At 69.1% G+C, this 338583-nt stretch carries 300 protein-coding genes and 3 pseudogenes; 157 read left to right on the top strand and 146 right to left on the bottom strand.

The genetic code is table 11. The annotated features are described in order from the left end of the window. The 3 genes from ED92_RS15075 to ED92_RS15065 all read right to left on the bottom strand — a co-directional run. Window positions 1–901, bottom strand: a 901-nt coding sequence (locus tag ED92_RS15075; RefSeq protein ID WP_200882705.1) for an alkaline phosphatase, incomplete at its 3' end; no start/stop codon positions are given. 10 nt (window positions 902–911) lie between these two features. Then, window positions 912–2513, bottom strand: a complete 1602-nt coding sequence (locus tag ED92_RS15070) for an FG-GAP repeat protein (protein WP_037338295.1) — start codon at window positions 2511–2513, stop codon at window positions 912–914. Window positions 2514–2587: 74 nt separating this feature from the next. Further along, on the bottom strand, window positions 2588–4282 hold the full coding sequence (locus tag ED92_RS15065; protein ID WP_052120570.1) for a glycoside hydrolase domain-containing protein: 1695 nt from the start codon (window positions 4280–4282) through the stop codon (window positions 2588–2590). A gap of 145 nt (window positions 4283–4427) precedes the next feature. On the opposite strand from ED92_RS15065, the gene ED92_RS15060 reads away from it, so the two are divergent. Both ED92_RS15060 and ED92_RS15055 read left to right on the top strand, forming a co-directional pair. Beyond that, window positions 4428–5345, top strand: a complete 918-nt coding sequence (locus ED92_RS15060; RefSeq protein ID WP_037338292.1) for a peptidoglycan-binding protein — start codon at window positions 4428–4430, stop codon at window positions 5343–5345. Window positions 5346–5371: 26 nt separating this feature from the next. Then, window positions 5372–6343, top strand: a complete 972-nt coding sequence (locus tag ED92_RS15055; protein ID WP_037338289.1) for a penicillin-insensitive murein endopeptidase — start codon at window positions 5372–5374, stop codon at window positions 6341–6343. Between the two features lie 78 nt (window positions 6344–6421). On the opposite strand, the gene ED92_RS15050 is transcribed toward ED92_RS15055, so the two are convergent. Continuing rightward, entirely contained in the window at window positions 6422–6901 is a 480-nt protein-coding gene (locus ED92_RS15050; protein WP_037338286.1) for a hypothetical protein, read from the bottom strand. A gap of 186 nt (window positions 6902–7087) precedes the next feature. On the opposite strand from ED92_RS15050, the gene ED92_RS15045 reads away from it, so the two are divergent. The 4 genes from ED92_RS15045 to ED92_RS15030 are packed head-to-tail and all read left to right on the top strand — an operon-like array spanning window position 7088 to window position 10672. After that, window positions 7088–8410, top strand: coding sequence for a M20/M25/M40 family metallo-hydrolase (locus ED92_RS15045; RefSeq protein ID WP_037338283.1), 1323 nt, complete (start codon window positions 7088–7090; stop codon window positions 8408–8410). Further along, complete coding sequence (locus ED92_RS15040; protein ID WP_037338281.1) at window positions 8410–9288, top strand: alpha/beta fold hydrolase; 879 nt, start codon at window positions 8410–8412, stop codon at window positions 9286–9288. Before ED92_RS15045 ends, ED92_RS15040 begins: the two co-directional genes overlap by 1 nt. A gap of 40 nt (window positions 9289–9328) precedes the next feature. Continuing rightward, a complete protein-coding gene (locus tag ED92_RS15035) occupies window positions 9329–9925 on the top strand; it encodes a helix-turn-helix domain-containing protein (RefSeq protein WP_037338277.1) in 597 nt (198 codons plus the stop codon). Then, window positions 9926–10672 (top strand): SRPBCC domain-containing protein, encoded by a 747-nt coding sequence (locus ED92_RS15030; RefSeq protein WP_037338273.1) that lies wholly within the window; start codon window positions 9926–9928, stop codon window positions 10670–10672. 135 nt (window positions 10673–10807) lie between these two features. Here ED92_RS15030 and ED92_RS15025 read toward each other — a convergent pair whose 3' ends face one another. From ED92_RS15025 to ED92_RS15015, 3 genes are all read right to left on the bottom strand, one after another. After that, window positions 10808–11029: a DUF5703 family protein gene (locus tag ED92_RS15025; RefSeq protein ID WP_016334446.1), complete on the bottom strand. Its 222-nt coding sequence runs from the start codon at window positions 11027–11029 to the stop codon at window positions 10808–10810. Further along, window positions 11026–12039 (bottom strand): YncE family protein, encoded by a 1014-nt coding sequence (locus ED92_RS15020; protein ID WP_037338270.1) that lies wholly within the window; start codon window positions 12037–12039, stop codon window positions 11026–11028. The genes ED92_RS15025 and ED92_RS15020 overlap by 4 nt, the downstream gene beginning before the upstream one ends. 113 nt (window positions 12040–12152) lie before the next feature. Beyond that, window positions 12153–13118 (bottom strand): aldo/keto reductase, encoded by a 966-nt coding sequence (locus ED92_RS15015; protein ID WP_037338267.1) that lies wholly within the window; start codon window positions 13116–13118, stop codon window positions 12153–12155. A gap of 136 nt (window positions 13119–13254) precedes the next feature. Here ED92_RS15015 and ED92_RS15010 point away from each other — a divergent pair, with 136 nt between their 5' ends. From ED92_RS15010 to ED92_RS14995, 4 genes are all read left to right on the top strand, one after another. Beyond that, window positions 13255–14301: an LLM class F420-dependent oxidoreductase gene (locus tag ED92_RS15010; RefSeq protein ID WP_037338263.1), complete on the top strand. Its 1047-nt coding sequence runs from the start codon at window positions 13255–13257 to the stop codon at window positions 14299–14301. Next, on the top strand, window positions 14301–15140 hold the full coding sequence (locus ED92_RS15005; protein WP_037311927.1) for an undecaprenyl-diphosphate phosphatase: 840 nt from the start codon (window positions 14301–14303) through the stop codon (window positions 15138–15140). Before ED92_RS15010 ends, ED92_RS15005 begins: the two co-directional genes overlap by 1 nt. A 107-nt stretch (window positions 15141–15247) precedes the next feature. Further along, complete coding sequence (locus tag ED92_RS15000; protein WP_037340043.1) at window positions 15248–15958, top strand: histidine phosphatase family protein; 711 nt, start codon at window positions 15248–15250, stop codon at window positions 15956–15958. A gap of 102 nt (window positions 15959–16060) precedes the next feature. After that, window positions 16061–18103 (top strand): M3 family metallopeptidase, encoded by a 2043-nt coding sequence (locus ED92_RS14995; protein WP_037338260.1) that lies wholly within the window; start codon window positions 16061–16063, stop codon window positions 18101–18103. A gap of 57 nt (window positions 18104–18160) precedes the next feature. Here the strand turns inward: ED92_RS14995 and ED92_RS14990 are convergent, their stop codons facing one another. Next, window positions 18161–19384: an aminotransferase class V-fold PLP-dependent enzyme gene (locus ED92_RS14990; protein ID WP_037338257.1), complete on the bottom strand. Its 1224-nt coding sequence runs from the start codon at window positions 19382–19384 to the stop codon at window positions 18161–18163. Between ED92_RS14990 and ED92_RS14985 the strand changes: the two genes are divergently transcribed. Continuing rightward, window positions 19383–20756, top strand: a complete 1374-nt coding sequence (locus ED92_RS14985; protein ID WP_037338254.1) for a PLP-dependent aminotransferase family protein — start codon at window positions 19383–19385, stop codon at window positions 20754–20756. The genes ED92_RS14990 and ED92_RS14985 overlap by 2 nt on opposite strands. A gap of 26 nt (window positions 20757–20782) precedes the next feature. Here the strand turns inward: ED92_RS14985 and ED92_RS14980 are convergent, their stop codons facing one another. Both ED92_RS14980 and ED92_RS14975 read right to left on the bottom strand, forming a co-directional pair. Continuing rightward, window positions 20783–21412 (bottom strand): hypothetical protein, encoded by a 630-nt coding sequence (locus ED92_RS14980; protein WP_037338252.1) that lies wholly within the window; start codon window positions 21410–21412, stop codon window positions 20783–20785. A 70-nt stretch (window positions 21413–21482) separates the two neighbouring features. After that, the gene (locus tag ED92_RS14975) at window positions 21483–23282 is read right to left on the bottom strand and encodes a right-handed parallel beta-helix repeat-containing protein (protein ID WP_037338249.1); all 1800 of its coding nucleotides are present in this window, start codon (window positions 23280–23282) and stop codon (window positions 21483–21485) included. Between the two features lie 63 nt (window positions 23283–23345). Between ED92_RS14975 and ED92_RS14970 the strand changes: the two genes are divergently transcribed. Together ED92_RS14970 and ED92_RS14965 are read left to right on the top strand one after the other, a co-directional pair. Beyond that, window positions 23346–24239: a TetR/AcrR family transcriptional regulator C-terminal domain-containing protein gene (locus ED92_RS14970; RefSeq protein ID WP_235213277.1), complete on the top strand. Its 894-nt coding sequence runs from the start codon at window positions 23346–23348 to the stop codon at window positions 24237–24239. Between the two features lie 90 nt (window positions 24240–24329). Further along, on the top strand, window positions 24330–25463 hold the full coding sequence (locus ED92_RS14965) for an SWIM zinc finger family protein (RefSeq protein ID WP_037338246.1): 1134 nt from the start codon (window positions 24330–24332) through the stop codon (window positions 25461–25463). On the opposite strand, the gene ED92_RS14960 is transcribed toward ED92_RS14965, so the two are convergent. From ED92_RS14960 to ED92_RS14950, 3 genes are all read right to left on the bottom strand, one after another. After that, entirely contained in the window at window positions 25446–27893 is a 2448-nt protein-coding gene (locus tag ED92_RS14960) for a DUF6493 family protein (RefSeq protein WP_037338244.1), read from the bottom strand. The genes ED92_RS14965 and ED92_RS14960 overlap by 18 nt on opposite strands. Before the next feature lie 222 nt (window positions 27894–28115). Beyond that, window positions 28116–29105, bottom strand: a complete 990-nt coding sequence (locus ED92_RS14955; RefSeq protein WP_037338241.1) for a malate dehydrogenase — start codon at window positions 29103–29105, stop codon at window positions 28116–28118. 43 nt (window positions 29106–29148) lie between these two features. Continuing rightward, complete coding sequence (locus ED92_RS14950; protein WP_037340039.1) at window positions 29149–29637, bottom strand: MarR family winged helix-turn-helix transcriptional regulator; 489 nt, start codon at window positions 29635–29637, stop codon at window positions 29149–29151. A 90-nt stretch (window positions 29638–29727) separates the two neighbouring features. Here ED92_RS14950 and ED92_RS14945 point away from each other — a divergent pair, with 90 nt between their 5' ends. The 4 genes from ED92_RS14945 to ED92_RS14930 all read left to right on the top strand — a co-directional run bounded on the left by ED92_RS14945 (window position 29728) and on the right by ED92_RS14930 (window position 32766). Then, the gene (locus ED92_RS14945) at window positions 29728–30138 is read left to right on the top strand and encodes a nuclear transport factor 2 family protein (protein WP_037338239.1); all 411 of its coding nucleotides are present in this window, start codon (window positions 29728–29730) and stop codon (window positions 30136–30138) included. Window positions 30139–30146: 8 nt separating this feature from the next. After that, on the top strand, window positions 30147–31001 hold the full coding sequence (locus ED92_RS14940) for an LLM class F420-dependent oxidoreductase (RefSeq protein WP_037340036.1): 855 nt from the start codon (window positions 30147–30149) through the stop codon (window positions 30999–31001). A 315-nt stretch (window positions 31002–31316) separates the two neighbouring features. Further along, entirely contained in the window at window positions 31317–31898 is a 582-nt protein-coding gene (locus tag ED92_RS14935) for a DUF4360 domain-containing protein (RefSeq protein ID WP_081975799.1), read from the top strand. 223 nt (window positions 31899–32121) lie between these two features. Continuing rightward, the gene (locus ED92_RS14930) at window positions 32122–32766 is read left to right on the top strand and encodes a DUF4360 domain-containing protein (protein WP_037338235.1); all 645 of its coding nucleotides are present in this window, start codon (window positions 32122–32124) and stop codon (window positions 32764–32766) included. A gap of 357 nt (window positions 32767–33123) precedes the next feature. On the opposite strand, the gene ED92_RS14925 is transcribed toward ED92_RS14930, so the two are convergent. From ED92_RS14925 to ED92_RS14910, 4 genes are read right to left on the bottom strand one after another with little or no spacing between them, the layout of a single operon-like run. Further along, window positions 33124–35211: an FUSC family protein gene (locus tag ED92_RS14925; RefSeq protein ID WP_152610932.1), complete on the bottom strand. Its 2088-nt coding sequence runs from the start codon at window positions 35209–35211 to the stop codon at window positions 33124–33126. After that, a complete protein-coding gene (locus ED92_RS14920) occupies window positions 35208–38288 on the bottom strand; it encodes a GH92 family glycosyl hydrolase (protein WP_037338232.1) in 3081 nt (1026 codons plus the stop codon). Before ED92_RS14920 ends, ED92_RS14925 begins: the two co-directional genes overlap by 4 nt. Window positions 38289–38343: 55 nt before the next feature. Next, on the bottom strand, window positions 38344–39102 hold the full coding sequence (locus ED92_RS14915; protein ID WP_037338230.1) for an SDR family oxidoreductase: 759 nt from the start codon (window positions 39100–39102) through the stop codon (window positions 38344–38346). 30 nt (window positions 39103–39132) lie between these two features. After that, complete coding sequence (locus ED92_RS14910) at window positions 39133–40029, bottom strand: RNA polymerase sigma-70 factor (RefSeq protein WP_037338227.1); 897 nt, start codon at window positions 40027–40029, stop codon at window positions 39133–39135. A 154-nt stretch (window positions 40030–40183) separates the two neighbouring features. Between ED92_RS14910 and ED92_RS14905 the strand changes: the two genes are divergently transcribed. Together ED92_RS14905 and ED92_RS14900 are read left to right on the top strand one after the other, a co-directional pair. Further along, window positions 40184–42967, top strand: a complete 2784-nt coding sequence (locus ED92_RS14905; protein ID WP_052120567.1) for a M36 family metallopeptidase — start codon at window positions 40184–40186, stop codon at window positions 42965–42967. A gap of 514 nt (window positions 42968–43481) precedes the next feature. Next, window positions 43482–44873: an MFS transporter gene (locus tag ED92_RS14900; protein ID WP_037338224.1), complete on the top strand. Its 1392-nt coding sequence runs from the start codon at window positions 43482–43484 to the stop codon at window positions 44871–44873. A gap of 58 nt (window positions 44874–44931) precedes the next feature. On the opposite strand, the gene ED92_RS14895 is transcribed toward ED92_RS14900, so the two are convergent. Next, on the bottom strand, window positions 44932–49224 hold the full coding sequence (locus ED92_RS14895; protein WP_037338222.1) for a GH92 family glycosyl hydrolase: 4293 nt from the start codon (window positions 49222–49224) through the stop codon (window positions 44932–44934). Between the two features lie 226 nt (window positions 49225–49450). On the opposite strand from ED92_RS14895, the gene ED92_RS14890 reads away from it, so the two are divergent. Beyond that, window positions 49451–51094: a tannase/feruloyl esterase family alpha/beta hydrolase gene (locus ED92_RS14890; RefSeq protein ID WP_037338219.1), complete on the top strand. Its 1644-nt coding sequence runs from the start codon at window positions 49451–49453 to the stop codon at window positions 51092–51094. Between the two features lie 73 nt (window positions 51095–51167). On the opposite strand, the gene ED92_RS14885 is transcribed toward ED92_RS14890, so the two are convergent. From ED92_RS14885 to ED92_RS14870, 4 genes are all read right to left on the bottom strand, one after another. After that, the gene (locus tag ED92_RS14885; RefSeq protein ID WP_037338216.1) at window positions 51168–51830 is read right to left on the bottom strand and encodes an ABC transporter ATP-binding protein; all 663 of its coding nucleotides are present in this window, start codon (window positions 51828–51830) and stop codon (window positions 51168–51170) included. Further along, window positions 51830–52522, bottom strand: a complete 693-nt coding sequence (locus tag ED92_RS14880) for an ABC transporter ATP-binding protein (protein WP_037338214.1) — start codon at window positions 52520–52522, stop codon at window positions 51830–51832. Before ED92_RS14880 ends, ED92_RS14885 begins: the two co-directional genes overlap by 1 nt. Next, entirely contained in the window at window positions 52515–55091 is a 2577-nt protein-coding gene (locus ED92_RS14875; RefSeq protein ID WP_081975798.1) for an FtsX-like permease family protein, read from the bottom strand. The genes ED92_RS14880 and ED92_RS14875 overlap by 8 nt, the downstream gene beginning before the upstream one ends. 147 nt (window positions 55092–55238) lie before the next feature. After that, a complete protein-coding gene (locus tag ED92_RS14870) occupies window positions 55239–58427 on the bottom strand; it encodes a BTAD domain-containing putative transcriptional regulator (RefSeq protein ID WP_037340029.1) in 3189 nt (1062 codons plus the stop codon). 83 nt (window positions 58428–58510) lie between these two features. On the opposite strand from ED92_RS14870, the gene ED92_RS14865 reads away from it, so the two are divergent. Further along, window positions 58511–59386 (top strand): NAD(P)-dependent oxidoreductase, encoded by an 876-nt coding sequence (locus ED92_RS14865; protein WP_037338208.1) that lies wholly within the window; start codon window positions 58511–58513, stop codon window positions 59384–59386. Window positions 59387–59395: 9 nt separating this feature from the next. Beyond that, the gene (locus tag ED92_RS14860; RefSeq protein WP_037338205.1) at window positions 59396–60256 is read left to right on the top strand and encodes an NAD(P)-dependent oxidoreductase; all 861 of its coding nucleotides are present in this window, start codon (window positions 59396–59398) and stop codon (window positions 60254–60256) included. A gap of 341 nt (window positions 60257–60597) precedes the next feature. On the opposite strand, the gene ED92_RS14855 is transcribed toward ED92_RS14860, so the two are convergent. Beyond that, a complete protein-coding gene (locus tag ED92_RS14855) occupies window positions 60598–61485 on the bottom strand; it encodes a LysR family transcriptional regulator (protein WP_037338203.1) in 888 nt (295 codons plus the stop codon). Between the two features lie 79 nt (window positions 61486–61564). Between ED92_RS14855 and ED92_RS14850 the strand changes: the two genes are divergently transcribed. Together ED92_RS14850 and ED92_RS14845 are read left to right on the top strand one after the other, a co-directional pair. Further along, on the top strand, window positions 61565–62455 hold the full coding sequence (locus ED92_RS14850; RefSeq protein WP_081975797.1) for an EamA family transporter: 891 nt from the start codon (window positions 61565–61567) through the stop codon (window positions 62453–62455). Further along, window positions 62452–63072, top strand: coding sequence for an NAD(P)-dependent oxidoreductase (locus ED92_RS14845; protein WP_037338200.1), 621 nt, complete (start codon window positions 62452–62454; stop codon window positions 63070–63072). The genes ED92_RS14850 and ED92_RS14845 overlap by 4 nt, the downstream gene beginning before the upstream one ends. Here ED92_RS14845 and ED92_RS42900 read toward each other — a convergent pair. Continuing rightward, a complete protein-coding gene (locus ED92_RS42900) occupies window positions 63056–63292 on the bottom strand; it encodes a hypothetical protein (RefSeq protein ID WP_037338197.1) in 237 nt (78 codons plus the stop codon). The two genes, ED92_RS14845 and ED92_RS42900, sit on opposite strands and share 17 nt — an antisense overlap. 60 nt (window positions 63293–63352) lie before the next feature. Here ED92_RS42900 and ED92_RS14835 point away from each other — a divergent pair, with 60 nt between their 5' ends. Then, entirely contained in the window at window positions 63353–63958 is a 606-nt protein-coding gene (locus tag ED92_RS14835) for a TetR/AcrR family transcriptional regulator (protein WP_037338194.1), read from the top strand. Further along, window positions 63955–64434 carry a ribonuclease E activity regulator RraA gene (gene rraA / locus ED92_RS14830; RefSeq protein ID WP_037338191.1) on the top strand — a complete coding sequence of 160 codons (480 nt, stop codon included), beginning with the start codon at window positions 63955–63957 and terminating at the stop codon, window positions 64432–64434. The genes ED92_RS14835 and rraA overlap by 4 nt, the downstream gene beginning before the upstream one ends. A 6-nt stretch (window positions 64435–64440) precedes the next feature. Here the strand turns inward: rraA and ED92_RS14825 are convergent, their stop codons facing one another. After that, entirely contained in the window at window positions 64441–65334 is an 894-nt protein-coding gene (locus tag ED92_RS14825) for an NADP-dependent oxidoreductase (RefSeq protein ID WP_037338189.1), read from the bottom strand. Between the two features lie 70 nt (window positions 65335–65404). Here ED92_RS14825 and ED92_RS14820 point away from each other — a divergent pair, with 70 nt between their 5' ends. Both ED92_RS14820 and ED92_RS14815 read left to right on the top strand, forming a co-directional pair. Further along, entirely contained in the window at window positions 65405–65983 is a 579-nt protein-coding gene (locus ED92_RS14820) for a TetR/AcrR family transcriptional regulator (protein ID WP_037338187.1), read from the top strand. Beyond that, window positions 65977–66825, top strand: coding sequence for an MBL fold metallo-hydrolase (locus ED92_RS14815; RefSeq protein WP_037338185.1), 849 nt, complete (start codon window positions 65977–65979; stop codon window positions 66823–66825). The genes ED92_RS14820 and ED92_RS14815 overlap by 7 nt, the downstream gene beginning before the upstream one ends. On the opposite strand, the gene ED92_RS14810 is transcribed toward ED92_RS14815, so the two are convergent. Next, window positions 66771–67202: a hypothetical protein gene (locus ED92_RS14810; protein WP_037338183.1), complete on the bottom strand. Its 432-nt coding sequence runs from the start codon at window positions 67200–67202 to the stop codon at window positions 66771–66773. The two genes, ED92_RS14815 and ED92_RS14810, sit on opposite strands and share 55 nt — an antisense overlap. Before the next feature lie 43 nt (window positions 67203–67245). Continuing rightward, a complete protein-coding gene (locus ED92_RS14805) occupies window positions 67246–67857 on the bottom strand; it encodes a class I SAM-dependent methyltransferase (RefSeq protein WP_037338182.1) in 612 nt (203 codons plus the stop codon). 515 nt (window positions 67858–68372) lie between these two features. Here ED92_RS14805 and ED92_RS14800 point away from each other — a divergent pair. The 4 genes from ED92_RS14800 to ED92_RS14785 are packed head-to-tail and all read left to right on the top strand — an operon-like array spanning window position 68373 to window position 73244. Then, window positions 68373–69794, top strand: coding sequence for a family 2B encapsulin nanocompartment shell protein (locus ED92_RS14800; protein ID WP_037338181.1), 1422 nt, complete (start codon window positions 68373–68375; stop codon window positions 69792–69794). Beyond that, on the top strand, window positions 69791–71179 hold the full coding sequence (locus ED92_RS14795; protein ID WP_037338180.1) for a family 2B encapsulin nanocompartment shell protein: 1389 nt from the start codon (window positions 69791–69793) through the stop codon (window positions 71177–71179). The genes ED92_RS14800 and ED92_RS14795 overlap by 4 nt, the downstream gene beginning before the upstream one ends. Window positions 71180–71232: 53 nt before the next feature. Next, complete coding sequence (locus ED92_RS14790) at window positions 71233–72096, top strand: geranyl diphosphate 2-C-methyltransferase (protein ID WP_037338179.1); 864 nt, start codon at window positions 71233–71235, stop codon at window positions 72094–72096. A gap of 17 nt (window positions 72097–72113) precedes the next feature. Then, complete coding sequence (locus ED92_RS14785; protein ID WP_037338177.1) at window positions 72114–73244, top strand: family 2 encapsulin nanocompartment cargo protein terpene cyclase; 1131 nt, start codon at window positions 72114–72116, stop codon at window positions 73242–73244. 66 nt (window positions 73245–73310) lie between these two features. On the opposite strand, the gene ED92_RS14780 is transcribed toward ED92_RS14785, so the two are convergent. Next, entirely contained in the window at window positions 73311–73964 is a 654-nt protein-coding gene (locus ED92_RS14780) for an SLATT domain-containing protein (RefSeq protein ID WP_152610931.1), read from the bottom strand. Between the two features lie 17 nt (window positions 73965–73981). Here ED92_RS14780 and ED92_RS14775 point away from each other — a divergent pair, with 17 nt between their 5' ends. Next, window positions 73982–74422 (top strand): hypothetical protein, encoded by a 441-nt coding sequence (locus tag ED92_RS14775; RefSeq protein ID WP_037338175.1) that lies wholly within the window; start codon window positions 73982–73984, stop codon window positions 74420–74422. Here the strand turns inward: ED92_RS14775 and ligA are convergent. The 3 genes from ligA to ED92_RS14760 all read right to left on the bottom strand — a co-directional run bounded on the left by ligA (window position 74419) and on the right by ED92_RS14760 (window position 78164). After that, window positions 74419–76410 (bottom strand): NAD-dependent DNA ligase LigA, encoded by a 1992-nt coding sequence (ligA, locus tag ED92_RS14770; protein ID WP_037338173.1) that lies wholly within the window; start codon window positions 76408–76410, stop codon window positions 74419–74421. The two genes, ED92_RS14775 and ligA, sit on opposite strands and share 4 nt — an antisense overlap. Window positions 76411–76464: 54 nt before the next feature. Further along, complete coding sequence (locus ED92_RS14765; RefSeq protein WP_037338171.1) at window positions 76465–77562, bottom strand: calcium:proton antiporter; 1098 nt, start codon at window positions 77560–77562, stop codon at window positions 76465–76467. A 65-nt stretch (window positions 77563–77627) separates the two neighbouring features. Further along, complete coding sequence (locus ED92_RS14760; RefSeq protein ID WP_037338169.1) at window positions 77628–78164, bottom strand: TetR/AcrR family transcriptional regulator; 537 nt, start codon at window positions 78162–78164, stop codon at window positions 77628–77630. A 77-nt stretch (window positions 78165–78241) separates the two neighbouring features. On the opposite strand from ED92_RS14760, the gene ED92_RS14755 reads away from it, so the two are divergent. Then, on the top strand, window positions 78242–79702 hold the full coding sequence (locus ED92_RS14755; RefSeq protein ID WP_037338167.1) for an aldehyde dehydrogenase: 1461 nt from the start codon (window positions 78242–78244) through the stop codon (window positions 79700–79702). On the opposite strand, the gene ED92_RS14750 is transcribed toward ED92_RS14755, so the two are convergent. Beyond that, window positions 79674–79925: a hypothetical protein gene (locus ED92_RS14750; RefSeq protein ID WP_037338163.1), complete on the bottom strand. Its 252-nt coding sequence runs from the start codon at window positions 79923–79925 to the stop codon at window positions 79674–79676. The genes ED92_RS14755 and ED92_RS14750 overlap by 29 nt on opposite strands. Before the next feature lie 337 nt (window positions 79926–80262). Between ED92_RS14750 and ED92_RS14745 the strand changes: the two genes are divergently transcribed. Continuing rightward, window positions 80263–80694 (top strand): hypothetical protein, encoded by a 432-nt coding sequence (locus ED92_RS14745; protein ID WP_235213276.1) that lies wholly within the window; start codon window positions 80263–80265, stop codon window positions 80692–80694. A gap of 56 nt (window positions 80695–80750) precedes the next feature. Here the strand turns inward: ED92_RS14745 and ED92_RS14740 are convergent, their stop codons facing one another. The 3 genes from ED92_RS14740 to ED92_RS14730 all read right to left on the bottom strand — a co-directional run bounded on the left by ED92_RS14740 (window position 80751) and on the right by ED92_RS14730 (window position 84296). Next, entirely contained in the window at window positions 80751–82205 is a 1455-nt protein-coding gene (locus ED92_RS14740) for a trypsin-like serine protease (RefSeq protein WP_235213275.1), read from the bottom strand. 123 nt (window positions 82206–82328) lie between these two features. Beyond that, a complete protein-coding gene (locus ED92_RS14735) occupies window positions 82329–82730 on the bottom strand; it encodes a hypothetical protein (protein WP_235213274.1) in 402 nt (133 codons plus the stop codon). 525 nt (window positions 82731–83255) lie between these two features. Next, complete coding sequence (locus ED92_RS14730) at window positions 83256–84296, bottom strand: DUF2891 domain-containing protein (RefSeq protein WP_052120563.1); 1041 nt, start codon at window positions 84294–84296, stop codon at window positions 83256–83258. 82 nt (window positions 84297–84378) lie between these two features. Between ED92_RS14730 and ED92_RS14725 the strand changes: the two genes are divergently transcribed. Continuing rightward, complete coding sequence (locus ED92_RS14725; protein ID WP_037338154.1) at window positions 84379–85062, top strand: class I SAM-dependent methyltransferase; 684 nt, start codon at window positions 84379–84381, stop codon at window positions 85060–85062. On the opposite strand, the gene ED92_RS14720 is transcribed toward ED92_RS14725, so the two are convergent. Next, window positions 85059–85520, bottom strand: a complete 462-nt coding sequence (locus tag ED92_RS14720) for a nuclear transport factor 2 family protein (RefSeq protein WP_037338151.1) — start codon at window positions 85518–85520, stop codon at window positions 85059–85061. The genes ED92_RS14725 and ED92_RS14720 overlap by 4 nt on opposite strands. Window positions 85521–85609: 89 nt before the next feature. On the opposite strand from ED92_RS14720, the gene ED92_RS14715 reads away from it, so the two are divergent. Beyond that, on the top strand, window positions 85610–86173 hold the full coding sequence (locus ED92_RS14715) for a TetR/AcrR family transcriptional regulator (protein WP_037338148.1): 564 nt from the start codon (window positions 85610–85612) through the stop codon (window positions 86171–86173). Here the strand turns inward: ED92_RS14715 and ED92_RS14710 are convergent, their stop codons facing one another. From ED92_RS14710 to aztA, 3 genes are all read right to left on the bottom strand, one after another. Then, window positions 86174–88183: an acyltransferase family protein gene (locus ED92_RS14710; protein ID WP_037338145.1), complete on the bottom strand. Its 2010-nt coding sequence runs from the start codon at window positions 88181–88183 to the stop codon at window positions 86174–86176. Between the two features lie 88 nt (window positions 88184–88271). After that, window positions 88272–88733 (bottom strand): SMI1/KNR4 family protein, encoded by a 462-nt coding sequence (locus ED92_RS14705; RefSeq protein ID WP_037338140.1) that lies wholly within the window; start codon window positions 88731–88733, stop codon window positions 88272–88274. A 9-nt stretch (window positions 88734–88742) separates the two neighbouring features. After that, a complete protein-coding gene (gene aztA / locus ED92_RS14700; protein ID WP_037338135.1) occupies window positions 88743–89477 on the bottom strand; it encodes a zinc ABC transporter ATP-binding protein AztA in 735 nt (244 codons plus the stop codon). Between the two features lie 47 nt (window positions 89478–89524). On the opposite strand from aztA, the gene aztB reads away from it, so the two are divergent. From aztB to aztD, 4 genes are read left to right on the top strand one after another with little or no spacing between them, the layout of a single operon-like run. Next, window positions 89525–90376: a zinc ABC transporter permease AztB gene (aztB, locus tag ED92_RS14695; protein WP_037338133.1), complete on the top strand. Its 852-nt coding sequence runs from the start codon at window positions 89525–89527 to the stop codon at window positions 90374–90376. Next, window positions 90373–91563 (top strand): hypothetical protein, encoded by a 1191-nt coding sequence (locus tag ED92_RS14690; protein ID WP_037340015.1) that lies wholly within the window; start codon window positions 90373–90375, stop codon window positions 91561–91563. The genes aztB and ED92_RS14690 overlap by 4 nt, the downstream gene beginning before the upstream one ends. Then, window positions 91560–92459, top strand: coding sequence for a zinc ABC transporter substrate-binding protein AztC (gene aztC / locus ED92_RS14685; protein ID WP_037338130.1), 900 nt, complete (start codon window positions 91560–91562; stop codon window positions 92457–92459). Before ED92_RS14690 ends, aztC begins: the two co-directional genes overlap by 4 nt. A gap of 26 nt (window positions 92460–92485) precedes the next feature. Further along, window positions 92486–93658: a zinc metallochaperone AztD gene (aztD, locus tag ED92_RS14680; RefSeq protein WP_037338127.1), complete on the top strand. Its 1173-nt coding sequence runs from the start codon at window positions 92486–92488 to the stop codon at window positions 93656–93658. A 343-nt stretch (window positions 93659–94001) separates the two neighbouring features. On the opposite strand, the gene ED92_RS14675 is transcribed toward aztD, so the two are convergent. Both ED92_RS14675 and ED92_RS14670 read right to left on the bottom strand, forming a co-directional pair. Next, window positions 94002–94637: a response regulator transcription factor gene (locus ED92_RS14675; RefSeq protein WP_037338124.1), complete on the bottom strand. Its 636-nt coding sequence runs from the start codon at window positions 94635–94637 to the stop codon at window positions 94002–94004. Next, entirely contained in the window at window positions 94634–95809 is a 1176-nt protein-coding gene (locus tag ED92_RS14670) for a sensor histidine kinase (protein WP_037338121.1), read from the bottom strand. The genes ED92_RS14675 and ED92_RS14670 overlap by 4 nt, the downstream gene beginning before the upstream one ends. Before the next feature lie 171 nt (window positions 95810–95980). Between ED92_RS14670 and ED92_RS14665 the strand changes: the two genes are divergently transcribed. The 6 genes from ED92_RS14665 (at window position 95981) to ED92_RS14640 (ending at window position 102062) form a co-directional block, all read left to right on the top strand. After that, the gene (locus ED92_RS14665) at window positions 95981–97063 is read left to right on the top strand and encodes an ABC transporter permease (RefSeq protein ID WP_037338118.1); all 1083 of its coding nucleotides are present in this window, start codon (window positions 95981–95983) and stop codon (window positions 97061–97063) included. Further along, on the top strand, window positions 97060–97743 hold the full coding sequence (locus ED92_RS14660; protein ID WP_037338115.1) for an ABC transporter ATP-binding protein: 684 nt from the start codon (window positions 97060–97062) through the stop codon (window positions 97741–97743). Before ED92_RS14665 ends, ED92_RS14660 begins: the two co-directional genes overlap by 4 nt. Window positions 97744–97913: 170 nt before the next feature. Beyond that, on the top strand, window positions 97914–98774 hold the full coding sequence (locus ED92_RS14655) for a universal stress protein (RefSeq protein WP_037338112.1): 861 nt from the start codon (window positions 97914–97916) through the stop codon (window positions 98772–98774). Window positions 98775–98787: 13 nt separating this feature from the next. Further along, window positions 98788–99393 carry an HPP family protein gene (locus ED92_RS14650; RefSeq protein ID WP_037338110.1) on the top strand — a complete coding sequence of 202 codons (606 nt, stop codon included), beginning with the start codon at window positions 98788–98790 and terminating at the stop codon, window positions 99391–99393. Next, window positions 99390–100274, top strand: coding sequence for a universal stress protein (locus tag ED92_RS14645; protein WP_037338107.1), 885 nt, complete (start codon window positions 99390–99392; stop codon window positions 100272–100274). Before ED92_RS14650 ends, ED92_RS14645 begins: the two co-directional genes overlap by 4 nt. 51 nt (window positions 100275–100325) lie before the next feature. Continuing rightward, complete coding sequence (locus ED92_RS14640) at window positions 100326–102062, top strand: GAF domain-containing protein (RefSeq protein ID WP_037338104.1); 1737 nt, start codon at window positions 100326–100328, stop codon at window positions 102060–102062. Here the strand turns inward: ED92_RS14640 and ED92_RS14635 are convergent. Then, window positions 102059–102721: a response regulator transcription factor gene (locus tag ED92_RS14635; RefSeq protein ID WP_037338101.1), complete on the bottom strand. Its 663-nt coding sequence runs from the start codon at window positions 102719–102721 to the stop codon at window positions 102059–102061. The two genes, ED92_RS14640 and ED92_RS14635, sit on opposite strands and share 4 nt — an antisense overlap. Window positions 102722–102914: 193 nt before the next feature. Here ED92_RS14635 and ED92_RS14630 point away from each other — a divergent pair, with 193 nt between their 5' ends. From ED92_RS14630 to ED92_RS43000, 6 genes are all read left to right on the top strand, one after another. Next, window positions 102915–103901 (top strand): nitroreductase family protein, encoded by a 987-nt coding sequence (locus ED92_RS14630; RefSeq protein ID WP_037338096.1) that lies wholly within the window; start codon window positions 102915–102917, stop codon window positions 103899–103901. Window positions 103902–104396: 495 nt separating this feature from the next. Next, the gene (locus ED92_RS14625) at window positions 104397–105665 is read left to right on the top strand and encodes an aspartate kinase (RefSeq protein WP_081975796.1); all 1269 of its coding nucleotides are present in this window, start codon (window positions 104397–104399) and stop codon (window positions 105663–105665) included. After that, window positions 105662–109726 carry a Pls/PosA family non-ribosomal peptide synthetase gene (locus ED92_RS14620; protein ID WP_037338094.1) on the top strand — a complete coding sequence of 1355 codons (4065 nt, stop codon included), beginning with the start codon at window positions 105662–105664 and terminating at the stop codon, window positions 109724–109726. The genes ED92_RS14625 and ED92_RS14620 overlap by 4 nt, the downstream gene beginning before the upstream one ends. Continuing rightward, window positions 109723–111093, top strand: coding sequence for an aspartate aminotransferase family protein (locus ED92_RS14615; protein WP_037338091.1), 1371 nt, complete (start codon window positions 109723–109725; stop codon window positions 111091–111093). Before ED92_RS14620 ends, ED92_RS14615 begins: the two co-directional genes overlap by 4 nt. Window positions 111094–111295: 202 nt before the next feature. Further along, on the top strand, window positions 111296–111646 hold the full coding sequence (locus ED92_RS14610; RefSeq protein ID WP_037338089.1) for a beta/gamma crystallin domain-containing protein: 351 nt from the start codon (window positions 111296–111298) through the stop codon (window positions 111644–111646). A gap of 108 nt (window positions 111647–111754) precedes the next feature. Beyond that, window positions 111755–111904 carry a hypothetical protein gene (locus ED92_RS43000; RefSeq protein WP_162836891.1) on the top strand — a complete coding sequence of 50 codons (150 nt, stop codon included), beginning with the start codon at window positions 111755–111757 and terminating at the stop codon, window positions 111902–111904. Between the two features lie 17 nt (window positions 111905–111921). Here ED92_RS43000 and ED92_RS14605 read toward each other — a convergent pair whose 3' ends face one another. Beyond that, window positions 111922–112563 carry a hypothetical protein gene (locus tag ED92_RS14605; RefSeq protein ID WP_037338086.1) on the bottom strand — a complete coding sequence of 214 codons (642 nt, stop codon included), beginning with the start codon at window positions 112561–112563 and terminating at the stop codon, window positions 111922–111924. Window positions 112564–112826: 263 nt separating this feature from the next. Here ED92_RS14605 and ED92_RS14600 point away from each other — a divergent pair, with 263 nt between their 5' ends. Further along, window positions 112827–113180 carry a helix-turn-helix transcriptional regulator gene (locus ED92_RS14600; RefSeq protein WP_037340009.1) on the top strand — a complete coding sequence of 118 codons (354 nt, stop codon included), beginning with the start codon at window positions 112827–112829 and terminating at the stop codon, window positions 113178–113180. Window positions 113181–113581: 401 nt separating this feature from the next. Here ED92_RS14600 and ED92_RS14595 read toward each other — a convergent pair whose 3' ends face one another. Beyond that, window positions 113582–114538, bottom strand: coding sequence for a helix-turn-helix domain-containing protein (locus tag ED92_RS14595; protein ID WP_037340006.1), 957 nt, complete (start codon window positions 114536–114538; stop codon window positions 113582–113584). Window positions 114539–114658: 120 nt separating this feature from the next. Between ED92_RS14595 and ED92_RS14590 the strand changes: the two genes are divergently transcribed. Further along, window positions 114659–115249 carry a cysteine hydrolase family protein gene (locus ED92_RS14590; protein ID WP_037338084.1) on the top strand — a complete coding sequence of 197 codons (591 nt, stop codon included), beginning with the start codon at window positions 114659–114661 and terminating at the stop codon, window positions 115247–115249. Window positions 115250–115319: 70 nt separating this feature from the next. Next, window positions 115320–117059: a pyruvate dehydrogenase gene (locus tag ED92_RS14585; protein ID WP_037338082.1), complete on the top strand. Its 1740-nt coding sequence runs from the start codon at window positions 115320–115322 to the stop codon at window positions 117057–117059. Between the two features lie 81 nt (window positions 117060–117140). Here the strand turns inward: ED92_RS14585 and ED92_RS14580 are convergent, their stop codons facing one another. Continuing rightward, on the bottom strand, window positions 117141–117716 hold the full coding sequence (locus ED92_RS14580) for a TetR/AcrR family transcriptional regulator (RefSeq protein WP_037338078.1): 576 nt from the start codon (window positions 117714–117716) through the stop codon (window positions 117141–117143). Between the two features lie 222 nt (window positions 117717–117938). Here ED92_RS14580 and ED92_RS14575 point away from each other — a divergent pair, with 222 nt between their 5' ends. From ED92_RS14575 to ED92_RS14555, 5 genes are all read left to right on the top strand, one after another. After that, complete coding sequence (locus tag ED92_RS14575; protein WP_037338075.1) at window positions 117939–118391, top strand: (2Fe-2S)-binding protein; 453 nt, start codon at window positions 117939–117941, stop codon at window positions 118389–118391. After that, window positions 118378–119340, top strand: coding sequence for a xanthine dehydrogenase family protein subunit M (locus tag ED92_RS14570; RefSeq protein WP_037338073.1), 963 nt, complete (start codon window positions 118378–118380; stop codon window positions 119338–119340). The genes ED92_RS14575 and ED92_RS14570 overlap by 14 nt, the downstream gene beginning before the upstream one ends. Further along, on the top strand, window positions 119337–121511 hold the full coding sequence (locus ED92_RS14565; protein WP_037338071.1) for a xanthine dehydrogenase family protein molybdopterin-binding subunit: 2175 nt from the start codon (window positions 119337–119339) through the stop codon (window positions 121509–121511). The genes ED92_RS14570 and ED92_RS14565 overlap by 4 nt, the downstream gene beginning before the upstream one ends. 276 nt (window positions 121512–121787) lie before the next feature. Beyond that, window positions 121788–123413: a carboxylesterase/lipase family protein gene (locus ED92_RS14560; protein ID WP_037338069.1), complete on the top strand. Its 1626-nt coding sequence runs from the start codon at window positions 121788–121790 to the stop codon at window positions 123411–123413. Window positions 123414–123448: 35 nt separating this feature from the next. Next, complete coding sequence (locus ED92_RS14555) at window positions 123449–124354, top strand: SAM-dependent methyltransferase (protein WP_037340004.1); 906 nt, start codon at window positions 123449–123451, stop codon at window positions 124352–124354. On the opposite strand, the gene ED92_RS14550 is transcribed toward ED92_RS14555, so the two are convergent. Both ED92_RS14550 and ED92_RS14545 read right to left on the bottom strand, forming a co-directional pair. After that, the gene (locus ED92_RS14550; protein WP_037338067.1) at window positions 124333–125268 is read right to left on the bottom strand and encodes an ornithine cyclodeaminase family protein; all 936 of its coding nucleotides are present in this window, start codon (window positions 125266–125268) and stop codon (window positions 124333–124335) included. The genes ED92_RS14555 and ED92_RS14550 overlap by 22 nt on opposite strands. A gap of 12 nt (window positions 125269–125280) precedes the next feature. Further along, a complete protein-coding gene (locus tag ED92_RS14545; RefSeq protein ID WP_037340002.1) occupies window positions 125281–126294 on the bottom strand; it encodes a proline racemase family protein in 1014 nt (337 codons plus the stop codon). 56 nt (window positions 126295–126350) lie between these two features. Between ED92_RS14545 and ED92_RS14540 the strand changes: the two genes are divergently transcribed. Beyond that, window positions 126351–127022 carry a GntR family transcriptional regulator gene (locus ED92_RS14540; protein WP_200882704.1) on the top strand — a complete coding sequence of 224 codons (672 nt, stop codon included), beginning with the start codon at window positions 126351–126353 and terminating at the stop codon, window positions 127020–127022. A 56-nt stretch (window positions 127023–127078) separates the two neighbouring features. Here ED92_RS14540 and ED92_RS14535 read toward each other — a convergent pair whose 3' ends face one another. From ED92_RS14535 to ED92_RS14515, 5 genes are all read right to left on the bottom strand, one after another. Next, entirely contained in the window at window positions 127079–127882 is an 804-nt protein-coding gene (locus tag ED92_RS14535) for a metallophosphoesterase (protein WP_037338064.1), read from the bottom strand. Window positions 127883–127946: 64 nt separating this feature from the next. Further along, window positions 127947–128405 (bottom strand): GreA/GreB family elongation factor, encoded by a 459-nt coding sequence (locus tag ED92_RS14530; RefSeq protein ID WP_037338062.1) that lies wholly within the window; start codon window positions 128403–128405, stop codon window positions 127947–127949. Between the two features lie 90 nt (window positions 128406–128495). Beyond that, complete coding sequence (locus ED92_RS42995) at window positions 128496–128666, bottom strand: hypothetical protein (protein WP_037338058.1); 171 nt, start codon at window positions 128664–128666, stop codon at window positions 128496–128498. 11 nt (window positions 128667–128677) lie between these two features. Then, window positions 128678–129940, bottom strand: a complete 1263-nt coding sequence (locus ED92_RS14520; protein WP_037338056.1) for an FAD-binding oxidoreductase — start codon at window positions 129938–129940, stop codon at window positions 128678–128680. 107 nt (window positions 129941–130047) lie between these two features. Next, the gene (locus ED92_RS14515; protein WP_037338053.1) at window positions 130048–131583 is read right to left on the bottom strand and encodes a CdaR family transcriptional regulator; all 1536 of its coding nucleotides are present in this window, start codon (window positions 131581–131583) and stop codon (window positions 130048–130050) included. Window positions 131584–131756: 173 nt separating this feature from the next. Between ED92_RS14515 and ED92_RS14510 the strand changes: the two genes are divergently transcribed. The 4 genes from ED92_RS14510 to ED92_RS14495 all read left to right on the top strand — a co-directional run bounded on the left by ED92_RS14510 (window position 131757) and on the right by ED92_RS14495 (window position 136811). Beyond that, entirely contained in the window at window positions 131757–133325 is a 1569-nt protein-coding gene (locus tag ED92_RS14510) for a discoidin domain-containing protein (RefSeq protein ID WP_037338050.1), read from the top strand. Between the two features lie 87 nt (window positions 133326–133412). Further along, window positions 133413–134972, top strand: a complete 1560-nt coding sequence (locus ED92_RS14505; RefSeq protein WP_037338049.1) for a discoidin domain-containing protein — start codon at window positions 133413–133415, stop codon at window positions 134970–134972. A gap of 16 nt (window positions 134973–134988) precedes the next feature. Further along, window positions 134989–136032, top strand: a complete 1044-nt coding sequence (locus ED92_RS14500; protein ID WP_037338048.1) for a hypothetical protein — start codon at window positions 134989–134991, stop codon at window positions 136030–136032. 11 nt (window positions 136033–136043) lie between these two features. Further along, window positions 136044–136811 carry a class I SAM-dependent methyltransferase gene (locus ED92_RS14495; protein WP_369797405.1) on the top strand — a complete coding sequence of 256 codons (768 nt, stop codon included), beginning with the start codon at window positions 136044–136046 and terminating at the stop codon, window positions 136809–136811. On the opposite strand, the gene ED92_RS43325 is transcribed toward ED92_RS14495, so the two are convergent. Next, on the bottom strand, window positions 136736–137029 hold the full coding sequence (locus ED92_RS43325) for a tyrosine-type recombinase/integrase (protein WP_235213271.1): 294 nt from the start codon (window positions 137027–137029) through the stop codon (window positions 136736–136738). The genes ED92_RS14495 and ED92_RS43325 overlap by 76 nt on opposite strands. After that, a complete protein-coding gene (locus ED92_RS14490; RefSeq protein ID WP_235213270.1) occupies window positions 137026–137976 on the bottom strand; it encodes a site-specific integrase in 951 nt (316 codons plus the stop codon). The genes ED92_RS43325 and ED92_RS14490 overlap by 4 nt, the downstream gene beginning before the upstream one ends. Window positions 137977–138186: 210 nt before the next feature. Between ED92_RS14490 and ED92_RS14485 the strand changes: the two genes are divergently transcribed. Beyond that, on the top strand, window positions 138187–139296 hold the full coding sequence (locus tag ED92_RS14485) for a hypothetical protein (protein WP_037338047.1): 1110 nt from the start codon (window positions 138187–138189) through the stop codon (window positions 139294–139296). A 7-nt stretch (window positions 139297–139303) separates the two neighbouring features. On the opposite strand, the gene ED92_RS14480 is transcribed toward ED92_RS14485, so the two are convergent. Then, a complete protein-coding gene (locus ED92_RS14480) occupies window positions 139304–140953 on the bottom strand; it encodes a WXG100 family type VII secretion target (protein WP_037338046.1) in 1650 nt (549 codons plus the stop codon). Between the two features lie 102 nt (window positions 140954–141055). Further along, window positions 141056–141835, bottom strand: coding sequence for an SDR family NAD(P)-dependent oxidoreductase (locus ED92_RS14475; protein WP_037338044.1), 780 nt, complete (start codon window positions 141833–141835; stop codon window positions 141056–141058). An 85-nt stretch (window positions 141836–141920) separates the two neighbouring features. On the opposite strand from ED92_RS14475, the gene ED92_RS14470 reads away from it, so the two are divergent. Next, window positions 141921–142772: a helix-turn-helix transcriptional regulator gene (locus ED92_RS14470; RefSeq protein ID WP_037338042.1), complete on the top strand. Its 852-nt coding sequence runs from the start codon at window positions 141921–141923 to the stop codon at window positions 142770–142772. Here the strand turns inward: ED92_RS14470 and ED92_RS14465 are convergent. Beyond that, on the bottom strand, window positions 142731–143954 hold the full coding sequence (locus ED92_RS14465; RefSeq protein ID WP_037338039.1) for a CdaR family transcriptional regulator: 1224 nt from the start codon (window positions 143952–143954) through the stop codon (window positions 142731–142733). The genes ED92_RS14470 and ED92_RS14465 overlap by 42 nt on opposite strands. A gap of 146 nt (window positions 143955–144100) precedes the next feature. On the opposite strand from ED92_RS14465, the gene ED92_RS14460 reads away from it, so the two are divergent. Next, the gene (locus ED92_RS14460) at window positions 144101–144931 is read left to right on the top strand and encodes an SGNH/GDSL hydrolase family protein (RefSeq protein ID WP_037339994.1); all 831 of its coding nucleotides are present in this window, start codon (window positions 144101–144103) and stop codon (window positions 144929–144931) included. Between the two features lie 81 nt (window positions 144932–145012). On the opposite strand, the gene ED92_RS14455 is transcribed toward ED92_RS14460, so the two are convergent. Beyond that, window positions 145013–146194, bottom strand: coding sequence for a S8 family peptidase (locus ED92_RS14455; protein ID WP_369797404.1), 1182 nt, complete (start codon window positions 146192–146194; stop codon window positions 145013–145015). A gap of 262 nt (window positions 146195–146456) precedes the next feature. On the opposite strand from ED92_RS14455, the gene ED92_RS14450 reads away from it, so the two are divergent. Beyond that, window positions 146457–147260 carry a pentapeptide repeat-containing protein gene (locus ED92_RS14450; RefSeq protein ID WP_037338035.1) on the top strand — a complete coding sequence of 268 codons (804 nt, stop codon included), beginning with the start codon at window positions 146457–146459 and terminating at the stop codon, window positions 147258–147260. 5 nt (window positions 147261–147265) lie between these two features. On the opposite strand, the gene ED92_RS14445 is transcribed toward ED92_RS14450, so the two are convergent. Then, window positions 147266–147904, bottom strand: a complete 639-nt coding sequence (locus tag ED92_RS14445; RefSeq protein ID WP_037338033.1) for an SDR family NAD(P)-dependent oxidoreductase — start codon at window positions 147902–147904, stop codon at window positions 147266–147268. Between the two features lie 116 nt (window positions 147905–148020). Here ED92_RS14445 and ED92_RS14440 point away from each other — a divergent pair, with 116 nt between their 5' ends. Continuing rightward, window positions 148021–148974, top strand: a complete 954-nt coding sequence (locus ED92_RS14440; protein ID WP_037338031.1) for a YafY family protein — start codon at window positions 148021–148023, stop codon at window positions 148972–148974. Here ED92_RS14440 and ED92_RS14435 read toward each other — a convergent pair. After that, the gene (locus ED92_RS14435) at window positions 148953–149891 is read right to left on the bottom strand and encodes an AraC family transcriptional regulator (protein ID WP_037338028.1); all 939 of its coding nucleotides are present in this window, start codon (window positions 149889–149891) and stop codon (window positions 148953–148955) included. The two genes, ED92_RS14440 and ED92_RS14435, sit on opposite strands and share 22 nt — an antisense overlap. 80 nt (window positions 149892–149971) lie before the next feature. Here ED92_RS14435 and ED92_RS14430 point away from each other — a divergent pair, with 80 nt between their 5' ends. Together ED92_RS14430 and ED92_RS14425 are read left to right on the top strand one after the other, a co-directional pair. Next, on the top strand, window positions 149972–150799 hold the full coding sequence (locus ED92_RS14430; protein WP_037338025.1) for an NmrA family transcriptional regulator: 828 nt from the start codon (window positions 149972–149974) through the stop codon (window positions 150797–150799). 32 nt (window positions 150800–150831) lie between these two features. Then, on the top strand, window positions 150832–151323 hold the full coding sequence (locus tag ED92_RS14425; protein WP_037338022.1) for a DUF1772 domain-containing protein: 492 nt from the start codon (window positions 150832–150834) through the stop codon (window positions 151321–151323). A gap of 59 nt (window positions 151324–151382) precedes the next feature. Here the strand turns inward: ED92_RS14425 and ED92_RS14420 are convergent, their stop codons facing one another. From ED92_RS14420 to ED92_RS14410, 3 genes are all read right to left on the bottom strand, one after another. Beyond that, window positions 151383–152156 carry an alpha/beta fold hydrolase gene (locus tag ED92_RS14420; protein WP_037338020.1) on the bottom strand — a complete coding sequence of 258 codons (774 nt, stop codon included), beginning with the start codon at window positions 152154–152156 and terminating at the stop codon, window positions 151383–151385. Window positions 152157–152229: 73 nt separating this feature from the next. After that, window positions 152230–153462 (bottom strand): RNA polymerase sigma factor, encoded by a 1233-nt coding sequence (locus tag ED92_RS14415; RefSeq protein WP_037338018.1) that lies wholly within the window; start codon window positions 153460–153462, stop codon window positions 152230–152232. After that, window positions 153459–154595 carry a glycosyltransferase gene (locus ED92_RS14410; RefSeq protein WP_037338015.1) on the bottom strand — a complete coding sequence of 379 codons (1137 nt, stop codon included), beginning with the start codon at window positions 154593–154595 and terminating at the stop codon, window positions 153459–153461. The genes ED92_RS14415 and ED92_RS14410 overlap by 4 nt, the downstream gene beginning before the upstream one ends. Before the next feature lie 43 nt (window positions 154596–154638). On the opposite strand from ED92_RS14410, the gene ED92_RS14405 reads away from it, so the two are divergent. Genes ED92_RS14405 through ED92_RS14385 form a run of 5 tightly spaced genes read left to right on the top strand, consistent with a single transcriptional unit; the run spans window position 154639 to window position 158031 of the window. Further along, window positions 154639–155577 carry a hypothetical protein gene (locus tag ED92_RS14405; RefSeq protein WP_037338012.1) on the top strand — a complete coding sequence of 313 codons (939 nt, stop codon included), beginning with the start codon at window positions 154639–154641 and terminating at the stop codon, window positions 155575–155577. A 37-nt stretch (window positions 155578–155614) separates the two neighbouring features. Beyond that, entirely contained in the window at window positions 155615–155902 is a 288-nt protein-coding gene (locus ED92_RS14400; RefSeq protein ID WP_037338009.1) for a hypothetical protein, read from the top strand. Then, window positions 155899–157299, top strand: a complete 1401-nt coding sequence (locus ED92_RS41900) for a WXG100 family type VII secretion target (RefSeq protein ID WP_081975794.1) — start codon at window positions 155899–155901, stop codon at window positions 157297–157299. The genes ED92_RS14400 and ED92_RS41900 overlap by 4 nt, the downstream gene beginning before the upstream one ends. After that, window positions 157283–157819, top strand: a complete 537-nt coding sequence (locus ED92_RS14390; RefSeq protein ID WP_037338006.1) for a hypothetical protein — start codon at window positions 157283–157285, stop codon at window positions 157817–157819. The genes ED92_RS41900 and ED92_RS14390 overlap by 17 nt, the downstream gene beginning before the upstream one ends. Next, complete coding sequence (locus ED92_RS14385) at window positions 157816–158031, top strand: hypothetical protein (RefSeq protein ID WP_037338003.1); 216 nt, start codon at window positions 157816–157818, stop codon at window positions 158029–158031. The genes ED92_RS14390 and ED92_RS14385 overlap by 4 nt, the downstream gene beginning before the upstream one ends. 199 nt (window positions 158032–158230) lie before the next feature. On the opposite strand, the gene ED92_RS14380 is transcribed toward ED92_RS14385, so the two are convergent. Beyond that, window positions 158231–159025 (bottom strand): TetR/AcrR family transcriptional regulator, encoded by a 795-nt coding sequence (locus ED92_RS14380; protein WP_037338000.1) that lies wholly within the window; start codon window positions 159023–159025, stop codon window positions 158231–158233. Between the two features lie 68 nt (window positions 159026–159093). Between ED92_RS14380 and ED92_RS14375 the strand changes: the two genes are divergently transcribed. Then, entirely contained in the window at window positions 159094–161811 is a 2718-nt protein-coding gene (locus ED92_RS14375) for a DEAD/DEAH box helicase (RefSeq protein ID WP_037337996.1), read from the top strand. After that, a complete protein-coding gene (locus ED92_RS14370; RefSeq protein WP_037337993.1) occupies window positions 161808–162968 on the top strand; it encodes an SWIM zinc finger family protein in 1161 nt (386 codons plus the stop codon). Before ED92_RS14375 ends, ED92_RS14370 begins: the two co-directional genes overlap by 4 nt. Here ED92_RS14370 and ED92_RS14365 read toward each other — a convergent pair. Beyond that, the gene (locus tag ED92_RS14365) at window positions 162905–163552 is read right to left on the bottom strand and encodes a DUF4865 family protein (RefSeq protein WP_037339987.1); all 648 of its coding nucleotides are present in this window, start codon (window positions 163550–163552) and stop codon (window positions 162905–162907) included. The genes ED92_RS14370 and ED92_RS14365 overlap by 64 nt on opposite strands. A 67-nt stretch (window positions 163553–163619) precedes the next feature. Between ED92_RS14365 and ED92_RS14360 the strand changes: the two genes are divergently transcribed. Next, on the top strand, window positions 163620–164774 hold the full coding sequence (locus tag ED92_RS14360) for a 4-hydroxybenzoate 3-monooxygenase (RefSeq protein WP_037337990.1): 1155 nt from the start codon (window positions 163620–163622) through the stop codon (window positions 164772–164774). A 4-nt stretch (window positions 164775–164778) separates the two neighbouring features. Here ED92_RS14360 and ED92_RS14355 read toward each other — a convergent pair whose 3' ends face one another. The 5 genes from ED92_RS14355 to ED92_RS14335 all read right to left on the bottom strand — a co-directional run bounded on the left by ED92_RS14355 (window position 164779) and on the right by ED92_RS14335 (window position 168709). Then, window positions 164779–165210, bottom strand: coding sequence for a hypothetical protein (locus ED92_RS14355; RefSeq protein ID WP_052120558.1), 432 nt, complete (start codon window positions 165208–165210; stop codon window positions 164779–164781). A 243-nt stretch (window positions 165211–165453) separates the two neighbouring features. Beyond that, window positions 165454–167073, bottom strand: coding sequence for an acyl-CoA dehydrogenase family protein (locus ED92_RS14350; RefSeq protein ID WP_037337982.1), 1620 nt, complete (start codon window positions 167071–167073; stop codon window positions 165454–165456). Next, window positions 167057–167662: a TetR/AcrR family transcriptional regulator gene (locus tag ED92_RS14345; protein ID WP_037337980.1), complete on the bottom strand. Its 606-nt coding sequence runs from the start codon at window positions 167660–167662 to the stop codon at window positions 167057–167059. Before ED92_RS14345 ends, ED92_RS14350 begins: the two co-directional genes overlap by 17 nt. A 32-nt stretch (window positions 167663–167694) precedes the next feature. After that, window positions 167695–168153, bottom strand: a complete 459-nt coding sequence (locus tag ED92_RS14340; RefSeq protein WP_037337978.1) for a peroxiredoxin — start codon at window positions 168151–168153, stop codon at window positions 167695–167697. Between the two features lie 22 nt (window positions 168154–168175). Next, a complete protein-coding gene (locus ED92_RS14335; RefSeq protein WP_037337977.1) occupies window positions 168176–168709 on the bottom strand; it encodes an RNA polymerase sigma factor in 534 nt (177 codons plus the stop codon). A gap of 145 nt (window positions 168710–168854) precedes the next feature. On the opposite strand from ED92_RS14335, the gene ED92_RS14330 reads away from it, so the two are divergent. Genes ED92_RS14330 through ED92_RS14315 form a run of 4 tightly spaced genes read left to right on the top strand, consistent with a single transcriptional unit; the run spans window position 168855 to window position 171547 of the window. Next, the gene (locus ED92_RS14330) at window positions 168855–169370 is read left to right on the top strand and encodes a DinB family protein (RefSeq protein WP_037337975.1); all 516 of its coding nucleotides are present in this window, start codon (window positions 168855–168857) and stop codon (window positions 169368–169370) included. Between the two features lie 2 nt (window positions 169371–169372). Beyond that, complete coding sequence (locus ED92_RS14325; RefSeq protein WP_037337973.1) at window positions 169373–170140, top strand: NAD(P)-binding domain-containing protein; 768 nt, start codon at window positions 169373–169375, stop codon at window positions 170138–170140. Next, on the top strand, window positions 170137–170895 hold the full coding sequence (locus ED92_RS14320; protein WP_037337971.1) for a putative protein N(5)-glutamine methyltransferase: 759 nt from the start codon (window positions 170137–170139) through the stop codon (window positions 170893–170895). Before ED92_RS14325 ends, ED92_RS14320 begins: the two co-directional genes overlap by 4 nt. Before the next feature lie 10 nt (window positions 170896–170905). After that, window positions 170906–171547, top strand: a complete 642-nt coding sequence (locus ED92_RS14315; protein WP_037339984.1) for a class I SAM-dependent methyltransferase — start codon at window positions 170906–170908, stop codon at window positions 171545–171547. Window position 171548: 1 nt separating this feature from the next. On the opposite strand, the gene ED92_RS14310 is transcribed toward ED92_RS14315, so the two are convergent. The 3 genes from ED92_RS14310 to ED92_RS14300 are packed head-to-tail and all read right to left on the bottom strand — an operon-like array spanning window position 171549 to window position 173193. Further along, entirely contained in the window at window positions 171549–172388 is an 840-nt protein-coding gene (locus ED92_RS14310; RefSeq protein WP_037337969.1) for a class I SAM-dependent methyltransferase, read from the bottom strand. A gap of 49 nt (window positions 172389–172437) precedes the next feature. Then, window positions 172438–172659: a hypothetical protein gene (locus ED92_RS14305; RefSeq protein ID WP_200882703.1), complete on the bottom strand. Its 222-nt coding sequence runs from the start codon at window positions 172657–172659 to the stop codon at window positions 172438–172440. Window positions 172660–172671: 12 nt separating this feature from the next. Beyond that, on the bottom strand, window positions 172672–173193 hold the full coding sequence (locus tag ED92_RS14300; protein WP_037337966.1) for a DUF4303 domain-containing protein: 522 nt from the start codon (window positions 173191–173193) through the stop codon (window positions 172672–172674). Window positions 173194–173793: 600 nt separating this feature from the next. On the opposite strand from ED92_RS14300, the gene ED92_RS14295 reads away from it, so the two are divergent. Then, window positions 173794–174774, top strand: coding sequence for a tyrosine-type recombinase/integrase (locus ED92_RS14295; RefSeq protein WP_037337963.1), 981 nt, complete (start codon window positions 173794–173796; stop codon window positions 174772–174774). A 1-nt stretch (window position 174775) separates the two neighbouring features. Here ED92_RS14295 and ED92_RS14290 read toward each other — a convergent pair whose 3' ends face one another. Further along, window positions 174776–175159: a hypothetical protein gene (locus tag ED92_RS14290; protein ID WP_037337960.1), complete on the bottom strand. Its 384-nt coding sequence runs from the start codon at window positions 175157–175159 to the stop codon at window positions 174776–174778. 66 nt (window positions 175160–175225) lie between these two features. Between ED92_RS14290 and ED92_RS14285 the strand changes: the two genes are divergently transcribed. Beyond that, on the top strand, window positions 175226–176005 hold the full coding sequence (locus ED92_RS14285) for a glycerophosphodiester phosphodiesterase (protein WP_037337958.1): 780 nt from the start codon (window positions 175226–175228) through the stop codon (window positions 176003–176005). A 58-nt stretch (window positions 176006–176063) separates the two neighbouring features. On the opposite strand, the pseudogene ED92_RS14280 reads toward ED92_RS14285, so the two are convergent. After that, window positions 176064–176737: pseudogene (locus tag ED92_RS14280) on the bottom strand (transglycosylase family protein). Between the two features lie 270 nt (window positions 176738–177007). Here ED92_RS14280 and ED92_RS14275 point away from each other — a divergent pair. The 3 genes from ED92_RS14275 (at window position 177008) to ED92_RS14265 (ending at window position 179771) form a co-directional block, all read left to right on the top strand. After that, complete coding sequence (locus ED92_RS14275; protein WP_037337956.1) at window positions 177008–178408, top strand: MFS transporter; 1401 nt, start codon at window positions 177008–177010, stop codon at window positions 178406–178408. A gap of 30 nt (window positions 178409–178438) precedes the next feature. Continuing rightward, window positions 178439–179197: a thymidine kinase gene (locus ED92_RS14270; protein WP_037337954.1), complete on the top strand. Its 759-nt coding sequence runs from the start codon at window positions 178439–178441 to the stop codon at window positions 179195–179197. Between the two features lie 226 nt (window positions 179198–179423). After that, window positions 179424–179771, top strand: coding sequence for an RNA polymerase-binding protein RbpA (locus ED92_RS14265; protein ID WP_005151365.1), 348 nt, complete (start codon window positions 179424–179426; stop codon window positions 179769–179771). A gap of 152 nt (window positions 179772–179923) precedes the next feature. Here the strand turns inward: ED92_RS14265 and dapA are convergent, their stop codons facing one another. Next, the gene (gene dapA / locus ED92_RS14260) at window positions 179924–180823 is read right to left on the bottom strand and encodes a 4-hydroxy-tetrahydrodipicolinate synthase (protein WP_037337953.1); all 900 of its coding nucleotides are present in this window, start codon (window positions 180821–180823) and stop codon (window positions 179924–179926) included. Between the two features lie 73 nt (window positions 180824–180896). Between dapA and ED92_RS14255 the strand changes: the two genes are divergently transcribed. Next, a complete protein-coding gene (locus ED92_RS14255; protein ID WP_037337946.1) occupies window positions 180897–181898 on the top strand; it encodes a LysR family transcriptional regulator in 1002 nt (333 codons plus the stop codon). On the opposite strand, the gene ED92_RS14250 is transcribed toward ED92_RS14255, so the two are convergent. The 3 genes from ED92_RS14250 to ED92_RS14240 all read right to left on the bottom strand — a co-directional run bounded on the left by ED92_RS14250 (window position 181791) and on the right by ED92_RS14240 (window position 184328). After that, window positions 181791–182576: an SDR family NAD(P)-dependent oxidoreductase gene (locus ED92_RS14250; protein WP_037337944.1), complete on the bottom strand. Its 786-nt coding sequence runs from the start codon at window positions 182574–182576 to the stop codon at window positions 181791–181793. The genes ED92_RS14255 and ED92_RS14250 overlap by 108 nt on opposite strands. A 67-nt stretch (window positions 182577–182643) precedes the next feature. After that, window positions 182644–183909 carry a sigma-70 family RNA polymerase sigma factor gene (locus tag ED92_RS14245; protein ID WP_200882702.1) on the bottom strand — a complete coding sequence of 422 codons (1266 nt, stop codon included), beginning with the start codon at window positions 183907–183909 and terminating at the stop codon, window positions 182644–182646. A 44-nt stretch (window positions 183910–183953) separates the two neighbouring features. Beyond that, complete coding sequence (locus tag ED92_RS14240; protein WP_235213268.1) at window positions 183954–184328, bottom strand: DUF4406 domain-containing protein; 375 nt, start codon at window positions 184326–184328, stop codon at window positions 183954–183956. A 51-nt stretch (window positions 184329–184379) separates the two neighbouring features. Between ED92_RS14240 and ED92_RS14235 the strand changes: the two genes are divergently transcribed. Further along, window positions 184380–185177 (top strand): DeoR/GlpR family DNA-binding transcription regulator, encoded by a 798-nt coding sequence (locus tag ED92_RS14235; RefSeq protein WP_037337936.1) that lies wholly within the window; start codon window positions 184380–184382, stop codon window positions 185175–185177. Here ED92_RS14235 and ED92_RS14230 read toward each other — a convergent pair. Genes ED92_RS14230 through ED92_RS14220 form a run of 3 tightly spaced genes read right to left on the bottom strand, consistent with a single transcriptional unit; the run spans window position 185131 to window position 189137 of the window. Continuing rightward, the gene (locus ED92_RS14230; protein WP_037337932.1) at window positions 185131–185898 is read right to left on the bottom strand and encodes a polyprenol monophosphomannose synthase; all 768 of its coding nucleotides are present in this window, start codon (window positions 185896–185898) and stop codon (window positions 185131–185133) included. The two genes, ED92_RS14235 and ED92_RS14230, sit on opposite strands and share 47 nt — an antisense overlap. A gap of 26 nt (window positions 185899–185924) precedes the next feature. After that, the gene (lnt, locus tag ED92_RS14225) at window positions 185925–187517 is read right to left on the bottom strand and encodes an apolipoprotein N-acyltransferase (protein ID WP_037337930.1); all 1593 of its coding nucleotides are present in this window, start codon (window positions 187515–187517) and stop codon (window positions 185925–185927) included. Window positions 187518–187526: 9 nt separating this feature from the next. Then, window positions 187527–189137, bottom strand: a complete 1611-nt coding sequence (locus ED92_RS14220) for an amidohydrolase (protein WP_037337927.1) — start codon at window positions 189135–189137, stop codon at window positions 187527–187529. Between the two features lie 142 nt (window positions 189138–189279). On the opposite strand from ED92_RS14220, the gene ED92_RS14215 reads away from it, so the two are divergent. Beyond that, window positions 189280–190668: a KamA family radical SAM protein gene (locus ED92_RS14215; RefSeq protein WP_037337924.1), complete on the top strand. Its 1389-nt coding sequence runs from the start codon at window positions 189280–189282 to the stop codon at window positions 190666–190668. A 603-nt stretch (window positions 190669–191271) separates the two neighbouring features. Here ED92_RS14215 and ED92_RS14210 read toward each other — a convergent pair. Beyond that, the gene (locus tag ED92_RS14210) at window positions 191272–192549 is read right to left on the bottom strand and encodes a pentapeptide repeat-containing protein (RefSeq protein ID WP_152610930.1); all 1278 of its coding nucleotides are present in this window, start codon (window positions 192547–192549) and stop codon (window positions 191272–191274) included. Window positions 192550–193351: 802 nt separating this feature from the next. Here ED92_RS14210 and ED92_RS41895 point away from each other — a divergent pair. Next, window positions 193352–193611 (top strand): annotated as a pseudogene (locus ED92_RS41895) (lysine 2,3-aminomutase); the annotation flags it as partial. Between the two features lie 182 nt (window positions 193612–193793). Next, on the top strand, window positions 193794–197897 hold the full coding sequence (locus ED92_RS14200) for a hypothetical protein (protein ID WP_152610929.1): 4104 nt from the start codon (window positions 193794–193796) through the stop codon (window positions 197895–197897). Between the two features lie 31 nt (window positions 197898–197928). Here ED92_RS14200 and ED92_RS14195 read toward each other — a convergent pair whose 3' ends face one another. The 6 genes from ED92_RS14195 to benA all read right to left on the bottom strand — a co-directional run bounded on the left by ED92_RS14195 (window position 197929) and on the right by benA (window position 207071). Next, window positions 197929–198477: a YceI family protein gene (locus ED92_RS14195; protein WP_037337918.1), complete on the bottom strand. Its 549-nt coding sequence runs from the start codon at window positions 198475–198477 to the stop codon at window positions 197929–197931. A 181-nt stretch (window positions 198478–198658) separates the two neighbouring features. Then, window positions 198659–201337, bottom strand: a complete 2679-nt coding sequence (locus ED92_RS14190; protein ID WP_037339975.1) for a LuxR family transcriptional regulator — start codon at window positions 201335–201337, stop codon at window positions 198659–198661. A 28-nt stretch (window positions 201338–201365) separates the two neighbouring features. Next, window positions 201366–202643 (bottom strand): aromatic acid/H+ symport family MFS transporter, encoded by a 1278-nt coding sequence (locus ED92_RS14185; protein ID WP_037337916.1) that lies wholly within the window; start codon window positions 202641–202643, stop codon window positions 201366–201368. Between the two features lie 43 nt (window positions 202644–202686). Then, complete coding sequence (gene benC / locus ED92_RS43315; RefSeq protein ID WP_037337914.1) at window positions 202687–205176, bottom strand: benzoate 1,2-dioxygenase electron transfer component BenC; 2490 nt, start codon at window positions 205174–205176, stop codon at window positions 202687–202689. Window positions 205177–205189: 13 nt separating this feature from the next. After that, window positions 205190–205699, bottom strand: coding sequence for a benzoate 1,2-dioxygenase small subunit (gene benB / locus ED92_RS14175; RefSeq protein WP_037337911.1), 510 nt, complete (start codon window positions 205697–205699; stop codon window positions 205190–205192). A gap of 10 nt (window positions 205700–205709) precedes the next feature. Further along, window positions 205710–207071 (bottom strand): benzoate 1,2-dioxygenase large subunit, encoded by a 1362-nt coding sequence (benA, locus tag ED92_RS14170; RefSeq protein WP_037337908.1) that lies wholly within the window; start codon window positions 207069–207071, stop codon window positions 205710–205712. 226 nt (window positions 207072–207297) lie between these two features. Here benA and ED92_RS14165 point away from each other — a divergent pair, with 226 nt between their 5' ends. The 13 genes from ED92_RS14165 to ED92_RS14105 all read left to right on the top strand — a co-directional run bounded on the left by ED92_RS14165 (window position 207298) and on the right by ED92_RS14105 (window position 229853). Next, window positions 207298–208203 carry a LysR substrate-binding domain-containing protein gene (locus ED92_RS14165; RefSeq protein WP_037337905.1) on the top strand — a complete coding sequence of 302 codons (906 nt, stop codon included), beginning with the start codon at window positions 207298–207300 and terminating at the stop codon, window positions 208201–208203. Further along, window positions 208203–209306 carry a mandelate racemase/muconate lactonizing enzyme family protein gene (locus ED92_RS14160; RefSeq protein ID WP_037337903.1) on the top strand — a complete coding sequence of 368 codons (1104 nt, stop codon included), beginning with the start codon at window positions 208203–208205 and terminating at the stop codon, window positions 209304–209306. The genes ED92_RS14165 and ED92_RS14160 overlap by 1 nt, the downstream gene beginning before the upstream one ends. Window positions 209307–209332: 26 nt before the next feature. Beyond that, window positions 209333–210184: a catechol 1,2-dioxygenase gene (gene catA, locus ED92_RS14155; protein ID WP_037337901.1), complete on the top strand. Its 852-nt coding sequence runs from the start codon at window positions 209333–209335 to the stop codon at window positions 210182–210184. Window positions 210185–210210: 26 nt separating this feature from the next. Then, window positions 210211–210492: a muconolactone Delta-isomerase gene (gene catC / locus ED92_RS14150; RefSeq protein WP_037337899.1), complete on the top strand. Its 282-nt coding sequence runs from the start codon at window positions 210211–210213 to the stop codon at window positions 210490–210492. Between the two features lie 89 nt (window positions 210493–210581). Then, window positions 210582–213020, top strand: coding sequence for a tetratricopeptide repeat protein (locus ED92_RS14145; protein WP_052120552.1), 2439 nt, complete (start codon window positions 210582–210584; stop codon window positions 213018–213020). Between the two features lie 323 nt (window positions 213021–213343). Beyond that, window positions 213344–218332, top strand: coding sequence for a non-ribosomal peptide synthetase (locus ED92_RS14140; protein ID WP_037337897.1), 4989 nt, complete (start codon window positions 213344–213346; stop codon window positions 218330–218332). Beyond that, window positions 218329–225162, top strand: a complete 6834-nt coding sequence (locus ED92_RS14135; protein ID WP_081975790.1) for a non-ribosomal peptide synthetase/MFS transporter — start codon at window positions 218329–218331, stop codon at window positions 225160–225162. Before ED92_RS14140 ends, ED92_RS14135 begins: the two co-directional genes overlap by 4 nt. Then, window positions 225159–226103: a threonine/serine dehydratase gene (locus ED92_RS14130; protein WP_037337894.1), complete on the top strand. Its 945-nt coding sequence runs from the start codon at window positions 225159–225161 to the stop codon at window positions 226101–226103. The genes ED92_RS14135 and ED92_RS14130 overlap by 4 nt, the downstream gene beginning before the upstream one ends. Then, on the top strand, window positions 226090–227085 hold the full coding sequence (gene sbnA, locus ED92_RS14125; RefSeq protein WP_037337892.1) for a 2,3-diaminopropionate biosynthesis protein SbnA: 996 nt from the start codon (window positions 226090–226092) through the stop codon (window positions 227083–227085). Before ED92_RS14130 ends, sbnA begins: the two co-directional genes overlap by 14 nt. Before the next feature lie 11 nt (window positions 227086–227096). Next, window positions 227097–228023, top strand: coding sequence for an ornithine carbamoyltransferase (locus ED92_RS14120; RefSeq protein WP_052120550.1), 927 nt, complete (start codon window positions 227097–227099; stop codon window positions 228021–228023). Further along, window positions 228020–229060, top strand: a complete 1041-nt coding sequence (locus ED92_RS14115) for an ornithine cyclodeaminase family protein (RefSeq protein ID WP_052120548.1) — start codon at window positions 228020–228022, stop codon at window positions 229058–229060. The genes ED92_RS14120 and ED92_RS14115 overlap by 4 nt, the downstream gene beginning before the upstream one ends. Window positions 229061–229076: 16 nt before the next feature. Beyond that, window positions 229077–229439 carry a YrdB family protein gene (locus ED92_RS14110; RefSeq protein WP_052120542.1) on the top strand — a complete coding sequence of 121 codons (363 nt, stop codon included), beginning with the start codon at window positions 229077–229079 and terminating at the stop codon, window positions 229437–229439. Window positions 229440–229451: 12 nt separating this feature from the next. Then, window positions 229452–229853, top strand: coding sequence for a nuclear transport factor 2 family protein (locus ED92_RS14105; protein WP_037337889.1), 402 nt, complete (start codon window positions 229452–229454; stop codon window positions 229851–229853). A 180-nt stretch (window positions 229854–230033) separates the two neighbouring features. On the opposite strand, the gene ED92_RS14100 is transcribed toward ED92_RS14105, so the two are convergent. Next, window positions 230034–230780: a dienelactone hydrolase family protein gene (locus tag ED92_RS14100; protein ID WP_037337887.1), complete on the bottom strand. Its 747-nt coding sequence runs from the start codon at window positions 230778–230780 to the stop codon at window positions 230034–230036. A gap of 43 nt (window positions 230781–230823) precedes the next feature. Next, window positions 230824–231594 (bottom strand): MBL fold metallo-hydrolase, encoded by a 771-nt coding sequence (locus ED92_RS14095; RefSeq protein WP_152610928.1) that lies wholly within the window; start codon window positions 231592–231594, stop codon window positions 230824–230826. A 90-nt stretch (window positions 231595–231684) separates the two neighbouring features. Between ED92_RS14095 and ED92_RS14090 the strand changes: the two genes are divergently transcribed. Beyond that, entirely contained in the window at window positions 231685–232311 is a 627-nt protein-coding gene (locus tag ED92_RS14090) for an ABATE domain-containing protein (RefSeq protein ID WP_037337880.1), read from the top strand. Here ED92_RS14090 and ED92_RS14085 read toward each other — a convergent pair. Then, window positions 232302–233435 (bottom strand): NAD(P)/FAD-dependent oxidoreductase, encoded by a 1134-nt coding sequence (locus ED92_RS14085; RefSeq protein ID WP_037337877.1) that lies wholly within the window; start codon window positions 233433–233435, stop codon window positions 232302–232304. The two genes, ED92_RS14090 and ED92_RS14085, sit on opposite strands and share 10 nt — an antisense overlap. Then, a complete protein-coding gene (locus tag ED92_RS14080; protein ID WP_037337874.1) occupies window positions 233432–234106 on the bottom strand; it encodes a TetR/AcrR family transcriptional regulator in 675 nt (224 codons plus the stop codon). The genes ED92_RS14085 and ED92_RS14080 overlap by 4 nt, the downstream gene beginning before the upstream one ends. 236 nt (window positions 234107–234342) lie before the next feature. On the opposite strand from ED92_RS14080, the gene rox reads away from it, so the two are divergent. Then, on the top strand, window positions 234343–235770 hold the full coding sequence (gene rox, locus ED92_RS14075) for a rifampin monooxygenase (RefSeq protein WP_037337872.1): 1428 nt from the start codon (window positions 234343–234345) through the stop codon (window positions 235768–235770). A 68-nt stretch (window positions 235771–235838) separates the two neighbouring features. Continuing rightward, window positions 235839–236219 carry a VOC family protein gene (locus tag ED92_RS14070; protein WP_037339956.1) on the top strand — a complete coding sequence of 127 codons (381 nt, stop codon included), beginning with the start codon at window positions 235839–235841 and terminating at the stop codon, window positions 236217–236219. 25 nt (window positions 236220–236244) lie between these two features. On the opposite strand, the gene ED92_RS14065 is transcribed toward ED92_RS14070, so the two are convergent. Then, a complete protein-coding gene (locus tag ED92_RS14065; protein ID WP_007034427.1) occupies window positions 236245–236691 on the bottom strand; it encodes an Lrp/AsnC family transcriptional regulator in 447 nt (148 codons plus the stop codon). A 92-nt stretch (window positions 236692–236783) separates the two neighbouring features. Between ED92_RS14065 and ED92_RS14060 the strand changes: the two genes are divergently transcribed. Continuing rightward, window positions 236784–237647, top strand: coding sequence for a TIGR03619 family F420-dependent LLM class oxidoreductase (locus ED92_RS14060; protein WP_037337865.1), 864 nt, complete (start codon window positions 236784–236786; stop codon window positions 237645–237647). 2 nt (window positions 237648–237649) lie between these two features. After that, a complete protein-coding gene (locus tag ED92_RS14055; protein WP_037337862.1) occupies window positions 237650–238075 on the top strand; it encodes a nucleoside deaminase in 426 nt (141 codons plus the stop codon). A 201-nt stretch (window positions 238076–238276) separates the two neighbouring features. Here ED92_RS14055 and ED92_RS14050 read toward each other — a convergent pair whose 3' ends face one another. After that, a complete protein-coding gene (locus tag ED92_RS14050) occupies window positions 238277–238465 on the bottom strand; it encodes a hypothetical protein (protein WP_037337860.1) in 189 nt (62 codons plus the stop codon). Between the two features lie 25 nt (window positions 238466–238490). Here ED92_RS14050 and ED92_RS14045 point away from each other — a divergent pair, with 25 nt between their 5' ends. Beyond that, complete coding sequence (locus tag ED92_RS14045; RefSeq protein WP_037337858.1) at window positions 238491–239003, top strand: CGNR zinc finger domain-containing protein; 513 nt, start codon at window positions 238491–238493, stop codon at window positions 239001–239003. A 160-nt stretch (window positions 239004–239163) separates the two neighbouring features. Here ED92_RS14045 and ED92_RS14040 read toward each other — a convergent pair whose 3' ends face one another. Next, window positions 239164–240384, bottom strand: coding sequence for a hypothetical protein (locus ED92_RS14040; protein ID WP_235213267.1), 1221 nt, complete (start codon window positions 240382–240384; stop codon window positions 239164–239166). Between the two features lie 151 nt (window positions 240385–240535). On the opposite strand from ED92_RS14040, the gene ED92_RS14035 reads away from it, so the two are divergent. Both ED92_RS14035 and ED92_RS14030 read left to right on the top strand, forming a co-directional pair. Beyond that, the gene (locus tag ED92_RS14035; RefSeq protein WP_037337855.1) at window positions 240536–241291 is read left to right on the top strand and encodes an SDR family oxidoreductase; all 756 of its coding nucleotides are present in this window, start codon (window positions 240536–240538) and stop codon (window positions 241289–241291) included. A gap of 51 nt (window positions 241292–241342) precedes the next feature. Then, a complete protein-coding gene (locus tag ED92_RS14030) occupies window positions 241343–242218 on the top strand; it encodes a LysR substrate-binding domain-containing protein (RefSeq protein ID WP_037337850.1) in 876 nt (291 codons plus the stop codon). Here the strand turns inward: ED92_RS14030 and ED92_RS14025 are convergent. Further along, a complete protein-coding gene (locus ED92_RS14025) occupies window positions 242215–242679 on the bottom strand; it encodes a MarR family winged helix-turn-helix transcriptional regulator (RefSeq protein ID WP_037337847.1) in 465 nt (154 codons plus the stop codon). The two genes, ED92_RS14030 and ED92_RS14025, sit on opposite strands and share 4 nt — an antisense overlap. A 94-nt stretch (window positions 242680–242773) precedes the next feature. Here ED92_RS14025 and ED92_RS14020 point away from each other — a divergent pair, with 94 nt between their 5' ends. After that, complete coding sequence (locus ED92_RS14020) at window positions 242774–243856, top strand: epoxide hydrolase family protein (RefSeq protein ID WP_037337845.1); 1083 nt, start codon at window positions 242774–242776, stop codon at window positions 243854–243856. 98 nt (window positions 243857–243954) lie between these two features. On the opposite strand, the gene ED92_RS14015 is transcribed toward ED92_RS14020, so the two are convergent. Further along, window positions 243955–244680, bottom strand: coding sequence for a TetR family transcriptional regulator (locus ED92_RS14015; RefSeq protein WP_037337839.1), 726 nt, complete (start codon window positions 244678–244680; stop codon window positions 243955–243957). Between the two features lie 87 nt (window positions 244681–244767). Between ED92_RS14015 and ED92_RS14010 the strand changes: the two genes are divergently transcribed. Further along, on the top strand, window positions 244768–245223 hold the full coding sequence (locus tag ED92_RS14010) for a hypothetical protein (RefSeq protein WP_037339953.1): 456 nt from the start codon (window positions 244768–244770) through the stop codon (window positions 245221–245223). Window positions 245224–245233: 10 nt separating this feature from the next. Here ED92_RS14010 and ED92_RS14005 read toward each other — a convergent pair whose 3' ends face one another. The 7 genes from ED92_RS14005 to proB all read right to left on the bottom strand — a co-directional run bounded on the left by ED92_RS14005 (window position 245234) and on the right by proB (window position 252843). After that, window positions 245234–245962, bottom strand: coding sequence for a VanZ family protein (locus tag ED92_RS14005; RefSeq protein WP_037337834.1), 729 nt, complete (start codon window positions 245960–245962; stop codon window positions 245234–245236). Between the two features lie 124 nt (window positions 245963–246086). Next, on the bottom strand, window positions 246087–246692 hold the full coding sequence (locus ED92_RS14000; RefSeq protein ID WP_037337828.1) for a TetR/AcrR family transcriptional regulator: 606 nt from the start codon (window positions 246690–246692) through the stop codon (window positions 246087–246089). 28 nt (window positions 246693–246720) lie between these two features. Beyond that, window positions 246721–247764, bottom strand: a complete 1044-nt coding sequence (locus ED92_RS13995; protein ID WP_037337815.1) for a hypothetical protein — start codon at window positions 247762–247764, stop codon at window positions 246721–246723. After that, window positions 247761–249230 carry an NAD(P)/FAD-dependent oxidoreductase gene (locus tag ED92_RS13990; RefSeq protein WP_037337812.1) on the bottom strand — a complete coding sequence of 490 codons (1470 nt, stop codon included), beginning with the start codon at window positions 249228–249230 and terminating at the stop codon, window positions 247761–247763. The genes ED92_RS13995 and ED92_RS13990 overlap by 4 nt, the downstream gene beginning before the upstream one ends. A gap of 73 nt (window positions 249231–249303) precedes the next feature. Then, the gene (locus ED92_RS13985; protein WP_081975789.1) at window positions 249304–250476 is read right to left on the bottom strand and encodes a pyridoxal phosphate-dependent aminotransferase; all 1173 of its coding nucleotides are present in this window, start codon (window positions 250474–250476) and stop codon (window positions 249304–249306) included. Window positions 250477–250489: 13 nt separating this feature from the next. Continuing rightward, entirely contained in the window at window positions 250490–251740 is a 1251-nt protein-coding gene (locus ED92_RS13980; RefSeq protein WP_037337808.1) for a glutamate-5-semialdehyde dehydrogenase, read from the bottom strand. Next, a complete protein-coding gene (proB, locus tag ED92_RS13975; RefSeq protein ID WP_161791105.1) occupies window positions 251731–252843 on the bottom strand; it encodes a glutamate 5-kinase in 1113 nt (370 codons plus the stop codon). Before proB ends, ED92_RS13980 begins: the two co-directional genes overlap by 10 nt. Window positions 252844–252985: 142 nt before the next feature. On the opposite strand from proB, the gene ED92_RS13970 reads away from it, so the two are divergent. The 3 genes from ED92_RS13970 to ED92_RS13960 are packed head-to-tail and all read left to right on the top strand — an operon-like array spanning window position 252986 to window position 257927. Further along, the gene (locus ED92_RS13970) at window positions 252986–256129 is read left to right on the top strand and encodes an amino acid adenylation domain-containing protein (protein WP_037337805.1); all 3144 of its coding nucleotides are present in this window, start codon (window positions 252986–252988) and stop codon (window positions 256127–256129) included. Further along, on the top strand, window positions 256126–256836 hold the full coding sequence (locus tag ED92_RS13965; protein ID WP_037337803.1) for a thioesterase II family protein: 711 nt from the start codon (window positions 256126–256128) through the stop codon (window positions 256834–256836). Before ED92_RS13970 ends, ED92_RS13965 begins: the two co-directional genes overlap by 4 nt. Then, window positions 256833–257927 carry an acyl carrier protein gene (locus ED92_RS13960; RefSeq protein ID WP_052120540.1) on the top strand — a complete coding sequence of 365 codons (1095 nt, stop codon included), beginning with the start codon at window positions 256833–256835 and terminating at the stop codon, window positions 257925–257927. Before ED92_RS13965 ends, ED92_RS13960 begins: the two co-directional genes overlap by 4 nt. Before the next feature lie 537 nt (window positions 257928–258464). Here the strand turns inward: ED92_RS13960 and ED92_RS13955 are convergent. The 9 genes from ED92_RS13955 to ED92_RS13915 form a co-directional block, all read right to left on the bottom strand. Continuing rightward, entirely contained in the window at window positions 258465–260006 is a 1542-nt protein-coding gene (locus ED92_RS13955) for an amino acid adenylation domain-containing protein (protein ID WP_369797403.1), read from the bottom strand. Continuing rightward, window positions 260003–261292, bottom strand: coding sequence for an MFS transporter (locus tag ED92_RS13950; RefSeq protein ID WP_200882700.1), 1290 nt, complete (start codon window positions 261290–261292; stop codon window positions 260003–260005). The genes ED92_RS13955 and ED92_RS13950 overlap by 4 nt, the downstream gene beginning before the upstream one ends. A gap of 13 nt (window positions 261293–261305) precedes the next feature. Next, complete coding sequence (locus ED92_RS13945) at window positions 261306–263723, bottom strand: condensation domain-containing protein (protein ID WP_052120538.1); 2418 nt, start codon at window positions 263721–263723, stop codon at window positions 261306–261308. A 16-nt stretch (window positions 263724–263739) separates the two neighbouring features. Continuing rightward, a complete protein-coding gene (locus ED92_RS13940; protein WP_037337801.1) occupies window positions 263740–265299 on the bottom strand; it encodes an amino acid adenylation domain-containing protein in 1560 nt (519 codons plus the stop codon). Beyond that, window positions 265296–265544, bottom strand: a complete 249-nt coding sequence (locus ED92_RS13935) for a phosphopantetheine-binding protein (RefSeq protein WP_037339943.1) — start codon at window positions 265542–265544, stop codon at window positions 265296–265298. Before ED92_RS13935 ends, ED92_RS13940 begins: the two co-directional genes overlap by 4 nt. A gap of 78 nt (window positions 265545–265622) precedes the next feature. Then, complete coding sequence (locus ED92_RS13930) at window positions 265623–266879, bottom strand: amidohydrolase family protein (RefSeq protein ID WP_037337798.1); 1257 nt, start codon at window positions 266877–266879, stop codon at window positions 265623–265625. Window positions 266880–266964: 85 nt separating this feature from the next. After that, window positions 266965–267411: a hypothetical protein gene (locus tag ED92_RS13925; protein WP_037337796.1), complete on the bottom strand. Its 447-nt coding sequence runs from the start codon at window positions 267409–267411 to the stop codon at window positions 266965–266967. A 66-nt stretch (window positions 267412–267477) separates the two neighbouring features. Continuing rightward, the gene (locus ED92_RS13920) at window positions 267478–268704 is read right to left on the bottom strand and encodes a cytochrome P450 (protein ID WP_037337793.1); all 1227 of its coding nucleotides are present in this window, start codon (window positions 268702–268704) and stop codon (window positions 267478–267480) included. Window positions 268705–268758: 54 nt separating this feature from the next. Further along, complete coding sequence (locus ED92_RS13915; protein ID WP_037337791.1) at window positions 268759–268995, bottom strand: ferredoxin; 237 nt, start codon at window positions 268993–268995, stop codon at window positions 268759–268761. A 228-nt stretch (window positions 268996–269223) separates the two neighbouring features. Here ED92_RS13915 and ED92_RS13910 point away from each other — a divergent pair, with 228 nt between their 5' ends. Then, on the top strand, window positions 269224–271554 hold the full coding sequence (locus ED92_RS13910; RefSeq protein ID WP_037337789.1) for an immune inhibitor A domain-containing protein: 2331 nt from the start codon (window positions 269224–269226) through the stop codon (window positions 271552–271554). 230 nt (window positions 271555–271784) lie between these two features. On the opposite strand, the gene ED92_RS43785 is transcribed toward ED92_RS13910, so the two are convergent. Further along, entirely contained in the window at window positions 271785–272036 is a 252-nt protein-coding gene (locus tag ED92_RS43785; RefSeq protein ID WP_081975787.1) for a DUF1272 domain-containing protein, read from the bottom strand. 105 nt (window positions 272037–272141) lie between these two features. Between ED92_RS43785 and ED92_RS13905 the strand changes: the two genes are divergently transcribed. Genes ED92_RS13905 through ED92_RS13890 form a run of 4 tightly spaced genes read left to right on the top strand, consistent with a single transcriptional unit; the run spans window position 272142 to window position 276639 of the window. After that, window positions 272142–272738 (top strand): (2Fe-2S)-binding protein, encoded by a 597-nt coding sequence (locus tag ED92_RS13905; RefSeq protein WP_037337787.1) that lies wholly within the window; start codon window positions 272142–272144, stop codon window positions 272736–272738. After that, window positions 272738–273715, top strand: coding sequence for a xanthine dehydrogenase family protein subunit M (locus tag ED92_RS13900; RefSeq protein WP_037337785.1), 978 nt, complete (start codon window positions 272738–272740; stop codon window positions 273713–273715). The genes ED92_RS13905 and ED92_RS13900 overlap by 1 nt, the downstream gene beginning before the upstream one ends. Further along, window positions 273712–275916, top strand: a complete 2205-nt coding sequence (locus ED92_RS13895) for a xanthine dehydrogenase family protein molybdopterin-binding subunit (protein ID WP_037337783.1) — start codon at window positions 273712–273714, stop codon at window positions 275914–275916. The genes ED92_RS13900 and ED92_RS13895 overlap by 4 nt, the downstream gene beginning before the upstream one ends. Before the next feature lie 27 nt (window positions 275917–275943). Then, window positions 275944–276639: an NIPSNAP family protein gene (locus ED92_RS13890; RefSeq protein WP_037337779.1), complete on the top strand. Its 696-nt coding sequence runs from the start codon at window positions 275944–275946 to the stop codon at window positions 276637–276639. Here ED92_RS13890 and ED92_RS13885 read toward each other — a convergent pair. Next, on the bottom strand, window positions 276608–278560 hold the full coding sequence (locus ED92_RS13885; protein WP_255355348.1) for a BTAD domain-containing putative transcriptional regulator: 1953 nt from the start codon (window positions 278558–278560) through the stop codon (window positions 276608–276610). The two genes, ED92_RS13890 and ED92_RS13885, sit on opposite strands and share 32 nt — an antisense overlap. Window positions 278561–278712: 152 nt before the next feature. On the opposite strand from ED92_RS13885, the gene ED92_RS13880 reads away from it, so the two are divergent. Then, complete coding sequence (locus ED92_RS13880; RefSeq protein ID WP_052120534.1) at window positions 278713–279051, top strand: NIPSNAP family protein; 339 nt, start codon at window positions 278713–278715, stop codon at window positions 279049–279051. Here the strand turns inward: ED92_RS13880 and ED92_RS13875 are convergent. Continuing rightward, complete coding sequence (locus ED92_RS13875; protein ID WP_037337776.1) at window positions 279041–280399, bottom strand: dipeptidase; 1359 nt, start codon at window positions 280397–280399, stop codon at window positions 279041–279043. The two genes, ED92_RS13880 and ED92_RS13875, sit on opposite strands and share 11 nt — an antisense overlap. Before the next feature lie 89 nt (window positions 280400–280488). Between ED92_RS13875 and ED92_RS41885 the strand changes: the two genes are divergently transcribed. Next, the gene (locus tag ED92_RS41885; protein ID WP_081975785.1) at window positions 280489–281016 is read left to right on the top strand and encodes a VOC family protein; all 528 of its coding nucleotides are present in this window, start codon (window positions 280489–280491) and stop codon (window positions 281014–281016) included. Here ED92_RS41885 and ED92_RS13870 read toward each other — a convergent pair. After that, on the bottom strand, window positions 280909–281940 hold the full coding sequence (locus ED92_RS13870) for an FAD-binding oxidoreductase (RefSeq protein WP_037337774.1): 1032 nt from the start codon (window positions 281938–281940) through the stop codon (window positions 280909–280911). The genes ED92_RS41885 and ED92_RS13870 overlap by 108 nt on opposite strands. A 19-nt stretch (window positions 281941–281959) precedes the next feature. Beyond that, the gene (gene pepN / locus ED92_RS13865; RefSeq protein ID WP_037337771.1) at window positions 281960–284440 is read right to left on the bottom strand and encodes an aminopeptidase N; all 2481 of its coding nucleotides are present in this window, start codon (window positions 284438–284440) and stop codon (window positions 281960–281962) included. 583 nt (window positions 284441–285023) lie between these two features. On the opposite strand from pepN, the gene ED92_RS13860 reads away from it, so the two are divergent. The 14 genes from ED92_RS13860 (at window position 285024) to ED92_RS42475 (ending at window position 299803) form a co-directional block, all read left to right on the top strand. Then, entirely contained in the window at window positions 285024–285953 is a 930-nt protein-coding gene (locus tag ED92_RS13860) for a ParB/RepB/Spo0J family partition protein (RefSeq protein WP_037339934.1), read from the top strand. A 287-nt stretch (window positions 285954–286240) separates the two neighbouring features. Beyond that, entirely contained in the window at window positions 286241–287269 is a 1029-nt protein-coding gene (locus ED92_RS13855; protein ID WP_037337768.1) for a 3-oxoacyl-[acyl-carrier-protein] synthase III C-terminal domain-containing protein, read from the top strand. Between the two features lie 10 nt (window positions 287270–287279). Continuing rightward, the gene (locus ED92_RS13850; protein ID WP_052120526.1) at window positions 287280–289118 is read left to right on the top strand and encodes an HAD family hydrolase; all 1839 of its coding nucleotides are present in this window, start codon (window positions 287280–287282) and stop codon (window positions 289116–289118) included. Continuing rightward, window positions 289118–289387 carry an acyl carrier protein gene (locus tag ED92_RS13845; protein ID WP_063777588.1) on the top strand — a complete coding sequence of 90 codons (270 nt, stop codon included), beginning with the start codon at window positions 289118–289120 and terminating at the stop codon, window positions 289385–289387. Before ED92_RS13850 ends, ED92_RS13845 begins: the two co-directional genes overlap by 1 nt. Window positions 289388–289402: 15 nt before the next feature. Then, window positions 289403–290725, top strand: a complete 1323-nt coding sequence (locus ED92_RS13840; RefSeq protein WP_037337767.1) for a lysine N(6)-hydroxylase/L-ornithine N(5)-oxygenase family protein — start codon at window positions 289403–289405, stop codon at window positions 290723–290725. A gap of 2 nt (window positions 290726–290727) precedes the next feature. Beyond that, complete coding sequence (locus tag ED92_RS13835) at window positions 290728–291096, top strand: cupin domain-containing protein (protein WP_200882723.1); 369 nt, start codon at window positions 290728–290730, stop codon at window positions 291094–291096. Further along, entirely contained in the window at window positions 291097–292743 is a 1647-nt protein-coding gene (locus tag ED92_RS13830; RefSeq protein WP_063777587.1) for a class I tRNA ligase family protein, read from the top strand. After that, window positions 292640–293890 (top strand): ATP-grasp domain-containing protein, encoded by a 1251-nt coding sequence (locus ED92_RS13825; RefSeq protein ID WP_037337765.1) that lies wholly within the window; start codon window positions 292640–292642, stop codon window positions 293888–293890. The genes ED92_RS13830 and ED92_RS13825 overlap by 104 nt, the downstream gene beginning before the upstream one ends. A 26-nt stretch (window positions 293891–293916) precedes the next feature. After that, window positions 293917–294726 (top strand): dimethylargininase, encoded by an 810-nt coding sequence (ddaH, locus tag ED92_RS13820; protein WP_052120524.1) that lies wholly within the window; start codon window positions 293917–293919, stop codon window positions 294724–294726. Then, window positions 294723–295064 (top strand): hypothetical protein, encoded by a 342-nt coding sequence (locus ED92_RS13815; RefSeq protein WP_037337764.1) that lies wholly within the window; start codon window positions 294723–294725, stop codon window positions 295062–295064. Before ddaH ends, ED92_RS13815 begins: the two co-directional genes overlap by 4 nt. 5 nt (window positions 295065–295069) lie before the next feature. Then, on the top strand, window positions 295070–296863 hold the full coding sequence (locus ED92_RS13810) for an ABC transporter substrate-binding protein (protein ID WP_037339921.1): 1794 nt from the start codon (window positions 295070–295072) through the stop codon (window positions 296861–296863). Continuing rightward, window positions 296856–298154: a cation:proton antiporter gene (locus ED92_RS13805; protein ID WP_037337762.1), complete on the top strand. Its 1299-nt coding sequence runs from the start codon at window positions 296856–296858 to the stop codon at window positions 298152–298154. Before ED92_RS13810 ends, ED92_RS13805 begins: the two co-directional genes overlap by 8 nt. Then, window positions 298144–299418, top strand: coding sequence for an ATP-grasp domain-containing protein (locus ED92_RS13800; protein WP_052120522.1), 1275 nt, complete (start codon window positions 298144–298146; stop codon window positions 299416–299418). The genes ED92_RS13805 and ED92_RS13800 overlap by 11 nt, the downstream gene beginning before the upstream one ends. A gap of 181 nt (window positions 299419–299599) precedes the next feature. Beyond that, on the top strand, window positions 299600–299803 hold the full coding sequence (locus ED92_RS42475) for a hypothetical protein (RefSeq protein ID WP_152610927.1): 204 nt from the start codon (window positions 299600–299602) through the stop codon (window positions 299801–299803). A 56-nt stretch (window positions 299804–299859) separates the two neighbouring features. Here ED92_RS42475 and ED92_RS13795 read toward each other — a convergent pair whose 3' ends face one another. Together ED92_RS13795 and ED92_RS13790 are read right to left on the bottom strand one after the other, a co-directional pair. Then, a complete protein-coding gene (locus tag ED92_RS13795; protein ID WP_037337760.1) occupies window positions 299860–300261 on the bottom strand; it encodes a peptidase inhibitor family I36 protein in 402 nt (133 codons plus the stop codon). Between the two features lie 58 nt (window positions 300262–300319). Further along, a complete protein-coding gene (locus ED92_RS13790) occupies window positions 300320–301357 on the bottom strand; it encodes a hypothetical protein (RefSeq protein ID WP_037337759.1) in 1038 nt (345 codons plus the stop codon). A 297-nt stretch (window positions 301358–301654) separates the two neighbouring features. Here ED92_RS13790 and ED92_RS13785 point away from each other — a divergent pair, with 297 nt between their 5' ends. Both ED92_RS13785 and ED92_RS13780 read left to right on the top strand, forming a co-directional pair. Further along, entirely contained in the window at window positions 301655–303061 is a 1407-nt protein-coding gene (locus ED92_RS13785) for a helix-turn-helix transcriptional regulator (protein WP_081975782.1), read from the top strand. 164 nt (window positions 303062–303225) lie between these two features. Next, on the top strand, window positions 303226–303588 hold the full coding sequence (locus tag ED92_RS13780) for a hypothetical protein (protein ID WP_152610926.1): 363 nt from the start codon (window positions 303226–303228) through the stop codon (window positions 303586–303588). A gap of 134 nt (window positions 303589–303722) precedes the next feature. Here the strand turns inward: ED92_RS13780 and ED92_RS13775 are convergent, their stop codons facing one another. Beyond that, on the bottom strand, window positions 303723–304328 hold the full coding sequence (locus ED92_RS13775; RefSeq protein WP_152610925.1) for a hypothetical protein: 606 nt from the start codon (window positions 304326–304328) through the stop codon (window positions 303723–303725). 231 nt (window positions 304329–304559) lie between these two features. Between ED92_RS13775 and ED92_RS13770 the strand changes: the two genes are divergently transcribed. Next, window positions 304560–305261: a 3'-5' exonuclease gene (locus ED92_RS13770; RefSeq protein ID WP_235213266.1), complete on the top strand. Its 702-nt coding sequence runs from the start codon at window positions 304560–304562 to the stop codon at window positions 305259–305261. Here ED92_RS13770 and ED92_RS13765 read toward each other — a convergent pair. Next, window positions 305241–306113 carry a hypothetical protein gene (locus ED92_RS13765; protein WP_200882699.1) on the bottom strand — a complete coding sequence of 291 codons (873 nt, stop codon included), beginning with the start codon at window positions 306111–306113 and terminating at the stop codon, window positions 305241–305243. The genes ED92_RS13770 and ED92_RS13765 overlap by 21 nt on opposite strands. A gap of 122 nt (window positions 306114–306235) precedes the next feature. Between ED92_RS13765 and ED92_RS43145 the strand changes: the two genes are divergently transcribed. Then, a complete protein-coding gene (locus ED92_RS43145; protein WP_200882698.1) occupies window positions 306236–306418 on the top strand; it encodes a hypothetical protein in 183 nt (60 codons plus the stop codon). A gap of 5 nt (window positions 306419–306423) precedes the next feature. Here ED92_RS43145 and ED92_RS13760 read toward each other — a convergent pair whose 3' ends face one another. Continuing rightward, a complete protein-coding gene (locus ED92_RS13760; protein WP_037337751.1) occupies window positions 306424–307359 on the bottom strand; it encodes a zinc-binding dehydrogenase in 936 nt (311 codons plus the stop codon). Between the two features lie 92 nt (window positions 307360–307451). On the opposite strand from ED92_RS13760, the gene ED92_RS13755 reads away from it, so the two are divergent. Next, the gene (locus tag ED92_RS13755) at window positions 307452–308048 is read left to right on the top strand and encodes a TetR family transcriptional regulator (protein ID WP_037337747.1); all 597 of its coding nucleotides are present in this window, start codon (window positions 307452–307454) and stop codon (window positions 308046–308048) included. Window positions 308049–308057: 9 nt separating this feature from the next. On the opposite strand, the gene ED92_RS13750 is transcribed toward ED92_RS13755, so the two are convergent. The 6 genes and pseudogenes from ED92_RS13750 to ED92_RS13725 form a co-directional block, all read right to left on the bottom strand. Continuing rightward, window positions 308058–308711 (bottom strand): response regulator transcription factor, encoded by a 654-nt coding sequence (locus ED92_RS13750; RefSeq protein WP_037337741.1) that lies wholly within the window; start codon window positions 308709–308711, stop codon window positions 308058–308060. Then, the gene (locus ED92_RS13745) at window positions 308708–309901 is read right to left on the bottom strand and encodes a sensor histidine kinase (protein ID WP_037337734.1); all 1194 of its coding nucleotides are present in this window, start codon (window positions 309899–309901) and stop codon (window positions 308708–308710) included. Before ED92_RS13745 ends, ED92_RS13750 begins: the two co-directional genes overlap by 4 nt. An 87-nt stretch (window positions 309902–309988) precedes the next feature. Then, window positions 309989–311452: an alpha/beta hydrolase gene (locus ED92_RS13740; RefSeq protein ID WP_037337731.1), complete on the bottom strand. Its 1464-nt coding sequence runs from the start codon at window positions 311450–311452 to the stop codon at window positions 309989–309991. A 230-nt stretch (window positions 311453–311682) separates the two neighbouring features. After that, a pseudogene (locus tag ED92_RS13735) lies at window positions 311683–311958 on the bottom strand (acyl-CoA dehydrogenase family protein); the annotation flags it as partial. 116 nt (window positions 311959–312074) lie between these two features. Beyond that, window positions 312075–312749 (bottom strand): hypothetical protein, encoded by a 675-nt coding sequence (locus tag ED92_RS13730; RefSeq protein ID WP_037337720.1) that lies wholly within the window; start codon window positions 312747–312749, stop codon window positions 312075–312077. Continuing rightward, a complete protein-coding gene (locus tag ED92_RS13725) occupies window positions 312746–313462 on the bottom strand; it encodes a MerR family transcriptional regulator (protein WP_037337717.1) in 717 nt (238 codons plus the stop codon). The genes ED92_RS13730 and ED92_RS13725 overlap by 4 nt, the downstream gene beginning before the upstream one ends. 148 nt (window positions 313463–313610) lie before the next feature. On the opposite strand from ED92_RS13725, the gene ED92_RS13720 reads away from it, so the two are divergent. From ED92_RS13720 to ED92_RS13710, 3 genes are all read left to right on the top strand, one after another. Further along, a complete protein-coding gene (locus ED92_RS13720) occupies window positions 313611–315140 on the top strand; it encodes an alpha/beta hydrolase (protein ID WP_081975781.1) in 1530 nt (509 codons plus the stop codon). A 53-nt stretch (window positions 315141–315193) separates the two neighbouring features. Then, complete coding sequence (locus ED92_RS13715) at window positions 315194–315877, top strand: GPP34 family phosphoprotein (protein ID WP_037337707.1); 684 nt, start codon at window positions 315194–315196, stop codon at window positions 315875–315877. A 150-nt stretch (window positions 315878–316027) separates the two neighbouring features. Continuing rightward, window positions 316028–316798, top strand: coding sequence for an SGNH/GDSL hydrolase family protein (locus ED92_RS13710; RefSeq protein WP_037339914.1), 771 nt, complete (start codon window positions 316028–316030; stop codon window positions 316796–316798). On the opposite strand, the gene ED92_RS13705 is transcribed toward ED92_RS13710, so the two are convergent. The 4 genes from ED92_RS13705 to ED92_RS13690 are packed head-to-tail and all read right to left on the bottom strand — an operon-like array spanning window position 316789 to window position 318529. Continuing rightward, window positions 316789–317361: a TetR/AcrR family transcriptional regulator gene (locus ED92_RS13705; protein ID WP_037337704.1), complete on the bottom strand. Its 573-nt coding sequence runs from the start codon at window positions 317359–317361 to the stop codon at window positions 316789–316791. The two genes, ED92_RS13710 and ED92_RS13705, sit on opposite strands and share 10 nt — an antisense overlap. Before the next feature lie 30 nt (window positions 317362–317391). Further along, window positions 317392–317829, bottom strand: coding sequence for an SRPBCC domain-containing protein (locus ED92_RS13700; RefSeq protein WP_037337701.1), 438 nt, complete (start codon window positions 317827–317829; stop codon window positions 317392–317394). Continuing rightward, complete coding sequence (locus ED92_RS13695) at window positions 317826–318143, bottom strand: metalloregulator ArsR/SmtB family transcription factor (protein WP_037337699.1); 318 nt, start codon at window positions 318141–318143, stop codon at window positions 317826–317828. Before ED92_RS13695 ends, ED92_RS13700 begins: the two co-directional genes overlap by 4 nt. Then, complete coding sequence (locus tag ED92_RS13690) at window positions 318143–318529, bottom strand: VOC family protein (RefSeq protein WP_037337696.1); 387 nt, start codon at window positions 318527–318529, stop codon at window positions 318143–318145. Before ED92_RS13690 ends, ED92_RS13695 begins: the two co-directional genes overlap by 1 nt. A gap of 140 nt (window positions 318530–318669) precedes the next feature. Between ED92_RS13690 and ED92_RS13685 the strand changes: the two genes are divergently transcribed. The 3 genes from ED92_RS13685 to ED92_RS13675 are packed head-to-tail and all read left to right on the top strand — an operon-like array spanning window position 318670 to window position 321055. After that, window positions 318670–319254: an NADPH-dependent FMN reductase gene (locus ED92_RS13685; RefSeq protein ID WP_037337694.1), complete on the top strand. Its 585-nt coding sequence runs from the start codon at window positions 318670–318672 to the stop codon at window positions 319252–319254. Continuing rightward, window positions 319251–320693, top strand: coding sequence for a DHA2 family efflux MFS transporter permease subunit (locus tag ED92_RS13680; RefSeq protein ID WP_037337691.1), 1443 nt, complete (start codon window positions 319251–319253; stop codon window positions 320691–320693). The genes ED92_RS13685 and ED92_RS13680 overlap by 4 nt, the downstream gene beginning before the upstream one ends. Further along, window positions 320690–321055: a MerR family transcriptional regulator gene (locus tag ED92_RS13675; RefSeq protein ID WP_037337688.1), complete on the top strand. Its 366-nt coding sequence runs from the start codon at window positions 320690–320692 to the stop codon at window positions 321053–321055. The genes ED92_RS13680 and ED92_RS13675 overlap by 4 nt, the downstream gene beginning before the upstream one ends. Here ED92_RS13675 and ED92_RS13670 read toward each other — a convergent pair. From ED92_RS13670 to ED92_RS13640, 7 genes are all read right to left on the bottom strand, one after another. Beyond that, window positions 321045–321527 carry a pyridoxamine 5'-phosphate oxidase family protein gene (locus ED92_RS13670; RefSeq protein WP_037337686.1) on the bottom strand — a complete coding sequence of 161 codons (483 nt, stop codon included), beginning with the start codon at window positions 321525–321527 and terminating at the stop codon, window positions 321045–321047. The genes ED92_RS13675 and ED92_RS13670 overlap by 11 nt on opposite strands. A gap of 127 nt (window positions 321528–321654) precedes the next feature. After that, window positions 321655–323001 carry an SPFH domain-containing protein gene (locus ED92_RS13665; protein ID WP_016334240.1) on the bottom strand — a complete coding sequence of 449 codons (1347 nt, stop codon included), beginning with the start codon at window positions 322999–323001 and terminating at the stop codon, window positions 321655–321657. A gap of 58 nt (window positions 323002–323059) precedes the next feature. After that, window positions 323060–323491, bottom strand: a complete 432-nt coding sequence (locus tag ED92_RS13660) for an NfeD family protein (RefSeq protein WP_037337679.1) — start codon at window positions 323489–323491, stop codon at window positions 323060–323062. Between the two features lie 95 nt (window positions 323492–323586). Continuing rightward, the gene (locus tag ED92_RS13655; protein WP_037337677.1) at window positions 323587–324402 is read right to left on the bottom strand and encodes a DUF3097 domain-containing protein; all 816 of its coding nucleotides are present in this window, start codon (window positions 324400–324402) and stop codon (window positions 323587–323589) included. 50 nt (window positions 324403–324452) lie between these two features. Next, window positions 324453–325346 carry an aminoglycoside phosphotransferase family protein gene (locus tag ED92_RS13650; RefSeq protein WP_037337674.1) on the bottom strand — a complete coding sequence of 298 codons (894 nt, stop codon included), beginning with the start codon at window positions 325344–325346 and terminating at the stop codon, window positions 324453–324455. Then, window positions 325331–326113, bottom strand: a complete 783-nt coding sequence (locus tag ED92_RS13645) for an SCO1664 family protein (RefSeq protein ID WP_037337671.1) — start codon at window positions 326111–326113, stop codon at window positions 325331–325333. The genes ED92_RS13650 and ED92_RS13645 overlap by 16 nt, the downstream gene beginning before the upstream one ends. Before the next feature lie 4 nt (window positions 326114–326117). Further along, entirely contained in the window at window positions 326118–326693 is a 576-nt protein-coding gene (locus tag ED92_RS13640; RefSeq protein ID WP_037312366.1) for a DUF3090 domain-containing protein, read from the bottom strand. Window positions 326694–326814: 121 nt separating this feature from the next. Between ED92_RS13640 and ED92_RS13635 the strand changes: the two genes are divergently transcribed. The 4 genes from ED92_RS13635 to ED92_RS13620 are packed head-to-tail and all read left to right on the top strand — an operon-like array spanning window position 326815 to window position 330744. Next, window positions 326815–328755, top strand: coding sequence for a prolyl oligopeptidase family serine peptidase (locus ED92_RS13635; RefSeq protein WP_037337668.1), 1941 nt, complete (start codon window positions 326815–326817; stop codon window positions 328753–328755). Further along, entirely contained in the window at window positions 328752–329639 is an 888-nt protein-coding gene (locus ED92_RS13630; RefSeq protein ID WP_037337665.1) for an LD-carboxypeptidase, read from the top strand. The genes ED92_RS13635 and ED92_RS13630 overlap by 4 nt, the downstream gene beginning before the upstream one ends. Window positions 329640–329687: 48 nt before the next feature. After that, entirely contained in the window at window positions 329688–330314 is a 627-nt protein-coding gene (locus ED92_RS13625; RefSeq protein ID WP_037337662.1) for a bifunctional 2-polyprenyl-6-hydroxyphenol methylase/3-demethylubiquinol 3-O-methyltransferase UbiG, read from the top strand. A 13-nt stretch (window positions 330315–330327) separates the two neighbouring features. Further along, window positions 330328–330744: a TIGR03668 family PPOX class F420-dependent oxidoreductase gene (locus tag ED92_RS13620; protein WP_037337659.1), complete on the top strand. Its 417-nt coding sequence runs from the start codon at window positions 330328–330330 to the stop codon at window positions 330742–330744. A 387-nt stretch (window positions 330745–331131) separates the two neighbouring features. Here ED92_RS13620 and mptB read toward each other — a convergent pair whose 3' ends face one another. From mptB to ED92_RS13595, 5 genes are all read right to left on the bottom strand, one after another. Next, window positions 331132–332691, bottom strand: a complete 1560-nt coding sequence (gene mptB, locus ED92_RS13615) for a polyprenol phosphomannose-dependent alpha 1,6 mannosyltransferase MptB (protein WP_037337656.1) — start codon at window positions 332689–332691, stop codon at window positions 331132–331134. Window positions 332692–332705: 14 nt separating this feature from the next. Next, window positions 332706–334376, bottom strand: a complete 1671-nt coding sequence (nikE, locus tag ED92_RS13610) for an ABC transporter ATP-binding protein (protein WP_037337653.1) — start codon at window positions 334374–334376, stop codon at window positions 332706–332708. Then, window positions 334373–335278, bottom strand: coding sequence for an ABC transporter permease (locus ED92_RS13605; protein WP_037337650.1), 906 nt, complete (start codon window positions 335276–335278; stop codon window positions 334373–334375). The genes nikE and ED92_RS13605 overlap by 4 nt, the downstream gene beginning before the upstream one ends. Continuing rightward, the gene (locus ED92_RS13600) at window positions 335275–336306 is read right to left on the bottom strand and encodes an ABC transporter permease (protein WP_037337648.1); all 1032 of its coding nucleotides are present in this window, start codon (window positions 336304–336306) and stop codon (window positions 335275–335277) included. The genes ED92_RS13605 and ED92_RS13600 overlap by 4 nt, the downstream gene beginning before the upstream one ends. Window positions 336307–336492: 186 nt before the next feature. Then, window positions 336493–338277, bottom strand: a complete 1785-nt coding sequence (locus ED92_RS13595; RefSeq protein ID WP_037337645.1) for an ABC transporter substrate-binding protein — start codon at window positions 338275–338277, stop codon at window positions 336493–336495. Between the last annotated feature and the right edge of the window lie 306 nt (window positions 338278–338583).

The raw sequence follows: 338583 nt of genomic DNA, 5'->3' as shown, positions 1-338583 counted from the left end.
GGTGGGGGCGGCGCGTCCCCCAGCGCACCCGCCGGTACAGCTGGATCTTGTCCCCGTTGGGTTTCGCCCCGCCCCGCAACGGCATGTTCTCGTAGTAGGCCTTGTAGGCGGCCTCGCGGCGCTTGGCCCATCCTTCCGGCAGGGGCGGCTTGTCGTTGTCCCGCTTGCCCGCGGCGTAGTTGTTCTCGACCTCGTGATCGTCCGGTACGACCAGCCACGGGGCGACGGCGTGCGCGGCCTGGAGATCGGCGTCCATCTTGTACTCCGCGTACCGTTGCCGGTAGGCACCGAGGGTGGTCAGCTCCTCCTTGTTCTTGTGCCGCCGCGGGCACGGGTCTTCGGCCTTGTGGCTGGTTTCGTAGATGTAGTCACCGAGATGCAGGATCAGGCCGGGACGATCCTCGGCCATGCGCCGGTACACGGTGTAGAACCCGTCTTCGTAGTGCGCGCACGAAGTGAAGGCCATCAGCAGGTCGCGTCCGAACGTGTCGAACGCGGGAGCGGTCCGGGTGCGGCCGACGGGTGAGATGTGCCCGGCGGCGCGGAACCGGTAGAAGTACTCGTAGTCCGGTTGCAGCCCGTGGACCTCGACGTGCACCGAGTGCGCGTCCGCGTACACGGCGGTGGCCTGACCGTTCTTGACCACGTTCGTGAACTTGTCGTCGGTCGCGACCTCCCAGTCCACCGCGGTCGCCGTGGTCGGCATCCCGCCGTTGCCGTTCTCCAGTGGGTCCGGCGCGAGCCTCGTCCACAGCACCACACCGTCGGGCAGCGGATCGCCCGACGCGACGCCGAGTTTGAACGGGTAGGGCAGCGCGGCGGTCGCCCGGCCACCCAATGCGACCGCCCCCACGGCGACGGCGGTACCGAAGACGAAGGTCCGTCGGTTGAACTTGCTCATTTCCCCATCCCTACTTCGGTGTTTCCAGGTTGTCGTCCAGTACGGCTGAGTTGCCCGCGAACGGGGCGCCGGGGCCGAAGGCGGTGGCCGTCCCGATCTCCGCGCGGGTGAGCTTGCGCGCCGCCGTCACGGTCAGGGCGTTGCCGGTGAGGCCGGTGTTCAGCACGAACATCGCCCCGGTCTGCGGGCTTCCGTTCTCCCAGGGAGCCGAGACGGTCAGTTCCGGTTTGCCGTCGCCGGTGATGTCGAGGATTCGCAGGCCGTATCCGAATCCCTCGCCCACGGCCGCCCCGGCGTTGACCGGCGCGGTGTTCTCGCCGACCGCGGTGGCCGGGAAGGACGACAACCCGGCCGCGCCGCCGCGCAGCAGGCACAGCGCACCGGTGCGGTTGTCCTCCTTCGGGATTCCGACGGCCAGGTCGTCGACGGTGTCGCCGTCGAGGTCGCCGACGGCGAGGGAACCCCCGAAGTAGTCGTTCGCCTCGGGGCTACCCGGGATCGCGTCACCGGACTGGTCGATCACCTCGACCGCGGTGGTCAGCCCGGCGTTCCCGCCCCGCACGGAGACGAGCGCTCCCGACCCGGCAGGGCCGCCGCGACGGCGGTCGGCCTGGATCACCAGGTCGGCGTTGGCGCCACCGTGGAAGCGGCCGATGACCGCGCCCCGCCACTTCCCGTCGGTCGCCGCGTTGCCCACGCTGACGTAGGAGGACGCCTTGGCGGAAAGCCCGCTCGCCGAGCCGTGCAGCAGGTGGACCGACCCCCAGGCGTTGGCGGTTCCGGTGATCACCTCGCCGGACGAAACGACGGCGAGGTCGTCCCGTTTGTCCCCGGTGACGTCTCCGGCGGCCAACGCCCAGCCCATCAGGTCGCCCGCTTCGGACGCCCCGGCCAGATCCGGGTCGTCCTGGTTGAACGCGATCGCGTTCTTCGCGGTGAGCCCGGTGCCGCTGCCATAAAGGATCCACACAGCGCCGGCGCGCGCCTTCGTCTCGATCGCCTCACCGGGTGAGCCGATGCCGAGGTCGGCGTAACCGTCACCGTTGAAGTCGCCGGTCGCCAGGGAAGCCCCGAACAGGTCGCCCGCCTCCATCACCCCCGGCACGTCGGCGGTGTCCTGGTTGATCGTGCCGAGCGCCCCGGGAAGGGCGCGGAGATAAGGCGCCGTGCGCTGGCCGTAGAGGACGCTGACCGTCCCGGCGTTCGCCAGGCCGCCGACCGACTCGCCCGGGTTGCCGATCGCGACGTCGGCCAGCCCGTCCCGGTTGAAGTCGCCGGTCGCGAGCGCGGCACCGAACTTGTCGGAGGCCTCCATGCCCAGACCGACGCCGGCGGTGTTCTGGTTGACCAGTGCCGACGGGGCACCTGGTGGAGTGGCCCCGCCGGGCATCACCAGCACGGAGCCGCCGAGATCGTGAGGAGGGAGGGAGGTGTCGCCGCTGTAGGTCAGCCGCGCCCCCGTGGACAGCACGAGGTCGGCGACGCCGTCGCCGTTCACGTCCGCCTGCGGGAGGGCCGGGAGCGCCGCGGGTGTCGGCGCGGCCGTCGCCGGTGAGGTCACGAAGGTCAGTGCGGCCGCGGCCGCCAGTACGGGAAACCATTTGTTCGCCACGACGGACGACGGTAGGAAGCGGGAACGAGCGGGGACAATGGTTTTCGCCTGAGTGAAAAGGTCCGGCACCGCGCTCACCGCCCGGCCTGCAGGGCGCCCCAGGTGGCCTGACCGACCACACCGTCGACACCGAGCCCGCGGGAGCTCTGGTAGTCGCGGACCGCCTGTTCGGTGTTCGGCCCGAACGCGCCGTCGATGGCGAGGGTCTTGCCGGACGCGGCGGTGAGCGCGCGCTGCAGCCGGTTCACCGCGGCGCCCGCCGCACCTTCCCGCAGGGTCGGAGTGTCCCCTGTGGACAGTAGCGCGGTCCACGTGCGCGCCTCGATCACGCCGGTCGCGGTGAGCCCGCGGGCCTGCTGGAACGCCTTGGTGGCGGACACCGTCGCTTCGTCGAAGGTGCCTGTCGGTCTGCCGTTGGGCGCCAAGAGACATTGCGCAGCCTTGACCGGATTCCCGGTCGCGCCCGAGGCGATTCGCGGGTACACGGCGAAGTCGAGGCTCACCGTGTCACACGGCAGCGTCGTGCCCGGCCCGACGTCCAGATAGTCACGGTCGAGCCCCGGGACCCGCACCCCGCCCCAGGTTTCCGCGACTTCACCGGCGTACTGATGGATACGCTGATGGTTCGCCCAGTAAGTGCTCGGTGCGTAGGAGCCGGTGTCGATGTCGGCCTTGTCGTTCCACCAGGCGAACCAGATGTGGTCGGGCCTGGTGTACGAGGTGTTCGTGTAGGCGCTCGCCAGATCCTTGATCCCGGATCCGGCGCTGGTGTAGACGCCGGAGAGCCAGCCCTTCGCGTGCAGTGCCTCGGTCCAGCCGCTGACGTAGGACAGCACGCCGGCCTTGCACGCCGCCGTCGACGAGTAACCCTCGATGTCGCTGTAGATCACACTGCCCTGGCCGAAACCGAGCGCGGTGTTGGCCGCGATCGCGCTCGCCGCCGCGTCCCGGCCCTGCTGCCGGGCGACCGCGGGATCACCGGACATCTTCAGCCGGTACCCGGTGCACGGGGCCTGTCTGCCGACGTCGGTGAGGATGAAACGCCAGCCGCGGGCCGCCTGGTTCGCCACCCACGCCGGGGTGAGGTTGGGTTGCGCGCAGGCGCGCAGATCACCACTGCTGTAGATGCCGACGGCCCGGTACGGAGAGGCCCGCCAGGCGTCCATCGTGGCCTGCGCCGGTGCGGCGCAGGTTTCGAATCCCTTGCCCTGGAAGGTGCCCGGCGCCACGATCGGCGCCGCGGCTGCCGCCTTTCCAGGCCTGGCGGGCAGGGTGGCACGCGCGCCGCCCGTGACCAGACGTGCGCCGGACAGCGCAGCCCGCACCGTGTGTTCGGTCGCACCGGTGTGGCCCGCGGTGACCAGCACACCGGCGTCCGGGACGGCGACCCGGATCGTCCCTTCGCGGGACGGCGCCCCCGGCGGTGGAGTGGCCGTCCCCGGTGGCGCGGTCACCACGCCCTCGGGTACCTGCTCGGGCGTCAGGTCGGCGAGCGGTTCGATCACCACACCCGCCTTCCGGCCGACGAGTTTCGCCGGACAGTCCGGTTCTTCGGTCTGGTGTCCCAAGTAGACGGTCTCGGAGTCGAACCGGACGCAGGTGCCCGGGGCGGTGGCCAGATCGACCACCCGCCAGTTTTCGGGGACGTCGAGCTGGTAGCCGTGGTAGGTGATGGTGCGCGAGCCCGCGGCCGCGTCGGTGGCCGGGGTCACGATGGACAGCAGCGCGACCGCGAGTGCGGTGGCGCCTGCCCGCCGGATTCGTTTCATCGGTTCTCCTCCCGGAATCGAGGGCGGGAGGCTATCGGCGCGCGAGTGACGGCCGGAAGCGTTTTGGTGCCCGTGGAAAGGCTTCCAGCGCAAGGAATCCGCGTTCTAGGGTTCCGGCTCCGTACCAGCGCGAACAAGGAGTGTCATGCGGCGCCTACTGACTTTTCTCGCCACTGTCGTGGCCTTGGTGATGATCGGCGCGGGATCCGCGCACGCGGCACCCGCCCCGGCGTGGCCGTTGGTGGGCGGTGATTCCACCGGCCCGGAGGTGACGTCGGCGCAGTACCTGCTCCGGCAGCGCGGCGCGCAGATCGAGGCCGACGGCATCGTCGGCCCGAAAACCCAAGCGGCGGTGAAGGCGTTCCAGACCGCGCAGGGCCTGACGGCCGACGGCATCGTGGGCCCCAAGACCTGGGCCAAACTGGTGATGAATCTCGACAACGGCGCCACCGGAGAGGCGGTCAAGGCAGCGCAACACCAGTTGGCGCGGCACGGTTACCAGGTCAAAGCGGACGGTACGTTCGCGGCGAGCACCGCGACCGCGGTGACGGACTTCAAGACCAAGCACGGGCTCCCCGCGACGTCGCTCGTCGACGCCATCACGTGGCAGTGGCTCATCGGCGGGACCCCCTCCGTCGCGGGCTGGTCGCTCCCGCTCTCGCGTTCCGCGCTGCCGCGCAGCGAGTACGACGATCCGCACCACGACTACCCGGCGATCGATCTGCCGGTCGGCACGGGCACCCGTGCCCTCGCCGTCACCGCGGGCACCGTGGCGCTGGTCAACGACAGTTCCTGTGGCCGAGGCGTGGTGCTGACCGCCAACGGGACCCGCTTCGTCTACTGCCACTTCTCCCAGCACGCCGTCGCGTCCGGGGCCACCGTCCAGGCAGGCCAGCTCATCGGTTACACCGGGAACACCGGCAACTCGACGGGACCGCACCTGCACTTCGGTGTCAAGATCGGCACGACCAGTCATTGCCCGCAGCGGCTGCTGCTGGCGATCTACGACGGCGTGGCACCTCCCGCTCCGTCGAGCCTGCCCACCTCGGGCTGTTCCTACTGAAACCACTGCGAAATCCGGAGAATCCCATGCGCAGATTCGCGGCGGCCCTCGCCGTCCTGATGCTGTCGGCCGGTTCGACGATCCTCACCGTGGAACCGGCCCACGCGTACGGAAACGCCTTCTTCCACACTCAGAGCAGCGGAAACCGGGGAGTGGAGGTGCTGGCGATGCAGCATCTCCTCGCCCACCACGGACACGCCTTACCCGCCACGGGTGTGTTCGATTCCGCCACGGTCGCGGCCGTGCGCGCTTTCCAGACCGCCGAAGCGCTGGGAGTGGACGGTATCGCGGGCCCCAAGACCTGGGCCGCGCTGGCGCCGACGGTCCGGGCGGGCGACAGCGGGGAGGCGGTCAAGGCACTACAGGTGGAATTGAACGCCAAACGCAGGTTGAACCTGCCGGTGAGCGGCCGATTCGACGCGGCGACGACCAGCGCGGTCCGCGGCTTTCAGGAACACGCGGGCATCTCCGTGGACGGTATCGCCGGGCCTGCCACGTGGAAGAACCTCGTCTGGCACCACGACTATCCCGATTTCGGCCAAGGGTTGTGCGATCAAGACCCGGACGGGAACGGAACAGCGGCCAACTGGGGAACCGGCGCCGCGGTCGCGCAGCTCGAACAGGCGGCGAAAACCTTCGCGGCCAGTGGCCGCGGAAAAGTCCCGCTGGGCGACTTCGGTTTCGAACACGGCGGCGCCATCCCCGGGCACAGCAGCCACCGGGTGGGACTCGACGTCGACCTGTGGCCGATCCGTACCGACGGCGCGCAATGCGGCGGAGGCCGGATCACCTGGCGCTCGTCCACCTACGACCGAGCGGCCACCCGTGACCTGGTCAAGGCCATCCGCGCGGCCGCGCCCGGACACGTGAAGCTCATCTTCTTCAACGACCCCACGCTGATCGACGAAGGCTTGACGACCAGCTACGCGAACCACGACAACCATCTGCACGTCCGGTACTGCGAAGCGGTGCATCCGAACAGCCTCTACGTCTGCTGATCGTTCACAGTCGGCGGCCGCGACCCCGCTTTCGGGTCGCGGCCGCCGACTGTGTTCCACGTTGCGAGCGGCGCGGAATCAGCGCCGGTAGTGGACCTTGCCACGCAACGCGGGTGAAGTGGGGCTGCCGCAACGCTGCTCGAACGTCGCGTCGAGCGCGACCAGCCCTTCGGCGCCACGTTCGATGTGCTCGATCGTGAACGTCGAATAGTCGTCGACACAGCCGAGTCCGTTGGAGATGGCCAGGATATGCGCTCCCTCTGCGTGGCTGTAGGTTCCAGCCTGCAGGTTTCCTGACGGCGCGGTGAAGTCGAGCGCGATGTAGTCGAATCCGTGGTCGGTCTCGGCGTCGACCCGCAGGGTGGCGCCGTTCTCCCAGAAGCGCACCTCGTTCTCCGGCGAGGCGGTCCAGTGACCGCTTCTGCCGCTGACGGGGTGGGCGCCCTGTTCGGCGCTGAAGTCGAGGCTCGCGACGGTTTCGGCGGACGCGGCAGGCGTCAGTGTGGTGGCCAGGCCGGCGGCGATGGCGAGCGTGGTGAGGACACGAGTGAACTTCATGGAACCCCCTGATGTCGGCCGCTCTGTGGAGCGGGTCCTCACCGATATTGCCGGTCCTCCCGCTGCCTGTCGCAAGTAGAACTACTCAACGGGACACGGTGCCTCGGAGGGAGAGTGGGCCATCACCCACCGTCCACGACATGGTGGCAACGGGTCGGCGGCCTCCGCCAATGGTAGGAATGCCTGGTGACCGAACCGAATTTGATCGAAGCAGCAGCCGAAGAGGCAGTCACCCTCACCAGTGAACTGATCCGCATCGACACCACCAACACCGGTGACCCCGACACGCTGGTCGGTGAACGCGCCGCGGCCGAGTACGTCGCCGAGAAGCTCACCGACGCGGGCTACGAGATCACCTATGTCGAGTCCGGCGGCAAGGACCGCCACAACGTGATCGTCCGGCTGCCGGGCGCCGACCCCTCGCGCGGCGCGCTCCTGATCCACGGTCACCTCGACGCCGTCCCCGCCGACGCCTCGGAGTGGTCGGTGCACCCGTTCTCCGGCGCGATCCAGGACGACTACGTCTGGGGCCGCGGCGCCGTCGACATGAAGGACATGTGCGGGATGGCGCTCGCGCTGGCCCGTCACTACAAGATCAACGGCATCGTCCCGCCGCGTGACCTCGTCTTCGCGTTCCTGGCCGACGAAGAGGCGGGCGGCAAGTACGGCGCGCAGTGGCTGGTCGAGAACCGGCCGGAGCTGTTCGAGGGCGTCACCGAGGCGATCAGCGAGGTCGGCGGCTTCTCGATCACGCTGAAGGACAACGTCCGCGCGTACCTCATCGAGACGGCCGAGAAGGGCATCCGCTGGATGAAGCTGCGCGTGCGCGGCACCGCCGGCCACGGCTCGATGATCCACCGCGACAACGCCGTCACCAAGCTGTCCGAGGCCGTCGCCAGGCTCGGCAACCACCGTTTCCCCCTGGTCATGACCGATTCCGTCCGCGAGTTCCTGGACGGCGTCACCGAGATCACCGGCTGGGACTTCCCCGAGGACGACATCGAGGGTTCCGTCGCGAAACTCGGCAACATCTCCCGGATGATCGGCGCGACCCTGCGCGACACGGCGAACCCGACGATGCTCACCGCGGGCTACAAGTCGAACGTCATCCCCTCGGTCGCGGAGGCTTCGGTCGACTGCCGGATCCTCCCCGGGCGTCTCGAGGCGTTCAACGCCGAGCTCGAGGAGATCCTCGGCCCGGACATCGAGAAGGAGTGGATGGAGCTGCCGCCGGTCGAGACGACCTTCGACGGTGCCCTGGTCGACGCCATGACCAACGCGGTCCTCGCCGAAGACCCGGGCGCCCGCACGCTCCCGTACATGCTCTCCGGCGGCACCGACGCGAAGTCCTTCCAGTCGCTCGGGATCCGCAACTTCGGGTTCGCCCCGCTGCAGCTGCCCGCGGACCTCGATTTCTCGGCGCTGTTCCACGGAGTCGACGAGCGCGTCCCGGTCGACGCGCTGAAGTTCGGCGTGCGCGTGCTCGACCGCTTCCTCCGTTCGGCCTGATGCCCGGTCTGCTGGCCGCCGACGGGACACCCCTGCATTTCGAACGCTGGGGTGATCCGTCGGCGCCGGTGACCGTCGTCCTGCTCCACGGGTACGCCCTCGACAGGCGAAGCTGGCGCGCCATCGCGCCGGTTCTGGCGGAAGCCGCGGAGAAGCCGGTCGCGGTGCTCGCCTACGACCAGCGCGGGCACGGCGAATCGGGCGAGGTCCGGGCCGCTTCGGCGACCATGGGGCACCTCGCCGACGATCTGGCCGAGGTGCTGGAGAAGGTGATCCCCGACGGCAAGGTCGTCCTGGTCGGCCACGACATGGGCGGGCTCGCGATCCTGTCGCTCGCCCAGCGCCACCCGGACGTCTTCGCGTCGAGGGTGGCGGGAATCGGGTTGCTCGCCATGTCGGCGGGCGGCGTCACGCCGGACGCGATCTGGCCGAACGCGCTCGGCAAACTCGGCCGCGACCTGGAGATGGTCTTCGGGACCAAACTCATCGGCCTGGTGCGCGAGCACACGAGCAAGGCGGTGACCGCCGGGCTGCGGTGGTGGCTTTTCGGGGACGACCCGGTGCCCGCCGACGTCGAACTGACGGTGCGGATGATCCGCGGCAACTGGCCGCAGACGGTCTCGGCGTTCCGCCCGGCGCTGGACGCCTACACGCGGGAATCCGCGTTGTCGCAGGTCGGCGCGGTGCCGGTGATCGCGATCGTGGGGGAGCGCGACAAGCTCGTGCCCACGGCGGACGTCGAGGAGCTGGGCGGCGCGGTCCAGAACGGGACGGCCGTGGTCCTCCCCGGGGTCGGGCACGTCGTCCCGCTCGAGGCGGCCCCACAGGTCGTACCCCGTCTGCTGGCCCTGGCGAACCGGGCGCACCGACAAGACTGACGTCCTTGACAAAAACTCTTTTCGGTGACACCTTCTTGGCATGTTCTCCGTTGCGGTGATCGAGGACGCGGAAGCGGCCGAAGTGTCGCTGGATCCGGTCCGGGCCAGGCTGCTCGCCGAACTCGCCGAGCCGGCGTCGGCCACTATGCTGGCCGCGCGGGTGGACCTGCCGAGACAGAAAGTGAACTACCACCTTCGCGCGCTGGAGAAGCACGGGCTGGTCGAGCTCGTCGAGGAACGGCGGAAGGGCAACGTCACCGAGCGCATGATGCGCGCGACGGCGTCCTCGTACGTCATCTCGCCGACGGCGCTCTCGGCCGTGCAGCCCGATCCGGCGCAGTCACCGGACCGGCTGTCCGCACGCTGGCTGCTCGCGGTGGCAGGCAGGCTCGTGCGCGACGTCGGCCTGCTGATCACCGGTGCGACCAAGGCGCGCAAGCGGGTCGCGACCTTCGCGATCGACGGCGAGGTGCGGTTCTCCTCCGCCGCGGACCGGGCCGCGTTCGCCGAAGAGCTCACCGTCGCGATCACGAATCTGGTGAGCAAATACCACGACGAGGGCGCCGAACAGGGCCGCGACCACCGGATCGTCGTCGCCGTCCACCCGAGCGTCAAAACCGAGCCCGAGGAGCGCTGAGTGGGCCACGAATTCGAGATCACCGACCGCCTCGAGGTCGACGCGACGCCCGAACAGGTCTGGGACGCCATCGCGACCGGACCGGGGATCACGTCGTGGTTCATGGGCTGCAACGAGGTCGACGGCGGCGTCGGCGGAACCGTGAAGACCGCGTTCGGCGGCTACGAACCCACGTCGGCGATCACGTCCTGGGACCCGCTGGAACGGCTCGTCTACGGCACGGAACCCGCGCCGGACGGACGGTTCGTCGCGTACGAGTTCCTCATCGAAGGCCGCTCCGGCGGCAGCACCGTACTGCGGACCGTGACGAGCGGCTTCCTGCCCGGCGACGACTGGGAAGACGAGTTCGAGGCGATGACCGCGGGTGGTGAGCTGTTCCTCCGCACTCTCGTCGAGTATCTCAACCGGTTCGCCGGCCGGAAGGCCGTGCCGGTGACGGTGTTCGGGCCGATGATCGGGGACTGGGACAGCGCGTGGCTGAAGCTGGGCCGGGAGCTCGGCCTCGCGGGGCGGCCGGAAACGGGGGACCGGGTCCGGCTTTCGACCGACTCCGTGTCCACTGTGGAGGGCGAGGTCTATCTCGCGAACGCGCAGACGGTCGGTATCCGAACCTCGGACTCGTTCCTGCGCTTCGTGCGCGGGTTCGCCGGGCCGATGGTCGCGATGCATCACCTGTTCGGCGACGTCGATGCCGCGGAACAGGACGGGATCTGGGCTGACTGGCTGGACCGGGTCTTCAAGAGCTGAAGGGGCCTTTCACCGCGTCTCACGTGGTGAAGGACGCTTTCCTCGCGCGTGCCAAGGGCGTGAAGGCCCCCTTCACTGCGCTAGACGCAATGAAGGGGGCCTTCACGTACTTCAGGCGCTAACAGACGCCGCTTCTCAGGTGATGAGGCCGGGCAGCGGCGTAGCGGTGCGCTTCCGGCGCAACCACACCCTCCGGGTCCCGTCCGAGTAGAGCCGGACGGTCGAAAGCTCCCAGCCGGCGAACTCGGCGTGGATCGACAGCTGCGTCGCCGCCGCCCGCCGCGAAACACCAGGAGGCAGCTGCAGCCGCCGGTACTCCCAATCCCCTTCGACCACCGCCTCGTCCACCACTGTCATGGCGTGATCACCTGGATCCCTTCTCCGATGGCCGAGCCGACGACCACACGGCCGCCCTGCTCGTCGACGGTGACCGAATCTGGCTGCCGCACGGTGGGGAACCGGTGCTTCTCGATCGGCTCTCCACCGCGGACGTCGAAACCGACGACCTCGTTGCGTTCGGTGAGCGTGACCCAGGCGAGGCCGCGCGTGCGGTCGTAGGCGATGCCATACGCCCCGCCGGGCACGGGATAGCGCTGGCGCAACAGCAGCGGCGTCGTGGAGAACGCCAGCAGGGCGCCCGCGCGAGCGTCGGTGACGAAGACGCGGCCGAGATCGTCGGTGACGGCGTTGGCCGCGCCATCGCCTGCGCGCAGGCCCTCGCCGATCTTTCCCTCGGCGAGATCGACGGCGAAGAGGGCAGTGCGGAGCTTGTCGAGCACGACCACGCCGTCACCGGTGTTCAGCACGTCGTCGGCGCTGTAGATCTGCCCGGTGATGGTCCTCGGTCCCGCGGTCTTCGACAGCACCTCGACGGCCTTGCGGTCCCGGACGGACACCAGCGTCGCGTCGCCGTCGGCGAGACCGGCCGACGGCTGCCCCGCGACCGGGACCGTCTCCAGCGCGCCACCGGGCAGGGAGACCTTCGCCAGGAGACTCTTGCCGGGAACGCTGGCGAGCACCTGGGAGCCCGAGACCGTCAGGCGCTCGGCAGGACCGGGCAACGCCACCGTCGCCTTCGGGGCGTCCAAGGCGGCGAGATCGTAGATACGCAGCGAAGGCGGCTCCGAAACGGCGACGACCAGCGACTTGCTCGCCTCGTCGGTCGCCAGGGCCCGCACCCCCGGCACCGCGAACACCGAACCGGTGGGTTTGACCGTCACGGCGGGGGAGACCGCCGCGGTCGCCGCGACGGGGTTCTGCACGATCTGCAAGGAGTCGTTCGGCGTGTCGTCCGTGCTGCAGGACGAAAGCACCAGGACACCGGCGAGCGGGATCGCGATCCGGGAAACGGCGGACAGCCGACCCACCTTGGTGCCTCCACCTGCTATTCGTCGAACGGACTTGTCCAGCATCCTCCTGGAACTCCACCACGTCACGTCAGCGTCACCCAACAGTCACCTAATCCAGTATTCGAGACGGCTCAGAGGCCGCGTTCCGGGTACCCGACCTCGATCGCGCTGACGTCGTCGAGCGCCGAGCGGATGGCGGGCGGGAGCGTGATGTCCTCGGCCGTCAGCGAACCGGTCAGCTGGCCGGTGTCACGGGCTCCGACCACGGGCGCGACCACTCCGGGCCGGTCGCGGACCCAGGCCAGCGCGACCGCCAGCGGCGAGGTGCCGAGGCCATCCGCGGCCGTCGCGACCGCCTGCACGATCCGGGCCGCGCGATCGGTCCGGTGATGTTCGACATAGCCCGCGAAAACGCTCGAAGCGCCGCGCGAATCGGCGGGCGTCCCGCTGCGGTACTTGCCGGTGAGCACGCCCCGGCCGAGCGGCGCCCACGGCAGGAGCCCGATGCCGTGGTGCTCCGCCGCGGGGACGACCTCACGATCGACGCCGCGCTCCAGCAGCGAGTACTCGACCTGCGTCGAGACCAGCGGGGCGACGGCGGCACTGCGGGCCGCTGCGGTCGCCAGCTGCCAGCCCGAGTAGTTGGAGACGCCGACGTAGCGGACCTTTCCGCTGGTCACGGCGTATTCCAGGGCGGCGAGCGTCTCGTCGACCGGCACGGTGGTGTCCCAGGCGTGCAGCTGCCAGAGATCGATGTGGTCGGTGCCGAGCCGTCGCAGCGAGCCTTCGAGCGCGCTCAGCAGGGCACCGCGCGAGGCTCCGCCGCCGAACGGGCCATCGGTCCGGCGGGCGACGGCCTTCGTGGCGAGCACGATGTCGTCGCGGGGGACCAGGTCGCCGAGCAGCGCGCCCAGGACGCGTTCGCTTTCTCCCTCGCCGTAGATGTCGGCGGTGTCGACCAGGGTGCCCCCGGCGTCGACGAACGCGACCAGCTGGCTGGCCGCCTCCTCCGAGTCGGTGTCGCCACCCCACGTCATGGTCCCGAGGGCCATCCGCGAGACCCGAAGTCCCGACCGGCCGAGCTGTCGCTTTTCCACGACGGGCGAGCCTAGCCGGAAGGCAAGTGCGGGTCGCGGAGCAGGTGAGCGTGTCGTGATCGAGTACCACCGTGCGGGTCATCGGCTGTCAACACCCTGAACGGAGGAGTGACACTCCGATGGATACATTCACGCCGTGCGACTCGGACTGAACTTGGGCTATTGGGGCGCGGGGAACGACGCGGCCAACCTGGCATTGGCGAAGAAGGCGGACGAACTGGACTACGCGGTCGTCTGGGCCGCGGAGGCCTACGGTTCGGACGCGCCGACGGTGCTCTCATGGGTGGCGGCGCAGACCTCACGGATCGACGTGGGCAGCGCGGTGTTGCAGATCCCCGCGCGGACACCGGCGATGACCGCGATGACCGCCGCGACCCTGGACACGCTTTCCGGCGGCCGGTTCCGCCTCGGCCTCGGTGTTTCCGGTCCGCAGGTCTCCGAGGGCTGGCACGGCGTGAAGTTCGCGTCGCCGCTCGGCCGCACGCGCGAATACGTCGAGATCGTCCGCAAGGCGCTGAGCCGCGACCGCGTCCGGTACGACGGCGACCACTTCCAGCTGCCGCTGCCCGGCGGGCCCGGCAAGGCCCTGACCCTGACCGTGCACCCCGTGCGCGAAGAGATCCCCGTGTACCTGGCCGCCATCGGCCCGAAGAACCTCGAACTGACCGGCGAGATCGCGAACGGCTGGCTGCCGGTCTTCTATTCGCCCGAGCACGCCGGTGAGCAGCTGAAGCTGATCCAGGCCGGGGCGGACAAGGCCGGGCGCTCCCTCGACGGCTTCGACGTCGTCCCCACCGTCCCGCTCGTGGTCGGTGACGACTGGAAGGCCTGCGCCGACGCGGTCCGCGGATACGCGGCGCTGTACATCGGCGGGATGGGCAGCCGGGAGAAGAACTTCTACAACCAGCTCGCCTGTCGGATGGGTTTCGAGCGCGAAGCGGCCGACGTGCAGCAGAAGTACCTGGGCAAGGACTACGAAGGCGCCATGGCGGCCGTTCCGCTGGAGTTCATCGACGCGACGTCGCTGCTGGGGCCCAAGGAGCGCATCGCCGAACGGATGCAGGGCTTCGCGGAGTCCGGTGTCACGACGCTGACCGTCGCACCCGCCATGCCGGATCCCGAGGGCTCCGCACACGCCCTCGAGGTCGCAGCCGAAGCCGTCGAATCGGCCGGTGTCGCCTGATGGGATGGTTCGAAGCACTGGTCCTCGGGCTCGTCCAGGGCCTCACGGAGTTCTTGCCGATCTCGTCCAGCGCGCATCTGCGGATCACCGCGGCGCTCGCCGGCTGGGACGACCCGGGCGCGGCGTTCACCGCGGTGACCCAGATCGGCACCGAACTCGCGGTCATCCTGTACTTCTCGTCGAAGATCGGGAAGATCCTCCGTGCCTGGTTCTTCTCGATCTACAAGAAGGACTGGCGGCAAGACCCCGACGCCCGGCTGGGCTGGCTGATCATCGTCGGCTCGCTGCCGATCGTGGTGCTGGGCCTGCTGCTGCAGGACGCCATCGACGAAACCTTCCGTGACCTGCGGATCACCGCGACCACGCTGATCGTGTTCGGCCTGATCCTCCTGGTGGCCGACCGCATCGGGAAGCAGGAGCGCACCCTCGACCACCTGACCGTGCCGCACGGTCTCGGCTTCGGGTTCGCGCAGGCGCTGGCGCTGATCCCGGGTGTCTCGCGTTCCGGTGGCACCACCAGCGCCGGGCTGCTGCTCGGCTACACCCGCGCGGAAGCGGCGGAGTACTCCTTCCTGCTGGCGCTGCCGGCGGTGTTCGGCTCGGGTCTGTACAAGCTGACCGACATCGGCAAGGACGGCGCCCCGGCGCAGTGGGGGCCGACGATCCTGGCGACGCTGGTCGCCTTTGGTGTCGGGTACGCGGTCATCGCGTGGCTGATGTCGTACATCAAGACCAAGAGCTTCGTGCCGTTCGTGATCTACCGGCTCGTGCTCGGCGCGCTGCTGTTCGTCCTGATCTTCACCGGTGTCCTGGACCCCCAGGAGGGCCCGCACCTGTAACCCCCGGCGCATTTAGTCCTCTGGATGCGGTCCTTGCGCGCGCAAGGACCGCATCCAGAGGACGAAACGCGGGGAGGGGGCAAAGCACGACACGTAGGGTGGGCCACGTGAGTACTGTGATCCTTCTGCGCCACGGCAAGTCCACGGCGAACGGTTCGGGTGTCCTGGCCGGGCGCACGCCCAAGGTCGGACTGGACGACACCGGCCGGGCGCAGGCGGCCGCGCTCGTCGAGCGTCTGGCGCCGGTCCCGCTCGCCGAGCTGGTGGTCTCGCCGATGCTCCGCTGCCGCCAGACGGTCGCGAAGCTGGCCGAGGCTCGCGGTCTGGACAAGGTCAAAGAGCCCGGTTTGTCCGAAGTGGACTACGGCGAATGGACCGGGCGCGCGCTCAAGGATCTGGTCAAGGAACCACTCTGGCGGGTCGTGCAGGCGCATCCGTCGGCCGCGGTCTTCCCCGGCGGCGAAGGGCTCGCCGAGATGCAGGCGCGGTCGGTCGCGGCCGTCCGCGCGCACGACGCCCGGATCACCGAGAAGTACGGCGAGAACGCGGTATGGCTCTTATGCAGCCATGGCGATGTGATCAAGGCGATCCTCGCCGACGCGCTCGGCCAGCATCTCGATTCCTTCCAGCGGATCGTGGTCGACCCGGCGTCGGTTTCGGTCGTCCGGTACACCGAGACTCGTCCGTTCGTGTTGCGCGTCAACGACAACGGTGGCGACCTCGCCGGTATCGCCCCAGCGCCGCCCAAGGCGAAAGCCAAGCGTGGCAAGGGAAAACAGAGCTCCGACGCGGTGGTGGGCGGTACCACCGGAGCGTGACCACTTCCGTCCGCAGTGTCACGCCACGGACGGCATCCACCGGCCCCTCACTGCCCGTAAGGTGGCCAGAACAGCAGATTCGACGACCCGGGAGCAACACCGATGATTTCGCAGGACAACCCGTTCGCCGCGCCGAGTGAGCTGCCCTACGCCCTTCCGCCGTTCGACCGGATCGCCGACGAACACTTCCTTCCCGCCTTCGAAGCGGGACTTGCCGAGCACGCCGCCGAAATCGAAGAGATCGCCAACTCCGCGGAGCCGCCGACCTTCGAGAACACGATCGTCGCGCTCGAGAAGTCCGGAAGGCTGCTGTCCCGCGTGTCCAGCGTGTTCTTCAACCTCGCCGGATCGAACGCGAACGACGAGATCCAGCGCGTGCAGGCCGAGATGGCGCCGCGGCTGGCCGCACACGCCGACGCCATCAACCTCAACCCGGCGTTGTTCGCCAGGATCAACTCCCTGTTCGAGCGCAAGGACGAACTCGGCCTCGACACCGAGTCGCTCCGCCTCCTGGAGCGGCACCACACCGACGTGCGCCGCGCCGGCGCCGGGCTGCCCGAGGCCGATCAGAAGCGGCTGCGCGAGCTGAACGAGCAGCTTTCGACGCTGTCGACCCGCTTCCAGCAGAACCTGCTCAAGGACACCAACGAACTCGCCGTGGTCGTCGACGACGTCGCGGAGCTCGCGGGACTGGGCGAGGACGAGATCGCCACCGCCGCCGAAACCGCCGGTGAGGAAGGCAAGTACGTCCTCAAGCTGACCTTGCCGACGGCGCAGGCCGCGTTGGCCTCGCTGGAGGATCGCGCGCTGCGCGAGCGGATCTTCACCGCGTCGGTCTCGCGCGGCAACCGGGGCAACGAGTCCGACAACAACGAGGTCGTGGCCGAACTGGTCCGCCTGCGCGCCGAGCGGGCCGCCGTACTCGGCTTCCCCGACCACGCGTCGTACGTCATCGAGGACGAGACGGCGAAGACCGCTCAGGCCGCTGTCGGGCTCCTGGAACGTCTCGCGCCGGTCGCGGTCGCCAACGCCAAGGCGGAGGCCGAAGAACTGCAGCGCTACCTCGAAGCCGACATCCCCGGCGCGATCCTGCGCCCGTGGGACTGGGCGTTCTACGCCGAGCGCGTGCGCAAGGACCGCTTCGAGGTCGACACCGCGGCGCTGCGCCCGTACTTCGAGCTGAACCGCGTGCTGACCGACGGCGTCTTCTTCGCCGCGTCGAAGCTGTACGGCCTGAGCTTCACCGAGCGGGAGGACCTGCCGAAGTACCACCCCGAGGTCCGGATCTTCGAGGTCTTCGACGCCGACGGTTCGGAACTCGGCCTGTTCCTGCTCGACTACTACGCCCGCGACTCCAAGCGCGGCGGCGCCTGGATGAACAACTTCGTCGACCAGACGAAGCTCCTGGGCACGAAGACGGTCGTGGTGAACGTGCTCAACGTCGCCAAGCCGCCGGCGGGCGAGCCGACCCTGCTGACCTTCGACGAGGTCGTCACCGCGTTCCACGAGTTCGGGCACGCGCTGCACTCGCTGCTTTCCGACGTCGTGTACCCGATGTTCTCCGGTACCAACGTCCCGCGTGACTTCGTCGAGTACCCCTCGCAGGTCAACGAGATGTGGATGCTGTGGCCGGAGGTGCTGGCCAACTACGCCAAGCACCACGTGACCGGCGAGCCGCTGCCGCAGGAGCAGATCGACAAGCTCCTCGCGTCGCAGCAGTACGGCGAAGGTTTCTCGACCACCGAGTACCTCGCGGCGTCGCTCCTCGACCAGGCGTGGCACGCCCTGGGCACCGAGGACAATGTCGATGACGTCCAGCGGTTCGAGGCCGAGGCGCTGACGAAGGCGGGGGTCGCGCTGGAAGCGGTGCCGCCGCGCTACCGCACCACCTACTTCGCGCATATCTTCAGCGGCGGCTACAGCGCCGGGTACTACTCCTACATCTGGAGCGAGGTCCTCGACGCCGACACCGTCCAGTGGTTCCGCGAAAACGGCGGGCTCTCCAGGGAGAACGGCGACCACTTCCGCCGCGAGCTGCTCGGGCGGGGCGGCAGCGTCGACCCGATGGCCGCCTTCCGTGCGTTCCGCGGCCGTGACCCGGAGATCGAGCCGCTGCTGAAGCGCCGCGGCCTCGCCGGGGCCTGATCCTCCTGACGGTCTCCCCGCCCGGACACCCCCAGTGCCCAGGCGGGGAGACCGCGTTCAGGCGGAGAGTTCGGCGACGGCCGCGGCGACGTCGTCCACTTCCCGCTCGGTGTTGTAATAGTGCGGGCTCAGCCGAAGGCACCAGTCGACGTCCTTGTCCCCGAAGTCGAACTGCGCGAACTCCCGGTAGCTGAGCGCCGAGTTGATCCGCCTGCCGTCCATCGCCGCCTTGAAGGGCACGGCCTCCCAGCCCTTGATGGAGAACGTCACCAAGGCACCCAGTTCCGGGCCACGGTCGAGCACTTCGACGCCCGCGATGGCGCGGAGACCGTCCCGCAGCCTGCCCGCGAGCGCGGGGGTGCGTCGTGAGATCGCCTCCAGGCCGACCTCACGGGCATACCGCGCCGCCGTCGCGCAACCGAGCACGGTGGCGTAAGGGAATTCCCATTCCTCGAATCGGGAAGCAGACTTCGCGGGTTCGTACACGCCGGGCGCGGTCCATCGGGCGCCGTGCATGTCGATGAACAGCGGCTCGTGCCCGGCTTCGAGGAACCGGTCGGACACGAACAGGAACCCCGAACCGCGTGGGCCACGCAGGAATTTGCGGCAGGTCGACGTGAGCAGGTCGGCGCCGATCTCTTCGACGTCGATGGGGTACTGGCCGATCGATTGGCAGGCGTCGACCAGGTACAGCAGGCCGAGCTCCCGGCAGTGCCGTCCGATCTCGGCGACCGGCTGGACGAGCCCCGAGTTGGTCGGGATATGCGTGGCGGCGACCAGTTTCGGTTTCCTCGTGCGCATCAGGGCCGCCATGGCCTCGACGTCGACCCCGCCTTCCCGCGTGTCCGGCGCGTGCACGATCTCGACGCCGAACCGCTTCCGCAGCGACAGGAACGCGATCTGGTTGGAGATGAAGTCGTTGCGGGTGGTGAGCACGACGTCGCCGGGCTCGAACCGGATCGCGGAAAGCGCGGTGGAGTAGGCGTGGGTGGCGCTCGCCGCGAAGGCGATGTTGCGCGGCCGCGCGTTGATCAACGCGGCGATCTCGCGGTAGAAGCCCGCGACCTGATCCGACCGTGCCGCTGCGGCCTCATAGCCGCCGAACTCGGCTTCGAGATTCAGATGATCGAGCATGGCGGCCAGTACCGGCTTCGCCAGAAGTCCGCAGCCCGCGTTGTTGAAATGGACGACCTTCTCGCTGCCCGGTGTATCGGCCCGCAGCGCGGAAACGTCCAGTAGTGATTCCGTGCGATTCTCAGTAGCACTATCATGGTCTTTCATGTCGGATAGTAGCACTTCCGCACTCGTTCTCCAGCTGCGTTCCCTGATCCGCACGGCGGCAGCGGGGGACCGGTTGCCCAGCAGTCGGGAGCTGATCGAGCGTTACCGAGTCGGCCCGGTGACCGTCTCGCGTGCGATCGCTCTGCTGGCGGCCGAGGGCGCTGTCGTGACCCGACCCGGAAGCGGGACGTACGTGGCTGCCAGGCCGTCGACGGCGGACGGGCCACTCGACACGGCATGGCAGACCGTCGCGCTGACCGATCGCAGCGTCGACACCACATCGCTCACCGGCGTCCTCGGCCCGCCACCGGAGGGCGCGATCCTCCTCGACGGCGGATATCCACACCGATCACTGCAGGCGACCCGTTTCCTGAGCGCGGCGCTCGCGCGGGCGGGGCGCCGTCCGGATTCCTGGGATCGGGCCCCCGCTTCCGGGCTGGCCGCGCTGAGGTCGGTGTTCGCGGGGCCCGCCGGTGCGTCACCGGACGACGTCCTGATCACCGCCGGCGGTCAGAGCGGGCTCTCCATGGCGTTCCGGGCGATCGCGGCGCCCGGCAGCCCGGTCCTCGTCGAATCGCCGACCTATCCGGGAGCGCTCGCCGCCGCACGGGCGGCGGGGCTCCGCCCGGTGCCGGTTCCCCTCGACGACGACGGGGTCCGGCCGGATCTGCTGGCGGAGGCGTTCGCGATGACCGGCGCCCGGCTCTTCTACTGCCAGCCCACGTTCCACAACCCGACCGGGACCGTGCTCACGGCGGAACGCCGCACCCAGGTGCTCGAGGTGGCGCGGGCGGCGGGTGCTTTCGTGCTGGAGGACGACTTCGCGCGGCACCTCGCCCACGGAGTCACGACACCGCGTCCGCTGATCGCCGACGATCGCGACGGTACGGTCGTGCATCTGACGTCGGTGACCAAAGCCGCCGCGCCGAGCCTCCGGATCGGAGCGCTGATCGCGCGTGGACCCGTTCTCGACCGGATGAAGGCGATCCGGCGGGTCGACGACTTCTTCGTCTCCCGTCCGCTGCAGGAGGCGGCCCTCGAACTGCTCAGCGCGCCGTCCTGGGAACGTCACGTGCGGAAGCTGGGCTCCGAACTGCGACAGCGATGCGGAAAGGCGGCCGCGGCGCTGGCGGGGGAGTGTCCTGAGTGGACTGTCGCGCGGTTGCCCGAGGGTGGGTTGCATCTGTGGGTGCGGCTGCCGGCGGGGAGTGACGCGAACGCGGTCGCCCGCGCGGCGAGAGAGCGGGGAGTCGTGGTGGGGGCGGGGGACCGGTTCTTCGCCGCCGAACCGGCCGGACCGTTCCTCCGGCTCGGCTTCGCCGCCGCGGCCGACGTCGCCGAGCTCGTCGAAGGCGTCAAGCGGCTCCGTTAAATGTATAACGACCTATACGGTGGGGCTCAGGCCAAAATCGCGTCAAGCAACAGATAAACACCACCGCCGAGGACGACACCGGCGGCCATCCCGGCTGTGACCTCGGCTTTGGTGTGGTCCCCGAGTTCGACGCGGGACCAGCAGACCCAGCCGACGCCGAGGAAGACCAAGGCGAGCCAGGGGCCGTAGACGCGGATCAGCATCACGGCCGCGCCCGCCGCCACCATCGCGTGCATCGAGATCTTGAACTCGAGCCCGAAGGTGATCGTGAGCGCGGCCACCAGGCAGACGAGTTCGGCGGCCGCGAGCGCGATCATCTCGTGCGGGGCGCCGCCGGCGATCAGGACGACGAAGCCTGCGGTCAGCGAGCCGATGCAGACCGCGAACGGGATGAGCCGCCCGGCGCGATCGGTGACGTGGTGGCTGTCCCACTTGCCCTTCCTGGCGCCGCGCACGATCACGGCCATCGGGATCAGCGAGCCGGTGACGCCGACGACGAGACCCCAGAGCACGGTCTCGCCGACGTGGTATCCGGTGACCTTCCAGGCGACGATCAGCGGGAGACCGAGCACCCAGACCCAGGGAGCGAGCACCTCGGTCGCGATCCGCGCGAGCCGTCGGCGGGTCCCGGGGGCTTCCGTGGTCTGGGTCGGCATCGCGTGTGGTCTCCTCGGGAATCGTGGCCGGAGCGGCTCCTGCCGGACTCGCGCCCGGCAGGAGCGGTGATCATCGTTCCAGACCCCGGCGGCCCGCCCGCGCGAGGATGTCCGCGCCCGCCGGGTCCGCCCGCGCAGCCTCGTCGAAACTTTCCTTGGGCAGCACAGTGTTCCCGGCCACGGTCACCGTCTCGGGTGGGGTGTCGTAGCCGTCGGGCAGGACGTCCCAGAAGTTGCCGATGAAGGCGACGTTCTCCATCGGCGGGCCCACCTGGAGCACGATCGGGGTGTCGGCCCGGTGGACGATGTTGCCGAGGACGGTGACCCACGCCGCGCCGTAGTCGGTGTAGAGGCCGAAGTTGTACGAGGTGAGGACGTCGCGGACGACGTTGCCGCGGACCAGTGCCCCGCGGGCGAACGACGAGCCCTGTGGTGCCGACAGGTAGATCCCGCCGCCGTCCATGAGCTTGCCCATGCTGCGCTCGACGAGATTCGAGATCACCTGCGTGCCCTTGGCGCGCTCGCCGCCGGTGATCACGATGCCGTTGTGCGGGACGTCGTGGATCTCGTTGTGTGCCACGGAGGTCTCCACGGACTCGACGACGAGGACGGCGGGCGAACCGCGGTACTCGGTGCCGATGTGATGGACGAGGTTGTCTTCGACCGCGATCCGGGTGCTCGTGTGGACGGCGATCCCGCTGCCCGAGATCTCGTCGAAGACGTTCGACAGGATCCCCACGTCGGTGGCGTCCTCGATCAGCAGACCTCCTGCGCCGAGCCGGGTGAAGCGGTTGTCTTCCAGAGCGACCCGGCTGACCGATGTGAGGCTGACGTTGGCGGGCAGCTGGACCGGCTCGGCGGGCACGTGGACGTAGCCCACGTCCGCGCCGAGGTCGATCTTCTGGAAGTCGCCCCGTTCGTAGCGTGCGTTGCCGTGGTAGTGCAGGTAGCCGCCGGTGCGAGTGGGGCCGGACCAGGTCGCGTCGGTGAAGGTGAGGCCGCGCAGCACGAGGTCGTGGACACCTTGTCCGCTGATGAGCGTTTCGAGCACCGGAGCGACGACGTTGGTCTCGTTGAGCTTCTCGCCTGGACGCGGGCGGTAGTGCAGGACGTGATCGCCTGTGTCGGTGCGGCGGACGGCGAAGGTTCCCGGTTCGGTCAGGAAGGCCACGTTGTTCTCGAGCGTGGACGGTGCGGCCAGGCCGTCCCAAGCGCCGTCGCCACCGGCGCCGTACCACTTGGCGTCGTAGAGGGATTTGGCGTTGTCGAAGGCGGGCTGAGCCATCGTGATCGTGGTCGAGGAGGCGTCACCGGAGATGGACGCGACCGCGATCCGGGCTTCGGACCACGGGTAGACGCCCGGGTACACGAACTCCAGCCCGGAGGGGTCCGGCCACGACTGGGGCTCCACGCTGTCCGTGACGTAACCAGTACCTATTTTCGTCACGTTTCCCGGGAGTCCGTCCGTGCGGGCTGCTCGGGTCGCGGGCTTGCCGTTGACGGTGAGCCGTCGCGGTGCCAGGTCGCCGATCGATGTGGTCCAGACGCCGTCGTCGCCCGTCGTCCAGCCGGTGATCTCGCGACCGCCGCTCAGTTCCACCTTTGCCTGGTCGGCTGTTCCGTAGCCGTGGGCCTGGTAGATCACGCGGAAGCCGTTCGAGCCGGAATCGCCCTGCGTGTCAGTGAAAGAAAGGGGTTCGTCCAATCGGTAGACGCCCGTCGCGAAGGAAACGACGACGTCGCCGGTCATGGTGGCCGCCGCGGCGCGGACCGCCTTCTGAGCGGCTTTCGGCGTGGCGAACGGCCGGTCGGCGGTGCCGGGCCAGTCGTCTCTGCCGTCCGGGGATACGAAGAACCTGATTTCGGGCATGCTGAAGCGCTCCTGCGAGAGGTATATGGGATATACTGAGGTTTACCAGCTAAACACGAACGAGTGAAGAGCGTCAAGGAGCAGCGGGTGGCGGAAGACGACGCGCAGCCGGATCCGGAGCGTGCGATCGAACTGCTGTGGGGGACGTCCGAGCCGGAGCGGCCCGGATTGAGTCTTGGCCGGATCGTCGCGGCGGCCGTCGAGGTCGCGGATGCCGAAGGGCTCGCCTCACTGTCGATGCGCAAGGTCGCGGAACGGTTCGGCACCACCACCATGTCGCTCTACCGGTACGTCCCCGGCAAGGCGGAACTGGTGGAACTCATGCGTGACGCGGTGTACGGCGAGTTCCCGATGGGGTCTTCGGAGGGCCTCGGCTGGCGGGCCGGCCTCGAACGGTGGGCGCGGCGGGCCCGGGAGATGTACGACCGGCATCCGTGGCTGGTCCACAGCGCCGGGTCCCGCCGCCTGCCGGGGCCGAACATCATGGCCGGCTACGACCACGCGCTGGACGTGGCCTCACGTAGCGGTCTGGCGCCGGCGCAGGTGATCGCGGTGGTGAACCTGGTGGGCGGATTCGTCGAGTCGGCCGCGCGTCAGGCGGGGGAGGCCGCGGACCTCCAGCGGCGCACGGGGGTGACCCATGAGCGTTGGTGGAGCGAACGCGAGTCGCTCTTCGAGCGTCTGGACCGCTATCCGGCGCTGGAGCGGCTGTGGAAGGCCGGGGGAATGGATGCTCCGCTGGACGCCTTCGAGTTCGGGCTGCGGAGGACCCTCGATGGTATCCAGGCGCTCATCCAAAGCCAGGGGAGTGAGGTAATCAGTGACGAAAACGGGGGAGGGGAGTGCGTCGTCTGCGGTAAGCCCTTGGCCGGGGGAGGGCGAGGCCGGCCTCGGGACTACTGCTCGCGGGCGTGCCAGCAACGCGCCTACCGGCGTCGTCAGGTTCAAAGTGTATAACGACCTATTCAGTCGAGCTTGGAACAAGATCAACTTCAAGCTCAGTGTAAAACCCGCAAAGACGGTCGGGGCTCTGGCTAGGGTTGTCCGGTGATCACCGAAGTCTTGCTGGAGCAGCTGGAAGAGGACGCCTCATCGGCTGTGCTCTTCCAGGGTTTTCTGGAGCCTGGAGCACAGGCGGCCCAGGCGCTGCTCGTGCTGGGGAAGGTCGCCCGCACCCGGTTCTGGATGCCTCCGTCCATGGTGAACCGGCTGATCGCCGAGTCCGATCCGGTGTTCACCGCGGATCGGACGACGCTGCGCGCGGAGGCCTTTTCGCCGTGCTGTGGCTTGTACGCCAGGCTGGATCTCCTGGAAGCGGGTGACCTCGGTGAGGGTTGTACCAATGTGGACCTGTCCGAGGCGACGCGAACCGTTCTGGCCGGGGTCGTCGCGCAGGATCCGTTGCATCTGACCGTTCGTGGCGAGGGAATCCGGCTCCGCACGCTCGACGGGCAGAACGACGAGGCCGTGGTGCCGCTGCCGGATCGCTGGGTGTCGGGGTTCGCCGAGGTCGCCGCCGTCACGGCGGGAGCGGTCGAGAAGGCGGAGCTGGACAAGGCGGAGGCGCGGAACTTCCTGCGGAGGCTGCCCACTTCGGTCGGCCAGTCGTGGGCGGTGGCGTCGGGTCGTGGGCTACGGCTGACGTCACGATCAGGCCGGGACTCGATCCCGGCGACCGGGCTCCATCGATTGCGGGTCGTCGAGCCGCTCGTCCGGTTCGCTCAGGGGCTGACCGTCTACACGCGACCGGACAGCGAGGTCGCGACCTGGGTGCTCCGGTTGGAGCGAGCGCGGCTCGTCGTCACATTGTCCCCGGAGCTGTCCCGGGGTTTCTCGGGTGAAGGCGGCTGGCTGAACGCGCTGGCGGCGGGTCTCGAAGCCCCGGAACTCGTCGCGGGCCGCGCTGGTCACGACGTCGTCGACGGCACGTGGTTCCCGCGCGAGCTGCCGAGCGGGGCTGCTCCGGCGAACGGCCGGCTGGCGAAAGCCCGTGAGCTGCTCGCCGCCGGAGCCGTCCAGAGGTTGCCGGACGGTGGCTACGAGATCACCCGTGCCGGCTCGGTGCAGCGCGTCCGGCTTTCGCCCGCCGGCTGTACGTGTGCGTGGTGGGCCAAGCATCAGGAGAACCGAGGGCCTTGTTCGCATGTGCTGGCGGCCCGGATGTCAGCCGCTGAGTCGTGACGCCGCCTTCGCCGCTTTCGAACTGCCCTTGAAACCGGTGAGCCACTCTTTCGTTTCGGCGCTGATCGTGCCCGCGCCGCGGTCCACGAGGTCCGCGGCGAGTTCCAGCAACGCGAAGATGCCGCGGTGTGCGGGCGCCAGCTTCGGCAGCAATGTGTCCAGTGTGGACAGTACGGCGATCGGGTGTTCGTTCGCGATGACCGAGAGCCGGGGCGCCAGTCGCGTGATGATGAGCTGCGGGCCGAGTGCGCCCAACGCCTCGCCGAGTGCGCGAGGGCCGAGCATCCGACGGTCCAGCAGGGTCAGCACGGCGTCCGTGCCGAGCTGGACGGCGGCGGGGCGTTTCAGCGCGAGGGTGGTGGCGAGGAGCATCGTGCCGGGGATGCCCGGGACCGAGGGGCTGTCGAGGAACGGAGGCAGCGCGGCCTTCTCCACGGGATAGCCGACTTCGATGTCGTTGAAGTACAGGTTTCCGGCGACGGTGGCTTCGAGGTGGTCGCGGTCGTAGGGGGAGGAGACCGCTTCGTGGCATTCGGTGAAGCCGAGCCACTCGGGGGCCCGGTTCTCGAAGAGCACGCCCAGCCAGGGAACTTCCGGTGCGGCGGGTTCCGGGGTTCGTTCGATGTCCAGTGTGTTCGAGCCGTAGTCGGTAAGGCCGGCTTTCAGTGTCCAGGTGATCGGCGGGCCGGGTTCGCCGCGGAGCGCGGCGGCGGGGTCGGCGGATTCGGGGTGTCGGGCGCGGGCGGCGGCGAGGGCGGTCCAGCCGGTGTCGTCGATGGCCGGTCCGCCGAGGGCGTAGCGGATGGTGTCGGCGTGCGGTCCGGTGAGTTCCGAGGCGAGCGCGAGGGCCGCGGGTCGCGTGTCGGGGGCGAGGCGGAGCAGTGCGTCGGCGACGTCGTCCTCTGCCGCGTCCGGGTGTTCGAGCATGCGGGCGACGAAGACGACGGGGTCGAGCCAGCCGCCGTGGTGGGTGGCGGCGGAGACAGGGACGGCGGTGCCTTCGAGCAGGGCGGTGATCCGGTGGTGGAGGGGGCGGCGCCAGCCGTCGACCTGAGGTAGAGGGGCGACGTCACGGCCGGCGAGGCCGAGGACGAGCGTGGCGATCATCTTCGGTACCGCCGCGCTGTACTGCTGGGCGGCGATTCGCGCGGCGCGTTTCACCAGCGGTTTGAGGGCGTCCTGGAGTTCGCCGGCGACACGGTGGGCCCCGTCGAGGGCGGCCAGGAGGAGGTCGGCCTGGTCGGGGTCGGCGAGCAGGGAGGAGAGGGCTTCGGCGACCGCGGCCGGGGTGTCGGAGACTTCGAGCGGGACGGTCAGCGTTTTGCGCTGGTCCCACGGTGTTCGGGTGGGTTCCGGGTACTCGGTGGTCTCGATGACGGGCGGCGTCTCAGGGGTGACGCCGAGCCGGGCGGTGGCGATGGCGCGGACGTCGGAGGCGTCGTGGGTGATCGCCGCTTCGAAGACTTCGTTGGCGAGGTCGGTGAGCTCGGGTCGCCGGTCGGCGATACGGCCGGCGAGTTTGAGTGCGAGTTTGGCGGTGGCGGCGCCGCGTCCGGCTGCTGCGGCGGGGAGGTGCTGGAGCGCGACTTCGTCGTCGAGCGTGCCCTGTTTGTCCACAAGGGACAGTGCTTTGACGGCGAAGGAGACGGTGCGGGGGAGGCTGCTTCCGCACAGCCGGGCGTAGCGGTGCTGCGCCGCGGTGCGTTCGTCCGGGGTGGGGGCGAGCGCTTCGTGGAGTGCGGCGTACCACTGGGCGCGGAAGGCGGCGAAGTCGCGGGCGAGGACGTCGAGGGTGAGGTCGAGGAGCCGGATGCGGTCGAGTTCGCCGGTCTCGGTGAGTTCGAGCAGTGCGGTGGACCATTTGTCCTGGTCGCGGACGTACTTGTCGAAGGCGGCGAAGCTCCCGTCGCCGTTGCCTTCGATCGTGAGCAGTTCCCAGATCTCGGTGAGGGCTTCGCGTTCGGTCCGGAGCCGTTCGGCGAGTGGTTTCCCGCCGAAGCGTCCGGCCCAGCGGAACCAGCCGGCGTGGTATTCCGGTGTCCGGATGGGTTCGAGGTCGCCGTCGAGGACCATGCGGCGGACGGCTTCCCAGGCGGTGTGGTGGCCGATCATGCGCAGCGCGATCGTCTTGCGTTCGGTGAGCGAGCGGTCCTGCAGGACGCGTTCGAGGATCGTGGGCGAGGCGATCCAGAGTTTGCGCAGCAGGGGGTCGCTCGCGGGGAGTGCGGTCCAGAGGGCGGTCGCGGCTTGCTGGGCCCTGAGCGGGTTGCGGGCGCCGTAGGTGTCGGGCTTGATCTCGACGAACTCGCGGCTGTCCTTGAAGGTGGCCAGGAGTTCGGGGACGAGGGCTTTCCGCTCGGCTTGGGAAAGCTCGAGGGCCCTGGTGAGGACTTCCGAGGGCTGGCCGGTGAGGAGCTCGTCGAGGTGCACGGGTCCATTGTGGCGTGAGCACCGCACTCGCGTGATTGGAGGCGGAACTCGCGTGATCAGCGGCGGAACACCCGAGTGCCGCCTCCAATCACGCGAGTCACGTCCCTGATCACGCGAGTCACGCCTTCGATCACGCCACGCGGCTGCTCACCCCGGAGCGGCGTCCGCGAAAAGGCGGCCGTGTCCCGGGGGACACGGCCGCCTTCGTGAGGTGGTTCAGGCTCAGATGAGGCCGAGCTTCTTCACCGCGTCGCGCTCTTCGGCCAGCTCGTTGACCGAAGCGTCGATGCGGGCACGGGAGAAGTCGTCGATCTCCAGGCCCTGGACGATCTTGTACTCGCCGTTCGCGGCGGTGACCGGGAACGAGGAGATCAGGCCTTCCGGGACACCGTAGGAGCCGTCGGACACGACCGCCGCCGAGGTCCAGTCACCCTCGGGGGTGCCGTTGACCCAGGTGTACACGTGGTCGATCGCCGCGGAGGCGGCCGACGCGGCGGAGGACAGGCCGCGAGCCTCGATGATCGCCGCGCCACGCTTGGCGACGGTCGGGATGAAGTCGTCGGTGAGCCAGGCCTGGTCGGTGATGACCTCGGTCGCGGCCTTGCCGGACACCTCGGCGTGCGCGATCGACGGGTACTGGGTCGCGGAGTGGTTGCCCCAGATCGCGACCTTCTTCAGCTCGGTCACCGGTACGCCCAGCTTCTTCGACAGCTGCGCGAGGGCGCGGTTGTGGTCGAGGCGGGTCATCGCGGTGAAGCGGTCGGCCGGGACGTCGGGCGCGTGCGCCTGGGCGATGAGGGCGTTGGTGTTGGCCGGGTTGCCGACGACGAGGACCTTGATGTCGCTCGCCGCGCCGGCGTTGATGGCCTCACCCTGCGGCTTGAAGATGCCACCGTTGGCCTCGAGCAGGTCGCCGCGCTCCATGCCCTTCGCGCGGGGACGGGCGCCGACGAGCAGGGCGACGTTCGCGCCCTCGAAGGCCTGCTTCGGGTCGTCGAAGATGTCGATGCCCGACAGCAGCGGGAACGCGCCGTCTTCGAGTTCCATCGCGGTGCCCTCAGCCGCCTTGACCGCCTGCGGGATCTCCAGGAGCCGCAGCTTCACCGGGGTGTCCGGGCCGAGCAGCTGACCGGACGCGATGCGGAAGAGCAGCGCGTAGCCGATCTGGCCGGCCGCACCGGTGACGGTGACGTTGACAGGGGCTTGGGTCATTGCGGTTCTCCAGCTTGAGGCGACATCGACTTGTACCGCGATGCTAGTCCTGTCCCGAGTCGCCGTTCGGGTGCGTCCAGTCACTGTTTTCTTGATCGATGCCGTCGGCGGCCACGTTCGCGGCGAGTCGCGAGAGCAGCCCGGCCAGCGTGGTGATCTCTTCGTCGCTGAACCCGGCCCGGATCCGTTTGTCGTGCGCGATCGCCGCCTTCGCCAGCCGATGGAAGACCGTTTCACCCTCGTCGGTGAGTTCGACGACATGCACCCGCCGGTTGTCGGGATCGCGCCGCCGGGTGATCAAGCCCGCACTCTCCATGGCGTTCAGATGATGGGTGAGCGTGGCGCCCTGGATGCCGACCGCGGCCGCGAGCTCTCGCTGATTGGCCAGGCGCCGGGTCTTCAGCGTGATCAAGATCTGCCAGACGGGCTGTGAGCCGCCGTCGGCGGCCAGTGCCTGATCGAAGGCGCGCCCGACGGTCTTGGCGGTTTTGGCGAGGACGACGCCGATGGGTGCCGCGGTGGGTTTCTGCACGTCCAGGAGCATAGCGCACTGCTCTAAGAGTTTGACATCGAATCATTAGATATCTAACGTTAACGAGGTCGAACGAACGGAGGAAACGCCATGCGCAGTACGGAGAGCGAGATCCGCGACCTCGGGGCCCGCTGGGCCGACGCCGAGGTCCGCGGCGACACGGAAGCACTCGACGCGATGACCACCGCCGACTTCACCCTGGTCGGGCCACTGGGGTTCGTACTCGGGAAACCGCAATGGCTGCAGCGCTACCGCGGCGGCGACCTGGTCACCGAGAAACTCGACTGGACCGAGGTCGACGTCCGCGAGCACGGCACGGCCGCCGTGTCCGTCGGCGTGCACGCCCAGGAGGGCACGCATCAGGGGAACCGCGTCGACGGCCGGTTCCGCGTCACCCACGTGTTCGTCCGCGACGACGACCGCTGGCTCATCGCCGGCATCCACCTGAGCCCGATCGGCGGGCCGCCGCCCTTCGCGCGTCCCGAAGCACCCGGAAGATGAGGAAGATCATGCGAATCAGCGTCAGCGTCACCGATTTCTCCTGGCCCGGCGGTCTGGTCGACAACCTTCTCGAAGTCGCCCGGACGGCCGACGCGACCGGCCTCGACACCCTGTGGGTCGCGGACCACCTCCTGCAGGCCGCGCCGGGCAGCACGCCGGACTCGGAGATGCTGGAGGCGTACACGACACTGGGCTTCCTCGCCTCGGCGACGTCCCGGATCCGGCTCGGCACCATGGTCAGCGCCGCCACCTTCCGGGCTCCCGCCCTGCTGGTGAAGGCGGTCACGACGCTCGACGTCCTTTCGCGGGGCCGCGCCTGGCTCGGGATCGGCGCCGGCTACCAGGAGGACGAGGCCCGCGCGATGGGGCTGTCGCTCCCGCCGATCCCCGAACGGTTCGAACGGCTGGAAGAGACCCTCCGCATCGCCGGCCGGATGTGGGACGGCGACACCTCGGAGTTCGCCGGCAGGCACTACCGGCTGGAGCGGCCGGTGAACAATCCCTTGCCGGTGCGGCGGCCGAAGGTGCTCATCGGCGGCACCGGGCCGAAGCGGACCCTGCGGCTGGTCGCCGAGCATGCCGACGCCTGCAACCTCTTCGACATCCCCGACGGAGGCAAGACCGTCCGCGCGCAGCTGGACGTCCTCGCCCGGCATTGCGCCGACGTCGGACGGCCTGTCGAAGAGATCGAGAAGACCATCGCGACCCGGCTCGCGCCGGGGGAGTCCTCAAAGGACTTCGCCCGCCGGTGCGGCGAGTTCGCGTCCTGGGGGCTCGACCACGTCGTGGTGATCACCGCCGGCGCGTGGGATCCCGGCGCGGTGGCCGTGCTCGGCGAAGCCGCGGGCCTGGTCGCCGCCTGAACCGGCCTGTCTCCGCGAAATCGTCAACGGCGAAGCCGCGAAAGCTTTTTCCATATCGTGCTAATCGAATGGTGTTTTCCGGGGCCGACGGTGTTCCCATTGGTCCCGGAAAACGGTTACAGTCCATAATATCTTTTCATGAACCGATCGCCGAGACGGTTTCGTCCGATCGGCGGGCGGCATCGTGATGATCGACTCGCTAGCATGAGTCCGCCCAGTTCCCCGCCCCCGTGTGGAAGTTTTGGGAAGGACCCCATGCTCAATGCAGTGGTTGCCGCCGTATCTCTTTTCTCGTCGATAATAACGCCGAACAGCATGTCCCCGCCGCCCGGACCGCCGCCCGACCGGGTCGTCATCGACGTCGTCACCGTCAACGGTTCCGGTTGTCCGCCGGGTTCGTCCGCCGTCGCCGTGGCCAGGGACAACAGTTCTTTCACGGTCACCTACAGCGAATACACCGCGCAGGTCGGCGTCGGCTCGAGGCCCACCGATTTCCGGAAGAACTGCCAGCTGAACCTCAACATCCACGTGCCGCAGGGATTCACCTACGGTATCGCCAGCGCCGATTACCGCGGTTTCGCATCACTCGAATCCGGCGCCAAGGCATTGCAGCGGGCGAATTACTACTTCCAAGGGAATTCGCCGACCGCGCAGGTGAGCCATCCCGTCAACGGGCCGCTGTCGGACAACTGGCAATTCCGCGACGAAGCCGAAGGTGGCGTCATCATCTACAAGCCGTGCGGCGAGGACCGGAATCTCAACGTGAACACGGAACTGAGGGTCGGCGCGGGTTCGTCGGATCCGAAGAAGACCACCAGTTTCATCACGATGGATTCCACCGACGGCGCGTTCAAGACCACCTACCACTTCTCGTGGAAGACCTGCCCGGCCTCCTGACCTCTCCTCCAGGGTGACGGCCTGCTTCCCGGTCCGGAAGAAGGCCGTCCCACCCATGCCCGGTCAGGGCCTTGGCCGCTCTGAACGAGGACTTCACCGCTCGTCGCCGCCCTGCCCGGCGGCGACGAGTCTTCTCGACGACCCCATTTCCGGCGGGCGGCAAAGAGAAATCGTCTCGCTGAATCCGCCGATCCCGCCGTGTCGAAGCTTTGGGAAGGATCCCATGCTCAACGTGCTGGTCGCTGCCGTGACGCTGTTCTCCTCGGTCGTCACCCCGAACGCGTGGGTGCCGCCCCCGTTGCCGTCCGACAAGATAGTCATCGACGTCGTGACGGTCAACGGAACCGGATGCAAACCGGGTACGGCGGCCGTTTCCGTCTCACCGGACAACACCGCGTTCACCGTCACCTACAGCGAATACACCGCCCAGGTCGGCGTCGGCGCGAAACCGACCGATCTGCGCAAGAACTGCCAGCTCAACCTCTACGTCCACGTGCCGCAGGGATTCACCTACGGCATCGCGGGCACCGACTACCGCGGCTTCGCCTCCTTGGCCGCGGGAGCCACCGGACTGGAACGCGCCAACTACTACTTCCAAGGCAATTCGCCGACGTCGTACGTGAACCACAACCTCAAAGGCCCGTTCGAGGACAACTGGCAGTTCACCGACGACATCGAGGTCGGTGCCATCGTCTACAAACCCTGTGGTGAGGACCGGAACTTCAACATCAACACGGAACTGCGGGCCGCGGTCGGCACTTCCGATCCGAAGAAGACCACCAGCTTCGTCACCATGGACTCGACCGACGGTTCCATCAAGACCACGTACCACTTCTCGTGGAAGAACTGCCCGAAACCGAAGAGCTGACCGCTGAAAATCTCGTGAGTGGTCGCGGATGGTTTGAAGTACATGAAGGCCCCCTTCCTTGCGCTAGACGCAAGGAAGGGGGCCTTCATGTACTTGGCAAGGCGTGAAGGAGGCCTTCACAGCCTTGTTTTATCTACATCTGACCTGTGCGTGAGCGGGATTCGCTTCGTCCCAGGCCAGGTCGAGCGTTGTTGATGAAGGATTTGGGACGCTCACTGTCCCAAATCCTTCATCAACAACTCCAAACGTGGAGAAGCCAGGACGTACAACGCCCCGAACCCCGCAGGCTCGACCCACACCAGCGGACAAGCCAAAGACGAGTCCTCAAGGAGGCCTTCACGGACCGAGCACGAGACGTCACGACTTCCCGGAAGGCTCCGGATCCGTGGCCTCCACCCCGAACACCCGCCCCAGCGCGATCACCGTCTCGTCCAGGTGCCCGAGGCTCGTCAGCACCGAACGCGCCCGCGGATCGTCGATCCGGTCCGCCACCGGCGTCCCGTCGTCGCGGACCAGCGTCCCGTGCCCCGAACCGCCGGGATCACCGATCGCCTCCCGCAGTACGGCGGTGTTCGCCCGGATCCGCCCGGTGTACAGCAGCAGCCGGTCCGCCTCGTTGAGCAGCAGCCCCGCCTGCGAGCGGGCCGCGACGTGCCGGGCGCGGAAGGCGATCGTCTCCACCGTCGTGAGCACGTGCCAGCCGTAGTCGCGGCGGCTGCTGAGGTTCACCGGATGCGTCAGCGGCTCGATCGTCGTGCGGACCTTGTCCACCGCCCGATCGAGGTCACGCGACTTCTCGATGACGCTCACGTTCTCCGCACCGGACAACAGACCCGCGGTCTTCTCGACGAACTCGTCCAGTTCCTCCAGCAACGCCGAGACGTCGTCGAGCATCACCGCACGCGTGCGCACCGGCACGATCACCACCGCCGCCAGCACGCCGGCCGCCGCGCCGACGGCGGTCTCCGCGACCCGGATCCACAGCACCTCGAGGCTGAACGTCCCCAGCAGGCTGTACAGCAACCCGAGCATGCTGGTGATGAAGAACGCCATGATCACCTGTGACACCCGCGCCATGTAGACCATGCCGAACACGCACACCAGGATCAGCGCCAGTGTCGCCGGCACACTGCCCGACACGAGCAGCGTCAGCACCAGCCCGCCCACGATCCCGATCAGCGTGCCGCCGATCCGCCGGACCCCCTTGACGAACGTCGCTCCCGCGGTCGACGAGCCGATGAAGACCACGAACACGGTCAGCACCGCCCAGTACCACCGCTGGCTCGACACCAGCTCCCCGCCGAGCACGGCGAGCCCGCCACCGACGACGGCCTGGATGGCACTGCGCGTCTGGTTGTCGTAGGCGAACGCCGACGACTTCTCCTCGTCGGGATCCTCGGGATCGTCGACGGCATCGGAGACGTCGTGTTCGGCGACCCGCTGCGCGCGGACGTCGGCCAGCGCGAGTTCGGCGAGCGCACGCCGGACGCCGTCACCGGGCGCGGCGTGCTCGTCGATCCGGCTGCCTTCCACCAGCATCTTGCTGAACTCTTCGGTCTCGCTGATCAGCGGCAGCTCCCGCGGGTCGCGCTCGATCAGCGACCGGAACCGCCGCATCCGCGCGATCAGATCGTCGCGGACGTCGTCGTCGAGATCCTCGGCGCAGGTGCGCTGCACCGTGATCGTCAGCCACTGCACCGCCAGCTCGACCTCGATCGCCCGGCGGCGCAGCCGGTTCACCGAATCCGCGCCGGTCACCTCCGGCGCCGTGTCCTCGATGAGGAGCACGGACTCGTGCATCCGGGCGTTCGTCGTGCGGAGCCGCTTGCGGGTGCGCTCGCTGCCGCCGACCGCCAGGTGGTCCTCCGCGGCGCGCACCACCGCGGCGAGCCGGGCGCGGAACGCCCGCCGGATCCGCAGGAACTCCGCGTCGGTATGCCGGCGCAACAGGACGAACCGGACCACCGCGTTGGCCGCGATCCCGATGGTCAGCGCCAGCAGCAGTACCGGGACCTGCTTCAAATGGGTCTGCAGGAACATCGCGAAGAAGAACAGGAAGAACGACAGCGAACCCAGCGCGATCCCGCGCGCACCGAATCGCTGCGCGTAGACCGCGACGAAGATCAGCAACACGAACACGATGCTGTCCAGCGGCGGCACCGCCGAGCCCACACTCGCCGCGGTGAGCGACGCCGCGCCGAGCACCAGCCCGAGTATCAGCGTCACCGCCTGCTGCCCAGGGGTCTCGTCGTTGACGGTGAAGGCGGACGTCATCGCGGCGATCGCGGCGACGAGGATGACCGTGAGTGGCTGGTGGAACGGCAGGATGGCCAGCACCGCGACGACGATGCTGAGCACGGCCGAGAAACCGAGCCGGAGCCGGACCAGGCCGGGATCGGAGGCGACCAGACGGTCGGTCGTGGCCTGGGTGATGCGGGAGATCATCGGGCGAGCAGCTCTCCTTGGGCGAGGATGACCCGCCGGGCGGTGGACGAGGTGACGCGAAGACGGTATCGGGCGTGCCTCACCGGTCCGGCGAGGGCGAACGGCCGCGTCTGACGCCGCCAGCGGAACCGCTCGCCTTCCCGCTGGTCCAGCAGCGTCCAGTGCTCGCCGTCGTCGGAGCCCTCCAGCACCCACGAACGCGGGTCACCCCGTCGGCTGCCCGAGGTCAGCGTGTACATCACGACCTCACGCGAGGCGTCCTCGACCGGGAACTCGATGACGGGTTCGCGTCCGGGGAAGGTGATCTCGGTCTTGGTGGTGTCGTCGAACAGAGGGCCGTCGGCCACCGTGATGTCCGTGAGCGGGCCCGGGGCGGCGGGCTCGGCGGGGGAGCGACCCCATTCCGACGGCTGCTCGCCCATCGCGAACTTCAGCACCGCGCCCTCGGCCAGCACGGAATGCGACAGCGCGCTGCTGTCGTGCGGTCGCCCGTCGATCGTCAGCCCCTGGACGTACACGGTGTCCTCCGTGTTGCCGGGCGCCTCGATGACCAGGTCCTTCCCGTTCTCCAGACGGACGGTCACCTTCGTGAACAGCGGCGAGCCGATCACGTACTCGGGGCTGCCCATCGCCAGCGGGTAGAACCCGAGCGCGGCGAAGACATACCAGGCGGACATCTCGCCGTTGTCCTCGTCGCCCGGATAACCCTGGCCGAGGTCGCTCCCGACGTAGAGCCGCCGCAGGACCTCCCGCACGATCCGCTGCGTCTTCGACGGCGCACCCGCGTGGTGATAGATCCAGGGAATGTGGTGCGACGGCTGGTTGGAATGCCCGTACTGTCCCATCCGGACGTCGCGGGCCTCGGTCATCTCGTGGATCAGCCCGCCGTAGGAACCCGGTTTGCGGCCGGTCTCCGGGGTCGCGAAGAAGATGTCCAGTTTGGACTCCAGCGCTTCGGTGCCGCCGTGCAGCGCGGCGAGCCCGGCGCCGTCGTGGGGTACGGAGAACGCGGTGTTCCAGGAATTCGTCTCGGTGAAGTCGCCGCCCCACGCCTCGGGGTCGTAACCCGCGGCGCCGAAATGCCGGCTCCCGTCACGGTTGCGGCCCTGGAAGAACCCGATCAGGTGGTCGAAGTGGTTCGCGTACTGCTGCGAGCGCTGCCGGAAGTACGCGGCGTCGTCGCTCCGCCCGAGCGCCTCGGCGAAATTGGCGAGGCCGAAGTCGTTGACGCAGCCCTCCAGCGCCCACGACAGGCCTTCGTGGACCGACGTCGGCGTGAACCCGAGGAAGATCGACTCGTGCAGCCCCTTCCGGCCGACGCTCTGGCCGCTCGGTGTCACGGTCGCGTTCTTCAGCGCCGCTTCGTAGGCGGCCTCGACGTCGAAGCCGCGCACCCCCTTGAGATACGCGTCGGCGAATGCCACGTCGGAACTGGTGCCGGTCATGAGGTTGGCGTAGCCGGGGGAGGACCAGCGCGAGATCCAGCCGCCCTCGCGGTACTGCTGGACGAACCCGTCGATCATCCGCCCGCACCGGCCGGGGGTGAGCAGGGCGTACGCGGGCCACGTGGTGCGGTAGGTGTCCCAGAAGCCGTTGTTGACGTACATCTCGCCGTCCACGACCTTCGCGCCGGTCCTGGTGCGTGTGCTCGGCCACCACCGGCGGATCACCGGACTCGCGTGACGGACGCCCTTCGGCGTGTCCTCGTGCGCGGAGTTCGGATAGAGGAAGAGCCGGTAGAGGTTGGAGTAGAACGTCGTGCGCTGGTCCTCGGTCGCGCCCTCGATCTCGATCCGGTCCAGCACCTCGGACCATCGGGCGCGGGCCTGGTCACGGACCTGCTCGAAGCTCGTGCCGGCGGGGATCTCCTGGTCGAGGTTCCGTTTGGCCTGCGCGAGGCTGATCAGCGACGTCGCGATCCGCATCGTCACCTCACCGGCGGCGAATTCCAGGAACCCGGTCACCGTGCGCCACACCGGACGCCGGATCTTCCCGCCGCGTTCGGCCGGGACGTCGAACTCGGCGTACACGAACATCCGCCGCGCCCCGGCCGACAACCGGCTGCGGACCCAGGTGTGCCCGGTGAACACGCCGTTCGCCGCGTCGAGGCGCACACCGCCCCGGTTGCGGGCGTTGTCGAACAGCAGCCAGCCGCGATCACCCGGGAAGGTGAAGCGGAACAGCGCCGCGTGATCCGCCGGCGCGATGTCGGTGGTGACGCCGTTGGCGAACCGGACACCGTAGTGATGCGGCCGGTCGATCTCGTCGTCGTGGGAGAACGCAAGCGCGCGGCGGGACTGGTCGGCCTTCACTTCTCCGATGCCCGGCATCACCTGGAAGGTGTGCCGGTCGCCCATCCACGGGCTCGGCTGATGCGACAGCGCGAACGCCTGCAGCGCCGGACGGTTCTCGGCGTCGTTGTGCCGGTGGTAGCTGTAGATCCAATTGGTGGCGCTCGCGTCGGTGACCGGGGTCCAGAAGTTGAAGCCGTGCGGGATCGCCGTCGCGGGGAAGTTGTTTCCCCGTGAGAACTTGTCGCTGGAATGCGTGCCGCGGGTCGTGCGGACGTGGTCGACCGGCTCACGGATCTCGACCGTGCGCTCGGCGAGCCGGACGTCGTCCACCCAGCCCGCGCTCCCGGCGTCCGGCGGTTCGCTGACCAGGACGATCCGGGTGATCCGCCGTCCGGCGAACGCACCCAGCCGTCGGCGCACGAGATTCCACTGGTCCACGTACAGCGTTTTGCCCAGGCCCTGCTCCGTGGCGCTGAACCCGGCCGACGTCCCGTCATCGAACTCGACGTCCAGCGCCACGAAGGTGCTGCGATAGCCGGGCACGTCGGATTCGGCCTCGGGGAAGACCACATAGGACAGTTCGGTGTGGCCGGTGACCTCGACGTCCACTTCGAACACCGTCGCGCGCAGCGTGTTCTCGTAGCGGAGCGCGTGCACGCCGGTGAACCCGACGCCGGGCTTCGCCGTCGGCGACGAACGCGGTCCGGTGCCGACACGCAAGGCCGGATCCACCGGCTGCGGATCACCCGTTTCGAAGGAGGAGAAGAACCCGGTGATCGTCACCAGGCCACCGTAACTCCCGCGCGTGAGCCCGGCTCGGTGTGCCGCATCCAGAGGACTAAACGCGGGAGGAGAGGAACTCCTCGAAGGTGCCCACACCGGTCGCGTTCTCCGGGGTCAGATTGCCGCCCGCCCGGAACGCCTTGGCCGCCTTGCCCGGCAGCCACAGCGACACGATCGGCTTCCGGCGCCCGACGGAGCGCTGATACGCCTCCGCGAGGTCACGCGCGCTCCGCACCTCCGGGCCGCCCATATCCGCCACCCGCCCCGACGGCTCACCGGACGCCAGCGCGACCAGCCGGTCCGCGACATCGCCGGTGCTGACCGGCTGGAACCGGAACCCCGACGGCATGATCGTCACCGGCAGCCGCCGCTGCGCCGACGACGCCCGCGCGACGAGCTCGTGGAACTGCGTCGCGCGCAGCACCGTCCACGGCAGACCGGACTCCTCGATCACCTTCTCCGAGGCCAGCTTCTCGTTGTAGTAGAAGAACCGGATCACGTCGATGCCGACGATCGAGATGTACACCACGTGCGGATCGCCCGCCCGCTTCGCCGCCTCGACCAGGTTCCGCGTCACCTGCTCGTCGCCGCGGCCCAGCGTCGACGCGCAATGGATGATCGCCGACACACCGTCGACCGCCTCGGCGAGACCGTCACCGGTCTTCAGATCGCACCGCGCCCACTCGTGCCGCACGTCCGCGGGCCGCGGCCGCCTGCTCATGACGCGGACCAGCCGATCTTCAGCCGCCAGCCGCCGCACCACCTCGCGGCCGAGGTCGCCGGTACCGCCGGTCACCAGAATCGGGTTCGCCACCTTGGTCCTCCTTCTCGAGAGCGTTCACCCTCAAGAACCAGCCGGCCACCCGGAACGTGACAGCTGCCCCGACAGGAAGGCGAGTTTCTCCGGATTGCCGACCGCGCGCAACCCGCGGATCCGGCCGTCCACCACCTCGAACCCGAGGACGCCGAACAGGGCGCCACCGGCCGTCGCGACCACCGCCGGGCCGCCGTTGACCTCCAGGATCTCGATCGACACCTGGCCGGCGCCGGCGAACATCCCGGCGTACAGCCGCGCGACCTTGGCCGCGCCGTGCACCGGACGCCGCGCCGCGGTGACCTTGCCGCCACCGTCCGACCAAGCCGTCACGTCGGCGGCGAGCAGACTCTCCAAAGCGGGCAAATCGCCGTCCCGCGCCGCGGACAAGAAGCTCTCGACCAGCTTCTCGTGATGGCGCGGGTTCGAAACCCGTCGCTCGTCCGAGCGGTCCAACGCCTTTCGCGCACGGCTGTGTAACTGACGCGAATTGACCTCGGAGACGTCGAGGATCCCGGCGATCTCCCGATGGCTGTAGGCGAAGGCCTCCTTCAGCACGAAAACCGCGCGCTCCACCGGGCTGAGCTGTTCCAGCAGTACCAGCATCGCCAGCGACACCGAATCCCGCTGCTCCGCCGTCTCCAACGGACCGAGCACGTCGGTCGAGGTCAGAACCGGCTCGGGTAACCACGGCCCGACGTACCGCTCGCGCTGCGCCCTGGCCGACGTCAGCCGGTTCAGGCAGAGATTGGTGACCACCTTCGCCAGCCACGCCCGCGGCGAGCCGATCGACTCGCGCTCGGCGCCCGCCCATTTCGGATACGCGTCCTGAACGGCGTCTTCCGCCTCGGCGGCCGAACCGAGCAGGCGATACGCGAGCCCGAACATGGCGGGCCTCAGCCGCTCGAATTCCGTCGCGCTGTCCATCGTCCCCTACGAATCCCTCTTGAATCCACTGTGGACACCATCCTGCCAGGGGTACCGCTCACCGGGATTGCCGTACCTGATCGGCGCTGACGTCCACTGTGACTGTATCGGTACGAATGGAACGTCTGCGTCACCACCGAGAGAGGGGTCTGGAGTGACGTCACGTTCGTCGCGTTCGCGTGCCTCGCTGTGCGCCGCGACCGCCATCACCGTATTAGCGCTGGTCACGGCGCCCCAAGCCGGTGCGGCACCGGCACCGGGCGCCGTGCACACCACACCGGACAGATCCGGGAAGGACGTCGATGTCCGTGACACGGCGAGAACCAGTCCGCGCGTCCTGGCCGCGCGGGACCAGCTCGCGGCGTCGCGGGCGAACTCCGTCGCGACCGCGCGGGCGGAACTGGGCAACCAGGCCCTGCTCGACTTCGACGAGCTGACCGGCACGCCCCGGATCCTGGCCCGCACCGACGGTTTCCTCGCCGGACCGAGCGGCCGGTCGCCCCGCGACATCGTGCTGAACTATCTGCGGGACAAGGAAGGCCTCGTCGGCCTCAGCGCCGCCGACACCGCGAAACTGAACCTGCGCAAGGACTACGTCGACGTCGAAGGCACACACCATCTGTCGTTCACCCAGTCCGTCGGTGCGGTTCCGGTGTTCGGCAACGGGCTGAAGGCACACGTCACCAAGGACGGCAGGCTGATCCAGCTGGACGGCGCGCCCGTGCGCGACCTTCCCGCTTCGCTCGGCGCGGCGACGCTGGCCGCGCCCGGCCCCGACTCGAAGCAGGTCGCGTTCCTGACCGGCGACGGTATCCGTCCCGCCTGGTACACGCTGACCAAACCGGCCGTGGACCAGATGTTCCAGGAAGTGACCGACGCCGGCACCGGGAAACTGCTCTACCGCAAGAACCTGGTGAATCACGCCAACGACGCGGATGGCGCCAAGGGCCTCGCTTGGGAGGCTCAGCCCGGCCCGCAGAAGCAGGTAAACCTGAGCCAGAAGGGCTGGCTGCCCGCCGACGCCAAGACACTGGACGGCAACGTCGCGCACGTCGCCGGCGACGTCAACGGCGACCTGAAGTTCCAGCCACAGGAAGAAATCGGCCGGAACACCGACGGCACCTTCCGCTACAAGTTCAGCGACTTCAACGCCGTCGTCGGCCCGCCGTGCTCGGCGGCGAGACCCTGCTCCTGGGACCCGAAGACGCCCGGCTCATGGGCGAAGAACCGCGAGCAGAACGCAGTGCAGGCGCTGGCCTACGTCGGGAGCTTCCACGACCACCTCGCGTCCTTCCCGATCGGCTTCACCCGCGAGGCCGGGAACTTCGAGAAGGTCGACGGTGACGCCGTCCAGGTCCACACCCTGCTCGGCGCCCAGACTCCGGGCTACTACGACAACGCGTTCATGGGCACGCCGCCGGACGGCCAGCCGCCGACGATGGGGATGTTCCTGTTCCACGACCCCCGGGATCCGAGCGACCCGTTCCTCGCGGCGAACTCCGCGGACGACGCCACGATCATCCACCACGAGTACACCCACGGCCTGTCCAACCGGCTCGTCGTCGACGCGCAGGGCAACTCCACCTTGAGCTCGCTGCAGTCCGGCTCGATGGGCGAGGCGTGGAGCGACTGGTACGCCTTCGACTACCTCGTCGGGCGCAACGCGATCAAGGACACCTCGGCACCTGGTGAGCTCCTCGGCGGCGACTATGTCAGCAACGGCGTCCCGCTCGCCCGCACCCAGCCGCTGGATTGCCCGGTCGGCGCCGGCGCGCCGCAGTGCCCCGGCACGCCCGGAGCCGGTCCCGGCGGTTACACCTACGGCGATCTCGGCCGGATCATCGGTTTCCCGGAGGTCCACGCCGATGGCGAGATCTGGGCGAGCACGCTGTGGGACGTCCGCTCGGCACTCGGGGTGCAGCTGACGCGGGCGCTGGTCACCCGTGCGATGGAGCTTTCGCCCGCCGCGCCGTCGTTCCTGGACATGCGGAACGCGATCCTGCAGGCCGACACGGTGATCAACGGTGGCCGCGCGCACGCCAAACTGTGGAAGACGTTCGCCGCTCGCGGCATGGGTTACTTCGCCGCGTCGATCACCGGCGCCGACACCGCGCCCGCCGAGGACTTCTCCACCCCGCCGCCGGCAGGCACCCCGACCGGGACCGTGACCGGCAAGGTCACCAACCGCGACAGCGGCACCCCGATCGCGGGCGTCGCGATCCGGTTCAGCGGGCACGACTCCGGTTTCGCCGGTTCGCTGGCCGCCGTCACCGACGCGGCGGGCGGCTACACCATCCCCGGCGTGCTCCCCGGCACCTATCCGAAGGTCTACGCCTCCGGAGGCGGCGCGGACAGCGAAACCCGCGCGGTCTCGGTGCGGTCGGGAACCACGAAGGTCGACTGGGCGCTGCGGTTCAACTGGGCGTCCGGCGACGCGGGCGCCGGTGTCACCGCGTTCAACGGTGAGGACTTCACCCCGTACGGCTGCGGTCCCGGCGATCTCGTGGCCTCGTCGGTGCTCGGCGGTGGCGGCTGGTCGACCGACAAGGTCGTCGGTCCCGACGGCAAGATCGAGACGCGGTTCGTCACGATCAAACTGGGCAAACCGGTCAACGTCAGCGCCATCGAGATCGATCCGACCAATGTCTGCGGCGACGACCCGCCCGCCGCGGCCAAGGACGTCACGGTGGAGACCTCGGTCGACGGCACGACGTGGGTGCAGGCGGGCACCGGCGACTTCAAACCCGCCGACCTGAACAAGCTCACCGCGCTCCAGCTCGCTCCGGGCAGCGCGACCGGGGTGCGGTTCGTGCGGCTGACCGTCTCGTCCAACCAGCTGTCGTTCTATCCGGACAGGCCCTGCTCGCCGCAGCCGACGACGGCCGGGTGCCTGTACATGGACGTGCAGAAACTGGCGGTGCGGGGCGCCGCCGCCTGACCCGTCCACCGCACTCGCGTGATCGAAGGCGGAACACCGTGTTCGGCCTCCGATCACGCGAGTCACGCCTTTGTTCACGCCGCGCCTGTCCGTGAAGGCCTCCTTGAGGGACCCAGAGTCCCTCAAGGAGGCCTGCACGGACTTCGGACCAGTAGATACAGAGGAGAGGCGCGCCACCGTCACCCTTGCTCGCCCCCTCAAGTGCGTGAAGGCCCCCTTCCCTCGGCTCAGCCGAGGGAAGGGGGCCTTCACGCGCAGCCACTGCGACGGCTGGTGTTGCTGAGGCTGCGGATGGCGATCGCGTAGTTCGTGAAGGCCTCCTTGCCTACCCTGAAGGTAGGGAAGGAGGCCTTCACGGACTTTTGACCAATAGGTGCGTTGGCCCTCACCGTCTGTACCACTCACGAGTGCAGTAGGCTGGAGCCATCGGGGTAGAAACGTGCTCACCTCGCGAGCACGCGTATACGCGGTATCGAACGAACCGTCACTCCTTCTTTCCGAAGGAGTAGACCCTTTGCGTACCCCCGCTCTCGCCGAGAAATGGCCCGCGCTGGCCGGGCTCTCGGCCGTCTTCCTGTTCGAGATGCTCGACAACTCGATCCTCAACGTCGCGCTGCCGACCATCGGCCGCGAACTCGCCGCCTCGACGACGACACTGCAATGGATCACCGGCGCGTATTCCGTCGTGTTCGGTGGCCTCATGCTCGCGTTCGGCGCGCTGGCCGACCGGGTCGGCAGGCGCAAGATCATGCTCACCGGTCTCGTCCTGCTCGGCGTGGCGAGCCTGGCCACGATGGTCGTCACCGCCGCGTGGCAACTGATCGCCGTCCGCGCGCTCATGGGTGTCGCGGCCGCGATGACGACGCCGGGTTCGCTCGCCCTCGCGTTCCGGCTGTTCGACGAAGACGTGCTACGCGTCCGCGCGACCACGCTGATCTCGACGGTGGGCCTGATCGGTCTCGCCGTCGGCCCCACCGCCGGCGGGCTGGCGCTCACCGTCGCGCCGTGGCAGGCGCTGCTGCTGGTGAACGTGGCGGTCGCCGCGCTCGCGTTCCTCGGCATCCGCACCGGTATCCCCGCCGACGATCCCGCCGATCTGCACCGCGAACCGATCGACGTCGCGGGCGCCGTCCTGGGAACCGCGACGATCGTCCTCGCCTTGCTCGCTCCCACGTTCTTCGTCGAAGCCGGAACCTCCTCGGCTCTGCCGTGGGGCACCGCCGCGGCCGCCCTCGTCGCCGGAGCCTGCTTCGTCGTCCGTGAGAAGGCCGCCCGGCATCCACTGCTCGACCTGGCACTCGTCGCCCGGCCACTCGTGTCCAGCGGCCTGGCGTTGAAGGCCGCGGCCGGATTGGCGACCGCCGGACTGAGCTACCTCGTGACGCTGCATCTCCAGTTCGGTCTCGGCTGGGCGCCGGCCGAAGCGGCGCTGGGGATGCTGCCCCAGGTCGTCGTTCTCATCGCCGGCGGCGCCGTCATCAGCCCGCTGATCGCCCGCGTCGGGCTCACCAAAGCCGCCTGGCTCAGTGCCGCCGCCGTCGTGTGCGGACTCGCGATCTACACCGTGTTCGGCGGGCTCGGCTACGCCTGGATCGCCGTCGCACTCGCCCTGGTCGCGGTCGGGATGCGGGTGGTCGGCGTCGTCGCGGGCACCAACGTCATGCGGGGCCTGCCCTCGAACCGGACCACCATCGGAGCCGCCCTTGTCGACACCGCCAGCGAGGTCACGACCGGGATCGGTATCGCGTTGAGCGGCACCATCCTGGCGCTGGCCTTCCCCGGAGCGCTGACCGCGGCCCTGCACTCGGCCGACTTCCTGACGGCGACCACCTACGCGGGTCTCGCGCTCACAGTGCTGTCCGCGGCGCTGGTCGGGTTCGGCATCCTGCGCTCCCGAAACGCGTGAAGGCCTCCTTCCCTCGGCTCAGCCGAGGGAAGGAGGCCTTCACGCGCATACCGGAGGACTACAGCTTCGCGCACTGCCCGGCGGCTGGGCCGCGGACGGTGTTCTGCAGGTCGTAGTCCGTCGGAGCGGGGGAGTTGGCCGCGCACGCCAGGGGGCCGCCGATCGTGCTGGAAGTCAGCACCGGTCCCTTGTTGCCCGTCAACGCCACCGGCCCGCCGATCTCGGTCAGCTCGATCGAGACCGTCCCGGTCGTCCCGGTGATCGCCACCGGGCCGCCCACCTTCGTCCGGTCCAGCACGACCTGCGCCGCGCCGTTCGCGGTCACCGGACCGGAGATCGAGCCGCCGCGGACGATCAGGCTCGCACCCGCCGCGACCGACACCGGACCGGACACCGTCGCACCGTCCACACAGGTCACCCCGCTCTGCACGGTCAACGGACCCTTGCGCTCACCCGTGATCGTCTGGGTGCACGCCGCGTCGGATTTGCCCAGCACCTCGAACTCCGACAGCGACGCCTCGCCGCCCGTGGTCGCGGTGACCTCGAGCCGGTAGTAGGCGTAATGCGCCGGGTTCGCGATCTTGAACGCCCTGGTCTGCTGCCGCCACGAGAACTTCTGATCGGTCCGCTGATCCGCGACCGCCCAGGTCTTCCCGTCGTAGGAACCCTTCAGCACCCAGCTCTTCGCGTCGCCCGCGCCCTTGCCCGAAGTCAGCGTGTAGAAAGAACCCGCTTCGTTCGTCGAGGGCACCTGGTACTGGATCGGTGCCTTGACCTTCGCCTCGGTCCGCGACGTGTTGTCGAAGAACGCGGCGTCCCCGCCGGAGACCGGTTTGGTCAGGTCGTGCACCGGCGTCGGCACCGCGTCGCCCTTGGTGATCGACTTCGGCGCGTCGTCCGGGCCGGTGCCCCACGACGACGGGTTCGGACCCATGTCGAAGTCGAGCGTCCCGCCGTTCGCGATCGCCGAATGCGGCAGCGACGTCGACGTCTGCGCCTTGCCGTTCACCTTCAGGCCCTGCACGTAGACGTTCTTCGCGCTGTTCTTCGGCGCGTTGACCACGATCTTCTTGCCGCCGGGGAGGTTCACGGTCGCCTTGGTGAACAGCGGCGAGCCGATCGCGTAATCCGAACTGCCGACCTGAAGCGGGTAGAAGCCCAGCATGCCGAACAGCCACCAGGCCGACTGCTCGCCGTTGTCCTCGTCACCGCCGTAGCCCTGGCCGAGTTCGCTGCCGACGTACAACCTGGCCAGCGCCTCGCGGACCTTCGCCTGCGTCTTCGACGGCTGACCCGCGTAGTCGTACATATAGAGCGTGTGGTGCGCGGCCTGGTTCGAATGCGCGTACATGCCCATCCGCACGTCCCGGGCCTCGGTCATTTCGTGGATGACGCCGGGATAGGTGCCGAATTTGAGCCCCTGCTCGGGTTTGGCGAAGAATTCGTCCAATTTGGACGCCAGCCCCGCCTTGCCGCCGTAGAGGTTCGCCAGACCCTGTCCGTCCTGCGGAACCGAGAACCGCATGCCGTACGCGTTGGTCTCGGTGTAGTCGATACCCCAGACCTCCGGATCGAACTGCTCCTTGCTCCGGGTGAACTTGCCCGCCGCGTCACGGCCCTGGAAGAAGCCGACACTCGGGTCGAACACGTTCACGTACTGCGTGGCCCGCTCGGTGAAGTACCCGTAGTTGTCCAGGTACTCCTGCTTGCGCGGGTCGTTCGCCGGAGCCTCGTCGTAGAGCTTCTTCGACATGTTGGCGATGGCGTTGTCGTTGACGTAGCCCTCGATCGCCCAGGAGAACCCGTGGTCCGCGGTGTTCGGCGCGTACCCGAGGAACGTGCCCTCGTCGATACCCTTCCGCCCGACCGCGCCGTTCGGCGGGGTCACGGTGGCGTTCTTGATCGCCGAGTCGTAGGCCGACTGGACGTCGAATCCCTTGACTCCCTTGAGGTAGGCGTCCGCGAACGCGGCGTCAGAGCTGGTGCCGGTCATCAGGTCCGCGTAGCCGGGGGAGGACCAGCGCGAGATCCAGCCGCCGTCGCGGTACTGCTGCACGAAACCGTCGACGAGCTTGCCGGTGGTCTCCGGGCTGAGCAGCGAATACGCCGACCACACCGTGCGGTAGGTGTCCCAGAACCCGTTGTTGACGTAGAACTCGCCGTCGACCAGTTTCGCCCCGGTCTGGGTCGGAGTGTCCTGACCGGCCTTCGGCGACACCGGGCTCGCGTACTTCTTCACCGGCTTCTCGACCGAGCCGACGTTCTCGAAGCCCGAGTTCGGGTACAGGAACAGCCGGTAGAGGTTGGAGTACAACGTGATCAGCTGGTCCTTCGAGGCCCCTTCGACCTCGATGACCTTCAGCTTCTGATCCCACGCGTTCTGCGCGGCGTCGGCGACGGATTCGAGGGTCGCGTTCGGCGCGAGCTCCTGCTCCATGTTCTTCTTCGCCTGGTCCACACTGATCAGCGAGGTCGCGATCCGCATGTTCACCGTCTTGTCGGCGCCCGCGTCGAACTTGAGGTAGCCGAGGACGTTGTCCCGCTTCTGGTCACCTGAACCGGTGGACAGCTTCGAACCGGCGGTCACCGGCTTGTCGAACGTGGCGTAGACGAACATCCGGGTCGCACCGGCCGACAGCCCGCTCTTCACGTCGCTGTACCCGGTGATGGACCGGCCTGCCGGGTCGAGGGTGAGCCCGCCGTTGTTGTTGACGTTGTCGAAGATCAGGTTCGAGTCCGCGCCGGGGAACTTGAAGCGGTACAGCGCGGCGTGATCGGTCGGCGCGACCTCGGTCTTGATCCCGTTCTCGAAGTCGACGCCGTAGTAGTGCGCCCGCGCCGTCTCGTTGGAGTGCTTAAAGGGCAGCTTCCGCGCCTCACGATCGGGATTCGGCACACCGCTCGCGGTCGAGGGCAGGAACTGGAAGGTCTGCCGGTCGGCCATCCACGGGCTCGGCGCGTGGCTCGCGGAGAACGCCTGCAGCGCCGGGAGGTTCTGCTCGTTGTTGCGCGAGTGGTAGGAGTACATCCAGCTCAACGTGCCCGCGTCGGTCGTCGGGATCCAGAAGTTGAACCCGTGCGGCACCGCGGTCGCGGGCATGTTGTTGCCGCGGGAGAACGACCCGTTGGACAGCGAACCGCGCGTGGTCAGCACGTTGTCGGACGGGCGCAGGCTCGCCGGCGGCGTCGGGGTCGCCGAGACCTTGATGTCGTCCAGCCAGCCCTGCAGCGAACCGGGACCGTCGGCGTTGTCGTAGCCGACCAGGATCCGGTCGATCGTCTTGCCCTTCGCGACCACGCCGATCTGCGAGCGCACCAGGTTCCACTGGTTGGTGTAGAGCACCTTGCTCGCGCCCTGGCCCTGCGGGGAAAGACCGAAACCGTACTGGTCGACCGCGCCGAGATGGCTCAGGTAGGTGCCGTCGGTGAACGCCAGGTCCACCGCGACGTTCGTGCTCGGGTACTTCAGGTCGCCGCGGATGAATTCGGGCTGCACCTTGTACGACAGCTCCGAGGTCGCCGCCACCGGGATGTCGACGTCGAAGATCTTGTTGTACGACCAGCCGTGCCCCTGCGCCTTGTGGCTGCCGGAGTAGCGGAACGCGCGCAGGCCGGTGAAGCCGACCCGGTTCTTGCTGGTGTAGCCGCTGCCCGGACCGCTGTCGGTGAAGCTGCGCATGTTCGGCAGCGCCGGCGGGGCCGGGTCCTCGTTCGCCAGGAGCAGCTCCGAGAGCTGCATGATCGGGCCGCCGTTGTTCTTGGTGACGTCGAGCCGGAAGAACTTGTACGCGGCACTCGCGGCGGCGAGGCGGTACTCCTTCGTCTGGAACGGCTCGCTGAACTTCTGCCCGGTCTGCTTGTCCAGATCGGTCCAGGACTTGCCGTCGGCGGAGCCCTGAAGCGTCCAGTCCTGCGGGTTGCGGTTGTCGAAGTCGTTCGCCGAGGACAGCGCGTACCGGGTGATCGACGTCGGCTCGGACAGCGTGACCTGCGCCCAGCCGGTCGGGGTCCAGGCCAGCCACTTGGTGTCGGTCGAACCGTCGACCAGGTTCGCCACACCCTCGTTCGGGGTGTTCTCGCTGTTGGCGGTGACCTCGGTGACCTTGCCGCGGATGTCACCGGGGATGGTGGTGGCGTTCGCGCCGTCGACACCGAACGCCTTGGGCTTGCCGGACGGATCGACGTCGACGGTGTCGCTCCACGTCGGCTCCGGTTCGCCTTGTTCGAACGACGAGTAGAAATCCGGTGGGAGCTCTTCGGCCGAGGCGGTGGCCGGGAGGGCCACCAGCCCGGACGCCACCACCGTGGCACTCAGGAGGCCGCAGACCCAAGGTCTGACGCTTCGGGGCATCGTTGCACCAATGCTTTCTCGCGGGGGCATGCTGGGCGCCGACCAGGCAGGGGGACCGGTGGCGCCCAGAGAGAAAAGCCCGGCTGTGACATCGATGTCAAGACACTCGGACAAACCTGGCCCGAACTGGACAACCCGGCTGTCCAGAAACCCGGTGGACAACGGACAGAGCCGGGGCCAGGGTGAAGTGACGGCTGAAGTCGATCCGGGAAACTGGGGTGGGGACATGCGGCGGTTGTCCATGCTCGGCGTGGCGGCGCTCATCACGGCAGGCTCGATACTCACGGCTCCGGCGGCCACCGCCGGCGAAACGACGTTCCGCCCGATGCGCACCTGCGCCGACCTGGTGCGGACCTACGACGTTCCCGGCGCGACCACACACGTCGAGAGCGCGACCGTCGTACCGGCGACGGCGACCGAACCGGAGAACTGCGACGTCCGCGGCTACGTGGAGCCCGCGGTGCGGTTCCAGCTGCGGTTGCCGACCAAGACCTACACAGGCCGGTACCTGCAGTTCGGCTGCGGAGGCTTCTGCGGAGTGGTCACCACGCCGCCGTTCGCCGATTGCGGTCTCCCGCACGGCGGCGACGTCGCCGTGGCGGCCACCGACGACGGGCACGTCGGCAAGACCCCCTCCGTCGTCGACGACGGCAAGTGGGCCGAAAACGACCAGGCCGCCCGTGACGACTTCGCGTTCCGTGCCCCGCACGTGGTCTCGAAGGCGTCCAAACGGCTGATCACGGCGTTCTACGGCGCTCCGCCGAGGAAGTCGTATTTCAGCGGCTGCTCCGACGGCGGCCGCGAGGCGCTCCTGCTCGCGCAGCGCTATCCGCACGACTTCGACGGCATCGTCGCGGGCGCACCGGCCGGATACTGGGGGCCGCTGCTCGGCGTGTATCAGACCTGGCTCGCGAAGGCGAACACCGGCGCCGACGGCAAACCGATCCTGACCGCCGAGAAACTCCCGGCGCTGCACGCCGCCGCACTGTCCTCTTGCGACAAGTCCGACGGGCTGGGCGACGGTGCAATCGACGACCCGCGCACCTGCCGCTTCGACCCGGCCACGATCGTCTGCCCGCCGGGCACCGACAACGCGGGCTGTCTCACGCCGGCGCAGGTGGCCGCCACGAAGAAGATCTACGCGCCGCCGACCGACGAACGCGGCCGCAAGCTGTACCCGGGCGGCCAGACCGTCGGTTCCGAACTCTCGTGGTACGGCTGGATCATCCCGTCGCCGGAAACCGGCGGCATCGCCTTCGCGCAGGCACTCGCCGACAACTACCTGAAGTACATGGCCTACCCGATCGGCATGCCGCATTCGTCGGTCGAGAAATTCGCCTTCACCTCCCGTGAATTCGAACGTCTGACCCCGGAAGGCATCCGCTCCAACGCGATGTCGACGGATCTGCGCGAATTCCGTCGTGCGGGCGGGAAACTCGTGATCTGGCACGGCTGGGCGGACCAGGCGATCCCCGCCGCGGGCAGCATCGACTACTACGAGCGGCTCACCCGGGCCAACGGCGGCCCCGCCGCGACGCGGGACTGGGCCCGGCTGTTCATGGTTCCCGCGCTGTACCACTGCGCGACCGGCGACAAGCTGACCGAGTACGACCCGCTCAAGGAACTGGTCTCCTGGGTCGAGCGCGGCACCGCACCGGACCGGACGATCGCCACCGGCCGCGACGCCGACGGCAAGGTCTTCCGCACGCGGCCGGTGTTCCCGTATCCGCTGCAGGCCAAGTACGACGGCACGGGAAGCGTCGACGATGCCGCGAACTTCGTGCCCGTTCCGCCTTCGCGGCCTTCGCACGATCTCGTGAACTGGGCGGGGAACGGGCTGTACAACAAGCCGGGGCCGGTCGCTCCCTAGCCGCGCCAAATGTCATGAAAGGGCCGTTCAGGACGAAAAACGTCCTGAACGGCCCTTTCATGACATCCGGAAGCTAGGAAAGGACGCCGTCCAGCAGCCGGACCCGCCGGTCCGCGATCCGGTGCACCTCGTCGTCGTGCGTCGCCACGATGACCGCGGCACCCTCCTCGGCGCAGCGCCGCAACAGCCGCAGCACCCGCGGCGTGCTCCCCGCGTCCAGATGCGCCGTCGGCTCGTCGGTGAGCAGGACCCGGGGCCGCCCGCTTACCGCCCTGGCGAGCGCGACGCGCTGCTGCTGCCCGAAGGAGACTTCCAGCGGGTAGCGGTCGCCGAGGTCGCCGATCCCGAGTTCCTCCAGCAGTTCCGAAACCCGCGTGTGGATGTCCTTCGCGCTGGGCTTGGGGATGTCGGAGCGGAGCCGCAGCGGCAACGCCACGTTCTCCGCGATCGTCAGCTCGTTCGCCAGGCCGAGCGCCTGCGGCAGGACGGCGCAGGTGTGCCATGGCGGCGCGCCCGCTATCGGGACGCCGTCCAGCAGGACACTGCCGGAATCGGGCGAGTCGAAACCGCACAGCAGGGCCAGCAACGCGCTCTTGCCGGAGCCGGAGCGGCCGGACACGGTGACCAGCTCACCCGCGGCCACCCGCAGTTCGAGCCCGCGCAGGACTTCGACGTCCCCGCTGGGATGGGGGAACCGGCGGCGCAACCCGACGGCCTCGAGGGCGGGTTCCGCCATCACGGCACGACCTCCCGTTCTTCGACCTTTTCCAGTCTGCCCTTGTGCATCCGCGCCACCCGGCTGCCGAGTTCGATGAGCCGGTCGTCGTGCGAGGCGACGATGACGGCGAAATCCTGACCCGCCAGGTACTTCAGGGTGTCGAGCACGCGGTCGGCCGAGGCTTCGTCCAATTGGGACGTCGGCTCGTCGGCGAGTACGACGGTCGAGCGGCGAGCGAGCGTGCAGCCGAAGGCGAGACGCTGCTGCTGCCCACCCGACAGCGCGGAGATCCGCCAGCTGCCGGTCCCGCCGAGCCCCAGCTGATCGAGGATGTCGTCGGGCAGGCATTCGGTTCCGGCCGATTCCGCCGCCGCGCGGAGATTGTCGGCGACGCTCAGATACCCCAGCAGGTTGTCGGTCGGGTTCTGGAACACCAGGCCGAGGTGGTGCCGCCGCAGCGCCCGCCGGTCGCGATGCCGGAGCTTTCCGGTTTCGGTGCCCTGGAACGAGATCGTGCCCCGCACGGGTTGCTCGAACAGGCCGAGCGTCCGCAGCAGGGTGGACTTCCCGGAGCCGGACGGCCCCGCCAGCACGGTGATGCCGCGCGCCGGGATGTCGATGGTGACGTCGTCGACGCCGGTCACGGTGCCCGCCGGCGTCTGGTAGTCGACGCCGATGCCGCGGAGCCGGAAGATCGGTTTCTCAGGCACGGATCAACTCCGCGGTCCGGGCGGTGCGCACCGAGCGCATCGCGATCCAACCCGCCAGCGCCACGACGAGCACACCGACGGCGAGCACGGTCAGGGCGAGCGGGGTCGGGTCGGGCAGCGCCGATTGCGGCGGCAGGAACGTCGCCGGGTCGAAGCGCGGCACCGAAAGTCCCGCGACCGACACACCGCAGACGACGCCGATCACCACGGCGAGCCCGCTGAGCGCGCCCAGTTCCATCAGGTGACTCGCCAGCAGGGCGCGAGGCCGCATCCCCATCCGCAGCACCAAGGCCCCGGCCAGCGCGTTCTGGCGACGGCGGACTTCGACCGCGACCAGGAGCGACAGCACCGCCACCACACCGAGCACGGCACCCAGCAGGGCCATGAACGAGAACGTCCACGACACCACGTAGAACGGGAGCGCGTCGAGCGCGGATTCGCGGGTGACCCGGTTGACCGCGGTCATCACCCCCACGGAGGCCAGTGCCTCGGTCACCTGCGTCATCGACGAGCTGGACAGCAGGCTCCACTTGGGCACGGAGCGCAGCTGCGCCTCGCTGAGCGAATCCCTGGAGACCACGTACCCGGCCTTGGTGCCGATGATCGGGAACATCGGCAGCTCGCCGACCGCTCTGGCTTCTCCGAGACCGGCAGGCAGTGTGGCCTTCTGGGCGGGGTCGTTCCCGATCCGGATCGCGGGGACACCGGCGCCGGGGCTCGACAGGCCGCCCAGCAGCCGGTCGACCTCCGCTCCGTCGAGCGGGCCGAACGTGGCCGCCTGCCGGAACGTCCGCGGATCCACTACCAGCACGACGTTGCCCGCACCGGTCAGTTCGCCGACTATCGCGGTGCTGCCGGTGATCGAGTCGGGCAGCGCGACCTTGCCGGTGCCGACGACGCTTTCGGTGTCGACCCTGGTCTCGGCCCCGACGAAGATGGCGGACTTCGTCTGCAGCGCCTCCTCCTGGCCCCGGGCGATGCCGATCCCCGTGGCCAGCGTCCCGATGGCCAGCGTGCCGATCACGAGCACGCCGGTGACCGGGGCACGGGCGCTGGCGAGCCGCCGGATGGCCAGTTGCAGCGCGGGCCGGGACCACAGGTGCGCGCGATGCGACGCGTGCAGGGCGAGCCAGGCCAGCCGCGCGGCGACGATCCCGACGGTGAGCACGACGAACACCGGATAGGTGAGCGCGAGCGGGTCGACCTGCGGGAGCGGGTTGCCGATCCGCGATCCCTTGCTGTAGTCGACGAGCCGGTTCCAGCCGAGCAGGGCGACAGCGGCGGTGAGCAGCTCCCACGGGAAGAAGGCCAGGAGCTTCACCTTCTTGCGCCGCCCGGAGCGGACCCGGCCGAGTTCGAATTCCCGATGGGTGCGGACGGAGATCACGCCGGCGAGCAGCGTGAGCGAAACGAGCAGGATCGCGGCCGCGACGAGCGACCCCCACAGTGTCGCCCCGTCGTTCAGCTCACCCGGTGGTCCGTACACGCCGAGCAACAGCCGGGCCAGTACCGCGCCCGCCGCGCCGCCCGCCACGATCGGGAGCCCGAGCTCGGCCACCGCGAGCAGTCCGAGCGCTCCCGGGCCGCTGCCGCGGGCCGACAGCAACCTCAGCTGCGGATGCCGCCGCTGGTACCACTGCAGGGCGACCGTGCCGATCCCGGCGCAGCCGACCAGGATGCTGATGGCCGCGAGCGGCAGGATCGAGATCAGGACGTTCGATTCCGCCTGGTTGCTGATCTCCACGGAGCGCTCGAACGGCAGCGACCCGGTGATCGCGTCACCGAGGCCGCGCGAACCCAGATCCGCCTTGACCGCGGCGATGAGTGCTTTCCCTCGTTCCTGGAGATCCTCGGCCTCGCCCACGGTCTTGGGCGGAGCGCCGTAGAACGACATGTGGAGCGTCTTGATCGTCGGGATGTCCAGCGCGCGGACCGTGTCGTCGAAGGTCTTGCCGTCGTTGGCGAACATGACCGAGTCGAGCGGGTCGTTGGCGAGCCTGCTGACGACGGCGTTCCGCTGTTGCGAGCACCACCAGCGCGGCGCGGGATCGGGAAGGTCGCGGTACAGCCCCGTCACCGGCGGTATCGGGGTGCCCTTGATGCTCGGGGTGGCGCCGGGCTTGATGTTCTCCGCCCCGGCCACGACGGTGCCGAGCAGGAAGCCGGCGCCCGTCGATCCGCCCGCCACATCGAGATGGCCTTGAAGCGCCTGATCCCGATGAGCGAGGACGACCTTGTAGTTGGGGTCGCCGTTGAATTCGGTGCCGAAGAGGTATGGCGTGTAGCGGGAGGTGACCGGCGCGGGGAAACCGTGCGCCGGCGCGTTCCGGCGGACCGAATCGATCACCTGCGGAGCGACCGCGGCGGGGACGTTGTCCTTGCTGAACACGGGCCCGTAGTAGTCCGGGCACACGATGTCGGACTGATACGTGACCGCCGCACCGCCCGCGGCCGAGGCCTGCAGGACCGCTGCCGTGCCGAGGAAACAGGCCAGCAACGCGGTCACCGCGGCGATGATCAACGTCAGGGGACTGGTCAGTGCCGCCTTCGGAGCCGCTCGCCACGGCATTGTCACCCTGGGCCCGCCGGGAGCCCCCCACCTCACCCGCATGGATACGCACGCTACCGGTCGGGGCGCCCGGGCGACAGAAAGAAATCACCGTTTGTTGCTGACGTGAAGTAAGAGATGGTCCATTGTGGTGATACCGGTGCATGTCTACTGACTGTCCGTCACCAGCTGATCGATCGGTGTGGTCTCACCCGCCTCGCACTCCGCCGAGAATGCGGTTTCTCCGAGCGCCGCGACGACGACGCCGGTGATCCGGTCGACGTCACCGCGTTCGGCCTTCGGCAGCGGAGCGCCCACCGAACGCCGGGAAGCCGCCGCCGCACCCAACAGCCGCGCGGCCAGGCGATACGCGCCGGCCGCAGCTTCCGCGCCGGCGAGACCTTCGAGGCCGAGCGCGATCGCACGGGGATCTTCGCTGTGACGTGCGATCGCGAGGCCGTCGAGCTGGAGTCGTTTCGCCGCCTCCGCGTCTCCGCGCTGTTCGGCGATGAACCCGAGCTCGGCGAGGACGAGGGTGCTGCCCGCTTCGGACTCCACGCGGCGGTGCCAGTCCAGTATGGACAGCAGACGCTGCTCGGCCTCGTCGAACAGTCCCTGGCGTCGCGCGCCGAGCGCGAGCCCGGTTTCGGCGTAGACCTCAGCGGGTTTGAAGCCGTGTTCGACGGCCAGCGTCCTTGCCCGCTCGTGGAACTCCCTCCCCTTGTCGAAGTCGCCCATGAGCAGCGCCGTCCGGCCCAGCCACGACAGTTTGTAGGCGACTTCCGGCCACAGCTCGAGTTCCTCCGCGCGGCGAAGGCTTTCCCGATGGACGCGAAGGGCGTGCTCGTAGTCCCCGGCGATCGAGGCCAGCATGCCGAGGACGAACGACGCCTGCAGCCAGCCCCAGCGTTCGCCGAGTCCGTCGAAGATCGCGGCGCTCTGCCCGGCGACCCGGCCGCCTCCGGTGAGGTCGCCGCCGGAGATGAGATGGGACGCCCGGTCGCTCAGCGCCGCCGCGGCGCTCCAGTCGTCGCCGATGTCGCGGGCGGTTTCCCACGCGTCGAGGGTGAGCTTCTCCGCCCGGCACAGGTCGCCGACCGTCGACCACGCGTAGCCGAGGAACCACGACATCCGCGCCCGGACAACGGGATCGGTGATACCCCGCACGGTCTCGTCCACGGCGGCGTCCGTGCCGGTGCCGTCGAGCACGGCGATCCCGGTGCGCCAGCCGAGCGCCTGGGCGTACTCGTCCCCGGCGTCGATCTCCATACCGAGCACGAGGTCCAGCGATCGCCGAGCCTCGGTGAGCCGCCCGCGCAGGAACCAGAACCAGGTCGTCGCGTTGACCAGCCGCGCCGCGAGCCGTTGTTCTCCTTGCCTCGACAGCGTTTCCAGTGCTCGCCGGGTGTTGGCGCCCTCGGCGTCCAGCCTGTCGAGCCAACGGCGCTGCTCCCGGCCGCGCAACCCGACGTCACCACGTTCGGCCAGCTCGACGTGGAAACGGGCGTGCCGCAAGTACAGATCGTCGAGTTCGCCCGCTCGCTCGGCATGCTCCAGGGCGTACGCCGAAACGGACTCCAAGAGCCGGAACCGCGGCTCGCCGGACCTGCCCGGCCTGCTGACCACCAACGACCTGTCGACGAGGCGGGACAGCAGATCCAGGACGTCCCCGGTGGCGATCTCACCGCCCGCACAGACCGACTCGGCGGCGTCGAGCCCGCACCCCTCGGCGTGGACGGCGAGCCTGCGCAGCACGATCTGCTCGGGCTCGCTCAGGAGGGTCCAGCTCCAGTCGATCATCGCGCGGAGGGTCTGCTGACGGCGCGGCCCGCCTCGTCTGCCCGAGGACAGCAGGCCGAACCGGTCGTCCAGGCGGGCGAGGAGCTCGTGCACACCGAGCGTCCGGACCCGGGTGGCGGCGAGTTCGAGCGCCAGCGGGATTCCGTCGAGGGTGCGGCAGATCCGGGCGACCACCGCCGCGTTCTCTGCGTCGAGCGCGAACCCCGGCGCGGCCGCCTCGGCGCGGGCCGCGAACAGCCGGACCGCACTCGATTCCCGCACGGCGGCGAAATCCGGGTGCTCGGGCAGTTCGAGCGGCGGCACCGCCCAGACGTTCTCCCCGGGCAGCCCGAGCGGTTCCTGGCTGGTGGCGAGCACCCGCAGCCGAGGCACCGCCGCGAGCAACCGCTCCACCATTGCCGCGACCGGCTCGACGACCTGCTCGCAGTTGTCCAGGACGAGCAGGATCTCCTTGTCTCGTAAGGCAGCGGCTATCGACTGGGTCAGCGTTCCGGTGGAGGTCGCCTCCTCGCGAAGGTCCAGTACGGCCGCGACGACCACGGCGACGAGATCCTCCGGCGGGCAGGTCGGGCACTCGACGACGTCCAGACCCGCCAGCTCGACGAGCCAGGTGCCGTCGGCCATCGTGAGCCGCGACGCCGCCTCGATGGCGAGCCTGGTCTTGCCCACACCGCCAGGGCCGGTGAGGGTGACCAGCCGCGCGTCGGTGACGAGCGCCCCGACCTCCTTGACCGCGGTCGTGCGGCCGATCAGCTCGGTCAACGCCTCAGGAAGGTTTCCGCGCACCGGCTCGGCGGCGCGAGCGGTCTCGAGCTCCGGGCTGCGGGTGAGGATCGCCTGGTGCAGCGCCGCGAGGTCCGGGCCCGGTTCGAGGCCGGACTCGTCACGCAGGCGGGCCCGCAGCTCGGCATACGTTTCAAGCGCCTCGCTGTGTCGCCCGGCCGCGTACAACGCGCGCATCAACAGGCCGCGCATCCGCTCTCGCAGCGGATTCCGCGAGACCAGACCGGCCAGTTCCCCGGTGAGGACGCCGTGTTCGCCGAGCGCCAGCCGGGCTTCGGCACGGTCTTCCTCGGCGAGCAGCCTTTCCTCTTCCAGCCGCTGAGCGGCGGCGACTGCGAAGGTCTCGTCCTCGAAGCCGGCATAGGCCGGCCCTCGCCACAGCGCCAGCGCGTCTGCCAGCAGGGCCGCACGAGCGCGCGGGTCGACCGCCTCGCGTGCGCGGGCGGTGAGCGCACGGAACCGATGGACGTCCAGCTCGCCGGGCTCGACGGCGAGAACGTAGCCGGCCGGTTGGTGCGTCACGAGCTCTCTGGCGCCCGGCTCGGCCCGGTCCAAGGCGCGACGCAACTGGGAGACCTTGGTCTGCAGGGTGTTGCCGGGATTGCCCGGCGGGTGCTCGCCCCAGAGATCGTCGGTCAACGACGACACCGACGCCGCCCTGCCCTCGCGCGACAGCAGCGCGGCGAGCAGGAGGCGGACCTTCGCCTCGGGCACGACGACGGGCTCGCCCGCGGTCGTCCACGCGGCGAGCGGCCCCAGCACTCCGAATCGCACGAAACCGACGTTAGCGCGGACCACCGACAAGACCGTGCGTGAACCCGCAGCGATCCGTGCGCGGGCCGCGTCACGGTGGTCCCATGAGCGAACACGGAAAGACCCCGGTGACCGTGCTGGGGCTGGGCGCGATGGGAACCGCGCTCGTAGAAGCACTACTGGCGGCGGGCCATCCGGTCACCGCCTGGAACCGGACCGCGAGCCGGGCCGAGGCAGTGGCGGCGAAGGGAGCTTCGGTCGCTTCGACCATCTCGGAGGCTCTCGCGGCGAACACGATCGTGATCGCCTGCCTGCTCGACTACGACTCGGTGCACGAGGTCCTGGACCCGGTGGCGGCGGAGCTCGAGGGACGGCAGCTGATCAACCTGACCAACGGCACCCCCGGCCAGGCCCGCGAAATGAGCGCTTGGGCGGAGGGACTGGGCGCGGCCTACCTGGACGGCGGGATCATGGCCGTCCCGCCGATGATCGGCACGCCGGCGGCGTTCGTCTTCTACAGCGGATCGGGCACCGTCTTCGGCCACGCCCGCACCGCGCTCGACACCTTCGGCGGCGTCAACTACCTCGGCGCCGATCCCGGACTGGCGCCGCTGCACGACATCGCGCTGCTCAGCGGGATGTACGGGTATTTCATCGGCGTCATCCAGGCGTACGCGCTGGTCGGCTCGGCCGGAGTCAAGGCGCGGGAATTCGCGCCGCTGCTGCGCGGCTGGCTGGACGCGATGGGCGGCTTCCTGGAGCGCTCGGCCGAACAGATCGACGACGGCGACTACGTGACCGACGTCGTGTCGAACATCGGGATGCAGGCGGCCGCCTACCCGAATCTCGCGCAGGCGGCGAAAGACCAGGGCATCAGCGCCGAGTTGCTCACACCGCTCCAGTCGCTGATGGACGAGCGGGTCGCCGGCGGACACGGCGCCGAAGACCTGATCGGCGTCATCGAACTCCTCAAGAAGTAAGGAAGAACAATGATCACACTGATCGGGCTCGGCCCGATGGGACAGGCCATGGTCCGGGTGCTCCTGGAGAACGGCCACGGAGTGACCGTCTGGAACCGCACCGCCGCCCGCGCGGACGGCGTCGTCGCCGCCGGTGCCGTGCGTGCCGAGACTCCGGCGGACGCGGTGTCGGCGTCGGAGCTGGTGCTGTTGAGCCTCACCGACTACGCCGCGATGTACGACATCCTCGGGAAAGCGGAGGACGCGTTGGCGGGCAAGGTGATCGTCAACCTCAGCTCGGACACCCCGGAGAAGACCCGCCAAGCCGCCGAATGGGTCGAGGCCCGCGGAGCGCGGTTCGTCGCCGGCGGAGTGATGGTGCCCGCCGAACTGGTGGGCAAGGACGAGGCGTATGTCTTCTACAGCGGCCCCACCGACGCGTTCGAGAAGCACCGCGACATCCTGGCGCTGATCGGGCGGCCGGACTATCTCGGCGAGGACGTGCGGCTGGCACAGCTGTTCTACCAGGCGCAGCTGGACGTCTTCCTGACCTCGCTTTCGGTGTTCATGCACGCGAGCGCGCTGGTGCGCTCGGCCGGGGTGCCGGTGGAGAAGTTCGTCCCGTACGCCAAGGACAACTTCAAGATGATGGATTTCTACCTGGACGCCGCGGCCGAGCAGATCGAGAAGGGCGAGCACCCCGGCGACGAAGCCAACGTCACGATGATGGGCGCGACGGCCGACCACATCGTCGAGGCGAGCCGGGACGCGGGGATCGACCTGGCCCTGCCGAAGGCGATCAAGTCGCACTACGACCGGGCGATCGCCGCGGGTCACGGGCGTAGCTCGTGGACCAGCCTGTTCGAGATCATCAAGGCGGACGTCAAGTAGGCGATGTCTTGGGTACCTGGTGATTGTGGGCCGTTGGCCGCAGGTCCGTGAAGGCCTCCTTGCCTACCCTGAAGGTAGGGAAGGAGGCCTTCACGGACGACGCGAGCAAGGGCGGCGGTGACGTGGTGGGGCGCGTGTGCCACCCGAGACCACTGTCCACAGTGGTCACTTTCCGGGTAGCATACGCCTGGTTTATATCTGTAAGTCCGGTTTCGCGGAGAGTCGTGAGTGGCAAAGAGGGTTAGAACGACAATTGCCACTCACGACCCCTGGGCAATACTGCGCAAAGTGCCCAAACCGGCACTCTGGATCTCGAATCGTGTCCTATTTGGACAGCCGCCTCAAGAATCGTCCTTACCGCTCACCACGCCCAGCACCTCCAGAAAGGCATTCGCCGCCGGAGTGACGGTGAAGCGGTTCCAGACCAGGTGCTCGATCCGCGCGGGCGCGTCCCGCACCGGCACGGTGACGACGTCGGTCAGGTTCGGCACGTACTTCGACGGCAGCAGCGCCACCCCCAGCCCCTGATGGATGAGCCGCGCCATGAAGTCGGCGGCGGTCACCTCGAACGCGACCTCCCGCGTCACCCCGGCCGCGGCGAACGCCTGATCCGTCTGCGCCCGCCCCGCCGATCCCGACGGGAAGTCCACGAACACCTCGGACGAAAGCCGCTTCAAGTCCACTTCGGACTCCGCGGCGAGCGGATGTCCGGGAGCCACCACGGCGATCAGGTCGTCGCGCCCCAGTTCGCAGGTGGCCACGCCGTCCGGCCGATCGGTCACCGGGAGGCCGAGGAACGCCACTTCGATCGCGCCGTCCTTGATCTGCTCGACCAGTTGCCCGCTCGCCCCGACCCGCAGCCCGATCCGGACGTGCGGGTACCGGCTGCGGAAGGTCTGCAGGGCGGCTGGGACGTCGACCGCCGCGACGGTCGGGATCACCCCGACGGTGAGCCGCCCGCGGATCTCGCCGACGGCCGCCGCGACCTCCGAACCGGCCCGTTCGGCGGCTTCGAGGCATTGCCGGGCGGCGGGCAGGAACGCCTCGCCCGCGGCGGTGAGCCGCACCCGGCGGCTCGTGCGTTCGAACAGCTTCGCGCCGAGTTCGCGTTCCAGCCGGGCGATCTGGTGACTCAGCGCCGACTGAACGACGAGACACCGTTGCGCGGCCCGCGTGAAGCTGTTCGTCTCCGCCACGGCCACGACGTACCGCATCTGCTGAAGCTCCATGGATCCATCTTGAATCACGATGGATCAGGTGACAAACATGTGTTGGACTCATTGATCCGCAAGGCCGAAGCTGAGAAGCGTGAAAACGCTGACGACCACACCGCTCGCCGCCGGTCTCGCCGGTACCGCGCTGACCGCCTTCGCCCCCATGGTCTGGGGGACGACCTACGTGGTCACCACCGAACTCCTCCCGCCGGGGCACCCGCTGTTCGCCGGGCTCATGCGCGCCCTGCCCGCCGGACTCATCGCGCTCGCCATCACCCGCACCCTCCCGCGCGGCACCTGGTGGCTGAAGGCCGCCGCGCTCGGTGTCCTCAACATCGGGATGTTCTTCCCCCTGCTGTTCGTCGCCGCCGAACGGCTGCCCGGCGGAGTCGCCGCCACACTCGGCGCCGCCCAGCCGCTGCTCGTCGCGATCCTCGCCGTGGCCGTACTTCGGCAGAGCCCGTCCGCGTGGCGGTTCGCCTGGGGGATCGTCGGGATCGTGGGGGTCGGGCTGGTGGTGCTCGGCCCGGCCGCGGGCTTCGACGTCCTCGGCGTGATCGCCGGCCTCGGCGGCGCCGCGACGATGGCACTCGGCGTCACGCTCACCAAACGCTGGGGACGCCCCGCGGACGTGGGGCCGACCGCCTTCGCCTCGTGGCAGCTCACCGCGGGCGGTTTGTTCCTGGTGCCGGTGACCTTCCTGTTCGAAGGAGCCCCGCCCGCCATCGACCTGAGCGCGGCTCTCGGCTACCTCTGGCTCGGCCTGATCGGCGGCTTGCTCGCCTACGTCCTGTGGTTCCGCGGTATCACGTCACTGCCGGTCACCTCGGTCGCCGTTCTCGGCCTGCTTTCGCCGATGGTCGCCGCGCTGCTCGGCGCCGCGCTCCTCGGTCAGTCGCTCGGCCCGATCCAGCTCGCCGGGTTCGCACTCGCCCTGGCCTCGATCGTCGCGGGCCAGATCACTCCGAAGGGTGCCGTCCAATGAAGATCGCCGTCGTCGGAGCCTCGGGGATGGCGGGTTCCCGCGTCATCGCCGAAGCCGCTTCCCGTGGACACCACGTCACCGCCGTTTTCCGCAGTACGCCGCCGAAATCACCGCATCCGGGCGTCGAGGTCGTGCGCGGTGACGCCACCGACGTCGATCGGATGAGCGCCGTCTTCGCGGGAGTCGACGCCGTCGTGGGCGCGACGAGACCTCGGCCCGGCGCGGAAGACACCGTCGCCGCCACGGTCACGGCCCTGCTCGACGCGGCGGCCGGTACCCGTGTCCTGGTCGTCGGCGGCGCGGGGCCGCTGCGTTCGCCGTCGGGCGGGTTGGTGATCGACGATCCGGCGTTCGTCCCGGCGGCGTGGCGGACCATCGCCTCGGCCAGCACGACGCAGCTCCAAGCCTGCGAAGCACACGCAGGCGACTGGGTCTATCTCAGCCCGCCCGCACTCCTCGAGCCCGGCGTCCGGACCGGGACCTACCGGCGAGGGACGACGACCATCCTGGCCGCGGCGGACGGATCGTCCCGGATCTCGGCGGAGGATCTCGCCGTCGCCATCGTCGACGAGCTCGAGAATCCGGGGCGGGACCGGCATTTCACCGTCGGCTACTGAAGTCGGGCGGATCACCGGGGGAGGGCGTTTCCGGACTCCGCTCAGCCTCGATCTGGATCTCGATGTTCGTCTTGTGCGCGATCGGATCCCAGATCTCCTCGATCGGCGCGAGCAAGGACTGGCTGACACCGCAACGCCGGGCACGCACGGCGTACCACGCGAATCCGGCCAGGAAGAGGGGAAGGCTCAGAAACGCCGCCACCGGTGCCAGGAAGTCCATGCGGACGACAGTACAGTAACGTCGCGTTTCCAGAAACACTCCGTTACTGAATGCGAGACGATGACCAGGCTGACGCGAGCCGAGCAGCAGCGCCGCACCCACGAACACCTGCTGGCAGCCGGACGCCAGGTCTTCCTGCGGCGCGGCTTCCTCGCGGCCACGGTCGAAGAGATCGCGGCCGACGCCGGGTACACCCGCGGCGCCGTCTACAAGCACTTCGGCGGCAAGGAAGGGCTGTGGCTGGCGATCATCGAAGCCGACGCGGACGGCCATCTGCGGGGACTGCGCGAAGCGCTGGCTCAGGCCACTTCGCGCGACGAGGTGATCGCGGCGTTGCACCCCGTCGACGTTGCGGACAAGGACGCGGCGAAGTGGAGCGCGGCGGCCGCGGAGGTGCTCGCGGCGACGGCGCAGCAACCGGAAACCGCCGCGCTGGTCGCGGCGATCCAGCGGCGCCACGACGACGAAGTGGTCGCCCTGCTCGCCGAACACACCCGTCGCCTGCGTCTCGAACCCGCCCTGCCGCTGGATCAGGCCGTCGTCATGCTCGGTGCCCTGGGCATCGGCCTCGCGCTGCGTCAGACGGTCGCGCCCGCCGCGGATCCCGCCGCCATCCTCACCCACGCGCTGGACACGCTTTTCCCGCCCTACACTCGGGAGCCGTGATCGATTCCTTCACCACCGCCGACCTCGTCGACGAACACGGCGACCGGCTGCGCGTCTGCGACACCCAGTTCCGGCAGTTCGGCGGGCATCGGGCCTTCTCCGGCCCGATCCGCACCGTCTCCTGTCACGAGGACAACGGCCTGGTCAAGAAACTCCTGGCCACCCCGGGTGACGGCGCCGTCCTGGTGGTCGACGGCGGCGGTTCCCTGCACAGCGCGCTCACCGGCGACATGATCGCGAAGTCCGCCGTCGACAACGGCTGGGCAGGCATCGTCGTCAACGGCGCGGTACGCGACAGCGCCGAGCTCGCCGGGCTCCCGCTCGGGGTGAAGGCGCTCGGCACCAACCCGCGCAAGAGTTCCAAGGCGGGCGTCGGCGCTGTCGACGTCCCGGTCGGCTTCGGGGGAGTGACCTTCACTCCCGGCGACACGCTCTACTCCGACGACGATGGCATCGTGATCCTTCCCGCCGCCTGACCCCGCTCAGACGACGATGACCCGGCGGCCGCGGGTGTGCCCGGCATGGCTGTCGGCATGTGCCGCCGCGGCATCGGCGAGCGAATAGGACTTCTCGACCGGGATGTGCAGCTTCCCCCGCGAGATGAGGTCGACGGCCTCGGCCAGCGCGTCCGGCACGCTCCCGGCCACACCGGAGAAGCGGACACCGAATTCGGGCGCGCCGAGATCGGCGATCGAGAGAACCCTCCCAGGATCCCCGGTCAGCTCGACCAGTTCCGCGAGCACGCCTGACCCGGCCAGATCGAGGGCGGCGTCGACCCGGCCCAGCCGCCGCACTCGGTCCACCCAACCTTCGCCATAGGTCGTGGCTAGCGCGCCCAGATCCCGTAGATAGTCCTGGTTCGCGGCGCCCGCCGTGCCGATCACGGTGATGCCGCGTTCGCGCGCGATCTGCAGTACCGCCGACCCGACTCCGCCGGACGCGCCGCTGACCAGCAGCGTCTCGCCGGCTCGCACCTCGGCTTCGCGGATGAGCCGTAGCGCGGTCTCGACGACGGACGGATATCCGGCCGCCTCCTCGAAGGTGAGCCCGTCGGGCATTACCGCCCAGGCCGACAGGAGGGCGAACTCGGCATAGGTGCTCGAACCCTCGCCGAACACGGAGTCGCCGACCGCGACCCCGTCGACGTCTTCGCCCACCTCGTCCACCACGCCGGCGGCGTCGAGGCCCACGCCGGACGGCAGCACGGTCGGATGTGCGCCGAGGACCTGCCCTTCGCGGATTCTCCAGTCGACAGGGTTCACTCCGGCCGCTCGCACGGCAATGCGCACCTGGCCGGGGCCCGCGTGCGGTTCTTCGGCGTCGACGAGTTGCAGGACTTCCGGTCCACCGAACTCGGTGAAGATCACTTGCTTCATGCGACCGACCGTAGCACTAACGGTTAGTGTTTTGGAACGGTTGTTGTTTCGTATCTGGTAGCTTCACCGCATGACAGCGCCGACCGGACGTCGCGAGCGGAAGAAGGCCGCGACCCGTCAGAAGATCGCCGAGACCGCCTTGAGGCTTTTCCTGGAACGCGGGTACGACGCGGTCGGCATCCGCGAGGTGGCCGCGGAGGCCGACGTCGCCGTCACGACCCTCTTCTCCCATTTCGCCTCGAAAGAGGCTTTGGTGTTCGAGCAGGACGCGAACTTCGAGCAAGGCCTCACGCGGGCGGTCACCGAACGGAAGGCTGGAGAGCCGCTCGTCCCCGCGCTGTGCCGTGAGGTTCACGCGATGGTGCGGCATTGCACCGCGGAGGGGGCCGCCCCGATCTGGCGCATGATCGACGGATCGCCCGCGCTGCGGGAGTACGAGGACGCGATGAGGCTGCGCCACGCGGAGTCGCTGGCCGCGGCCATCGCGGCCGATCCGGAGTCGGCGCGGTCCGCGACCGCCTGCCGGACCATCGCGAGGTTCGTGCTCGACGCCTACTCGATCGGCAGGGAGGCGGCCGATCCGGAGGCCGCGGTGGACGAGATCTTCCGGATGATCGAAGCGGCTTGGGAGGTCACCGGAGCATGCTGACCCAGGTCGCGAACGGTGTGCTGGTCCACCAGAGTGCGCTGCTCCGCAACAACACGATCGTCGTCGACGGCGAGGAAGGCGTGCTGCTCGTCGATCCCGGGATCACCGAAGACGAGATGGCCTGCCTCGCGAACGACCTGGCCCAGTCCGGACGGAGCGTGGTGGCGGGTTTCGCGACCCACCCCGATTGGGATCACGCGCTCTGGCACGCCGCGTTCGGCGACGTACCCCGCTACGGCACGGATCGCTGCGCCGCCTACCTGCGCGATCTTCGGTCGAAAGAGGACTGGAAGGCCGACTTCGCCGAAGGGCTGCCACCGGAAATCGCCGGTGAGGTGCCGTTCGAGCTGTTCGGTCTCATCACCGCTCTGCCCGCCGGAAGCACGCGGATTCCCTGGAACGGCCCGGAACTGCGGATCGTCGAGCATCCGGCCCACGCTCCCGGCCATGCCGCGCTGGTGATCGAGGAGCACGGGGTTCTCGTCGCCGGCGACATGCTCTCCGACGTCCTGGTGCCGATGTTCGACGACACCGCCGATCCGCTCGGGGACTACCTGGCCGGGCTCCGGCTGCTCGAAGAGGTGGCCGACGACGTCGAGGTCGTCGTGCCCGGCCACGGGGCCGTCGGCGGTCCCGGCCAGACGCGCGCACGGATCGACCTGGACCGGGCGTATGTCCACGCCGTGCGCGACGGCCGTACTCCCGACGACCCGCGGATCGGCTCGTCGGCCGAACCGGGATGGGAGTGGGTGAGTGATCTGCACGCCGGGCAGGTACAGCGTCTCACTCAGTCTTTCGGCATGAGACAGAGTTCGCGCGACTGCCCCGAAGTGAAGTCGTAGACGACGGGGTTGCCGTACTCGTAGCCGGGCACGGCGTTGCAATCCGAGCCGGAACTGCTCGAAAGCTGTGCGATCACCGTGTAGTTCGCGGAACCGTCCGAACAGTGCACCCGCACGGCGCTGGAGCTGAACGCGCCGTTGGAGCCGGCGTCTTCGTCGGCCGACAGGCAGTCTCCGGCCTGTGCGGAAAACGGGTCGGGGTCGACCTCGGGGGCGCTGCCGCCGGTGACGAGCGCGACGGTCACCGCGATCGCTCCACCGGTGACTACGAGCGCCCCGGCGGCGATGCCGACGATCAGCCCGGTGTTCGGCGTCTTCTTCGGCGGTGCGACGGGGTACTGCTGCCAGATGGGCGACTGCTGCTGAGGGAAGGTCACGTCCTCAGGATCGTCCGCGTCGATGAAATTTGGATGACACGGCTCATTTGCGGGCGACGAGCCGTTCCACCAGCCCGAGTTTGAACCGCTCCCGCTGTTCGACGGCGAGGCCGAGGTCGCCGATCTTGTCGAACGGCCGCCGGAGGAAGTGCTCGCCCGCCATCGGCACGGTGATCTTCTCGGCGATCCATTGCAGACCGCGGACCGCGCGGGACGAACTCACGATGTGGTCGAGCAGGATGAGCCTGCCGCCGGGCCGGAGCACCCGGGCCATCTCCCGCAACGCCTTGCCGTCGTCGGGGATGGCGCAGAGTCCGAGGGTGCAGACCACGGTGTCGAACGAATCGGCGTCGAAGGGCAGGTCGTGCGCGTCGGCGCGCCGTAGCGTCACCGGATGGCCGAGGCGTTCGGCGCGGCAGCGGGCGATGGCGAGCATCCCGTCGCTGAGGTCGATGCCGGTGAGCGTGACCCCGTCGGGATAGAGCGGCAGGTTCAGGCCGGTCCCGACGGCGACCTCGAGGACGTCGCCGGTGGCCTGTCCGCAGGCCCACGCCCGAGAATCACCGAAGAGCTTCCGGTCCATGAACTGCATTTCCCGGTCGTAGTTGCGGGATTTGCCGTCCCAGTACCGGTTCCACCGTGCGGGCGGGGTCATGGGGCTCCTTTCACTCCATCGAGGAGGGAGACCAGGGTTCGGCACCGATTCGGGTCGGCACGCGCGGGACAGTACAGCCATCGCTGATATGTCAGCAACGGCTGAGCCATGACCCGACGGAGTGTCCGGACGCCACCCTCTGTTTCGTCGCTGTCTGTCAAGCCAGTGGCGAACGAGGACGCGGAGGTGACCCGAAAGAGTCCGGTGTGGCCACTCCAACGGCCGTGTCGCGGGCACGGCGGGGAGTTTCGGCGCGGTCCCGCATGACACCTCAGCACAATTGCTGGCCCGATTGCGTGGCGGACATAAAGCGCCGAGTGACGTGAACAAAAGCTTTCCTGCGCAATGGGAAAATCGGCATTCGGGTGGCCTTGTCGTATTACCTGAAAGTGCGCTTGTGTGGGAAAAACCCCTTGCTATGTTGATCCTGCGGGGCCGCACTTCGGGGCATGACCGGCACGCCGCGATTTGTGGATCTTGTTTGTTCACACGACTATCGAAGGGTGGACCTTGCTGTGACCGTGACCGAATCGGGCACTTCCGCCGAAGGTGTCCAGGGGTCGGAAAACCCGCAGCTGAGTTTGGGTCGCGCCGCCGCGCGCAACCTGGCGACGACGACCAAATCCGTTCCGCAGATGCAGGGAATTTCGTCCCGGTGGCTGCTGAAGTCCCTCGAATGGGTTCAGGTGAACGGCGGTGCCTACCGGGTCAACCGGCGGCTGAATTACGCGGTCGGCGACGGGCGGGTGACCTTCTCGAAGGCGGGCACCGAGGTCAGCGTGATCCCGGCGGAACTCGGTGAACTGAAACCGCTCAAGGGATATGACGACGAAGAGGTCCTCGCCGAACTCGCACGCCGCTTCGAACAGCAGGAAGTGGCGGCCGGCGACGTACTCGTCGAATTCGGGCACCGCGCCGATCGGGTGTTCCTCATCGCGCACGGCAAGATCAGCAAAACCGGTCCCGGTCACTACGGAGACGAGACCGCGCTCGGCGTCGTCAAGGACGGCGACTACTTCGGCGCGCAGGCCCTCGTGGACGACGACGGCATCTGGGAGTTCACCGCGAAGGCGTCCACCGCCTGCACCGTGCTCACCCTGACCCGTCAGGACTTCGAGCGCGTCCTCGAACAGTCCGAATCGCTGCAGGCGCAGATCGAGCAGGCCTCGCAGGACTCCGGACGCTCCAACGACTTCGGCGAGGCCGAGATCGACATCTCGTCCGGACACGACGGTGAGCCGCTGCTGCCGGGCACGTTCGTCGACTACGAGACCTCACCGCGCGAATACGAACTGAGCATCGCCCAGACCGTGCTCCGGGTCCACAGCCGGGTGTCCGATCTCTACAACCAGCCGATGGACCAGACCGAACAGCAGTTGCGCCTGACCATCGAAGCGCTGCGCGAGCGGCAAGAGCACGAAATGATCAACAACACCGACTTCGGCCTGCTCCACAACGCCGACTTCACCCAGCGGATCGCGACACGCACCGGCCCGCCGACGCCGGACGACTTCGACGACCTGCTCGCCCTGGTGTGGAAGGACCCCGGCTTCTTCCTCGCGCATCCGCGCACGATCGCCGCGTTCAGCCGTGAGTGCAGCAAACGCGGCATCTACCCGACCGGCACCGACCTCGGCGGGCACAAGGTGCCGTCGTGGCGCGGCGTCCCGATCCTGCCGTGCAACAAGATCCCGGTGAGCCAGACCAGCACCAGTTCCGTGCTGCTGATCCGCACCGGGGAGAAGAACCAGGGCGTCGTCGGCCTGCGTCAGATCGGCCTGCCGGACGAATACGAGCCCGGACTGAACGTCCGGTTCATGGGCATCTCGGAGCAGGCGATCATCTCCTACCTCGTCAGCACCTACTACTCCGCCGCCGTGCTCGTACCGGACGCGCTGGCCGTCCTCGAAGCCGCCGAACTCGGCCGCGAAGGATGACCGCCGCGACGCCGGAGGCCGACCGGCGGCTCAGTCTCGGCCCAGCCGCCGCGCGGAACCTGGCGACGACCACCAAGACGCGGCCGCAGATGCAGAGCATCACGCCGCGCTGGCTGCTGAAGATGCTGCCCTGGGTCGAGGCGACCGGTGGCACCTTCCGGGTCAACCGGCGGCTGACCTACGCGATCGGCGATGGGCGGGTGAGCTTCACCAACGTCGGCACGGAGGTCCGGGTCGTCCCGCAGGAACTCGCGGAATTGGCCCTGCTGAGGGGTTTCGACGACGAGGACACGCTCACCGCGCTCGCCGACCGGTTCGTACAGCACGAGTACCAGCCCGGCGAGACGATCGTCAGCCACGGCGCTCCGCTCGACGAGGTCGTGCTGGTCGCGCACGGCAAGATCGCCAAGGTGGTGCCGGGTGAGTACGGTGCCGATGCCTCCGTCGGCAGCATGGCCGACGGCGACCATTTCGGCGACGAGATGCTCGCCGGTATCGACCGGAACTGGCCCTTCACCGCCAAGGCCGTCACCCCGGTGATCGTGCTGACCCTGCGTGCCGAAGACTTCGCCGACCTCAACGGCCGGTCGGAGGCGATGCGCCGTCATGTGCAGGACATGCTGTCGCACAAGGGAAAGCCGCAGAACGCCAAGGGCGAGGCCGAGATCGGGATGTCGTCCGGTCACGACGGTGAACCGCTGCTGCCGGGTACGTTCGTCGACTACGAGATCTCGCCACGCGAGTACGACCTGGCCGTCGCGCAGACGGCGCTCCGGGTGCACACACGGGTGACCGATCTCTACAACGGGCCGATGGACCAGTTCGAAGAGCAACTCCGGCTGACCATCTCGGCGCTGCGCGAGCGGCAGGAGCACGACCTGATCAACAACCGTGAGTTCGGGTTGCTGCACAACGCCGATCTCAAGTCGCGGTTCCAGACCCGGTCCGGTCCGCCGACACCCGACGACATGGACGAACTCGTCAGCCGCCGCCGCAAGACGAAGTTCTTCCTCGCCCATCCGCGCGCGATCGCCGCGTTCGGCAGGGAATGCACGCGCCGCAGCCTGTATCCGGAGGGCACCACCGTCGACGGCAAGGTGGTCGCCGCGTGGCGCGGGGTGCCGCTCCTGCCCTGCGACAAGATCCCGATCACCGAGAACGGCACGTCCTCGATCCTCGCCATGCGGACCGGTGTGGAGGACAACGGCGTGATCGGGCTGCACCAGACCGGCCTGCCCGACGAGTACGAGCCTGGACTGAACGTGCGCTTCGACGGCATCTCCGATCAGGCCGTCGCCAGCTACCTGGTCAGCACCTACTACTCCGCCGCCGTGCTCGTGCCCGACGCGCTCGGTGTGCTGGAGAACGTCGAGGTCGCGCGGTGACCCCTCGCCCCGCGACGACAACGAACAACAACGCTCCAGAAAGGACCACGCACGTGACCATCGCCCGTACTCCCGCTCCCGCCAAGGTTCTGCGCACCGAGTATCAGAAGTCGGTGGCGTCGTACTGGAACAAGGAGAAGGACCCGGTCAACCTGCGTCTGGGCGATGTGGACGGGCTCTATCACCACCACTACGGCGTCGGCGAGGTCGACTGGTCGGTGCTGGAAGGCCCCGAAGAGACCCGCGACGAGCGGATCATCGCCGAAATGCACCGCCTGGAGACGGCGCAGGCCGACGTCCTGCTCGATCACCTCGGCGACGTCAAACCGGACGACCACCTCCTCGACGCCGGCTGCGGGCGCGGCGGGACCAGCATCATGGCCAACGCGAGGTTCGGCTGCCACGTCGACGGGATCTCGATCTCGGAGAAGCAGGTCGAGTTCGCCAATCACCAGGCGGATATCCGCGGCGTCGCCGACCGGGTGCGCTACCACTTCCGCAACATGCTCGACACCGGCTTCGAAAGCGGCTCGCGCAAGGCCATCTGGAACAACGAAAGCACGATGTACGTGGACCTCCACGAGCTGTTCGCCGAGCACGCGCGACAGCTGGAGTTCGGCGGCCGCTACGTCACCATCACCGGGTGCTACAACGACGTGACGGGCGGCCGGTCGAAGGCCGTCGCGCAGATCGACCAGCACTACACGTGCAACATCCATCCGCGCAGTGAGTACTTCAAGGCCATGACGGCCAACGACCTGGTGCCGATCTCGGTGGTGGATCTGACGCCGGACACGATCCCGTACTGGGAGCTGCGGGCGAAGTCTTCGGTGGCGACCGGGATCGAAGGACCGTTCCTGGACGCCTACCGCGAGGGCAGCTTCCACTATCTGCTCATCGCCGCGGACCGCGTCTGAACCTGGAGAGCGAAGCGATGACCGAACAGGGTGCGCTCGCCACACTGCTGGCCGGTCCGAGCGGGCTGGGCACGTCCGCCGCCCGGCTGGCGGCCCGGCTGACCGCGGTTCCTCAGGAGGCTCCGGCACCTGAGGAACCCGGTCTCGACCCGGCTTACGCGTACCGGCCGTGGGGTGACGGGTCGGCGCCGCCGCTGTACTGCCCCGTCACCGAACGGATCAACGACCCGCTCGCCGTGGAGGTCGACCGGCGGCTGGTGCTGTGGGCGGGGGAGTGCGGATTCTCCGATGAGGAGTGCGAGCAGATCGGGAAGGCGGGCTTCGGCAGGCTCGTCATGCTCGCCCATCCGGACTGCGAGGATCCCGAGCGGCTGTTGATCTCGGCGAAGCTCAACGCCGCCTGGTGGGCGGCCGACGACCTCTACGCCGACGACACGTCGCTCGGCGCGGTGCCGGCCGAGCTGCCGCCGAAGCTCGCGCTGGCGATGGCCGCGATGGACCCGGTGCCGTCGCTGGGCGAATTCAGCCGAGACCTCGACGAAACGCTGCGAAACGACCGGGTCCTGGTGGCGCTGGGCTCGGCGACGGACTTCCTGCGGCGATCCGGGACGGCCGCGCAGGTCCAGCGTGTCTGCTATTCGACCTTCGCGATGTTCGTGAGCTGGACGGCCTACGCGGCATGGCGCCACAGCGGGAAATACCCGCCCGCGTGGGAGTATCTCGCCGCTCGGCAGCACGACAGCTTCTACACCTCGATGACGTTGATCGACGTCCTCGGCGGGTACGAACTGACGTCGAACCTCTACTACGACCCTCGGGTCCGCGAGGCGGCGATCCAAGCGGGCACGGCGGCGGTGCTCGTCAACGACGTGCACTCCGTCACCAAGGATCTGGAGGACGAATCGCCGCCCTGCAACGCGGTCCTGCTGATCGCCGACGACCGGAAATGCACGATCGAAGAGGCCACGGCGATCACCGTCGAGCTGCACAACGACGTCGTGCGTGACTTCCAGGCCGCCCACGAGCAGCTGAGCGCGGTTCCTTCCGTTGAACTGCAACGTTTCCTGCGTGGATTGCGAGGCTGGATGGGCGGCGGTTTCGAATGGCACTCGACGAGCCCGCGCTACCGGACGAAGCCCAGCGTTTAGTCCTCTGGATGCGGTGGTTCGTGTCGCGAACTTCCGCATTCAGAGGACTAAACGCGGATTGACCGCTCACGGCTGGGCCGGGATCGCGAACGCGTCTTTGGGCTGGAGATCAGGATGGAGGTCGCTTCCGTAGGCCAGCTTCCTGCCGACGCGCATCGCGAGAAACGACGGCGGATCCGCCGAACGATTGACCTCCTCCTGCCGCCGGGTCAGTTCTTCGAGGGTGCGCCGTGCGTCGGAATAGTCCATCGTCTCCAGATCGATCCGGGCGAGCCGTCTCGCCGCGTTGCGGACTTCCAGATAGGAATTCCCGCAGCGCTCGGCGTTCGACTGGCGCCGTTGCGCGCCGAGCACGGTTTGGAACGATCCCAGTGTCGCGGAGACCAGGGCGAGCACACCGACCAGACCGGCGCGGCTCGCGCCCGACAGCGCGAGCCCGCCGGCCGCGGCGGCCACGCCGGCGGCGGGCAGGCCGACGAGCAGATTGATGGTCCACCAGATCCGCGATTGCACGAACTGGGTCCTGGCTATCTGGTGGGTCTGCTGTTGGATCAAGACGAGCTCGCGAACAAGCGGTTCGTAGCGCTCGTCTGTGATCCCGGCGGCTTGTCCCTGATCGCCCAATGTCCGTCTCCTGTCGCGCGCGGCCGATGCTCCCAGTGATATCGCGGACGGAACAGTGGGTCTTACAACCGAAACCGCGTTAACGAGCCTGGACATGCCCACGACTAGCAGTCATGAACTGGCTTCTGGTGGTGGGGACCTTGCTGGGAACAGCGATCGGCGCCGCGGGCACGATCGTGAGCCAGCACGTGGCGGGGCGGTCCGCCGAACGCAGGGAACGCCTGGTGCGTGTGGCGGACCGCCGAACGGAATTGCGTCTCGCAGTGGAGGGATATCTCGAGGTCTACCAGGAGATGGAGCGCGCGATCGCGGACGGGGACGAGCGGTCGACAGAGCTTTCGCATCGCATGTGGTTCCTGCACAACCGGCTGGCGTTGATCGCGCCGACCGGTCTCGCCGGTCCGCTCGGTGAACTGGCCGACCGGCTCAACCGAGCCTATTGGGACGGGACACCCGATGGTCAGCTCGTCTGGGACTACCTGCACGAGCACTGGGCTCGGTTTCGTGAAGCCGCGCACTCCGAGCTTCAGGCATTGGACCCGCCCGTCGGCTAGACGACGCCGGCCTCGATCAGCTGGCCCCAGATCACGCCCTGGTCCACGACCTCGACTTCGAGCTTTTCGGCCTTGGTGAGCTTGCTCGCGCCGACGTCCGCGCCGGTGATGAGCAGGTCCGTGTTCGCCGACACCGACGACGCGATGGTCGCGCCCGCCTTTTCGCACAGCCGCTGGAAGGTCGGGCGCGGCACCTTCTCGCCGGAGCGCGGGTCGCTGATCGATCCGGTGACCACGACCGTCTTGCCTTCCAGCGGAGCGCCCGCCGCGACGACCGGCGGGAGGTCTTCTTCCCGTACGTCCAGCGAGACACCGGCCTCGCGCAGCCGCTCAAGCTCGGGACGGAGGCGGGTGAGGTGCTCGATGAGGGACGCGGCGACCTTCGGACCGATGTCCTCGACGGCGACGAGACCTTCTTCGCCCGCGTCCACGACGGCTTCCAGTGAACCGAACCCGGCCCGGCACAGCCGCGCGGCGGTGCCTTCGGAGGCCATCGGGATCGCGAGGCCGATCAGCGCGCGGCGCAGGCCGACGGCCCGGCTCGCGTCGATCGACTCGATCATGCGGGTGGCGGAGATGTCGCCGATGCGGTCGAACTCCAGCAGTCTTTCCTTGGTGAGCCGGTAGAAGTCCGACGGGTGTTCGAGGATCCCGGCCTCGGCGAGCCGCTCGATCCAGACGCCGCCGATCGCGTCGATGTCCGCGGCCGCGCGCGACGCCCAGTGGATCAGCCGCCGGACGGTCTGGGCGGGGCAGGCGACGTTGGTGCAGAACAGTTCCCGGCTGTTGCCCTGTTCGGTCAACGGCTCTTCGCACGACGGGCACACCGACGGCGGCACGATCTCCCGCTCCTCGCCGGTGCGCCTGGCGGCGTCGAGGACACCGGCCACGAACGGGATCACGTCGCCGGCGCGCCGCACGAGCACGGTGTCGCCGATCTTGATCCCGCGGGCCTTGATGACCTCCTGGTTGGCCAACGTCGCCCGCGTGACGGTGGTCCCGCCGACGAACACCGGCTCGAGCCACGCGACGGGCGCGATCTTGCCGGTCTTGCCGACGTCCCAGACGACGTCGGCGAGCACGGTGGTCTTCTCCTCGGCGGCGAACTTGAAGGCCAGCGCCCCGCGCGGTGAACTGGACCGCGTTCCGGCGGCGGCGTACGCGTCGCGATCCGCCAGGCGCAGCACCGCCCCGTCGAGGTCGTAGTCGAGATCGTTGCGCTGCTGCTCGATGGTTGTGATGACGGCCTGCGCCGACTCGGCGTCTTCGCAGTGCCGCATGTCGGCGGCGGCGAATCCGAGTGTCCGCAGCGCACCGTCGAGATCGGTTTCCGCGCTGTCGGGCTCGGTGGAGAGGTCGAACGCGAAGAACTGGAGACGCCGCTCGGCGACGGTGGCCGGATCCTTCGCGCGCAGGGTACCGGCGGCGGCGTTACGCGGGTTGATCAGCGGCTTGTCCGGGTGGACCTTGTTGTAGGCGGCGAAAGTGGAACGCAGCATGACGGCCTCGCCACGGACCTCGACCCGGCCGGGCGCGTCGACCTTGTCCGGGACGCCGTCGGTCAGCGCCCGGACCAACATGGTCACGTCGTCGCCCGTGGTCCCGTCGCCACGGGTGACCGCCCTGGCGAGCCGGCCGTTCTCGTAGACGAGGGCGAGCGACAGGCCGTCCAGCTTCGGCATGACGACCACCGGCTGCCCGGGGAACCGGGCGAAGAACGCCTCGACCTGCTCGGGTTTGGTCGCCTTCTCCAGCGACAGCATCGGCCGCGAGTGCCGGATGGGCGCGTGCAGAACCGCGGGCGCGCCGACCTGGTCGAGCGGGTTCGGCTCCGGAGCGAGCTCGGGATTCGCCTCGATGAGCCCGCGCAATTCGTCTTCGATCGCGTCGTAGTCGGCGTCGGCCACCTTCGGCGAGCCTCGGTAGTAGGCGTCGCGAAGGACGACGACCTGATCGGCGAGTTCTTGGATGCGGTCCCGAGCGTTCACGGGGCTGAGATTACCCGGGACCTCCGACAGAACACGGTCCGAATAGGACTCGTGTCACGGGTTGATGGCGAGCACCAGGAAGGAGGCCAGCAGGACCAGGTGCACTCCGCCCTGCAGCCGGGTCGCGCGGCCGGGGACGACGGTGAGCACGCTGACCGCGATCGTCAGCGCCAGCAGCACGATATGGGTGGCGCCGAGGCCCAGCAGCAGGGGCCCGTCCAGCCAGATCGACGCCAGCGCGATGGTCGGGATGGTGAGTCCGATGCTCGCGATCGCCGAACCGTAAGCGAGGTTGATGCTGGTCTGCATCCGGTCGCGCCGCGCGGCCCTGGTCGCGGCCAGCGTTTCCGGCAGCAGCACCAGCATGGCGATCACGACGCCGACGAACGACTGCGGGAAGCCCGCCGCGCTGACCCCCGCTTCGATGGCGGGGGATTCGACCTTCGCCAGGCCGACGACGGCGACCAGTGCCACGAGCAGCAGGCCGAGGCTGGTGAGCGCGGCCTTGTTGGTCGGCGGCTCGGCGTGTTCCTCTTCCTTGACCGAGCCCTCGCTGTCGACCGGCAGGAAGAAGTCGCGGTGGCGGACAGTCTGTGTGAGCACGAAAAGGCCGTAGAGCAGCAGAGAGGCGACGGCGGCGAAGGTGAGCTGCGTGCCGTTGAAGGCCGGCCCCGGGGTGCTGGTGGTGAAGGTCGGCAGCACGAGACTGACGGTCGCCAGCGTCGCCACCGTGGCGAGCGCGCCGCCGCTGCCTTCGGGGTTGAAGTGCGTCTCGCCGTACCGACGGGCGCCGACCATGAGCGAAATACCGGCGATGCCGTTCATGGTGATCATCACCGCGGCGAACACCGTGTCGCGGGCCAGCGTCCCGGCCTCAGGGCCGCCCGAGGACATCATCGTCACGATCAGCGCGACTTCGATGACCGTGACCGCGATCGCCAGCACCAGCGAGCCGAAAGGCTCCCCGACACGATGTGCCACCACTTCGGCGTGGTGAACCGCGGCCAGCACCGTCCCGCCGAGCGCGAGCGCGACGATGATCACCGGCACCGCGCCCAGGTCGCGTCCCCAGCTCAGCGCCAGCACGACGATGGCGACGACCGGCATGACGGTGGTCCAGGACAGCGGGAATCGCCTGTGGGAAGCGGCCATGCCGCCACCTTCGCACACTCTGCGTGACGTCGCCGCTCCATGGGGGTCGAGGGGTGACGAAGTTCTTAGCGGGCACCGACCCCGTTCAGGAAGGTCTCGACGAGCAGATCGGCGGCGCGCGGGGCGTCCATGTCCTCCCGCGAAGCGAGATGGAGGAGCTGGATCAGCAGCCTGCCCGCCCAGCCGTCCGGGACGTCCGCGCGGAGAAATCCCTCGTCGGTGGCCCGCTGGAGGAACGTGTCCACCTCGGCGGAGAGCCGGTTACGGCGGTCCTGGATGGCGGGTTCGGCGCGCATCCGGGTCAGTTCGACCGGCCAGGCGCGGTTGACCTCGATGATGCCCTCGACGTAGCGGTGCAAGGCCACGGGAACAGCCGTCTCGGTGAGCCGGGCGGATTGAACGACCTGCTCGACCGCGGTCAGCCGCGAGTCGTAGATGGCGGCCAGGAGCTCCTCGCGGGAGGCGAAGCGCCGATAGACGGTGCGCCTGTCGACACCGGCTTCGGCGGCGATCGCGCTGATGCTGGCCGAGGGGTCGTGAGCGAGCATGCGCGCGCCGGTGGTCAGGACGGCTTCGAGATTGCGCGTCGCATCGGCTCTCATGCCGGGAATGTATCACGCAGCTGTGTCGTTAACCGTCATAAGTGCTACTCAGATGTGACAGTTAGCGAGGTGGAACAGTGATCACGAACGACAGGCTCTTCATCGGAGGCGAGTGGACGTCGCCGAGCGATCCGGCGCGGCTGGACATCGTGTCCCCGCATGACCAGTCGGTTCTCGGACGCGTCGTCCAAGCTCTTCCGGCCGACGTCGACCGTGCCGTCGCCGCGGCCCGGCTCGCCTTCGACGAAGGTCCGTGGCCACGGACGCCGCCGGAGGAGCGGATCGCGGTGCTCCGGCGGCTGAACGCGCTGAGGGAGGCCCGCGCGGTCGAGATCGCCGAGCTCATCTCGACCGAGAACGGCTCCGCGCTCTGGTTCACCAAGGCCGGACAGCCCGGGGTAGGACGTCTCGCCGTCTCGTACCTGAAGGCGGCGGAGGAATTCGGGTGGGAGGAGACGGTCACGCCCTCGGACCCGTCCGCACCGTTCCGTTCGATCGTGCGGCGGGAGCCGATCGGCGTGGTCGCCGCGATCATCCCGTGGAACTCGCCGTTCTCGGCGTCGATGGCCAAGATCGTCCCGGCGCTGCTCGCGGGGAACACCGTCGTCCTCAAGGTCTCGCCGGAGAATTCGCTCAGCATGAGCCTTCTCGCGGACTTGCTCGTGGAGGCCGGTCTGCCGTCCGGAGTGATCAGCGTGCTGCCCGCGGACCGCGAGACCAGCGAGTACCTGGTGAAGCACCCCGGCGTCGACAAGATCGCGTTCACCGGTTCGACCGCCGCCGGCCGCCGGATCGCGTCACTGGCGGGGGAGCGGCTGAAACGGGTCAGCCTTGAGCTGGGCGGGAAGTCCGCGGCGGTGATCCTGCCCGACGCCGTCCTCGAGGACGTGATCGCCGGGCTGAAGTTCGGATCGCTGCTCAACAACGGCGAAGCCTGCATCGCGCAGACACGGATCCTCGCGCCGCGCGACCGGTACGACGAGGTCGTCGCCGGGCTCAAGGAGATGATGGAATCGCTCGTGGTCGGCGACCCGGCCGACGAGAAGACCTTCATCGGCCCGATGGTGCGGCCGGACCAGCAACAACGGGTGCGCGACTACATCGAGATCGGAATCGCCGAGGGCGCGCGCCTGGTGACCGGAGGCTCGGGAATCCCGGCAGGCCTGGACAAGGGCAACTACGTCACGCCGACGTTGTTCGCCGACGTCGACAGCGCGATGCGCATCGCCCAGGAGGAGATCTTCGGGCCCGTGCTCGTCGTCATCCCCTATACGGACGAGGACGACGCGGTCCGCATCGCCAACGACTCCGAGTACGGGCTCTCCGGCGGTGTCTGGTCGGCCGACGAGGACCGCGCGCTCGCCGTCGCACGGCGGATGCGCACCGGGACGGTCACCGTCAACGGGGCGCCGATCGGCTTCGACGGTCCCTTCGGCGGCTACAAGGCCAGTGGCATCGGCCGTGAATACGGCGCGGCCGGCCTCGCTCAGTACGTCGAGCTCAAGACCGTCACGAAAGGCGAGCGTCCGGGATCTTGATCGTGATCCGCTCGTCCGCGGCCAGGATCCGCTGCAGCCGGAACCGGCAGAGTGTATGGAACATCTCGCCCAGCTCTTCGGGGTCGATACGGCCTTCGAGGTCGCGCTTGCTCGCGTTGAGCACCCGGCTGATCACGTTCGCGGGCAACCGGCCGCCGAACTCGCCCATCAGCCAGACACCGATTTCGCCGATCTCGTCCGTGATCGTGCGCTGCGCGGTCATCAGCCGTACCCCTCTGCTTCGGAGTGTCGCCGGTTCGCCCCGGCGACACTCCGACGGGCGACCGGGTCACCCATGACGGGGATACCGCGAGATTGCTCTGCTCGGCCTAATCGCCGACGCCGGTTGCACCGAACCGTGCAGTGGGCGGGGCGATCTCCGGGGAAACCCCGATGTGATCGACATCCGGGTGTGCCAGCCTCGATGGTGACCATTGTGGACAGTCGGAGAGGAGGGCACACGCGTAGTGGCCCCGGCAAGTGATGAACAAACCGCGCGGTGGATCGCGGAACTGACGGCCCTGACGGAGCTTTACCGGTCCTCGGGATCGGCGGGCCAGGTGTCATACGAGGGGTGGCACACCGGAGCCCGGATCGGGACCAGCACCGGGGACGGGCGGATGCTGGCGTACCAGGATTCGGGGGTCGAGGCGGAATGCGTCTTCCGGGCGGGAGAAAGCACGCTGTTCAACATCATGAGCACCGGATACGGGAGTGACACCACGGAGCGCGGGTTCGCGGTGTGGAGCGCGCGGCCGGGCGCGCTGGGAGCGATCGACCCCGGGGTGACCCGGCTGGACGTGACCGACGCGGACGGCGTCGTCGTCCAGGCCGAGATCGTGGCCCACACCTTCGCCGTGGACGTGGACCTGGGGCCGGCGCCCCGGACCCTCGACGAGGTGTTCGCGCCCTGGGAGCCGCCGGAGCTGACGGTCCGGGTGTACGGCGAGGATGACGCGTTGCGCTACGAAGGTCCCTTGCTGACCAGGTGACGCGAAGGCCCCCTTCACCGCGTCCGCGACGAAGGGGGCCTCCAGTACTGGCGAGATCAGCCGTTCGGAGTCGTGATCACCGCGAAGGTGGATCCCTGACTGGCGATCCGCTCGCTGAGATCGGTCGTGATCGTCTCGATCGGCGCGTAGTTGTTCAGCTCACCGGCCTGGCAGGGGCCCGAGCGGGACTGCTGGTTGCCGACCAGGATGCCCAGTGCCGCGTGATCGGCCTGGCTGAACAGCGGTCCGCCGCTGTCGCCCGGACGGGCACACAGGTCGGTGTTGATGCCGACATCGGTGGACAGGACCCGGCCGCAGCGGGTCCCGACGAGGTAGCCGGCGCCCGCTCCGCTGTCGACGGAATCGGGGTAGTTCACCTTGCTCGACGCCGTGCCGGAAGCGCAGACGACATACCCGGCCTTGATCTCGGCGAGCTTGCGCGCGCCGGTGATGTACTCGTCCACCGAGGTGGCCTGCGCACCGCACGGGGTGTCGCCGTTGCTGTCCATGCCTCCGTTGCGGCAGTACTTCAGCACCCGGTTGCGGCCGGCCTGGCCTTCGAGCCACTTCGTCGACGCCGCGTCGTTGACGTACGGCAGGGCCGCGTAGTCGTACGGATACGAGCTCTTCTCGATACCGTGCTGCTGCAGGACGTCATTGCCGTTGTGCTGCGTCGGCGTGTTGTTGGTCTTCGTCCGCATGCAGTGCCCGGCGGTGAGCACCCAGCCCTTGCCGGGGAAACCGCCACCGGTGGACCGCAGGTTGAACCCGCTGGTGCAGCCGCCCCAGGTGCCGTCGTCCCGCTTCATGTCCAGCCGGAGGCCGCCCCGCATCGGACCGTAGTTCGTGCAGTAGAGCGGATGACAGAAACCGAGATCCACGTTCGGCGTGGCCAGCGCGTTCGGATTCTTCAGCACCCGGGAGACGACCATGCCGGATTCCTCCGCCGTGGCCCGTTGCGCGGTGCTCGTCTCGGTGGCCACGGCCGCCTTCGCCCGCGCCACCCAGTCGCGTTCCCAAAGCACCACACGGTTTTCCGACTCGCTCACCGACGGCAGGTAGACCGCGTCCGGTCCCGCGCCGACCTTGGCCGCGACGCGTTCCTTCGCCGCTGTGAGCTGCTGCAACGAGTGCTGGACCTGTTGCGTGCGAACAGCGGAACGCCTTGGCATCGCCCTCAGATACGGCTCGGCCGCCGCCGGCCTGGTCATCGCGACGACCAGTTGCCCCCGGTCCTGGTCGAGCCACATGCCGCCGTACTCGGCGCCGTGGTCGCGTCGTAGCAGTTCGTCCAGCTTGCCGCCGTCGGTCTGCAATTCCAGGCGGCGTAACGCCTCCTGTTCGCTCACTCGGTAGTTCTCGACGAGATAGCGCACCGACTCCCGCACCGAAGCGGGGTCGAGCGAGGTGTGGAACGACTGCACGGTTTCGGCCGACGCCGAGCCGCCCAGTGCCGTGGCCGCCGCCAGCACCGAAACGACCAGGGCCCCCAGTCTTCTAGCTCTCCGCACGAGATCTCCTCACATGTCGGGACTTCGCGATCATTTAACCGGAGGGCACCGAACAGGCGTGGAGATTTTCCGACATTGCCGCGCCCCGTGCCCGCGACGAGGCGGGCACGGGGCGGAATTCGTTTACAGACTCGGCTCTCGCCGCGGTTTACCTTGCCGGGACTTGACAATCCAGGCGCCGAAAAGAGTCAGGAGACCGACGCTGGTCCCCGCCGACACCCCGACTTTCGGAGTGCTGATCTCGACGACGCCGACGACGATGGCGCCACCGACCGTCAGCAGAAGGCACATCCGCAACGTCGGAGCCCAGCCGGCGAGGACCGCCATCGCCAGGCAGATCCAGCTGTCGCGGCTCTGCACTTTGCGATGGCGTCCCGGCGTCCTCAGCAGCGGCCGCGCCGCGCGGATCATCTCCGCGGACGTCGCGACTCGCCGAACCGGCTTTTCGACGTGTTCGATGACGACCTTGACCCGTTGGGGCGGTCCGTTGTCTGGTGTCTTCGCGTTATCAGGCTGTATGGTCACGACCGTCCTGTCCTTGTTCTAGCGAGCTTGCGAATGGACATCCGCGTGGCCTCCTGTGACAGCAGGGGGCCACGCGTGCGTTACCGGTTCTTGACCGGTGCGGCTGAGGACATCTTGGCGAAAGCGGACTGTGACCGTTCAGTAGTACAGCGTGTGTCGCGCTGAACGGTATGCACGCGTCGCTCAACGGTCTGGGTGACCCGGAAAACTACTAAAAGTAGCGGGTAGGGCCGAATGGACCAGCGCCGCCGACAGCTCGGCAACTTGCCTTTCCCGGCGCCGACGTGAAAGTGCAGCCGCGGTTCTCTTCGCAGGTGGCGACCAAGATCTTCCCCTGTTTGTTTGCCGCTTTCGCATGATGCGAAATGCTGATCGCAACTGTCGAGTACGGTCGAACTTCGGTCAAGCTCGCCGAGATTCGAGCAGGCATGCTCACGGTGGGTTCACTCGTTCAGGCGCTTGGACGCCCGTTGTCGACCCGCTCGGCTTACCAACAGCGAGTGACTGGTCTGAACGGGTGGACACTCAGCCGAGCAGTAGGAGTGCGTAGTAGGCGAGGAAGTGTTCGACCATGTAGGTGCCGCCGGTCGCCTGTGCGAATGAGGCTTGGGTGTGAGCGCGCGTGGTTTCGAGTATGGCGGGGATTCGCTCGTCATCGCCGGGAAGGGTGCGCGCGAGCCGGTGCCAGCACCAGGCTCGGTGCAGGTTGAGGCCGTGCAGGTGGGCGAGCAGTCCGTCGGAGGTGTCGGTCGCGGTCACCGGCGTGAAGAGCGTCGCGAGTTTCCGTTCCGCGATGCCGGGCAGGAATCCGTCCAGCCAGCCTGCGAACTCGGCTGTGGTGAGCAGGCGGGACATGAGTTCGGCTTCGGCGAGGGCGGGGGACAGGAAGTCGGCCCCGGAGGGTTCCCAGGAGCCGGGGTAGTCACGGTCGGAACCGAACCAGCGCCAGGCGGTCTCGGTGAGGACCTGGAGCAGCCGCGGGTCGCCGTGGTCGGCGAGATGGCGTGCGTACGGCAGGGCGCGGGACAATCCGAACGCGCCGTTGTCGTGCACCCCGTATCGGATCGGGTAAGTGGCCTTGGGCAGCCAGCCGAGGTAGCGGGTCACGAAGATCGCACTCAACTCTCGCAGTCCCGTCGACCAACGCGCGGCGTCCGGGGCGTCCCAGGTGGCGGTTTCGAAGGTGAGCTCCAGCAACGCCGACCAGCCGTAAGGGCGTTGAGTGGTGCGGTGTTCCTCTGGAGTGAAAAATGCGACCTCGCCCGCGAGGGCGTCTGCGGTCAGGTGTTCGTCGAGGGTGTCGCGGATCTCGTCGGCGGGCACGAGATCCCCGTGATGGCGAAGCAGGCGTACGAGCACCCAGAACATCTCGACGCACGAATGCCAATCGAAACTGCCGTAGAAGCACGGGTGCGCCAGCCGCGGGGAGAGGATGGGTACGCCTTCGAGGTGCCAGTGACTTTCGTGGTGCGGATACTCGCGCGCGACGTTCGTCAACGCCGTCCTGGCCAAAGCCTCCGCATTCGCCTCCAGCAGCTCGTTTCGTTCGGAATTCCAATCGGTCATGACGCTGCCCCCCGGAACCTCGTGAGTGGTAAGGACGGTTCTAACCGTCCTTACCGCTCACGAGGTCATCTACGATGAGGAAGTGGACGAACGACCGATCACCACGGCGCAGCGCAACTTCCGTCGGGTCGCCGGCGAGCTGGAAAGCATGGGGACCCAGGATCGTTTCACCTACATCTTCCGCTCCCGGTTGTGGAGTTCCTCGTCGGCCTCCGGGCCCGGCTCCGAGTCCGTCCAGACGCGGGAGCTGAGCGATCAGTTGCCGCCGCTTCTCGATCGCTTCGGGGTTCGGACGCTGCTCGATCTCCCCTGTGGCGACTACGGCTGGCTCAGCGAGGTGGATCTCGATCTCGACCGCTACATCGGTGCGGACATCGTTCCCGATCTCATCGACCTGAACGCGGAGCGGTTCCGGGGCGATCCGGTCCACGAATTCCAGGTGCTCGATCTGACCGCCGACCCGCTGCCGGCGGCCGATCTCGTGCTGTGCCGGGATTGCTTGGTGCATCTCAGTTTCGCCGACATCGAGCGGGCGTTGCGCAACCTCCGGCGGAGCGGTTCCCGGTACCTGCTGACCACGACGTTCACTGATCTGGGCACCAACAACGACATCGTGACCGGCGACTGGCGGCCGCTGAACCTGTGCCGCGAACCGTTCGGGTTCCCCGAACCGCTGGCCGTACTGGTCGAGGGGTGTACCGAAGAGGGTGGCGCCTACGCCGACAAGTCCTTGGGGCTGTGGGAGATCTCAGCGATCGTGGACTAGCGGAGCGGGAACTCGTCGCCGTGTTCCTCCTCCGGACGCGGGCCGAAGATGCGTCGCTCGGCCTCGGGGATGGCGACGTCGCTGATGCTCGCCTCGCGACGGCTCATGAGGCCGTGCTCGTCGAATTCCCAGAGTTCGTTGCCGTAGCTGCGCCACCACCGTCCGGCCCGGTCGTGCCATTCGTACTGGAACCGGACGGCGATCCGGTTCTCGGTGAACGTCCAGAGATTCTTGCGCAGCGCGTAATCCAGCTCTCGCTCCCACTTCGCCGTCAGAAACGCGGCGATCTCCTCCCGGCCCTGGACGAAGGTGTCGCGGTTCCGCCAAACGGAGTCCGGCGTGTACGCCGACGCCACCTTCCGGGGATCGCGCGTGTTCCAGGCGTCCTCCGCCGCTTGTACTTTCCGCAGCGCCGTCTCCCGGGTGAACGGCGGGTAGGGCGGGCGATCTTCCGTCATGGTCGAACCTCCTCATGTTGAGAACGTGCGTTCTCTACGCTTGGCGCCTACGATAGGGAACGACCGTTCTCGACGTCAAGGGAGTACCGATGCCTGCCGCCGTCACCGACGAGCAGAACCGCGTGGACCGCGAAGCCCTGCTCGATGCCGCCGAGAAACTCTTCTACGAGAACGGCATCCAGGCGGTCGGCATGGATCAGGTCCGCGCGGCGTCCGGCCTCTCGCTCAAGCGGATCTACCGCTTCTTCGAAGCCAAGGAAGACCTCGTGGTGGCGATGCTCAAACGCCGTGATCAGCGCTGGCGGGGCAGCCTGGCCGCTCGAGTGGAGCAGGTCCACGATCCCCGGGCGCGCGTGCTCGCGGTCTTCGACTGGCTCGCCGACTGGTTCGCCGAACCCGGCTTCCGCGGCTGCGCCTGGATCAACGCCCACGGCGAGTTCGGTCCGTCCTCCGCGGCCGTACTGGCCGAGGTGCGGGCCCACAAACAGGCGTTCCACGAGCAGATCGACAACTGGGTGCGGGCCACCGGACGGCCGGTCACGGAACCGGTCTACCTGCTCGCCGAAGGGGCGATCGTGACGGCGGGGATCAGCGGCGACCCGGCGCCGGCCCGTCAGGCGCGCGAGGCCGTCAAGGCGCTGCTCGGTCTGTGATCACCAGCTGAGCGCGCTGATCATTCCTCGTTCCAGCACGGGGGACAGGGTGGTCATGAAGCTGGCGGTGACGTGGTTGTCGTCCATGTACACCAGCACGTTCCCCACGACCGGGCGGCAGAGCCCCCGTCCGCAGAAGTAGTCGCTGAAGTCTAGGAAGGAGACGTTCTCCGGGACGTCCTTTAGTTTCGCGTACGGCGGCTCGGCGAGCAGCTTGTTCCGCGGCACGGTGCATTCGGGTGCTTTGATTCCGTGAGCGTCGATGCAAGCGGGCGGGGAGAAGCCGGGGCGGGGACTGTCCCGGATCGCCACCACCGGGATTCCCGCGCGGTCGAGGACCTTCCACTGGTCTACGAACCCCTGCGGCGTCTTCTCCGTGGGGCCGACCCGGACGTCCCGAGTGGACAGTGCCACCACGGCGTCCGGCCGCATAGCCAGGATTTCCTTCTGTGCCGCCGAATTCCACGCGAGACAGCCCGGGTCGCCCGGCATCACGTCCGACGTCGTGGAGAACGGGCACGCTCCCTTGAGCATGAACGTGACCTGGTAACCGTTCTTCTCCGCCATCGGTTTGATCGCCGCCAGGTATTGCTGCATATGCGAGTCACCGACGGCGACGATCGTCTTCGTCGGGGCGCCCTCCGGCCGGGAGGTGCAGACTTCGAGGATCTGGTCGAACCGGGACGGTGTGCACTGCGCGTCGGGGATACCGCCCCAGTCGTTCGGGACGGCGATCAACGGAGGTAGCGCTTCTTTGCCGGGGACGGTCTTCTTCGGCGCTTCCGGGTCGCGCGCCATCGCGCCGGGATGGTTTTCGTCGTCGAGTGCGATGGTGAAGTCTGCCTTCTTGGTGCTCACCACCTGCCAGGTTCCGGCGACCAGGAGTACCGGCAGCAGCGCGAGCACGGCGAATCGGTACGCGCCCCAGGGCGTCCGCTCGCCGATCGAGGACTTCCGCACCGGTTCTTCGACGAACCGGTAGGTGGCGGCCGCCAAGACCAGGGACACGCCGATCACCACCGCCCCACCGAGCGGTCCGACGGCTTCGCGATGCCGGGCGACCAGGTAGAACAGCAACACCGGCCAGTGCCACAGGTACAGCGCGTAGCTGAGGTTGCCCAGGTACACCAGCGGCCGGGACGACAGGAACCGATCCGCCCCCGCGCGGCTGGTGGTCGCACCGGCGACAATCACGAGCGCGGCGGACACGGTCGGCCACAAGGCCGCCCAGCCGGGGAAGACCTCGCCGACGTCCAGGACCATCCCGCAGGTCACCAGCGCGGCCACGCCGATCCAGCCGAGCACGATCCGGGCGAGCCGTGGCAGGACGAAGCGGTCGATGGCCAGCGCGAGCAGCCCGCCGAGGGCGAACTCCCAGACCCGGGTGAGGGAGTGGAAGTAGGCCAGCGGCTGGTTCGTCGCGGTGAGCCGGATGGAGAACGCGAGCGACACGGCGAACAGCACACCGAGGGTGGTCGCGACCGAGCCGGTCAGGGAACGGCGCAACCGGGTGGAGGCGAAGGCCACGAGCCCGATCAGCAGGGGCCACACGAGATAGAACTGCCCCTGAATGGACAGCGACCAGTAGTGCTGGACGACACTCGCCGCGTTGTGCTGGGCGAAGTAGTCGACCGAGTCCGCCGCCAGCCGCCAGTTTTCGACGTAGAGCGCGGCGGCGAAGACCTCCTTGATGGTCTGGAACCAGCGATCCTGCGGCAGCAGCCACATCCCCAGGAAGAGCACCGCGAGCAGAACGGTCAGCGCGGCGGGGAACAACCGCTTGATCATCCGGCCCCACAGCGGCCGGAACGCGATCCGTCCACGGCCGGCGGCCCGCACCAGCTGGCCGGTGATCAGGAACCCGGAGATCAGGAAGAAGACGTCGACGCCGCCGGAGATCCGGCCCAGCCACACGTGGTAGACCACGACCAGTAGCGCCGCGAGGGCACGCAGTCCCTGCAACTCTGGCCGATAGCGGCGGCGCGTTTCCGCTGCTTCGGCGGCTGGCATACGCGATTCCTCACTGACGGTCGGACGTCCTGGCAGCCTAGGTGGTGACCCAGGGTGATTTCGTTCCCACCGTCAGGGGAGTGTCACGTCACGACGTGCCGCGGTCGTCGAGCCGCTCGGCGATCTCGTCGAGGATTTCGGTGACGCTCGCCCAGTCGGAGTCGTAGATCCCTTCGCTGGCATACCACTCCATGACCCGGCCGTGGTGCTCGCCCTGCCGGAGATCGACGCACAGCAGGCCGCCGTCGATGGCCCGGCCGATGGGAATAACCGCGGTGCAGTACGGAAATCCAGTCGCGCCCGCCTGCTTGAGGTGCGTTCCTTCGGGGGTGCAACAGTCAGGGTCGGGGTACCTCGACTGTCGGGCGTACTCCTCCTCGGCACGCGCCACCGACAGAGGCAGGTAGCCCTTCGGGAGCAGCTCTACGGATCGGTTCCCCGCTTGGTCGGCGACGCCGTCCATGAGGGCCCACCAGGCGAGCAGCTCGGGAGGGAGTTCGAGGCCGACGTGGGTTCTCAGGCGCTCGAGGTGCTGCCACGTCGCTTCCACTGGTGCACCCTAGCGAGCGTCGATGGCTCCTGACCGAATGCCGGGCGGAAGACCCCAGGCTTCCGCCACCCGCTCCGGGGTCAGCACCGAAGCGGGCGCGCCTTCGCCGACGAGGCGACCGTCCTGCAACAGCAGACAGTGATCGGCCCGGCCCGCCACTTCGAGATCGTGCGTGACCCGTACGACCGTCGTGCCCGCGGCGAGTGCGGCGCGCAAGGCTTCGTCGATCAAACCGCGGGCATGCAGGTCGAGGCCGGCCGAGGGCTCGTCGAGCAGCAGCAACCCGGATCGCTGGGCGAGTCCCTGCGCCACCAGCGCGCGTTGCCGCTGCCCGCCGGACAGCATGCCGATCGGCCGGTCCGCGATCGACGTGATCTCCAGTATTTCCAGGCATTCCCCGACGATCTTCCGGTCCAACTTGGACAGTCGTCGCGAATGGCCCCGGTGCGCCCAGCGGCCCATCGTGACGGTCGCGCGCACGGTGATCGGCAGCGATCGCGACACCTCGCTCTGCTGGGTCACGTAGGCCACGCGGCCCGGATCCCGGCGGGTCACCGAACCGGTGGTCGGCAGGAGCACGCCCGCGACGAGGTTGAGCAGCGACGACTTGCCCGCGCCGTTCGCGCCGGCGACCGCGGTGAGCCGCGCCGACGGGATCTGGGCGGTGATCCCGCGCAGCACCTCGCGGGAGCCGTAATGGGCGTGCGCACGGTCGATCGTGAGCGCCGTTGTGTCCTGGGTCATCCCACCTCTTTCAGATAATGACAATCATTACCACTATAGTGTGACGCGTGGAGTGGTTGCTGATCCCCTTCGAGGTGTCGTTCGTGCAGCGTGCGCTGGTGGCCGGAGTGCTGGTTTCGGCGGTCTGCGCGGTCGTGGGCACCTGGGTGGTGTTGCGCGGTATGGCGTTCATCGGCGACGCGATGTCGCACGGCATGTTGCCCGGCGTGGCGATCGCCTCGCTGACCGGCGTGAACCTGCTGATCGGCGCGGCGATCAGCGCCGGCGTGATGGCGCTCGGGGTGACGGCGCTCGGGCGTTCGCGGCGGCTTTCCGAGGACACCACGATCGGGCTGTTGTTCGTCGGCATGCTCGCGAGCGGCGTGATCATCGTGTCGCACTCGCGGTCGTTCGCCGTCGATCTCACCGGATTCCTGTTCGGTGACGTGCTCGCCGTCGGATCCGGCGATCTGGTGGGCCTCGCGATCACCCTGCTCGTCGTGGGGGTGGTGGCACTGGCGGGACACCGCTCGTTCACCGCACTCACCTTCGACGTCCGCAAAGCACACACCCTGGGACTGCGGCCACGGCTCGCGAACGCGGTGCTGCTCGGGTTGGTCACGCTCACGATCGTCGCGTCGTTCCGTGTCGTGGGGACACTGCTGGTGTTCGGCCTGCTCATCGCCCCCGCCGCGGCGGCGCTCTTCTGGTCGCGGCGGATCACCACGATCATGCTCGTCGCGGCGCTGCTCGGCATCGCCGCCACGGTCGGCGGTCTGCTCGTGTCCTGGCATTGGGGCACCGCGGCCGGCGCGACCATCGCCGCCGCCGCGGTCCTCCTGTTCTTCCTTTCCGCGTTCCTTTCCTTCGTACGACAGCGATTCCGTTCCCTGACACCGGAGATCGAGTGCTCACGATGAAACTGAAAGCAGTGACGGCGGTCGTCGCGGCGCTGACCCTGGCGGCGTGCGGCGGCGAGCAGCCGAAGGAGGTGACCGCGGAAGTCCCGCACGGCTATGTCGAAGGCGCCGAGGAAGCGGCCGAGGCGCAGTCACGGCTGATCGTCGCCGATTCGGACACGGGCGCGGTGCGGGTCGTGGACCTCATCACCGAGGAGGTCCACGAAGCCGGGCGCGTCGACGGCGTGCAAGCCGTGACCGGCGACGGCCGCTTCGGCTACCTGACCGCCGGTGACGGCACGATCCGAGTGATCGACAGCGGATCCTGGATGGTCGACCACGGTGACCACGTCCACTACTACCGGGCGAAGGTCCGTGATGTCGGGCTGGCGCCGGGAAGGCAGCTCTTGGCTGCTTACAGCGATCCCGCGGTCTCCGCACTGTCCTATTCGGACGGGTCGACGATCCTGCTCGACCGTGCCGCGCTGGACAAGGGGACGGTCACCGAACTGGGGAAGATCCCGCGCGAGCCGCATGCCGGCGTCGCGATCCCGTACGGCGAGCACATCATCGCCACGGTGGCGGACACCGGTAAGCCGTTCGCCCGCGGAGTGCGTGTTCACGACCGCCAGGGCAAGGCCGTGGCCGACATCGACCAGCCGTGTCCGGAACTGCGGGGCCAAGCGGTGACCCGGCGAGGTGTCGTCTTCGGATGCGCGGACGGCGCTCTGCTGGTGACCGAAAAGGACGGTGCGTTCGCCGGGGTGAAAATCCCGTATCCGCGCAGCGTCACCGCTCAGGAGCGCGCCACCGCCTTCTTCCACCGGCCGGGTGGTGCCACACTGGCCGCCCGGGCGGGCGAGTCGGCCGTGTGGTCGCTGGACGTCGGACGCCGCAGCTGGCAGTACGTCGAGACCGGACCGATCGCCGCGGTGAACGCCGTCGGTGAGGGCGGCCCGCTGCTGGTCCTCAGCCGAGACGGGCAGCTGCGCTCCTTCGACGGCACCGGAAAGGAACAGACGGCGATCCCGCTCCTGGCTCCGGAAGCGTCAGCCGCCGCCTCGATCCAGGTCGATCTGACGCGCGCCTACGTCAACAACCCGCTGTCCGCTGAGGTGTACGAGATCGACTACAACGACAACCTCCGGCGTGCCAGGACCCTGAAGGTCGGCGGCAAGGCGGGTCACATCGTGGAGACCGGCCGATGAGGCGCCGGGCGCTCGCCCTGGTCGCGGTGGCACTGCTGGCGGCGGCGGGATGCTCCGGAAGCGGCGGGGGCGGCAAGTCGGTCGTCGTCACGACGAACATCCTCGGCGACATCACCCGCGCCGTCGTCGGCGATCAGGCCGAAGTGACCGTGTTGATGAAGCCGAACGCCGATCCACACTCCTTCGGCATCTCCGCACAGCAGGCCGCCCAGGTCGAGCGGGCGGGCCTGATCGTCTACAACGGACTCGGGCTCGAAGAGGGCATGCTGCGCACCGTTCGCACCGCCGAGGAAAACGGCGTACCGACGCTGCCCGCCGGGGAACGGGTGAATCCGATCAGTTACGCCGACAACAAGCCGGACCCGCATTTCTGGACGGATCCGGCACGGGTACGCGACGCGGTGAAGACGATCGCGGACGAGGTCGTCGCCCATGTCGGCGGCGTCGACGAAGCGGTCATCCGCGCGAACGCCGACCGCTATCGCGGGGAGATCGAAGCGCTCGACCGCATGATGACCGAGAAGTTCGGCGGGATTCCCCGTGAACGCCGGAAGCTGGTGACGAACCATCACGTGTTCGGCTACCTGGCCCAGCGGTTCGGGTTCGAGGTCGTCGGCGCGGTGATCCCCGGCGGGACGACGCTCGCGTCACCCAGCTCGTCGGATCTGAAATCCCTCGCCGACACCGTTCGCGCGGCGGGCGTGCCGGTGATCTTCGCGGATTCCTCCCAACCGGACCGGCTCGCGCGGGTACTGGCTGAGCAGGCCGGATTGCACGTCCAGGTGGCCCCGCTGTTCTCCGAGTCGCTCAGCGAACCAGGCCAGGGCGCGGCCACCTACCTGGAAATGATGCGCGCCAACACCGAATCGATCACCACCGGTTTGACCCGTTCCTGATCGGAACAGACGAAAGGCACAGTGAAATGGCACGGAAGACCCGATATCTCGCGCTGATGGCGACGACGGCGAGCACCCTCGCACTCGCCGCCTGCGCGACCGAACAGCCGGCGGCGGAACCCGGAAAGGACGCGGCTCCGGCTCCCGTCGTCGCGAATCCGGTGGCCGTCACCTACGACGGCGGAATCGTCCTGCTCGACGGGAAGTCCTTGCAGGTCGCGAAGAACCTTCCGCTGGAAGGCTTCAACCGGCTCAACCCGGCCGGGAACGACCGGCACCTCATGGTCTCGACCTCCACCGGGTTCCGGGTCCTCGACGCCGTCGGCGCCGTGCTGACGGACAACGAGGTGAAGGCGGCCAAGCCGGGCCACGTCGTCCGTCACGCCGGCAAGACGGTGCTGTTCGCCGACGGGACCGGCGAAGTGACCGTCTTCGACCCGAAGACGATCGGTACCGCTGCCTTCCCCGCGCCGAAGCACAAGACACCGGAAGCGCATCACGGCGTGGCCGTCGAGCTCGAGAACGGCGAACTGGTGACCACGGTCGGGAACAAGGACAAGCGCTCCGGGATCGTGGTGCTGGACAAGGACAAGAAGGAGATCGCGCGGAACGAGCAGTGCCCCGGTGTGCACGGTGAAGCCGCCGCGCGCGGGGAAGCGATCGTGGTCGGCTGCCAGACCGGCGCGCTGATCTACCGGAACGGGGTGATCACCAAGGTGACCAGTCCGGATGCCTACGGGCGCATCGGAAACCAGGCGGGTTCGGACGTCTCGCCGATCACCTTGGGCGACTACAAGGTCGACGAAGCGGCCGAGCTCGAACGCCCGACCCGGATTTCCCTGATCGACACCGAGAAGGCCACGCTCAAGCACGTCGACATCGGCACCAGCTACACCTTCCGCTCGCTGGCCCGCGGTCCTCAGGGCGAGGCGCTGGTGCTGGGTACCGATGGTCAGATCCACGTGATCGACCCGGTGAGCGGTGTGGTGACGAAGAAGATCGCCGTCATCGGCACCTGGCAGGAGCCGATCGAGTGGCAGCAGCCGCGCCCCGCGATCTTCGTCCGCGGCGGGACCGCGTACGTGACCGATCCCGGGAAGAAGGAGATCCACTCGGTCGACCTCGCGTCCGGCGCGAAGACCGCGACCGGCACGATCCCGGGAACGCCGAACGAGGTCAGCGGCGTGCTCGGAGGCTGATCAACTCGTGGGTGTCCGACCACGCGGCCGCGCCTTTGCTCCCCTTGCGGTACAGGAAGGTCCGTAAAGGTCTCCTTGAGGGACTCCTTTGCTGTGGGGCGAGCCTGAGGGGATGGGGGCGTTGTAGGTCCTGGCTCCTCCACACAGGGAGTTGTTGATGAAGGATTTGGGACTGTGAACGTCCCAAATCCTTCATCAACGACGCTCGGCCCGGTCTGGAACGGAGCGAATCCCAGGTCAGACGTAGATCAGTAAATACCGGTCCGTGAAGGCCTCCTTGAGGGACTCTGGGTCCCTCAAGGAGGCCTTCACGGACAGAGCCGGAACCTGCCGCGGCAGGCGGTCAGCGGCGGATGAGGCCCAGGTCGGTCGCGGTGGCGACGGCGGCCGTGCGCGAGTCGACGCCGAGTTTGGTGTAGCTGCGGGCGAGGTGGGATTTCACGGTGCCTTCGGTCAGGTGGAGCCGTTCCGCGATGGCCCGGTTGGACAGACCGTCGGCGACCAGGACCAGGACTTCGATCTCGCGCAATGTCAGCGCGGCGGTGGGCATCCGCATGCGGTTCATCAACCGGTCGGCGACGGTCGGGGCGAGAGTGGTACGTCCGGCGGCGGCGGTACGCACGGCGGCCACCAGCTCCTCGGGTGGGGCGTCCTTGAGTAGATAGCCGGTGGCGCCCGCTTCGATGGCGGGCAGCGTGTCGGCGTCGGTGTCGTAGGTGGTGACGATCAGCACGCGCGGAGCGTCCGGCCGCGCCGTGATCACTGCGGTGGCCTCGGCGCCGGTCATTCCGGGGCCGAAGCGCAGATCCATCAGCACGACGTCGATGTCGCCTTCGGCCGCGCGGGCCACCGCTTCCTCCGCGGTCGCGGCTTCGGCGGAGACGACGAGACCGGGTTCGGTTTCCAGCAAGGCGCGGAGGCCCGCCCGGACGATCGGATGATCGTCGGCCAGCAGGAGCCGGATCGGGGGTTCGGTCACGGACGTTCCTTGGTTTCGACAGGCAGCCGCACGGACAACTCGGTGCCGTGACCGGGGGAGGACTCGACGGTGAAGGTTCCGTCCAATGCCTCGGCTCGGGTCCGCATCGCGGTCAGACCGAAGCCGCTGTGTTCCGGATGGAAGCCCACACCGTTGTCGACGATGTCGAGGGTGACGTGCTCGTCGAGGTAGCACAGGGTGACTTCGGCGGTTGACGCGTCGGCGTGACGGACGGTGTTCGCGAGGGCCGCCTGGCCGATGCGCAGCAGGGCGACCTCGTACGCGGTCGGCAGGGGAGTGGGTGTACCGGTGAACCGGAACCGCGCGGCGATCCGGTGCCGAGCGCTGGTGGTGGCACACAACCGTTCCAACGCGTCGGCGAGCGTGGTGTCGTCGAGCGCCGGCGGGGACAGCGCGTCGACGAAGCGGCGGGCTTCGGCCAGGTTGTCGGCGGCCGCCTGCCGAGCCTGCTCGACGTAGCGGGCGGCGTTGCCGGCGGTGTCGGGGATGGTTCGTTCCGCGGCACGCAACAGGAGTTGAATGCTCGACAGTCCTTGGGCGAGGGTGTCGTGGATCTCGTGGGCCAGCCGTTCCCGCTCGGCGAGCACTCCCGCCGCGTGCTGGGCTTCGGCGAGATCGGCGCGGGTGGCGGTCAGTTCCTCGATCAGGTTCCGGCGTCGTTCGCTTTCGCGGTACAGCGCCTGGTATCCCCAGACGACCGCGACCGCCACGGCGGCTCCCAGCGCCGGGCCGATCGCCGCCGCCGGGACGAAGGAACCTTGGTGGGCGGCGAACGCGGTGATCGCCGCCAGCGCGGTCGCGATCACCGCGACCAGGCCCTGGCGGCGCGGCAGCAGATGCAACTGCAGGAAGTAGAGCGGGAAGGCGACCCAGACGCCGTCGGCGGTCAGCACCAGCAGGACCAGCCACACGACGCCCACCGCGATCAGCCACCACTGGGCGGCCTGCCGGGACGTCCTGACACGCGGCAGGAGCGGGCCTGCCGCGTACACGACAGCGCACGCCAACGCCGTCGCGACGACTGCTCCCGCGTCGGACGAACCGTCCGCCACCGCACGGACGGCCGCGAGTGCGAGCAGGGCGATGAGCAGCAGGTGCAGACACCAGGTCAGCAGCCGGCTGGTCGGGGTCAAAGGGAATGTGGTGGTCACAGTGCTTCCAGGTTACGGAGCGCGACCGGCGGCCGCCTCTATCCAAAGGTAGAACCGGCGTGCCGTCTTCCGGCCGGCGAAGTGCCATCTCCGGCCAGATGTCGTGGCGGTTCCCGGCGGCGATCGTGGAGAGGTAACCAGCCCACCCGCCGGAGAGGACAGACCGGAACCGTGTTCGTCGCCTGGAGAGATCTGAGATTCGCCAAAGGGCGGTTCGCCCTGATGGGAGCCGTGGTCGTGCTGATCACCCTGCTGGTCGGCCTGTTGTCCGGGCTCACCGCCGGGCTGGGTGAGCAGAACATTTCCGCGATCACCGGCCTGCCCGCCGACAAGATCGTCTTCGCCGCTCCTGGTGACGGGCAGAGCCTGTCCTACGCCAACTCCGCGATCACCGAGACGCAGCGTCGGCAGTGGGCCGAAACCCCGGGTGTCACCGGTGCCGAGCCGTTGGGCATCTCCACCACCAAGGCCACCGCGGGAAACCGCAGTGCCGGGATCTCCGTCTTCGGAGTCCGGGCCGGTTCGGCGCTCGCCCCCGAGGCCGGGAACATCACCAGTGACTCGGTGGTGCTGTCGGCGTCCGCCGCCGACGACCTGGGCGTCCGGAACGGGGACACCATCGCCGTGGCCGGTCGCCAGCTGACGGTCTCCGCCGTGGCGGGGGACGCCTGGTTCAGCCACACACCGGTGGTGTGGGCCGGGCTCGACGTCTGGGCGAAGACGGTGCCGCCCACCGGCGGTGAGCCGAGCGCGACGGTGCTCGCGCTGACCACCACTGCCGGCGCCGATCTCGCGGCCACCGATCTCGCCGCCGGCACGAAGACGGTCTCGAAGAGCGACTCGTTGTCCGCGATCGGCTCCTACACCTCGGAAAACGGCTCGCTGCAACTGATGCGAGGCTTCCTCTTCGCGATCTCCGCGCTCGTGATCGGCGCCTTCTTCACCGTCTGGACGATCCAGCGCAGCGGCGACATCGCCGTCCTCAAGGCGCTGGGGGCGAGTACGGCCTTCCTGCTGAAGGACGCGCTCGGCCAGGCTGTCGTCCTTCTCGTCGGTGGTACCGCCGCCGGCACCGCACTGGCCGTCGGCCTCGGCGCGGTCGTCGCCGGATCCGCCGTGCCGTTCCTCCTGACACCGGCCACCGTACTGGTCCCGGCCGCCGTGATGATCCTGCTCGGCGCTCTCGGGGCCGCGCTTTCCGTCCGCCGCATCACCTCCGTCGACCCGCTGACCGCATTGGGGAGTGCCCGATGAGCCTGAACCTGACCGATGTCACTCTCACCTATCCCGACGGCGATTCCCGCCTCACCGCCCTCGACGGCGTCACCCTGGACGTCCCGCCGGGCACGATCACCGCCGTCGCCGGGCCTTCCGGCTCGGGCAAGTCCAGCCTGCTCGCCGTCGCCGCCACCCTCATCGCCCCGGACCACGGGACCGTCACCATCGACGGCACCGAGACCACCGGGCTGAGCCGTGGTGAACTCACCGAGCTACGCCGTCGCAAGATCGGGATTGTCTTCCAGCAACCGAATCTGTTGCCCGCCCTCACCGCCGCCGAACAACTGCAGGTCATGGCCCGGATCGACGGCCGCTCCCCGGCCGCGGCACGCGGCGTGGCCCTGGATCTGCTCGATGCCGTCGGGCTCGGGCAGCAGGCGGGACGTCGGCCGCACCAGCTCTCCGGCGGCCAACGGCAGCGGGTGAACATCGCCCGTGCGCTGATGAACGAGCCCACCGTGCTGCTGATCGACGAGCCGACGAGCGCCCTCGACCACGACCGCGGTGCCGCGGTCATCGACCTGATCACGCGCCTGACCCATCAGAGGGCCACCGCCACCGTCCTGGTCACGCACGACCGGGCCCATCTCGCCGCGGTCGATCGGATCGTCGAAGTCCACGATGGACGGTTGGGCAGCCCCGCGCCGGTCGGCTGATCCGCCTCCGGTCATAGGGACTTTCGCCCCTTCCTCGTGGGCCGGTCGGCGACGCGACCGGGACCCGGGAGCAGGTGCCGGGGGACTTCGTCCTCTGCGATCGGGAGGCGCCGCCATTCGAGACTGGGACCGGCCCACGACAGCGGGTCCGACCTCGAAAGGAGCCGGGGATGCCGATCGCCACGGAAGGTTCGATCGTCGCCGGGATCGACGGATCGCGCTCGGCGAGGACGGCGGCCCTTTGGGCGGCGGCCGCCGCTTCGCGACGGGGTGTGCCGCTCCGGCTCGTCCACGTCTACGCCGTGCCGCTCGCGAAGGTACCGAGTGTCCTTCCGCCGGCCGAGACGATCCGAGCGGGGTTCGCCGGTCTGGGGGAAGAGTGGGTGTCCCAGGTGCGGGAGGCGGTGCTGGCCCGCTTTCCGGGCCTGGTCGTCGAGACCGCGGTCCGGGAGTGGAGCGCGGTGCCCGCGCTGGTCCAGGAGTCCACCAGGGCGACGATGCTGGTGCTGGGATCACGGGGGCTGGGCGGGTTCACCGGACCGTTGATCGGTTCCACCGCGGTCGCGCTCGCCAAATACGGTCATTGCCCGATCGTGGTGGTCCGCGGCGCGTGGCGCGACGAGGACCGGATCGTGGTCGGCACGGACGGTTCTCCGGCGAGCGAAGGCGCCCTCGGGTTCGGCTTCGACGAAGCGAGTTCGCGGAACACCGGGCTGACCGTCGTCCGGACCTGGTCCGACCTGTCGGATCGGGTCGAGGACGACGAGCGGATGTCGCTCGAAGAGCAAGTGGCTCCCTGGCGGGACAAGTATCCGGAGGTGCCGGTCGAGTTCGTCCTGCGGCAGGGGCGTCCCGTCCGTGCCCTGCTCGAACTCGGCAAGCGGGCGGGCCTGCTCGTCGTCGGCTGCCGTGGCCGCGGCGGATTCGAAGGGATGCTTCTGGGCTCGACGAGCCAAGCGCTGATCGCCCATGCGGAGTGCCCTGTCGCCGTCATCCGGCCCGCTGTACCGAGCGACGACGCCGACCTGTGAGACGGGGAACGACATGCGGGCAAGGGATCTTATGACGAGGCCGGTCGTGACCGTCACCGAGGGGACGACCGCCAAACACGCCGCCGAACTGCTGGCCGAGCACGGCTTCACCGCTCTGCCGGTGGTGGACGAAGACGACCGCTTGATCGGCATGGTGACCGAGGCGGACCTGATTCGGGACCGATTCCCCGAAGACGTCCGGTTCGTCCGGCGTCCTGCCGGGCATGGGACACCGGGTGCCACCGTGGCGGAGGTGATGACGACACCCGCCACCGCGATGAGCGCCGGGGCGGACCTCGCGGAGGTCGGCAAGGCGTTGCTCGACGGGAAGATCCGCGCGATGCCCATTGTGGACGGTGCGGCGGTGGTGGGCATCGTCACCAGGGCCGATTTCGTCCGCGCCTTCGCCAGGGCCGACGGCGCGATCGCCGCCGACGTCCGGCACCACCTCGCGATCTACGGCGGTCCCGGCCGCTGGACGGTCGACGTCGAAGACGGCCTTGTCCGTATCGGGGACCGATACGGGAACGACACCGACCATCACGTCGCGAAGGTGATCGCGGAGGGGATCCCCGGTGTCGTCCAAGCGAAAGTGACCTACCAGGAAGGTGAGAGATGAACCGGATCGTCGTCGGGGTGGACGGAGCGGAACCGGGCCGGGCGGCCGTGCGATGGGCGGCCGCCGTCGCGGCCGAACGAAATTTGGGGCTGCTGATCGTGCATGCCCTGCACGTGGAGCAGTGGGCCTACGGTGGCGGGCTGGCCGGTCCGGTGCCGTGGTTCGACGTGCTCGCGGGCGAGGGGCGGCGCGTCCTCGAGGAGGCCGTGGCGGAAGCCGGCTCGACCGCGCCCGGTGTCCGGGTCGACACCCTCATGCCCGCGGATTCGCCGGTCCCGACGCTGGTCGACGCGTCGAAGTCGGCCACGATGGTCGTGGTCGGCGGGACGGGCAAGGGTTTCTTCGGGCAGATGACCTTGGGATCGACGGCGTCCGCGCTGATCGCGCACGCGCACTGTCCCGTGGTCGTGCTCCGTGGCAGGAAGGGCACGGCGAACCAACCCGACACGGGGCCGGTGGTGGTCGGGATCGACGGGAGCCCGACGAGCGAGCGGGCCTTGGAGGCCGCTTTCGACGAAGCTTCGCGCCGGTCCGCGACGCTGGTCGCCGTGCACGCGTGGTCGGATGTCACCTATGACGACGTCTACGGGATGGCGCGGCTGATGAGCCAGTGGGAGTCCATTGAGGACGATGAGCGCAGGCTGCTCGCGCAACGTCTCGCGGGCTGGCAGGAGAAGTACCCCGACGTCACGGTGGAACGCTCGCTCGTTCGTGACCGGCCGCGGCAGGTTCTGCTGGAGTGGAGCGCCAAGGCGAGGCTCGTGGTCGTGGGCAGCCGCGGTCGTGGCGGGTTCACGGGACTTCTGCTCGGCTCGACCAGCCAGGCGTTGGCCCAGCACGCCGAATGCCCTGTGATGGTGGTCCGGCGAGTGGAACGCTGAAGCCGGTACGGACGATGAACGAGTCGTCACCCTATCCGGAAGGAGGTGGCGATGGCGTCCGAGCCATCACCGGCGGGCGGGCATCCGCCGCCCAGCGCGGCGGTGCTGACCGGGCTCCGGCTGGACGAGTTGCTGCACGAGGTCCAGGAGCGGCTTTCGGAGATCGTGAAGACCCGTGACCGGCTGCAAGGGCTGCTCGACGCCGTTCTCGCGGTGGGGACCGGTCTCGAACTCGATTCGACCCTGCAGCGCATCGTCCAGGCCGCGGTCGAGCTGGTCGACGCCCAATACGGGGCGTTGGGCGTCCTCGGCGACGAGGACGGCCTCTCCCAGTTCGTGTACGTCGGCATCGACCAGGACGTACGCGAGACGATGGGTCACCTGCCCGAGGGCAGGGGTCTGCTCGGCCTGCTCATCGAGGATCCGCAGCCGGTGCGGGTCCCGGACCTTTCGGCGCATCCCGCCTCGGTCGGCTTCCCGGCCAACCATCCGCCCATGCACAGCTTCGTCGGTGTGCCGGTCCGGGTGCGGGACGAGGTGTTCGGGAATCTGTACCTGACCGAGAAACGCGGAGCCGCCGAGTTCACCGCGGACGACGAGGTCGTCCTGCAGGCACTCGCGGCGGCCGCGGGCGTGGCCATCGACAACGCCCGCCTGTTCGAGCGCTCCCGGACGCGGGAGCGATGGCTCGAGGCGGTGGCGAAGGTCAACGGCGAGCTGCTCGGTGGCGCGTCGGTCGTGGACACGCTGGCGCTGATCGTCGGAAGCGTCCGCGAGCTGGCCGGGGCCGACGAGGTGATGATCCTCCTTGCCGAGGACGGCGAAAGGGGAACGCGGTCGTTGACGGTCACCGCGGTGAGCAGCGGACGACGAGGTCCGCTGCGAGGGAAGCAGGTCTCCGGTGAGCATCCCTTGCTCGACGAGATCTTCGCCGGCGGGCAGACCTGTCTCGTCGCCGACCTCGGCACCGTGTTCGGTTCGGCAGACACGGCACTCTCCGGTCCCGGGGCGCTGGCGCCGTTGACCAGCGCGACGGGTGTCGGCGGCGTGCTGGTCGCCAGCCGGGAGAAGGGCACGCAGCAGTTCAAGGCCGACCAGATCCCGATGTTGTCGTCGTTCGGCGACCAGGCCGCCGTGGCGCTCGAGTTCGCCGAAAAGCAGCGCAACCAGCGCCTGCTGGACGTGCTCGCCGACCGGGACCGGATCGCGCAGGATCTCCACGATCACGTCATCCAGCGGCTTTTCGCCACCGGCATGAGCCTCCAGAGCATCCTGCCGAGAGTGCCGGACGACTTCGCCCGCAACCGGGTCACGCAGGCCGTCGAGCAACTCGACCGGACCGTTCGCGAGATCAGGACCTCGATCTTCGACCTGCACACCGCGGGAGCGGGGGAGTCGGCCGGTCTTCGCCGGCGGCTGCTCGACATCGTCACGGAACTGACCCCGGCTTCGGCCGTGACACCGTCGGTCCGGATCGCGGGCGCGGTGGACACCCTCGTGCCGGTCGAGGTGTACGAGCACGCCGAGGCTGTCGTCCGTGAGGCGCTGAGCAACGCCATCCGGCACTCGGGCGCGAAAGAGATCTCCGTGACCGTCGAGGCCGGCACCGAACTCGCCATCGAGGTGAGCGACGACGGTGTGGGACTGCCGTCGTCCGGCCGGCGCAGTGGGCTCGACAACCTTTCGCAACGCGCCGAACGGTGCGGCGGATACGCCGAGTTCACCGGCAGGGAGGGCGGCGGGACCCGGATCTCGTGGCGTGTCCCGCTGTCGCACGAAGGCGCCTAGCGGTCTCCGAACAGGCGGATCCGGTCTTCCTTCTTGAGCTCGTTCGCGAGTACGGCGGCCTGGGTCCGGCGCTGGATACCGAGTTTGCCGAGGATGCGGGAAACGTAGTTCTTGATCGTCTTCTCCGCCAGGAAGAGCCGTTCGCCGATCTCCCGGTTGGTGAGTCCTTCCCCGATGAGCTCGAAGACGGCTCGTTCCTGCTCGGACAACCCGGCGATCGGATCGTCACGGTCGTGCTCCCGGCGGATGCGGTTCATCAGGGCGGCGGTGGTGCGGCTGTCGAGCAGTGAGCCGCCTTCGGCGATGGTCCTGATCGCCGAGACGAGGTCGTTGCCGAGCACCTGTTTCAGGACGAAGCCGGAGGCGCCCGCCATGATCGCGGTGAGCAGGGCCTCGTCGTCGGCGTAGGACGTGAGCATCAGGCAACGCAGGTCGGGCCGGGTCGAGAGCAACTCGCGGCACAGCTCGATACCGGTGCCGTCCGGGAGGCGGACGTCCAGCACCGCGATATCGGTTTCGGTCGCGGGAATCCGGGTGAGCGCTTCGGAGACCGACGCGGCTTCGCCGGAGATCTCGATGTCCGGCTCGCTGCCGAGCAGATCGGACAGCCCCCGCCGGACGATCTCGTGATCGTCGACCAGGAACACCTTGGTCGCCATGGCTCGTCCTCCCGCCGCAGGGTCCTGGCCGTGCTGCCGAACCTACTCCGGCACGCGGGACGGCACAGCGGTCTGGACGTCCCGGCGTCGTAGGGCTTTGGTCCCGGAGATCGGAGCCGTCCGCACCTGCGCACCGGTTCCGGAGTGGCGCACGGTGGATTCGAGCACAGCGCCACCGCGGAGGGCAGGGAGCATGGAGCGACGAGAGATCTGGTCGGCGGGGGAGACGGAGGTCCTGGCCCGGACCTTGCTGCGGGCGCCCTCGGTGCACAACACCCAGCCGTGGATCCTGGAGTTCGACGGCGGAAGGCTGCTGCTGATCGAGCGGCGTGACCTGACCCTCCCGGAACACGATCCGCTGGGCCGCGACCGGGTGATCTCCTGCGGCGCCGCCCTCACGAACCTGGAGCTCGCCGTCCGTGTGCTCGGCTACGCGCCGTGCACGGAGACGTTCCCCGAACCGGGCCGCCCGGAAGTGGTCGCGTCGGTCACGCCAGGCGAGCGTGCGTTGCCGTCCGCGGACGATCTGCACCGCTACTCGGCCATCGAACGACGGCGCAGCCACCGGCGGCGGTTCGCCGGACGGCCCGTCTCCCGTCAGCGGATCGGCGAGCTGGTGGACACCGCCGCCTCGGACGGCGTCGAAGCCAGGCCGATCCGTGACGAGCTGGAACTCGGTCGCGTCGCCGAACTGCTCGAATTCGCGGCGGAGGCCCACCAGCACGATCACGGATACCAGCGCGAGCTCGCCCTGTGGACGATCCGGGACGAGGTGTCGCATCGCCACGGTGTGGGGCTCGCCGCGACGGCGCTTCCTCCGGGCTCGCTGCCCTGGGCGGGCTTGGTCCGGCCGTCGACGGCGTTGCCGGACAGCGTGGTCCTGACCCATCGGCTGACGGAAGAGACGTTGCTCGTCTTCTTGACCCTCGACGACACCCGGCACGACCACTTGGCCGTGGGGCAAGCGGTGCAGCGCACCTGGCTCGACGCGGTCGACGGAGGTCTCGTCGGCTCGGTGCTGACCCAGCCGCTGCACCTGCCCGAAGTGCGTTCCGCGTTGTGCGACGATCTCGAACTCGCCGGTTTCCCGCAGCTGCTCATGCGGCTCGGCTATCCCGCCGGCGCGGTGCCGTCCAGCCCGCGTCGCGCCATCGACGAAATACTCGGTCGCGGTTTCTGAACCCGAGACTCCACAAAGGACATACGACAGCTCGGTCCACGATCTGGGACCGCGCGTCGTCATGTCCTCTTTCCGAACAGTGGGAAAAATGCTGGGTTTCGGCCGCCGCGCGCGGCATGGTCATTTTGACGGGTTCCCACTCGGCTTCGGACACGTAAAAGGATCTCGTAACTTCCGGCGAACGGGGAAATTCGTTCCGTTTTGTCACGCGGCCGTTCTCCCGAATTTCGAAGTGACTGCGAATACGTCATTCTTCTGCCCTAATTCCATCGAACTCGGCTGTTTGCCGTCATAACCTCGCGCGCTGTCGTCGGGTTATGGCCTGGGAGAAACGGACGACCGATCTTTCGTACTTACGGAGGTACCCGTGGAAAGTGTCCCGCACTACTTTCCAACCCTGTCACCTCCGCCAGGGCATCTTGTCCGGCAGGTACTTCCGAACTCCGCCTTATACCCCACCGCGAATGCGGCCACTGTGGCTACCTATTAAGGAAAATGGTGAATTCTTCCCCGAAACTCGATGTCAGCCCGAACCCGCCCCTGCCGAAGACGCGAAACGAAGGACTGGTCATACGAAAATACGGTGGCTCGTCGCTGGCCACACCTGAAATGGTGCACAACGTCGCCGCCGAGGTGGCGGCGATCGCCGAGGCGGGAGATCGGGTGGTCCTGGTCGTGTCGGCGATGGGGGACAGCACGGACCGGTTGATCGCGCTGGCGGGCGAGTTCGCCGAACCGCCCGTTCCCCGGGAACTCGACCAGTTGATGGCGACCGGTGAACAGGTCTCCGCGGCGGTGCTCGCGATGGCGTTGGCCGAGCGCGGGATCGAGGCCGTCTCGTTGTCCGGTGACCAGGCCGGGATCGAGGTCGCGGGTGAACCCGGCGCGGGGACCATCGTGCGGGTCGATCCCGGCAAGATCGTCGCCCGGCTGCGTGACGTGCGGGTCGTGGTCGTCGCCGGATTTCAGGGCCGGAACGCCGACGGCGAACTGCTGACCTTGGGCCGAGGTGGTTCCGACACCACCGCCGTGGCGCTCGCGGCCGCGCTCGGCGGTTCCGAATGCGAGATCCGGACCGACGTGCACGGCGTTCGCACGGCCGATCCCCGGATCGTGCGGGACACCCGGCCGGTCCGGACGATCTCGTACGACGCCATGGTGGAGCTCGCCGGGCTCGGCGCCCGCGTGCTGCATCCCAGATCCGTCGAACTCGCGCGCCGTCACGGAGTGGCGGTGCGGGTGACGCACGCGTCGGATCCCGGCCCGTCGACCGTCGTGACGGCGGAAGAACCGTCGCTGGAAGGCACTCCTCGCGTCATCGGCATCGCCCACGAGCGCGACGTGCGGCTCGTCCGTGTCGAGGTTTCGGCTTCCGGCCCGGACCACTACGCGCGCGTTCTCACGACGCTGGCGAACTGCGGAGTGCGACCGGACAACCTGAGCTGGCCCGATCCCGGCGAACTGCGGTTCACCGTCCGGGGGACCGAGCCGCTCGGCCTGCCGATCGCCCGGCTCACGATGGACCTCGACGCCCGCTCCACGGTCTTCGACGAACTCGGCTCGGTTTCCGTGGTCGGCACCGCGCTGCTCGATCCGCCCGGGTTCCTGCCCGAGTTGCTGCGGGTCCTCGCCGACCACCGGGTCACGGTGCCCGCGATGACGACCTCGCAGTCGCGCCTCACCGCCGTGATCCCCGCCGACGCCGTCGACACGACCGTCCGCGCCCTGCACGACTCGTTCGGCTTGTCGGCGGAGAGGACATGAGCCCCTACGGACTGCCATCGGGCCAGTTCACCACCGATGGCCTGGTCCTGACCTGCGACGGTCACGACCAGCGGATTCGATGGCGGGTCGGCGATCGGCTGGAAGAGTTGTACGAGCGGCTCTGCGACCGGCTGCGAGCCGACGGCCTCGGCGACCGTCTCGCGGTCGACGCCGAGGGCGAGAAGCTCACGTTCGACGGCTTGGACGAGCGGGCGAACCGGCTCGCCCGCCATCTGCGAGCCCACGGGGTGCGGCCCGGCGACCGGATCGGGTTGTTGTTCGGCGAACCGGTTCACCCCTACGTCGCGATGCTCGCCGTGCTCAAGGTCAACGCGGCGTATGTGCCGCTGGACGCGGGGTTTCCGGACGACCGCTTGGCCTACATCGTCGAGGACGCCGGCGTCCGGCTCGTGGTGTCGACCGCCGCCCTGCGGGACCGATTCGAACCGGGCAGCGTCGAGGTGGTCTGTGTCGACGAGGACTCGGATCGCATCGCCGAGCTGTCGGGCGAGCGGCTCACCGCGGTCGAGAGGGGCACTCCGGCCGACGAACTCTGCTACATCGTCTACACGTCCGGCTCGACCGGGCGGCCGAAGGGCGTGACGATCGACCACGCGTCGATCTGCAATTTCGTCCAGGTCGCCGCCGAGGTCTACGGCATCCAGGGCACCGACCGGGTCTACCAGGGCATGACGATCGCGTTCGACTTCTCGGTCGAAGAGATCTGGGTGCCGTTGCTGAGCGGCGCGACACTCGTGCCGAAACCCGGCGGCGCCGCGCTCGTCGGTCACGACCTCCTCGAATTCCTGCGGGAGAACGAGGTCACCGCGCTGTGCTGCGTTCCGACCCTGCTGGCCAGTCTCGACGAGGACCTGCCGCTGCTGAGATTCCTCCTGGTGTCCGGTGAAGCGTGCCCCGAAGACCTCGTGCGCCGCTGGTATCGCCCGGACAGACGGTTCCTCAACGTCTACGGCCCGACGGAGGCCACTGTCACCGCGACGTGGTCGGTGCTGCGGCCGGATCGGCCGGTGACCATCGGCGTGCCCTTGCCGACCTATTCCGTCGTCATCCTCGACCCGGACGAGCCGAGGGCGCTGGCCGCGGGCGAACTCGGCGAGATCGGCATCGCGGGGATCGGGCTCGCCGGCGGCTACCTCAACCGGGCCGATCTGACCGAGCGCGCGTTCATCCCGGATTTCCTCGGCATCGGGCACAATCCGTCCCAGCGCATCTACCGCACCGGTGATCTGGGCCGGATCACCCCGGACGGCGAGATCGAGTACCACGGCCGCGCCGACACCCAGGTGAAGATCCGTGGCTACCGGGTCGAGCTCACCGAGATCGAGTCGGTCCTCCTGCAGATCCCCGGAATCGCCCAGGCTGTGGTCGAAACCCACCATCCGGAACCCGGCACCGTCGAACTGGTCGCCTACTACAGCCTGCGCCGCGACCAGACGGACGTCGATCCCGGTGAACTCCGCAGGCGCCTGGCGGAACTGCTGCCGGGCTATATGGTGCCCGCCTATCTCGAAAAGCTCGACCACATCCCGCTGACTCCGGCGGGCAAGGCCGACCGCAAGCATCTCCCGGCGCCCAGCGGTCCGCGAAGAGTGGGAAACGACATCGGTTACGTGGCACCGGCCACCGAGACCGAACTCCGCTTGGCGGAGGCGTTGGGCGGTGTCCTCGGGATCGAGCGGATCTCGGCGACGGGGCACTTCTTCGACGACTACGGGGCCGACTCCCTGCTGCTGGCCAAGTTCTGCGCGGTGATCCGGGAACGTGGAGACCTCGCGCCGTTGTCGGCCAGGGACGTGTATCTCAACCCCACCGTTCGCGGTCTCGCCGAGTCGGCCGCCGCCGCGTCCCAGGTGACGGTCGCTCGCGCCGAGGAGCCGCGCCGCGCGTCGACCGTGTCGTACGTCCTTTGTGGACTGTTCCAGCTCTTGGCGTTTCTGGCCTACGCCGCCAGTTCGGGCTGGATCCTGGACACGGGATTCGCCTGGATCTCCGCCGCGACGGGGTTCGTCGAGAGCTACGCGCGCGCCGTCGGACTCGGGCTCGTCGTCTTCGTCATCATGTCCGTGGTGCCGATCGCGGCGAAATGGACGATCGTCGGCCGGTGGAAACCGGGGGAGATCCCACTGTGGAGCGTGGGCTATCTGCGCTTCTGGACGGTCAAGACCTTGGTCAGGTTCAGCCCGCTGATGCTGTTCATCGGCACGCCCCTGTACTCGTGGTACCTGCGGGCGCTTGGTGCGGACATCGGCAAAGGCGCCGTGATCCTGTCGCGGAACCCGCCGGTCTGCACCGATCTGTTCAGCGTCGGCGCCGGGGCGGTCATCCGGAAGGACGCGTACTTCTCCTGCTATCGCGCCAGGGCAGGGCGGATCCAGACCGGCCGGGTCACGCTCGGCGACAATGCCTTCGTCGGTGAGATGACCGTGCTCGACATCGGCACGGCACTCGGCCACGACTCGCAGCTCGGCCACTCGTCGTCGTTGAACTCCGGGCAATCGGTCCCCGACGGCGAAAGCTGGCACGGGTCGCCGGCCCGTCTCTCCACAGTGGACTACCGGGCGCTGGGAACGGTCCCGCGCGGCAGGCTCAGGCCGATCGTCTTCTGCGCCTCCAGCCTGCTGCTCCTGCTCTCGGTGACACTTCCCGTGACGCTGGGCGGGGCAGACGTGTTCGTCGACCGCTGGCTCACCACGACGACGGACTTCACGAGCTGGGCCTTCTATCGCGGCCGGATCCTCGACTCCGCTCTGCTGTACTTCGGGGCGTTGCTCGGCGGACTCGCGGTCGTCCTCGTGATCCCGCGTCTGCTCGGCCTCTTCCTCCGGCCGGATCGCGTCTATCCGCTCTACGGCAGGCATTTCGCCATCCAGCGGTTGATCGCGCGGCTGACCAACATGCGTGCGTACACGTACTTGTTCGGCGACAGCAGCTACATCGTGTACTACCTGCGTGCACTGGGATACGACCTGTCGAAGATCCAGCAGACCGGATCCAACTTCGGGGTCGAGGTCAAGCACGAGACGCCGTTCCTCAGCACGGTCGGCACCGGCACGATGGTCTCGGACGGTCTATCGCTGCTCAACGCCGACTTTTCGTCCTCGTCGTTCCGTCTGCGCAGGACGTCCGTCGCGCCGGAGGCGTTCCTGGGCAACGAGATCGCCTTCCCACCCGACGCGCGGATCGGCCGGAACTGCCTCCTGGCCACCAAGGTCCTGGTTCCGCTGGACGGGCCGGTCCGGGAGAACGTCGGCTTGCTGGGGTCGCCCGCGTTCGAAATCCCCAGGACCGTCCGACGCGACACCGGATTCGAGCATCTCGGCAGCGGGGACGCGCTGCGCCGGGGCCTGCGGGCGAAGAACCGCCACAACACCGTCACCATCGCCATCTACCTGCTCGTGCATTGGCTGCACCTGCTCGGAATCCTGTTGATCGGTACGTCGGCCGGCGCCCTGCACGAGCGGATCGGCCCGCTCGCGGTCGGTGTCGGCATCGTGGCGACCCTGGTGTTCTCGGTCGCGTTCCTCATGGTGGCGGAACTCGGCGTACAGGGCTTCCGGGCGCTGCGGCCGAGGTTCTGCTCGATCTACGATCCGGTGTTCTGGCGGCACGAGCGGTTCTGGAAGCTCAGCCCGGCCCGCTATCTCGCGCTGTTCAACGGGACGGCGTTCAAACCGTTCCTGCTGCGTCGCCTCGGTGTCCGAATCGGCCGTCGGGTCTTCGACGACGGGTGCGGGATCCCGGAGCGGTCGCTGGTGAGCATCGGCGACGACTGCGTGCTCAACCTGCACACCGTCGTTCAAGGACATTCACTCGAGGACGGCACGTTCAAATCCGACTACATCGACATCGGCGCGGGGTGCACCCTCAGCACCGGCTCTTTTGTCCACTATGGAGTGACGATGGCGGACGGGGCGATCGCCGAAGCGGACGCGTTCCTGATGAAGGGCACCACAGCCCCGGCACGGACCCGCTGGTACGCCAATCCGGCGGTCGAACTCGACACGGCGGAAGAAATCACCGCGGCAAGGAGGCTGCCATGACCCGCACTCCCACGGCGAGACCGGCTCTCGCCCCCCGTGTCGAGGGCGCCCTGCCCGGTCCTCGTTCGGCTGAGTTCCTCGAACACCAGCGACAATGGGAATCCAGCGCGCGGGCGTATCCACGCCATCTGCCGATCGCCATCGCGGGCGCGGAGGGCAGCTACCTGTGGGACATGGACGGGAACGTCTTCCTCGACTTCCTGGCGGGTGCGGGCGTGCTCTCCCTCGGCCACAACCATCCCGAACTGGTGCACGCGGCCACTGAGCAGATGCACGTGCTCACCCACGGCCTGGACTTCCCGACGGCGGCGAAACGCGAGTTCGTCGACGCCCAGCTGTCCATGCTGCCGCCGAGCCTGAGCTCGCGGATGCGGATGCACTTCTGCGGCCCCGGCGGCGCCAACGCCGTGGACGCCGCGATCAAACTGTGCAAGACCGCGACCGGACGCGGTGACCTGGTGTCCTTCCAGGGCGGGTTCCACGGCTCGAGTCACGCCGCGATGGCGTTGACCGGGCTCGTCGCCCAGAAACGGCCGATCGCCAACGGGGTACCCGGCGTGCACTTCTTCCCGTACTCCTACTGCGCCCGATGCCCGGTGGGGCTTGCGCCGGACACCTGCGCGACCAACTGCGTCGGCCTGCTGGAACGGTCGCTGCGGGATCCCAACGGCGGCATCCCCCTTCCCGCCGCGGTGATCCTGGAAATGGTGCAGGGCGAAGGCGGGATCATCCCGGCGGACCGCGACTTCGTGCGCCGGGTCCGGGCGCTGACCGCGGAACTGGACATCCCTCTCGTCGTCGACGAGGTGCAGACCGGTTGCGGCCGTACCGGGACCTGGTTCGCGTTCGAGCACTACGACATCGAGCCCGACGTGATCATCGCCTCGAAGGCGTTGAGCGGGATGGGACTCCCGGTGGCGGTGATCTTCTACGACCGGCGGCTGGACGGCTGGGCACCCGGTGCGCACACCGGGACGTTCCGCGGCAACCAGGCCGCGTTCGCCGCCGGCGCGGCGGCGATCCGCATCGTCCGGCGTGACGACGTGCTCGGCAATGTCCGGCAGCGCGGACGAGAGCTCGCGCAACGGCTCGGCGTCCTGCACGGCGACGTCTGGGTACGTGAGGTGCGCGGCCTCGGCCTGATGTGGGGGATCGAGCTGGCCGATCCGCGCGACGGCCGCCCGGCCGGCGCATACGCCCGGGCCGTGCAGGCGTATGCGTTGCAGCACGGGCTGATCGTCGAACTCGGCGGCCGCGACGACAGCGTGATCCGCCTGATGCCGCCGCTCACCGTGACCGCCGAGGAGATCGAACTCGCCTGCGCGATCCTGCTGGACGCGATCGAGCGCTGCGGTCCGCCGCAGTAGGGAAGCCGCAGGTCCCGCCTCGTGAGTGGTGAGGACGGTTAGAACCGTCCGCACCACTCACGAGGCCGTTGCCTCTTCGGACAGCGTCGGTGTGCGCAACAGGCAGCATCGCAGGCTTTTCGTTCTTCGCCGCTCTTGCGTGGATAGGCTCGCTCACGCCCGGTCGGGCAGCTATCCGTTGCGAGGAAAGGAATCCAGCCCCATGCGGAAGAGAGCCAAGAGGCTTTCGGTAGTCGGTGCGGCCGCGCTCGGCCTGCTCGTCGCGGTTCCGGCGAGCCCGGCCTTCGCCATCGACCAGGTCGCCTGCGGCAACAGGGACGACTTCGTGAAGCTGGACATCTCGTTCGGCAACGGGATGGGCACCAACCGATGCTTCGCGAACGGCGGCGTCACCGGCACGGACATCGGCGGGGTCTACAACATCACCTCGGGCAACAACAAGGTGACGGTCAACTACGAGCGCAACGGCCGGTACGAATCGTCGACCCTCGGGTACTGGCAGGGGGTCGGTTTCGCCGGGACCGTCCGGGTGTACGAGGTGCGCATCTGGTGATGATCGCCTCAGGGGGAGCGACCAAAACTCCGGATACGGCCCGTGATCGACACCCGGCCGTTAGAGTGAACAGTCGCTGTAGCCGTCACTCTTGAGGAGTAGCAGTTCATGATCGCCGAGAGCGCGAACCAGCAGAGCGTGACCTTCCCGCAGGAAGCTACGCCGATCTTCGATCTGGTCGCGAAGATGGTGTCGCGGACGCAGACCGAGGACGAGCACGACTTCGAGCGCGAAGCCGGTCTCGCGACGTCGGTGTAGCTTCCTGCCGCGGCAGGTCAGTCAGACGGTGTGCCGGCGTGGCCGCGGAGTTCCGCGGCCGTGCGGCGGGCGTGGGCCAGGCCGTCGAGTATCCATTGCGGGGGCTGCCGGTCGTTGGTCGCGATCCGCTCGTAGGCGGCGACGAGCCGTTCCGCGATCTTCAGCCGGGCTTCCACGGCAGGCGGTTCGGGGTCGCTCTGCTCGGCCGGGATCGTGACCAGGGCCAAGTGTCCGGCTGGCGCACGAGTCGCGGGTTCGGCGGGTGTGTCGGATCGCTGTTCCGTGGTGGACAGGCGTCGAAGGCGGAGGGTCGTCTGCTCGGTGTTTCCCGGCACGCCCTCGCGACGGGAGCCCTGCGAGGGGAAGGGATCCGCCCGGAACCGCGCGACCGAGGGCCAGTACCGGCTTCGTGCCGACTTCGGTGTCTCCCCGTCGAGGCCGCCCGCGATCTCCTGCCAGGTCTTTCCGTCGAGTCGCGCAGCGACCACCGCCGCTTCGACGATCTGCTGCGCCATCCCGATCATGCCGGAGTGGTCGGGCGGGGAGGACGCGTCCACCCTGGCGGCGTTCGCCGCGAGATCGGCCAGTTCCGCCGCGTGCGCGGCGAGGACCAGATGGGCCCGGGTGGCCGCGGCGGGGATGGTGTGGCGTGTGGTCACCGTCCGCTCCTCGTGGCAGGCCGGAGGCTCGACAAGAGGCTCGCGGAATCCCGCATGCCGTGACTCACAGGTGTTCTCACCTTCTCTGATATGCAAACTTGCATAAATATGCAATTAATGGGTGTGCGGCGCTGTGCAAGAACCGCGAGATTGTGCCCTGATCGGGTGTGGTCGCGCCCGTTCCGTGTGAGGTGACGTTCGGCCGCCCTCGATATCGGGCACGATCAGGGAGGTGCGGACGGCTCTGCGGGGAAGGGATGCCGATGAACAGCCCCCTGTATCAGGCGACGGCGGAGTTCTTCAAAACGCTGGGGCATCCCGTCCGGATCCGCGTGCTCGAACTGCTCAGCGAGCGGGACCACCGCGTCTCGGAGCTGCTGGCCGACCTGGGGATCGAGCCCGCCAACCTGTCCCAGCAGCTCGCCGTCCTGCGCCGGGCCAATCTGGTGGTGCCTCGCAAGGACGGCACGACCGTCTCCTACTCCCTGACCAGTCCGTCGGTCGCCGAACTGCTCGCTGTCGCGCGCGGGATTCTGACCGGGGTCATAACCGGTCAGCTGGGACTGCTCGACGATCTGCAGAGTTCCACCGGTTCGGTTTCGCCTGAATCAGGATGAAAAGCAATTTCTATTATTCACGGCCACACTGCGACCGTCATTTGTTTTCGTTGTCGGAATCGGCGTGCTGTCCATTCGATTCGGAATGGTCCTCGCCGTCCCGGGTCCGCCGTGTCTCCTCGACCAAAGAGTCGAAGATGGGGGTTCCGCACAGCTCCACATGGTCCTCCGTCGCGCCGGTCCTCGTGCCCGATCATCTTGCCCCGGAACGGCTTCTTCGATCCAGTTCCGCCGGGCAATGCACTCGATTGAGCTCACCCTCGGGGGTGAGCTATTCATCGATGTGAAAAGCGAAGTGTAGGACATGACCCTTTCGTCGGTGTCGCCGGGTTTTGCGGAAATAATGATTCCGCTTTCCCGGCGTGCGTGAGAAAAGGATTGCTCACTCGTCTCGTGGCTGGTCAGCGCGGGGCGGAGAACTCGACCCGGTAGCGGGTCGGCGTCGTGCCCAGCGCGGTGGCGAAGTGCTCGCGAAGCCGGGCGGACGTGCCGAAGCCGGACTGTGCGGCCACGGCGTCGACGCCGAGCGAGGTCGTCTCGAGCAGGTGCCGCGCCTGCGCGAGACGTTGCGCGACAAGCCAGTTGTGGACGGTGGTTCCGGTGCGGGCGCGAAACGAGCGGGTGAACGTACTGCGGCTCATATGCGCCCGGGCGGCGAGGCCGTCGATGCTGTGCTGCGTGCCCAGATGGGCCCGCGCCCAGCTCATCACCTCGGCGAGCGGATCCTCGTCCGCGGCGGGTACGGGAAGTTCGATGAACTGGGCCTGGCCGCCGGGACGGTGCGGCGCCGCGACGATCCGGCGGGCGACGCGGTTGGCCACGACCTGCCCCGCCGTGCGGGCGAGCAGGTGAAGGCAGGTGTCGATCCCGGCGGTCGCACCGGCGCCGGTCACGACGTCGCCCTCGTCGACATACAACTCCTCAGGGCGCAGCTCGACCGATGGGAAGCGCCGGCGGAACGTCTCGATCCATTTCCAGTGGGTCGTCGCGGCACGGCCGTCGAGGATGCCGGCGTCCGCGAGGGCGAAGACGCCCAGGCAGAGTCCGACGACGAGGGCTCCGCGTTCGTGCGCGTCTCGCAGCGCGGTCGATACGGGCGCGGGCGTCGCGGTTTCCGGGGCGGACCACCACGGTACAACGACGATGTCGGCGTCCGCGAAGGCATCGAGCCCCGCCGAGACGTCGATCGTGTATCCGGCGCTCGTGGTGAGCCTGCCGGGCTCGGCGGCGACGACCGTGAGCGGCCACGGTTCCATATCGCCCGCCGGGGATTCCGGGCCCCACACCAGCGACGGGACGGCGAGGTGGAACGGACTGATCCCCTCGAACGCCAGGACGGCCACCCTCGGAGCACTCATCGATCCCTCTTGCCGCGGACGTCGGCCGATCTCGACCATGACTGACCCGATTCCGTATCTCGATGTCGAATCGGGTCAGCCAAGATGGTAGCCGTACCGACGGAAAGCAAAGGAAACACGATGACCAGCACCACGCTCCGCGAAATCAGCACCCTGCCGACGACCCCCGCCGCGCTCTCGGACGCGACGGTGATCCTCGTCGACTACCAGAACACCTACACGCGCGGCGTGATGGAGCTCGACGGCTGGGAAGCGGCGCTCGACGAGGCGGCCACGTTGCTGGCGCGCGCCCGATCCGCGGGCGCGACGGTCATTCACGTCATGCACGACGGCGGCGAGGGCAGCCCGTACGACCTCCAGCAGGACATCGGCCGGATCCACGAGCGGGTCGCCCCCGCCCCGGGCGAGGAGGTCGTGGTGAAGACCGCGCCGAACTCGTTCGTCGGAACCCGGCTGGGGGAACTGGTCGACGCCGCCGGACATCAGGACGTCGTCGTGGCCGGGTTCATGACGCATATGTGCGTCACGTTCACCGCGGAAGGCGCGTTCCTGCGCGGGAACAGCCCCACCGTGGTGGCCGCCGCCTGTGCCACGCGCCCGCTCCCGTCCGTCGCCGGACCGGTGACCGCCGCCGAACTGCACCGCGCGGCACTCGCCACGATCGGTGATCTCTACGCGGTCGTGGTCGGCACGACGGCCGAGCTCGGCTAGGACCTGCGAGGTCGCGCTCGCGCGTGGATCATGAAGGTGTTCCCGCCGCCGAAGCATCGAAGGGGTCCTGATGGCCAAGCCCAACGTCGCCGAGCAGTTCGTCCAAGTCCTGGTCCAGGCCGGAGTGGAGCGGATCTACGGCGTGGTCGGAGACAGCCTCAACCCCATCGTCGACGCCATCCGCCGGACACCGGGTATCGAATGGGTGCACGTGCGCAACGAGGAGGCGGGCGCGTTCGCGGCGGCGGCCGAGGCCCAGCTGACCGGACGGCTCGCGGTGTGCGCCGGCAGCTGCGGTCCCGGCAACACCCATCTGGTGCAAGGACTTTACGACGCGCACCGCACGGGAGCACCGGTTCTCGCGCTGGCCTCGCATATCCCGTCCGGTCAGATCGGGACCGGGTTCTTCCAGGAGACCCATCCCGAACGGCTGTTCGTGGACTGCAGTGGCTATTGCGAGCAGATCAGCAGGCCCGCCCAGATGCCGAGGGTGCTGCGGATCGCCATGCAGCACGCGTTGTCCCGCGGCGAGGTGTCGGTGCTGGTGTTGCCTGGGGACGTCGCGCATCTCGACGCCGTCGCGCCCACAGGGAACGGGGCGCCGGTCACCGATCACGGGACGGTCGTGCCGCCCGAGTCGCAAGTGGCCCGGCTCGCCGAGTTGATCAACGACGCCGAGACCGTCACCTTGTTCGCCGGTGCCGGGGTGCGTGGCGCGCACGCGGAGGTGATGGAACTGGCCGAGACAGTGCAGGCGCCGGTAGGCCACAGCCTGCGCGGCAAGGAGTGGATCCAGTACGACAATCCGTTCGACGTCGGGATGAGCGGTCTGCTCGGCTACGGCGCCTGCTACCGGGCCATGAACGACGCGGATCTGCTGGTCCTGCTGGGCACCGATTTCCCTTACGACTCCTTCCTTCCCCAGGCGCGGACCGTGCAGGTCGACCACGACGCGACCCGCCTGGGCCGTCGTACCCCGCTTGAGCTGGCGGTGCACGGCGACGTGCGGGAGACCCTGCGGGCCGTGCTGCCGCTCCTGCGGCGCAAGTCCGACCGCACGTTCCTGGACCGGATGCTGCGTGACCACTGCAAGACGCTGGAACAGGTCGTCGACGCCTACACCCGCAACGTCGAACGGCACGTGCCCATCCATCCGGAGTTCGCCGCGGACCTGCTCGACGAACTCGCCGCGGACGACGCGATCTTCACCGTCGACACCGGTATGTGCAACGTGTGGGCCGCCCGGTATCTCACACCCAACGGGCGCCGCCGGGTCATCGGGTCGTTCCTGCACGGCACCATGGCCAACGCCCTGCCGCACGCCATCGGCGCGCAGTTCGCCTATCCGGGCCGCCAAGTCGTGTCGATGTCCGGCGACGGGGGACTGGGCATGCTGCTCGGCGAACTGCTCACCGTGGCCCTGCACGACCTGCCGGTCAAGATCGTGACGTTCAACAACTCCTCGCTCGGCATGGTGAAGCTGGAGATGCTGGTGGACGGCCTTCCCGACTACCAGACCGATCACCGCCCGGTGGACTTCGCCGCGATCGCCAGTGGCGCGGGACTGCGGGCCGAGCGGGTGACCGACCCCACCCGGCTGCGCGCGGCGCTCAAGGAAGCCTTGAGCCACGACGGCCCCGCGCTGGTGGATGTCGTGACGGACGCGAACGCGCTGTCCGTCCCGCCGCACATCACCGCCGGTCAGCTCGGCGGATTCGCCTTGGCCGCGAGCAAGGTCGTGCTCGAAGGCGGGGTCGGCCGGATGATCGACCTCGCCCGGGCCAACCTCCGCAACATCCCGCGGCCGTAGACCGCTGCGCCGGCTGATGGTTCGCCGACGACAGTTCACGGACTCGAGAACACGGGCAGAGGATCCGTCCACTGTGGATGGTCAGGCTCGGTCGGTGCCCATTCCGCGCCAGAGCAGGTCGAGCAGGCTCGCGACGTCGCTCCGCCATTCGCCCTTCGGGTCGAGGTAGAGCAGGCCGCCAAGGCCGCGCAGGATGGTCTCGGGTTTCAGATCCGCGCGGACGGTGCCCGCCTCGACATTGGCCTGCAGCAAGGTGGAGACCGCCCGGACCATGTCCTGATAGGCGCCCGCCGGCAGCTCTCCGCGTGAGGCTCCCGCGGCGCGCAAGGCGTCGGCCAGGCCGCGTTTGGTCATCATGTAGTGCGCCAGGTGATCGGTCGTCCAGACTCGGAAAGCCTGTTCCGGCGAGTACTTCTCGAGCAGGCTGGGCACGATCTCGACCAGCTGGCGCACCTCGCGCCGGTACACCGCGAGGATGAGGGCTTCCGGAGTGGGGAAGTGCCGGTACACCGTGCCGACGCCGACCTCGGCCTGCTTCGCGATGGCATTGAACGAGACCTCGCCGGAGCAGGCGAGCGACTTCGCGGCGGTGGCGAGGATGCGCTCGTGGTTGCGCCGGGTGTCCGCACGCCGGGGATTGACCGAGCCCGTCGTCATCTGCCCTCCTGTCCACCGATCCCGTTCTCCGTGAATGTAGCCGAGGGAAGCGGGAAACCTGGAGCGACTCCAGGAGTGGACATCGACCTTGCCGGGTGGATCGCGATCCGCTAACTTGAAATCGAAGCGGATGAATATCCGTTTCGATTCACGAACGGACTCCCACCACCTCAACCTACGCCGTCCTGGCCGCGGCCAGGACGATCTGCGGAAAGAGTTTCAGTGGACATCTCACTCGAAGTCAATGGCAGGACGGAACACCTGAGTGTCGATCCCGGGGTGACCCTGCTGGACACGCTGCGAGAGCGGCTCGCCGTCACCGGGCCGAAGAAGGGTTGCGACCGGGGGCAGTGCGGCGCCTGCACGGTGCATGTCGGCGGACGGCCGGTGCTGTCCTGTCTCACCTTGGCCGCCACCGTGAAACAGCCGGTGACCACCGTCGAAGCATTGTCCACTGAGGACGGTCTGCATCCGGTCCAGCAGGCGTTCGTCGACCAGGACGCCCTGCAGTGCGGCTTCTGCACGTCCGGGCAGATCATGTCGGCGGTCGCCGCCGTCGAACAGGACGTCGAGGACGTTCGCGAGTTCATGTCCGGCAACCTCTGCCGGTGCGCGGCGTACCCGAATATCATCGCGGCGGTCGAGCAGGCGAGGAGGGCCGATGCGTCCCTTTGAGCTGCTCGCGCCCGAGACCGTCGAAGACGCGGTCGCTTCGCCCGGCACCTTTCTGGCGGGCGGCACCACCCTCGTCGACCTGATGAAGCTGAACGTCCTGACACCGCGACAGGTCCTGGACATCAACGCGGTACCGCTGCGCGGCATCGACACCACCGACGGTCTGCGCTTCGGCGCGCTGGAGCGGATGAGCGACATTGCCGGCCACGCCGGGGTGTACCCGGTGATCTCCCGGGCGCTGCTGCTCAGCGCGTCCCAGCAGATCCGGAACATGGCCAGCATCGGCGGAAACCTCATGCAGCGCACCCGCTGCTCGTACTTCCGTGACGTCGCCATGCCGTGCAACCGGCGGGTGCCGGGCAGCGGCTGCCCGGCGATCTCGGGCGCCAACCGGATGCACGCCGTGCTGGGCACGAGCGATGCGTGCGTGGCGACCCATGCCAGCGACGTCGCCGTCGCCCTGGTGGCGCTCGACGCGCGGCTGCAACTGGTCAGCGAGGCCGGGACCCGCACCGTCGATCTGGCCTCGTTCTATCGGCAGCCCGGTGAGACCCCCGAGGTCGAGACCGATCTGCGGCCCGGTGAGCTGATCGCCGAGGTGGTGGTACCCCGGCTGGACTGGGCGTCGAACTCCACCTACGTCAAGGTGCGTGACAGGCAGTCCTACGAGTTCGCGCTGTGTTCCGCGGCGGTCGCGCTGCGGGTCGAGGACTCGCGCATCGTCGACGCCCGGGTCGCGGCGGGCGGTGTGGCGACCGTGCCGTGGCGGCTGCCCGCCGTCGAGGAGGCCCTGCGTGGTGCGCCCGCGACCGTCGCCGCCTTCGAAGAGGCGGCATCGGTGGCCGCCGACGGCGCGCGCCCGTTGGCCGCGAACGCGTTCAAGCCGTCGTTGCTGCGGCGGACCCTCGTCCGCGCGCTGCTCGAACTGACCGAAGGGAACCGCTCATGACCAGCAGGGTGGACGGGCCGCTGAAGGTCACCGGCCGGGCCGAATACGGGGCGGACCACACCTTTCCCGGGCTGGTCCACGGCTACGTCGTACTGAGCACGATCGCCCACGGCGAGATCGACACGATGGACGTCACGGCGGCGAAGGGCGCTCCGGGGGTGCTCGGTGTGTACACGCCGTTCGATCCGCTGCAGTTGCAGACGCCCGCGACGCCGGTCATGGGTGAGACGTGGGTTCCCTTGCAGGACAAGGAAGTCGCCTACTACGGCCAGCCGATCGGCTTCGTGGTCGCCGAGACGTACGAGCAGGCACGCGACGCGGCGATGCTGGTCGAGGTCACCTATCAGACCCGGCCCGCCCTGACTTCGCTGCAGGACGGCCTCGCCTCGGCCGAAGACGCACCGGACGGGAGGGGCGGCCCCTCGTCGCTCGCGATCCTCGCCGAGGGAGTCGAGTCGATCGAGGACGCGCTCGAGGAGAGCCCGGTGGTCGTCGAGGCCACATACACCACCGCGACGCAGAACCATGCCGCCATGGAACCGCATTCCGCGGTCGCGGTCTGGGGTGCCGACGGACTCACGATCCACAGCGGCAACCAGGCCTCCGATCTGCAGGCGGCGGAGCTGGCGATGGCGCTCGGCGTGGAACCGTCCGAGGTGCACGCGGTGAACCCGTTCGTGGGCGGTGCGTTCGGCGGCAAGGGGCACACGTCCACTCCGGCGTTCCTGGCCGCGGCCGCGGCGAAGGCACTAGGCAAGCCGGTGAAGGCCGTGCTCAGCCGGGAACAGGTCTTCACCGCGACCGCGGGCCGTGCCGCGACGGTGCAGAAGATCTCCCTCGGCGCGGAACACGACGGCACGCTCAACGCGCTCCGGCACGACTCGTGGTGCACCACGCCCATGGACCGGTCGTTCGTCGAGCCGACTTCGCACGGCACTTCGCGCGAGTGGTACGCCACCCGCAACCTGGCCATCAGCCAGAAGATGGTGCCGCTCAACATCCCGCCGACCACCTTCATGCGGGCGCCGGGGGAAGCACCCGGTTCTTTCGCGCTGGAAAGCGCGATCGACGAACTCGCGGTCGCGCTGCGCATGGACCCGATCGAACTGCGGCAGCGGAACAACTCGACCGCTCCGCCCGGCAAGGACCTGCAGTGGTCGAGCAAGCATCTCGACGAATGCTTCCGGGTCGGCGCGGAGCGGTTCGGCTGGGCCGACCGCGCACCCGAAGGGCGGACCGACGGCGACTGGCTCGTGGGCATGGGCACGGCCACCGCCATGTTCCCCGCGCTGCGGTTCCCGGCCACGGTCGAGCTCACCCTCCTGCCGGACGACACGGCCACCGTCGCGACCAGCGGGGCCGATCCGGGCACGGGCCTGCTGACCGTGCTCTCCCTGGTCGGCGGGGAGTCGCTCGACATCTCGCCGGACCGGGTCAAGGCGCGGCTCGGTGACTCGCGCCTGCCGTCCGGGGGTATGTCCGGCGGTTCGACGGCGACCGCGAGCGCCGGGACGGCCATCATGGTCGCCGCAGCCCAGGCGATCGACGAACTGCTGGCCCTGGCGTCGGCCCCGGGTGCGCCGTTCGAAGGCATGGAGGTCGCCTACGCGGACGGTCGCGTGCAGGCCGGGGAGCGGATGATGACCTTCGGCGAGCTGTTGCGGGCCCTGGACCGGCCGGCGCTGTCCGTGACCGGTTCTTCGGCGCCCGGCGAGGAGCTGACGAAGCATTCGTTCAGCTCGTTCGGCGCGCAGTTCTGCGAAGTCCGCGTGCACAAGTGGACGCGCGAGATCCGGGTATCGCGCATGCTCGGGGTGTTCGACGCCGGCCGGATCATCAACCCGAAGGCGGCGCGGAGCCAGATCATGGGCGGCATGATCTGGGGTGTCTCGGCCGCTCTGCACGAAGGGCTGGAGATCGAGGAGAACGGGCGCTTCGCCAACGGGGATTTCGCGAGCTACCTGATCCCGGTCAACGCGGACATCCCCGAGGTCGACGTCCACTTCGTCGAGTACCCGGACACGTTGCACAACTCGGTCGGCGCGAAGGGCCTCGGCGAGATCGGCACCGTCGGGATGGCGGCGGCGGTCGCGAACGCCGTCCACAACGCCACCGGCATCCGGGTGCGGCACATCCCCATCCTGATCGAGGATCTCCTCGACGAGTCCTAGAAGGGTGGGGAGGATTCGGGACGTTGAACGTCCCGAATCCTCCCCACCATCTCTCGGCGAAAGACCATTTCCTCCCGCGATTTGACAATTCCGGCGCGACCGAACGGTGGTTGCGCCGGTCTTGGGCATGGCCAGACTGGAAAGATCGGGACACGGGCATAGTCGCCGTTCGTGCCCGCGCCGGTAGGCCGTTTCGTTCGGTCTGTGGATGTCCACTCGTTGAATCGCGAATCTCCCGTTCGTCCCCTCGTGCCGGGCGGGAGTGAAGGAGGACGGATGAGACTCGACAGAAAGGTGGCCGCCGTCGTGGCGGCCGTCGTGCTGATGACGCCGTTGGCAGGCTCGGCGTCCATGGCCGGCGATCTGCGCGAAGCGAGGCAACCCGCACCGGCCTGTTCACCGGGTACCACGGTGACGACCGATGACGGCCCGGTGTGCGGTGTCGCCGGCGCCGCGGTCACGTCGTGGCAAGGAATCCGTTACGCCGCACCGCCGACCCGCGAATTGCGCTGGAAGCCGCCGCGGCGGCCCACGCCGTGGACCGAGCCGTTCGTCGCGACAACCGAGGGAAACCAGTGCGCACAACCGGCAGGCGCGGGGCCGGGCTCGGACGACGAGGACTGCCTCAACCTGACGGTCCGGGTACCCGCCAAGCGCGGCCCCGGTCCGCTCGCGGTGATGGTGCAACTGCATGGAGGCGGGTTCCTGCTGTGGAAACCGCAGGACGCGAGCCGCCTGGTGACCGCGGGCAACGTCATCAGCGTGGAGGTCAACTATCGGCTGGGGATCTTCGGATTCCTCGCCCACGAGGCGTTCGGCGCGCAGGCCGGGAACTACGGACTGCAGGATCAGCAGGCCGCGTTGCGCTGGGTGCAGCGCAACATCTCACGGTTCGGCGGAGACCCGCGCAACGTGACGATCTACGGTGCTTCCGCCGGCGGATCGAGCGTCTGCGCCCACACGATCTCGCCCGCCTCGGCGGGGCTGTTCCAGCGCGGTATCAGCGAAAGCGGCGAGTACAACTCGCTACTCGGCGTCGACACCATATGGCAGGCACAGGACTGCAAAGCGAAGCTGCCCACCGAAGCGCAGGCTCAGCGCACCGGGGCACGGTTCGCCGCCGCCGTCGGTTGCGGCGACGTCGCCGAAGCGGCCGCCTGCCTGCGTAAGACGCCTGCCGCGGTGTTGCTCAAGCAGGCGGATCACGGGAGGAACCCCGACAACGGGACGGTCGCGCCGATCGTGGACGGGAAGACCTTGCCGATGTCGCCGGGGGAGGCCTTCGCCACCGGCCGCGTCAACGACGTCGCCCTGATGCACGGCGTCGCCCGAGACGAGACCCAGTTGCCGTCCGCCTCGACTCCGGCCGACTACGAGAACCTGGTGCGCCAGCAATACGGCAAGCACGCCGCAGCGGTCCAACGCCTTTATCCGCTGACCCGGTTCCCCACGCCCGCGCCGTTCCTCGCCTTCCGGACGATCGTGGCCGACTCCAACTCGGTCTGCCCTTCGATCCTCAACAACGAACGGCTGGCCCGGCACCTCCCGGTCTTCGCCTACCAGATGGACGATACGGACGTCCCGCCCCAGTTCTTCCTCGATCCCACCAAACCGAACGGCGCCTACCACATCGCCGAATGGCTCCTGCTGTTCCCGGACGGTGTCGAACTCGCGCCGAATCAGCAGGTTCTGTCCGACCAGCTCGTCGCGCAGTGGACCGGATTCGCCCGCACCGGTGATCCGACCGTGGACGGCACTCCGCGCTGGGATCGCTACACCGGCGAGAATCCCGTCGTCATGTCGCTCAACGCCGCGGGGGACAGCAGGCTCACGACCGACATCCCGCGTCAGCATCATTGCGGATTCTGGAAGAAGCTGACCCCGTTCGCCGAAGGACGCTGACCGGAAACGATAATCCGGGAAAGTCCACGGGGAGGATCATGTCCACCAGGCACGACGGAGACAGCTGGGATCTGGCTTCCAGCGTCGGCACGACCGCGACCATGGCCGCGACGGCGCGGGCGATGGCCACGCGCGCGGATCGTTCGCTCATCGACGATCCGTTCGCCGAACCCCTCGTCCGGGCGGTGGGCGTCGACTCCCTCACCCGGCTCGCGTCGGGTGAAACCGCCCCCGGCGAACTCGTCGAGCAGGTGTGGATCGACGTCGCCAAGGTCCGCACCAAGTTCTACGACGAGTTCTTCCTCGACGCCACCGAAGCCGGGATCGCGCAGGTCGTGATCCTGGCTTCGGGGCTGGATTCCCGGGCGTACCGGCTGCCCTGGCCTGCCGGGACCGTGGTGTACGAACTCGACCAGCCACAGGTCATCGAGTTCAAGACACGCACGCTGGCCGAACTGGGCGCGGAGCCCACCGCCGACCGGAGGGCGGTCGCGGCCGACCTCCGCGCCGACTGGCCCGCTGCCTTGGGCGCCGTCGGTTTCGATCCCGCTCTGCCGACGGCGTGGAGTGCCGAGGGCCTGCTGGGTTACCTGCCACCCGAGGCGCAGGACGACCTGCTGGACCGCATCACCGAGCTCAGCGCTCCGGGAAGCCGCGTGGCCACCGAAAGCAGGCCCAACCCCCGGCCGGGCGAGGAAGAGGAGACGAAGGAACGCCTGAACCGCATGTCCGAACGCTGGCGTGAGCAGAGCGTCGACACCGACATGGCGAGGCTGCGTTACTTCGGCGAGCGCAACGAGGCCGGTCCGTACCTGGCCGATCGCGGCTGGACGCTGACCGGCATCAGCATCCGGGAGCTGTTCGCCGTCAACGGCCTGCCCGCGTTGACCGACGACGGCATGCGGATGGGGGACATGCTCTACGTCAGCGGGATCCGCTGAATTGCCTGCCTGTCAGCGAGAAGACGGGCGATCGCCCAGTCCTGCATGGCCACGCCGACGGACTTGAAGACCGTGCGGCCCCCGGATTTCACGACTCCGTCGGTCAGCGCGGTACTCAGTTCGATGAGGTCGTCCTCGGTGATGGCCCCGGCCGCGAGGGCGTGGATGATCTCGCCGGATTCCTCGAGGATCGCGTCTCGTTCGTCGATGACGACGGTCGCGTCGGCGAGCAGTTCGTCGGATAGTTCTCGCATGGTGGGGCGGTACGCGCCGATGGCGTTGACGTGGGCGTGTTCGGCCAGTGATTCGAGGGAGAACAGAGGTGTGGTGGACGTCGTCGCGCAGCAGACGATGTCCACGTCCCGAACGGCCTCGTCGGCGTCGGTGAGGGCGACGGCGCTGATGTCCAGCTCCGCACCGAGTGCCTTGCCGAGCGCTTCGGCGCGTTCGAGTCCGCGGCTGACGATCCTGAGCTCGGTCAGCGGCCGGACGGCGTGCACGGCGCGGACCTGGTCGGCCGCCTGCCCGCCCGCGCCGATGAGAGTGCACGTCCTCGCTTCGGGCGGGGCCAGCAGATCGGTCGCGACGCCGGTGATGGCGCCGGTGCGGATGCGGGTCACCTCGATGGCGTCGGCGACGAGCTGACCGCTGTGGCCGAATTCGCTCCAGACGACGGTGCCGGCGATGGCCGGGTCGCGGTCGAAGTCGAGGCTCAAGGTCTTGATCATCGCCGACGCGGTCGGCCGGTGGTGCGCCGACATCACGAGAAATCCGCCGTCGCGCAACACGGTTCGCGTCGGCATTTCGAATTCGCCGCGGCGCAGGGCGAGAAACCCGTTCCGGACCGCGTCGATGGCGGCGGGCATGGACACGGCGGCTCGGATCTCGTCCGGGCCGAAGGTCACGACGTCCACGAATCCTCCTTGTCAGCGCAGTACGAAGCCCGGGACCAGGTCGTCGTCGGGATCCACGACGAACCGGTGATGACCGGTGCGGAACGCGCGGCCGGTCACCACGGGCAGCACCGCGTTCCGGCCGGCGACCACGGTCGTGTCCGCGATCCGGGCGGACCACGTCGAACCGACGATCGACGAGTGGACGAGGGTGCCGTCCGTCGCCAATCGTCCTGACGAATGCAGGGCCGCGACGCGGGAGGCGGTCCCCGAACCGCAGGGCGACCTGTCCACCTGCCCGTCGGCGAAGACGGTCACATTGCGCTGGCGGACGTCTCCGTCCTCGTCGCCGAGTTCGTCGAAGAAGATCACGCCGTAGACGCCGCTGAGACGCGGATCGAGCGGGTGCTCGGCGTACGCGGTCGCGTTGATCTCGTTCTTGATCTCCCGCCCCAGCGCGATCAATTCGGGTAGCGAGGCCTTGTCGACGGAGAGGCCGAAGGTCGCCGCCGGCACGTGGGCGTAGATCGCGCCGCCGAACGCGATCGTGCCCGAGACGGCGCCGCGTGAGGTTTCCACGACGACCTCGTCATGGAGCAGGTAGCCGGCGACGCTGACGAAGTCGACCGCTGTGACCTTCGTTCCGTCCGTGGAGACCCGTGCGGTCACCCGTCCGGACGGAACGTCGATCACGACGTCGGTGACACCGCTGGGATCGACGGGCACCAGTCCGGTCTGGACCGCCCAGGTGCCAAGGCACATCGTGCCGTGGCCGCAGGCGGTGGAGAAGCCGTCCTTGTGCCAGAAGAGAACGCCGAAATGGGCGCCCGGATCGTCCGGCGCGACGATGAAACCGCCGTACATGTCGGCGTGCCCGCGAGGCTCGGAGCAGAGCAACTGCCGCAAACCGTCGACCTCGGGATCGACAGCGGCCGCGACGCGCTTTTCCGCGACCGTCGCTCCGGCCGGTCCCGCCGTCGTGGTGACGATCCTGAACGGTTCGCCACCGCAGTGGTAATCGACCGCCTCGATCCCGTCGTCCGTCATGGTGAACGAACGTAACATGTGACATTGTACTGAGCCAACGCCTGGTGGAGGGGCTGATGATGGGTGCGGTCACAGGACTGTCGTCGATCGGTGGTCGTCGCAACCTGCGCGACGAGGTCATCGAGAACCTTCGCGGTGCGGTGATCTCCGGTGAGATGCGACCCGGTGTCGTCTACTCCGCGCCCACGCTGGCCGCACAGTTCGGCGTGTCCGCGACCCCGGTGCGGGAGGCGATGCTCGACCTCGTCAAGGAAGGGCTCATGGAAACCGTGCGCAACAAGGGTTTCCGGGTCACCGAGCCATCCGAACGCGAACTCGACGACTTCACCGAGCTGCGTGCCCTGATCGAGGTGCCCACCGTGCGCCGCATCGCCGAGACGGGCGCCGACGCCGGCGCACTGAAGCGGCTCCGCGAGCTCGCGGCCGGGATCGAGCGCGCTTCCGTCGACCAGGACCTGATCGGGCACGTCAGATTCGACATGGAGTTCCATCTCGCGCTACTCGGACTGGCCGGCAACGAACACCTCGTCGAAATCGTCCGGTCGTTGCGAGCACGATCACGGATCTACGGCCTCAAGGTCCTGGCCGAACGTGGACAGCTCGTCGCCTCGGCACGCGAGCATGCCGAACTCGTCGACCTCGTCGAGGCCCGTGACGCCGACGGTGCGGAGGCGCTGATGCGTCGTCACATCGGGCATGTCCGAGGTATCTGGGCGGCCGAGCCGTAGCCGTTCGGACGTGGCGAAGTCGGCGGCGGTACCCGTCTTTGTCCACACAGGACGATCTAGCGTGGGCTCGGTGTCGTGACGCGGGCGTCGTCGAGGATGAGCGGTCGCCACTCGTCGGCACCGGTGCGGCCGTGCCCCGGGTCGATACCGGTGAACACCCGCCCTCCGACCCGTACGCGAACGTGGCGGGCCCGCCAGTCGACCGTCGTACGGTGCCGGATCCGCCCCGCACATCGCCAGGTCCGCTCGGCGAACCGCACGACCGTGGAGTGCCCGTGGACCTGGCCGAACGGTACGACGCCGAAGTAGCCCATCCACGGTTCGTGCAATGCCGCTCCCGATTCGGCCCACAAGGGCCCTGCGTCCTCGTCGCGGCCGTGTTCGCCTCTTTCCCAGATCAAGTCCGGGCGCTCATTGAGGATCGCCGCGGCTTCCGTCGCCGACGTCGGTCCTCCCAGACGCTGCCAGCAGGCGAGCGTCAGACCCGCGTGCGTGACCAGAAGTTCTTCGCCGTCGGCGGTCCGTACCGCCTCGGCCACCCGCAACCGGCCGTCGGCCCACCATTCCCGCAACCTGGTGACGTCGTCTTCCGGCAGGGGCTCGCGCCAGAAGATCTCCCCACCCGGCAGGTACTGTGTCTCGTGGTTCCCGGCGAGCTGGATCCATCGCCGGTCCTCCAGCAGTTTCCCCGCGATGTCGAGCACTCCCGCGCTGTCGGGGCCGCGATCGACGAGATCGCCGACCTGGATCACGGTGAGCTCGGGCGGGAGTCGTTTCGAGGTCACGCCGAGCCAAGCCAGGGCCTGGCGCAGCTGATCCGGATGCCCGCCGACATCGCCGATGAGGGCGACTCTCCCCATACGCACTCCCCAGGCCGGTCGTCAGGGCCCAGGTTACGGAATCTCGCGCCGGCGTGCTCCGGGCTCAGTCAGCGGCCTCCCGATGCCGCCCGTAAGGCTTGGCGTCCAGCAACGTGACGTGGACGGCCCCGCCGCTCGGCACGAGATATTCCCGCCGGTCACCCGGTTTCGCGCCGTGCAGAGCGCGCCCGAGCGGCGAATCGGGGGAGTAGACCTCCAGGTCGCCGTGCCCCGCCTCGTCGCGCGTGCCGAGCAGGAAGGTCTCGGTGTCGCCGTCGTCGTATCGGACGGTGAGCACCATGCCGGGCTCGGCGATCCCGTCGTCGGGCGGATCCTGCCCGACGACGGCGCCGCGCAGCATGTCCTCGATCTGCCGGATCCGTGCCTGCCGGTGGGCGTTGTGCGTGAGTTCGTCGTCGCCGTACCGGTCGTCGGTGCCGGGGCGCCGCAACGTCGCGAGCTCCTGCACCAGCCGAGCGTGCGCTTCCTTGGTCAGCCAAGGGCCTGACGAGACGGTGGACATGGTGGTGATCGCCTTTCGGTGGATACGTCCGTGAGGGCCGGGCGCGGAAAGGACCCGGCCCCCACAGACCTTCGGTGAGTCCCGCGTCGGTCAGCGGGTCTCTGGTTCACGGGACCGCCGCTGGAAGGCGCCCGCGTCGGTGGCGAACCCGATCGCGGCCTTCAGCAGAAGGTCCTTCTCGGTGCGCAGCAGGGCGTTCTCGGCGCGGAGCCGGTCCACTTCGGACTGTTCGCCCGGTGGGGTTTCGTTCTCTGGGAGCATTTCCGTCCGAATCAGCGAAGGGGGTCGAAGGGCCGCAGCGCCTCGGGCTGTTTGCCGGTGGTGATGTGCTCGGCCAGGAGGCGTCCGGTGATCGGGCCGTGGGTCAGTCCCCACATCCCGTGCCCGCCCGCGACGTAGAGCCCGGGAGTGCTCGTCGCGCCGATCACGTGCCGCCCGTCGGTGGTGACCGGGCGGGAGCCGACCCATTCGTCGGTGCGCCGCTCCCAGTCCAGGCCGGTGAGGTACGGCCGCGCCGAGGCGATGATCGCGGCGATCCTCGCCGGATCCAGCCGAGCGTCCGGTTTCCGGAACTCCATCGTCCCGGCCACGCGCAGCCCTTCGCGGTACGGCGTGCACGCCACGCGGATGTCGGGCAGGTAGAGCGGGCCGGGCACCGGTTCGTCGGTCGGCACGGTGAAGGAATAGCCGCGCCCGGCCCGCACGGGGACTCTGACGCCCCACTTGCGGCCCAGGTCTCCGAGCCAGGCCCCGGTCGCCAGCACGACCGCGTTGGCGTTCACCGTCTGGCCCGTCTTCGAGCGCACGCTGAGCGCGTGCCGGTACGCGCGCAGGGAAGCGACCTCGAACTTGTGGCGGATCGTGCCGCCCCGGCTCACCACCGACCGCGCCAGCGACTCGACGAACCGGCCAGGGTCCACGTAGCGCTGCCCGTCGATCCGGACACCGGCGCCGAGCCTGGCCGTGGCCTGCGGGAACTGCTCGGCGAGGTCGGCCGCGGTGAGGCGGGTGTAGGAGATGCCCTGTCCCACTTCCTCGATCCGCCGCAGTTCGCCGATCAGCCCGGCGGAGTGGTCGGCGGTCTCGAACGCCGCCGTGATCGGCGCTTCGATGGTCGGCGCGTCCACCCCGTTCGTGGTGAGGACGTCGAAGGCTTCCAGGCACTCCTCGTTCAGCGGTGCGTTCGCCTCGACCGCGCGGGTCCACGACCGGCCGGTGCAGTTCGCGGCGAACCGGGCGAGGAACGACCACAGGCGTGGGTCGGGCGACGGCGGAACGTGCAGCGGGGCTTGCCGGTCCAGCAGCGTCCGCAGCCCGTAGCGCAGTACGCCGGGTTCGTTGAGCGGGATCGAGAGGCCGGGGGAGAGCCAGCCGGCGTTGCCCCACGACGCGCCCGCCGCGATACCCGCGCGGTCGACCACCGTGACACTGACGCCGCGCTCCTGCAGGAACCACGCGGTCGACAGGCCGACCACGCCGGCTCCGATCACGATCGCCGAACGCGGGCCGCCGTCGATCCGGTCGAGATCGCCCATGAGTTCCTCCGCAACGAGTGGTGCTGTCGCGGTCAGGATGGCTCGGATTCAGGCGGTCTCGATTGTCCGGAACCGACAACCTGGTCGGATCGTTTTGGCCGGAACGGTCAAGGAGCGGGGTCGGACACAGCCAGCTCGATGATCATCGCCAGCCGTTTCGCGGGCTGGTCGAGGCGTAGTTCGGTCACTTCGGCCATCTTCCGGAGCCGGTAGCGGATCGTGTTGGGATGCACCTCCAGCCGCTCGGCGGCCTCCGCGAGATCCCCTTGCGCCTCGAGCCAGGCGCGCAGCGTCGCGACGTAGCTGGTGGCGTTCGCGCTGTCGTGCCGCCGGAGCTCGGTGATCGGGCCGCGGGCGGGTGCCCGGCCGGACGCGGCCGCGGCCCGCAGCCGTTGCACCAGGATGTCGTCCCAGGCTTCGTCGTAGGCGATCGCGGATTTCGTGCCCGGACGCACGCCGTGCAGCGCGAGACATTCGTCGGCCTCCAGCCTGCTGGCGGGCAGCTCGGCCGACGTCGCACCCGCCCCGATGCCGGCCAGCATCGTCACCTGCCGGGGCAGCGCCTCGCGGATCGAACCGACCCACGCCCTGGCCGCCTCGACGTCGTCGCCGGGCAGGACGGTGTAGACGGTGTTGCTGAACAGCGTGCTGCGCCCGGGGCGTGACCAGCCGAAACCGGTGGTCGCCCGCTCGAACGCGAGCAACAGCGCGGCATGGCGCTCGTCGCCGATATGGGCCTGCAGCGCGATCACCCGGAACCGACCGGGCGGGAGGCCCAGCCTGCTGAGCACGGCCGCCGCGTCCGGTGTGCCCTCCACCAGCCGGATCACCAGATCGGATTCGACCTGCCGCTCCAGATCCGCGCTCGCACGTGAGCGCAGCAGGTGGAGACCGACCGTGCGCGAGCTGTCCCGCAGGACGGCGCGCCGGGCGTCGGAGAGCGGCCGGTCGCATTCCACCCAGATCGAACCCAGCAGCTCCCGGCCCGCGCGGACCGCGACGACCATGCGTCCGGTCAGCCCGTGTTCCGGATCGGCCTCGACGAACAGCGGCTCGTCCGATTCGGCGAGGTGCCTGAACACGCCCCGCCGTTCGAACAGCTCGCGGACCGGCTCCGGGACCAGCCTGCCCAGGATCGTCTCCAGTCGTGCCCGGTCGGCCAGGTGCTGGCGGCTGGAGTAGGCGAGGACGCGGGACAGCCGGTCTTCGATGGTCACCGCGCTGCCGAGCGCGTCCGCCAGGCTGTCGGCGAGCGCGAACAGGTCGGTCGGTCCGCGGCCCGACTCGGTCTCGCGGCCCTCCAGCACGAGGCCGTAGACCACGCCGGCAAGCTGTCCCCAGGACACGTCGGGGTCCACCAGCAGCACCGCGACGCCGCCGCGCTCCGCCCGTTCGGCCGCCTCCGGATCCGGCGTTGAGCCGCGGACCAGGACGACGGAGGCCTGTGCCGCCGCGGCCAGCTCGACGGCGGCCGCGACCGACTCCGCGCCGATGGCGAGGTACACGTCCCCGCGCAGGTCACGGGGGTCGGCGGAGTCGTGCATGACCACGTCGCGCAAGGCCGCCTCGCGCGACACCGGGCAGCACCACAACCGCGCCCCGTATCCACCGAGGACGTTCACGAGCCGATCGAGCGTCACCATGGCCGCGACCCTGCCATCAAATGGTGCCGGGCACCGCGCGATCACCCGTTGACTGTGAGTTTAAGAACCTTTTACACTGCGATCGTTAGGAAACTTACTTAACTAAGCGACCCGGCTGACAAGTCGCCGCCCACCGCCGGTACTCGCCGACTCCGCAACGTCGAGGAGTTCGCATGAAACGGAGAACACCCCTGGCCGGTGTCGCGGTGGCGACCCTGGCCTTGCTGGGGCAGACCTTGATTTCGTCGGGTACCACCGCGCAGGCGGAATCCCTGCTGTCGGCGGGCAAGCCGACCACCACGTCGTCGGTCGAGGCCGCCGAATTCGGCGGTGGCAACGCGGTCGACGGCAGCACCACGACCAGATGGGCCAGCGAGGAAGGTGTCGATCCGCAATGGATCGCCGTCGACCTCGGCGGGACCTCGACCGTCACCAAGGTCAAACTGAACTGGGAAGCCGCCTACGCCAAGACCTACAAGATCCAGGGCTCGGCCGACGGCCGGACGTGGACCGACATCAAGTCGATCGTCGGCGGTGACGGCGGCATCGACGAGCACCTCGGACTCAACGCCTCCGCCCGGCACATCCGTATCCACGGCACGGCCCGCGGTACGACCTACGGCTATTCGCTGTGGGAACTGGAGGTCTACGGCGACCGCGTCGGCGGAGGCGACACCCAGGCGCCGACGGTGCCCACCGGCCTCACCGCGACGGCCACCACCGTGGACAGCGTGACCCTCGGCTGGACGGCTTCCACCGACAATGTCGGGGTCACCGAGTACGAGGTGCTCCGTGACGGGAACGTCGTCGGCACCACCGCGACGACCACCTACACCGACAGCGGGCTGGCGTCCGGAGCGGAGTTCGGCTACTCCGTGCGGGCACGGGACGCGGCGGGCAACGTCTCCGCGGCGAGTCCGGTCGTCAAGGCCGCGACCAAGCCCGGCGGCAGCGGCCCGGTCACCCTCGCGCTCGCGGGCGACATCGCCAACCCGGAGCTCTTTTCCACGCACCAGGGGACGGCGAACCAGGTCGCCAAGATCAATCCGCAGTACGTGCTGACCGTGGGCGACAACCAGTACCACAAGGGCACGATCTCCGAGTACCGCGCGCACTACGACAAGACGTGGGGCAAGTTCAAGAGCATCACCAAACCCACAACGGGCAACCACGAATGGGACGACCAGCTCCGGGGGTACAAGGAGTACTTCGGGGCGATCGCGTACCCGCAGGGCCTGCCGTACTACAGCTACGACATCGGCGACTTCCATTTCGTCGCCATGGACTCGAACCCGATCTACACCGGTGGCGGTTCCGAGCAGGTGACCTGGCTGCGCAACGACCTGGCGAAGAACACCAAGTCGTGTGTCATTGGGTACTGGCACCACCCCCGGTTCAACTCGGGGAACTCCGGTGACAAGAAGCAGATCGCCCCGCTGTGGAACGAGCTGGCCAGGGCGAAGGCCGACATGGTCATCGCCGGGCACGATCACCATTACGAGCGGACGAAGCCGTTGGATGTCAACGGGCACATCGACGAGGCCAACGGCGTGCGTTCGGTCATCGCCGGCATCGGCGGCGACTACCTCTACACGGACTACAAGGCCCGCGAAGGGGTGGAGAAGATCCTTGCCAAGCACGGCGTCATGAAGCTGATGCTGAACGGGAAGTCCTACTCCTGGGAGATCCACGACACCAACGGGAACGTGCTCGACAAGGCGGGCCCGTACACCTGCCGCTGACGGAAGGGGGCCGGTGCCGTACTCGGCACCGGCCCCGATCCGTGTTCCATGACGACGTAGGCCCAACCAGGAGTACAGGTGAATCGAATGGTGAAGCCGGGCACCGCCGCGATCGCGGCGATCGTCCTGCTCGCTCAGCCCGTGATCGCTTCCAGCGCCGCGGCCGGACCGGTGGAATCCCTGCTGTCGGTCAACAAACGGACCACGACGTCCACCGTCGAGAACGAGAGCTTCAGCGGTGCCCTCGCCGTCGACGGCGATTCGACGACCCGCTGGGCGAGCCTGGAGGGCGATCCACAGTGGATCGCCGTCGACCTCGGCGGCCCGGCGGACATCAGCCGGATCAAGGTCTTCTGGGAATCGGCCCACGCGAAGGACTACCAGCTCCAGGCGTCCGACGACGGCCAGAACTGGCGCGACGTGAAGACCGTGCTGGGGAGCGACGGCGGACTCGACGAGTTCACCGGCCTGAACACCTCCGCCCGGCACGTCCGGATCTTCGGCACGGCACGGGCGACCGTTTACGGGTACTCGCTGTGGGAACTGGAGGTCTACGGCGTCCGGACCGGCGACGGCGACATCCAGCCGCCGTCGGTGCCGTCGGGGCTCCGGCAGGCGTCCTCCACCACCGAGAGCATCACGCTCGGCTGGAACCCGGCGAGCGACGACGTCGGGGTCGTCGAGTACGAGATCCTGCGCAACGGCAACGTGATCGGCAGGTCCGCGACGACGTCCTACACCGACACGTCGCTGGCTTCGGGCTTCGACTTCCAGTACGCGGTGCGGGCGCGGGACGCGGCCGGAAACCTGTCCGGGTCGACCACGCCGGTGAAGGCGTCCACCCGGCCGACCCCGTCCGACGGCATCGTCATCGCGCTCGCCGGCGACATAGCCAAGCCGGAGCTGCCTTCCGAACACCAGCAGACCGCGGAGCTCGTCGCCAAGATCAAGCCGCGCTACGTGCTGACGGTCGGAGACAACCAATACGTCGACGGCACCATCGAAGAATTCCGGTCCTACTACGACAAGACGTGGGGCAAGTTCAAGAAGATCACCAAACCCACGCCGGGCAACCACGAGTGGAACAACGAGCTGGCGGGGTACAAACAGTACTTCGGCAAGACCGCCACGCCGAAGGGCAAGCCGTACTACAGCTTCGACGTCGGAGCCTTCCATTTCGTCGCGCTCGATTCGGACCCGGTGTACAACGGTGGCGGCGCCGAACAGGTCGCCTGGCTGCGCAAGGACCTCGCGAAGACGAAGAAGTCCTGTATCGCCGGCTACTGGCACCACCCGCGCTTCAACTCGGGGAACTCCGGTGACGCGAAGAGCGTGGCGCCGTTGTGGAACGAGCTGGCCAGGGTGAAGGCGGACGTCGTGTTCGCCGGGCACGATCACCATTACGAGCGGACGAAGCCGCTGGACGTCAACGGGCACGTCGACGAGGCCAACGGCGTGCGTTCGGTCATCGCCGGCATCGGCGGCGACAGCCTGTACCTCGATTACAAGGCCCGCGAAGGCGTCGAGAAGATCCTGGGCAAGCACGGGGTGATGAAGCTGGTCCTCAAGGGAAAGACCTACTCCTGGGAAATCATCGGCACCAACGGCGAACTGCTCGACAAAGCAGGCCCGTACCGCTGCCGGTGACGGGGAAGGAGACGGGATGAAGCTTCCGGTGAAGTTCGTCGTGGCGCTGGCGGGTGTCGCCGCCCTCGCCGCCGCCTCGGTGGTGTATGTGGTGCAGGCCAAGGCGAAAAGCCCCGAGCGACAGGCGGCCGACGCGACGGTCGCGGTGGATTCCTCGGGGCAGGTCGGGCTGGGGGAGCAGGGCAGACTGCTGTTCCGCAACGGCGCTTCGGGGCCGGGGTACGGCAACGTCGCCTCGGTCTCCGTCTCCGATCCCGGAGGGCCGCGACGGATCAGCTCGCTCACGTGTGAACGGTTCTACACCGTGGCGAACGGTGGCCTGTGCCTGGCGAAGGACTCCACGCCGATGGCGGGTGCGGTCGCCCGGTTCGTCGATGCCGCGCTCGGCGAGGTCAAACGAGTCGACGTCCCCGGAATCCCCAACCGCGCGAAGCTCTCACCCGGTGGCCGGATGGGCAGCTGGACCACCTTCGTCACCGGTGACTCCTACTCGACGCCCGGCACTTTCTCGACGCGCACAGCCATCATGGATCGCGAACTGAACGAACTGTCGAGCAACATCGAGGGCATCCCGTTGCGGATCGGGGACGTGCCCCATCGTGGCGAGGACGTCAACTACTGGGGCGTCACGTTCGCCGCGGACGAGCGCACTTTCTACGCCACGGTCGCCACCGGCGGGCGGACTTATCTGGTGCAAGGCGACAACACGGCGTGGAACGCCCGCACGCTGCGGGAAAACGCGGAATGCCCTTCGCTGTCGCCGGATGGGAAGAAACTCGCGTTCAAGAAGCGGGTGGCGGAGGGCGACGTCAACCCGTGGCGGGAACACGTGCTGGATCTCGCCACGATGCGTGAGACCCCGCTGGCGGAGACACGCAGTGTCGATGACCAGGTGGTGTGGCTCGACAACGACACGATCGGGTACAGCCTGCCGCGCGGGAACGGGAAGGAAAGCGACATCTGGGCCGTGCCCGCGGACGGCAGTGGCGCGGCGCGGCTGCTGGTTCCGCTCGCGTCGTCGCCGTCGGTCACGGGTGATCTCGTCAAGCCCTCGTCGTGACTTAGGTTGGGTTGGTGGAAAACGACTACGACACCTTCGCCGAGGCGTATGCGGCCGAGAACGAAACCAGCCTGATCAACGCGTACTACACGCGGCCCGCCATCCTCGATCTGGCCGGCGACGTGACCGGCAAGCGGATCCTCGACGCGGGGTGCGGGGCGGGTCCCCTTTTCGAGGCACTGCGCGATCGGGGTGCCATCGTGACTGGGTTCGACTCCAGCGCCAAAATGCTGGAACTGGCCCGGAAACGCCTCGGCGACGACGCGGCATTGCGGGTCGCCGACATCGGCGAGCCGCTGCCCTATCCCGACGGTGCCTTCGACGACGTCATCGCCGCCCTGGTCTTGCACTACCTCGAAGACTGGACGGCGCCGCTGGCCGAGATCCGGCGTGTGCTGAAACCCGGCGGCAGGCTGATCATGGCCGTCAACCACCCGATCATCTTCAAGCTGGTCCATCCCGAAGGCGATTACTTCAAGACCGTCAAGTGGTCGGACGAGTACACCTTCAGTGGCCAGAAAGCCATTCTGACGTACTGGCATCGGCCCCTGCACGCGATGACCGACGCGTTCACCGCGGCGGGTTTCCGGACATCCGTCGTCAGCGAGCCCCACCCGGCGCCGGGCGCGCGAGAGCGTTTCCCGGAAGAGCTCGCGGGCAAGACCGCCTTCCTGAGTTTCCTGTTCTTCGTGCTCGAGGCGGATCAGGAGGTGGGGTGCCAGGCGTCGGCGACCAGGTCGACCGCACTGCGGGCCGGGTCGCGGGCCGCGTGGTCGTAGACCGCGCTGGTGGTGTCGATGCTGGCGTGCCCGACGTCGGCCTGGACATGTTCCAGAGACGCCCCCGCCTCCACCGCCGCGGTCACGTAGAAATGCCGCAGCGCGTGGGGATGCATCACTTCGGCGACACCGGCCAGCTCCGGGCCCGCGGCCGCGGCGACCCGGCGCAGCAGCTGCCAGATCGCCTGCCGGGCGAAACGACGTCCGCCGCGGGTCACCAGCAGCGGCCGGTCGCCACCACGACCGGCCCGGCCGGCCCCGCCACGATCGCGGTTCCCGCGCCGTCGCCACGCAGATTCGCGTACTCCAACACCGCGTTCTCGGCGGGGACGCTCAGATAGACGACTCGGACCTTGCCGCCCTTGCCTCGCACCCGTAGCGCCCGCCGCCCTCGCGTGACATGCAGGTCCGCCTCGTCGAGCCCGCACAGCTCGCTCACCCGCAACCCCAAGGTGAACAGGGAGACGATCGCGACCGCGCGGGCGACATCGCACGGGCCGGCACCACGCCGCGGCGTACCCGCCGCCCGGTGCAGCGCCGCGACCTGCCGGGAGGTCAACGTGATCGTCGCCGACGTGCTCGCCGCGGCCGCCGTCAGCCCGAGTCGCCGCCGGTCCAGCGCCGCAGGGTTCGCCGCCACGAGTCCGGCATCGGCCAGGAACGCGTACAGCGTCTTCACCGTGGCGAGCATCCGGTCCCGCGTCGACGGCGCGGCGCCCGCCTCGTCCAGTTCTGCCAGCCAAGCCTTCACGTGCGCCGACGTCGCCGCCGTCGGGTCGACACCGCGCGCGGCGCACCACCGGAGCCAATGCCAGGACCGCAATCTGCCGCGACCCGCAGGCGGAGGCCCCGCCCGCCCGGACGCCGGCGCGGTGACCACGGCGTCGGCGTAAGCCGCCACCGCGGCGCTCCAGCGAGCGTCGCTCGGAGTGCCGGTCGGCGTCCAAGCCTCGGCGATATCGGCCGCGCTGACCGGCAGCCCGAGCCCTTCGGCGTAGGTGCGGCGGGTCTGACGGTTGCCGTATCCGGTGAGCCAGTCGGTGATCCCCGACAGCAGACCCGCCGGATCCGCCAGTCCCGGCCACACCTCGTCGGTGAGTGCGCCAGCGGGGGACAGCCCGGTCCTGGCGACGCTGCCGTCCTGCGCCACACCAGTCACGATCATCCGCACACCGTATCGGCGTTGATCGCTTGCCCAGTTTTCGGCAGCCCCTCAGACGCCTCCGATTCTTCGCCTCCGGACGCTCACACCTCTAGATCGACCTCCGCGAACCACTTAGCTACAAAATGTATCTTCTGTAGCTAAGTTGGGTTTAAGATAGTGTTACTGATACCTCAGTTAGAGGTTGTGTAACTCTCAAGGTAGGCTCTGGATATGGTCGAGAACGCGAGCGCGGTAGCCGAGGAAAGTGCGCCGGAGCAGGCACGATGCGGGTTTCGCAAGTGTCGGGAGCCGCTGCCGCCGCCCGGACCGCGGGGAGGCAGGCCCTACGAGTTCTGCCCTGACCGGACATGGCCGGGCGGAAAGAGCTGCAAGCAACTGGCCGCGGCCGAACAGGCCCTACGGGAGGCGCTGGGCGACGAGGCTGTGCCGTCCGCGGCGCTGGCGGACGCCGGGCAGGCCTTCGATCAGGCCGCCGCCGCGCTGACCGGCCCTCTCCGCACGTTGAGCAACGCGCTCGACGCGGTCACCGCCCATCTGCGCGACGAGATCGCGGCCGCCGTCGGTCAAGCCGACGCCGCCCATGAAGCCGCCGCTGAAGCCGACCGGCAGCGGGACGCCGCGCTGGCACGAGCAGCCGAGGCCGAAGCCGCCGCCGAGGAAGCGAAGGAAGCCGCCCGGACCGCTCAGCAGGCCGAGCTTCTGGCCAAGGCGACCACAAACGAGGCGATCGAGGCCCGGGCAGCGGCCCAGCTGGCTCAGGCGAAAGCCGAGGCGGCCACCGCGGTGATCACCGAGCACGCACGGGAAGCAGCCGAGGAAGCAGCGACGCAGCGAGACCGCGCCGATCAGCTGACAGCCACGCTTTCAAACCTCAACGAGCAACTGGCGACCCGGACCGCGGAACGAGACGCCGCACGTGACGCCCTCAGCGCAGCCGATGAACAGCGCAAGACATGGGAGCGGCTCCTGGACACGCAGAAAGCCGAACTCACCGCGGAGCTGGACGCCGCGAGGGTGCAGCTACGAACTCTCGACACCCGCTATCAGGAGGCCCTCGCCGAGCGGACCGCCCTCGAAACCGCATCTCGAGCACGAGTCGCTGACGTTCAGGCAGAACTGACCGCCGTGCGCGGGCAACTCACCGCGGCCCAGGAACAGATCGCCCGAACCCAGGCATCGAGCGAACAGGCCGCGGGGACACTGGCCCTCATCCGTCAGCGTGCTCTCGCCGCTACAGAGGAACCTTCGACGTCGCTCCGACACGATCTGTTGGAGATTCTGCTCGGCGACGGCGTCGCGGCGCCGAAGAAACCCGAGTGATCTCGAGCTACCGGATCAACCCGCCGAGCTTGTCCAGCCCTTCCTTGACCCCGTCCTCGACGCGCCGGTACGTATCAGCCCCGGTGACCAGGCTGTCCGCGATGCCGCCGACCGCTTCCACTCCCGCCGCCAGCCGGTCGCCTGCCGCCGTGACGTGCTTGGTCAGCGCGTCGCTGAAGGTGGTCGCCGCGGGCACGTCGCCGAGCAGATGCGGCACGAGCTGCAGCCGCGACATCGCGCCGGCCGCGCTGCTCAACGTCGACGTCGCCCCGTCCAGGACGCCCGCGGCACCGACCAGCGAGTCCGGATCAGTCTCGTATCCGGCGTCGCCGGGGGAGAGCGCGCCGTCGGGGTCGAGGCCGAGTTCGTCCAGGGAGATCCTGGTCAGCTCCGGTTCGTCCCACTTCGAGCCTGGGTTCTTCTGGTAACCGTAGGCGCCGGATTCGTGCGCCAGCACGATTTCTCCGTCGATCTCGACAGCCTCTTCGACGCCGTGGGAGTCGTAGCCGTCCTCGTTGCCCGGCTCGCCGCCCTTCAGTTCGATCTCTTCGCGATCGTTGAAGTCGTACCACTCCGGCGTCCGGTCCTGCCGGTAGAACTTGCCGCTGTGCCCGTCGGAGGACGAGAAGATGAACTCGTCGTCGCGCACCACGACACCCTGGACGTTGTTCGGCGTCTCGATCGGATCCCCGGCTTCGTCCGGCCGGGGTGAGCCGTCCGGGCCGACCGGGACTTCGTAGAGCCGGTTGTTGGTGTAGTCGCCCACGAAGAGTTTGCCTTGCGCGTAGGTGACGTAGCTGTGGGCGGGGGTGTCGACCACGTCCACGGCGTTGACCGGTTTGCCACTGTCCTGCGCGGCGTCGAGTTCGGCCTTGTCGTAGACGTACACGTATCCGTTGGACGAGACCCAGACGTGCTCGCCATCCGTCGCGACACCGCCGGTGTGCGTGGGCGCGCCCACCTCGCCGTTGCCGTTGAGGTAGACGTTCCCCGTTTCCACGCCGGTCTCGTAGTCGACGTAGGTCAGCCTGCTCGGCGTCAGTCCGGGGCCGACGGGGCTGTCGCCGGAGCCGTCCCCATCACCGTCGTGGTACGAGCCCACCAGCAGGTTCTTGCCGTCGTAGGCCAAGCCCTGGGAGGTCCACGGCTCGCCGGGGTTCACGCCGCTGATGTCGGCGTTGCCGTCGCTGTCCCAGCCCTCGCTTCCGCCGCCGTCGGTCGTGGCCGCCAGCGCGGTGAGCCGGCTTTCGTAGGTCTGCTGCGCGACGGTCAGGGCCCGGATGGTCTTCATCGCGATCTCCGGCGCTTCGAGGAGGTCGGTCAGGCCGAGCTTGCGCCAGGGGCCGATGGCGGTGTCGGCCGAGGTCCGCAGCGCGGAGTACGCCTTCGCGGCGCCCTTGACCGCGGCCTCGGCTGTGTTGAGCTGGGCATACACCTCGGCGACGGTGCGCGAGGACTGTTTCGCCTTGCCGACGAACTCCGCCGCCGCTTTCCCGCGCCAGGACCGGGCCGCTCGCAGGGCGCCGTCGGAGATCCCGTCCGCCACGGTCTGCAACGACGTCTTGGCGTCCGCGATGGTGGCGCCGACCTCGGCGATACCCGCCGCGTCCCCCGACGTGAGTTTGGCGTAGAGCGGTTCGGGATCCAGGAACGGCATCGGCTTCTCCTCGGGCAAACCCCTGGTCAGGGTGGGTCGTGCGCGTTCAGACGCCGGAAGGCCGACGCCGGTTCCCCCGCATCACCCACCCCTTCCCCGAGGTCAGGCCAGCATGCCGCCGTCCACCCGCAGGACCGTTCCGGTCACGTAGGAGGCGCGATCACTCAGCAGCCACGCCGCGGCCTGCGCGATCTCCTCGGGCTCGGCCACACGGCCCAGCGGGGTCTGGGCGTTGAGCCGCTGAAGGATGCCCGGCGAGCTCTCGACCCACTCGGAGAACATCTCGGTCAGCGTCGTGCCGGGTGCGACGGCGTTGATCCGGATCCCTTCCGGGCCGTAGGTGGTGGCGGCCGACGCGGTGAGGCTGTTGACGCCGCGTTTCATGGCGCCATACGCGGGGAGTTCCGGGTTGGCCATCAGGCTGCCGACGCTGGTGTTGTTGACGATGGCCCCGGTCTTCGCGGTGGCCCGGATGGCCTCGATCTCGGCGATCATCGCCAGCCACGGACCCTTCAGGTTCACCGCGTAGATACGGTCGAAATCGGCCTCGGTCACCTGGTCCATCGGGCCGGGTGGCACGTTGGTCGCGCCGTTGTTGAACGCGACGTCGAGCCTGCCGTGCAGTTCCACGGCGCGGTCGACGGCCGCGCGGATGCTCGACGCGTCGCCGAGGTCGCAGACGACGTGGTCCGCGATGCCGCCCTCCGCGCGGATCTCCTCGGCCACGGTCTTCAGCTGGGACTCGGTGCGGGCGGCGAGCACGACGCGGGCGCCTTCCCTGGCGAACAGCCGCGCCGCGGCGGCGCCGATACCTCGGCCGGCGCCGGTGATGAAGGCGACCTTGCCGTCGAGCAGGCCGGAAACAGTCGTTGTGGTGGTCATGGCACCGAGCGTTGTCCCGCCCTCGGCGCCTATCCAGGCATCGGCGGTACCTGGCTGGCGGGCCGCGATCGTCCACACTGGAGTGGTGGACAGACGACAACTGGCGGACTTCCTGCGCAGCAGGCGCGAGCGGATCACTCCCGCCGACGTCGGCCTTCCCGCCGGGCCCCGCCGCCGCACTCCCGGCCTGCGTCGCGAGGAGGTGGCACAGCTGGCGTACATCTCGACCGAGTACTACACGCGGCTGGAGCAGGCTCGCGGGCCGCGGCCCTCGCGTGAGGTACTGGGCGGGCTGACCAGGGCACTGCGGCTGTCGGATGTGGAACGGGACCACCTGCACCATCTCGCCGGCGCCCCGCCGGGGCCACCGCCCGGACCGTCGCGTGAGGTCCGGCCGAGCATTCTCGCGCTGCTGCACCGTCTTCCGCAGGCGGCGGCGATCGTGCTGTCGGCGACCTACGAGGTGCTCGCCTGGAACGACCTCGCCGCGGCGTTGATGGAGGACTTCTCCGCGCTGCCCAGGCGGGACCGCAATCTCGTGCGCCGCGCGTTCCTCGGGCCGCGGCCGGAGGGGAGACGGCTGTACGGGGTGTCCGATGTGGACGAGTTCGCGGCGAGCGCGGTCCGGAATCTGCGGGTCACCGCCGGCCGCTATCCCGACGACCCCGAAGTCGCCGGGCTGATCCGGGAACTCCTCGACGGCAGTGAGGAATTCGCCCGGCTGTGGGCCGCGCACGACGTCTGCGCCGCGCCCACACTGTGCAAGACGTTCCAGCACCCGGTGGTCGGCCCGGTCAGCGTGAACTGCGACGTCCTCGACATCAGCGACCGCGACCAGCAGGTCGTGATCTACACCGCCGATCCCGGCACCGCGTCGGAGAACGCGCTGCGGCTGCTATCCGTCGTCGGGACGCAGCGGATGGACGCTCCGCTCTGATGGTTTTGTAGGTTCCCTCGATACCAGCGGGTCGATCCTGAGCGCGATCGCGAGTGCGAAGCGGCCTGCCGGGTCGTCGATCGTGCGGCCGAACAGCGTCCGCAACTGCCGGATCCGGTACCGGACGGTCTGGACGTGGACATGCAGTTCGACGCCGATCGCCTGCGGCTGGTCAGGCCGGGCGAGCCAGGCGGCGAGGGTCGTGGTGAGCCGTTGCCGCGTCGGTTCCGGGAGACCGGCCAACGGCGCGAGGACGTCTTCGGAGAACTCGGCGGCGAGTTCGGGATCGGCGGTCAGCAGCAGATCGATGCGGTGATCGGTCGTGTGGACGAGCGGGCTGTCACCGAGCGCGCCGGTGCGGGTCAGCCGCCAGAGCGCGCTCGCCCGGCGGGCACCGAGCGCGGCCGAGCGGAGCGGCACGACCGGGCCCACGCCGGCCTGGTCGTCGCCCAGCAGGTCCCGCAACCGGCCGAGGTACCACTCCAGGCGGTCGGCGGGCATGACCACCGCGGTCAGGTCGTGGTGACGGCCGACCAGCACCCGCCCCGGCATCCGGTCCAGCAGCTGGGGTGCGACATCGGCGCTGGTGACCGCGACGACGAGCCTGCCGGGCAGGACCCACATGGCTTGGCTCGCGGCGTCTTCGAGCAAATCCCGGCCGGCGGCCGGTTCGGCGAGCAGGAGACCCAGGAGCCGGTCCCTTCGCGCTTGCCCGGCCCGCGCGGCCTGTGAGCGCGCTTCGGCGTACCCGTCGGCGGCCGCGGCCGAGAGTTCCGCGATGAAGGCGAACAGCGCCTCACCGAGTTCGACGATCGCCTGGGTCGGCAGATCCACCGCAGGCGCCGCCGAGGTCAGCTGCCGCCACACGCCCAGCGCCGCGGATTGGTAGAAGCCGAGCATCTCCTCGAGGCTGCGGCCGGCGGTGTGCTGGGCCCGGCCCTGCGCGCGGTAGACCTCCCGGTCGGTGGTGATGTCGGGATGGCCGATCTCGCTGAAGAAGGCGTGCAACGCGACGTCGAGGGTGACTTGGAGGTTCGCCGCCGTCCGGTCGTCCAGCGGGGACCGCAGCCCGGCACGGACCTGGTCCATCGCGGCGGACGCGATCGCGGCGGTGTCGGGTTCCAGGCGGGTCAGCACCGAGGCGTCGAGCCTGCGCCACGGCTGTGCCGACGCCTTCGTCATAGAGGGAACCTACAAAACTCCGATCAAGAACGCGCGCCTCCGTTCTAGTGGTTTTCCCCGCTCCGGCGGACGCTGACCGCAGCATTCGACGACGCATGCAGGAGGCGGCAGTGACACGCTGGGGAAGAATCGCCCGGATCGCCGCGGTGGCGGGCACCGCACTGACCCTCGTCGGAATCGGGACACCGGCCCTCGCCTCGGCGGAGCGGCAGGTGTACGTCGCGATGGGTGACTCGTTCTCGGCGGGCTCGGTGGTGCTGCCGCAGTCCGATCTGTTCACCTGCGCCCGGTCGGCGATCAACTACGCCGGGCTGCTGGCGAAGCAGATCGAGGTCGACGAACTGCGCGACGTCACCTGTGGCGGCGCGACCACGACCCATTTCACCAATCCGCAGAAGGGCATCGTCACCGGCACGAACCCGCCGCAGTACGACGCGCTCTCGGCCGACACGACACTGGTGACCGTCGGCATCGGCGGCAACGACATCGGTTTGGTCGGGCTCGCGACGTCGTGTGTGAACCTGCTGCCGGTGGGTGCTTCGTGCAAGGCGGCCAACACCGCGGGCGGGGTGGACAAGTACGCCACCAAGATCGACGCCTTCGCCGCGACCTACGGCACGGTGATCGAGACGATCCGCCAGCGCGCGCCGAAGGCCGAGATCGTCATGGTGGGCTATCCGACCGGGATCAAATCCGGCGGCTGCTGGCCGCTCGTCCCGGTCCTGCCGCAGGACGCGGACTACATCCAGGCCAACATCGACCGGCTCAACGCGCGGATGGCCGAGCAGTCCGCCGCGCACGGCGCGAAGTACGTCGACATCCGGACGCCGAGCATCGGTCACGACGCCTGCCAGCCGATCGGCGTCAAATGGATCGAAGGGCTGATCCCTTCGGTGGTGAATAACAGTTTCGCCCCGCTGCACCCGAACGCCGCGGGGCTCGCGGCCGTGGTGCCGAGTATCCGGAAGGTGCTGTAGCGCCGTCGAGTGTCATGAAAGGGCCGTTCCTGACGAAAAACGTCAGGAACGGCCCTTTCATGACATATGCGAGACCTCAGGTCACGCGGTCGGCGACCAGTACAGGAGCCGGTTCGGGGAACCGGAGCCCGGGTTGGTCACCTTGCCCGTGGTGGCCGCGTTGATCAGCGCGGTGGCCACCTGCGCGGGCGTGGCGCTCTTGTTGTTCTGCAGGTAGCGGGCCGCGACGCCGACCACGTGCGGGGTCGCCATCGAGGTGCCGCTGATGGTGTTCGTCGCGGTGTCGCTGGTGTTCCACGACGACGTGATGTTCGTGCCCGGCGCGAAGATGTCCACGACGCTGCCGTAGTTGGAGAAGCTGGAGCGCGCGTCGGTGTTGGTGGACGAGCCGACGGTGATCGCCTGGGTCACACGGGCGGGGGAGAAGCCCGACGCGTTCGAGTTGGAATTCCCGGCGGCCACGCCGTAGGTGACGCCCGCGGCGATGGACCGGCGGACGGCGTCGTCGAGCGTGCTGGAGGCACCGCCGCCGAGGCTCATGTTGGCCGCGGCCGGTTTGACGTGGTTCTTGGTGACCCAGTCGATACCCGCGATGACCCCGGCGGTGGTGCCGCTGCCGGAGTTGTTGAGCACGCGGACGCCGTAGACGGTGGCGCCCTTGGCGATGCCGTACTGCGAACCGGCGATGGTGCCGGCGACGTGGGTGCCGTGGCCGTTGCCGTCCTGCGCGACGGCGTCGTTGTCGACGAAGTCGTAGCCGTTGCGGGCGCGGCCGCCGAAGGTCTGGTGGCTGATCCGCACGCCGGTGTCGATGACGTAGACGTTCACGCCCGCGCCGGTGCTGGTGTAGCTGTACTTGTTGTCGAGCGGCAGGTTGCGCTGGTCGACGCGGTCAAGGCCCCAGGACGGCGGGTTGGTCTGGGTCGCGTCCGCGTGGACGACCTGGTTCTGCTCGACCGAGGCCACCGACGGGTCGGCGGCGAGCCGCTTGGCCTGCCGTTCCGGCAGTGTCGCGGAGAAGCCCTTGAGCGAGCTGCTGTAGACCTGCTCCACCTTCGCGCCGAAGCGGTTCGCCAGCGCGCCCACGACGCCGGTGTCCTTCAGCGTGACGATGTAGCTGTTCGGGATCGCTTCGGCGGATCCCGCGGCGAGGATCTGTCCTTCGGCGGCTTGGGCGGGAGCGGCGGTCACGCTGATCGCCACCGCGACCGCGCTCGCCATTCCGGCACGTGACAGCCAACGCGCTTGTCTCGTCTCTCGCATGTGTTCGTCCTGTCGTTCGCAGGGGACCGGCCGGTCAAGACCACAGCGGCGGAAAGGCGGTCCAGCTCGACCGCATGGGACGGCACCTGCCGATTCCCACGGAGATCGAGGTTATTGAGCGCATGACATGTCCGAATCGACTGAATGGGGCAGGACCCGACCTTCGTCTGGCGGCCATTGGCGGCGGGTGCCCTGCACGGAAAGTGTGCTCCGTACCCTGATGGCTGGAACATCTTGCCGAGCTTCTGGAGTCCGAACCACCGTGCCAGCCCTTTCCAGCCTGCGAGCCGACTGCGAGAACTGCTTCGGCCTGTGCTGTGTCGTCCCGGCCTTCGCGGCGTCGGCCGATTTCGCGATCACCAAACCGGCGGGCCAGGCGTGCCCGAACCTGCGCGAGGACTCCCGGTGCGGAATCCACGACAAGCTCCGCAAGAAGGGCTTCACCGGCTGCACGGTCTACGACTGCTTCGGCGCGGGCCAGAAGGTCTCCCAGGTCACCTTCGACGGCGAGGACTGGCGCAAGTCGCCGAAGACGGCCAGGACGATGTTCGCGGTCTTCCCGGTGATGCGGGATCTGCAGGAACTGCTCTACTACCTCACCGAAGCGGCGTCGCTGCCGACGTCCGCGCCCATCCGTGACGACCTGGTCGAGATGATCGACCGGACAGAGCGGATGACGCTGGACACGCCCGGCGTGCTGCGGAAACTGGACGTCCACTCGCATCGGGGCGCGGTGAACGGGCTGCTGCTGCGGGCGAGTGAGCTCGCCCGCGCCGCCGTGCCGGGCAAGAAGAAGGACCGGCGTGGCGCCGACCTCATCGGCGCGAAGCTCAAGGGATCGAACCTGCGCGGAGCGCTGCTGCGAGGGGCGTATCTGATCGGCGCGGACCTGCGGGGAGCCGATCTCCGGCAGGCCGACGTCACCGGGGCGGACCTGCGTGACGCCGACATCCGCGGCGCGGACTTCCGTGACACGCTCTTCCTCCTCCAGTCGCAACTGGACGCGGCGAAGGGCGACGCGACGACGAAACTGCCGGACTCGCTTTCCCATCCGGCGCACTGGTAGGCCTGCTACGCCGTGTGGACGATCTCCTGTTCCCAGTCTTCTCGCGGCTGGGTGTGCAGCCGCCAGTAGTGCTCGGCGATGTCGTCGGGGTCGAACGGAGTTCCTTTCGCGACGGGTCCGGCGACGGTCACCGTGGCGACGTGCACTCCTGAGGGGCCGAACTCCTTGTCCAGCAGGGAAACCAGCGCCCGCACACCGGCTTTCCCGAGCGAGAGGCTCGTGTAGGCGGGTACGGCTTCGGGCATTCCTCCGGTCACGATGATCGTGCCCGATCCGCGCTCCGCCATCCCGGGTGCGACGTGCGAAGCGGTGGTGATCGCGCCGACGACGTTGACCGACCACGCCGCGAGATGCCGTTCAACGGACAGCTCGCCGGGGGTGTCGGCCTGGATGATCGCCGCGTTGTAGACCACGACGTCGGGCTCGCCGTGTTCCCGTGCGGCGGTGTCGAGAGCGGCTTTGAGGGAAGCCTCGTCGGTGACGTCGGCGGTGAGTGCCAGCGCGGTCCCGAGTTCGGCGGCCAGCGGTTCCAGGGTCGCCGAGCGGCGGGCCAGCAAGGTGATCGGCAGCCCTTCCTTGGCGAAGCGGTGCGCGACCGAGCGGCCGATACCCGGTCCCGCGCCGATGATCACTGCGCCTGCCATGTGCTTCTCCTTCTGAGTGGGGTGCGCCGACCGTAGGGTCTGACATCGATGTGAAGGTCAAGTCCGCGCCGCAAAGTGTTCACCGGATGAGCGGTTTGCCTGCGAGACTGGGCGCCATGCGTGCCGATCGCCTGGTGGCCACCCTCCTGCTGATGCAGGCGCGGGGCCGCGTCACGGCTTCCGAACTGGCGGAGGAACTGGAGATCTCGGTCGCCACCGCGCGGCGTGACCTCGAGGCGTTGTCGTCGGCGGGTGTCCCGGTGTACCCGCAGCCCGGCCGGGGCGGCGGCTGGTCGCTCGTCGGCGGCGCGCGGACCGACCTCAGTGGACTGTCCGCGTCGGAGGCCCAGGCGCTGTTCCTGCTCGCCGGTCCGGCCGCGTCGCTCTCGCCCGAGGTGAAATCCGCGCTGCGGAAGCTGGTCCGGGCCCTTCCCGACACGTTCCGCGCCGACGCGCAGGCCGCCGCGGACGCGGTCGTCATCGATCCGTCGCGGTGGGGTGAGCGGGAAAAGGAACGGCCCGAGTTGCTCACCGTGCTGCAGGCCGGGATCGTGCGCCGCCGCAAAGTCCGGTTCGGCTACGCGAAGAAAGGCGCGGAGCCGGTCGAGCGGGTCGTGGATCCGTGGGGGCTCGTGGACAAGGACGACATCTGGTACCTCATCGCGGGTACCGAGAAGGGGCAACGCACCTTCCGCGTCGATCGCATGTCCGACGCCGAGGTCAGCGACCTGCCCGCGGGGCGGCCGGACGACTTCGAACTGTCGCGGGCGTGGGAGCAGGTGGTCGACCGGGTCGAGCAACGGCGTTCGGGGCTGGACGCGACCGTGCTCATCGCCGAGCGGCATCTGCCGATCCTCCAGGACCACTTCGGACGGCAGGCACGTGTCGAGGAGACGCTCGAAGACGGGCGCGTGCGGGTGACGGTGTCGGCGCCGGTGGCGTGGATGATCGCGCAGCAGCTCGCGGGCTGGGGTTCGATGATCGAGGTGCTGGGCCCGGAGTCGGTCCAGGAGGAACTCGCGCGGATCGGCGCGGAACTGGTCGAGCGTTACGCGACGCCGGCGCGGTAACCCTGCGGGCTGACACCGTGTTCGCGTTTGAACGCGGTGCTGAGCGCGAACGAACTGCCGTAGCCGACCTGCCGGGCGACCGCGCCGATGGTGACGTCGGGGTGCTGGCGCAGCAGATCGGCGGCGAGCGCGATCCGCCAGCTCGCGAGGTAGGCCATCGGCGGTTCGCCGACCGCGGCGGTGAACCGCCGGGCGAACGCGGCCCGGGACACGCCGGTGTCGGCCGCGAGGCTGGCCACGGTCCACGGTTCGGAAGGCTTGTGCTGCAACAGTTTCAGCGCGCGTCCGACGACCGGATCGCTGTGCGCGCGATACCAGGCGGGTGCCGCGGCGTCGGGCCGGTCGAACCAGGTCCGCAGCGCGGCGACCAGGAGCAGGTCGAGCACGCGGTCCAGGACGGCTTCCTGACCGGGCGTGTCCTTGACGATCTCGCCGGCGAGCAGCGTCACCAGCGGGTTGTCCCATTCGTCGTCCCGGACGACCAGCAGCGCCGGCAGCGCGTTGAGAAGTCGTTTGCTGATCTCGCCCTCGAGCGGATAGGTGCCGGTGAGCAGGACGACAGGGCCGTCCGGATCGTCACCCCAGGTACGGACGCCGAGATCCGACAGCTTGGTGAGATGTTTCCCGTCCGGCGTCAGGCATTCCTGTCCCGGCAGGATCATCGCCTGCGGTGGGGTGGCGGGGTCGTCGGCGACGAGATACGGGTCCGGACCGCGGGCGATGGCGATGTCGCCGGTGCCGAGGCGGACCGCGTCCCCGTGGTCGGGCACCACCCACGACTCGCCGCGGACCTGTGCCATCACCGTCAGCGGCGCCTCGTCCTCGATCCGCAGCGACCACGGCGGGGTCATGACCGACTTCAGCAGGAAGGCGCCGCGGGCGCGGGGTCCGTCGAGCAGACCGGCGAGGGGATCCATGGCGCGAGTGTAGACGATGAAACATGGAAGAGAGCCTTTGAACTATGTTCCGTCTCATTCGCAGGCGCTTGACTAGTGCCATGACAAACACGAAGAACAACGAGACGGTCCTGGTCCTCGGCGCGACGGGCAAGACCGGAAGCCGGGTCGCGCAGCGGCTGACCGCCCTCGGGATCGACGTCCGGAAGGCCTCGCGGCCGGTGTTCGATTGGGACGACCGTTCGACCTGGACGGCCGCGGTCACCGGGATCAGCGCCGCCTACCTGACCTACTACCCCGACCTGGCCTTCCCCGGCGCCGCCGAAGCGATCCGCGACTTCTCCAAGCTGGCCGTGGAACACGGGGTGCGGCGGCTGGTCTTGCTGTCCGGCCGCGGTGAAGAGGAAGCCGTGGTCAGCGAGCAGGGTGTCCGGGACTCCGGTGCCGAGTGGACGGTCGTGCGGGCTAGCTGGTTCGCGCAGAACTTCAGCGAGCACTTCCTGCTGGAACCGGTGCTCGCCGGGGAGATCGTGCTGCCCGCCGGATCGGTGACCGAGCCGTTCATCGACGTCGAGGACATCGTCGACGTGGCCGTGACGGCGCTGACCACCGACGGGCACGACGGCGAGGTCTACGAGCTGACCGGCCCCCGGTTGCTGGGTTTCGCGGACGCGGCGGCGGAAATCGGCAAGGCTTCCGGGCGGGATGTCCGGTACGTTCCGGTCTCCGCCGCGGAATTCGCCGCGGGAGCGGCCGAACAGGGCGTGCCGGAGGAGGAGATCGAGGGCCTGACCGACCTGTTCACGCGCATCCTCGACGGCCGGAACTCCTCGCTCACCGGTGACGTCGAGCGGGTGCTGGGCAGGCCCGCGAGGGACTTCTCCGAATACGCCGCGAAAGCGGCGGCCACTGGGGTCTGGAATCGATGAAACGAGCTGGAATCGGAAGGGAGGCGACAGGAATGGCCACGTTGAGCCAGATCGTCCTGATCGCGGCCGTCATCACGGCGGGGTTGATCGCCGGCTTGTTCTACGCCTACACGTGCTCGGTGATGCCGGGGCTGGGGCGCGCGGACGCCCGGACCTACGTGACGGGGATGCGGGAGATCAACATCGCGATCCTCAACGGCTGGTTCGCGCTGAGTTTCGGCGGCGCGCCGTTGCTCGCGGCGGCCGCGGCGGCACTGCATTTCAGGGCGGAACTGCGGCCCGCGCTGCCGTGGCTCATCGCGGGGTTCGCCCTGCTGCTGGTGATGCTGATCGTGACGATGGCGATCAACGTGCCGCTGAACAACGCGCTCGAAGCGGGTTTCGACGGCGACGGCACCGATTTCGAGGCGCTGCGGGCGAAGTTCGAGGGTGTCTGGGAACGGTGGAACCTGGTCCGGACCTTGGCCGCGATCGGCGGTTTCGGGGCTCTGGTGGGCGGGCTGATCGTGCACGTCCGCGCCTGACGCGTGTCAGGAAAGGGTCGTTCAGGACAAAAAACGTCTTGAACGACCCTTTCCTGACATCAGGCGTCGAGAAGCGCCAGAAGCTGCGGCGCGAACGCGACGGCCTCGGCCGCGAAACCACCGTGGTCACCGGGGAAGTAGACCGGCTCCACGCCGAGCCGGGCGGCCGCGAGCACCGCCGCCTCGTGCGCGGGCTGCCCGGCCGAGTCCTTCCCGACGCCGACGACGATCCGGGTCTCCGACGCCTTCAGCGCTTCGTAGTCCGGAGTGAAGTCCCCGATCATCTTCATCAGGTGCACGACGAAGAACTCCATATTCGTCCGCATCTCCGGCGGGAGCGCGCTCCAGTCCATCTCGAAACCGGCGTCGGCCATGAACTTGGCCATCGCCGCCTCGACGCCCTGTTCGCGGTGGAGACGCTGGAGTTCGTCCGGGTCACCGTCGGGTTGGCCGGGCAGCAGGCTCGTCAGCGGGGGTTCGTGCGCCAGGAGCGTCTTGACCCGCCCGGGATGACGGGTGACGAGGTCGAAAGCCTGCATGCAGCCGCCGCTGGAGGCGAAGATCACCGCCGGTTCCGTGCTCACGCTGTCGAGCAGGCGCAGCGCGTCGTCGGTGTGGGCCTCGATCTGTTGCTTCCCGTCCGGATCGTCGAGCGGGCTGCGGGAGATTCCGCGCGGGTCGTAGGTGATCACCGTGTAGTGCTCCGCGAGCAGGCCCGCGATCGGTGCGAACATCGCGGAATCGGCCGCGCCACCGGGAATGCACAGCAGAACCGGGCCGCTGCCGGAGACGGTGTGGTGCAGCCGGGCGCCGGGGACGTCGAGAACGGCCATCGGATGACCCCTTCCTCTTTTCGGACTTGTCGCCCACCGACGAACGGTGACGCCGTGGACAGACAGCCGGGAGTCAGGAGATTTCGGCGATTTTTTCCGACAGGTAGGCGCGCTCGGCGTCGGTGCCGGCGAGCGCGAGTGCCTCGCGGTACGCGTCGGCGGCCTCGTCGAGCCGGTCGAGGCGCCGGAGCAGGTCCGCGCGGGTCGCGGGCAGCAGGTGGTAGCCGGGGAGACCGCCGTCCGCGGTGAGCTTGTCGACCAGTTCGAGCCCGGCCTCGGGACCTTCGGCCATGGCGACGGCGACCGCGCGGTTCAGTTCGACGACGGGTGACGGCACGAATCGCAGCAGTTCCCCGTAGAGCGCGGCGATCTGTGCCCAGTCGGTGTCGGAGGCGTGGGCGGCCGTGGCGTGACAGGCGGCGATGGCGGCCTGGATCTGGTACTGCCCGGCGACACCGAGCCGGAGCGCGGTCTCCAGCAACTCCGTGCCCTCGGCGATCTCGGCGGTGTTCCAGCCGCCGCGGTCCTGGTCTTCGAGCGAGACGAGCGTGCCCTGAGCGTCGACGCGGGTGGCCCGGCGGGCGTCGTGCAGGAGCAGCAGGGCCAGCAGCCCGAGGACCTCCGCCTCGTGCGGCATCAGGCTGGCGAGGATCCGCGCGAGCCTGATGGCCTCCGCGGACAGATCGGGCCGGAGCAGATCCGTACCGGCACTGGCCGAGTAGCCCTCGTTGAACAGCAGGTACAGCATTCCCAGCACCGCGGCCGTGCGTTCGGGCAGCAGATCAGCGGGCGGGACCCGGTACGGGATGCCCGCCGTGCGGATCTTCCGTTTCACCCGGACCAGGCGCTGCGACATCGTCGCCTCGGAGACGAGGAAGGCGCGGGCGATTTCGGCGGTGGTGAGCCCGGCCAGGGTCCGCAGCGCGAGCGCGACCTGCCCTTCGAGCGGCAGCGCGGGGTGGCAGCAGGTGAAGATCAGCCGGAGCCGGTCGTCGTGGACGCCGCTCTCGTCCCAGTGCGGCTCGGCGGGGACGTTCAGTTCGGCGGCTTCGCGCAGTTTCGCCGCGCCGACGGCTTCGCGGCGGATCCGGTCGGTGGCGCGGTTGCGTGCCGCCGTCGTCAGCCAGGCGCCGGGTTTCGCCGGGACGCCGTCGCGGGGCCAGGTGCGCAACGCGAGCGCGAACGCCTCTTGGAGACATTCCTCGGCGAGGTCCCAGTCGCCGGTGACGCGGATCAGGGTGGCGATGACCTGTCCCGATTCCTCGCGGAACGCCCGAGTGATCGCGGCGTCGAGTTCGGTGGTCACCTGAGGAGTCCTTCCAGCAGCGGCACGATCTCTTCCGGTGCCGGGTACGCGGTGATCTCGTCCCGCAGCCGCCCGGCCGCCTCCCGGTAGGACGGTTCCCTCAGCACCGTGGACACGGCCTCGCGGATGTCTCGCGGTGTCGCGTCGATGACGTCGAGGACGGTGCCGAGCCCGAGTTCGGTGACCCGATCGCCGTTGTGGGGCTGGTCGGCGCCCATCGGGAGCAGCACCATCGGCAGCCCGTGGGCGAGCGCGCCGAGCAGGCTGCCCGAACCGCCGTGGCTGAGCACCAAGTCGCAGTACGGGAGGACGTCGTCCTGCGGCAGGTACCGCGTGAGGTGGATGTGCTCGGGCTGCGGGCCGAATTCGGCGGGATCGACCAGGTTCCCGACGGTCACCACACAGGTCGCGTCGACCTCGCGCAGGCCGGTCAGTGCCCGGGCGAACAGGTCGCCGGATTCGGTGTTGAAGATCGTGCCGAGGGTGAAGTAGACGGTGGGACGGCCTTCGACGTGCCACTCCGGCACCGGTCCGCGGCCGGGAAGGGGACTGCGGAACGTCCGCGCGGTCGGCGGCATCGGGAACCGGGGGTCGCGGAAGCTCGCGGGGAACGGGGAAAGCACGAGGTGGCGGTACGCCATCTCCAGGTTTCGTTGCGGCGGGAGACCGTGGACGGCGCGGACCTCGTTGAGCGCGTCGTCGATCAGTTCGGCGCGGATGAGCACCCCCGCCGCGATCACCAGGACAGTGGCGTGCGGGAGGCCGAGGCGTTCGGCGGCGATCATCGCGCCGTGATCGGCTTCGTCGCACACGAGCAGATCCGGTTCCCAGTCCTCGCAGAGCGCCATGACGTCCTTCGCCCGCTGTGGCGCGGTGCGGCGGACGAAACCGTCACGGAGATCGCTGTCCTCGCGATCCCTGTCGACGGGGAGCAACGGGCGAAGTCCGCCGCCGTCGCTGCCGAGGTTCGGCCCCGACGGGAATGCGGTGAACCCCGTGGCCTCGACGACAGGGACCATCAACGGCTCACCGGTGAACGCGATCGCGTGCCCCGCCTCGGCGACCGCGTGGGCGAGGGGGAGCAGCGGCCGGAAGTGGCCGTTGCCGCCGGCGAAGGTGAACAGGACACGCATGTCAGCGACCCTATCGGCGGGGCGGCGGCGCTACCCTGCTGCGGTGATCGATACGGACGCCGACGAGGTCCGCCTGTGCGCGCTGGAAGGCTGCGAGAATCCTTTGCCCCCGCCCGCGGTGGACGCCGACGGCAAACGCAAGGGTGGCCGTCCCTCGGCCTATTGCGGCAAGGCCCACGCCGACGCCGCCTCGCGGGCCCGGCGGGCGGCCGCGGTGGCGAGCGTGGCAGATCCGCTGCTGGAGGTCCGCCGGATCGCCGACGAGTTCACGCCGGCGGCGGCGTCGCTCGTGGAACTGCTGGACGCGATGCGTGCGCGGTTCGACGACGCCGGAAAGGCGGCGCTGGGCCGGGTGACCGAAGCGGAGACCGACGCGGCGACGGCCCGGCGCGAGGCCGAGGACGCACAGCAGGCGGCGGCGAAGGCCGACACGGCGCGCGCGACCGCGGTGGCCGCGTCCCGCGACGACAAGGCGGCGAAGGTCAAGGCGGAACGTGCCGCCGAGCAGGCATTGAAGGACGCGGAGGAGACCCGGCAGCGTTCGTGGGCCGAGGTCGCCGCCCACGAACGAGCCCGCGGTGCCGCGGAAGCCGCGACCGTCGCGGCGGAACGTGCCCGTGACGAGCTGGTCGCGGAGCTCCGGACGCTGCGTGAAGAGAAGACCCGGCTGACCACGGAGCTGGCCGAGCGCGACACGGCTTTGGCCAGGGCGGCCGCGGAGCGCGCGGCATTGCAGGACCGGCTCGACGAGGCCAAGGCGCGGGCGGCGGTGTCCGAAAAGGACTCGGCAGGGCTTCGGGCGTCGCTCGCGGAAGAACACACGGCCAGGAGCCTCGCCGAAGCCCGGACGACGGCTCTCGCCGAGGAGCTGGAGCGGGCACACGCCCGCGCTGCCGCCGATCAGGCGCGGTACGACGACGTCGTCCGGCGGCTTGCCATCCCTTCGCGCGAATCGGCTGTGGAGCCTTCCGAGCTGACGTAGAGTGCCGCTCACCTATCCAGGGTTGGGGGCACGGGCTGTGAGCGGGTACGAGGTCGAGATCGGTCAGCTGCGGGCCGCGGCCAAGGCGGCGGGTTCCGCGGCTGACCAGGCCAGAGCCGTGGAACCGGGCACCGGCTTGGGTGCGATCGCGACGGCGTTGCCGGGCGGGGAGGCCGCGAAGGGCGCGCCCACGCTGGCGTCGACGTGCACCGAGCGGGCGAAGGGGTGGGCCGGCGAGATCGACCGCTGGAGCGAGTCGATCACCAAGGCCGCCAAGGCGTACTCCGAAAACGAGAACTCCGCGGAGGAGGCGTTCGGACGATGACGGTCGGCTACGACGACGTCCGTGAATGGGACGCCGAGGCACTCCACACGGCGGCCACCAACCTGGGTGGCCGCCGGGACAAGCTCATCGGGCTGCAGGACGAACTCGACGACGCCAGGAAACTGCCCGACTGGCGTGGCCCGGCGGGTGAGCGTGCCCGCGATTCGCTGGGCGACACCCGGAACAAGGCCGAGATCCTGATCGCGGAATTGTCCGCTGTCGAACGTGCCCTGCAGAACGCGTCGGACGACGTGTCCGCGCTGAAGACCAGGGTCGCCAACAACGATTCCCTCGCCGGCACCTACCAGTTCAGCGTCGCCGCCGATGGCACGATCGTGGACGGCAAACCCGCCGACCCGCCGCCGAAGTCACGGTTCGAGGCCGAGGAACGCGCCGAGTCCCAGCGGCACCGCGAGACCATCCGGAAGCAGCTGGAGCAGGAATCCAAGGCGATCCTCACGACCGCGAACAGCATCGACGCCGCCCTCGCCCGGGTGATGCGGCTCGTGCAGGACGGCCAGATCAGCGACCACGAGGCGACCGACCTGGCGGGCGCCAAGAAAGCCGGGCAGATCGACGCCGGTGTGGTCGAGATGGAGCAGGCGCTGCGCGACGCCGGGCTGCTGAGCGGGCCACCCGCGTCCGGCCACTACCGGCAGTGGCTCGAGAACGCCGTCCGCCGGGGCGTATCGATCGACACCATCAAGAAGATCGCCGACGACCACGACATCACGCCGGAGGACTTCAAGGTCCTCGACGGAATGGAAGAGATCCGCGAGGACGAGGACGGCGACGGGACTTACAAGTCGTACTTCCTGATGCCGACCGACGTCAGCGGGGACGACGCCGCCAAGGCGGTGCGGATGACCTACATCCTCAACGCGGGCACCGACTACGGCGCCGGAGGCGAGAAGACCGACTTCGCGCCGACACCGTACGGATCCGAGGAGCTGCGGCGGATCACCGACCGGCAGCGGGAGAACTCCTGGAGCTACGACGACGACGTGGGTTTCGTGCACGGCAACGGCGGGCGGCTGGTGACCACCCCGAACGGCATGATGATGGGTCTGGGCGGGAACGTCATCCAGGACCAGTTCAGCCAGCAGGGCGGCACCGCCTGGGGTGACACGTTCATGCTGAACATCGACGACGCGAAGGATCCGGCGCAGCAGCTGCGGGAGGTGGTGAAGTCGGGGCACGCCTGGTACGAGGACGACAACGGCGCGTCCCAGGGCTCGCTCGACCTGGATCGGTTGCTGCACCACGAGGAGCGCCATTCCCAGCAGTGGGCTCGCGAAGGCTATGCCGGCTTCCTCGCCTCCTACGCGTGGGAGAAGGTCACCGGAGGCAACGAAACCGAGGAAGACGCGGGACTCACCGATGGCGGATATCACTAGACGGGTCTGCGCCGCCTTGCTCGTGGTGGCGGCGACCGCGGCGTGCGACACCAAGGCGCAGTTCGCGCCGTCGCTGCCACCGGAGGCCGGGTTCCGCGTCGACGGCGGCGTCTTGAAACTGTGGACGGGCACCCCGTGCGAGGGCGTCACCGGTCTGCGGCTGACGTTCGACTCCGGTACGCAGAACAGCACGGAGCAGGTGTGGGCCGCGCCGCAGCCAGGCGTGCGAGTCGAGCGGCTGGACCTGCTGGGTGGTTCCTCTTCGGACGCCGGTGGTCTCCAGGTCCGGACACCGCTGCCCTCGACGTACGACTGGACGAAGGCGGGCTCGGTCAATATCGCCGTCGACGGCCCGAAAGCGTTCGGTGCCAAGACCGACGTCGCCAAGGTGCTGCGCGAGTCGGCCGGGCATCCGGCCGGGAGCTACCTGTTCGGCCGGAGCGGCTGGATGGACGCGGCGGCCGTGCAGCGCGAGAACCGGAAGTCGTTCCTGACCGTCTGCACTCCCGATCCGGCATGACGGCCTCGCGGACGGTGGTGCGGCGCGTCGTGCTCGGCGCGTTCGTCGTTGTCGTGGCGGTGATCGTGCTGCTCGTCGGCAGCGCGGTGCTCAGCGCGACCGGGCTGTCATCGGATCCGCACGGGTACGGGATGTTCGCGGGAATCCTGTTCGGCGCGGTCCTGACCCCGGTCGCGCTGGCGCTGTGGCTGCTCTACCGCCGACTGCGCTGACGCGGTTAACCGACCCCGGCCACGGCGTGATTCGGGCGGTTCGCGTGACCGGAGGGACGACACACGTGACTGTGGGGACGACACGCGTGATTGGGGGGACGACACATGATGGGGACTCGGCCGCGACAGTGTCGTCCGTCCAGTCACGCGTGTCGTCCATCGGATCACGCGTGTCGTCCCCACAGTCACGCGAGAACGCTCAGGAGGGAAGCTCGGTCCCCGAGGTACCGGAACCACCGGTGACCAGCTGCTCGACCCCGTCCAGGATCCGCGCCAGCCCGAACCGGAAGGTGTGCAGCGGCGCGCTCGCCGCACCGTGGGTCTCCCCGGCGGCCTGCCCGACGCGTGCCGCCAGCGGGAAGAGGCCGGCGTCGGCTTCGGGGATCTCCGCGAGCACGGGCGCGCTGGCCGTCCACCACTCCATGTCCGTCAGGCCGGAGCGCCGCACGAGACTCGCCGATTCCACCGAGCCGCGTGCGATGCCCTGGACGAAGCCGTTGACCATCGCCACGACGGCGTCCATCTCCAGGTCGGTGAGCCCGATCGCGTCGACGGCCTTCAGCTCGCGTTCGTGCTTCGCGAAGGTGTGCGGGCCGAGGGGGAGACGGCCGGTGGTGAGCTGGAGCATCCAGGGATGCCGGTGGTACATCTCCCAGGCGTCCTCGGCGAGGATCGTCATCGTGATCCGCCAGTCGTGACTGGCCGGGGGATCGGTCAGCTCACCGTGGACCCGGTCCATCATCAGGTCGAGCAGCTCGGCGCGGCTGGGGATGTAGGTGTAGATCGTCATAGGGGAGACGCCGAGCTTTTCCGCGCCCCGGCGCACCGACAACGAGGTGATGCCCTCGGTGTCGGCGATCTCGATCGCGGCGGTGACGATCTCGTCGACGGTGAGCTTCGGCTTGGGGCCGCGGCGGGGTTTCTCGCGCACGCCCCAGAGCAGCTCGATGGTCCGCCGTGGGTCGCCCGCCCCGGTGTGGTCCGCGTCCGTCATCACGTTCTCTCTACGGTGTACAGAGTTGTGTTATCCTGAACTGTACACCGTACAGAGATTGGGGTTGAGTGGCGTCTCACGACGGCTTCGGCAGTGTCGCTTTCGAACCGAAAAATCCCCCTCGGACCAGCGGATTCGTCTTCTGGAGCGCCGAGGGGAACACGCCGGGGACCGGGGAGGTGACGGTCGCTCTCCCCGAGATCACCACGGTGCCGTGCGTCCGGCTGCCGATGGCCGAGGCGCTTCCGGCGCTGCTGCGTCTGAATGACAGCGACAACGACTCCGCGCGTTTCTGGAGCACGGCCGCCGCGGCGGCGTTGAAGCTCGCCGAGGCGGGCAGGCTGCTTCCCGGGCTCACGGAGTCCGATGTGGACGCCTGGCGCGCCGGCCCGCTGGAACCGGCGGACGCCGCTTGGCTGCGCGAGCTGTCCGAAGCGATGCCCGCGCGAGCGCGGGCGATCCCGAGCGAGGGAAACCTTCTGCCGGCGCGGTATCCGTTGCTGCGCGCGTTCCTCGACGCCGTTGCCGACACCCTTCCGCGCACTCCCGCCGCCGCGCAGGCGGCCGGGGTGAAGGCGTTCGCCGCCGCGCCCTCGCACCGTGTTCCGCAGTTGCGGGACTGGGCGGCCGAGGTCGCGGCCGGGCTGGATTCCGGGGTCCGGGTCTCGATACGGATCGAAGCGCCGGGAGACGACTTCACGATCGGCCGCTTCAGCGGAGTCGTCCAGGTGCACAGCCTGGCCGATCCCGGTGTCCTGGCCGACGCCGCCGCGCTCTGGGCGGGTGACGACCGGTTCGGTCCAAGGGCGCGGATCGACGTGATGCTGGCGCTGCGCCGGGCCGCGCAGGTGTGGCCGCCGCTGGAACCGCTGCTCGGCGCGGCGGTCCCCGACGAGGTCGGGCTCGGCGACACCGACATCACCGAACTGCTCACCACCGCGGCGCCGCTGCTGGCCACGGCGGGTATCGACGTGCACTGGCCCGCCGATCTCGCCCGCGACCTGAGTGCGAAGGCGGTGGTGGGCGGCGGTGACGCGCCACCCGCCGATCTTCCGTCGTTCTTCGCCGGCGGCACGCTGCTGCAGTTCGACTGGCAGCTGGCCCTCGGCGGTGCGCCGCTCACCGCGGCCGAGATGGACGCGCTGGCCGAGGCCCACCGTCCCGTCGTGCGCCTGCGCGATCAGTGGGTGCTCGTCGACCCGGCTCTCGCGGCGAAGGCACGGGATCGTGCGCTGAAGCCGCTTACGCCGATCGACGCGCTCGGTGCCGCCTTGAGCGGGACCACCGAGATCGACGGTGAACGCGTCGACGTCCTCACCGACGGCTGGCTCGCCGCGTTGCGGGAGCGGCTACTCGCCCCGCCGGAACCGCAGGCGCCGCCACGAGGCCTGGCCGCGACCTTGCGCGACTACCAGATGCGCGGCCTGCAGTGGCTCACCGCCATGACCTCGATCGGGCTCGGCGGCTGTCTCGCCGACGACATGGGTCTCGGCAAGACGATCACGCTGATCTCGCTGCATCTGCATCGCGCGGATGGTCCGACGCTGGTCGTCTGCCCGGCCTCGTTGCTGGGGAACTGGGAACGCGAGATCACCAAGTTCGCCCCCGGCGTCCCGGTGCGGCGGTTCCACGGCACCGAACGCTCCCTTGACGACCTCGGCGACGGCTTCGTGCTCACGACGTACGGCACGTTGCGGGTGGATCCGGAGCCGCTGGGGTCCGTCCACTGGGGACTGCTGGTGGCCGACGAGGCCCAGCACGTCAAGAATCACCGCTCCGGCACGGCGAAGGCATTGCGGACGCTGACGTCGTCGGCGCGGGTGGCGCTCACGGGCACCCCGGTGGAGAACAACCTCGCCGAGCTGTGGGCGATCCTCGACTGGACGACACCGGGCCTACTCGGCTCCATGGCCGATTTCCGCCGGGTATGGGCGAAACCGGTCGAGTCCGGAAAGGACCCGGAAGCGGCGGAGCGCCTGTCCCGGCTCGTCCGCCCCTTCCTGCTGCGCCGCCGCAAATCCGATCCGGGGATCGCGCCGGAGCTGCCCGCCAAGACCGAGACCGACCGGCCGGTGACGCTCACGGCCGAGCAGGCGGCGTTGTACGAGGCGACGGTGCGCGAGCTGATGGCCGAGATCGCCGGGAGCGAAGGCATCGCTCGCCGCGGCCGGATCGTCAAGCTCCTCACCGGGCTCAAGCAGATCTGCAACCATCCCGCGCAGTACCTCAAGGAGCCCTCGGACGCGGTGCTGGACGGCCGGTCGGGCAAGCTCGAGCTGCTCGACGAACTGCTGGGCACGATCCTCGCCGAGGACGGCGCGGTGCTGGTGTTCACGCAGTACGTCGCCATGGCACGGCTGCTGGAACGTCATCTCGCGCAGCGCGGGATCGGCACGCAGCTGCTGCACGGTGGCACCCCGGTGCCCAAACGCGAGGATCTCGTGCGCCGGTTCCAGGCCGGTGAGGTGCCGGTGTTCCTGTTGTCGCTCAAGGCGGCGGGGACCGGGCTCAACCTGACGCGCGCAGATCACGTCGTGCATTACGACCGCTGGTGGAACCCGGCGGTGGAGGACCAGGCGACCGACCGCGCGTACCGGATCGGGCAGACCCGGCCGGTGCAGGTGCACCGGCTCATCGCCGAGGGCACCGTCGAGGACCGGATCGCGGCGATGCTGCGGGAGAAGCGTGCGCTCGCCGACGCGGTACTCGCCGGCGGCGAGGCCGCGCTGACCGAATTGACCGACGAGGAGCTGGCCGATCTGGTCGAGTTGAGGAGCCGCCGATGAGCACGCCTGAAGATCGCGTCCGCGGTTTCCCCGCTTTCGGCGCCCAGGGTGGACGAGGTCAGTTCGCTCGCTCGTGGTGGGGTCGCGCGTGGATCAGCGCGATGGAGGACACCGCGCTGGATCTGCGGCAGCTGAAACAGGGCCGCAAGTACGCCGCGGCGGGCCGGGTCGGTCCGATCACGGTCAGCCCGGGGCGGATCGCCGCGGTGGTCGACGACCAGGAAGGGCAGTACCGCACCGAGGTCCGGCTCGCGGAGCTGACCGGTGACGAGTGGGACCGCTTCCTCGACCGGGTCGCCTCGCGTGCCGGGCATCTCGCCGCGTTGCTGGACCGGGACATGCCGCACGACCTCGTCGAGGCCGCCGACGACGCCGGGGTGCATCTGCTGCCCGGGATCGGTGACCTCGATCCGGATTGCGACTGCCCCGGCTGGGAGCTGCCGTGCCGCCACGCCGCGGCGCTGTCGTTCCAGGCGTCGTGGCTGCTCGACGCCGACCCGTTCGTGCTGTTGCTGATGCGCGGCAAGGGGGAGCGGGAGCTGCTCGACGAGTTGCAGCGGCGCAACGCGCCCCGGTTCGTGCGCACCGGGGACGACGACATCGACGCCGAGCGGGCGTACGCCGGCGAGCCCGGCCCGTTGCCGGATATCGCCGCGTTCGCGCCCACCGGAGGTCCGACCGTGCCCGGGGCGCCCGAGATCCCGGCCGAGGCCTTCGCCCTGCTGATCGACAACGCGCGACAGATGGCCGGTGCGCACTTGGCGTCGCAGCCGAAGCTCACCCGCAAGCAGGACGCCGTCCGCCTCGCCGCCACTCGCCCGGAGACCGTGGAGAGGCTGCGCCCGGCCGAGCACGGTGAGGACTTCGACCGCGCGGTGCTCGCGTGGCGGCACGGTGGCCGCGCCGGTCTCGACGTCCTGGAGACCGTGTGGACGCCGCCGTCGCAGGCGATGGGCCGGGCGCGGGCCGCCTTCGCCGAGGTCGTGGACGATCCCGGCGAAGGCCTGGACGTCGAACGCAACCACTGCACCGTTCACGGGACAGGGGTGCAGGTGCGGCTGGGCAAGGACGGGCTCTGGTACCCGTACCGGGATCAGTGGCCCGCCGGTCCGCCCGAAGCCGATCCCGGCGCGTTGTTCGCCGCGTTGCTCGGCTGATCCCACTGCCGTCCTCGCCGCAGCTCACCCAGGTGCGGCGAGGACAGGTGGAGGATCTGGTACCGGACCTCGTCGGATTCCGGTGCCTCGTCCGCCCACAGGCTGTAGCGGACGACCTGCCAGGTCCGCGGGTCGACGGCCAGCGCGCCCGAATGCGCGCCGTCCTGGCTCAGGTGCTCGCGAAGCCCGTCGAGTGCTTCGCCGAGGAAGGCCACCGGGTCGGTCTCGTCGGGGATCGGCACGACGTGCTTTCCCGCCGCGACCGGGGAAGCACCGAACGCGGGCCCCTCCTCGAAGCCGAGCACGGTCCAGTGCTGCACGGCGGGACGTCCGAAGGATTCGACGATGCCGCTGAACGGTCCGCCGAACAGGAAGGCGTTCATCCCGGCTTCGTCGTGCCACAGATAGAACGGCGAGTACTGGTTCAGCGTCGAGCCGTCGACGCCGCGCTCACGGATCCCGTAGACCTTCAGCCCCAGGCCGCCGAAGTCGTCGAGCAGATGCCCGCGGGTGGCGACGCGGTCGCGGATGATGCCCATGTCGTAGTCGGCGGGGAGGGTGATCTCGTACTGCATCGCATGCATGCCGTACATACTAGTAGGTACAGAGATCGTCTTCGCCCCAAACCGCGGTGCTGCCGAAACTTGAAGCATGACAACAGGAAACGAGCACAGACCCGTCCTGATCGTCGGAGCGGGCGCGGCCGGACTCGCGCTCGGCAACTTCCTCCTGCGCGAGAGGATCCCTTGTGTCGTCTTCGAACGGCGCGGCCGCGAGTACGTCGAGCGACGGCAGCGCGCCGGGGTCATCGACACCCGTGCCACGCGCGTCTTCCGGAAACGAGGCCTCGAAGACCGCGTCGTCGGCGGGATTCCCATCAAGCCGACCCTCGGCTTCCGCGTCGACGGACAGCCGAGGCCTTTGACGCTGTCCGTCGAAGAACACAGGGAAGGCAGGCTCTGTCCTCAACAGGTCCTCGTCCGGAACCTCATCACCGCGTTCGAAGAAGACGGTGGCGACCTGCGGTTCGGCACCGAGGTTTCCGTGGAGGACATCGGCGAACGTCCGCGCGTCCGGCTCGGCGACGGGTCGATCGTCGAAATCGCCGGATGCGACGGCAACCACGGCGCGTCGCGGGCCGCCATCGCCGACGACAGGATCACCCGCCATAGCCACGAATACGGCTACGCGTGGCTGGTCGTCCTCGCCGACGTACCCGCCACCCACCAGACCGTGATGGCGATCCACCGGCGCGGATTCGCCGCCCAGTTCGCCCGGGGACCGCGCGCGAGCCGGTTCTACCTCCAATGCCCGCTCGAGGACACCACCGAAGACTGGCCGGACGAACGGATCTGGAGCGAGCTCGAAACGCGTTTCGGTGAACCGCTCGCCACAAGAGGCGCGATCGTGGAGAAACAATTACTGCCGCTGCGTGGCGAAGTGCTCAGCCCGATGAGCCACGGCAGGCTCCACCTGCTCGGCGACGCCGCGCACATCGTCCCGCCGATGAGCGCGAAGGGAATGAACCTCGCGCTGTACGACGCCGACGCCTTCGCCGACGCGCTGATCCGCTACTACAAAGAGGGTGACACGGGTCAGCTCGACGCCTACTCCGACGACCGGCTGCGTGAAGTGTGGAACTACCAGGCCTTCGCGACCTGGTTCACCGACACCGTCCACGACGCCGGCGATCCGTCCCACCGAGGGGAGTTCCGGCATCGGGTGGCGCGCGCCGACTTGGACCGCCTGTACAGCTCCGCGACGGCGAACCGGCTGCTGAGCGAATTCGTCGCAGGGTTGACCTGAGCGGCTATTTTCGGCTGAGCCGGACGATCCCTTCGTCGCCCTGCACCGCGACGACGACGATCACCTGCCGGTTGATCTGATGGGCCATCCCCGGCGGACCGGACACCGCGGCGCCCATCCCGCCCGAGGCCGGGGCGAGCCCCACCTTCCCGGCCTGGACCGCGACCGAGAGCGGTCCGGCGCCGCCGTCGTTGGGGATCTGGTCGCCGGTCCGGACGAGCACCTCGCACTCACCGTCGGCGCAGGACCTCAGGTCCCGTCCGTCCGCCGCCACGAACGGCGCACCGGACGGGGCCGCCGCCCCCAGCATCGGCGCGCTCTCCACGGAAGGCGCCGAACTCGCCGCCGCGAAGATCGGCGTCGGCGCGGCCGTCGCACAACCGGCGGCGAACAGCGCCACGGGAACCAGGACCAGGCATCTTCGGCGATCGACCATGACCGAGGAACGTAGCCGACCCAAGAGCCCTTGCATGCACCCGAATTCCGCAATCCTGCGGCTGTTCGCAGTGCTCGGCGGCGGTCCGGCCGGGTGAATCGACCGGACCGCCGCAGCACGTGGTCATATGGGCACCGAGAGTCCCGACCGTGTTCGCCGCCTGATCACGCGAGATCCGTCTTCAATCACGCGAGATCGCCGTTCAATCACGCGAGATCGCCGATCGCGCACGGCGTCCTCCGCTCAGACCTCCGCGCGGGAGATGATCGCCCGCGCGTCCACTCCGGACGGAAGCGTCCCGAAGGCGACACCCCAGTCGCCGCCCAGCCGCGACGCGCAGAACGCGTCGGCCACCGCCGGCGTCCCGTGCCGCACCAGCAGCGAACCCTGCAGCACCAGCGCCATCGACTCGACCAGCCGCCGCGCCCGGTACTCGATGTCCGACAGATCGGACAGTTCCTTGCGCAGCCTGCCCACCGCGTCGTCCAGCCGGGCGTCGGCACCGGACGCCTGCTCGACCTCGGTGAAATACGCCGCCACCGACTCGGGTTGCTTCGCCATCGCCCGCAGCGCGTCCAGCGCCGCGACGTTGCCCGAACCCTCCCAGATCGACATCAGCGGAGCCTCGCGGTAGAGCCGCGGCATCCCCGATTCCTCGACGTACCCGTTCCCGCCCAGGCATTCCAGCGCCTCGACCGCGTGCGACGGACCGCGTTTGCACACCCAGTACTTCGTCACCGCCAGCCCCAGCCGCCGGAACGCCTGCTCCTGCTCGTCCTCCGGCCGGTCGGTGGCCGACGCCAGCCGCATCCCGACCGTGGTCGCCGCCTCGGACTCCACGACGAGATCCGCCAGCACGTTGCCCATCAGCGGCTGATCCACCAGATTCGCCCCGAACGCACGACGATGCCGCGCGTGGTGGATCGCCCGCACCGCGCCGTACCGCATCCCCGCGGCACTCCCGACCGCGCAGTCCAGCCGGGTGTTGTTCACCATCTCGATGATGGTGCGCACCCCGCGGCCTTCCTCGCCGATCAGCCAGCCGATCGCGTCGTCGTACTCGATCTCCGACGACGCGTTGGACCGGTTGCCCAGCTTGTCCTTCAGCCGCTGCAACCGGATCCCGTTGCGCGAGCCGTCCGGCAGGACACGGGGGAGCAGGAAACACGACAGCCCGCCCGGCGCCTGAGCCAGCGTCAGGAACATGTCCGACATCGGCGCCGAAGTGAACCACTTGTGCCCGACGATCACATAGCTGCCGTCACCCAGCGGCCGCGCCGTGGTCGTGTTCGCCCGGACGTCGGAACCGCCCTGCTTCTCCGTCATCGACATCCCGGCGATGAGGCCGCGCTTCGAACTCGGCTCACGCAACCCGAAGTCGTACTCCGTCGCCGCCAGCAACGGCTCGTACCGCGCGGAAAGCTCGGGATTGAACCGCAGCGCAGGCACCGCCGCGTACGTCATCGAAATCGGGCACGTGTGCCCCGCGTCGACCTGCCCCCACACGTACATCTTCGCCGCCCGCGCCGCGTGCGCGCCCGGACGGGGATCCCGCCACGGCGCCGCGTGCAGCCCGTAGGACACCGCGACGTCCATCAGCTCGTGCCAGTACGGGTGGAACTCGACCTCGTCGATCCGGTTCCCGACCCGGTCGTGCGTCCGCAGCACCGGCTCGTTCTCGTTGACCAGCCTGCCCCACTCCTGCGCCTGCTCACTCCCGGCGAGCCTGCCGAGAGCGTGCACCTCGGCCACCGCCCAGCCCGCGCCCGCCCGATCCAGCCCTTCCAGCAGGGCCGGATCGGCGGCGACGTCGTAGTCCGCCAGCGGCGGGACCTGATTGGTGACCTCATGAGTGACCGGCATCGGAACCTCCCAGGGAACGCAGGACGAAAGTGCGCAGCCCGGACACCTCGTCCGCACTGCCGGTGGTCAACGGGCCGATCAGCACCTCGGCGGCCGCGCCGACGAGCGCCGCCGCGGTGACGTCCGCGTCCTGGGCGGGCAGGGCCCCGGACCGGACACCGTCGGCCACGTGCTGGGCCACGACGTCACGGAACGCGCGCCGGAACACCAGCCGCTCGGCCTCGATCGGCGCGTCGACGGGCTCGGCCAGCAGCGCGTACGCCATCCGCGGCGTCTTCAACGCACGGCTCGCGAAGGTGTCGAAGACCGCCACAACCCGCTCCGCGGGCGTACCGGGCCGCTCCGACACCTCGCGCACGGCCTCGACCTCACGCGTGACGACCTTGCGGAACAGCTCCACGACCAGTGCAGCCTTGGTGGGGTAGTGGCGGTACACGCTGCCGACCGCCACCCCCGCCCGTTCCGCGACCGCCGACACCGAGCAGCCCGCATACCCGCGCTCGGCCAACTGCTCCATGGCTGCGGCGAGGACGGCGTCGCGCTGAGCGTCCAAACGCTCCTGGACCTTCGGTGTACGTCGATACGGCACCCAAGAAGTGAAGCACCGATTCACACCTTCAGTCAACGCACCTTGGCGAGCCCTTCGACGGCCTTGGCGATGCCCTTCTTGTCATAAGCGCTGGTCGGCATGGTCGCCGCATGCGCGTGACGAACCACCCCGTCCCGGTCGAACAGCACGCTGCCCGACTGCTGCAGCAGCTTCTTCCCCAGCCCGAAGGCCTCGTGCGGCGTCCCGCCCCGGCCGGTGACCACCCGGAACGGCACCCCGCGCTTGGCCCGCCACGCCTTGGCCTCCGCCCGCTCCTCAGGGACGGCGACCAGCACCCGCACATCGGCGGCGGCCAGCTCCTCCGCGCGCCCCACGAGATCCTTCACATGACCGTTGCACACCGGGCACGAGGTCGACCGCATGAAATAGATCAGCACGTTCCCCGCGCCACGGAACTCCGAAAGCCGCACGACCTGCCCGGACGTGTCCTCCAGAACGACATCAGGGACCGTGGAACCGATTTCCAGCATTGAAGAACTCCTCAACAGAAGATCAGGAAGCAGGGTTGTCGAGAGAGGCACGAACCGCCGCCCGCGCGCGATGCAGCCGGGACTTCATCGCAGCCGGGCTCAGCCCGAGCGCGTCGGCCACCACGCGGCCCGAATGACCCTGGATGTCACGCATGATCAAGACGCGACGCTGATCGGACGGCAACCCGGCGATCGCCGCGGCCACCCGCTGCGCCTCCAGCCGATCCAAGGCGTCCTCTTCGGCCGACACCATCACCACGGAATCCGCCAGATCGTCACCACGCCACGCCCGGCGCGCCCGCCGGAGACATTCGTTGCGCACGATCCGGAACATCCACGACGCCAGCGCACCGGTGGCCCGCAACGAGCCGATCTTCCGGTACAGGATGATCAGCGCCTCCTGCGCCGAATCCTCCGCGTCCTCCGGCGAAGCGCACAGCGACCGCGCGAACCGCTGCACATGCGGATGAGAACCCGAGACCAAAGCGGCGATGGCGGACGCGTCCCCGCCCTGCGCCGCCACGATCAGCGAATCCCGCGGCCAATCGGCCTCCACGACGAACCTCCTCCCGCGCCGAGCTTGTCCCGGCCCTTACAAGAGCCGCGAACCCCACGAAAGGATTCAGCCCCGCTCACGTGACCCCGCTCACCCCAGCCGGCGCACCACGAAACCCACGTCACCCGATGGCATGATCGCCGCTATGACATGGACCGCCCCCGAGGTCACCCGCCCGTCCGGCGACACCGCCGCCGACGAGCGGATCCTCCTGCCCTCACTGCTGACCTGGCACCGCAGCACCTTCCTCCACAAACTCGCCGGCCTCACCGGGGAACAGCTCGCCACGGCGTCGGTCCCGCCCTCCAACCTCACCCTCCTCGGCCTCGTCCGGCACCTCGCCAAGGTCGAACGCTTCTGGTTCCGCCTGCGCTACGCCGCACAGGACATCGAACCCCTCTACGACCCCGCCCTCGGCAAGGACCACGACTTCGAAGTCCTCGACGCCACCAAAGCCGAAGAGGCCTACGACATCCTCCTCGAAGAGATCCGGCTCGCCGACGAGGCGGCCGCCGGAGGATCGCTCGACGACACCTTCGACCTCGGCGGAAACCCGTTCTCACTCCGCATGCTCTACGTCCACATGATCGGCGAATACGCCCGCCACAACGGCCACGCCGACCTCATCCGCGAACGCGTCGACGGCCACACGGGAGCCTGACCATGGACTACGGATTCATCGGCGCGGGGGAGATCACCGCCGCCATCGTCGAAGGCCTCAGCAAGGACATCACCGACCCGCCCCGGATCTTCCTCTCACCCCGCAGCCGCAGCGTCGGGCAAGAACTCTCCGCCCGCTTCGCCAACGTCGAAGTCCGCGACAGCAACCAAGCCGTCGTCGACAGCGCCACGACGATCATCCTCGCCGTCCGCCCGCCCATCGCCGAAGAAGTCCTCCGCGACCTCACCTTCCGCCCCGAGCACGTCCTCATCAGCGCCCTCGCCGGCGTCCCCCTCGACCGGCTGCGCGACTGGGCCGCCCCCGCCCGCGAAGTCGTCCGGAGCATCCCGCTGCCACCCGCCGCACGCCGCCAGAGCCTCACCGCGATGTACCCCGACAACCCCGAAGCCCGAGCCCTCTTCGACAGCATCGGCGGCAGCGTCGTCCCCGCCGCCGAGAAGGACCTCGACATCTTCAGCGGCGCCACCGCCACCTTCGCCGCCCACCTCGACTACCTCGGCACCATCGCCGCCTGGATGACCGACCAGGGCATCGACGACACCACGGCGACCGCCTTCACCAGCCACATCTTCGGCCAGCTCGGCCAGTCTCTCGCCGAACAGAACGGCTCCCTCGAAACCCTCACCGGCAAGCACATGACCCCCGGCGGGCTCAACGAACAATTCCTCACCGACCTGCGCACCAACGGCGTCCCCGACACCGTCCGCGAGGCCCTCGACGCAATCCTCACCAGACTGCGGGACAAGTGACCATCATCGACAAGCTGCGGGCGGCCGGGTGCGTCTTCGCCGAAGACGAAGCCCGGCTCCTCACCGCCGAAGCCCGCACCCCGGCCGAACTCGACACCATGGTCCAACGCCGCGTCGACGGCGAACCGCTCGAAGTCATCCTCGGCTGGGCTGAATTCCACGGACTCCGCATCGCCGTCGAACCCGGCGTCTTCGTGCCGCGGCAACGCTCCGAACTCCTCGTCCGCCACGCCGTCACCCTCGCCGGACAGGGAGCGGTGGTCCTCGACCTCTGCTGCGGAACCGGTGCACTCGGCGCCGCCATCGCCGCCGAACTCGGCGACATCCGGCTCTACGCGGCCGACATCGAACCCGCCGCCGTCCGCTGCGCCCGCGAGAACGTCGCCCAAGCCGGGGGAGAGGTGTTCGAAGGCGACCTGTACGCACCACTTCCCACGTCGCTACGAGGCCGCGTCGACATCCTGGTCGTCAACGCCCCGTACGTCCCCACCGACTCCATCGCGATGATGCCGCCCGAGGCACGAGACCACGAACCCCGCGTCGCACTCGACGGTGGACACGACGGCGTCGACGTCCACCGCCGCGTCGCAGCCGAAGCCCTCCACTGGCTCGCACCAGGCGGGCACCTGCTCATCGAAACCGGCGAAAGCCAAGCCGCGAGCACCGCGGAAGCCATGGCGCACAACGGTTTGACCCCCGAAGTGATCACCGACGAAGACCTGTACGCGACGATTGTTGTCGGTGGCCGGGGCTAGGGTCGCCGCCGTGACCGACTACCTCCAAATCACCCGCACCGCCTACGACACGGTCGCGGCCGACTACGCCGAACTCCTCCGCGACCACCTCGCCGGATCCACCTGGGACCGCGCCGTCCTCGGCGCGTACACCGAGCTCGTCCAGGCCGCCGGCGGCGGCCGCGTCGCCGAAATCGGCTGCGGAACCGGCCGTATCACCGAGTACCTCCACCAGCTCGGGCTCGACATCCACGGCATCGACCTCTCGCCGGGAATGCTCGCCGTCGCCCGGAAGTGGTACCCACATCTGGACTTCCAGCTCGGGGAGATGCCCGGACTGTCCCTTGAGGACGGTTCACTCGCCGGCGCCGTCGCCTGGTACTCCATCATCCACACACCGCGGGAGCGGCTGCCGGAGATTTTCGCCGACTTCCACCGAATCCTCGCCCCGGGCGGCCACCTGCTGCTCGCCTTTCAGGTCGGCGACGAAGTACGCCACATCGAGCACGCGTACGGCCACGACATCTCCTGCGACGCGTACCGGCTGGTGCCCGAGAAGATCGCCGAACAGCTGGGGGAGGCCGGTTTCAGCCTGCTCTCCACCCTCGTCCGTGAGCCGTCCGAGGAATTCGAGAGCACCCGACAGGCCTACCTGATCGCCCGCAAGCAGTAGCTCAAGGACGCCGCGCCTCGACGACCCAGGCCGCCGAACCGTAGAAAACGCCCCGGTCGGCCTGGTGCTCGGCGAGATCCGCACGCAGCGCCTGGATGGCACCCTCCCGCGCGGTGTCATCCAGGTCGCTCAACCTGCCACCGTGCTGCTCGACGATGAACTCGGCCGCGTCGTCGACGTCCTCACCGAAGTACATCGGCTTGTTCACCGCGGTGCACTCGACGTCGACGTACCCGGCGGAGGTCATCAACTCCTCGATCTCCCGGGGATCGCTGAGCGCCAGATCCCCGGACGGCACCTCACGACCTGCCGCGAAGATCGTCCGGAAAGTGGTGATCCATTCGTTGAGCCGCAACGGCTGCCACGTCAGCAGAACCAGACGGCCACCCGGCCGGGTCGCCCTGGCCAGATTCGCGAACGCGGCCAGGGGAGTACCGAAGAACATCGAGCCGTGCCTGCTGATCACCACGTCGAACCGCGCGTCGGCGAACGGATGGACCTGCGCGTCCGCCTGTTCGAATGACACGTTGGAAACACGCTCCTCCTCGGCGAGCCGACGAGCGACGCCGAGCATCTCACCGGAGAGATCGACACCCAGCGCCGAACCCTCGGCGGCCAGCCGGGCCGCGTCCCGCGTCGTCTGACCGGCACCACAGCCGACGTCGAGAACCCGGTCCGTGACCTGGACATCGGCCGCGGCGAAGAAGAGATCCCGGTACGCGGCGACACCGTCGTTGAACCGCTGCGCACGCTTCGCCCAGAACGCCCCGTCGTCACCATCCCACGCCTTCAGCATCCGTTCGTTGGACGGATCGACACGCACAGCGGTGCTCTCGGACATTTCGGCAACCCCCAGATTCGGTATCCGGAGACGACCCTAGCGCGCCTCGTCAGCGGAACGCCGCCACATTCCTGGCAGCCCCGGCGACGGACAGCTTCTCGAAGTATTCGCGACGTTCGCCGTCGCCGCCGAGGTAGACCGCGACGTTGTTGCCAGGGGAGTGGGGCACGTCCTCGACCTGGCCATCGACATCGCAGGCCATCAGCGTGTGCCCGGTGGCGGTGTCGAGCTGAGCGTGCATGACCTTGTCAGCGGCGGGAGAGTCGGGCACACCGAAATCCGCTCAGCCGACGCCCCAGTAGGCCAGCCAGGCATCCAGTGCCGGTGCAGGCGGGTTGAGCCGACGAGCCCGGCCGACGTTGCCCTCGTCTTCAGGGACAACCTCGGCCAGAATGAGAATTTCGGCGCGAGCTTCGCCGGCACCGAACAGACCTTCATCGGACAGCCTGCGCAGCGCCGTCTCCATCGCACGCAGTCGAAGGTCGAACTCGGCGTCGGAGGCTTCGTCATCGAGGTCGAAGACCGCCGGCCGGGCAGCGAACAGATCGCGGACCGGCTTCAGGTGTTCCTCACCCAAGATCGAAAACGGCGAATCGGCATAGGAGTAGCGGACCTCGTCGGCGTCGGCCCGCTGAGCCAGCGCCTCGTGCGACCACGCGGACAGCGCCGGACCGAACGCTTCGCCAGGCGTCGTCAGCGTGACGTAGTAGAAGGTGTGGCCGGGGTTGTCGCGGAACAGGTCTGTGACGGCCGCACGGGTGGCCGCGGTCAAGGCGTCAGCGAGATCGGTTTCGGTCGGAGTCATCGGGGCATCGAACCACAAGCCACGGGGAAGACACTCACGACGCTTACTTGACATAATGTACATTATCGGCACTTCGGCCGACCTGGATAACGGCGGTCGAGAGGAGCCCTGACGTGGGCTGAAAGCGTCCTTCACCGCATGTCACGCGGCGAAGGCGCCCTTCGCCCCACTCGGCGCGGGCATCCCTCCCTACACCTCTCCGTGCGGTGCCGGCGTCCCGAGACCCCGGGACGCCTCAGGGCACCCCCAGAGGACGGAGAGCCGATGTCCAATCACCCGGCCTCAATACGTCACTGTGACGAATTGATCGGGACGTCTCGACCGATGATGATCAACGGAGGCGCTCAGTCGCGGGCAGACCTCATCGAGCCGACCTGGCCAGCGACACCTGCAGGCTCCAGAGCGCCCCGGTAGCCCGATGTGTCATGAAAGGGACGTTCAGGACGAAAAACGTCAGGAACGGCCCTTTCATGACACATCGGAGAGCGACAGAAGGGCCGAGATCCCCCGCGAGGGATTTCCGGACCCATCACTCCGTTTCATGCATAATCACTATTATGCATGAAACGGAATATAACCCAGTGTAAGACTGTCGGTGCCATGCGGTACAAGATGTTCATGAGGGTTTCCGAGGCACAGCAAGCCTTTTTCGCCGCACGTCGTCCCCGTAAGGATTCTCCTCACACCACCGACGCCTACCGCCGCGACCTCGCCGGCATCACCGCTCTTCTCCTCCGCGAGCTGGACCGCTCCCCTGACGACCTCACGGTCGAGATGCTCACCGCCCAGGCGCTCCGCAACGCCTTCGGTGCCTTCGCGGACACACACGCGAAGAGTTCGGTGCTGCGTGCGTGGTCGACCTGGAACCAGTTCCTCACCTTCTGTGTGTCCGACGGGCTGCTCGCGGGCAATCCGATGGGCGCGGTCGCCCGGCCGAAGGCGCCTCCGTTGACGCCGAAACCGTTGCGGGGTGAGGAAACCCCGGAGCAGTTGCTCGCGGCCGCCGCCGACGGCGCGCGCCGGGCCCGGGATCCGTGGCCGGAGCGGGACGTCCTGGTGATCGCGCTCGGGCTGGTCGCCGGGCTGCGTGCCGCGGAGATGCGGGCCTTGACGGCGCGGTCGCTGGTCGGCCGTCAGGGCGAGATGCGGTTGCACGTCCACGGCAAGGGAAGCCGGGACCGGTCGATCCCGGTGCAGCCGATCATGGAGAAGATCATCGAGGAGTACCTCGCCTCCTGCCGCCGCCGGTTCCCGCAGCAGCGGTTCGGGCCTGCCACTCCCCTCCTCCGGGATCGGGCCGGCGAGCCGATCGGCCGCGGGGCGCTGGAGTACCTGGTCAAATCCTGCTACCGGTGGGCGGGCCTGCACGACCGGGTGCCGGTCGGGGCGAATCTCCACGCGTTGCGGCACACCTTCGCGACCCGGCTGGCGGAGGACGGCGCGACGGCGTCGGAGATCATGGCGCTGCTGGGGCACGCGAGCCTGGCGACCAGCCAGAACTACATCGAGGCGACCGGTCGTGAGCAGCGGGCGGCGGCCGCGAGCAACCGGACGTACCGGGCTCTCGACGGGATCGTGTAGGTCAGCGGAGTTGTTCGAGGTCCTTGGCTGCCTGGGCGATTTCGCCCGCCAGGTTCCGGAGTTCGGCGACGGAGGCGCCGTCGTCGGCCGCGGTGACGACGTCTTCCGCGGCGCAGCGGAGCTGGAAGAGCCGATCCTGGAGGGTGGCGATCTCGGTGTCGGAGAGGACGACGGCGTCTTCGGGGAGGCCGCTGCGCTGCAGGGCGGTTCGCCGTTCATAGGCCCGCTGGCGGCATGATTGCCCGCAGTAACGGCGGCGCCTGCCGACGTTGCCGCCCTGTTCGAGGCGCCGTCCGCACCATCCGCAGTGCTTGGGTGCCCCCGCGCGGCGTAGCTCGGACACCTCTTCGGCGGACGTCTTCGGGTGTTCGGCCACTTCCCTCACGGTTCAGACCCTAGCTGGCCACCCGACGATCATGCCGGGGCCACGACCGAAGTGCACACTAGTGGGGTGCCGACACTGTTTCCGTACCTCGCCGATCCGCTTCCGCGTGCCTTCGCCCATCGGGGCTGGCACCTCGGTGACCTGGAAGGACTGGAGAACTCGTTGCCGGCCTTCCAGCAGGCGGTGACGGAGGGTTACCGCTATCTCGAGACGGATGTGCACGCGACGTCGGATGGCGTGGTGGTCGTGCATCACGACGCGTCGTTGGATCGGACGACCGATGGCGCGGGGTTGATCTCGCGGCAGACCTGGGCGCAGCTGCGGACGATCAAAATCGGGGGCCGTGTGCCCCTGTCGCGGCTGGAGGACGTGCTCGAGGAGTTGCCGGAGGCGCGGTTCAACATCGACGTGAAGTCGAACGAGGCGGTGGAGCCGTTCGTCCGGGCGATCGAGCGGACCGGTGCGCATGACCGGGTCGCAGCGGCGTCGTTCTCCGACGCGCGGCTGGCCCGGATCCGGAAGTTGGCGGGGCCGAAGCTGGTGACGGCGATGGGTCCGCGTTCGGTGGCGGTGATGTGGGCGAACGGGTTCTTGCCGCTGTTTTCGTTGCGGGCGTTGTCGCGGGGTGCGATGGCGCAGGTGCCGGTGCGGCAGGGGCGGTTGAAGGTGGTGGACCGGGCGTTCCTGCGGCAGGCGACGCGTGGGGGTTTCGAGGTGCACACGTGGACGGTGGACGATCCGGCGGAGATGCGGTTGCTGCTTGATCTGGGGGTGCACGGGATCGTGACGGATCGGCCGGATCTGCTGCGTGAGGTGCTTCGGGAGCGGGGTTCCTGGCCTTCCTGATCCCGCGTTTAGTCCTCTGAATGCGCTCACACGCATTTAGAGGACTAAACGCGAGGGGTCAGCGGGGCGGTTTGCCGTTCCAGGCGGCGTCCCAGGTCTTGGGGCCGAGCCGTCCTGAGTCGTTGATGCCGTTGGCGCGCTGGAGGGCGAGGACGGCTTCGCGGGTTTTGTCGTAGTAGCAGCCGGTTCCGGTGAAGCCATAGCCGAAGGCGTTCATCCGCAGCTGGAACTGCTTGAGCGCGACGGCGCAGTCGCCGTAGGCGTAGACGACGCCGGGCCAGGCGGGTTTGGGGCCGCCGGGCGGTGCGGGCGGGGTGGGCTTCGGTTGGGTGCGGGCGGCGGGGCGGGCTGTCCTCCCCCGCCGATGTAGGCCGATTCGGCGTAGGACGGGACGCGTTTGCTGCGGCCGTCGCTGTCGTTGCGGAAGCCGAGTTTTCCGGCGCATTCCCAGGGTTGCCAGCCGCGCATGCGGTACAGGTAGAGGGCCCGGTAGTCCTGTTCGCGAGGGGTGGCCTGGTCGGGTCGTCCTTGGCCGCCGACGCTGCGCCAGGTGGGCAGGTCGAACTGGTAGGCGCCGTAGTAGCCGTTGCCGGTGTTGATGTTGTAGCGCCCGCTCGATTCACACATGCGGAGCTTGGACCAGTAGGTGCCGTGGGGATCCGCGGCGGCGGATCCGGTGGTGGCGATCTGCAGGCCCGTGACGGCGAGGGCGAGCAGGAGCGTTCTCGCCACTACGCGGTGTGCTGTGCGAAGGCGATGGGTCCTCATGAGCGGAACAGTAAATACCGGACACTTGCTTCACAAGAGTCACAGCTCGCTCACCAGCCTCACACGAAACACACGGGGATCGTGGCAGCGACACGCCGACGATGGTCGGGAAGGTGTCCGGCGAGGGTTCGTCTCGCGTCGAAACGAACACGGTCCGGACTCGTGCCGGACAGGTGGGTGTGATCACCAGTAGTCTCCCGCTGACCTCGACGTTCTCGACTTCAGGAGCTGTGCATGACGGTGGCCGTGACCCGTGAACGCAAGCGGGTGTGGCGGGCTTGGTACCTCTACGACTGGGCCAATTCGCCGTTCTATTCGTCGGTGATCACCGTCTTCGGAGCGCTCTATTTGAGCGAGATCGCGTCCGCGGACGCGAAGGCGAATTTCACCCTTAACGGGGACAGGGCGTGCACCGATTCGAGTGGAGCTTCGAGCACCCTGCAGAACTGCGACGTCTCGTTGTTCGGGCTGCAGTTCCCCGCGGGTTCGCTGTGGGGATATCTGCTGTCGATCGCGACGGTGACCCAGGTGCTGGTGCTGCCGATCGCCGGGGCGATCGCGGACCGCAGCAGGCACAAGCGGCGGATCCTCGGTGGGTTCGCGTTCCTGGGCGCGGTGGCCTCGGCGCTGATGTTCTTCATCGCGGGGACGAACTGGGAGGTCGGGGTCTGGACGTTCATCCTGGCGAACATCGGGTACGGCGGTGCGCTGGTCGTCTACTACTCGTTCCTGGTGGACATCGCGGAGCCGGACGAGCGGGACGCGGTGTCGTCGAAGGGTTGGGCGTTCGGGTATCTCGGCGGTGGCCTGGCGCTGGCGTTGCAGCTCGGGTTCTTCATGGGGCACGAGTTCTTCGGGGTGAGTGAAGGGCTGGCGATCCAGATCTGCTTCCTGACGTCGGGGATCTGGTGGGCGGTGTTCACGATTCCGGCGGTGCGGGCGCTCCCCCAGACTCATGTGCCGAAGTCGGGTGACCGGGGTCTGTCGGTGCTGACGGCCGGGTTCAAGGAGCTGGGGCGGACGATCAAGGACGCGAAGGCGTATCCCCTGACGCTGGCGTTCCTCGGCAGCTACCTGGTTTTCACCGACGGGATCACGACGGTGGTGGCGGTGTCGGCGCAGTACGGGAAGGACGAGCTGAAGTACAGCACCCAGGTGCTGATCGTCACGATCCTGGTGATCCAGTTCCTGGCCTACGCCGGCGCGATGATCCATGGTGCGATCGCGGCCCGGATCGGGGCGAAGAAGACGATCTTGGGCAGCCTGGTGGCCTGGGTGGTCGTGCTGTGCTTCGCGTTCTTCATCGAGGCCGGTCAGCCGCTGCAGTTCTACGCGGTGGCGGTCGGGATCGGGTTGGTGCTGGGTGGGACGAACGCGTTGTCGCGGTCGTTGTTCGGGCAGATGATCCCGGAGGGCAAGGACGCGCAGTACTTCTCGCTGTACGTGGTCGGTGAGCGGGGGACGTCGTGGCTCGGTCCTCTGTTGTTCGCCGCGGTCGGGCAGATCACCGGTTCGTTCCGGTACGCGATCATCGCGCTGGTGATCTTCTTCGTGCTCGGTTTCGTGTTCGTGTGGCTGGTCCCGGTGCGCCGGGCGATCGAGGCGGCGGGTAACCGACCACCGGCGGTGCTGTGACGGCGGAGGGTGCCGATAGGGTCGAGCGTCGTGACCGTACTGAAGGAGAGTGGCCCGGATCCCACGGACGCGTTGTCGTCGGTGCCGGTGGCGGGTTCACGGCGGGGTGTGCCGGTCGTCGGGAAGTTGAAGTTCTGCTACGGGCCGATGGACTGCGGGAAGTCGACGCTGGCGTTGCAGATCGACCACAACCATGCGCGGCAGGGTCGTCGCGGGATGGTGCTGGTGCGGCATGACCGGTCCGGGGAGCCGCAGATCACCAGCCGGATCGGGTTGACGCGCAAGGCGATCGAGGTGGGGAACGAGACCGACCTGCGGTTGCTGGTGCGTGAGCAGTGGGCGGCCGGTCGGCATGTGGACTACCTGATCGTCGACGAGGCCCAGTTCTTGTCGCCTGATCAGGTGGATCAGCTGGCTGAACTGGCCGATGACGTCCAGATCGACGTGTACTGCTTCGGGATCGCGACGGATTTCCGGAGCATGTTGTTCCCGGGTGCCGCGCGATTGTTCGAGCTGGCGGACGAGTTGCAGCCGGTCCAGGTCGAGGTGTTGTGCTGGTGCGGGCAGACGGGGCGGTTCAACGCGCGGGTTTCCGATGGCGAGGTGCTGCGGGCCGGGGACACCGTGGTGGTCGCGGATACCGAGCAGGCGCTAGTTGAAAGTTCATCGGCATCACGTTCCGAGGGCGAGCCGAACACGGTCCGTTATCAGGTATTGTGCCGTCGGCACTTTCGACTGGGCGACCTGGGGCCGACCTCGGCCCAACACGGTCAGTTACGGTTGACGTGACAGGCGTACTACTAGCCCATCTGGGGGATATCCGCACCAAGATGGCCGTATTGACGTCACGCCAGAGCGCGAAACCACTCCTACTAGGAGAAGCTGTTGCCACCGGGTGACACAGCTCATCGTGAGCAAGGACATGCTGCTCAGGGAATCTCCTGGGCCTCATCGTCGTTGCATAGGGTGAGCATCACCCTGGCTCCACCCGGAGCTGACTGAAAGGACCCCCATCATGGCCGACCGTGTTCTCCGTGGAAGCCGGCTGGGAGCGGTCAGCTACGAGACCGACCGCAACCACGACCTCGCGCCTCGGCGCACCGTGCGCTACGCCTGCCCCAAGAACCACGAGTTCGAGGTGCCCTTCTCCGACGACGCCGAGATCCCCTCGGTGTGGGAGTGCAGGCTGCACGGCAGCGAGTCCGAGATCGTGGACGGCGGGCAGCCGGAGCAGAAGAAGGTCAAGCCCCCGAGGACGCACTGGGACATGCTCCTGGAGCGCCGTTCGATCCCGGAGCTCGAAGATCTGCTCAACGAACGTCTCGCCGAGCTGAAGGGACGCAGGACCACCCGGTCCGCCTGACGCACGGCACAAGTAGCTAGCCCCACCACGAACCGGCGAAGCCCCCGCGACCTCCCTCCGCGGGGGCTTCGCCGTGTCTCGGGGGTGTCAGGAAAGGGCCGTTCAGGACAAAAAACGTCAGGAACGACCCTTTCCTGACATCCCGCGGCCGATCAGGCGGGGAGCAACCCGGCGCCGAGAGGCACCAAGGCCTCGCGAAGGCGCTGTAGGTGCTCAGGCGGCGATTCCAGCAGCGGGAGCCGGACCGTCGCGTGCGGGATGACGCCGAGTTCGGCCAGCGCGGCCTTCGCCATGATCGCTCCCTGTGAGGTGCGCATGAGGGCCTCCACCAGGGGAAGCAACCCGGTGTTGAGCGAGCGCGCGGTGTCGAGGTCTCCCCCGCGTACGGCTCGGATGAGCTCAGCGTTGCGGTCGGCGAAGGCGTTGCCCACGACGCTGACCAGGCCGGTGGCGCCGGCGGCGAGGTAGGGCAGGTTGAGCTCGTCGATGCCGCAGTAATACGTCAGCGGCGTGTTCGCCATGACGGTCATCGCTTCGAACAGGTCGCCTTTGGCGTCCTTCACAGCCCGGATCCTGGGATGGTGGGCGAGTTCGATCAGGGTGGCCGCTTCGAGGGCCGTGCCCGTGCGGGCCGGGACGTCGTAGAGCATGACGGGCAGGTCGGTGGCGTCGGCGACCGCTTGGCAGTGGACGACGATCCCGGCCTGGGTCGGCTTGGAGTAGTAGGGGCAGACGAGCAGGAGCGCGTCGGCGCCGGCCGCCTCGGCTTCCTTCGCGCGCCGGATGCAGGCGGTGGTGTCGTAGGTGCCGACTCCGGCGATCACGCGTGCCCGGTTCCCGGCGCGGTTCGCCACGGTGTGGACGAGCCGTGCTGCTTCGGCGTCGGTCAGGGTGGGTGACTCCCCGGTGGTTCCGCCGACGACGATGCCGTCGCAGCCGGTGGCGAGCAGGTGGTCGACCAGGCCGGTGAGGCCGGGTTCGCTGAGCGCACCGCCGGGTTCCATCGGGGTGACCATGGCGACGAGGTTGGTACCGAAGACTGTTCCGGTCATGCGGCCGATCCTGTCGGCGTCGATACCTGCGGTCCAGCGATGGTTTTTGGACGGTATTGCGTAGCCTGGCTTCATGATCGAGGTTGGAGCCCTGCGGGCGTTGCGGTCGGTGGCCGCGTTGGGGACGTTGGCGCGGGCGGCGGACGAGCTGGGCTTCACGGCGTCCGCGGTGTCGCAGCAGATCAAGCGGCTGGAACGCCAGATCGGGATGCCGGTGCTCGCCCCGGCCGGTCGCGGTGTCGTGCTGACTCCGGCAGGTCAGGCCGTCGTCGATTCCTCGCTGGAGGTGTTCCAGGCGCTCGAACGGTGCGCCGAGGCCGCTCAGTCGGTCGCGGAGGGCGCGCCGCGCGGGGTCCTGCGGGTGGCCGCGTTCTCGACCGGTATCCGCGGCCTGCTCGCCCCCGTCCATCCGCGGCTCCTGACGCGCTACCCCGACCTCCGCCTGCACATCACCGAGCAGGACCCCGACCAGGCACTGCATTCGGTCGAGGCCGGGACGGCCGACCTCGCGCTCCTGCATGACGCCGACGGTCTGCCGGTCCCACTCTCCCCCGCGTTGTCGCGGCGCCTGGTGCACACCGACCTCGGTGACGTCGTCATGGCCGAGACCCATCCCCTGGCGCGGTCCGAGCCGCCGTTGGACGGCGCGGATCTGGCCGGGCACGCGTGGGTGACCAGTCCGCCCGGCACGGTCTGCCACCAGTGGTTCCAGCGCGTGTTCGCCGGCCTTCCGGAGGAACCCGATGTGCGGCATCTGGTGGACGACTTCTCCACGCAGCTGTCGCTGGTCGCCTCGGGCGAGGTCGTCGCGTTGATCCCGCGGCTGGCGCGCCCGCCCTTGGCCGAGGGACTCGTCGCCCGGCCGCTGCGGCGCCCGCCGACGCGCGAGGTGCACGCCGCGTGGCGCCGCAGTGCCGAGTCGAGTCCCGCGATCCGGGCGGTGCTGACGGAGCTCGGGTCGGCTCGGTCAGCTGGGGTACATGCTGGTCACGTTGACGAACGTGCCGGTGATCCCCATGGCGTCGTCGGAGGCGAGGAACGCCAGGGTGGAGGCGATTTCGGCGAGGCGCGGTGAGCGTTTGGTCAGCCGGGCCTCGGCGAGTCCGCCGAGGACGTTCCGCACCATTTCGGGGGTCGCCGGCAGCTGGTTGTTCACCGCGGAGAGCTTCTCGGGCGTGAGGGTCTCCGGGATGCCCGCGACCCAGATGCCGAGCGCGCGGACGCCGTGCGGTCCGATCTCGACGGCGAGATTGCGGATGAAGGTGTCCAGCGCGGCGTCGATCGAACCGGTGGCGCCCATCATCGGGCTGCCGTGGGCGGATCCGCTGTCGAGGGCGAGGATGACGCCGGAGCCCTGGGCGACCATGTGCCGGGCGGCGGCCCGCGCGGTGATGAAGTTCGTCGTGATGCCGTCGGTGATCGGACGGACGTAGTCCTCGACCGACATCTCCACGAGCGGGATGCCCTGGATGTCGCCACGCGGGACGAGGTTGAGCGAGACGTCGAGGCTGCCCGCCTCGGCCACGACGGAAGCCGCGTGCGCGTCGACCGCGGTTTCGTCGAGGCCGTCGACGACGGCGACTTCGGCCCGTCCCCCGGTCTCCTTGATCTCGTCGGCGAGCTTCGTCAGTGCCGGTTCGTGGCGGCCGGTGAGGAAGACGCGGGCCCCGCGCGCGGCGAACTCCTTGGCGACGCCGTTGCCGATCGCCCCTCCGGCGCCGTAGATGATCGCGTTCTTGTTCTGGAGGCTCATGGGTTTCCTTCCGCATTTGTCGGTTACGACGGTTGAGACGCGGAGGGCACGGAGATCTCATCGGTCCTCAGGTCAGCGTCAAGGGCAGCCCGAACGCGGGGAACAGGTGCGGCTCGAAGGCGGTGATCTCGGCGACCTTCCCGTCTTCGATGCGCAGCACGTCGAGCACCTGTGCCCGGTAGACCCGGGTGCCCGGCCGCCGGACGTAGCCCGCTGCGGCGGGGAGCCCGTTGGCGACGGTCGGAAGGTGTTTCCACTCCCCGAAGTACGTCGGCGAAGCCGGATCGAGGGACTTGGCGACGAACCCGAGGAAGACGTCGCGGCCGGAGAACCACAGCGGATTCGGCGGCATCGTGACCAGCACGTCCTCCCTGAGCAGCTCGGCCATGACCCGGCTGTCGCCGTCGGCGGTGGCGGCCGCCATGTAGCGCTGCAGGATCGCCTGCTCCTCCTCGGTCGGCCGCACGGTCCGGGCCCAGTCGGTGCGACGTTCCGGCAGGCGTTCGCGCAGCGTGGGGCGTGCGCGCTGAAGGGCGCTGGTGACCGAAGCGACGCTGGTTTCCAGCAGGTCCGCGGTTTCGGCGGCCTTCCAGCCGAGGACGTCGTTGAGGATCACCACGGCCCGCTGTTTCGGCGGGAGGTGCTGGATCGCGGCCAGGAAGATGAGCTCCATCGTTTCCCTGGTCTCGGCGATCTCCGCGGTGTCGTCCGGGAACGGCTGCAACCAGGGCAGGAACTGCGGAGGTTCGCCCTGTTCGACGTCGGGCAACGGGTCGTAGGGACGAGGGACCCGTTTGTTGCGCCGCAGGAAGTCGAGGCAGGTGTTGGTGGCGATGCGGTAGAGCCAGGCGCGGAAGCTCGACCGGCCTTCGAACCCTTCACGACCACGCCACGCTCGCAGGAACGTCTCCTGGACCAGGTCCTCCGCATCGTCGTAGGACCCGACCATGCGGTAGCAGTGCACGCGCAACTCTCGCTGGTACTCCTCGATCCTCGCTGCGAAAGCGACTTCGTCGACGGTTTCCGTCACGGGCGCCGGTGTGACGTTTTCGTCCTTGGTCCGCAGCGCCAGCTTGGCGATGCGCCGCAGCCTGCCTACATCGGAGGTGAGGGAGGTGAGATCGGCGAGGAATTCCTCCGGCGGCTGAGGCGCGAGCCGGTTCGCGACGCGGCCGACCTCGGCGATCAGGGCCTGCACGTCGGGGGCGGGGTCGCGCCGTGACCGGTAGGCCCGCTGGCGGCACGCGGCGGAACAGTAGACGGCCGCACGCCCGCGCGAATCCGCCTTCGACGGCAGCGGGCCTCCGCACATCCCGCAGGCCTTCCCGGTCACGGCTCACCTTCCCCCGAAAACGTCACCTTCGATCGAGTGACGCATTATGCGGCTCGATACCCCGGGATGTCCTCGACTCGGTGGTAGACGTCGAGCCCGCGGGACAGGGCGATGGCGACGTCCTGGTCCGCGCCGGTGGATTCGCCGGGCAGCCGCAGGACGGCGTCGCAGTGGTGCAGCAGTCGGTCGGCCGTCGGGTACATGACCTCCTTGGCGACCGGATCGGCGACGGTCTTCCCGCCCGCCCCGCGCAGCACCGGCAGCGCGACCCACTCGCCGATCATCGGCACGTGCCCGCTGCGGAAGATCGGCCAGGCGGCCTCTTCGAGCCGGGCGAGGTTGCGGGCGAGCAGTTCGGGGTCGTCGCCGGTGCCGGAACGGAACGGTCCGGCGATGAGGATCATCAGAGGTTTGCTCATGCGACGGAGCATAATGTGCAACAATCGGCAGGAACAAGGAGGAACGTGCACATGCTGGCTGCGCAGCGCCGAGACCTGCTGATGGAACGACTCAAAACCGAAGGCCGGATCGTGGCCAAGGACCTCGCCGCCGAACTCGGCGTGTCAGAGGACAGTATTCGCCGTGACCTGCGAGAACTCGCCGACGCCGGGCTCTGTCAACGCGTCTACGGCGGAGCCTTACCGGTCTCCCCCGCCACCGCGGACTACGCGACGCGTATGGCGGTCAGCATCGCAGGCAAGGAACGGATCGCGAAACGTGCAGCAGCGTTGATCCGGCTCGGTTCGACGGTCATCCTCGACGGCGGGACGACCACGCTCGCACTGGCGAAGGCGCTTCCCGTCGACCTCGAAGCGAAGATCGTCACGCACAGTCCCACGGTCGCGGCCGCACTCGTCACGCATCCGAAGGTCGAGGTGTTCCTCATCGGCGGCCGGCTCTTCAAACACTCCGCCGTCACCTGCGGGGCGGCCGCGGCGGAGGCCGCGATGGGGATCAACGCCGACCTGTTCTTCCTCGGCGTCACCGGTGTGCACCCCGAAACCGGGCTCACCACCGGCGACTCCGACGAGGCCGCGATGAAACGCACGCTCGCGAAACGGGCGGCCGACACCTACGTGTTGGCCAGCTCCGAGAAGATCGGCGCGGCCTCGCCGTTCACCGTGCTCCCCCTGTCCGACGTCGCGGGCGTGATCACCGACGCGGCGCCGGACGAACCGACGGTGAAGGAACTGGGGAAACTCGGAGTGAGCGTGCTGGGCGTCAGCCCTTCTTCGCCAGCCCGCGAAGCTGCTGCCAGCGACGCTTGAGCCCCCACAGCCCGACCAGGATGATCGCCTCGCGCACGACCGAGCCGCTCATCTTCGACTGACCGACCTCGCGTTCGGTGAAGGTGATCGGCACCTCGACGACCTCGAACCCGGCGAGCGCCGTGCGGAACGCCAGGTCGATCTGGAAGCAGTAACCGCGCGAGGCGATCTCGTCGAGCGGGAGCTTCTCCAGCACCGTACGGCGATACGCGCGGAAACCGGCCGTGATGTCCTTGATCTTCGTACCGAGCGCGACCCGCGCGTAGAAGTTCGCCATCCACGACAGCGCCTTGCGCTGGAACGGCCAGTTCACCGTGCTGCCGCCGGGAACGTAGCGGGAGCCGATGGACAGATCCGCGTCCTCGAGCGCGGCCAGCACCCGGGGCAGATCCTCCGGCGCGTGCGAGCCGTCGGCGTCCATCTCGACGATGGTGGCGTAGTCGCGGGAGAGCCCCCAGCGGAATCCCGCGACGTACGCGGCACCGAGGCCGGCCTTCTCGGTCCGGTGCATGACGTGGATCCGCTCGTCGGCCTTCGCGAGCTCGTCGGCGACGTCACCGGTGCCGTCCGGGCTGCCGTCGTCGACGACGAGGGCGTGCACGTCCGGGAGTGCTTTGAGCAGACGTTCCAGGATCGGGCCGATGTTGTCCCGTTCGTTGTACGTCGGGACCACCACCAGCACCGGGTCGATTCCCTGGGCCCCCCGCGGCGCCTGCGCCATCCGCTTTTCCTCCGTGTTCCGGCGGGTCAGCCCGCCGCTTCCCTCGTTGCCTTGGCGGCGCTCGCGCGCCGGGTGCGGAAACGGAGTACGTACCCGCCGGTAACCCCGGCGATCGCCAGGGCCAGCAGCCCGTACTCCGTCGTCACACCGAGTAGATCCGACAGCGTAGTCTGCTGCCTCAGCGGTACGCGCCCCACCAGGGAGTCTGCGGTGAACAGGCTGGTGGAGGCCCTGATCGAACCGTCGGGCGCGACGATCGCGCTGACCCCGCTGGTGGCCGAAACGATCACCGCGCGCCCGTGCTCGACCGCCCGCAGCCGCGACATCGCCAGCTGCTGGTAGCTCATCTCCCCCGGCCCGTACCAGGCGTTGTTGGTCGGCACGACGAGCAGTTCCGCGCCGTCGGCGACCGATTCGCGGGCCGGGTAGTCGAACGCGGTCTCGTAGCAGATGAAGACGCCGACCTTGGTGCCCGCGACCGACAGCGCGGCGTTGGCGCCGTCACCCGGTGTCATGTTCGCCACGCTGTCGACGAACGGCGTCACCAGCTTCGCGACCTCGCGGGCCGGGACGTATTCGCCGAACGGGACCAGCTGCTGCTTGGCGTAGCGCTGACCGGGGCCGCTCGCCGGATCCCAGACCAGCGCGGAGTTCTGGGCGGTGCCGTCGGGCAGCCGCACCAGCGCGCCGATGATCGCCTGCGTGCCGTAGTCGCGGACCATCCGGTCGACACCGGCGTCCCCGGTGCGCATGGCCATCGCGGTCTCGGGCCACACCAGCAGATCGACCTTGGTGTTGCTCGCCTTCAGCTTCTCCAGCAGGCGGGCACTCTCGGCGAGGTGGTTGCTCCGCAGTTCGTCGCGACGGCCTTCCAGCGCCAGGCCGATGTCCGGCGCGTTGCCCTGCACCGTGGCGACGGTGAGTTCGCCGTTCTGCGCCTCGGTGCCGATCGTCGGCCATACCGCGAGACCCGCCACGACCGGCACCAGCGTCACCGCGGCAGCGGCCACGAGGGAACGCCGCGGATCGGCGCCCCTCAGCCGCAGGCACAGCGCCGCGAGCCCGAAACCGGTCGCCACGACGGCGAGACCGACCAGCGGTGCGCCGCCGATCGAGGCGAGTGACACGAAGGCGCCCTCGGGCTGGCTGAACGCCACCCGGCCCCACGGGAAGCCGCCGAACGGGAACCAGGCCCGCGGGGTCTCCAGCGCGATGATCACCAACGCGGCCCACAGCGGTCCGAGCGGAAGCCGCCACACCACGGTGGCGAACGCCCCGCCGAAACCGAGGTACACCGACAGCGCCATCGACAGCGCGATCCACGGCCACGGCCCGAAATCCGGGCCGAGGAAGTCCAGCAGCCACGTCAGCAGCGGCAGGAAGAACCCCATCCCGAACACGAACGCGTACCCGAACGCGCCCCGGAACCTGCGTCCGTGCACCACGAGCGCGAAGCCGGTGAACGCCAGCGGCGCGAGCCACCACAGCGGACGCGGCGCGAAACTGAGGTACAGCGTGAAACCCGACGCCGCGGCGACGAGGAAACGCAGGAGCCAGGCGCGGGAGAACCGCTTCCGGGGCGCCGCTTCGGGGTCCGGATCGGTCACGGTCGAGGACACCCCTGAACCCTAGGCCGTGCGGGTGAACACATCGTGGATGACCTCTCCGCCGCGGACCGTGCGCAGGCACCGGGGCAGCGTCGCCCCCTCGGCCAGGTTCGGCAGCGGGGGCACCCCCGCGCGCGGGTCGGTCGACCAGCGCTGCACCCGCGAGTCCGGCGTCGCGACGACGAGATCCTCGGCGTCCCAGATCGCGTAGTGCGCGGGAGCGCCCGGGACGAGGCTGCCGGTGACGCCGTCGTTCACCCCGGCGGCGCGATGTCCCGCGCGGGTGTGGGCGGTGAAGGACGCGCGAGCGGACAGCCCCGAGCCCGGCGTGCGGTGATAAGTCCCGGCGCGGACGGTGGCCCACGGGTCGACAGGCGTGACGGGAGCGTCGGAGCCGAAGGCGAGTAGGAGTCCTTCGGCGGCCATGGCGGCGAAGGGGTTGAGCTTCGGAGCCCGTTCGCCGCCGAGACGGTCGACGTACATGCCGTGCTCGCCGCCCCATTCCGCGTCGAACTGCGGCTGGACCGACGCGACGACGCCCCAGCCGGCGAGTTCCTTCGCCTGGCCGGCGTCGATCATCTCGACGTGCTCGAGCCGGTGGTGGCGGGCGGCCAGCGCTCGACGGCCGACGGTTTTCTCCGCGCGCCGGAATCCCTCGACGACCTCGGCCACGGCGGCGTCGCCGATGACGTGGAAACCGGCCTGTAGTTCGGCCTCGGTGCAGGCTGCGACGTGTTCGGCGATGGCGGCGGCGTCGAGGTAGAGCGTTCCGGTGGTGCCGTGGGCGTCGGCGTACGGCTCGTGCAGCGCGGCCGTGCGGGAGCCGAGTGCACCGTCGACGAACAGGTCGCCCGCGACTCCCCTGGCGCCGAGCGCGCGGGCGGTGTCGACTCCGCCGCGCTCACCCCAGTAGCCGACTACCTCCGGTAGCCCGGGCTCGGACGCGAGCGCGAGCAGGTCGGTGAGGTCTTCCGCACCGGAGATGTCCGGGCCCGCGCATTCGTGGACGCTCACGACACCGCGTGCGGCGGCTTCGGCGAGGAACGCACGCTGGGCCTCGCGGCGCTGCCGCGGGGTGATCGCGTCGCGCATCGCGGCCCGCACCAGGTGGTGGGCGTCGCGGGTCAGCGGTCCGTCGGCCGACCAGCCCGGCGCCTCGTGCACACCGGCGGCCAGCGCGACGAGCGCGCTGGAGACGAGCGCCGAATGGACGTCGACCCGGCTCAAGTACACCGGAGCGCCGTTCGCGGCCTCGTCGATCTCGGCGCGGCTGGGCAGCCTGCCGTCGCTCCAGCGGGATTCGTCCCAGCCGTGCGCGACCAGCACCTGGCCGGGCCGGACGGCGTCGCGGACCGCGGCCAGGAGTTCGCCCGCGCCGCGGACGTTCGCGAGGTTCAGGCCGGTGAGGTGCAGGCCGGTCGCGGTGGCGTGGACGTGCGCGTCGACGAAGGCCGGGGCGACGAAGGCGCCGTCGAGGTCGACCGGTTCGGCGTCGGGATGCAGTGCTTTGGCCGGGCCGTCCTGTCCCACCCAGACCACGATGCCGTCGGTGATCGCCATGGCGGTGGCGTCGGGAGCCGAGGGGCTGTAGATGCGCCCGCCGAGCAGGAGCGTCGTTCGCGCGTTCGTCACCCTCCTGAGTTTGCAGCGTGCGGAAGCCCACGTGACCGGCGGGTCGGCAAGATTTCGACACACCACGCAGGACAGGAATATTTACGTCTTCCGAACGATGTGACAGGATATTTTCACGCGTTTCCGACGACGAGGAGTACAAGTGACTGCGATCCAGGAACCGACCTCGCCGGTGGCCGCCTACGATCAGCCCTACGACTACACCCGGGTCGAACTGATCGAACCCGACTGGCGCCGCTTCCCCGGCTGGCACGACGTGACCGAGGCAGAGTGGCGCGACGCGCAGTGGCAGCGAGTGCACTGCATCCGTAACGCCAAGCAGCTGCGTGCCCTGATGGGCGATCAGCTCGAGGAGCGCTTCTACGAGGACATGCTCGCCGACCAGCGCGAGATGGCCACGATGTCGATGCTCCTGCCGCCGCAGATGATCAACACGATGGCGCCCAACGCGGGCACCGACCCGGCGAAGGTGACCGAGGCCTGGTACGCCGACCCGATCCGCCGCTACATGCTCCCGGTGCGCAGCGACCGCGACACCGAGTGGCCGAGCCACCCGCACTCCGAGCGGGATTCGCTGCACGAGGCGGAGATGTGGGTCGTGGAGGGGCTGACCCACCGATACCCCACCAAGGTCCTCGCCGAGATGATCTCCACCTGCCCCCAGTACTGCGGGCACTGCACCCGGATGGACCTGGTCGGCAACTCCACCGAACAGGTCGAGAAGCACAAGCTCTCGCTCAAACCGGTCGATCGCCAGGACGCGATGATCGAGTACCTGAAGAAGACCCCCGGCGTCCGTGACGTCGTGGTCTCCGGCGGAGACGTCGCGAACGTGCCGTGGCCGCAGCTGGAATCGTTCCTGATGCGGCTGATGGACATCGACACCGTCCGCGACATCCGGCTCGCCACCAAGGCGCTCGCCGCCCTGCCGCAGCACTGGATCCAGCCGAAGGTCGTCGAAGGCCTCGAACGCGTCGCCGGCACCGCACAGCGCCGCGGCGTCAACCTCGCGATCCACACCCACGTCAACCACGCCCAGTCGGTGACCCCGCTGGTCGCGGAAGCCGCCAGGACCGCGCTCGACGTCGGCGTCCGCGACGTGCGCAACCAGGGCGTGCTGATGAAGGGCGTGAACGCGACTCCGGCCGACCTGCTGGACCTGTGCTTCGCGCTGCAGGGCGAGGCGAACATCCTGCCGTACTACTTCTACATGTGCGACATGATCCCGAACGCCGAGCACTGGCGGGTTTCCGTGCACGAGGCCCAGGAACTGCAGCACGCGATCATGGGCTACCTGCCTGGCTACGCGACCCCGCGGATCGTCTGCGACGTGCCGTACGTCGGGAAGCGCTGGGTCCACCAGCTCGCCGAATACGACCGTGAGCTGGGCATCTCGTACTGGACCAAGAACTACCGCACCGGGATCGAGCACGAGGACCCGGAAGCCTTGCAGCGTCGGTACCCGTACTACGACCCGATCTCGACGCTGCCCGAGGCCGGCCAGAAATGGTGGGCCAGCCAGCACGGCTGACTTCTACATTTTCCTAGATGAAACCGGTGGTCCCGAACCGTCGTTCGGGACCACCGGCAACGGCAAGCCGTAGACAAATCAGACAACGCCTCGCACGTGAAGACCGACTGGCTTTCAGCCGGACACGCCCGGTCTGCAGGTTGGCTAAGTACAACTGAGACATCTCATGCCCTGAGCAGCGCAGACGTCGCCAGCATGGGTCGACGTTGACTCCAACTTGCCCCAGAGATCCTGCTTGGCCATGCGCTGGTAGAGCCACCGAGAGATATCGGACACCTGCACCCAACTCCGTGCGGCCTACGGGTTAGATCTTCAGTTGTGACAACCTAAGGAGGACAGGTGTCACTGCGACCGATCGCGAAACAGCCCGGGAACGGACGAGAAGATCCAGAGTAGACTTCCAAGCCGAACGACGAAGAATTGGTTGCAGCGCGAATCAACGCTCTGAAAGCCGTCCCACAGCCGCACCGACGACATTAGGCTCGGCGACGAGGCTGGTGACGCGACCGGGGGCCGTGGGTCCCCGGTCATATTCTTGATCGTTGCGGAAGTCAGCCGAGACGTTTCGGGCCCCCGACAGGGATTCGGTCGAGCCGGAGATGGTTACGGACTTTCCAGGGGCAGTATGGGTTTGCCGTCAAGCGTTGCTTCGTTGAAGACGGCGTCGCTGGCGAAAGTGGTCGAGTTGAACTCGGCGTTGTGAGTAAAGGTGGCACCGGTAAAGTTGGCGTTGCCATTGAAGACTGCATTGTTGAATTTTCCTCCGCTGGCGAAGGCAGCGTCTGTGAATAGGGCACTGTGTTCGAAGGTGGTCTCGTTGAATATGGCGTACTCGGCGAAGGATGCTCTGCGAAACAAGGCTTTTCTGGCGAAGACTGTCTCGTCGAATACGGCGATTCCATTGAAGTTGGCTTCCTCGAACCGAGCGATGCGACTGAAGGTCGCTTTGAAGAACGTGGCGGTGTCGGTGAAGTCTGCCATGTCGAATACGGCGTGGTCGATGAAGGCTGCCTGGTAGAACACAGCGACTCCAGTGAAAGTGGCGTAGCGAAAGGTGCTGCTTCCGATACGCGCCTCGACCAGGTCGAAATCGATGAGTTTGGCGCCGGTGAGGTCGAGGTCACGTTCACCCCAGTAAGGCTCGCCGCGGTCGGGCTTAAGATGGCCGGTCAGAATGCGCTGCGCGGTGAGCCGGACTTCGCGTTCCTGGACGAGGGCGCGGTGTTGCTCGCGTTGATCGGTGTCGGCGTCGTCGGGCAAGGGTTCGGGGAGTTCGTAGGGCATGCGGAGGTAGGCACAGAGGACGTTGACGATGGTCTGCCGCTGGGATTCGTTGTCCTGGGCGAGGCGCTCGAGCGCGTAGAGGCCGCCGAGCCGAACTGGGGCCTTGTCCGAGCCGAGCTGCTCGACGGCCTTGGTGTAGAGCTCGGTGATCCGGCGAGCCGCGGCGTCGGCGCGGGCGTCGGAGGCGACCTGTTCCTGGTGAGCGAGTGTGTTCGCGGCAGTGCGTTCGGCCAGCTCGTGTGCCTCATACTTGGCCAAGAGGTCGAGTTCGGTTGAGCGCTGGCGCCGGATGCCCAGCCATAGGACCAGCACGCCGCCGAGGCCAACGCCGAGGGTGCCACCGGTGCGAATCACCTCGAGCTTCGTACTATCGATGCCGATGCCGAGCATCAACCACACCGCACCGACCGCGACCAGCAACATCACCGGAATCCCCAAGGTGATCACCCAGCCCGGGATCGGCCGCAACACTGGCCGCACCTCACACGTCGTCGTCAGCGTCACCGACCCCGGGCCAGCTTCGGCAGACCGTCGCACCGGCGACGTCAGGCCCAGCGGCAGACTGCTGGCGGCCGGGGGCCGCGGGTCGTCGGTCATGACCATCATCTTCGCGGAACGTAGCGGGAACGTTTCGACTGGCCGCTGCAGTGAGTTCTTGCCGTCGTGCGAGCGGTTCGTCGATCGAGGCCTGTGAGCCACGGGGCTCAGCGCCTGCGGTGCGTCGCTGGGCATCGACCGCGGTGCATGCCTACTGTCGGTTCATGGCTGCAGCAAACAAGGATCAGTGGGTCAAGCATGTCGTTGAGGGTATGGCGCTCGGCGTCCTCGCGGCCGGAGTCGAGGCGTTGACCAGTACAAAGATGGCCTTGGAGCTGAGCTTCAACCAGGCGTGGCGACGATGGTCTCCCGCGGCGGCTTCTCGAGCTTGCTCGGCGGAGATCCGGGCAACTTGTTCTGGAGAGGCCTTCACCGATCAGCCGGGCGCCTGTGGGCCACGGCTGCCGGGGAGAACGACCGCCGCTGGGTCCGACCGTACTTATATGAAGGATGATCGCTCGACGAACTCGACGACTGCCTGGAGGACTTCGCCGACGACCGCGCCACGGTTAGCGACTGGCGCGAGTTCGGGCGCCTGTACGTGGAACGGTTCGAGCCGGACGAGAAGATCCTCGTCGACGAAAGTTGATCGTGTTGTAGGTGTGACCAGGGCTTGCGCCGTCCCGGTGCAACGGGAGCAGCTCGGCGGCAAGCCCTGGTCACACTCGTGATCGACTCGAACTGGCGAAGTTGTAAGCGATCCGAGAAACTATGGAATTTTGTTACCGGGATAGCCAGGCGGCAGGTCGTCGACGGCGTTGTGCAGGTGACGGGTGCATCCAGGCAACGCCCTACACCAAACTTCGCTCAGTGCGACATGATCCCCAACGCCGAGCACTGGCGGGTTTCCGTGCACGAGGCGCAGGACCTGCAGCACGCGATCATGGGCTACCTGCCCGGCTACGCGAGCTCGGGATTTCCTACTGGACCAAGAACTACCGGACCGGGATCGAGCACGAGGACCCGGAAGCCTTGCAGCGTCGGTACCCGTACTACGACCCGATCTCGACGCTGCCCGAAGCAGGCCAGCGCTGGTGGCGCGAGCAGCCTCCGATGGCCTGACCGGCCAGTTCATCAGGTAAGTCCCGGAGGGGGCGTTCAGGCTCATACGAGCTTGAACGCCCCCTTTGCTTCGCTGAACGTCGAGCGGTTCACGCGAACGAGTGAAAGCTCGTCGGGCTCTGTGCGGCTGCGAGGACTATGGGCGGCATCTTTGGCCGAGTGACGTGATCTGCGGAGGTTTCGTGTCGCCCGATGCACTGCATCGCACGGTTCTGGTCGTGGACGTGGAGCGGTTCAGCGGCCGGAAGAACCCGGAACAGAGGAACGTGCGCAGCGCCCTCTATGCGGCCCTGGCTCATGCGCTCGGCTCGCACTGGAACACCTGCCATCGTGAAGACCGGGGCGACGGTGTGCTTCTTCTGGCGCCGGCGGAGGTTCCGAAGCGGCTGTTCGTCGAGCAGGTGCCCGGTCGCCTGGTGAAGGCGTTGAACAGGCACAACCGGGCGCACGGGACCGGCGAGCAGATCCGGCTGAGGATGGCGGTGCACGCCGGGGAGGTTCTGCTCGACGCGCACGGCGCGACCGGCGTCGCGATCAACCACACGTTCCGGTTGCTCGACGCGTCGCCACTGAAAGACGCCCTCGCCGGGTCGGCCGGCGTGCTCGCGGTCATCACCTCCGACTGGCTGTTCCGTGAAGTTGTCTGGCACAGCGCCGCCGACGAGACCCGCTATCGGCCCAAACGCATCCGGGTCAAGGAAACGGAGACACTGGGGTGGATCTGCCTGCCGGACGACCCGTACCCGCCCGACGTCAGCCAGGCGGAGTGGCCGGAGGACGTCTGCCCCTATCCGGGTCTGCGTGCGTTCCAACCTGACCAAGCGCGGTGGTTCTTCGGCCGCGAGGCGACCTTGTCGGTGTTGATGGACAAGATCGATCACCGCGGCGGGCCGGTCTTCGTCGTCGCACCGTCCGGTGCCGGCAAGTCGTCGCTGCTTCGAGCGGGCGTGACGACCGCGGTGGCCGACAGTGGACGCCCGTGGCTGTTGCTCACCCCGGCGAAGAAGCCCTGCGAAACACTGGCACAGCAGGTCGCGCGGCTCATCGATGACAGCGTGGATGCCGTGCTCTCGGCGGTCGGATCCGATCCCGCTCTCCTGGCGAGCATGCTGCCTGACGGGACCGTCGTCGTGGTGGACCAGTTCGAAGAGGTGTTCACCCTGTGCGCCGGCGAGGCGGAGCGGCGGCGTTTCATCGCCGCGCTGATCGCGATGCGTGCCGTTCTCGGGGTGCGGGGCGACTTCTACGACCACTGCCTCGCCGACGATCAGCTCGCGAAGTTCCTGCCGGCAAGCCAGTTCAACCTCCAGGCGATGACTCCGGCCGGGTTGCGAGCGGCCATCGAGCGGCCGGCTCGGCAAATCGGCGTCGACGTGGAGCCGAGCCTGGTCGAGGTCCTCCTGCACGAGGCCGGGACGGATGCGGGCGGGCTCCCCCTGCTGGCCCACGCGTTGGCCGTCACCTGGCAGCGGCGCACGGGCGACAAGCTGACCTTGGCGGATTACGACCGGACCGGCCGGATCGAAGGCGCGATCGCGGCTACCGCGGACGAGGCCTACGCGCGTTGCTCCACTGCCGAGCAGCGCGTGATCTTCCAGCACATCCTCATGCACTTGGTCGTGGTCAGGCACGACGCGCCGCCTGCCAGACGGCGCGCGGATCCGGCCGACCTCGTCAAGGGTTTCGACGCACCGCGGACCGCCGAGACGGTTCTCGGCTGGCTGATCGAGAAACGTCTGGTCATGCTGGACGACAACGCCGTCGAGCTTTCGCACGAAGTGTTGCTGCGGGCGTGGCCGCGGCTCGGCACCTGGATCGAGACGGGCCGCAACGATCAGGTCATTCGGCAGCAGTTGATCGAGGCCGCCGAACAATGGGAGCGAGAAGGGAAACCGGTCGGATCGCTGTATCGCGGCGATCGGCTGGCCGTCGCGAGAGGGTGGCAGTCCAGAAGTGAGCACCGCGCCGCCCTCACGCCGCTCGGAGCGGCCTTCCTCGACGCGTCGACCCGGCACGAGAGCCGACGGACAAGAGTCCGTCGAACCGCGGTCGCCATGCTGGCCGTTCTCGGCCTCGTCGCGTCCGCTGCCGCCGTCTACGCCTTCCGGCAACGCGACATCGCCCACGAACAACGTGACGCCGCGATCTTCAACAAGGTCACCGCCGAGGCGAACCAGATACGAGCCATAGACGTGTCGCTCGCGGCCCAGCTCGATCTCGTCGCCCACCGGATGCGCCCGGCCGATCCGGACACGGGCACCCACTTGATCGTCGACGCGAACGCGCCGTTGTCTGCCATGGTGCCCTCGGGCAGCAAGGGCGCCGGTGTCGTGGCGTACAGCCCCGACAAGCGAACGCTGGCCACCGGCAGCGGCAGCGGTGACAGACTCGTGCGGTTGTGGAACGTCGCTGATCCGGCCCGCCCGGTGCTGCTGAACGAAACCATCAGTCACGGCGAAGCGACCCGCGCGCTCGCGTTCAGCCCGGACGGACGCACTCTGGGTACCGGCGGCGCCGACAACACGGTGCGGCTGTGGAACGTCACCGACCCCGCCCGCCCTGCGGCGCTCGGCCCGCCGATCACGGGGCACACCAAGACGATCCGGTCGCTGGCGTTCAGTCCTGACGGGCGGACGCTGGCCAGCGCGGGCGACGATCGGACCGTCCGGCTGTGGAACGTCACCGACCCCGTTCGGCACACGGGACTCGGCCCGCCGATGGCCGGGCACACCGACACCGTCTACTCCGTGGCGTTCAGTCCTGATGGCCGGACGCTGGCCACCGGCAGCGATGACCGGACAGTGCGACTGTGGGACATCGCCGCGCCGGACCGGGCCGGACCCTTCGGGCCACCGATGACCGGACACACCGGGGCCATTCATTCGGTGGCGTTCGGTCCCGATGGGCGGACGCTGGCCAGTGCGAGCAACGACCGGACGGTGCGGCTGTGGAACGTCACCGACCCGGCGCGCCCGGTGGTACTGGGCCGGCCGATCACGGGGCATGCCGGCGCGATCTGGTCGGCGGCGTTCAGTCCTGATGGCCGAACGCTGGCGACCGGCGGCGACGACTACACCGTGCGGCTGTGGGACGTCGCCGATCCCGGCCACCCCACGCCCATCGGCGCGCCGATCACCGGGCACGCCGACGGCGTCCGATCGATGGCATTCAGCCCGGACGGCCGCGTGCTGGCCAGCGCCAGTGGCGACCGGGCGGTAAGGCTGTGGAACATCCCCGACACCGTCCTGACCGGACATACGAGCGAAGTCAAAGCGTTGGCGTTCAGCCCGGACGGGCGCGTCCTCGCTACCGGCGGTGGCGACCGGACCGTCCGGTTGTGGACGACGGCCGATCGGCGGCAACTGGGCGGACCGCTCACCGGCCACCAGGGCGACATCAACGCCTTGGCATTCAGTCCGGACGGCCGCGTCCTGGCCACGGGCGGCGGCGACCGGACCGTGCGGCTGTGGGACGTCGCCGATCCAGCCCACCCCACACCCATCGGCGCACCGATCACCGGGCACGCCGACGGCGTCCGATCGATGGCGTTCAGCCCGGACGGCCGCATTTTGGTCACCGGCGGCGATGTGAAGGACGAGAACGCCGCGCGGTTGTGGGACGTCGCCGACCCGGCCAAACCCGTTCCGCTGGCCAGAATCGTGATCGGACCGGACGCCAACGCCTTGGCGGTGGCAATCAGCCCGGACGGAAGAACCCTGGCGACGGGCACCGAATACAGCGACGTCGCGGTGTGGTTGTGGAACATTTCCGATCCGGCCAGGCCCACGTTGCTGACCGGCCCCCTCAAAGGGCACCAGGACGACATCCGCCGGGTCGCGTTCAGCCCGGATGGGCGGACCTTGGCCAGCGGCAGCGACGACGAGCAGGTGCGGCTGTGGGACGTCACCGATCCGGCGCACGCCACACCGCTCGGCGAACCCCTTGCCGGCCACACCAACCCCGTCTCGGGGGTGGCGTTCAGCCCGGATGGACAGACGCTGGCCAGCAGCAGCAGCGACAACACCGTGCGGCTCTGGCGGACAACCGACCGGACGCCGGCGGGTCAGCCGCTCACCGGGCACCAGGCCGACGTCGACACGGTGGCGTTCAGCCCCGATGGCGCCACCCTCGCCACCGGCGGCCGTGACCACACCGTGCGGCTGTGGGACATGACCGTGCCCCGGGCCATCCACAGCATCTGTGCCATCACGGGAAACACCCTCACTCGCGAGATGTGGGACGAGTTCGTGTCGGCTGAGCTGCCGTACAGCCCGCCGTGTTCCTGAGCAGGTTTCGGCCTGTTCGACTCCCGCGTGCTCAGCGCGCCGGACGACGGCTCGCGGCGACGGTCAGCTGCAGGGTCACCTTCGAGCCGACCATGAGCCGGGTGGCGAGGTTCTCGTTCACACCCCAGTGGAGGCGGTTGAGCGAAACAGCGCCGGTGAAGCCGGTCCGGACACCGTCCGGGCCCGGCCTGGCGTCGACCAGTTCGACGGCGATGCGGACCGGTTTCGTGACGCCTCGGATGGTCAGGTCACCGGCGACCTCGAACCCGCTGCCGCCGACGTGCCGGACGGCGGTCGAGACGAAGGTGATGACCGGATGTCCTGCCACGTCGAAGAAAGCGGTGCGCAGATGGTCGTCGCGCTTCTCGTTGCCCGTGTCGATGCTCGCGGCCTTGACGGTGAGCCGGACGCTGGACCTGGCCGGATCGTCGCCGTCGAAGTGGGCGCCGCCCTCGAATTCGTCGAAATGGCCCGGCACCCGGCTTCCCATGGTGTGCCGGGCGATGAAGGCGAGCGTCGTACCGGCGGCGTCGAGCGAGTAGTCGCCGGTCAGTTCGCTGAGCGGGGTCACGGTCGTCATGCTGGGGCTCCTGACGGGATGAGGGAAAGCGTTCTCGGTACTACGACGAAACCGCCCCGCCGGATGTGAGCCGGGTGGGCCGCCGAAATCTCGGCGGAGCCTCCCTCGGGGTGACGAGCGTGTGCTGAGTCCTCCGCCGCACGCCTGCGGAGGACTGACCGGCACCCCGCTGCCGTCCCGGTCAGTCCTCCGAGCGCGTCCCGTCGGCGACGGTGTTGTACCGCGCCGCGAGCTCGGTCCGCGAGCGGATGCCGAGCTTCGCGTAGATGCGGGTCAGGTGGTACTGGACGGTTTTGCTGGACAGGAACAGCTCCGCGGCGACCTCTTTGTTCGACTTCCCTCGTGCCACCAGCCGGGTGACGGCGTCCTCCTGGGGAGTCAACGTCGCGTCCGAGCGGGCGAGGTGGACGCCGCCCGCCTTCAGTTCCCGGTCGCAGCGCTCCACGTAGGTCGTCGCGCCCATCGCCGCGAAGCCGTCACGAGCCGCGGTGAGCACGACGTCGGCGCGGGCCCGGCGCCCGAGTCTGCGCAGCGTCTGGCCGTAGGTGAAGTTGATCCGTGCCTGGTCGTAGCGCAACGGCACGGTGCCGATCAGGTCGAGGGCTTCGTCGAACGAAGTGGTCGCGGCGGCGACGTCGCCCTGGGCGCCGTGGAGGCGGCCACGGGCCGCGGCGAGGCGGGCGCGTGACGACACGTGTTCGCGTTTGAGTGCCAGTTTTTCGTGCGGGACAAGGAATTCGTCGGCTTCTTCGAGCCTGCCGAGCAGGACGAGCGCGTGCGCGTACATATCCTGCCATGGCCAGTGGCCGGGCTCGTCGGCACTGGACGTGGGCGCCGGACGGGTCAACGGGTACAGCGCCCGCAGCACCCCGGCGGAATCCGCGCGAGCCTCGGCGACCTGCGCTCGCGCGAGCTGGCCCGGGATCCGCATGATCGGGTAATCGCTCGCGTCGGTGGCGCACTGCAGCAGGACGGCCTCCGCCGCCTCCCAGTCACCACGCAGCGCGTGGACGGCCGCGGCCGTCCACGACACCAAAGGGCCGGTGAGCAGAATCCCGGACCGTTCCTGCAATTCCAGGGCGTCGCGCACGGTGGTGAGCGCGCCGTCGAACTCGCCGGTGAGGAATTGGGTGCGAGCCAGCCACGCCCGTGCCCACAAGGAGATCCGCGCCGAACCACCGAGATAGCTGGTCGGCACGGAGCTTTCGAGATCGACGCGGGCGTCGTCGACCCGGTCGGTCAACAGGTTGAGCCAGCCACGCGCCAGCATCGCGCGCTGGGCCTGGGCGCCGTGGCGCAGGCGGCCGGTGAGTTGCTCGTAGTCGCGTCGCGCCTGCTTCGCGCGGCCGATGGCGGCCAAACCGAGACCACGGATCGCGGCCGCCTCCACCGCCGGGGGCGTGTCGGCACCGGCGAGTTCGATGGCGTTGTCGGCCCAGCGCACGAGTTCGCGGCCGTCGTACCGCGCGAGCGCGTCGAGCACATAACGCTGGCAGATGAGAGCCGCGATCTCCGGATCACGCTCCGCGTTGACGATCTCCCAAGCCCGGCGCAGCCGGGTGCCCGCCTCGGTGGCGCGGCCGCGGACCACGGCCAGATAACCGAGGACCGCGTCCCGCAGCGGGGTTTCGCGGATCCCTTCGACTTCCGGGACCAACGCCGCCGCGCGGAAGACGTCGCCCGCCCCGATCAGCGCGTCGACGGCCCGGGTGATCCGTGCCTGCTGCAGCTGGGGATCCTCGGTGAGCCGGCCGGCGTCACTGAGCAAGGTGGCGGCCGTGCCCCAGGCTCCTTCGGCGGCCCGTTCCCCGGCGAGGTCGTCGAGACGGGCCGCGACCTCCGCGTCCGGCACGGGGCTGGCGGCCACCAGCAACCGCAGCGACCGGACCGGATCGGTGACCAGATCCGCCGCCCGGCGCTGCAGTCCGGCGCGCCGGGCCGGGCCGAGACCGGTCAAGACGGCGGCCCGCACCATCGGGTCGGGCGGGCCGACCTTGGTGAGCCCGCGCGGTGCGAGCCGGACCAGCCCGGCACCGGCGGCTTCGTCCAGCGGTCCGAGCGGATCGCCCTCCAGTCCGGCGAGCGCGAGCACGTCCTGGACCGGCGTATCGGTGCCGAGTACCGCGGCCGCCTCGGCGAACCGGCGTGCCGTGGGCGAGCACTTCGCGAGGCTTTCGCGGATACGGGCGTCGACGGTGGCCGGGGCGGGCAACGTCGGTTCGAACTGGGTCCAGGTCGCCTTGGGCAGTTCGGTCAGCAGTTCCACCACGGGTTTCGGCCTGCCGAGGCTGTGGCGCGTCAGCCGTTCGGCCATCGAGGGGTGGAGCGCGACGCCATAGGACGCGGCCAGTTCGCTGATCTGCGCGGCGTCCAGCGGCGGGGTCCGCGGCCGGTCGTCCGCGATGCGCGGCAGCAGATCGAGGACCGAGGCGGCGGCCCGCGAGTCGCCGATGGTGGAGGTCGCCAGGATCCGGAGCCGCGCTTCCGGGTGATGACGTAGGACGGAGGCCAACGTCTGCAACGACGCCTCATCGGCGAGCTGCGCGTCGTCGATGACCAGGAGCGTGCCGGGGATTAGCCGTTCGACGAGCCGGGCCGCGGTGCCGAGAGGCTCGGACGTCGGCAACCCGGGGAACGCCTGGGTCAGGAGGGCATACGCCTGGCAGGATTCCCAAGCCGCGGCGGTCGTCCGGTGCGTCGGGCCCTGGTGTCGCCGCGCGAGATGCGCGGCGATCGCGGACGTGCCGATCCCGGGTGGACCGGCGAGCAGCACAAGCCGGTTGTGGCCGGTCTGGAGGTCTTTCTCCAGACCGGCCACGAGTTCCGCTCGCCCGATCAGCGACTCCGCGGCTCTGGTCACGTCCACCTCGTCTCGTGGTGAACCGAGCCTAAGCCGGATGCGGGCTCCCGGCCGCCGATGCGACCACGGGCACCTCGTCGTCGGCGTGGCGTGAACCGGGCACCAGCAGGGTCACCGCGGCCGCGGCGGCGGCGATGGCGGCGAAGATGTAGAACGCCGTGGTGCCGCCCAGCCCCGCGCCGACGAGCACCCCGCCGATCACCGGCCCGACGATGCCGCCGAGCCTGCCGAAACCCGCGCACCACGCGACGCCGGCCGCGCGGGCCCTGGTCGGGTAGTAGTTGGACACCAGACCGTAGATGAGCACCTGGGTGCCGATCGTGCCGACGCCGGCCACCGCGACGGCCAGGAGCAGCACCCCCAGCGGAAGGCTCAATGGCAGCAGCGCGAGGGTGCCGGCGGCCAGGACGAACGTCGTGGCGACCACACGTTTGGCCCCGGCACGGTCGGCCCACAGCGAGGCCGCCATGCCGCCCACGATGGCGCCGAGGTTCAGCACGAGCAGGAACGTCAGCGAATAGCCCTTGCCGTAACCGTTGTCGGCCATGATCTTCGGCAGCCAGGTGTTGAGCCCGTAGGTCAGCAGGAGCCCGGCGAAGCTCATCAGGCCCAGCAGCAGCGTGGGCCACGCCAGCGTCCTGGTCGCAAGCGCGGGGAAGCCCACCCGGGCCGGCTCGCCCTGGTCGCTCCGGCCGTGGGAGGCGAGCCATTTGGGTGATTCGGGCAGTTTCACCGCGGCCAGCGGCAAAACGAGCACGATGGGCAGCGCGCCGATCCAGAACAGGCCACGCCAGCCGATCGTGTCGGTCAGCACGAGCGCAAGCAACGCGGCCAGCACACCACCGGCGGGCACGCCGCTGTAGACGATCGCGCTGAGCCGGTTGCGTCGTCCCGGTGGCGCGAATTCCGCGACCATGGCCCCGACCGTCGCGACCAGCGCCCCCACCCCGATACCGGTGACGAAGCGGCCGAGCCCGAACGCGGTGACGCTCTGGGTCAGTGCGGTGAGCCCCATCCCGATCGAGAACCACGCGAGGTTGATGAGCATGATCCTGCGGCGCCCGATCCGGTCGCCGAGGCCGCCCGCGGCCAGCGCGCCCACGAGAACACCGACGAGGGCGTAGCTGCCGAGCGCGCCTGCCTGGCTGGGCGTGATCGTCCCGAGCTGGCCGGGGTCGGCGAGCAGCGTCGGCAGGACGGTGCCGTACACGACGAGGTCGTACCCGTCGAACACGAGCGCGATCGCCGAGAGGGCGACCACCCAGGACACGGTGCGCCGCTGCGTCGTCGCATCGGTTTCGGACATGAGGACTCCCGGAATGGGTCGGATAGGGACGGAAAGCGAGGTGTCAGCCGAGGTCGCCGCCGGCGACCGGCAGGACGGTGCCGGTGATGTAGGACGCCTCGTCGGAGGCGAGGAACGCGATCGCCGCGGCCTGTTCGTCGAGCGTGCCGTAGCGCTTCATGAGCGACGTGCCGATGGTCTGGTCGATATGCGCCTGGAACCAGGCCTGTTCCTGTTCGGTCTCCAGCGCCGAGCCGCCGCGGGAGATCCGGCGGGCCGGAGCCTCGGTCCCGCCAGGCGCGACCGCGACCACCCGGATCCCGGCGTCGGCACATTCGAAGGCGAGGGACGCGGTGATGGCGTTGACCCCGCCCTTGGCCGCCGAGTACGGGATGCGGTGCACCCCGCGTGTCGCCGCCGACGACACGTTGACGATCACGCCGTGGCCCTGCGCCGTCATCGACGGCAGCGCGGCCCGGCAGGAGAACAAGGTGGTCGTCAGCGAGCGCCGGATCTCGGTCTCGATCTCGGCCGGGGAGAACTCGGTGAAGGGTTTGAACCAGATCGCTCCCCCGACGTTGTTGACGAGGACGTCGATCCGGCCGAACCGGGCGAGCGCCACCTCGACGACGGCCTGCGCCCCTTCCCACGTCTCCAGGTCGGCGAGCACCGGCATCGCGTCTCCGGGGAGTTCGTCGGCCAGTCCGCCGACCAGATCCGACCGGTCGGCCAGTACGACCGATCCGCCCTCGGCGGCGATCCGCCGCGCGGTGTGCTCGCCGATCCCCTGAGCGGCGCCGGTGACGACGACGACCTTGCCCGCGAACCGGCCGGGCGTGACGAAACGCGGCCGCTTGGCCTCGTCGACGTCGGCCATGGCCCGCCGGGTCGTGATCTTCGACCGGTCGGCGTGTTCGGCCACCAGCCGCCGCGCGGTGGCGCGATCCCCCGCTTCGAACGCGGAGACGATGTCGAGATGGTCCTGGGTGCAGCGCGGATGACACCAGGTCGCGTTGCGCAGTGTCGTTTCCATGTGGCCTTTGACGCCGAGCGCGCGGTAGGCCTGCAGGAGATGCTCGTTGCCGGTGAGGGTGAACAGGTAGTCGTGGAACGCGGCGTTGGTCTCGGTGTAGGCGGCCGCGTCGAGGAACCGGTCACCGTCCACATAGGGCACGGTCGATTCGGCCAGCAGCCGGTAACCGGCGAGCTGCCCGGAGTTGAGCCTGCCGATGGTGATCTCCAGCGCCCCCAGTTCAAGGGCTTGGCGCGCCTCGAACACCGCGTCCGACTCGTGCACGGAGGGATGCTCTTCACCGATCTCGTAGTGACCCGGGGCGGACTGAGCCGGGAGCATCTCTTGTCCCGCGATCCTGCGCGCGATCGCGCTTTCCTCCTCCGCCGAGCGCGCCACACCACCGTTGAGCGGCGCGACGGTGGCCGCCGGGAAAAGGTTCTGGCCGGCGAGGTCCCGGCTCGCACCGGGTTGCTCCACCGCCGGATCGGCTTCGTCCGCGACCACCGGTTCGGACTCGACCGGTTCGAGGGTGCCCGCGGCGAGGGCGAACTTCTCGTAATAGAAGCCGGTCGGTTCGAAACCGTCGTCGGAGAAATGCTTCCGCACGGCCTCGACCATCGGCGGCGGCCCGCACAGGTAGACCGCGACGTCGCCTTCGTACAGGTGCTCGTCGCGGATCAGCTTGGTGACGTAGCCCTTGTTCGGGGCCGTGCTGCCGGGATCGGCGACGCAGTGATCCCACGTGAAGCTCTCGACCTGGGCGGCCAGATCGCGCAGGGTCTCGACTTCGACGAGGTCGTCGTCGGTCGAGACGCCGTAGATCAGATGGGCGGGCCGGGTGGAGCCGGCGGCTCGCATCGTGCGCAGGATGGACAGGATCGGCGCCAGTCCGGTCCCGCCCGCCAGCAGCAGCACGGGGCGTTCGGTCTCGCGCAGGAAGAAACTGCCGTGCGGGCCGGTGAACGTCAGCTCGTCGCCGGGTTTCGCGCGGCCGGTCAGGTAATCCGACATGACGCCGCCGGGCGTGAGCTTGACCAGGAACGTGAGGTACTTGTCGTCGGGGCCGTTGCTGAAGGAGTACGAGCGGCTCTCTTCCGTGCCGGGCACGGCGATGTTGACGTACTGGCCGGGCAGGAAGGCCAGCTTGTCCCGCTCCGGCGTCTCCAGGGTGACGGCCACCGTGGTGGGCGAAAGCCGCTCCAAGCCGGTGATGGTGGCCGTGTAGGTCGCCGCCTCGGTCTTCGCGACCGCCGACGTGCTCGCGATCCGCAGCACCAGGTCCGACTTCGGCTTCATGCTGCACGGCAGGACGTAACCGCGTTCGGCCTCGTCCTCGGTGAGCGCGTCGTCGATGTAGGTACCGCCGTCGAAATCGCCGGACTCGCAGAACGCCTTGCACGTCCCGCAGGCGCCGTCGCGGCAGTCCAGCGGGATGTTGACGCGCTGTCGGTAGGACGCGTCCGCGACGGTCTGGTCCTCCGCGCACGTGATGAACCGCGTGACCCCGTCCTCGAAGGACAGTGCGACCTGGTGGGCCATGACCGTTCTCCGCTCAGAAGTGGTAGACGTCGACGACGTGGTGGATGTAGTCGTTCTTCAGCACCACGGTCTTCCGGCGGATCAGGGGCGACGGGCCGGAGAAGTCGATGGTGTAGAAGGAGGTCCCGTAGTACGGATCCACCGTCTTGTACCGGAAGTACATGGTGTGCCAGTTGAACCGGACGTCCACGACGTCACCGCTGCGCTCGATCACCTCGACGTTGGTGATGTTGTGGCTGGTCCGCGGTTCCGGGATCGACGTCGCGCTGGACCGTTCGGTGCGGATGCGGAACACCCGGTCCTCCAGCCCACCCTTGTCCGGGTAGTAGATGAGCGAGATCGAGGTCTCCGGGTCTTCGGTGAGCAGGTCGTCGTCGCCCCAGGACGGCATCCAGTACACGACGTCGTCGGCGTAGCACTCGAGCCATTTCTCGAACTCGCGGTCGTCGAGGTAGCGCGCTTCGCGGTAGAGGAACTGTTCGATGTCGTGCTGGGTGACGGTCTTCGCGGTGGTGGCGGTCATCGGGTTCCCCTCAGGCGGTTTCGGCTCGTTCGGCGGCGATGGCGGCCTGCATGGTCTTGCGCCAGTAGCCGTGCTGGACCGGGTAGAGGCCTTCGTCCTCGTTCTTCTTGCCCGCGGAGATGACGCCCTTCATGTCGAGGGCTTCGGCGACCTCGTCGGGGCCGGTGAGCCAGTGCTGGGCGCCGCGGCTCATGTCGTTCCACGGCGCGGCGGTGGCGCGGAAGGTGAGCTGGCAGGAGCGGAACTCCTCCAGGTCGTCCGGGGTGGCCATCCCGGAGGCGTTGAAGAAGTCCTCGTACTGACGGATCCGCCAAGCGCGTGCTTCCGCGCTCTCGCCCTTCGGCGCGATGCAGTAGATCGTCACCTCGGTCTTGTCCGGCGCGATCGGCCGGAAATGCCGGATCTGCGTGGAGAACTGGTCCATCAGGTACACGTTCGGGTACAGGCAGAGATTCCGGGAGCCGCGGACCATGAATTCGCCCTTGGCGTCGCCGAACTTCTCCTTCAGCTCGTCCATCCGGCTCCACAGTGGACGGTCCTGCGGATTGGCGGCCCAGGTCCACAGGCAGAGATGCCCGTTCGGATACGACCAGTACCCGCCGCCGGACTTGCCCCAGCTGCCCGCGTCGAGGGTCTTGGTGCTGTTCTTGGACTCTCCGGTGTTCCGGCGGGCGGTGGTGGCCGCGTAGTTCCAGTGCGTCGCGGTGACGTGGTAGCCGTCGGCGCCGTTCTCCGCCTGCACCTTCCAGTTTCCGTCGTAGGTGTAGGTCGACGAACCGCGCAGCACCTCCAGCCCGTCGGGCGACTGGTCCACGAGCATGTCGATGACCTTCGTCGTGTCTCCGAGATGGTCTTCCAGCGACGAGACGTCCGGGTTGAGGCTCGCGAACAGGAAGCCGCGGTAGGAATCGAACCGGGCGACCTTGGTCATGTCGTGGGAACCGCCGGAATCGAAGCTGTCCGGATAGCCGGCGCCGTCGGGATCCTTGACCTTGAGCAGCTTGCCGTCGTTGCGGAAGGTCCAGCCGTGGAACGGGCAGGTGAGGGTCGTCCGGTTGTCGGTCTTGCGGCGGCAGATCATCGCGCCGCGGTGGGCGCAGGCGTTGATCAGGCAATGCGGTTCGCCGTTCTTGTCCCGGGTGATCACCACCGGCTGGCGGCCGATGTAGGTGGTGAAGTAGTCGCCGGGGTTCGGCAGCTGGCTCTCGTGGGCGAGGTAGATCCAGTTGCCCTCGAATATGTGCTTCATCTCGAGTTCGAAGACCTCTTCGTCGGTGAAGATCCGCCGGTTGGCGCGGTAGACGCCGGCTTCGGGGTCTTCGACGACGGCATCGGCGACGACGGCGGAAACGTGCTCCAGCATCTCGGTCATGGATCCTCCAGCGGCGCGGATCGGCCGGCGGCGACTCGTGTCGCCGGGCATGACCAAGAACCCTGACAGGCGGTGCCGCCGGTCACACCGGACATCTGCCTAGATCTGACCTAGGGTGCTATTGATAATCGCTGTTTATCAATAGACCGCAATAAAGTCTTTGTCTTCGATGATTTTGCTTCCTACCGTGAACGCATCGGCGACAGAGGCAGGGAGGAGACGTCTCATGGAGCTTCGTCACCTGCGTTACTTCGTCACCGTCGCCGAGACATGTCACTTCGGCCGGGCGGCCGAGCAGTTGCACGTCGCGCAGCCCGCGCTCTCGCACACCATCCGGCAATTAGAGGACGAACTGGGTGTCGTCCTGCTGGCCCGGACCACCCGGCAGGTCCGGGTGACGTCGGCGGGCGAGTTCTTCCTCGCCGAAGCGCGGCGCGTGCTCGCGGGGCTGGACGTGGGTGTCCGCGGGGTCCGGCGCATCGGCGAAGGCAAGCTGGGCCTGCTCCGGGTCGGGTTCACCGGCACGGCGGCGTTCTCCCATCTGCCGCATCTGGCCAGGGCGCTCGCGCGGCGGGTGCCACAGGTGGAGCTCGAGATCCGCGCCGATCTGCTGACCGCCGAGCAGTGCGAACGCCTGCGCACGGGCACGCTGGGGATCGGGGTGCTCCGTCCGCCGGTCACCGGGGACGACATCGACTTCCGGGTGATCGAGAGCGAACCGCTGATCCTCGCCGTCCCGGCCGACCACCGGCTGGCCGTCGAGCCCCTCGTCGCGATGGCGGATCTGCGGACCGAACCGCTCGTGACCTACGACAGGCGCAACTCGGTCGTGTACGAAGCCGTCGCGCGCAGCTGCCGCGAGGCCGGGATCACGCCCCATCAGCTGCACGAAGCCTCCGGAACCGCGGTCCTGCTGGCGCTGGTCGCCGGCGGGCTGGGCGTCGGCGTGGTCCCCGCCTCGGCCCGCGCCCTCCCCCTGGCCGGTGTCGTGTTCCGCGATCTCGCCGGAGCGGCGACCGTGGAGCTGGCGCTGGCCTGGCACCGCGAGACCCCGTCCCCGCTCGTCAAGACCGTCCTAGACGCGCTCGAGGACGTCTTTCCATCCGTCGCACCGTCCACAGGGGGCACCTGATGAAGATCACCCGAGTCGAGGCGATCCCGTTCGCCATCCCGTACCGAAAGCCGTTGAAGTTCGCTTCGGGAGAGGTGCACGTCGCCGAGCACGTCCTCGTGCGGGTGCACGCCGACAACGGCATCGTCGGCGTGGCCGAAGCACCCCCGCGGCCGTTCACCTACGGCGAGACCCAGGCGGGCATCGTCGCGGTGATCGACTCCCTGTTCGCCCCGCAGATCGTCGGCCTCAGCCTGCTCGACCGCGAAACGGTGCACACCCGGCTCGCCCGCACGGTCGGCAACCCGACCGCGAAATCCGCCATCGACATGGCCATCTGGGACGCGCTCGGCCGCAGCCTCGACGTGTCGGTGACCGAACTGCTCGGCGGCTACACCGATCGCATGCGTGTGTCCCACATGCTCGGCTTCGACGAGCCGTCCGCGATGGTCGCCGAAGCCGAGAAGATGCGCGACACCCACGGCATCAGCACCTTCAAGGTCAAGGTCGGCCGCCGTCCCGTGTCGCTCGACACCGCCGTCGTGCGCGCGCTGCGGGAGCATTTCGGCGACGGCGTCGACCTCTACATCGACGGCAACCGCGGCTGGACCGCCGCCGAATCCGCCCGTGCGATGCGGGAGATGGCCGACCTCGACCTCCTCTTCGCCGAGGAACTGTGCCCGGCCGACGACGTTCTCGGCAGGCGCTGGCTCGTGGGGCAGATCGGCGTTCCGTTCATCGCCGACGAATCCGCGGTGACGCCGGCCGACGTCACCCGTGAGGTGCTCGGCGGCTCCGCCACCGCGATCAGCATCAAGACCGCCCGCACCGGCTTCACCCGTTCGCAGCGCACGCATCACCTCGCCGAGGGACTCGGCCTGGAAGTCGTGATGGGCAACCAGATCGACGGCCAGCTCGGCTCGCTGTGCACGGTCGCGTTCGGCTCGGCCTACGAGCTGACGTCCCGTCGTCCCGGCGAGCTGTCGAACTTCCTCGACATGAGCGACGACCTGCTCACCGAGCCGCTGCGCATCACCGACGGCGAACTCACCGTCCGTCCCGGTGCCGGCCTCGGTGCCGAGATCGATCCCGAAAAGCTCCGGCGTTACCGCCAGGACCACTGACGCCCACCACGAATCAAGGAGGATTCATGACCGCCATCCACGAGACGGCCACCGCGGCCGCGTCCGGCGCCAACGCGACCGAACGGTTCAAGAGCGACAAGTTCGCCGGGGTCGCCGGAACGCCCAAGGAACGGGTCAGCCTGCTGGCTCGCGAGGTGCTGGAGGCCGTGCACGGCACGATCCGGAAGCACAAGGTCACCTACGACGAGTACAACGCGCTCAAAGCGTGGCTGATCAGCGTGGGCGAGGACGGCGAGTGGCCGCTGTTCCTCGACGTGTGGGTGGAGCACGTCGTCGAAGAGGTTGCCACCGAGCACCGCGAGGGCAACAAGGGCACCATCGAAGGTCCGTACTACGTGCCCGACGCGCCCGAGCAGGGCGCCCGCGGTTCGGTCCCGATGCGCGAGGACGAGCCCGGTACGCCGCTCGTCTGGACCGGCCGGGTCACCTCGACCGACGGATCCGCGCTCGCGGGAGCGAAGGTCGAGCTGTGGCACGCCGACGCCGACGGCTTCTACTCCCAGTTCGCGCCGAACATCCCGGAGTGGAACCTGCGCGCGAGCTTCACCGCCGATGACGACGGCCGGTTCGAGATCCACACTGTGCGCCCCGCCCCCTACCAGATCCCGACCGACGGCGCCTGCGGCAAGCTCATCGCCGCGGCGGGCTGGCACGCGTGGCGTCCGGCACATCTGCACGTCAAGGTTTCCGCGCCCGGCCACGAACTGCTCACCGCGCAGCTGTACTTCCCCGGCGACGAGCACAACGACGACGACATCGCTTCGGCGGTCAAACCGGAACTGGTGCTGGACCCGCGTCCGTCGGGCGACGGCGAGGCAATCGAGTACGGCTTCGTCCTCGACCCCGAACGTCCCTGACCCGAATGTCCTTTTTGGAGTGATCGATGCTTTACCACGTTCGCATGGACGTTCGCCTGCCGCCGGACCTCGATCCGGCGGAACGGACCGACATCATCGCGCGGGAAAAGGCGTACAGCCAGCGGCTGCAACGCGAAGGTAAGTGGCCGCAGATCTGGCGGATCGCGGGCGAATACGCGAACTTCTCGATCCTCGACGTCGCGGATCACGACGAGCTGCATACACTTTTGTCCGGTTTGCCGTTGTTTCCCTATATGGACATCGAAGTCACACCCTTGGCGGCGCATCCGTCGAAAGTCACGGGCTGACGGTGCCGGACCGGCTGCGGACGGTCACGCGGCGGCCGGATCGGCCCGTTTTCCCCTGTCTCGCAGCGAAAGCGGATTAGCCTGCCGCAGTGGACGGTCAGCCTGGGACGAACCTGCTCGGAGAACTGCGGCGTGTGGCCGGACTGACGCAGGAGGAACTGGCGGAACGCACCGGGCTGACGGTGCGCGGGATCAGCAACATCGAACGCGACCGTGTCGCCCGGCCGCGGCGGCGGTCGCTGGAGGCCCTGGCCCGCGGGCTGGGGCTGCGGAACGACCAGATCGCCGGATTCGTGCGGCATTATCTGCCGGACGCCGACCCCGCTCCGCGGCCGGCCAGTGCGCCGCCTTCGGCTTCCGTGCCCGCCCAGCTGCCGTCCGGAAGCACGTCGTTCACCGGACGGCATGACGAGCTCGCGATACTCGACGACCTCGCCGCCCGCCGTGACCGGGCCGTGGTCGTCGCCGTCCTCGAAGGTATGGGCGGGGTGGGCAAGACGTCGCTGGCCGTGCACTGGGCGCAGTCGGTGCGCGTGGAGTTCCCGGACGGTCAGCTGTTCGCGAACCTCCGTGGCTACGGCCCGGGCGCGCCTGCCGACCCGGCCGAGGTGCTGCATTCGTTCCTGCGCGCGTTCGGCGTGCCGGGCGCGGAGGTGCCGGCGGACCTCGACGGCCGTTCGGCATTGCTGCGCAGTGTGCTGGCCACGCGTTCGGTGCTCGTCGTCCTCGACAACGCGCGGTCGGCGGACCAGGTCCGGCCGCTGCTGCCCGGGCACGCCGGCTGCGTCGTGGTCGTGACGACCCGCTCGACGTTGCAGGGGCTGGCGGTCAGCGACGACGCTCACCGGGTCACCGTGCCACCGCTCGACGAACACGAGTCGGTCGCGCTGCTCGGCCGGTTCACCGGCAGGGCCCGGCTCGGCGCCGACGAGACCGCGCTCGCCGAGGTCGTGTCCGGCTGCAGCGGGCTGCCGCTCGCGCTGCGCATCGTCGGCGAACGGCTGGCGCACGACCGCGGCCTGGCGGAGGTGGCCGCGGCGATGCGGTCGACGAACGACCGGCTCGACGCGTTCACCACCGAGGAGGCGAGGACGTCGCTGCCGGCGGTGTTGTCGTGGTCGTACGAAGCACTGCCCGGCGACGTCGCGAGTGCGTTCCGGCTGCTGGGTCTGCACCCCGGGCAGCACTGGGACGCGACCGCCGCGGAGGTGTTGCTGGACGCCGACGCGGCCGAGACGCGGCGGTTGCTGCGGGCGCTGGTGGCCGGACATCTCCTGGAGCACCGGGTGGACGGCCGTCACGAATTCCACGACCTGGTCCGCGACTACGCGCGCAGCCTCGCCGATCGTCGGCGGCCGGCCGCGATGCGCCGTCTCGCCGGGCATTACCTGTCCGGCGCGGCCGCCGCCGCGGACGCGATCGCGGCGAGGGATCCGAACCGGCGGCCGCTGCTGACCCCGGAGGTCGGCGGCCGGACGTTCGAGAGTCCCGAGGAGGCGGCTTCCTGGCTGGCGACCGAACTGCCCACGCTGCTCGCGATCGCCGAGGAGTCGGCGGGCGCGGGCGGCACCGCGTACGCCCGCGACCTGTCCACTGTGCTGTGGCAGGCACTGCGGCTCCACGGCCACTACGACGCCTTGCACACGCTGCACGGCTTCGCGCTCGCCGAGGCACGACGGGCCGGGGACCCGTTCGGCGAACAGCAGGCGCTGACCGACGTGGCCGCCATCTGCGCCCGCGTCGGCCGGTACGACGAAGCCGTCGAGAGGCTCACCGCCTGCCTCGAAGTACCGGGCAGCCGGACCGCGACCGCCCGCGCGCTCACCACGTTGGGCACGGTGTACGCCCAGCTGGGCCGGTACCCGGAAGCGGCCCAGCACCTCCGGGAGGCCGTCGAACTGGCCCGCGAGGTCGGCGACACGCTCAACGAAGGCCGGGCGTACGGCAATCTCGGGTTCGTCCACGAGCATCTGGGCGAGCTGGACGCCGCCTTGGGGAGTTATCAGCGGGGGCTGGACATCGCGGAGCGGATCGGCGACAACGCCGCCGTCGCGATCTCCCTGCACAACCTCGGCGACGTCTACCGGGCGCTCGGCCGCTACGAGGAAGCACGCGAGCACCTCGACCGGTCGCTGATCGTGAGCCGGGCGGCGGGCCACCGCGAGGCCGAGGGCTACGCGCTGGTGTATCTCGGGCTGGTGCACCTGCACCTCGGCGACCCGGTGACCGGGCGCGAGTACGAGGAGCAGGCGCTCGAAATCGCCGCCGCGACCGGTATCCGTCCGCTGGAAACGCTGGCGCACAACGGCTTGGGCGACAACGCCCGGGCAGGCGGCGACCGTGCGGCGGCTTTGGCGCACTACCTGCGGGCCCGCGACGTCGCCCAGCTGACCAGCGAGCAGCACGAAGAAGCGCGGGCGCTGGACGGCATCGCGGCGACCTACGAGGACGCCGGCGAGACCGAAAAGGCCCGTCCGTACCGCCACCGCGCACGCGCCCTGTACGACGCCATGGGCATCCCCGGCTGAGCGATAAGCGATCACGCGTGATCAGAAGGCGCACACGCGTGATTGGAAGCGGAACTCGCGTGATTAGACGGCGAACACGATGATCGCCCTCTGATCACGCGAGATCGCCGTCTGATCACGCATGATCGCCGTTCAATCACGCGAGTCACGTCTTCGATCGCGGTCCGTGTGCCTGTGGTTCCGGTTGGTGAGCGGGGTTCGCCGACCGGAACTTCCGGCGTCGAAGTTCCGGTCGGTTGTTCATGGACCGTGCCGGTCCGGCCCCAGTTGAATCGGCCGAGGTCCACTTCGGACCGACTGGGGCGTAAAGGAGTTCGGCGGAGTTGCGGGCAGAACTGGGCAGGGCCGGCCGGGTACACGAGGCGTTCGAGGACCAGGCGGGCCGGACCCCGCACCGCGTGGCGGTCGTCGCCGGAGACCGGCGGACGACCTACCGGGAACTGGACGAGGCCGCGAACGCCGTGGCGCACGCCCTGCTGGAACGCGGTATGTCGCGCGGCGCCCTGGTCGGCGTGCGCCTGCGTCGCGGACCGTGGCTCGTGCCAGTACTGCTCGGCGTGCTAAAGGCCGGTTGCGCGTACGTGCCGCTCGACCCGGCCGCCCCCCGTGCGGCGATCGCCGACATCGTCGAGGACTCCGGGCTGCGGCTGGTCGTGGTGGACGAACCCGGCGCGGACGAACCGGTTCCGACCCTCGCCGTCACGGACATCGACGTCACGCGCACCACCTCCCCCGGCGTCACCGGCGCGGGTTCGGACCTCGCCTACGTGATCTACACGTCCGGCTCGACCGGACGGCCCAAGGGTGTCGAAGTCGAACACCGCAACGTGCTCGCGTTGCTGCGCTGGGCGGCCGCCACCTACTCCGACGACGAACTGCGGGGTGTGCTCGGTGCCGCCTCGGTGTGTTTCGACGCGTCGGTCGCCGAGTTGTTCCCGCCGTTGGTCACCGGCGGGAGCCTCGTCCTCGCCGAGAATCTGCTGGCGCTGCCCGGTCTTCGCGACGAAGTCACGTTCGTGCAAGGCGTCCCGTCCGTGCTCGCCGTCCTGGCCCGCACACCGCTGCCGCCTTCCGTGCGGACCGTCGCCATCGCCGGCGAACCGCTGAGCCGCGCGCTCGTCGACCGGATCCACCGCAACGACGGTGTCCGGCGGATCGTCAACTGCTACGGCCCGACCGAGGCCACCGTCAACTGTTCGTCGTACGAGGTCGGGCGGGACGAACGGACCGACCCGCCGATCGGGACCCCGTTGCCCGGCGCGGAATTCTCCGTACGGGACCGGGACGGTCGTCCACTCGGTGACGGCGAAACCGGCGAGCTGTGGGTCAGCGGCGCGCTCGTGACCCGGGGTTACCTCGGACGGCCCGAGCTCACGGCGAGCAAGTACGTGACCGAGGACGGCGTCCGGCACTACCGCACCGGCGACCTCGTCCGGCGGCAGGACGGCGTCTACCACTTCGCGGGCCGTGTCGACGACCAGGTGAAGGTCCGCGGGTTCCGGGTCGAACCCGGCCAGGTTCAGGCGGTGCTGCTGACCCATCCAGCGGTCGGCAACGCGGTCGTGCTCGCCCCTGCCGACGAATCCGGGGAACGACGGCTGATCGGGTTCGCCGAACCGGACGGCGATCGGCCGACCGAAGCGGAATTGCTCGCCTGGCTGCGCGCACGACTGCCCGGACACCTCGTCCCGTCCCGGATCGCCGTCCTCGACGCGATCCCGCTCGGCACCACCGGGAAGGCCGACCGGGTGGCACTGGCGGCCTGGGTGTTCGATCGCGACGCCTCGGCCGAGTTCGTCGCTCCGCGCACCGACACCGAACGGCTGGTCGCCGAAGCCGTCACGGCGGCCTTCGGGCTGGCGGACATCGGCGTGCACGACCGGTTCACCGATTCCGGCGGTCACTCGCTCGCCGCGGCGCGAGCGGTGGCACGGCTGCGCGAAACCACTCACCGTGTGATCAGCCTGGAGGACTTCCTCACCGACGGCACGGTGGCCGCCGTCGCGCGGCGGCTCGACGAAGCCCCGGTCGTCGAACCGGCGGCGGAACCGGTCAGCGATCCGCGCCGCGAGGTCTTCCCGCTCACCCACACGCAACGCGACCTGTGGACCCTCGCCCAGCTCAGCCCGACGGGCACCGCCACGACGGCCGCCTGGCGCCTGCGTCACCAGGGCCCGTTCTCACGCGAGGCGATCCAGAGCGCGGCGGACGCGCTGGTGGCCCGGCATCACGCGCTGCGCGGCACGGTCCAGGATCACGACGGCGAGCCGCGGTTCGTCATCGGCCCCCCGGCCCCGGTTCCTCTCGAGGTCCTCCAGGCAGGTGAGGAATCGGCCGCCGCGGCGCGGCACGCGTTCGACCTGCGCACCGAATCCCCGTTGCTGCGGATCACGGCGCTCCGGGTCGCCGACGAAGTCACCGAGCTGATCGTCGTTTCCGACCACATCGCCACCGACGGCGTCTCGATCGGCGAGCTCATGACCGGTCTGGCGGGGGCGGACGCGCCGGAGCCGGGGGCACAGATCGGTGACGTCGCCCTCCGCGAACAGGCACTCGTGCGAGACGACCGGCTGACGCGGTACTGGTCGGCCGAACTGGCGGGAGCGGTCCCGCCCGACGCGCTCTTCGACCGGCCCGCCCCCGGAACACAGCGGTTCCTCGGCGAGCGGGTGACCGTCCCCTTGCCCGAAACCCTGCGCACGGCGGTGGACCGGCTCGCCTCGACCTCGGGGGTCACGCCCTTCGCGGTCTATCTGTCCGCGCTGGGCGTGCTGACCGGTTCGCTGGTGAACGGCTCGGACGTCCTACTCGGGACGGCCGCGGCGCGCCGGGATTCCGCCGATCTCACCCATACGGTCGGTCCGCTGGTGGAGGTGCTCCCCGTCCGGCTGCGCCCGGATCCGGCCGGTTCGTTCCGCGACCTGCTGCGCACCGCCATGACGACCACCGTGCGGGCCATCGACCACCGCGGCCTCTCATCGGGCGAGCTCACCGAACTCTGGGGCGGCGACCGTCCGGCCGGGATGCCGCTCACCCCGGTGTCGCTTTCCGTGCAGCCCGCCGGGCTGCCGGTGTCGGTACACGGGCCGGGCACCCGGCTGGACCTGCTCGGCGAACTGCCCACCGGCGGCAGTCACGCCCCGCTGACGGTCTTCGTCAACGAGCACGTCGACGGCGGTGAGCTGATCCTCGAGCACGATCCGGCGTTACTCTCCCCCGCCCGTGCGCAGTGGTTCACCCGGTCCCTGTTGCACATCCTGCGGTCCGCACTGTCCACTCCGGACGCCGAATTGTCCACTTTGGACCTGATCGGCGACGACGAACGCGCGGAGCTCACGGAATGGGGCACCGGCGCCCCGCTGCCGCCGTCCGAGGCGGTCAGCGTCCCGGACGCGGTCCTGCGCCACGCCGAACGCGCACCGGACGCGCTCGCGGTGTCCACGCTGACCTATCGCGAACTGGTCGCCCGTGCCGACCGGGTCGCCCGCGCCCTGGTCGCGGCGGGCGTCCGGCGAGGGGACGCGGTCGGAGTGTGCCTGCCCCGCGACGAACTGCTCCCCGCGATGCTGCTGGCCGTGTGGCGGGCGGGTGCCGGGTATCTGCCGCTGGACCCCGACCTGCCGCCCGCCCGGCTCGCCCAGCTCGTCACCGAGGCGGGTGTGGAGGTCGTCCTCACGCGCGGAAGCACCCGCGACGTCGCTTTGCCGGGCACGGTGCTCGACGCCGATTCTGTCCCTGACGCCGAGGCGGAGCTGGTCGTGCCGAGCGGTGACTCGCTGGCCTACGTGCTCTACACGTCCGGCTCGACCGGGCGGCCGAAGGGCGTCGAGGTGACGCACGCGAACCTGCACGCCTTCGTCCGATCGCGCCGGCTGTCCCACGGCATCGCGCCGGGCGACACCATGGCGGCGATCGCACCCTTGGCGTTCGACGTCTCCGTGGAAGAACTGTGGTGGCCACTCGCCTCGGGCGCACGGTGCGTGATCGCCGACCGCGACCAGGCCGTCGACGGCCATCAGCTCGCCCGGTGGATCACCGAAAACGGCGTCACCGTCGCCGATCTGACGCCGACGAGCCTGCGGATGCTGCTCGCGGCGGACTGGCCGGGCGACCCGTCCTTGCGGCTGCTGCTCGGCGGTGAAGCGCTCGACACCGACCTCGCCACACGGGTGTTGCCGCTGGTGGGCGAGCTGTGGAACGGGTACGGCCCGACCGAGGCGACGGTCGCGGCGACCGCGCACCGCGTCACTCCCGGCGACACCTGGGTGCCGATCGGCGGACCGACGCCCGGCGCCCGCCTGTCCGTACGCGACACCGGCGGCAGACCCGTTCCGGCGGGCGCGATCGGTGAGCTGTGGATCGGTGGGAGCGGCGTCGCGCGCGGCTACCGCGGGCACCCGGAGCCGGCCGCGTTCGTCACCGAGGAGGACGATCGCTGGTACCGGACGGGCGACCTCGTCCGATGGCGGCCGGAGGGCACGCTGGAGTTCCTCGGTCGCGCCGACGACCAGGTGAAGGTGCGCGGCAACCGCTTCGAGCTCGGCGAGATCGAGGCCGCCCTGCGGTCACTGTCCGATGTGGACGACGCGGCGGTCGCGGTGATCGCGGACGGCGTCGACGCCCACCTGGCCGGCTACCTCACGCCGGCGTCGGCCGACCCGTCGGCCGCCCAGCGACACGTCGGACGGCTGCTGCCGGGATACATGGTGCCGAGCCGCTGGCTGACGCTCGACGCGCTTCCGTTGCTGCCCAACGGGAAGCTCGACCGGCGTGGGTTGCCTCCGGTGCCGTCCGCCACGACCGCCGCGGCGGCCCCGCTCTCAGCGGACGAGGAAGTGGTCGCCGAGGTCTGGCGATCCTGCCTGGACGTCGGCGAGATCGGCCCGGACAGCGATTTCTTCGCCCTCGGCGGCCGGTCCCTGGCGGCGACGCGGGTGGTGGGGACGCTGCGTGAGCGGGCGGTCCACCGGATCACCGTGCGGACGCTGTTCGACCATCCGGTGCTGTCGGACTTCACCGCCCAGTTGGGCGGCCTGCGCGCGGAACCGGCGGGTCCGGTCGAAGAACTGGTGGCGGTCGTCTGGGCCCAGACGCTGGGCCACGACCGGGTCGGCGCACTGGACGACTTCCCGTCACTCGGCGGTGATCCGGCGAAGGCCGCCCAGGTGGCGGACCGCCTGTCGGCGGCGCTCGGTTTCCCGATCCCGGCGGGGAGCGTGCTGGAGCACCCGGTCTTGCGCGAGTTCGCCAAGGCACTGAACGCCATGGCCATGACGGCCCTCGAATCCGTGCCCACGGGCGGCACGGCATGACCATCGACCAAAGGCACCACATGACCGCGGCACCGCACCTTTCCAGTCTTCTCGCGCAGCGCGCCGCAGCCGCCTTGCGCGGCGACACCACGGAGCGCCCCACGCCGCTCTCCCCCGCGCAAGCCCGGCTGTGGTTCCTCGCCCGCTTCGAACCCGACGGGCACGCCTACAACATCCCCGTCACCCTCGAACTCACCGGACCCGTCGACACCACCGCGCTTCTCGCCGCCGTCCGGGACGTCGCACGGCGGCACGTCGTCCTCCGCAGTGTCCATCGGGAGATCGACGGCGAACCCCGCGCCGTTCCCCGGTCCGCCGATGACGTTCCAGTGTCCACTGTGGACGTCCTTGGCACGGAAGCCGACCGGCCGTTCGCCCTCGCCGACGAGCCGCCCATGCGAGCCACGCTCTTCCAGGCCGCGGAAGACCGCCACCTGCTGGAACTGACCTTCCACCACATCGCCATGGACGCCGCCTCGGTCGACGTCGTGCTCGAAGATCTGGCCGCCTGCTATGCCGCCCGGCTCGGCCTCCGTCCCGCGCCCGAACCGCCGGACCGCCAGTACGCGGACTTCACGCCTCCCCACCCGCACGAGGACGATCTGGCCTGGTGGTGCCGGCAGCTCGCGGGGACCGGGGTGCTGGAACTGCCCGTCGACCGGCCGCGTCCCGTCGTCGCCTCCGGCGAAGGCGCCGAGGTGCCCGTCGAGATCCGGCCGGCGCTCACCGACCGGATCCAGGACGTCGCCAGGGAGGCCGGCTGCACGCCTTTCGCCGTCCTGCTCGCCTGCTGGCAGGCACTGCTCGGACGTCTCGCGGGCACAGACGACGTCGCGGTCGGTGTCCCGGAATCGGGACGGCGGCAGCCTGGATCGGAACGGGTCGTCGGCTGCTTCGTCGACACCCTCGTGCTGCGCACCGATCTCTCCGGCGTCACCACCGGCCGCAGCCTGCTCTCCGCCGTCCGCGACACCGTGCTCGACGCCTTCTCGCACCCGGACGTGCCCTTCGAGCGCATCGTCGAACGGCTCGCGCCCAAGCGGAGCCTCGACGCCTCGCCGATCTTCCAGGTCATGCTCAACGTCCTCGACGACCCGCCGGGCACGCCCGAGTGGCCAGGGCTCGACGCGCGGGTGCTCCCGGCGCCGGTGCGCGGCGTCAAATTCGATCTGAATCTCGCACTGTCCCGAGTGGACGGTGCCTACCGTGGCGGGCTGTCCTTCCGCACGGACCTGTTCGATCCCGGCACGGCCGAACGGATCGCCCGGTGGTTCGTCGCGCTCCTCGACGGCGTCACCGCCGACCTCGACCGGCCGGTCGCCGGCGTCCCCCTCGAAACGGTGACCGGCCCCGTGCTCGTCGGGCCCGCACCGGAAACCGCCGAATACCCGCCGGTGCACGTGCTCATCGAGCGGACCGCCGACCGCGTCCCGGACGCCGTCGCCGTGGTCGGCTCGACCGGTTCGCTCACCTACCGGCAGCTCGACGAGCGGGCCAACCGGCTCGCGCATCGGCTCCGCGAACTGGGCGTGACCGCGGACGAACCGGTCGGGATGTTGCTGGAGCAGGGCACCGACGTCGCGGTCGCGGTGCTCGGCATCATGAAGGCGGGCGGGGCGTACCTGCCGATGGACACCACCTACCCGCCGTCGCGCGTGGCCGCCATCCTTCGCACCGCGAATGCCCGGATCCTGCTCGTCCAGCCAGGTCTGGACGCCACCGTTCCCGGCGTGACCGTCCTGACCGTCGACGACGCCGTCACGGGGCAGCCCGCCACACGGCCGGACGTCGCAGTGGCGGGACACGATCTGATCCACGTGATCTTCACTTCCGGTTCGACCGGCTCTCCCAAGGGCGTCGCGGTCGAGCACCGCAATGTCGCGCACTACCTCGCCGGGATGCTGCCCCGGCTCGGCGACGTGGCGGGCGCGTCGTTCGCAGTGGTCTCCACGCCTGCGGCCGACTTCGGCCTGACCTGCGTGTACGGCGCGCTGACCACCGGCGGCACCGTGCATCTGGTCGAGCGGGACACCGCGATGGATCCGGAGGCGTTCGCCGGCTATCTGGCGGAGCATCCGGTCGACGTGCTCAAGTGCGTGCCCAGTCACCTGGAACTCCTGGCGCGTCACGGAGATCTGGCCTCGGTGCTGCCGCGTGCGTTGCTCATCCTGGCGGGCGAGGCCTGCCCGTGGTCGCTCGTCGAGCGGGTCGAGGCGGCCAGGCCCGGGCTGCGCGTGCAGAGCCACTACGGGCACACCGAGAGCACGATGATCTCGATGACCTGCGACGTGGCCGCCATCCCCGGCCACGAGCGGGACGGCTACGTACCGCTCGGCACCCCGCTGCCCGGCGTGGTCGGTTATCTCGTCGACCGCACCGGTGCGGTGGTGCCGCCCGGGATGACCGGCGAGCTGGTGATCGGCGGTCCGCAGATCACGCGTGGCTATCTCGGCGACGACACCCAGACCGCCGACCGGTTCCGGCCGGATCCGCTCGGCGCGGGTGTCCGGTGCTTCCGCAGCGGGGATCTGCTGCGTGTGCGCGCCGACGGCACCGTCCAGTTCCGCGGCCGGGCCGACGACCAGGTGAAGGTCCGCGGCAACCGGGTCGAGCTCGGCGAGGTCACCGCGGCACTGCGGGACGTCGACGGCGTCGCCGAGGCCGTCGTGCTGCCGGTGGGCGACGGCCTCGACCGGCGCCTGGCCGCTTGGCTCGTCGGACCAGGGCTCGACGTGGCGACCGTACGCCGGACACTGCGGGAACGGCTGCCGGACTACATGGTTCCCGCCTCGCTGACCGTGCTGGATCGCTTGCCGCTCAACGCGAACGGCAAGATCGACCGCGCCGCGCTTCCTCAAGCTTCCGCGCCCGCCCCGGCGGTGCGCCGCCCGGTCGCCACCCCGGCGGAACGGCTGGTCGCCCGCGTCTGGACGGAGGTCCTCGACCGGTCCGACGTCGGCGCGGACGACGACTTCTTCGCCGTGGGCGGCCATTCGTTCGCCGCGGTCCGGGTCGCCGGACGGCTCGGTGAGGCGCTGCACCGGGAGGTGTCGGTGCGGACGCTGTTCGAGTACCCGGTGCTCGCGGATCTGGCCGCGGTGCTGGAGGCCGACACCGGCGGGGTGTCCGGCGGCGCGCCGATCCCCGTGCGCCCCGATCCCGAGGCTCCGGCGCCGCTGTCTTCGGCGCAGGCTCGGCTGTGGTTCCTCGATCTGCTGGAGCCCGGATCCGCCTACAACAGGGACATCGTGCTGCGCCTGCGCGGCGAACTGGACACCGACGCCCTGGCCCGCGCGGTGCGTGAGGTCGCGGCCAGGCACGTGGTGCTGCGCAGCGTGATCGAAGACCGCGACGGCACACCGATGGCCGTCCCACTGCCCCCGGACGCGATCGAACTGTCCCTTGTGGATACGGATGACGTCGTGGCCGCGTATCGGGCCGAGGTGGAACGGCCCTTCGCGCTCGACCGTGAGCCACCGTGGCGGGCGAAGTTGTTCCGCGTCGCCGACGACGACCACGTCCTGGCGATCACCATCCACCACATCGCCACCGACAACTGGTCGCGGGGCATCATCGGCACCGACCTCGCGGACGCCTACAGCGGCCGGACGCAGAACCCGGTTCCCGTCCAGTACGCGGATTACGCGGCCTGGCAGGCCACGCGGCAACGTCCGGAAGACCTCGATTGGTGGTGCGAACGCCTCGCCGGGCTTCCACCCCTGCTCACCCTGCCCACCGACCGGCCCCGGCCGCCGGTGGCCGCCTGGTCCGGCGGGCACGTCCGCTACACGCTCTCCGCCGGTCTCACCGCGACGCTCCGTCGTGTCGCCGGCGAGACGGGCACGACCCCGTTCATGATGCTGCTCGCCGGCTGGCAGGTCCTGCTCGGCAGGCTCGCGGGCGCCGACGACGTCGCCATCGGTGTGCCGGAGGCCGGACGCCACCACTCGGGCGTCGAAGCCACGGTCGGCTGCTTCGTCAACACGCTCGTGCTGCGCACCGATCTGGGTGGCGAGCCGACCGTGCGCGAACTCCTCGGCCGGGTCCGGGAGACCGTGCTCGGCGCGTTCGCGCACGCGGAAACGCCATTGGAAGCGATCATCGAGCGGCTCAGACCGGACCGCACGATGTCCGCGACGCCGCTGTTCCAGGTGCTGCTCAACGTCCTCGACCAGCCCGCGCCGGAACCGGTCATCCCCGGTCTCGACGTCACGCCGCTGCCCTCGGCCACCGAACGCGTGAAATTCGACCTCAGCATGGCGCTGGTCAACGACGGCGACACCTACTCGGGCGAACTCGCTTACCGGACCGATCTCTTCGACGCCTCGACCGCCGAACGGATCGTCGCGGACTTCCAGGACCTGCTCGAAGTCCTTCTGTCCGATGTGGACGCCACGGTCGGCGTCACGGTCGTTCCCGGCGAAACGGTCGTCCCCGCCGTGGCGAAGCGAGGAGGCGGCGTCCCGGCGACACCGTCCGAACAGCGGGTCGCCCAGGTGTGGGCGCAGGTGCTCGAGGTGCCCGAGGTCGGCGTCGACGACGACTTCTTCGCGCTCGGCGGGCATTCGTTCACCGCGGTGCGCGCGGTGCGGTTGCTCGACGAGCGGTTGCGCGTCATCGACCTGTTCCTGCGCCCGACCGTCCGCGAACTGGCCGCCTACCTCGACGCGGGCGAGGAGACCGGCGGCATGCTCCACCGTCTTTCCCCGGCGCGGGCGGGCGCGGCGGAGGTGACGTTGATCTGCGTGCCGTACGGCGGTGCCTCGGCCGCGGTGTTCCAGCCCCTGGCCAACGAGCTGGACGGCGTCGACGTCCGCGCGGTCGAACTGCCCGGCCACGACGTCGCCCGCCCGGACGAGGAGTTCGGCACGATCGACGAGATCGTGGCCGCCCTCGCGGACGAGATCGGCCGGACGGTCACCGGGCCCGTCGCGGTGTACGGGCATTGCGTCGGTTCGGCGGTCGCCACGGCGCTGGCCGCGCGGCTGGAGGCCGACGGCCGGACCGTCCTGGGTGTGGTCGTCGCGGGCAGCTTCCCGGCCGCCCGCCTGCCGGGCCGTCTCTCCGCCTGGCTGCAGCGGAAATTCCCGCGCGAGCGGTGGGTGTCCGACCGGCTCTACCGCGACACGCTCCGCGCGGGCGGCGGCCTTCTCGACGACATGGACGAGAAGGCGAGCACCGCGATGCTGCGGGGCCTGCGGCACGACGCCGCGCAGGCCCAGGCCTGGTTCGGCCGCGAACTCCGCACCGAAACCAGGCTGTCCGCGCCGATCCTGTGCGTGGTCGGGGCGAGCGACCCGGCGACCGAGCTGTACCGGGAACGCCACCGGGAATGGGGTGCCTTCGCCGACCGCGTCGATCTCGCCGTCCTCCCGAAGGCGGGCCACTACTTCCTTCGACACCAGGCCGCGGAGGTCGCCGCCATTCTGCGGACGCGGCTCACCCAGTGGGCGGCCGGGGAACTGCCGCCGCGCGTGACCGACGTCCCGGTGGCCGCCGGCCGCCGCGGGCTGCGGGCCTTCTACACGGTCGCCGGTGGCCAGGCGATGTCGATGATCGGCAACGAACTCAGCTCGTTCGCCCTCGGTGTCTGGGCCTACCAACGCAGCGGGCGGGTGTTCGACCTCGCGCTCGTGGTGCTCCTGGCCAGGCTGCCGAGCATGCTGCTGACCCCGGTCGGCGGCGCGCTGGCCGACCGGTTCGACCGCCGCCGGATCATGCTGGCCTGCGATCTGGTGAGCGGGACGGCGATGGTCGCGCTCGCCGTCCTCGTCGCGCTCGGGCGGCTGGACCTGCCGACGGTCTGCGTGATCGTCGGGGTGACGTCGCTGGCGTCGGCGTTCCACCGGCCCGCGTACCTCGCCGCGATCGCCCAGCTGGTGCCGAAGCCGTACCTGCCGCAGGCGAACGCGCTGGCCGATATCGGGATCGGGCTCGGCACCGTGCTCGGCCCGATCCTCGGCGGTGTCCTCATGGGACTGTCCGGCCTGACGTCGGTCGTCGTGGTCGACGCCGCCACCTTCGCCGTCGGCGTCGTGACACTTCTGGCCGTGCGCTTCCCCGACCGGCTCTTCTTCACCCGGCAGGAGCCGTTCCGCAAGGCGCTCACCGGCGGCTTCCTGTTCGTGCTGCGCCGCAAACCCCTGCTGGCGATGGTCGGCTATTTCGCCGTGGTCAACTACTTCACCGCGCTGATGTGGGTGGTCATCACGCCGCTGGTGCTGTCGATCGGGACACCCGGCGAGCTCGGGTTCGTCAGCGCCGCGGGTGGTGTCGGTGCCGCGGTGGGAGCCGTGGTGGTGATCTGGTGGGGCGGAACGAAACGCCGCGCCACCGGGATGATCGGGTTCGTCATCGGCTCCGGTCTCGGGGTGCTGCTGATGGGGGTCTGGCCGTCGGCGCTGGTCATCGCGGCGGGCCTGTTCATCCGGCTGGCCTGTATGAGCATCGGCAACGCGCACTGGCTGTCGATCATCCAGACGAAGGTCGGCCAGCATCTGCAGGGCCGGGTGCTCGCGATCAACGTCATGCTGGCCACGGCCATGTCGCCGCTCGGGTTCCTCACCGCCGGCGCGCTGTCCGACTGGTTCGGCCCGCTCGCCCGCGGGTTCGGCGCGCTGGATCCGGTCACGGCCAACGATGCCCACGCCGGGGTCGCCGCGCTGATGGTGTTCTCCGGGATCGTCCTGGTCGTCTGGGGTGTGCTCGGGCTGCGGTACCGGCGGCTGCGGGACATCGAGGATCTCCTGCCGGACGCCGCCCCGCCCACCGAGGTCGACGCCGACCTCGACCGTGTCCAGGCGCTCGCCGACCGGGCGGTGGCCCGATGACGCGCCTGGTGACCGGGGCCGACGTCGTGCGGGCGGCCGACCGGATCCGGTACTCCGTGCGCCGCACCCCCGTACTCGGGCCGGTCGACGGACTGTGGATCAAACCGGAGAACCGGCAGCGGACCGGTTCGTTCAAAGTCCGTGGCGCGCTCAACGCGGTCGACGGGTTGACGGGCCACGTGCTGGCCCAGTCGTCCGGCAACCACGGTCGCGCGGTCGCCTACGCCGCGGCCCGCCAAGGGGTGAAGGCCACGGTGGTGCTGCCCGAAACGGCGCCCGTGCTGAAGGTCGACGCGGTCCGCGCGCTCGGCGCCGAGGTGGTCGTCGTGCCACCGGGCGAACGGGAATCCGCGACGGCCGAACTGCTGGCCCGCACCGGCGCCACCCTGATCACGTCGGCCGATTTCGCGGTGATCGCCGGCCACGGCACGGTCGGCGCGGAGATCGTCACGGATCTGCCGGACGCGGGCACGGTCCTGGTCCCGGTCTGCAACGGCGGCCTGCTCGCGGGCGTCGCCGTCGCGGTCAAGGCGTACTCGCCGGGAACGCGGGTCGTCGGTGTGGAGCCCGAACTCGCCGCGGACGCCGCCGACTCGTTCCGCACCGGCCGCCTGACGCGCTGGCCGGTCTCGCGGACCTACCGGACGATCGCCGACGGCTTGCGTGCCCCGGTGCTCGGCGAGCTGGCGTGGGAGCACGTCAAGACGCTCGTGGACGACGTCGTCACGGTCGAGGAGGAGAGCATCGTCGCCGCGCAGGCGTTCTTGTTCGACCGGTTCGGCGTGGTCGCCGAACCGAGCGGTGCGGTGGCGACCGCCGCCCATCTGACCGGGCGCGCCGGGTCGTCGGGAAGGGCGACGGTCGCCGTCGTCTCCGGCGGGAACGTCGCCGCGCCACCACTGGGGGCAAGGAGAGAGCAGGTGTCCGTTGAGCACGGCTGAAATCGGCGGTGTGCTCGCCACGATCGGGAACACTCCCTTGGTCGCCCTGGACCGGGTCGTCCCACTGGCGGGTTCCCGGGTGTTCGCGAAACTGGAGAAGTTCAACCCGGGCGGCAGCGTGAAGGATCGGACCGCGCTGAACATGCTGCGCGGCGAGATCGGCTCCGGCAGGCTCGTGCCGGGCAGATCGGTGGTCGTCGAGTCCACGTCGGGCAATCTCGGTGTCGGCCTCGCCCAGATGTGCGCGTACTTCGGGCTCGACCTGGTGTGCGTGGTCGACACCCGCACGACCGCGCAGACCCTCGCGCTGCTGCGGGCCTACGGTGCCACGGTCGAGGTCGTCAGCGCCCCGGTGGACGGCGATCTGCTCGGTGCCCGGATCGCCCGGGTACAGGAGCTTCTCGCGCTGCTGCCGGACGCGTTCTGGCCCGATCAGTACGCGAATCCGCTCAACCCGGCCGCGCACGAGCACACGATGCGCGAGATCGCGGACGCGCTCGACGGCCGTGTCGACTATCTGTTCTGCGCGGTCAGCACCGGCGGCACGATGCGCGGCTGCGCCGACCACATCCGGCGGGAAGGGCTGAGCACGAAGCTGATCGCGGTCGACGCCGCCGGCAGCGCGATCTTCCACGTGCCGACGGAGGAACGCCGGATCCCAGGCCACGGCGCCGGACGGAGGCCGCCGCTGGTCGACACGTCCGCGGTGGCCGAGGTCGTGCACGTGACCGATCTCGAATGCGTGCGGGCCTGCCGGACGCTCGTCGCGCGCGAAGCCATCCTCGCGGGCGGTTCCTCAGGCGCGACCGTGGCGGCGCTCGCGAAGCTGCGTGACCGCATCCCGCCCGGCTCCCGGTGCGTACTCGTCTTCCCCGACGACGGCAACCGCTATCTCGACACCATCTACTCCGACGCGTGGGTCCGCGGTCACTTCGGCGAAGTGCCCGACGTGACCGCCCGCGCCCTGGCCACCATCTCCTGAGGAGCCTTCCCTTGCGTCACCTCATCTCACTCGACGACCTGACCGACGACGACCTCCGCGCCATCGTCCGCCGTGCCGTCAGCCTGGCGGAACGGCCGCGCGCGACGTACTCCACTTTGGACGGTGCGGTCGTCGGCATCCACTTCCGCAAGACCTCCACCCGCACGCGTACCGCGTTCTCCGCGGGCGCGCTGCGGCTGGGCGCCCGGATCATCGCGTACGGTCCGAACGATCTGCAGACCAACACCGGGGAGTCGATCGAGGACACCGGACGCGTGCTGTCGTCGATGCTGGACTTCCTGGTGGCGCGCACGGCGGCCGATCCGGCGGAGCTGCGGGCCATCGCGGCGCAGGACCGGATGGCGGTCGTCAACGCGATGAGCGCCGACGAGCATCCCACCCAGGCGCTGGCGGACCTGACGACGATCGTCCAGCGCTTCGGCCGCGTCGACGGCGTCCGCATGCTGTACGTCGGTGAAGGAAACAACACGGCGGCGGCTTTGGCGCTGGCGCTCAGCCGGTTCCCCGGCACCGAACTGCACCTTCGCACCCCGCCGGGCTACGGCGTCGACCCGGATGTCCTCGAGCGCGCGGGCAAGCACGCCGCCCGGCATGGTTCGTCCCTTGTGGAGCGACACGACGTCCTCGACCTGCCCGGCGGCGTCGACATCGTCTACACCACCCGATGGCAGACCACGGGAACCGCCAAACCGGACCCCGATTGGCGCACGGTGTTCGCGCCGTTCCAGGTGACCGCGGATCTGTGGCGGACCAGCCCGGACGCGGTGTTCCTGCACGACCTGCCCGCACACCGGGGCGAGGAGGTCACGGCCGACGTGCTCGACGGGCCGCGTTCCATCGCCTTCGCCCAGGCGGAGAACAAGCTGTACAGCGCGATGGCCGCGCTCGAGTGGTGTGGCGGGGAGGACCTGGCATGAGCTGGTTCGACGTGGCCGACAGCGGCCTGTCCGGTGCGGGCGAGGTGACGATGCTGTCCCGCGAAGAGGTCCGTGAGTGCCTGACGAACCTCGACCCGGTCGGCGTCGTCCGCGAGACACTGGCCGACCACGACCGCGGCGTCGGTCTCCTGCCTGCCGAGGCGTACTTGCGCTGGGAGAACTCGCAAGGCGCCTACACCCGGTCGATCGGGATGCCGGGCGCGGTGCGGTCGTCGTACGGCATGAAGATCATCAACGCCAGCGTGTCGAACCCCGCCCGCGGGCTGGAACGCGCGGGCGGGATCGGCCTGTGCTTCGACGCGGAGACCGCCCGTATCACCACGATCATGGAGGCCGGTCTGCTGAGCGCGGTCCGGACGGCGGCGGTGAGCGCGGTGGGGGTGGACGCGCTGGGCTACGGCGGCGCGGTTTCGCTCGCCGTCGTCGGATGCGGCGCGCAGGGCCGGATGCACGCGGCGCTGCTCGCCGAACGGCTGCCGTCACTGCGCGAGGTCACGCTGTACGACCGGTCTCCGGAGGCCGCGCGGGCCTTGGCCGCCACCCTGCCGGCGGGGATTTCGGCGCGGGTCTGCCCGACCGCGCGGGAGGCGGTGTCCGCGGCCGGGATCGCCGTGTTCACGACCACGATGGACGTGGGTTACGTCGAGCCGGATTGGGCGTCGCCGAGCGCGTTGCTGATCAACGTCTCCCTCGGCGACCTGACGGACGCGGCGTTCCGCGACGCGGCGGCGGTGTACGTCGACGACGTGGACCTGGTCGCCGACAACCCGCGCCGGCCGCTGGGCCGCCTGATGGCGGAAGGCATGTTCGCGCGCCCGGGTTCCGGCGGGTCCGCGCGTCCCCTCGACGGCACGCTGGGTGGAATCCTCACGGGACGGCACAGCGCGGACGGGGTCGCGTCGCCGTATGTGGTGCTGAACCCGTTCGGCATGGGAGTCCTCGACGTCGCGCTGTACGCGGCGGTCTCCGCGCAGGCCCGGACGGAAGGTCTCGGTACCGTTGTCCACCTCGGCTGAGGACACGGGGGAAGCCATGAGCGAGCAGCTGTCCGAACCACTCCATGGTGTGCGCGGTGCCGCGCTGCTCGTGCGGTTCCTCCTCGAACTCGCCCTGCTGACCGGTGCGGCGGTCGTCGCCTGGCGGCTGGGGCCGGACGGATGGCGGTGGGCGGCCGTGGTCCTCGCACCGCTCGCCGTCGCGGTGTTCTGGGGACTGTTCCTCGCCGAGAAGGCACGCGTCGTGCTGGCCGAGCCGGTCCGGTTCGTCCTGGAAACGGCGCTGTTCCTGGGCGTCGGAGCCGGGTTGATCGCCGTCGGGCTGACCTGGCCCGCCGTCGTCGGCGTCGCACTGTGGGCCGCCGACCGGATTATCCTCGCCGTCACCGGGAACGAGTGAACAGGAGCGGGTGTGACCGACGACGTGGCCGGCCGGGTGATCAAGGCCGAGCAGGACCGGATCCGATGTCTCCTCGACGTGGATCGCGACACCTACGACCGTTTGCACGCCGAGGAGTACCGGTTGTGCAACCCGACCGGCACCGTGTGGACGAAGGCCGAGTACCTGGATCTCCTCACCACCGGGCGCGTCATTTACCGGGAATTGAGGCTGGTCGGTGATGTGGACGCCATCGTCGGCACCGACATCGTCGTCCTCCGCTACCGGTGCGTCATCGAACTCACCGTCGACGGCGCGGACATCCCGCCGCACGAGGCCTGGCACAGCGACGTGTACACCGATGCCGGCGGCATGTGGCGTTGTGTCTGGTCTCAGGCCACCGGCATCATGGATCTCCCGTCGGCCGCGCCCTGACCCGGCACGAGGAAGGCGCGGGCCCGCCAGGGGTCGTGAGTGATTTTGGTCGTTCTAACGCCCTTTATCACTCACGACCCACACCCGGAACCGCGCGGGCCTCTCCTATCACGCGATGAGGGACGCTTTGCCCGCGTCATATGCGGCTAAAGCCCCCTTCACCCCCAATGCCAGAAGAACTCAGGCCTTGAAGGTGCTTTCAAGGAGAGCGAGCAGCCGCTCCCAATGGCGCCGCGATCCGGCGGCGTCGAACGCGTCGGTGTCGGACATCGTGTAGCCGTGGACGGTGCCGGGGTAGATCTCGCAGCTGTAGTCGACCCCGGCGGCGTCGAACGCGCGGCTGATCTCGGTGATCGCCTCGGGTGTCATGTCGCCCTCGGCGAGGCCGAGGTGGACTTTCGCGGCGAGGTCCGGGATCCGCCGGTGCGGGCTGTCGGATTGGTCGGTGACGAGCGCGCCGGGATGGAATCCGGCGACGGCGGCGACCCGGTTGGGGTGGGCCGTCGCGGTGCGCATCGCGAGGACCGCGCCCATGCAGTAACCGATCGCGGCGACGGGCCCGGCGCCGACCTCGGGCCGAGCGGTGAGGAAGTCGAGGTAGGCGCCGGCGTCGCTCAGGGCGCGTTCGGTGGTGTGCGCCTCGATGAGCGGCATGATCTGGCCGAACAGCGTGGGCCGGTGTTCGGCGGTGATGTGTTCGGGAAGGTCGAACACCGGCGCCGGGCGGTGCCGGTAAAAGACATTGGGAACCAGGACGTAGTAGCCGTGATCGGCCAGTTCGCGGGCCATGTCCCACAGGACGGGGCGTGGCCCGAACGCGTCCGGGTACAGGAGGACACCCGGATGCGTTCCGCCTTCCTCGGGGTAGGCGGCGAAGGCGTCGGACCGGCCGTCGGATGTGGGGATGCTCAGTGTGGTGGAGGGAATGGCGGTGCTCGCTTTCTCGTCGGCGTACCCCGAACGTAGACGATCAAGCCCGGCTCAGGCGCAGCCGATCGGCCAGCCCGGCCGAGGTGAACGCGGCCACCAGCTCGTCGCGGCCTTCGGTGAAGTGGTTCCAGCTGTCGATGTGCACGGGGACGACCGTGCGGGCGCCGAGGATGCGTGTCGCCTCGGCGGCGAGCTCGCTGTCGAGGACGAGCAGGGCGCCGTCGAAGACCGGCTTCAGACGCGGGGCCCCGGCGAAGAGCACGGCGGTGTCGACCGGCCCGAATCGTTCCGCGACCTGCCGGACGACGTCGAGTGAGGCGTTGTCGCCGCTGACGTAGACCGTCGGCAGGCCGTCGCCGGTGAGCACGAAGCCGACGACGTCACCGCTGACCTTGTCCGCCGAAGGTCCGTGGACCGCGGGTGCGGCGGTCACGGTCACGACTCCTCCGCCCGGCCGGTCCAGTTCGACGGTCTCCCAGTTCTCCAGCCCTTTCGCGGTGCCGCCCAGCCTTTCCGCCCCGCTGGCCGTGGTGAGCGTCAGCGGCACGTCGGCGAGCAGTTTCCGGCCGGAGTGGTCGAGGTTGTCCGGGTGCTCGTCGTGGGAGAGCAGGACGGCGTCGAGGTGGCCGAGGTCCGCGGGGTTCGCCGACGACGGCGCCGTCTTGGTGAGGCCGGGTCTGCCGTTGGGCCTCGGGTAGTAGCCGGGCTCGTCGAAGGTCGGGTCGGTCAGGAACCGCAGACCGCCGTACTCGATCAGGGCGGTCGGCCCACCGAAGACCTGGACGGAGAGCTGGTCGCTGATCTGGTTCATCATCCACCTCACGGATAGGTACTGTTCTTTCCGTGAGCGACCCTATCCAGTTGTCACGGAAGACCGCAACTACTTCCGTGAGAGTTTCTCATGGATGAAGTCAGCGCCTACCATGAGAACGTGGACGACACCGCTGCCCTTCCTCCTGCCCCGGGCGCCGAGCAGTACGTCGCGCTGGCGCTCGCCAACACCACGATCGCGCTGCCCGGCGGACAGTTCACCGATTTGCTCGGCACTCCGGCCGCCGCGACGGACTGGCTCGCCGAACGGGGCCTCGCCCCGGTCGACGCCGGTCTTCAGGAGCTGTGCGCCGGCCTGGTCCGCTCGTTGCGTGAGCAGGTTCGGATCCTTCTCGCGTCGCGCGCCTGTTCGGATCCGGTTCCGCAGAGCGCGCTCAACGCCGTCAACGAGGCGCTGAGCAAGGCACCCACCGCCGAACTCCTGCGCTGGGACCCGGCCCGGGGGCTATACCGCACCGCGTCGCATCCGATCACCCAGATCGTCGAGCACGCGTTGGCGACCCTCGCCGCCAACGCCGCGGATCTGCTGACCGGGCCGGACGCGGAGCGGATCGCGGCCTGCGGTTCCCCGCCGTGCACGCGGTTCTTCCTGCGCAACGGACGGCGCCAGTGGTGTTCCGTGCGCTGCGGCGACCGGGCCCGTGCCGCCCGCGCCTACGCCAGGCGCTCGCAACCGGCGGCGTCGGCTCAGCGGTAGGACGCGAAGCGCTCCAGCAACGGCTTCGGGGAGTCTTCGGCGAAGCACAGGACGAGGCTTTCGGCAGACTCCGCCGCCGACGCCTCACTACGCGGGAACAATTCCGTCTCATAGGCCTTCAGTGCGGCTTCGACGTCGCCGGGATGCGCGACGAGAGCGAGGCCGAGTTCGGCACCGTCGAGCATCGCGAGGTTGGCCCCCTCGCCGGCGAATGGCGACATCAGGTGGGCGGCGTCCCCGAGAAGGGTGACGCCGGGTACCCGATCCCAGCGGTGACCGATGGGCAGCGCGTGGATCAGCCGAGGGACCAGTTCGCCGTCGGCGTCGGCGATCAGCGCGCGCAGAGCGGGGTCCCAGCCGTCGAAGTGGTCCAGCACGGCGGCCTTCGCGGCAACGGTGTCGCGGAAATCGATGGTGGAGATCCAGTCCTCGGCGATCTTGAGCGCGATGTAGACGTGGAGGCTGCCGGTGCTGTCGTGATGCCCCAGAAGTCCTTTGCCCGCAACGAGTGCGAAGAACATGCCGTCGCCGGCGAGCGCGGCACTCGCGGGGTGGCGTTCCTTGGCGTCGTGAAGGTGGATGTCGACGAAGGAGATGCCTTCGTAGGCCGGTTCGGCGTCGGAGAGCAGGCGGCGAACCTTGGACCACGCGCCGTCGGCACCGATCAGCAGGTCCGTCGTGAACGACGTGCCGTCGGCCAGGGTCACCTCGTGCCTGCCGTCGCCGAGCGGGCGTGCGCCGGTGCTTTTGGCGTTCCAGCGCACGGTGCCGTCGGGCAGGGAGCCGAGCAGCAGGTCGCGGAGGTCGCCTCGGGCGACTTCGGGGCGGCCGCCGTCTCCGTCGTCGGTCTCGTCGAGGTGCACGACCGCGTGCCGGTCGAGGATGCGCATGGCCTCGCCGCCGGTGTGCACGAGCGCACGGAACTCGTCGTGGAGCCCGGCGGCCCGCAGCGCGGCCTGTCCGGAATCCTCGTGGATGTCGAGCATGCCGCCCTGCGTGCGGGCGGACGGCGACGCGTCTAGGTCGAAGACCGCGGCTTCGATGCCGTTGACGTGCAGGACGCGGGCCAGGGTGAGTCCGCCGAGGCCGGCGCCGATGATCGCGATGGGGTGGTGTGTGGTCATGTCGGGTTCCTTTCCGGCGGCAGGCCGGTGTGCGTGATTCCGGTGATCAGCACCCGCAGTCCCCACGACATCCGCTGCTCGGGCCGTCCGGTGAGCAGGTCGGCCGCGTGGGCGGCGATCTGGGGGTGGGTCGTCTCGTCGGCGTCCCGCACGGCGCGGATCAGTGCGTCCCAGTCGTCCGGCGAGTCCTGCTCGGCGTGCTCGGCCGCGGTCGATGTCGCGTGCTGCAGGAGGATGTCGATCCCCCAGGCGCGCCGCTCGGCGGGCACGTCGCCCTCGGCGAGCAGGGCGAGCAGGTTCTCGACCAGGCCGAGGTAGTTCTCGCCACTCGGGCGGGCCACCAGCGCGGACAGGGCGAGACCGGGGTACTCCAGCAGCGTCGTGGTGTAGGCCGTGAGCAGCCGTTCGAGCCGGTCGCGCCAGGAGCCTTCGGCCGGCGGCGCGGTGATGGTGCCGAGGAGTTCGTCCAGGATCGCCGCGTGCAGTTCCGCGGTGTTGCGGACGTAGACGTAGAGCGAGGCCGCGCCGGTGTCGAGTTCCTGCGCCAGCCGTCGCATCGTGACCTTCCGCAGACCTTCCTCGCGCAGGATCGCGACCGCGGCGGCGACGATGCCGTCGCGGGTCAGCGCGGGTTTGGCCGGTCGTTCCCGGCGGCTCTTCGCAGGTGCCATGCCACCACTGTAACGAACATGTTCGTTACGAACAAGTTCGTCACAGGTCACAGCGGTGTGCTGCTGCCTCTAACGGGGGTTTGTCCGTCCACTGCGGACTGAAAACGACGACGGCAGAGAGATCGACTCTCCCTGCCACTTCTAACGTATAACGCACCTGGGGGCTTGCGGCAAGACCCCGGTCATGCCGCAGAATCCCCCGCCGGACCACACGAGCTCGACAATCGGGGGAACTTTTGATCGACGTGATCATCGCCGGCGGCGGACCGACCGGCATGATGCTGGGCGCCGAACTGCGGCTGCACGGCGTGCGGGTCGTCGTCCTGGAAAAGGATCTGGAACAGTCCAAGGTCGTCCGTTCGATGGGCCTGCACGCGCGCAGTATCGAGGTGATGGACCAGCGCGGTCTGCTGGAGCGCTTCCTCGAACACGGCAAGAAGTACCCGGTCGGCGGCTCCTTCGCGGGCATCATCAAGCCGGCGCCGGTGCTGGACAGCGCGCACGCCTACATCCTCGGCATTCCCCAGACCGTGACCGACCGCCTGCTCATCGAGCACGCCGCGGAGGTCGGCGTCGACATCCGGCGCGGCTGCGAAGTGGTCGGCCTGGCACAGGACGAGGACGGCGTGGACGTCGAGCTGGCCGACGGGACGAGGCTGCGTTCGCGCTACCTCGTCGGTTGCGACGGCGGCCGTAGCACGGTGCGCAAGCTCCTCGGGATCGACTTCCCCGGCGAGCCCGCCACCGCGGAGACACTGCTGGGCGAGATGGAACTGACCGAGGACTGGGAGACGGTGCTCGCCGTGATGACCGAGGTCCGCAAGACCCAGCTGCGGTTCGGCCTCTCCCCCATCGGCGACAGGGTGTACCGCGTCGGCGTACCCGCCGAAGGCCTCGCCGAGGACCCGCGGATCCCGCCGACCTTCGACGAGATCAAACGACAGCTCAAAGCGGTGGCCGGAAGCGACTTCGGCGTGCACTCGCCGCGCTGGCTCTCCCGCTTCGGCGACGCGACGCGGCTGGCCGAGCGCTACCGGGCGGGACGCGCGTTCCTGGCGGGCGACGCGGCGCACATCCACCCGCCGGTCGGCGGGCAGGGGCTGAACCTCGGCGTGCAGGACGCCTTCAACCTCGGCTGGAAACTCGCGGGCGCGGTCAACGGCTGGGCGCCGGACGACCTGCTGGACACCTACCACACCGAACGGCATCCCGTTGCCGCCGCGGTCTTGGACAACACCCGCGCGCAGATGCAGCTGATGTCGCTCGATCCGGGTTCGCAGGCGGTCCGGCGGCTGCTGGCGGAACTGATGGACTTCGAGGACGTCAGCCGGTACCTGACCGAGAAGATCACCGCGACCGCGATCCGCTACGACTTCGGCGAGGGACACGAACTGCTCGGCCGCCGCATGCGCGACCTGGAACTCAAACAAGGCCATCTCTACGGCCTGACCCGCGGCGGCCGCGGCCTGCTGCTCGACCAGACCGGCTCGCTCTCGGTGCGGGGCTGGGCGGATCGGGTCGACCACGTCGTCGACACCAGCGAGGAACTCGAGGTACCGGCGGCACTGCTGCGCCCGGACGGACACGTGGCCTGGGTGGGCGAAGACCAGGACGAGCTGGCCGAGGCGTTGCGCCGGTGGTTCGGAGAGGGCGAAGTCCTCTAGCGCGCCCGGTCCGGCGGTTATTGGCTGGTGGCGTTCCGAATCCGACGCCACGACAGGAGTTGATGACCATGGCCGGACGGGTCGTGCATTTCGAGATTCCGTTCGAGGACGGCGAACGCGCACGCGGCTTCTACCGGGAGGTCTTCGGCTGGAAGGCCGACACGATGCCCGGGATGGACTACACGATGGTCGCTTCGGGGCCGACCGCCGAGACCGGCATGCCTTCGGAGCCGGGCTACATCAACGGCGGCATGCTGGCGAAGGAGTTCAGCCCCGCGTCGGGCCCAGTGATCGTGCTCGACGTCGACAGCGTCGAAGACACGCTCGCGATCATCGAGAAGCAGGGCGGCTCGACGCTCGTCGGCCGGACCGCGGTCGGCGACATGGGTTTCTCCGCGTACTTCAAGGACACGGAAGGCAACGTCATGGGGCTCTGGGAGACCGCGTGAGCCCAGGGGCCCGTGGCCGATACGGTCACGGGCCCTGCGGCCCGCGATAGGGCAATGTCTGGTTGTAGACGATGTTGGTGTTCGTGCTCCCGAACAGCGCGAGCTCGTTGACGATCTCCTCCAGCCGCCCCATCGACGGGGCCGCGATCTTCAGCGAATAGCAGTCATCGCCGGTCGTGCGGAGGCATTCGAGGATCTCCGTGCGCTCGGCCAGGAGCTTGTGCAACGGCGCGTGCTTGCTGCCCGGATACTTCAACCGCACCACCGCCAGCACCACGTACCCGGCCTTCTCCAGGTCGACCTCGGCGCGATAGCCGGTGATCACCCCGGCCGACTCCAGCCGCTTGACCCGTTCCGTCGTCGCCGACGCGCTCAAACTGACCCGCTTCCCCAGTTCGGTGAGCGGGAGGCGTCCGTCCTTCTGAAGCTCCACCAGGATCGCCCAGTCCGTCGCGTCGAGAGTCTCGGCCATCCGGGGAGAATACCGGCAGATCCACGGCGGAAGCCGCCATACGCCGGGAAAGATCCCTTCCCGGGTTTCCGCCTCGCCGATAGCCTTGACCTGTGCGAATAGGTGTCAACGTCCCGAACTTCGGCCCGGGGACCGACCCCGGGATCCTCCGCGGCTGGGCCACCACGGTCGAAGGCCTCGGCTACGACCTGCTCATGGTGTCCGACCACGTCGCCATCACCCCCGACGTCGCCGAGCAGTACCCGGCGCCGTTCTACGAACCGTTCACGACGCTGTCGTGGCTCGCCGGCGTGACAACCCGGATCCGGCTGGGCACCACCGTGCTCATCGTCCCGTACCGGCATCCACTGCTGATCGCCCGCATGGCCGCGAATCTGAACCAGCTCAGCGGCGGACGGCTCGTGCTCGGCGTCGCGTCCGGCTGGGCACGCCAGGAGTTCGAGGCACTCGACGTCCCGTTCGAGAAACGGGGACGGCTGACCGACGATCACCTCGACGCCGTCCGGAAGGCCTGGGCCGACGACGCCGACTACCGCGCCGGCGAGATCCCGATCTGGGTCGGCGGCAACAGTGACGCCGGCATCCGCCGCGCCGTCCGGATCGGGGACGCCTGGCATCCGCTGCGGGCCACCCTCCCCTGGCTCACCGAAGCGCTCACCAGGGTCAAGGCCATCGCCGACGCGCACGACCGGCCGGTCCCCGCGTTCGCGCCGCGGATCCTGCTGAACGTCACCGAACACCCGGTCACCACACCCGATCGCGCGGCTGGGGAAGGCACGATCGAGCAGATCATCGACGACCTCGACCGGCTTCGCCACCTCGGCGCCGAGACGGTCGTACTCGACCCGTTCTCCGGCGATCCCGAAGAGACCCTGCGGCCGGAATCCGCGTGGCAGGCTTTGGCGACCGTCGCCGCCCACTGGGAACTGGGCCGATACCGAACCGAACAGGACTGATCATGACCGACGAAGACGAGAAGTTCCTCCGCCGCGCCATCGAGCTGGCCGCGAAGTCCCGCGCCGACGGCGATCCACCCTTCGGCTCGCTGCTCGTCGGCCCCGACGGGACGGTACTGGCCGAGGACCACAACACCACGGTGTCGCAATCGGACATCAGCCTGCACCCGGAACTGAAACTCGCCGTGTGGGCCGCGCGCGAACTCGAACCCGCCGTCGCCGCGGCGACCACGATGTACACCAGCTGCCAGCCGTGCGGGATGTGCCAGGGCGCCATCGAACGCTCCGGCCTGGGCCGCGTCGTGTTCGCCCTTTCCGGCGAACAGGTCACCGCGCTCAAACCGCCGGCCACGGCGCCGCCGGTTCGGCTGGAGGGTCCGGCGTTGTACGACGAGGCCCGCGTCCCGGTCGAGGGCTACTACACCTAGAGGCGGGCCGCAGGTCCGTGAAGGCCTCCTTCCCTACCCTGAAGGTAGGCAAGGAGGCCTTCACGGACTACACGATCGCCACCGCAGCCACAGTGGCACCACCAGCCCTAGCAGATTCGCGTGAAGGCCCCCTTCCCTCGGCTGAGCCGAGGGAAGGGGGCCTTCACGCGCTGCAGCGGCGCGTCTCGTGAGTGGTCACCGTCAAAGCCGAGCCGACCCCAGCTGCGACCTCGTCGCACCGATCACCACACCGTCCACCCGCGCGAGCCAGCTCCCGCACAGACACCGGACGTACTCCAGCCTCCCCTGGGAGACCCGCTGGGACGTCGTCGCGCTTCCAGGCAGTTCGGCCAGCGGCCAGCCGCACCGCGGGCACTTGTTCGCTTCCATACCCCGATCGTGCTGTAATGAGTCAATGCACTTCAACCCTTACGGCGGGGCGGCCGCGCAGATCGCCGCCGAGCTGGTCAACCTGGGCGACGCCGCCGACCCGGCCACGCTCACCGCGATCTTCAAAGACCGCATGACCGTCTCCGCCGTACAGGACCACGAAGCGACCGAAATCGTCGCCTGGACCAAGAGACTCCGACGAGTCTTCGAAGCCGACCCCGACACCCGCGTCGACCTGGTCAACGCCCTGCTCCACGACTCCGCGTCCAAGCCCTACATCTCCACCCACGACGGCAAAGCACCCCACCTGCACTACGTCGACGCACAGGCCGGCACCGCACCCCGGGTCCGGGCCTACACCGCCGGCGGACTCGCACACCTCGTCTGCGACGCCCCGGACCGCTTCGGCGTCTGCTCACGCGAAGGCTGCGACACCGTCTACGTCGACGTCTCCCGCAACGGCCGCCGACGGTTCTGCTCGACCCGCTGCGCCACCAGGGTCCACGTAGCCGACCACCGCACCCGGCAGGCGAGCTAGGGCGTGTTTCACGAGCCAAGTTCGCGGTCTTCGCGCCCAGGCGGCCCCTGACGGCACGGGCGGATGCGGCCGAGTACAACCCGGTACGAGGCCGATCCGCCCGCACCGCCAGGAACCACCTGGATCACGAAGCCCATCGAACAGACTCGTGAAACACGCCCTAGATCGCGTACCGCCACGCAGTCAGCGCGTGCGCCGAGAACCACGCACCCAGCACCACCCATGCCACCGCGGCCGCCACCGCCGTCACCGTCCGCCGCTTCGACAACCCGATCGCGATCGGCACCAGCACCGGGAAAGCGGGCAGGATGAACCGGATCTTCGCGTCCGGCAGCCCCCGCGTGCCGATCGCCAGCAACAACACCCCGGCACCGTAGAGCGTCAACGGCCACGGCACCCGGATGAACGCCGCCACCAGCACCAACGCCACCGCGCCCAGCAGCAGCAACACCGTCAGCGTGCTGAACACCGACTCGTCACCGGTCAACCGCGCCAGCACCGAAGCCGCGGTCTCCGCACCGAAGTCGAACTCGGTGTTCCAACCCCGCAACTCGATGTCCTGCCAACCGGTCCAACTCCCCGTCCGGTACGCGACGAACCCCAGATACCCCGCCACCCCCATTGGAGCGATCACCGCACCCGCGAGCGCCCACCAGCGCTTCTCGCCACGCCGGAAGACCTCGATCAACGCCGCCGCGACCACCACCGCGACCAGCACCACCGCCGTCGACCTCGACAACCCGGCCCCGAAAGCACAGAAGCCGGCCAGCAACCAACGCCGTTCCAGCACCCCCACCAGCGCCCATACGGCGAGCGCGCAGAACACCGCCTCCGTGTAAGCCATCGAGAACACGATCGCCATCGGCGCACCGGCCCACAACGCCACCAGCAGCAACCCGGTCCGGTCACCCCGATCCGGCGACACCGCCCGCCCGATCCGGATCAACCCGCACGCCAGCACCAGCCCCGCCAGCACCGACACCGTCAGCGCCGCCGTCACGACATCGGCACCGAGCCACATGACCGCACCGACGAGCTTCGGATACAACGGGAAGAACGCCATCGGCGCGTCCGGATACGGCTGCCGCGCCGCGTCCAGCGTCCCCGGCAGATCCGCGTACCCGTGCACCGCCAGCCGCAGATACCACTGCCCGTCCCACGCCGTCAGCCGATCGGTCAACGTCGCACCGCGCCGGGCGGCCAGCAGGTCGAGCAACTGGACACTCGCCGTGCGGATCACGAGATACAGCAGGATCGCCCTCGGATAAGGCGACCGCGCCAGTCTGTCGAGGACTCTCTCGAACACACGCGCCGGACGCCCCTGCCGGGACGCCTCCTCGGGGGCAGCGGGCTGATCAAGGTCGTCGACTTCTCGGAGCACGATCAGAGTGTCCACAATGTGAAGTCAGCTCGCCGTTCGATCACGAAGATTCCCGGCTCCACGCAGGTGGGAAAGCCCACAAACCCCGCTTGTGACCCCACCTCGATCTTGTGTTTCCCAGCCCCCGCCCCCGGCTCCTACGTTCGAAGTCATGAGCGAACAGAACCTGAACGGAACAGTGGCGATCATCGCCGGCGGCGCGAAGAACCTCGGCGGACTCCTGTCCACCACCCTCGGCGAAGCCGGCGCCAAGGTCGTCGTCCACTACCACGGCGACGCCTCCGCGGCCGACGCCGACAAGACCGTCGAGGCCGTCCGCGGTTCCGGCTCCGAAGCCGTCGCCGTCCAAGGCGACCTCACCAAGGTCGCCGACGTCCGCCGCCTCTTCGACACCGCCGTCGACACCTTCGGCGGCGCCGACATCGCGGTCAACACCACCGGCATGGTCCTGCGCAAACCGATCCTCGAAACCACCGAAGAGGACTACGACCGCATGTTCGCGGTCAACGCGAAAGCCGCCTACTTCTTCATCCAGGAAGCCGGACGGCGCCTCGCCGACAACGGCAAGATCATCAGCCTCGGCACCTCACTGCTCGCGGCCTTCACCGACGGCTACTCCACCTACGCCGGCGGCAAAGCCCCGCTGGAACACTTCACCAGGGCCGCCGCCAAGGAGTTCGCCGACCGCGGCATCTCGGTCAACGTCGTCGCCCCCGGCCCGATGGACACCCCGTTCTTCTACCCGCAGGAAACCCCCGAGCGGGTCGAATTCCACAAGTCCCAGGCCAAGGGCGGACGACTGACGAAGATCGAGGACATCGTGCCGATCATCCGCTTCCTCGCCACCGACGGCGGCTGGTTCACCGGCCAGACGATGTTCCCGAACGGCGGCTACACCACGCGCTGACCCTTACCCTGGCCAAGACGCCGTGGACCGGAAACGAAGGGGAACACCGGGGTGGGCCTGGACCTATACAAGCTGAACCACCTCATCGCCGTCGCCGAAGAAGGCAGCTTCACCCGCGCGGCGACCCGGCTGCACCTGAGCCAGCAGGCGCTGTCGACCTCGGTGCGCACGCTCGAGCGGGAAATCGGCGTCCCCCTGCTCGAGCGAAGCGCCACCGGGGTCACCGTGCTCCCCGCCGGCCAGGCACTGATCGCCGACGCCCACCTGCTGCACGGTATCGCCGACTCCGCCGTCCAGCGCGCCCGCCGTATCGGCCGGAGCGAGCCGGAACGACTCCGCGTCGGCCACACCCCCGCCGTCACCGGCGACGAGGTCACCGCCCTGCTGCGCAAACACCAGCCCGACCCCGACCTCGTCATCGACGTCAACCAGCGCTATCCCGACGAACTGGTCGCGCAGCTGCTCGGCGGACAACTGGACCTCGGCCTCGGCCGCGCGCTGACCCTCGCGCACGGCCTGGTCGGGACCACGCTGATCCGGCAGCGGCTCAACGTCGCCGTCGCCGCCGGTCACCGCCTCGCCGACCGCGAGAATCTCGGGCTGAGCGACCTCGACGGCGAAGAGATCACCGTCTGGGGCCATCCCGGCCGGTCCGGCTACACCGACCTGCTCGTCAACCTCTGCCGCGACGCGGGGTTCGAACCACGCGTCCGCCGCAACCCCATCCAAGGGACACCACCGGTCACCGCCGTCCTCGACAGCGACGCGGTCGCCTTCGTGACCGCGCCACCAGGCCCGGCGGCGGGCGGCGCCGTCCTCGTCCGGGAGTTGCTTCCGGCCGTCCACGTACCACTGCAGGCCCTTTGGCCCCAGCACAGCACTTCTGACGCCCGTCAGGCTTTTTTGGCTTCCGCTCAGGGGTTCTAGCCGGCCTCACCGCTCCGCCGGTCGTGGTGATCCAGCAGCTTCGACAGCAGCTCGGTGAACCGCTTCCGCTCGTCGGACGAAAGCGGTGCCAGCAGTTCTTCCTGGCGTTCGGCCAGCTGTTTCTCCAGCCGTCGCAGTTGCCGCTTGCCCGCCGTGGTCAGCGAGACGACGTTGCGCCGCCGATCAGCCGGATCCGGGGCACGCTCGACCAGTTCGCGCTCGGCCAGCTCGTTGATCGTCGCGACCATCTCGCTCACGTGGATGCCGCTCCGCCTGCCCAGCGTCGCCTGGCTGGCAGGCCCGAACTCGTCCAGCGTCGCCAGCACGCGGTAGTGGTAGCCGCGGGCGTCGGCCGCGGAGAACCCGTCGGTCACCAGGCGATGCGCATGGTTCGCGGTCTGGGTGAGCAGCCAGCTGGGCAGTTTTCGCCAGCCGCCACGCGGCTCCGAGGGGTCGTCCATGTGACGAGCATAACGAATCGTTGGGCGACCGAACGATTGCGGTATTGTTGGGTCACCAAACGTTTAGCGCCCCAACGAAACGAGGAGATCCGCCGTGATCAAGCCCTTCCGCATCGACATCCCCCAAGCCGACCTCGACGACCTGGCCGACCGGCTCGCCCGCACCCGCTGGCCCAACGAGGTCGCCGACGCGGGCTCGGACTACGGATTCCCGCTCCCCCGGCTCAGAGAACTCGCCGAATACTGGCGAACCGGCTACGACTGGCGCGCCCACGAAGCCGAACTCAACAAGCTGCCGCACTTCACCACCGAGATCGAAGGCCAGAACGTCCACTTCGTACACGTCCGATCGGAGAACCCGGACGCCCTCGCACTGGTCCTCACCCACGGATGGCCCGGATCGTTCCTCGAGTTCCTGGGCATGATCGAGCCGCTGGCGCGCGATTTCCACCTGGTGATCCCCTCGATTCCGGGTTACGGCTTCTCGGGGCCGACCCGGGAACGCGACTGGAGCGTCGAGCGCATCGCCCGGGCCTGGGCCGAGTTGATGCGCCGCCTCGGCTACGAGCGCTACGGCGCCCAAGGCGGCGACTTCGGCTCAGGTATCTCGACAGCGCTCGGCGCGGTGGCACCGGAGCACGTCGTCGGCGTGCACGTGAACTACCTGCCGACCCGACCGGATCCCGAAGCCGGCATCGAACTGTCCGAAGAGGACGAAGCACGCCTCGACAAGGTCAAGCAGCTCATGGCGAATCGGCCGCCGTATCAGGCCCTGCAGGTCGCCACCCCGCAGACCATCGGCTACGCGTTGACCGACTCGCCGGTCGGCCAGCTGGCTTGGATCGCCGAGCGTTTCGCGCAATGGACGGACCCGCGCACACCGGTCGACGACGACCGCATGCTCACCGACATCTCGCTGTACTGGCTGACCGCCACCGCGGCTTCGTCCGCACGCCTGCACCACGACGCCGGAAAGGTGGCTCTCCCCTGCCGCGTACCGCTCGGCGTCGCCGTGCTCCCGTATGACATCACACGCTCGGTTCGTCCACTCGCCGAGCGGTTGTTCGACATCAGGCACTGGTCGGAATTCGACCGTGGCGGCCACTTCGCGGCCATGGAGGTTCCGGATCTGCTGGCCGCCGACATCAAAGATTTTTTCTTCGGCTTTGCCGAATAGCTGGGGTTTTCAACGCCGCCCAACGGTATAGGTCGTTATACACTTAGAGGAAACCTTCAGGTGTACCTCTATCGATGGCACTGAGTGCCAGATAAGACCTACGACTCGTTCAAGGCGGCGTTGACCTTCGCGATGACGGCGTGCAGCGGCGCCGCCGTGGTCATCACCGCCACCACCGTCGTTTCGGCCGCGGGCTCCTCTCCCCTGAACGCGTCGATCACCAGCGCGAAGGCCTCCGCCGCACTGGCGGTGATGTCGTCCTGCCCGCCACTGCGCAGCCAACGCCGCAGCACATGGTTGTTGGCCGCCGCGATCGCCGCGGCGGCCACCGCCGCCCTCAGGCTCGCCGTCTCGTCACCCTGCTCGGCGAACCGCGCCCGCAGGTAGCGGGCGAGCACGCGCTGATAGCGGTCGACGGTCGCGACCTCCTTGTCCCGCAGGGACGGAACCGTCCGGGTCAGGGTGAACCGTTTGAGCGACACGTCGAGTTCGGCGGCGTAGGAGTCGAGAACCAGACCGACGGCCTCGCAGGCCACCTCCACCGGATCGCGATCCGGGTCCGCGGCGGCGAACGTCTCCTCCATCTCGGCCACGATCTCGTCGTGGTTGGCGAAGAGCACGTCGTCCTTCGCGTCGAAGTACCGGAAGAACGTCCGGCGGCCCACTCCCGCGGCGGCCGCGATCTCGTCCACCGTGGTGGCCTCGTAGCCCTTGGCCACGAACAGGTCCACGGCCGCCGCGGCGAGCGCACGACGCAGTTTGCGCCTCCCCGCGGGGGTGGCGCCGGCTCGGGTCACCGGCGCTCGGCGCGGCGAATCGGTCATAGCGGGACGGTAGCAGCCACTTGCTAGTGGCACTGAGTGCCGTTAGGCTGTGCCGAGACCCACTCCCCCGATCGGAAGGCGCCGATGATGTCGCTGGACCACCAAGTGCTTCCGGTCGAGTCACGCTCGATCCGCCCCCGCGGCGACGCCTTCTACGGCCGCCTCTTCGGCTGGTCGCTGAAATGGCGGGGCCCGCAGCCGTTCCTGGTGCTGGAAGGCGGGATCTGCGCGGTCACGCTTCCCAAGATCAACGGCGCCCAGGTTCTCTCCCGGCTCGCCGACACCGGCTGCGGAGGTCCCGCCTTGGCGGTGCTGACCCAGCAAGGCCCGCGCGTGGCCATCCTCGCGGAGACCGACGGCTTGATTCCCCCGCGGATCTCCCTCCCGCAGCACGTCGAAGTACTCGCCTGGGGCACGCTGCTCCCCTTGCCCACCGACTCCGGGCGCGCCGAGGCCCACGCCGAATGGCTCTCGGCGCCGGACCCTCGGCAGCGCTGGCTTCCCAGCCTGGACGCGGTCCTCGCCGCCGTCCGGCCGCGGTAGCGCCCGCTGTTCACGCCGCCACCGACGCCTGCGCGGAAACGAGAAGTGCTCCACCGTCCGATTCGGACAGGGTGATCTCGAGGGTCGCGCCTTCGGCCAGCGGCGGCAGGTCGCTCAAGGTCACGCGGCCGATCAGCCGCTGGCCGCGGCGCGCGTGCACCACACCGGAACGCCGGACCTCGATCCCCGACCGATGCCATACGCGGACGTTGCCCGCCGTCGTCGTCCGGCCGCGCCACCGGCTCGCACACCAGGCTGCGAGCGCGGCCCCCGCCGTGTTGCACAGGACGTCGTCCAGCGAGCCCACGCGGCCGGCGTCCTGCCAGACCTGAAGGCATTCGATCGACACGGACACCAGAAAAGCCGACAGAACGATCCGTGACACGGGCTTCGCCCAGCCGAAGCGCACCGGCACCAGGATCGCGAGCGGCATCAGCAGGAAGACGTTGCCCACCAACTGGAACAAGGCGAGTTGCGGACGATCGCTGAAGACGGGCAGGACGTCCGCCAGCAGGTGAAGACTCACCGACGAACCACGCGCCGCCGTCGGTGCGGGCACGAAGACGATCAGAAGTACCGCCGAAAGCGCTGCCAGCAAAGCGAAGTCCAGTGCGATCACGAACGGGCCGCGCCGTTTTCCGCCTAGGCGTGCGATGAATTCGGCGACGCCCGCACCGGCCGCGGCGACGAGCAGCGACCACGGTGCGGCGGCCGAGAACGCCTGCCACCACCATCCCATGCACTCCCCTTTCGCCGATGATCGTCTTCGGCGAGGGTGGCAGCATCGTGAAGGCCAGACAAGAACCCCGGCTATTGTCGGTGAATAACTACCATCCGCGTTGATAGTTCACGGACTTCGATTGTCACGGCCGTGCGGTCAGCGCGGGGCCGATCCAGCGGCGGACCATGGCGCGCAGCCGCTCGTCGGTGTGCGCCGGCGTCGACGGGAACTGCAGGAACGACAGGAACAGCCGCATCAGCATTTCGGCGAGCCCCTCGAAGTCGTCGTCGGTCGTGACGCCCGCCGCCGCCCAGTCGACCGGCACGTTCCGGAGGATCCGCGCGCCGAGCGCGAACGACTGCGCCGAAGTGACCGCGACGGTGAAGACGTCGGCTTCCCCCGCTTTCAGGAGCAGCCCCAGATACGGCTCGTCGGGGACCGCGCGGACGCCGAACACCACCGATTCGACGGCGACCTCAACGGGGTCGGCGAACGTGGCCAGATGCCGTTCCATCCGCCCGGCGAACTCCTCGACCCGGTCCAGCGCGACCGCGCTGAGGATGTCCGCGAGGCTCGGGAAGTAGCGATAGACGGTCTGCCGGGTCACGCCCGCTTCCGCGGCGACGTCCGAGAGGCTGGTCTTGGCGAGACCGACCCGATCGATGCACGCCGTCGCCGCCTCGACGATCCGGCGGCGCGCCTCGCGCTCGGTTCCGGGCGGGTTCCCCCGCCATCCGTGGTGCCCCATGCGGCTCATCTTCCCCGAACAGGGAATCTCAGACGGTGGCAGGTGCCACACGGCGCACGCGGTACAGCGCGGTCAGCATCAGTCCGGCGGCCACGAAGCAGGCCAGCGCGTACAAGCCACTCCCGATCGAGGTGCCGTTTTCGACGACGCCGCCTATCCAGAACACGGCCATCCCGCCCAAATAGACGGCGGGATAGAACCGGGCGAAGGGCGCCAAAGGCTCGTCGGGACGGCTGTACCGGACGAAGATCCAGATACCGGCCAGCCACAGCAGGCCCAGCTCGACGGCGAGAACCCAAGCCTGCGCGGTCACGTTCCCGTCGAGCAGGCTCGACGGGAGCCCGGCGATCGCCATGCTCGGCGGGGTGAGAACCCCGGCCAGCCCGATGCGGGCCGCCAGCGACCACCCTCGCCGCGCTCCGCCGGCCAACCGCACCACCAGATACGTCATGGCGCCCATCGACACGGACGCGAAGAGCAGCATGCTGGTCATGGGGACCGAATCCAGCGCCGGATGGTTGACGATCCGGTTGCCGTCGTTCCAGGCCCACCATTTCAGCCGCGGGCCGAGATGGTCGAAGACCTCGTAGAAGACCTGGCAGGCGAAGGCAACGGCCACCGACCCGATCAAGGCTCCGCGGGCGCGGAAGATCCCGAGCGACCGGACGAGTTCGTAGCCGAGCTGACTGATCATCGGGTAGAACGCCACGATGTAGAGCGGCAGCCGATCCCACATGAACTGCACGGTGAACCGGTTGTGGGCGAAGATGAACCCGTACTGGCGCTCCAGGCCGAACCACTCGGGGAAGTACAGCGGCGGTTCGATGACGAAGAGGTAGACCAGCGAAGCGCACCAGAGCGCCAGGTTCGTCGAGTCACCTTGGCGGTGCCGCCGGACGGCGTGCACCAGCGCGAACACGGCTCCACCGAGGACGAGCAGTTCCAGCAGCGGCATCGTCCAGTGAGCCTCCGCCCACGGTGCGCGGACCGAGAGCCACGGGGAGACGTCATGGCAGTCGAAGCCGAGTCCACGAGTGACGGCTTCCGCGTCCGGCCCGCATACGGCGCTCACCCGGAGACCGCCTGCTGCGCGGCGCCTTTCGGCGAGTAGTCCGTGACCGGCGGTTCGGCCCGGGCGTCGAAGTCGAACGGGACCCGGTGCCGTCCCAGCGCGGCCCGGATCCGGTAGCGCAGGAGTCCCGCGATCACCCGCGGGTTCGTCATCATGTCGCGCAGCGATTCGTCGAGGTTGAACACCTTCGCGAAATGCTCGTCGACGACGTCGTCTTCGCGGGCGGCACCGACGATGAGCCTGAACGCCGGGCCGGACACGGCTTCGAGCAGCCGTCGCCTCCACTCCGGCGCCTTTTCGGTGCCCACCGCGCAGGCGTAGCCCTGATCCCTCGCCATCGCCAGGCTCCACGGCACATTGAGCAGCTTTCGTTGTGCCGCCAGGAACCGTGCGGAGAACTCGGGCCCCAGCCGCTCGGCGCGGGAGAGATGCTCGCGCAACAGCAGCGCCGAACCCGCGGCGGAGCTGATGCCCTGCGCGTAGAACGGATTGAAGGCGCAGATCGAGTCGCCGACGAACGCCAGGCGCCGCGGCGGGGTGCGAAGCCGGTCGTAGCGGCGCCATTTGTTCCCGGTCGAGCGGGTCAGATGCACCTCGGAGGTCGGGGTGGACCGGTCCATCGCGGCCGCGAACAACGGCGCCCGCACGCGGCGGGCCGACTCGACGAACGCCTCGGTGGTGCGCGGCATTTCGAGCCCCCACGAGCCCATGCACGCGATGACCCGGTTGTCCTCGATCGGGAAGAAGTTCACCAGGAACTCGTGCTCGTCCGGGTGGGCGCCCTTGTCGGGGGTCGGCATGATCACCAGATGCCGCCACCACCAGGACGGCGGCCGTTCCTCGGGAGACGGCAGGTCGTACCAGCGCGAGGTGTAGGTGACTTTGGCGTCGAGGGTCCTGACTTCCGGTTCGGGCCAGCCCGCCGCCACCAGCCAGGCGGAGACGGAGGAACCGCGACCCATCGCGTCGACCACGAAGTCGGCGTCGATGCGCTCGTCGCGCTTGGAGAGGGTCACCCCGGTGACTTCGCCGTCCCGGGTGGTCAAGCCGCTCACCGCGACGCCGTCGCGAATCAGGACGTTGGGCAGCTCCCGGACCTTGTCGCGCAGCACGCGTTCGATGAGGATCCGGGAGCCGTAGATCATCGTCATCGCGCTGCGTTTCCGCGCCGACCAGCCCTTTCCGTCGAGATACGCCGCGTCCATGGACGGCATCAGATGGAGTCCGCCTGCCGCGATGAGATCGTCCTCGAAGCCGGGGAACAGCGCACCGATCGCGCGGCGGCCCGAGTTCAGCAGGAAATGCGGATGCTTGCTCTGCGGCACCCCGCGCCGATGTTCGGCCTCGGCGGGCAGTTCGTCGCGTTCGAGCACCACCACCTGGTCGAAGTACGGAGCGAGCGCTCCCGCGGTGCAGAGACCGGCGGCGCTGCCACCGAGGACGACGGCGGTCTTGCCGAGTCGCATGCGGACCAACTCCCGGCGTCATTCATACAGATTGACATTGGCTGTATGAATGTATGAACGACGCCGGGAACTGTCAAGAAGTGGTCGCGTCGATCAGGTCCCGGATCGCGGCGATACCCCTCGCCACCCGGTACGGCGACTCCGTGCCCACGGAGACGCGGATGTGCCGGTCGCACGACTCGCCGTACGCGATGCCCGCGACGACGCTGACGGAGCTTTCCCGCAGCAGGCGGGTGGCGAACTCCATGGAGTCCAAAGTGGACCGGCCGAGCGAGGCGAACAGGTAGAACGTCGCCGAGCCCGGCAAGGTCTCGATGCCGATGTCGGCGAGCTGCCCGGCGACCTCGCGGCGAAGGTCCACGACCCGGCGGATCTGTGGCCGGGTGACGGCCAGGATGTCGTCGAAGTGTTCGGCGAGGTACCAGGACAGGATGGTCGGCGCGCAGGTGATCAGATGCTGGTTGATCTTCAGCACCTGATCGATCAGCGTGCGGTGTGCGATGAGATAGCCGATCCGCCAGCCGGAAACCCCGTAGTTCTTGGACATCGAGTTGATCGTGACGGTGTGCCGCAGTTCAGGGTCGAACGAACCGCAGGCCCGGAACGGGGTCTCCGGCGGCACGAACTCGTGGTAAGCCTCGTCGGCGATCACCACCAGGCCCCGCGCGTCCGCCAGATCGTGCACGAACTCCAGCTCGGCGTCCGTGTGCACCCGGCCGGACGGGTTGTTCGGGTTGTTGATCACGATGGCCCTGGTCCGCGGCGTGACGTAACGAGCGAGGTCGAACACGCTCACGTCGTGCGGCACCATCACCGGAACGCCACGGCAGAGCCGCACCTGTTCGGGGTAGCTCAGCCAGAACGGCTCCGGGACGATCACCTCGTCCCCCGGTTCCAGCAGCGCGAGCAGCACCATGTAGATCGCCACCTTGGAACCGGCGGTGACGACGATCTCCGTGTCCGGGTCGACCGGGACGTCGAAATCGGCCCAGTACCCGGCGAGTCGCTGCCTCAGCTCCGGCAGCCCCCGCGAATGCGAGTAGTGATGCAGGCCGTGCGCGGCCAGATCGTCGAAGCGGGGCAGCGGCAGGCCGAAGAACGCCTCGCCGAGCGAGAGCGTGATGATGTCCCGCCCGGCCGCGCTCAGCTCGTAGACCAGGTTGTTGTACTTGATGGACAGCGCCTGCGCCGTACTGTCCACAAGGGACGACGGGCGGATCGGCGACTCGGTTCGGACACTGGACAATGGACTCGCTCCCCTACACGACCCTCGTCTGTCCGGTACCCCAGACGACGTTCTTCACGGTGGTCAGCGCGGTCAGCCCGATCGGACCGCGGACATGCAGTTTCTGGGTGGACACGCCGATCTCGACGCCGTAGCCGAACTCGCCGCCGTCGGAGTAGCGGGTCGAGGTGTTGACGAACACGCTGCCGGAATCCACTTCACGGGCGAACCGGCGCGCCACGTCGATGTCCCGCGCGACGATCGCCTCGGCGTTGGACGTGCCCCATCGGTCGATATGCGCGATCGCCGCGCCCAAGTCCGGCACCACCCGGACGGCCAGCACCAGATCGAGGTATTCGGTTCCCCAGTCCTCTTCGCTCGCGGCCACCGCCTTGGGCCAGACCTCGCGGACGGTCGCGTCACCGCGGATCTCCACGCCGGCGGCGGCCAGCTCGTCGAGTACGCCGGGCAGCCAATCCTGGGCGAGTTCTTCGTGGACCAGCAGGGTTTCCATGGCGTTGCACACGCTGGGCCGGGAGGTCTTGGCGTTGATCGCGACCGCCGTGGCCATCGCCGGATCGGCCGAACGATCGATGTAGACGTGGCAGTTGCCCGCACCGTCGATCACCGTGGGCACCGTGGCGTGACGTTCGACGGACGCGATGAGCTCCGGGCCCCCGCGCGGCACCAGCAGATCGACGAACTCCTTGGCGCGCATCAGTTCCTGGGCGGCGTCGCGGGACGGATCGGTGACCAGCTGGACGGCGGCCGCGGGCACCGCGTCGTGCCTGGCGATCGCGCTGTCCAGCGCGGCCATGACCGCCGTGTTCGTCGCCATGGCCATCGAGGAACCGCGCAGGACCGCGCAGTTGCCCGACTTCACGCAGAGTGCGGCGACCTCGGCGGTGACGTTCGGACGCGCCTCGTAGATCACCGCGACCACGCCGATCGGCTCGCGGACGCGCTCGATGAGCAGGCCGTTGGGCCTGGTCCAGCCGTCGACCACTTGACCGACCGGATCGGGCAGATCCGCGATGGTCCGGATGGCCGACACCAGGCCGGCCATCCGCCGGTCGGTCAAGGTCAGCCTGTCGACCAGCGTCGCCGAGACGCCGTTCTCACGGGCCGCGGTGACATCCGCCTCGTTCGCCGCGATGATCCGGCCGCGGTGCTCCTCGATCGCGCCGGCCATGTCCAGCAGCAGCGCGTTCTTCCGTTCGGTCGTCAGCCCTTTGAGCTCGGTCCACGCCTCGGCCGCGGCGCGGCAGACGTCGGTCACTGACATGGCAGATCCTCCATGATCTGTACGTAGTCGCCGCCTTCGACGACGGGCGCGGTCGGTGGGCCGCCGGGCTCGATCGCGCGGCTCAGCGGGCCGCGGGCGAGCGGCCGTCCTTGCCGGTCACAGATGTCGACCACGTCGCCCGGCGCGGCGGCCCCGTGTACCGCCGCGACGTGGTGATGGCATACGGGCTCCCCGCGGAGGACGGCTTCCCTGCCGTCCGGGGTGCAGTGAAGCGCCCCGGACGGCGGGGTCCGGAACGCGCGCCAGAGCGTTCCGATGCCGGGAGTCGCGCCGGTGACCGCACGCGGATGGAACACCGTGCCGGTGGGACGGCCACCGTGCGCGGCGATCAGCACGTCGGGGTCCGCGCTCTCCGCGATGACGGTGCGGACCCCGCTGAACGTGGCGATCCAGCAGGCGCCGAGTTTCGTCAGCATGCCGCCGGTGCCGCCGTCGCCGATCGCGCCACCCGCCTGCCGCTCGGTCGCGGCCGTGAGCACGGGTACTTCCTGGATGTGCCGGGCGCCCGGGGCCAGTTTCGGATTGCTGTCGTAGAGCCCGGGCACGTTGGTCAGCAACAGCAGCAGTTCGGCCTGGAGGCAACCACCGAGCAGCGCGGCGAGCACGTCGTTGTTGCGCACGCCGAGCGCGTCGTTCTCGTTGACCACCGGCACCATGCCCAGCGCCAGCATCGTGTGCAGGGTGTGCCGGACACCGCCGCCCCGGTCGTCGTCGACGAGGTCGGGGGGCGTGAGCAGGAGTTGACCGGTCTGCACGCCGCGTTCGGCGAACGCGGCGTGGATGGCCGAATAGAGCTGTGACTGGCCCAGCGCCGCGGAAACCTGGAGTGCCACCGGATCGTCCACGGCCAGCGCGGGGTGCAGGTGACGGCCGATCGCGATCGCCCCGGAAGCGAGCAGCACCGGGCGCAGGCCCGCGAGCAGTCCTCTGTGGACGGTTTCGCACAGCCTGTCGAGCTTGACCGGGTCCAGTCCGCCGTCGGTGATCAGCGAGGACGTGCCTATTTTGAGCACCACGCGGCCCTCCTGCGGCACCAGGTCTTCGGCAGGTGTCGCGGTGACGGGCAAGCTGTTGGTCGACATGGGGAAGATGCTCACCGCCGCCGATGTAGTACCGATGTGTTCGCGATACGCCGCCGGTGTACCGCCCCGTGGCGTGTCGCGGCACAGCACGGCTGCATCTCCGGAACATCGCCGGTACATCGGATCCGGCGACTCTCTCGGCATGACAGCAGAACTCCAGCTGGCCGACACGGCGACCCTGCCGCTCACCGAGTCCCAGAAGGGACTGCTGGTGGTGGACAGCTTGGTGCCGACGAAGCAGATCTACAACCAGGTCATCCAATTCGATCTCGATCCGGCCAAATGCGTCGCCCCGCTGGCCGAAACGGTGACCCGGGCGCTGGTCGCCCTGGTCACCGTCCAACCGGCGTTGCGCCAGGTCTTCCGGCTGCATCCGGAGATGCACGCCGTGCTGCGTCCCCCGCCCACCGCCGACGAGCTCCCCCTGGAGTCGGTCTCCGTGCCGCCCGCCGAGTACGCCGCGACCCTCGCCGCGCTCGGCCGCGACATCGGCCGGGCGCCGTTCGATCTGGAGACCGGGCCGGTGCACCGGTTCGGCTTCGTACGCGCGGACGATGACAGCGCCGCGGCGATCCTGATCTGCGGGCACCATCTCGTCGGCGACGGGGTGTCCATGGGCCCCATCGTGCGCGACCTGGACCGCGCCCTCGCCGGCCCGATCGACGTCGACACGATGCGGGTGAGCCGGGAAGCCGCGCTGGTCAAGGAACTCAAGGCCCAGAACCGGGCGGCGGGCTCGACGCGGACGGCCGACCAGGTGACCGCGTGGGCCGAAAGCCTGCGTGAAGTCCCGCCGCTCGTGCTGTACCCGCGCCCCGACCGTCCACATCAGACCGAATTCGCCGGGCAGCGGATCTCCTGGACGCTCGGAGCGGCGGAATCCGAGCGGTTCCAGGCCACCTGCAAACGTCTCGGGGTCAGCCCGTTCGTGCTGCTCTCCGCCGTGTACGGCACGGTGCTGGCGCGGCACGGCGGGGTACCACAGGTGCTGATCGGCAGCCCGTTCACCGCGCGCCGGACGATCGGGTCGTACGACCTGTGCGGCTTCTTCGTCAACACGCTGCCGGTCACCGTCGACGTGGACTGGACCCGCACGGTCGACGAGCATCTCGACAAGACCGTCCGCGCGGCGGTGGACCACTGCCGCGCCGCGGTCGACGTTCCGTTCAACCAGCTGGTGGCGCAGGTGCAGCCGGACCGGCCGAGTGACCGCAATCCCCTGTTCTCCTGCATGCTCGCCATGCAGGACACGTTCGATCCGGCGACCGGGACCGGCGCGGTGGTCGGCGCGTACGAGCCGGGCAACGGCACGGCGAAATTCGACCTCTGGCTGGGTGCCACCTTGATGGACGGCCGCTGGCTGCTCGAACTCGAGTACGACAGCGCGCTGATCCCGCCCGCGGTGGCCGACGGACTGCTGAAATCGCTGCGGACAGCCCTGTCCCGCGCGGTCACCGACGGCTCCCTGACCCTGGCCGAACTGTTCGACGACGCCTCGGCCGTCCCGAGCAGACGTCACGACGGGTATCCGGCGCATGTACCGGCCCCGACGCTGTACGAATGGTTCACCGAGACCGCGGGCCGGACCCCGGAAGCGGTCGCGGTCACCGAACCCGGCCGCACGCTCACCTATGCCGAACTTTCCCTGACCGCCGAGCGCATCGCCTCGGGGCTGGCGGGCCGGGGAGTCGGCCCGGGGGACGTCGTCGGGCTGCGGCTGGACTCGCTCACCGAGACCGTCACGTCGATCCTGGCGATTCTGCGGCGTGGCGCCACTTACCTGCCGCTCGAACCGAGTCTGCCCGCCGACCGGATGTCGTACATGGTGCGGCAGTCCCGCTGCCGGGTCGTGATCGGCTCCGGGGTCACGCTGCACGGGGTCGAGGTCGCACCGGCCGCCGATTTCGAGTCCGATGTGGACACCGAACGCGCCGCGACGGCCGACGCCCCCGTGTACGTCATGTTCACTTCCGGCTCGACCGGCCTGCCCAAGGGCGTGCTCATGGGTCACCGGCCGCTGCTGAACCTCGCCGCCTGGCAGATCTCCGCGCTCGACATGACCGCGGACAGCCGGTTCCTGCAGTACGCGCCCGCCGGTTTCGACGTGTCGTTCCAGGAGATCGTGCCGACGCTGCTGGCGGGCGGGACCGTGGTGTCCAGGGAACCCGCCGACCGGCGCGACTTCCCCGAACTGGTGCGCCGGGTCGCCGACACCGAGGTGACCCACCTCTATCTCCCGGTCGCGGCGCTGCGCCCGTTCGTGTTGTCCGTGCGCGCCAGAAGGGAACATCTCCCGGCATTGCGGTTCCTGTGCGTGTCCGGCGAGCAGTTGCTGGCGGACGACGAGATCCGCGCGTTCGTCGACGACCATCCACAGTGCACCCTGGTCAATCACTACGGTCCGACCGAGACCAACGCCGCGACCACCTGGCGGCTGACCGCGGCCGACCCGGCGTGGGCACGCCATGTGCCGATCGGTCTCCCACTGCCGAACGTGACGGCGTACGTCGTCGACGGCACCGGCCATCTCGCGCCGGCGGGGGTGCCGGGTGAGCTGCTGCTCGGCGGCCACGCCCCCGCGGCAGGCTACGTCAACGATCCTGATCGCACCGCCGAACGGTTCCAGCCCGGCACCTTCACGCCGGGCGAGACCGTCTATCGCACCGGCGATCACGTGGTGCGGGACGAACACGGCGCCCTGATCTTCCTCGGCCGGAACGACACGCAGGTCAAGATCCGCGGCTACCGGGTCGAACTCGGTGAGCTGGAGGCCGTGGCGGCCGGCCTGCCGGACGTCCGTCAGGCGGTGGCCGCGGTGCGCGGCGACGGGATCGATCGGCGTCCGCTGTTGTTCCTCCTGCCCGAACCGGGCGTGACACCGGACCACGAGCGGGTGCGGACCGTGCTCGCCGAACGGCTGCCGTCGTACATGGCACCCGCGGACATCGTCGACATCGAGTCGGTGCCGACCTCCCGCAGCGGCAAGACCGACCGGGCGGCGCTGGTGGCGCTGGCCGAGCAGGTGAGCGCGCGGCGCGCGGAGTCGCCCGCTCCCGCCGCGGAGTACGCCGACGACCTGGAGCGGGAGCTGGCCGCGATCTGGGCCGAGGTGCTCGGCGTTCCCCAGGTCGAGCGGGACCGCCCCGTGCTGGAGTACGGCGCGCACTCGCTGAACATCTTCACCGTCGTGGGTCAGGTGCAGGAGCGGTACGGAGTGGCCGTGCAGTTGGTCGAGTTCTTCCGCTCGCCGACCGTCGCGACCCTGGCGACGCTGGTGCGGCAATGAGCGCGCCGGTACGCGAACGGCTGGTCACCCTGGTGCGCCGCAAGGACCGGCCGGTGTGCGTGATGCTGCCCGGAGCGGGCGGTGGCCTGAACCCGTATCTGCGGCTGGCTTCCCACCTGGGCAAGCATTACAGCGTCTACGCCGTGCGGGCGGCCGGGCTGGTACCCGGGGACACGCCGGAGGACAGCGTCGCGGAGATGGCCGACTCCGCGCTGGCGGCGCTCGACGGCCGCTCCCCCGCCCTCGTCTTCGGCTGGTCGCTGGGCGGCACCGTGGGCTGGGAGCTGTGCGTGCGCCTGGCCGACCGGGGGCAGCGGCCCGATCTGGTGATCGTGGACAGTTCGCCGCTGCCCCGGCACGCCTCGTCCGACGAGGACGAACGGATCAGGAAGCTCATCCTGGCGGGTCTCGGGCCCCGGCCGGACGAACAGACCGTCGCCCGCGTGGAGCACGCGTTCCGGGCGCAGGTGCGCGCGCTCGCCGAGTACGCCACCGAACGCGAATACCCGGGCCGGGCGCTGCTGCTGATGTGCGCGGACGCCGACGACGGTATCTCGGGCCGGGCAGCCGCGCTGCGGCGGTGGGAGGAACTCGCGCCGGACCTGCGGACGGCGGAATTGGACGCCGGTCACTACGAGGTGTTCGAGCCGCGGCACCTGGACCGGCTCACCAACGAGATCGACGTGTTCCTCGGCAGGGAATCGTGACCGCCGCGGCCGAGACGTACGACCGGGTCTGGTCGCCGTTGCTGGAGACCGTCCGCGCGGACGCGCTGGACTGCGTGCAAGCCAACCTCGCCGTGCTGGCCGACCGGCACGGCGGGGAGGGCGCGCACCTAGCCCTCGGCGCCCCGCTGCGCTTCGACCTCGAACCGGGACCGCGGGTAGCCGCGTCGGTCTCCTATCGGCTGGCCGCGGCACAGGAGCAACTGGGCCTGCGGGTCGCGGGCCGATGGGAGGGCGTCAACGGCGCCCGGTTGCGTGAGCTCGCCGACGGGGCCGATCCGCTGTACGTGATCGCCGACGCCTATGACCTGGCATGGACGCCGTACGCCGGCCGCCGTCACACCGAGCACACGTTTCTTCTGTCCACATCGGACATCGTCGTCGACGCCTACCACGACGAGACCCCGTGGGGTCCGTGCCGTCCCGGCGTATGGCGGCTCTCCCCCGCCGAACTGGACGCCCTGCCGGCCTCGGCCACCGCGCTGCGGTTCACCACCGAGCCGGTCGCCGAACCGCCGGACGTGCTCACCGCCAACGCGCGGGCGATGGCCGACGCCGTCCCGGCGATCGACGCCTACCTTTCGGCGGACCACGGCGAAGATCTGGTGCTCGACATCTGGTTGCTCGGCCGGTCACGCCTGCTGCACGCCGCCTGGCTCGCCCGGCACGACCGGCCGAGCCCCGAGGTCGACGCGCACGTCCAAGCCTGGCTCACGCTGGCCTCGAAAAGTTTCGTGGCCGCCCGCCGGTCCCCTGACGGCGCACCGACCGCGGCCGTGCTGGCGGACCTCGGCCGCCTGCTCCACGAGGACGTCGCCCTCGCCGCCCGGCTCGCCGCACGGGCGGCGGTGCTCGCCGCGATCCAGGAGGTGCTGCGAATCGACGACGCCACCGTCCGCGGCGCCACCAGCCTGCGCGAGCTCCCGAACTACAACTCCTTCGGGCTGGTCGAGATCATCGAGCGGGCCGAGAGTCGACTGGGAGTGGTACTCGGCGATGAGGATCTGACTGCGGAAGCGTTGCGGGACATCGACTCGCTGTGTGCGACCTTCGCCCGGCGAATGGCTGGTTGAGGGTGCTCGTGAGTGGCCAGGACGGTTATTGTTGGGTAAGGCAAACCTGGTGTGCTCGTTGGCTGGATTGAAGGCTCCCTCTCGCTATCCACAAAGGACATATAAGGCGCCCTGCGCGCCCGATATGGGAGATTTTTTCGGAGGTCGTGAGTGATTTTGGTGGTTCTAACCCTCATTATCACTCACGACCTCCGAACAGAACGGATATATCGGGATCAATCGGGCATCTGATCGACGTGAGATGTCCCTTGTGGACACTCAGGATCGGCCTGCCCACATCGCCAGCTCAAAACTCACACCGCATAGGCATTCCTTCCCACCTGCAGGTGAAGAAGGCGAGGCCTCCGCAACCCACTCGGTACCGCGGCACTCGCCCTGCGGCTGGCACGTGAAGGCCTCGCTGGGGACGTTGGACGTCTCAATGGTGGCCTTCAGGAAATCAGTGCCCCACAGGATTCGCGCGTGAAGGGCCCCTTCCCTCGACTGAGCCGAGGGAAGGGGCCCTTCACGCGCGATCTGCGGGGACATCAAACCCCGTCACCGACCGGCCTCCCCCACCTCGGCGGCCAACCGCCGCCGGTCGATCTTCCCACTCGCGTTGACGGGAAAAGTGTCCACGTGGTGCACAAAGACCGGAACCATGTACTCGGGAAGGCGCCGGGCGACGGCAGCGATCAACTCATCGGCATCGACCGGCTCTCCAGTGTGCAAGGCGTGCAGCACGGTCGCCCCACCCCGCGACGGCACGGCGAGCACCACCGCGTCGCGCACGCCCGGATGTGTCCGCAGCACGGCCTCGATCTCGCCGAGTTCGATGCGGTAGCCGCGAATCTTGACCTGATCGTCCAACCGTCCTATGTGGACGAGTTCGCCGTGTTCCCGCCGGACCCGGTCGCCGGTGCGGTACCAGTCACCCGCCCGCGGCGCGCCGTCGGCCACGGCGAACGACGTTTCGCCGCGGAAGAACCGGCCTTGGTCGTCCGCCGGGTCGAGGTAGCCGTCGAAACGCTGGCCGCCGCGGACGCACAGCTCGCCGTCTTCGCCCGCGCGCCCGTCTTCGGTGACCAGCACCGCGTCGAGCGCGTCGTGCACCTGGCCGATCGGCACGGTGCCGTTGGACGTCTCGGGCCACGACGCGGGATCGGCGGGCAGCCGGTACGCGGTGACCGTGACGGTGAGTTCGGTGGGACCGTACGCGTTCTCCACCACGCTGTTCGGCGCGGCCGCGGCCCAGGCCCTGGCCTGATCCATGGTCAGCTGCTCGCCGGCGAAGACGCTCCAGCGCAGATCGGGCATCGCCCCGGGGCGCAGCCCGCGCAGCCGCCCGGCGAGCGACACCACGGACGGAACCGAGTACCAGTGGGTGATCCGCTTGCCGGTGACGAACCGGGCCGGGGTGAGCACCTCCGCTTCGGAGGGCACCACGAGGGTCGCGCCGGTGCTCCACGAGACGAACAGGTCGAACACCGACGGATCGAAGGTCAGGTCGAACGTCTGGGACAGCCGGCAGCCGGGCTCGACCTCGTACCGCTCGACGCAGTGTGCCAGATAGCCGGCCACGTTCCGGTGCCGGATCGGCACGCCCTTGGGTGTCCCGGTCGACCCGGAGGTGAACAGCAGATACGCCACCGCGTCGGGATCGCCTTCGTAGGGCGGGCTCCACGGTTCGGGCAGCCGATCGGGCCAGTCGCCGAGCAGAGGCAGCGCGACGGCACCGGTGCCGTCCGCCACTTCCGCCGCGCCGACGTCATCGGCCATCACCACGTCGACCCCGGCCGCCACGCACATGGCCCGGTTTCGCTCAGGCGGGAACTTCGGGTTGAGCGGGACGACGATCGAGCCGAGCCGCAGCGCGGCGAGGTAACCGGCGTACGTGGCCAGGCCGCGCGTGGCGGGCAGGCCGACCGCGTGCGGACGCCCGCCCACCGCCCGCACCAGCCCGGCCGCCAGCCTTTCGGCGAGCAGCCGGAGTTCACGGTAGCTCAGGGCGTGCTCCTGGACTTCGATCGCCGTCGCATCGGGGAATCTCCGTACGGTGTCGAGGAACCAGCCGTACATCGTCCCTTGTGGATCGATCACTTCCCGCTGCGTTCCGCGGCGGGGGCATCGGCCTCGGCGACCGCGTCCGCGGTGATCACCCGCAGGAACGGATAGACCATCAGCAGACAGACCACCGCGAAGACCCCGAACGCGATCTGGAACCCGAACAGTTCGGCCAGACCGCCCGCCACGGCCGCGGACACCGGGAGCATTCCCCAGGAGAGCAGTCTGCTCGCGGCACCGAACCGGCCCAGCAGTTCGTTGGGTACCAGCGATTGGCTGATCACCCGCGAGTTCACCGTCCACATCGTCCCGCCGACGCCGGCGAGGAACGCGGCGACCCCGACCGGCCAGACAGCGGCCGGGCCCGCCGGGATCACCGCGGGAACCCCGACCATCAGCACCGTGCCGACGATGTCGACGAACATCGCCCAGCGCCTGCCGATCAGCCGGTTGACCGGGCCGACCAGCACCGTGCCGAGCACACCGCCGGCGCCTAGGCTGGTCAGCAGGAACCCGTACTGCGCCGGGGTGAGACCGAGCGGACCGCCGACCGCGTACGCCGGGATCAGCGCGTACCAGGCGGCCCAGCAGCCGGCCATGCCCGTGATCAGCGCCGCCATCGTCCGCAGCAACCGGTGCCGCCACAGGAAGACCAGGCCCTCACGGATCTCCGCCCTGGCCGGACGGCGCTCCTTCTGCTGCTTCACCGCGAAGTCGCCGACCAGCAGCGTCAACAGCAACGCGCCGAACAGGTACACCGCGCCACTCGCCCCCAGCGCGACGGCGAACCCGGCGGCCACCAGGAATCCGCCGATCGGCGCGCCCAGAAAGCTGAACGTGACGTACTCGGTCGCGGTGAGCCGCGCGTTCAGCGCCTGCCATCGGCTCTTCGGGGTCACCGACGGAATGATCGACATCGCGGACAGCTGCGCGACCACCTCGGCGACGCCCAGCACCAGTGCCACGGCGAGGATCAGCGGCAGGTTCACGACGTCCATCGCGACCGCGGCCAGCATCACCGCCATCGCGGCCATCCTGGCGAATTCGGCGCCCACCATCAGCGACCGCCGGTTCTTGCGGTCCACCAGCACACCGATATGCAGCGCGGTGATCAGCCACGGCAGGGTCAGCATCATCGCCACGGCGGCGATCGACGCCGGTGAGTCGGTCACCGTGGTGGCCAGCAACGGAAGCGCCACCCGCATCACCGCGTCGGCGGTGTTGGTCGTGCCGGTGAACGAGATCAGCAGCCACTCGTTGCGCCGCGGCGACGGCCCGGTCCCGGTCGTGGGGGCGGGCACGGTCGAGGGTCGCTCGGACACAGCTCCTCCAAGGTCACGCTGACGGTGTGGTGGTGGTCCGGAGCCCCACGATCGCGCGGGCGATCTCCGCGATCGCCGGGGCTCGGAGCATCCCGTAGTGGTCGGCCTCGACCTGGATCAGCCGTGGTGGCGCGGAGAACCGACCAGTCCACTGATCCACCTGGTGGTCGGCCAGCTCCGCCCGGACGAGCAGCGCGGGCGCTTCGAGCGGGCGTTCGCTGACGTACGAACCGACCGCGTCCGTGTGCCGGTTGAACGTCGTCCAGCGCTCGAGGAGCATCGCCACCGAAACCGGCTGACCGCTCGCCGTGGCCAGCCGGGCGGCCAGTACGCGCATCGCCAGCTCGGGATCCCCCGGCGTGGTCTTGGCGGCCGTGCCGTCGAGGGTCGCGCCGAAGGTCACGGCCATGTTCTCGCTGAAGACCTCGTACACCACCGCGTCCCGCACCTCGCGAGGAATGTCGTGCTCGACCGGCGGTGTCGAGTCGAGCAGCACCACCGGTGGCGGGGTCCCGTGGCCGGTGGCCGCCATTTCGAACGCGATCTGCCCGCCCATCGACCAGCCGCCGAGCAGATCGGGGCGCAGGTCCTCGGCGTCGAGATCGGCGCGGAATGTGGCGGCCATGGCCGGGATCGAGTCCAGCGGAGCGCGTTCCTGCGACGCCGTAACCCGCCAGTCCGACGGCAGTTCGGCCACCAGCTCGCGGTAGTCCCGCACGGTGCCGCCCGCGCCGGGCAGCAGATGCAGATGCGGGCCTTCGCCGTCCTGGAGGACGACCAACGTGCTCCCATCGTCGACGGCGGCGCCACCGTCGAGCTGCTCGGCCGCCTTGCGTGGGGTCGGCTCGGTGAGCCATCCGGTGATGTCCAGCGTCACGCCGCTTTCGGCTTCGAGGGCCGACGCGAACTGGACGACCTTCAGCGACCGGCCGCCGGTGGCGAAAAAATCCTCGTCGGCTCCGGTCGGTGGGGTGCCGAGCACTTCGGTCCAAACGTGGCGAACCTGTTCGAGCGACGCGGATTCCGGCATCTCCGTGGTGTCCAGATCCGCCGTCGTGATGGTGTGCTCCAGATAGGCGGGCGCCGTCCTGGACCCGACCTCGATGGTGCCCACCGGCAGCTCCGGGTCGAGGCCGCCCTCGGCGAGGACCCGGTCGATGTCCTGGAACAGCCGACGCGCGGTCGAATGGTCGAACCGGCCGACGTTGTACTCCGACTCGACGATGTATTCGCCGTCGAAGTCGAACACCCCGAACCCGAGATCGGTGCGGGCGGCCCGGTTCGGCGCGCGTTGCAGCGTCAGTTCGACGTCGCCGAGCCGCAACCCGACCCCGATCGACCCGTACCAGGTGACCAGGATCGGGATCGCGTCCCGCAGCCGCGCCTGCGCCGATTCGGTGAGCGCGCCGTACACCAACGAGAACGGCACCGTCTGGTGGGCGAGGCTGTCCCACATACCGTCGCGGACCCGCTCGACCACCGTGCCGAACGAATCGCCGTCCTCGACGACGGTCCTGGTGACCAGGACGTTGGCCAGATATCCGACCAGCGCCTGATCCTGGGGTGTCATCCGGTTGGCGCTGACCAGGCCCGTGCAGACCTCCGGGCCGGCACCGCCCCGGGCGAGCACCGTCTGCAGCGCGGCGAACAGCACGCTGAACGGCGTGGTGAAGTACCGCTTCGCCAGGGTTCCGATGCCGTCGACGGCCTCCTTGCTGAAGACGAACCGCACCATCCCGCCCTTGTTGCCGGTGCCGGTGTAGGTGTGCCGGTCCGCGACCAGGGTCGTGGTCACCGCGCCGTCGAGCTTCTCGCGCCAGTACTTCAGGCTCGCGTCCCAGCGACCGTCGGTGCGGGCGGCGTTCGAGGCCAGGATGTGTTCGCGGAAGGACACCTGGGGCTCGCCGCCGAAATCCGGCTCCTCGCCCGCCACCGCGGCCGCGTAGGCCTTGGCGAAGTCGTCCATCAGCAACTGCATTCCCCAGCCGTCGACGAGGGCGTGGTGGACGGTGACCAGCAACTCGTGCTGGTCACCGACGGTCACCGCCACCAGCCGCGCCGCCGGGGCCACGTCCAGCGCGAGCGGACGCTCCTGGATCTCCCCCGCGATCGACCGGAGCAGGGGCTCTACCGACACGGAACCGGGGTCTTCGATCTCGATCCGCTGCGGCTCGACCTCGACATGGTCCACAATGGACACCATGATCGCGCCGTCACGGTGGTGCAGGCTCGCGCGCATCGCCTCGTAGCGGTCCACCACGGCCTGCCAGGCGACCCCCAGGGCGTCGAAGTCCAGCGGCCGGTCGGCCTTCAGCGGCCAGGTCTGGTTGTAGACGGACTTGTTCTTGGCCCTCTGGTGGATCCACCAGAGCATCTCCATGAGGGCACTGGCCGGGAACATGCCGGTGTCCGTCGCGACGGGAGCGTTCAACGGAATTCCTTTCCGGTTATCGGCGGACGATCGGCAGGATCTCTTCGGTCAGGCCCTTGCGGTCGACCTTTCCGTTGGCGGCCAACGGAATGCTGTCGCGCTGGTGATAGCCCCTCGGGCGCATGTAGACGGGGAGCTCGTCGAGCAGCCGGACGAACTCGCTCTCGTCCACGGGGTCGCCCGCGTAGACCGCGTGCAGGTCCACCTCGCCGTCGGCCGCGGTGAGCGCCACCACGACCACCTCCGCGATCGACGGATGCCGCCGCAGCGCCGATTCGATCTCGCCCAGTTCGACCCGGTTGCCCCGCACCTTGATCTGGTCGTCGACGCGGCCGAGGTGGACCAGCTCACCGCTTTCCCGGCGCACCCGGTCTCCGGTGCGGTACCAGTGGGCCGGGGTCAGCGGCTCGGTGCCGTCGTAGACCGCGCCCCGCTCGCCGTCGAAGGACAGGAAGCGCCCGGCGTTGTCACCGGAGTCCAGATAACCGGGGAAACGCTGCGGGCCGCGCACGCACAGCTCACCGTCCGAGCATTCCCGCAGGTCTTCGTCGAGCAGGACGTAGTCCAGATGCGGGAAGATCTCGCCGATCGGCATGGACCGGTTCGAGGTGACCGGCCAGTCCGCGCGCTCGGCGGGCACCTCGTAGCCGGTGCAAATGACCGTCAGTTCCGTCGGCCCGTAACAGTTGTGGATTTTCGCGTTGGGGGCGGCCGCGCGCCACACCTCGACCTGTTCGAGGTTCAGCGGCTCGCCGCCGAACATGCCGCGGCGGAGATTCGGCATGCTGCCCGGGGCGAGAGCGCGCAGCCTGCGGGCGAAGGAGATGATCGACGGCACCGAAAGCCAGTGCGTGAGCCGTTTCTCGTTCACGAAACGCACCGGTGTGAACACCTCGCTGTGCTGCGGAACGCACAGGGTCGCGCCGGTCCCCCAGGTGGCGAAGAGCTCGACGATCGAACCGTCGAAGAAGAGCTCGAAGGTCTGCGAAACCCGGCAGTCGTCGGCGAAACCGAACCGCTGGATGTTGTCCTCCAGCAACGAGGAGACGCATTCATGCGTGACCGGCACGCCCTTGGGGCTCCCCGTCGAGCCGGAGGTGTAGATGATGTAGGCCACGTCGCCGTCGCCGGAACCGATCTCGGGCAGCGGCTCGCCACCGTCCAACAGGGCACGCCACCGGTCACCGGTCAGGTCGACGATCGGGATCCCCGACTGCCGCGGGTACTCCGGCAACTGCTTGGCCGAGGTGTCGTCGACGATCGTCACGTCCAGGCCGGCGTCCTTGGTGATCACCAGGTTCCTGGCGACCGGCGCGCCCTGGTTGAGCGGCACCACGGCCGCGCCGAGCCGCTGGATCGCCAGGTAACCCACGTAGCTCGCGAGGCTGCGTGACGTCAGCAGGCCGACGCGGTCCGGCCGCCTGCCCGCCGCCGAAACCAGGCGTACCGCCATCCGCTCCACGGCGGCCCGCAGTTCGTCATAGGTCAAGGTGAGCCCGGCGACCTCGATCGCCGTCGAGGAGCCGGAACCCGCCACCGTGTCGCCGAACCAGTCGAAGAGCCTGCGTGTCGTCATCGCGCACCCCCGTCCTGGCCGGCGGTGGCCAGATCGGCCAGCCAGCGTTTCAAGTCGGCGACCGTGTGCAGATCGACCAGCCGGGTGGCGTCGATCTCGGCGTCGTCGTCGCCCGCCACGTCGACCGCGAGACGCAGCAACGCCAGTGATTCCAGGCCCGCGTCGAGCAAGGGCGTCGAGTCGTCGAAGGTGAAGGTCGCGTACCGCGTGATGATCGCGTCGAAATCGACAATCGTGTCACTCATGGGCATTTTCTCCATGGGGCCGGGGCTTCGTCACCGAGACCATCGCCGTCGCGGCTGTTCTCTCGATGTACTCGGGTTCTAAAGCCGTTGTTGTTGCCCGGATTCGCCGCCTTTCACCTGGCGGCCGGACTTCCAGACGTCGGTCACGTGCGCCGGATCAGCGAGGACACCGATGTCCAGCACCGGATCCGCGTCCAGCAGGAGCACGTCGGCGTCGTAGCCGGCCAGCAGCTGCCCCGAGCGCGGCGCCTGCGGGCCGAGCGTGTCGGGCGCGACGGCCGTGGCCATCTCGATCGCTTCCAGCGGGGTGGCGCCGCCCTTGACCATCAGCGACAACTCGATGCCGCCCTTCCCCCACTGCGTCGGCCGGTCGGGGCCGGTCATCGCGAGGTCGGTGCCCAACGCGATGGTGACGCCCGCCTCGCGGGCCAGCGCGATCGCGTCGAGATGCCGCCCGGCCACCTCTTCCAGCTTTCGTTTGGCATACGGCGGAACCAGGTCGCTGGTGAGGAGCAGATGCATGATGGCGCGGGTCGGCACCAGGATCGCGCCGGTCTCGCGCATCGCCGCGGCGGCTTCCTCGTCCAGGTAGGTACCGTGCTCGATGGTGCGCACCCCCGCCTTCAACGCGGCCATGATGCCCGGCTTGCCGTGGCAGTGCGCCGCGACGACCCGCTCGGCCTGGCCGGCCACCTCGACGATCGCCGCCAGTTCGGCGTCGGTGAACTGCTGGTGATGCGGATGGTCCACTTCGGACAGAACCCCGCCGGAGGCGAAGACCTTGATGAGCCTGGCGTTGTTGCGCAACTGCTCGCGAGCGGCCCGCGCGCATTCGGCGGGGCCGTCGGCGAGCCGCAGTTCGCCGCCGAGATGCCCGAAGTCGTTGATCCACGGGACGGGGAAACCGTGCACGTCACCGTGCCCGCCGGTGGTCGACAACGCCGTGCCCGCGCTGTAGATCGTCGGTCCTTCGATGGTGCCCTCGGCGACCGCGCGGGCCAGGTGGATGCCGAGACCGCCGACCTCGCGAATGGAGGTGAAGCCCGAGTCGAGGCAGGCCCGCAGGTCCGACACGCACCGCGCCGACCGCAACGCGATCGGCTCGTGCATCAGATCGTGCAGGTCCGCGCTGCGCAGGCCCATGAAATGCCCGTGACAGTCCCACATTCCGGGCATCACGGTATGCCCGCGGGTGACGTCGGCGCCGGGAGTGGACGGCGCCTCGTCACGCGGACCGGCGTAGCGGATCCTGTCGCCCTCGACGATCACGACACCGTCGACGATCGGTGCGCCGCGTCCGGGAATCAGTTGAGAGGCTTCGATGCGTTGCTGCATGCGGGCCAGAGAAGCAGACCGCGACCGCTCCGGTCACGCGGCGACGATTGCACACCGCGAATCGCCGCTCACGGAAATATGATCGTCAGGCCCGCCGGAAATCCATGATCCAGTTGAGTTCCCACGTCTCGCCGTCGTCGACCGAGAAGGCTTGTTCCCAGCGGGCCGAATCCTCGGTGATGTCCGACCAGACGAACCGGACCCGCACGGGGGTGCCGCCCTCGTTGTCGTCGCCGTGGAAGACCCCGCGGCCGTCGCTGAAACTGCCGACGACAGGCGGGAAGAGCCTCCCGGTGTCGCTGCTCGACCAGTTCAGCGACCACTTCTCGGTCGCGGGGTCGAACAGGCGCAGGGTCAGGCCTCGCACGCCGTCCGGGAAAACGATCTCGTCGACATTCGCCTTTCCTTCGAAAAGGCTCCAACACTTCGCGGGTGCGGTGAATTCGACCCAGTCGTCGCTGCCTGCCAATCGCTTGGCGAGGCGGCGGTTGTGGACATTCCACGAGCCTACGAGGAAATCGAAATCGCCCATGCGGAAACGGTAGCACGCCCCGCGGCGAAGGCCTTGGGCTTTCGCGGCGGGGCGTGTGGACGCGATCTAGCCGTGGAGGGACACCGGTAGCGAGACGAGGCCGTGCATGATGGTGCTGGTCTTCCAGCGAAGCCGTTCCGGTTCCACGGCCAGCGCCAGGTCCGGAAACCGTTCCAGGAGCCTGCCGATGCCGATCTCCACCTGCAATCGGCCCAGCGGCGCGCCGGCGCAGTAGTGGATGCCATGTCCGAAGGCGAGATGGCTGCCGAGCCCGCGGGTGATGTCCAGGCTGTCGGCGTTCGGGAACTTCTCCGTGTCCCGGTTCGCCGACCCCAGCGCCACCACCACGATCTCGCCGGCGGGAATGGTCACGCCGTCCAGGGCGATGTCGTCGGTGGTGAAGCGGAACGTCGCCAGGCTGACCGAACCCTCGTAGCGCAGCAGTTCCTCGACCGCGGCGGGCAGCAACGAGGGATCCGCCCGCAACCGGGCGAGCTGGTCCGGATGGCGGAGCAGGGCGTATACCCCGTTGCCGACCATGCTCAACGTGGTGTCGTGCCCGGCCACCACGAGCAGGAATACCATCGCCACCAGTTCGTCCTTGCTGAGCCTGTCCCCTTCTTCGGTGGCCTGGACCAGCGCGCTGAACATGTCTTCGCCCGGGTCGGCGAGTTTCGCGTCGATCAGGTCTTCGGTGAACTTGGCGACCGCGGCCGAAGCCGTGGCCACTTCCTCCGGCGTGTGGTTGGCGCCGACGAGCGTGTTCGTCCAGGTACGGAACACTTTCCGGTTCTCGGGTGGAACGCCGAGCAGTTCGGCGAGCACGGTGATGGTCAGCGGGGCGGCGAGATCCTCGATCAGTTCCGCCTCCCGCGAACCGGCCATCTTGTCGAGCAGTTCCCCGGTGATCTCCTCGATCCGCGGCCGCAGGAGCTTCACCCGGCGTTCGGTGAAGGCCTTGCCGACCAGTCTCCGCAATCTGACGTGATTCGGCGGATCGCTGTTGAGCATATGCGCGGCGAGCTCGTCGTCGACCGACGCTGGTGCTTTGTCAGGCGACTCGGCGTGCCGGGCGAACAACTCGTTGACCCGCCGCCCGTCCTTGCTGATCCGCGGGTCCGCCAGCAGGGCGCGGGCGTCGTGGTAGCGGGTCACCATCCACACCTTGATGCCGTGCGGCATCATCACTTGCCGGGGCGGGCCCGCTTCCCGCAACCGCGCGTACAACGTGTAGGAATCCTGGACGAAGTCGGCCGAGAGCCTTTCGACGTTCGTCGTTCGACGGCTTTGCATCAACGTCCTCCACGCGTCCGGCGGGCCGGACACGGTGTCTTGTTCGAGGCAGGGTCATTCGAGGGGCGCCAGCACCTCGCCGGTCGCCACGTCCACGACGCGGATCGCCTCCCGTGGGCAGGAATCGGCCGCGGCGAGCACTTCCTCGTCGGCACCGATCTCGGCGTCGACCGGCTGCGAGCGATCGCCGACGATCCGGAACCGATGCGGAAGATCTCCCACGCACACCCCGGAACCCATGCACGAGTCCTGGTCCACGACGATCCGCCAGCGGCGACCGCTCTCGGTCATGTCAGTCTCCTTGGATTCGACCGTTCAACTGCCGCTCCGGGTCCAGTTGAACGAAGGAGCCCGATGGTTCACGGGAACGGCTTGTGGCGCAAGGTGTTCTCTCCCTTGAACGCTGCCGGTCCGCGGTTGGCCGGGTTGGTCGTGAGTGGCGATTCGGGTTAGAACACGAATCGCCACTCACGACCCACCCGGCCGAATCGAGACCGTAACCTCCAGAGGTGATTTTCCTTGCTACGAAGACTTTGTGCCGGCCTGTGCGCCGTCGTCCTCGTCTCCGGCTTGACAGCCGACATCCCGGCCGCCACCGCGGCACCCGCGGCCCCGGTGACCGCCGAGCCCCTCGGCGGGGACGACCTGCCCGGCCCAGGCGACGTCCAGCGCCGGAAACTGCGGCAGCAGGCCCTCGCGGAGGTGTTGAAGGGCAAGGAAGTCGCCGAACGACGCGGCGCGAGCACCATCGCGAAGACGCGCCGCGGCGGTGTCGACGAGTACGTCGAGCTGGCGCGGGAATCGACCGACCGGATCTTCGTGGTGCTCGCCGAGTTCGGCGACCGGCGGCATCCGTCCTATCCCGACGTCGACACCGACCCGGCCATTCCCGGCCCGGTGCACTTCGACGGCCCGCGTCGCGACCAGATCCCCGAGCCCGACCGGCGCGTCGACAACACCACCATCTGGCAACCGGCCTATGACCGCCGCCATTACCAAGACCTGTACTTCTCCACCGCTCCCGGCGCCGACTCGGTCGCCAACTACTACCGGAAGCAGTCTTCCGGCCGGTTTTCGGTCGAGGGCATGGTCACCGACTGGACCACGGTGCCCTACAACGAAGCCCGGTACGGACGGTCGAACGGTTTCCCGTGCTCGGGCGTCGTCTGCGCCAACGCCTTCGAGCTGGTGACCGACGCCGCCAACGCCTGGTACGAGGGGCAACGCGCGGCCGGCCGGACGCCGGAACAGATCCGGGCCCAACTCGCCACCTTCGACGTCTGGGACCGCGACGACTTCGACCGGGACGGCGACTTCAACGAACCGGACGGCTACCTCGACCACTTCCAGATCGTGCACGCCGGGGCCGATCAGGCCGACGGTGACCGGGTGCACGGCGAGGACGCCATCTACAGCCACAGCGCCTACGCGTTCGCCAACACCACCACCGGCCCACAGGGCAACCGCCGGGGCGGAACCCAGATCGGTGACAGCGGAATCTGGGTCGGCAACTACACCATCCAGCCGGAAAACGGCGGTATCAGCGTGTTCTGCCGCGAATTCGCGCACGACCTCGGATTGCCCGACCTGTACGACACCAACGGCGGCGCCAACAACGTCAGCTGGTGGTCGCCGATGGCGCAGCAACGCGTCTCCGGGCCCGGCGAGGTCATCGGCACGCGCATCAACGATCTGGACGCGTGGTCGAAACTCCAGCTCGGCTGGCTCGACTACGAGGTCGTGGTGGCGGGCCGGACCCGCACCCTCGAACTCGGCCCGCACGAATACAACTCGGCCAAGGCCCAAGGTGTCGTGGTCGTGCTGCCCGACAAGCAGAAGACGTTCCACTATGGACAGCCGTTCGCCGGGCCGAACCAGTGGTGGAGCACCAAGGGCAACAATCTGTCCACCACCATGACCCGGCAGATCGACCTGACAGGCAAGACGTCGGCGTCGCTGACCTTGAAGGCCCGTTTCGACATTCAGCCGGATTTCGACTTCCTCTACACGCAGGTGTCGACGGACGGCGGCGTCACGTGGACCTCACTGGACGGGATCGCCGGTGGCGCGCCGTTCCAACGGGACTTCGGTGGCCAGCCGGGGTTGTCCAGCAGCTCGGGCGGAAACTGGGTGGATATGGCCGTTCCGCTCGATGTCGTGGCGGGCAAGAAGGCCATCGTCCGCTTCCAGTACCGAACCGACGGCGCTTTGGCGCGTAACGGGTTCTTCGCCGACGAGATCTTGATCGTCGCGGACGGCGCGCCGCTGCTGGCCGACGGAGCGGAGAACGGCGCGAAAGGCTGGCAGCTCGACGGCTTCCGGACCGCGGGCGCCACCGAGACCCGCTCGTTCGACAACTTCTACCTCGCGTCGAATCGTACCTACGAGTCTTATGGGCAATATCTGCGCACGGGCCCCTACAACTTCGGGTTCCCCGACCGGCCCGCGTTCGTCGAGCACTTCCCGTATCAGACCGGGCTCGTGGTGTCCTATTGGGACACGTCCGAAATGGACAACAACACCAGTGAGCATCTCGGCTCCGGGCTGATCCTCCCGATCGACGCGCATCCGGCGCCGATCTACAACATCGAGGGGGTGCCGTGGCGATCCCGGATCGCCGGCTACGACATGCCGTTCTCGCTCCGCAGGGCCGACTCGTTCACGCTTCACGTCAACGGGAAGCCCAGCTACATCCGGGGGCAGAACGCCGTGCCGCTGTTCAATGACACCGGGACGTTCCTGTTCCCCGAGCAGCCGAACGCGGGTGTGCTCCTGCCGGCCACCGGGACCACGATCCGGGTGCTTTCGCAGCACGGTACTTCGATGCGGATCCGGGTGGACCACAAGTAGCGGGCGGCTCGTGGGGCTGGTCCGTGAAGGCCTCCTTGAGGGACTCTGGGTCCCTCAAGGAGGCCTTCACGGACTGGATGATCGCCACGTGCGTCCCATATGCACCAGCGGTCACGCGTGAAGGACCCCTTTGCTCGGCTCAGCCGAGGAAACGCGACCTTCACACCTTCCCAAGTACATGAAGGCCCCCTTCCTTGCGTCTACCGCAAGGAAGGGGGCCTTCATGTACTTCAAGGAACCTCGTGCGTGCAGGAAGCGTGCGCGTTGACCACTCGCCGCGCCGACGCCGGGTGACGTTCGAGCAGAGCGGCCGGCCGCACGGGACGCCGTACGAGTTCGCCCCCGCAGTTGGGGCACACGCCACCGAAGCGGTCTTCAGCGCAGCCAGGGCAAAAGGTGCACTCGAAAGTGCAGATCCGCGCGTCCACCGAGGGCGGCAGATCCCGATCGCAGCACTCGCAGTTCGGCCTGATCTCGAGCATTCCGCGGACTCTACCCGAGGCGCCTGTTCACCTGAGCGATGTCGGATCGGGAGGCGATCCACGAGACTCCATCCCCTGACCGCCGAGCAGGTTCTGGAGGGTTCAGTGAGCAGTGACGACTCGAACGAGGGCGGAATCTCCCGCCGCGGCTTCCTCGCGCGGACAGCGACCGCGTCCGCCGCGCTGGCCGTCGCCGGACCGGACGCGGCGGGCGCGGAGCCCAACGGCCGGGGAGACGGTCTCGTCGACGTGGAGTTGCGGGTCAACGAACGCGTGGAGCGGCTTCGGCTCGATCCGCGGGTGACGTTGCTCGACACGGTACGCGACAGGCTCGGGTTGACCGGGACGAAGAAGGGCTGCGACCGCGGTCAGTGCGGGGCGTGCACGGTGCACGTCGACGGACGGCGGGTGCTGGCCTGCCTGACGCTGGCGGGCTCGGTCAGCGGTCGAAGGGTCACCACCATCGAGGGGTTGGCGCGCGGCTCCGCGTTGCATCCGGTGCAGCAGGCGTTCCTCGACCACGACGGTTTCCAGTGCGGCTTCTGCACTTCCGGGCAGATCATGTCGGCGGTCGCCGTCCTTCGGGAAGGACAGGCACGTTCGCCGGAGCAGATCCGGGAGCTCATGTCCGGCAACATCTGCCGTTGCGGCGCGTACGGCCCCATCGTCGACGCGATCCGGGCCGTGGGAGCGGCGGACTGATGCGGCCCTACGACTTCGCGATCACCCGCGGGGTGGCCGAGGCGCTCGACCGCGGTGGCGCGCCGGGCGCCGCCTATCTCGCGGGCGGCACGACGCTGGTGGACCTCATGAAGCTCGAAGTGCTGACACCGAGCCGGGTGGTCGACATCAACCGCCTGCCGCTGACCGGGGTGTGGATGGACCGGCACGGGCTGCACATCGCCGCGCTCGAGCGGATGAGCGACGTGGCCGCGCATCCGCTGGTGGGTGCGCGGTATCCCGTGCTCGCCGAGGCGCTGCTGGCCAGTGCCTCACCTCAGCTGCGCAACATGGCCAGCATCGGCGGGAACCTGTTGCAGCGCAGCAGATGCGGCTACTTCCGGGACACCGCGACGCCGTGCAACAAACGAACCCCCGGCTCCGGCTGCCCGGCGATCACGGGCGCCAACCGCTCGCACGCCATCCTGGGCACCAGTGACGCCTGTGTGTCCACGCATCCGAGTGACCTCGCGGTGGCCCTCGTGGCGTTGGACGCCTCGGTGCGGCTCACCGGCCGGGGAGGCTCACGCGACGTCCGGCTCGACGGGTTCTACCGGCTGCCCGGCACCACGCCGCATCTCGAGAACGACCTCCGGCCGGGCGAGCTGGTGACCGAAGTGACCGTGCCCCGGCTTGTCTGGGCCGATCGGTCGGCCTACGTCAAGGTGCGGGACAGGGCCTCCTACGAGTTCGCGCTCGTGTCGGTCGCCGCCGCGGTGCTGGTCCGTGACGGCGTCGTGCGGGACGTGCGGCTCGCGGCGGGCGGGGTCGGCACCCGGCCGTGGCGGTTGACCGCGGTCGAGGACGCGCTGCGCGGCAAGCCGTTACGGCTCGAAGTCGTCGAAAAGGCCGCCGCGGCCACCGAAGGAGCCCGTCCGTTGGCCCACAACGGTTTCAAGGTGCCTCTGCTGAAACGCACGATCACCCGTGCCCTGATGAAGCTGGCGGACCGGCCATGACCTCGATTTCCCGCGTCGAAGGACGGCTCAAGGTCACCGGGGCCGCCCGCTACTCCGCCGACTACCCGGTCGACGGTCTCACCAACGGCTACCTGGTGCTGAGCACGATCGGGCGCGGCACCATCCGCGGCATCGACACGACCGCCGCGCGCCGCTCCCCCGGCGTCCTCGCCGTGTACACGCACACTAACCCGCTGCCCCTGTTCGGCGGGGCCGAATCCGGCATCGGCCACAACTGGCTTCCCCTGCGGGACGACCAGGTTCGCTACCACGGGCAGATCATCGGCCTGGTGATCGCCGAAACCTTCGAGCAGGCCCGCGACGCCGCCGCGCTGGTCCGGGTGGACTACGCGAGTGTCCGGCCGCGGACGTCGCTGCGTGACGGCATGCCCGGCGCCACCCTGCCGGAGGACGTCAACGGCGAGCCGCCGCTGCTCGATCTCCTCGCCGACGGGGTCGCGTCCATCGACCAGGCCCTCGGCGCGAGCGAAGTGGTCGTCACCGCCACTTACACCCAGCCGATCGAGTACCACAGCGCGATGGAACCCCACGCCGCCATCGCGGTCTGGCGCGACGGCTACCTCACTCTCTACTCCGGGGCACAGGCCCCGCAGCTCGCCGCCGGGACGATCGCGGCGACGGTCGGCGTCGACCCTTCTCGTGTGCACCTGCTCAGCCCGCACGTCGGCGGCGGGTTCGGCAACAAGATCCTCACCTGGGGGCATCCCGTCCTCGCCGCCGCGGCGGCCAAGGCTCTCGGCCGTCCGGTCCGGATCGTGCTCACCAGGGAGCAGACCTTCGGCGTCACCGGTCACCGCTCGGCGATGTCCCAGACGGTCTCCCTCGGCGCCGACCGCGGCGGCCGTCTCGTCGCCGTCAAGCACGACGCCTACGCCGGCCTTTCGAGTGGTGGCGACGGGTACCTCTACGAAGCCGCGCCACACACCACCTCGCGTTACTTCTACGCCTCCCCCAACATCCATCTCGGGCAACGGCTGGTGACGCTGGACGTCCCGCCCCAGACACCGATGCGGGCGCCCGGTCCGGAGGCCGGTTCGTTCGCGCTGGAAACCGCGATGGACGAACTGGCGGTCCGGCTCGGCGTGGACCCGGTCGAGTTACGCCTGCGCAATTACGCCACCACGTACCCGGGACGCGGCGTGCCGTGGTCCGGCAAACATCTCGACGAGTGCTACCGCGTCGGCGCGGAGGCGTTCGGCTGGTCCCGGCGGGCCCCGATCCCGAGGGCGGTCGTCGACGGCGAATGGCTGATCGGCACCGGGATGGCGACCGCCGCCTACCCGGCCGCGCGGTACCGCACCACGGGGAAGGTCCGGCTGCAAGCGGACGGCACGGCGGTGGTGTCGACCGCGACCTCGGATCTGGGCACCGGGATGTGGACGGTGCTGGCGATGATCGGCGCCGACGCGCTCGGCATCCCGGTGAGCCGCGTCCGCTCCGCGCTCGGCGACTCCGCGCTGGCCGACAACCCCGGCGCGTTCGCCTCGGCGGGGACGGCGAGCTCGGGCCCGGCCGTTCACGCGGCCGCGCTGTCCGCGACACGCGCGCTCCTCGATCTCGCCGTGACGCACGAACGATCCCCGTTCCACGGCATGGACCGGAATCAGGTGCGCTACGAACGCGGTGACGTCGTGGGCCCCCAGCGGCGGATCGCTTTCGGCACTCTGCTCGGCATCACGGATCGCGCCGGGATCGACGCCACCGAAACCTCGGCGCTCGGGCCCGAACGCGAGCGGTTCGCCTTCACCTCCTTCGGCGCGCACTTCTGCGAAGTGGCGGTCAATCGCTGGACCGGGGAACCCCGCGTGCGCCGCGTGACGACGGTCATCGACGCCGGCACCATCGTCAACGAGAAGACCGCGCGGAGCCAGATCGTCGGCGGCGTCATCTTCGGCGTCGGCCAGGCCTTCCTCGAAAACACCCACGTCGAACCGGATACCGGCCGCATCGCCAACGCGAACCTCGCCGATTACGTCGTCCCGGTCGGCACCGACATCCCGCCGATCGACGTTCGCTTCCTCGACCATCCCGACACCGTCTTCAACCCCCTCGGCGTCCGCGGGATCGGCGAGCTGGGCACCGTCGGCATCGCCGCCGCCCTCGGCAACGCCATTCACCACGCCACCGGCCGCCGCGTCCGCGACCTCCCCATCACCCTCGACAAACTCCTCGACGCCTGACCGTCTGAATGCCTTAGGGTTCTTCGGGTGACGGACGTTATCGAGCTGCGGCAGTACACCCTTCGGCCGGGACAGCGCGAGGTGTTGATCGAGCTGTTCGACCGGGAGTTCGTCGAGACCCAGGAAGCCACCGGGATGCGTGTCCTCGGGCAGTTCCGAGACCTCGACCGCCCGGACCATTTCGTATGGCTGCGGGGTTTCCCCGGCATGCCCGCGAGGTTCCAGGCCCTGACGAGCTTCTACACCGGTCCGACCTGGAAGGCCAACTCGGCGGCGGCCAACGCCACCATGATCGACACGGATGACGTGCTGCTGCTGCGGCCGGTCCGCCAGGGCGTGTTGCCCGGCCTCGACCCGGCAGTCCGGGACACGCCCGCTTCGTCGTTGGTCACGGCCACGATCCACTATCTTCCTTCGCCGCCGGACGAAGAGTTCGTCCGGTTCTTCGACGAGACCGTTCTCCCCCTGCTGGCGAAGGCCGGCGCGACACCGCTCGCCTTGCTGCGGACGGAGTACGCGGAGAACGACTTCACCGGTCTGCCGGTCCGCACGGGTGAGCACGTGCTCGTCGTGCTCGCGTCGTTCCCCGGGCAGGACGCCTACGCCGAGCACATCGGCCGGCTGGCCGCGCTCCCCGAGTGGCGGGACGACGTCGAGCCTCGCCTCCCGGACCGGATCGAGCGGCTGCTGCTCACCCCCACCGACCGGTCGATGCTCCGCTGAGCTCCGAGGAGAGCCTGCTGATCAGGCCGGGTAATTCGGTGCCCGATGCACGGGCCGCGAGCGCCCGCAGGGTCAGGCATTCCTCGCGATACCAAGCGAGGCCGGCCCCGCGGTTCGCCGCGAGGCGGGAAAGCTGGTCGCGCACCGCGCCTTCGTAGTATCCGAGGACGCGGTGCGTCGCGGCGCGTTCCTCGTCCGCCGTGACGTACTCGCCGAGCGCGAACAGCCGCACGAGCCCCGGCACCCGGTACCGGTCCATCCGCAGCGTCTCGACGAGTCCGGCGTCGACGAGCCGCTCCGCGGCGGATTCGGCCGAGGCGACGGGAATGTCGAGCGCGGCGGCGAGTACGGCCGTCGAGACGACCGGCAGGTCCAGCACCCCGAGCCTGCCGAGGACGCGCGTCGGCATCGGATCGGCGGAGTGCCGCAGCAAACGGACGCCGGCCCGCAGCGCGGCGTGGACGCTGAGCCCGTCGCAGGTCAGCTGGTCCAACCGGCGCCGGGGATCGCTCAGCCGCGAAACGAACTCACCGACCGTCCACTCCGGACGCCGCGCGAGCCGGGTCGCGGCGGCCCGCAAGGCGAGCGGCAGATGGTCGCAGAGCCGGGCGAGCCGGACGGTGGCGGTGAGGTCGGCGTCCACCCGGGCGGCGCCGGCGTAACGGCGGATCAGCGCCGTCGCGGCCGTCGCCGGGAGCCTGCCGAGGCGAAGCAGCCCCGCTCCGTCCACCGCGGTGGAGGCCGGACGGCTCGTCAGGATCACCGCGCAGCCCGGCGCGGTGGGCAGCAGATGCCGGATCTGAGCGGAGTCGGCGACGTCGTCGAGGACGAGGACCACCCGTCGATCGGCCAGCACGGTCCGCAGCAGCGCGCCCGCCCTTTCCTCCTCCGGCGGGATGTCCGCGGCCGGTACACCCAGCGCGGCGAGCAGCCGCCCGATCGCGTCCGCCGGCGACGCCGGACCGTGCGCCGCGGACGCTCCGAGCCCCAGATACACCTGACCGTCCGGAAAGGACCCGGTCATCCGGTGCGCGGCGTGCACCGCCAGCGCGGTCTTGCCGGTGCCCGCCATACCGTGCACCGCGCAGCGCTGCTCCCCGCTCGCCAGCCGGCTGGTGATCCAGGCCAGCTCCCGCTCCCGGCCGATGAAAGCGGGCACGTCGGGAGGCAGGGTGCGCGGCACGGCAGGCCGCAGGATCGCGGTCGCGGGTGTCGCGCGCCGCGGCGTCTCCAGCAGCAGCGGGTCGTCCCGCAGGATACGGCCCTGCAGCTCCCGCAGTGGTTTGCTCGGCTCGACACCGAGCTCCTCGACCAGCAGCCCGCGCAGATCCCGGTACGCGCCAAGGGCTTCGGCCTGCTGGCCCGAGCGGTACAGCGCGACCATCAATTGCGCGTGCAGCCGTTCCCGCAACGGGAACTGCGAGACCATCAGCTTCAGTTCGGGCAGCAGCGTCTCGTGTCCGCCGAGCCCGATCTCGGCCTCGATCCGCGCTTCCACCACCGCCAGACGTGCTTCCTCCAGCCGCGCGGACTCGGCGAGGACGGACGGGACCATGGCCACGTCCGCCATCGGCGTGCCGCGCCACATCCCGAGCCCTTCGGTCAGTGTGCCGACCGCGGCGGACAGATCACCTTCGGCGAGGCTCTTCCGGCCCGCCGTCACGAGCTTCTCGTACTCGTCGACGTCGGTCGCGCCCGCGGGCAGCACGAGCCGATAACCGGGTGCCCTCGTGCTCAGCATCCGGCCTCCCGGATCGCCGAGGCCGTTGCGCAGCCGCCAGACGTAGCCGGCCAGCAGACCGGCCGCGCTCGGCGGCGGACGCTCGCCCCACAGCTCCGCCATGAGCTGATCCGCCGAAACCACGCGATTGGCGTTGATCAGCAGGACGGCCAGCAGTGCGCGTTGCTTCGGCGCACCGATCGAGGACCACTGCCCGCCGTCGAAGAATTCGAGCGGGCCGAGGTACCGGAACCTGGCCGGTGACGATGACTCGTTCGCTTCGCCGTTAATTGACGACCACCATTCTCCGGTGCTCTACTCGCCCTTCCGGAATACCGAGGGTGAGGTGCAGGATGGATAACGCTGAATCATGGTTGCTGGAGATCCGGCTGTTCAAGGTGAAGCCCGGAACCCGGGCGGAATTCGACCGGATCAGCCGGGAGGGCACCATTCCGCTGATGCGCAGCCTGGGGATCACGGTCCTCGCGCACGGCCCGTCCTTGAACAACGAAAACGGCTATTTCCTGCTTCGCGCCTTTCCGTCCGAGGAAGAGCGGGTCGAACGATCCCAGTCGCTCTACGCCACGGACGAATGGCTGGCGAAATACGACGGCCCGGTCTCGTCGATGATCGACGACTACGACACGTCGGTGTTCGCCGCGGGGCAGGACTTGGGCCGGCTCATCCGGTAGGGCGGCCCAGCCCGGCCAGCATGAGCGCCTCGGCGAGGCAGACCCGGGCGAACTCGCCGAGGTGCAGGCTCTCGTTCGGACCGTGTGCCCGGGTGTGCGGATCCTCCACGCCGGTCACCACGATCGTGGCGTCCGGGAACTCCGCCTGGAACGTCGAAACGGCCGGAATCGAGCCGCCGACACCGATCTCGACCGGCGAAACCCCTTCCCACGCGGTACGCAACGCGGACCGGACCGTCTCATACCGTGGTCCGGTGGTGTCGATGACGCACGGCGCTCCGCCACCGTCCAGGGAGACCGAGATGGTGGCGCCCCAAGGACAGTAGGCCTCCAGATGGTCCCGGAGCGCGGCGAACGCCTTGACCGGATCGTCGCCGGGAGCCAGCCGGGCGCTGATCTTCGCCCTGGCCACCGGGACCAGCGCGTTTCCTGACTCGAGGACCGACGGCGCGTCGACACCCAGGACCGACAGCGAAGGCCTGGTCCACAACCGATCCGCCAGCGAACCGGTGCCGGTGAACCGGACGCCTTCAGCCATCCCCGCCTCGGCCCGCACCCGCTCAGCCGGAAGCTCCACAGTGGACTCCGACCCCACGGCGAGACCCTCCACCGCGACGTCGCCGTCGTCCGTGTGCAGTGTCGACAGCAACCGGACGAGCGTGGTCAGCGCGTCCGGCACGGCGCCGCCGAACATTCCACTGTGGACCGGGTCGCGCAGGGTACGCACCTCGACCACGCAGTTGACGATCCCGCGCAGCGAAGTCGTCAGCGCGGGCACCCCGACGTCCCAGTTGGCCGAGTCGGCGATCACGACGACGTCGGCGAGAAGCCTGTCGTGATGCAGTCGGAGCAGCTCGGAGAGCGACGCCGAGCCGTACTCCTCCTCGCCTTCGACGAACACCACCACCCCGACCGGCAGGGCGTCACCGAGCGCCCGCAGCGCCACGACATGCGCCATGAGCCCGGCTTTGTCGTCCGCGGCGCCCCGGCCGTAGAGCCGGCCGTCGCGCTCCACCGGCTCGAACGGGTCGCTGTCCCACAGCGCCTCGTCTCCCGGCGGCTGGACGTCGTGATGGGCGTAGAGCAGCACCGTCGGGGCGCCGGGTGGCGCGGGTTTGCGGCCGATGACGGCCGGTTGCCCACCGGCCCGGACGACGCCGGTCTCCAGTCCGCAGCCGCGCAGCACCGTCGCCACCGCCTCCGCGGAACGGTCCACCTGCGCGTGGTCGAATTCGGGAAAGGCTATTCCGGGAATGCGGACCAAGTTCTCAAGATCGGCGCGCGCCGGGGCCATTTCCCGCTCGACGGCCTTTCTCAATTCGGCCTCCGTCGGAAGATTGTTCTTCATGAATCGGATCGTACGGCGCGGCGGCCGGAAAAAGACCCGGTCAGCTGCACGGTGAATCGAACGCCGGGAGGCGGCGTTAATCTCGGGCCATGTTGCTCGGTATCGACCACATCGGACTCGTCACCGAAGAACCCGCGGGACTCGTTCCCGCAATGACCGCACTCGGGATGTCCAAAATGGACACTGGGATCGCCGCCGCCTACCGGGTGGCGTGCGAGTTCTGGCAGCCACCCGGACCCGGCGGCCGCCCCCTGATCGAGCTGGTCTCCCCTGCCGGACCCGGTTCGGCTCTCGACGGCCACCTGGCCAGATCCGGCCCCGGTCTGCACCACATCGCCTTCGAGGTCGATCACCTCGAACCGGAGCTCGACCGCCTGCGCGACGCGGGATTCACCCCGGTCGACCGCGAACCCTGCGCCGGCGCGCGGCCGGGCATGCTGGTCGCCTTCACCTACCTGGCCCGGCCCGCCGGTCTGCTGGTGGAACTGGTCCAGTACCGAGATAGCAGCTCATCGGAGCAACGCGGTGGCCGCCACCCGGCTCGCCGCGACCACGGTCTTCGCCGCACCGCCCGATCCGCCGGTGAAGGTGAACACCCCTGGCACGACCTCGCGTAGTTCGAGGCCGGGCGGATCGTGGTAGCAGTCGGACGAAACTGTCGTCCGATGTGGACAGTGCTCGGCGAGTGGATGCCCGAGCAGGCGGCGGGCCTCGTTCGCGACCCGGTCGACGAGCGCGACGTCCGGCCGCGGACCGGCCGGGTCGACGTCCCACCGGTCACCGGGCAGACCGAGCAGGAAGCCCGCGTCGCCCGCCGGGCGGCCCCACATGCCGGTGCCCTCCCACACGAACGTGCCGAGCCCCGCGGGCCCTCCTTCGTAGACGGTGTACTGGATCTGTTTGACGCGCAGCCCTCCGGCAGGCAGCCCGCTCGCCGCCAGCAGGGCGGGCGTCCACGGACCGGCGGCCAGCACGACCGCGTCGTAACCCGCGGTCGTGCCGTCGGCCAATCGCAGCGCCGGGGCCGGGTCCACGGTCGCCACCGGCATCCGCCGGACCGTGGCGCCGCGGTCGGTGAGCCAGCCCAGCACGGCGTCCCGCAGCCCGGCGGGCGACACGAATCCCGCGTGCCGTTCGACCACCGCGGTCACCCCGGAAGGCAGGCCGCGGAACGGATATCGGGCGGCCAGTTCGGGCGCGGTGAGCAGGGTCGCCGAACCGGGCAGTGCTTCCTCGATCACCCGGACCGGATCGGCGAGCCCGTCCCCGGAGAGCGCCAGGTACACCGATCCGACCTCCCGGTAGTCCGACGCCGCCCGCAACGCCGGGTTGGCGCGCAGTTCGGCGAGACCGGTCGCGGCCAGCCGTCCGGCGGGCGACAGCCGCTCGAAGCCGCGGACCAGCCCGCCGGACGCGCTCGTCGCGTCGCCGTCGGTCGACCGGGCGGTGTACACGTCGATCGTGCTCCGCGGCGCCGCCTGGCGCAGCCGCCAGGCGAGCAGCGCGCCCGCGACGCCGCCGCCGACGATTCCCACCCGCACCGTGACCTCCCTCCCCGGCTCAGCCGGTGACGCCGGCCCGGGCGGCCACGGCCCGGCGCAGGTCGCCGGTGAAATCCGCGACCCGCCTGCGCAACGGCAGTTCGACATCGGGGCGGGCGAGCAGTTCGTCGGCCAGCCGCAAGGTCTCCGCCGAGGCGGCGTAGCGCGGGTAGAGGAACCGCACCAGCACGTCCAGCACGAGGTCGCCGCGCGATCGGGCGGCCGCGGGCATCTCGGCGAAGAACCGCGGGACGTAGCCGGCGGTCAGCTCGGCCTGTTCCGGTTGCCAGAATCCTTCCGCCAGCGCCCAGAGCCCGTAACTGGACATCTCGGTGTCGCCGACGATCGCCTCCCAGGCCGCCTCCTTGGCCGCCGGATCCGGCCTGGCCGCCCGGCATTTCGCCGCGAACTGCTCGCCGCGCGTGCCGGGATCCGCGGCGTGGGCGGCGGCGATCTCGTCCTCAGAGAGCGCGCCGAGCACGGCGAGCCGGTATCTGGTGCGCCAGGCCAGATCCGGGTCGAGGACGAGTCCCGCCGGCAGCCGGGTGCCGTCGAGCCAGCCACGCAGCTCGTCGACGTCGGTGCTGAATTCGACGAGTCCCCGGCACAGGCACAGCCAGATCTCGTCGGACGGCTCGGCCTCGGCGATCCGGTCACGAAGAGCGTCGGCGACGGCGGCGAGCGCGGCGGGCCGCCGCTCCGGGTGCAGGAAGCGGTCGGCGACGTCGACTCGGGCCTGCTCCAGCACCTCGACGACGATGGACGGATCCGTTTCGACGGCGAGCATCCCGGTCACCAGTTCGAGGTGATCCGCGGCCGGGTACACGCCGTCCTGCACCGCCATCAGCAGCGCGCACCACACCATCGCGCGGTTGACCGGGGACAGCTCGGGAAGGAACCCGGGCAGCGCGGCGCGGGAACGATCGTCGAAGCGGATCTTCGCGTAGGTCAGGTCGCCGTCGTTGAGCAGCAGGAAGTCCGGCGCCAGACGGCCCACCAGTTGCGGCAGCGCGGTCCGCGGTCCGTCGATCGTGACCCGGATCGTCGTGGACTCCTCGCCGTAGCAACCGATGTCCAGGGTGTGCGGCCGCGGCACCGGATGCTCCTCCGGGACGTCCTGGCGGACGGCGGCCGCCGTGATCACCCCGCCGGACACCGTGATCTCCGGGGTCAGCGTGCCGACGTCGCAGGTGGAGAACCACACCCGCGCCCATTCCGTCAGGTCTGCGCCGGCGGCCTCGCTCAACGCGGTGAGGAAGTCGGTGAATGTCGCCGTGCCGTACGCGTGACGGGTGAAATAGGTGCTCAGGCCCGCGCGCAGCGCCGGGGTACCGACCCGGGCCGCCAGCTGACGCAGGACCGACGAGCCCTTGAAGTAGGAGATCCGGTCCAGTTCGAGCAGCACCGTCCGCACGTCCGGTCCGGCCAGGCTCACCGGATGGGTCGACGGCCGCTGATCGGCCACGTAGGCCTGGGCCTTGCGCCGGACCGCGAACGTGGTCAGCGGGCCGGAAAACCTCGTCACGTCGCCGGTCACCCGATGGGCCATGTAGTCGGCGAAGGCCTGCCCGAGCCACAGGTCGTCCCACCAGGTGTTGGTGACCAGACCGGCGAGCCACATCAGGGACAGGCCGTGCGCGATCACCACGGCCCTGGTCTCCCGTTCGCTCCGCGGCACCGCGGAGCCGAAGAGGTACAGCTCGCGCAGCAGCACACAACCGGGATGGTCGAGGGAGAGCACGCTGAACTCGGGTACGAAGACCTGGTCGAACTTTTCGAACGGGTAGGGCACGCCGAACAGCCGCCGGTACTCGTCGAGACACTGCCCGGTGATCTCGAAGACCTCCTCGACGTCGGCCTTGAGTCCGTCCGCCAGCGACGCACGGCAATGCAGGCCCAGCGGCACTCCGCCGTGCTCGGCGTGGAACGACTCGTACGGGCCCGCGACCAGCGTCGTCAGATAGGTCGCGAGGGGCGCGGTTTCGGCCAGCCGCCAGTGTCCCGGGCCGAGCCGGGTCGACGGCGCGTTGCCTAGCACCTGCCAGTCGTCGTCGGGGACCGTGACGTCGAAGGTGAAGGGCGCTTTGAGATCGGGCTGGTCGAAGCAGGCGAAGATCCGCGGCGCGTTGTCGATGAACACGTAGGCGTAGAGGTAGACGCGGCCGTCGGCAGGGTCTACGTACCGGTGCAGCCCTTCGCATTCCCGCGAGTAAGACATGTCCGCGACCACGACGAGCTCGTTCTCCCCGGCGAGGCCGTCGAGCGGGAACCGGCCGTCGTCGAGTGCGGCCGGGTCCAGTTCCCGGCCGTTGAGGATCACCGAGCGCAGCTCGCGGGGACGCACGTCGAGGAACGTGGCACCGGGGCTCGCGTCGAAGAGGATTCTCGTGGTCGATCGAAAGGTCTCGTCGCCGGTCGTCAGATCGAGATCCACCCGATACGACCGGATCCGCAGCAATGCGCCGCGCTCTTTCGCTTCGGCCTGCGTCAGACTGGGCATTTCCTCGGCCCTCCAAATAGCTGCATCGCGGCCGCCGAACAGCTCAGGCGGCCGCCGAATAGACAATCACCCGGCCGCCGGACAGCGCATTCCCCGCGCAACCGTGCCGCCCGATCCAGTTGAACACCGCACCGCGCTCGGACGCCGATACAGCGGGGCCGGGACTCAGTTGAGCACCTAGTTCACCGTCGACCGACGACATACCCTCTGACCAGGAGCGCGGGGAGGGGAAACAGTGATCACGCAGTTCATGAGTTGAACGACGCCGATCCAATGGGGACATTTCAGAGGGGACGCGGCGGTCGTTGATTCGACATCCTCGCACTGCCGTACAAATCGAACTTTCCGGTCCGAGGCGACCTCGCCCGAAAACAGTGAAGAGTCGATATTCGGTAATCGGTTCAGGCGCCCAGGACTCATTGAAGAGTAAGTCGCAGGTTTGCCGTACACAACCCGACGGGGGTGCCCATTGACCGGGCAAGCTGACCACGCCTCGAGCCAGGAACATTCGGCTGATTCGAATGACCAAGACGAACCGTCGACCGGGTATCCGAAGGCGGATCAGGTCACCTACAGCGTCCCGGTGGCCGCGTTGCGGCCGGCGGACTCGCCGCGGCTGATCGGCGAGGACGCCGAGCACATCCGGGTGCTGGCCGAACCGGACCGGGCGCTGCCGCCGATCCTGGTGCACCGGTCGACCATGCGGATCATCGACGGGATGCACCGGCTCGGCGCGGCCCGCCTGCGTGGCCAGAGCACCATCGACGTGGTCTTCTTCGACGGCAGCGAGGAAGACGCGTTCGTGCTGGCGGTCAAGGCCAACGTCGCGCACGGACTGCCGCTGTCCTACGCGGACCGTGAGGCCGCGGTCGCCCGCATCGTCATCTCCCATCCGGACTGGTCGGATCGCGCCATCGCCGCGGCCGCGGGCCTCGGTCCCCGGACCGTCGCCGCGGTTCGCGGCCGGATCGACGGGTTGCCGCGGACGACGGCCCGGCTCGGTCGCGACGGCAGGGTCCGCCCGCTGGACAGCACCGATGGCCGTCGCGTCGCGAGCCAGCTGATCGCGGCCTTCCCCGACGCGTCGCTGCGCTCGATCGCGCGGGCGGCGGGGATCGCCCCGGCCACCGTCCGTGACGTGCGGGAGCGGATCCAGCGCGGCGAGGACCCGGTGCCGCCACGCCGTCCCCGCGCCGTCCGGGAGACCGTGGCCGACCGCCGCGACGCCGGCCCGCCCGCGCACGACCACACCGAGCGTCTCTCGACGAAGGAGCGCAACGCGGTCCTTCGGAACCTGGAACGCGATCCGTCGCTGCGGTTCGCCCAGTCCGGCACCCGGACCCTGCGCTGGCTCGTCCACCGGGTGATCGCCGAGGAGGAGTGGCGCGAACTCGTCGACACCGTCCCGCCACACAGCGTGTACGTCCTCGCCGCATTGGCCCGCCGGTGTGCCAACGAGTGGATCGAGTTCGCGCGACAACTGGAACAGCGGGTCGGCACGCAGAAGTCATAACCCGGATACCGCGAGTGAATACGACCGGTGTTCAACCGGGCACCGGGGACGCAGTTGAACATCGAGCAGTTGTCGGCGCGCGAAGCGTGCGGCACTATTCCCGGACACCACGCCTTGTGGCCGAAACACTTTCGGAAACCGCGCCGCGCCAGGCCACGAAAAGTGACCACCATTGCCCGAGAACTCCCGTCGTCCTTGAATGGCGTGCGGCGATTTTCGAATACAGCCGCCCGCGACATCGGCTCATGATTTCTCATCGGAAGACCGGCTCGGTATGAGGAGAAGAAATGGCAGCACCGCTCGCCGAATTCGGCATCGCCGGCTTCGGTTACGCGTTCGGCGAAGACCAGGACGTCGAACGCACCGCCGGTTCCTACGTCACCGACCCGGAACGCGTCGTCGGCTGGGGTTACCGGACCTTCCACCGTGCCGCGGACGGCGTGACCTCGACCGCGCTGGCGGCGGAGGCGGCAGGCCACGCGCTGGCCAGGGCGTCGGTGGACCCCGAGGACGTCGATCTGGTGGTGGTGGCCAATTCCGAGCTGGCGGAGTACCCGTACTGGGACTCCTCCGCGGCGCTGGCGAGGGAGCTGAAGATCCGGGAGCGGCAGACGATGCTGCTGACCGAAGGCTGCGCCTGCGGGGTCACCGGACTCGGCGCCGTCGCCGGACAGCTGACACTGCAACCGGAACTCCGCACGGTGCTGTTCACCGCCGTCAACCGGGTCAGCGAATTCCACCGCAACCGGATGAACGTCAACAACGCGGTGCACAGCGACGGCGCGGTCTCGGTGGTGCTGCGCCGGGGCCACGACCGCGTCACCTGGCTGGCCACCGAACAGTTCACGGATTCCGACTTCTGCGACTGGTTCCGCACCGACGTCGGCGGCAGTGTCACGCCGGTACCGCCGCCCGGCTGGTCGAGCGCGACGGCACCGAGCGGGACCGAACGCGTGCAGGCTCATTTCCGGAAGGATCCCCGGCGGCTCGCGCACTTCAGCGAGCAACTCAACGCGCGGGTCGTCGAGGTGATCGACCGGGCCTGCCGTCGGGCGGGCGTACGGCGCGCGGATCTCGCGCGGTTCGTCTACATCAACGATCCGGACGGCATCGCCGAACTGGCAGGCCTGATCGATATCCCGCTGGCGAAGACGAACCACGATCTCGCCGCCGAACACGGCCATATGGGAGCGGCCGACCAGTTGATCGCGCTCGGGACCTACCTCGACCGCGGGGAACTGAATTCAGGGGATCTCGTCGCGCTCGCCGGAATCTCCATCGGCATGCGCTGGTATTGCACGATTTTCCGAGTCTAGGCAGGGGTCGATGAACGATTTCACGGAATTGCTCGACGGCCTGCGAGCCGCGGTCGACGGCCGGACGGCACCGGCACCGGGGGTGCGCCGGCTCCTGGCGGAGGTCGAGGACCCCGCGACGATGCGCCGCGCGGGCCACCTCCTGGCCGATCTCCCCTCGGTCGCGCCGGATCTCCGCCCGGTCAAGGTGACCGTGCTGGCCACCTGCACGATCGGCCCGTTCGAACACCTGCTGCGCGCCGCGATGATCGCCGTCGGCGCGCAGCCGACCCTGCTCCTCGGTGACTACGGCACGTTCGACCTCACGCTGGCCGCGGGTGAGATCGACGGCTCCCCCGACCTCGTCACGTGCCTGGTGGACGAGCGGTACTTCTTGCCGCGCGACTGGAGCGCCGTCGACACCGAAGGCCTGGCCGCGCACATCGAGGCCCGGTTCGCCGAGCTCCGGGGAGCGATCCTGGCCTGCCTGCGGCGTACGCCGGGCACGTTCGTGCTGCACACCGTGCCCGTCCCGGCCGGGCTGCGCGATTCGCTGATCAGCTGGCGGGCGCGCGCCGCGGCCGCGCGGGCCTGGCACCGGCTCAACGCGGATCTCCTCGGTCTCGCGGAGGAGGACGGCCGGATCACGGTCGTGGACCTGGCGGGCGAACTCTCCGACGTCGCGGTCGCGGCCAGGGACGACCGGCTGCACCGGTACGCCGACCTGCCGTACACCGACGGCGCGCTGCTCACGCTGGCCCGGCGGGTCGCCAGGGTGGCCGCGGCCCGATCCGGGTTGTCCCGCAAGGTGCTCGCCGTCGATCTGGACAACACCCTGTGGGGTGGCGTGCTCGGGGAAGCGGGCGAGGCGGGGCTGCAGCTCGGCGGGTTGTACCCGGGAAACTGCTATCAGGACCTTCAGCGAGCCGTGCGCCGTATGCGCGAACAAGGCGTCATCCTCGTACTGGCCAGCAAGAACGACGCCGGGCCGGTGGACGAGGTGCTGACCCGCCATCCGGAGATGCTGCTGCGGCCCGACGATTTCGCGGTCCGCGCGGTGAACTGGTCGGCCAAGGCGGACAACCTGCGGCACGCCGCCGAGACGCTCAACCTGGCCGCGAACGCGTTCGTCTTCATGGACGACTCCCCGTTCGAACGCGGGCACGTGGCCGCCGAACTTCCCGAGATGGCCGTGGTGGCGGCCGACGGCGACCCCGCCCATCTGGTCCGCTCGCTGCTGCGTCCCGGCTGGTTCGACGTACCGGAGCTGACGGACACCGACCTGAAACGTCCGGCGCTGTACCGCTCGCGGGCGTTGCGCACCGGCTTCTCCACCGGGTTCGCCTCCTCGGAGGACTACCTGCACGCGCTGGGGACGCGGCTGATCGCGCATCCGGTCACCACGTTCGAGATCGGCCGGGTCGCCCAGCTTTCCGCCCGCACCAACCAGTTCAACCTGACCGGGATCCGGTTCGACGAGGGCGCCACGACCGCGATGTGCGCCGACCCGGACCGGCTGGTCGCCTCGTTCGCGGTGTCGGACCGGTTCGGCGACGAGGGAATCGTCGGCGCCGCGTGGATCGAGAGCCGCGGCCGGGTGTGGTGGGTGCTGAATCTGGTGCTGAGCTGCCGGGTGTTCGGCCGGGGCATCGAATTCGCGATCGCGGACTGGATCGTGCGACGGGCCCGCGACGCCGGAGCCACCGCGGTGGCCGGCCGTTACGTGCCGAGCGAGCGCAACAAGGTGGCCGACGGCTTCTGGGAGAAGGCCGGTTTCACCCCGTCTGACGAGGACGGCACGTACACCGTGGTGCCCGCCACCGCGCCGACCTGCCTGCCCACCTGGATCGCCTACCCCGGAGACGAGTGATGACCGAACTGGATGACACGGCCTCCGTCGTGCTGAACACGCTGAGCGAAGTGCTGGGCAAGCCGATCGGCGAACTGCGGGCCCGCGAGGCGCTAGCGACACACGGCTGGGACAGCCTCTCGTCGCTGGAAGCCCTCTCCCGGCTGGAAAGCAGGCTGGCGGTGACGCTCGATCTGCGCGCCTACCACGCCGCGCACACGGTGACGGCCTTGATCGACCTCGTCGCGGCCGCCGCGACGACCAACGCTGGCGCCGGACGGCGCGGATAACCGGGGAGGATTGCGGTGCGATTTCAAGAAGTAGAGCTGCTGGCGATCGGGGCGGGACCGTCCGGCCTCGCCCTCGGCGTCGCCGTCGAAGAGCTCGCGAAGGCGGAGCTCGCGAAGGACACGCTCATCGTCGAGCAGCAGGACGACGTCGTCTGGCAGCGCGGCATGCTGATCCCGTGGACGCAGAGCCAGGTCTCCTTCCTCAAGGACCTGGTCACCCAGCGGAATCCGCGCAGCGCCTTCAGTTTCGTCAACTACCTGCACTCGGTGGGACGGCTGGACCAGTTCATCAACCTGGGCAGCTTCACGCCGTACCGGATGGAGATCTCCGGATATCTGGGCTGGGTGGCCAAATCCCTGCCGAACGTGCGGATCGACTACGGGCGGCGGTGTGTCTCGGTCCGGCCGTTCGGTGTCGCGGACGGGGCCGGCGAGTGGCTGGTCCAGATGGCCGACGGCAGTGCCGTGGTGTGCCGTCATCTCGTGGTCGCGGCCGGACGGGATCCCTATGTCCCGGACACCTTCTCGTCCATCCCCCGTGAGCTGATGATCCACAGCACCGAGTTCGCGGCCAGGATCGGCGAACTCGATCCGGAACGGACGCGCCGGATAGTCGTCGTGGGCGGGGCGCAGAGCGCGGCCGAGATGCTCTGGACAGCACACCAGACGTTCCCCGGGGCACGGTGCACGATGGTGATGCGCTCGATCGGCCTCAACGCCTACGAGGCGAGCAAGTTCACCAACGAGCTGTACTACCCGTCCTTTGTGGACGAATTCCATTCGGCGCTGCCGGAGGCCAGGGCGCAGCTGCTGCGCGAGATGCACCGGACCAACTACGCCGGGCTCGCCCCGGACATGCTCGACACGCTGTACCGCCAGATGTACATCGAGCGGCTCACCGGCACCGAGCGCATCGAGATGATCCCGATGGTCGACGTGGCGGGCGCCGAGATGGACGGCCGCGAGATCGTGCTCACCCTCGTCGACCGCAAATCCGGCCGCCGGTTCACGCAGCGCTGTGACGTAGTGCTGCTCGGCACCGGTTTCACCAAACGGATGCCGGGGATCGTCAAGGATCTCGCGTCCGCGGTCGGGGTGGACGAGATCACCGTCAACCGCAGCTACCGGATGAGCCTGCCGCCGTCGTTCAGCGGGACCTGCCATCTGCAGGGGGTCAACGAGGCCACCCACGGAATCGCCGATTCGCTGCTCAGCGTGCTGGCCGCGCGGGCGGCGGAGATCGTCACCGATCTGCTCGCCGACCGCCGGATGCCGCCGTTGCCCGCCGTCACCGAAAGCGCCGAACGCCCGCTCGCCGCAACTCAAGGAGCGCAGTGACCATGATGGAGATCCGCAAGTTCGACAGCACGCGGCTCAAGCCGGACAACGGTCTGGCCGCCACGCGGCTGCTGCCGTGGCCGGAACTGAACGCGCCCTTCGAAGGCTCCTGGTGCGTGGTGCCGCCGGGCGCCGAGTCCGGGGCGCACAGCCACCACGAGTACGAGATCTGGGTCGCCATGGCCGGATCCGCGGAGATCGTCTGCGACGGGCGCCGGACGCCGTTCGCCGCCGGGGACATCGTGCATTTCCCGCCGCGCTCGCACCACCAGGTGGTGAACAGCGGATCCGAGGAGTTCCGGATGTACGCGGTCTGGTGGGACAAGGACATGGCCGGGCGGTTCACCACCCGCGACGAGGCCGGCGTGTAGATGTCCACGACCATCGTGGTCGCCGCGACGCCGACGTCCAACGGCGACCTGCACATCGGACATATGGCCGGGCCGTACCTGGCGGGCGACGTGTACGCCCGGTATCTGCGGGCCACCGGCGCCTCGGTGATCTACACGACCTGCACCGACGACAGTCAGAGTTACGTGGTCACCACCGCGCGCCGGTCGGGCACCACGCCGCGGGAGCTGTGCGCCGGGTCGACCGAGGCGATCGCCCGTTCGCTCTCCGCGATGGGCATCTCGACGACCGGTCTGCCGCCGATCGACGACGTGTACCGGCGTGCGGTGCTCGAGTTCGTCACCGCGTTGTACGACGCGGGCCGGTTCCGGAAGCGGACGGTGCGGTTGCCGGTCGCGACGCGTTCGGGGACCTGCCTGTTCGACGGACTGGTCAGCGGCACCTGCCCGGTATGCCTGGCGGGCAGCAGCGGCGGGGTGTGCGAGGCCTGCGGGCACCCGAACAACTACGACGAGCTGCTCGACCCGCACTCCACAATGGACCCGGACGACCCCGTCGCCTACCGCGACACGGAGATCCTGGTGCTGCCGATGGAGGAGTACCGGGACCGGCTGACCGCCTACTACACCGCGCAGGCGGGACGGTGGCGGCCGCACGCGATGCAGCTCATCGGGGAGTTGCTGGCCAAGCCGCTGCCCGACGTACCCGTGACGATCCCGGCGGCGTGGGGAATTCCCGCGCCGTTCCCGGAGACCCCCGGGCAGATGCTGTACCCGTGGATCGAGGCGATGCCCGCGGTCATGTACAGCACCTGGTGGTCGGTCGGCGACACCACGCTGCCGCTCGACGAGCACTGGCGCGCCGAACACGAGGCCGACGTCGTCTACTTCCACGGTTACGACAACGTCTACCACTGGGGCCTGATGGATCTCGTGTTCCTGCTGGCCCACGGCGACCGGTACGTCACGCCGTCGGCCAACGTCTGCAACGAGTTCTATGACCTGGCCGGCGAGAAGTTCTCCACCAGCCGCGACCATCTGATCTGGACCGCCGACCTGCTCGCCGAGGTCCCGCGCGACCTCGTCCGGTTCCATCTGGCGTATACCGCGCCGGAGCTGTCGCGCACCGGTTTCACCCGGGAAGGTCTGCGTGACAACGGGTACCGGCGGTTGAGCACGCCGTGGAACGCGCTGGCGGAGGCGATCTCGGAGAAGGCGCGCGGGCTTTCCGGAGCGGTGCCGGTGACTCCGGACGGGCGGCGGCGCGCCGCGGCCATGGTGCAGCGGTTCCGCGGCTGCTACGAGTTGCCCGGCTACAGCATGAACCGGGCCGCCGAAACGGTGCTCACCCATCTGAACCGGCTGCGCGACCTGGCCGCCGGCTCGGCGATCGCCGCGGGCGACCTGATGCTCGAGGCGCGCACGTTGCTGGCCGGCGCCGCCCCGATCCTGATCGACGCGGGCGGCGCGGCGGCCGCGGCCGGGGCCGACCTGTCCCTCACGGCCGAAACGCCCACTTCCGTTCCCGTGTTCCGACTCCCGCGGCTGCCCGAGGAGGCTGGCCATGAAGCTGCTGACCATCGAGACCCGTCAGTACCTGACCTACTACCACTCCCGCTATCGGCAGGTGCAGGCGTTCGGCGTCGATCTGTACGTGATGAACGGTGAAGGGACGGCGGACTTCTGGCCCGCGGACCACTACCGGCTCGTCGGCTCGAAGAAGATCGACGAGATGGTCGCCTGTGCCGAGGAATGGCACGCCACCGAGCATTTCGACGGGGTGATCACCTTTTCCGAGGCGGCGGTGATCGCGGTCGCCACGGTGGCGGAGGCGCTCGGGCTGCCGGGTATCGGCGTCGAGGCGGCACGCAACAGCCGCAACAAGCTGCTGATGCGCCAGGCCTACGAACGGGCGGGCGTGCCGATCCCCGCCTTCCGGTACGTCACCGAACTCGACGACGCGCTGGCGGCGGGAGCCGAGTTCGGCTATCCGGTCATCCTCAAGCCCACCCTGGGCGCCGGGAGCCATCTGGTCTACCGGGTGGACGGTCCGCAGGAAATGGCGCGGGACTTCGCCACGGCGAGCGAGGGCCTGCGGAACATGTTCTGGATCAACGCCGAGGCGGACGACGTCGACCTCGGTCCGATCGGGTTGCTCGTCGAGTCCTTTCTGGACGGACCCGAGTACCTGATGGAGGCGCTCGCCTGGGACGACGAGGTCTACCTCGGCTCGGTCGTCGACCGGATCACCGCGGAGGGCAGGAGTTTCGACGACGACGTGCACCACGCGCCGACCTCCCTGCCCGCCGAGGAACTGGCCAGGGTGCACCACGCGGTCAAGGCGGCCGCCCGCGCGCAGGGCCTGCGGCGCAGCGTGATGCACGCCGAAGTGCGCTACCACGAGGGCAAACCGCATCTGCTGGAGATCGCGGCCAGGGTGGGCGGCGGCGGGCTGGACACCATCGCCCGGATCACCGCGGACTACGACCCGATCCGGTCCGTGGTCGACGTCGGCCGGGGCGTCAAACCGCCCGTCCGCCACTACTGGCCGACCGGGACGCATATCACCGCGATGTGCCTGATCTGCGACGGCGGCGTGGTCGAGAACATCGAGGTGCCGCCCGAGGTGACCGAGTCCGATCGGGTCTTCCTCCAGCAGATCACCGCCCGTCCCGGCGACGTCATCCTCAGACCGCCCGACGGCAACACCATCTTCGGCTTCCTCGGCACCACCGGAACGTCCAAAGAGGACGCTTTCGGGCTCATGACCGAGCTGGCCGGGAAGATCACCGTCACCTTGGAAGGTGACCGGTGAGAACAGCCCGTCCGCGGCGGTTCCTGATGTGCCCGCCGGAACATTTCGAGGTCAGCTACTCCATCAATCCGTGGATGGAGCCGGACAAACCGACCGACGCGCCGCTGGCGCTGGTGCAATGGGACCGGTTGCGGACCCGGCTGGTCTCGCTCGGCCACCGGGTCGACGTCGTGCCGCCCCGGCCCGGCCTGCCCGACATGGTGTTCGCCGCCAACGCGGCCACCGTGATCGACGGGCGGGTACTGGCGGCCAGGTACCGCCATCCGCAGCGGTCCGGCGAGGAACCCGCGTATCAGGCCTGGTTCGCCGAGCACGGCTATCCGGTCCGGCAGGCCGGGTTCGTCAACGAGGGCGAGGGCGACATGCTGCCCACCGGCGCCCGGATCCTCGCGGGCACCGGCTTTCGCACCGACCACCGCGCGCACGCCGAGGCGGCGGACCATTTCGGGCTGCCGGTGGTCACCTTGCACTTGGTCGATCCGTACTTCTACCACCTGGACACGGCACTGGCGGTGCTCGACCACGAGGAGATCATGTACTACCCCGGCGCCTTCTCGCCAGACAGCCAGGCAGTGCTCCGGGAGCTGTATCCGGACGCGATCCTGGCCGACGAGGCGGACGCCGCCGTCTTCGGCCTCAACGCCATCTCCGACGGCGAGCACGTGCTGCTCCCCCAGTCCGCCGTCCATCTCACCGAAAGCCTGCGGGCGGCCGGTTTCACCCCGATCGCCGTCGACCTGTCCGAACTCCTGAAGGCAGGTGGCGCGGCCAAATGCTGCGCGTTGGAGCTCCGCGAACCCCTCCCCTCCACAGAAAGGCGCCGCGAGCCATCATGATCAACTACGAAGGACGGCGGTTCAGTCCGGTCGCCGTCGACGGCACCGACGACGGCAGCGAGGACCGGGTGGCGGTCTACCGGCAGAACGGCGACCTGATCTGGGGCGAGTTCTCCGGCGGTAAGGCCCGCCACGGTTCGCTGACCGGGACCTGCGGCCCCGACGGGAAACTCGATTTCGCGTACTGCATGGTCCTGGAGAGCGGCGAGGTGATCTCCGGCCATTGCACGAGCATCCCGCGGATCCTCGACGACGGCCGGATCCAGCTCGACGAGGTGTGGCAGCGCTACGGCCCGCATCAGTCCGTCGGGGTCTCCCGCCTGCAAGAGATCCGGTGACGGCGATGACCCGCACCAGCGCGATGCCGTCGGTCCGCGAAGGCGAGCCCCGCCGCGGCGGCACGGTCACCTGGGCCTGCGCGCCCGGCTTCCCGCCGGCGGTGATCTTCCCGTTCACCCCGGCGGAACGCATGGGCATGCGCAACGTCCTGGAGTTCCAGGCCCTCATGTACCGCACCCTGTACTTCTTCGGCAGCGACGGCACACCCGAGGTCGACTACGCCTCCAGCATCGGCGAGCCTCCCGTGTGGAGCGAGGACGGGCTGACCGTCACGGTCAAGGTCAAACCGTGGAAATGGTCCAACGGTGAGACGTTGTGCGCCGACAACGTGTTGTTCTGGGTGAACCTGCTCAAGGTCAAGGGCGAGCGGTACGGCGAATACACCCCCGGCTATTTCCCCGACAACTGCACGGACTACGGCAAGCTGTCCGAGGACACCTGCTACTTCACCTTCGACAAGGTCTACTCCCGGCGCTGGGTCCTGATGAACCAGCTCAGCCTGATCATCCCGCTGCCGAAGGCGTGGGATCGCACCGCGGCGGGCCCGGCGAACGCCTCCGGCGACCTCGCCGACGTCGAGGCGGTCTACGACTACCTGATGGCCGAGCAGGGCGACATCATCGACGAGGGCAACGAGCACCGCACCCGCTGGGCCGACAGTCCTGTGTGGAGTGTCGTGAGCGGGCCGTGGCGGTTGAAGAGCTACACCCTGGACGGGGTCGTGACGTTCGTGCCCAACGAGCACTACTCCGGCCCGAACAAGCCGTATCTCGACGAATTCCGGCAGATCCCGTTCTCCTCCGACGAAGAGGAGTACCGCAGGCTCGAAGACGGGCCGGACGGCGAGGCCGCGGTCCAGGTGGGTTACCTGCCGCTGAGCTTCGCCACCGGGCACACCGACGATCCCACCAAGGGCGGCGTCAACCCGTTGGCGGAGCACTACACGATGGTGCCGCAGGTGGCGTACTGCATCCGGTACACCAGCCTGAACTTCAACAATCCCACCGTGGTCGGGAAGATGTTCGCCCAGACCTACCTCCGCCAGGCGCTGCAGTGCACGCTCGACCAGGACGCCGCGGTCCGGGACATCTACCAGGGTTACGCCTACCGCCAGAACGGGCCGATGCCGATGCTCCCGGTGACCGACCTGGTGTCGCCGCCGCAGCGCGGCGGAGCGTGGCCGCTGCCCTTCGATCCCGGGCGGGCCAAGAAACTGCTGACCGAAAACGGCTGGGACACCAGCGTCACGCCCGCGGTGTGCGTCGACCCGGAGCTCGCGGGCGAAGGGATCCCGCTCGGTACGAAGCTGAGCTTCCGGTTGCGTTACGTGGAAGGACGCCCGGCGCTGACCCGGCTGATGACCCAGTACAAACGTGACGCCGCAGCCGCGGGTATCGAGCTGCGGCTCGAAGAGGTCTACGGCTCGATCCTGGTCGCGGAGGACGCGCCCTGCTACCCCACCGACGAAACCCCGTGCACCTGGGAGATGTGCTGCTGGAACGGCGGCTGGGTCTACCACCACCCGACCGGCGAGATCCTGTTCAGGACCGACGCGGGCGGCAACTTCGGCCACTACCACGATCCAGTGGCCGACGAGCTGATCGAGCGCACGGTCACCACCGACGATCCGGACGTCCTCTACGAGTACCAGGACTACATCGCCGAGCAGGTGCCGGTCGTCTTCAACCCCAACTTCCCGATCCGGTTGTTCGAGGTCGCCCGCTCCCTGCGCGGCTTCGAACCGGTCAATCCGTTCGGCATGATCAGCCCGGAGAACTGGTACTACGTCGATGGCTGACCCCGTCGCCCCCATCAGCGCGCACGCCATGCTGCTGTTCCTGCTCCAGCTGGGACTGCTGCTCGGGCTCGCCTTCGCCCTCGGACGGCTCGCCATCCGGCTGAAGATGCCGGCGGTGGTCGGCGAGCTGACCGCCGGTGTCCTCATCGGACCGTCGGTGCTCGCGCATCTGGCGCCAGGTCTGTCGGCCTGGTTGCTGCCGCACGACGCCACGCAGCTCAATCTGCTCGACGCCGTCGGGCAGCTCGGTGTCCTGCTGCTGGTCGGCATCACCGGCATGCACATGGACCTGAAGCTGGTGCGCCGCAAGGGCGGACCCGCCGCCTGGACCAGCGCGGGCGGTTTGCTGGTGCCGTTGGGACTCGGCATCGGGCTCGGCTTCGTGCTGCCCGCGTCGCTGATCCCGGCGGGGACCGACCGGGCCGTGTTCGCGCTGTTCCTCGGCGTGGCCTTGGGCGTGAGCGCGATCCCGGTGATCGCGAAGACCCTGCTGGAGATGCGGCTGCTGCATCGCGACATCGGCCAGCTGATCGTCAGCGCCGCGGCCGTGGACGACATCGTCGGCTGGCTGCTGCTGTCGGTGGTGTCCGCGCTGGCCGTCACCGGGCTGGTCGCCGGTCAGGTGGCGTTCTCGATCGCCGGCCTGCTGGTGGTCTTGGTCCTCACCGTCGTCGCCGGACGGCCGCTGGTCAACGCGTCGCTGCGCCTGGCGAGCCGTTCGTCCGAGCAGGGGCCGGGGATCGCCACCGTCGTGGTCCTGCTCCTGCTGGCCGCCGCGGGCACCCACGCGATCGGCATGGAACCGGTGCTGGGGACGTTGCTGTGCGGCATCCTGATCGGGTCGTCCAAACACGCCGACCTCGCGCGGCTGGCCCCGTTGCGCACGATCGTGCTTGCCGTGCTCACCCCGATCTACTTCGCCACCGCCGGGCTGCGGATGGATCTCACGGCACTGCGCGACCCCGCCGTGCTCGGCTCGGCCGTACTGGTGCTGGCGGTCGCCGTCATCGGCAAGTTCGCCGGCGCCTACCTCGGGGCCAGGGTGGGCAGGCTCAGTCATTGGGAGGGACTGGCGCTCGGCAGCGGTCTCAACGCGCGCGGCGTCATCCAGGTGATCGTCGCGATCGTCGGCCTGCGGCTCGGCGTCCTGACCACCGCCACCTACACGATCATCGTGCTGGTGGCGATCGTGACCTCGCTGATGGCGCCGCCGACCCTGCGCCGCGCGGTGGGCCGGATCGCCGTCACGGAGGAGGAACGCGTACGGGAGAAGGGGTTCCATGTCCAGTGAGCGACCACGACTGCTGCTGATCGCGACCGGCTGGCAGGTGTTCCGGGAATACCTGCTGCGGTCGATCGGCACCCGGTTCCGGGTGCACCTGTTCCACACCGCGGAGCCGACCTGGGAACGGGAGTACATCACGGGCTGGACCGTGCTGCCCAGCACCATCGACGGTCCCGCGATGGCCCGCGAGGCGGTCCGGCTGCACGAGGCCGAGCCGTTCGACGGAGTGTTGTGCTGGGACGAGGGGCGCATCCACGCCACCGCCCACGTCGCCGAAGCGCTCGGGCTGCGGTGCGGCGACCCGGCGATGATCTGGCGGCTCCGGGACAAGGCGCAGACGCGCGCCGCGCTGGCCGAAGCCGGTGTTCCCCAGCCGCGGTCGGTCAAGGTCAGCACCCTCGCGCAGGCGCTGGCCGCGGCGGAAGAGGTGGGCTACCCGGCGATCCTGAAACCGCGCGGCCTCGGTGCGAGCCTCGGTGTGGTCCGGGTCGACAGCCCGGAGCGGCTCCGCGAGATGTTCGCCTTCACCCACGACACCAAGGCACCCGATCCGGTGGTCTATGGCAGTGACCATCCGGTCCTGGTCGAGCAGTGCGTGACCGGCGAGGAGGTCAGCGTCGATTCGGTCGTCGCGGACGGCAAGGTCACGCCGCTCTTCCTCGCCCGCAAGGTGGTCGGGTTCCCGCCCTACGCCGAAGAGATCGGCCACTACGTGGACGCGGACGATCCCCTGCTCACCGACTCCGCGTTCACCTCGATCCTGCAAGCCACGCACACCGCGCTGGGTTTCCGCGACGGCTGGACGCATACCGAGTACATGCTGACCGGGACGGGCCCGAAACTCATCGAGGTCAACGGCAGGCTCGGCGGCGACCTGATCCCCTACCTCGGCCAGCTGGCGACCGGCATCGATCCCGGCGTCCTCGCCGCCGCGGCGGCCTGCGGTCACGAGCTGGACATCCGGCCCACCCGGCGGCGAGTGACCGGGATCCGGTTCTGTTACGTCGACCGGGACGACACCGCCATCGCGGCGATCCGCTTCGATCCGACGACCCTGCCGTCGAACGTGGATCAAGCGGTCACCATCGCCAAGCCCGGCGCCGTGATGTCCCCTCCGCCGAAAGGGACGGTCTGGGGGCGGGTCGCCTATGTCACCGCGGTCGCCGATTCGATCGCCGAATGCGCGCGGACCCTCGACGCCGCCCAGGCGTCGCTGCGCATCACGACCTCGGCGGTAGGTGTCGGTCGTCACGTGGCGCCGCGCCGGTAACATCCTGGCGCGACCAACCGCTGAGCCAACATTTCTAGGGACGTCTCCCCACCCACCACTTGGTCCTGACAGCCCAGCGAGTTCAGCGCTTGGTAGATGCCAGACAGGTTGTAGAGCGTCGAGGCGTCATTGCGGGGCTCGAGAATCGACGCTCAGTGCGACGCAGCATGACCACAAGGTGGTGAGGATCGAAGCCGCGGTCCTGCTGGAAGCGATCGATATCGCCAACCCGGCCAGGCACGCCAACTCGCGGCGCGTGGTGCGGGCCGATCTCGGGCGTGTCGGCGACGATGACGTCGACCTTCACGATGCTGCGCCGGGGTCGGCGCTGCTGGCTTCAAGTCCAGGCACTCGAAGCCAGCAGTGCGGACGCGTGTCCGATTAGCAGCCATTAAGCAGGGAGCTGATCGTCTTGTCCATGTGTGGCATCGACTCGACTGCTCAGCAGCCGCGCAGCGAGCTGATGCGGTCGTTCATGTGGGCGGGCACGTTTCCTCGCCAGTCGACGGAAACACGCCACAGGGTGCCGCGATAGTCGGCGTCGGTGTGGGTACACCAGATTCTGTTGGTGCGGTTGTAGACGGAGGAGATCTGGTCGTTGAAGTTCTGCCCCTGGAGATTGGCGGAGCCGGTCTGGAAGCGAACCATTCGGCCCTGAGCGTTGGCGTGCTCCCACGCGCAGAACCAGCCGGACGGGCAATCCGAGTAGGCGGTGATCGACACGCCACCTTCTTGCGACGCTGGGGCGGCGCCTGCCGTCGTTTCGGCACTTGCCGTTCCGACGAATGCCACGCCGGCGGACAAGGCCGCACCAGCGGCGATCGTGGCGAAGAGCTTCTTCATTTCATCTCCTATTTGTTGTTGGTGCGCCGTCGTCTGTGGCGGCGCGGATTTCCGGTCCTCAGCTCTTGGCCGGGACGACGAACACGTGGCTCATGCCGGCGTTGTGGGTCGTGGTCGACCCGCGTGAGTCGGTCAGGCCTACCGCGGTGCCCTGCACTCCGCCGTCCATGCCGTCTTTCCACTTCACCAGGACGTAGGCGTTGAACCGCTGTTCGCAGTCGGGCCGGACGGTGAAGTCGGGCAGGTGCAGTGGCACGTAATGGTGGTGCACCGAATAGGACATCTGGCGGGTCGTCGTGGTGGCGTTGCCGGTCTGGCAGAGTTTGTCGCCGTTCCACTGGTTGACGAAGAGGGTGAAGGTGGCCGTCGAGGCCGGCGGTTTGGTGCAGTCCTTGTCCTTCACCGGGTAGCACGTCTTGTACTCGGTGTCGGCGAAGACACTGAGTTTCGCGAAGCCCGGCGCGAGTGTGAAGTACGGCAACGCGGGCTCGCGCGCCACGACCTCGGGATCCGGCCCGACACGGACAAGGCCACGGGGCGTGGCCCGCTGGGCGGGCAGACCGTTCGCGGTGTTGGCCACGGACGTGTCGGCGAACTCGAGGAATCCGTCGTGCAACTGGAACCGGGCGTCGAGTTCCGTGCGCATCGTGGCGGCACGGACGTACGCGGTGCAGGTGACCTTCGTGTCGACACCGGGGTGCACCAGGAAGCGGGTGGTGAGCTGGACGTCCTCCTTTTCCGGCTCCAGGGACGCGCCCTTCTGCAGGATGTTCTGTCCCGTCACGAAGCTCTGTTCACCGCCTGGCCAGGTGCACCGCACCTCGTTGTCGAACAGCGAGCGGTAGGTGGCGGAGTTCGCGCGCATCACCGCTCTGACGTAGGCGGTCTGCGTCGCCGACATCTGCAGGTACACGCTGCCCAGCTCCTTGACCTCCTGGTCGAACTTCACCGGCTCACCCGGCTTCGTCTCGGGCACCTTCGGCGCGAGCACCTGTTGCGGCGTGAACTTGACATAGGTGGCGTCGCTCGCGGTCGCCGCCGGCGCGAGCACGACCAGCACCACGGCACCGAGAATGAAGGACAGGATTCGCCTCACCGAGGTCTCCTTTCACCAGTGAGAATTTAGCGTGACGAACTATTTCGGCGATAACACATGGCCGCTTCGTTAAGAGGCGAGGTGGTGTTTCGGTGGGTACGGATACTCCTGAAGTGAAACTGATTCACGGCCCACCAGGGGTGCGGAACAACCATGTCGCGTAACAGGCAGCGGCGGCAAGGGATACCGGAATATGTGTCGTCCCGGCATGCGTGAAACGGCCCTGAACAGGGGTTTCCCGAAGGGTGTGGGACGGTGCCATACTGGCTTGCGGCACCGGAGACTTGGGGAGGGTCGATGGATGTGTCGAGCGCGCGCAGCGAGCTTGCGCGACTTCTCGCCGCACTCAAGGAGCGCAGGGGCCTGAGCTATTCAGAGCTAGGCCGAGAGTCGCATATCAGCAGTTCAACCCTGCATCGATACTGCTCCGGAGTAACAGTTCCACCCGATTACCGGACGATTGCCGCAATCGCCACCGCCTGTGAGGCGACTGACCAAGACCTCACCGATCTGCTACGGCACTGGCAGGTGGCCAACGGCAAAATAACCGCGGAGACACCGGTTTCCGCAGCCGAAACTCCGGACCTGTCCTCCGGCTCTCGCCAGCGGCGCCCACGATCACTCGCGGCCGCCGCTGCGATCCTCGTGGCGACCGTGATCCCGTCGAGCACGGCATTCAACGATGCAGACCCCTCAACCCCCGCGCCCGCCGCCGCTCCCGCCGACGCCGTCATCCGATACGACTTCACGCCACGTCGCATACTCGCACCGCGGATGCCCAAGGCAATGCCGGGCGAATCCCGGAAGCCCGATCATGAGGTGGTGGCGCTGGGCAGCGTCGAGCTCGAGATGGCGACGACCCAGACCGCGTACGTGGTATCGGTGATGCGCGCGAGCTCGGCGACCCACCTCTCGCTGTTCGACAACGAGGTCCGGTGCAGGTGGCCCGGCGGGGAGCAGAACTTCGTGACCGGGCAGAACATCCTGGAGGAAGGCGCGTCGTCGGAGCGGGAGAAGGAAGAGGTCCAGCTCACCACCCGCTTCCTGCTGCATCCCGGTGTGGCCACCAAAGTCGCCTGCACCGCCTATCTCCGCGCCGCCACCCTCAGGGAAGACCTCGACGCGCAGTTCCGGCTGGACAGCGGGCGGATCGAGGTCGCCGACACGTCCGTGGGCAACACGACCACAGGCGCGCCGGCCCAGGGTGCGGTGCCGCGTGGCCTTCTGCACGTGGGACCGGACCCACGCATGATCGCCCGGGAGCCGGTACTCAGGTCCGTCACCTTCGCACCGGGATTCACCCACCTCAGCGTCGTCGCCGACACCCAATACCAGACCTGTTACCCGCAGAAGGGCAAGCACTGCGACACGTTTGACCCGACCGCGTCGAGGGCCACCTTCACGCTGTACGTCACCCAGTGGAAGGGCAACGAGGTCTGCCACAAGAACCGGGCGACCGGGGAACTCCGCGAGATGTCCCACATGGTGCACCGCCACCACGTACCACTGCACCTGCCCGACTTCACCATCCGCGCCGACTGTGACCCCCGGTTCAGCGCCTACGTCATGGTGAAGTGGGTGGACGGGATGGACGGCGCGGTACAGGGCGCCGTGGAAGACCTGACCGACTCACGCGGATCCACCACAATGCACAACGCCGACATGAGCCACATTTTCATGATCCCCCACAAGGGCTTGCGCTGAGTCTCCGCGGACCCGCTTCACCAGCGCCGGCAAAACGGAGGGATTCGCACACCCGACGCGGTGAAGCCACGCCTTCCGCACAGGCCGCAGGGGCCTCCTTCCCGGGAGTCGTCCCATCGTGTCCTGAGTGGACAGTGTCGTCGGCGCGGCGGACGCTGGAGGGCGTGGACAACGGCATCTGGCCAGCGTTCCCGGTCACGCGCGGCAGCGACCTCGGCGCCGCGGTCTGGCTCGGCCCGTCCCAACTCGGGCACGATGCGATCGACGTGAACAACGTCAGCCAGCTGCCGGCATCGCGAACGCCCTGGGATCCGGCCGAGCACGCCGCACCGGGCACCAGCTTCGTGACCCCCGAGCAGTTCCTCGACTGCCTGCCCGTCACGGTGCGGATGAGCATGATGGCCTGCCTGAACGACTTGAGCCTCCGGACGGCCTGTTGGGCCACCGCGGGAACGGCGACAGCGTCGACTACCGCATCGCTCTGCCCTGACCTCCGGGCCCCTTCCCGGGGGACACGGGGGCGCTAGCCGTCCGGGTTCTCCCGCAGGCGACCGATCTGCGCCTCGAACATCGGTGCGTTACCCCCGGCGCCGCACCCGAAGCAGTGGAACGTGCCGTAATCCGACGTGGCTGGCCGGTAAGAGTCGGCCTGAGCGGCAACTTACCCGACCTCGATCACCTTGACGTTGGTGATTGCGGCCTGACACGAGGTGCTGGTGTTGCCTTTGAATTTGAGGAAAAGGGTGTCGGTGTACGCCTTGAAGGTACGGAGCACTGCCTTTCGCCAGTGCGCCTTCCCGTCCGCGTCATGTGGCTTGATGTCGGCTGACAGCACGGTTGTTCCGTCGTCGTCGGCGAATTCGACGGTGAAGTCGACGTTCTGGCCGACGCAGTTGCCCCAAGCGTCGGGGCTGTGCTGGAAGCTGAGCCGGTACCAGGCGCCCGGGTCGGGCGTGAGGCGCTGTTGGATACCGCCGCCGGTGAACTCGGGGCCGAGATCCACCGCCTGGTAGCCATTGGGGTGCTGGGCAAAGTCTGCGCTGAGCAGGTCATAGCCGGCGCCGGCCTTCTGCCACGGGGCGGCAGGACCGTTGTTGCGCCACGTGACCCCGGACAACGTGGGATCGGTCACGAAGGTCCCGTTCTCCACCAGGTTTTCTTCTGGTGCGGCGGAAGCGGATGCCGTTTGCACGGTCAATGGGACGGCCAGAAGCATTGCCGTGGCCGCGACGACGATACGACTGCGTATTTTCCTGTGTTCGGTCATGATCGAGTGGTAGGTTCCCGCGCCATCACTTAAACGGTTTTCGGTTGCTCTTCCCCTCTGTGTGTGAACGGCTTCGCCCAAAAGTGGTTCGGGAACCCGAATGTCGGCGAGTAAGTCCTCGGCGTCTGAAGCGGCCAGGAACCCGGCGCTCCGAGCGCGCGGATTGTGCTCAACGTGGACACGCGGAAATTGAGGTGCCAAGACAGGCCGAGCATCCCTACCGTCGTCCCCATGCACCAAGAGTCCGCGCTGCTGAACGTCATTGATGTGGAAGCCACCTGCTGGGACGGGCAGCCGCCGCCCGGCTCGGTGAACGAGATCATCGAGATTGGTCTCACCGTCGTGGATGTGTTGGCGGGGCGCCGTGTGTCCCGGCATCGTGTCTTGATCCGGCCTGTCCGGTCGACGGTGAGCGACTTCTGCACTGAACTGACCGGACTGACGCAAGCCGAGGTGGAGCGGGGCGTCTCCTTCGGCGAGGCATGCCGAATCCTCGTCGAGGAGTACGGGGCTGGGGAGCGCCCCTGGACCAGTTGGGGCGAGTACGACCGTCGGCAATTCGCGCGGCAAAGTCACGCTGACGGGGTGGCCTACCCGTTCGGCTATCCGACTGAGCGCACCCACACCAACGCCAAGGCCGTGTTCGCCGCGGCCTACGGGCTGCGCAAGAAACCCGGCATGGATCGCGCTCTGCAAATCGCCGGACTACCGTTGGAGGACGCCATCACCGCGGCGAGGACGACGCGTGGAACATCGCCGCACTCGTCCTTGATCTTGTGGGCCGTGGGGCATGGCCGGTCACGGCCACAATCACCTGAGCAGGCTGTGAGCCTGCCCCGGTTCTCCGGACATCCCTTGGAGAGCCGCAACTTTCGTGACCGACGTTGCACGGCGCGCTTCGCGTCCGGGTGTTCAGGTGGTTGTCCAGGGTAGCCGTATCGCTTCGATCTCGGAGTCGCTCACCAACGCGTCGACCAGCACCTGCGAGCCGACGACCTTGGTGGCCCACAGGTCATAGTCGGTACACAGGCACCAGGAGCGATCCTCAGCCCACAGGTTGGACGGGCTGAAGTCGGTCTCAGGATCGTCGTACAAGATCACGGCGTCACCGAGCTTCCCCACGCGCACATGGAGATTCTCGAAGTCGCTGGCCCCGAGCGTCAGCGGGCTGTAGTAGGCCAGGCAGCGGGTGACCGGACCTGCGGGACCATGTTCGGTGAGGATCTCCAGCAGCCGCGTCCAGGTCTCGCGATCGAGGCTCCCCTCGGTGGGCGGAACGAGCCCGAGCGGCCAACTGCCCTCCTTCCTGACTGAGGGAAAGCATCGGTACGAGGGCAGCAATCCGTCGGGAACCACAGGGGCGCCGGTACGCCGGGCAAGCTCCGCCCAGCGCAAGCGCCGCCACCCGGGACCGGGGTGCTCGGCCCGGCCGAGCCCACCTCCCGTGGTCACGCTGATCGCGTCGAGGTCGACGCCGCCGATGATGTGGGGCTGGACGCTTCTGTCCTCGAGGCGCGCCTGGTGGTACTCGTGATGAGTCGTCTCCATCGGCCCTCGCTCGTGCTCATACATGGCGTTGAGCACCCACGCCGCGTCAGGCATCGCCGGTGGCATGAACCCGGTCAGACCGTCGCCGCACACCGCCTGTAACCAATCTGTGACACCGGCCGGTGCCAGCGGCCACAGCTTCGTCAAGGCGGTCGAAGACTCGGACATGCCTGCATGATCCCAGTCAGCACGCGCGGAGCGTGCCGCGAGCACCGCGTCGAGCAGGATCTGCCTCACCTCTCCTTACCGCGATCGAGGACAGCGGCGGTCAACCGCATACGTCTCGCGGTCCCGCAACAGTGGTCAGCTGCCGTCGGGTCGCACGCACCACGATTTCGTGGTCCTGCACGCCGGGATCGATGAGCAGCACACCTTCCCCGCCCCGTACGACGATGGCGTTCCTCTGCACGAACTCGCGTGATCGCGTGGACGACACGCGTGACTGGACGGACGACACGCGCATTCCAGGGGGCGCCGTCGTCCGCGCTCCCGACGGCAACCTCGTCGGCCTGATCCACAACCCCCACTTCAAAGCCGAGTAGCCCACTCAGCCGATGTCCAGCACCGCTTTGCCGTGGAGGCGCCGTTCGAGCAGGGCCGTGACCGCCTCACCGTAGGAGGTCCACGGCGCTCGCATGCTGATCCCGGGGTCGAGGCGGCCCGCGGCGATCTCGGCGGCGAGCCAGGTCAGGTCCGCGGAGAAGTCTTCGGCCGGGTCGGCGAGCAGGAAGTAGGTGCGGATCGACCGGTCGTGCCGTCCGTCGGTCGGTGTCAACGCTGCGGCGGGGAAGACCGAATCCGTTCCGGACGACCGGCCGACGCTCACCACCGTCCCGCCCGCCTCGACGGCGGCGAACGCGTCCACGAGCTGCTGTCCTCCGACGTTCTCCAACACCGCCGCCACCGGGCGCTCCACGTGGGCGGGGTCGGCGTGGACCTCGTGCGCTCCCAGCGCCCGCAGGCCGTCCTCCAGCGCGGGATTCCCGCTGATCGCGACGACCTCGGCGCCCGCGCGGGCCGCGAGCTGGATCGCGTAACGGCCGACACCGCCGGAGGCGCCGGTGATCATCACCCGGCGGCCGAGCAGCTGTCCCATGCGGCGCAACACCTGCAACGCGGTCAGCCCGGCGACCGGGATAGTGCTCACCGCGCCGAGGTCGGCGCCGTCCGGCACGACGCCGAGCCGCTTGGCCGGGACCGCCCGCAGCTCCGCCCATCCGGCGGTCTCGCCGAGCGTGACCACCCTGGTCCCGGCCGCGGGACCGGAACCGTCGGGCGCCGGCTCGATCACGACGCCTGCCGCGTCCCAGCCGATCAAGGATCCGTCCGGAGTGGACGGATCGATCGCGCCCTTGACCTCGCCGTAGTTGAGGGAAACCGCCTCCACCCGGACCAGCGCCTCGCCGGGCGCGGGTTCCGGATCGGCCACGTCGGCCTGGGACAGATGGGCTTTCGCGGTGTGGTCCACGACTAGTGCGCGCACGGTCCGATCTCCTCCGGTGAAAGTGCCACAGTGTGGCGTTTGCTCCATTGAAGCATATGCTCGCTCGGGGCGGGTCGGCTAGACTTCGGTCCATGACGACCTCCGGGGAGCCCGCGACGCTGCGCGAGCGCAAGAAGCTGCGTACTCGCCAAGCCCTGGCGGAGACGGCGATCGTCCTGTTCGGCGAACACGGTTTCGACGCCACCCCGCTCGACGCGCTGCTCGAAGCGGTGGAGGTGTCGAGACGGACCTTCTTCCGCAACTACCGCTCGAAGGAGGACGTCGCCCTCACCGCCGTCAAGCAGCTCTGGAGCGATTTCCTGGTCACATTGGACGAAACCGGGAAGTCCGGGTCCCTTGTGGACGTTTTCCGGGACGCGCTGCTGACCACGTTGGCCCGTATGGACGACGACTGGTACGAGCGCTTCCCCGCGACGCTCAGGTTGATCGACCAGTCGGCCTCGCTGAACGGCCATTCGCTGCGGCACTGCGCGGAGATCCAGACCGAGGTCGCGCACCGGCTCGGCGATCCGCGCGACCTCGAACTGCGCATGCTCATCGAATTCTGTGTGGCCACCTGGCGGTGCGCACTGGACGAATGGCTGCCCGACTGCGCTCCCGGCGAGCTGCCGGGCCACGTGCGGCGCGCGTTCTCCGCCATGAACGACAGCTTGCTGCTGCGAGCCTGAGGCCCCCGCTCAGCGCACGAGGCCGGATTCCCAGGCCCACACGGCGATTTCCGTCCGGTTGCGCGCGGCGATCTTGCGCTGGATCGAGGCGAGGTGCGTCTTCACCGTCGACAGGGAGATCGTCAGCTCGTCGGTGATCTCGGCGTTCGTCCGGCCGCGCGCGATGGCCTTGGCCACGTCGAGTTCGCGCTGGGTCAGCGCGGGCTCGGCACGGCGGGCGCGGCGCCGGGCCGAGGTGGCGGTGAAATGGGCCAGCAGCCGCGTGGTGATCGACGGTGAGACCAGCGCTTCACCGTTCGCGGCCGCGTGCACCGCCTCCACAAGCAGTCCGGGACCGGCGTCCTTCAGGAGAAATCCGCAGGCGCCGGCGCACAACGCCTCGTGGACCAGCTCGTCGAGGTCGAAAGTCGTGACGACCAGGACGCGCAACGGGTCTTCGACATCGGGGCCCGCCAGCCGCCGCGTGGCGGCGAGACCGTCGACGAGCGGCATACGGATGTCCATCAGCGTGACGTCCGGCCGCAACCGCTGGGCCAGCCGGACCGCCTGCTCGCCGTTCTCCGCCTCGCCGACCACTTCCAGCCCGGGCACCCGTTCCAGGATCAACCGGAAACCCGTGCGTACCAAGGCCTGGTCGTCGGCCAGCAGGACTCGCACCGTCACCGCGCGGCTCCTCCTTCCGGCGCCGCGGCGGCCGAAACGCCACCCGGCAAAGGCAATTCGGCGAGCACTCGCCAGCCGCGCTCGCCATCCGCCCCGGCGGTCAGCGTGCCGTCGAGCGCCCCGATCCGCTCGGCCATCCCGATCAGGCCGTAGCCGCCGGGCGACCGGCGCACCCGGCCTGGCCGGAGACCGTCGTTGGCGACCTCGACCCGGAGGTACCGGCGGCCGTCCACCGGCTCGACCAGCACGGTGACGCTGCGGGCGTCGGGCGCGTGCCTGCGCGCGTTGTTCAGCGACTCGAGGACGACGCGGTGGACGGTGGACACCGTTTCCGGCGCGACCGCGAGTTCGGCGAGTCCGTCCGCCAGCCGCACCGTGACGCCCTCGTCGTCGCCGACCGCCGCTTCGATGGTCTCCACCAACCCGCCGGCGGTGACCTGCGACGCGAGTTCGGGGCTGCGCAGCATCATGACGAGCCGCCGCACCGCGCCGAGGGCTTCCGCGCCCGCTTGCTCGATCTCCTTGATCAAGTCTTGTTCCGGCCCGTCCGCGAGGATGACGCCGGCGGCTTGCGTACGGACCACGACCCCGGTGATGTGGTGCGCCACCAGATCGTGCAGTTCCCTGGCGAGGGCGAGCCGCTCCCGGTCGCGGGCCGCGGCCAGCGCCGCCTCACGACGGGCTTCGCCGTCCCGCAGCATCAGCCCGACGATGACACTGCACCCCCACAGCAGCGCCCAGACCACCGCGATGGACAGCGTCGTGAACGTGTCGGTGAAGCGCAGGACCGGAGCCGCGGCCATGGTCAGTCCCCCGAGCACCGCGAGCACGGCGGCGTGACCGCGCGGCAGCCGGTGGCACGCCGCCCCGACCAGGACAGCCAGCGCCAGCGCCTCGGCGTCACCGCTCGGCGCCGCGGCCGGTTCGAACAGGAAACCGACCGCGCTGCAAGCCAGCGAGAGGACGATCCCCGACGCGGTCAGCGTCGCCGTCCGCGCCGGGAAACGGCGCCGCAGCAACGCCAACGCCCCGAGCACCAGACCGGCCGCGAAGTAGAGGATCTCACCTGCCGGAGCCGGGCCGTCCAGGATCAGCCGGCGCACCAGCTGTTCGATGTTGAGCCCGGCCAGCACCACGATCTCGGCGATCACCAGACCGCGGACCGGAGGCGGAGTGGCGGTCGGAAGCACGCTGCCGTCCTTCCTCGTTCGCTGATCCGGTGATCATCATGCCTCAGCGATGACGGGGACGCCGGATGCGCCGGCGTCCCCGGTGTTTCATCGTGGTTCGGCCGCGCACGCCAGGTCGTGCTTCGGGCGCTGACCCGTCAGCAGGAACGTGGTCGCCGCCGTGTCGGCGCATTTGTTGCCGACGTAGGGATAGACGCCGTGCCCGCCCGCGTCGACGGTGACCATGCGGGCCCGGTCGCCGAACGCGCGCCGCAGTTTCTCGGCACCGGCCAGCGGGGTCGCCGGGTCACGCTGGTTCTGCAGCATCAGCACGCTGGACGGGCCCCGGTCACCGACGCGCACGGGCGGATCGGCGGGCGCGGACCAGAACGCGCACGGCTGGACGTTGGCCCCGGCGGCGCCGAACATCGGATGCCGGAGCCGGTCGATCGCGACGGTGCGCTGATAGGTGCCCACCGAGCCGGGCCAGCGGGAGTCGTTGCAGATCATGTAGTAGCGGCCGGAAACCAGGTTCTCCACGCCGGGCACTTCGCCGGGGCCCAGCGGAGGGAGCGGCTGGTCCTTGTCGAGGGCCTGCCAGATCTTGGCCACGAGCGGCATTCCCGCGTCACTGAAAAGGAAGCCGTACGTCAGCATCCGGAACGTCGGGCCGTCGATGTCCCGCACGGGCGCCTTGTCCAGCCGCGCGGCGAGGTCGAAGTACTTCGCGGTGACCTGCTCGGGCGTGCTGCCCAGACCGTAGGTGGCCGAGCCGGCCGCGGCGAACTTGGCGAAGTCCGGGAAACGGTCGTCGAAGCCCTGGGCGTACAGCCGGTCGTTCGCGTAGTCCCAGCCGTCCGGGCCCACATTGCTGTCGAGCATGATCCGGTCGCTGCGCTGCGGGTACAGCGTCGTGTACACGGCACCGAGGTGGGTGCCCCACGAGTAGCCGGCGAAGGAGATCTTCTTCTCTCCCAGCGCGGCCCGGATGCTGTCCATGTCCCGCGCGGTGTTCGCCGTGCTGACGTGCGGAAGCATCCACGCCGACTTCGAGGTGGCGCATTGCCGGGCGATGGCCTTCGACTGCTCGGCCCGCTTCGCCACGTCGGCGGCGTCGCGCGCATACGGCGGGACGTTGCCCACCGCGCTCTGCTCGGGCGTCAGGTCACAGGTCACCGGCGTGCTGTGCGCCATCCCGCGCGGGTCGAACCCGATCAGGTCGTAGCTGTCGAGGACGGCCTGCGGCAGCTTCGCCGTCCTCAGGTCGGCGGGGAACTTCAGCCCGGCCGACGGACCACCCGGATTGGTGAGCAGCACGCCGCGACGCTGTCCCGGGTTCTTGCTGGCCAGCCGGGAGATCGCGATGTCGATCCGCTTGCCGCCAGGGTCGTCGTAGTCGAGTGGGACCTTGATCGTCGAACATTCCAGGCCGGGTGCCGCGGCGTCGGCCGGACACGGCCCCCACTTCACTGTCTCCGGCGACGCCTCCGGTGCCGCCCCGGCCGGTGCCGCCGCGGCGGCGGCCGCCGCCAGGATGGCGATCGCGAGCGCGATGGACCACGTCTTTCTCATCCGAGACCCCTCTTCCGATCTGTTGGCGAATCCCCATCCTGTTCGCCGGGCGGTGAACGCACATCGAGCGCGCGAATGGTTCCTTCATCGCCTTTGGTCGGCCAAAAGGACTAGCCCGAAGGAGCATGGGGCGAGCGAGGAGGCGGGGGTGCCGGTACCGAGTGGGTCGAGCGGGTCGTGAGTGGTAAGTGACGTTAGAACGCCACTTACCACTCACGACCCGCTCGCGCTCAGAGCATCGCGTTCACGCCTGTGAGATCCCGGCCGATGAGCAGCTTCTGCACCTGGCTGATGCCTTCGTAGAGGGTCAGCACGCGGGCGTCGCGCAGGTACTTGCCGACCGGGAACTCGTCGATGAACCCGTAGCCGCCGAAGACCTGGAGGCAGTTGTTGCTGACCCGCACCGCGGCCTCGCTCGCGTGGTACTTCGCGATGGACGCGTCGGTCGCGTAATCCTTGGGCGAGACACCGGAATCGGCGATCCGCGCGACGTGATGGGTGAGCGTGCAGATGGTGCGTGCCTTCACTTTCGAGCTCGAAGGTTCGCCCAAACCGGCCTGTGCGGCGGAATCGGTGACGCGCTACTACTTGTGACACCCGTCGTGTGTGGCGGCCGGCCAGGTCAGGAAGAGACGGTGTCGAGCAGCCGGTTGAACCGCAGTCTCGTGGCGCGTTCGACGGCGGAAAGCACCCCGGCGACGGTCAGGACGATGTTCCCCCACGTCGGCAGATCGACCGGCGAGACGAACCTGCCGACGTGCTCGGCGACGGCCGGGACCCGGGTGACAGCCTCGGCACCGTGCATGAGGCTGATGACGAGCGCCGTCAGGAGAACAAGGAGGCTCACCACACCGACAAGGGCGCTCGTACGCGGAAACCGCCGGCCGAATCGCGCCCGCAGTCCTTCCTGCGAACGATCGTGCGGCCGCAGCGCGCGTTCGGTGCCGTCGTCGGCGACGAAGTGGATCCGTTTCATCCCGAACGCGCTGGTGGCGACCTCGATGACGCCGCCGGGCACCGGAAACGACGTCGGCAGATTGGACCGATGAACCTGGGCACCGTCCCGGTACAGCGCGGCGGGGCTCTTCCCGGACGCGTCTTCGTGCTGCTTCCGGGTTTTCGCCTCGGCCAGGTGCCGGACATCGACCGCGTACACCTGCGTTTCCCCGGACGGCGTCACGAGATCGAGGAAGAGCACCGAGCGGGAAAACAGTTGCCAGAGCCGGTATTCGGGGAGCGCGCTCCCGTCGCCGGGCCTGACTTTCCCGAGCTGCCATTGTCGTTTGAGGTTCTTCATGGTCCTTTCTCTTCCTGTTGGAGCAGGGCGTTCAGCCGCCGCAGGACGTCCAGCTGGGCCGGGTTGTAGAGCTCCGCCAAACCCCTGACGACCATCGGCGCGGCCAGCGCCGCCTGCGTCGTCGCGTCCACCAGGGACGGCTGCGCCTCGATCTGACCGCGCGCGACCGGCAGGAGTTCCTCGGCCACTCGCCGCCTCGTGACTTCGTCGGCGTCGGCCGGTAGCGCGTCCAACTCCGCTTGTGCCGGAGAGCGCGGCACCGCGTGCAGCTCCCGCACCGCCTCCATGGCCTTGGCGTCCAGCACGCGCGAGAAGACCATCAGCATCGAACGCTCCACTTCGGACAGATCGGCGACGTCCCCGTCGAAGCCCGGCGGGAGGTCGACGAGGCTGCGGCGCTCCAGGATCAACGCCAGTTCCTTCCGCATCCGCTGCTGCCGTTCGATGCTCGCCTTCAGTTCGGCGTCCAGCGCGCGTAGCGTCCGCTCCGCGTTCCCCTCCGACTCCTCCATCGCCTCGATGTCGGACAGCGGCACCCCCAGATCGACGAGCCGCCGGATCCGCAGCAGCCGGATCAGATGCGTGACGCGGTACCGCTTGTACCCGTTCGCCCCGCGTTCGGGCTCGTCGAGCAGGCCGATCCGGTGGTAGTAGCGGACGGTCTTCAGGGTCGTGCCGGCCAGGTCCGCCAGCTCACGTGTGCTCCAAGCCATCTCCCGAAGTGGACACCATGCCCCTGGGGCACAGTCAAGGAAGATCACCGGATGGCGCCCGCGGCGAACGTCTTTCTTGACCATGCCCCGAGGGCACGGTCTCTACTCGAAACGGACAGACGCCCGACGCGCCACCCGAGGGGGAACCATGCGGAGAGCCTTGACCATCGTCGTCGCCGCGGCCACGGCCGCGGTGATGTTCGCACCACCAGGACTCGCTCAGACCGGCCTGGAGTGGGGCGATTGTCCCACCGACGTCGCCAAGCACGGCCTGCGATGCACCACCATCGAAGTCCCGCTCGACTACCGGGACCCGGACGGGCAGCGGATCCGGCTCGCGGTCTCCCGCCTGGCGAGCAAGAACCCCGACAAGCGCCGGGGCGTGCTCCTGACCAATCCCGGCGGTCCCGGCGGCAGCGGCCTCGACTTCCCGGGCGGGCTCGTCGACCTCAAACTGCCGCAAAGCGTCCTGGACAGCTACGACATCATCGGCTTCGACCCGCGTGGCGTCGGCCGAAGCACCCCGGTCACCTGCGACCTGACTACCGAACAGCAGTACAAGGGCAACATCCCGCCCTACGCGCGCAACGCGGCCGACGTGCTGACGCAGGCCCGGAACGCGAAGACCGTCGCCGGGCAGTGCGCCGAGTCCAAGACGGCGAACCTGCTCCCCCACGTGTCGACCGCGGCCACCGCGCGCGACATGGACCGGATCCGCGAGGCGCTGCACGAGGACAAGCTCTCCTTCCTCGGCTACTCCTACGGCACCCATCTCGGCGCGGTCTACACCACGTTGTTCCCCGACCGCGGCGACCGGATCGTGCTCGACAGCAACCTGGCCCCGGGTGGCCTGGACCGGACGGGCAGCAGGCTGTTCGGTCCGGGCATGGAGAAGCGATTCCCGGACTTCGCCAAGTTCGCCGCGGCGCGTCCGGAGTACGACCTGGGCACCACCCCGGAAGCGGTGACCGCGAAGTACTTCGATCTCGCCGCCCGCCTGGACAAGACGCCGGTGCAGGGCTACGACGGCAACCTGTTCCGGCTGGCGACCTTCGGCTCCCTGTACCGCGACAGCCGGATGCCCGCGCTGGCCGAGATCTGGAAGGCGCTCGACACGAACCAGCCGCCACCCCCGGCGGCCGCGGCCGAGGCGCAGCCGAATCTGGAGAACGCGGTGGCCAGCCACCTCTACGTCATCTGCAACGACTCCCGCTGGCCGAAGTCGGTGGGCAGCTACCTGCACGACGTCGCCGTCGACCGGAAGCACTACCCGATGTTCGGCGCGTCCGGGGCCAACATCCGCCCGTGTGCCTTCTGGCGCTCCGAGCCCGCCGAACCGCCCGTGCGGGTCGGCGACCAGGGCCCGTCGAACGTGCTGCTGGCACAGAACACCCGCGACCCGGCGACGCCACAGGCGGGCGCCGCGCAGATGCGGCGCGCCCTCGGTGACCGGGCGCGGATGGTCACCGCCGACCAGGGTGGCCACGGTGCCTACCTGATCGGCGCGAACAAGTGCGCCAACGACACGGTCACCGCGTTCCTCACCACGGGCGAGCGTCCCCAGGACGATCGCGTCTGCGCGGCGGAACCGGCCCGGCACCCTCCTGCGGGCGCCAGCCATTCGAGCGAACCGGTGACGTATGACGCGGTGTCACTGGTCCCGTCGCCCCTCCCGTAAGACCATCGGAAGGCGCCCACTTCCCGTGGGCGGTGTCGAGAACGGGGAGAACAGTGCGGAACGACCTGCTGATCGTCGAGGATCTGCTCTTGCTGCTACTCGACGACGAGACCGGGACGCCTGCGGCGGCGGGCACGCTGCCGTACACCCTCGGCGGTGCCGTGCTCGCCGAACTCGCGCTGCTCGGCAGGGTCGAGACGGGGAAGCCGTCCGCGTTGAACGGGCCCGAAATCATCGCGGTGGGTGACGGGCCTCTACCCGATCCGGTGCTTCAGGCCGCGTACGACCGGATCGCCGGAAAATCCCAGCGCGTACAGCCGCTGCTGCTCGCGATCGGCGGAGACCTCTGGAAGACACTGACTGACAGGCTGATCGAACGCGGCCTCATCCGGCGCGAGAAGAAGCGGGTGCTCGGCCTGTTCCCCGTGACCCGCCTGCCCGCGGCCGACACGCGGCATGAAGCGGAACTCCGGGACGAGATCCGTGCCGTGCTGGTGGAGGACAAGACTCCCGACGCGCGCACCGCCGCGGTGACCGCTCTGCTGTCCGCGAGCGGTGCGTTGCCCACGCTCCGGCCGCCCCTCGCGTGGTCGGCGAAGGTCTACAAGCGCGCGAAGGACATCGAGAACGGCAACTGGGGTGCCGAGGCCGTCAACGCCGCCGTGGTGCGGACGGCCGCGGCGATCGCGGTGTCCACGGCCGTCGTGGCGGTCACCGCCACCACCGCCGCGACGTAGCCGGGAGCCGGGTCAGCGCACCAGACGGCCGCCCGGATCGCGGCGTGGTGAATCTCCAGTGCGCGGCGCACAGGAGGCCCTGAACTCTCCTGGCCTCTACGGATCAGTAACATCTGGAGGTACTTCGTCACCGATTTGGGGATCTATCCCGTGCTTTGTACTACTGGCAACCGCTTAGTTTGTCTCGGTGATTCGTTCACCGAGGGTGTCGGCGACGAGGACCCGTCGTCCCCCAACGGCGTCCGCGGCTGGGCCGACCGCGTCGCGGGCACGCTCGCGGCGAACCACGAGGACTTCCGCTACGCCAACCTCGCGATCCGCGGCAAGCTCCTCGGTCAGGTCCTCACGGAGCAGCTGGACCCGGCGCTCGCGCTGAACCCGGATCTCGTGACGCTCTACGCCGGCGGCAACGACCTGATGCGGCCGAAGGTCGACATCGACGCCCTCATCGAGGACTACGACGACGCGGTCGGCAAGGTGGTCGCCACCGGGGCGCGGGTCATCCTGTTCACCGGTGTCGACGGGGTCGAAGACGCGTTGTTCCGCAGGATCCGGGGCCGCGTCGCGATCTACAACGAGCACGTCCGCGGGATCGCCGCGCGCCATGGAGCGCTGCTGGTGGACATGTGGGCGATGCGCCAGTTGCGGGACAGGCGGCTGTGGGCGCCGGACCGTCTGCACCTGAACTCGTTGGGGCACAACGAGATCGCCATCGCCGTCCTCGACGCGCTCGGCGAGCCGCACAAGCTGACGCCCGCCACGCTCGGGCCGAGGCCGTCGCTGAGCCCGCAGGCGCGTCGAACCGAAAACCTCCAGTGGGGCAAGGAACACGCCGTCCCGTGGATCAAACGCAGGCTGCGCGGCGAGTCCTCGGGCGACGCGCTCATGCCGAAGCGGCCGACGATGGACCCCTACACCTGACGCGGCCGAAGCCCGTCGAAGAGGATGCAGATCGTCCGGGCCCGGAACTCGGGTCCGGCATGCTCCGCCGCCTTCGCGGTTCCGATGATGACCGCGATCAGTTCTTCGACGCCGAGGTCCTTGCGGACGTCGCCGGTGTCCTGTGCCCGGCGGAGCAGCACTCCAAGCGCGTCCTTCAGCCGGACACCGATGACCGACCCCGCCGACGGCACGCTGACGCCGGCCGCCGACAGGGCTTCGAAGTAGGCGTTCTTGGCGCCGGACATCTCGATCCAGCCGGTCAGGAAGCCGAAGAACGCGGCGCCCGGGTCGGCCGAGTCAGCGGCCACCGTGGCCTCCGCTTCGTCGACGAAGCGGTGCAGGCGCGCGAAGAGCACCGCTTCCAGCAGGGCTTCTTTCGTCGGAAAGTGCCGAAACACCGTACCGACGCCGACGCCTGCTTCGCGGGCGACCTCTTCGGTGGGCGCGCTGGTGCCTTTGGCCGTGAAGACGCGCTCCGCGGCCTCCAACACCCGTGTGCGGTTACGGCGGGCATCGGCTCGGAGCGGTTTCTCGTCCGTCACAGCGGGGATCCTAGACCCGTTGTCGAGCGCCTAGTCGGGCATCTCGTCCAACACGCGCGCCAGGGCCTTCGGGACGCCGGTGCGCCAGCCGCCGCCCATGATCCGGCGCGACATACGTTGGAAATCGTCGTCCGGGTCGAAGCCCTCGTGACTGAGGAACAGCCGGGTCCCGTGGCCCTCCGGTTCGAGCCGCCACGTGACCGTCCACTCCGGACCCCAGCTGATGCTGAGCAGCCGCTCCGGCTCCACGGCCAACACCTCGCAGGCGACCGGGCCGCCCGCGAAACCCGCGGCGGGAACGGGATCCGCCAACAGCTCGAACCGGTGTCCCACAACGGGTTTGATGTCGTTCGGCATCCGAAGCCAGCGTTCCAGCAGATGGGGTTCGGTCAGCGCGCGCCACACCTTGCGCGGCGGATGCGCCAGGAACTGGTCGACGTGAACGGCCGTCGGATCGTCGTCGTTCAGAAGTCCTCCTCGTCCAGCAGGTCGCGCAGGTTCCCCAGCTTGCCGCGCCAGTACCGCTCGTAGGGCGAAAGCCAGTCGGAGACCTCTCGCAGCGGCACGGCGTCCAGAGAGTAGACGCGATTGCGGCCCTTCCTCTCTTCCCGGACGAGCCCGGCCTCACGGAGCACCCGAAGGTGTTCCGACAGGCTCGGCCGCCGCATGTCGAACTGTTCGGCGATCTCCCCCGCCGCCCGCGGACCGTCGAGGAGGATTCCCAGTACTTCACGCCGGGCCGGATTGGCGAGCGCAGCGAAGACGTCGTCGTTGACCGGCACTAGCGCGGCCAGTTCCCGTAGCCCGAAGCTTCGAGCAGCCCCATCGCGTTGCCGTCAGGATCTTTCAGTGACGTCACTCGCCCCCACGGCATCTCCTCCGCGTCGCCGACCTCGACGCCTTGGGCGCGAAGCTCCGCGATGTCGGCGTCCACGTCCGTGGTGGTCAGCTGGAAATGCACCCGCATGTCGTGATCCAGCCCGCCGACCGCGCGATCGACGAGGACGAGCCCGGTGTCCGCCCCTTTGGGGCCGACCATGACGAACGGACCGTGCGGGCCGCTGACGTCGACGATCAAGTCGAAGCCGAGCTTGCCGAGGTAGAAGTCCCGCGCCTCGGTCAGATCGGAGACCGGCACGGTGAGGAACTGGATGCGGTCGATGTTCATGGGCCGACCATACGTAGGAGAATTCCTACATGTCAACTTTCGACGGCCGTACTACCTCGACATAGATCGAGGTCCAGGGTTCGTGACCAGCGCCGCAACGGCTTGAGTTCGCCTATGGACGAACTTTTAGCGTCGTCGTCATGAGCACAGAAACCACCACGCAGTCCCCCATCCGCCTCGCCGTCATCATCGGCAGCGTCCGGCACGAACGCTTCGCCGACGCCATCACCGGCTGGCTGCTGACCGAACTCGCCACGATCGACGGTGTGGAGGTCGATCCGATCGACCTCGCCGACATCGACCTCCCGTTGCAGGGAACGCGGCCCGGCGGCACCGAGACGGTGATCAGCGGCAGGCTGCGCGACGCGGACGCCTTTCTCGTCGTCACCCCCGAGTACAACCACAGCTTCCCCGCGGCGCTGAAGAACGCGATCGACTGGCACTTCACCGAATGGGCGTACAAGCCCGTCGCGTTCGTCGGCTACGGCGCGGGATCGGGCGGCATCCGGGCGATCGAGCAACTGCGGTTGATCTTCCCCGAACTGCGCGCCACCACCATCCGCGACGCGGTCCTGCTGAACGCTCCGTGGACCCGCCTCGGCCCGAACGGTTACGAGGGAACCGAAGGCGAACGCGGCGCGCTGGCCGCCACGATGACCGAGTTGGGCTGGTGGGCCCGCACCCTGCGCGCCGGACGCGTGGCGGCTCAGGTGAGTGCGTCATGAACCGCCTGACCGGACGGGAGCTGCGCATCGCGGTGGTGATCGCGCTCGGCGGGCTGATGGCCGTTCTCGACACCACGATCGTCGCCGTCGCGCTGCCGCGGTTCATGACCACCTTCTCCGCGTCGCTCACCACGATCCAGTGGATCGCGACCGGCTACGCGCTCGGCATGGTCGCGGCGATGCCGCTCGCGGCGACTTTCGCACAACGGTGGGGAGCACGCCGGGTGTACCTGGCCGCGCTGCTCGTGTTCGCGGTGGCGTCCGTGGCCGCCGGAGCGGCCGGTGATCTGGGCTGGCTGATCGCCGCACGGGTCGCGCAAGGTCTCGCGGGCGGACTGATCAACCCCTTGGGGATGACCATCGGCTTCGGCGCGGTGGCCCCGGAACGCCGGAGCCGGATGACCACGATCACCGGACTTCCCTTGCTGATCGGGCCGATCCTCGGCCCGATGCTCGGCGGGATCCTGCTCGACGGAATGTCGTGGCGGGCGCTGTTCTTCATCACCGTTCCGCCCGCCCTGCTCGCCGTCGCGGGGGTGCTCCGCTGGGTGCCCGCCGACGTCCCGTCGGCCGAACGCACTCCGATCGACGTCGCCGGCGGTCTGCTGCTCGTCCCCGGTGTCGTCGCGGTGGCATACGGATTCAGCGAAGAAACGGCCGGTTTCGAGTTCCGGGTGGCGATCGTCGCCGTCGGGCTGGCGCTCATGGCGGTGTTCACGCGCCGTTCGTGGCATCATCGCGCACCGCTGCTGAACGTCCGGCTCCTGCGCGACCGGACGTTCGGGCGCAACGCCGCCATCCTCGTCCTGTACGCCGGGCCGTACTTCGGTTCGATGCTGCTGATGCCCGCCTACATCCAGGTGATCCGCGGCGACTCGGCCCTGATCAGCGCGGCGATGATGGTGCCGGGCACGATCGGGATGGGCATCGCCATCCAGTTCGCCGCCCGCCTTCTGGAACGCTTCGGCCCGCGGATCGTCGTCGGGACCGGGCTGAGCCTGGCGGTCGCCTCGACCGCACTGACCGTCCTCGTCCTCGCACCGGACACGCCGTACACGGTGCTGGCGATCTTGGGCGTGGTCCAAGGCGCGGGCACCGGAGCGATCATGATGCCCACCATCGTGAGCGCGGGCCGCGACCTGCGAGGCCCGGATCTCGCGTCCGGTTCCGCGATCCTCCCGCTGGCCAGCACCATCGCGAGCGCGGTCGGCACCGCGGCGGTGAGCGCGGTGTTCACCGGGCTGATCGCGGGTGCCACCGGAGGACAGGGGCTCGCCGCGGTGAACGGTTCGCCGGCGCTCACCGGGGAGATCGTCGACGCGTATCGTCTGACCCTCGTCGGCGTGCTCGCGGTCATGGTGCTCGCCCTGGTGGTCAGGCTGCGGACCCGGCCCACCACCCCGACAGCGGAACCCACGACGGTACGGAGCGCGGCATGACGACAACGACACTCGGTGCACACCTGACCATCGGCGAGGTCGCGAGCAAGGCCGGGGTCTCGGCCAACGCCGTCCGGTACTACGAGCGCTACCGCGTCATCACCGCCGAGCGCACCGCGGGCAACGCACGCCGCTTCACGGTCGACGCCATCTGCCGGATCCGGCTCGCGGTCGCCGCCCAGCGGGTCGGGCTCAGCCTCGCCGAAAGCGCCGAGATCCTGGCCGAGATCCCGCCGATGTCCCCCGATCTCGAGCAGTGGTCGCGCGCCGGGCAACGGCTCATCGACGCCGGACAGGCCCGCATCGCCGAACTCACGTCGGTGGTCGACGAGTACCGGACGCTCGAGTTCCTCAGGAGCTGAACGGTGCGTCCGCGGGATTCGTCCAGCGGAACACCGGACGGTTCTCCAGACCGGGGTAGGCGACGGCCATACCCCGGTCCGGGGACATCGACCACAGCCGCGCGTCCGGCGACGCGGCATGCTTCACCCAGTCCGGCGACCAGCCGGGGACGTAGCGCTCATAGATACGACGGATCCGGGCGAGGTCCTTGGCTTCCAGCCTCGCGGGGCCGCTCGTCCGCACTTGCCGGACGTCGTCAGGCGGATCGAACGTCGCGACCATGACGGCGACTTCGCGATGGTCGCGAGCCGCGGCCAGGAACGGTGACGGCAGGCCGTCCGACACCGGGGTGTGGAACCAGAACCTGCCCTCCTCGGCCACGAACCACATCATCGCCAGCGCAGGATTCCCCCTGTCGGTGGTGGTGGCGACACTGGCAGGCAGGCGCGGCTCGTCGAGAAGCTCTCGTACCGCGAGAATCGGTCGGTCCATGAGGCCAGCCTGCAACCTCGACCGCGATCGAGGTCCAGCGCCCGAACACCGGGTTGCGCGTGAAGGCCTCCTTCCCTCGGCTGAGCCGAGGGAAGGAGGCCTTCACGCGCAATCGAGTAGGTGACGCTCAGCGCTGCGGCGGCGGACCACCCTGCGGACCGCCGAACGGACCCTGCTGCGGGAACGGCCCACTGCCCGGCCCCTGCGACGGCGGACCCTGGTACGGACCGCCCTGCGGACCCGCGGGCGGCTGCGGCTGTGGCAGCCGCGAAGGCGGCGGGGCTTGCGGAGGCTCCGGAGCGGCCTCCGGCTCGGGAGCCGGAGCGGCCTTCGGGACCTGACGCGGAGCGGGCGGCTCCTGCCGCGGCGTCGCGACACCGAGCGCCGGAACTTCCTTGCGCGCCACGGCTTCCGCGGCCGCGACGGCCTCGGCGACCTTCGGGTCGCTGGAGGTGTCGAACCAGCCCTGGACCTCTTCGTCCTCCAGGTCCGGCTTCTCGACCGGGTCTTCCTTCGGCGGCTCGTAGCGGAACACGCCGTCGTCGCCGGGGGCGCCGAGCGCGCGGGCGAAGCCTTCCAGGGCCTTGCCGTAGTCGCTCGGGATCATCCAGACCTTGTTCGCGTCGCCCTGCGCCATCTGCGGCAGGGTCTGCAGGTACTGGTACGCCAGGACCTCGGGCGTCGGACGCCCGGCCTTGATCGCCGCGAAGACCTTCTCGATGGCCTTCGCCTGGCCCTGCGCCTGCAGGTACCGGGCGGCACGTTCACCCTGCGCCCGCAGGATCCGCGACTGCCGCTCGGCCTCCGCGCTCAGGATCGCGGCCTGCTTGGCACCTTCGGCCGCGAGGATCTGGCTCTGCTTCTGACCTTCCGCGGTCTTGATCGCCGATTCCCGCTGACCTTCGGCGGTCAGGATCATCGCGCGCTTCTCACGGTCGGCGCGCATCTGCTTCTCCATCGAATCCTGGATGGAGGGCGGCGGGTCGATCGCCTTCAGTTCGACACGGGCGACGCGGATGCCCCAGCGGCCGGTGGCTTCGTCGAGCACACCGCGCAGCTGGCTGTTGATCGAGTCACGCGAGGTCAGCGTCTGCTCGAGGCTCATGCCACCGACGACGTTACGCAGTGTCGTGGTGGTCAGCTGCTCGACACCGACGATGTAGTTCGAGATCTCGTAGACCGCGGCCCGCGAGTCGGTGACCTGGAAGTACACGACCGTGTCGATGGACACGGTCAGGTTGTCCTCGGTGATCACGGGCTGGGGCGGGAAGGAGACGACCTGCTCGCGGAGGTCGATCCGCGCCCGCACCTTGTCCAGGAAGGGCACCAGAAACGTCAGGCCGGGAGAAGCCACCGTCCGGAACCGGCCCAGCCGTTCGATCACGGCTGACTGCGCCTGTGGCACCACCATGATCGCCTTGACCACGACGACGACCACGAACAACGCGAGCAGTCCGACGACGATGAACACCACTGTCTCTGACAACTACCTTCCCCTTACGTAGAAACCTGTTGCGGTGCGGCCGTCCGGCTCACAACTCGGCCGAGACGACCGCCGTGGCGCCCGAGATCTCGACGACCGTCACCGATGTCCCCGGGGCGATCGGTTCCCCTTCGGCCATGCATCGTGCCGACCAGACGTCGCCCGCCAGCTTCACCTGGCCCGCTTCGACGTCCACTGTGGACACTACTACCGCTCGCGCGCCGATCAGCGCGTCGGTGTTGGTCTTGATGTCCGGCCCCGAGAGGAACCGGCGCTTGAGGGTCGGCCGGACGAGCGCGAGCATCCCGACCGAGACGACGGCGAAGACCGCGACGTCGATGAACGGGTTGCCGGTCAAGGCGGCCGAGCCCGCCCCGAACAGGGCCCCGACGCCGACCATGAGCAGGAACAGATCACCCGAGAGCAGCTCGGCGATGATCAAGAGGATGCCGGCGATCAGCCAGATGAGAGCGCCTGTCATGCGTTCATGCTCCCAGATCGCGTCGATTCATACCGAGGAAGCGAAACCGACGTGACCGACGCGTGACCTTGAGTGACCTCGCGCAAATCGGTCATTCAGGACTCTTCGCCGGGGTCGGAGACGAAGTCGATGAGCCGTTCCACCGCTCCGATCAGCGGCGTTTCCAAATCCCGGTAGCTGCCGACGGCCGCCAGGATCCGCTGCCAGCCCTCCCACGGCTCGCCCCAGCCCAGCGCGTCGCACACGCCCTCTTTCCACTCCGTGCCGCGCGGGATCTTCGGCCAGGCTCGGATACCGACCACCGACGGCTTCACGGCCTCCCAGATGTCGATGTACGGATGCCCGGTGATCAGCACGTTCTCGTCGCGGATGGCGTCGACGATCCGGGACTCCTTGCTGCCCGCGACCAGGTGGTCGACCAGCACGCCGAGCCGCCGTCCTGGGCCGGTGCCGAACTCGTCGATACGGTCGGACAGCACGTCCACACCATCGAGTGGTTCCACGACCACGCCTTCGACGCGCAGATCGTGTCCCCAGACCCGCTCCACGAGTTCGGCGTCGTGCTTGCCCTCCACCCAGATCCGCGAATCGCGCGCGACCCGGGCCTTGAGTCCCTGGACCTGCACCGACCCGGACGCGGAGATCCGGCGGACCGGGGTCTTCGGGGCCGCCTTCGCCGGCACCAGCGTGACCGGCTTGCCTTCGAGCAGGAAACCCGCGGGGTTGAGCGGGAACACGCGGTGCTTGCCGTGGCGGTCTTCAAGCACGACGTTGCCGTACTCGATCTTCACCACGGCACCGCAGTAGCCGCTGGCGGGGTCTTCGACCACGAGCCCCGGTTCCGCGGGCACCTCGGGGATCTTCCGCTTGCGCGGACCGGACAGCACGTCGTCGTACGAATGGGAGCGCACGGCGCCCGACGCTAGCGGCGCCCGGAGGCGGCGTCTCCCCGCCACGCCGGTCAGTCGGCCATCCGCAGCATCGTTTCGACGAACGGGGTCCGCTCGCCCCGCTCCAGCGGGCGCATCACGAACAGCGGCGCGAGCGCGACGCACCACGCGTGTACCCGTTCGGCGTCGAAACCCGGCAGATACGGCGCGATCGCGTCGAAACCGTCTTCGAGCGTTCCGCCGTCGCGCATCGGCAACGTGACCCAGTCGGCCAGATCGAACCACGGATCACCGACGCTCGGCCGCGGATCGATCGCGACCGCTCCCCTCCCAGGCCCGCCGTCGAGGACGTTGCCCGGATGCAGATCGCCGTGCACGATCGCGTGCCCTCCCCCGCCGGTCGCCAGCGCGAGCGCCCGCCGCCTCGCCCGATCGAGGGTCTTCAGCGAAAGCGTGGCTTCGGCCACCGAACCGCGCAGCCCACGCTCGGCCAGGTCGTACATGAAGACGACACGGTCTTCCAGCGTCGAGAACTCCGGCGGCGGGGTCACCGCGTGGATCTGGACCAGCAGGTCGCCGACATCGGCCCACGGGACGTTCGCCCCAGCCTCCAGCAGCTGCGTGCCCGGGTCGATGCCTTCCAGCAGGATCGCCCCGTCGGCGAGTGCGGTGTCCAGCACCTGCACGACGCGCGAGCAGCCGTCCCACGCCCGCAGCGCGGCGGCCTCCGACGCGGAGATCGCGTGATCCGGCGTCAGCTTGAGGACCTTCTTCACTCCGTCGTCCCCGGCACAGATCAGGGTCCGCCCGGTGTTACCCGGTTTCGCGTCGACGACGGTGAGCCCCCACCGTGCCGCCAGCCGCGCCACGAGAGCGGGCACTTCGTCGCACCACGCCGCGACCTCCGCCCCGAACCGCGTGACCAGACGCGCACGCGCCTCGTCGTCGATCAGAACAACGGCCACGGGATGGCACGCCAGTCATCGCCCGGCTCCGGGAAGACAGCCTCGGCCAGCAGCAGTTCGGTGCGCTCGGCCAGCGCGCGGATCTCGAACCCGGTGAGATGCTCGCCGAGCGCGTCACCGAGTTCGCCGTCCAGCTTCTCACGCAGGCCACGCAGCTTGCCGATCTCGTCGTCGGTCAGCCGCTCGCCGATCCAGCCCCAGAGCACCGTCCGCAGCTTCGGGTCGGTGTGCAGGCAGATCCCGTGGTCCACGCCGTAGACGCGGCCGTCGGCGCCGGCGAGCACGTGCCCGCCCTTGCGGTCGGTGTTGTTCACCACGATGTCGAGTACGGCCAGTTCCCGCATTCCCTGCCGGTTCGCGTGCGCGAGCACCGCAGGTTCGCCGTCACGATCGTGCGCGTGCAGCACGACGCGCCAATCGTCCGGCACGCTGTCCGGGGACCGGACGTCGACCAGTTCCTCGTCGGTGGTCTCGATCCACAGCTGCACCATGCCGGGCCCGAACGGACCGTCGCGCAGCACCGTGGGCGGGATCGCGCCGAGCCCGGAGGCATCGGCGATCATCGCCGTCGCGACCTCACGGCCGGCGAGCGTCCCGTCCGGGAAGTCCCACAGCGGCCGCTCACCGGAAACCGGCTTGTACACGACGTTGCCGGTGACGCCGTCGAGCTCGATCGTGCAGAACAACGTGACGTTGGAGGCGTCGACGAGCCTGCCTTCGACGTCGATCTTGCCGCGCGTCACCAGGTCCCGCGAAGTCTCCGTCACCTCGTCAGTCCTCGAGGACGTCGACGTCGCGCCGGTACCCGTTCTGGCGCGGGCAGATGTGGCCCGCCGGGTCGAGCGGTTCCGCGCACAGCGGGCACGGTTTGCGGCCGGCGTTGACCACCCGGTCCGCCCGTTCCGCGAAGGCGCGCGCCGCACCGGGGCTCAGGAAGACGCGGACGGCGTCCGGCCCCTCTTCGGTGTCGTCCAGAACGACCGTTTCGTCCACCTCGCCTTCCGTCATGGCGAGCAATTCGATGACGACGGCGCTGCTGTCGGCGTCCCAGCCGAGCCCCATCGTGCCGACGCGGAACTCCTCCTCGACCGGGACGGTCAGGGGGTCGACGTCGAGGAGCTCGTCGGGCGCGTCGTCCGGAACGTCCGCGCCGAACCGGCTGGCGACCTCTTCCAGCAGCGAGCTGAGCCTCTCGGCCAAGACCACGACCTGCTGTTTTTCGATCGTCACACTGATCGTGCGGACGTCCTCGGACGCCTGGAGGTAGAACGTGCGGTCGCCGGGCTCACCGACGGTTCCTGCGACGAACCGGTCGGGCTGGCGGAAGACGTGGATTACGCGAGACATGGCACCTTTGACCCTAGGCCACGGCCCCATGATCGGCATCCGCCGCCCCACGGTTCAGCCCAGGGCGAAACCGCTGCGCCCCGAGCCGTCATAGGCAAAGAGCCGAACCTAGGCTTCCCCTGTGGTTGAGATCGCCCCTTACGGCACCTGGACGTCTCCCCTGTCGGCCGCCGACGTCGCGGCCTCGGGAGTCAGCGCGCAATGGCTCGGAACGGCGGGAAACGAGGTCTGGTGGGCCGAAGCGAGAACAGGTGAAGGCGGCCGCGTCACCCTCGTGCGGTCCCGCGCCGACGGCACGGTCGAAGACATCCTTCCCGCTCCCTGGAACGTCCGGAACCGGGTCCACGAGTACGGCGGCCGTCCCTGGCTCGTCCTCGACGACGTCCTGGTCTTCACCCACTGGACGGATCAGCGCGTCTACCGTCGCGACCTCACCACCGGCGAGACGACGCCGTTGACCCCGGAACCGGCGACGCGGCACCAGATCCGCTACAGCGACCTCCGGCCCGGCCTGCCCGGCGAAGTGTGGATGGTCCGCGAGCGCAGCACCGGCCCTCGCCGCGTCGACATCGCCCGCGACCTCATCGCGGTCCCCCTCGACGGCGGTCCGGAACGCGTGCTGACCGCCAGCCATCACTTCCTCACCGCACCGCAGCTCTCGCCCGGCGGGAAACGTGCGGCGTGGCTCGGCTGGAACCACCCCGCGATGCCTTGGGACGGCACCGAACTGTGCGTCGCCGAACTCCGCGAAGACGGGACCTTCGGGCCGCACCGCGTACTCGCCGGCGCGGCCGACGTCTCCGTCTGCCAGGTCGACTGGGAGTCGGCGGACAGCCTGCTGGCCCTGCTCGACCCGCACGGCTGGTGGAACCTGCACCGGGTCGGGCTCGACGGCGGCATCACCAACCTGGCCCCGGCCGAACAGGAGATCGGCGGTGCGCAGTGGAAACTCGGCGCCCGCTGGTTCACGCCACTCGGAGGCGGCCGCTTCGCCGTCATCGCCTCGGGCAAGCTCGCCGTCCTCGACGAGGCGACGCGGGAACTGACCCCGGTGGCGGCCGCCGCCGACCTGACCGCGTGGTCCACCAACGGGCTGGCCGTCCACGAAGGCTGCGTCGTCGGCGTCGCAGCGGGCCCGAAACGCGAAGCCGCCGTCGTCAAGGTCGATCTCGCCGGTGGGACGGTGACCGAACTGGCTTCGGCACCCGAACCGCCTTCGCCCGCCTACCTGTCGACGCCCGTCGAGCGGATCTTCAAGACCGACGACGGCGACCGGATCCCGGCCTTCCTCTACCTCCCCGCGAACCCCGACTTCGCCGCGCCGGACGGAGAACTGCCACCGCTGTTCGTGTACCCGCACGGCGGGCCCACCGGCCGCGACAGCGCGGTGCTCGATCACGAGATCGCCTACTTCACCAGCCGCGGGATCGCCGTCGTCACGGTGAACTACGGCGGCTCGACCGGCTACGGCCGCGCCTACCGCGAACGGCTGCGCGAGCAGTGGGGCGTCGTCGACGTCGCCGACTGCGTCACCGTCGCCGAAGCCCTTGCCGCCGAAGGCACCGTCGACGGTGACAGGCTCGCGATCCGCGGCGGCAGCGCGGGCGGCTACACCTCCGCCGCGTCCCTGACCACGACGACGACCTATCGCGCGGGCACCGTCATGTATCCGATCCTCGACCTCACCCAGTGGACCGGTGACGGCGGCGAAACACACGACTTCGAGTCCCGCTACCTCGACGGGTTGATCGGACCGCTGCCGGAGACCGAGCAGCGCTACCGCGACCGGTCACCGATCAACAACGCGGGCACTCTCGCCGGTCCCCTGCTGTTCCTGCAGGGGCTGGAGGACGAGATCTGCCCACCCGAGCAGGCGGACCGCTTCGTCGCCGGACTGGCCGGGCGCGGCATCGAGCACGCGTACCTGCGGTTCGAGGGCGAACAGCACGGGTTCCGGAAGGCGGAGACGATCGTGGCCGCGCTCGAAGCGGAGTTGTCGTTCTACGGTCAGGTCTTCGGCTTCGAGACACCCGGCGTGCCGAAGCTCCGGCTGAGCCGGTGAGGCCACCGAACACGCGACCGGGCGACACGATCGCCTTGATCGCCCCGGCGGGCCCGGTCCCGCCGGACCTCGTCGAGAAGGCGCTGCCGGTGCTCCGCGGCTGGGGCGTCGAGGTCCACGTCGGCGAATGCGTCCGTGCGACCTCCGCCGGTTACCTGTCGGCTTCCGACGAGGACCGGGCCGCCGAGTTCACCCGGGCCTGGCTGGACCCGGGAGTGACCTGCGTCCTCGCCGCCCGCGGCGGCTACGGCTCGCAGCGCATGCTCGACCTGATCGACTGGGCGGCGCTGAAGGCGGCCGGGCCCAAGATGTTCGCCGGGTCGAGCGACGTCACCGCGCTGCACCGGGCGGTCAACGTCCACTTGGGACTGGAGACGCTGTTCTCCCCGATGCCCGCGACCACCCTGTTCGACGCGGTGGCCGCCGAACACCTGCGGCTTTCGCTGTTCGAACCGGAAGGCGTCCGGCTGATCACCTCGCCGACGTCGTCGCCGCTGGTGCCGGGCACCGCGACCGGGACGCTCATCGGCGGCAACCTCGCCCTGCTGACGGCCGGTCTCGGCGCGCCGGAACAGGGCTCGGCGCGCGAGTCGATCGTGCTGCTGGAGGACGTCACCGAGAGCCTCTACCGGATCGACCGGATGCTCACCCAGCTGCTGCGTTCCGGCTGGCTCGACGGTGTCCGTGGCTTCGTGCTCGGTTCGTGGAAGTCCTGCGGTGACCCCGAGGAGATCCGCGCCCTGATGCTCGACCGGCTCGGACCGCTCGGCGTGCCCATCGCGTGGGACTTCGGCGTCGGACACGTCCCGGCCTCGCCGACCATCCCCCTCGGAGCACGGGCCACCCTCGACGCCGACGCGGGAACGCTCCAACTTTTGCCATAACGGCAACGGAACTTGCGGAGACGGCGGGACCGAGGGCATCTTGCGGTCATGGATTCGACACAGCAGTTCTGGGAAGACTTCTACCGGGACAAGGACCAGGTCTGGAGCGGGAAGGCGAACCCGATCCTGGTGAACGAGGTCGCCGCCCTCACGCCGGGCACCGCGCTCGACCTCGGCTGCGGCGAGGGCGGTGACGCCATCTGGCTCACCCAGCAGGGCTGGCGCGTCACCGCCGTCGACATCTCGGACGTCGCGCTCCAGCGCGCCGCCGCCCACGCGGCCGAGGCCGGCGCCGAGGGCATCACCTGGGAGCGCCACGACCTGGCGAAATCGTTCCCGGAAGGCCGTTTCGACCTCGTCTCAGCCCAGTTCTTCCACTCCCCTGTCGCGGTCGACGGCGAGCGGGACAAGGCGCTTCGCCGCGCCACCGAGGCGGTCGCACCTGGCGGCACCCTGGTGGTCGCCGGTCACGCGGGCTGGCCGACCTGGATGGACGAGCCGCCGCACAAGGACGTCCGCTTCCCGACGACCGACGAGGTCCTCGAAGCGCTGGCGTTGGCCGACGGCGAATGGACCGTGGAGCGGCAGGAAGTGATCACGCACGACTTCCCCGGTCCGGAGGGGCAGCACGGAACGCGGTCGGACAACGTGCTCCGCGTGCGCCGCTCGGGCTAGGTACCGTCATGGCATGCGGATGTCGCCTGCCGAAGCCCGGTCACGGTTCGAAGGCGAGCGGATCGCGCGGCTCGCGACGGCCGGCGCGGACGGCGTCCCCCATCTCGTGCCGGTGACGTTCGTCGTCGAAGGCGACTCTGTCGCCTTCGCGATCGATCACAAGCCGAAGAGCACGACGGCGTTGCGGCGACTGAAGAACATCGCGGAGAACCCGGTGGTCAGTTTTTTGACCGACCGCTACGACGAGGACTGGGCCGGGCTGTGGTGGGCCCGGGCGGACGGCGTCGCCCGGGTTCTGACGGATCCCGACGAGCAGGCCCTGCCGGTGAGGCTGCTGCGCGAGAAGTACCCGCAGTACGAAGCGCAGCCTCCTCCGCACGCCGTGGTCACCACGCTCGTCCACTCCTGGACGGGATGGCGCTCTTCCTGAGCTTTTTGGTCGTGTTGCCGTTTTACGGCAACACGACCTTCGCCACGGCGTATAGGTCGTTATACACTTTGGAAGGCAAAGTCCGTGAAGGCCTCCTTGAGGGACTCTGGGTCCCTCAAGGAGGCCTTCACAGACTTGGTGATCGCCACGTGCGTCCCACGTGCAACAGCAGTAACAGCGGCTGCGCGTGAAGGGCCCCTTCCCTCGGCTGAGCCGAGGGAAGGGGCCCTTCACGCGGCTCAGCCGGGGAAACTCGCCCTTCGCGACCGCGCAGCCCTCCCCCGGCGGTGTCACCAATGTGGCATTGGGGACACCCAGCGTCTCCAATGCCACATTGGGGACACCGAACGAACCGGAAGGCTCGCGCCAAACCCCGGTACCTGAAAGTCACGACCGAGGAGCCTCAGCCGGCAGGAACTGCTCCACCGGCTTCCCCCGCCAAGCAGCGATGATCCCCAGCGGATCCGGCCGAAGCAGCGAAGCGGCCGCGTACACGCTCGCCGCGACGACACCGGCCATGAACCACCAGTCGTACAGCGCCTGCTCCCCCGTCGGGTAGTAGACCAGCGTCACGAACACCGACACCGCGACGACGACTGCGAGGTTCCGGCGACGCCATTCGAAGGCCGACAGGACCACGAAGCCCCAGGTCAGGTACCACGGCAGCGAGGGCGGCGGGACGATCGCGCCGGCCAGCAGGACGATCGCCATCCGGTGGATCGCCGGGTAACCGCCGTCGCGCGCCAGCCACCACTGCCAGCCGGCGAAGACGAACAGGCCGACCATCGCGATCGCCCGGAACACCGTGACGAACGGCGAGACCTCGACGTCGATCACCAGGTTCACCAGCGAGTAGAAGATCTCGCCGATCCCGGTCGGGAAGTTCATCCAGTTCGCGATCAGCGTCGGCGCCTTGAGGCCGGTCAGCCAGCCCAGGTTGACCGACCCGAGCGAGAGCCAGGTGCCCGCGACGAACACCGGCAGGAAGATCCCGACCGACGCGGCGCCCGCGCGGAAGAAGTTGACCACCTTCCGGTCGCCGGGCAGGTGGTTCGCCCACACCCAGACCAGGAACGGCAGCGCCCACGCCGCGGTCGGCTTGATCAGCATGCCGATGGTGACCAGGACGATCGCGACGACGTGCTTGCGCTCCAGCGCGGCCAGCACGCCCACGGTGAGGAAGCCGAGCATCAGCAGGTCGTTGTGCGGGCCGCCGACGAGGTGGATCACCGTCATCGGGCTGGCGATGGCGAGCCACAAGGTGATCGGCAGCTTGCCGCCGAGGTGCTTGACCAGCCGCGGCAGCGACCACAGCATCCCGACCAGGCCGATCATCAGCACCAGCCGGGTCGCGATGACACCGGCGATCATGTCGTTGCCGGTGACCGAGACGATCCCCTTGGCGACCAGCAGGAACAGCGGGCCGTACGGCGCGGGGGTGGTCTGCCACAGCGGGTGGACGTTCTGGACGACGTCCGGCAGCACGACCAGCTCGGCCGGGCCGTTGGCGTACGGGTCGAGGCCGTTGAGCAACTGCGCGCCCTGCGCGAGGTACGAAAAGACGTCGCGGGTGAACAGCGGCGGCGACACCAGCAGCGGCGCCATCCAGCAGGCGGCGGCGATGACGATCGGACGGCTGCCGATCCGGCCGGCGAGCGCGTAGCGGCCAAGCCGGACCCACGCCCAGATGATCAGCGCGAAACCCGTGTACAGCATCGCGTTGGCGAGGATGCGGCCGTGGCCGTAGCGGATCCACGACAGTGGCCCGTGCCCCAGGATCGGGTCACGGATGAGGATGCCACCGGCGCCGAGCGCCGCCAGCATCAGCAGCGTGCTGCCGATGGTTCCCATCGCGATGGTGCGGTACGGGAACCGGGAAGGCACCCGTAGCCGCTCGCCGAGGGAACCGGCCGAGGGCGTCTGCTGGGGGTCTGTCGTGGTCGCCATTTCGAGATTGGAGGTTACACACCGCGCCTGTGCGAGTGCGCGGCAATGGGGGTTTCCCGCGCGGTTCCACCGGGCAACGCGGCGAGCAGCGACTTCGTGTAGTCGTGCTTCGGATCCAGCAGAACCTCCTCCACCGTGCCGACTTCCACCAGCTCCCCTCGGTACATCACGGCGGCCCGGTCGGCGATGTTCCAGGCCAGCCCGAGGTCGTGGGTGATCACGAGCCCGGCGAGGCCGAGTTCACGCCGCAGGCGCAGCAACAGCGCGAGGATCTCCCCTCGCACCGACGCGTCGAGCGACGCCACCGGCTCGTCAGCCACGATCACGCCGGGGTCCAGCGCGAGCGCGCCCGCGATGACGACTCGCTGCCGCTGCCCGCCGGACAGCTCGTGCGGAAGCCGGTCGAGGAACTTCTCCGCGGGCCGCAGTTCGGCCGCTTCCAACGCCTTGACGACGATCTCGTGCTCGTTCGCGCCCATTCCGTGGATGCGCGGGCCTTCCGCGACGGCCTCGTACACCGTGTGGTTCGGGTTCAACGCGCTCGTCGGGTCCTGCAACACGAGCTGGACCTGCCGCCGGTACGCCTTGAGCCCGGCGCCACCGAGCGGGACCGGCTTGCCGTCGTAACGCACCGTTCCGGAATCGGGTTTCTGCAGCCCGAGCAGCGTCCGGGCCAGCGTCGTCTTGCCGGAGCCGGACTGGCCGACGAGCGCGACGATCTCGTCCTTCCGCACCTGCAGGCTCACCCCTGCGACGGCGTCGATCCGCTTGCCGCTGCGATCGCGGAAGCTGACGCGCAGGTCTTCGGCTTCCAGCAAGGCGGGCTGGTCGGCGCTGCGTTCCGGTTCGGGCGGCAGTGGCGTGCTGGTCGCGGGCGCGAACCGGGACACCGGGTCGCCGACGGTCGGGAACGCTGCCGCCAGCGCCTTGCTGTGCTCGTGGTGCGGCGCGCTCATCAACTCGGCGCTCGGCCGCTCCTCGACGATCTCGCCGTCGTACATCACCGCGATCCGGCGGCAGGTCGCGGCGAGCACCGACAGGTCGTGACTGATCATGATCAGCCCGATCCCCTGTTCGGCGACGAGCCTGCCCAGCAGGTCGAGCACCTGGGCCTGGACGACGACGTCGAGCGCGGTCGTCGGCTCGTCCGCGATGATCAGCCGCGGCGAGCAGGCCAGCGCCATCGCGATCATGACGCGCTGCTTCTGGCCACCCGACAGTTCGTGCGGGTACGCCCCGGCCCGGCCCGGCGGCAGGTCGACCTGCTCGAGCAGTTCCTTGACCTTGGCCTGGATCTCACCGTCCGACAGCGCCTTGCCGCCGGGCGGGTGCAGCCGGATCGGCTCCGCGATCTGCTCACCGATCTTCCGCACCGGGTTGAGCGCGTGCATCGCGCCCTGGAACACGACCGAGGCCTCGGCCCAGCGCACCGCGCGCAGCCTGCCCCACTTCATGGCCGTGACGTCTTCGCCGTCCAGCAGGATCTCCCCGCTGACCTTCGCCGAACGCGGGAGCAGCCGCAGCACGCTCATCGCGACCGTCGACTTCCCCGACCCCGACTCCCCCGCGACGCCGAGGGTGTCGCCGGGTTCGAGCACGAGGTCGACGCCGCGGACGGCGGCGACCTCGCCGCTTCCGGTGGCGTATGTGACGCCGAGGTTCTTCAGTTCCAGCAAGGGGCTCATGAGTGCTGTCCCTTCAGGCGCGGGTTCAGCACGGTCTCCAGCGCGCGTCCGACGAGGGTGAAAGCGAGGACGACCACGACGATCGCGAGACCCGGCGGCAGCAGGTTCCACCAGGCGCCCTTGCTGATCGCGCCGTTGTTCAGCGCGGTCTGCAGCATGGCTCCCCACGAGACGGTGTTCGGATTGCCGACACCGAGGAACGCCAGCGTCGCGTCCGCGATGACCGCGTTGCCCACGACCAGCGTGGTGTTGGCCAGCACGAGCGGCATGACGCCGGGCAGCACGTGCTTGCCGACGATGTGCAGGTGACCGCCGCCGAGCGCCTTCGCGCGCTCGATGTACGGACGGCCTTCGATCGTCAGCGTCTGCGCGCGGACCAGCCGGGCGGTGCTCGGCCAGGCGGTGACACCGATGGCGACGATCACCGTCATCGCGCCCTGCTCCAGCACCGACGCCAGCGCCACGGCGAGGACGAGCGACGGCAGTACCAGGAAGAAGTCCGTGAACCGCAGCAGCAGCCCGGACAGCCAGCCACCGAAATGCGCGGCGGCGATCCCGATGATCGTGCCGATCAGGACCGAGAGGAAGGCCGCCGAGAACCCGACGAGCAGCGAGATCCGCGCGCCCCAGAACGTCATCAGCAGCACCGAACGGCCGTCGATGTCGGTGCCGAGCCAGAATTCCCCGCTGGGCGGGTTCAGCGAACCGCCGTGGGCCTTGGTGACGTCGAGGCCGGACTCGTCCGAGATCACCGGCGCGAGGATGGCCAGCACGGTGAGGATGCCGAGGAAGGCGAGCCCGAAGACACCGGCCTTGTTCGTCGTGAACTCGTGCCAGCGCTTGGCCACGGCCTCGCGGCGGCGGCGCCAGACGATCGAACCGGGTTTTTCCGCTGTGGTCATGCCGTCCGCACCCTGGGGTCGAGCACGCGGTAGAGCAACTCCGCGAGCAGGTTCATCAGCACCACCGCACCGGCGAGGGTGACGAAGACTCCTTGCAGGACAGGCAGATCAGGTCCGCGGAGCGCTTCGTAGAGCAATTGCCCGAGCCCCGGCCAGCTGAACACGGCCTCGACCGAGACCGCGCCCGAGACCACCATGCCGAACTGCATGAAGACCAGCGTCACCGTCGGCAGCAGGGCGTTGGGCACGGCGTGCCGTTTGCGCACCAGGTCGTCGCGCAGGCCCTTGGCCCGCGCGGTGGTGAGGTAGTCCGAGTTCATCTCGCCGATCAGCGACGACCGCATGACCAGCATGTACTGCGCGTAGAACACCACCAGCAGGGTCACGCACGGCAGCACCAGATGGTGGAGGACGTCGAGCCCCTCGCTGAAGAAGCCGGGCGCGACGTCCGGGGAATGCATGCCCCGGCTCGGAAAGAGCCCGTCGGTCGCCACGAGCAGCATGAGCCCGAGCCAGAACTGCGGGACCGACCACAAGGTCAGCGCGATCCCGGTCTGCGCCTTGTCGAACCCGCTCCCCCGGCGCCAGCCCGCGCGGATGCCGAGCCACAGGCCGAGCGCGACCGCGAGCACCGTCGCGCTGCCGACGAGCAGGATCGTCGGCCACAACCGCTCGCCGATCATGTCGAAGACGGGGCGCCGCTGCAGGTACGAGACGCCCATGTCGCCCTGGAGCAGGCCGACGACGTAATCCCAGAACTGTTGCAGCAGGGGTTTGTCCACGCCCATCTGGGCGCGCAGCTCCGCCATCATCTTCGGATCGGTCGGCCGGTCGCGGACCATGAACCGCACGGGATCGCCGGGCAGCGTCCGGAACAGGAAGAACCCCAGCACGACGACGAGCGCGAGACTCGCCAGCGCGCCGCCGATCTTGGAGAGCACGAACCGGGCGGTGCCGGTCCCGCCCCGGCGCTCGTCGGGATCGACGAGCGCCGAGGACTGGTCGAGGGAACTGAGTGCTTCGGTCAACGCGGTCCTTCAGATTCTGTTGGTGAACCCGCGTCCGCGATCGCGTCGGCAGAGCGCGACCTGGTCATCCCTGTCACGGTGAGCAGGAAGGGCGCCCTGCCACCGCAATAGCGGGGCCTTCGGCCGGGCGGGTTCACGCGTTCTGTCCCTTTCTCGGAGTACATCGCAGCTCCGCCAACACGGCGCTCACTCCCGGTCGTCAGCCGACTTGCCGCGCCGCCCGAGCAGCACACCGCCGCCGACGAGCACCACGAGCACGACCGCGCCGATGCCGATCCACAATCCGGTGTTGCTGCTCTCCTCAGCGCCGGCCGCCGCCGCGTCGGCCGGGGTGGCGCCGTAGACGCCCCAGTAGCCGGACTGCTCGAGGATCGCGCCGTCGGGCTGCGGCTGCTTGGTGAACGAGGAGAACTTGTCCGAGCGATATGCCTCGAGCACGTTGTCGTAGTCCAGGACGACGTCGACGTACTCGCCCGCCAGCACGGCCTGCGCCTGCTTGACGAGCTCGGCGCGCTTGGCCGGGTCGAACTCGGTCAGCTGCTTCTTGTACAGGTCTTCGTAGCGCGGGTCGCAGAAGAACGTCGCAGAGCTGCCGCCGTTGCCCTCCGCGTTCGGGCGGCCGGCGCAGGTGTTCAGGCTCAGCGCGTAATCCGGGTCGGGCGAGGTGCCGTAGCCGGAGATCGCGAGGTCGTAGTTGCCCGCGGTGGTGCGGTCGTCCAGTTCGTCGTCGGAGACGAGTTCCTGCTTGACGCCGATGCCGGCGTCCTTGAGCCAGCCGGTGACGAACTGCGCGACACGCTGGTCGAACGGCCGGTTCGCGTGCCCGGCGAGGCGGAACTCCAGCTTCGCGCCGCCGGGGGCGACGCGGATGCCGTCCGCTCCCTTGGCGTAGCCGGCCTGGTCCAGCGTGGCGTTCGCGGCCGCGATGTCGAACTTGGTCTTCTCGGCGTCGGACGGGGTCCAGGTGTAGGCCTTGTAGATCGCCGGCACGACACCGGTCCCGGCCTGGCCGTAGCCGTTCATCACCTTTTCGACGATGGTGTTGGTGTCGATCGCCTGCGCGATCGCCTTGCGGACGCGGAGATCCTTGAGGATCGGGTTCCCGTCACCGATCGGCTTGTCGAGCACGTTCTTGACGCCGAAGTTGATGATGAGCTCGTTGTACCGGCGGCCCGGCGCCTTGTTCGTGGTGATGTTCTTCTCGCCCTTGAGCGCGTCGAACTGCGTCGGCGTGAGGCGGTTGATGACGTCGACCTCGCCCTGCTTCAGCGCGTTGACCGCGGCCTCGGCGTCCTTGAACTGCAGCAGCTGCAGTTCGTCGACCTTGGGCGCGCCGCGCCAGTAGTCCTTGTTCGCCTTGAACTTCACGAACTCGTTCTTCTTGTACTCGGTCAGCAGGTACGGCCCGCTGCCGACGCCGACCACGGCCATGTCGTCGGTCGAAGGCGCGTTGAGGTCCTTGATCGGCTCCCAGATGTGCTTGGGCACGATCGGGACGTCGAGCGAGGTCATACTCGACTGCGGGGCCTTGGTCTTGATGACGAGCGTCTTGTCGTCCGGCGCCGACACCGAGGCGAAGTTGGTGACGTAGCTGCCGTTCGCGGTGCGGGCGTTCTCGTCGTCGAGCATCCGCTGGAAGGTGTACGCGGGGTCCTGCGCGGTGATCGGCTTGCCGTCGGACCACTTCATCCCCTGACGGATGGTGAAGGTCCAGGTGAGCTTGTCGTCCGACGTCTTCCACGACTCCGCGATCCCGCCCGTGGGCTGGGTGTCCTCGGCCGAAGGCAGGGTCAGGAACTCGTAGTTGAACCGGCCGACCTGGGTCGACGCCGCCAGCTGGGCGGTGAAGGGGTTCAGGTGGTCGATGCCGGTCGTGAGCGCCACCCGGAGGACCTTGCCCTGCTGCTGTGCCGCCGCGGCGGGCACGAAAGGCACCGTCGCGACCGCCGAAGCGGCGAGGACGGCGACCACGCGAAGACCGCGCCGTCGCCTCGGAAAACGCTCTGTGCGCACGAAGACCACCCCATCGAAACTCGCTGTAACCCAACCCCCGAGGCGGAAAAGTAACCACATGTCGCGGTAACCGCGCAATGACTCGCCAATACCGATCGTGCACGGCGAATGTCGTCGCGTGGTCGACAGCTACTTTACGTCTCGCCGACGTTGCAGTGCGTCACCGTTTCGGCGCGCGAACCGGCGACACGTGCGGTGTCCTGGGTATTCAAGGGAAGCGGGCTTGCAAAAGTCTTGCGCGCGATGATGCCCAATCGATACGTG

This window comes from Amycolatopsis sp. MJM2582, assembly GCF_000754115.1.
In the GTDB taxonomy this organism is placed as follows: Bacteria; Actinomycetota; Actinomycetes; order Mycobacteriales; family Pseudonocardiaceae; genus Amycolatopsis; species Amycolatopsis japonica.
This window is presented reverse-complemented; position numbering and strand designations above follow the sequence as displayed.

What these genes read in the sequence shown, in the direction of transcription:
- ED92_RS15065 (WP_052120570.1), bottom strand. Translation starts at nt 4,282, where the DNA reads ATGAAACGAATCCGGCGGGCAGGCGCCACCGCACTCGCGGTCGCGCTG.
- ED92_RS15060 (WP_037338292.1), top strand. Translation starts at nt 4,428, where the DNA reads ATGCGGCGCCTACTGACTTTTCTCGCCACTGTCGTGGCCTTGGTGATG.
- ED92_RS15055 (WP_037338289.1), top strand. Translation starts at nt 5,372, where the DNA reads ATGCGCAGATTCGCGGCGGCCCTCGCCGTCCTGATGCTGTCGGCCGGT.
- ED92_RS15050 (WP_037338286.1), bottom strand. Translation starts at nt 6,901, where the DNA reads ATGAAGTTCACTCGTGTCCTCACCACGCTCGCCATCGCCGCCGGCCTG.
- ED92_RS15040 (WP_037338281.1), top strand. Translation starts at nt 8,410, where the DNA reads ATGCCCGGTCTGCTGGCCGCCGACGGGACACCCCTGCATTTCGAACGC.
- ED92_RS15035 (WP_037338277.1), top strand. Translation starts at nt 9,329, where the DNA reads ATGTTCTCCGTTGCGGTGATCGAGGACGCGGAAGCGGCCGAAGTGTCG.
- ED92_RS15025 (WP_016334446.1), bottom strand. Translation starts at nt 11,029, where the DNA reads ATGACAGTGGTGGACGAGGCGGTGGTCGAAGGGGATTGGGAGTACCGG.
- ED92_RS15005 (WP_037311927.1), top strand. Translation starts at nt 14,301, where the DNA reads ATGGGATGGTTCGAAGCACTGGTCCTCGGGCTCGTCCAGGGCCTCACG.
- ED92_RS14995 (WP_037338260.1), top strand. Translation starts at nt 16,061, where the DNA reads ATGATTTCGCAGGACAACCCGTTCGCCGCGCCGAGTGAGCTGCCCTAC.
- ED92_RS14985 (WP_037338254.1), top strand. Translation starts at nt 19,383, where the DNA reads ATGTCGGATAGTAGCACTTCCGCACTCGTTCTCCAGCTGCGTTCCCTG.
- ED92_RS14990 (WP_037338257.1), bottom strand. Translation starts at nt 19,384, where the DNA reads ATGAAAGACCATGATAGTGCTACTGAGAATCGCACGGAATCACTACTG.
- ED92_RS14980 (WP_037338252.1), bottom strand. Translation starts at nt 21,412, where the DNA reads ATGCCGACCCAGACCACGGAAGCCCCCGGGACCCGCCGACGGCTCGCG.
- ED92_RS14975 (WP_037338249.1), bottom strand. Translation starts at nt 23,282, where the DNA reads ATGCCCGAAATCAGGTTCTTCGTATCCCCGGACGGCAGAGACGACTGG.
- ED92_RS14955 (WP_037338241.1), bottom strand. Translation starts at nt 29,105, where the DNA reads ATGACCCAAGCCCCTGTCAACGTCACCGTCACCGGTGCGGCCGGCCAG.
- ED92_RS14945 (WP_037338239.1), top strand. Translation starts at nt 29,728, where the DNA reads ATGCGCAGTACGGAGAGCGAGATCCGCGACCTCGGGGCCCGCTGGGCC.
- ED92_RS14940 (WP_037340036.1), top strand. Translation starts at nt 30,147, where the DNA reads ATGCGAATCAGCGTCAGCGTCACCGATTTCTCCTGGCCCGGCGGTCTG.
- ED92_RS14935 (WP_081975799.1), top strand. Translation starts at nt 31,317, where the DNA reads ATGTCCCCGCCGCCCGGACCGCCGCCCGACCGGGTCGTCATCGACGTC.
- ED92_RS14930 (WP_037338235.1), top strand. Translation starts at nt 32,122, where the DNA reads ATGCTCAACGTGCTGGTCGCTGCCGTGACGCTGTTCTCCTCGGTCGTC.
- ED92_RS14925 (WP_152610932.1), bottom strand. Translation starts at nt 35,211, where the DNA reads ATGATCTCCCGCATCACCCAGGCCACGACCGACCGTCTGGTCGCCTCC.
- ED92_RS14910 (WP_037338227.1), bottom strand. Translation starts at nt 40,029, where the DNA reads ATGGACAGCGCGACGGAATTCGAGCGGCTGAGGCCCGCCATGTTCGGG.
- ED92_RS14895 (WP_037338222.1), bottom strand. Translation starts at nt 49,224, where the DNA reads ATGCCCCGAAGCGTCAGACCTTGGGTCTGCGGCCTCCTGAGTGCCACG.
- ED92_RS14890 (WP_037338219.1), top strand. Translation starts at nt 49,451, where the DNA reads ATGCGGCGGTTGTCCATGCTCGGCGTGGCGGCGCTCATCACGGCAGGC.
- ED92_RS14885 (WP_037338216.1), bottom strand. Translation starts at nt 51,830, where the DNA reads ATGGCGGAACCCGCCCTCGAGGCCGTCGGGTTGCGCCGCCGGTTCCCC.
- ED92_RS14875 (WP_081975798.1), bottom strand. Translation starts at nt 55,091, where the DNA reads ATGCCGTGGCGAGCGGCTCCGAAGGCGGCACTGACCAGTCCCCTGACG.
- ED92_RS14865 (WP_037338208.1), top strand. Translation starts at nt 58,511, where the DNA reads ATGAGCGAACACGGAAAGACCCCGGTGACCGTGCTGGGGCTGGGCGCG.
- ED92_RS14860 (WP_037338205.1), top strand. Translation starts at nt 59,396, where the DNA reads ATGATCACACTGATCGGGCTCGGCCCGATGGGACAGGCCATGGTCCGG.
- ED92_RS14855 (WP_037338203.1), bottom strand. Translation starts at nt 61,485, where the DNA reads ATGGAGCTTCAGCAGATGCGGTACGTCGTGGCCGTGGCGGAGACGAAC.
- ED92_RS14845 (WP_037338200.1), top strand. Translation starts at nt 62,452, where the DNA reads ATGAAGATCGCCGTCGTCGGAGCCTCGGGGATGGCGGGTTCCCGCGTC.
- ED92_RS42900 (WP_037338197.1), bottom strand. Translation starts at nt 63,292, where the DNA reads ATGGACTTCCTGGCACCGGTGGCGGCGTTTCTGAGCCTTCCCCTCTTC.
- ED92_RS14835 (WP_037338194.1), top strand. Translation starts at nt 63,353, where the DNA reads ATGACCAGGCTGACGCGAGCCGAGCAGCAGCGCCGCACCCACGAACAC.
- ED92_RS14825 (WP_037338189.1), bottom strand. Translation starts at nt 65,334, where the DNA reads ATGAAGCAAGTGATCTTCACCGAGTTCGGTGGACCGGAAGTCCTGCAA.
- ED92_RS14820 (WP_037338187.1), top strand. Translation starts at nt 65,405, where the DNA reads ATGACAGCGCCGACCGGACGTCGCGAGCGGAAGAAGGCCGCGACCCGT.
- ED92_RS14815 (WP_037338185.1), top strand. Translation starts at nt 65,977, where the DNA reads ATGCTGACCCAGGTCGCGAACGGTGTGCTGGTCCACCAGAGTGCGCTG.
- ED92_RS14805 (WP_037338182.1), bottom strand. Translation starts at nt 67,857, where the DNA reads ATGACCCCGCCCGCACGGTGGAACCGGTACTGGGACGGCAAATCCCGC.
- ED92_RS14795 (WP_037338180.1), top strand. Translation starts at nt 69,791, where the DNA reads ATGACCGCCGCGACGCCGGAGGCCGACCGGCGGCTCAGTCTCGGCCCA.
- ED92_RS14785 (WP_037338177.1), top strand. Translation starts at nt 72,114, where the DNA reads ATGACCGAACAGGGTGCGCTCGCCACACTGCTGGCCGGTCCGAGCGGG.
- ED92_RS14780 (WP_152610931.1), bottom strand. Translation starts at nt 73,964, where the DNA reads ATGTCCAGGCTCGTTAACGCGGTTTCGGTTGTAAGACCCACTGTTCCG.
- ED92_RS14775 (WP_037338175.1), top strand. Translation starts at nt 73,982, where the DNA reads ATGAACTGGCTTCTGGTGGTGGGGACCTTGCTGGGAACAGCGATCGGC.
- ED92_RS14765 (WP_037338171.1), bottom strand. Translation starts at nt 77,562, where the DNA reads ATGGCCGCTTCCCACAGGCGATTCCCGCTGTCCTGGACCACCGTCATG.
- ED92_RS14760 (WP_037338169.1), bottom strand. Translation starts at nt 78,164, where the DNA reads ATGAGAGCCGATGCGACGCGCAATCTCGAAGCCGTCCTGACCACCGGC.
- ED92_RS14750 (WP_037338163.1), bottom strand. Translation starts at nt 79,925, where the DNA reads ATGACCGCGCAGCGCACGATCACGGACGAGATCGGCGAAATCGGTGTC.
- ED92_RS14730 (WP_052120563.1), bottom strand. Translation starts at nt 84,296, where the DNA reads ATGACCGATTGGAATTCCGAACGAAACGAGCTGCTGGAGGCGAATGCG.
- ED92_RS14720 (WP_037338151.1), bottom strand. Translation starts at nt 85,520, where the DNA reads ATGACGGAAGATCGCCCGCCCTACCCGCCGTTCACCCGGGAGACGGCG.
- ED92_RS14715 (WP_037338148.1), top strand. Translation starts at nt 85,610, where the DNA reads ATGCCTGCCGCCGTCACCGACGAGCAGAACCGCGTGGACCGCGAAGCC.
- ED92_RS14710 (WP_037338145.1), bottom strand. Translation starts at nt 88,183, where the DNA reads ATGCCAGCCGCCGAAGCAGCGGAAACGCGCCGCCGCTATCGGCCAGAG.
- aztA (WP_037338135.1), bottom strand. Translation starts at nt 89,477, where the DNA reads ATGACCCAGGACACAACGGCGCTCACGATCGACCGTGCGCACGCCCAT.
- ED92_RS14690 (WP_037340015.1), top strand. Translation starts at nt 90,373, where the DNA reads ATGAAACTGAAAGCAGTGACGGCGGTCGTCGCGGCGCTGACCCTGGCG.
- aztC (WP_037338130.1), top strand. Translation starts at nt 91,560, where the DNA reads ATGAGGCGCCGGGCGCTCGCCCTGGTCGCGGTGGCACTGCTGGCGGCG.
- aztD (WP_037338127.1), top strand. Translation starts at nt 92,486, where the DNA reads ATGGCACGGAAGACCCGATATCTCGCGCTGATGGCGACGACGGCGAGC.
- ED92_RS14660 (WP_037338115.1), top strand. Translation starts at nt 97,060, where the DNA reads ATGAGCCTGAACCTGACCGATGTCACTCTCACCTATCCCGACGGCGAT.
- ED92_RS14655 (WP_037338112.1), top strand. Translation starts at nt 97,914, where the DNA reads ATGCCGATCGCCACGGAAGGTTCGATCGTCGCCGGGATCGACGGATCG.
- ED92_RS14650 (WP_037338110.1), top strand. Translation starts at nt 98,788, where the DNA reads ATGCGGGCAAGGGATCTTATGACGAGGCCGGTCGTGACCGTCACCGAG.
- ED92_RS14645 (WP_037338107.1), top strand. Translation starts at nt 99,390, where the DNA reads ATGAACCGGATCGTCGTCGGGGTGGACGGAGCGGAACCGGGCCGGGCG.
- ED92_RS14640 (WP_037338104.1), top strand. Translation starts at nt 100,326, where the DNA reads ATGGCGTCCGAGCCATCACCGGCGGGCGGGCATCCGCCGCCCAGCGCG.
- ED92_RS14635 (WP_037338101.1), bottom strand. Translation starts at nt 102,721, where the DNA reads ATGGCGACCAAGGTGTTCCTGGTCGACGATCACGAGATCGTCCGGCGG.
- ED92_RS14630 (WP_037338096.1), top strand. Translation starts at nt 102,915, where the DNA reads ATGGAGCGACGAGAGATCTGGTCGGCGGGGGAGACGGAGGTCCTGGCC.
- ED92_RS14625 (WP_081975796.1), top strand. Translation starts at nt 104,397, where the DNA reads ATGGTGAATTCTTCCCCGAAACTCGATGTCAGCCCGAACCCGCCCCTG.
- ED92_RS14620 (WP_037338094.1), top strand. Translation starts at nt 105,662, where the DNA reads ATGAGCCCCTACGGACTGCCATCGGGCCAGTTCACCACCGATGGCCTG.
- ED92_RS14615 (WP_037338091.1), top strand. Translation starts at nt 109,723, where the DNA reads ATGACCCGCACTCCCACGGCGAGACCGGCTCTCGCCCCCCGTGTCGAG.
- ED92_RS14610 (WP_037338089.1), top strand. Translation starts at nt 111,296, where the DNA reads ATGCGGAAGAGAGCCAAGAGGCTTTCGGTAGTCGGTGCGGCCGCGCTC.
- ED92_RS43000 (WP_162836891.1), top strand. Translation starts at nt 111,755, where the DNA reads ATGATCGCCGAGAGCGCGAACCAGCAGAGCGTGACCTTCCCGCAGGAA.
- ED92_RS14600 (WP_037340009.1), top strand. Translation starts at nt 112,827, where the DNA reads ATGAACAGCCCCCTGTATCAGGCGACGGCGGAGTTCTTCAAAACGCTG.
- ED92_RS14595 (WP_037340006.1), bottom strand. Translation starts at nt 114,538, where the DNA reads ATGAGTGCTCCGAGGGTGGCCGTCCTGGCGTTCGAGGGGATCAGTCCG.
- ED92_RS14590 (WP_037338084.1), top strand. Translation starts at nt 114,659, where the DNA reads ATGACCAGCACCACGCTCCGCGAAATCAGCACCCTGCCGACGACCCCC.
- ED92_RS14585 (WP_037338082.1), top strand. Translation starts at nt 115,320, where the DNA reads ATGGCCAAGCCCAACGTCGCCGAGCAGTTCGTCCAAGTCCTGGTCCAG.
- ED92_RS14580 (WP_037338078.1), bottom strand. Translation starts at nt 117,716, where the DNA reads ATGACGACGGGCTCGGTCAATCCCCGGCGTGCGGACACCCGGCGCAAC.
- ED92_RS14570 (WP_037338073.1), top strand. Translation starts at nt 118,378, where the DNA reads ATGCGTCCCTTTGAGCTGCTCGCGCCCGAGACCGTCGAAGACGCGGTC.
- ED92_RS14565 (WP_037338071.1), top strand. Translation starts at nt 119,337, where the DNA reads ATGACCAGCAGGGTGGACGGGCCGCTGAAGGTCACCGGCCGGGCCGAA.
- ED92_RS14560 (WP_037338069.1), top strand. Translation starts at nt 121,788, where the DNA reads ATGAGACTCGACAGAAAGGTGGCCGCCGTCGTGGCGGCCGTCGTGCTG.
- ED92_RS14545 (WP_037340002.1), bottom strand. Translation starts at nt 126,294, where the DNA reads ATGACGGACGACGGGATCGAGGCGGTCGATTACCACTGCGGTGGCGAA.
- ED92_RS14540 (WP_200882704.1), top strand. Translation starts at nt 126,351, where the DNA reads ATGATGGGTGCGGTCACAGGACTGTCGTCGATCGGTGGTCGTCGCAAC.
- ED92_RS14535 (WP_037338064.1), bottom strand. Translation starts at nt 127,882, where the DNA reads ATGGGGAGAGTCGCCCTCATCGGCGATGTCGGCGGGCATCCGGATCAG.
- ED92_RS14530 (WP_037338062.1), bottom strand. Translation starts at nt 128,405, where the DNA reads ATGTCCACCGTCTCGTCAGGCCCTTGGCTGACCAAGGAAGCGCACGCT.
- ED92_RS42995 (WP_037338058.1), bottom strand. Translation starts at nt 128,666, where the DNA reads ATGCTCCCAGAGAACGAAACCCCACCGGGCGAACAGTCCGAAGTGGAC.
- ED92_RS14520 (WP_037338056.1), bottom strand. Translation starts at nt 129,940, where the DNA reads ATGGGCGATCTCGACCGGATCGACGGCGGCCCGCGTTCGGCGATCGTG.
- ED92_RS14515 (WP_037338053.1), bottom strand. Translation starts at nt 131,583, where the DNA reads ATGGTGACGCTCGATCGGCTCGTGAACGTCCTCGGTGGATACGGGGCG.
- ED92_RS14510 (WP_037338050.1), top strand. Translation starts at nt 131,757, where the DNA reads ATGAAACGGAGAACACCCCTGGCCGGTGTCGCGGTGGCGACCCTGGCC.
- ED92_RS14505 (WP_037338049.1), top strand. Translation starts at nt 133,413, where the DNA reads ATGGTGAAGCCGGGCACCGCCGCGATCGCGGCGATCGTCCTGCTCGCT.
- ED92_RS14500 (WP_037338048.1), top strand. Translation starts at nt 134,989, where the DNA reads ATGAAGCTTCCGGTGAAGTTCGTCGTGGCGCTGGCGGGTGTCGCCGCC.
- ED92_RS14490 (WP_235213270.1), bottom strand. Translation starts at nt 137,976, where the DNA reads ATGATCGTGACTGGTGTGGCGCAGGACGGCAGCGTCGCCAGGACCGGG.
- ED92_RS14485 (WP_037338047.1), top strand. Translation starts at nt 138,187, where the DNA reads ATGGTCGAGAACGCGAGCGCGGTAGCCGAGGAAAGTGCGCCGGAGCAG.
- ED92_RS14480 (WP_037338046.1), bottom strand. Translation starts at nt 140,953, where the DNA reads ATGCCGTTCCTGGATCCCGAACCGCTCTACGCCAAACTCACGTCGGGG.
- ED92_RS14475 (WP_037338044.1), bottom strand. Translation starts at nt 141,835, where the DNA reads ATGACCACCACAACGACTGTTTCCGGCCTGCTCGACGGCAAGGTCGCC.
- ED92_RS14465 (WP_037338039.1), bottom strand. Translation starts at nt 143,954, where the DNA reads ATGACGAAGGCGTCGGCACAGCCGTGGCGCAGGCTCGACGCCTCGGTG.
- ED92_RS14455 (WP_369797404.1), bottom strand. Translation starts at nt 146,194, where the DNA reads ATGCGAGAGACGAGACAAGCGCGTTGGCTGTCACGTGCCGGAATGGCG.
- ED92_RS14445 (WP_037338033.1), bottom strand. Translation starts at nt 147,904, where the DNA reads ATGGCAGGCGCAGTGATCATCGGCGCGGGACCGGGTATCGGCCGCTCG.
- ED92_RS14440 (WP_037338031.1), top strand. Translation starts at nt 148,021, where the DNA reads ATGCGTGCCGATCGCCTGGTGGCCACCCTCCTGCTGATGCAGGCGCGG.
- ED92_RS14435 (WP_037338028.1), bottom strand. Translation starts at nt 149,891, where the DNA reads ATGGATCCCCTCGCCGGTCTGCTCGACGGACCCCGCGCCCGCGGCGCC.
- ED92_RS14430 (WP_037338025.1), top strand. Translation starts at nt 149,972, where the DNA reads ATGACAAACACGAAGAACAACGAGACGGTCCTGGTCCTCGGCGCGACG.
- ED92_RS14425 (WP_037338022.1), top strand. Translation starts at nt 150,832, where the DNA reads ATGGCCACGTTGAGCCAGATCGTCCTGATCGCGGCCGTCATCACGGCG.
- ED92_RS14420 (WP_037338020.1), bottom strand. Translation starts at nt 152,156, where the DNA reads ATGGCCGTTCTCGACGTCCCCGGCGCCCGGCTGCACCACACCGTCTCC.
- ED92_RS14410 (WP_037338015.1), bottom strand. Translation starts at nt 154,595, where the DNA reads ATGCGTGTCCTGTTCACCTTCGCCGGCGGCAACGGCCACTTCCGGCCG.
- ED92_RS41900 (WP_081975794.1), top strand. Translation starts at nt 155,899, where the DNA reads ATGACGGTCGGCTACGACGACGTCCGTGAATGGGACGCCGAGGCACTC.
- ED92_RS14390 (WP_037338006.1), top strand. Translation starts at nt 157,283, where the DNA reads ATGGCGGATATCACTAGACGGGTCTGCGCCGCCTTGCTCGTGGTGGCG.
- ED92_RS14385 (WP_037338003.1), top strand. Translation starts at nt 157,816, where the DNA reads ATGACGGCCTCGCGGACGGTGGTGCGGCGCGTCGTGCTCGGCGCGTTC.
- ED92_RS14380 (WP_037338000.1), bottom strand. Translation starts at nt 159,025, where the DNA reads ATGACGGACGCGGACCACACCGGGGCGGGCGACCCACGGCGGACCATC.
- ED92_RS14370 (WP_037337993.1), top strand. Translation starts at nt 161,808, where the DNA reads ATGAGCACGCCTGAAGATCGCGTCCGCGGTTTCCCCGCTTTCGGCGCC.
- ED92_RS14365 (WP_037339987.1), bottom strand. Translation starts at nt 163,552, where the DNA reads ATGCATGCGATGCAGTACGAGATCACCCTCCCCGCCGACTACGACATG.
- ED92_RS14360 (WP_037337990.1), top strand. Translation starts at nt 163,620, where the DNA reads ATGACAACAGGAAACGAGCACAGACCCGTCCTGATCGTCGGAGCGGGC.
- ED92_RS14355 (WP_052120558.1), bottom strand. Translation starts at nt 165,210, where the DNA reads ATGGTCGATCGCCGAAGATGCCTGGTCCTGGTTCCCGTGGCGCTGTTC.
- ED92_RS14350 (WP_037337982.1), bottom strand. Translation starts at nt 167,073, where the DNA reads ATGCCGGTCACTCATGAGGTCACCAATCAGGTCCCGCCGCTGGCGGAC.
- ED92_RS14340 (WP_037337978.1), bottom strand. Translation starts at nt 168,153, where the DNA reads ATGCTGGAAATCGGTTCCACGGTCCCTGATGTCGTTCTGGAGGACACG.
- ED92_RS14330 (WP_037337975.1), top strand. Translation starts at nt 168,855, where the DNA reads ATGACATGGACCGCCCCCGAGGTCACCCGCCCGTCCGGCGACACCGCC.
- ED92_RS14325 (WP_037337973.1), top strand. Translation starts at nt 169,373, where the DNA reads ATGGACTACGGATTCATCGGCGCGGGGGAGATCACCGCCGCCATCGTC.
- ED92_RS14310 (WP_037337969.1), bottom strand. Translation starts at nt 172,388, where the DNA reads ATGTCCGAGAGCACCGCTGTGCGTGTCGATCCGTCCAACGAACGGATG.
- ED92_RS14300 (WP_037337966.1), bottom strand. Translation starts at nt 173,193, where the DNA reads ATGACTCCGACCGAAACCGATCTCGCTGACGCCTTGACCGCGGCCACC.
- ED92_RS14295 (WP_037337963.1), top strand. Translation starts at nt 173,794, where the DNA reads ATGCGGTACAAGATGTTCATGAGGGTTTCCGAGGCACAGCAAGCCTTT.
- ED92_RS14275 (WP_037337956.1), top strand. Translation starts at nt 177,008, where the DNA reads ATGACGGTGGCCGTGACCCGTGAACGCAAGCGGGTGTGGCGGGCTTGG.
- ED92_RS14265 (WP_005151365.1), top strand. Translation starts at nt 179,424, where the DNA reads ATGGCCGACCGTGTTCTCCGTGGAAGCCGGCTGGGAGCGGTCAGCTAC.
- dapA (WP_037337953.1), bottom strand. Translation starts at nt 180,823, where the DNA reads ATGACCGGAACAGTCTTCGGTACCAACCTCGTCGCCATGGTCACCCCG.
- ED92_RS14255 (WP_037337946.1), top strand. Translation starts at nt 180,897, where the DNA reads ATGATCGAGGTTGGAGCCCTGCGGGCGTTGCGGTCGGTGGCCGCGTTG.
- ED92_RS14250 (WP_037337944.1), bottom strand. Translation starts at nt 182,576, where the DNA reads ATGAGCCTCCAGAACAAGAACGCGATCATCTACGGCGCCGGAGGGGCG.
- ED92_RS14240 (WP_235213268.1), bottom strand. Translation starts at nt 184,328, where the DNA reads ATGAGCAAACCTCTGATGATCCTCATCGCCGGACCGTTCCGTTCCGGC.
- ED92_RS14235 (WP_037337936.1), top strand. Translation starts at nt 184,380, where the DNA reads ATGCTGGCTGCGCAGCGCCGAGACCTGCTGATGGAACGACTCAAAACC.
- ED92_RS14230 (WP_037337932.1), bottom strand. Translation starts at nt 185,898, where the DNA reads ATGGCGCAGGCGCCGCGGGGGGCCCAGGGAATCGACCCGGTGCTGGTG.
- ED92_RS14210 (WP_152610930.1), bottom strand. Translation starts at nt 192,549, where the DNA reads ATGACCGACGACCCGCGGCCCCCGGCCGCCAGCAGTCTGCCGCTGGGC.
- ED92_RS14195 (WP_037337918.1), bottom strand. Translation starts at nt 198,477, where the DNA reads ATGACGACCGTGACCCCGCTCAGCGAACTGACCGGCGACTACTCGCTC.
- ED92_RS14185 (WP_037337916.1), bottom strand. Translation starts at nt 202,643, where the DNA reads ATGTCCGAAACCGATGCGACGACGCAGCGGCGCACCGTGTCCTGGGTG.
- benC (WP_037337914.1), bottom strand. Translation starts at nt 205,176, where the DNA reads ATGGCCCACCAGGTCGCACTGTCCTTCGAGGACGGGGTCACGCGGTTC.
- benB (WP_037337911.1), bottom strand. Translation starts at nt 205,699, where the DNA reads ATGACCGCCACCACCGCGAAGACCGTCACCCAGCACGACATCGAACAG.
- benA (WP_037337908.1), bottom strand. Translation starts at nt 207,071, where the DNA reads ATGACCGAGATGCTGGAGCACGTTTCCGCCGTCGTCGCCGATGCCGTC.
- ED92_RS14165 (WP_037337905.1), top strand. Translation starts at nt 207,298, where the DNA reads ATGGAGCTTCGTCACCTGCGTTACTTCGTCACCGTCGCCGAGACATGT.
- ED92_RS14160 (WP_037337903.1), top strand. Translation starts at nt 208,203, where the DNA reads ATGAAGATCACCCGAGTCGAGGCGATCCCGTTCGCCATCCCGTACCGA.
- catA (WP_037337901.1), top strand. Translation starts at nt 209,333, where the DNA reads ATGACCGCCATCCACGAGACGGCCACCGCGGCCGCGTCCGGCGCCAAC.
- catC (WP_037337899.1), top strand. Translation starts at nt 210,211, where the DNA reads ATGCTTTACCACGTTCGCATGGACGTTCGCCTGCCGCCGGACCTCGAT.
- ED92_RS14135 (WP_081975790.1), top strand. Translation starts at nt 218,329, where the DNA reads ATGACCATCGACCAAAGGCACCACATGACCGCGGCACCGCACCTTTCC.
- ED92_RS14130 (WP_037337894.1), top strand. Translation starts at nt 225,159, where the DNA reads ATGACGCGCCTGGTGACCGGGGCCGACGTCGTGCGGGCGGCCGACCGG.
- ED92_RS14115 (WP_052120548.1), top strand. Translation starts at nt 228,020, where the DNA reads ATGAGCTGGTTCGACGTGGCCGACAGCGGCCTGTCCGGTGCGGGCGAG.
- ED92_RS14110 (WP_052120542.1), top strand. Translation starts at nt 229,077, where the DNA reads ATGAGCGAGCAGCTGTCCGAACCACTCCATGGTGTGCGCGGTGCCGCG.
- ED92_RS14095 (WP_152610928.1), bottom strand. Translation starts at nt 231,594, where the DNA reads ATGAACCAGATCAGCGACCAGCTCTCCGTCCAGGTCTTCGGTGGGCCG.
- ED92_RS14090 (WP_037337880.1), top strand. Translation starts at nt 231,685, where the DNA reads ATGGATGAAGTCAGCGCCTACCATGAGAACGTGGACGACACCGCTGCC.
- ED92_RS14085 (WP_037337877.1), bottom strand. Translation starts at nt 233,435, where the DNA reads ATGACCACACACCACCCCATCGCGATCATCGGCGCCGGCCTCGGCGGA.
- ED92_RS14080 (WP_037337874.1), bottom strand. Translation starts at nt 234,106, where the DNA reads ATGGCACCTGCGAAGAGCCGCCGGGAACGACCGGCCAAACCCGCGCTG.
- ED92_RS14070 (WP_037339956.1), top strand. Translation starts at nt 235,839, where the DNA reads ATGGCCGGACGGGTCGTGCATTTCGAGATTCCGTTCGAGGACGGCGAA.
- ED92_RS14065 (WP_007034427.1), bottom strand. Translation starts at nt 236,691, where the DNA reads ATGGCCGAGACTCTCGACGCGACGGACTGGGCGATCCTGGTGGAGCTT.
- ED92_RS14055 (WP_037337862.1), top strand. Translation starts at nt 237,650, where the DNA reads ATGACCGACGAAGACGAGAAGTTCCTCCGCCGCGCCATCGAGCTGGCC.
- ED92_RS14050 (WP_037337860.1), bottom strand. Translation starts at nt 238,465, where the DNA reads ATGGAAGCGAACAAGTGCCCGCGGTGCGGCTGGCCGCTGGCCGAACTG.
- ED92_RS14045 (WP_037337858.1), top strand. Translation starts at nt 238,491, where the DNA reads ATGCACTTCAACCCTTACGGCGGGGCGGCCGCGCAGATCGCCGCCGAG.
- ED92_RS14035 (WP_037337855.1), top strand. Translation starts at nt 240,536, where the DNA reads ATGAGCGAACAGAACCTGAACGGAACAGTGGCGATCATCGCCGGCGGC.
- ED92_RS14025 (WP_037337847.1), bottom strand. Translation starts at nt 242,679, where the DNA reads ATGGACGACCCCTCGGAGCCGCGTGGCGGCTGGCGAAAACTGCCCAGC.
- ED92_RS14015 (WP_037337839.1), bottom strand. Translation starts at nt 244,680, where the DNA reads ATGACCGATTCGCCGCGCCGAGCGCCGGTGACCCGAGCCGGCGCCACC.
- ED92_RS14010 (WP_037339953.1), top strand. Translation starts at nt 244,768, where the DNA reads ATGTCGCTGGACCACCAAGTGCTTCCGGTCGAGTCACGCTCGATCCGC.
- ED92_RS14005 (WP_037337834.1), bottom strand. Translation starts at nt 245,962, where the DNA reads ATGGGATGGTGGTGGCAGGCGTTCTCGGCCGCCGCACCGTGGTCGCTG.
- ED92_RS14000 (WP_037337828.1), bottom strand. Translation starts at nt 246,692, where the DNA reads ATGGGGCACCACGGATGGCGGGGGAACCCGCCCGGAACCGAGCGCGAG.
- ED92_RS13990 (WP_037337812.1), bottom strand. Translation starts at nt 249,230, where the DNA reads ATGCGACTCGGCAAGACCGCCGTCGTCCTCGGTGGCAGCGCCGCCGGT.
- ED92_RS13980 (WP_037337808.1), bottom strand. Translation starts at nt 251,740, where the DNA reads ATGTCAGTGACCGACGTCTGCCGCGCCGCGGCCGAGGCGTGGACCGAG.
- proB (WP_161791105.1), bottom strand. Translation starts at nt 252,843, where the DNA reads ATGTCGACCAACAGCTTGCCCGTCACCGCGACACCTGCCGAAGACCTG.
- ED92_RS13970 (WP_037337805.1), top strand. Translation starts at nt 252,986, where the DNA reads ATGACAGCAGAACTCCAGCTGGCCGACACGGCGACCCTGCCGCTCACC.
- ED92_RS13965 (WP_037337803.1), top strand. Translation starts at nt 256,126, where the DNA reads ATGAGCGCGCCGGTACGCGAACGGCTGGTCACCCTGGTGCGCCGCAAG.
- ED92_RS13940 (WP_037337801.1), bottom strand. Translation starts at nt 265,299, where the DNA reads ATGACGACACGCAGGCTCTTCGACTGGTTCGGCGACACGGTGGCGGGT.
- ED92_RS13935 (WP_037339943.1), bottom strand. Translation starts at nt 265,544, where the DNA reads ATGAGTGACACGATTGTCGATTTCGACGCGATCATCACGCGGTACGCG.
- ED92_RS13930 (WP_037337798.1), bottom strand. Translation starts at nt 266,879, where the DNA reads ATGCAGCAACGCATCGAAGCCTCTCAACTGATTCCCGGACGCGGCGCA.
- ED92_RS13925 (WP_037337796.1), bottom strand. Translation starts at nt 267,411, where the DNA reads ATGGGCGATTTCGATTTCCTCGTAGGCTCGTGGAATGTCCACAACCGC.
- ED92_RS13920 (WP_037337793.1), bottom strand. Translation starts at nt 268,704, where the DNA reads ATGCAAAGCCGTCGAACGACGAACGTCGAAAGGCTCTCGGCCGACTTC.
- ED92_RS13915 (WP_037337791.1), bottom strand. Translation starts at nt 268,995, where the DNA reads ATGACCGAGAGCGGTCGCCGCTGGCGGATCGTCGTGGACCAGGACTCG.
- ED92_RS43785 (WP_081975787.1), bottom strand. Translation starts at nt 272,036, where the DNA reads ATGCTCGAGATCAGGCCGAACTGCGAGTGCTGCGATCGGGATCTGCCG.
- ED92_RS13900 (WP_037337785.1), top strand. Translation starts at nt 272,738, where the DNA reads ATGCGGCCCTACGACTTCGCGATCACCCGCGGGGTGGCCGAGGCGCTC.
- ED92_RS13895 (WP_037337783.1), top strand. Translation starts at nt 273,712, where the DNA reads ATGACCTCGATTTCCCGCGTCGAAGGACGGCTCAAGGTCACCGGGGCC.
- ED92_RS13880 (WP_052120534.1), top strand. Translation starts at nt 278,713, where the DNA reads ATGGATAACGCTGAATCATGGTTGCTGGAGATCCGGCTGTTCAAGGTG.
- ED92_RS13875 (WP_037337776.1), bottom strand. Translation starts at nt 280,399, where the DNA reads ATGAAGAACAATCTTCCGACGGAGGCCGAATTGAGAAAGGCCGTCGAG.
- ED92_RS41885 (WP_081975785.1), top strand. Translation starts at nt 280,489, where the DNA reads ATGTTGCTCGGTATCGACCACATCGGACTCGTCACCGAAGAACCCGCG.
- pepN (WP_037337771.1), bottom strand. Translation starts at nt 284,440, where the DNA reads ATGCCCAGTCTGACGCAGGCCGAAGCGAAAGAGCGCGGCGCATTGCTG.
- ED92_RS13855 (WP_037337768.1), top strand. Translation starts at nt 286,241, where the DNA reads ATGGCAGCACCGCTCGCCGAATTCGGCATCGCCGGCTTCGGTTACGCG.
- ED92_RS13850 (WP_052120526.1), top strand. Translation starts at nt 287,280, where the DNA reads ATGAACGATTTCACGGAATTGCTCGACGGCCTGCGAGCCGCGGTCGAC.
- ED92_RS13845 (WP_063777588.1), top strand. Translation starts at nt 289,118, where the DNA reads ATGACCGAACTGGATGACACGGCCTCCGTCGTGCTGAACACGCTGAGC.
- ED92_RS13835 (WP_200882723.1), top strand. Translation starts at nt 290,728, where the DNA reads ATGATGGAGATCCGCAAGTTCGACAGCACGCGGCTCAAGCCGGACAAC.
- ED92_RS13830 (WP_063777587.1), top strand. Translation starts at nt 291,097, where the DNA reads ATGTCCACGACCATCGTGGTCGCCGCGACGCCGACGTCCAACGGCGAC.
- ED92_RS13825 (WP_037337765.1), top strand. Translation starts at nt 292,640, where the DNA reads ATGAAGCTGCTGACCATCGAGACCCGTCAGTACCTGACCTACTACCAC.
- ddaH (WP_052120524.1), top strand. Translation starts at nt 293,917, where the DNA reads ATGTGCCCGCCGGAACATTTCGAGGTCAGCTACTCCATCAATCCGTGG.
- ED92_RS13815 (WP_037337764.1), top strand. Translation starts at nt 294,723, where the DNA reads ATGATCAACTACGAAGGACGGCGGTTCAGTCCGGTCGCCGTCGACGGC.
- ED92_RS13810 (WP_037339921.1), top strand. Translation starts at nt 295,070, where the DNA reads ATGACCCGCACCAGCGCGATGCCGTCGGTCCGCGAAGGCGAGCCCCGC.
- ED92_RS13805 (WP_037337762.1), top strand. Translation starts at nt 296,856, where the DNA reads ATGGCTGACCCCGTCGCCCCCATCAGCGCGCACGCCATGCTGCTGTTC.
- ED92_RS13800 (WP_052120522.1), top strand. Translation starts at nt 298,144, where the DNA reads ATGTCCAGTGAGCGACCACGACTGCTGCTGATCGCGACCGGCTGGCAG.
- ED92_RS13795 (WP_037337760.1), bottom strand. Translation starts at nt 300,261, where the DNA reads ATGAAGAAGCTCTTCGCCACGATCGCCGCTGGTGCGGCCTTGTCCGCC.
- ED92_RS13785 (WP_081975782.1), top strand. Translation starts at nt 301,655, where the DNA reads ATGGATGTGTCGAGCGCGCGCAGCGAGCTTGCGCGACTTCTCGCCGCA.
- ED92_RS13775 (WP_152610925.1), bottom strand. Translation starts at nt 304,328, where the DNA reads ATGACCGAACACAGGAAAATACGCAGTCGTATCGTCGTCGCGGCCACG.
- ED92_RS13770 (WP_235213266.1), top strand. Translation starts at nt 304,560, where the DNA reads ATGCACCAAGAGTCCGCGCTGCTGAACGTCATTGATGTGGAAGCCACC.
- ED92_RS43145 (WP_200882698.1), top strand. Translation starts at nt 306,236, where the DNA reads ATGAGCAGCACACCTTCCCCGCCCCGTACGACGATGGCGTTCCTCTGC.
- ED92_RS13755 (WP_037337747.1), top strand. Translation starts at nt 307,452, where the DNA reads ATGACGACCTCCGGGGAGCCCGCGACGCTGCGCGAGCGCAAGAAGCTG.
- ED92_RS13740 (WP_037337731.1), bottom strand. Translation starts at nt 311,452, where the DNA reads ATGAGAAAGACGTGGTCCATCGCGCTCGCGATCGCCATCCTGGCGGCG.
- ED92_RS13730 (WP_037337720.1), bottom strand. Translation starts at nt 312,749, where the DNA reads ATGAAGAACCTCAAACGACAATGGCAGCTCGGGAAAGTCAGGCCCGGC.
- ED92_RS13725 (WP_037337717.1), bottom strand. Translation starts at nt 313,462, where the DNA reads ATGGCTTGGAGCACACGTGAGCTGGCGGACCTGGCCGGCACGACCCTG.
- ED92_RS13720 (WP_081975781.1), top strand. Translation starts at nt 313,611, where the DNA reads ATGCGGAGAGCCTTGACCATCGTCGTCGCCGCGGCCACGGCCGCGGTG.
- ED92_RS13690 (WP_037337696.1), bottom strand. Translation starts at nt 318,529, where the DNA reads ATGAACATCGACCGCATCCAGTTCCTCACCGTGCCGGTCTCCGATCTG.
- ED92_RS13685 (WP_037337694.1), top strand. Translation starts at nt 318,670, where the DNA reads ATGAGCACAGAAACCACCACGCAGTCCCCCATCCGCCTCGCCGTCATC.
- ED92_RS13680 (WP_037337691.1), top strand. Translation starts at nt 319,251, where the DNA reads ATGAACCGCCTGACCGGACGGGAGCTGCGCATCGCGGTGGTGATCGCG.
- ED92_RS13675 (WP_037337688.1), top strand. Translation starts at nt 320,690, where the DNA reads ATGACGACAACGACACTCGGTGCACACCTGACCATCGGCGAGGTCGCG.
- ED92_RS13670 (WP_037337686.1), bottom strand. Translation starts at nt 321,527, where the DNA reads ATGGACCGACCGATTCTCGCGGTACGAGAGCTTCTCGACGAGCCGCGC.
- ED92_RS13660 (WP_037337679.1), bottom strand. Translation starts at nt 323,491, where the DNA reads ATGACAGGCGCTCTCATCTGGCTGATCGCCGGCATCCTCTTGATCATC.
- ED92_RS13640 (WP_037312366.1), bottom strand. Translation starts at nt 326,693, where the DNA reads ATGTCTCGCGTAATCCACGTCTTCCGCCAGCCCGACCGGTTCGTCGCA.
- ED92_RS13625 (WP_037337662.1), top strand. Translation starts at nt 329,688, where the DNA reads ATGGATTCGACACAGCAGTTCTGGGAAGACTTCTACCGGGACAAGGAC.
- ED92_RS13620 (WP_037337659.1), top strand. Translation starts at nt 330,328, where the DNA reads ATGCGGATGTCGCCTGCCGAAGCCCGGTCACGGTTCGAAGGCGAGCGG.
- mptB (WP_037337656.1), bottom strand. Translation starts at nt 332,691, where the DNA reads ATGGCGACCACGACAGACCCCCAGCAGACGCCCTCGGCCGGTTCCCTC.
- nikE (WP_037337653.1), bottom strand. Translation starts at nt 334,376, where the DNA reads ATGAGCCCCTTGCTGGAACTGAAGAACCTCGGCGTCACATACGCCACC.
- ED92_RS13605 (WP_037337650.1), bottom strand. Translation starts at nt 335,278, where the DNA reads ATGACCACAGCGGAAAAACCCGGTTCGATCGTCTGGCGCCGCCGCCGC.